This window comes from Acinetobacter sp. Leaf130 (assembly GCF_001423205.1).
GTDB lineage: Bacteria > Pseudomonadota > Gammaproteobacteria > Pseudomonadales > Moraxellaceae > Acinetobacter > Acinetobacter calcoaceticus.
Genome location: NZ_LMOE01000001.1, coordinates 922742 through 1384114 on the forward strand (window position 1 = coordinate 922742; position 461373 = coordinate 1384114).

Consider the following 461373-nt stretch of genomic DNA (forward strand, 5'->3'; position numbering starts at 1 on the left):
TGATCAAGTGCCAGTGTTAACTCTAAAGCCACACTTGCTAAGAGAATATAAGAAAAATAGGGCAGTATTTTAAAAATAAACTTTCGGATATTTAGAGATAGTTTAGGTGCTAGAAAATAGCCGGAAGCAAGTGCTAAAAAAATTTGAATGATAAGATAAAAAGATTGCATATAATAATAGGTGGATTGTTTTTAACCCACCTATTATGTCTTGAACATTTTAAGCTGCATAGCTCTGTGAGCTTTTATTTAAGAGTACGTAATCTTTAGGATTAACTTTGCGCGTTTCTAACCAATACTTCCATGTATAGGTTGGCCATAACGAAAAGTTTTTTCCATCGGTAGATTGATACCAGCTACTACAGCCTCCAGCTTGCCACACAGTCCCTTGAAGCTGAGTTTGAACTCGCTCGTTAAAAGCATCTTGAACTTCTGGTTTGATCTCAATTGCTTTTTGACCAGACTTCTCTACAAGTTGAATCAGCTGTAAAATGTAATTTACTTGAGATTCAATCATAAAAATAACTGAATTATGCCCTAATACTGTATTAGGGCCGACTAATTGAAATAGGTTAGGAAAGTTTTTAGTCATAATGCCATAATAACTTTCTGCACCATCTTTCCATGCCTGTTTTAACTCGATTTGATTGCGTCCAATACAAGTGAAATGTTTTAAGTAAATACGTGGGTCAGTTATAAAACCTGTGCCGTAAATTAAGCAATCAATAGGCCGTTCTTTACCATCTTTAGTAACAATACTGTTTTCTTTAATTTCTTGAATGCTATCCGTTATTAGCTCAACATTTTTACGGTTAAATGTAGGGAAGTATTTATTTGAAATAAGAATACGTTTACATCCCATCACAAAGTCCGGTGTGAGTTTCTTAGCGACTCCCTTGTCTTTAACTTGGAAGCGAATGAAAGCTTCTGCCAACTTTTGACCATATTTCATAATTTGAGGTTGAACAATCGGTACAACACGTGACTCATTACTCCAATAAAGACGACTACGATGAATTTGGCGATAAATATTGGAAGATTTGAATAATGCTTTACTCAAACCTGAGTATTTGCGTTCATCTCGTGGTATTACCCATGCTGCCGTTCTTTGAAATACATAGAGTTGCTTAACATCTCCAGCTATTTCCGGAATATATTGAATTGCGCTACCACCTGTACCAATAGATGCAACTGATTTACCATTCAAATTATAGTCATGTTCCCATTGTGATGAATGGAAAACTTTGCCTTTAAATTTTTCGATACCCTGAATATGGGGGATTTGCGGGATATGCAACGGGCCTGATGCAAAAACTACAAATTGAGCTTCGATCGAAGGCTGATTTTTAAAATCTAGAGTCCACACGTGACGTGTTTCATCATATTGGATATTGCTTACATCATGGTTAAACTTGCAGTAATTTTTAATCTTATATTTTTCTGTAATATCTTGAATATATTGAAAAATCTCTGCTGCTTCAGCGTAACGTTTTGACCAGTCAGTTTTAGGTGCAAAAGAGAGGGAATACATATGAGATTGAACATCACATGCTGCACCTGGGTAGCGATTTTCCCGCCAAGTTCCGCCAACATCATTTGATTTTTCTAAAATAACAAAGTCTTGCTGTTGATTTTGCAGTAAACGGATTGCCATTCCTAGGCCACCAAATCCAGCACCAATAATAGCGATTTTAGTTTTTTGAATAGCATCTTGCTTTGCGTTTAGCATTGGAAACCCTGCATAAGCTAAAAGGAGGATTGCAGGCAAGACTAACGTTTTTTAACCAGTTTAAACATGATTGTATCGACGTGAAAATTGATAGATTCGGCAATTAATTTTCTTTCTTGTTTATAGTAAAACATTTGAGTCTAGGGAAATTGATAGAAGAATGAAACGGTCGATACTTGGTTTAATGTATTTAATTCAAGGAATGCGCAATGCAGGCATTGATGTCGACTCACGTTTGGCTGGTATAGGAATTAAGGTTGATGCTTTAGATCCGAGTTCCACAATTCATGATCGCCTAGAATGGGATATTCAGCAAATTATTAGTGAAAATGTTGAGCCTGAAAAGGGCCTATTTATTGGACAGCATTATGCTTTAGCCGGTTATGGACCATTGCTCATGTTGCTTGTAACAAGTAATGATGTTCAAACTGCATTAAATAAAGGGATAAAGTATCAAAAACTTACTCATTTATTTGGTGCTTTAGGCCTATATGAAACTGATGAGCGTACAATTTTAAGTTATTTGCCTGTTGATTTGAAAACACAAATTGGCAAGTTGCGGGCCCAATGTGAAGTTTCAGGAACTTATAAATTTATTCAAGATATTTATACGATGATGGGATTACAAATGCCCGCTATGCGTATAGAACTTCCGTTTGAAAAACCAACTGACTCAGATACTTTATCTCGCTATTTTGCATACTATGGCGATGATGTGCACTTTAATGGTAAATATGCAGCATTTAGCCTAAGCAAGGATGTGCTTGAAATTAAGATCCCTTCAGCGGATATCATTACACATCGTATTTATGAATCAAAATGTATTACAGAAATAACAAGATTAAATCAACAAGATCACCAAACTCCACATATCATACAATGTGTGCAAGATTATCTTGAGTTGCAACAAGGTATTATCCCGAGCATGGCGGAAACTGCTTTTGCATTGAAAATGCCTGAAAGGACATTAAGGCATCAATTGCAACAGTTAAATACGAGTTATAAGCAAATTCGTGAACAAATCATCAAGAATAAGGCATTAAAGCTTATGGAATATAGAGAATACTCAATAGAAGTTATTGCTGAATTGCTCGGTTATTCTGAACCAGCGGCGTTTAATCATGCATTTAAACGATGGTTTGGACAGAGTCCTCGACAATATGGCAAAGAGTCATCGTCGTAATTCTTGATGCTAAAAGCTAATGTGGTTGAACAAAATGTTCGCTATACTCCTATCAGTTAAAATTGAAATAAAACGATATGTTAAATTTAAAATCTTCTCATAGTACTGCATTCTCACCTTCTTCCCCAGCAGAACGCTATGCTGAGGCTTTAGCTTCAGGCCAGTTTATGGCAGATGAAGCGCAAGCACAGGCAGTGCAAGAATTAGATCGCGTATGGAAAGAACTTTTAAACCGTTATAAAGCCTCTAAAAAAGCTTTCCGTCGTTTTCGCCGCCAAACATCACCTAAAGGTGTCTATATGTGGGGTGGTGTAGGTCGTGGAAAAACTTGGCTTATGGATCAATTTTATGAGTCAGTGCCGTTTCGTCGTAAAACACGTATGCATTTTCATCATTTCATGCAACATGTTCATAAAGAGCTAAATAAGCTTTCAGGCCAACGTAATCCACTTGAAATTGTGGCTGACCAAATTTATAAAGATGCAGTCGTTATTTGTTTTGATGAGTTCTTTGTGTCAAACGTAACAGATGCAATGATTCTAAGTGATTTATTTCAAAAATTGTTTGTTCGTGGCGTGACATTAATTGCAACATCAAACATTGCACCAGATGGTTTATATAAAAATGGTATTCATCGTGACCGTTTCTTGCCAACAATTGAAATGGTTAAAAAGAACTGCTCTATTTTAAATGTAGATGCAGGTGTGGATTATCGTTTACGCGTATTAAAACAAGCTCAATTATTTAAATCACCATTAAGTAATGAAGTCCAAAACTGGATGTCTGAACGTTTCAGTGCATTAACTCATACACAAGCTCATTCTCAAGAGCCTATTGTAATCAATAATCGTATTGTTGAGACTCTAGGGCATACAGAAGATGTATTGTGGTGTGAGTTTTCTGAACTCTGCTTTAAACCACGTAGCCCAGCAGATTTTATTGAAATTGCAAATATTTATAATACGGTTCTGGTGAGTAATGTTCCTCATTTAACAGATTTCTTGTCTGAAGGCACACGTCGTTTTATTTATCTAGTCGATGAGTTTTATGACCGTGGAGTAAAATTACTTTTAACTTCTCAAGATAGTATTATTGATATTTATCAAGGTGAAAAGTTAGCATTTGAAATTGAGCGTACTCGTTCGCGTTTATTAGAAATGCAATCTGATGAATATTTGCATTCAGAACATCGCTATATTGATGAAGCTAAAAACGCATAAAAAATAGATATGAAAAGCGCTCTATATAGGGCGCTTTTTTTTACAACAAAAATAGATAAATTTCGTTAAATAGTGCTTTTTCAAGCTGCAAAGTTTGATATAACTAAATACGCTTTAGAAAAATAAGATAGTGAAATTTTTTGTCTGTTAACAAAAAGTCTAGTTTCAGTATCTTTAAATATTGAATAAATTGTTGGGAATCCTAGTTAGAATTTTAATATTTTCTATATAGAAAAATTTATCTTTGTCAATAGTTTTACAAGGGAAAATGCTTACTATTTAGGAATGTGATATTAGTATTCAGCTTAATTTAAATCGGTATACTAGGATTCTCTTGGTATAAAAAGTAGCAACTTCAGGAAAGACAATGACTGCACGTATTCAAAAAGGCAAGTTAGCGATTGCTAAAGAACTTTACGATTTTATCGAAAATGAAGCTTTACCAGGTTCTGGTTTAGATAGTGAAACTTACTGGAAGAACTTTGAGCAAGTTGTTGTCGATCTTAGCCCAAAAAATAAAGCATTATTGGCTAAGCGTGATGAATTACAAGCAAAAATTGATGAATGGCACCGTAACAACAAATTTGAATTAGGTGCTTATAAGGCGTTCTTAACTGAAATTGGTTATTTATTGCCAGAAGTTGAAGATTTTCAAATTACAACTGAAAATGTTGATGAAGAAATCGCATTATTGGCAGGACCGCAGTTAGTTGTGCCTGTACGTAATGCACGTTATAGCTTAAATGCAGCAAATGCTCGTTGGGGTTCTTTATATGATGCACTTTACGGCTTCGATGTAATTTCTGAAGAAGGCGGAGCTGAAAAAGGTAAAGGATATAATCCTGTACGTGGTGCAAAAGTTATCGAGTTCGCTAAAAATTTCTTAAATGAAGTTTTTCCGCTTGCGCAAGGTTCACATGCAGACGCAACAAAATATGCGATTGAGCAAAATAAACTTGTTGTAACTTTGAAAGATGGTTCAAAAACAGGTTTAGCTCATGAAGCTCAGTTCGTTGGTTTCAACGGTGAAGAAGCGAATCCTACAGAAGTTGTACTTCTAAGTAATGGCCTTCATGTCATTATCGAAATTGATGCGACTAGCCCAATTGGTCAAACTGATTTAGCTGGTGTTAAAGATTTAACATTTGAAGCAGCTGTAACTACTATTCAAGATTTAGAAGATTCTGTTGCTGCAGTAGATGCTGAAGAAAAAGTTGAAGGCTACCGTAACTGGTTAGGTTTAATGAAGGGTACGCTTCAAGAATCTATCGAGAAAAATGGTAAAACGATTGTTCGTGATTTAAATAAAGACCGCGAAATTAAAAACTTAATTGGTGGTACAACAAAACTTCATGGTCGTTCACTTATGTTACTTCGTAACGTAGGTCATTTAATGACTAACCCAGCTATTTTGGTAGATGGTGAAGAAATTTTCGAAGGAATTATGGATGCACTGGTAACACCATTATTGTCAGTTGCTGATATCCGTAGTGAAAACGAAAACAAGAACTCACGTAAAGGTTCTATGTATATTGTTAAACCAAAAATGCATGGTCCAGAAGAAGTTGCATTTGCTGTAGAGTTATTTGAACGTGCTGAACAGGCGATTGGATTACCAGCGAAGTCATTAAAAATCGGTATTATGGATGAAGAACGTCGTACATCTGTAAACTTGAAAAACTGTATCGCTGCTGCAAAAGACCGTACTATCTTTATTAATACTGGTTTCATGGACCGTACTGGCGATGAAATTCATACGTCAATGGAAGCTGCACCAGTTGTCCGTAAAGAAGCTGTAAAAACACAAAAATGGATTGCTGCTTACGAAAACCGTAACGTTGCAATTGGTTTGAAGTCTGGTTTACAAGGTAAAGCACAAATTGGTAAAGGCATGTGGCCAAAACCAGATAGCATGAAAGATATGTTGGCAACTAAAGCTGCACATCCAAATGCGGGTGCATCATGTGCTTGGGTTCCATCTCCAGCAGGTGCGGTACTTCATGCAATGCATTATCATCAAGTTAATGTAAAAGCGCGTCAAGATCAGTTAAAAGCTGAAGAAATGTTGTCATTAGACGACTTGTTGACTCCGCCGTTTGCACCAGAAACAAATTGGTCAGCAGAAGAGATCAACAACGAACTTGAAAATAACTGTCAAGGTATTTTGGGTTATGTAGTTCGTTGGGTTGACTTAGGTGTGGGTTGTTCGAAAGTTCCTGATATTAACAACGTGGGCTTGATGGAAGACCGTGCAACATTACGTATTTCTTCTCAACACGTTGCGAACTGGTTACGTCACGGTATTGTGACTCGTGAACAAGTTGAAGAAGTGCTTAAACGCATGGCGAAAATTGTTGATGAGCAAAACGCGAATGATCCATTGTACAAACCAATGGCAGCTAACTTTGAAACCAATATCGCTTTCCAAGCAGCTTCTGACCTCATCTTTAAAGGTTGTGAACAGCCTTCTGGTTATACTGAGCCGTTACTACACGCTGCTCGTTTAAAGTTAAAAGGTTATACAGGTGACTAATTTTAACCTGTCATAAAAAAAGCCTCTTCGGAGGCTTTTTTATTTTCGGTATATTTTGTGCTTATAGAAGTAGATTTATAGCTAAAAGGTTTTAAGTTTGATTAATTTAAAAAATCTCAATCGAAAGAATTGGATTCAATGTGCAAGATTATCATTGGATGAATCTCAAAAAGACTATGTTGCACCAAATGTATATTCTATTGCTGAGTCTAAAGTGGAAGAACATTACTGTCCACGAGTGATCTGTTTTGATGATGAAGTCGTTGGTTTCTTAATGTATTGTGTCGAAATTGATCCACCTGATGAGACATTGTTTTGGTTGTTTCGCTTTATGATTGATGCAAATAATCAAGCCAAAGGTTATGGTACCGCAGCTTTGCAAATGGCGATTGATGAAATATTCACAAAAGGAGCTAAACGCATTCGAACGATGTATAAATCATCTAATCACGTTGCTAATAAACTTTATAAAAAAATAGGTTTTATAGAAACTGGAGAACATGATGAGTGTGGAGATATTATTTTAGAGTTGAATATTTCCCTTCAAAAAAAACGCTAACTGAAGATTCAAGTTAGCGTAGGAGTTAATAGAATTAAATAGATTTAAAAGCAATATTAGTTACCGCTCACAATTCCAATTTTAGTGACACCTAAACGCTGTGCTGTAGCCATAACCATTGCTACGTTTTTATATTCAGCCATTTGGTCAGGTTTAAGTTTGATCTGGTCTTGATCTTTTTTGGCAACAACACCTTGAAATAAAGTCTCTAGTGCCTTGCGGTCAGAAACCTGTTGGTTATTCCAAAATACTTTGCCAGCAGCATCAATACGAACATCAATGACTTCAGGTGGCTTTTCATTTGTTGGTGGGGGTGTGCCATTTGGCAAATTAATATTAATCGCGTTGTTTGGCGCAGGTATGGTAATAATAAACATAATAATGAGTACCAGCATGACATCAATAAGAGGTGTCATGTTGACTTCTAACATCACGTCATCATCATTATTTGAGCCGACATTCATACCCATAAAATTCTCCTTAAGTTAATTACGGGGAGGCTGGAGGGCTAGTAACAAAGGCAATTTTGCCAATACCGGCTTGTTTGGTCGTGCTAATCACCTGATCTATTGCCTCAAAATGGGTAAGCTGATCTCCACGAATGTGTACCTCTGGCTGAGGTCTTTTTTGTGCAACTGCTTGGAGTTTTGATAACAATATTTCTTTATTAGGCACATAGCTTTCATTCCAAAAAATATCTCCTTTCTTGTTTACAGAAAGTTGAATATTTTCAGGCGTGGTTGCGTACGGAGTATTTTTTTCTTCTGGCAGTTTCACTGGAACCGTATGTGTAACTACCGGTATCGTAATAAGAAAAATAATAAGTAAAACCAACATGACATCCACGAGAGGTGTCGTGTTAATTGTGCCAATCATTTCATCATCATCTTCAGAGCCAACACTCATACCCATAATGTTTACTCCTGATTATTTAATGCTGCGGTTAATGGAGTTATTGGTATTAATTTCTCCGCTTAATAAAACCGCATGCAAATCTGAACCAAACGAACGGACATTTTCCATAACTGCTTTATTACGGCGAGTTAGCCAGTTGTAACCAAGTACAGCAGGTACTGCGACTGCAAGACCAATAGCTGTCATAATTAAAGCTTCACCGACAGGACCAGCAACTTTATCAATAGATGCCTGACCTGAAATGCCGATAGCTGTTAATGCGTGATAAATTCCCCAAACCGTACCAAAAAGGCCAACAAATGGTGCTGTAGATCCAACTGTTGCCAAAAATGCTAAACCACCACCTAAGTGATTTTGTATTTTTTCAATTGCGCGTTGAATTGAAATGCTTACCCATGTATTAAAGTCAATACGTTCAAGTAAAGAGCCGCCGTGTGATTTAGTTGAATTAATGCCTTTTTCTGCAATAAAGCGGTATGCACTACTTTGCTCTAGATTGTCGGCTGCATTATCTAGTGAAGTTGCTTCCCAAAAACTTTTCTCTGCTTCTTTACCTTGGCGCTTTACTTTAGCTTGCTGTAAGAATTTAGAAATAATGATGTACCAAGTACCAATCGACATGAGTACTAATATAAATAAAGTAGATTTAGCAACTAAATCTCCCTCACGCCAAAGCGCTTCTAGGCCATAGGGATTTTTAACAGTTTCGCTAGTTGCTGGCTTTGGTGGTGGAGTTGGAATATTTGCATTTGAAGTGGCTTCAGTAGTTGCTGTTGCAACAGGAGTATTCGTTTCTTCTGCAAAAACCGAGCTTAATGGAAGTAAAGAGCATGCTGCGATTAAACTTGCAGAAGCGACGCGTACTAGGTGTTGAGTTGGTTTTTTCATCATATTATCTCCAATATCTTTAATTTCTTGCTAATTCAGTTGTTTATTCAATTACGAATGGATATTCAATTTCATACCAGTCTTGCTGAGGCACGCCATCTTTCATTGCTGGTTTGAACGTACATAAGCTGTAAGCTTTAGTTGCCACCTTATCTAAAATTTTGCTGCCACTCGATTTTTTTACTTTGGCATCAATAACTTTGCCGGATGTATCAACCAGAACACGTATACGCACTGTCCCTTGTTCTTCATTCATAAGTGCTTCACGTGGATATTCTGGTTTTTCACAGCCAGCAGAACCCTCTGAAACACCACGACTTACACCAGCTGGTTTGGGTGCCGGCGCAGCAGCCACTGGAGCAGGTGCGGCAACAGGGCTTGGTGATGGGGTACTAGGTGCAGCAGGAGCTGGAGTAGCCACTTTAGTTGGTTGAGCTACCGGTGTCGTTTTTTGTACCGGTGTTGCTACTTTCTCTACTTGTTTAGGCGGCTCAGGTAATTTGGCTACCTTTTCTACCATTTTAGGTGGCTCAGGCGGTTTTTCCTTAGGCTTGGGCTCCTCTGGTTTTGGAGGAGGCGGTGGCTTAATATCCTGAATAATTTGTAATTCCACAGGTTTTTCTGCTGGTTTTTGAATATTGTTTGCTAAACCTGTCATTAGAATATAGGCAACAATAAGATGCAGAAAAAGCACTGCGGCAATACCAATAAGGCGCTTTGCAGATTTATTTTCTATGTCTGTAAAAGTCATGCCCATAGTTACTCCTGAAACTGTAGACAAACAATTTTTTTAAATGACTGTTTGGCTAAGAATGGGTATTTGTTCTGCAAACTAACTGTTGAGAGTTATATTTGCAGAACAACCATTTAGAACTTATATGTACCTCGTACAAAGTACGTACGTCCTAAAGGATCTGCGTAACGTGGGTCATATCCCATTTGGAAGTTGTCGCCAACATTTGAAGCTGGAGGATCTTCATCAAAAATATTTTTAATTCCTGCGGTGACTTCTAGATTTTTAAAGCCTTTGTAAGTACCTGAAATATTATAAATTGTATAGTCGCTCACTTTATGGTTTTCATAACCTGCTTTGACAGTGGAGCTTGAATTTTGGTCATCATAACCGCGAGTGAATTGTTGTTGGAAATTTACACCCCAGTTTTGGTAATTCCAGTATAAATTAGCAGTATGTTTCCAACGAATAATTGGGGCATCTCCAACATATGTGCCTAAACTACTAATCCAGTCTCCATCTTTTTCATTTTGATATTTATATTTAATGACATAAGTTCCATCGATTCCAAAGCCAAATCGACCTGTTGCTGTCATTGGGGTTATATAATTCAGACTTACATCGACACCAGAGGTTTTTAAATCACCCATATTGTCTTGAGTAGTAATGATATGGTTAAGCGTTCCATCTGAGTTGCGTACGAACTTGTCTGCATATTTTGTTGGATTGTTAAAAATATCACTCTCAGATAATGCAGCAATTTGATTTTCAACTTCAATATTAAAATAATCTAAGGTTAGAACTAAATTCTTAATTGGTTCTAGAACTAGACCAGCAGTAAATGATTTTGATTCTTCAGGGTCGAGATCTTTATTTCCTCCATTTTTCCGATCAAATTGGGTTTCGCAATCACGACTGGCAACACCACCAGGTGGAAGAGTATCTCCCGGTTTTTTAGGAGGGCCATTCGGACAAAGTACAGGGTCATTATGGTAGGCTGAAGTATTTGTTATAGAGTTAGGAGCATTTACTTCCCATAAAGTTGGTGCTCGGAATCCTGTACTATAAGAGGTACGGAACATTAATTGTTTAATTGGTTCCCAGCGAAGTGCGAATTTAGGATTAAACGTATCGCCAAAGTCACTGTAATCATCGTAACGAGCAGCAAGTTGAGCTTCTAAAGTTTTATGTAAGGGAATATGCAGTTCAGTAAAGACTGCTTTGATCTCTCTTTTTCCTTTATTCGTAGGTTCATTTGGATCAACTCCTGTACTTGGTGCTTGACTAGCCACTTCAGATACTACGTTTGAGGTCCATTCATCGTGGCGGTAGCTAGTTCCAATTGCAAAACCAACGTCACCGGCAGGTAATTTAAATATAGGTCGACTGGCGGTGAAATCAACAGTAGTTGAGTCAACGTCTGCTTTTAAATAAGCACCAGTTACACCTAGTGTATCCCATAAGCCTGTATCTTCTGGTGCTTGTGGACCGAATGGGTTTAAAATACCATTATTTAAAGCCTCTTGAGTTTTGTTGTAGTTAAGATACCCACTGTTTAACCGATCTTCCGCTTCGCTATGAGCATAAGTAACACCAGTATTAATATCCCAACCGAATGCTTCACCCTCTAGACCACCGAATACTCGATGTGACTCATTAATACTAGAACTAACACGATTACCAGCTTGAGAACGAATATAAAGTTCAAGTGGACCGCTCACATTATTCATTCCAGGTGTAATACCATTACCTGGGTAATATTTGCTATCAGGATTTAATGTTAAATCAAAGAAAACATCTGGAGCCACAGAGGTAGTAATTTCATTACGCGCGTAGACGTATTCTGCTACAGCATTTAAATTATCATTGAGTTTAAAAGTAGCACGCCCTAGTGCTGAGATATCTTCAGTTTTTGGAACAATTCCAATCACTGCCTGACTGTTGTAACGGCAGGATCCATTCTGTACGTAAACGAGCGGGTTACTGCCACAGCCTGTGGCTGCATATGGGTTTCCTTCGGCACCAGTTTCCTTGTCATAAAAATTAGCGGGAAAACTACCGCTACTCCCTTTTGTAATACCTAGTTCTGGTATTAATCCTCCACGTTTACTAACTTTACGATCTTTTGCCATAACATCGTTACCATGTCGGTAATCGATGACACCAAAGATATTAAATCCATTTTCATCAAGATCACCATAACCACCAAATACGCTTACATCTTGTGTATCACCTCCATTTTGCTCTGGTTGTGTCAAACCTCCACTGATGTTTAAACCAGTAAATTGTTTTTTAGTAATGAAGTTAATTACACCACCAATTGCATCTGTACCGTAAATTGCTGATGCTCCATCTCGTAATACTTCAATGCGATCTAACATTGCGAGTGGAATAATATTTAAATTAGTGACACCGCTATCATAGGCATTTGCAGCTAAACGACGACCATTAAGTAAGATTAAAGTTTTATTGGCACCAATTCCTCGCAGGTCTGCTGCTGAGCCTACGGTTCCGCTAGCACCTACATTTTGCGCAGTAACAAAACTCGATTGGTTTGCACTAATCTTTGCTAAAGCCTCTTCGGTTGTTGTTACCCCTTGTTTTAAAATTTCATCAACTTTCACGATAGTAATGGGTGAAGCACTTTGCGCTGCAACACCTTTGATTGAAGAACCTGTAACGGCAACTTTGACGACTTTTGTTGGTTTATCATCATTACTTGATGGTTCAGTTTCTGCTGCTTGTGCCAGGGTAAGACACATCATGCTTAAACTAAGGGTGCTTAATTTAAGAATTGTTTTGCCGATCTTGGGGGTTACCTGAGATCGAACATTGTATTTTTTTTTCATCGTGGATTTGATCCCTTTTTGTTGTAGTTAGCGATATTGCTGAAAAGTGTTTAAGCAAAGCAAGTGCCAACTATATATTTTTCTTTTTTTAGTTTATGCAAAATATTGATAAATATTGATTTTATTATGGTTTCGGCTGTAATTCAGAGGGTGGAATCAAACAAATTATTTTTCTATTTGGAAAAAAATAATGAGTTGGCGAAAAGTTTCAAATTTATTTGTATAAAAAATAACCATTGTTTGAATCTTCATGTATTACATATCCATTTATGTATCTTTTTAGAACTTTGTTAAATGTAACTGTATAACGTAACATTATGATAATTTCATATACTTCTATTTATAAATCAAATGGTTGGTCTGTTGTTTTTTGTGAAAAATAACGATTTTTTCTGAACTAGAATGAAACATTTGTGACTTTTAATTGTGCAATATAGGTTAATGGTGGATAGGTTATATAAATATAATATTTGGCAAAAACTTACTTTTATTTATATAGTCCCAAAAGTTTTAAGTGCCTAATAAAAATGTAAATTTTAAATATTTTTATATGGATTATTCTTGATCACAAAATATGGCATGAAATTCGCTTTATATTAGATAGTTACAGCTTTCTAATTTTATTGTTAGCTTTTTCCATTTGATCAAATAAAAGATTGAATAAAACGGTTAGTAATTTACAAAGAAGAAAGTAGTCCGCTGAGAAAGAACTTTTCTTATGCGGATTTAGATGTTACTCAAAAGGATAATATCTTTAAAATATTAATTAAGTAGGTAGGAACTTGAAATTAAAAATTTTTAAGCTCGCCATTTTAAGTCTGGCTATTACATCAGTTTCTTGTGCTTTCGCCCAAACGCCTGCACAACCAAACAAAATATTACATGTTGCTTATGAAGCGCCTGATGATGGTTTTGACATGGTTAAAACCACCAATTTTTATAGTGGTAGTATTGTGGAAGCTATTTTCGAGCCTTTACTCAAATATGATTATTTAGCTCGTCCAGTACAGTTAGTTCCTTATACGGCTGAAAGCCTGCCTAAGGTGGAACAAGACGGTAAAGTTTATACATTTAAAATTAGGCCAGGTATTTATTTTACCAATGATCCTGCTTTTAAAGGTAAACGCCGTGAGCTGGTAGCCGAAGACTACGTCTATACAATTAAACGCATTTTAGATCCTGAAAATAGGGCACCTTCTGTTTCATTCATTGATGGGAAATTGTTAGGTGCCGATGTGGTTGTAGCTAAGGCAAAGAAAACTGGAAAATTTGATTACGCCGCACCCATTGCAGGAGTGAAAGCGCTTGATCGATATACTCTACAATTCACTTTGACACGTCAAGACTATAATTTTCCTTATATTCTTGCCTATATTGCATTTGGTGGTGTTGCTAAGGAGGTTGTTGATTATTACGGTGATCGTATTGGCATGCATCCAGTAGGTACTGGACCTTACATGTTAAGTAAATATGTTCCAAGAAGTAAGGTCGAGTTGGTTGCTAATCCTGATTATCGGGGGTTCGTGTGGAACTTTAAGTCGACAGGAACACCTTGGGATAACCAGCTTGTTAAAGAAATGAGCGGTAAGAAAATGCCGCAAATTGGTAAAGTTGTAGTCAGTATTATTGAAGAACAACAGTCACGATGGTTAGCTTTTCAGTCTGGTCAATTGGATTTTGATAGACTTACTGCGAATGCAGTTCCTCAAGCTTTAGATAAGGGACAACTTAAAGCATCTTTTCAAAAAAAGGGAATTAAGCATTTCCCTAATAAAGAACCTGAAATTACCTATACGATGATGAACATGCGTGATCCGGTGATTGGCGGTTTTAGCCCAGACAAGATAGCTCTTCGTCGAGCAATTACTTTGGCATATGATCAAAAAGAAAGTATAAGACAAGCTTACAAAGGGCAAGCTGTTAGAGCAGAAATGTTTATACCTGAAGGTGTAAATGGATATAACCCGAAGTACAGAAGTAGCGTAGGATACAATCCGCTATTAGCCAATAAACTACTTGATCATTATGGTTATAAAAAAGGGGCTGATGGTTACCGAAACTTACCAAACGGGAAGCCTTTGGTTTTAAAAATTAATAATGAAAATAGCTCGGCTTCAGTTATTCATTCTGAACTCTGGAAAAAAAATCTGGATGCCATTGGCATTCGCGCTGACTTCAAGGTGAGTAACTTTGCAGATAACTTAAAAGCTGCAACTCAATGTAAATATATGATTTGGAGTGGAGCATGGATTGCTGACTATCCTGAAGGAGACAATTTTGCACAATTACTTTATGGTCCAAACGCGGGGCAAGGAAACCATGCTTGTTACCAGTCTAAAACTTATGATGCCCTTTATAATCAAGTCACTCATTTACCACCCCAACAACGTCTACCATATTATGAAAAGCTTAACCGCCAGATTGAAGCTGACAATCCGTGGATTATTCATGTAACTCGACTTCGTAACTGGTTGATACAGCCGCAAGTTCAGGGATTTAAACCTCATCCAATAATGAATACGAACTGGCAATATCTTGATATTACTCCTGTTAAAAAATAATTTTAGATAAAGATAATTATGACTGAAAATTTAATAAAACAGCTCAAGCATTGTAGTGTCAGCCTATTATTCGCCAGTATGGCATTAACTGGATCTACAAGTATTTTTGCGAAAAGCCCCGCCGATCCAAATAAAGTTTTACGTTATGTATTCCCGACAGCTGAAACAGGTTTCGACCCAGCTTATATCCATGATTTGTATTCGGCGCATGTAACCACTTCAATATTTGAAACTTTATATACGTATGACTATTTAGCAAGGCCCGCAAAATTAGTTCCTCATATTGCTACAACTATGCCCGAAGTGAGTGCAGACGGTCTGACTTATACTATTCACATTAAAAAAGGCATTTATTTTACGCCGGACCCTGTATTTAAAGGGAAGCCTAGAGAGTTAACAGCCAATGATTATGCGTACTCTTTTAAGCGCTTATTGGATCCGAATTTACGTTCTCCAAATAGCTGGTTGTTAGAGAGCAAAATCGAAGGTATGGATGCATTAATAAAAGCAGCCAATAAAACCGGAAAATTTAACTATGACCAAAAGGTAAGTGGTTTACAAACACCTGATAAGTACACTTTGGTGATCCGATTAGTTAAACCAGATTATAACTTTCCTTTATTACTGGCACATGACCCGACAGGTGCTGTGGCGCGTGAAGTCATCGAAAAGTATAAAGATAAAGCTGGTTTTGTCATGGGACATCCTGTAGGTACAGGCCCTTATGTACTGAGCAAGTGGGTGCCAGCTTCGCGCATTGTTCTAAAAGCGAATCCTGATTATCGCGGCTTTACTTGGAACTTTGCAGCCAGTAGCCCTGAGGATGGGGCAATTGTAAAACGCCTTAAAGGTAAAAAAATGCCTCAAATAGGCACAATTGATATTCAGGTTATGGAAGAAAACCAATCACGGTGGCTGGCATTTCAGCGTGGTGAGATTGATATATTTCAGCTTGAAGGGCAATTGGTTGCGAAGGCGATTAAAGACGGTAAATTAAGACCTGAACTTGCCAAAGAGGGTGTGCATTTATCTCGTATTGTTGATCCTGAAATTAGCTATATTTATTGGAACCTTAAAAATCCAGTTGTAGGCGGAATGAGTAAAGAAAAGATTGCGTTACGCCGTGCAATTGCAATGTCTCGCTCACTAGATCAAGAAATTAAATTAGTAAGAAATGATGATGCCGAGCGTCTACATTTTCCAGTTCCACCCGGTGTAGTGGGATATGACCCTCAGTATAGAACCAGTACGCCATATTCGGTGAAAGCAGCAAATTTACTGTTAGATAGATATCACTATAAAAAAGATGCATCAGGTTGGCGCACTCAACCAAATGGGAAGCCCCTTGTAATTGAATATATGGCTCGCAGTGACAGTATTGGTCAGCAAAGTGCTGAACTTTGGAAAAAAAACTTTGATAGTTTGAATATTCGAATGGTGTTTAAACCAATGCTTTTTGCAGATCTAATTCGAGCACAAAAACAGTGTGAAGGTATGTTTGGTGCTTCTGCATGGATTGCTGATTATCCTGATGGCGATAATTTTATGCAGAATTTTTATGGTCCCAATACGCATATGACGAACTGGTCTTGTGGTTCGATTCCAGAGTTTGACCAGTTGTATCGCCAAACCCAACAAATGAAAGCTGGCTCTGAACGGGATGCGCTTTATCGAAAAATGACGCGTTTGTTAGAAGTCTATATGCCTGTGCAAATGTCCTACGCCCGCTACCGAAATATGTTGGCCCAGCCGCGTGTCATTGGCTATAAAAAGCATCCAATTTTACATGCTGAGTGGATGTACTTTGATATTGATACAAATACTAAATCTAATCATTAAATGAAAAATCTGGAGATATGATGAAGAATAAAACACTAAAAATGACAACGTTATGTATGTTGGCTATAGGTATAAACCAATATGCTTCAGCTGAAACAACTCGTAGTATATTACCACTACTTAAAGCAAAGCAGCTTCCAACATGGTGTGATTCTAATTTAAAAAAAATTCAGCAACAGATTACAGACTTTGAGAAAACACCTGTTAATGCTAACGCAGCAGCGGCACCTATTTTGGCAAAATGGGATAAAATTTTTGCTCATTTTGAAAATTTTTCAGGTCCGATAAGCTTATATAGCAACGTAGACCCAGATGCAAAGTTGCGTAAGGCGGCCGAAGATTGTGAAATCAAAATTAATCAATTTCACACTGATATTTTTCAAAATCCCAAGCTATATAACTTAATTAAAAATACACAAGCAACGGACCCAGTTGATAAAAAATATCGTCAAGATATTTTGAGCCAATTTGAAGATACAGGTGTTCAACTTGAACCGACAAAACGCGCAAGAATGAAAGCTATTCTGGATGAATTGACTAAATTAGAACAAGAATATGCCCGTAATGTTCGTGATAACCCTGAAAAACTTGAGTTTACTGCTGAAGAGATGAAGGGTTTACCAGAAAGTTATATTTCAGGTTTGAAAAAGAATGCGAAAGGAAATTATTTGGTTGGTTTTGAATATCCAGAATATCGGCCATTTATGGAGTTGGCAGACAACGATGATGCCCGAAAAAGATATCAGATTGCTTTTACAAGACGTGGTACTGAGCAAAATTTAAAACTACTCAAGCAGGCAGTAGATTTACGTTATGAGTTGGCACAATTGTTTGGAAAAGCAAGTTATGCGGATTGGGTTTTAAAAGATCGTATGGCTAAAACCCCTGATGCTGTAAACCAGTTTTTAGCAGACGTACAAAAAACAGTAGCCCCCCTTGAACGTAAAGAAGTCGAAGAACTCCGAGCATTTAAAGCGCAAACTTTAAAAACGCCATTAGATAAAACCGAGATAACACGTTGGAGTGAAGCTTACTGGAGTGAAAAACTTCGTAAGAGTAAATATCAGATTGATCAGGAAAAGCTTCGTGATTATTTCCCAACTTTAGCTGCTCAAAAGTGGTTGTTTGCCATTTCATCTGACCTTTACGGTATTGACTTTAAACCTGTCAAAGTTAAAGCATGGCAGGACGAAGTTGAATATTACGATGTAGTTGATAAAAAGACAGGAAAACTTTTGGGCGGCCTATATATGGATAAATTCCCTCGTGAGGGGAAATATGGCCATGCCGCGGTTTGGGGAGTATACGGTGGTAGCACTTTAACCAATAGATTACCTGTTTCAGCATTGGTCACCAATTTTAACCGCAAAGGTTTAAATAGTGATGAGTTAGAAACTTTTGTTCATGAGTTTGGTCATGCCTTGCATGGCATTTTGTCAAATACACGTTATGCCAGTCAGTCAGGAACATCCGTAGAACGTGATTTTGTAGAAGCACCTTCTCAAATGTATGAAGAGTGGGCACGCCGTAAAGAAACCTTATCTAAAGTTGCCGATTATTGTGATCCAGCATGCCCGCGCGTTGACGATGAGTTAATTGCACGTTTAAAAGCGGTACATAACTATGGACGCGGCTTGCGTTATGCACGTCAGACACTCTATGCCCAGTACGATATGGCCCTTCATAGCGCTGATGCCTTCAAAGTAAAACCTTTGGAAACTTGGCAAAAAATGGAAGCAGCTACAGCCTTGGGTTATGTGCCAACAACAGAGTTTCCAGGTCAGTTTGGGCATTTGATGGGCGGTTATCAAGCAGGTTATTACGGCTATATGTGGTCTGAGGTTTTGGCTTTAGACATGCTTTCTGCTTATGGCGATAACCTCAATAATCCGCAAGTAGGGCAACGTTACCGTCAAACGATTTTATCGCAAGGTAGCCAAAAGCCAGCTGCTGAGCTAGTGAAAGATTTTCTTGGTCGTGAGCCTGACAATAAAGCGTTCTTTAATGAAATTACCGGACAACGGGTTAAATAAGGAATTATCACTATGCTGGCATATGTTATTCGGCGTTTATGGCAGATGATTCCAACCATGTTGGGAGTAGTCTTACTTATTTTTATTCTTTTTAACTGGGTCGGTGGAGATCCTGCCTATATTTTAGCGGGCAAGATGTCTAATCCTGAGCAAATCGAAAACATTCGTAAACAGCTAGGTGTCGATCAGCCGTATTACGTTCAACTCTGGATTTTCATTAAGCAGATTCTGACTTTTGACTATGGTGCGAGTTGGAGTACTGGCGAACCTGTTTCCCAAATTATTTTAACTCGATTAGGGCCGTCGCTCACGCTTTTAATTCCGCTCACTATTTTACAAACCGTTATTTCAATTATTTTGGCATTGGCTGTTGCAGCGGTACGAGGTTCTCTAACCGACCGTATGGTCATGATGCTATGTACCATTGCTATGTCAATTAGTATTTTAGTTTACATTATTGTTTTTCAATATGTTTTAGCTTATCAGCTCAGTTGGTTTCCCGTACAAGGCTGGAGTGACACCTTTACCGAGAATTTATTTAAATTTGCCTTACTTCCAATTTTAATCATGTTAGTTGTGAGTATTGCACCAACCTTACGTTTATATCGTAGTTTTGTGCTTGATGAAATTAATCAGGACTATGTTCGAACAGCACGTGCTAAAGGTGTAGGTGAAAGCCGAATTTTAGGTGTACATGTACTGCGTAACGCTTCAATTCCTATTATTACCGATGTGATGTCAACTTTACCGGCGTTACTCATAGGTGCATTTTTAATTGAACGTTTTTTTGGTATTCCCGGTATTGGTCGAGAAGTCATTATTGCAGTTGAACGAAGTGATTTTCCTGTTATTAAGGCAATTACAGTATACATCGCAGCTGCAACCATGATTTTTAACCTGATTGCCGATTTGGTCTACAAAGTGGTTGATCCACGTGTACAGTTGAAGTAGGTGGGCTATGCTGAGCGTTTTATCAAAAAGAAAAGAACAAACAAAAGCCGAAGCTAATTCATCTGGCCTGTGGAAACTTGCCATGCGACGTCTTCGGGCTGACAAAATCGCGATGTCATCACTAGCGATTGTATTGCTTTATTTTATTATCTTGGTTCTATCAATGACGGGTGTGATTGCATCTGACTGGAATAAAGAAGTTGCAGTGAGCTATGCACCACCCACATTTATAGGCGCAGATAAGACAACAGATGCTGGACAAAATGCAGCGGCGGTTGACGAGGAATTACCAGAAAATCCAGTCGATCCATTAAAAGATGTCATAAAAGAGCTGAATGCGCAGATTAAACAAAGCAAGAGTTCAGGGGACGCGATTGATTACTATGGTGTAGTTGACCCATTAGCCGATGATATGAAAGCGATCGATCAGCAACTTGGCGGACATTTATTAGACCAGCAAGCCGAGCTTAAAAGCACACTTGTGTTTGGTGCTGATAAGTGGGGACAAGACGTTTTAAAGAAAACAATTAAAGGGGCTGAAACTTCAATTATTGTTGGGGTGATATCTGCTTTACTTGCGGTAGGTATTGGTACACTTTTAGGTGCAATTTCAGGATATTTTGGCGGTTGGGTGGATGATATTCTCAACTGGTTTTACAACATTTTCACCTCAATTCCATATTTATTATTAGTGCTTGCTATTGCTGCCGTGCTTCAACAAAAAGGCATTTTATCTATTGTTCTGATTTTAGGTTTAACGGGTTGGACAGGCGTTTATCGCTTAATTCGTGCTGAATATATGAAACATACTGCACGTGAATATGTTCTTGCAGCTAAGGCAATTGGCGTTGGACATTTCCGCCGTATGTTTATTCATATTTTTCCTAATGTCAGCCATATCGCTTTAGTCCAAATGTCGATTTTGGTGGTTTCTTTTATTAAATCGGAAGTCATTTTGAGTTTCTTAGGTTTCGGTGTACCAGTAGGTGTGGTGTCTTGGGGGAGCATGTTAAATGAAGCGCAAAGTGAACTTCTTTTAGGTAAATGGTGGCAGCTAGTCGCAGCCTCTGTCGCAATGGCTGTTTTGGTTACGGCATTCTCAATGTTTACTGATGCACTTCGTGATGCATTAGACCCAAAGCTAAAATAAGAGGAAGGTCCAAATGATAGAACAAGAATATAAGAATGCGCCGTTGCTTCATGTTAAAAATTTACGAGTAAGTTTTAAAGGTGAAGATAAGCAATATATTGAAACCGTAAAAGGAATTTCTTTTGATATTCCAGCAAATACCACAGTTGCTTTAGTCGGTGAATCGGGTAGTGGTAAATCGGTAACTTCTTTGGCAACAATGGGATTACTGCCTGTAGGGCAAAGCAAAATTGATGAACAAAGTAAAATTATATTTGAAGGTAAAGACTTACTCAGTTTGTCTCGTAAAGATATGCGGAAAATCTGTGGTAAAGATATTGCCATGATTTTTCAGGAGCCGATGTCATCATTAAACCCAGTTTTTACAGTTGGTAATCAAATTGCAGAGGTATTGTGTTTGCATATGGGATTGAACCGTAAACAGGCCCGACAACGCGTTTTAGAATTACTTAAAGAAGTAGGTATTCCTTCACCTGAAACTAAAATTGATGCCTATCCAAATCAACTTTCAGGTGGTCAACAGCAACGTGTCATGATTGCAATGGCGATTGCTTGTGAGCCTAAACTACTGATTGCCGATGAGCCCACTACGGCACTTGATGTCACCATTCAAAAGCAGATTATTGATTTACTCGAATCGTTGCGTAAGCGCCGTCAAATGTCGATGCTTTTTATTACTCACGATTTAGCGTTGGTCGGTGAAATTGCAGATAAAGTCATTGTGATGCGTCATGGTGAAATTAGAGAGCAAGGCGCTGCTGAGCAGGTTCTGGAACAGCCTAAAGATGTATATACCCGAGCATTACTTTACTGTCGTCCACAAATATCACAGCGCCCTTATCGATTGCCTGTGACCAGCGACTTTATGTTCCAAGAAGATAATATTTTGGTTGAGAAAAGTTTTGATGCTTCGGAAATTCCGCAGCGCAAACGTGGCTTAAATGGCGATGAGCAAATTATTTTAGAAGTAAAAGATCTGAAAAAAAGCTTTTATAGTCGTAAAGGATTATTTGGCAAAGAAGAGTTTCAGGCCGTAAAAGGAGTTTCTTTTAAACTTGCTAAAGGAAAAACTTTAGGTTTAGTCGGTGAATCTGGTTCAGGTAAAACGACGGTAGGCCTATTACTTATGCGGTTACATGAAGCTTCAGGTGGGCAAGCTTTCATTGAAGGAAAAGATATTCTTTCATTAACTGAAAAAGAGTTTGCTAAATATCAACGGAAAATCCAGATTATCTTTCAAAACCCATATGCTTCTCTTAATCCACGCTTTACGATTGGGCAGATTTTATTAGAACCCATGCAAATTCATGGCATTGGTAAAGATGATGCTGAGCGTAAACAAATTGCACTTGGATTACTTGAGCGAGTAAATTTACCTGAGCAAGCTTATTATCGCTATCCACATGAGTTTTCTGGGGGACAACGTCAGCGTATTGCGATTGCACGATGTTTAACGCTAAAACCTGAAATTTTGATTTGTGATGAATCTGTTTCAGCACTAGACGTTTCGGTTCAAGCACAGGTACTTAACTTATTACAAGACTTACAAGATGAGTTTGGACTCAGTTATATCTTTATTTCCCATGACTTATCGGTTGTGAAATATATATCTGATCAGGTCATGGTCATGAATCATGGTGAAGTTGTTGAAATTGCCAATTCGGATGAGCTTTATGCACATCCTCAACATGATTATACCAAACGACTATTACAAGCCATTCCTCAAGGGATTCAACACGTTTCATAAGCGTAAAGTTATGTCGTTAAAGGCACTTTCAAGTGCCTTTTTATTTGGTTTATCGCGTAAATACTTATAAAATAAGAGAGTAAAAATACAGTAGTTTAGTCTTGCTATGTGTGCCAACTTTAAACCTTTAACTCTTGCCCAATTGCAGCAACTCCAGTTGCCTGTGGTTGGCTTTAGCTATGCCGAAGAGGTTTATCCTGCGGGAACAATGCCGCTATTATTTAAATCACCACAAGGTCTTGAATGGCGTGAAGTCATGTTTGGTTTAGTTCCAAAATGGGCTGAAGATACAAACATAGCAAAACATACTTACAATGCCCGTCATGAAACGATTTTTCAAAAACCGAGTTTTCAAGAAGCTGCACTTAAATGTAAGTTTGGTGTGATTCCGGTGATGGAATTCTATGAAAGTAAATATATAAATGATAAACCTGAGCGGTGGGGTGTACGCCGTAAAGATGGACAAGCTTTTTATATTGCAGCAATCTATGAAATTTGCAAAATAAATGAAACGATTATTCGTTCTGCAAGTATGTTGACCATGGATGCTATAGATCATCCTATGATGAAAGATTTTCATGAGCCTGGAGATGTCAAAAGATCAGTTATTGTGATTCCACATGATCGATTAGAAGAGTGGTTGAGTTTGGAATCACCTGATATTTCAAGCTTTATCGAAGGTTTTCCAGTTGAAGAGTTTGAATGCTCGCATGTACCAAAAGAAAAAATTATAAAATCTACACCACAGTTAAGCATGTTTGACTAACATAAATAAAATCAAGATAAGGTTATTGATGTCAAATCTGAATCAATAACCTATATTGCTTATTCAATAGTTTTACTTAATGTTTGTACTTCTGAATCTTGAGCTAGATAGCTCAACTCAATTGGCGAAATAACAAAAGTGGTATTGTCTGATGTCTGTTTAAATACAAAGCCATATTCAAAAGACTGGCTATTTTTACTTGGTAACCAGAATAGATAAGGACATCCTGTGTAACTGCCATCCCAACCCATTTCTCTTGCTAAAGCTAAAGCTGTATCTGATTTCGCAATGATTTCTTTGAGAGACTCTTTATCTCTTGTTGAAACACCACCATCATCATCTGCAAATGTTTGTAGGAACTCATTTAAGGGAGTAAGTTCTTCCCAGTTATGTTCTATTGTCGAGAAATGATATCCATATAGCATCATGTACGCTTTCTTCCATCTTGTTATTGTGTGATTGAACATAGCAAGAAATAGATGAAAAGGAAATGGATAAATCTTATTTAAGTTGTTTATTTTTCATAACTTATAGATTGTTTTTTGTACGTGATAAGGACTTCTTTTAAACATCTTAATTATTCAGATTAGCTATATAGCATGCACAGAAAGCAGCGCTTACCTAATGATTAAGATAAATGACTATTTTAGTAAATCAAACTGTTGGCGAATACTGAATTGTTCATAATTCACCTATAATAGAAATGAAACTATGTAGAGCATATTTATGTTTATAACAACTACGCGTCCACAAGATACTTTGATTAATCAGCTTCTTCCAGTTTTGGAACAAGCAAGCCAGATTTTATTACAAGAATATCAAAATTATTCTGCGGGTTATGAGTTCACTATTCACGAAAAACAAGATGATTCACCTGTAACTCAAGCAGATTTAAAAGTGAACCTTTTCTTATTAAAGCACTTGGCAGAGATTACGCCAGACTTGCCGGTTTTGTCTGAAGAAAGTGATTATAGTGCTCGGCATGAGTGGTCCACATGCTGGATGTTAGATCCTCTTGATGGAACTAAAGAATTCATACATGAGCGTGATGAGTTTACGATCAACCTAAGTTTGATTAAGGGTAAAGAAACGATCTTTTCACTTATTGCTGTGCCATGTGAACAAGTCGTGTACTTGGGATATCTGCAAGATTTACCTTTTAAATATAGTTTCACTCAAAAACAGTGGTATCAATATCAAATAACTTCGTTTTCGCCAGACGAGCCTATTCAAATAGGACTTAGTCATGGCAGTAAAAATCCGAAATATCATAAATTTATTCAACCTATTGAAGAAAAACATAGCATTATTCGACGAGAAGCAGGAAGTGCCTACAAATTCTGCATGATGTTGGAAGGTGAAATAGATATTTACCCGCGATTTCATCCAACTTCTGAATGGGACACAAGTTCTGGTCAAGGTTTGTTAGAGAGTATAGGGGGTGGCTTACTTACCCTTGATGGAAAACCTTTTGAATATAATCAGAGACACACGGTTTTAAATAAGGGCTTTATCGCATTTCGTGATCAGGAAAGCAAAAAAATAGCATTTGAAGCATTGGCCCAAGCAGGTGTTATTGATTGAGAGTTATGCCAGACATGTTATAGTGGCAAAGTATTGAAAAAAGATGACAAGATAAAAATGGCACTCGATTTATTGCCTAAAAGTATGTTTGAAGCAATTGATTTATTGCCCGATGCTTCAACTCCTGTAACCTTATTTACGCGTCATTCTCTAAGAGAACTTGTGGATGGACAGGGCTTAGCTGGATATGATCTCCAACTCACTCCTCAAGGGCGTGAGCTTGCGCAGGCATGGGGTAATTATTTAATTAAAAATACAGATCGTGTTATTCAGCATTGTATTTCAAGTCCAATACAACGTTGTGTCGATACGGCTGCACTCATGATCGAAGGGGCGGATGCCGTAAGCCCTGAATTTAATACACATACGATTGAAATTATTGAGCAAGGATTACTGGTTGAGCCAGGGAGTTTTGTACTAGACATACAACAAGCTGCCCCTTATTTTAAAAAGCAAGGTGCTTTGGGTTTTATTAATAGTTTTGTAAATAATGCATTACCTGGTATGAAACACCCAATTACTGGTGTTTTAGATGTACTAGAGCTTATTTATCATACGCATCCTAAAACTCAAGGCGGGCTTAGTTTAGCTGTCAGCCATGACACTATTATTGCTGCAATTGTTGCTGTAATTTCTGGTGAAAATGAAATTAAGAAAGAAGATTGGCCTGAAATGATGGAAGGCCTATTTGTATGGTTTGAAGGCGAAGAATTTCCAAATTGCAAATTAAAATGGATCTGGAGAGGTAAGGCCTATGAGCTAAATGTAGCCAAATTTGGAAAAACGCTATAAGCTCAAAAATAATAGATAATAAAAAAAGCCCTATTGGGCTTTTTTTACATGCTTTAATTAGTTAGCTAACGCTTTAACTTGAGCATTTAAACGGCTCTTATGACGAGCAGCTTTATTTTTGTGGATGATGCCTTTATCAGCCATACGGTCGATTACAGGAACAGCTTTTTGGTAAGCTTCTGTAGCAACAGCATGATCACCACCAGCAATTGCACTTAAAGTACGTTTGATGTATGTACGAACCATAGAACGCAAGCTTGCGTTGTGTTTACGTGCAGTAACGTTTTGACGCGCACGTTTTTTAGCTTGAGCAGAGTTTGCCACTCTTGCACTCCTTGAAAATAAGTTGGTCTGGGCGGGCTGTGGTCAATCCAGTAAACTGGTGCAACCATCACCAGCCCGTAAACAAGTGCCATATTGTGATGAATAGACACCGTGAAGTCAAGCCTTGAGAACGTTTTAAGCTGTTTTAGGGGCTGTTAAAACGGTAAGAAAAGGTTAAATTTAAAACAAACTTAAAGAGGGATGGATAAAAAATGACAGCAAGTAAGAAAAAAGCGATTGTGCTCGGCGCAACAGGGTTGGTCGGATTAGCACTTGTTGAAAAGCTCCAGCAGGCTCCGGAATTTGAAGCCGTTACGCTGGTGGTTAGAAAAGAATCTCAAGTATTTAATACATATGAAAAAGTTAATCAGCTCATCATAGAAGATTTCTTAATGTTGAATGATGAAGATGTGAATGGTTATACCCATGCATTTAGCTGTTTGGGAACAACATTAAAAAATGCGGGCTCAAAGCAAGGCTTCTACGCGGTAGATTATGAAATCAATGCTCATTTGGCAGATTTGGTGCAAGATAAACACATTCATCTTTTATTAGTGAGTGCCCTTGGTGCAAATGCAAATTCACCAATTTTCTACAATAAAGTGAAAGGACAGTTAGAAGATTATATCGAGAGCTTGGGAATTGAAAAATTATCTATTTTTAGACCCTCTTTACTGATTGGTAAGCGCAGTGATGTGCGGTTTATAGAGGATTTAGGACAAAGTCTATTTAAATTTATTGAGAATAAATGGCAAAAACCATTCAAATATAAACCTGTGACGGCGGAGCAATTGGCTCATACCATGGTCGTAGCGGCGCTAACGCAAATTGAAGCATTCAAACGATATGATAATCTGAGCATACAGAAAACTCGATAAGGGAGAATAGAAGTGTCCACAGTACCGTTTGTAACATGTGATTTATTAGATGATAACCCTGAAAAAGACTTACAAGTTGTAATTCCCTCAATGGATGGAAAGTTCTTTCAAAGTTATGGGGCGCGTAAAACTTTTGGGGGACAGGTTGTAACAGTAAAGTGTTTTGAAGATAACTCGCGTGTAAAAGAGTTATTGGCAACAGATGGTACAGATAAAGTACTCGTTGTAGATGGTGGTGCATCTATGCGTTGTGCGCTTATGGGTGACCTAATTGCGGAATCGGCAGTTAAAAATAACTGGAATGGTGTTGTAATTTATGGCTGTGTACGCGATGTCGATGCCATTGCTAGCCTTGATTTGGGTATACATGCATTGGCAGCAATTCCCCAAAAAAGTAATCGTAAAGGCATTGGCGAAGTAGATACCACTTTGTATTTTGGTGGTGTCACAATTCAATCAGGCGATTATATCTATGCTGATAATAATGGAATTGTGATTTCAAAAGAAAAATTAGTGTAATCACAGTCTATAAAGGATCGCATGATGGTGAATCATCAAATTAAAGTATTGCAAGCAGTTGTATCGGCAATTGCTGAAGGTGGTCGGGGGGTAACAGGTACTGCATTTCCTCAGCAACCTGTAAAAGCTTTGAAGCTATACGAATTTGAAGGTTCACCATTTTGCCGTCGTGTTCGCGAAGTGATTACTCTCTTAAATCTGGATGTTGAAATTTATCCATGCCCTAAAGGTGGGTTGAAGTATCGTTCTATTGTTAAAGAGACTGGCGGTAAATTACAGTTTCCTTTTTTAGTAGATGAAAATACAAGTGATTACTTATATGAGTCACAAGAAATTATTCATCATTTATTTAAACACTACGGTAAGACCGGAAAGACGCCTCAGAAATTTTCGAGTTACCCTAAGGTCCCTTATGCTGCATTTGCTGGGACCATATTAAATGGTGCTCGGGGAGTTTGGATAAATAAAAAAATCATTGATAGAGTTGCGCCTGAACAAAAACTTGAGTTATGGAGCTTTGAGGCAAGTCCTTATTCACGAGTTGTAAGAAGTCTACTCTGTGAGCTGGAGCTTCCTTATATTCTGCATAATGTTGCAAAAGAAAGATGGCAAGATCAAGGCCCAGCTATTCTTCGCTTAAAACCGGGTAAATATGTACCTCTGAAAGGTGGAAAACGAGAAAAAATATTGCCTGTTATGCAAGGTAAAATGCAGGTACCTTATTTAGTAGACCCTAATACTGGAGTGAAGATGTTTGAGTCTGCTCAAATCGTAAAATATTTAAAGAAGCAATATGCTCGTTGATTAATTAAGATAAGTTTTAGTAAGAGTTTAAGTCAATTTACTTAAACTCTTAAAAAGATCAGATTTCATAAGAACATGAATATGCTAAATTAAAGAAGTTAAATACCCAAATAAGGCATAATTTTATGGAATGTATGAGAATTCAACCTGTAACGAGTCATCCTGGTGAGAATGCATTATTTATTGTATTAGGATTAGCTCAAGGTGATTCTGTAGCGGAGAAAGTAAAAGATTTTGCTAGTAATTTTTCAGCATTAACTAGAAGTCTAACTAATCGCTATCCAGATAGTAAGTTTAATGCCACGCTAGGTTTTAGCTCAAATGCATGGGATGTATTGTTTAATGATCAGCCAAAGCCACAAGAATTAGAAACATTTAAAGAACTTAAAGGGCCGAAATATACGGCTGTTTCAACACCTGGTGATCTATTTTTTCATATTCGTGCTGATCGCCAGACTTTATGTTATGAGCTAGGTAATATAATCAATCAACAGCTTGGTAAAGTGACCTATTCAATTGATGAAGTGCATGGTTTTCGTTATTTTGATGGACGGGCAATTATTGGCTTCGTAGATGGAACGGAGAATCCAGAGCCCGTCATTGCAGCGCAATGGGCATTAGTGGGCAATGAAGATCCTGAATTTATCGGGGGGAGTTATGCTTTTATCCAGAAATATACACACGACATGGAAAAATGGCGTTCATTAACCGATGAAGAGCAAGAAAAAGTGATTGGGCGCAAAAAGTTCAATGATGTTGAGTTGGGTGATGACGAAAAGCCACTAACTGCCCATAATGTAGTAAGTAAAGCGCATGATGCAGAAGGTAATGAGCTTAAAATTATGCGAGCTAATATGCCTTTCTCAAATCCTTCAAAAAATGAATATGGCACATTTTTTATTGGTTACTCGCGTAAATTTAGTACAACCCGACAAATGCTTGAAAACATGTTCTTGGGGAACGAGCAGGGTAATCTTGATCGGTTGCTTGACTTTAGTACTGCTCAAACAGGAACTTTATTTTTTGTACCAACGGTCGATTTTCTTGATGATTTAGGTGATGACTAGTCGTTAAACTAAAAGGCTTAAATGATGGAAGTAACTAGATTACTTCCATTGCTTGAATTGAAAATTAATATGATGTGATGAAATGTTTAAGAAGATAACGCAGCTTTTTCAAGGCTCAAAAGAAACACCAGAACAAATTTACTTGCAAGAGAATCTATTAAAATTTGATTCTGAACGCGGCCCTATAATTAAGGATGTAGTAATTAATGAGGAATGGTCAGAACATCTTGAGTATTTCTCAAACCGTAAATTACAAAATTTTGATAATCTTCAGAAATTATTCCTAATTACTCCACAAATTAATGAAAAGATTGATCTGGAAATCGCAACCCAACGTTATGTAGAAAGATTGGGAAATACACAAGAAAAGCTACTTCAGCTTAAAGCGATTATACAAATATTAAATCAATATTACGTTTTGTTTTTGCGTGATAAATAATCATAGTTGATTGATTAAAAAATATAAAAAGTAGAGCTAACTAGTAGTTTGATTTTCAAAAAAATAACTCATTTCACTAAAAACATCATGCTACTATTAGGTTCATATCTTCTTAGCTGATAAAAGCCATATACATGTTTCAACAAGAAATCTCTCAATTGAATTTACAACAGCTCAAAGCCGGTGAAAAGCGTTGGGTGGGGTCGTTATTAGGTTCATCTGCTGCATTATTATTTAAAGAAATTGCTGTTCAGCATTCTTCTTTACTTGTTGTGGTCGCTAGAAATAACCAACATGTTGCTCAATTAGAAAGTGAACTTGAGTTTTATGGCATAAAACCGACAATTTTCCCTGATTGGGAAATCTTGCCTTATGATCGTTTGTCACCTCATCAAGATATTGTTTCAGAACGTCTTGCAATTTTATCTAATATGCCTCAGAAGGGTGTGTTACTCATTTCAGCAAGTACTTTAGCTCAAAGAGTTGCACCGTATTCATGGGTTTTGGGTGAACACTTTGATATTCATGTTGGACAGAAATTCGATTTAGAACAGCAAAAGTTACGTTTAGTACAAGCCGGTTATCATTTGGTAGACACTGTTTATGATCATGGTGAGTTTGCTGTACGTGGCAGTATTATGGATATTTTTGCGTCAGGGCAAGAAGCGCCTATTCGTATTGATCTGTTTGATGATGAAATTGATACATTAAAATTCTTTGATCCAGAAACGCAAAGAACAACGAAGCCTTTAAAAAGTTTTACAGTTTTACCAGCAAAAGAATTTCCACTAAAAGAAGCCCGTTCAATTTTTAGAGATCGGTATTCTGAACTTTTCCCTACGGCTAATCCTAAGAAAAACCCGATTTATCAAGATGTCCTAGAGGGAATTGCTTCACCAGGGATTGAATTTTATTTGCCATTGTTTTTTGATAAAGCACAAATGCAATCGCAAAGTACGCTTACAACATACTTCCCAAAGAATTGCATTGTAATTACAACCAATGATATAGATACTGACTTAACCAATTTTTGGAAAGAAGTTTTTCGTCGTTATGAAGACAGACGTCATAACGTAGATCAGCCAATTCTTCCTCCTGAAGAATTATTTATTGCTCCAAATCATTTGCTCAGTGCTTTAAATCAATTTCCGCGTATGTTGGTGAGCGCAGAAATAGTTGAAGAAAAAGCTGGCGCGTTAAATCTTAAGGTAGAGCAGCCACCCAAGTTACCAGTTGATCCAAAAAAAGAAAAACCATTCTCGGTAGTCAAAAAATATATTGATGAAGCAAATCATCCGGTCTTGTTGGTTGCAGAAAGTGCAGGTCGACGTGAAAGCTTAAGAGATGGTTTGCGTGCCAGTTTAGGAGATATCCCAGGCGTAGATAGTTTTGAACAATTTCAGACGAGTCAGTTTGCGATTGCTATTACAAATGCACCGTTAGACCGTGGTTTACTTTTAACAGACCAATTGTCGGTTATTTCAGAAAATCAGTTATATGAACATCGGGTAGTTCAGCGTCGTCGTAAACGCCAGCAAGAAGTTTCAGAAGAGTTCTTAATTCGCAGTTTGACTGAATTAAGTATAGATGCTCCTGTTGTTCATATTGATCATGGTGTGGGGCGTTATGCAGGATTAGTTACTTTAGCAATTGAAGGGCAAGATTATGAGTTCTTGCAACTAAATTATGCTGAAGGGGCAAAAGTTTATGTGCCTGTGACTAATTTGCATCTTATTAGTCGTTATAGTGGTGGAGACCCAGATTTAGCTCCACTGCATAAAATTGGAAGTGATGCGTGGAGTAAAGCTAAACGCAAAGCTTTAGAACAAATTCATGATGTTGCAGCCGAATTATTACATATACAAGCACGTCGTCAGTCAAAACCAGGTTTTGGCTTTGAACTCGATCAATCACTTTATATGCAATTTACCAGTGGATTTGCTTACGAAGAAACACTCGATCAGGCGAATGCTATTGAAGCCACGCTTCACGATATGCAACAAGCTAGACCTATGGATCGACTTGTTTGTGGCGATGTTGGTTTCGGTAAAACTGAAGTAGCAATGCGAGCCGCGTTTGTTGCTGTGCAAAACGGTAAGCAAGTTGCTGTTTTAGTACCCACAACTTTACTTGCACAACAACATTATGAATCTTTTAAAGATCGTTTTGCTGATTGGCCTGTGCGTATAGAAGTGTTGTCACGCTTTGGCTCAAATAAAGCCCATACAAAAAATATTGAAGATTTAATTGCTGGTAAAGTAGATATTGTGGTGGGAACACATAAACTTTTACAAGAAAATGTGCAATTTAAAGACTTGGGCCTAATGGTGGTCGATGAAGAACATCGATTTGGTGTGCGTGATAAAGAGCGGATCAAAGCATTGAGAGCTGATGTCGATATGTTGACGCTTACCGCAACACCAATTCCACGAACTTTAAATATGGCTTTTTCGGGAATGCGTGATCTATCTATCATTGCTACACCACCAGCCCGTCGTTTAGCGGTTAAAACATTTGTACAAGAACATACGGAAGCTTCTATTAAAGAAGCCATCTTGCGTGAATTACTACGTGGTGGCCAAGTATATTTCTTACATAATGAAGTCGATACGATTGAACGAGCTGCTGAAAACATCCGTGTTCTTGTGCCTGAAGCTCGTGTGGCAGTAGCTCATGGGCAAATGAGAGAAAGAGAGCTCGAACAAGTCATGCAGCAGTTCTATCACAAAGAATTTAATGTATTGGTATGCTCAACCATTATTGAAACAGGAATTGATGTTCCAAATGCCAATACAATTTTGATAGAAAGAGCTGACAAACTTGGTTTAGCTCAATTACATCAATTACGTGGGCGTGTGGGACGATCACATCACCAAGCCTATGCTTACTTACTGGTTCCTTCTATAAAACATTTAAAAGGTGATGCAGAAAAGCGTTTAGATGCAATCCAGCGTGCTTCAACTTTGGGTGCTGGCTTTATGCTAGCTACAGAAGATTTAGAAATTCGTGGCGCAGGTGAGCTCTTAGGTGAGCAACAAAGCGGTTCAATGCAGGCAATTGGATATAGTCTGTATATGGAAATGCTGGAGAAAGCCACTAAGGCAATTCAGCAAGGTAAAACCCCGAATTTTGATGCGCCTTTGTCATTAACTGCGGAAATCAATTTACATATTCCAGCGCTTATTCCAGATGAGTATTTAAGCGATGTTCATCAGCGTTTGTTGTTCTATAAGCGTATTAGTAATACAGATACGCAAGAAAAACTGGACAACATCCGTATGGAGTTAATTGATCGTTTTGGAGTGCCACCACAATCTGTAAAACACTTATTTAGTGTTCATCAGATTAGGCTAAAAGCAGAGCAGTTGGGTATTACCAAAATTGATATCAATACACAAGGCGGTAATATTGAGTTTTCACCGGATACTCCAGTTCAAGCTATCAGTATTATTCAGTTAATGCAAAAAAATCCGACCTATTACCGCATGGATGGTGGGCAGCGTTTGAAGGTTATGGTTCAGCTTGAAGAACATGAAAAACGTATCCAGTTCATTAATGATTTGTTAGCGAAATTATTAACTGAAATACATGTATAAATGATGTTTTGAAGCATTTTTTACTGCGTGTGAATTTTATGTAAGTTGATAGCATGGTTTTATGCATGATTTCTTGGAGCGTAGGAGGAATAAGTGCATAAAATCATTGTTATTTGTAATCAAACCAGACACTACCAATACTCACATCAAAACTGATGTGATAGTATTAGCCATTATTGTTTATTGTCATTTATAAAAGATATGTTTAGTTTGCATCCACAACTTGCTCAAGATACTTTTTTTGTAGGCGATTTTCCGCTTTCAACATGTCGTTTAATGAATGATATGCAATTCCCGTGGCTGATTTTAATCCCTCGTGTGCCGGGAATCACAGAATTATATGAATTGAGCCAAGCTGATCAAGAGCAGTTTTTACGCGAATCAAGTTGGTTGTCTAGCCAGCTATCTCGAGTATTCCGTGCTGATAAAATGAATGTTGCAGCTCTAGGTAACATGGTGCCTCAGTTGCATTTCCATCATGTCGTGCGTTATCAAAATGATGTTGCATGGCCTAAGCCAGTTTGGGGCACACCTGCTGTTCCATACACAAATGATGTACTGGCTCACATGCGTCAAACCCTTATGCTTGCTTTACGTGGTCAAGGTGATATGCCTTTTGATTGGCGCATGGATTAAATCAATGCAATGCCACATTTATATGAATGTGGCTACATTGAGGTATGGAGGATAGGGTGCAATTAGAGAGGTTTATCGATAGAGAGCCTAAGCAGTTTGCATATTTTCATCGCTTGATGGGATATTCAATTCTGTCCTTAATTTTAGTGATCTATGCGTTTACCTCACCTAATACAAATTATCAGATCTACGTTCCACCTTTCTTCCTATTTTTGCTTTTTATTAGCTCAAAGTTAGAGCACTGGCTTCAATACCAATTTGATAAGAAAACACAAAAAAGTGTTTTTTTTGCAATTGATGCAATTGTTGTAGCGGTTACCTTAGCGGGTCTGCATCTTAATTTGGTGCCTACATTTATTGCACTTTTTGCATTATTTTATTCTGCAATTAATAGTCGTATTTCTTTCGCAGTCATTTGTTTGACTAGCTTGCTAGGCGCGATTATTTTTTATTTAAGTACTTTTTTCCTATTTGGTTTTTATACATATTTTGAACCGACTAGCCAAGAGTTAACTGTAATTACACTCTTAGGTTTGGTCATGTTTATCACCATTGGAAATTATTACCAACATCGTTGGGTTAAAAAAATCAGTCAGCAGCGCCAACATTACTATGATCAAATGACGCGCTATATTGCTTTTGCTAATCAGTTAAGTCGTTATGCACCGCTACAGTTGTGGCAGTCTATTATGCGCGGTGAAGCGGAAGCAAAAATTGAATATAAACGGAAAAAAATGACTGTATTTTTTTCTGATATTCAGGGCTTTACAGAGTTATCAGAAACATTAATTCCTGATGATTTGGCATTTTTGCTTAATGATTATTTAAGTCATATGACGGAAATTGCGAAGCAATATGAAGCTACTGTCGATAAATTTATGGGGGATGCCATCCTCATATTTTTTGGTGATCCGAATTCTCAGGGTGTAGAGCAAGATGCCAAAGCCTGTGTAGAAATGGCAATCGCTATGCGTCAGCAAATGAAATTGTTACGCGAACGATGGAAAAAAATGGGCTATTCAGCCTTACACATTCGTATGGGAATTAGTACCGGTTACTGCCACGTAGGAAATTATGGGGCAACGCATCGTATGGCTTATACCATTGTAGGTCGTGATGTGAATTTGGCAGCTCGTTTACAATATGCTGCTGAAATAGATGAAATCTTAATTTCAGATGATACTTATCAAATAATCAAAAGTGATTTTCTTTGTGCTCCCAAAACGCCAATTTACTTAAAAGGTATTCAAGGTGCAGTAAAGACATGGCAGGTGATGGAGAAGTACACGGGGAATAAGTCAGATCATCAACAATGGTTTGACTATGAGTATAAAGGCTTTCATTTAGTACTTAATTTAGAAGAAGTACAAAATTATGAATATCCAGAATTGGTAGAAGTACTTGAGAAAATGGTTCAACGACTTAAAGTTCAACAAACTTTAATTAATACTCAAGGCATTGCACGGTTAAGGCTTGAAGATGAAGTGAAGCCTGCTGAAATTGATCAACAAGATCAAGTTTAAAACGTGAAGTAAAAAAAAGCTGCTTTTAAAGCAGCTTTTTTATTTTAATGATTTTCGGAAGCGTGATTGATTGTATATTTAGGAATCTCAATTTCTAAATCTTCATCAACAATCTTCACTTGGCAAGAGAGACGAGAATCTGGTTCAAGACCCCAAGCCCGATCTAAAAGATCTGCTTCAACGTCATCCATTTCTTCTAGACTGTCAAAGCCCTTGCGAACGACTACATGACAAGTTGTACAAGCACACGACATGTCACAAGCGTGTTCAATTTTAATTCCTCGATCAAGCAAACTTTGACAAAGATTTGCATTTTGTTCGACTTCAAATTCTGCGCCTTCTGGGCAGATCTGAGCATGAGGAAGTACTTTAATGCGGGGCATATTGATCACCTATACCTTTAGTTTGAATTTGACCAATCTTCAAGTTTTGTACCTTTTAAGGCGTGGTCAATATGTCGATTCATACGTAGTGCGGCAAAAGCATCACTATGTACTTTAAGTTGTTCTACAGCTTTTTCAATCGCTTGAATATCATTGCCTTCAAGTTGTACTTTTAGCAAGTTTTCAGCAGTTTTAAGTGCTTCAAGCTGTTCATCATTGAGTAAATCAGCATCAACTTTGAGAGCTTGTTCTAAAGCTTCAAGCTCACGTTGGGCTTCAACTTTGGTTTCTTTTAAATGACGCAGATTTTTATCTTCTTCTGCGTGCTGGAAACCTTCAATTAATAAGCGCTCAGTATCAGATTCCGATAGACCGTAAGATGGCTTAATATCAATTTGAGCTTGTACACCAGAAGTGGTTTCGCGAGCTGAAACTGTAAGTAAACCATCAGCATCTACCTGAAAGGTAACTTCAATGCGTGCTTGACCAGCAGTCATTGGAGGAATGCCGTGAAGGACAAATCTTCCTAATGAACGGCAATGCTCTACCAAGTCTCGTTCCCCTTGAACCACATGAATAAGCATGGCAGTTTGGCCATCTTGATAAGTAGTGAATTCTTGACGACGAGCGACTGGAATAGCGGTGTTACGTGAAATAAGACGTTCTACTAATCCACCCATGGTTTCTAAGCCAAGTGAAAGAGGAGTGACATCTAAAAGTAATGAGCCGTCTTGACTGTTTCCAATTAATTGGTTTGCAGTAATGGAGGCACCAATTGCAACTACTTCATCAGGGTTAATCGTACAAAGTGGTTCTTGATTAAATACATTACGAACTGCTTGCTGAACAGCATAAGAACGGGTAGAGCCACCAACTAAAACAACATTCTGAATATCAGTTAACTCAAGTTTCGCATCACGTAAAACGCGTTTACAAACACTGATTGTTTTATCTAAAGCAACTTGAATAATGCTTTCAAAAGTTGGACGATCAAGTGTTAGTACGTTTTCAAGTAGTTTTAATTGAACTGATTCTTGAGTTGATAATTGTTCTTTCGCTTGACGAGCAGCAACAATAAATACTGCATAAGTTTCATCGTTAAGAGTATCGATATTGAGCTGCTTTTTAGCCCATTTAACAATGAGGCGATCTAAGTCATCACCACCTAAAGCAGTGTGGCCACCTGTAGCTAATACTTCAAAGACACCTTGTGAGAAACGCAAGATTGATACGTCGAAAGTACCACCACCTAAATCATAAATTACATAGTTATGATCTGTAGCTAAATTAGTTTCTTGGTCTAAACCATAAGCAACAGCAGCAGCAGTTGGCTCGTTTAATAAACGTAATACATTTAAGCCAACAAGCTGGGCAGCATCACGTGTTGCTTGTCGCTGAGCTTCATCAAAATAGGCTGGAACAGTAATCACTGCGCCATTTATTGGATTTTGTAAGCTAGCTTCAGCACGGTCTTTTAATTGCTTTAAAATTTCAGCAGAAATTTCAACAGGGGTTTTACGACCAGCACGTGTTTCAAAAGCTGGCATTTCATTTTCAGAACCCACTAACTCATACGGGTGTTGAAATTTAATATCTGCTTTTGAACGACCCATAAAACGTTTTACAGAAACAATTGTATTTTTAGGATCGGCAATAAGGAAAGGCTTTGCTTCTTCACCATAGTGTGTTGCATCATTTCCATAGTGCACAATAGAAGGAAGGAGTCTTCTTTCTTTTTCGTCATTGAGTACTTTAGGTTTGCCTGATAACACTGTCGCAACTAAAGAATGTGTTGTTCCTAGGTCGATACCAATCGCAATGCGGTGTTGATGTGGGGCACTGGATTGACCCGGTTCAGCAATTTGCAAAAGTGCCATGAGTTAAATCCCTTGAATATAATTTGGAAAAAGCAAAATTAAAAATCGTCGTCTAAATCAAAGTTGTCTTCGTCATCCAACATTTGATCTTCTGCTTTTTCAATGTCGTTAAGAACGCGCTGAAAGAAACGTAATTTACGTACAGTATCTCGAGCTTCGCCCCAGTCCTCATCTGCGTAATCAATTTTAAATTCGCGAACTAGGCCATCCATCCATTGAAACACTTCTTGTTTAAGTGTGATCAGATGCTCTTGTGAAGTTGCTTCATCAAGTTGTTCACGAATTTCTAAAGCTGATTGTAAGAACTCAAAATCGCTAATGGATTGATCGAGGTGGTGATCTTGCTTTTTGAGTGACAATAGATAAGCGGCGCGGCTATCTACTTGCGACAAAGTTTTAAAAGCTTGATTGATTTCACTTGATTTGATCAATGCCTGATCTTTATCTTCAGCTTTATCTGGATGATACTGCTGCTGCAAATTCAAGAAACTAGATTTTAAGCTCGCCAAATCGATATCGAGTGCTACGGGTAAATTGAACAACTCAAAATGATTCATTGGAAATGAGGTCCACATTAATTAAATACATTAAAACAGTGCTATAAAAAGACACTGTTTTAATGAGAGATGAAAGGAGAAAGCTTAGACAGTGAAAGATTCACCACAGCCACATTCACCTTTTTTGTTAGGATTGTTAAATTCGAACCCTTCATTAAGGCCATTTTTAACGTAGTCCATTTCTAAGCCCTCTAAATATACTGAGCTTTTGGGATCTACAAATACCTTAACGCCAAATTGTTCGAAAACTTGGTCATGTTCATCAATAGAGTCTACAAACTCAAGAACATAGGCCAATCCAGAACAACCAGAAGTTTTCACACCCACGCGAATGCCTTCACCCTTACCTCGATTTTTAAGGTAATTGCTAATATGAGTCGCAGCATTTTCAGTTAAATGAATCATGAAAACTCCAACGTTTACAATGGTAACAAATTACGCTTTAGATTTTTTAGTGCGGTAATCTTCAATCGCAGCTTTAATCGCATCTTCAGCTAGTACAGAACAGTGAACTTTTACAGGTGGAAGTGCAAGCTCAGTCGCAATATCAATATTCTTGATGGTTTGAGCTTCATCAAGAGTTTTGCCTTTTAACCATTCGGTTACAAGAGAACTTGATGCGATTGCAGAACCACAACCATAAGTTTTAAAACGTGCTTCTTCGATTACACCGTTATCGTTTACTTGGATTTGTAAACGCATTACGTCACCACACGCAGGTGCACCGACCATACCTGTACCAACATTTTCAGAGTTTTTATCTAAAACACCAACATTACGAGGGTTTTCGTAATGATCAATTACCTTTTCGCTATAAGCCATGTCGCTTCTCCAAACCTCGGGGTCAGCCTAATATTAATATGAGGGTAAAAATACTAATTTCAATGAATTAGTGTTCAGCCCATTCAACTGTAGAAAGATCGATACCTTCTTTATACATATCCCAAAGCGGAGAAAGTTCACGTAATTTCTCAACAGCGGCTTTGGTAATTGTAAGCACATGATCAATGTCTTCTTCAGTTGTGTATTTACCAAAACTGAAGCGGATAGAGCTGTGCGCTAGCTCATCAGATAAACCTAATGCGCGAAGAACGTATGAAGGCTCTAAAGTTGCAGAAGTACAAGCAGAACCACTTGATACAGCAGCATCTTTAAGTGCCATCATTAAAGATTCACCTTCAACAAAGTTAAAGCTGACGTTTAAATAGTTAGCAACGTTTTGAGTTGGATGACCGTTTAAGAAAACCTGTTCAAGGCCTTGTAAACCATTCCAAAGTTTGTCACGTAGTTTACGAATGCGTTCTTGTTCTGCATGCAATCTTTTGCCAGCAAGTTCAAAAGCTTCACCCATACCAACAATTTGGTGAGTTGCTAAAGTACCAGAGCGCATACCACGTTCATGACCACCGCCATGAATTTGTGCTTTTAAACGAACACGTGGGCTACGACGTACATATAATGCACCGATACCTTTTGGACCATAAATTTTATGAGCTGAGAAACTCATAAGATCAATTTTCATGGTAGATAAATCGATTTCAACTTTACCAGCAGCTTGAGCAGCATCTACATGAAAGAAGGTTTTATTGGCGCGTGTTAACTCACCAATTGCTGCTACATCTGTAACTGTGCCGATTTCGTTGTTTACCATCATAAGAGAAACAAGGACAGTATCAGGACGAAGTGCAGCTTTTACCATTTCAGGGGTAATTAAACCTGTTTGTGGTTCTGGTTCTAAATAAGTAATTTCAAAACCTTGTTCTTCTAATTCACGACAAGGATCTAGAACAGCTTTGTGTTCAATTTTACTTGTAATAATGTGTTTGCCTTTAGAAGCATAGAATTGAGCTACGCCTTTAAGTGCAAGGTTGTCTGATTCGGTAGCACCAGAAGTCCAAACGATTTCACGTGGATCGGCTTTAATTAAATTTGCGACTTGCTCACGCGCATATTCAACTTTTTCTTCTGCCTGCCAGCCATAAGCATGGGAACGAGATGCAGCATTACCAAAGGTACCGTCGAAAGTTAAACACTCCATCATACGTTCTGCAACTTGCGGATCTACTGGAGTGGTTGCTGCGTAATCAAGATAAATTGGACGTTTCATATCAAATACCTGTACCCGATAAAAGAGCTGAATCTGTGCCAGTCACATTTTGGCGCAATGCAACAGTTTGAACGTTGTCTCGGCTAATGAGGTCGGCAAGAGAGATTTTTGCTAAATAGTCGGCAATATGATGAGAGAGTTCTTGCCATAAATCGTGAGTAAGACACATTGCACCATTTTGGCAGTTAGCTTTGTGGTCGCAACGCGTTGCATCAACGGTTTCATTTACGGCTTCAATAATTTCTAACACAGTAATTTCATCAGCGTTTCGAGCCAAATGATAACCACCATTTGCACCACGGACACTAGAAACTAACCCATGACGCTTAAGTTTAGCGAATAACTGCTCTAAGTAAGCAACTGAAATAGATTGACGAGCGGCAATTTCGGCGAGCGTGATCGTTTGTTCAGTTGGCTGCAAAGCTAAATCAAGTAGAGCAGTCACTGCGTAGCGACCGCGAGTTGTAAGGCGCATGATTCGATACACATGTTAAGACTAGATAATAGGATTTTATGAATCCCGACTAAAATAGTCAAGTTTTTTTATTTTTAATTCAAGTGCAGGAACAAAATGGAAAAATAATTTAAGCAACCCACAAATTATATATGAAAAAAACAATAAATATCAGGCTAATTATACCAAAGCCTAAGTTAATGTTGCGTTGACGTTGTTGTAAGCGAGTAATTCGATTTTGATATTGTTTAATTTCTACATGAAGTGAATTGATTTCTGAACGTTGTTGATCAATTTTTTCAAGCAATGGGGCAATTCGTTTACGTGAAGCAAGGGTTTCAGCTTCATCATCTGGTGTATTAAACCATTGCTTCCAGTCAGCTAAAAGTTTAGGCAGAGTAAGATGAGAAATTAAATCTAATAACTCTTTTTTCGTTTCTTCATCACCATCAATACGCATGTTCTTAAGGCTACGCTGATTTGAAAAAGCAAAAATCTTAATGAAATCGATAAGCGTACTATTGATTTCAAGATCAATACGTCGATCAAAAGAATGGATATCGAACAACAAACCCTTTTCTGTAAATTGAACATAAAAGTCAAAAAAAGGAAGGTAGCTATTGATGCGAATAGTTGTTTTGTTTGAAATAAACTTTTTCGCTTGCAAGCGAAGAACACCATCGTGGGTGAGAATAAATGAAAAGAAAGTTTCTAAAATAATTAGAACAATATTCAGCAACAGACGGGGATGTTTTTGTCTTTGTTGCGTTTCACTCATAAAAGTTTATCCTTACAAATAGCAGTTAACCGAAGAATGGGACATCCTATCCCAAACTTTAATAAATGTCCTGTTAAATATATTTACACGACTTAATTGCTTTGTAGAACAGTTTTGTAAATGGATCAAGTCTTTACTTTGATATTATAGAAATATTTTGTGGTCAAATCAGTCATCATCTCTCTCATCTGATTAGGAGCTTAGATCAATGGATAATGTAAATATAGATACCTCGACAGAAGAGTCAGAAGAAAAAAACAAATTAAAATCAAGAAGTTCAAGAAAGTCGGCTTTGGATTTTAGAAAGTATACCAAGCAAATTTGGTTAGCAGGGCTAGGGGCTTTTTCACGCGCAGAAGAAGAAGGTAATAAGCTATTTGACTCTCTGGTTAAGGTAGGTGAAGAGCTAGAATCTAAAACAGGAGATTTAGCAGATACTACTGTTGGTAAGGTCACAGAAAAAGCAAAAGAATCTGTATCTGAAACAAAAGATAAAGTAGAAAAAATTCTTGATACGAGTGTTAACCATTCTTTAAACCGGATTGGACTGGTGACTCCGAAGGATTTACAGCACATTGAACAGCTCTTGGTACAGCTTCATATTAAGGTGGATGCTTTAATAGAAGAAAACCAGCAATTGAAAGAAAAATTGAATAAAAAGTAAAAAATGTTGGGATTTAGCAAATATATAACAGTTTTTTAGCATTTATTTTCGCTAAAAGCCCTGCTCTAGTATTGCGTTTTCCCCCAAAGCATTGCTATAAAGGCGTCATGGCCTTTTAAACTATAGCCTTGGACCTTAAACAAACGATATTAAGAGGATGTTTTATTCATGAATAAATCAGAATTAATCGATGCAATTGCTGAAAAAGGGGGAGTATCTAAGACTGATGCAGGCAAGGCACTCGATGCGACAATTGCGTCAATTACTGAAGCACTTAAAAAAGGTGACACAGTAACTTTAGTTGGTTTTGGTACTTTCAGTGTTAAAGAACGTGCTGCACGTACTGGTCGTAACCCTAAAACTGGTGAAGAGCTTCAAATTAAAGCGACAAAAGTACCTAGCTTCAAAGCTGGTAAAGGTCTTAAAGATTCAGTAGCTTAATCTTTTAAGATGATTAAACGCGCCAATATAGGCGCGTTTTTTATTAAAAATCTGAATTGACCAATATTGCTCATTCATTGATTGTGGTTTTTCAGTTAAAATTCGCCTCGAAATAAAATATTGGAATACTTATGGAATCGTTTCGTACAGTCATTAAGGGTTGGCTCGGCAAAGTCCTTCTAATTTTGTTTTTGACCCCTTTAGCACTTGTAGGTATTGAAGGATATTTTAATAGGGGAAACAAGGCTGATGTTGCAAAGACAGTAAATGGCCAAGAAATATCTAAAAAAGACCTTGAAACTTTAACTCAGTCTTACAAAGAACAATATTTAGCTGCTGTTAAAGGTGATGAGAGTTTACTTAATTTGCCTGTTATTCAGGCTAAGGCACTCGATATTTTAGTGTCACGTAATTTACTAATTCAACAAGCTGAAAAACTAGGTATTTCACTGAGTGATACTCAAATTGAGCAGATGTTAGCTCAGCAGCCTAGTTTGCAAGAGAATGGGCAATTCTCGCAAAAACTCTATGAAAATTATTTACGTTCTATTGGTATGACAAGTCAGGGCTTAATATCTAGCCTTCGTCAAGATCATGCTTTAAAAATGCTAACGTCAACTTTTTCTGATTATTCTTTAGTAAGTAAAGTTGATTTAATGCAAATTGCGAATTTGCAAACTGAACAACGTACATTACATTTGGCTAGTATTAAATTAGATGGTTATAAAACTGGTTTAACTGCCTCTAATCAAGAAGCTACAGATTATTACAACAAACACCAAAATGAGTTTAAGCAACAAGCTTCTGTTGACGTGGATTATGTTGTTGTGTCTCCATCACTGATGGCTAAACCAGCTCCTGCAACTGAAGCTGAACTTCAGCAAGCATATAGCAAGTTCGTTGAAACTCAGAAAAAAGATGCTAAACGGACTGTGAAGCATATTTTAATTACTACAGATGCTCGTGATGATGCAGCAGCTCAAAAACTTGCTAAAGAAGTATATGCGAAAATTCAAGGCGGTCTTACATTTGCACAAGCTGCATTTCAGTTCTCTGAAGATCCAAGTTCGAAAGCAAAAGGTGGTTTAGTTGAAGCATATGCACCAGGTGTGTTTTCCGATGCGTTTGATAAAACTGTAGTGAGCTTAAAAAATGGACAAATTTCTCAACCAGTAAAAACTCAATATGGTTATCATATTATTGAGGCAGAAACTCAAGCTAATCAAATCCCTTCATTCGAAGCAGAGAAGGCGCGTTTAACAGCTGAGGTTGAAAAGAATAAAGTTGCGACTGTTTATTCAGATACCGTAAATAGTCTAAATGAAACGATTGTTGGTAATGATTCTTTAGAAGCTGTTGTGCAAGAAGTAAAAGGTACAAAAGTTGAATCATTAAATGGCGTAACTTTAGCTACACAAAATCCGTATTTAAGTGATCCAAACGTTAAAATTAAATTGTTTAATGATGACGTGAAAAATGGTGACCGTAATACATCATCTAATATTCAGTTAGCGAATGGTGATACGGTATGGGTTAAAGTACGTGATTATCATGCTGCTGGTGTAAAACCTTTAGCACAAGCGATGAATGAAGCGAAAGCAAAAGTTATCGATGAAAAAGCGCGTAAAGTTGTTCAAGCAAAAATTGCTACAATGTTGGCTGAATTTAAAACTCAACCAGCCGATCAAGTTGTTGCTAAAAATAAAGTAGCATTTGAATCGGCTGGCGTATTTAGTCGTTCACAAGGATTAAAGCGTGAAATTGAGCGCGCAGCATTTAGTGCAGCTACACCTAAGCCAGGTATGTGGTCTGTTTCAACAGCGAATTTACCAAATGAGCTGGTCGTTGTTGCAGTTTCAAATGTAAATTCATCTGCTGCGAATGCTATTCCTGCTGATCAGTTACAGCAGTTAAAGCAACTTTATCGTCAATCGCGTGGTCAACAAATATTAGAAGATTACAGTCAATATTTAAAATCACATGCGAAAATTAAATAATAATTTGATTCAATAAAAAAAGCGCCGAGGCGCTTTTTTTTATTGGTAGTTAATCTAAGGTATGTCCAATATATTGCTGTCTATATTGTTTAGGAGATAAATCAAAAATTCGTTTGAATGCCTGACTAAATGCTGTTTCAGATGAGTAGCCGACCTTATTTGAAATTTGCTGAATTGATAAGTTGCTTGTGCGTAAATACTGACTTGCCAAGCGAAAACGATAATGCTGCAAATATGTGAGGGGTGGCTCACCAATAATACTGTTAAATATATTCGCAAATTTAGAACGTGACATACAGCATTGTTCAGCTAAAGATTCAACTGTCCATGTGACTTCAGGTTGGCTATGAATAGCAGATAGGGCATTGCTCAGTTCAGGATGAGTTAAGGCACTTAACCAGTTTTGTTGATCTGTCATTTGTTGAATATGATCACGGATGCATTCAATGAGTAAAATACTGACTAAATGATCAATAATTTTGTCGTGGCCCGGCCTGATTTTTTGAGTTTCAATGGCTAGAAAATAGAGTCCAATTTGTAGCCATTCAGGTGGGTTGGTCTGATTTTCATGTTGAATATGCATGATGGACGGCAGTGCATTAATGAGTGGCCCAGCCATATGAGTATCGATTTGGCAGCGTAAACATAGTAATAATGTATTATCCGGAGATGAAGTACCAAACTCGATTGCGTCTTGTCTGTGACCGTTAAAAAGCGAAGTGATATCCAGAGAATCTACCAACTTACTCGCTGTTGATTTTGAGTCAGTCGCACTATGTGCTTTCCCAGAGGGAATTAAAATAATATCACCAGCAGTCGCAGTTATTTTTTCTGAAGCATTAAGTTGTATATATACTGAACCAGTTAAAACAATATAAGCAAGTAGAGCAGATTGATCTTGTGTTTTAAAAGCCCATTCTCCTTGCGCTTTTAAATAGATGTATTCAGACTTATTAAGGTGAATATCATCAAAAAATTTACTTAGTGCATCCATATTTAAATGATCAATCATTATTTTAATAAAATTATAGTGAGCTATAAGAATAGATCAACATGTGTTTTTAGGACAAAAAAGTGGAAGAAAATGCCAAAGACTTTAACATAGGTTTTTTGGACGGTTACTACTGTTAACTAAACACTATTTCTTTAACTATATAGACATATAGAAAAAGGAAATATAGCTATGAATGCACCAGTAAATGTTCAGCAAGAACTTATGCCAGTGCCTGCGTCTATGCGTGAAATAGATCGCAAACGCTTTTTATGGATGATTAGTCCTGCTTTACCTGCTATCGGTTTAGGTATTTTAGCAGGTTATCAGTTTGGTCCACGCCCTTTAAAGAAAGTCTTTGCTTTAGGTGGTCCACTTTTATTACATGTCGTGATTCCGGCAATTGATACTATTATTGGGAAAGATGCTCGAAATCCGACAGATGAAGAAATTAAGCTTTTAGAAAAAGATCCATATTATTCTCGTCTTGTGAAGAGCTTTATTCCTCTACAGTACGCTGCAAATGTTTATGCATGTTATTTAACAAGTCGTAAAACGACATCTTTTATTGATAAGATTTTACTTGGTATCTCAATGGGTGCAATTAATGGTATTGCGATTAATACAGCCCATGAGTTAAGTCATAAGCATGATCGTATAGACCATATTCTGTCTCATCTTGCTTTAGTTCCTACAGGTTATAACCATTTCCGTATTGAACATCCTTACGGTCATCATAAGCGTGCAGCAACACCAGAAGATCCAGCTTCATCACGTATGGGTGAAACATTCTATGAGTTCTGGCCACGTACAGTTATTGGTTCTTTTAAATCTGCAATAGAAATTGAAAAAAATCGTTTAAAACGTAAAGGTAAAGAATTCTGGTCTTCAGATAATGAATTATTACAAGGCTGGGGAATGACTGCTGCTTTTCATGGTTCTATGGTTGGAATCTTTGGTAAAGGTACAATTCCATATTTAGCGACTCAAGCTTTTTATGGTATTAGTCTTTTCGAAATTATTAACTATATTGAGCACTATGGTTTATTGCGTCAGAAAAAAGCTGATGGTAATTATGAGCGCACAATGCCTGAGCATAGCTGGAACAACAATAACGTAGTAACAAACTTATTCTTGTATCAGTTGCAGCGTCATTCAGACCATCATGCATATCCAACTCGTCCATTCCAAGCATTACGTCATTTTGATGAGGCACCAGAGCTACCAAGCGGCTACGCAAGTATGCTACTACCGGCATTAATCCCTTCATTGTGGTTTAAAATAATGGATAAGCGAGTTTTTGATCACTATAAAGGTGATTTAAACAAAGCGAATATTTCATCAAAGCGTCGTGCAAAAATCTTTAAGAAATTTGGTGTAGTTGATAAAACGTTAGATAGTACAACTACCCAATAAATAAAAATATTAATTCCTGAAGTACAAAGCCCTCTAGTTTAATAACTAGAGGGCTTTTTAAGTTTTGACATAAAGAGCTAATAAAAGAAGGGAAAAATTTCCCTTAATTATTATTTTAGTTCGCTAGAAGATTTACCAAGTTCTCGGCGGGCAATAATCAATTGCTGGATTTGTTGAGTACCTTCAAAGATATCGAGAATTTTCGAATCGCGTGCCCATTTCTCAAGTAACTCATCTTCGTTATAGCCCATGCTTGCAGCCAGTTCGACACATTTTAAAGTAATCTCGTTACCCACACGGCCAGCTTTGGCTTTCGCAATAGAAGCCTCTTTAGAGTTTGGCTTTCTATTATCTGCCATCCAACAGGCTTTTAGCGTTAGCAAACGTGCAGCTTCCCATTCAGCTTCCATACGATAGATTTGAGCAGCAAGATTAGAAGCTTGTAAATACGGTGTTTTATAGTCAGCATCAAGTTGATCTTTAAAAATCTCTTTAATACGTTCTAAAGAGGCTTTCGCACAACCAACCGCCATCGCTGCAACCAATGGACGAGTGTTGTCAAAAGTTTCCATCACGCCTGCAAAACCTTTAGCCACATCAATTTCAGGATTACCTAGAAGGTTGGCAGCAGGAACACGACAGTCAATAAAACTGATCACGGCAGTATCTGATACTTTAATGCCCAATTTATATTCTAAGCGTTCAACTTTCATGCCAGGTGTACCTTTAGGTACAACAAAAGATTTGATCGCAGCACGACCCAGTTTTTTATCTAAAGTCGCCCAAACGACAACAGAGTCAGCACGCTCACCACAAGTTACAAAGATTTTTTCGCCATTGATGACATATTCATCGCCATCTTTGGTTGCTGTGGTACGAATCGCTGCTGAGTCAGAACCACAACCTGGTTCTGTGATTGCCATTGCCGCCCAAGTGTTTTTGAAGCGCTCAAGCTGTTCGTCATTGGCAACAGCGGCAATGGCTGAGTTTCCAAGTCCTTGGCGTGGCATTGTTAGCATCATGCCTGCATCGCCATAACACATTTCAATTACGCCAAGGGCAGTTGAAATGTTATTACCATTTTTATTGCCTGTTTCAACATCACCACGTTTTTTACCAACGGCAGCGCCTGCATTAATGCCTTCGCCACCTTCGTTCATACCATCAATGAGTGAAGCTAACATATCGAGCTCTTTTGGATAAGCATGCTCAGCTTTATCATATTTACGAGAAATAGGGCGTAAAACATTGATCGCAACATCATGTGCCTGATCAATCATCATTTTGAATTTTTTAGGATTTTGTAAGTTCATTGTATTATCCTCTGATCATCAGTTATGCATGTAAGCCAGAATGTAAAATTGCAGTAGCTCGTAAATCACGATACCAACGTTCAACAGGGTGTTCTTTTGTGAAACCGTGTCCTCCAAGAATTTGCACACCATCTGTACCAATTTTCATGGATTTTTCAGCACAAAGTAAACGAGCAAGGTAGGCTTCACGATGGAATGATTGACCTGCTTCAGCACGGCTTGCAGCATTCAAGATCAACATACGCATTGCATCAATTTCAATTGCCATATCTGCAATCATGAAAGCGACACTTTGACGGTGAGAAATCGGCTCTCCGAAAGCAGTTCGTTCATTGGCATATTTAATACAATAGGCTTTTACAGCGTCACAAGTACCAACAGCCATTGCACACCACATTAAATTTCCCAGATCTAAGAAAGCAGTGTAATCAAAGTCTGTTGCACCTAAGCGTAGAGCAGGAGTGTGATTAAAGCGTAAAGTTGCTGTTTCTGTCGCTTTAAGGCCCATAGCAGGCGTATTTTTGATAGAAATGCTATCGTTGCATTGCACTACAAATATATCTGGCTTGCCATTAAAGTCCGCACTTACTAAAAAGATATCGGCCAGATCACCTAAAATAACAAGCGTTTTTTCACCCTCAATATAGAATTGATCATTTTCAAGCGATGCTTTGGTTTTTAATACATAAGGATTAAATGCTGGAGTTGCTTCTTGTACAGCAAAGGTTGCTGTAATGTCTGAGTCTTCTGCAAAACAAGGTAAGTACATCGACTGAACTTCGGCAGAACCCCAACGCGTAATTGCATTAATGACACTAAATGTGCTGAGTAATCCAGCTGTAAGGCTAAAATCGCCTTCAGCCAATTTTTCAGCAATCAATAAGTTGCTTACAATATTTTGTTCAGTTGCTACACCGCCTAATGCTTCTGGAAGTGCATAGTAGTTAAGACCAAGATCTTCTACATATTGCCAAAGACTTTCTGGAAACTGAGCAGTCTGATCTGCATCATGAGCTAACCCCAATAGAACTTCTTGAGCAAATTGAGACATTGCTTCGGAAGTCATTTGTTGTTCTTCGGTTAGGTTTAAATCAAACAGATTCTTGTTCTGCTGAGGTAGACGTTGTTGAGATATTGGCTTAGGTTTAAATGCTTTTTGAGTCTGGCTTAATGCTCTAAAACCAGCTTTTGAACCTTGATAAAGGGATTTTTCTAAAAATTTACGTAACTTGAGTTGATCAAGTACATCGCTTCCAGCCAATTTTGTGATCAGCGATAAACCCAAACCCTGAGCTTTATTGATCATACTTGTCATGATTATGGTGTCCTAACACGTTGTTATTGTTTTATGCTGACACGCATTATAGTAAAAGACTATGTCGTTAGTGACATTCAAAAAATGAGTGGATAAATGGTAGGGAAAAAATAAACGTATTTTAAGTGTATGATTTTATTTATTTAAAATAAATTTTTTGTGGTGTGTTTAGAGGGGTATTGGCTAGAATGACATGGAACCATTCTAGCCCTTCATGAAATTAACCGAAGTTACGAATCATACGACGTACATTTGTTTTAGCATCAATGACTGTCATAAACGTATATGCCCCAATAAATTTACGACTAATAAACATAAATTCTTTGGGAGGGACCGAGAAATAACGTGATGCCATTGATTTACTCGCTTGCTGCATAACACGGCTATGTAACTGACTTTTCTTCCAGTCATAACGTTCATGTTCATCCATTAGACCAGCAGGCATATCTGGATTATTTGATGGTGTGCTAAATGCTTCTGTCGCTAATAGAAAAACATCGGCCATACCTGGCTTAATGCTTTCCGGCATTGCATCAAAAAATTCATAACCAGTCATGGCTTGTATCATTAATTGTTTATCATGTTGATAACCTGCCTGAATTAGATTACGGGCAACCGATAACAAGTGGTCATCAAACTGACGGATAGCACCAAAGTCTAATAATACAATCTTATCCTGAACATCTTGGCCATTACCTAAACGGACAAGGTAGTTACCGAAGTTAGGATCGGTTTGCATTTCGCCCCATTCAAAAATTTCACGAACAGCAATTTCTAATGAAGCTTCACCAAGCTGATTACGACGCTCTTGAGGCAAAGACAACATAACAGGGCTATTGATTGGAACACCGCGTTCGAAAGTCATGCAGAGTACTTGGTTGGTACAATACTCATCTATAATTGTAGGAACAATATAACGCTCGTCATCTTTTAAGCGTTCACCAAAGCGACGAGTAGTGGCAGCTTCAACATCATAGTCAACTTCACGATGCATCATTTCACGCACTTCATCAAACCACTGATCAAATTCACGGGTTTGTGGCACCATACGTGTCAGTTTAAGCATGTTTTTAAACAAGCTCATATCTGAATCAATTGCGTTCGCAACACCTGGATATTGAATTTTTAGAACTAATTCCAAGCCATCTGATTTACGTGTTGCACGGTGTACTTGTGCGAGAGAGGCGGTACCAATTGGTTCATGATCAATCGTTAAATCATTTAACTTAGCGCCCAGTTGTTCTTGTAGATGTGGCTTAATTGCAGGCCAATCTAAAGCAACAGTTTGGTTATTTAGGGTATTTAATGCTTGTGTAATTTCTTCTGGTAAAAAATGTTCACCATAAAGGGCCATCATTTGCCCGATTTTAACAATAGAACCCTTAAGTTTGCCTATTTCAGAAACCAGATAATTAGCTTGTTCGCTCAACGCTTTTTTACGTTTCTTTTCTTTTTCTTCCTCATTAGAAAATATAGAAGAAGCACTTGCAGTTGCCCAACGTGTTCCTGCAAGTAAAGAAGCTTTCGCGATTGATAAGCGTCGATCCATGGAAGAAGTTTTTAAACTCTTAAGCTTATCTTTCTGATTTGACATGAAAATAGAATCCTATGCGCATCATGCAGCCAAACGCTGTGATCTAAAATTGTAACGAATATTACATGTTTTGAGCGTATTAAAATAGTTCTCTCAGACTGAATGATAGGTCGAAATCACCATCTTTATTTCATTAACTACTAAATAGCCTAAGCAATTTATAAATTTAAGAAATTAAGGGCATTCAAACGAATAAAACTAAGATAAAACGGACCTTTGATAACAAAATGGATTACATTTTAAATTGAATCTTTAATTCAGATTTCTGCATTAAATGAAGGCGATTATTCTGAATATGTTGCAATAACATCTGCTTGACTGAATCATGCATAAAACCGAATGCATGGGCTTTTACAATAATAATGCTAGGCAAGGTGTAGAAAAAATACTTCACATCCTCAAGAGTTGCCTCATTAAAAATACCTTGTTCAATTAATGTCTGCTGTAAAAACTGTTTTTCGTTTAATACAGAATCTGAAGATTCATCCCAAAAACGGTGACGCATAGCCATCAGATTGTTGTGTTTATAACTCATAAAATTGTCAGCTCAGACTTCAAATCTAAATAAAATATATGGAGTCGAGCAGCGAATATCAAGTTGAGATTATTTTTTCTTCAGTTGCTGATTGAATTTTTATGTAACTCTTGTAAATAGCCTAAGCAAATTTAAAAATTTTTTGAAAAAAACTATAATCCAAACAATTTCATCTATAACACCACTTATCATGACTCCTGCATGTAGACTATTAAAAAGTAATAAAATCGAATTTTCAATTCATGAATATGAACATGATTCAAATGCCAAAAGTTTTGGATTAGAAGCAGCCGAAAAATTAGATTTGGATGTAAAAGAAGTATTTAAGACTCTAATGGTAAGTGACGATAAGAATTATTTTGTTGCTGTCTTGCCGGTTAATCACCAATTAAATTTAAAAAAGTAGCTACGGCGTTTGGATGTAAAAAATTACAGATGGCTAATCCTAAAGATGCTGAACGTTTAACGGGATATTTAGTAGGAGGAATTAGCCCTTTAGGCCAAAAGAAACGCTTAAAAACTGTTATTGATGCATCAGCACAAAACTTTAGCAAAATCTATGTGAGTGGAGGGAAACGGGGACTAGATATTGGCTTAAACCCTAAAGATTTAGCCCAACTTTTAAATGCTCAATTTTTTGATGTACTTGATTAGTAAAATAAATTTATTTCTTATCTCATTAAATTAACTAATTTTAAGATAGGTAGTATTAAATCAAGTTTTTAATAAAAAAAATTCTCATTATTATTTATATTTAGTATTATTCCGAGCCTTATAACTATCTAATAACTTTTGGGTTTGGAGAAAGGGAAAATGCATCAATACAAAAAGGTTGAGGCTAACTCAAATCATCTGATGTGTGCTGAATCACGGTATTTTAAATTAAAACCTTGTTGTATTGCTCTAGCAGCAATATTTGCGCAGCAGGTTTATGCAAATACAAATATTGAAAAGGCAGCTCTTAATAATCAACCGACACAAAAGCCTGTAGCTCAATTGCAAAAAATTATAGTGACGGCGACAAGGACGCCCAAAAATATTGCTGAAATTGCAGGCACAGTTCAAACGATTGAAAAGCAGCAAATTGAACAACAGGCAACTGCTGGACGAAAAATTGCCGATATACTGGCTCAGTTGGTTCCATCACTCGGGGTAAGTAGTGGAACGACTACCAACTATGGGCAAACAATGCGTGGTCGTGATGTCATGATTATGATTGACGGCGTATCACAAAATGGATCACGCGATGTTGCTCGGCAGTTAAATAGTATTAGTCCAGGCATGATTGAACGTATTGAAGTTCTTTCTGGAGCTACAAGTATTTATGGATCAGGTTCTACCGGCGGGATTATTAATATTATTACGAAACGTGCTGATTCGACTAAACCAGTAAGTTTTGAAACTAAACTTGGTATTAAGTCTTCCGATACATTTAGGAGTGATAGTCTAGCTTATGAAATTGGCCAATCTATTTCATTTAATAAAGATAATGTAAATGGTTTCTTAGGGGCTAATTTCACTAGTCGCGGATCTCAGTTCGATAGCCATGGTGATCGTATTGCTATAGCACCTATGCAAGGTAGCCGTCCTGATACTGATACAATTGATATTAATAGTCGTATAAATATAGATTTAACTGATAACCAATCACTAAGTTTGGGTGCACAGTATTATAAGGATGAACAAGATACGAATTATGGTCCTGATTATGGAAAAAATTATATTTATGGAGGAGCGCCTAACTCATATATTGGGAAAAAGGGTTTAGAAATATCTAATCAGCCTTTTACAGAGCGCTATGCATTCAACACTCAATATCAAAATAAAGATATTTTAGGTCAGGTCTTAAATTTAGAAGGATATTACCGTAAAGAAGATGCTCGTTTCTTTCCAGTCTTTTTAGGAGGGGAAGGTACAGAAGCAAAGCAATCTCAATCTGAAATTGAAGTGGCTGGTCTGCGTTCAACAGTACAAAGTGATTTAAATATTATGAATCGTGATCTTAATCTAACTTATGGTTTAGATTATGAACATGAAAAAGATCAACAACACTACGAGCATTTCACAGCATTTAATACAGGTTTGACCTATAAACCTACAGGTAAAACTTCCGATGCCGGTCCAAATACAACAATTCAAAGTGCTGGCGTTTTTATACAAGGTGATTACGCTTTAACAGACCGTATGAATGTCCAGGCTGGTACTCGTTATCAATATATTAAAGCTGAAACAGAACAGTACTCGACTAAAAACGGGATACAGCCAAGCGGATCTGTAAATGACGATGCTGTTTTATTCAATTTGGGAGCGATATATAAATTAACAGATGAGCAGCAAATATTTGCTAATTTCTCTCAAGGTTTTAGTTTTCCAGATGTACAACGGATGATGCGTGATGCATTTAATATCTCAACAGCGAATATCCAGCCAATTAGTGTAAACAGCTATGAACTAGGCTGGCGTTTACAAGGGGAGCGAAGCCTAAATCTAGGTATAACAGGTTTCTATAATACTTCAGATAAAGTAGTTCAGTTTTACAAGAACAATAATAAAGAAACTGTTGCTGAAGTTATGGACAAAGACCAGCGTGTTTATGGTGCTGAACTAACGGCGACCTATCCATTTATGGAAGAGTTTAAAGTTGGGGGAACACTTGGTTATACGCGAGGTCAATATAAAGATACGGATGGTAAATGGAAAGAGTTGAATGCTTTTCAAGTTTCACCAATAAAAGGTACTGTTTTTGCCGAGTGGAACAGTGATGAAGGATATGGTGGTCGTGTGCAAATGCTTGCTATAAAAGGTACAAATGAAGCAGTAAAAGATGGCTCACTTTCAGCTGTAAAAATTAAAGGCTATAGCACGATGGATGTTTTGGCACATTTTCCAGCTTGGAAAGGACGTATAGATTTTGGTGTATATAATGTTTGGAATAGAGACTATCGAACTGTCTATAGTCAACAAGCAGAAAAAGTATATGGCCTTGTAGAAAGTATACCAGCTGAAGGACGTACTTACGGCCTCAGTTATACATTTAATTATTAATGTGAAGTGAGATAGGGAATATCTATAAATCATAGGTATTCCTTAATAAATTTAAAAAAAATAATAAAATAAACTTGCATTATTAAATGAAAATGATTATCATTATCTATATCAAAAGTTGAGGAATGTTCTAGTAATTAAGTTTAACGTCTACTACTGTAATGCTAACTTTTAGGCGATTTAAAGTTATACCAGAGACTCCAATAACAATGATGTTGAAAAAGATGAGTTGATTTCTGGTATGTAAGCGCCTGCAGGACATTATAAAAATATGCAGGTTCAAGCAGCGGTAAATGGAACTAAGAAAAATAAATATTATCAGCGCAACAAAAAGAATAAACCAAGAGTAGCAAGCGAGGATGGCTTGCTACTCTTGCATTTAAAGTTAGTTTCATACTTATTTATATTGTTCAACCTTTTTAGAGTTTTAACTCTGCTCAGTAACAGATCACTTATATTTTTGATTAAAAAATGACCACTAGTGTTTCATTTATTAACATCCTGTCTTTTTAGCCAATTTTTTGTATACCCTGAATAAAACATGATCAAAAAAAGAGGTAAAAGCGTGCTTATTTTTCATGGAAAACCTGTTCATGGAGCAATTTTTGATATGGATGGGACAATGTTTGATACTGAGAGGTTACGGTTTCAAACATTGCAACAAGCATCTCAAGAACTCATTGGACAGGAATTTTCACACGAATATTTAATGCAATGTTTAGGTTTAAGTGCAACTACTGCTGAACAATTGGCTCAACGTTTGTATGGTGTGAATGTTCCATATAAAGAGATACGAAAAAGAGCCGATGAGATGGAGCTTGAACATATACGAAAACACGGCGTACCTATTAAGAAAGGTTTGGTTCAAGTTTTAGAACGTTTAAGAAAATCAGGTTTAAGAATGGCTGTGGCTACTTCAAGTCGTAGAGCAATTGCCGAAGAATATTTAATTAACGCGAATGTTTATAAATTTTTTGATGTAATTACTTGTGGGGATGAAGTACAAAATGGAAAGCCTCATCCTGAAATATTTCTGAAAGCAGCAAGTCAGCTTCATTTAGATGCTAACCAATGTTTAATGTTTGAAGATTCTGAAAATGGTTTAACATCAGCTCACTCATCGGAAGGTCTAACAATTTTATTAAAAGATATTAAAGAACCAAATGATGAAATGTTGGCAAAAGCTGATTTTTATTACGATCAGATGTATGACTTCTTAACAGATCTCGACCAATTTATTCCTGTTATGGATATGCCACAAGGACAAGAGTCTTTTCCGCAAAGCCTAAATCAACTTACCGTTGGCATACACGGTTTTGGTGCTATTGGCGGCGGATATATAGCGCAAATCTTGTCACACTGGGATGGATACACAAAACCAAGACGTATTATTGCTTCCACGCGTAATAGTCTATTCCGTGAAGCTGTAAATGCGTTTGGAACTTATAGCATTCGCTATGGACAGTTTTCTTATGATGAACGCATTGAAAATATGACAATTGTTGATTCTGACAATGAACAGCAAATGTTAGAGATGTATACCCATTCAAGTTTGATAGCACTGTGCTTACCAGAAAAAGCTATTGAAGTTGAGTCAAAAACGATTGCAAAAGGTTTATACGCTCGTTTTAACTCGGCACTCGAAACATGTATAGAACCTTTAACTTTTTTAATTATTTTAAATAAAGTTGGTGCAAAATATTTGGTGATGAAGCATCTTAGAGAAGCACTTTTAGAACTAACTAATGATGAAGACGTGACGGAGCATATTTTAAAAGAACATTACTTTTGCGACACCGTTGTAAACCGTATGGTTTCAAAATTGTCTAATCAAAATCTATATCGTCAGCTTCGTATTAAGCATCATTTTCTTGAACAGCATTTATCTGATGTGGAACATGAAGAGCAGGTCGAAATTGAAGATTGCAATAAACTGACCCAAGATCAGCAAAATCAGGCATCTTTATATGTAGATAATATGCGTCGTAATTTTCAGCCAGGACATATATTACAAAGCATGGATCTAATCTTGTTCCATAGCGAAACTGATATGCCAATTTATGTAGAAAAAGGTAGCCCTTTACTCGAAAAATTGCGCCAAGTTGTGTTGGTTGAGCAAATTACAGATATTCAATTAATCAAAAACCGACTATGGAACGGCGTACACGCGATGCTTGCTTGGTATGCATCTTTACTGGGTTATGATTCTATTGGTGTTGCTATGGGCGATAGTTCTGTTAAAACATTTGCAGAGAATTTAATTACAGAAGTAAAGCAAGGACTTGCAATCGTATTACCTAACTATGCAAAAGATCTAGATCGACTCGCGCAGAGTTTTCTAGATTCATGTGAATATGCATTTAAAGATCCATGTAAGCGTGTTGCGCGAGATCCGCTACGTAAACTGGGTCACAATGAACGGGTAATAGCTTCAATTGTGGTGAATATTAATCATGATTTATCCTATAAAAACTTATTAAAAGGCGCCGCTTTAGGTTATGCCTATGCAATTCAATTTTTAGAAATTGATGAGACTGATGCGATTAAACATTTGCAGCAACAAATTCAGAACTTGGACATGAGTACAGTTCAGAAAAGACAGCTGGAAGTTGAGTTAACACAATTAATTCAATATTTATTTTCTGAACAAGGTAAGCAACCTTTGAACATGAATATTATTAACTCCAAAACTACGCGCACTCAATATGCTTAAATTCGTTCAATGAATTAAGATTCCACAATTAAAAGGCAAACATGCTTTAATACAAAAATTGAATCATTTTGAATTAAAGCTGTGCTGCTAAAACCTTCGACATCCATGGTGCCAACATCTATACGGGACTATCTGGAATGGCACCTTGGGCGTCAAAACTATGCTTTATGGTATCTGGAAATTAATGATCAAAAATTAGTTAATTATTTAGATGGATTGCGCAGACATTTTTCAGATTTTTTATTAGAACCTAATAGCCGCCAATATCATGTCACATTGTTTATATGTGGTTTTTTGACTGATGAATCTAAACTTTATAAAGATGATTTTAGTTTTAGTGAGTTTGAGCAACAGAGAGAAATTTTAAGAAAAGAGGATTTTGCTCCATTTCATTTAAAAATTGGAGCAGTTGATAGTTTTAGTAGTGCTTTATTTGTAGAAATTCAAGATGCCGGAAATATCTTATCTCTAATACGACAAAAGTTAGGCACGGTTTCTAATGAAATTGCAGCTTTAGATTATTGCCCACATATCACCTTGGGTTTATATAAAGAAAACTATAATAGTGATTTGATTTTTCAAAAAATTTCTCAATTACCTGTACAATATAAACATGCTGAATTTGAACTTAAAATTGAGCATTTGACGTTTGGTTATTACCAGGCTCAAACTTTACAAGGTAAGTTATATCCATATCAGCATTTATTTTTAGGTGATTCATGTTGCAACTAATTTTGGGTGGTGCTCGTTCTGGTAAAAGTCGACTGGCTGAACAAACGGCAATATCTATGCAATTAGCTGTGACTTATGTCGCGACGGCGCAAGCGCTTGATTCAGAAATGCAAAGCCGTATTGCACACCATCAAAATCAGCGTCCTGCTGACTGGTCTTTGGTTGAAGAGCCATTATTTTTGGCAAAAACTTTGCAAAAAATTGATCAACCTAATCAAATCATTCTGGTGGATTGTTTAACGCTTTGGCTAACGAATTTATTACTTTTAGATGATCAAAACGTTCAAGAGTTTGAATGTGAGCAGCTGTTAAAAGTTTTACCTAAGCTTCAATCAGAAATTATTTTAGTCAGTAATGAAACTGGTCTAGGTGTTGTGCCATTAGGCGAGATTAGCCGTCGTTTTGTAGATGAAGCAGGAAGACTGCATCAAGCTTTAGGACAAATTGCAGATAAAGTTGTGTTTTGTGTGGCTGGTTTTCCAATGATTTTAAAAGGTGAGAAATAACATGAACTGGTGGTTAGAATCTGTACAGCAACCTAATCTGGAAGCAAAAAAACAAGCTGAGCAACATCAACTCCAACTCACAAAACCTACAGGTGCCTTAGGCGATTTAGAGCAGATTGCAATTACACTTGCCAGTTTACAGTCCAATGCTCATCCTCAAGTTAACTATCCATGGATCACAGTTTTTGCAGGCGATCATGGCGTGGTTGAAGAAAATATCTCTGCATATCCTCAAGCTGTCACACGCCAAATGTTGCAAAACTTCACAACTGGTGGTGCAGCAATTAGTGTAATTGCTAAATATCATCAAGCTCATTTGCAAGTCATTGATTGTGGAACAGTAGGCGAAGCATACGAATATGTCGGTGTTGAACGTCATTGTATTCGTGCAGGGACAGCAAATTTTGCCAAACAAGTGGCAATGAATGCTGAAGAATGTCGTGCTGCTTTAGAATTAGGAAAACAGAGCGTAGATAAAGCTAAAGCCGACGGCGCAGATATTTATATTGCGGGTGAAATGGGAATTGGAAATACCTGTTCTGCTTCTGCCTTAGCATGTCTTTTATTAAATGATACGGCTGAGCAATTAACTGGCGTAGGTACAGGAATTGGTGCCGATCAGTTAAGACATAAAATTGAAGTGATTGAGCAGGCAATAGAGCGTCACTACCAACATGTGATTGGGGATGCCTTTAAAACCCTAAGTGCTGTAGGCGGCTTGGAAATTGCGGCGATAACCGGTGCTTACATTCGATGTGCTCAAATTGGCTTACCTGTAATTGTGGATGGCTTTATTAGTTCGGTAGCTGCTTTATGTGCAGTACGAATGAACCCTAAAGTACGTGACTGGATGTTATTTGGTCATCAATCGGCGGAATATGGTCACCGACGTATTTTGCAAGAACTCAATGCCGAGCCAATTTTAAAGATGAATTTGCGTTTAGGTGAAGGTAGTGGAGCAGCAGCAGCTTTGGCATTAGTTAAAATGGCATGTGTATTACACAACCAAATGGCTACCTTTGCTCAAGCTGCTGTAAGTGGAGACAAAATTGAGTAAATTGAAAATTGATTTACTCAGACATGGTGAAACTCAGTTTAGCCATACTTTACGTGGCCATTTAGATGATGACCTAACACCAAAAGGTTGGCAGCAAATGCAGTCAACCATTGAGCAAGACACAAACCAGACATGGGATGTCATTGTAAGTTCTTCGTTAAAACGGTGTGCATGCTTTGCGGAGCAACTTGCTAAAACAACTGAACTGCCTTTGCTTTTAAATCATGACTTAAAAGAAATGTATTTTGGACACTGGGAAGGCATTTCAACTCAGCAAATTTATGAAACTTCACCAGAATTGCTCGCAAATTTTTGGCAGAAACCGAGTCAATATTGCCCGCCTGGGGCAGAAACATTAATGCAATTTCAAACAAGGGTTCTTAAAGGCTTTCAGGAACTACTTGTAGAGATGCAAAACCAAAACTGGCAATATGGATTGGTTGTTACCCATGGCGGTGTCATTAAGCTATTGGCTTGTTTAGCCAAGCAACAACCTTTAGATGACTTACTTAAAATGCCAGCGGAGCTTGGGAAATTATATTCCCTCGAATTTTCTGAAATGGATGGTCAATTAACTTTTATGCTGAGATAGCAAATTTATATTTTTATACACTTGTAAGTTATTATTTTTATAAAGATATTTGAAGTCATGTAATCGTACTGTCATTGCTAAAAATTATGCTATGGGCATTTCTTATTAATCACTTATCAGACTTATGAATATTTTATTTACAACGACGATGCTTGCTGCGTCATTATTGCTTGTGGCCTGCAACAATAATGACAATCAAGATGATCAACCAACGACACCACCTACAACCCAATCAAAGTATTATCAAACCAAAACGCCTTATCAACCCCAACAAGATTTAAAAAGCTATGAACAAGCACCCAATGGGTTCCAGCCAGTTTTTACAGAGTTAGTGGCACGTCATGGTTCAAGAGGTTTATCAAGTCTCAAATATGACTTGGCACTTTATAATTTATGGAAGCAGGCAAAAGCAGAAAATGCCTTAACGCCGTTAGGTGAGCAATTAGGTGCTGACCTAGAGGCCATGATGAAAGCCAATATTCTGTTAGGTTATGGTGTTGAGGGAATTCGCCAGTTTGGTTATGGAAACGAAACTATGACGGGCATTTTAGAACATCGTGGTATTGCAGATCGATTATTACAACGTTTACCAAATCTTTTAAATCCGCAAGCTTCTATATCGGTACAAAGTTCAGGTGTCGATCGTGCGGTAGATAGTGCTAAATTTTTTACGGCTGAACTCATTAAACAACAACCCCAGCTCAAAGATAAAATTGTTCCAGTCTCTTATACCAATTTGTCGAGTGAAAGCGTTCCAAGTGTTGAAGATGGCGGGGTAGATCGTTTTAAACTTTATTTTCATAGTTTGAATGCAGATGAAGACTTAACACAGCCACTCAGTGCTAGTCAGCAGAAAATTTATGATGCAAGTCAGGCCTATCAAGATTTTGAAGAAAATAATAATGATTTAGCCCAAAAGTTAGATGAGTTATCAAAAAATACTCAAGCTGAAAAAACTGCCCAGACAGTACTCAACCCGATTTTTAAAGCAGACTTTATTAAAAAATTGGGTACAGTGGGTTATAGCTTTAGTAATACAGGGTCTTTTACCGTAACTTCGTCTAAAGGTGAGGAAATTACGGAAAAAGGTAAGGGTAAAAACACTATCGCCAGTGCAGTTGATGCAGCAGCTTATGTGTATGAGCTCTATTCGATTTCTGGTGGCATGAAAGATGAGCTAAAAGATATCGATTTTGATAAGTATATGCCTGTTGAAGCCGCAAAATTCTATGCTGAATTTAATGATGCTAATGATTTTTACGAAAAAGGCCCAAGTTTCACAGAGTCAAATCTGGTCACCAGTGAAATTGCACAAGGCTTAAAACAAGATATGTTCCAACAAGTTGATGCTGTTGTGAATAAAGCCCAACCTTACAAAGCGGTTTTACGTTTTGCCCATGCTGAAATTATTATTCCTCTGGTCACCAGCCTAGACTTACATAATATGATGCAGCCTTTACCTCTACGCCAGACTTATAACTATTTAACAAGCACATGGCGTGGAGAAGTGGTTTCACCTATGGCTGCCAACGTACAGTGGGATATTTATCAAAATGGCCAAGGCAATACTTTAGTAAAAATGCTTTATAACGAAAAAGAAACTTTGTTTAAGTCTGCATGTAACTATGCGCGCTATAGCCCAACTAGTTTCTACTACGACTACATAAAATTGAAACAGTGCTATCAAATACAATAGATTTTCAGTTTTCTGAAGTCTTTAATGGGAATAGGGATTGCTATTCCCATTTTTATTTCTTCATAATTCAAACTGTTTTTTAAATATAGATCAGTTAGAGATTTGGATATGACACCTTTCTGGATTGCATTGCAATTTTTAACTGTTCTACCGATAGAGCTAAAGACAATACCGACGGCGCAACAAAATGGTCGAGCTATTTTGTTTTATCCATTGGTTGGACTCATTATTGGTGGCATTCTTTTTCTTATTGCATGTCTTTTCGCAAAACTACCAATTCTTCTACTTACCGCCATCATAATGACTTTATGGATTTGGCTAACAGGAGGATTGCATTTAGATGGGCTGGCAGATACGGCAGATGCGTGGGTAGGTGGTTCTGGAGACAAGTTACGTACTTTACAAATTATGAAGGATCCAAGTTGTGGCCCAATTGGAGTACTGAGTTTAGTTCTTATATGTCTGCTCAAGTTCGCACTGGTCTATGTACTGATTGAACAACATCAAACGCTATTTTTAATATTGCTTCCTGCACTTGGACGCCTTGCGCCATCAATTTTGTTTTTAACTACGCCATATGTTCGAGAAAAAGGTTTAGGCCGTTCTCTGACTGATCATTTACCCAAAACAGCGTCTTGGTTAATAACTGGGTTAGTTTTGCTGCTACCTTTATATTGGGGATGGCAGGGTCTAATTGCCGTGATTGGCTTTTTAATGAGCCTTGTTTATTTAAGACATCTGTTTATAAAACGTATTGATGGTATTACAGGCGACACTGTGGGGGCCGCGATTGAGCTTAGCGAAACTGTGCTGCTTTTTGCTTTTATCGTAAGCTATTTTTATTTATAAATAGTAAAACTTTTAAACGCTATAATAAAAAGCCCTCAAAAATGAGGGCTTAATCGATATTCTTAAAAAGATGAATTAACGATTTGGTAAAACGTCTTTTAAAGCTTCATGCATTTCAAGCAATGTTTTTTCAGTGGTTTCCCAGTCAATACAGCCATCAGTCACTGATTTACCATATTCTAGGTCACAAAGGTTTTCAGGAATATCTTGGCGGCCGCCTTTTAAGTGACTTTCAACCATAAGACCAACAATTGACTTATTACCATCTAAAATTTGTTCAGTAATATTTTTAAGAACAAGTGGCTGTAAGTACGGGTCTTTATTTGAGTTCGCGTGACTCGCATCAATCATGATTTTATTGCTAACTTTTGCTTTCGCTAAAGCATTTTCTGCTTCTTCAACAGAGCCAGCATCATAGTTAGGCTTACCATTACCACCACGTAATACAACGTGTGCGTAAGGGTTGCCGCTCGTATTAATAATTGAAACTTGACCGTCTTCGTTAAGGCCTAAGAAGCTATGGCCATATTTAACAGATTGCATCGCATTGGTTGCAACAGTTAAGCCACCATCAGTACCATTTTTAAAACCAACAGGTGATGACAAACCAGAAGACATTTCGCGGTGAGTTTGACTCTCGGTGGTACGTGCACCAATTGCAGACCATGAAATTAAGTCTTGATAGTACTGTGGAGAGTTTGGATCAAGTGCTTCAGTTGCACATGGCAGACCTTTTTCATTTAACTCAAGCAAGAGTTTACGACCAATACGTAAACCTTTTTCGATGTTAAATGAGTCATTCATGTCTGGGTCATTGATTAGACCTTTCCAACCAATTGTAGTACGTGGTTTTTCAAAATAAACACGCATAACTAGATACAATGTATCTTTAACTTTTTCGCTTAGCACTTTTAAGCGATCGGCATACTCGTGAGCAGCTTTCGGGTCGTGAATAGAGCAAGGACCAATAACGACAAACAAACGGTTATCTGAACCATCTAAAATATTACGAATAGTTTCGCGACCTTTTAGAACGGTTTGTGAAGCAACATCAGATAAAGGCAACTCTGATTTAAGCTCAGCTGGTGTTACAAGAGTTTGAATGCTTTTAATATTAAGGTCGTCGATATCTGGCTTTGAAACGGATTTTGAATGTGTAGTCATTACTGTCACTGGTTCGATCATACTAAAGGTTGTTTTGTGTACTGAATATACCATGAAATAATTATGAAAATCCTACATCTCATGGTATTTCAGTTTGGAAAAATCTTATTGATTTTGCTATCTTTCAGTTGAATTGCTTGTTTTTTCGGCAATCACTGCTTGTTGTTGTACCACAGGGGCTTTTGGTTTTGCTTTGACCGGGTTAACCATAAAATTAACACCGAGAGCAAATAGGGTAATCCCTAAAATTTTTCGGATTAAACGTTCAGGCATGCGGGAACTAATGAGCGTACCTACAATAATTGCTGGAATTGAACCCACCAACAACCACATAAGAAGCGTAAAGTCGACGTTACCAGCACTCATGTGTCCAAGGCCGGCCACTAAAGTAAGCAATACCGCATGTACCACATCTGAACCAATAATTCGAATCATTGGTAAGTTCGGGAACATGATCACGAGTGCCATAATCCCGAATGCACCAGCGCCGACAGATGAAAGCGTTACGAATACGCCTAAAATAATACCCATGATGATGATGTAGAGGCGTTTATGGTGAATAGCCAATTGCTCATTTTCTGTTTGGATTACTTCTTTATTTCTGAATTTATTGAAGAATTTTTCAATACGAGAACGAAAGATAATTGAAACACCAGTCAGTGTTAGCATAAAACCTAAAACCATGGTTAACACAGCTTTATAGTGAGTTGACTGACTTAAATAATGTTCAAGTACCCATGAGGTAACGAAAGATGCTGGAATACTACCCACTGCAAGCCATAAAACAATAGGCCAGACAATATTGAGTTTTCTGGCATGAACCATTGATCCACAAAATTTTGAGATTGCGGCATAAAGTAAATCGGTACCAATTGCGATATGCGGTTCAATTCTAAAAAGGCCAATTAAAATTGGTGTCATTAATGATCCACCACCAACTCCTGTAATTCCTACACAGAAACCAACTAACATACCCGCTAAGATAAATTCAAAAGCACCAGACATCTTTATCGCCACTTATCACGAAACGCCCATATCTTATTCCTTTTAGAGATAAACAGTTGTCATGAATAATGATTTACTTATGCAAAAAAAAGCTAAGCAATCAAAATATTGCTTAGCTTGAGCTATTTTTCATCAAATTATTAGTATCTAAGATTATTTTGATGGTTTTAATGGGTTAAGTAGAAGTATGAGACCAAAAGTTAACGGCGTTGCAAATATCCACCAACTGACAAAACCAATTGAAAAATTATAATGTCGAATCAGAATATATGCACATAAAATAAACAATATGAATGCAGCTATCTTAAAGTGCTGGTAATATTTTTGAGCTAATGATTTGAAATGGCCTGTTGATTTTGGCGATCGATATTTTTCACTCGCCATAAATAACAAATACATTCCTAATAAAATTAAGATGAAAGCTATAAAGATCATGAGCTCACCTCAGTATTTAATTTATTCAGCTTCTTTTGAATTTTTTCTACAGCTTTATGCTGAATAGGCTGAATTTTGCAGAATATAAAAATTGCTAAAGCTGCAAAGATCCATAAAAACACATCTATACGGGCAAATGTCCAATAATTGTTGAAGCTTTCAACATAATCATGCTTGAGCAAATAAATTAGATTTAAGACTGGAAGCGCCATACAAAGCAGAATAAAAATACTCAGTTGAGTTCGCCATAAATATTGTTTTTTAGTGACTAAAGCAATGATTAAGCTGATTAGCCAGACTAAGAAAAAACTATAAATTTCATAATTGATTGTGGTTGAAGTGACTGTAAATAATCGATTTGCACTTAAATAGGCGACAGTTGCACACGGCAGTCCTACAAAAGTTGCGACATTTAAACGGTCAACTAAATAGTGTCCAAAGTGAAACTTACTGTTCTTATTTTGAATTTGGCGTTTAAGGCTCCAGAGTAGCAAACCAGAGGCAATCATGACACAACCTAAAATGCCCGAGAAAAAGAACCCTAAGCGAAGTAAAGGTTGGGCAAATGTTGCCATGTGTAGACCGTAAACTCCCGCATTCAGTGTTGCAATAGCACTATTATTACGTGTGTCTGCTAAGACTTTGCCTGTTGATGCATTCAATGTAATTTGAGCCTGATTACGGGTAATTGAATGATCTTCATTTTGAATAAAGGTAATTTGCGCCTGATTGGTATTTGGATTTTTTACACTAATTGTCGATAAAGTTTGATTTCCCCAATTTTGTTGCACTTGGCTTAATAACTTTTCGATAGATAAGTTCTGAGCTGGCTGTATCGATTGGTTTTCCAGCACAGTCTTTGTACGTATTTCGGTGAAATATTGATATGGATTTTCAGGATAGAGCTTTTGCATGCCCCAAGGCAGATATAAATAAAAGAAAATAGCTAAGCCTGTAAATGTAATGGTTAAAAAGAAAGGTAGGGCAATCACCGAAGAAATATTATGAAAGTCTAACCATGAACGCTGAGACTTAAATGTACGCAAAGTAAAAAAGTCGGTGAATATTTTTTTATGGGTAATGATGCCTGAAACCAAGGCAATCAACATAATAAATGCGGCAAGACATACTATTAATCGCCCGATGAATATTGGAATACCAAAAAGTTGGTAGTGGAATCGGTAAAAAAAGTCGCCGCCTAGCGTTGCCGAAAGTTTAAGCTCTTGACCAGTGTTTGCATCTAGAGTTGCATTTCCATAACCGCCGTCAGCTTTTTCCCAATACATGGTGTTTACTGGACTCTCAGGTGTTGCAACATTTAAATACCAAGATTTGGCATCTGGAGCATGTTCTTGTAAATATTGATATGCTGTTTTAATAGCAATATCTTGCTTTACTTCATATTGTGCAAGTGGAGGCTGCATCCATAAATTAATTTCGTGGCGGTAATAAGACAAACTTCCCATTAAAAAAATGGCAAATACGAGCCATCCAAAAATTAAGCCAGTCCATGAGTGTAGCCATGCCATAGATTGGCGTATACCTTTATGCATAACCCACCATACGCGTTGCAAAAAAGAAAAGGGCACATAGAACGACTGATAGCCCAGTGAGCTTCGAAAGTGATTGAATGCAAAAACCTATAATCACGAACAATACGTAAAATAGAATTGCTATAAATGCTGCGAGATATATAGCTTCAGCTTTGTCGAGGGTCAAAAGGAAAATTCCAATGAGTCCAAGACTTAAATACGCCATACAGGCAAAGCCCATACCGAAAACTAGCAAGAATCGATAGAAAACTTTTATACGATATGACACTGGGAGATTTACAGTTTTGGACATCTTTACTGACACATACACAAAGAATAATAAGTAAAGCCAATCCCTAAATTGAGATTGGCTACGATATTAATATTTAAACTTTACAGCAACTGTATAGTTGGCTGGAGCGCCATAGTAGCCTTGGCCACCAGATAAGCCTGACAAATATTTTTCATTTGTTAGATTGTTTCCATTCACTTGGAACAGTACATTTTCATTTAAATCATAACTGGCCATAACGTTAAGCAATGCATATGCATCTTGTTTTACAGTTGAGTAAGAGGTGTCATGTATATCATCTTGCCATTTAATGCTTGCACCTACTTTCAATTTTGGAATTTGTGGAACAGTATAAGAAGCTAAAACGTTAAGCGTTTGAGTTGGGATATTAGGTCTGCCTCTTTCACCCGTTTCCATATTTTTTAGACTAAATGTTGAAAAACCAAAAACTAAATCTAAGTTATCAGTTAATTTTCCAGTTAATCCGACCTCAACACCTTGTGATCTAATTGTCCCAATCGGGGATGAATATTTGTTATAAAGCGGATCCCATAATGGATCTAGTGCAAAATTATCCTCGTCTGTTCTAAAGATGGCGATATTTCCTGTTAAAGCTCCATCTAACCAAGCGCTTTTTACACCTAATTCATAGCTTTCACCCTCAACTGGTACAGCTGTTTGTTTAGTAGAAAGATCGATAACAGTTTGTGGTCTAAAAATAGAGGTGTAACTCATATAACCTGTGTATTCAGGAGTAAAGTTATATGTAATACCTGCATATGGAGAAACTTTATTCTTTTTATATTCTAAAGTGTCGATTTCAGTGTAGTTGGCACCTAAGATAAATTTCAGATCCTCACCTAAATGAAGACGAGTCGCACCGTAAACAGATTTCATTGTTCTTTCTTCTGGGGCAGCATAGGTAAAGTCTCCCCAAGTTGGTTCATCTGGAGTCCAGCTTGGTAAGTCTGTTGTAATAACACCTAAACTGCTACCATAAGAATAAACACTTTGAGCACTATACTTTGACCAGTTATAACCAATATTTGCTTCGTGTTGCTGCCCTAATAAATTAAAGGTACCTTGAATATCTGCATTAGCAGTCGTTTCTTTAAATTTTTGATTATAAATTTCTGGATAGAGTGAAATACCAGATGTATTGTCAGTAGCAGAAGGAAAACCACTGAGATAAAGCATTTTATCTTTAACATCTGATTTTTTTAGGTTATAGCCTAATCTTAACTTCCAGTCTCCCCATAACTTTTGTTCAATATTGGCAAAATAATTATCTATTTCCCAATCGTAGTATGTCCAGGACGGTGCATAATTATAGCTACGAGAATAACTTAATGGTTCACCTTTGGAGTTAACCAAGGGTAGTGCACCCCATTGAGAACCATTCGCGTATTGACGAGTTTTCGAATATCCTGCTGAAACATTTGTGGTGTCTGTAACGTCAGCTTCTAAAATTCCTTGGAAACCATTTTTTTCTTCTGAATAACGGTCTAGATAAGAATCTCCTACTTTCTCATAACCTACGAGACGTCCTCGTACTCGCCCATCTTGTGTAAGAGAACCTGAGATATCCGCTTCATAACGTTGTGTATCCCATGAACCATAGCTCACCCCAGCATTTGCTTGAAATTCTTTAGTAGGACGTTTACGAATATAGTTAATTGTAGCGCCAGGATCCCCCAGAGCATTTGTTAAGGCATCAGCACCTTTGATAATTTCAACACGATCATAGAAATAACTATCTGCATCACTATTATTATAGTTATAGCTGTCAACTTGAGGGATACCGATTCCATCTACCAAAATATTTGAAATATCAAAACCACGAGCCGTATAAGTTGTTCGGTTAGTTTCTAATCCGGTTACAGTTACACCCGGTGTATTACTTAAAATATCTCGGGTACTGGTAAGCCCGAAATCTTCAATTTGCTGACGAGTAACAACATTTATAGTTTGAGGAGTTTCTTTAGCCTCAATATTAAGCTTGGTTGCGCTACTTGAATTTTTAACATTATATGCTTTGGTTTGTTCAGAAGACTGCTCAGCATTTGATGCTTTAACTTGAATCGTCTGTAAAGCTTGTACCTCTGAGTCTTGAGCATAAGAGAGGTTCGCATAACAAATCGCGCAGGCGATTACGGTAAGCTTAAATGGTCGAGGTGGGATATTCATAAGAGTAGAGATAATGTAAATAATTCTCATTTATTTTATTGTTTGTAAATGTAAGCTACAATTCAAATTGCATTGTTAATTTAGATTAAAAGATAGTAAATGAATGTAATTTTAGATAGCCAAACCTCTTGGCTACTTTTCGTGAGTAGGTATCGATCAAGTTCAAGATTGATAAACCTCTATGCTAGAATGCATTATTTCAAATTCTTGGGTAAATCGCCTTGGCAAACCAAAAACTTAAAATAGGCATTGTAGTTGGGGAAGTTTCAGGAGATACGCTTGGCGTTAAGCTCATACGTAGTTTTCGAGAACAAGGAATCGATGCTGAATTTGAGGGAATTGGTGGACCTCAAATGATTGCTGAAGGTTTTAAAAGCTATTACCCAATGGAAACTTTGTCGGTAATGGGGATTGTTGAGGTATTAAAAGACTTAAAAAAATTATTCGCCGTGCGGGATGGTCTAATCAGTCAATGGACTCAAAATCCCGTTGATATTTTTATTGGTATTGATGCGCCAGATTTTAACCTCAGACTTTCAAAAAGTATTAAAGAAAAGAATCTTCCGATAAAAACAGTCCAATATGTGAGTCCATCAGTTTGGGCATGGCGTCAGGGGCGTGTTCATGGCATTAAACAGAGTATAGATTTAGTACTTTGTTTATTTCCTTTTGAAAAAGTCTTCTATGAGCGATATGAAGTTCCTGCGGCATTTGTAGGTCATCCATTGGCTAAACAATTACCACTTGAAAATCCAATTCAAATTGCTAAACAACAATTAGGTATTGATGAAAATCAAAAACATATTGCTTTGTTGCCAGGTAGCCGAAAAGGTGAAGTAGAACGACTTTTACCTATGTTGCTGGGTGCTGCCAATATTTTGCATACCAAATATCCAGATATTCAATTTTTAATTCCCGCAATTAACGATGCACGTAAACAGCAGATTGAGCAGGGTGTTGAACAATTAGCACCTCATTTAAAAGCTGCAATTCATATTTTAGAAAATACAGATACTGAATCAAAAGTTGGCCGTATGGTCATGAATGCAAGTGACATCATTGCTTTAGCTTCTGGAACTGCAACATTAGAAGCAATGTTAATGCACAGACCTATGGTCACTTTTTATAAGTTGCATTGGTTAACTTATTTAATTGCTAAGTTTTTGGTGAAAATTCCTTATTATTCTTTACCAAATATTATTGCTGGTAAAAAAGTGATTGAAGAGTTGATTCAGGCAGATGCAACGCCAGAAAATTTAGCAGCTGAAATAGAAAAATTGATGAATGTTGAAAGGGCACAAATTCAAGTGATGCAACATTTAACCATGCATAAACAGCTTATTTCTGGAAATACAGAAGATCCAGTATCGGCAATTTTAAAAATTTTAGAAAAGTAATTAAAAAAAATAGGCATTCTTCTGAATGCCTATTTCTATTTTAGTTTAAGCACGCACAATGAGCTCGTAACCCGTATATTTACGAACATTAATAACACCAATATCAAAGATTAAATATTGACCTTTAATGCCCTGTAATACGCCGCGAATTTTTGGAGTTTTATCCAAATTTAGAGACTTAATTTTTTCAGGGTACTGCTCAACAGGGTAAACAAACTCACGTGGTAGCTCATCTTCTAATAACTCAACGGTTTCGTTAAATTCAAGATTTTGGCTAAATTCCTCACGAATCGTTTGAATTTTGGGCGCAAACTCTTCGATTAACTGATCACGTTGCTCAGTTAGTTTTAGAGGTTCAGCTTCCCCTTTAAGGAGTTTACGCCAATCAGTTTTGTCAGCAACTAAAGAACCAAACATTATTTCAAGCTGACCCGATAAACGACGTGATCCAACTTTCATAATTGGTAAGGCCTGAGTTGCACCTTGATCTAACCAACGACCCGGCATATGACTAACGCGGGTAATACCAACTTTCAAAGCGCTAGAATTTGCTAAATAAACAATATGAGGTTGGAAACAAACATTATGGGCAAAGTCATCTTCACGACATGTACCTAAGTGGTAATGGCATGTTTCTGGTTTCATAATGCAGAGGTCACATTCCGCTTTCGTTTTAAAACATTTAAAGCAGTGACCTTGAGAATAAGATTTTGGTGTTTTAGTGCCACAAGAGGTGCAATAAATATTACCTGTCCATTCGATCTCTAGTTCTTGTCCTAAATTAAAAGGAAGATCAATTTCTGAACGGTCTAATACAAATTTGTATTCAACATTTGCCTTGGTTGTCTGTTGATCAGTTACACTAGCATCTTTTAGGCCTGCATGCATTTTATGGCAAATGCCTTGTAGTTCCATAAAGTTTAAACTCACATCTTTCAATTAAGGGTTGCAGTCATGGCTGAACAAAATGTCATCGCTTCTATGCTAGACGATTTATCAAAAGAACAGCCCATTCATACTGCACTTTGTATTGGCCAAAAAATTGACCAGAATCACGCAATTCAATGGCACTATTTTACCGTAACTGAGCTTTTAAGTCTGCCTTTTACTCAGCGTTATGATTTGGGTTTTGTATTATTTGATACTGATGAAATGCAGAACATTAGTGATATTCAAAAATCACAATTATTAGTAAAGTTACGAGATTTATTAGCAAAACGAATTGTTGTTGTGAGCAAACGAAGTGATGAACAGTTATTACGTTCTTTAGGCTTTACTCAACTGATTGATAAGACTTCGCATGATAGTGATTTTGCTTTATGGCAATTTAATATATTGACCTATAAACATGTTCCAGATTGGTTTAATTCAAAGTTTTGGGCAAACCCAGAAAACTGGAATAAATTCCGTTGGTAAAAGAGCATTAAATCTCTTTCAAAATTTAACAATTTGGTTTTTGCTGTCTGAACAAGAATCCGCGTATGCTCATGTATAAACCATACATAAGAGTTACATATGACAAATTTAAGCAGCATTGTTGAAGTTTTGGCTAAGCAGGCATTAGGTGGGAACCAGCAAGCATCAGGTCAAGGCGGTTTGGGCGGAATTTTAGGTTCAGTACTTGGACAAATGGGTGGTAATACTTCTTCTGGCACTCAAGGGGGCCTTGGTGGAGTATTAGGTTCTGTATTAGGTCAAGTGACTGGCAATAATAATGCACCTCAAGCAGGTGGTGGTGTGCAAAGTTTATTAATTGCGGTTGTGCCTTTAATTTTAGGTTGGGTTCAGCAACAAGGTGGTTTGCAAGCTGCTTTAGAAAAGTTAAAAGGAGCAGGTCTAGGTAGCCAAGTTCAAAGCTGGGTTGACCCAAATCAAAGCAATAGTGAGGTTCCTACTCAGCAATTACAAAGTCTATTTAATCCAGCCGACATTGAACAAGTTGCAGAGCAAGCTCAAGCTCCAAAAGAACAAGTTTACGGTGCAATTGCTTCAGTCTTACCTCAAGTCATTGACTCATTAACACCTCAGGGGGATAGTACAAATCCTCAAGAAGCAAATCAGGACATTCAAAATGTGATGAATCTTGTGAGTGGTTTCTTGAAATAAGATATAGATTGTTAGAAAAGCCGATAAAATTGATATCGGCTTTTTATTTTTCGCACCACACAATAAAAAATAAAAGGGCACATACTTCTTACTAGTTGAAATTATATAAAATATTTTTATATATTTAATTATCAACAATATAGCTGCTAAATTTTATTTATATATATGAAATTTAATGTATAAAAACCGAAGTGAGACTTTTATTAATTATTTAATATTATTAAAACTTTATTTTATAAAAAATTCTCATTGAGTATAGTTTTCCAAGTTAAAAGCCGACTCTATTGTTTGCAATTAACTCAAATTAATTTTTTTATATATAGATCTTTACTCCAGAAAGAACCAATATCGATATAAAAACAGTTATCTAATTGGACGGGTGCTTTTACAATGGTATGCCCTAAGTAGACCTCATCTATATTTTGTATAGTTTCAAAATCTTCACAATAGTGGCGGATACGCTCTCTTCCCCATAATGCTTTTTGATAAGAAGACTGTAAGCCAGAGATATGGTAATTACCTTGCTCAACATCTTTCTTGAATAATTCCCAGTCATTACAATCTATATCTGCATGAACAAAACCAATCTTTTTATTACAAGTTTTCAATTCGATAAGAATAGGAAGTTGAGAGAAGATGGAAGAAATTTCTAACTGTTTATTTTGTGATAATGAGTAAAACCATTCACCACCATTTCTTAAATGTATATCTCTAATTCTAAGATCAGATTGCCCTAAAATACACATTTCCTCATGATTTCCTCGAACCATAGTGAACCACGGTTGGTTGATAAGAGTTAGACAATCGATATTTTCGGGACCTTTATCTATTAGGTCGCCCACTGATATGAGTAGATCGTTATCAAAGTCAAAATTGTGTTCACCTAATTTCTGCATTAGAAAAGTATAACAACCGTGTATATCACCTACGACAAAAATATGTCCTTGGGTATGGGATAAGTAGCGTGTAAACATAGCCAATTCTCTATTACAGCAATTGAAGAGTGTAACTATCAACTTTTTTAAAAACTATTATTTTGAATAAGTTAATTTGTGTTTCTAGTATATCAATCTAGATCATTAGATCTTTTAAAGTTAGCTATATAGCTAACTTTAGTCATTTTTTATAGTATGTTAGCCATATAGCTAACTTTTTATGGGAAGATTATGATGGCACATAGAGGTCAGATAGGTGAAAAAGTAAAAGAAGCAAGAAAAAACAAAGGTTATACGCAACAGAAGCTCTCTGAATTGACGAAAATTAATAAAACAACCATATCTGAAATTGAGAATGGCCGTTTTACAGGATCTTTCGATATCTTTGAGCGTACATTGGATGAGGTTGGACTACAGTTTGAAGTTGTGCAAAAGAAGCATATTTTACCTGATTGGGATGAAATCGAAGCATTATTTGCAGAGAAAGATTAATGAATATCATGATAAATAAATTAAAAATTTTCCATTAGTTATCAGGTAGTAACTCTTTTGGATTAGTATCTAGAAGTTCAGAAATTTCATACAATTTTAATATCGTAATATTGACTTCACCTCTTTCAATTCGACCAAGATAACTACGATCTATGTTACAGAGTAATGCCAATTTTTCCTGACTGATTTGTTTCTCTTTACGTTTTTGACGAATTAATTGTCCAATTTTTATAGATAAATCTCGCATAAATTCTATTCACATAAAGAATAGAACTATTATTTTTTGCGGTTTAATAGTCCACGGATTATAATCCTCATTTCTAATATTGTAAGTGAATTAAAAAATGAGCAAGATTCCATTAAGTATAATTACCTTTTTCAGTTTAGCTTTAGTTGGTTGCCAACAAATGCAGGAAGCTGCAAATTCAACTGTAAAAACTATCTCTAAAGGTGTGCAAGCTTATGATGGGTGGGTGAGTAATGGTACAGTCAAGGTTTGGAACGATATGCGTGATGTAAATATCCGCAACAAGTTCTTAGTACTTTCTTCGCAAGGCAATAATAACGTCATCATTTTAAACTCAGCTTTATTAAAGGATAAATACAAATTAGAGAAAAGAACTTTCGACGCTATATTTTTAGAAAAATATATTACTCACCAAGCTAATTTTTCAGAAGCAAACCGTAGAATTAATAATGGTATTTACGTTTCAGAAAAAGACTTAGCTGCACAACTTTTTATTGAGCAAGCATTAGCTAGAGGTAATGAAGTTCGTTTATATAAGAAAGATATAAATGCATCACTGAACAATAATTTAAGACAAGCGATTACAGCCTTTAATGGGGCATCTAATCGTTATGATGTAGACCCAGCTTTAATTGAATTTGATAAAAGGGATAATCCAGTTGCGATTATGACTCGTTCTTGGCAAACCATCTCTGCAATTGGAGTTGATAGCCGTATATATACCAATATTTACTTTGGTGCAGATATGATGCGTTGGTTTGAAAACAATTATACCAATCGTTATTTGGAAAATAATCTAATTCGGACATATCGTTAATTTAATTCAGTTCAAACTTTAATAAAGTGTAGGAAAGACCAGTACTTTCCTATGCTTATCTATACTTTGGTTAACTAACCCGTTGTTCATTTTCTATTTCAATTGTTGATCTTATATCCGTATGTCTAAACTGACTTTACCCTTTTACCATGAATTTTTTGAAATCCTTCAGAGTAATGAAATATTGAATTGGAGAGCAAATGACTTTGTCCAAGCCATTTTTGAAAAAAGAAAAAACATGGGAGATCAAGACCGCCAGTTAATCTATAGAGGGCTAGCTATTCTAGTCGAGTGCAAATATTTAAAGCGTGAAAAGAAAGCCGATAACAATAGAATATATAGATATAGTGAAGCTCCACGACTTAGGGTACATAAGGAAAACGTTCAGCAGGAGAAAATAAAAGAAGTACTACTTACTGAGCAAAATATTATTGAAGAATCGTTACAAAAAATAAAGTAGAACAAATTCTTCTTCAAGATATTGTCCATAAATATCCTGATTTTGAAAAATTCTTACAAAAGTATGATCAGTATATTTCTAAAAGAATAGTTGAATTAGAAACTAAGTCAGTTTTTATACGAGAAATTATTAATGATATTGAAATTATGTAATTTGTTGATTTTTATATATTATTATGGAGTGGGGCTATTCTGAGCTTTGAATAATTTAACTAAACTAGCGGAACAAAATAAACTTAAGTTATTGATTAATGGTTAATTATGTATCATGTCGTTTTTTAATCTTAAATATTCTGCGATTAGTGATTTTTTTGGAAAGATTAGGATTTCTTCCAGTTAATTTTTTAATAAATACTGGTTGATCGTCTTCTGGAGTCTTACTCCAAAGAATATCATTCTCTACGTAAAGTACTTTTCCACTACGAGCTGCTTTAATAAAACTTTCTCGCAATATATATGCAGCTTTTGTAGCAATATCACCTTCCTGTGTTGGCTTTCTAGATTGCATTTCTAAAACTCTCAAAAGTGATAATTTTCAATTCCGCGATCACTTTCTATTATAGAAAATGATTAAAGCCTCATAAGTATAGAGTTCCTTTAGCTAAATTAGAATATAACTATAAAAATCCCTCCTTAAATACTACATTAAAAATATCCATCAACAAAGCAAAAGAAAGCCTCTATTAATCAGCTGATTAATAGAGGAGTAATTTGATTATAGTCCAGATAATGCTATTCAATAATTTTTAAGAGTTAAGCTAGCTTCTCTCTACTGAAATGAACTATTTCTGTATTGTTTAATTGATATTCAATATTGAGCATTATCTATGGGGTGTTAAGTTGATCAATAAATTCTGATAAATTCTCAAATTGATTAATATTTCTGAAAGAAATATAAACTGCTAAATAAGAAAGATAAATAAATCCACTTAAAAAGTGTAATTCGGATTCAGTAAGTATTTCAATCGATTTACGTTTCTTTATACGATATGCTTCTCGTACGTATTGTTGAACATCTATTGATTCATCACTTTTAAGAAGCTCTTTCATTCTTTGCTCTATCGTAAATTCTATAGGTTCAGCTGAGTGTTTTAGAAGAAGTTTTTCAATTGATAGTAAGCAATAGGTAAGACGATCTATTGGGTTGGATAACTTAGACCCCATACTAAATATTAGTAAACTAGAACGAACGGTTGTAGCAAATTGATTTAATTTTTCGGGATATACGAGCGTTTCCAAAAGAGATAAGTCAGTTTGTAATTCTTTCAGATTACTCTCCGAAATATTCCAATCAAAAGAAGGGGAAAGTAGGTTTGAGGTGTAGCTGAAAGTTTCTGAATTGTAGATAATTATGTTTGATACTGGATTTATTTCACTTCCAAGTAAGCTAACGTTAACAGTAGATGGATATGATTTAGCTGCTGGGGACAAAAAGCATAAAAGATTGATAATAATTTCTGCAAGTGATTGAGTATATTCACTTACTTTTTTTCTTTCTTTATTTACTTTAAATTCAAGAGCTGATAATCCCTGGATTTGTTTTCTCAAATTTGAAAATAATGATGCTGTTTGGTGCTGGGCCTCTTCGTTCATCTTTGTAACTTGTAGTTCTAGAGAATCAATTGTAGTTTTATTCAAGGGAATAATCCTTGCAGGCCCAAATTCAATTGCTTTTTCAATCTGCAGGTTAGATATAGGTACCAATACAGTATATTCCCTAATACTTTCAGATATTGAAGAGAGTAATGTTGTGATGAAATCTGTTGATTCTAGCTCAAGAAATCTTAAGCGGATCCATTTCAAAATCTCATTTTTTAAGTAATACTCACTTAATGAGTTTTTAATTATTTCGAAGTTTAATAGCTGTTTTATCAGCTTATCTATATCAACTATTGATTTACCAATTAAACCATAATTCTTATTCAATTTCTTAATAAAAACTACCATTGGGATATTGTTGTTCTGTGTCCATAATATAGGAGTTTCTATTAGTTCTTCTACTTTTATGATAGCACTGGGTATTCGGTCACTAGTATGATTTTTATTGAAAGAATTAGGTAGTGATAACTCTTTAACTTCAGATAGAATTTCTAAAGCCTTATTATTTAATGTAATTTTTATATTTTCTTCAAATAATTCTTCATTATTTGATTTGGGGATATTTTTAGAAGATTCCCCATCATTTTTGCCAGAACTTTTATCTATATTATTTGTGGAATTAAAATCAGATACTAATTTATTGTATTCTTTTAAGTCATTAGAATGGAATTCATCAAGTTCATTGTTGAGCCAGCTATGAAAATTGGTAACTTTTCTTTCATAATCTGAAGCAAAATTATGAATATCAATAAAATCATTAGAATTTTCTAAATATCTTTTTGCTAGAGCTGTCCAACCTTTCCATTTTAATAATTCTTTAGTTTTTAATCTAATACCTGTTTTCATAGCTTCCTCATTATTACTTGTATTTGGATTAGATTTAAACTCCAAATACATTTCTGTAGGAGGTAGGCCATTGTGCAAAAGATAATTACGTAAATCTTCCACAAATTTTATGACTGGTTTATTTACAAAATCTAACTTAATTTGCTCATTATATTTATTATAAATTAATGTATTTTCATAGTGCTCCTTCATAAAGTTTCTAGTATGTTCAACTAATGTTTTGGCAGAAGCTACAAAATTATGAACTAATCGTGTAATTTCGCGGTGAGTCTGATTTCCAGCATCACGATTTTCCGCCATCATGAGGTCTAATCCTTCGTTGGGATCATTAATTCGTTGTGACAGTTGTAATAACTCTATTGTGTTCATTCGAAAAATATTTAATGAAAATGACCGCTTGTATGTACGATTTATATGTTTATTCCCTGCAGACTCTTGAATAGCATCATATATATACTTCCAGTTATTAGGTTTATCACTCATTTTAAATATTTCTCATGAATAAAAATTATACTTCTTAGTATGATACTGAGAATTTGATAGAGGTCTATATTGACTTTTCTTTATTTAAGATCTGGACTTACTAATTTTTATTAAATTTAGATATTAGTCCATAGGAATTATGGAAAGAACCTAGATGGGCTGTTTTAAGTAGGAAATATAAATAACCTTTAAAATTCTCCTAATGCCTTAAATTTTTCATACCTCTTGCTCTAAGTAGCGATACTATGAAAAGTTGATGTATCGACAGTACAATTCGCATGGAAAGCCAAACAGCTAGAAACGGAAAGAAGAATATGTTTGATAGGTAAGTGGAGATGGTCTAAGACTTATTTGGACCATTAGGCTATCGTTCAAATAGATCGCAAAGTAGTGTGAGTAAGCATTTGTTTTTATTTAATAACTTTAATTTGTTCGAGCTTGAAATTATAAGAATATTTAATAAAATTATTGAGACCGTAGGTATTTTTGTAAGTTATTTAAAAGTATGAGTCTGATTGAAAATTGTTATAAAACCGTTGATGGGCCGTAAAACTGCTATTAACCAGAAGAATAGAACATAGAAAGATAAAATAGACCGTAAATGACCGCGCTAAATCATTAAACAGTGAGTATGACCGTAAACATATTCCATGTACATACCATGAAGGGGGATATGAGGAGTGTCGGGAATTTATTTTTTCTTTTTTATCAATTTCTCCCCCTAATTTTTGACTCTAGCCCTTTATACCTAAGGGATTCTTTGAGATTTATAACGTGGAGAATATTCTCCGCTCTCCAATAGGTCGATGAGACAAGTCTCTACGACCAGATTGGGCTTTTAATAACTTTATATATTCCACATTCATTTGGTGGATAAGTTCCATGAGGGTATATAACCTCATTTAACATAAAAGTAAGAAAAACATCATTAAAAAAAAGCTAAAATATTTTGGCACTTCCCATAAGATACTTGAATCTGTACTTAACAATTGTCTTTACTAAGTTAAGTACAGAAATCTGTAATTAATACGGAGTCTTATTTTTCGCTTTCCTCTAATAATTCTTGAAAATTAATATTCTGCATTTGAGCCATAGTATTTACTGTCACTCTGGCCTGCTCATCAACACTCAAAAAGTCGATCCGACCATTAGGAAGAAACCTAATTTTACGTAAACCCTCTAGTGAAATACCTCGATGCACATGAAATTTTCCGTTTACCATTTTATCCTTTAAAAGATGAAATCGGTATTCAAATTCAGCTCTTGTAGTCGGGGTTTGCATTCTTTCCATATATCCTCCATAAAATTTTATTGGTAAGAAATTAGCCCATAAGGCTGTGAATCAATTTCAACTACCCAAAATATATTCATTTTATTTTGTAGCTTTAGAAATTCGTCTTCATTAATAGATAAATAGCAACCTTCCGATTCTGGTGCTCCAGCAGCCTCCTGATCTCTACGAGAAGAACGCCACCATGCTCGCTTTAGGCTCTTAGGGTCTATATCGGATATTTGCATAAAATGTGACGTTGGAATTGCTGGAGTAAAAGACCCAAAATATGTGTGAGTTGGATCTACATTAGCACATATATCGATATGTAATGCTTTATTTGATGTTGGGATCTCTGTTGAAGAAAACCGTCCTGATGAGATAGGTGTTTGAGGAATATCACCAAGATAAGCTGTCATTCTTACTTGTCTTAGATCACCCTCATACCAGAATGATTCATAATAATCGAGATATACATTTCGATCAAAAATAGCGTTTGGTTGAGAGATTAACCATATTTTTCCATGAGGTCTAAACTCTTTAATTCTTAAATGATCGAGCCGAGTAGGGTTGTATGGCCTGAATATCTCAACAATCTTTTCATGTAAACTTACAGGAGCTGTTGATTGTAGGGCTGTCTGTAAAGCATAGCTCACTTTTGCTCGCCATCTCAAAGGATCTTCTTTATTTGCGTAATATCCATCTGATAGTAGACTTTCAATTTCATGGACAGTTTCTAACGTCAATGGAGAGCATAGAGCCTCTAATATTGATGTGCTCTGTTGTATCAGTGAGGAGTTTACGACACCTAATTTCTCTAATTCAGACCACTCTGATTTAAGCCCCGTTGCCCACTGTGGACATTTCAATATATTGTGATCAATAGGGATGCTAACTTGATTAATTTCACTTTTTAACTGATCTAAAAGTTGAATAGCATATTCATTTCCATTTTTTGCAGTTTGATTCAAAATTCTTTTTAGAATAGAAAGTCTTCCGATATGTTTACAATCTTTTATTATGGTTGCAAAATCCAAAGACGGAGATAAAAAGTCCCAAAGCTTAGATTCTGAGTATGATAAGTGATCTAAAACTCCACAAATAACTTCTGCATGGTTATTAGGGTTATTAGAAAAAGCTAGATGCCCAAACAATGGAATATATTCAGGTTTGTTTCTTAATAACCATAGCAACATCTCTGCTGCTTTTTCGCTTCTTAACCATGTGGGGTGATCAATAACATGTACAATTAGCTTAACAAAAGATAATATTTTGTCATTTTGATTGGATTCTTCTAAAAATCCGTAATCAGCCACCTCCGCTTCCGAAGCTCCTACCATCAGCTGAAGATGATTAATCGACAATTCTAATAGCTTGTTTTGATCGTCAACAGATGCATCGGGACTTAACCAGCTTATTAGGTTTTCAGCTATAAACCAATGTTGAGCATATCGTTCATTAACAATTAATGGTTGGAATAATTTGATTAAATCTTCTTGTGAACATGTAGTTTCTTTTAAAAGCTTTTGCCCTCTCTTCATTTCAGGTACAAGCGCATCCCATATAGGCCATTGCCCCAATTGCAGAGCTTTAAGTGCAGTTAGAATATCTTGCTGTGCTTGCTTATGATTTTTACGTTTAATAGCTTTATTAGCACTAGAAAAATAAGCCTCAACTTGAGAGTAAGACGTACTGGTCCCAAATATACCTGGCGTAAACAAACTATCAAAAGTGTCTTGTTTGACACCTGTATTCTCTTTAGCGTTAGTTTGAACAACTGAAGTCTTTTTGCTTTCTTGTTTATTTGAACCTGATATATCAATACATGATCCAAAATAATTTTGGAATCTATCGCAAAGACTTTCAGGAATATGTTTTTTTAATTCTGAAATAAAATTTGAACGCTCATCATTAGTTAATTCAGATTCATAAATAATTTCTAGTCTACTGAACATTTGTTCAATAGCAACAATATCTCCTTGATTAGCTGTTAATAAGTTTCCATAGACTTCAGCATAATTAGCTAAATGTCTTGAATCTCCAAATTGAAATATCTCTAAGAGTACCCAACAGAATTGCCATTCTAAATGAGGAATAGCAGATCTTACGATACAAAGTATTGAATCTTGTTCATCCAAGGCACCACCAGGAAAACGAGTTCCTGCTAATTCAGACAAGCGATCAATTTCTCCTTTAGTTATATCTGCATACATTTGGCCTAATGAACCATAAGTTTGGCGGATATAGTAGCGAATGGCTTTATCAAACTCGCCCCTTAAGCACAAAGTTTTTATGAAGTCTCGCTTTGCATATCGGACAAAACGTTCAAAGGTCATCTCACCACTAGACACCTCCAACAATCCCGCAATTTTACTTAAAACTCCATTCTTTACAGGCGTTTGTATATCAATAGCCTCCAAAGTACTAACGGCTAATCCTAATTGATCTTCTTTATACCAGTTAGGACCCATAGAAAATGCCAAGACATGTCTATAGGTGTTCTTTGCTTTCTCTAAAGCATTTAAACGTTCGTATAGAGGAATTATTGTTAAAAGTTCAGGGACAAGTTCATGCCTATTTTTTAGATTTAATAATATAAAATTTTCCCAACGTTCAAGTAACGAAAAAGCTAGATCCTCTACATCATCTTCTAACTCATATTTAGTAACTTGTTCTAGAACATTGTTTAGAATACCTCTAAACCCTTCTGAATAAATGCCACACTGATTTGAGAATCTCTCATGAATGAAGCTGAGTAATACTTCAAGATAAGTTGGGTAAATATCCAAAATCAATAAGGTCATATTTTTATAAACATATGGCAATACGGCTTCTGGTAAAGCATAGGCATTTTTCCAATTTACTCGATCTAATAGGCTGAACTTTAAATTTTCAAAAATATCCTGTTGTATGACAGCCCAAATTGAATTTAAGCCTTCTATATTATTTTCTTGGAATTGACGTCTAGCTGAACCATCACACCAAGCAATAGTTCTTAAAATAGACTCAAGACCATCCCTCCAATTTAATGGAGATAAAGAGATGATATTGGGTTGATGGAGTTGAGGGTTAAGAAATGCTGACGATCTACATTTACTCATTCCAATTTGAACTTCAGACTCATTTAAAGAAATATTATCATCAGCTATTAAGTTTATTTTTTCTAGTGCTATAGCTGTATCTTCAGATATTGAATGAAGAATGTTAAATGGCATAGACATAGAAATTAAACCATCAATATCAATTGGAAGAAATTTTATTAAATTTCCTTCATTTTCATTAACTAATGTATTTAAATCTTTGAAAAATTCATTCAACAAAGTTTGATCGTAAGGTATGTCAAAAAAAATACATTTTGTATTATATTCAATTGCAGCATCAATATACTGCTGAGCATAACCTGAGATAGAACCAGAATGCATTTGCTTTAGAACTATTAAAGGAACAACTTTTTGCTCTATGCACATCAAGTTCGCTTGTAGATAAATGGTCATTAATTTATGAAGTCTTCTCCATATCTTTTCATCTTCAATATGAGAACTCACAAACTTTAGCCAATAAACCTGAAAATGCTCTAAATCTTTATTTGCACCCTTAACTAATGCTCGACTTTTTAGCATGTACTGCTGTTGTTGCCAATCGAATAAAGTTAAAAAATTTGCAAGTGGGTATTGCTCACGAACAACAAGATCAAGCTCCTTATTAATTGTGACTTCAATAGTCTTTAATAAAATTCTAGCTTCTTCATAACTTTCTATTTCTATTAGTCTTAAAGAAATTTTAAGTGCCAAATCAATAGGTATGATTAATTGCTTATAGCGAATAATATGTTGTAATACTTCATTATTTTTATTTAAAGATATTAAGGCATTTGCTGTTAAGTCAGCAGATTGAGCAAATAATGTATCATATCTAAATTTCATTCTTTGAGATAACAATAAGATACGATTAGTTTCTGTAAAATCTCCAAGATCTGTAACGGCTTTAATGACATCCTCAATATCGCCTAATAACGTATCAGGCTTTATCCCTCTTAAAACACATTTGTCAGCCCAATCTTGATTGCAATAGCTAATAACAAGAGATTTATCAGTATTTAGAGTTTTAAGACCGTGGTAGATGATATTAAACATACCATACTCAACGTCAGGGCTATTCTCACAAAAGTTAAAAAGTCTTAATTGGATATCATTTTCACGTAAATGAGTCTTTTCTTTTAGGAATTCAGAAAAAGAAGAATGGTAAACATTGGTATTGTCTGAGCTTAAAAGTAAATGCTTGATACGCTCAATCGTACTTATTAATACAGCCTGTTCATTTGCATTCAATGTTGTTACTAGGAGTGAAATAGGTATTCCCCATCTCAAGCGAACCATAATAGCTAAAAGATTAATTCCATCTGTGTCTGATGAAAGTTGATGCCATAAAGATTCATAGTAATTGAGAATGCTGCCTTCTAGCAAAGGGAGCTTAGCAATATCATCATAGCTTTTACCATCATTGACTAGATCAACTAAATATCGAAGATATAGAGGATGGCCTTCAGCCTTATCACAGATTAGTTTAACTATGACGGGATCACACCGCTCTTTAGCTAATGCTGCTATGCAAAATTGTTGGGTTATTTCATAGGACAAAGAAGGTAAAGTAATACAGGTTTCTTGTCTTAATTTATTTCCTAAAAGTGCAGAATATTGCGTATAACTTGGTGCAGAAAGTACTATAACTAGACTCGATGGAATCACTTGCGGTAATAACCCAAGAAAGTTTCTAAGTAGCTCTCTATCATGTTTATCAATTTCATCTATTCCATCAATAAAAAGCACACCAATTTTATTAATAGAACTGTAATATTGTCCTAGAGCTTGTATTACATTCTGAGTTTCTTTAATTAGTTGAGCATATTCATCTTTTAATGCAACTCCAGAGCTTCCATTAACTAACATTGAAACTTGCATGTTAAGCCAGTTAACGAATTCAACTGGCTGTGCTAAAAGAGCAACGTTTATGAGATCTCTATTATGCGTAAAACTATACGTATTAAAATTCTCAATTGAAGGATTTTGGGTTCTGTAATTCCCACAAAATGTAGACTTTCCAATACCATGGGCACCTTCTAAAAAGATGTATTTACCCGTATTATTAATTAAAAATTCATCAAAAATCGTATTAAATTCAGTTCTCGGAGCTAATTTAGGTATTTCTACACCTTTATCAATTAATTCTTCCTCGAGAATATTATTTTTAATTAAAAATTCTCTAATTCTAAAAACTGATATCGCACCAATCGTCTTCTCTATCGAGTATCGAATTATCCCGAAACACATACCATCACATATGAGAGGTGCTCCAGAATGCCCACTATAGTCATCAAGTGAATTAGGAGATTCTATTTGGATTTCAATATCATTACCTAACTTCAATGTATTTAGAACTTGTACTATTGATCCTTTTAATTGATGACCCATTTCTAATTTTGTAACTGGCCAGCCATAGGAATAAAAGTCTTTACCTACTACGGGCAGAGAATCACTGAAAGAAACTGGTAAATAAGTGCTACTAATATTTTTTAATGAGAGCAATGCAATATCTAAGTCCTCATCATAGTCTATAATTTCAGCAGTCAATTCATCTGAATTTTCAGAAAACTTAAATCCTAATTTTATAGGATCACTATCCTTAATTGCATTTTCTACGCAGTGGTATGCTGTTATGACAATATTCTGTTTGATCAGCCAACCTGATCCAGATTCTGTTCTACATCTAATTTTGCATACAGAGGTTTTGATTGTACTTTCTAACATTATTTATTTCCCGTAAATGCAATCCAGTCGCAGGCATTTTCAATAACCGAAAATTTGGTTTCTGATTTAGTTTGATAGTTTTTTAGTTCTGTTGAAGCAACGGTGGCATAGTTGCAATAAAGTGTTCTAGAAAATGTAGAAGGTCTATCAACTATCGCTATAAGAGTTTCAATATCTGGATGATCATGTTTATTCCCATTAGATGAAATAAAGTAAACAGGTGAATCAATAAGATCCAATAGTTCTGGACTAGTATTATGATAGCTTCCATGATGTGAAATCTTAATAGCATCAAAAATCATAGAATGTCCTTCTTCCTTTAACTTTTGAAGGTTGAGTATTATATCTTCAGGCCATGCATCAGCTAACATTAGAATCCGAATACCATTGAGTTCTATAATTGTCGCTATAGAGCTTTTGTTGGTAGGAGAATCATCTGGTTTATAAATTTCATTAAGGGGTTTGCGTGTTGTAGCAGAAATTGGTTTTGGAGATTTTCTTTGATGATCATCAATATGCTCTAACATAAATTCAAATGCATCATCAATAAGTTCTCCTGAAGATATTGAACCTTTGAAACCATATTTTTTTAATTGCTTTTCCCACTCATTTAATAATGATTTTAAAGAATTTTGAGATGGAGATAAAACTCGAATTATACCTCCAGTTATTGGAAATGATTCTAGATTCTCTGTAGATATACTTGTTGTTCCATCACCGTTATTCCAACAGTAGCCACCGCTATGAATCAATTTAGCTAGAGTACTGCCTTGTTGAGCACTAATTTTTTCAGCACTAGAATCTGTATCAGATTTTGTTTTAGGATGACCTCTATCATTAATGGACTTAAGCAAACTACGATTTTTTTCAAAGTCTAAAGGTTTTGCGAGAGGGGTAGTTATGCTACGCAAACTATTGTGCCAAATATTGTTAATAGGAATAATTGATGGTTGTGCCGAAGTTCCATTTAAACTTAGGAACTTAATTATTCCACCTATATGATCAGAATCAATATGAGTTATGATAACAAGTTCTAGAGATTGATTTGCTGAACTTAGCTCTTTTAAATCATGTTCAATTTGCTGCATAAAAGAGCTTGCATAACCACCATCAATTAGGATATTTGTTGTATCTGTGCAGATTAAGAAAGAATCACCATTCCCAGCTGGATACATTTTAATCTTCAACAAATCTTCACCTTTATAATTTCGCAAGACAATGAAATATAAAAATTAATTTAACATTATTCTTTTGATATTAAAATTAAAATGATACTTAGATCTATGGAAATAAATTAGTATTAAGTTAAGGTAGCAACTCTTTTACATCAATATCCAAAACACTTGATATTTCATATAAGTTTTTAATTTTTAAATTTACTTCCCCAAGTTCAATCCTTCGAATGTAACTTCTGTTTATTTCACATATTTGGAAGTTAAATTTAAACATGCTCAACAGTCTTTGGAACATTATCGTGAGTCTACTAAAGAACAACGTCAACAAAATTTACGTCGATATGACTACCAGATTCAGCTATTACAATCTAAAATTAGGCAGTTACAACAAACAATTATTGTGAAACAAGATGAGCTGAACGAACTTTCATTAATAAACACAAAAATATCGATTGCACTATCTATCCCAAACGTAAACCAAGAGAAATGAGATAAGGTTTTTAAATTTAAATATAAAGAGCCTTTTCTAAGTGGAGTTAAAGCAATAAATACAATAATTAAAAACTTATTTAAAAATAAAAACATTAACGGAGAAAATTAATCAATTAAAGATTGAGAATGATATTCGAGAAGAGTTGTATGATTTTGATAAACTAATGACCAATATTTCCGATTATGATGGAAAACCAATACCATGGTATTTTTAATAAATACCATGCTTAATAATATTTTTTAATAAAAACAATATTATTAATTTAATGTTGTTTCTATTGGTTTTTTTAACTTACATCAAGGTCATCACATTTCTTTCTCCTATTATCTAATTTTAAGTGGCGCTTTTTAAAACTATCCCAAATTTTTACTTCAAAATAAATATCTTGGATGATTGTAGGTATTTGAGTGGTTTCTAAATCATTTTGTAGTAATTCATGAAATTTCTTAGTGTATTCACCCCAAGTTGATATGTTTAAAAATGGAATATGCGGACACAATTCGTAGAGATAGTTTAACCATAAAGATTTGTTTTCTTGCCACTGTTTTTCAAATTCCAGAATATTTACGTCTTTTTTAAAATTTATTACTTCATAATATCGCCTAAAAGCACGTATTTCATCAATTTTTATAAGATCATCAAATGATAACTTATCAACGAATCTTTTCTCAGCTCTATAGATACTATCGTTATTATTTGTTGACTTATGAAGGTTACAAGTAAGTTGAGTACTTTTCCTAGATTTAATTTTATCTGAATTTTTACGAGATTCTTGTTTAATTAAAGTGGTTCGAAGAGGTCTTTGTTCACCAATTGATTGAACTCTTCTAAAACAAAAGGCACACCAATCGATTTTAGGTCGGCGAGTATGAATTCTATGATGCTCGTCATCTTTCTTATCTAGCAGTTGCCCCTTCGCGAGCAGGTGAGTAATTTCATAGATGAAATATAAAAATTCAAGTGCTTGAATCCACGATTTACATTCTTCATTTTGTCTTTGTAATAAAGGTAAATAATCTACTGATGTAGAATGGTGATTATAAATTTGATAAATAGACTCTGAAAAATCATGGCAAGTTGAGTTTTTAGTTAGCTCTTCAACAAGGTTGTGAGATATACCTTTTCGATGTAAGTCTTGTTTGAGTATTGGAAACTCTTCAAGATAATAATTAAATTTTTCAAAAAATATTCTACAAAATTCAATCAAAATACTTTTTTTCTTAAATGCAGCTCTTGCCGTTTTTAAAACAATAACGTCATTTTCTTTTAAAAATTTTTGTAGTGTAAGCAATTCATTTTCACAATTTGCTCGGTATGCATCTTTAATTAATCCAGTTTCAAAAAATGCATCTTTATTTTGTTCAAATCCCATTTTTTATTCCTGATAAAAATAAAATGCAATTTTCCGAATAATCGCATAGCGCCAAAAAGTTCAAAAAAATATTCTCAATTTATCAAAACCAAAAAGCGATTGTTACGTATGCAAAGAAGCACGAATACTCAGTTTGAAGAAAACTTGAGTAAAAATATACATCTGATGCCCATTGCGGAGCTTGGGTCCCAAATTATAGACTTTTACTGTAATTATTGTACAAAGTTTTCTTTTCAATTCAATGCTTTACATAATATTGTATGGAATATCATACGGATAGATTGGTCGTTACTATCAAAAGCCTTATGGAGTTTTTATATAGCATTTCTTGTCTCATGTTTTTTTGATTATCTACCTGCAAAATATCGTGATCAATATTATGTCAAAGGAAATGAGCTGTCATTATGTTTAGATGCCGTAACATACGCAAAAAAGAGAATTAAAGCGATTAATAAAAAATTACATATTTCTGATTTCCCAAAAGGCTTATTTATTCCTCCGAAAATTCATTTACTTATTCAGGCTGACATCAGAGGAGAACTATATGAAAATGTATCAAATGCAGGTAAAACGCAGACCTTGATCCCAGCAATATTAGATTCTTCTTGGGAACAACAACCAAACGTTAAAATATGTATGCTTACAATTTTTTTTCATGAGAATCAGACAATTATATTGAAATATTGGGGTGTTTGCTGCATAGCTTGCGATATTGGGAAAGATATACGAACCGAATTGGATGTTGTGCTTTTTGAAAAATATTTAATCAACAAAGTCAACGGTGATAATGCAGTTTCTAGCGATGTAAGCTACGTTGTATTCATTGGTTTTATTATTTGTCTACAGTAAAAAAGGGCAGCTTCAGTCTGCATTTTATTTTGCTGATCGAGTATAGCTTGGTGAATTAGGAAAAATGTTCAAGGTTATCACCCGACTATGGGTGAGGCCTTGGCGTCAAATTCTTATTAAAAGCCTTGTTCTTAGATCTCAGAAAGGGCCATAATTTTCATTCAATTTAAGCAGAACTATTCTTTAGTATTTTCCGTATTGCAAATATGAAACCTGTTTTAAATAATATACGACCATTTTCATCTTTTACTGCACCTGATTCTGAAGAAGTTAGTCCTCGGAACCCCATTTTTTTCTCATCGATAGCATCTCGCAAAGCTTCAATTTCACTGGGAAGAAAAATGTCACTTAACATTGGTAATACTTCTACTGATAGATTTTCACTGTTTGATACCGTTATATGTTTTGGTCTCATATCTACAATGACTTCCGCATTTTGTTTAAGAATACTGTTTTCTACTCTAAGCTTATTTCTTTCAGCAATAATTTGGCCAAAAACGGCTCTCAATGCGGGGTCATCTAATCTTTTTAATAATTCTAAATCATTGGGTATATTAAGTCCTCTTGATTGTGTTACATGTGGTTTTTTCATCGTCGTATTACCTTTTGTCGCCCACGCTTCGATCAGCAAACGAAAATGCATACCTGATTTATTACGAATACTGACAGTACCAATCCCATTATTAGCTTTTGATATTCGTCCGATAGTTGCAATTGAGAAATCTTTCTCTCCTGAATTATAGTGAGCTTTCAATAAAGAATTGAGTTGATCTAATGATTTTTCCGTTCGAGAACTCTTATCTAATTTTAGATTTTCTAAGAAAACATCTATCTCAATGCTCATATGATTGTTCCTTAAGATACTTTTTTTGTTTTAAACCACTAGTTGATAATTTTAAAATTTTTTGCTTAATATTATTTTCTAGAGCTTTGATTCCGATATCTAATAATTTGCTATTTTGCATGTATTGTTCAAATTCTAAATGATTTGCAACCTTTTTATACCCCTCAATCTTATTAGTAGGGTCTTCTTGTAATGCCATTTGACGCATCATTGCATTGATTGCAATAAGTTGTTGTTGCTGATCAAACATTAAGAGGTGCGGCGTATAGTTCTTACTCATCATTAATCGACTAAGACTTTGGGTCAAGCGTTCAATAGCTGGAGTTTTTCTTACTTCATCGAGCATATCTGGATAGAATTCTGCATCATCGCAAAGCAACGAAAGATGAAGCAATTCTGATTTGGTTTCTATAAAACCGACTTTAATATCACTTTCTGTACCGACTGCTATTAATTTACTAGCAGCATCATTTTCCGTTCTTTTTTGCTCAATTTCAATGATACGACGAATTAACTTAAAAGTTGCAATCCAGTCCTTTGTGCATTCATCAGCTTCGACTAACTGTTTTTCGTATCGTCTTTGGAGTGTTTGTAATTCATTGTGTTTTGTAAATGCCTTACCAGCACATTCAGCTTGATATTTAGACTCATCTATTTTTTCAATCTCATATTCTAAATTAATTGCTAAATTAGCAGCTTGATGAGCTTTATAACTCATAAAATTAAGATGCGCGTTGAGTGCTGGGAGATAGCGGGCATCAGTAATGAACCACCTACAGCGGACGCAGTTTTCAAAGCCATGAGGTACAGAACTATAAATTCTTCGCGATATGTTCGTTGAGTCTTTAAGTAATGCTCCGCCATTCCAGCAGCCAGCTACTGTGTGATGTTCGTTTGTACGAACAGTGTTACCACCGACTAGACATATTCCATGATGGCGATTCTCCCAACCTAAAGGATTTCGATTAATCAATGCTGCTTCAATAGCTTGACTATCGTTATATGCCATTTTGCATTCAATTTGCCGCATTTCAGCATCTTTCAAAAATACTTTAACACTCTCCTGTGCTTTGCTATCGAGTAGTTTCTCCGCCTCAGTCATTTTATCTTTGATTACTGTTGGAGTGAGTTTTGTATAATAGATAGTCATAATAAGCCGTGAATGACCTGCCAAAAGTTTTGACACCACAGGCAAAGGTAGCTGAGCATCTACAATATAACTTGTTATAAGTGAGACACGAAGACTGTGCAGAGGAAACTCAGTTTTTGTTTTTGCTGAACTATGATCTTTTCTATAACGATGAACTAAACGAAGTGGCTTCCCATTTGATAGAGTATCACCAGAAATCAAAAGATTATTCTCAAGTTGCTGTAATAACTTATACCAACACTTTTGAATTGACATTTCTTGTATCGGCTTATCACGATCTTTAGCATTATTTGCTCTAGCATCACGAAATAAAAAGCAAATATGTCCAAGTGCTTTCAAATTGGCCTTCGATTTTATTAAACCTGTATGCCTCCTTTCAAGTGTTAAGCAGTCTGTAGGCTTATTAATTGGATTGTATTTTTCTTGCCAATTACGTAACTTTTCAAGCCAATATAATACATTTTCATTTTGCCATGGAATTTCATAACCGCGTTCGAATTCATCTCTATTCTGATCTGCTGTTTTATTTGTATTGATGTATAAACCTGTTGATTCTAAGCCTGATGCATTATCTTTAAATTGACGGAATACTCCTTTGCGATGGTGGCTAAGAGCCAAAGCATGTGTGTTTTTGATCCACTTACCATTTTCATACCGTATAGAATCTGATTCACCAGAATCAAGCATACGTATCTGATAAGTACGGAGTGGTAAATGTAATTTAATATATAGCACCATACTTATTATGGGCGACCAGATTTGATAAATGTTGGTTATTTCACCGTTTCTGGTGATTTTTTTATTCCTCCAAACACAATCCTTATCATTTTCATCAATCTGATTTTTTTCAACTTCAAACCAATCACTACCTTGTATACTATCAATCGCATTTTCTTGCGCCCATGACCAATCAGAAAAGTTTCCTCTTTGTTTAGGGCATAGAATTTTACGTAAATTACAGATGTAACGATATGGCAGCGGGTTATATACTGTTTCATTAGCATTATTTTGAACTTTTATAACTTCGAACGGATTTGCGTAAAAACGAAGTGGGACTCCACATTCATTCTTTTCACTAAAATGCGTATCAAGCAACCAATCAATAAAGTGTTTTGTATAAATTAATAGCCTTGTTGTTTGTCTATTATCACTTCTTTTCGTTTTTTTTAATAAAATACTTTTGAATTCATCAATCGATGCATACCTACCATTTTTGTTATCAAAAAAGCTCACAACATCCGTTGTGAAAGGGAGGGTGTCGACGAGATAAATATCAAAAAAAAGACACAACGCATCTAATTTATTAGAAACTCCACCATCTTGTTTTGTAATCCATTCTTCCGCTAATTGCCGCCAGATATCCCATTCAATTCCACGATTTTTTATAAGCCATTGGAAAGTTAAATCACTGCAACGACCATCATTTTTCTTTCTTTTAAGTATTTCTTTATTTGACATTTTGCTGTCCTAATTTTAAATCCATTCCAGTAAATAATCGATCAAAACTAAAATTGTTAAAATTATGGTCCAATAATACTTCCCAGCTAGAAGAAGTTCTCTTTTCGACTAATTCAGATGGATTTAATAGTCGAGCTGTCGCGGCATTAAGATAACCATTAATTTCTTTTAGTGTGGGTGTTGTATAGACGCGTTGTGATTCTAAAGCTGCATGATGCAAACATTTTTTAATCACGATTTCTGGGACTTTTGCTCTCCGTAGCCTTCTTCCGTAGCTATGACGATGCGAGTGTGGAGATAATCCATCCGCTTTAGATGGTTTAAGTCCAATACGGCCTAATGCTTGGCGATAGCTGTTATGAAAAGCATTTAAAGTATATGGGTTGCCTAAATACTTGCGATGAAAACAAATAAATGCGTATGGATGTTTACGATCAACTTTCGCAATAAAACGAGTATAGGCTTGCCAAAGCTTGGCAAAAATCTCACCAAAAATAATAGGAAACCAGTGAACATCTAAGTATCCATCTTTACTGTCAGTTACTCGACTTTTCCAACCTACATGTTTTTTTCCAATTAAATCAATTCGCGGGTTTAGAGCATATTTTTCTTTTAAATATGCTGCGCGAGTTGTCTTTCCTGAACGTCCTCGCCAGTTATGTGGAGCTTTTCCATCTTCTGGGTGATAGATACGAACTTTAGCACTATCAGGATTCAGTGGATCAATAAGAACATCTTCAATCCAAAGATGAAAAGCTTCAGATTCCCTTAAGCCTGCGCCATGCATGAGTAATATAATGAGCTGATCACGTAGAGCAACTCTGGGATCTACTGCACCACCTATACCTTTAAAATAAAAGGCTTCAAAATAATGTTCAGGAAATTCGATAGCATCTTGCGATTGCTTACCTAATGCGCGTTTTCCCTGAAGACTTCGGGCATAATGAACTGTAGCATTAATATATTTATCTTTAATATGACCTAGAAAGTTGTGTTGATTTTTGCGAAACCAAGCGGCGTAATTAAGTCGTTTGCTTAAACTATCAGCTTCAACTAAAGGATTTACTGGGATTTCACCATATTTAGCAGACAGCCAATCAGTTATTTTCGTTAAAGCAATAATATATGTTCTAGAAACTTGTTTGCTATGAGGTAACCAATAAAGACCCGAAGGATCTAAACCATCATTCCCAATAGTTCCCATATATAATCGGCTACTAAAACCTTCAAATAAGGACATAGGGGTAGCAAAGCAATTAATATTTGCATTCATATATTCCAATAAAAGTTTTGTTGCATTTACATACTTCAATAGAGTTGCATGACTTTTGCCATTTCTTTTTAATAGAAGGGTATACTCTAAAAGAGGCATGAGAACTTGTTGATTTTCATCTATCAAAACTGGTATTTGAATAAAAACGCCCGAATTATCATCTACTATTTTTGCAATTACTTTTACCATCTATATACTTATCCACTTAAATGAAAAATTAAGAAAAATAAGCAGAAAGCAAGCAGACATTGATAAATTTATTAATGTCTCATAGAATAGAAATGTCTTGGCACTGCACGTAAAAAGACAAACCTATAAAGACTCATGTTGGCGCATGGGTCTTTATACTTTCTGCATCAAAAACTAATCTATAGTTTTCTGGCTTTTAATACCAAGTTGTACAGCAATTTTGTGGCTTTCACCACGCCGCGGGATTCTATTATTTTTTAGAATTCGATAAACAAGATCAGGAGAAAAGTTATTTTCTCTGGCCCATTCTGCAATAGATTTTCCTGAAGTTAAAAAATCATCTTTTACTTGCTTAATAGATTTGAGCATTTTAGATAAATTCTGAATAAAACTGATGAAAAAATATCTAAAATGAAAATTTAAGTCAAGCTAATTAATATTAATTAAATGATTGTATTTATTTAAATATAATATTTATTAATTATTTTATTATGAAATTTTTAAAATTGGGTTTATATATAATTTTAATTATTATTTTTTTGAAATATAAATATAAATATAAATTTAGATTTTGGGTTTTATAATTATTAGGTTGGTAACTATGTGTATCTACGTTTTATATTTATAATTTATATATTTTTTACTAGTAATATTCATTGAAAATTTTTCATTAAAAATAAAAAGTAATCTATAAATAGTAAAAAAGATCCCTATTAGGGATCTTTTTTAGGGGTTTTATATATTATTACCAACTAGTAATAACATAAGCCCTTTTATTTTAGATTTGAATCAAAGATAACTAATTAGAAGTTATATTCGATACCTGTACCTACAACAGTTTGCTTGTCGTCATCATTTAGCCAGTCGCGTTTTTGTTGAGCAACAATACCGTAGAAACGAGCTTGCTTGTTGATTTGATAATCAAGACCTAAACCGTACAAGTCAATTTTACGATCTTGTTTGCCACTTACTTGTGTTTCAGCAGATGCATATTCTGCTTTCACTTTAAGTTTAGTATTAGGAATTTTATAAGCAGCAGTTACTGCGTATGCTTCTTCCTCTAAGCCTTTGTAGTTTGTATATGTATCTTTTGTTGTATCAACACCATCTATACGAGTGGTCTTTGATGTTTTATAAGCTGATAAATCATCAGTAGGTTCTGCGTGTTGCCATAAAGCACCTACAACAAAGCCTGATTTTGCAATATCATAAGAACCAGTTACACGGTAAGCATCTGTGTAAACATCTTTTAAGCCGTAAGCAGCATATTTACCTTTAATACCGAAGTCACCAGCAGCAGCAATCGCTAAACCAAGGTCTTTATTTTCGTAACCAAGCGCAGTTGATACAGAGTCAAAGCTATCATTTTTGCTGTCTTTACCAGTTTCACCTTGTTTGTTATCCGAAGTGCTTTCACCAGTTTGAGCCATGATATTGAAAGTTAAACCAGCTAATAATTTAGGGTCTAATTCAAAACCAATCACGTTGTCTAAGCGGTTTTCGCCGTACATGATGTTGGTAATATCTAAACGAGTGTCATCGTTAAAGATATCTTGGTTACCACCAGCAGCAGTTTTGAAGTAAGAATCGTACTTACCTACTTTTAATGTACCAACACCATCAGTTTTTAAACCGATAAAACGGTTACGAGCGCTAAGATCAGTATCTGAACCTGAACCATCAGTAGAAATTGCCCATTCAGCTAAATAAACAGCAGATAGCTTGTCAGTTAATTTCTCTTCGCCTTTTACCCCAATGCGAGAAGAGTTTGAGTTAACTTCAGTAACGTCACTTTTTCCATCGAAATTTTTATTGTCAACTTGGTTAATAGAAACATTCAGTTTGCCATACAAAGTTGGCGCTGCTTGCACCGCGTTTATGCTCAAAGTTGCAACTGCGGCAGCGAGTAGCAATTTCTTCATTGAGATTTCTCCAAAAAGTTTTTAAAAATGGCGTATGCCTAGTTAACTATTTATTTTGTAGTTGACTTATGTACAAAAAGTTACAAAAGCTCACCAACTTGCTAAGCAGTATCGGCAAACTTTGTGACAGGGGCGTGAAAAATAAATGACAGTTTTATGACGGTTAAAATTTAGAAATAAATTAATTATTTTAATTTTTTATAGTTTTAGACGAAAAAAAGCGGAGTCAAAACTCCGCTTTAATGAATTAAAAATCAAAGGGCTGCTTTAATTTTCTCAGCTAATCCTTTAATTTTTTCTTGGTCACCTAACTCTATAGCATGGCGTCCAAGTTGATGCACATTTGTAGGAATAAGGTGAAAATGAACATGCGGAACCGTTTGTCCTGCCGCTGCTCCAGAAAGTTGCATCAAGACAATACCTTCTAAATTGAGGGCTTTTTCCATTGCTTTCGCAATTTTTTGAACAATTTGTATGGTATATGCGGCTGCTTCTGGAGGTAAATCAAGGAGCGTTACAGCAGGTGTTTTTGGAATAACTAATGTATGACCATCGGCTTGAGGCATAATATCCATAAAAGCTAGAACTTGATCATCTTCATAGATTTTTATCGCTGGAAGTTCATCACGTAAAATTTTTGCGAAGATATTTTGATCATCGTATGCCATGTATTATTCCTTTAAAAATTATTTACATTTCAATTCTTTCTGACGCTCTTTAATAGCATCAAGACGTTGTTGCTCTTTGTCAGAAAACTTTGGTTTTGTCGTATGACAGTTTTCATTACCATATTTTTCTTTTGCATCAGGATCTTTAAAACAAAAGCCTTTTGATGCATAAATCAAATTATAATCGTCTTGCAATTTCTGACATTCTTGCTCAGGCGTTGCAGCTTGAACGTTTAAACCAGCAATGCTCACCATGCCAGTAAAGACTGCAACCATAAATTTATTCATGAGCGTTTCCTCAGTTAAAGGTATGAACCTGTACTCAATATAAGGTTTATTACCAATATTTCAATGACTATTAATTACTCAAGTGTCATTTTGGTTGATAATTTGTTCACAATATAAATAAAAACTTTATATATCAATTGTTTATAAAAATCAAATAAAAACATAAACTTAAGAAAAATTATATATATTTTTTCAGAATTTGATTCTCGCTTTAATCTACTCTAACTGTTATTTATGAGAGAAAAATATACTTCTGGTTCGGTTGATAATATATAAAAAATTGTAGGAAAAGATGAGATTTTATAGCTTTTTCATTTGCTAAATAGACGGCTTAAGTTTGAAATTGGGTCAATGAAAAACAAATATATCAATGACATTATAAAAAAACAAAGCGTGATAATTATCACATTTTTGTATTTTAGGATTAAGTGGAATTCACAGGGCCCATTTTAATTTAGACGGAAATGGGCTTTTTCTTTTGATATCTAAAATATAAATAAGCCAAAATTGATCTTAGTTTACAATTCAACTGAAAGATGTATTGATTTTACATGTTTTAGCTTCTATTATATGATCCTTAATTGCTGCGTTTGATAGTTTTTTGTTTTTGTAACCCATTTCTAAAATTGAAATGGGTTTTTTTTTAAGTCTTTTCAATATTCATTATGCAGCTTATTAAAATTAAGCATCTTTAATAAGCTACTATCTAAAAGATTAAATTTATTCCAATGTAATCTTGGTCCATGCTTCATACATTTTAACTGCCGCAGAGAAGTCACTATTGTCTTCAGCAGTTAAATGAGCAGCTTGGATTAAACTTTGTGTTAATGACAAAAGTGGGGCTGGAAGCTTAGCTTGATGGACTAAATCCAAAGCAATTCCTGTGTCTTTGGCCAGAAGCGGTAAGCCAAAAGTCACTGGAAATTCACGACTCAATACACGCTGCGGGAATATAGTCTCTGTTACCAGACTTTTGCCACTTGATGCATTAATGCACTCTAATGCTTCGTTCAAACTTACCCCATGTGCTTTGAGTGCACTGAAGCCTTCTGCAACAGACCAAAGGTTGACTGCGAGTAACATATTATTAACGGCTTTTACGGCAAATCCTGAGCCCGACTCACCAACATGTTTAATTAATTTACCTACTGCTTGCAGTGCCGGTAACGCGCGTTCGAAAGCTGCTACATCACCACCGACCATTACAGTTAAAGTTGCATTTTCAGCACCTACTGTTTGACCGCTTACTGGAGCATCAAGAAAATCAACATTCAATTGTTTTAATGAGCTTGCTAATGCGCGGGCAGAGTCAGGGACTCCACTTGTACAATCTATCCAGATTGCCCCAGATTTAATTTGTACATTATTAATAAGTGCTTCTACATCAGTGCTTGTCGGTAAACATGAAAAGATAATATCTGCTTGTACCGCTTGCACTAGTGGGACAGCCTTTGTGCCATATACTATTGCATGTTGTTTGGCTTTTTCGAAATTTCGATTCCATACATAGACAGTATCGAAGTGTTTCGGTAAATGTGCTGCCATACGGTAGCCCATTGCACCCAAACCAATAAATGCAACAGATTGACTCATGACCTTGTCCTTAAATTTGTGTTGAACGTTCGGTCAGCCATTTTGCCAGTTGTGGCCAAAACTCCTGAGCACTGGCCTGACTCGACATTAGGCCTAAATGACCGCCGGGGATGAGAGTAAACGTGACATCTTGGCTGCTTGTCAATTGACTTAATGGAGAGGCAGCATCGGCAGTCACCAGCTGATCACTACGACCCGCGCCAACTAAGAGAGAGCAATCTATATTTTTTAATTCGATTTTCTTATCTTTTAATTGAATAAAGCCACGTTTTAGTGGATTTTGCAGCCAGACATTAAACAACATGTCCTGATTAATCCCACCTGGGTAATCAATCATATTATTTAAAAAGCTACTTAAGGTTGCATGCTCTTGTACAAATTGCAGGTCATCAAGATTTTTTAGCAATTGAACATGCCCATCAAACCAGCCTTTAGGATCAAGAATTTTAAAGCCTAATGAATTTAAAATTCCGGGACTATGAATCAGGCGTTTTGGCAATCCAGAATAAATACGGTCCTGAATTTTTTTATTACGACCAATAAGATGATTCATGTTTCGGTAGAGTTTGCCAATATAGCCAGATGCATAACTATCTATTGGACTACCAAGAACAATCAGGTTTTTAATATAGTTAGGTTGGTTAAGCGCAGTATATAAAGTGACGAATATGCCAGCCATACTCCATCCATGAAGTGAGATTTGTTCACTTCCTGAATGTGTGCGGACAATTTCTATCGCTTTAGGAATGAAATCTTCAATAAATGATAAAAAGTTAAGATGTCTATCTTTAAACTTTAAACTTCCCCAATCGACTAAATAGACATCGAAACCAGCATTTTGGAAATATTTAATAAGAGAGCGATAAGGATATAAATCATATATCGCCATATTAATGGCGAGTGGGGCAACAAATACTAAAGGCTCTTTAAATCTTTTCTGTGTTGCTGCGTAATAGCGAATACGTGTTTGATTGAACTCGCCAATGACTTCATAGGGAGTGCTTTGTGACAGAACTAATGTTTTTGGGTGAAATAGTCGGGCAGAAAGATGCTTCATTTGACTTTGTTCAGAGACAAGGGACTTTAAGCGTTTCATCTTGCTTTACCAACTATTTACTAAAGATTGAATAAAGTCTAAGCGATAATTTTAAGGTTTACCTTGACCTTAAATACATTAGACACTCAAAATGATGATAGTTTTTAGTACATGACCAGTAAAGGCGAACATTTAATGAACCAGTCTGATGATTTAGAATACCAACTTGATACCTTAGCCATTCGTACCGGACATACTCGTAGTTTTGAAGGTGAACATGGCGAACCGATTTTTTTGACATCATCTTTTGTATATGAAAATGCAGCTGAAGCTGCAGCAAAATTTTCTGGTCAGGTTCAAGGAAATATCTATTCTCGTTTTACCAATCCGACTGTATCGATGTTCGAAAAACGTTTAGCAGCTTTAGATGGTGCTGAACGTGCTGTTGCGACAAGCTCTGGAATGGGCGCGATTTTGTCAGTTACTATGGCATATCTCAAAGCGGGTGATCATGTTATTTGCTCAAGAGCAGTTTTTGGTTCGGTTGTTGCCTTATTTGAAAAATATATTGCCAAGTTTGGTGTAGATATTACATTTGTCGATTTATGTGATTTAGACGATTGGAAAAAGGCAGTACGTCCAGAAACTAAACTCTTATTTGTTGAGTCACCGTCTAATCCTCTAGCTGAGATCGCAGATATTCAAGCGCTTGCAGATATTGCCCATGCTAATGGTGCATTACTTGCGGTTGATAACAGTTTCTGTACGCCTGTTTTGCAGCAACCATTAAAGTTTGGGGCAGATCTTGTCATTTACTCGGCGACTAAATATTTAGATGGGCAAGGGCGCGCATTAGGTGGTGCTGTTGTCGGTAATCATCAGTTATTAGAAGAAGTTTTTGGTGTTGTCCGTACGCTTGGACCATCAATGAGTCCATTTAATGCATGGGTTTTCTTAAAAGGCTTAGAGACTTTACGTTTGCGTATGAAAGCACACTGTGAAAGTGCTCAAATTCTTGCAGAATGGTTATCTACTCATGAAAAAGTAGAAAAAGTTTACTACGCTGGTTTGCCAACTCATGAAGGTCATGAGCTTGCTACTAAACAGCAAAATGGTTTTGGCGGGATCGTTTCTTTCGTAGTTAAAGGCGAACGCGAAGGTGCTTGGAAGGTTATTGATAATACTAAGTTTATTTCAATTACTGGTAACTTGGGCGATGTGAAGTCAACAATTACACATCCTGCAACGACTACACATGGCAAACTTTCTGCTGAAGCAAAAGCTGCGGCAGGCATCCAAGAGGGGCTAATACGCGTATCGGTAGGCTTAGAAGATATTAATGATATTATCCGTGATATCTCACGTGGTCTGGATCTGATCTAATTAATTCTATCGAAATAACACTCTTTGGTTATTTTGTTCATGAAACCATCTCTTTAATCGAGATGGTTTTTTATATTTAAATGTTACTCAAATTTCAGAATCGCAATAAAAAACCTACATTTTTGTTTAAATGAGGGCTAAGAGTACAAGGTATAAAGACTTTAAATTTAATTAAAAGAAATGCGAGTTTTAAAATGCTTAAGCCTATTGCTATTGTTGTTGTGGTAGGGGTAATTGGGGTGGTTGGATACAAATTGCTGACCAAACCTCATCAACACCCAGTAAATGAAACAACCTTATTGATTAACAATGCAGAGAAGTCGGTGCAAGAAGCAGATAAATCTATTCAAGAAGCAAATACTTCCTTTAAGAAAGTTCCCTTAAGTGAATATAAAACAATTGATAAAGGGTTACAGGCATCTCAATAGTGAAATAAATTTTTATCAAACTTTAATGTATAACTTTTAGGCGTTTATGAAGTGTATCTAAGTTTAACCACGTTACTGATATACCTCCGTGGAATAGAGCTAGAGATACTGATAGAAAACATTAGTCTATTGTGTCAGAATTACGGATTAATTTGAGTTCAATGCACTAATCTGTATGGATTTTAATCACATGGGTTGGTTCAATGAGATTAAGTTTTTATAAAGTATTACCAGATAACCAATAATACTTTAAAGATTTGATAGAGATACGGAGTAAAGTTATGAATATCAATATGCTCATGCAGCAAGCGCAGCGCATGCAAAAAGATATGGAAACAAATATAAAAAAGGCGAAAGAAGAGCTTGCCCAAACTGAAGTCCAAGCAGAAGCTGGTGGTGGTTTGGTTAAAGTAACCATGAATGGTCGCTATCTTGTAAAACGTATCGAAATCAACCCTGAATTACTTCAAGATGAACCAGATATGATTGAAGACTTGATTGCTGCCGCGGTAAATGATGCTGTGCGTCAAGCAGAAGTTATTTCAGAAGAAAAAATGCAAAAAGCGAATTCTGGTATGGGCTTGCCACCTGGCTTAGCGGGCATGTTCTAAGGAAGTTCTGTGTTTAGTGATAGATTTGAACAACTCGTTCAAGCTTTACGTATATTGCCTAGCGTTGGTCCGAAATCGGCTCAACGTATGGCATTACATCTTTTGATGAAAAATCGAGAAGGTGCGTTCGCATTAGCTCATGCTTTACATGAGGCTTCAAGTTATATTCATGAGTGCAGCGTTTGCCATTCTCTAACTGAAAATGAAATTTGTGATATTTGTGCCTCAACTGAGCGAGAAGATCAACTATTGTGTGTAGTTGAATCACCAGCAGATGTAATGGCGATTGAGCAAAGTGGTAGTTTTCGAGGTAAATACCATGTTTTAGGGGGACATCTTTCTCCTTTGGATGGTATTGGCCCAGAAGAAATTGGTGTTCCTCATCTAATTCAGCGCTTAAGTCAAGGCACTATTGAAGAAGTGATTTTGGCAACTAATGCGACTGTAGAGGGACAGGCAACCGCTCATTATTTGGTAGAGGCGACTAAGCACTTACCTATACACATGACGCGTATTGCTCAAGGTGTACCGCAAGGTGGTGAACTTGAGTATGTTGATAGCCATACCTTAAGTCAGGCAGTTCATAACCGTATGAGAATGAAATAAGCATTCCGATGCTTATTTCATTGATGCGATATAAAATTGAATTAAATTTATTAATTTAGCTATTAAAGGCAAATATTATTTTGTCTTTAATTACAAAAGATCTTTTAAATAAAATATGAAAGCACATAAGAATGAAAAAGATCTTAGAGATTTTAAAGAATGAATATTTGGAGTTAACTTTAAAAGTATAAATAAAAGATCAAAAAATTATCTATTTTCGAAAAATTGTTCAAAAATAGAGTATTCATAAAGGTTTAAGTGGTAATTTCCTACTTCTATGTTATATATACCAGAGTTCTAAGCACTCTTTGCATTTACTTGAGAAAGCATGTTTCAGTTTATCCAACAGCAAACCGAATTGGTTGATGTTCTTCAAAAAATGGATCAATGTTCGATATATGGACTTGATACAGAATTTATTAAGGTTGACACACTCTGGCCTAAACTTGGGGTATGCCAAGTCAATGTAAATGGTAATGTCTATCTGTTGGATGGTGTTTCATTAGATCTAAGTCAGTTTTGGAAAAAAATATTTCTCGCACAGCAGAACATTTTTCATGCATGTGGGGAAGACATCGATTTAATCTATCATTACGCTGATCAAGAAGATTTGCTTAATGTGTTTGATACTCAAGTGGGTCTTTCTTTCTTAGGTCACGGACTACAAGTGAGTTACCAAGGCGCTTTAAAGCTTTGTCTCGATATTGACATTGAAAAAGATCAAACAAGATCCGATTGGTTGGCTCGGCCTTTATCGCCTCAGCAACTCTGTTATGCAGCCAATGATGTTCTATATATAATGAAGTTAGCTCATCATATTCAAGAACAACTTAAGCAGAAAGGGCTTTATGACTATGTTCTTGAAGATTGTAGTAGTTTAACTAAAGAAATTATTAGTGAAACGCCTAAAGAGTTACTCTATATCGATGTTGGTAATTATCGTCATTCGCGCCGTCAATTAATGCAATTGCAAAATTTAAGTGAATGGCGTGATTACATTGTTAAAGCGACGAATCAGCCACGTAGTTTTATTCTTAGAAACTCAACCATGATTGATATGGTTGAAAAGAATCCACGTAATAGTTTTCAACTCTCGCAAGTTAAAGATATTCGCCCAAATGTAGTTCGTGAATATGGAAAAACGATTCTAGAATTACTTAAAGATTTACCTAATGAAAGTGAATGGCCAACAAGAATTGCCAAACCTTTTAAAGTAACATCTAAAGAAACTTTAAATAAAATGGATATGGTACTTGCCCATGCAATAAGTGAAACTTCTATTCCTAAAGAAGTATTACTGAGAAAAAAATGGCTAAACGCAATTCATCAACATGTTCTTTCTCAAGGGGATGAACAAGATTTACCTGATTATCTTTTGGGTTGGCGTTATGAGTTATTAACTCAACCATTAATTCATTTATTTCAAGAAGAAAAAGAAAGTCTATCAATTTAAAATGAGTTGATAGTTAAAATTTAAAAGGCTCATCTTCGTGATGGGCTTTTTTAATTAAGGATCATGAATGGCTTAAATTTTAAATTGAGTAGTTTTTATTTAAAATAATAGATATTTGACGGTAATAGTTAATAAAATAAATAATTATATTAGTTATATTAAACAATTAACTTATTTTAAAAAGCTAGTAAAGTGATGAATTGGATGGGTTTTAATTTGTAAAAGTGATAATGAATTAAATTAACCGATTCAATGAGAAAAATTCAATTGATTAAACATACAGGTCTGTATATTCTTGGAGACAAGAAAAACAATTTCAATATGAATAATATATAACTATAAGTTTGTTTCAGTGCAGAAATAAGAAAGCCGACCCAATTGGGTCGGCTTTTTATTTTTTAATGATATAGCTCATTTAAAATGCCAGTAGGTTATTAGATTTTAAAAATTAAGTATTAATCTTCTGCGGATTTTTTGTGAATGAACCAGCAAGTTTAGCTACAAGTTCTTCAGCTTTTTGAAAAGCATTTTCTAATGACTTTATATGTCGTTCATCTCCAAACTCTTGATATTCTGAGGTAATTTCATAAATTTTCTCTACACCTAAATATTTACTGAGTGTACGCAGGTGAGGTGCAAGATGATTCATGTTGTGACGAATTCCATCTTTCTCAAAACCAAACTCGCCACTAGACGTGATAATGATTAAAATTTTTCCAGATAAAAGAGGTTGTAAAGGGAAGTCTCCTCGAACAAGGTCAAAATCAAATGTTTTATTAATTCGAATAATTTGGTCAAACCATGCTTTGAGTTGAGCAGGCATACCGTAATTGTACATAGGGGAAGAAATTAGAATGATATCTGAACTCGAAACTTCCGCTATTAACTGATCTGATATTGATAAAACATCGCATTGAGCTTGTGTTCTTTTATTTTCAGGTGTGAATACAGCATCAATCCAGTCCTGAGTAATAAATGGAGGCGGATTCATTCCTACATCCCGATAAATATACTCATCCATAGGCCTTTTATTTTTCCATAAACTGACCAATCGGCTGGCAATATTTTTTGAAATAGAATTATGATTTGGATTGGGGTTAATTGCAGCTCGTACACTGGCATCTATATGTAATATTTTACTCATCATAAATTCCATAAGGGGTGGGAGTTAATTTATTCTGAGTTTTAAATGAGAAGTAGACAAACGAGAAAATTACAGCTATAGATGATTTTAAATCACCTATAACTATGATTCAGGAGAAAGCATGCAAGTCTCATTGCAAGCACTTCGGGCATTTGAATCAGCTGCTCGACTAGGCAGTTTTAAATTGGCTGCTGAAGAGCTTTCGCTAACACCGACTGCAATTTCACATCATATTGCCAATCTTGAAAGCAGGTTAAATGTTGATTTATTTCATCGACAGGTAAGAAAAATAACGCTTACAACCACAGGTGATAGGCTAGCAGTAGCGATTTCTGAAGGATTTCGTAAAATTGAAGATGCGCTAGATGAAATAACAGTAAATGGAAATACACTCAGAGTAGCTACTACATCTTCATTGGCAGCAATGTTGTTAATTCCCTCAATAAATGAATTTTATCAATTACATCCTCATATCTCAGTTGAATTTTCTACAGGGGAAGCGTTAGAAAGTTATTTATATACATTGCCTATTCGATATGGGGATGTATCTTCAATACCTTCTAACGATATTCTTAAATATGAGTCTTTTAATGTATTTGGTACATCTAAACTTGATTCACTAGAACATTCTAGTGAGCCAATAACGTTATTCACCACAGAATGGAAAAATAAAGCATTACCAAGTCCGCCACTAGAGACTTGGCTTGAGCTGAATGGATGGGACCGAACGCAAATAACAATTAAGAAGTTTGATCAGGAAATTTTTGGAATACATGAGGCATTAGCGGCCAATGGACTCGTATTTTGTTCTTCTACACTTGCCCAGAGATTTATTAAAGCGAGCCTTTTGCAACCTCTTAAGACTAAATCAGTTCAATCTGAGCTGTGCTATTACATCCCAAATAAAGAAGATTTTAAAAATAGAAATGCCAGAAAATTTATTGAATGGATAGAAAGATTATTTAATCAATAAGCTTATATTTCTGATTGGAATTAACTACACAACACCAAAACTATATAAGCTTTTTATGCTATAAAATGAGATAAATTAATAATTAGAGAGATAAATATGCTTAATAACTTTAGTGCTGAACAAGCGCGTCAAAATGCTAAAAATTTTAAAATCAATCAAGAGGCCATGCTGGAAAAAATTTTAACAGGCACTGAAACTGATTCTAAAGCAGGGAAGCGAAAAGCAACTTTCCTGTTTCCGATTGATGCTGTAAGTCCTGATCACCTCACACAAGTAGAAGAGGAACTTAGGGGAAGAGGCTTCAATGTATCAACCAATATCGAACACTCTGGTACTACCATAACGATAGAAATAAGCTTTTAAATATCGATTTTTTGTTAGACCGCTCTTTTAAAGGCGGTCTTTTATATCGTATTAAAAAAGGGAATATAAATTTATTTACATTTAAACTTATGTTAATCATGATTTTATTTGACACGTTCTACTATCTTCTGTAGCTTTACTTTTTAAGTGGAATATGGATATGAACTTCCAAACAATACTTTTATCTTTCAAAAATCAATCTACTGGTACAGATGCATTTAAAGATTTAAAAAATGCTTGTGAACAGTCCCTTAAAGAATCTAAAAATACAAAAGAAAAAGCAGCAGTCTATTTGATCTATGGTTTTGCACGTAGCTACGTGATTTTATATGAAGATGAAGCAGTAACAACTGAATTTGCCAACGTTTCTAAGACTACGCTCATAAGTTACATGGAATGCCTCAATGAAGCTTTATTAAGCCAAGATGATAGTGCTATTTTGAATGCCTTAAATCAAGTAACTGATAACTATATAAAGAGTTCTCGAGTTTTCTAAACACCATTAATTTGTACTGGTAAAAAATACTTCTTTAGCTTGAGCTAAAGAAGTATTTAAAGTTTGTATTAATGAGACTTTTTCTTACCGCCGCCATCTTGTTTATTGACGGTAGACCATGCGATTCGTTCAGCTTCTTCTTGAGAATGACCTCTGTCTACTTCACTCTCAACAATATGTTTAGCCTGACGTTTTTGCTTTGCTGTGTAAGCTGTTTTATCGCCACGAGGCATAAGTTCATCCTCCGCATCTATTATTAAGATACTTATTATTGAAACATATTGAGAATTTAAACCAGTTAAGTAATGTCTGCTAATGTTTATTAAGTGGTTAGAAGTTTTACTTAAATGTGAACTTTAAGAGGTAATAGCTAATTTTAATACGATAAATTTCATAGTATTAAAGGGTGAACTATTGAAAACAGATCACAAAAAGTACTTAGTAACGAACCATTTCTTATTTTTTTCTAAAAATTTTTTTATTTTATTAAAATGGATAATTGTATTTAATGTTTAAAATCAGAAACTTATTTTATTTGTGTGTAAGCTGGCTTTAGTCTAGAACAAAGTTATTATCGACCTTAATCAACGTTGTGGGTTAATATTTCTCAAGAATTAAAAAAACGACTGATGCGTAAACAAACCTGCGTGGGTGAGTCGTTTTTTTTCATGTATGCTGTCCTTAGTTCAAGAGTTGATTTGAAATGCACTGTGATATTTATAGATCGAGCAAAAAAGATGAAATGTACATTTATATTGCTCGTCCAAACTATCCTGACGATGCGGAACAAGCTGATCCGTTTGAAAATGTTCCTGAAGCTGTTTTACAAGCGTTTGGTCGTGCAACGTTTGTCATGCATTTAGAATTAGCTCCAACACGTAAATTGGCGCGTGCTAATGTTTTACATGTTTTAGACTCATTACAAACAAAAGGTTTCTTTATTCAGATGCCACCAGAAGGGTTAATTAACCCGAATGCGGTTGAACCAGAGGGCTTACGTGGTGCGTGAAAATCAAACTGGAATAATGAATCAATTATTCTCTTTTTTGGATTTTATTCCTGAAGATGCTATTGCTTTAACAGCTTATGGAATAGGCGCTATTATTGCTTTGTGGTGTTGGTGGCGATTAATGCGCCGTCTTCCTACAACTTTTGGTGCGATTAGCTGGCTTATTGTATTTGCTATTTTAGTCACACCAACCGTGTCTGAAGGTCCGAATGCATCGGTAGCACCTGCTATTTTTGGACTACTTTTTGGTGTTTTAACCAAAGATAGTCCTCTAATCTGGTCAAATTTATCTTTAATTCTGTTTGTAGTTGGTCTAGGTTTGGTTATTGGCTATTGTTGGTCAAAATATTCAACAAACAAAAGCATGCGTTCCATCTAACCATTGAAATAGAAAAATAAGGTCTTCACATGTCTGCTGATACCCAACATTTTACCGGTACAGATCAATATATCGCGACTGACAGTCTTAAGCTCGCTGTAAAAGCAGCCCGTGCTTTACAAAAGCCTTTACTGGTTAAAGGTGAACCTGGTACGGGTAAAACTTTACTTGCTGAAAAAGTAGCAGAAAGTTTGGGCTTAAAACTCATTACTTGGCATATCAAATCGACAACCAAAGCACAGCAAGGGTTGTATGAATATGATGCTGTTTCTCGTTTACGAGACAGCCAGTTAGGTGATGACCGTGTTTACGATATCAAGAACTATATTAAACCCGGCAAATTGTGGGAAGCTTTCACCAGTGAAGAGCGTTGTGTCTTGTTAATTGATGAAATTGACAAAGCCGATATTGAGTTTCCAAATGACTTGTTGCATGAACTCGATAAAATGTCTTTTTATGTTTATGAAACAAGTGAAACCATTACGGCAACACAACGCCCAATTGTAATTATTACATCGAATAATGAAAAAGAGTTACCAGATGCTTTCTTGCGTCGTTGTTTCTTTCATTACATTGAGTTTCCAGATGAAGTGACCATGCGAGAGATTATCGATGTTCACTTCCCGAATATTTCTGCAACACTCGTCAACGAAGCTTTACAGGTTTTCTTTAAACTACGTGAAATTCCTAATTTGAAGAAGCCACCATCAACTTCCGAATTAATTGATTGGTTAAGCTTACTCATGGCAGATGATATGCCTGAAGATGTATTGCGTAATCGAGATACATCTAAAGCTATTCCACCTTTATATGGTGCTCTCATCAAAAACGAGCAGGATGTGCAACTCCTCGAACGTTTGGCTTTCATGTCTCGACGTTAAAGGAGGGAATAACCCATGTTTGTGCGGTTATTTTACACCCTACGTAAATACGGTGTTCCAGTTACAACTCGTGAGCTTATTGACTTAAACCGCGCTGTAAGTGAAGGTTTAGTTTTTGCCAATCAAGAAGAGTTCTATCAACTTGCTAAAACTATTTTAGTTAAAGATGAACGCTTTTTTGACAAGTTTGACCGTGCCATAAAAGACTACTTTGACGGTATCGAAACCTTTGATCTGGATGAGTTACTTAAGCAAGTTCATAAACTACCAAAAGACTGGTTCGATTTAGAGCTTCTAGAAAAACATTTAACTCCTGAACAAAGAGCAGAACTCCAAAAAGCTGGTTCCTTAGAAGAACTGATGAAAATGCTGGAAGAGCGGTTACGCGAACAGCATAAGAAACATCAAGGGGGCAACCGCATGGTGGGTACAGGTGGTACTTCACCTTTTGGGGCTTTTGGTGATCATCCTGAGGGAGTGCGGATTGGTGGGCCGGGTCGTAAACGTTCGGCGGTAAAAGTATGGGAACAGCGTAAATATCAAAATCTAGATGACGACCAAGTTCTTGGTACTCGTCAGATGCAAATTGCTTTGCGCCGTTTGCGTAAATTTGCGCGTCAAGGTGCAGCTGAAGAGTTGGATGTTGACGGTACAATCCGTGAAACAGCCAAGCAAGGTATTCTTGATGTTCAAATGGTACCAGAGCGTCGAAATCGAATAAAAGTGCTTATGTTGTTCGATGTAGGCGGTTCTATGGACGCTCATATTGCCCAATGCGAGAAACTCTTTAGTGCCGCTAAAACTGAGTTTAAGACACTTGAGTACTTTTATTTCCATAACTGTCTCTATGACTATGTTTGGAAAGATAATCATCGCCGCACAGCTACCCGTATGAATACATGGGATCTCTTTCACACTTATGGACGCGACTATCGTGTAATTGTAGTGGGTGATGCCAGTATGGCACCGTATGAGCTGAAATCGGTGGGTGGCTCGGTTGAATATATGAATGATGAGACTGGTGAGGTTTGGTTACGCCGCTTACGTCAACATTTCGATAAAACAGCTTGGTTAAATCCTGAAACTGAAGGGTATTGGCATTACACTCAAACCATTGGCTGGATTAAAGAAATTTTTGAAAATCATATGTATCCAATGACGCTAAAGGGCATTGAAGATATGACTCGCTACCTTTCTCGATAAGCTTAATAACTTTAATAATTTAAAAAGAGAGATGACATGCAACATCAAATTAACGGTATTGCTTTGCCGAATGAACAAGGATTTTTTGGTGAATATGGCGGACAGTTCATTCCTCCACATTTAAAAGAGGCAATGGATGAGATTAATGTTGCTTATGAAGAGATTCGTCATATCCCTGAATTTAAAAATGAATTGGCAGATCTATTTACGAATTATGTAGGCCGTCCAAGTCCTTTATTTCATGCGAAGCGTCTTTCTGAACAGTTAGGCGGTGCACAAATTTATTTAAAGCGTGAAGACTTAAATCATACGGGTGCACATAAAATCAATCACTGTTTAGGTGAAGCTTTACTTGCCAAGTATATGGGCAAAAAGAAAGTAATTGCTGAAACGGGTGCTGGTCAGCATGGGGTTGCTTTGGCAACAGCTTGCGCTTTAGTTGGGATTCCATGTGAAATTCACATGGGGCAAGTAGATATTGAAAAAGAACATCCAAATGTAGTCAAAATGAAAATTTTGGGTGCTCATTTGGTGGCAGTAACACGTGGTACAGCCACATTAAAAGATGCTGTAGATAGTGCATTTGAAGAATATTTAAAAGACCCAAAAAACTTTATCTATGCGATTGGTTCTGTTGTGGGGCCACATCCATTCCCTAAAATGGTTCGTGATTTTCAATCGATTATTGGTACTGAAATTAAAGAACAAACGCACCAGCGATTTGGAAAAAATCCGGATTATGTTGTGGCATGCGTTGGCGGCGGTTCAAATGCAATAGGCGCATTTACCGTATTCTTAAATGATCCCGATGTAAAGCTGGTAGGAGTTGAACCAGCTGGACATGGTTTAGACACCAATATGCATTCAGCAACATTAACTTTAGGTAAGCCAAGTCAAATTCATGGTATGGCCTGTTATGTCCTTGAAAATGAGGATGGTGAGCCTTTACCGGTACATTCTATTGCTTCAGGACTTGACTACCCAGGTGTTGGCCCACAACACAGTTTTTTAAAAGATTTAGGTCGTGTTGAATATAGCACTGCAACTGACCAAGAGTGCTTAGATGCTTTTATGACACTATCTCGTGTTGAAGGTATTGTTCCTGCGCTTGAAAGTTCACATGCTGTCGCATGGGCAATTCGTGAAGCTCCCCAATTAGCGGAAGAAACCATGATTGTAGTGAATCTATCTGGGCGTGGAGATAAAGATTCTGATTATGTCGCTGAAAAGCTTAAGCTTTAAAACTCATTAAACTTTAGAAGCGGTCCATCATTTAAGGGCCGCTTTTTATTTTGAATATCTAAATTAAAGTTTAATCAAAGTTCATCATTTTATAATTAAAACAAAGTATTCTGATTTTAACGTGTGATTGTTCGAGATAGGCATGTAAAACTCCGGTTCACAAGGCAAAGCGTTGCTTTGCTGTACCTCACTCAGTAGAATAGTCACTTTGCAAAATTTGCCTTTGGAGACGCCTAAGTGGAGCGACCGACGATTAGCCCTGAAAATTTACAGGAAGCGGCTGAAAATTTATCAACAATTCGAGATTTTATTCGTTTTGGGGTATCAGCATTACGTCAACATGATGCACATTTAGGACAAGGTACTGAAGATTATTTTGCAGAAAGCTCTGCATTAGTTTTACAAACCTTATCTCTTGAATGGTCAGCAGACGCAGAAATTCTAGATGCGAAGTTATTACCAAGCGAGAAAGCAGAGTTTTTAAGCTTATTGGAACGCCGTATCAATGACCGTATTCCAACATCTTATTTATTAAACCTTGCTTATTTCTTTAATAAACCATTCTATGTAGATGAGCGTGTATTGATTCCACGTTCACCAATTGCAGAATTAATTGAGCAACGTTTTGCACCATATTGTTTAGATGAAAATGGTCAAATGCGCGAAGCTCTCAATAATTTGCCAGAAAATGCAAAGCCTAAAACTCCGCACCGTATTTTAGATATGTGTACAGGTTCTGGATGTATTGCAGTCGCTTTGGCTTATGCTTATCCAGACGCTGAAATAGATGCAACTGACATCTCTAAAGAAGCTTTAGAAGTTGCTTCAATTAATACTGAACACCACAATAAGCAATATCAAGTTGCATTGCTTGAGTCGGATCTATTCGCCAAGATTCCAGCTGAAAATCAGTATGATTTGATTGTAAGTAATCCACCGTACGTTGATGCTGAAGATATGGCCGACTTACCAGAAGAATTTTTACATGAACCTGAACTTGCATTGGCAGCGGGCCAAGATGGTTTAGACTTAGTTCGTAAAATGCTTGCACAAGCGGCAGATTACTTAACTGAAGATGGCCTCATTGTCATTGAAGTAGGTAATTCTGAATGGTCAATGCGTCAGAACTTTAATACGATTGATTTCAACTGGCTCACTTTCCAAAAAGGTGGTTCAGGTATTTTTGCTTTGACTGCTGAACAATGTCGCCGTTATAGAAAACTATTTGAAGAGCAAATATAAGGAGTTGGGCATATGGCAGGGAATAGTATTGGACAACTCTTTCGTGTAACTACTTGTGGTGAGTCTCATGGCGTTGGCTTAATGGCAATTGTTGATGGTGTGCCACCGGGCCTTGCGTTAACCGAAGAAGATCTACAAAAAGATCTAGACCGTCGTAAGCCAGGTACATCAAAATTTGCGACTCAACGCAAAGAGCCTGATCAAGTTGAAATTATTTCAGGTGTATTTGAGGGTAAAACCACTGGTACACCAATTGGTTTATTGATTCGTAATACTGACCAAAAATCGAAAGATTATGGCAATATTGCCCAAACTTTTAGACCTGGCCATGCCGACTATACATATACGCAAAAATACGGCTTCCGTGACTATCGTGGCGGGGGGCGTTCAAGTGCTCGTGAAACTGCTATGCGTGTTGCAGCAGGTGCAATTGCTAAAAAATATTTAGCAGAAAAATTTGGCGTTTTGATTCGTGGTCATGTGACACAAATTGGTAATGAAGTTGCCGAAAAACTGGATTGGAATGAAGTTTCGAATAATCCATTTTTCTGTGGTGATGTAGACGCTGTTTCGCGTTTTGAAGCCTTAGTGACTTCTTTACGTGAACAAGGAACAAGCTGTGGCGCAAAGCTAGAAATTTTAGCTGAGAAAGTTCCTGTGGGTTGGGGCGAACCTGTTTTTGACCGTTTAGATGCTGACATTGCTCATGCGATGATGAGTATTAATGCGGTTAAAGGTGTTGAAATTGGTGATGGCTTTGCAGTTGCTGGACAGTTTGGTCATGAAACACGTGATGAAATGACCAGTAATGGCTTTTTAGCGAATCATGCAGGCGGTATCTTGGGTGGTATCTCAAGTGGCCAGACCATTCGAGTCGCTATTGCACTAAAACCAACAGCAAGCATTACGACACTAGGTAAAACGATTAATTTAAATCGTGAAGATACAGATGTGTTGACTAAAGGCCGTCATGATCCTTGCGTAGGTGTTCGAGCAACTCCAATTGCTGAAGCAATGTTAGCAATTGTTTTGATGGATCACTTCTTACGCCATCGCGCACAAAATGCAGATGTTATTCCACCATTTGCTCCAATTGAACCATAGTCATAATTTTTAACTAAAGTAAATAAAAACCCCATATTTAATTTAAATATGGGGTTTTAAATTTTTATTCCATTGAGTTTGATTAAATTTTAAATTATTTTCTTGTCTTATAATATTTATATAAATATAATATTCTGCGAATTATTTTTGAGTATATTCATCTGTAGAACTTGGCAATTAAATCTTGTTAATTTTCACTACACCCGATATCTATATTTATCACTGAAAGTTAATTTACTCAAATTACTTTTATATAAGTTTATTACATATTTAAATTTTTATTACTTTAAACAAAGAATTTTCAAAGTCATCATTGAAATTGGGGAAATATCAATGAATCAGTGTACATATAGAATTGGCTGTATGTCAAAGGATAGGCTATTGCCTAAAAATTTAGAGGCAATGATAAAAGTTATTCATGACTTATCTTTGTCATCTCATCTTGTGGGGAATTGGATATATAGTGAAGACAATCCTGATATACATATTATTGATTTAGATAGTGGTTATACGAATATTCTTATTCCAAAAAAAATTAAGATCGTATTAAGTAATAATCCTGAGCTTTTAAAGGGCTATCAGTATGGTTTGAAGAGACCGATAAGATATCAGGAACTTCTCAATATTTTACAAGATATTGAGAAGAATGAATATTTTAAAACAAGTCATCAAGAACGTATAATAAATAACGAGAATATAGTGTCTAAAGATCATTTAGAGACAAAAATTCTTTACAAGCTTGTCTGTTATCCAAACTTTAAAAACATTCATGCTGAGCAGATTGTTAATGTCACTAGAGTTTGTGCCTTATTATCTATTGAGTCAAAAACAGCCCAAGAAATTAAGAGGTTTTTGAATTTATCTATTGATGAAATACAAAAAATTATAGAAATAATAAAAAAAGAAGCCTATCCAAATTATGAAACAATACATGAGAATATTGTTTCGATTTTACCATTTTCAACTGAAGCTATTTCCACAGTACCGCAAAGAATAGAACAAAATTCACTATTTTATTTTTTAATTAAATTTTGGAAGAGGTTGAAAGGCGAGCTCTAATTAAATGGAATTTTTTCTATATTAGATTATCTGAATCTAGTAATGTTCATTATATAAAAACAGGATGTTGATGTATTGAAATTCGCTAAATTTATTAAGTTTATATAAGTCATTTTTAACAGATGGTTTAAATTTAAATAAAAGAGGTTTTGGTACGTACTGGTTCTAAATTACATTTTAGCTTTACCACGGATGGAAAAGCTAATTGTTTATTTCGAGTCATTTTAATTGGGAAAGGAGCTATAAAAGAAGTTAAGAGAGATAATAATTAGTCAAAAGTCATTTTGAATAGAAGTCTGACTTTAAGTTAAATCTACAATTTGTTCTTCGTTTACAGCAATTTTATATTGATTACGCCCATTGGTTTTTGCTTTATACAAAGCATGGTCAGCACGAGCTACAAAAGCAGAAATTGAATCGTTTAGACGAGGAATTGTGGTTGCGACTCCAACACTAATGGTGACATGTGGTGAAACATCACTGCATGGGTGCTCAATTGCAATTTTATCAATAGCATTCATTAAACGTTCAACTTGGATCAAGGCTTGCTGAGCATTTGTCATTGGGAATAAGAGTAAAAATTCTTCGCCGCCATAACGAGCAACTAAATCACCACTGCGTGCAGCAATAGAAGAAATAGCAATTGCGATTTCTTTTAAGCATTCATCTCCCTTTAGATGTCCTAAAGTGTCGTTGTATGCTTTAAAATAGTCGATATCGACCATCATGATGGTCAGGGGCATTTCATGTCGTAAAGCACGGCGCCATTCATTATCAAGTGTTTCATCTAGATAACGTCGATTGGCTAAACCAGTGAGTGCGTCTTGTTGTGAAAGTAAAGATAATTGTTGTGCTTGCTGCATCAGTTCAATACGATTCAGCTCAATCATGCAGTTTTGTAAATAGTTTTCTCTATGTTGACGGTCAGTTGCATAGGCAAGGGTCATTCCTAAAAAACTACTGAAGGTGTAAGTCCGGTTCAAGAAGGTCCAGTCGATCACCCCATTTAAGTAATTACTTGCCAAAATTCCAACAAGCCCACCCATCCATCCAGCAAATATGGCGGTATAAAAGCGCATACCTACCGCACCATAGATAATCACAATCGCATACATCATCGCTGCATGAAAAAGAACATTATCTTGGCCATTCTCAATTACGTTGATTAAAATAAAAGTGATCGCAACAGCTAAAGCTGAACCGACTCCTACATAATAATCAAAATACTGATTTAATTTTTTAATAAATGATAAAATCCAGGCGATAAGAATGATTATACCTACCCAAGAATAATAGCTAAACCAGGGTAAAACTTGCTCAGTTGGTAAAACTTGATATATACCAAAGCTTAAAAATATATATAATATTAAAATAATAGGCGCTCTATAGCGGAACTCATAGGCAGCACCATTTTGGTATTGAAAACGATAAATCGTTTCAAGCTGCTTTGGAAACCATACGAAATTTAATCCTCGTGTGGTTAATAAATCTATTTGTTCCTGTCCCAATATATTGGAACCCTGCAACTTCATAATTAATGCTCACTATATTGGAAGTTGTCATAAAATGAGACTTATTTTAGTAAAGTTCCATCTAAAAATATTGATTATATAATGTGTGATTTATTCAAAATAATAATACAGTTTTTTTAAAAAAGTAATGATTTTTATCTAAGTTAAATGTGATAAAAATCACGACATTTCAACGATTAGCCTAACAATTATCTAAAGATTCACAATCCATCGAAAAAAGTTACAAATGGTCGATTAACGATTGTATCTTTATCATTTTCGGATAGACTTATACCGTGAAATACAGATGATTGCTGTCATATAAATAGGAAAATTAGCAATGACTGCTCTAAATCAATATGGAATGCATTTAGAAATTACACCGCATAATGGATGGTCACAGCAGTTCTGGGATGATCTGCTACCAGCGAAAGAACGGGTGAGTAAACATCCGTTTTTTTCGGAAATGGCCAATGGGGGATTGAGCCTAGATAGTTTCCGTTATGCTTTACTTAATTTCTATCCATTAGTCGCGCATTTCCCGTCATATATGGCAGGGGCGTTAGGCAAAGCAACGGGGTTTTCTGAACCTGGCGTTACAGAAGCACGAGATTGGTTAATCCAGAATATTAAGGTAGAAGAGCGACATTTAAAATGGTATCGCGACTGGGCTGGAGGTTTTGGCTTAACTGTTGATGAGCTTGATCATGTACGACCGCCAGCTGCGATGAATGCGGTGAATCATTTCTTATGGAATATGAGTCATCGCGGTAATTTAGCAGAATGCCTTGCTGCAACAAATCTGGCAATTGAATGGGCAACTGGGGATTGGTCAATTCAGGTCTATAAGGGTATTCATACCTATACTGATCATCCTGAAGTAACGATTGATAAACGTTCTTTAGCTTGGTTGCGTGCGCATGCTCACTATGATGATCTTCATCCTTATGAAGCCATGGAGCTGATTAAGCGTTTATGTAATGATCGTCCCGACTGGCAGCAAAAAGCTTTTCATGCTGCGGAAGAAGGGCTGCGGTATTATGAATTAGCCTTAGACGATTGTTATAAGGTACAGCTTCAAGCCTCTGCTTGATCTTATCTTAAAAAAGGGAGGATATCGTATGGATATTCTCCCTTTTATTTTATTCGAGTAGCTTTAACAGTTTGGTTCGATAAGGCGTATCTTCAGGCAATAATTCAAGCAAACGCTCAACAGCGTCTACACGGTCAGGAACACGGCTTACGACTCGTAATAATTGATCAACATCTTCAATCTGATAAATCACATGACTTAAACGAGCATCAAAACAATCTCTCCATGCACACAAAAATGGACTTTCCGATTTAGCTAAAAAACTCCCTCTATAAAGCGTTAGTGTTGTCGATGTAAAGCCTAAATTTAATGCTTGTTCTGCCATTAAAAAATCACATTGAATTTCACAGTTCAGTCGGTAAGGACGAGACTCGATCACATCGGGAATTAAGTTTCTGAGTTGAGATAGTTCTGCTTTTAAAGTGGTCGTACTTACAGGCCGATCGCCATATAAAGAATAGTGAAGCTCTTCAAGATTAATACCTTCAGGGCACAGTGTCAGAATGCACAGAATCTCAATTTGACGTTGAGTTAAAGTAAGGCTGCGTTGGTTATATTGAACTTTTGGAGTTCCAAAGGCCTTAATGTATAAAATATTTTTTTGGTGAAGCTGAATTGCTTGTTTAACAATGTCCGCACATCTCTCAACGGCTAAAAGACCTAACGAGTTATGCTTTTGATATTTAGTCGATAAATTCATAATCCCATAAAACTGGCCTGTGTTTGCATCGGTAATCGGCGCTGCATAGCAGACCCAATCTCTTACACTATTCATTTGGTTTTCGTGTGAGTAAACGCAGTTAGCTGAATGAGTATTTAATGCTAAACCAATTGCATTTTGCCCCACAGCTTGAGTAGACCACTGGCCGCCTTCAACAAAATGAACTTGCTCTGCCGAAGAGCGCATTGGATGACTGCTCCATGTCCAAAGTAGAGTGCCATGTGGGTCGGTTACACCAATTGCCATATCGGCATCTTCGGCAATGTGCATTAAGTTTCGGTGACACTCGTGAATTGAACGTCCGAATAATGAATGTTCCCATTCTTCGGTTAGGTCAAATAATGGAGCCGCTTCAAGGTCAACTGATGGCTTTTTTCCTAAATATTGAGAATGAGATGACTTTTCTGGCCGAAATAAAGACGGCGTAGTATCTATAAAAGGCGATGATAATTGTTCTGACATATCCATATCGAAATTCCTTTATCATTGAAATGGCGTATCCGTAGCCGTTCAACCGTTATAACTTTTTTATTGTGACTATTTCCTCGTTATCTCCTTACCTTAAATACTTTTATAAGTCTTGACCATTAGCCTATTGGATAAGTTTTGTTAATTACATGATCTTTAAGATAAGACATCTTTTCGACTAAAAGGTTTTGGTACTTCTTCTCCAAAATATTGTCGGTCAGCAAAGTAGCTAGAACGGACCATAGGGGCACTCCAGATATTTTTAAAACCTAGCCGTTTGCCATGTCGCGTATATCTTTCAAATTCTTGTAAATTTACAAATCGATGAATAGGTGCATGTGACTTTGAAGGCTGCAAGTACTGTCCAATGGTAATAAGGTCTACCTGATAATCTTTTAAGTCATTTAGTAGGGCAAGCACTTCTGCTTCAATTTCTCCTAATCCAACCATTAAACCAGATTTAGTTTTGATATCGGGACAATATGCTTTAAAGCGTTTTAGTAGTTCCAATGAATGTTGATAGTCTGAGCCTGGACGCATTGCCTTATATAAACGAGGAACAGTTTCGATATTGTGATTAAAAACATCGGGAGGAGATAAGCTCAAAGTCGAAAGAGCTGTCTCCAAACGACCGCGAAAATCGGGTACCAAAATTTCAATCAAAGTTTCTGGGCAGCGGTTTCTGATCTCTTCAATGCACTTTACAAAATGAGCAGCACCACCATCATGTAGATCATCACGGTCTACAGAGGTAATCACTACATATTTTAAGTTTAAGTTTGCTACTGTTTCGGCCAAATGTTTAGGTTCATCTTCGTCTAGGGGTTTTGGGCGACCATGAGCGACATCACAAAAAGGGCAACGTCTGGTGCAGATATCACCCATGATCATAAACGTTGCTGTACCTCCACCAAAGCATTCCGGTAAATTTGGACATGCCGCTTCTTCGCAAACGCTATGTAACTTTTGCTGACGTAAAAGGTTTTTTATACGTTTAATTTCTTCAAAATCTGTAATTTTTGCTCTAATCCACTCAGGTTTAGTTGGCAACTCTTCTGTTGGTAAAACCTTAATTGGAATACGGGCGACTTTATCAGCTCCCCGTAATTTAATACCAGTTTCCACTTGTCTTTTAAAATCCATATTAATAATTCCATTTTATTTAAAACTTACTTAAACTCCTGCCTATTTAATTTAAAGACTAATTTAAATTTCCTTAATAAGTCGCAATTAATTATAAACACAGGGTGTGGCGAGTATTATAAAATAACAAAGGTTGGTTAAAGGTTTGTTTTGCAAGCTAATGAAAATTATAAAATTTTTTTAAATTTATTTTGAGTTATTAAGTTTTTGAAATTAATAATTTAATTGGGAGTATTTTAAATAAAAACTTTTTAGTCTAATAGATAAATTATTGAATTTAAGTTTAAGTATTTATAGCGAATTAGTATTTTCGCTTGAAACTTGGTTGATTTTTAAAATCAAGATAACAAAGGAAAAGGATATGCAATTAACGGAAGAGCAATTACTCGCAGCATATAAAAGCATGCGTGATATTCGTGAATTTGAAGATAGACTTCACGAAGAAAATACCAATGGTGATATTCCCGGCTTTATTCACTTATATAGTGGTGAAGAGGCTGTAGCAGTCGGTATTTGTGAGAATTTAACAGATAAAGACTACATCACTTCAACCCATCGTGGCCATGGACACTGTATTGCAAAAGGCTGTGACATTCACGGCATGATGCTGGAAATTTTCGGTAAAGATGATGGGCTGTGCCGAGGAAAAGGCGGCTCTATGCATATTGCCGATTTAGACAAAGGCATGCTTGGCGCCAACGGGATTGTTGGTGGTGGACCTCCTTTGGCAATTGGTGCAGCGCTAACAGCTAAAACCTTAAAGACAGGCGGTGTCGGGCTTTCTTTTACAGGTGATGGCGGTTCAAATCAGGGGCTTACCTTTGAAGCGATGAACATGGCTGTCGTACTTAAACTTCCTGTAATTTTTGTCTTTGAGAACAATGGGTTTGGTGAGGGTACAGGTCATGACTACGCGGTAGGAAGTAAAGACATTGCAGGGCGTGCGGCAGGTTTTGGTTTGCCAGCAGTTAAAGTCGATGGTACTGATTTCTTTGCTGTATATGAAGCGGCCAAAACTGCCATTGAACGTGCGCGCCGTGGTGAAGGGCCAAGTGTTATTGAAACGATTACTAACCGTTTTTATGGACATTTTGAAGGTGACCCAGGGCTCATTCGCTCAAAAGAAGAAGTCGACTTTGTTAAAGAAAATAAAGACCCTTTGAAAATTTTCCGAGAAAAAGTTAAAGGCAAAATTGATGAAGCTAAATTAGACGAGATTGATGCAGTGTCTAAGGCAAACGTTGATGATGCAGTTGCTAAAGCTCGTGCAGCGGCATATCCAAAACCAGAACAACTCCTTACCGACGTCTATGTCTCTTACTAAAGGAATAGTAAAGATGCCAAATAAAAGTTTTCGTAATGCAATTAAAGAAGCCATTGAATCAGAAATGCGCCGTGACCCAACTGTGTTTGTTGTGGGCGAAGATGTACGCGGCGGACATGGCGGTAAAAATACCGAAGATAACCAGCTTGAAGGTTTCGGTGGTGTGCTGGGTGTAACTAAAGGTTTGTGGACAGAGTTTGGTTCGGAGCGTGTTATTGATACGCCAATTACTGAATCTGCAATTATTGGTATGGCGGCTGGGGCTGCTGCGACAGGTTTGAGACCAGTTGCCGATCTAATGTTTATGGATTTTTATGGCGTGTGTCATGACATGCTTTATAACCAAGCCGCTAAATTCCGTTATATGTTCGGTGGAAAAGCAAAAGCACCAATGGTCGTGCGCGGTATGATTGGTGCGGGTTTTTCGGCAGCAGCTCAGCACTCTCAGTCACCATATAACGTATTTGCCGCGGTTCCGGGCTTAAAAGTTGTGGTTCCATCAAGTCCATATGATGTGAAAGGACTTTTAATTCAAGCAATTCGAGATGACGATCCTGTCGTGTTCTGTGAGCACAAAATGCTCTATGACATTAAAGGTGACGTTCCTGATGAAGCCTATACCATTCCTTTTGGGGTAGCAAATTACACCCGAGAAGGTACGGACGTGACCATTATTGCTTTAGGTTTGATGGTACACCGCGCTAATGAAGTAGCAGATAAGCTAGCAAAAGATGGTATTTCGGTTGAAGTAGTAGACCCTCGAACAATTTCGCCTCTTGATGAAGAAGGAATTTTAGAGTCTGTGGCATCAACTGGGCGTGTTGTGATTGTGGATGAGTCAGCGGCACGCTGTGGTTTTGGTCATGATGTTGCTGCATTGGTTGCACAGAAAGGTTTCCATTATTTGAAAGCACCTGTTGAACTCGTAACGCCACCACATACGCCTGTTCCATTCTCTCCAGTTTTAGAAAAAGAATGGATTCCAAGTGTAGAGCGTATTGAGCAAGCTGTGCGAAAAACATTGGAGGCTTAGGATGAGCGAAATTAAAACGCTGGAGATCCCGAAATGGGGATTATCCATGGAAGAAGGCACGATTGCCCAATGGTTGATTAAAGAAGGCGATAGCTTTAATAAGGGCGATGAAATTTGTGAAATTGAAACCACAAAAATCGTCAATGTATTAGAAGCACCTTTTGCGGGAACACTCCGTAAAATCTTAGCAAAAGACGGTGATACTTTACCTGTAGGCGGTCTTATTGCTGTGTGTGCTGAAAGCCAAGTTTCTGATGCAGAAATTGAGAAGTTTATTGCATCATTGGGTGGTTCAGCAGCTAAAGAACCTGAAACATCTTCGGAGCAGAGTGTAGCGGTAGCATCTGCACCTGCTGTTGAAAAAGCGGAACAGCCAAAGACTGTAGCAACTAGCGCTTCGGTTCCATTAAAAGCTACTAAAGGTGACTATGCTGTACCAGAGTCATTACAAGGCTATCAAGCATCTAATGAGCTTTTTGCAACTCCGCATGCCTTTAAACTTGCTGAAAAGCATAATGTTAATTTGGCAAAAGTGACGGGTTCGGGTCGTGAAGGGCGTATTAGCGTTCAAGACATCCAAAAGGCTGTGCAAGCTGCTGAAGGCCAGTGGCCTGATGTTAAGCAGCAACATCAAGCTAAAGTAGTGAAATCTACTGCCGATGATAGCCGTGTTTTAGCAACACCTGTTGCACGCCGTTTGGCAAAACAATGGGGCATTAACCTCAATGACTGCCGTGTTTCAGGTAGCCGAGGCCGCGTTTGCAAAGAAGATGTTGAAGCGGTTTACAGCCGTGATAACCCAACGGCGGGAAGTGAGCAGTCCACCCAGTGTACTGTTGCTCAATCACAATCGACAATCACCACTGTAGCGATGAATGGTATGCGTAAAGCGATTGCCTCACGCTTGCAAGTGGCAAAACGTAATGCGCCACATTTCCGTCTTGTAGTCGATCTAAACGTGGAAGCACTTCAAAATTTACGTAAGCAGATCAATGAGACTGTTCCACAGGTGAAGCTATCTATTAATGACATGCTGATTAAAGCGGCAGCAGCAGCACTTATTAAAGTGCCTGAAGTGAATGTTCAATTTGATGAAGCTACACAATCGATTCTGCAATTTTCACAAGCAGATATTTCAGTGGCTGTGGCGATTCCAAACGGTTTAATTACACCAATTGTGAAAGCCGCTAATCAGAAGTCTTTAGCACAGATTTCCGATGACATGCGTGATTTGGCAACGCGTGCCAAGACTGGCAAGTTACAACCTGATGAATTTCAGGGAGGCAGCTTTAGTATTTCCAATTTAGGAATGTTAGGCATTAAACAGTTCGATGCGATTATTAACCCACCACAAGGTGCAATTATGGCATTGGGTGCTTCAGAACCACGTGTTGTCGTTGAAAATGGAAATGTAGTGGTTCGTGAAATTGTCACAGCGACATTGTCATGTGATCATCGAATCATTGATGGTGCAGTTGGGGCGAAATTCTTGGCCAGCTTTAAGCAGTTTGTTGAAAACCCTGCTTTAATTTTGGTGTAGGAGAACCCGCATGTCAGAAACTCAATTCGATTTGATTGTGATTGGTGCGGGACCGGGTGGATATGTGGCTGCAATTCGTGCAGCCCAGCTCGGGCTAAAAACCGCAATTGTAGAAGAGCAACATTTGGGCGGAATATGCCTGAATTGGGGCTGTATTCCAACTAAAGCTTTACTTGCAGGGGCAGAACTTGCCACTCAATTTAAAAATGCAGCACAGTTTGGTTTTCAGGTATCTCAACTCGATTTTGATATTCAAAAGCTTGTACAACATAGCCGACAAGTTTCGGCACAGTTGGTACAAGGCATTGATTACTTGCTTAAAAAGAATCTGGTGACTGTATTTAATGGTCGTGCCGAACTTACGGCTAAAGAAAAAATTGAAGTGACCGATGCTCAAGGTAAAAGTCAGGCTTTAAGTGCACCACATATTATTTTGGCAACCGGTGCTAAAGCCCGACATATTCCTCAACTTCCTGTCGATGGAACGTATGTCTGGAGCTATAAAGAAGCACTTATTCCAGAAGAACTGCCAAAAAGCTTACTCGTCGTTGGTTCGGGTGCGATTGGTAGTGAGTTTGCCAGCCTCTATCAAGACTTGGGGTGTCAAGTCACACTTATTGATTTAGCTAAGCAAATTTTACCGACTGAAGATGCAGAAGTTGCTCAATACGTTAGAAAACAATTTGAACAAAAAGGAATGAGGGTCCTAACGGATGCTGTTGTTCAAAGTATTCAAATTGAAAATGGGCAAGTTCACTGTGTAATTGAAACGGCAAATGATGTTCAAACAGTCGTTTTTGACCGTGTGCTTTCGGCAATTGGTGTACAGCCTAATACTGCGGGACTAGGACTGGAACGTTTAGATGTAGAACTGAATCCGCAAGGTTTTGTGGCAATTGATGCCTATTGTAAAACCAATGTTGTAGGCCTCTACGCAATTGGTGATGTGGCAGGTGCGCCGTGTCTTGCCCACAAAGCAAGCCATGAAGCCATGATATGTGTTGAAAAAATTGCTGGCGTGGCAAACGTGCATTCACTCGACCGTAGCCAAATTCCGGGTTGCATTTTTACTCATCCACAAGTGGCTAGCATTGGTCTGACTGAAAGCGCAGCAAAAGCTCAGAACTTACCCGTACGAATCGGCAAGTTTTCTTTAACTGCGAATGGCAAAGCTTTGGCAATTGGAGATGCGTCAGGTTTCGTTAAAACTGTCATACATGCAGAAACGGGGGAGCTACTTGGTGCACACATGGTGGGCCATGAAGTGACTGAACATATTCAAGGCTTTGCAATTGCTAAATATCTAGAAGCAACTGATGAAAGTCTAGCACAAGTGATTTTCCCACATCCAACATTATCAGAAGCCATGCATGAATCCATTTTAGCTTCAATGCAACGAGCGATTCATATGTAGAAATTCTACATTTACAGGAGTTGAAAATGGTTAAGGGATTAAAAAATAAAGTCGCTTTAGTGACAGGGGCAGCTCAAGGCATTGGCCGTGGGATTGCCCTGCGCTTGGCGCAAGAGGGTGTACACATTGCATTGGTCGATATGAAACAAGATCGACTTAATGCTGTACAGCAAGAGATTCAAGCTCTAGGCGTAAATGCCAGTACGTTTATTGCCGATGTCAGTGACCGAGAGCAAGTTTATACAGCTATAAATCATGCTGAGCAGACGCTTGGTGGCTTTGACATCATGATTAATAATGCTGGAATTGCTCAGGTTCAGGCTATTGCAGATACGACACCCGATGAATTCCACAAAATCGTTGATATCAATATTGGCGGTGTACTGTGGGGCATACAGGCTGCTGCTGCAAAATTTAAGCAACGCCAACATAAAGGTAAAATCATTAATGCTTGTTCAATTGCAGGCCATGATGGGTTTGCTTTGCTGGGTGTTTATTCGGCAACCAAGTTTGCAGTGCGTGCGCTTACCCAAGCCGCCGCAAAAGAATATGCCAGTCACGGTATTACGGTAAACGGTTATTGTCCCGGAATTGTCGGAACCGACATGTGGGTTGAAATTGATAAACGGTTTGCTGAAATTACTGGTGCGGCTATAGGTGAGACCTATAAAAAATATGTAGAAGGCATTGCTTTAGGTAGAGCCCAAACACCAGAGGATGTCGCTGCATTAGTTGCTTTTCTAGCAAGTGAAGATTCAGATTACATTACGGGTCAATCGATTTTAACGGACGGCGGAATTGTCTATCGTTAAAACAGCATCCTGATTTGAGGGAGATAATAATGAAAGCAGCGCGTTTTTATGACAGAGGCGATATCCGTATTGAAGATATCCCAGAACCAGAAGTCACTCCCGGCACTGTAGGCATTAAGGTTGCTTGGTGTGGAATTTGTGGTACAGATTTGCATGAATTTATGGAAGGACCGATTTTTATTCCACCGTGTGGACATCCTCATCCTATTTCAGGCGAATCTGCGCCAATCACCATGGGACATGAGTTTTCTGGTGTTGTATATGCAGTAGGTGAAGGTGTTGATGATATTGAAGTCGGTCAGCATGTGGTCGTAGAGCCTTATATTGTGGCTGAGGATGTTCCGACTGGGCTGGGAGATAATTATCATCTTTCCAAAAATATGAACTTTATTGGTTTAGGTGGTCGTGGCGGCGGTTTGTCGGAAAAAATTGCGGTTAAACGCCGTTGGGTACATCCAATCTCAAATAAAGTTCCACTGGATCAGGCTGCCTTGATTGAACCGTTATCGGTTGGTCATCATGCTTATGTCCGCAGTGGCGCGAAGGCTGGTGATATTGCACTGGTTGGTGGTGCAGGACCAATTGGTTTATTACTTTCGGCAATTTTAAAGGCCAAAGGGCTTAAAGTCATCATTACCGAGCTGAGTGCAAAACGTAAAGAAAAAGCCAAAGAGTCGGGAGTCGCAGATTATATTTTAGATCCATCAGAAGTTGATGTGGTTTCTGAGGTTATGAAAATCACCAATGGTGATGGCGTCGATGTTGCATTTGAATGTAGTAGCGTTAACAAAGTTTTAGATACTTTGGTTGCGGCAGTGAAACCAACAGGTGTGATAGTGATTGTTTCGATCTGGAGCCATCCAGCATCAATTAATGTGCATAGTGTGGTGATGAAAGAGCTCGATGTACGAGGCACAATTGCCTATGTAAATGACCATCAGGAAACCATTAAGCTGGTTGAAGAAGGTAAAATCAATCTGGAACCTTTTATTACTCAGCGTATTCAACTTGATGATTTGATTTCACAAGGTTTTGAAACCTTAATTCATAACAATGAGTCCGCCGTTAAGATTATTGTACAGCCATAAATAAACCTTAAATCTAAAAAGAGCGATAATTCGCTCTTTTTTATTGGTTGAATAAAGGTAGGTTATTATCTTTAGCTTCTTAGCAAAGCTGCATTGCAACAAACTGCTATAGAAGAGGTTATTCATGATGAATTTTTAAGTCTTAATAAACCGACACAAAAAGAATTAGCATTGGTCAAGTTTAAGCACGACAAAGTTCTGTTATTGCCGGTGCTGGAGAAAGGATGGCAATTGCTAAAGTTAATATGAGGAAGAAAAAGGCAGTTGCATTTGCAAGGAAACTTGCCATTATTGAGGCTGATGAAGAAGAGCCTGAAGATGACTTTAACGATTAATTTGTAAAATTATAGACTTTTTTTCGAAGTTATTAGCAGGCGCTTACTATAATGTAGAGAACACTAACACTTTAGGAGAATGTTCACTATGTCATCTAATTTATCAGTTCAAGATATTATTAATCAGATTAATGATCAAATTATTAATGATGCTAGGGTTGGTAATAGATTGAGCAGCTTAACTTATCAAAAACAAGCAGTTGATATCTCAAAGTTAGAAGAAGCAAAAATTGTAATTGAAGAATTAGGGTATCAAGTGAAAATTATTACAGATAGCCCAATTGTAAACACAATTCAAGTTCACTTCTAAAGTTGAGAAACTTACTAACATTTTATATTTTTAGAGTTGCCTAAATGCCCTATATCAGTACGGGGCATTTTTTATGGCTATTAAAGAAAGCGGCATCGAGTACAACTATACCAGAGCGTGATGAAAAGGGTCATTTTGTATTTAGCCAAGATGATGCCCAAAACTAATCATCCATTAAAAAGCTGCCTAAACGATTACCATGGCAATAAAAGGGGTAACAACACCAAGAGATTGCCTAACTAAAGTTTAAACGAGCTTATGTTTTTGTCTATATCGCCAAAGCGTAGTACGGCTAATTCCAAAAATATTGGCAACCATATTCAGGTTGTGGTTATATTTTTCCAAAGCTGCTTGCACATTTTCTGGACTAAGCTCTGTATTTGCTTCGGGTAATTTAACGTAATCCTCTGCATTTAAGAGCTCATTCGGTAAGTCTTCGACTTCAATTTCATCTTTACCATTTGCCATTGTTAAAGCATAAAGCAATGTGTTTTTAAGCTCACGCACATTTCCTGGCCAGTCATAATTCAGTAAAACCTGCATAGCTTTTTGATTGACTTGATGAGGCATTGTGTCGAGTTGTGTTGAGCTTTCTTTTAAAATCTGATCGACAATGAGTGGAATATCGACTTTACGTTCTCTAAGGGGTGGTATAAAAATTGGAATCACGCGTAAGCGGTAGAGTAGATCGTGACGGAAACGCCCAGCCTTAGCTTCTTCACGTAAAGCTTTGTGCGTTGCGGTAATAATGCGGACATTGGCCTGAATAGGTTTTTCACCACCGACTGGAGTAAATTCACCAGTTTCTAAAACCCGTAATAATTTAGCTTGAAGCTCTAATGGAATCTCGGCAATTTCATCTAGAAAAAGAGTTCCGCCTGCGGCACGTTCAAATACACCTTTATGGTCGCGAATTGCTCCAGTAAAAGCGCCTTTAACATGCCCAAACAGTTCACTTTCTAAAATATTTGCATTTAGAGCAGCACAGTTAATAGCTACAAAGATCTTGTTTTTACGTTGACTATAATCATGAATAGCCTTTGCCACCAGTTCTTTACCACTACCAGATTCGCCTCGGACGAGCACTGGAAACTCAGTAATTGCTACTCTTTGAATAATTGAAAACATGCGGGCCATTTCTGGTGAGCAACTATTAAAAACCTTGGCCAAGTCTTGTAACTGTTCTGTTAATTGCACTTGATCAGCAATATCATCTTCTGTGCCAACTGGCTGTAAAATATGTAGCTTCCCAATAAAATGGTTTTCGCTAATATAAATGTCATGCTCTTGATAGATAAATCGCTTTTTAATTTTATGCGTATTGATTTCAAGATATTGATTGTGATGATCTTGAACCAGAGCCGCCATACTCTCGACAGAAATATCATCTGTATTAAATTTATAGTGAATTGCTTGAGTCGTTATATCTGCTAAAAACAGACTAGCACTTGGGAATAAAGCCTTTAATTGCTCAAATAGAATAAAAAAATCCTGTTCTGACTCAAAATTTAATTTTGCCATTTTTTGTGTTTCACCATCGTTTCATTGAAACATACTAAAGTTGCATAGAAACATCAAGTAGCGATTATTTTCTCAAGTTAAATTTAATTATTAATTTAAATATTTGATTTTTATACTTATCATTTAATTTTAAATAATTGGCATCTTATTTGCAAAATATAGGAAAGAAATAAATTATTGGGGTATAAATCATGTTCTTTAAGCAGTTTTTTGAGCAGGAAAGTTCGACTTATACATATATGCTTGGGTGTGAAGAAACACGAGAGGCTGTTTTAATTGACCCAGTTGCATCAGATATAGAGATTTATATAAAAGAATTAGAGCAGCATCAATTTACACTCATCTATACGTTAGATACACATGTTCATGCAGACCATATTACGGCTGCGAATTTACTGCGTGAACGCTTTCATTGCAAATCAGTTTTACACCGAAATTCAGATGTAAATTGCGGAGATATTTTAATCACAGATGGTTGCACGCTTAAATTGGGCAACCTCAGTATTGAAGCGCGCTATACACCAGGTCATACCAATGCTTGTACGAGTTATCTGGTTGGAAACATGGTTTTCACTGGGGATGCATTATTAATTGATGGATGTGGTCGAACTGACTTCCAAGCGGGTAATGCTGGAACACTCTATGACAGTATTCATAAACAACTTTTCAGTTTGCCTGACGATACAATTGTTTATCCGGGACATGATTATAAAGGACGCCTATCTTCGACTATTGCTAATGAACGTTTATATAACTCACGTTTAGGCCAAAAACGCTCCCGTGAAGATTTTATTAAATTAATGGATGATTTAAATCTGCCATATCCAAAACAGATCGATAAAGCATTACCAGCTAATCAAGCCTGTGGCTCAACTTCGCAATCTTAAGGTGGCAATATGGAACTCAAACGAATTAATCAAGATTTTTATGTTGCTGGTCAAATCACTGCTGATGAAGTCGCAAAAATTGCAGATCAGGGGATAAAAACTCTGATATGTAACCGTCCAGATGGGGAGGGTCCGGATCAGCCCAATGTGATTGAAATTGAAGAAGCAGCTCAGCGACATGGCCTAAATGTAATTTATCAACCAGTGACAAGTGGCAAAATTACCGATCAGCAAGTGACCGAATTTAAACAGTTATACCACAATAGTCAGAAACCTGTTTTAGCGTATTGCCGCTCTGGCATGCGTGCCATCAGTCTATGGGCCTTGGCCGAAGTTGATCCTTCAAATGCGGCCCTTTTAGTCGAAACAGGTAACAAACTTGGTTTTAACTTGAAAGGCTTAGTGCCACGTATTTTAAAACGTGATCATGAACCAGCAACGATTCCTTGCTATAGCGTTGTGATTGTGGGGGCTGGTGCAGCTGGAATTTCTGTAGCGTCTAGTCTCTTATGCCGTGAACCGAACTTAGATATTGTCATTATTGATCCAGCAGATACGCATTATTATCAACCCGGCTGGACCATGGTAGGGGCTGGTATTTTTAAGCCGCAAGTAACAGCACGCTCAATGGCAAGTGTGATTCCATCAAAAGTTAAATGGATGAAAGCTGCTGTTGCAGGATTCGACCCTGAGCACAATCAGGTTATTTTGGAAGGATGCCAACCGATTCAATATAAAGCGTTGGTGGTATGTCCCGGTTTAAAACTGAATTGGCATGGGATTGAAGGTTTAGTTGAAACCCTTGGTAAAAATGGGGTGACCTCTAACTATCGATATGACTTAGCGCCGTATACATGGGAACTGGTACAACAACTAAACGGTGGAAAGGCGATCTTTACCCAACCACCTATGCCGATTAAATGTGCGGGTGCTCCTCAAAAAGCAATGTATCTTTCAGCCGACTACTGGTTAAAGCACGGCAAAATTAAAGATATTTCTATCCATTTTTATAACAGCGGCGGTGTTTTATTTGGTGTGAAAGAATATGTGCCTGCACTGATGCAATATGTTGAAAAGTACGATTCTGAACTGCATTTTAACCATCAACTTATCAAAGTAGATGGGCCTGCGAAGAAGGCTTGGTTTAAGGTGGTGAACGATGAAAATGTGGAACTGGTCGAAACCGATTTTGATATGTTGCATGTTGTTCCACCGCAACAAGTGCCTGATTTCATTCGTGCCAGTACTCTCACAGATGAAGCTGGATGGGTGAACGTTAACCCGCAAACCTTACAACACACCGAGCATGCCAATATTTTTGCTTTAGGCGACGTGATGAATGCCCCTAATGCCAAGACTGCTGCGGCAGCACGTGCACAAGCTCCAATTGTCGCTGTGAATGTTCTTGCGAAACTAAAAGGTGAGCAGAGCTTTTGTGAGTATAACGGTTATGGTTCATGTCCACTGACTGTAGAGCGTGGAAAAATCGTTCTGGCTGAGTTTGGTTATGGTGGCAAGCTGCTTCCAAGTTTTCCAAAATGGGTGATTGATGGGCAAAAACCATCTCGTCTGGCATGGTTACTTAAAGAGCAAATTTTGCCACCGATTTATTGGCAAGGCATGCTCAAGGGCCGCGAGTGGATGGTCAAACCTGAGCGAGGATAAGTAAAGCAACGCTTTGTACGAGCGCAAGGCGAAAGCTGTGCTTGAGCGGAAGAGGTTAAGCAAAGCAATGCTTTGCCCGAGCGCAAGACGAGAACTACGTTCGAGTTAATAGGATAAGTAAAGCAACGCTACCCTGAGAAGCGGCTAAAGCTTCGCAAGAAGACGTGAAACTACTTCCACATTAACTAGCAGTCTACTGCAAATGATGTATATGCAATTTTGGGCTTTTGATATGTTATTACTTGTCGTTGAAGGCATTGTGATTGGCTTTTTACTTGGTCTTACTGGTGCTGGTGGCGGTATTCTTGCTGTACCTGCACTAATGACAAGCCAAGGTTGGAGCGTAGCTCAAGCAGCACCGATTGGTTTATTGGCAGTTGCGCTGTCTACACTGATTGGAACGATTGAAGGACTATTTAAAAAGATGGTTCGTTATCGTGCTGCAATCTGGATTGCCATTATTGGCGCACCTATGGCACATATCGGAATTTTAATAGCCAACACGATTTCTCCTATTTGGCTCATGCTCATGTTTAGCTTAGTCATGTTTACAGTAGGCTATCGACTCATCAGCAACCGAGTTTCGGATTTCCACAACCCACCGTGTCAGGTTAACCCAAGTACGGGGCGTTTCATCTGGAATTTTAAAACGGGAAGTGTTCTTGCGAGCATCGGGATTATTGCTGGGCTTTTAACGGGTATGTTAGGGGTTGGTGGTGGTTTTGTGATCGTACCTGCACTTAGAAAAGTCACTAATCTCGACATGCATAGTATTGTTGCAACCTCACTCATGATTATTTTTCTCATTAGTGGAATAAGTATTGTGATGCATATTGCAGAGGGTTTTCACTATCCAGTAGGCATTACCAGTGCGTTTGCACTCGCATGTGCATTCGGTATGTTGTTAGGCCGCCGAGCCATTCGTTTTATTCCGGCTGCAATTGTACAAAAAGTCTTTGCATTAATGGTGTTTGCTGTCGCAATTTATATGGTAATTAAGATTGTTAATCTGACAAATATCTAAGTGATATAGTATTTTAACTCACCTTTATAGATACAAAGTTTCCAAAGATGAAATGCTAAAATTATCTTTGGAAATTTTATATTTAAGCCATTTAAGTTTTTTGAGAAAACGATATGAAGCGAATTAACGTAGCAATTTGTGGTTTTGGACGGATTGGGCAACAAATTGCAGAGCTTCTTTTAAATCGATCGGCATACTATAAACAAAAATATCAAATTGATACCTGTTTAGTGGGGGTATGTAATTCATCATCAGGCTTAATCGACCAAGACGGTTTGCGAGCTGCCAAATGGCTAGATAAAACTCAATATCAAGCAGGTCTAACTGAGCAAAAGTTTTTAGAACAGGTACAAGCGGATGTCATTATTGAGACTGGGCCAAGTGATTATGTGACAGGAGGCAAAGGTCTGTTTTATTTAAATTATGCTTTAACACATAACATGAGTGCGATAGCAGTATCTAAAGGTGCTTTAGTTGTAGAGGGCAAAAAATTAATTAACTTGGCGCATCAACACAATAAAAAATTATTTTTTAGCGGCGCAACGGCTGCGGCTTTACCGACAGTTGATTTGTTTGAATATAACTTGGCTGGCTGTCAGATTTTAGAAATAGAAGGTGTTTTTACTGGAACCACAAATTTTATTTTAAATGATATGTTGCAACATGAATGTGCGTTTGCAGAATCTCTTGAAAAAGCCCAAGCAAAAGGTATTGCCGAACCTAATAGCTCTTTTGATGTAGATGGATGGGATACCGCTGCTAAAATTACGATATTGGCAAATACCGTTTTGAGAGCTGATATAAAAATTCAAGATATTCCAAGGCAAGGAATCAGCCATGTTACTGCCGATCATATTCGTGATTGGAAAAAAGAAGATCTAATTCCTCGTCTGGTGGGTTTTATTCATATTGAAAATCAGCAAATTCAAACAGGTGTTGAATTAAGATTAGTTCCAGTAAATCATCCTTTTGGCCATCTTCAAGGTTCAAATAAATGCATTCGGGTGCTAACGCAAGAAATGGGGGAACTTGTTGTAAGTGGAGGAGCATCTGCGCCTTTAGCCACAGCAGCCGCAGCTTTAAAAGATTTCGAGTTGATACTAAAAACGGGTTGCTAAAATTAATCATGATTTATAAAAAAGCAGGCTTTTAGGCCTGCTTCTCACAACTTTTTTGAGTATTAAATAACTTTTTTCCAATTTCAAACTTACTAAACATTAAGTAGTTGCCGAGTAAGATGAATAAAATTCCGAATAGAGCGTTTAGGGTCCATACATATCCTTCAAAGAATGTAGAAACAGAAAGCGCGACTAAAGGGAAAAGTAAGGTGCTATATGCTGCTTTTGAAGCGCCAATTCGCCCAACCAATGAAAAATAAGCAGAGAAGCCAATTACCGTGCCAAATACAGCTAGATAAAGTACTGAACTTAAAAATGGAAAATTCATCGGAGGCATTAGATCTTGGCCAGTAAATAAAGCTAGACTTAACATTACCAATGCACCATAGGTCATGGCATAACAATTGGTTGAAAAAATATTTAGGCCACGTTTCTGATGTCTAACACTAATCATGTTCCCTAAAGAAAAACCGTAAGTACCTATTGCACACAATCCAATACCCATTAATAACTGCGCATTAAACTGACTACTGATGAGGTCATGCCAAAAGAGTAGAACAATACCACCTAGGCCTAAAAGTGCAGCTGGCGCAAAGTTTGGGGAAGGTTTCTGTTTAAAAAAGATAAGCGCATTAATGGCATTAAAGAAAACAGCCATCGAAAAAATAACGGACTCTAAACCGCTATTTACATATTTAACAGCGGTATAAAAACAGATAAAGTTTAGGCCGAAAACACAAAGGCCTTGCAGCATACAAAACAAATGGTCTTTTAAAGCAATTCGTTGTAATTTTCCTGAAAATAGTAAAACAACCCAAAGTAATAAGGCTGAAATGGCAAAACGCCATAAAATTGCGACGACTGGTGTTGCATAGTGACTTTGAATGGCAATTCCAATCCATGTTGTCCCCCAAATCAACACCACCGCAACATAGAGTAAAATATTCATAACTTCATCCTCGATTACCAAACTTAAGTATCTAGGAATGCTTAATTTTTCACGTATATATTCTTGTGTTATACATGCAAGATCTTGCGTTTTTTATATAACTGAACTAGCTCAATTTTGCTGAATATGGTTAACTTAAGCTCAATGATATTCGTTTTAATTTTGCATGGCCTATCAAACTTTAGAACAGCTACAGCAATCTAAAGCCAAGCTTCACGAAACTGTGGTGCTTGATGAAAATATGCAACTTGCATTTTGGTCTAATCAGCAAGATCGTGTAAGTGTCTGTAGCGACCATCATACTTTGAGTCTCTATATTCAAGATGGCTATGAAAGCTATCAAAAAACACCAGTGGGCTGGAAAAATGGCGGTGGGCCGGGTCGTTTTTGTTTATTACCTGAACATCAGGAGTCGACTTGGGATATACGAGGTGGGCTCAAATTCGTTCACTTGTATTATACCGACCAACATTTGCGTGATGTTGCTGAAAAAATATGGGACAAAGAGCCTAATCAAATTGAACTAAATGAAGTTGTCTTTAATGACGACGAACGGATTCGAGCGCTTTATCAGTTCTTCTTGCTGGATTGTGATTGGAAAGATTCATCAAACCATTTACAAATGAGTACCACTGCCAGTTTATTGCTAAATCATTTAATTCGAAGATATAGTAATGTTAAGTGGCAACAGCCTGCTATTAAAGGCGGGCTTGCACCTCATAAGCTCAAATATATTCAAGAATGGATTGAAGATCATCTCGATCAAGCTCTGACTTTGTCAGATTTGGCAAATGTCGTGAATTTAAGCGAATATCATTTTGCCCATATGTTTAAACAATCCATGAATATGGCACCTCACCAATATGTCATGCAAAGACGTTTAACTAAGGCAAAAGGACTAATTCAGTCTTCACACTTTTCTTTACAAGACATTGCATTGGTATGTGGCTTTAGTTCAGCAAGCCATTTGAGCCATCGTTTTAAACAGTTTTATGGCATGAGTCCTTCACAGTTGCGTTAAAGGACTCATGGTTAATTTTCTATAAAAGATAAACCAACAAGCCAATAAGAGCAGATGTAAAAATTACGTATAACACATTAATTTCAAAGCGGAACAAAGCAATAAATGCTGCAATGGTAATTAAAGCCGCAACAACATCAAAGTGACCAGAAAAACCTTGTGGCCACAAAACATGGTAACTAAAAAATAATGCCAGATTTAAAATCACACCGACCACAGCCGCGGTAATCGCAGTGAGTGGCGCCGTAAACTTAATTTCATTATGTGTAGATTCAATGATGGGTGCACCAGCAAAAATAAATACAAATGAAAAGAGAAAAGTAAACCAAGTGACAATGACAGCACCTAATGCACCAGCAAAGAATAGATGCTCAGAGCCAAGTAGTGCATGATTCACACCGCCTAAAAAACCAACAAAAGCAACAACCATAATCAGTGGACCCGGTGTGGTTTCACCTAAAGCGAGTCCATCAATCATTTGAGTAGGTGAAAGCCACCCAAAGCTATTAACCGCACCTTGATACACATAAGGTAAAACGGCATATGCACCACCAAACGTAAGCAGTGCAGCTTTAGTAAAAAACCATGCCATTTGAGTATAAGAGTGGTGCCATCCAAAATATGAACCTAAAGCTAAAATGGGTAATAACCATAAGCCGATAGCAACAAAAATAAGTCTAGCTAAACGCGACCATTGGAATTTAGCATGCTCTGGTGTGGGTGTATCATCATCAATAAATGCTCGACCATAATCTTTTTGACTGGCTTTATGACCAGCCGCTGAAGAAAATAGCTCGGGGTATTTCTTACTCGTTAAATAGCCTGCAATACCAGCTGATAAAACAATGAGAGGGAAAGGAAGTTTTAAAACAAAAATGGCAAAGAAAGCAGCAATTGCAACTCCCCATAAAAATTTATTTTTAAGCGAACGGCTACCTATACGGTACGTTGCATGAAAGACAATTGCGGTAACGGCAGGCTTGATCCCGTAGAAAATGCCTGCGATAACGGGAACATCTCCAAATTTTATATAAACCCAAGACAATCCAATTAAAATAAATAAGGAGGGTAATACAAATAAAATACCTGCGACTAGCCCACCGGCCGTTCTGTGCATAAGCCAACCAATATAGGTTGCTAATTGCTGTGCTTCAGGACCAGGTAATAACATGCAATAGTTAAGCGCGTGTAAAAATCTTTTCTCAGAAATCCAGCGTTTTTGTTCAACCAGTTCTTGATGCATGACTGCGATTTGTCCAGCCGGCCCCCCAAAACTAATAAAACCTAACTTCAACCAAAATAAAAAAGCTTGCCAGAAACTGACATTTTTTACTGGCCCATCCGTGATGGTTTGTTCTTTTTCTTGCATATCCATCTCTTAAAAAATAGAACTTAATTTATAAAAATATCTGCTTTAGAAAGGCCAAATTATTTTTAACAGCATAGCAAAGCCAGATGTACTTTTGATGATAATTTTTTCAATCTTACGTTTTTGTATATATCAATACTTTGAAATTAATAGAAATTATTTTTTAAACTAAAGTTATCGCTTTAAATTATTTCCAAAGAGGAAACATTTTAAACATTATTTGCTCAAGTTGTTATAACAGGTTTCAAGTTGTGAGCCAGCTAGCCCAAGATCAAAAAAATCATAAGCCTCTTTACGATCAATTAAGGGAACTCATTCTCAATAAAATCGTAAATGGTGAATATGCTGTTCTTAGCCAAATTCCATCTGAAAATGAGTTTGCTGAACAGTTCGGTGTGAGTCGAATTACAGTTCGCCAAGCGCTCAATCAATTACAGTTAGAAGGTTATATTTTTAAAGTTCCGGGTAAAGGAACTTTTGTAAGTAAGCCAAAAACCTTCCAAAACATTTCAAATTTACAAGGCTTTGCTGAAGCAATGTCATCTGCTGGTCACGAAATTTTAAACCGTGTCATCTCGGCTGAGCTTAAGCAGATCCCGATGCATGTTGTACCGAAATTAAAGTTACCTGTTAAAGCAAATGTGTATGAAATTCAACGGGTACGCTTACTTAACCGACAACCCGTTTCTTATGAATTGACCTATTTACCAGAATATATTGGGCTAAAACTCAAAGAAAAAGCGATTGATTTACGTACTACCGATATTTTCAAAGCCCTAGAAGAAGAGTGTGACATTCCTTTAGGGCATGCTGACTTAAGTATTGATGCAACCGTAGCAGATGAAGAGTTAGCCGCCTTATTACAAGTCGAACTCGGTACTCCGGTATTACGTGTAGAACGTTTGACGCACGATGCAAACGGGCAACCGATTGACTATGAATATCTCTATTTTTCAGGCGATACCTTCCAGTACCGTTTACGTATTCATCGTTAATAACAGAAATAAAAATAAGGAATATTCAATGGAAACTAAATATCTGGAGTTTGATATTGTGGTTATTGGTGGTGGAACTGCTGGGCCAATGGCAGCAATTAAAGCAAAACAAGAAAACCCTAATTTAAAAGTCTTACTGATCGAAAAAGCGAATGTAAAACGTAGCGGGGCTATTTCAATGGGTATGGATGGGCTTAATAATGCCATCATTCCGGGGTACGCGACACCAGAGCAATATACCAAAGAAATTACGATTGCCAACGATGGCGTTGTGAACCAAACAACTGTATATGCTTATGCCAAACACAGTTTTAAAACGATCCAACAGCTCGATCAATGGGGAATAAAATTTGAAAAAGATGAAACCGGTGAGTTCGCAGTAAAAAAAGTACATCACATGGGGGCATATGTTTTACCAATGCCTGAAGGCCATGATGTAAAAAAGGTTTTATATCGTCAGTTAAAGCGTGCCCAAGTCAAAATTAACAACAGAATTGTGACTACAAAGCTTTTAAAAAATGAGCAGGGTGCAATCAATGGCGTAATTGGCTTTGACTGCCGTAGTGGTGATTTTTATGTCATTAAAACTAAAGCTGCCATTTTATGTTGTGGTGCAGCAGGGCGTTTAGGTCTGCCAGCTTCAGGCTATTTAATGGGAACTTATGAAAACCCGACCAATGCGGGTGACGGCTATGCAATGGCATACCATGCAGGTGCAGAACTTGCCAATTTAGAATGCTTTCAGATTAATCCGCTGATTAAAGACTATAACGGTCCAGCTTGTGCCTATGTGACAGGCCCATTGGGTGGATATACCGCCAATAGTAAAGGTGAACGTTTCATTGAGTGCGACTACTGGAGCGGTCAAATGATGTGGGAGTTTTACCAAGAGCTGGAAAGTGGTAATGGTCCGGTTTATTTAAAAGTAGATCATCTGGCTGAAGAAACGATTCAGACCATTGAAGAGATTTTGCATACCAATGAGCGCCCAAGTCGCGGTCGTTTTCATGAAGGCCGAGGAACTAATTATCGTCAAGATATGGTGGAAATGCATATTTCAGAAATTGGTTTTTGTAGTGGACACAGTGCTTCTGGTGTATGGGTCAATGAAAAAGCCGAAACTTCAGTTAAAGGTTTATATAGCGCTGGCGATATGGCTGCTGTACCTCATAACTATATGCTTGGTGCATTTACCTATGGCTGGTTCGCTGGAGTAAATGCCGCGCACTATGTGAGTGAAATTGTAGATAGTGAATTAAACCAAACTGAAATAGAAGTAGAGAAAGCACGAATCTTTGCACCACTTGACTGTTCCGAGGGCTTACCCGCCGAACAAGTGGAATATAAGCTGCGCCGTTTTGTAAATGACTATTTGCAGCCACCCAAAACTCGCCAAAAAATGGAAATTGGGCTCAAGCGTTTTGAAGAAATCAAACAGGATATTGCTCGAATCACTGCCAGAAATCCACATGAATTGATGCGTGCTGCTGAAGTTTCTTTTATCCGAGACTGTGCAGAAATGGCAGCTAGAGCCTCACTTTTTAGAGAAGAAAGCCGTTGGGGACTTTATCACTACCGAGCAGATTTCCCTCAAAAAAATAACTCGGATTGGTTCTGTCACGCACATTTGAAAAAAGATGAACACGGCAACATGACCAGTTTCAAAAAAACAATCGAGCCTTATGTGGTTCCGATTAATCAAGATGAAGCTGTGTCTTATGACCGTTTACGCATTCAAAAAGACGTTGCTCTAGCAGACTAAATAAATCAGGAATTCAAACAATGGCTTTTATTTTTAAAGAAGTTCAGCACCGTACTGTCGCACCCGTCATTATTGATGAAGATAAATGCATTGCAGATAAAGGATGCACAGTCTGTGTTGATGTTTGTCCAATGGACTTATTGGCAATCGATCCTCTAACTCAAAAAGCTTATATGCAATTTGATGAGTGTTGGTACTGCATGCCATGTGAAAAAGACTGCCCAACAGATGCAGTCAAAGTAAATATCCCATACCTACTCAAATAATTAATTTGGAATACTCAACATGAGCCAAAATAAATTGATCAATAAAAAACTATTACTCAGTAGCTTAATTGGTGCCATTGTACTTGGCACTTTGGGGTGCGGCAGTAAAACAGAAACTGTTCGTGTAGCGATTGGTACACAAGACACAACCATTAACTGTGCAACAGGTGGATTACTTGTTCGTGAACTGAATTTATTACCAAAATATTTACCCAAAGATGGTGAATACAAGCACGTTAAATACGATATTCAATGGAAAAACTTTACGTCTGGTGCACCACTAACCAGTGAGATGGTGGCTGGGCGTCTAGATTTGGGAGCAATGGCCGACTTTCCTGCTGTAAATAATTTAGCGGCTTTTAAAAAAGCTGGAAAAGAAAGCATATTTTTAGCACCATTGTCAGGCAGTATTAATGGTAGCGGTAATGCGATTGTTGTTCCAATTGACTCAAAAGTAACTTCACTGAAAGAACTAAAAGGACAAACTATTTCTGTACCTTTTGCCTCAACTGCTCATGGACTGTTGCTACGAGCGATTCAGGCAGAAGGCTGGCAACTTGATAAAGATATTAAAGTGATTGCTCAGGCGCCAGAAGTAGCAGGGCCTGCATTAAAAAGTCATAAGATTGCTGCACATGCTGACTTTGTACCATTTGGCGAGTTATTTGCTTACCAAGGTTTTGCCAAAAAAATCTATGATGGTTCACAAGCAAAATCACCGACATTTCATGGTTCACTTGCCAGTAAGGATTATGCACAACAACATCCAGAAGTCATAAAAGCTTATTTACAAGCAACCATTGAAGCAAATCGTCTGATTCGGGAACAACCTGAAAAATATAGTGAATTTATTTCTGAAAAAACAGGTATTCCTGCCGAGGTGGTCTATCTGTTTCATGGTCCATTAGGTCTACAAACCCGTGACTTGACTTGGAAACCTGAATATCGAAAAGCAACTCAAATCGCAGTTGATACTTTAAAAGTTCTAGGCAAAAACGACGGTACGCTTGATGTAAATAAATTTATTGATGACCAATATATTAAAGATGCATTTCAGGCTTCTGGGCTAAATTACAGCCAGCAACTCGCTGACTATGCAAAATCACCTTTGGTTGCAAATGATGCTTTAACGGGCCAACCCATCAAAACATTTAATCGTGTGACTCAAATTTGGATAAAGGGTGAAGAAAAGGTTCGTAGCTATGAAACACCTGAGCATGCTTTTTCCGATTTAAAGAAAATCCAAGCTGCAGGAAAAACGGTGCGTGTGGTTTATAGCCAAGATCATCAGTCTGATATTAAGTTGCTTGCCAATCTAGCATGGTATGCCACAGATAAAGCAGGACAAATTCAGGCCTTTTTATTAAAAGATGATGCTGAAAAATGGGCTAAACAACAAGGCGGAAAAGTATATGACTTTAAAGCTATTCAGCTTGTAACACAGAGCTGATGTGTTGTCTTAGCTAATGATTAGGAGGTGACAAATGAGTAGTTTAGTCCAAACAAAACCTAAAAACCAAAGTACATTTTTGATTAAATTTTTTCAGCAGTTGGGAGCATATAAGACACATTTTAAAAATTACGTCATCGCTTTTGCCTCTATAGCTTTCTGGATAGTAATTTGGCAGGGGCTGGCTCAGCTTAAAATAAACTTAAGTATTGTGAACTTTAGCAATGTACCGACGCCTTTAGATGTCATCCATGCGCTGTGGTCTTTTTTTCAACTCAGCACTGCGTTTGAACATGTCGAATCTAGTGTCTTTCGAGTAGTGGTTGGTTTTGTTTTGGCTGCTCTAATTGGTGTAGGCATTGGTTTGTTGGCTGGACGTTATCAAAAACTCGCTGCATTTTTAATGCCGCCATTAGAGGTTTTACGTCCAATTCCAGCAGTTGCATGGATTCCTTTAGCGATTCTGATTTTTCCATCCTCAGAAGCTTCTATGATTTTTATTACTTTTATCGGTGCATTATTTCCAATTTTATTAAATACCGTACATGGCGTTGGCGCAGTTGACCCAAGACTCGTTGCATCAGCAAAAAGTCTAGGCGCTTCTGATCTAGCTATCATTTATGAAGTCATTATTCCGGGGGCATTACCTAACATTATTACAGGTTTATCCATTGGAATGGGCACGTGTTGGTTCTGTTTGGTCACCGCTGAAATGATTTCTGGCCAACATGGAATTGGATATTTCACATGGGAATCTTTCACCTTGCAAAACTATAGCAATATTGTGGTTGGCATGGTGTTGATTGGAGCATTGGGTATGTTTAGCAGTACCTTGGTACATGTGATCGGAAGCCGATTTACCCCATGGTATCAATTGAGGAAGTCTTAAAATGTCGATTAAACATGGCCATGTGCGCATTCAAAACCTATCTCTACATTTAGGACAAGGCAAAAGTCGCTTTCAAGCATTAGATCGGGTTAATTTCGAAATACAACCGGGAGAGTTTATTTGTCTACTTGGCCCATCTGGTTGCGGAAAATCAACATTACTAGGTGCTTTGGCAGGGCACTTACCCATTAGTTCAGGGGCTTTAACGGTCGATAATGAAACTATTGTTGAGCCGCATCCGGACAGAGGATTGGTTTTCCAGCAACATACGTTATTTCCATGGAAAAGTGTGCTTGAAAATATTGCTTTCGGCTTAAAAATGAAGGGAGTGGGTAAACAAAACCGTATAGATCAGGCAAAGAAAATGATTGATCTGGTTGGGCTCAAAGGTTTTGAGCAGAAATTTCCAGCAGAACTTTCCGGTGGTATGCAGCAAAGAGTTGAAATTGCGAGAGTACTTATTAATGAACCTCGTATCTTATTAATGGATGAACCTTTTGGTGCTTTAGATGCGCAAACCCGTTTAAAAATGCAAATGCTATTGCTCGACATTTGGCAAGAAATCAAAACCTCGGTTTTATTCATTACCCACGATATTGATGAAGCACTTTTTCTGGCAGATCGAGTACTGATTATGAGCCATAGACCGGGCCGAATTATTGAGGAAATCAACCTTGATTTTGAACGTCCACGTGATATCGAACTTGTTACGAGTAGTGAATTTACAACCATTAAAAAACATTGCATGCAAACTTTAAAGGAAGCCACTCAACAAGAAGAGTTAAGCCGCTTAAACCCTTTAGGGCTTGGAAAGAAAGCACAAATCAAGGAATACGAATGAGTTTTTATCAAACTTTAGATGACCAAGATGAATATAATCAAGAATTTCTTGGGCAGTTGAACCATCCAGATGAGAAGGTTCGTTTTGTTACTTTAATGAACATCGGTGACGAAGAAAATCCAGATTTACTACCTTGGTTGCATGCAGCACTGCAACATGACTCGTCAGCCTTAGTGCGTGAAGAGGCCGCAAAAAAATTAGAAAGTTGGGAGGATCACGTCAGCTTGGAGGTATTGGCTCAGGCTTTAAGTGATTCAGATCTTAATGTGCGTCTCGCAGCGAGCCAGAGTTTAAGTGAAATCAAAGAAGCTGCATCAGCCGATGTACTTGCACCATATTTACAGCATCAAGACACTTTTGTATTAAGTGCAATCTTACGTGCTTTAAAACCTTTAAGAGCGCAGCAATTCTTTGCAGAAATATCAGCTCTGGTACAGCATCAAGATATTCTTGTACGCCGTGAAGCTGTGAGTGCTTTAAGCTGGTTGCAACAAGATCAAGCCATTACCATATTGGCAAAAATTGTTGAAACAGATATAGATGACGAAGTACGACGTATTGCAACAGGTGGTTTAGCTTATAGTAAAAAATTATCAATTCATGTGATTCAAGCACTTAATCATTCACTAAATGCTGAAAGTTGGCAGTTAAGAGTGGAGTCTGCATTAACTATTGGGAAATTACGTATTTCCTACCTGGAAGTACCCTTAATTAAGGCATTAGTGGATCCTTACTGGCAAGTACAAATAGCAGCTGTACGTAGTTTGGGATTGTTAAAATCGAGTTTGGCAGTTGCAGATTTGGCAGTTAATTTTAAACATGAAATTAGCAATTTACGTAAAGAAGTTGCTTTAGCACTTGGGGAAATTGGCACACAAGAAGCTCAAATGCTATTAGAGCAGAATCCACATGATTCTGATCCTGAAGTCCGAAAAGCAATTCGTATTGGATTAAATCAAATTGGTGAGGTGAAGTATGCAAACCAGACCTGATATCAGTGTAGATACTATAAATAAGCAAGTTCATTTTATTTGGAATGATGGTTCAAGCCTGTGCTTGAGCCACCAACATCTTAGAGAAATTTGTCCTTGCGGTTTTTGCAGATCAAAACGAATAAAACAAATAGAAATTGAACAGCAGGAAGTTGAAATTACCGCAATGTTTGATCAAGGATATGGCGCCCAAATCTGTTTTAGTGATGGGCATGACAAAGGAATTTATCCTTGGGTTTTCTTAAAAGAGTTTGTTAAGTGTTAAAGATGCCTTTTGCTTGGGACAAAAGGCATCTCATTTATTTAATGGTCATGTTCTAAATAATCTGGTTTTTTCGGGAGCGCAAGGCTACATAAGAAACAGATAATAAGCATAACAATGACATAGATGAAGAAGGTGTTTTCAATTCCAGCAGCTTTAAACTGTAGTGCAACTGAAGGTGCCGAGCCACCAAAAATGGCATTACCTACCGCATAAGAGAAGCCTACACCTAACGCACGCACATGAGGAGGGAACATCTCTGCTTTAACTAAGCCACTAATTGATGTATAGAAGCTCAAGATCATCATCATAAAAATGAGTAGCAAGGTAATGATAATCGGTGAATCTATATAATTAGGCATTCCAATCGCCATAATTGGATAGATAAAAATTGCAGATAATAAGCTAAATGCCAGCATTGAAGAACGTCGCCCAATGCGGTCGGAAATTGAACCAAATACAGGTTGAGCACACATATAGACAAATAACGCGAAGGTCATAATATAACCAACGGTTTTTCCATCCATACCTAAGTTAGTTAAATAGGTTTTTGAATAAACAGTTTCAACATAGAAAGTTAATGAACCCGCAGAGGTATAACCAACCACCAATAAAAAGGTTTTCCAATGTTTTTTAAAGAGTTCTCTTAAGCTACCAGATTCTTCACGTTCACTATCTTGATGAGAAAGGGTTTCTTCCAAACGACTACGAGCAAGTAAGGATAAAATTGCAGCAAAACCACCAATAACAAACGGAATACGCCAACCGCCGTCATGTAATTGTTGCTCACTCAAAAATGCTAATAAAATTACGCCGAGCAAACTTGCCAGTAATTGACCACCAGAGAGTGTGACGTATTGAAAAGAGGAGTAAAAACCACGTTGGCCTTTTAATCCTAATTCACTCATGTAGGTTGCTACGGCGCCATATTCACCACCTACAGATAAACCTTGAAGTAAGCGCACAACGAGTAAAAGAAAAGGAGCAAATAATCCGACTTGATCGTAGGTAGGCAAGGCAGCAAATAAGAAGGAACTCAATGCCATTAAGCAAATAGAAATGACCATTGATTTTTTTCGACCATGTCGATCTGCAATGCGCCCGAATATCCAACTACCAATAGGACGCATGAAAAAACTTGCAGCAAATACACCCCAAACATAAATAGCTTTGGTCGAACTATCCATGTCGGGTGCTGTTAAGGCTTGTGTAAAATAAGCAGCAAAGACTGCATAGATATAAAAGTCAAACCATTCAACAAGGTTACCAGAGGCCGCACCAACAATACCGCGTATTCTGCTACGTTTTTCTTCCTTAGTGTATGTCATATATATTCCGTCAGTTAGCAGAAAAAAATAGAAATTTTTAGGTGTACTGAACAGGAAATAGCATGAGTTTTTAAATATCACTCAATCCTGAGTACTTACCTTAGAATTCCTCTCCATGCATTTTTTATAATTTTAAATTTCCATTCTAGTGATTGTATGATCTTTTGTTCGATTTAAAGATATTTTTATCGATTATCGAACATTTCCTTAATTTGATTAGAAGATCATGCACCACAAACTTTATTTAAAATCAAATATGTAATTCATCAACCATATTCTTTATTGTATTCCTCCTTGGTTTTAAGCCTATTTTGAGCTTAGTTTTATTTTGACTATTTGGTAATACTTAAAAAGTTATAGTACCAATTTCAAAGAAAATAAATGAAATTCATATAATGATGACGCTTTATTACATAAAATTTACTTGATCTGAAAATTACATAATTTGTTGTTTCTCGATATGTGTCACTGTATTCTTTCGAGGCTAAAAAATATGGAAGATCTCCGACTTTTAGCATACTTATATTATGCACGGTATGGGCAGGTAGTTATTCAATGGACAGACACTCGTTAAATCTTCACTTCATTACATGTTCTAAAACAGCATTAGCATCATCTATTGCACTGATGACGTCTGTTGTCTATGCAAATGAAGCGGAGGTTTCTCAACTACCTACAATTACCGTGAATGCTACCCAAAACACTGACGATTTGTATTCCTCAAAAAAAGTTAATTTATCTGGTTTTCAAACAGGCGATATAAAAAAGATTCCTGCATCTATCACAACAATTACATCTGAACGCATGGCAGATCAGCATGCAAAAACACTGACCGATGTTGTTAAGAATGATTCATCGTTAGGAGATGGCTACGCTGCAATAGGTTATTATCCAAATTTCGTAGCTCGTGGCTTTTCGCTCGATTTAGGTTCAAGTTATCTTGTTAATGGCCATAACATTCGTGGTGAACAAAACGTTGCTTTAGAAAACAAAGAGCGAGTAGAAATTTTAAAAGGGATTTCCGCTATTCAAAGTGGAATGTCGACTCCAGGTGGTGTTGTCAATTATGTAACTAAAAGACCTGCTGATGTTAAAACTATTACGGTCGATGCAAATTCAGAAGGCGGTTATACACTTGCAACGGATGTAGGTGGCTTTTTAAATGATAATTTTGGCTATCGAATAAATTTAGCGCATGAAAGTATTCATCCAAATGTCGATCATGCAAATGGTAAGCGTGAGTTTGGTTCAGTTGCTTTAGACTGGAAAATTAATGATCGCTCTAAATTACTGTTTGATATTGAAGCTCAGCATCAAAGCCAACGCTCAGTACCGGGTTATCAACTACTTGATGGGCAAGAAGTACCAACAAATGTAGATCAAGACCGTTTATTGGGGTATCAGTCTTGGAGTAAACCGGTTGTAAATAACAGTGTAAATGCGAGTTTAAAATATCAATATGCATTTAATGATCAATGGAACGGCAGCTTAAGTGCATCGCAAAGCCGTGTTGTGATTGATGATTATATTGTATTTCCTTATGGAAGCTATTACTCATCGGGTAATGAACTTGCGGTATTCGATAAAGATGGCAACTATGATCTTTATGACTATCGTAGTCCAGATGACACACGTATTACCAACCAATTTGCTGCTGGGTTAAATGGTCAATTCAATACTGGCAATATTCAGCATCAGGTAGCTTTTGAATTGCAAAATACACGTAAAAACCTGAAGCGTTATGATCCGAGTAATCAACTTATTGAGAATGAAATTGGCAATATTTATACTGATTCATCAGATTTTAAAATGCCACCTGAAAAATTAGGCAATCGCTTTAAAGCTATAGAAAGCAAGCAGACTGCTTTCACCATATCTGACCGAGTTCAATTTAACGAGCAATGGTCAACTTTACTGGGTGGAAAACTTATTCATCTTGATGAGCAAGCTTATAGCCCAGATGGGCAGCAAAGCCGAGGTACAGACCTAAATAAGTTCTTGCCACAATTAGCACTCATGTATAGTCCAAGTGTTACGACTAATTTGTATGCTTCATATGCTAAAGGTTTATCAGATGGTAGCGAAGCCCCTTGGTATACAAATAATATAAAAAATAATATAGGGCCTTCAGTACTATCACCTAGAAACTCTGAACAATTTGAAGTTGGTGTTAAGCAACAAGTACAAAACTTCTTGCTAACGGCTGCTGTCTTTGATTTAAAACAGGATAATCAATACAGTAAAGTCAATGCCGATGGATCTTTCGATTTTGTTGAACAAGGTGAACAGCATAATCAAGGTATTGAATTAGGTCTGACTGGTGCCTTAACTGATACATTTGATATGAGCTCAGGTATTACCTATACCAAATCTCGCCTTGTTGATGTTGATACTGACAGTTATAAAGGCCACCAAACTCAAAATGTACCAAAATTACGGGCAACTGCTCAGTTATCTTATAAAGTACCTTCAGTTGAAGGTTTAAGACTGTTAAGTGGCATGCAATATAGTAGTAGTAAATATGCAAACAAAGAGGCAACTGCAAAAGTAGGCGGATATAGCGTGTTTAATATTGGTGCTGCCTATAAAACAAATTTTGCTGGGCATGACACGACGTTTAGATTCAATATTGACAACTTATTTAATAAGAAATATTGGCGTGATGTTGGTCCATTTATGGGGGATGACTATCTATTCTTGGGTAATCCTCGTACAGCTCAATTCTCTACAACTTTTAATTTTTAAAATTTATAAGACAAATAAAAAAGGAGCTTATAAAAGCTCCTTTTTTATTTCAGGAATTAAGCCGACATTTTTGGTTTAACCATATTATTAATCGACAAGATATCATCAAGCACTTGTGCCGATAATAAGCCTTCGTTCTGAACTAAAGCCAATACGCTTTGCCCAGTTTCGTTTGCAGTTTTAGCAATACGAGTTGTAGTTTCATAACCTAAATATGGGTTAAGTGCAGTCACAATCCCAATTGAGTTTTCAACTAAAGCTTTACAATGTTCAGGGTTCGCCGTAATCGTATCAATACATTTACTTTGGAACATTGCCATCGCGTTACCAAGCAAATCCATAGATTCAAATAGTTTGAATGCAATAAGTGGTTCCATTGCATTCAACTGTAGTTGACCAGCTTCAGCAGCTAAAGTTACAGCCAAATCATTTGCAATAATCTGGAAGCAAGCAAGGTTCATTGCTTCAGGAATAACTGGGTTTACTTTACCCGGCATGATCGAACTACCTGGTTGACGTGCTTCTAAGTTAATTTCATTGATACCAGTACGTGGACCACTTGAAAGTAAGCGCAAGTCATTAGCAATTTTTGAAAGTTTAGTTGCGGTACGCTTTAATAAACCAGATAAAAGAACAAAGTCACCCATATCTGAAGTTGCTTCGATTAAGTCAGGAGCAGACTTAATTTTCTTACCAGAAATTTTTTCAAGCGCTTGAATCGCAAGTTCACGGTAACTGTATTCAGTGGTAATTCCCGTACCAATCGCTGTACCACCAAGGTTCATATAAGCTAAAACATTTGGAATAAGCGTATTAATTTGCTCAAGATCTTTTTGCAAAGTTACAGCGAAAGCACCAAACTCTTGACCCAATGTCATTGGTACAGCATCTTGCAACTGAGTACGACCCATTTTTAAGATGTGAGCAAATTCTTGAGACTTGTTACGGAAACTTAAAATTAAGTTATTAAAAGGGAGATTCAATTCGTCTAAATTTAATAATAAGCCTAAACGAATTGCAGTAGGGTACACGTCATTTGTAGACTGTGACATGTTGATATCATTATTAGGGTGTAAATATTGATATTGGCCTTTTGCATGTCCCATATATTCTAAAGCAACATTCGCCAATACTTCATTTGCATTCATGTTGGTTGAAGTACCAGCACCACCTTGCAACATATCGATCGGGAATTGATCGTGAAAATTACCGCGAATAAGTTGATTACAACTGTATTCAATTGCTTCAAATTTAGTTTGATCTAAGCTTTTAAGATTATGATTCGCTTCAGCACAAGCAAGTTTTACCATTGCTAATGCTTTAATTAAATGAGGGAAATTTCCAACTTTGCTTTGGGTTAAGTTAAAGTTTTCTAGAGCACGTAATGTTTGAACTCCGTAATAATCATTATTGTTGATTTCTCTATAACCAATAAGATCCTTCTCAATACGGGTGGTAATTTCAGCGTTCATCATTAAACTTCGAATTAGTAGAGTAGATAATTCATATTAGATTTCGAAATGCTTCACTTCTAATGCATTTATCAAGTTAATTATGCATTTTTTGCATATCAGTTTTCTTCTTTTCCAAATCTAAAAATAAAAAATTCTTTTTCCTGCACTCATTGAATCTAAATTTTATTTTTTAAATTAACAGTTTACTGTTTAGATAAATTTAATATGCAAAAATTCTCTGATGACCAAAATGGTCATATAATTAAAAAATAATTGAATGCAAAATTCTATACTCATTAATTTAAGTGAAATATCAAGTAAATTAATAAGGTTTACAGCACAGAGAGTGTAGCCTATCTAACAAATTTATATAAAAATGTGATGCATTTCACATAAAAATCACTATAATACGAAAAAATCCTAGTTTTAAGTTTATGTTAAAAGTCACAGCTGCATTAATTATTTTGGGTAGTTTTACATACTATGTACTTTTTCAGGGTGAAGAGAAGAGAGAGTCAAAAACTTCTCGTCTGCTTAAAGAAGCCGAGCAATCTATTGCTTCTGCGGAAACCTCTGTAAACAAGGCAAATAGTATCGTAGCAATATCTTATAAATAGCCACGGTTACTCAGCCTAACTATTTTACATTATCCATCAAAATATTGTTTTACCTAAATTTTATTAAACTTTAGGTAAAAGACCGTATGTATAGAGACAAAATTCATGAGAATGAAGTTTATCGCCTATGATCCCAATTCTGGGGAAAAAGTAAGCTTAAAAGAGCATATCCATCAAATGGACAAATACACCACTTATATCTTTTTTAGCGATGAAAAAGATAATATGGTGTTTAACCCACAGAAAAAGCAAGTTTTTGAAATCACTCAATATACTTCTAATATGATGGTTGAAATTTCAAGAAAGCTATATTATCTCATTGGTGAATATTAGAAATTTGTTTCAGCTTAATCTCGGATAGATACTTTAGTAGAATAGTCAGGTTTATTTAGTTGAATTATACTGCAAATATATCTTCTGATTTGAATGATTTTATTAGGTCAGAAAGCTTAAATCCTGAAATAATCAAAATAGTAACATTTTAGTTTTACAGTCCGTATTCTTCCCCAAGGTACGGACTTTTTTTTATCAAAATTAAAAACATGATGAAAACATAAGATTATTTTTATTTTTTATTAAGATTGAAGTGTTCATTTACTTAGGTTATGTTTAATTTAATTATTGATTTAAAATAATTTTTATCGCAATAATTTTATATTTGTATGAGTTGATGAGTTAAATCAAAGTCTTTTATTCTCTTACACTCTTTTCTATGTCAGAATTATTAAATACATACTTTTTATCGTTTGGCCTTGCCATTCTTCCATCGCATTTTTGCAGGTACTCCCATGTTTTATATTTTTCATTCATCTATTCAGCTATTTATCCAGCTTCCCAACAAGACAAATTAAGGACATAAATATAAAAAGGGAATGCATAAAATGAACTTAGAAGTACGTTGGGTAGAAGATCTTTTGACATTAGAGCGTGAGCGTTCTATTTCAAAGGCAGCTGAAAAGCGATTTATTAGTCAATCCGCTTTTACGCGTAGAATTCAACAATTAGAAGAGATGATAGGAGCTGAAGTTATTATTAGAAATAATAAAAATAATATTGAATTTACAGACATCGGGCGAATTATGCTGGTTATGTCTAAAAATATTGAAAAGCAGGTGGAAGAGACCGCTAAACTGATTAAAAATATTAAAAATGAAACTGAATCTACCATTCGGTTTTGTGTTGTTCATTCATTAGCTTCTGGTTTTTTAACGACTTTTTTGAAAAAATTTCCAACGTTTATGCGTGATTTAAAAATCGAAATTGTAGCGACCAATAGTGGTGAGGGTTTATCTCTTTTAAAAGAAGGTGCCTGCGATTTTATGATTTGTTATGCAGACCGATCTAATATTAATCGTGTTGGTGATGATATTTTAAGCGGAATCAAGATTGCGGAAACAGAGATTGTTCCTGTATCAGCTACCGAAGCCGACCATACGCCTAAGCATACGATTCAGAATAATTTTTCATTGCTTGCTTACAGTAAACATGCGTATTTGCGAAAATTAGTGGACCAACTGATCGAAGGTAAACTAATTTATAAAACCTTATACGAGACTGATAATGCAACTAATTTGAAAGAGCTGGTATTGCAAGGCCTAGGGGTGGCATGGATTCCAAAAATTAATGTAGAGGAAGATCTTGCTAACGGAAAACTGGTCATGTTGGATCATCATGAATATTGTCTTCCTCAAGATATTTACATTTTTAAAAATAATTTGAGTGATAACAAAGCAGTCCAGCAAATCTGGAAGGGCTTCCAAACTCAGCCTGATTAAAATTTATAAAAACTTATAAGGATATGTATTGTATTCAACATATTTACATACAAAGTAATCAATTAAAGTGCCCATCCCTTTGTCTTTATGACGAAAGGCTTTATAAAGCATTGCTCATGGTCTAGATTCTTTGTTAATTTAGACCATATATCAATAATTCAGAAATCTAGTGAGCATTTTTATATATGCTGTACCTGCTTTCATTCCTTTTGAATGGATTATTTGATCCAGACGGAGACAATTTTGTTTGATCTAGATAGTAGATTACTAAATATTTTTTATCATATTTATCGGTTTAAAAGCGTTTCAATGGCTGCTGATGCTATTGGTCTTACCCAACCGAGTGTTAGTAATGGACTGAACAAAATCCGTCAGCATTTCAATGACCCGCTTTTTATTCGTGTTGGGAATGAAATGATTCCGACCGAATTAGCTAAAGAAATCTTTCCACTTATTAGTGAAGTTATTGATAAAGTTGAAAGTATTAACAACTTTAGTGTGAACTTTGACCCACTTACTTCGGATCAACTTTTTACTATTGCGATGACTGATGTATCTCATCTGGTCTTATTGCCGCAATTAACAAACTATTTAAAAGAGAAAGCTCCTTTAATTCGCTTGAATATTCGGCCGATTACACCAGAAACCAGTTATCAAATGGCAAATGGTGAAATTGACCTCGCAATTGGCTTTTTACCTCAATTAGAAGAAGGCTTTTATCAACAAAAGTTTTTCAAACAACATTATGTTGTGATTAGCTCTAAGAGCCATCCTCGTTTAGATCCAAATAATTTTACTTTAGATGATTATATGCGCGAATATCATATCGATATTGATGCAGGAATCGGCCACTACCACATTAAAAATGAATTACAGAACAAAGGATTGGATAGAAATATTCTAATCCGCTTACCAAGTTATCTAGGGGTGGGTTTAGTCGTTCAAGAAACAGATGCGATTGCAACCGTACCGTATTATTTGAGCCAAGTCTTATTGGTCAGAGAAAATTTACAGATTTTACCGGCACCTCTCGACTTCCCAACTTATGATGTTAAACAACATTGGCATATGTCTTGTCATCATAAAAGTAGCCATAAATGGTTCCGCCAAACCTGTTATGAACTTTTTAAAGTCTAAAAAAGAAGATGTAAGAAAAACTCCTACATCTTTTTCTGTGTGGTTTGATTTTTAGATTTCAATTGCGACCGCTGTAGCTTCACCACCACCAATACATAGTGCAGCAACACCTTTCTTTTTACCTAGGCGTTTTAAAGCATAGATAAGAGAAAGGATAATTCTTGAACCCGTTGCGCCAATTGGATGTCCTAAAGCACATGCTCCGCCATGTACGTTGACTTTTGCTTCATCAATGCCGAGCTCATGAATTGGCGCCATTGCGACCATTGCAAAAGCTTCATTAATTTCCCAAGCATCTACCTCGTCAACAGACCAACCAGCACGCTCAAGTACTTTTTGAATCGCACTAATTGGAGCAATTGTAAACTCGCTTGGATGCTGTGAATGACTAGAAGTCGCCACAATTTTTGCTAAAGTATTTAAACCATGAGATTGAGCATATTCTTCAGTGGTGAGTACTAATGCAGCAGCACCATCAGAAATTGAGCTTGAGTTAGCCGCTGTAATTGTACCGTCTTTACTAAAAGCAGGGCGTAAAGTTGGGATTTTCTCAAGATTCGCTTTTAATGGTTGTTCATCTTGATCAACAATTTCAACACCTTTACGTGTTTTTACTTCAACAGGAACAATTTCTTCCTTGAAATAACCTTCTGTAATCGCAGTTTGCGCTTTTTTAAGTGAAGAAATCGCGAAATTATCCATTTGCTCACGTGTAAAGCCTTTGGTATTTGCCATGTCTTGAGCAAAAGAACCCATTAATCGGCCTGTTTCAGCATCTTCAAGGCCATCTAAAAACATGTGGTCTTTAATTTCGCCATGTCCCATACGGTAACCACCGCGGGCTTTGGGCAAAATATAAGGCGCATTGGTCATAGATTCCATGCCACCCGCAACAATAATGTTGGCACTGCCAGCTTTTAAGGTATCTGATGCCATTAACACTGCTTTCATCGCAGAGCCACACAGTTTATTAATGGTGACTGCACCTACATGATCGGGCACGCCAGCTTTACGCATAGCCTGACGAGCTGGTCCTTGGCCTATACCTGCGCTCAGTACGCAACCAAAAATAACTTCATCTACTTGGTCTGGTGCAATACCTGCACGTTTAATCGATTCACGGATTACTGCAGCACCAAGCTCTGGAGCTGTTAAAGAAGATAAACTGCCCTGAAAACCGCCCATTGCAGTACGACTACCTGAAACTATAACAATTGAACTCATCTTAATATCTCTTATTGGTGTATTTGCTAAATTTGCCTCTAGCCGAAACTAAAGGCGCCAGTAAATTAAAAAGTCGGTGGGGTATAGCTAAGCGTTCTTCCAAAGAACCACAATAAAAATAAAACTAAGGGAAAATGTACGACGAGCTGAGTAACTGTAAAACCAATCACATCTTTTGCTTTTAGTTTTAAAATGCCTAACATTGGAAGCATGAAGAATGGATTGATTAAATTTGGTAAAGCTTCGGCTGCGTTATAAATTTGTACAGACCAGCCCAAATGAACTTTTAAATCATTTGCCGCTTGCATGACATACGGGGCTTCAATAATCCATTTCCCACCGCCAGAAGGTACAAAGAACCCGAGTATGGCAGAGTAAATTCCCATCACAATCGCAAAGGTCTCTTTTGAAGCGATAGAGACGAAAAACTCGGCAACATAGTGTGACAGTGATAAATCTTGGCTATTTAAAGCTTGCGTCATAATAAAAGCGATGCTTCCGTAAAGTGGGAACTGAATCAAGATTCCTGATACGGCTGGAACTGCTTTTGCAACAGCATTTAAGAAGTTTCGTGGTGTTCCATGTAGTGCTAGACCAAGCATTAAGAACACAAAGTTGTATGTGTTTAAGCTTGAAATAGCAATGATTGGATTACTTTTTGAAAATTCAAAAAACATCCAAATTACACCTAAAGCCACCACAACAATCGTTAAAATAGGTGAGTTTTCTAACCAGTCGCCCGGACGCGTTGATTTCTCCTCATGTGGCTTTTCTTCTTCAAATTGAATGTCAAAACTTTCAATCGTTTTGACATTATTACCTTTGGGAGCCGACCAATACGCGATTGCGATTGAAACAATCACCAAAATAATGGTCATCGCAATTGATTGCCAAAGAAAGATCGTTTCGGTAAATGGAATAACACCAGTCAAATTATAAATCGACTCAGGCAAACTGCTTTTATTCGCTTGAAGCTGTGCTGCTGACGAACTAATTCCCAACGCCCAAGTTGCACCCATACCAATAATCGCAGCTGCGGCAGCAGCACGATAATCCATATTGAGTTCTTTACGTTTTGCCAATGCAATAACTAAAAGTGCAGTAAGGATGGTACTTACCGCCCAATTGACCAGCGAAATTAACAAGCTGACGGTCGCAACCAAAACAATAGCACCACGTCCAGAATTTGGAATACGCGCCATTTTTTGAATCAGGAATTTTACGGGTTTAGAAACAGAAACGACATAACCCACAATAATTAGCATGGTCATTTGCAGAGTAAATGGAATAAGACTCCAAAAACCATTACCAAATGACGTCGCTACATCTTGGATTGGAGCACCAATACCCAAAGCGGCAATAGAGACAATAATGACGCCGAGTAGAGCAAAAATATATGAATCTGGAAACCACTTTTCAGACCAGTCACTAATCCGAAGGGCAAATCTTTCAAAAATTCCTTGCTGTTTTTGCATAGCTGAAAAAATCCTTCTCGTTCTTATTCGTTGACAGCACATCCGGTGCTTAAATGGGCTAAGACTTAAGCTCACTTTCTAGCTTAAGTCTTGTCTGGCTAATTAAAAATTAAAATTTAAGCAACTAAGGTTTTATAGAATTCGACACCTGTAACAGCTTGAATCTGTTCTAGAGTGACATCTTTAGCAAGTTCAATCAGTTCAACACCTTGCGGGGTAATGTCCATTACACCTAAGTCAGTAATTATGCGGTGAACCACGCCTTTACCGGTTAAAGGTAAACTACAGTTTTTCACAATTTTTGGCGTACCGTCTTTTGCACAATGTTCCATAAGAACTACAACTTTTTGGACACCAACAACCAAATCCATTGCGCCGCCCATACCTTTTACTTTTTTACCTGGGATCATCCAGTTAGCCAAGTCACCATTTTCGGAAACTTCCATTGCACCTAAAATTGCAATATTTACATGGCCGCCACGGATCATGGCAAATGACGCTGAGCTTGAGAAAAAGGCAGCGCCAGGGCGAGCAGTAACCGTTTGTTTACCAGCATTAATTAAGTCGGCATCAACAGTTTCTTCAGTTGGAAACTCGCCAATACCCAATAAACCGTTCTCAGACTGAAGCCAAACATTAATATTTTCAGGAATATAGTTGGCAACTAGGGTAGGTAAGCCAATACCCAAATTGACATAAAAACCATCTTCAAGTTCTTTTGCAGCACGTTGTGCCATTTCATTGCGTGACCAAGCCATTTTATACTGCCTCCGTGCTTAAAGTTTTATGCTCAATGCGTTTTTCAGGTGATGCATTAAGTACAATGCGATTTACATAGATACCCGCCAAATGGATTTCATCCGGATCCAATTCACCAATTTCAACAACCTGTTCAACTTCAGCAATTGTAATTTTTCCAGCCATTGCACATTCAGGGTTAAAGTTCTGAGCAGTTTTACGGAAAACTAAATTACCCGCTTTATCGGCTTTATATGCTTTAACAAGTGCTACATCGGCTGTTAAAGATTCTTCTAAAATGTAGTTTTTGCCTTTAAAGGTACGTTCTTCTTTACCTTCAGCAATCAGTGTACCTACGCCAGTTTGAGTATAAAATGCAGGAATTCCAGCACCACCAGCACGTAACTTTTCAGCTAAAGTTCCTTGTGGGGTGAGTTCTACATCAAGTTCACCATTTAAATACTGACGCTCAAATTCTTTGTTTTCTCCAACATAAGAAGAGATCATTTTTTTAATCTGTTTGGTTTGAAGCAAAATACCTAAGCCAAAGTCATCTATACCTGCGTTATTAGAAATACAAGTGAGACCAGTTACACCACTTTGTTTAACTGCAACAATCAGTTTTTCAGGAATTCCGCATAAACCAAAACCGCCAACGGCAAGTGTTTGATTATCTGCAATAACATCTTTCAGTGCTGCCTCTGCATTGGCATAAACTTTATTCATTCTATTGTTATCCTATATCCCTTAGTGGTTTTAGTTTTAGCATCTAGTTTTATGTTATAGAAGTTAATTTTTTAAAAGGATTAATAAGTATAATCAATGAATCGCATCAAATTAACAACAAAAGATAAGAAGCACAAAAGCAAAAAATCTTAAAAAAATCATTTCATAGCATTGAAATTTATAATAATTAAGAAATTTACCTTAGCCGTAAGCTTAGCTCATCCTAAAATACAGTATTTAATTTTTTAAAATTTATATTGAAGCAATGCCTCAATAAATTGAGCTGAAATATTTGAAATTTCAAAGTTCTTTTTATAGACAATTCCAACTGTTTTATGAATAGCTTCGTCTTGTAGCTCAATTAATACATTATGTTCTTTATCAATGTGCGTCGCAAAATGTCTTGGAATTGCACTTACCCCAATTCCATAAGCAACAAAACTTGAAAGTGATGAAATTTGATGACATTCAACTTTCAAATCGAGCGTTATATTATTTCGTAAACAATTTTGCTCAACCAAATAACGAACAATCGAAGGTTTTTGCAAAGTGACAAATGGGTTAGAACAAAGCTGTTGCCAAGTAATTGACGAAGCCTGTGCAAGGGGATGAGTCTTTGGTAATAGAGCTAAAAAATCTTCTTCAAAAAGCGGTTTAAACTCTAAACCTTCAGTAAGATCTGGCTCAAAACATAGGCCAAGCTCAAAAATACCATCCTGTACTTTTTCGATGATGGTTTCATTAGGAATATCATGAATGGAAAAATTAAGGTTAGGGTGGAGACTCAAAAACTCATGAATGACTTGAGGCAAAATTGCATGAGTCACAAATGGCATAGAGGCAATACTTAAGGTTCCACGATTAAGCTTAAACCTTTGTTTAACATCATTTTCCATTTCATCCCAATTGGCAATTAATTTTTTTGCATAGGGAATGAGCGATTTTCCTTCCTGAGTAAGTTCAACACGGCGTGTATTACGGTTAAATAGTTTCCCACCTAATTCTTCTTCTAGGCTTTTGATAGTGAGACTTAAAGCGGACTGGCTAAGATGTAAATCTAAAGATGCATTAGCATAATTGAGCGTACGAGCGAGGGCCAAAAAAGCTTTTAGTTGTTTAAGCGTCATTTCGTTCCTTTAGATTACTGTTCCCGCCTAGTGCTGTAATTTATACGAAAATTTGTCTAATAAGATGTTTTTTGACAAAAATTTAAGAAAAAGGAATGAGCGGACGAGCTATTGAACTACTTTAGTAAATTCTCCCAACAAAATTCATCTCTGTTATTTGCAAAATATAGAGCCATTCCAACTCCATGGAAAAATAAATGACCTAACCAAATTACTTGAGGAGCAACTTTTAAACCTTCTAATAAAATAGTTGTTGAATAAATTGCTAATAAAAAGGTGAAGATGATGATGTATGTAACACTCGATACAAATTTATATTTTGGTGCTAATTGAGGAATTTTATATCCAATCAAAATTTGCATACCGCAATTTATGATCAATGAAAGTATAGCTACAAGGACTTGTGGCATATTTAGATATGTTAAAGAGAGTTGCATAATTATGAAAATAATTTGCCACAGTAGAAACATGCCCAGAGGGTACAATACAAATTTAATCCACATCATATTTTGTTTTCTTATCAAGACTTTATAAGGGTATTTTATTGAATAACAAAGATTAAATAAATACTGTTTTTCAAAAAATTATATCTCAATATAAAGCTAGTCTTAATTCAATAGTAAAAACTGAAATGTAAGAGCAATAAATACTAAGTAAATTATTTAGACCACCTTCGGGTGGTTTTCCATTTTCTGAACTGTTAAATTTTACTCATTATTAAAATGGATAATTTCATGGAAAAGATAATTTTATTAGGAGTGGTGGTTTTATTAGGTGGGTGTGTAACTCCCGCTACTCAAATGATTAATAATAAATTTAGTGAAGTACAACCTTCTATACCTTCAGTGTCAGGTATATGGACGATTTCCATCAGCCCAAGCATATCAACAATAAAACTTGATTTAGATGGTAATGGTATACTTTGTGACGATAATAATGGGCAGGTTGTATTCAACAAAGTTAAGTATGCAAATAATATGATTTACATTCAAAATGGTATGACTCTAGAAGTGAAGCTTCTAAACAAAGATATACTCGAATCTAGAATAACGTTAAGTGCCTCCAGTTCAAATATGGTTTACAAAGCTGATAATGACTTAAAGGCAGCATCATTGAAGTGTGCCAAAGAATTATAGATAACTATCTTGTAAGTAAGCATTGGGATTGGTATGACAAGACTTTAGAAAGATGAGTTCAGAAGTTAATAGGTATTTCATATTTCACGAAGTCAAATTTTCTACTTGTAGCTTTTGAAACTAGTTTTCCTCCTAGAGACTCAGCAATTTTTCGACTTGGATAATTATTTTCTGCTACTGGATAAATAAAACAGTTGTAAATATGTGTATAGGGAGAAGTATATAAACCCGTTGCTTTTAAAGCCCATCGTCTCGTTTTGAAAGTAGCTCACTATATTTCTTTTTTATCTCTTTTTTTAAACAGCAATCTTCAATAATAAGATCTAAGCCGCCGTCATAAGGCGCGATGATTACATTCTTCTCAAAAGAAATAAAAAAAGCACGTGTTTCATCATTAGCAATTTTGACTAATAAATCATTATGAATATTAGGTTCCCACAGCGTTTCAGTGAACATAGGAGTGAAATATAGGTCATTATCTTCACCATCATCAAAATGTTCTGGGTCAATTTTATGCAAGTTTATAGAGGGTACAGCAGTAAAATCATAATTAAGCATCGAAACTTGATCATAGATCGGGATTTTTGAATCACCTATAAAAGAATTTCCTGAAACTATAAAATGGGTGATCCAGAACTTAAACAGTCATCAATAATTTGATTCTGGTGTTTAAGTAATATGTCCATTTGAATAGGATCATCAGCATAAGAAAAACTAAAAAAATTCTATTTTTTAAAAAATAAATATATATTAAATGTTCAAAAAATTAAAAATGGAAACTAGTATGAGAAAAACAGCTTTAGGTTTAACTTTGGGCCTGTTTAGTATGAGTGCATGGAGTGTTTGTCCCTATAATTTTGATGTTACTCAAGATCAGATACTTAAAATTTCATCAGTCTCTTCAAATCAGGCTGATATATTTCCTGTTATTAATGGGCAAAAAGTCAGTTTTAAATTATTGGAAACTTCAAATCCTAGTAAAGGAAAGGGCTATCTTGCTACTAGTAAAGAATTTGCTAATATCTGGATCGCTGCAATGACACCATCTACTACAGCAAGCTTAACTAATACATATTCAAAATTATTAACCAAAAATAATTTAAAATTATCCGTTAAGAATAATTTGAGTTCATTTAATAATCAAACTACAACTCAGTCAAGCATAAATATCTATGGTGATAAGGTTATACCACAAACTGGTATTATCGCATTTGAGTTCAGATTTAAACTTATTAATCAGCTTAATACAGGTCAGGTTGTAACCTTCCCAGTTCCAGTATCAGCTTTTGGCCAAACTCAAAGTGGAGAAACAATTACTTTAGGTGCATTCTATGCTAACAATAACTCTAATAATGTTCTGAGTTCTACAGTTGCAAAAAATCTGGATATTTTTAATCCGACTAATCCAATTTATAAGGAATATATTATTCAGGAAGGTTATCAGCATATAGGTTTTTATATAAATCAGAATAATCATCAGATTGGTTTAATCATTAATGGTATAAATAAAGGTTACATTGCTATGCTTCCTTCCAAATTAAAAAATATTGGTTTTTTTATTCCTTTTGAATATGGCTACATAGACTCAGAATTCCTAAACAAAGAGATTTCAGCAGAATTAATTACGGATCGAAATAAGCTACAGTTCACTTACCCATTAGGAACAATGGATATTTGTGGAGTAGGGAGCTAATGAAGAAAAAACTAGGCTATATTAAGAAAAGGATTGAGTATTTTTTACAATCATAGAATATATTAATAAAATGCTCATCACCTGATTGGCATTTTATAATTACTAACAAACTTTCTTGCATAAGCACGTAACAGTTTTCCATTAAATTATTAAAAGTATCTATAAAGCTATCATGGTCAAGAAAATAGCCTTTAAAGTTTAAGAATATAAAGGTTTACACAGTTTCATTCTTGAAAGCTATTGTACTGCAAAATAAAGTGACTCTGGCTCCAAAAAATAATGAAAAATGGACAACAGTCTTAGATTTATTTCGAGTTATTCATATTCAGGAAGATCCTGTCACGACTATTTGAAAATGTTAGTTGAGGAAGATATGAGTTGTAAATTATAATTAATTTAATAAAATCCAGATTTAATTTTTAAATTATATTATGTCTTATACAACCGTACATATGCGGCATACAAGTAGTGGGTCAAGTAGTTCTAGAGATGCCAAAGATATCTTTATATCTGGTTGTCATAATGATTTTGATTTCACCCAAATTACTTCTGAAAAAACTGCTAAGTTAAGTAAAGAAAAACAGAAGTATTTTTATAAATGTGATGATGCGATCAATAATAAATTTTCAGTAGATTCATTGATTTATTACTCATCATTTGTTTTACCTATTATTTGTATCTTTATATTTATAAGAATAGGTAAAAAGCATTATCGAATTGCTGAAGAGAAAATTAAGAATGCAAAATATCCTGCAATTTTTTCTAGAAAACCAGAAAATAATCCTTCTAATTCTATGGAGATCGCCCTAGTAATCGGCGGTGTATTAGCAGTGCTAATCTACATATTAATCTATATCATTCATATTATTGTAGTAGAAATTAAATATTGAAATTTCATAATAGAAAACTTTAAAGAAGTAAAAATAACCGCTTGTCAGTTTTTAATCAATATTTTTATATGCTTGGCTATACTGTTTGCTCAAATAAAAGGAAGATTACATGAATAAAATTATTTTGGGTTTATTAATCAGCAGTGGACTTTCAGTAAATACTTATGCTGCCTGTACTTATAATTTTGATGCAACTCAGGCACAAGTCAATGCAAAAAATGCAGCAGGAGGGAGGCAGATTAAATTAATGTCTCCGATCAGTATTGCTGAGCAAAAAGGTACGGCAACAATTACTTATATTGGAAGTGTACCTGTGGATCAAGTAGTGACCTCTGGTAAATTGATCAGTATGCCTTCTATGCAAACTCCTCTTGTTGATAAAACGGTTGTAGGAAATAACATTGTTGCTGCAGAATTTATTTTTGATGCTTCAAATCTTAAAAATGTTGTACTTGGTGACAGTTATGAAATCCAGCAAATGGCTTTTCAAATATTAGGGGCTTCTAATTTAAAAAATGAAATTAGCCTAGATCTGGGCTATGGATTAATAAATAAAGATACCAGTCTTGCTGATGGAAACTATGTGTCACTAACTGGAGTTACAACAAAAAGAGATACTTCAGGGGCAGTAGTTGCCAAAGACGTTGATCGAAAAGTAATCCCTATTACGATGCCCTCAGATGGCAAAATTAGAGTTGGACTTTATTTTAATCAGGTCAGTAAACAAATGGGATATATTATTAACGGTACTAATTATGGATATCTTAATTTAATTGCTGAAAATGCTCTTAAAAATATTGGCTTTAATGGTGTTGGAATACAATCACCAAATGCTAACTCTAAATTTCTTGGTAAAACTGTCTCAGTCCAGTTAATTACTAATAAAGCAAATATGCAGTTTACATATCCAACAGGCACCACTGATATTTGTGGAAGTGCTAGTTAAGAACTTTTTGGAAAAGAAAAACCACTCTCATCTGAGTGGTTTTTTATGGAGAAATTTATGAGTTGGGCGGGGAAAAAGTCGATTAGTTTTGATGTGGCTAAACAAACAGAAGATAAAGTAAAGAAAATTACCATGGATACTGTGCACTTAAAGCGAAAAACAGGTATATGAGTATTTATTCAGAAGCAGATGATAATGGAAACATCAAGCTTGCAAAGATTCGAAGAAGTACGGCTTACAAGAATTGGATAATTTTGTCTTAGATGAATTTCTTAAAAAAGCAAAATTCTTTCCTCTGATAATCAATGGTAAGCCTTATCCGATCAGTGATACTACAAATTTAACACTCACTATTTTTTACTCTTCATTACTAAAGAATAGTTAATTTTAAAATCACCTCAAGGCCAAAAACTAAATCAATCCCAAGAAATAGTAGCGAAAGGCAAATCGATCATAGTGAAAGTTGAGGATGATAGAAAATTTCAAGATAAACCCGCATCAGCTGATATTCCATCTTTAAAAGGTGAGCAATCTAATGCAACAGTAGAAGAAAAAGCCCGAGCTGTTGCTCGTAAAAGAAATGGATATGGAAAGGCTTTAGGGGATATACTTTTAAAGGATGAGACTGTACACATTTGGTTGATAAACGTGTTTCTAATGCATTGCAGCAGTCGGGATATAAAGTTCTTGCTAATAACACCACTAATGAAGCCAATGCCGATCTGATACTAAATATTAAAATTAATAAATTTTGGTCTTGGTTCCAGCCTGGATTTGCCTCAATCAAAATCAATTCTGAAATTGATACCGAAATTTTAGATGCCAAACATCCTAATCGCCCACCATTTAAAATCTATAGCAAGGTAACTAGATCAGCACAGGTAGCGAACGAGTCGAAATGGGTAGAGAATATTGACAAAGTGCTCAATGACTACGAGGAAAAGTTGATTATTGAGCTTTCTAAGCAACGTCAGTAGTTTTTATTTAAATCCTTGAATATATTTAAGTTTAAAAAGTACCCTAGAGTGCTTTTTATGTCTTATTGTTGTTGATTCGCTAATTGCATTGCCATTAAGTATTACTAACAGCTTTTGTAATAAATTGTGGTAGATTCTTAACAATTAAGGTTTTGATAGTATTTTCATGTACCATTTCGAGATTAAAAAAATTAAAATCATTTAAGGCAAAATGAAATGAATAAGATCACCCTAATTTTGATAGTCGCTCTGCTTTTTTGTATTTTGGCTAACTATGAAAGTTTCAACTTATTAAAAATTCATGAAACTGCCAGTAGCGAAATTAACAAAACTCTTCCTAAAAACTAATCCACCTAAGGGTGGTTTTTTTATACCCTAAGCTCTTAAATTTTAATTATTAATAATAAAGGGTAATTTTATGAGAAAAACTTTAATTGGAGCTTTATTCTTAACGTTTGGAACCTCTGTAAGCGCAGCATCTAAAATTGAAAAAGAGGAAACAAAAAGTATTCTCAATTCGTTCAAATGAAATAGCTACTATTTATCTTGAGCCTAAATATTATATCTTTAGATTAGAAACAGGTGGCGGGATGTGCCCAAATATTTCAACTTCACAAGAAACTGAAGTTAAACCTGGGGTTGAGATAGAGTATCGAATTTTACTCCCATCTGACTTTAATTTAAGACTAACTCGAATGAAATAAAAGAGTAAGAGCTTGTGTCTAAAGCTGTCGAGCAATATTAAATTTCAATTGAACCCACTCATCATTAAGTGGGTTTTTTCTTACTTACTAATAGATTACTCAGTTCACTGAAAATATTTATTAAATTATTTTAAAAAATATATTATTTGATTGCCTTTATTAAATAATATATGGATATTAATTTAATTTACTCAACAATTAATAAGTTTTATAAAACAATGGAACTTTAAAAATAATAACTTTTTACCATATAAATAACATATCTATATGTAATTTATTGGTATTTTAAAATTTAAATAAATTACATTGTTTTTAAATATTTTAGTGATATTTTATTTTAGGCACATTTACCTATTACCAAGCATAGATGTTGTGATTTTTATCATTATAGGTTTGGGATAACCTAAATATCTTTTGGTAATTTTAAACCTAATATTTATTCTTTAGGGAGAAAGAATATATGTGGGAATTATTTGTAATTCTACTTTCGCTTGGGCTGTTAATGTACACAGCTTACAAGGGCTTTTCTGTCATTCTCATGGCACCAATTTGTGCCTTACTCGCGGTTTTACTCATTAACCCAGCCAATGTTTTACCATTTTATTCGGGTGTCTTTATGCCGAAAATGGTTAACTTTATTAAAGATTACTTTCTTGTGTTTTTGCTCGGAGCAATTTTCGGTAAAGTCGTTGAAATGTCAGGAATTGCTGAGTCTATTGCTAGAACAATTGTGAGATGGATTGGGGCAAAAAAAGCGATTTTAACCGTTGTGTTATTAGGTGCAATTTTAACATATAGTGGTGTCAGCTTATTTGTTGCTGTATTTGCAATTTATCCTTTTGCCAATCAGCTTTTTAGACAAGCTAACATTCCAAAACGTTTAATTCCAGGCACAATCGCGCTTGGTGCATTCACATTTACCATGGATGCATTGCCAGGTACACCGCAAATCCAGAACGTTATTCCAACCACGTTCTTTGGTACCAATATTTATGCCGCCCCATTTTTAGGGATTATTGGCGCTATTTTTGTTTTATCTGCAGGTTTAGCCTATTTGGAGTGGCGTCGTCGCGCTGCTGCAAAAGCGGGTGAAGGCTTTTCTGGTTTTGGAGTAGACAATACGTCGTCTCAAGAAATTGAAGCCGATATATCTATGCAAAATAATGGAAGTACAGCTCGTCAGTTTTTAGCATTTGTACCTCTCATTCTTGTTGCAGTAATGAACAAATATTTGTCTAAAGCAATTAAAGAGTGGTATCCACATGGCTTTGATTTTGCCACTGTAGGTTTAGCCGATTACACCGTTGATGTTGCAAAAACGGGGGCGATCTGGGCTGTTGGTTTAGCACTTATTGTCGGAATTATTGCTGCAATTTTATTTGACTACCAACGTGTAGTGACGAACTTTAAAGAGGGCATTAATGCCAGTATTGGTGGCTCACTTTTAGCAGTGATGAATACAGCTTCTGAATATGGTTTCGGTGCAATTATTGCGTCATTACCGGGCTTTGCCCTGATTAGTCATGCAATGAGCAGTACCTTCACAAATCCATTGGTAAATGGTGCGGTAACCACGACAGTTTTAGCGGGTATTACCGGTTCAGCTTCTGGTGGCATGAGTATCGCTCTAAGTGCGATGGCCGAACACTATAACGCCGCGATTTTAGCAGCAGGTATTCCACCAGAAGTTATGCACCGTGTGGTTGCAATGGCATCGGGCGGTATGGATACACTTCCACATAATGGTGCTGTCATTACCTTACTTGCTGTTACAGGTTTAACCCATAAACAGTCGTATAAGGATATTTTTGCAGTCACAGTAATTAAAACGTTAGCGGTATTTGTGGTGATTACGGTCTTTACAGTGACTGGTATTGTTTAAACCAACAAGTTAAAAATATTAAGGAGTGAATAGATGACTAAACTTTTAGACGGAAAAGTAGCCTTTATTACAGGCTCTGCAAGCGGGATCGGTCTAGAAATTGCCAAGAAATTTGCTCAAGAAGGTGCAAAAGTTGTCATTTCTGATATGAATGCTGAAAAGTGCCAAGAAACGGCAAAACTGCTAACAGGACAAGGCTTTGAAGCATTATCTGCACCATGTGACGTAACTGAGGAAGATGCTTATAAACAAGCAATTGAGTTAACTCAACAGACCTTTGGAACAGTTGATATTTTAATTAATAATGCTGGTTTTCAACACGTTGCACCTATTGAAGAGTTTCCAACCGCTGTTTTTCAAAAGCTCGTTCAAGTCATGCTTACTGGTTCGTTTATTGGCATTAAACATGTTTTCCCAATCATGAAAGCTCAAAAATCGGGCCGTATTATTAATATGGCTTCAATTAATGGCTTGATTGGCTTTGCAGGTAAAGCAGGTTATAACAGCGCGAAGCATGGTTTAATCGGTTTGACAAAGGTTGCCGCATTAGAATGTGCACGTGACGGTATTACGGTAAATGCCTTATGCCCAGGTTATGTCGACACACCATTGGTTCGCGGTCAAATTGCAGACTTGGCTAAAACCAGAAATGTTAGTCTAGACAGTGCACTTGAAGATGTAATTCTGGCAATGGTTCCTCAAAAACGTTTGTTATCTGTTGAAGAAATTGCTAATTATGCAATTTTCCTTGCGAGTGACAAAGCAGGTGGGGTAACGGGTCAGGCTGTGGTTATGGATGGTGGTTATACCGCACAATAATTTAGAGTTTTATAAAAGCCGCTTATTTTTTAATAGGCGGTTTTTTATAAATAAAAGATATGTAAGTTTAGTGTTCAAAACGATGATTTATCTCAACTATAGTTGCTTATAAAAATTTAATAAAATAAGTTTGTTAAGGTATGAAATTATACTTTAAAGGTATTTAACTTATTTCCAATTTTAAAATCTAATAGAGTATGAGAAAGTAATCTTTACTCTCTTTCTTGATTAGATATTTTTCAGGAAAATTCGTCAATTAAAGGATATTAATTGGCATACAAGTTGCTTTTTAAGCAATAAGTTATTTAGCTAGGTGAAAAGGATATGATATCACTCAGCCAACAGACGGAACTCAATCATTATTCGCGTAAAGCTGAATTTGCGCAGAATTTGATGTCCACGATTTGTGGTGAACACCGTCTAGATACAATTTACAAAGACACTCTCGATTTTCACTATGATGGAATGCGTCTGCCTAATAAAAAAATGGCAATTGGCACAATCAGTTATGGTGCAAATGTTGCCATTAACATCTCTAATCTAAAAGCTTATAGCATTAGTTTGCCTATACAAGGTCGACAAGCTCTCAACATTCGTGGCGCTCATTATCAGTCTGATGAAAACAGAGGGCTTATTGTTTCAAATAACGATCAGCAAGATTTGATTATTGATAAAGATTGCAGAAAATTTCAGGTGGTTATTCCTGAGCGGAGTATGCAGATTGTCCTTGCAGATCTACTGAATAAATCGATAGATGCCCCCATCATTTTTAATCCAGAAATGCATCTGGACTCGGAGCAACTGATTGGTGCATGGTGGAAAAATATTCAGAATTTTTTACAGCTAAAATCTCAATATAGCAATTTTTATGGTTTGCAGATGCTGTCTGAAGACTATGAAAATTTTGTAATTAAAGCCTTACTTTTATCTCAAGAAAATAATTATTCTGAAAGTTTAAAGTTACTTTCGCATCAAGATGAACCAGCCTATATCCGAAAGGTGCGGAATTTCATTATTAAACACGCCCATGAAGAAATCTGTGCAGAAGACTTGCAACGTCTAGCCGGGGTTTCAAAATCAAAATTGTACGACGAGTTTCAGCAGTACTACGGTACTAGTCCAATGTCCTATCTGAAAAAGTATCGTCTACAACAAATTTATAAAATCTTGAGTACAACTGGCGCTGATAGAAAAGTGTCTATTTCTAAGCTTGCTTATGACTGGGGTTTTAATCATTTAAGTCGTTTTTCTCAAGAATATCGCGAAGAGTTTGGTGAAAAACCAAGTGAAACGAAGGGTAAAATTTTTTAAATATTTAATCTTTTAAGCAATAAAAAACCTGATTGGGTTAATTCAATCAGGTTTTTATTTATCTCTATATTTTAAATACTATTTTCAAGATTCAATATTTGCTTACTTTTAGATTTTTCATAAATGACTTTAAGACTAAGGGCAATAAATGAAATGAATGTCGGTAATGCTAGAATAAAGAATATACCGCTTAAACTTAAGTTAAACGTGAAAATGAGCGATCCAAAGAAAGCACCTATAATTGCACCGATACGGCCAATACCATGCATCCACGAAACGCCAACCGCGCGGCACACGGCTGGATAGAAAATAGCTGCAAGTGGTAATAAAGAAGATTGAGCACCAGCAAGTAATGCACCAATTAAGAAAATGGTAATACCCAATAAGAAAATATTTGAGCTTACTAAGCCTGCGACAATAAATAGCCCAAAAGCAATTAAATAAGAGTATTTAATCACTGTGGTTGGGTTCAGTTTGTCCATGTACCAACCCATAATGGTTGCACCAATTACACCACCAAAAGGGAAAATAGCTGCAATTAAACTAAATTGTTGCGTCGTAAAACCAGCTGTTTTTAAAATTGTTGGCATCCAGCTTGTTAAAAGATAAAACACTAATAGACTCGTAAAGCAGCACAGCCAAAGCATGCTTGAACCCCAGAGGTATTTCCCTAAAACGATTTTAACCGGATTTTCCTCTGATGCTGTTTCTGTTTGGGCTAGGACAAGTTTTACTGGTTCTTGGAATGGATGCCCTTGAATATCTTCTAAAATTCGTTGTGCTTTGTCTTGTTGATGACGTGTAATTAAGTATTGGGTTGATTCAGGTAATTTAAGCAATAAGGCAACCACTAAAATGAGGGGAATACTTCCACCAATAATAATGACTTTGGCCCAGCCATAACTTTCTAACAGATAAGCTGACAATACACCGCCACAAGAAATACCCAGCATAAAACCACAGCCAGCAAGGCCTGTTAGGAATGCTTTACGTTTTACAGGCATATATTCAGAGACAATGGTACTGATGTTTGGCATGGCTGCCCCTAAACCCACACCTGTAATAAAGCGGTAAATCATTAAATCTTGGGTCGAGTCGGCAAAGCCACACAATATGGTAAATATTGAAAACAAAAGGCTCGTAAAAACAATGACGCCTTTACGCCCAAACTTATCGGACATAGGGCCTGAAATAATGGCACCGATTGACATGCCGACTAAAGCGGCACTTAAAACAGGCGCAAGCTGAGGTTTGGTAATTCCCCAGTCATCCAGTAATGCGGGAGCAATAAAACCAATAATTCCTGTGTCTAAGCCATCACAGAAGAAGACAAAAAATCCGAGTATAAAAACCATCCACTGCAATGGGGACAGTTTTTCGCGGTTGATTACCGAATTTGCATCTATCGTTTTCATATGTATTCCTTAACTCATTAAAATTTTTTACTGTAATTAACAAAGAAACGGTTTTCTGAAAAATCGTTTCCATGCTTAACGTCGTAATTGATAAAGATGTACTGAAGAGCTAGACCTTTGAGAAAAGGCTGTTGAAGGGCATAATTGACAATAACGTTTGCTTCACTTTCTTTGTTTTTTAAGCCATCGGCTGTTTTAAAGTGATCGCCATATACATACTTAAAAGTTGTATTTAAACCGGGTACATAATCTTTAAAGTCATAGCCATAGATGAAGTGATAAGACTTTTCATCTTGTTTGAAGAAACCGGTCGTGTTCCAGTTAATAAAATAAGTTTCAGGCAAGAAACCATCAGGTAGCGGGTAGGCAGACTCGCCAATAATTTGTTGATAACCTAAACCAAAGCTGTGATTTTTTACTTTGAGTGTTTCTAGTAACCCTACATTTTGCGCATCGATGTCGAAAAGATTTCCATTATCTTTGGCATTGAAATATTTGAATTTTGAATTAACTGAAAAATTAGAGTTTTTCCATATGTGGTCCATTCCCACATAATGTTTATTATATAAATCCTCCATATTTCCGAAGTAATATTCGCCTTTCAAAGTAGGAGTAATTTGATAGCGCAGGTCTATGTAGTTAAGGCCATCGGAGTAGCCAGTCACGCCTTTTGAGGTAAAAGAAAATCGATGGAAATCTTCTTCATTTCGTGGTGATACTTTTTCAATACGGCCAATTTCAGCAAAAAGCTTATCGCTCAATTGAGACTTAAGGTTGGTTCCCCAATAAGAGGTCAGTAGCTGACGACTTGCATCTACAGTGGTTACGGGTAAATCTAGCCATAATTCACCAATGCTCAGTAGAGTCTTGTTATAGCCTAACTTTAATGTCGCACCATATTTTAAATAATCGGGTGCTTGGGACTGAGTTGCTTTATCAAAAGGTAATACCGTATCTGCAACGTGTTTATCTTGGCTTAAGCGAACCGCATATTGTGCTGAAGCATTTGCGCCAATTTGAATCGGAGTGCCACCAATTTCTAACGGCGTGTCGTGCATATTAGAGTTGTAAAATAGGGAGACGGATTGTGACCAGCTACCCGTGTCTTTTACATCTGGATTGTCATAGTTTCTGTCTATATATGCATTTTTTAATGTAAATTTCCATTCTTCATCCGCTGAATAAGCCTGAGTAGAAAATGCACTACAACATAAAATGTTGATGAGCATTAACGTTTTGTTGTGTCCATAAATTGGCTTTGGTCGATGCATAAATAAAGCGCCTTAATTTAGAAAAATGACTGAGCTTTTCTTATGTAATCAAACTAATTACATGACTTTGATTGAACTATTTTTAGCCAGTAGTCACTATCCAATAAGTCCTAATCTTCATCCATTTTTTCCAAATTAGATAAAAAGCAGCATTTTTATTTTTTATATTAAAATATTGAAATTCATTAACTTTATTCTTTTATATGTTTTATCCATTGCTATCTTTTTCATAATTGCGCACAGATTGGATAGTGCTTGCAGCTTTTGGACAGTCTAAAAAAATATTCGGATAGAAGATAAAGCCATAACAATGTCAGGAGTTGACACTATGGCTGGTCAAACCGTTCAAATTAAAACTGCATCTGGAAAACAGTTCAGTGCATATCTAGCAACACCAGAAACAGGAAAAGGACCGGGCGTCGTACTTTGTCAGGAAATCTTTGGGGTGAATGCAGCCATGCGAGAAAAAGCAAAATTTCTTGCAGAAGAAGGCTATACCGTTTTAGTTCCTGATTTATTTTGGCGCGTAGCACCTAATATTGAACTGAGTTATACACCAGAAGATTTTCAAAAAGCTTTTGAACTTTATCAGCAATATGACGAAAACCTTGGTGTTGAAGATATTCAAGACAGCTTATCTTTTTTAAAGACTCGACCAGAATGCGACACAACTACAGGCCTTGGTGTGGTGGGGTACTGTTTGGGGGGAAAGCTTGCTTATCTGGCAGGCTGTCGACTTTCGGAAGTGGCATGTGCCGTAGGTTATTACGGCGTAGGCATCGACAAAGCGTTGGATGAGTTAGCCAACGTAAAAGGACGTTTGGTCTTACATATTGCCGAACTGGACCAATTTACACCGCCAGATGCGAGACAAGCGATTGTCGATGCAGCTAACCAATATTCAAATGTACAAACCTATGTATACGAAGAGGTTGACCATGCATTTGCACGTCCAAAAAGCAATCATTATCACAAACCTTCAGCGCGCTTTGCCCACGAGCGTACAGTAACAGCACTACATGACACGATTGGGCCGAAATATGACCTAGTTGCCTTGTGGGAAGAGCATATTCGTCATGAGTTTGATACGCGTGACGTACCAGCAACCATGGCAACGATGGTCGCAGAACCTTATGTCAACCATATTCCAACGTTGACTGGCGGTGTAGGCCAAAGCCAGCTTGCTCGTTTTTATCAGTACCATTTTGTTCACCAAAATCCGAAAGATATGAAGATCACCTCGATCTCTCGTACCGTTGGTTCAACGCAAGTGGTGGACGAGTTCATTATGAGCTTTACTCACGACGCTGAAATTGACTGGTTATTACCGGGTGTAAAACCAACTGGCAAATATGTCGAGATTCCAATGTTAGGTGTGATCCAGTTTAGAGGGTCAAAGCTGTGCCATGAGCATATTTACTGGGACCAAGCATCGGTGCTGGTACAAATTGGTTTATTAGACCCAACTGGCTTGCCCGTTGCAGGTGTCGAGACAGCACGCAAACTTCTTGATGAAGATCTTCCTTCAAATACTTTGATGCCATCTTGGTCAAGTAGCGAAGGCAAGCCAGTCAATTAAGGAGTATCTGCAATGAATATAAATTTAAAAGGAAAAGTTGCAGTTGTGAGCGGTGGAGCAACACTCATTGGTAAAGCAGTTGTACAAGCCTTAGTTAGTGCAGGTGCTCATGTCGCTATTTTAGATATTGATGCCAAAGGCAAAGCGATTGCGGAAAGCTTTAACCATGATGTGATGTTTATTCAAACCGATTTAACCAGTGATGCGGCTATTCAACAAGCTGTGGTAGATATTCACCAACATTTAGGTGAAGTGAGCTACTTGGTAAATCTGGCATGTACATATTTAGATGACGGTTTTAAATCTTCACGTCAGGACTGGTTGCAAGCGCTCGATATTAATTTGGTCTCTACAGTTGAGCTGAGCCGTGCTTTATACCATGACCTAAAAAAGCAACAAGGTTCAATCGTTAATTTTACTTCAATCTCGGCCAAAGTGGCACAAACAGGGCGCTGGTTATATCCGGTTTCTAAAGCTGCAATACGTCAACTCACACAAAGCATGGCAATGGATTTTGCTGCCGACGGTATTCGCGTCAACTCTGTTTCACCGGGTTGGACATGGTCTCGTGTGATTGCAGAAGTCAGTGGCAATAACCGTGAAAAAGCCGATAGCGTGGCAGCCGATTATCACTTACTAGGCCGTTTAGGTCATCCCGAAGAAGTCGCCAATGTTGTTTTGTTTTTATTGTCACCCGCTGCGAGTTTCGTCACTGGAGCAGATTATGCGGTCGATGGCGGATATTCAGTAATGGGCCCTGAAGGATCACAGCCCGCTATTCCACGTTTAGCCGAATAGCTCAGCGTTTTAAAAGCACATTTAGAAAATTATGGAGAAGATTATGCGCCGTATTGCAATTGTTGGAGCAGGACAGTCTGGTTTACAGCTTGGTTTGGGCTTACTAGATACAGGTTACGACGTGACAATGATCACCAACCGAACTGCCGATGAAATCCGTCAAGGTAAAGTCATGTCAAGCCAGTGTATGTTTCATACCGCTTTACAAACTGAACGTGACTTAGGTTTAAATTTTTGGGAAGAACAATGTCCAGCGGTAGAAGGCATTGGGCTGGCTTTAGTTAATCCTGAAAATGGTGGTAAAGCATTTGAATGGAGTGCTCGTCTTGAGCGCTACGCTCAATCGGTCGATCAACGCGTCAAAATGCCATATTGGATGGAAGAGTTTGAACGCCGTGGCGGTCGATTAGTGATTCAAGATGTGGGTATTGAAGAGTTAGAACAACTCGCAAATGAGTATGAACTTGTACTGCTAGCAGCAGGTAAAGGTGAAGTCGTTAAGCAATTTGAGCGTGATGATGCACGTAGCGTTTTTGATAAGCCTCAACGTGCTTTGGCATTGACCTACGTCAAAAACATGAAGCCAATTTCACCTTACGCACGTGTGACTTTTAATATTATTCCCGAAGTTGGCGAGTACTTTTCATTTCCTGCGCTTACCGTTAATGGACCTTGCGACATTATGGTATTTGAAGGTATTCCAAACGGGCCAATGGACTGCTGGCAAGATGTCAAAACACCTGAACAGCACCTGCAATGCAGTTTGGACTTACTCAAGAAATTTGTGCCTTGGGAATATGAACGTTGCACAAATGTTGAGTTAACCGATGCAGGTGGATATTTGGCAGGGCGTTTCTCGCCGACAGTACGCAAACCAATTTTGACATTACCTTCTGGCAAGCAAATTTTTGGTATGGCAGATGCATTGGTAGTCAATGACCCGATTACTGGACAGGGCTCAAACAATGCTGCTAAGTGTAGCAAAATCTATTTCGATGCCATTTTAGCCAATGATAATCAACATTTTAGCGAACAATGGATGGTTCAAACCTTTGAACGTTATTGGGCTTATGCAGAAAAAGTGGTGGCTTGGACCAATAGCCTATTAGTACCACCGCAGCCACATGTTGTTGAGCTATTGGCAGCTGCAAGCCAAAACCAGAGCATTGCTTCCATTATGGCCAATAACTTTGATGACCCACGCGCTTTTGCTCCTTGGTGGTTTGATGCAAATCAGGCTCAAGCATTCTTGGCTTCAAAAACCACAGCGAAAGTGGCTTAAGGGCAAAATATTAAAGGGAGATTTAAAAATGGACACAATTGAAACTCAAGGTTTACAAAACATCAATGCTGAAAACCCAAGAGAGATTCGTAATTTACTGGGGCAGTTTGCAACTGGGGTTACAGTGATTACAACCCATGGTAAAGATGGCCGAAAAATAGGAATGACAGCCAATTCATTTTCCTCATTGTCTTTAGATCCGCCATTAATTTTGTGGAGTCTTTCAAAAACAGCGCCAAGTTTGTCTGATTTTGTTGAAGCTGAATATTTTGCTATTCACATGTTGGCGCAAGAGCATCATCAGCTTTCTGGACATTTCGCTCGAGGTGCTGAAGACAAATTCGCAGGCATTTCACATCAACAATGCAATGCGGGCGTTCCAATTTTGACCGATGCACTCGCAACCTTGGTTTGCCGCAATGTAAATCAGTATGAAGGCGGAGATCACCTGATTTTTATTGGTCAAATTGAACAGTACCAACAACGCCAAGGTGAACCATTGGTATTCCACGCAGGAAAGTATCGGATTGCCGCAGAGCATCCAGAATTAGCACATTAATTCACCATAATCACGATCAATCCGGTCGTGATTTTTTTATAGGAAATAAGAAGATGAAAAGCACTTTAATTAAACATGGCTTTTTAGCAGGGACATTGTTGGGTTTGCCATTGGTTACACATGCCTATGATTTACCGACCGTAAACTTAGGTATGACCAGCTTTCTCGATGGCGGCTTACCCGCAGGGCCCGGCTGGTATGCTCAAACCTACTTTCAAAATTACGATAGCAATAAACTGGTCGATGCCAATGGACAAAAATTAGGTTTGCCTAAAACAGATTTAAATTATCAAGTACTGGTTGAACAGATTAGTTATTTATCGAATGTCCGAGTAAAAGATAAAGCCAGTCTAGGCATGAATTTTTTAATTCCCTTTGTAAGCAAAATGGACATGGATGATGGCTTGAATAATGCTGCAATTAAAGCTCAAAGTGGCTTTGGGGACATTATGATCGGTCCCTTTATTCAGTTCGATCCAGTCATGGGTGCACAAGGGCCGAAGTTTGTGCATCGTTTTGAGTTTCAGGTCAATTTGCCGACTGGCGAATACGACCAGCAAAAAGATATTAATCCAAGTAATAACGCTGTTTCATTTGATCCTTATTGGGCTGCAACATATTGGTTTAACCCCAAATGGACAGCTTCAACGCGTATTCATTATCTCTATAACTTTAAGAATGATGACCCAAGCTATGCGTTTGCCGGAGCAAATGATATGCAGGCAGGACAAGCTCTTCATGCAAACTTTGCAACGGACTATGCCATTACCGAACAGTTCCGTTTAGGACTAAATGGCTATTGGCTAAAACAAATCACCGACACCGAAGTTGATGGTGAAAAAGTCAAAGGCCGACGTGAACAAGTCTGGGCAATTGGTCCTGGTGCGATGTATAGTTTTTCTAAAAATGATCACCTTGTTGCAAATGCTTATTTTGAGCAAGATGCTGAAAACCGCCCAGAAGGTACACGCCTACAAGTTCGCTATGTTCATCATTTCTAGGTCATAAAAAAAGCCTTTTATATCAATATAATATAAAGGGCTTTTATCTATTTTTGGTTTAAGAAAAAATTGAAGTAATTAAGCCTTCACTTTGACCAGAGCGGCGAGTAGAAGAAGGTAACTCACCATAACGACGTTTGTACTCTTGAGAAAAACGGCCTAAATGGCTAAATCCCCATTTAAATGCCACATCTGTGACCGACAGATTTTCATTGTGCATAAGCTCTAAATGAGCTTGTTCAAAACGTAATTCTTTTAGATAAGACATTGGGGTGGTCCCCAAATAATTTTTAAAACCGGTAAATAAGGTTCTTACACTCACACCTGCCTGTTCAGCCAAAATTTCGACGTTAAGCGGCTCATGTAAATGTTCTTTAATATAGGCTTCTGTGCGTTTCACGAAATAAGGAGAGACCGTTTTTTCTTTATAATGATCAACTCTATGTAATGCATTATTAGGTTGACCATAAATCAGTGCATTAAACAGGTTTGACTCAAATTGTTTAAAGGCTAAAGGATGATGGAGTGGGTGTTGCTCACATGCTAAAGCATCCATCAATGTTCTAACGAGCTGTAAAAAATAGGTTCCACTTTGTGTAGAAAAGTCTAATTTTGGGTCAAAAATGAGTAAGTTGTTTTCTGAATCAGCAATGTGCTGACGGCAATGATAAGTAAAATCATCCTTTGAAACTTTTAGAATGAGCTGCGGTGAGTTTGCGTGCCAGCGCATACGTAAAGATTGCTGAGGGGAAATAAGAGAAGCAACTTGAGAATAAGAAATAAACTTTTGTGAACCAAACTCGATTTCTGCGTAGCCTTGAGTTGGGATTTGAATTAAGTAAAAGTTATCAAGATGATCTGGTTCGATAATGACATCCGCACCATATTCCAAGCGACTAATAGACAGGGCACCTGTTTTAACATGGTGCATGGTTGCACTGAAATCTCGCTTCTGATGAGAGATTTTAAGATCATGCGGTTTAAAAATTTGCCCAACATTTCGGCAGGTTTCGCTTAAATCGTGATGATCAAACACCAAATTATGATTGGTAAAGATAGACTCATTTTGAAAATGACGTCCACTGAGTTCTGGGGAGTTGGCTTGGTTCATATATATCCCTTTTGGCTCACTCCTGTATTTACTTATGTTGCAGAAGCTCTAAAACTTCGCTGTGCAGCAAGTAAATACGGCACTTAAAAATTAAGTTACTCGCAAATTACAATGAGATATAAGCAAAATACAGACCAATTTAACCGGTAATTAATGTGATTTTCTCAAATTTTTACGTCGGATTTTGTCCATCAATTTAATAAATTCGAGAAAGAGAATAGAGGAATATAAAAGGTGCTATAACTTAATCTCATCATGATCTTATTCCTTAAGATCTATCAAAATTTATAGCAAATCCGAGTGAGCTGGTCAATTTATTTTGTCGGAATTTATTATTTTATATTATTGATATATAATAGATTTCAATTTAAATGCAAAAATTCAATATACCCCTCGCAGAGTATATTGAATCATTTCAGGTTTCAGTGGTTTTTAAATTATTTGCACTTAAGCTATTTATATTTTCAACGTGATGTATTGCTCTGTAAAAACTTCTCGCTGTAGATCCGGTAGTTTTGCAGAGCTTGTTCATCTAACCAATTTTTTACGGCTTCAATCATTGGCGGTGGGCCACATAAATACATATCAAAAGCCTGTTCAGCCAGTTGATCTTTATTTAAATGCTCATGAATATAACCCGCTTTACCTTGCCAAGCCTCGGTTGCTTTAGTCACAATCGGGTGATAGCTAAAGTTTGGAAGCTGTTCTGCGTAGGCATGTAAACGCTGTTGTTCACACAAATCGGTTTCACTATTTACGCCGTAATACAACTGAACTGCAGGTGAGTTTGGTTGATCAACCAAGTTATCAAGCATTCCCAAGAAAGCTGATAATCCTGTTCCACCAGCAACAAAAACCAATGGTCGCTGTACTTCGCGTAAATAGAAACTACCAAGTGGCGCTTCGATGAATAGGCTTTGTCCAACCTGACAGCGATCACGCAAGTAATTGCTCATAACACCGTCTGGTAAAAGACGAATTAAGAATTGCAATTGATTGGTTGCATTTGGTCTGTTTGCAAAAGAATAAGAACGCCAATCCTCAGTATCTGGAATTTGCAAACGAGCATATTGACCCGGCAAAAACTGAAGTTGTTCAGCATGACTGCTCGCATCAAGATGCAAAATTGCTGTTGTCTCAGAAACCAGCTCAACCGCGGTAACTTTGGTTTCAATTTTTAAAGTATCGCCAGCATTGCAAATAGCTGAATCATGATCGAAATAAAAAGCTGCATCCGATTTTACCCGTGTCTGGCAAGCTAACATTTTACGCTCAGCCAAATCACGCTCACTTAATGCATCTTCATCAACATATTCTTGTTCATAAATCCCAGTTTCACACTGCCCCTGACAGGTACCACAAACACCTTCGCGGCAGTCTAACGGTAGGTTAATTCCTTGGCGAACTGCTGCATCAAGCAACAATTCGTCGTTATTTACCGAAATGAAAAATGTTTTGCCATCGGCAAAGTTAAGTGCAACTGAATGTCCCATTTTCATTCCCCCTAAACGTGATAGAAGTCTAAAACGGAATCAATTTTGTCATTAAGCAAAATGCTGTGCTGACGACGAATGCGGAAACCATCTGCTGTTTGGCGTAAAAGATAAGTAGCGTGTCCGTAAAAACAGCCTTCTAAACCTTGACGGTTATACAGTGTTTGCCATGCAACTTTTGCTTCAATTAGACCATCATCCAGTGTTTTAACTCGAATGTTATTCATGCTATGTAAAGTGCGTGGTAATGGGGTTGCCGAAGCTGCTTTTCCTGTACGAATACGGAATACACGGTCTTCAAGTCCAGTGCGGTCTGCGTAATAAATATAAGACAAGCCCTGATTCGGATCTTGAACATAGTTATGGTCATCAATCCATTGTGGAATATGATATTCACTATCTTCATCGTAAAGTTCTAAATAGGCATCCCAGTCATAAGCATCACAAAGTTCTGCTTTTTTGTACAAAAACTGAGATACAGCAAAATATAGTTCTTGTGACATGGTTACACCTCATCCATTACGGCATTGTTTTCGAAAGTAATATCCTGCATTTTCAATGCTTTCTTGTTTAAGCCATCGAGCATTAGACGTTGCCAGTGTCCATGTTGATTTACATAGAGCCCTTCATGGGTAAACTCACGGCCAGTAATGACAGGTTGAATGCCTAAGTCTTGTGAGTTTTTGGTCGCTCCATATTCCCAAGACTGACAACCACGAGAAATATCGCTCCAGCGTTCAAGTCGTGCCTGAAAACCTTTTTGTTGTTCACGGAATTCGACTAAATCGTCTGGTGTACCAAGGCCTGATACGTTAAAGAAATCTTCGAACTGGCGAATACGGTTACGGCGTGCTTCAACAGATTCACCTTTAACACCAATACATTGACTGATGACTTCAGTTTTATTCCATGCCACTGGACGAACAATACGAAGCTGAGAACTAATTTGGTCCATAAAGAATAGGCTAGGGTACAAGTTCAAGTTTCTTAAACGGTGCATTGCCCATTCAGCATATTTGTCGCCGTATTTTTCGACCATATACGGCATAACTGTGCTGTAACCCGGACGAACTGTTGGATTCGGCATATCACTAAACAATACGCTATGGCCATTTTTGAAGCTGAACCAACCATCATCAGTTTCTGAGTCACCCGCACCTAACTTGCTATAGTCAAGCGTATCGAGTTCTTCACCTTTTGATGCATTTACTTGTTGGCGGTGTTGAACTGTAGAGACATAGTTATAGTGAACAGTGCTTACGTGATAACCATCTAAGCCATTTTCATTTTGTAGTTTCCAGTTACCTGCAAAGGTATAAGATGATTTGCCTTGAAGAACCTCAAGTTCGCCTGTTGGTGATTGATTTACCATTAAATCAAGGAACAGTTTTGCATCACCCAAAAAGTCTTCTAGTGAATCTGTTGCTTGAGTATCAAGGCTTACAAATACAAATCCACGATAGCTAGCAATACGGCCTTGCTTTAAGCCACGGCTTGATTTATCGAAATCTTCGCAATATTCACTCGGTGCTTTTACTTTGACCAAGCGGCCATCTGATTTGTAGCACCATGCGTGGAACGGACATGTAAATGTAGACTGGTTGCCTTTTGCAACACGTGTTAAAGTCGCGCCGCGATGCTCACAAGCATTGACCATGGCGTGTAATTCGCCTTTACCATCACGGCTCACAATAATCGGCTGACGACCAATTTGAACCGTGAGGAAATCATGATTGTTTGGAATTTCACTTTCGTGACATGCATAAATCCAAACCTTTTCAAAAATGAATTCCATTTCTAAATCAAACAGCTCAGGCTCGGTAAACATATTGCGTGCGATACGAAACACGCCATCTTTAGGACGGAAGTCGATACATCCATCTACAAAATCATTCCATTGTTTTAAATTAGATGAGGTCATTTGCTCAATCCTATTCATTCAGCTTTTAACTGATTGAACCGCGATTAGGCCTTTGCCTCTATCCGTTTTTTCCAGATCTTTATCCACTTTGTGCAGTTTTGATTTTTAATAAAATTATTTTCAAGGCATTACTGAGAATTCTAAATTTGTATGGTGTCTTATCTTCTTAAACTTCCCTATAATCCTAAAGAGTATAAAGTCAAATCTTGTGAGTTAAGCTTATGAAAGAAAACAAATTAAAATTACAAATCAGAATTCTTTCAGAGCAAAACATTGCATTTGGTCCAGGAAAGGCAGAGTTACTTGAAGCAATTGAGAGAACGGGTTCAATTTCTCAAGCTGCTAAATCTATGAATATGAGTTACCGCCGTGCATGGCAGTTGGTCGATACCATGAATCAGTGCTTTGAAACAGCTTTAGTTGAAACTCAAACGGGTGGAACACATGGCGGTGGGGCAGCAATCACAGCTTTGGGTCAGAAAGTCTTACAACACTATCGCCAAATGGAAGTGAATGCTCGCCAAGCCTTAGAACATGATTATCAAATCATGAGTAGCTATTTAAAAAATTAAATTAAAAGATTTGATAGTGACTGAATCTTTTAATTTGGTATAGCTTTTGCTTAATAAAAAGTGCACGCTGAAAAAGCACTGCTGCAATTTTCAGTTACACAGACAATGGCGTCTATTCTGCACTATCTTAAAAGATGGGTCAGGATAGGCGTTTTTTATTGCGTATCTAAAAAAGTGGCTGGCATAAACGACTGATCTGTTTACAGATCTTTATGGTCATCGCTATGTGCTTCTTGGCATGGTGATGACCATAAAACTAATAGATAGCATCGAAATAAAATTGGATTTAAATATAAAGCATATGGCTAGATAAACTTTCAGCATATTGCACCAAAATGAAGTCTAAAATGAAAAATGCACCGTCTACCTGCATTTCTGTCCTCTATATTTAACTGATTTCTGCTTTTCATTTTCTATGTATATCGTTATATTCTAGGGTATATATCGCTGCATAAATCGATAAAAAAGGAAAAACGATGGTAAGTCCTACTCAGCTAAAGAAATTCGCTATAGTCAGTTCAATCATAAGTCTTGGATTGTCAATCAGTTTCTCTGTAAAGGCCGAATCGGTCACTGTCTACGCAGCAGCAAGCTTGACCAACGCGATTAATGATTTAGAAAAAATTTACGAAAAACAGAATAAAGTAGAAGTTAAAACTTCGTATGCAGGTTCATCGACATTAGCTAAACAAATTGAAGCTGGGGCACCAGCCGATATCTTTATTTCAGCCGATACCCAGTGGATGGATTATCTACAAAATAAAAAATTAGTCGCAGCAAATGATCGTTTAAATTTATTAGGTAATCGATTGGTACTGATTACCCCGAAAGGACGATCAGTAAAGGTTAAATTGGATAAAACTACCGACCCGAATAAAGTGTTTACAGGGAAGATTTGTACAGGGGATACCAAAAGTGTGCCTGTAGGCAAATATGCTAAACAAGCATTTACCAATTTAGGTTGGTGGAGCCGTATTGAGCCAAAATTAGTTGAAACAGAAGATGTGCGAGCTGCATTAAACTTTGTGGCACGTGGTGAATGTCAGGTTGGTATTGTCTATGCAACCGATGCAGCCATTAGTAAAGACGTAACTGTGGTAGGTGTATTTCCTGAAAATACTCACACGCCAATTATTTATCCAGTAGGGCTTGTCAAAAAGAATTCGAACTCAACAAAGTTCTATCAATTTTTACAAAGCAACCAAGCCAAAGTCGTTTTTAAAAAATATGGCTTTAGTGTATTGGCTTCAGCAAAACCATGATGTTTTCTTTAACCCCAGAAGAGCTCAGCGTTCTTCAACTCTCTTGTAAGGTTGCAGCAAGTTGCCTGATTATCAGCCTTATTCCTGCAATTTTTGTAGGATGGGTATTGGCGCGTAAAGAGTTTTGGGGAAAGTCATTTATTGAAACATTGGTCTTTTTACCATTGGTATTGCCTCCAGTTGTGCCAGGTTATTTGCTATTACAAGTCTTTGGAAACCGCGGCATTATTGGGCAATACTTAGCACCTTTAGGATTGGAGTTCGCATTTAACTGGAAAGGGGCAGTTCTTGCTTCGGCAGTGATGGGTTTTCCACTCTTGGTGCAATCAATTCGCCTAGCGATTGAGTTAGTCGATCAACGTTTAGAAATGGCAGCAAAGACATTAGGTGCTTCATCTTTGGGGGCATTTTTTCATGTCACGTTGCCACTTGCCAGCAGTGGCATTTTAATTGGTGCCATTTTATGTTTTTGTCGTAGTTTAGGTGAGTTTGGGGCCACTATTACTTTTGTTGGCAATATCTCTGATGAAACAAGAACCTTACCTTTAGCCATGTATAGCCTGATGCAACAACCTGATACAGAGATTGCGATTCAAAGGTTAATTGTCTTATCTTTAAGTGTGGCATTTTTAGCGCTATGGTTTGCACAGTGGTTTCATCGTTATCAAAAAAAGCGCTTAGGGCGGTAGAGTTATGTTGATTGATTGCCGTTTTCAGCTACAAATGGGCCAATTTCTTATTGAACCCAATTTTCAGTCTGATGCTTCAGTCGTTGGTTTATTCGGTGCATCGGGTTCCGGTAAAACTTCAATATTACATGCCATTGCGGGGCTAAATACACCACATAGTGGACTCATTAAAATACAAAACCAAACATGGTTTGATTCAGATCAAAAAATTAATCTCAGCACGCAAAAACGCCATGTTGGACTGGTTTTTCAAGATGCACAGCTTTTTCCGCATAAAACGGTAAAGCAAAACTTATTATTTGGTCTTAAACATCTTGCGCACCAAGAACGTCACTTTGAGGCTGATTACATTATTGAATTATTAAAGTTAGACCACTTGCTAGAACGTATGCCAATCAAGCTCTCAGGTGGTGAAAAACAGCGAGTAGCGCTCGGACGGGCATTGTTGTATTCACCTAAGCTGTTATTACTTGATGAGCCGTTATCAGCACTAGATGCGAATCATAAAGCTGAAATTATTCCTTTTTTTCAAAAAGTAAAACAGGAAATAAAAATTCCGATGATTTATGTGAGTCATGATATTCAAGAGATTAAACAACTGACCGAAACAATGTGGATTTTATAAATTTTCATATTTCACACATTATTTCAGTCTTGTCGATTTATAGTTGTTAGCTAGCCCATAAACTGCCAGTTGGAGCAGATTTTAGACGATCTTGAGCCTGCTGATAAAAACGCCAGAAGGCGAAAGCAAAAATGACAGCCAAGAAATCAACCAGCAAAATTTCTCCACCATGTACCCATAAGCCGCTTTGTGGAATTAAGTGGGCCACAAGAGACGTAAAAGGAATCGCAAATAAGATAAAGACTAAGGTTAATAGCAGTTGCGGTAAAGCTTTTGCATAGCCAATGATAAAGGTGTAAATCAAAGTCAGTAGGAAAATTGCATAATAACCATACATAAAGAGGTGATTCATGCTTTCAATATTGAGTGCTGCAAAGAGCCAACGACTGGCCAACATTGTGCCCACTACTGCTAAAACACATCCTAAGCACGCACCAATGGTTAAGTTCGCAAGGAACACAACATCTTTACGTTGAACAGGAACAGGGTCTTCAGCACGCTTTTGCTTACGTGCACGAGTTTCAACCCAAAGAATGTTGCCCGTATAAAATAAGAAAGCACCACCAACACCTAAAACAAAATAGATCCAACGTACACCTGTGCCACCAAAACTCCCAAAATGTAGGCTAAACATTGCATTGATTAACTTATTACCAGCATCAGTCTGCGTATTAATGCCTTTATGATTAAAGTGCTCAACCGCGTAAGGGTTCATACGCATAAAGTCTTGATTCGCACCGCGTAACATCTGATCTGAACTATAGAGGGCAATTCGTGCATTGGCTTTTTCGGGTTTATCTAAGCCACTGAACTGGATATAGTCAACTGAATATTCAGGCGCAACTTTTTTAGCTTGAGCTAATATTTGCTGCACATCAATCTGTGTTTGTTTAGGTTGAATAAGCGCTGGGGGAGAACGCTGAAAAACAGGCTGTCCTTTGAGTGCAAGTTGTCCAATCGCATCATAAAAAAAGTCATGAAAAGCAAAGACAATAACGCTAATACTAATAATGATGTGGAAAGGTAGGCTGGTAATTCCGATTACGTTATGGGCATCTAACCAAAAGCGCTTTTTATTCTTACCAGGGCGAATTACAAAATAGTCCTTTACCAAGGTCGGTAAAAGAATAATGACTCCTGAAAGTAAGGCAAGAAAATATAAAATTGAAACCACACCCATCACATAGAGACCTAAACCATGATGGCCTGCCATGCCCGGTATGCCTGCTGTTTCATGTAGCTGTTCTATCAGCCAACCTGCTTTAGATAAGTTTTCTTGAGCAACGATTAACTGGCCTTTTTGATCTAAGCTCGCCATCCACGTGGACTGAGCAGCATTAAAGCCATCTCCACGTTCATGTTCACTCCACGTAATGGGCGCATAGTGAAATTCATTCGACGATAAATTCAGTGTGAAGTTCTTTTGTGCAGCAGGATAGGCAGCCTGTACTTTCTGAATAAGCTCATTATATTGGTCAGGTGAGACTTTAGGTAAAACTTGCTGCGTTGGCGTAGCCCACTTACTAATATGGTGCTGAAACATGCTGAGGCCGCCAGCAAAAAAGCAGATAAAAAGCAAAATCCCTGCACATACACCCACCCAAGTATGCATGCTTTTTGCAAGTTTCATGATATCCGAACGTACTTTCATTGTTTAACCCCGAATTAGAAACACACAGCTATAAGCCAGTACGTTGGCAACAAATAAATAAACCATTGCTTGTCTTCCTGTCACAAAGAAATAGGTGCCAAACATAATTGGCATCCAAACCCAAGGAACACTCCACATGCCTAATTGGGCCAAAAGATCCATCGAAATATAAGGCTGACCCAACAAAACAATCAGGTTGCCAAAAGCAATGGCAAGGCTTAACCCTAGAACACCACCAGCAAAGGTTTTACTCCACCAGTCTGGCTGAATAGGAGACTGAATTTTAGCTTTCATGAAACCAGTTTCCGTTTAAAAAGCGCCATAAAAGGAAGGAACGACCACGCAAAAATGATAAGCATGAACCAACAAAAAGCGGCAACAACTTTAGGTAAGCTGGCAAAGAGTGCAATTAATCCAACGACTAAAAACAATAGGCCTAAATACTTAAATAGAGTGGGAAGATGTTGAGATAACAGGTTTTGGTTGCTATGACTACAATAGACACTGACCGCTCCCAACAGGGTCAAAAAAAGTCCTATAAGTTTCATGATCAATATTTTTAAATAAATTAAGGGGAAAATTTATCCAATAGTATAAGTAAATAATAATTATTATCAAATGATAAGTATAATTATTTATAGATATGTTGCCATGCGATAAGATAGGAGATAACTCGTTAAAAATTCTTTATTTGATGTCAAATGCTGTAAGTGATTATTTATATATTCCTGAGTCTCTTTGTGGCTTGATTTTCGAAATTTCTAAACCAATTTTATTTAAAATGCCGTTCTATTGTTATGGTTTAGACTTATCAAAAACACTGCACTTACATATAGATCAGCAATTAGAGCATCCCCAAAAAATTGTTCAAGCCCATCCTAAACGCCAACATGAATATTTATGTGGAAGGATATTGGCTCAAGCTGTTTTAAAACATCATTTAGATTTAGATCAGCCACTAACATCTATGCACGAACATTTGCCCGTCTGGCCACCCCATGTTTTGGGTAGTATTAGTCATTCACAAAATAAATTGATCGTTGCGCTATCTCACAATGCGATTTATTTGGGAATTGATATTGAGCACTGGGTAAGCTCTGAATTTGCCCAAGAGAGTGCACATCTTATTTTAACACCTTCTGAACTTGAACTTTGGAATATTAAAGCCTCTGAGTTTTTTGATTTTTCTCAATTTGTAAGCTTAATCTTTTCTGTTAAAGAAAGCTTATATAAAGCTGTATATCCTATTGCTAAACAATACATCGATTTTTTAGAAGCATCGTTAGTCGATATTGATTTTGAAAACCAAAAATTAATTTTGGCTTTTACATCAGAAATACGAAATCGACATCAACTCTTAGAACACTATCAAGGCGGCTGGAAAGTGGAACAAGACTGTATTTTGACTTGGGTTTTTAAAGCTAATAGATCTGCTTAAAAACAAAAGAAGGCAACGAATTGCCTTCTTTTAAATTATGGCTTAATTTTCTTGTAATTTAGGATCTTGGAATCCTGTTTCACGCATATCTTGAGAATTGAATAAGAACATAAATCCTACCGCAAAACTTAATATGCCGAAGAAGAGAATGCTTCCTGATATTGGTAAAAACCGCGTTAAAAGTCCTAAAGTTGTTGTGGCAATCGAATCGCCTAATGCATCTTGAGCAAGCCAGATTGCATTAATACGTCCTAAATATTCATCAGGCGTATGTCCTTGCACAATGCTGTATTGAAGCAAGTTTGCAACCGACATCAAATATCCGAAAACGCATAAAATTGGCAAGGTCAAGAGTAACCAAGGTGAAAGCCCAATCATAATCATGCAACTAAAAACACCTAAGCACGTATAGAGCATGACTAAGCCGGGTCTGAGTAACCGTGTTGTCCATCCACTCAGTAAGGCACCTAAAGTCGAGCCTAAAGGTACGGCCGAATACATAAGACCGAGCTCAAATGCGCCGCCGTGAAAAATTTCATCTGCCATTTGCGGAAAAATAATTCGAATAGCACTGCTAAAGCTAAGCAATGTTCCAATTAAAATCGTGCTGCCAACTACTTTGTTTTTAAAAACGAATTTAAACCCTTGAACTAATTGGCGAAGAGGACTCTCACCATTAGCTGCATGTTGTGGCTTAAGCGCAGGTAGCCCCATCAATAAAAACACGGTGAGTAAGGTGCCCACCGTTGAGACCCAATACACGGTTGCAACGCCACTGACCGCAATTAAAATACCACCGATTGCAGGTGAAATAACGGTAGCAAGACGTACCGATACCATACTAATTGCACGGGCTTGTACAATATTTTCGCGCCCTACAATCACAGGCATGATCGCCATCATTGCAGTTACACCCAAAGCACCAAAAAAACCGTCCCATGCTGAGAGGAAATAAATAGCATAGAGCGAAGGTTGCTCAAACATGGCATTGATCGCAAGCCCCGCAAAGCCTAAACCGCAAACACTGCGCGCCAATAAAATCAGCCATTTTCGATCTTTACGATCTGACAGCAAACCACCGAGTAACAAACCAATAAACATGGCAACGCCTTCAAAGGCCATTGCAACAGCAACATTTAACGAACTACCAGTTAAGTCATAGACTTGTTTGGGAATGGCAACCACGAGCATGCCAATGGTTAGAAGTGACAACGTGCGTGCAATAAATACATGTCGAAAATGAGCATTACGTTTTAAAAGACTGAAATCGGTCAATATTGATTTAAAACTCATGGCATTTGCTCCTCTAAACCGCGCGCCTGACAAATCATGCGATTTAAAATTGGGCCAAGGGTTTCAAGCTGCTGCGGAGATAATAAATCGGTATGGTCTGCATCACTTAGTCGAACAATATTGAGCTTTTTAACTAAAGGTGACCATTGTGGTTCTGGTTGGATATACGGTAGTAGGTCTTTTTCAGCAACAACCAAGTGTAGCTCACCGTTAAAACGTGGCATTTTATAAGGTTTTAGTAAACGTACTGCATCACGATAGTTTGCAAAAATATCCTCTTGTAAACGGCGTGTTTCTTCGTTTAGCGCCGTATCTGCATCGGCCAGAATATCATTGAAGAATTGAAGCTGCTCCTGTTCAGCTTCAGCATTCATTTCTTCTATAGATAAATCTAACCACTGATGAATTTCGGCAGGGTAAGTGTCTAACAAGCCGAGAAAATCAACTTTTTCACCTTGTTCAGTGAGCTTCGCTGCAACAGCATAAGCTACAGTGCCGCCAAGTGAATAACCTAATAGGGTATAAGGTCCTGTTGGTTGTTGCTTACGAATAATCTCAAGTTGTTTTTCAACCAACTCATCCATATCAGTGCTATTTGCCAATAGACCATCTGGTCGAGGTGACTGCAACCCGATAATTGGTAAGTCAGAATGCAGATAACGATTAAGCACCGTGTATTGCCATGCCGAACCAGAACCTGGGAAGAAACAGAATAATGGATGCCCCGAGCCAGAACGGATTGGTAAAACAGGTTGCATACCAGTTTGTTCAACTTCTTCCAAACGTTCTTGTGTAAGAAGCAAAGCCGCTAAACGCTGAATAGTCACATGACTCATCAACTGACCAATTGGAATGGTCCGCTTAAATACTTTTCGGATTTCAATTGCAAGCTTCATGACCAAAATGGAATGTCCACCAATGGCAAAGAAATCTTCGTTTATGCCAATATTTTGTTCTGTATTTAAAACTTGCTGGAAAATACGAGTCAGTTCATGTTCAAAGGCAGTTGTGGCGTACTGTTTTTCTGTATTTGCAGAATTAAGTTGTGGTCGCGGTAGTGCTTTGCGGTCCAGCTTGCCATTATGACTTAGAGGGAATTGTTCAAGTGCCATATAATGTGTTGGCAACATATATGTTGGTAGCTGTTTAGCTAAGCGTTTTTTTAATTGATCAATGTCAACAGATGTTGGTGTTTGCAAATAAGCAACTAGTTGAACGTCTGGTTTATTTTGCTCAGAAACAATAGGGTGGACAATCACATCATCTAACCCACTTGCTAAACGTAGCTGTTGCTCAATTTCACCCAGTTCAATCCGTTGACCCCGTATTTTTAGCTGATCATCTGCACGGCCTATATATTGAATACTGCCGTCTGCATGCCATCGGGCAATATCACCAGTGCGATACATTCTTTGACCTGCGACAAACGGGTTTGCCACAAAACGAGTTGCTGTTAAGTCCGCTCGATGCAAATAACCCATGGCGAGTTGGTGACCTGCTAAATAAAGCTCACCGTCCACCCCAACAGGAACAGGGCGTAAATATTGATCTAAAATATAAAGCTGGGTATTCCAGACCGGATAACCAATTGCAACGCTACTTTCTTTCGGATGTAATCCCAACGTTGCATCCATATAACTCACATCTACGGCAGCTTCCGTTGGGCCATATAAGTTATGTAGCTCACAGCTAAAGTGCTCAGTAAATGATTTTGCTAAAGCCGTTGGTAATGCCTCACCACTACAGAACACTCGGCGGATTGGTAAACTTTGGCGCTGAGCAAGAGACAAAATTTCGGTAGCAGCATTTTCAAAAACAGCCAACATTGATGGTACAAAATGTAATGTGGTTACCTGATATTTTTGAATGAGATTTAATAATGCCAATGGGTCACGGTGTGCGTCCACAGGTGCCATAGCTAATCGAGCGCCCACCAAATATGACCAGAAAAATTCCCATACAGAAACATCAAAAGTACATGGCGTTTTTTGCAGAATCGTATCGGCTGCTGAGAGTGGATACTCTGATTGCATCCATAAAATACGGTTCACAATGGCTTGGTGAGAAACCATGACACCTTTGGGTTGGCCAGTTGTACCAGAGGTATAGATTAAATATGCCGGATGTTGTGGGGTAATGACTGTAGTTTTATAGCTGCTTAAATCAACTTTTGTTTCATCAAATAATTCATTAAAAGCAAAGGTGGCTATTGATGGTTGAGTAATAGCAGCTAGATCTTTTTGTTCACCAATCACAAGTTTAGATTTTGCATCTTCCAACATAAATTTGATGCGTTCAGACGGATGTTGTAAATCGAGTGGCAAGTACGCTGCACCAGCTTCAACCACCGCTAAAATAGCAATACTCAGTTTGACTGACCTTGGTAGGGCAACTGCAACAATATCTCCTGCCTGTACACCTGCAATTTGCAATTGTTGTGCTAAAGCACAAACTTGAAAACGTACTTCACTAAAACTGAGCTGATGAGCTTCATCCGATAATGCCGTTTGTTCAGGAGTAATTCGAGCTTGCTCTCTGAGTAATTGCTGTAATGTTGTTGGACGAACATAATATTGAGTTTGATTTGTTTTCTGGATTAATTCACGCTCTTCAGCAAGTTGTAGACGGTAATGGCCTAAAGCTGTTTCTGGCTCATCTAATGCAATTTCAATAAATTGAACCATTCGCTGTAGGAAATGTTCTGGCTGATCAATTACACCACGTTGCTCGAGTAGTAATTCAATTTGATGATCAGGGATAACTAACAACGCAAGCGGGTAATGGCTATAACCGCGATTTGTGAGCTTAGAAATAGCCGCATCACCAAGTTTTTGCTGTAAATATTGGTTATCAGGGTAGTTTTCTACGACTAACAAACTATCGAAAAGATTACCTTGCTCCATTAATTGCTGAATTGCGCCTAGCCCTAAACCATCGTGTTCTAAATGTTCAACATGCAATTGCTGTAACCGAGCTAATTGTTCCCAAACTGTTTGCTGCATGTTCAACTGTACACGTACCGGAATAGTATTTAAAAACAATCCGATTTGTTGCTCTAAACCATTGATAGGTGCTGAACGCCCAGAAACAGGAGTCCCAAACACAATATCTTCACGGTGAGCATAAATATTTAAAGTCATTGCCCAAATCATTTGCATGAAGACATTTAGTGTGATGCCTTGCTGGCGTAATTTGTGTTGAAGTTTCGCACCCAGCTCAGCACTTAAACGATAGGAAGTTTCCTGTACAGCTTGCTGTGGTTGATTAAATAAAATAAGTGGCTGTAAATCAGCTAAATCACGTTGCCATATTACTTTTGACGTTTCATGGTCACGTCCAGATAAGGCTTTAATCACCGTTTCATAGCTATGTTTAAGCACTGGCAGTTGTTGGTTAGTTTGCTGATAGGCTTTAATAAAGTCTTGTAAAAATAGTGGAGTTGACCAGCCATCTGTTAACAGATGATGCACCATAATCAATAGTTCTGACTGTTCAGGAGCATGTTGAATTAAGGTTGCCCGAATCAGACCATAAGGTTGGTCGAGGTGAATCGGTTGCTGTAATGCCTCTTGAATAGTTTGCTCAAGCAAATCGGAAGTAACCGAACAAAACTGAACTGGCCAAGCTTGAGTAGGGTGTAATGAATAGATAAAAACAGGTTCTTCAGCTAATTCGCTATCAAAATGTCCACCTAATTGAGGGTGACGTTTTAGTACGGCAATCAGCGCTTGCTGCAAACGTACCGGATCTATGTCTCCATTTAAGCTAAGACGAGTAAAGGCATTATAATTCGATTGATTTTCTATTTGAGATAAGAACAGCATGCCTTTTTGCAAAGGAAGCAAAGGCAGAATCGTGCTATTTTTTCCATATTTTTCTTGAACCTTGTGCTCTAGGTCTGCTGAAAATAAAGGTTTTGAAATAGCCGTTTGTTGCTCATCTAAACGTGTCAGATGGGGTACCAAAGCAGCAACTGTTTTGAATTGGAATACATCACTTGGTCTTAAGCTGTAACCATGCTGCCGTAGTTGAGTACACACCATGATGGCAGAAATGCTATCGCCACCTGTCATAAAGAAGTCGTCATCAATCCCAATAGAATCTAGTTTCAGCACAGATGCGACAATCTGACATAAAAGCTTCTGTTCTGGTGTTTCTGCCATACGACTATGACTGCGAACCTTCGGGCGCGGTAGGGCTTTTTTATCAACCTTACCACTTACATTTCGGGGGAATTCAGCCATGACTGTGAGGGCTGAAGGCACCATATATTCAGGTAAATTTTGACGTAACTGACTTAAATATTGCTGACTTAATTGCTCACTTATTTTTTCATCAAGTTCAATGTCTTTGACCACACAGTAACCGAGCAAACGGTGGCTGTTATTAATTGGCTCTGCAATGACGACAACACTTTCAATATTTGATAAAACGGAAAGCGCATTTTCTACTTCACCAATTTCAACCCGATAACCACGAATTTTAATTTGGTCATCGCAGCGCCCCATAAACTCAAGCTTGCCAGCCGTATTCCAACGCACTAAATCACCCGTACGGTACATGCGCTGTCCATGTTCAAATGGATTGGCAACAAAACGAGCAGCACTCAAGTCAGCACGACCTAAATAACCATTAGCAATACCAAAGCCAGAAATATAAAGCTCACCAATCACACCAGTGGCACATCGCTGTAAATGTCGATCAAGCACATAGGCCTGAGTATTACCAATTGGGTTACCAATGACTGGACGTGATGTGTGCTTTAATTCTGCACGGAAAGTATCAACCGTATACTCTGTTGGGCCATATAAGTTATGTGCAAAAAGATCTGGCTGAGCATTAAGCTGTTGCCATAAAGCTAAAGGCGCAGCTTCACCACCAATTAAAATCAGGCTTGGGTGATGCTTACCATCTGCAAATAAGCCATTGGTAATCATTTGCGCGCAAAAAGACGGTGGTAAATCTAATGTATCGATTTGCCTTTGTTGAATTTCCTGAACTAAGCCAAATGCATCGCGGCGCATGTTTTCATCAAAAATATGTAGCTCTTGTCCCCATAACATCCAGAAAACTTGCAACCAAGAAGAGTCAAATGAGAAAGAGTGTGTATGCGCTGCACGTAACGGACGGTTAGGGAAACGCTCATTTACAGCTTCTAATACTGGCCAGTAAATGGTTGGTTTATGCGACAAAATGAGGTTGAGTAGCGAACCATGTGTATTCATTACCCCTTTAGGACGACCAGTACTACCTGAGGTAAAAATTACATAAGCAACGTCTTGGAAATCAAATTTACGATTTTCAGCAGGAATATCACTCGCATCTTGCTTTCGAATTTGCGTTTGAACATCTTCATGATCAAGATATAGCTTCTGAATATTTGGTGGTAATTGCTGTGCAAGTGCTTGTGTGGTTAATACAAATAATGGGTTGGCATCTTCACACATCATTTGCATACGATCGATTGGATAATCTAAATCCAGAGGCAAGAAACTCGCCCCAGAATTTAGTACAGATAACATCACCACAACTGAGTCAATTGAACGGGGAATAGCACCAGCAATAACTGTGTGTTTCTTTGCACCATTTTTCTGTAAAAAACGGGTAAGTTGGTTCACCTGAATTGCAAGTTCTGAAAAACTAAGTTGTTGTAGATACGGACGTTCACCACTAATAATTGCAATACGTTCCGGATACTTTTGAACTTGTTCATAGAAGATATCTAGAACATTATTGTATTGTTCAGGATGGTTAACGCGAGGACCTATACCGCTTTTTATGAGCGCACTAAGTTCTTGTAGTGTACTAATATTAAAACTGCTACATGGGTGCTCTGGTTGTAATAAAGTCTGCTCTAATAGCAGCGTTATACGCTGACCATGCATGAGTAACTCATCTTGAGTATAACGCTGTGCATCGGCACGTAATTCGATAATGAGTTCATGATCTTGAACAATAAAAGAAAACTCAAAATCATCAATTGGTCCTGTGGAAATATGATGTGTTTTGACCTTTTCACCATCTAACACCAAGTCTTGATCAAAAGCTTTATAGTTTAAAATAGGACCATACATCCGTTCATGAATGTCGATACTGTTTAAATCTCTTAAAATTTGTTCAGCATCGTATTTTTGATGTGGTCGAACTTGTTGTAATTGTTTTTGAACATGTTGAGCCAAACTCACCCAACTGTCTTTTTCAGCAACATTAAACTTCACAGGTAGTACATTTACGGTCGGTAATGTTGAGCGAATTGCCTTTGAGCCTAAACGACGCATAAATGGAATGCCATTAACCAACTCGGCTTTATCTGTCATTTTGTAAATATAATGTAATGACAATGACATCATCATGTCATTCAAAGCTAATTTAGATTGCGCAGCTAAAGCCTGAATTTGCTCTAAAATTCCTATAGAAAAACGCAGCTGATGCTTAACAAATTGGGCTGTTGTTTTCGAGGCTAAGTGGTGTGTACTTAAACTAATAGGACTAGGCAAGTCTTCACAGTAAGCCTTCCAAAAAGCTTGGTCTATCTTAAATTGATGGCTATTTTCATAAGCCTGACGCTCTAAGATGACATCATTAACATCAATAAAAGGTGAAGAACTAAGGTCTTTTCCTGCTTGTAATTGTTGATATAACTCAACAATTCGTTTTGTGAGGTTAATCATGCTAAAACCATCAAGCATGATGTGATGATAGCGTTGATACCAATACACTTTGTCGTGTGTAGTAAACAGTACTTGACGGAACAGTTGAGATTCACCAGCTTTAAGTGATTTAGCGCATTGGCGGTCAGATGGCATCCAATCCCATAAGCGTTGCTGAGCTTTTTGAGGGGTTAAATGGCAAAAATCAAATTCTTCGATTCGAATCTGTACTTGGTTATTAAGCTCAATAAATGGTTTTGCCGGATCCGATGAATATGAAGCAATCACTGTGTCAGCTTCATTTAACCCCATTTGAATTGCTTGCTTAAACATTGAAATATCAATAGATTTTGGTAATTCTAAGCAGTGTGCAATCGTATATAAATCTTCAATAGAACTTAAATGATCGGCAAGAAAAATACCAAGCTGGGTAGAGGCCAATTCAAAGCGAGCTGGTTGTGAAATATCGGAAGTAAATTCATTATTTAATGCCTGATTCATGACAATACTCCTTTACGCTTGCTGAAAGGGGTTAATCGCAACCCAGTGCTTTTCTACATACGCAATACACGAAGCCCGTGTATCTGGACCATGTTGAACATCCCACCCCGACGGCACTTGATGTTGAGCAGGCCATAAACTGAACTCACCTTGTTGATTTTTTAAAACCTGAAAAGACAAACTTTCATTATCGAAAGGATTAATATAGTTTTCCTGTAAGTTGCTCATGATATTGTTATCCTTGATGAAACAAATGGTTATAGTGAAAGAATTTTTTGCAATGCCTTAAGCAAGTCAGCACGCCAGTTCACCGCATCGTGGCCGCCTGAAAAAGTTCGAAAACTCACTTGATTGAATGATTGCAATTGTTGATAAAGCTGGTGGGCATCGTCCCGCATATCGGTTTCATACGTGCCTGTACTGATATAAATTTGAGCTGTTTTTGGTAATGGATGAGATAAATTTAGTAGTTCTAAAAAGTTACCCGTATGGTTTCGTCCCAACGCGCTGTTAGAAAAATCTGACCACCAATAAGATCCAGATTGCAAAATCAGCGATGTAAAAACTTTTGGGAAAAGCAGTGCGCTATGCAAAGCGCATAAACCACCTAAACTTTGACCGCATAAGGTAATGTTCATTGTTGAAATAAATGAATATTGTTCTAAAAGAATTTCTAATAATTCGCTTACAAGCGCCTGACTAAATACATCATGGCAACCATAATCTTGTCGACGTTGTTGGCTGTTTAAACTATGGATAAATACGTATGCAGCTGGATGGATTTTTTTTAAATCGGTTAAATCGCGAATTTCGGAAAGAATCGAAAGCTCTCGACTCCAGACTTGGCCATCAAGAAAAATAACGAGTGGTAATGTTTTTTGAACTGCCTGACCACTAATAAAAACATCAACTAAATAGTCTTGTTGACATAACAAGCTTGACCACTGAAATGTCTTTGTAATAGGGCAAAGGGTGGTGGGTAATTGTTTTGTCTTTTCGAGTTGAACATGATTAATGTAACGAGCCAAGTGTCCGCTGTAAAACTGCTGATGACTTAATGAATCAATCTGAGCATTCTGTTTAAGCTGGGTTTGCCACCATGAGCGTCGCGTTGCCGCACAGTTTGTTTGTGGTGCTTCCTCACTAGCTGTAACTACAACATAACTACCAGCCCAAGCTACAGGGAGTTCCATTTCAAAAAAGTACACATCTGTCCCAGCTATATGGCTAAAACGATTCCACTTTTGATAGATAGATGGGCTTTGTGAATAGACATCAATATAAACGAAGCAACGCTCTTCGTGCTTGGGTTTGCGCCAAACAAAGGTGCAAGAAGTTTTATTATTTGTTTGCACAGTAACAAGGGGAGTACCTAATTTTTTAACGGTATTCCACCAAGTTTCACATCCAACATTTGATTGTTGAAATAGTGGATGTAAAGGATGAGAAAATGGCTTCATTTTGAGTCCATCTCGACAAGAAAGCGCGGTCAAATTATCAGAATGATTCTCATTAGTAAATGAAAACAATTATCATTATAATCAATAAAAAAAGATGAGTTTTATTAATATCAATTAAAAACAATAATTTAAGTTGAAATCATGGTTAATAAATAACTTAATTTAGATTGTAATCTTATGTTTGATATTTATCGCCCTTGATAATAATGATAATTATTTGCAATTATGTTGCGCAATTTAGTGATCAAATCAGACGGGAGTAAGAACATGAGCTCTACCATCGTAGTCACAGGCGCTGCAAGAGGTATCGGAGCTGCTATTGCAAAGCAATTATTGCAACAAGGGTATCAAGTGATCGGTATTGATCGGCAGGAAAATCTAGAACAATGGGAAATAAGCAAAAAACTGACATCAGATGAATGTTTACGTTGGCAAGGCATTTCGCAGGACATTACACAGCAACAAGCCACTCAAAAGCTTATTGCTGATCTTTTAGAAAAGCACAACATTACAGGTTTGGTGAACGCCGCAGGTGTCTTGATTATGCGTTCTATGCTTGAAGCAAAAACAGAAGACTGGGAAACACTTTTTGCGGTAAATGTCATGGCTCCTATTGCGATTAGTCAACAACTGGCCAAACATTTTTGTGAGAAAAAACAGGGAAGTATTGTCACGATTAGCTCAAATAGTTCACGTATGCCACGGATACAACTTGGCATGTATGCAACTAGTAAAGCTGCGCTCAGCCACTACTGCCGTAATCTTGCGCTTGAAATCGCACCGCATCAGGTACGGCTCAATATTGTTTCACCAGGCTCAACTTTAACTCAAATGCAGCAACAGTTGTGGACGGACAATGCGCCGCCGCCAGCGGTAATTGATGGCGATTTAAGCCAATACCGGACAGGCATTCCTTTAAGAAAATTAGCCCAGCCTGAAGACATTGCAAATACGGTTAGCTTTTTACTTTCCGATCAGGCAGCACAAATTACCATGCAAGAAATTGTGGTTGATGGGGGAGCCACTTTAGGCGTTTAAACACTCATTCATTACAACAAAATAACGGTATAAGGAGTCACGAGATGTCGGCACAGCATCCGTATTTTATCCAACGAGAAAATTTTACTGAAAGCCACGTTGCACTTGCTCAAGAGGTTCTAAAGTGTGGACATGATGCTAGTTTTATTTTTACCACGCCAGAATACACAATCAATAGTCATCAGAAATTACAAGATATTCAGGTCGCTAAAAATAGCCTTTTAAAAGATTGGCTACAAGAAGCTCGAATTCAATTACAGCAAGCGATTACCGACGGTTATAAAGATGTCAAGATTATGGGCGGACTGCCGTTTTGCTCGGCAGCAGATGTCAATTTAATGCTCATGCAAAATGCAAAAATATGTCAGAAGGTCCTCTATGCACAATCTGATCTCGATCTTAGTTCTTTAAGATTAAACAAGGCCGATTATTTCCCGTTAGGTGAACATTATCAGCAGCAAGTTGAATATCTAGTTCAGCAAATGCAGGTAAAGAAACTGGATAAAGCCGTTCTAGCCCGCATTTTACAACTTGAATTTGAACAAAATATTCCAGTCTCAGACTTATTTTTCAATTTAGCCAAGCATAATCCTGAAGGTTATAACTATGCAGTTGCCAGACATCCTCAAAGTGAAGGTTGGTTTGTTGGTGCAAGTCCAGAACTATTAATTGCAAAGCAAAATACAAAAATCTGGAGTAAACCCGTTGCGGGCACATTGGCTCGTGATGATGATCCAACTATAGACCAAAACAACGCCAGAGCATTGCTTGCCTCACAAAAAGATCAACATGAACATGCTCTTGTGATCGAAATGATTGCAGATGAACTCACACCTTTTTGTAAGCAATTACATGTACCGAAGCAACCATCCCTCATTCGTACCAAACGCCTTTGGCACTTAGCATCACACATTACTGGTGAGTTAAAACAAGCCGACACTCACGTTTTCGACTTAATTGAACGCCTTCACCCAACACCTGCAATTTGTGGTGAACCGAGCTCAGTAGCCAAAGATTTAATTCAGCAACTTGAACCATTTAATCGTGAACTCTTTGCAGGAACGATGGGATGGGCAGATGAACAAGGTAATGGTGAATGGTCGGTGACTGTCCGTTGTGCCCGAATTTATCAGAATATTGCGCGTTTATTTGCTGGTGCAGGCATTGTGGAAGCTTCTCGTCCGCAAGCTGAACATGCTGAAACTGCCGCAAAATTTCGTACTGTGCTGGACGGATTCCACATTTCACCAAACCAATTACCAATACAGGGATCAAACATATGACAACACAGGTTTATTTGGATGGTGCCGTGCCATATCCAGCAGAGTTCGCTGAGATTTACCGTAAAAAAGATTATTGGATTGGGCAAAACTTGAGTGACTTCTTGCGCGAAAGTGCTCAAAAATACCCGAAAAACATTGCAATCTATGATGGTGAAAAAGCCGTTAGTTACTCTGAGTTTGATTATTTAGTCGATTGCTGTGCCAGCCATTTATATCAACACGGCTTACGTGCGGGTGACAAGGCAGTTGTACAGATGCCAAATCACTATCAGTTCTATGTTCTATTCTTTGCACTGATTCGACTTGGTGCACTACCTGTGATGTCTTTACCTGCACATCGCTATGCAGAACTCAGCAGTTTTTTCAAACAAACTCAAGCAAAAGCTTATTTCTGTGCTGATTTTGGTGCACAAAAATTTGACTACCGAGAGCTTGCCGAAAAGCTTCAGCAAACAGCTTCTTGCTTACAACATGTATTTGTACTTGGAAATGCCGATAAATTTGTAGCCATTCAAGACCTATTAAAAGAAACCCATATTTTGGATGAAGCCATCTCGCCGACTACGGCAGATCAGGTTGCTTTTTTACAACTTTCTGGTGGAAGTACCGGGGTTCCTAAACTGATTCCACGTACCCATGACGACTACCTCTACAGTGTTCGTGAGAGTGCCAAAATCTGCTGTCTAGATCAATCATCACGCTTACTCATGGTTTTACCTGCGGCCCATAACTTTTCAATGAGCTCAGCTGGTTCTTTAGGTGTTTTTTATGCAGGTGGTACGGTTGTTTTAGGAACCGATCCCAGTCCTGACACGGCATTTCCATTAATAAAAAAACATAGTGTTACGGATGCCTGCCTAGTTCCCGCATTAGTTCGACCTTGGATGGATAAAGCTGCAAAAGATCAAGACCCAATCTTATCGACATTACGTTGCTTACAAGTTGGTGGGGCCCGATTACCTGATGCAGTTGCTTCACGTTTAATTGATGAGTTTAAGGTCAATCTGCAACAAGTCTTTGGAATGGCTGAAGGGCTTGTGAATTACACTCGTTTTGATATGACGAAAGACCAAATCATCCATACACAAGGCTTAAAAATTTCTGAAGATGATGAAATTTTAGTATTGGATGATAACGATCAACCAGTAGAAGCTGGGCAAGTGGGGCATTTGCTTACACGAGGCCCATATACCATTCGCGGTTATTACCAAGCACCAGAGCACAATGAGCGCTCTTTTACTCCTGATGGTTTTTATCGTACTGGCGATTTAGTTCGTATTCGTGAAGATGGCTGCATTGTTGTCGAAGGCCGTTCTAAAGAACAAATTAATCGTGCTGGGGAAAAGATTGCGACCGAAGAGGTTGAACAAGCTCTACTAACCCATTCGCAAATTCGTTTAGCGGCATTGGTTGCTATGCCAGATGAGATCATGGGTGAAAAAAGCTGTGCCTTTGTTGCGTGGCAATCTCAAAGCGATGATCCAAGTCCAATTCGTCTTGCGATGTCAGTACGCCAACACCTTAAAGACTATGGCCTTGCGACCTACAAAATTCCAGATCGCGTGGAATTTATCGAGCAATTTCCATACACAGCCTTTGGAAAAATCGACAAAAAACGATTGCGTCAACAACTTGAAACTAAAACCAATGTTCTTGCTTAAAGATAAAAAAGGAAAAATTTGATGAGTATTCCAAAAATTGCCAGTTACAGCATGCCCCAAGCACACGAATTTACGGTGAATAAAACACATTGGCAGTTACATACCAATCGTGCTGTTTTATTAGTGCATGATATGCAGCAATATTTTTTAGATTTTTATGATCAGACTCAAGAACCCATTCCAGAATTGATTAAAAATACCAAAGAACTGATTGAAACTGCACGCAAGTTTAATATCCCTGTGGTCTATACCGCACAACCTGGTAACCAGACGCCAGAACATCGCCAATTATTAACTGATTTCTGGGGAACTGGTCTAAAAGACGATCCAAATATTACCCAAATTTTGCCGGAAATTACGCCTCAAAAAAATGATACTGTTTTAACAAAATGGCGATATAGCGCATTTAAATTTTCTCCACTCGAGCAACTCATGCGTGAGTCAAATCGAGATCAGCTCATTATTTGTGGTGTCTATGCACATATTGGCTGCCTCATGAGCGCAGCAGAGGCATTTATGCTGAACATTCAACCATTTTTATGTGGAGATGCACTTGCTGACTTTAGCCGTGAAGAGCACGATATGGCTTTGAAATATGCCAGTACACGTTGTGGGCAAGTCATGACAACTCAACAAGTCACTCGTGCATGGGAACTTGAACAAGCCGCATCGCCATTAACTCAAGAAGGTATTGTCTTAGCGGTGAGTGAACAGCTACAGATTCCTGTATCAGACATTCAGTTAAATGATGATTTACTCATGCTTGGGCTTGATTCAGTTCGCCTCATGACACTGGTAGGTAAATGGCAAGCTTATGGTGCACAGGTGAGCTTTGAAGATTTAGCCGAACAACCAACTCTAGAAGTTTGGATTGATAAGCTTGTAGCCTAAATCTAAACAATAAAAAAATGGCAGATTTAATATCTGCCATTTTTTTATTTTAACAATTAGAAAGAGGTATTATCTTTTTTAATACGGCGGTTAAATTTCAAAGTTCGAGTAAACCTGAGTTTGCTCATTGACCACTGAAAACTTGGCACACTATGAATCATAACAAAGAAAAACACCGTAAATAGCGGTACAAGTAAGGTACCAAACACGACGCTACCAAATACACTCATGCCAATTTCATAACGGCTAGCAGCACCTGCGCCTGTCGCAAAAATTAAAGGAATAACTCCCGCACCAAAAGCAAGGGAGGTCATCAAAATTGGGCGTAAACGCAACTTTAACGCTTCACTTGCTGCGTCGATTTTACTTTTTCCTTGTTTGAGTGCTTGAGTCGCAAACTCCACAATTAGAATTGCATTTTTACAAGATAGGCCAATACCCGTTAATAGGGCAATCTGAAAATAAACATCATTAGGTAAGTTAAAGATCTTGGCAAAAATAATAGTGCCCGTAATTCCTAAAGGTAGACCTAATAAAATAATGAATGGGACTTTCCAGCTTTCATATAAGGCTGCCAAACATAAGAAAATAAACAAAATAGAAATGACATATAAAAAGATAGCCTGCCGATTAGACTGCTGCTCTTGTAACGAGAGGCCACTCCATGCAACGTCTACACCAGATTGTTTAGCAACCATATCCGTAAGTTCTTGCATGGCTTGTCCTGAACTAAAGCCCGAACTGATATTCGCTTCAAGTTGTATGGCAGCTAATCCCATAAAGCGAGTTAAAGCTTCTGGACCACCAGTCCACTGACTTTGAGCAAAATGGGCGAGGGAAAGCATTCCTCCTGTATTGTTTCGGACATGCCAGTAAGCTAAATCTTCGGGTTTAGAGCGAAATTCAGAGTCACCTTGCATAATAATTCTTTTAATTCGACCTCTTTCAACAAAATCACCAACATAGTTTCCACCCCAAGCAGTCGATAGTGTTGAACGTATCGCTTGCTGATCAATTCCCAGCATTTTTGCCTTATTCTGATCGAGTTGAATAAATACTTCGGCTTTATCTTCACTTACAAGGGGACTTAGATTTTCAAAGGCCGAATAGTTCCGAGATTCTTTTTCTAAGGCTTTATATTGTTTGATTAATTCATCGCGTCCTTGACCATTTACATCTCTAAGCCAAAGTTCTAAAGCATCAGACTGTCCTAAACCAGATACACTTGGTGGCATTCCTACCATGACTTTGGCTGGCAAGTTTTTTTGCAAATAAGTTTGAGCACGTTCACGAATAGCACTTGCCGTATTGGCTTCGCCTTTACGCTCATTCCAATGTTTAAGAGAAATAAACGCCATGCCTAAATTTGGTCCACTTCCTGAAAAATTTTGTCCATTCACCACAAGTACGGTATTAATATTTTTGGCTTCATGTTCAAAAAAATAATTATTGACGAGCTTTCCAACTTCTTCGGTCTGACTCATCGAAGCACTATTATGCAAACTATATGGAACAGCAAGTAGTCCTTGGTCTTCGTTAGGAATAAAGCTTGTAGGCAAGCCACGGTAAATCATAAATAAAATAACCGCTATGCCCACAACTAACAGACTGGAAAAGACTTTGAACTGAATTAGGCGAACTGATAAAAAACTAAAAGTTGATCTAACTTTTTGAAGAGCAAGCTCGAGTGCTTGTCCCCATTTTGGCTTTGTATTATGCTTTTTTAATAAAACTGCGCACATTGCTGGTGTAATGGTCATGGCTACAAATAGCGATAACAACATAGCTGCCGCTAAGGTAATAGAAAACTGGCGGTAAATCATACCCGTCGAACCACTAAAAAAGGCCATTGGGATAAATACCGCAGTTAATACCAGTGTAATACCAACCAAGGCACCGCTAATCTCTTGCATCGACATTAAACAAGCTTCACGTACGCTAAGCTGTTGTTCATGCATAAGTCGTTCAACATTTTCGACCACGACAATCGTGTCATCCACCAGCAACCCAATGGCTAAAACCAATGCAAATAGGGTAAGGGTGTTAATACTCATTCCAAACAAATACAACACAACAAATGTGCCACTAATTACAATAGGAACCGTAATGGTTGGAATCAGTGTCGCGCGCCAATTTTGTAAAAAGAGATACATCACAATAACAACAAGTACAATCGCTTCAAGCAAAGTGATAATGACTTGCTTAATTGACTCTTCAATAAAGGGCGTATTGTCTCTTGGATAGACAATTTTATATCCGGCTGGTAAATGCTGGCTAAGCTGAACCATTTTTTCTTTAATAAGAGCAGAAGTCTCAATTGCATTGGCATCAGGGCTTAGAGAAATACCTAGGCCTGCCGATGGATAACCATTAAGCGTATTAATGCTTTCATAATTTTCTGCACCTAATTCGACTCTCGCGACATCTTTTAAATAAACAAGGCTTCCATCAATATTCGCTTTAACCACCACCGACTTAAAATCATCTATTGTTTTTAAACGTGAACCTGCTTTTACTTTTGCATAAATATTCTGGTCAGAAGAGGAAGGCATTGCACCAATCGAACCCGCAGCAATTTGGGTATTATAATCTTCGAGGGCCTGTTCAATATCACTCGGCACAAGTTGGTAATTTCTAAGCTGATTTGGATTTAACCAAATTCGCATGGCATAACTCGAACCAAAAACATCAACCTCACCAATTCCTTGTAACTGGCTTAAAGGTTGTTCAAAGTGATTCACCATATAATCAGACAACTCAATATTGCTGGCTTTTCCTGTTTCATCATATAGCCCAACAATAAGCAGCATATCACCCGTGGTTTTCCATATATTTACGCCTTGTCTTTGAACTTCCTCCGGCAAACGGTTTAACGCAGCATTAATTCGGTTTTGTACTTGTAACTGTGCTTTATCAATATCTGTTCCAATTTTAAAGTGAATATCAATGCTACTCGTTCCCGATGATTCACTATAGGACGTAAAGTAAAGCAAATTATCCAGACCTTTGATTTGTTGTTCTAAAATTTGGGTCACGCTTTCTTCTACAGTGTCAGCAGCTGCACCACGGTAGTTTGCAACAACAGTGACACTGGGCGGAGCAAGGTTTGGATACCGTTCAACAGGCATTGCTAAAGTGGCAAAAAAACCAAAAATAAGAATAGTGATTGCAATGACAGAAACAAAGATAGGGTGATATATAAAAAATCGAGAGAGCATTGTTATGTCTACTTTAAGCTTGTTTTAAATAGGTTTTTAGGCACACGAACGTGTAATGGTAACGCTTTTTTACAGCACAAACAATAATGATTATCATTATATAACTAATAATTATTTTTATCTTGATCAGTAAAAGTCATGCGTATATGATGCTCGGCACATCATAAATGATAATAATTATCACATGGTAATCATTATCCAAAACAAGGGCCGAGAAATGACGTTAACTAAAAAGGCGCTGGTGGTCGCCATCTCAACACTGCTTCCATTCGCCGTTCAAGCAAATACAGATAGTGAACAGCAGGGCAATAACGAACCAGTTCAAAAACTTAAAACTATTGTGGTTTCAGCAGCATTAAAAGAACAAGATGTTGATAAAGCACCCGCATCAATTAGTGTGATCACGAGTGAAGAGATTGAGCGTAGTGCAGCACTCAGTCTTGCTGATGTTTTACAAAAACAAGCTGGGGTTTATAACTACAATAGTGGGCAAGATAAGATTGTTATACGAGGAATGCTCAACACATCGGGTAACTACACACTCATCTTACTCAATGGCAAACGCATGTCATCGAACGGAGCAATGTGGCGAGGTAATGACTTTGACTGGAGCGCAATTCCTTTAAATAGTATCGAACGTGTTGAAGTCATTCGTGGGCCAATGTCATCACTGTATGGTGCAGATGCCATGGGTGGTGTAATCAATATCATTACCAAAAAAGCCGAAGATGGGCAGCTTCATGGTTCGATCTTTGGGCAATATAATCGAGCCGACCGTGGAAATGGTAAAGATCAATTCCGTTACGGATTTAATTTATATGGGGGATTAACCGACAATTTAAGTTTTACTTTAGCAGGTGATGCTTATAACCGTGATGCATGGTACCGAAATGGTAAGCCAGATCCAGATGGGGCGTATTTTGTAGAAAAAGACACTAAAAATGTAAATGGTACTTTAAGCTGGAATATTAGTGACCAACAAACTTTAGACCTAGATTTGGGTTATAACAACGATAAACGACCACTGACTCAAGATGCCGCAACTTCCATTCAAGAATCAGAAATGAAACGTACCAATGTGGGGATTGCGCACCGCGGAAAATGGGGATGGGGTAAAACAGAAGCCTATATTGGTAAAGAAACAGCCAAAATTTATGATTACGATAGCGAGTATGACGCACCGCAAAGTCGTCAATATAAGCAAGAAAATTTAATTGGTCGTGCTTTCGCTAACTTTGATTGGCTAATGAATAACACCACAGCAGGTTTTGATTATAAAGACCAGAAAATTACCGATGTTGTGAGTTATATCGGCACTGGAAAAAACCAGCAGAAGAGCTACGGTGTATTTGTTCAAAACGATACCCACATTAACGATGCACTGACATTAACTTTAGGTGGTCGTTATGACGATTTTGATGACTTTGATGGCAAATCAACAGGCAAAGCCTATTTAACATATGAGTTAGCAGAAGGTGTCATCCTTAAAGGTGGTGTAGGACAGGCATATAAGGTTCCATCTCCAGCACAGTTAGATATCAATTATTCAATGATCTCATGTGGTGGTAGTTGTCATATTCGAGGTAACCCTAACTTAGATCCTGAAGAAAGCACCAACTATGAAGCTTCTTTAATTGTGACTCGACCAAATTGGAATGCTGGAGTTACCGTTTTCCAAAATGATGTGAAGAACCTGATTGAAGCGATTACCCTAAGTGAGGGAGACCCTCGTTTAGAAGGTGATTTTAGAAAAATTTGGACCAATGTAAGCCGTGCAGAACTCAAAGGGGTTGAACTTACTGGTGGTTATGACTTCACCGATAATTTAGGTGTTAAGGCAAATGCAACTTATTTAGATGCAAAAAACAAAACTACAGGGAAAGACTTAACCGAACGACCAGAGTGGCTGGCTAATGGTTCAATTTCTTGGGCGCCAGTTGAAGATTTTCGTGTAAATGCTGGCGTAAGTTATGTGGGTAAACAAATGTACTCAGCAACTAAAGAGTTACCAGCTTATACAACTTACGACGTTACCTTTACGTCACCACTTTCACCACGTTTAACATTGGATTATGGTGTAAAAAACCTGACTGATGTTGATCTTGAAGATAAAAATAAAACCTTTAATACCAAACTCTATGGACGCAATTACTTTGTAAAAGCGACTTATAGTTTCTAAGGTAAAGCTAAGCTCAAAGCCTATTCATAGGGGAATAGGCTTTGCTTTTTTTAACAAATACCCATAATTTTCAAGCAAGTATAGACAAAATAATTTTAATAAATCTTATACTTCTAAACATTAAGGCTAATTAATCATGACGACAACTTCAAAATCATTATTAAACGGACTACCGATAAAAAAATCGAGAATACATGTTTTTGAAATCTTAAATCAGAATCCACAAGGTTTAAGCGCAGACAATATTTATGCTCAAATTAAAAATGAATATAAAATAACGTTAGGAACGATCTATAGAATTTTATCTGAATTTGAAAATCGTAAACTCATCAAAAGAGTATTCTTAGGTAAAAGCAAAAGTATCTACAAAATTAGAAAAGATAAAATGAGCTGTAATCTGATTTGTCTTAAAACATCAGAAGCCTCTAACTTTGAGCATGAGAAAGTTAATGAATTACTTCATGAAGTTATGGAAATTATTTTTGCAAATACTGGAGCAGACATTAGCAGTATTGAACTTAATCTATATACAGAATAAAAAGCTTAGATAGAAAAATAAAGGACAGCTTTTGCTGTCCTTTATTCGACGAGTCTTATTATTTAATTAATTTAATTCGAGTTGTAGCAGGAATAATTAATGGAGAGTTCTTTGAGTTTTCCGCAATATAGCTTTCCAGAGCATCAATATCTTGACCACCACCTACACGGTTTTGGCCTTCTTTTAATACCGTAAAGTTATCGCCGCCATCTGCCAAGAAACTATTTACCGTCACACGGTATACTTTACTGTCAACCAACGGTGAACCAGCAACCATGATGTTACTTGCTCGCGGTGAAACAGAAGTATTTGCCGCATATTCATAAGTGAATTCTTTAGATGGCTGTAAAATTCTCGCTGAATTTGCATTTGCACCAGACCATTGTTGTTCAAGTACATCTCTAATCTGTTTGCCAGTCAAGCTCAAAGTCACAATAGAGTTACCAAAAGGTTGCACCGCAAAAACATCGCCAAAGGTAATCTGGTTACTGCTGTTAATCAGTAGGTCTGCACGTACACCACCTGGGTTCATGAGTGTAAAGTCAGAGCCTTGGTTACTTGCTTTTAAGGCAGCCGCTTGCTGAGCATCGGCAATCATAATACCGAGCGGACTTTCACCACTCTCGACTTGAGTACGACTTACAACCGCTGTTGCAGTTCCAACCACACGACTTGAAATGGTTGTCACAGCTTGGCGATACTTATCTAAAATTGCTTCAATACTTGGGGTCTTACTAAATTTTTGATAGAGATCTGTAAGGCTTACCGTAGTTGTTCCAGATGTGTAGGCTTCACTTTGTATAGGAACCTGTTTAGCATCCTTTTTAATCACATCACCAGTTTTACCATCAAGCTCAACCTTGATGTCAGTAATAAGCGTGCCATATTGTCCAGCTGAGGTAAGCAAGAACGGTTTTGCCGGATTTTTTGTAGCATAGTCACAAATATAAGATTGATGCGTATGTCCAGATACAACAATATCAACTGCCGGATTTAATTTATCTAAAATACCTACGATCGGACCGCTTAAGCCGTCACATGTTTTTTCATTAAACTTAGTACTTGGTGCAGCACCTTCATGAACTACAACAACAATTGCTTCAATGCCTTGTTTTTGTAACTCGGGAATTAAAGCATTTACCGTATCTGCTTCATCACGGAATTCCACATCTTTAATGCCAGCTGCCGAAACAATACTCGGCGTCGCTTTAAGGGTTAAACCAATAAATGCGACTGGAATACCGCCGTAAGTTTTGACTTTATAGGCAGGAAAGATCGTTTTGCTCGCATCATTTTTCATTGCTACGTTAGCTGCAAGAAAATCAAATTTTGCACCGCTAAAGTTTTTATTAATTTGGCAAGGTGCAGTGCTGGTATATTGCTGACATCCACCGTTTTTTAAGCGGCGTAACTCATCTGTACCACGGTCAAATTCATGATTACCTACAGCATTAAAGTCAATTTGAATATCATTCATGACTTCAATGGTCGGTTCATCTAAAAATAAAGAAGAGGTCAGTGGGGAAGCACTAATTAAATCGCCTGCCGAAACCACTGCATTATTTGGATTTTCTGCTTTTAGTTTTTTAATTGCATCCGCAAAGTAACTCACCCCACCCACAGGAATACGAACAGACTGAGCAGCATCGTTTGGATTTGGTGCTTCAACATAACGCTTTGGTGGCTCAAGATTTCCATGAAAGTCATTAAAAGCTAAAATATTTACGGTCTGATTGCTTCTTTGGGCTGGTGATGTTGTATCGTTATCATCATCATTACATCCAGCCAACAACGTTACTGCCAGAGAAAGTGTTGTTACTTTAAATAGTGTTGTTAAATTTTTCATTTTTTTATCATTTGATCAATTAAGACGGATAAAAAATACGCTTTTAGTGTGAATATTTGATGAAACGTTCAATAAGCAAATATGTTCGAAATATTAAAATTTGGACAAAAAACACAATTATCGAACAATATCTTAGCTAGAGGTTGTCTACAAACCCCAATTTTTTATTTAGAATAAATTTTTAATTGCCTTATAAGATTTAATCAAGTGATTCATTTCACAAGATTAATATGAACCGGAGATAATTTATGCAATGGACTAAACCTGCTTTTACTGATTTACGCATCGGTTTTGAAGTTACAATGTACTTCGAAGCACGTTAATCAGCTTCATCCAAATATGTCATAAGCCCTAGTCTTGTTCTAGGGCTTATCTCTTTCTAATAAGATATTAATTTTATGTATATTTATGTTTTAGGTTCAGCTGCCGGAGGCGGGTTCCCGCAGTGGAATTGTAATTGCCCGAATTGTCATGGTGTCCGTACAGGTACGATTAATGCCAAACCCCGTACTCAATCATCAATTGCGGTTTCAGAAAACGGCGTAGACTGGATTTTATTAAACGCATCACCTGATATTCGTCAGCAGCTTTTCGAATTTAAAGCAGCCCAACCAGCTCGTAAATTGCGTGATACAGGAATAACGAGCGTTATTTTAATGGACAGCCAGTTAGACCATACGACTGGGCTTTTGACCTTACGTGAAGGTTGCCCAATGAATGTATGGTGTACAGAAATGGTCCACCAAGATTTAACGAGCGGCTTCCCAGTTTTCAATATGCTAAAACATTGGAATGGTGGTCTCCAATATCACGAGATTAACCCTAAACAAGCTTTTAAAATTGATGGTTTTGAAAATTTAGAATTTATTCCACTCATCATTAAAAGTGCTGCACCACCATATTCACCACATCGAAATGACCCACATGACGGCGATAACATTGCCTTAATTATCAAAGACCATAAAACACAAAAACAGTTATTTTACGCACCAGGTCTTGGAAAAATTGATGATCAAGTCATGGAGATTATGCAGATTTCAGACTGCGTCATGATTGATGGAACACTCTGGACAGATGATGAAATGCAACAAACAGGGGTTGGTAAAAAAACTGGTCGTGAAATGGGGCATTTATACATTAGTGGCGAAGGCGGTTCGCTGTCTTATTTAAATCAGCTGAGTACGCCAAAAAAAGTGCTCATTCACATTAACAATACCAATCCAATTTTAAATGAAAACTCTAGCCAGTTTGCTGAGCTTAAAGCAAATGGTGTAGAAGTTGCCTATGATGGCATGCAGATTGAACTCTAAGGTGAACCATGACTCAAACACCTGAAGCTTTAACGACCGAACAATTTAAACAAGTGATTATTGATAAAGGCCAGTATTATCATATCTATCATCCATTTCATGTGATGATGTATGAAGGCAAAGCAACTCAACAACAAATTCAGGCTTGGGTTGCAAACCGCTATTACTATCAAATTAATATTCCGCTTAAAGATGCAGCCATTATGGCAAATTGCCCAGACCAGCGCGTCCGTCAAGAATGGATTCAACGCATGATCGATCAAGATGGTGAATATCCTGATGGCGGTGGCCGAGAAGCATGGTTACGGTTAGCCGAAGCTGTGGGCTTGAGTCGTGAACAAGTGATTTCTGAAGAACTGGTATTACCAGGGGTTCGATTTGCCGTAGATGCCTATGTGAACTTCGCACGCCGTGCTTCATGGCGGGAAGCAGCAAGTAGTTCTTTAACTGAACTTTTCGCCCCGAAAATTCATCAATCACGTCTAGAGTCGTGGCCACAGCACTACCCATGGATTGATGATAAAGGCTATGAGTATTTCCGTTCACGTTTAAGTCAGGCCCGCCGTGACGTTGAACATGGCTTAACGATTACGCTTGATTCATTTACGACTCATGAGCAACAAGAACGAATGCTTGAAATATTGCAGTTTAAGCTGGATATTTTATGGAGCATTTTAGATGCTTTAACATTGGCATATGTTCACAATGAAGCACCGTATCACAGTGTGACTAGCAAACGGGTTTGGCACAAAGGACTATTTAAATGAATAAAGAGCAGTTTGATTTAAACCTTGTGCCAACATGGCGACAAGGTTACCGTTTTCAGTTCGAGCCAGCTCAAAATGGTTTTGTGATTTTATATCCTGAAGGCATGATCAAGTTAAATGAAAGTGCAGGGGCAATCGGGCAATATATTGATGGGCAGCAAAATGTTTCTGCAATTATTGCCCAGTTAAAGCAAAAATTTGGTGATATTGCTGAGATTGATCAAGATGTAGTGGATTACATGCTGGTCGCAAAGCAGCAACACTGGATTGATTTAGTATGACAGAAGGTGTTGGCCTACCTTTATGGTTATTAGCGGAACTCACTTATCGTTGTCCGCTACAATGCCCATATTGCTCAAATCCATTGGACTACGCTCAGCATAAAAATGAACTGACCACTCAAGAGTGGTTTGATGTTTTTGATCAAGCACGTCAGATGGGTGCTGTTCAACTGGGTTTTTCTGGTGGTGAACCACTGGTACGCCAAGATTTAGAACAACTGGTTGCACATGCCCATCAACAAGGGTTCTATACCAACCTGATTACCTCGGGCATGGGACTCACCGAACAACGCATTGCTGATTTAAAGCAAGCGGGCTTAGATCACATTCAAGTGAGCTTTCAAGCTAGTGACCCTGTGGTAAATAATGCCTTAGCAGGTTCAAAACATGCTTTTGAACAAAAGTATGAAATGTGCCGACTGGTTAAGAAATACGATTACCCAATGGTACTTAACTTTGTTATTCATCGACATAACATTGACCAGATTGAACAAATTATTGAACTTTGCCTAGAGCTCAATGCAGACACAGTCGAGTTAGCAATTTGTCAGTTTTACGGTTGGGCTTTTTTAAACCGCCAAGGTTTGCTACCAACACAAGAACAACTGATACGAGCGGAACGGATTACCAATGAATATCGAGAAAAATTAAAAGCGCAAAATCATCCGTGCAAACTCATTTTTGTAGTGCCTGATTATTATGAAGAACGACCAAAAGCCTGTATGAATGGCTGGGGTAAAATCTTCTTTACAGTTGCTCCAGATGGTATGGCGCTGCCTTGCCATGCAGCACGACAATTACCAATTTCATTTCCAAACGTCCGTGAACATAAATTGTCAGATATCTGGTACAAGTCAACTGGATTCAATCATTTCCGTGGCGATGCATGGATGCCAGAAGGTTGCCGCAGTTGCCCTGATAAAGACCGAGATTTTGGTGGATGCCGCTGTCAGGCCTATATGTTGACCGGCGATGCTGCTAATGCTGATCCTGTATGTGGGAAATCGCCGTATCATCAAATTATTGAGCAAGCACGTACAGAAAGTCATGTAGCAGCTCCACTACAACAACTTGTGTTTCGGAACAGTAGAAATTCTAAATCTTTAAGTGCTACACAAAATATTCCAGTCCACACGATTACAGATAAATAGCAAGCAGGGGGAATCCCATGAAGCCTAGCCATATTCCAGTTTTTGATGGACATAATGATGCATTAACGCGTTTATGGCTAAGTGATCATGTAGATCCCGTACATGCTTTTCTGCACGAACGCTTAGCAGGCCATCTTGACTTAAAACGCTGCCAGCAAGCAGGCTTTGTTGGTGGAATGTTTGCCATTTTTTTACCTCCATTTAGCTATGTACAACAACATCATCCCAATAAATTATTTGATCAGAATGCCTCTGATTTTACCCAGCAGCAAATTGAACAGATTTGTTTAGAGCAACTCGATATAGCTCACCAACTCGCACAACGTTCTACGGATATTCAAATTTGCACATCCGTACAGAATATTCAAAGCTGTGTAAACACACAGAAACTGGGAATTGTGCTGCATATGGAAGGTGCAGAAGCTTTACAACAAAACCCCGATTTACTTGATGTATTTTATGATAAAGGTCTGCGTAGTATCGGCCCACTTTGGAATAGGCCCAGTCGTTTTGGACATGGTTTAAATGCTAAGTTTCCTCACTCACCTGACACAGGAGCTGGTCTTACCCAAGACGGCAAAGCCTTTATAAAGCGATGTGCTGATAAAAAAATGGTGATTGATGTTTCCCATATGAATGAACAGGCTTTTTGGGATACCGCAGATCTATTGCAACAGCCAATCGTAGCGACACACTCCAATGCACATGCTTTATGTCCTCAAGCCCGCAATTTAACTGACCAGCAGCTTAAAGCTATTCGAGACAGTAAAGGTATAGTCGGGGTGAATTTTGATGTCGCTTTTTTACGGTCGGATGGGCAACGTAATACAAATACATCTATAGATGTCATTTTAGACCATCTTGATTATTTGTTAGATCGACTTGGCGAAGAGCATGTAGCTTTTGGTTCCGATTTTGATGGTGCACTCATCGGGACTGAGCTTGAAGATATTATGGGCTTACATAAACTTATTCATCGCATGCAACAGCGAGCCTACTCAAGCGAACTCATTGAGAAACTATGTTTTACGAATTGGAGAAACGTGCTTTATCGGATTTTGGGTGAATAGTTTTAGAGCTAAACATGTTGAACATAACTAATTATTTGCATTTTTTGATTGGCTGAAATGACTAAAAAAAATACAAATAGTTTAATTGTCAACCATTCGTTAAATTCACTAAACTCAACCTTACTGAATGTAAGAACATTTAGTATTTCAGGTCTTTTGTGGTTTTCACATTACCCATTTCTTCATGAGAAGTAGAAATGGGTTTTTTCTTATCTAAACTATATAAACGTGATTTCCATCACAATAACCACTAATTATTGGTAAAACCCTTCAATCCGATCTTGACTAAAAGTTCAGCATTAAATACATTTGTAGTGTATTTAAAGATAATAAGATTGCTTAAAGCAATTCATAATACTGCTTAATCCTGAAATACAGCAAAAAGCCTATTCAAAAACAGAATAGGCTTTTTGTTTTGTATCAAAAATTATTTTTTTAACTATTACGCTCTTTAATTAACATAAAAATTAAATACCTTACAAAAGCGGAGCAAATGAAAGCCGTTAAATAACAAATTATGTGCTATTAATTTAAGTTGATTTTTCAAAAATACTCCGTTAATCGAAGAGGTGCAAAATGTTAAAGTCAATTATAGTATTGGGAACAGGTATTGCGATTGGGATGTGTGTGTACAAGAAAAAGCAAAAAAATAGTAAGAGTTTTAACACAGATAGCGATACTGACTCAGTGATTAGTAAAGACAGTGCTAAAAATCAAGATGATGGTCAGCTTGATAACGCTGTAAAAGTTTAGAGTTAAATAAAAAGGGGTTCAGATAATGAACCCTTTAATTTTTATTAAAAATAAAAACTAATAATTATTTTGAATAGATTAACTTAAAGATAATATTTAAATTAAATAATCACTCAACTATTCATTTAATTATTGCAAAAGCATGATTAAAATAAAAAAACACTTTCATTATTAAAATTTACATATTGTATCAGAGGAGTCCTTATTATTATCGATGCGAATAATAAAAATGGAGACTAGAATGTCAAAGCGCCATATTTTAAAAGAAGTAAATGCCAAAAGTATGTGTGGTATGGAAATTGTGGTTGAACAAATTTATGAAAATATTGATGAGAAAAACTTTGTCGAAGCTGGAATAGAGCAAAACTGGTTGCCACTTTCTAAAATTGTGATTTCGGATAAAGTCATTAATTTAGATCAAGATAATACCTTTGCTCATCCAAGAACAGGCAAGGTCTTTAAAGTCCTTAACTCCTAATCGATTCTTACTTTTCTAGTACAGTTGTATATTTCTAAGTTATTGAGGCGAAATACAGATAAGTTTCGCCTCAATGCATTTAACTAAGAGCTAATTTTCTTCTTAGAGAAGAATTTTTCTGCTGCTCCCAACACAAATATAAAGAATACTGGGACAAAAAAGATTGCCAGAATCGTCGCAGATATCATCCCTCCAAATACGCCTGTACCTAGCGCATGTTGAGTTTCTGAACTCGCTCCACTTGCAATCACCAATGGAATCACACCACAAGTAAAGGCAAGGGAAGTCATTAGAATTGGGCGTAAGCGTAATTTCGCTGCTGCAACGGCTGCTTCAACTAAACTCATTCCTTCTTCTTTGAGCATTTTTGCGAACTCAACAATTAAAATCGCATTTTTGGCAGATAGACCAATAATGGTAATTAGACCAATTTTGAAGAAAATATCATTTGGCATTCCTCTTAGAATAATGGCTAAAATTGCACCAAAGATTCCTAAAGGAACAACCAGCATAACTGATAACGGAATTGACCAACTTTCATAAAGTGCAGCTAACACTAAAAACACGACCAACATTGATAACGCAATAAGAAATACCATTTGAGATTCAGACTGTTTTTCTTGCAAAGAAATACCTGTCCACTCATAACCGATTCCTTGGGGAAGCTTGGCAATCAGTTTTTCCATTTCTCGCATCGCATCGCCAGAAGATACACCCATGTTAGGAACACCAGCGATACTTAATGAAGGACGACCATTGTAGCGATTATATTGCTGAGGCAACTTGTTCCACTGAGGAGTTACAACCTCAGATAGCGAAACCAGTTGTCCGTTTGCGCCCGCAACCTTCAAACTTAAAATATCTTTTAAGTGCATTCGTGATTTTGCATTGGCTTGAACAATAACTTGCTGCATTCGTCCTTGGTTCGGAAAATCATTGATATACATTGACCCCATTGAAGTCGAAATAATATCTGAAACTGAAGCAAAACTTACACCTAGAGCACTTAACTTCTCACGGTCTATTTTCAAGCTAATATTGTCACCTTCGGGCAAACCTTCAGGATAAACCATATAAAACTTTTTGTTTTGAGCAGCCATTTCCATAAGTTTTTCTTGTGCAGAAATTAAGGCAGACATTCCTAAATTTGCTTTGTCTTGTAAGCGCAAGCTAAAGCCTGAAGATGTACCTAATTCATCAATGGCAGGAGGAAGTACAGACATCGTTGTACCTTCCTTACTGTTCGCCATTTCTGCATTAATGAAGTTAGTATAGTCAGTCGTGGATTTATCACGTTCACCAAAATCTTTTAAGGTTGTAAAAGCGAGTGCTACGTTTTGTCCAGCGCCACTAAATCCCCAGCCCATAATTGAAATATTACTTTTTACATCTGACCGCTCGTTTAAATGGTCTTCAAATTCTTTGACGATTTTTTGAGTTCGTTCAGCTGTTGCATCGGATGGTAACTGGAATGAAGTCAAAAACCAGCCCTGATCTTCTTCAGGCATAAAAGCAGTTGGCCAATATTTCATTCCTGCAAAAGTTAGTCCCGTAATCACTACAAAAATGATTAAAGTCGGAATAGTATGTTTAACGACTTTAAGTAGAAGAACTTCATATTTTTTTGTGACTTTGTCAAAGCTACGATCAAACCATGCATAAAACCCTTTCTTTTGATGATGTGCATCAATCGGTTTTAATAAGGTTGCGCAAAGGGCAGGTGTTAGAGTGAGCGCTAAAAATGCCGAGAATAAAATTGAAACTGACATGGTAATAGTAAACTGGCGATAGATAATGCCGACCGAACCACTCGCCAAAGCCATGGGTAAAAACACTGCTGCCAACACCAAAGTAATACCAATAATCGGGCTGGTAATTTCGGTCATGGCCTTTGAAGTTGCTTCTTTGGGCGCTAAACCTTCGGTTGCCATAATCCGTTCGACGTTTTCGACCACGACAATAGCATCATCAACAATAATCCCGATCGCAAGCACCATACCAAACATGGTTAGCACATTAATTGAGTAACCCGTCAAAAGCATGATGGTAAATGTACCAAGCAGGGCAATTGGAGCCACAATCGCAGGAATTAAGGTATAGCGAACATTATGAAGAAATAGATACATCACAATAAAAACCAAAACCATGGCTTCAATTAATGTATGAACTACTTTTTCTATCGAAATTTTAACAAAAGGCGCAGTATCGTATGGAACACTAAACTGCATACCTTCGGGTAAATTTACTTTTAATTCTTCGAGTTTTTGTTTGACACCTTCCGCTGTTTTTACCGCATTTGCACCAGGGCTAAGCTGAACTGCCGCAGCAGTTGCAGGTTTACCATTTTCTAAAATGGCGAAGTTATATGACTGAGCACCCATTTCTACATCGGCCACATCAGACAGCTTAATATTGGCACCACTAATATTGCTCTTTAGACTAATATTTTTGAACTGCTCAACATTTTCAAGCTGTCCTTGAGCTGACAAAGGTACGGTAATTAGTTGACCGTTAATTAAAGGCCTATCGCCAAGCCGACCCGGTGCAATATCAATATTATTGTTGCGAATCGCATTGTTTACATCGCTTATTGATAATCCATAAGAGACTAACTTGTTTGGATCTACCCAAATCCGCATTGCTTTCTCAGCACCGAAGGACTGAATTTTTCCAACACCTTCAACACGTTTAAGCTCTTCAACCACATTGCGTACCAGATAATCACTCAAATCTACTTCTGAATAGCGGTGATTAGGTGAATTTAAGCCTACAAGCATTAAAAAGCCTGATGATGAAGCTTCTACAGATAAACCTTGTTGACGAACCACTTGCGGTAAGCGCGCTTCAACCGCTTTAATTTTATTCTGTACATCGACTTGAGCCATATCGACATCAGTACCGGGTTTAAAAGTCGCGGTAATTTCAGCAGTACCAGATGAATCGGTTGTGGCGCTATAGTAGAGTAGGTTTTTTACTCCTGACATTTCCCGTTCAATGAGGGTAATCACACTATCATTAATAGTTTTTGGAGTAGCGCCCGGATAACTTGCTGTAATGTTAACCTCAGGTGGTGCAACACTCGGAAAGCGGGCAATAGGTAACTTTGGAATACTGAGTACACCAAATAAAATAATAAAAATCGCAATGACCCATGCAAAAATAGGACGGCGAATAAAGAATTGAGACATCATTTCGTGTCTCCTTGCTTCGCCGTATTTTCTGCTGAAGCTGCTTTCCATACGGAAATCGCCAGCTTCTGGTTTGGCTGAATACGTTCTATACCTTCAACAACAACTTTGTCGCCAGCTTTAAGCCCTTTATTGATGAGATAAAATTGCTCATATTGTTGCCCTAATTCTATAGCGCGAATGTCTGCACCACCTTTAGCATTTACCACGTAGACTTGCGGATCGCCGTTCATATTGCGCTGAATTGCTTGCTCTGGAACGAGTAAAGCCTGAGGAACCGAAGCACGTTCAATAGTGACGCGGACATACATACCCGGAAGTAATTTTCTTTCAGAATTATTTACTTCAATACGAATGGTGACATCGCCAGTTTCAGGGTCAACATTAATGTCTTCAAAAAGCATTTTTGCCGAGACGTTATAGGGTTGTCCTAAACTATTTAGAATCTCCACATCTTTTTGATTGTTGGCAGATAGCTCTCCACTTTGTAAAGCTGCCTGTAAACGCTCATATTCACCAATAGACTGTTTTACATCGACATACACACGGTCAATTTGTTGAATTGTAGCCATGGTATTGCTATCACCTTGGCTAACTAATGCACCTTCAGTCACAAACGATTTACCAATGCGTCCTGAAATGGGTGCTCGTACTGTCGCGTACCGTAAATTAAGATTTTGGCGAGCCAACAAAGCTTTCATTTGGGCAACATCTGCAATCGCTTGTCGATATTGCGCTTCGGCGTTACTCACTTCTTGCTTACTAATTGCGTTACTTGGTAAAAGTTGCTGATAGCGTTCGAGTTGTATTTTTAAACGATTAACTTCAGCTTCAGCTTTATTTAGCCCAGCTCGATTACTATTTACATCTGCCTCAAATGTTTCTGAGTTTATTTTATATAGCGGTTGTCCAGCTTTAACTTCACTACCTTGAGCAAATAAAACTTTTTCGATAATGCCACCAACTTGAGGACGAATTTCGGCAGTCCTAAAAGCTTGAACGCGTGCAGGTAAGTTTTCGCTAAAATTAATCGGCTGCGGTTGAACTGAAATAACGGTAACTTTTGCCGCAGAGACTTGCGTTTGATCACTTGCTTGTTCATTGCCACAGCCATGTAACACAAGACTGAAAGATAAAACGAATGGAACTAAAAAATGCTTTTGCACTTTTATAACACCTAATGGACTTCTAGATGCTGGCATTATTTTTGATATGTGTGTAACGAAAATCACGAATATGTGGAAAAAGTGTGGAGATTTACCAAAAAATACGCGTATGATAAATCAAATTTTTCTCGCGTTTTATTAATATGTTCGAGTCAACCTTTACGTTCAACTGTCAGGATAAGCTTATTCTTGTCGTAGAAGATGAATATGATATTGGCGATATTATTGAACATTATCTTAAGCGCGAAGGCATGCGTGTTGTACGGGCCATGAATGGTAAGCAGGCGATTGAAATACATGCAACGCAGCCCATTGATCTGGTCATACTCGATATAAAAATGCCCGAATTGAGTGGGTGGGAAGTCCTGAATAAAATTCGGCAAAAAGCAGCTACACCTGTAATTATGCTGACTGCTTTAGATCAAGAAATTGATAAAGTCATGGCTTTACGAATTGGTGCGGATGACTTTGTGGTAAAACCATTTAACCCAAATGAAGTAGTCGCACGTGTACAAGCAGTATTACGACGTACTCAACAAAATCAGCAAACGCCTAACCGAAATCTGATTTATAAAAATATTGAAGTGAATACAGAAATTCATACAGCCTATATTTATTCGGATGACAAACAACAAGCACTTAATTTAACTCTGACTGAGTACAAAATTTTGTTGTTGATGTTACCTCATCCTCATAAAGTTTTTACTCGCTCTGAACTGATGAATCAGTGCTTACCAGATCGAGATGCATTAGAACGCACGGTCGATAGCCATGTCAGTAAGTTACGAAAGAAAATAGAAGATCTAGGCTTACACAATATGCTCATTAATGTTCGTGGTGTAGGTTATAGGCTGGACAATCCTCATGAAAAATAAAACAGGCATTAGTAAACAACTTATTATTGCACTGAGCTTTACCAGTCTAAGTGTTACGCTGAGTTCGCTCATTTTAGGCTACGGCACCTATTATATTGCAATCGAAGTGGGTCTTATTTCTCTTGAAAAACTCAAAGAAAGTGATGAGTTTTTCCACTATTTAGATGGCATATGGTTATTTGCCGTGCTTCTGTTTGGCACAGCATTATCAATTATTTTAGGCATAAAGCTTGCTCAACGTTTTATTGTGCCTATTAATCTATTAGCAGATGCAGCAAAAAAAATTAGCCATGGGGATTTAACTGCACGAGTAGAAAAACCGACGCATCATTCTTCTGAAATTGCAGAGTTGATGGACAATTTTAATGATATGGCTCAAAAGCTCGAAACCTCCGTTGAAAACGCTCATGTCTGGAATGCTGCAATTGCACATGAGTTACGAACTCCAGTCACTATTTTGCAAGGCAGGTTACAGGGGATTATTGATGGTGTTTTTGAAGCAGATCCGATCTTATTTAAGAACTTACTTAATCAAGTTGAAGGTCTGTCAAATCTAGTCGAAGACTTACGTACATTAAGCCTTTTTGAAAACCAACAGCTTAGACTTAACCTCGAAACGATTCTTTTTAATGAAACTGCCCACAAAGTCGTGCATATGTTTCAAGAAAAATTAGAAAAAGCTCAGCTTAAAGTCATTTTTGACATTCAAGCATCAGAAGTTAAGTGTGATCAAAGGCGTATAGAACAAGTTTTAATTGCTTTACTTGATAATGCTACCCGATATGCAAATCCGGGGAAGCTACTTGTTTCAACAAGACAAGACCAATATAACTGGATTCTTGAAATAGAAGATGAAGGGCCGGGCATTTCAGCGGAGCATCGCAAAGATTTATTTAACCCTTTCTTTAGGTTAGAACAATCAAGAAATAAAGAGTTAGGCGGTACTGGCTTGGGGCTTTCAGTTGTACAAGCCCTTGTTATTGCCCATAAAGGTCAGGTCGATTATCTCAGTCAACATTCACATAGTATTTTTAAAATAAGCATTCCTCAAGAATGATCTCCTTAGTGGCCTACCTTAACGATTTAATGAAGAGAAATTGCATTTCTTGACTCGTGATTAACTCGAAAATAGGTTAATTTATTTATAAAATTTTTAATTAAATACTGATTTTTTATGACAATTGAGATAGAAACACATCCACTTGAACCATTTTTACCCGAAAATGCCCGTTTACTCATGTTAGGTAGTTTTCCACCACCGCGTAATAAATGGAAGATGGATTTTTACTATCCAAATTTCCAAAATGACATGTGGCGTATTTTCGGTTTAATTTTTTTTCAAGATAAAACCCACTTTTTAAGTGAAAATCAGAAAAATTTTAATGAAGAACGTATTCGAAACTTCTTGATTGAAACAGGTATTGCAATCTTTGATACGGCTTACCAAATTAAGCGATTGAAAGGGAATGCTGCCGATAAATTTCTTGAAATAGTAACGCCAACAGATCTTGCTGTGTTACTTCAGCAGATTCCTCTATGTCAGACCATTATGACCACAGGTGATAAAGCGACTGATACCTTAATTTCTGTTTTACCAGAGCATACTGAAAAACCACTTATAGGAACATCTACATCAACTCGCTTTGTAGGGCGAGATATTAATTTATACCGCTTACCATCCTCTTCAAGAGCTTATCCATTGGCATTAGAGAAAAAAGCAGAGGCTTATCAAAAATTCTTTAAAGAGATTGGTATTTTATAAATAAAATTGAAGCGCTGTTACATCATCCATTCAACTGGCAAATATGAAACGGCTTTAATCATTGTACGTTGGAAAAGGCTCGTATCGGGGTCGTTTTCATATTCCACAACGTTTCCATTCGATTGATAATCTAACCAAATAATTTTTCCTTCACTATTTAACTTAAGCTGATAAGCAACTTGTGGTAAATGCTGATCAAGCATTACCGAAACTTGAGCCTGTAATTGACTCGACTCAATAACAAGGCCCACTTCAGTATTTAAGTAAGTAGAACGCGGATCAAAATTAAATGACCCAATAAATACTTTACCGTCTACGTCAAAAAACTTGGCATGTAAACTCGATTTATTTTTACCTTTTGCCGGAATCACACTTCCAGTCACAACCTCATACCATGTTCTACGTCTACGTTCTAAAAATGGTTTAAACTCAAATAGTTCTACACCGCTTTTGAGCATTTCGACTCGATATTGACTATAAAACGCATGCACAATCGCCACATCATTTGCAGCAAAAGAATTGGTTAAAACCCTGACTTTAACTCCTTGCACTTTTAGCTGTTTTAAATAATACGCGCCCTCTTGTGTAGGAACAAAATAAGCAGAAGCTAATTCTATATGCTGCTTTGGTTCACCCATAATCTTCATGACTTGCCCATAAAGCATCTCTTCTTTAGAGGCTACACCTAAGATTTTTTTAGGTGAATCTGCAACAAAATAAGCTTTTGACCATTGAATTGGATAGTGCTCAAGAAGTTCTTTTAAATAGCTTTGAGCATCGTAAAGCTTATCTTCGGTTTGAGTATGATTTTCACTTTCATGAATTAGATCATGATAGTGCTGTCGTAACGATTGTAGGTGGTGGACAGCACAAGTTCCGATAAGCTCAGTAGCATCTTGGCTTAGCTCGCTTTGCCAGAAATCATTAAATACAGTCTGGGCATGCTGTACCGTATGTCCATAAAATAAAATATCTAGGTCAGTAAATTGAAACTTATTGCTTGCGTCGAAATACTCACTGCTAATATTTCTTCCACCTGTTACTGCAATAACGTCATCGGCAATAATTAATTTATTATGCATGCGATGGTTTACTTTTTTAAACCGAAAAATATAGTCTAAAATTCTTAAGTATCTAAATTTATATGGATTAAATAAACGGATCTCAAAATTAGGATGCTGCAAGAGGCTTCTGAGAACTCCATCAAGCTTTACTCCATTTTGATCATCGATGAGTAAGCGGATTTTTACGCCACGATCTGCCGCCGTTAATAACTCATGCAGCATTAGGTTTCCAACAAAATCATTGGTCCAAATATAATATTGTAAATCGATTTTTTCTTTTGCATTTCGAATCAGATACATGCGAGAAGCTATGCTAATAAAGGCATCATCTAATGCCACAAAAGCGGTTAATCCTTGTTCTGTTTTTTCTGTAGCTTGCTCATCATTCAACCAATTAAAGCTATTCGTCACTGTATCATTCTCATTAGGGTTGTATGCATCTGTATATGAAGGTTTATTTGTGAAGCCCCAAGCACTTGAAGCCATAGTACTGTACTGCTTATATAGCTGATTGATCATGTAAGCATTTAATCTGCATCCAAGTTAAACCTATCAGAGCATTCTTATATTCAATTTATATGTCAAAATTCATATTAAACCTTATAAATGCATTGTGCCAAGCCTCAACGCTAGCAATTCCTTATTTTTATAGGTATTTCTAAGAAAACATAGCCTTTTAAAAATATAAAGTTAAATTTAACCGTTTTAAACCTAATGCTATATTCAATATTATTTTTTAAGGATGCTCGAGATGAGTCATGTGGGTTCTTGTCTATGTCATGAAGTCAAATTTTCAATTACCAACGAGATAGAGACTATCTATCACTGCCACTGTAGTCTCTGCCGAAAGCAATCGGGAACGGGATCAAATGCGGCCACTTTGGTCGGCAAAGACAAATTTAAATGGTTATCAGGTTTAGAACTTATTCGTACTTATAAAAAGGAAACAGGTTTCACATCTTCATTTTGTAGTAAATGTGGATCGCCAGTACCCAACCTAGTTGGAAATACACATTTTATGTGGATACCATTAGGCTTATTAGATAAAGACATTCTTGTGCTAAAAAAACTTAATTTTTGCGTGTTTTCAAAGTCAAACTGGGCGAACACAATAGAGGCAGATGAATCTTATAACCAGCTTCCAAGTTTAGATGAACTAAAAATATTTTTTGATTAGAATAAATTTTCCTATAAAAATGAGATTTAGTTTGCGTTATCTTTAATTTTTACGGATGGTTATGCTTACGTTTTTCACAAAAATACATTAATTACAATTAGAAGCATAACAATTACATTGGAAAACATAATATCTATCATACTTCCTTAAAAGGCTGAGTGAGTAGCTCGACAATAAAAGGGAGAAAATAGAGATGCCACAATATTTAATCATCGCTGAGAATGTGTACAAAAAGATTGAGGACAAAAATTTATTTTCAGAAAGCTCAGCAGAGACTTTAAATCATTTGGTTGGTGTAATTCGTAAGGAAATTAAAGGAACCAAGTTTAAACTTAAATATAATTTTATAGATTTTGATGAGTGCTTAACCAAGCCCTTAGAAGACTGTGCGATTAAGTTGGATGTGAGCCTCATGCCCAACCATAAAAATAAAGATGAATATATTCTTTGGCTCGCAGGTTTTATTGAAAGAATTACAACAGGAGGAGAGGCCAAGCTTCCCCCGATCTCACAATTTATCCCTCCAGATTTTAAGTTTAGCTATGATGAACTTCCTAAAGTGTCATCATCTACAGCTGATGATGGAGAGATGATTATTAATTATTTCAAGTCAGATGCCTTTACTAAAATTATAAAAGAAGAAAAATAAGTTTAAAAAAAATATAGAAGTGATCGTCCACTACACTTCTATATATCGCTGTAAATTCAGCAACCGCCTTCTGGGGCGGTTTTTTAATAGCGATTTTTAAAATGTTCAATATTTAAAATAATATAGAGCTTTTAAAATATAAATTTTTAGCTGACTGCTAAAATACCTACCAATTTAATCGGAATAAAATTTAAATTAGATCACTTTATTAAAACAATAAATAGTTATGATATTCATAATTTATCAATTAAAATTAAAAAACAGCAACAATCTTAATAAAAATTAAAAATTTATTTTTACAACTACAATCTTATACTTATATTTTATAAATAATTAATAAGGAGATAAAAATGCCAAAATACTTATTATTAGCAGAGAAAATTAATAAAAATATTAAAAATAAACATTCAAAAAATTACTTTAAAAACCTAAATAATTTAATTATAGAAATTGAAAAAGCCATTTCAGGCACAGAATTAAAATTTTTATATAACTTTGTGAACTTCGAAGGTGCTGTTGTTAGCGTGCAAATTGAATTACTCATTCAAGTAGATATGAGCTTGATTCCAAAACATAAAAATGAAGATGACTTTATTTTATGGCTGGCAGATTTCATTGATCGAATCACCATAGACACCAGTAAAGAAGTCATTAAATAAGTAAGGTTCTCCTTTAAATGCTAAGCCGAGAGGAGCAACGTTCTTAAGGTTCTTGTCTAGACGCTGAATTCATATCATGTCGAATCCTGCTTATATTTTCATAAATGACTTTACGCATTCGGTTTACTGCACCTAGTGGTTTATGTGCAGGTAAGGCATGCCACGGCGTAAAAGACAAATTTTCACAGAACTTATTTTGCTCGGGCGTATCAAAATTCTGCTTTGGAATATGAATAGTCGCTACTTGATAAAAAGGGGCCGCTTTCTCATCCCATTCTGTCATCGAGTCTTCTACTAACATTTGACTTGAAGTTCGTGGCTGAATAAGGAACTCCATGCAGGCGTCTGTTTGCTGTAATGTATTCTTTAAAGCTTCTCTTAAAAAATCATGACTAGGATTTTTAGGTAGATTATTTGCTGTCGCAGAGCAAGCACGTACTGAATATTTAACCGCTTGTCGATCATTACCCAGGCCTAACTGATAGGGAACCATAGACCAGTAACGCGCATAGAGTGGATTTGCAATTTGTGAATTACGTGCTCCGAGTGCATTCATGGTTCCTTTAAAACCTAAGGCAAATGGAATATGAAGTTTTCTAATCATATTATGGCTATTCACATCATTTATAAACGAAAGATATCGTTTAGCATCATTCGCAAAAAAGACAGGGTGATTAATCATAATAAAATCTTGGGTAGTTGCTTGCTTTTCACTTTCTAAAATTTTCTCTCCAGCTACACCTAAAAGTTTTATCGCTATGCCACGTGCATCTTTGTCAATGTCAGCACTAGAGGCGTCATTAGAAGCATTGGAAAAGCGAATCCATGCTTGATAACTTTGGTCTGGTATAAAAACCCCTTTAGCAAACTGAGCCGGTATATTTTTTGAGACATGAAATTCAGCTCGAACACATCCATGTGCTTTAGGATGGGCATCACGTAAAGCATTTCCCGCCGTATATTGTTCACGAATTGACTTTTCAATGACTTGAGCTATGTTCTGGGCTACCACTTCCTCATTAGGCTGTAACTTTTCCCCTAAAATGGTATCAACTTCGGGATAAACGATACTTTCTGAAGATGTCTTTATTGGTATGGTTCTTTGGGAATGTAAAGTGTCACTACAACCTGTTAGTGCAAACACAAGAGGAGTAAATACAAACAACACCCTAAAATGTATAGGCTGCATAAAATTTGACATTTATTATCTCCTCAGCGCAAAAATATTTTAGGACAGTATTAAGTGTTCTTGTTTAAGTTTATTTTGAGCTTTATAAAAAATATTAACTGTAAATAATTTAAACGTCATTGTTACTTATCTGAACAATAAAAAAGGAATTATTATTTAATATAAATCTTCTTAATACATTAAGAGAATCACGACATGATAACTAATCGACAAAATTTGCAAAATAATTCTAATTCATCACCTCATCCAATCACTCAAAATACACTTATTGATCGATTTAGCCCTATTTATTGGAGAATAGACGGCCCGCAAACGATGTCTTTTGCCATTACTAATTATGGAAATGGTTTTGAAGCATCTTTTAGGTCGCGCATGGCAAATGATTTGGTAGGAATTACATGGGACTCTTATGACACTAAAGATCATAAATTTTTAGCTTATGAAACTAAATACAGCTATGCAGGGGTAATTTGGGACTTCGATATTGAATTGTCGGCTTCTATGCCTGTGCTTAACAATGCGAGTTTAACACCGACTTTAACGGTGTACTATAATGAGAATGGCATAGATAAAATTGCATATGTCGTCTTGTTTAACTACGCAAATAATCCTTCATCTCGTACAGCGCATATCCATATTAATTGGGATACGGTGAAAGCTGGTTTTTCTGCGACAGATAGCTTTCCCGTCACCAATATTCAGAGAATTTCTTTTTCTGGTTTTACCAGTCAATATAATGGCCAATCAGCTACACCTTTAAGTCAGCCCCAAGATGGTTATATTCGACTGACCAACTCGGTTGTTATAGGAACAAATGCGAAGTTAAATTTGAGCCGTGTTGTTGTACCTCAGCACAATTATGGTATCTGTACCAGCTATGACGACCATTACGATTTAAACCCGCAGCGCCTAGTCAACAATATGGTCACTTTGGGATATCAAGGTTTGGTTAACCATTATTGTGGAATGTCGCATTATCCTGAAATGAAATGGAAAAGCGATATTAATAAATGGCAAATACCAGATACGTTGGTGACGGGCGAAGCTGTTGTTAACTCATGTACCCGTAAATGGCATGAGAAATATGCTCAGGCTTTGCATAACGCCAGTATGCAGCCTATCTTTGGGGTCAGCTTTGAAATGTATTCCTTGGGGGCCAATGAGTATTGGGCACAGCGTGACTGGAATAGCAATTTGGGTAAAACAGGCTACCGACCACCGAGCTATTTTTTTAGTTTAAGTGACCAAAATGCTTTGGCATATCTACATAAAGTCTTTATTGAGTTTGCAGATGCAATGGTTGTCGGGGGATGTGATGTAAACATGCAGATTGGTGAACCTTGGTGGTGGTACAACACTGACACGAATCTACCATGTGTGTATGACTATCCAACAAAACTGGCTTTTAATGCAGATACAGGTTTATATGCACCAGATTTAGGTACAATTTATGAGGCCATGAATAAAACAGGAACTCCTTATGATGAGTTTAAAACATGGCTTAGAAATAAATTAGGGCAAACTTGCCAAAACATTCGTACCGTTATCAAAACAAAATATTCAACTGCCAAAGTTAGCCCACTCATTTTCTTTCCTTCTATTCAATCTCCAATTCAAACGCTAGCAACTTATATTAACTATCCAAGCACGCACTATTCATATCCTAATTTTGATTACATGATGACTGAAGCTTATGACTGGCTATTAGAAGCTCGCTTAGACTTAGCACATCAGGCAGTTTCTCAAATACCTATACAGGGTCTGGGCTATCCTGCAAATAAAGTCGTTTATTTATCAGGATTCGTTCCTGATGCATCTATTGCCTATATATATGGCTTTGATAAAACCAAACCTTATCGAACACCCATTTGGCAACGAATTTTTGGTGACATGAAAAATAATGTTTCTCTTGGATTAATGAAGCAATTTATCTGGGCATATCCACAAGTCATGTTTGATTCAATTACAATCGATACCACTCAAGCGCCAAATGGCTTCTTTGTTGAAAATACGCTTTATTCACCAATTAGTGATAACACTCCATATCCACCAGATATTTACCTATAAGTAAACATAAACCGTTTATAAGATAAATGATTTGATAAGAAACCTCTTCAAGTAAGAGGTTTTCTTCTTTTTGAAACATAGGCTTGCTTAGACTTACCTGACTGGCTATGCTGTGATGGATTGTCATGAAAGCCAATTTTAATTTAAGCAAAATTAAGCTCTTGTATTACTGTTACATAATCTATTTTGCTCGACTATAAATACCGAATGATTTAAAGGAAACCCAAAGATGAAATCTCGTGCAGCTGTCGCCTTTGCCCCAGGAAAACCTTTAGAAATTGTTGAAGTTGATGTTGCACCACCTCAAGCAGGTGAAGTTTTAATAAAAATTACCCATACAGGGGTATGTCATACCGATGCTTTTACATTGTCCGGCGATGACCCAGAAGGTGTTTTTCCTGCAATTTTAGGACATGAAGGTGCAGGTGTTGTGGTTGAAGTCGGTGAGGGCGTAACGAGCGTTCAACCGGGTGATCATGTTATTCCACTTTATACCGCTGAATGTAAAGAATGCTTATTCTGTAAATCTGGAAAAACTAACTTGTGCGTTGCAGTACGTGCTACTCAAGGTAAAGGTGTAATGCCGGATGGAACCACGCGTTTTTCTTATAATGGCGAACCGATTTACCACTACATGGGGTGTTCAACTTTTAGTGAATATACGGTAGTTGCTGAAGTATCTTTAGCTAAAATCAATCCTGAAGCTAATCACGAGCAAGTTTGTTTACTAGGTTGTGGCGTAACTACAGGTATTGGTGCCGTACATAACACAGCTAAAGTACAAGAAGGTGACTCTGTTGCAGTATTTGGCCTAGGTGGTATTGGTTTGGCTGTTGTACAAGGTGCACGTCAAGCAAAAGCTGGGCAAATTATTGTGGTAGACACAAACCCAGATAAATTTGAACTTGCTAAGCAGTTTGGTGCTACAGATTTCTTAAACCCTAAAGATTACGATAAACCAATTCAGCAAGTGATTGTAGAAATGACAGGCTGGGGTGTAGACCACTCATTTGAATGTATTGGTAACGTCAATGTTATGCGTTCTGCTTTAGAATGCGCACATCGTGGTTGGGGACAATCCGTAATTATTGGTGTTGCTGGTGCAGGCCAAGAAATCTCGACTCGTCCATTCCAGCTAGTGACAGGCCGTAAATGGTTAGGTACTGCTTTTGGTGGGGTAAAAGGTCGTTCACAACTTCCAAAAATGGTTGAAGATGCTATGAAAGGTGAGATTCAACTTGAACCTTTTGTGACTCATACCATGCCTCTACAAGACATTAATACGGCTTTTGATTTAATGCATGAAGGTAAATCAATTCGTACTGTTATTCATTTCTAAATGAAATAAAAAAAGGGCTGTGATTCAGCCCTTTTTTACGACTTATAGTTTTATATCTTAAATGGCATTACCGCACATGTCTGTTGTGCCCTGAGGGTAGCTAAACTGTAGCGCATTACGGTCAGTAATGAGTTCATTAGATAACTCTTGTCCAAAGAAACTCGTAGAAAGTATGTCTGCATTTGCATTAATAGCAAAAGCTACTTTCTGTAGTGAGCCAGGTAATTTAAATTGATATCCCTCATCAACACCATTAAAAATAAATCCGACTTGCTTAGTGTCCTGATTAATATAAACACCTAAGCGTTGATATTCATCTGTGTTATCTGTCATTTTCTTATATTTCTTATATCTATCATATTTATTGTATCTATCGATAGGCGCAACATCACTAGCTTGGGAGGTTAAGCTATAATATAAACTAGGAGGATTTTCACCAAAATCAGGATCATATGTTCCAGTAATAAACTGATAGAATGAGTCAATATTATAGTTATTATCAGTTACGCCATTAAAACTAATATTAGATGAATAATAGGAGCTGCCGGAAGAAAGCGTAGGTACTTTAAGTTGCATTTCTATAGCAATAATACCTTTATGAGGTAATAAAAAATCACCCTCATAACTGGTTGAATTCATTTTTGCCTTACTCTGAGCTGTATAAAATAAATAACCATACTTATCTTCAGAGATAGGCTCTACTTTAAAACCAAATTTTTGACCACTTATTAGTGGAAATTTTTTCATCAGAGACATATATTCAGGATTTTGAGCATTCCAAAGATCGAAATCTTCTTGAGTCGCATCAAAATTATATTGGCAGACTGGGGCAGAGGAATTAAGGGGGGGAGTTTGAGCCAAAAGCATTTGAGAAGCTAATTTTTCATTCTTTGTAGTTGATGAAAAGTTTTTAGATGTGACTTTTTGGCTAGATTCGTTACGTGGTGCTGTATTCGTATTATCAGAAGATACCTCATACATAGCCCAACATAATGTAATAGCACTAACAGCAACTATGCCTATTTTTTTCATAAATATTCCTATCGAGTTAAGTGTTAAATTTTTAGAAAGTAGTGTTAACGTAAAATTTATTATTAATATTTATATATTTGAAATTATTAAGTTTATAAACTATTGAATATGATTAATCATATTCAATAGTTACAGTAGCCATTGCACGCACTTTACCAGCAGTCACATTTGTTGCTGTTTGATAGTAGCGAGCAGTCATTGGTACGTTATATTGAAGTATCTGATTAGAAGACAACGAACCTAAAGCTAATTTATCGCCTTTTTTGATGACTTGATTTTTATTTTGATAATTCCAGAGTAACTGCACACCGACACCATTTGCTTTTTCAGACGTAGCAGCCGTATTTGCCAATACCTGGCTATTTGTGCCGTCTTGGGTAAAGTCATAACTTAAACTAATAGTGTTTTTCTGTTCATAACCTGCTGGACTTGTACCACCATTACATAAGAGGTTCATATCAAAGGTTTGTTCGCCTTGAGTAGAACCAACGCCTTTAAAGCCTGCTTTTGTTACTGTTGGAAGCTGTACAACTTTATTAATATTACCTTGAATTTCACATGAAGAAGAAGCAATGGTAATTGCATTAGCATTAACAGTACTTGTTAAAAAGGGTTTATCTGGATAGCCACGGATATAATAACTACTATATCTGCCTGGTACTAACGTTCCAGAACCTGTTTGTGGAGCAATTTTAATAATTTCCACCACAAAATATCCAGATGCTAAATAACGATTACCTGATATTCCACTACGTTGATAAGGGTAATAACCAGAAAAATTAGTGTTATTTTCCGCTTCACGGTACAAACGAATACCAATCCCGGGAATATTAGTAGTATAAATGCTATTACCTAAAGAACTTAATGGATAAGCTTGAGTTAATTCCGCAATTGCTACATCTCGACTATCACAGTTATTAGCTTGTGTATCAGTACGATTAATAGGAAAAGTTGCTTTTCTTAATATTGCACCCACTTGATCACTAGGACGCACAACAACACGTCCTACAGACATAAGAACATCATTTGGTTGATAACCAGTTATGTAGCACGAAGCATTAGTCTCACCATATATACCAAGACCAGCCGTAAATAGAGCACCTGTTAATAATATTCTTTTCATTTGCAGACAGCCTCAGTCATTACCATGCTTTGTTGCTTATTTTGCAACTGATTACTGATGTTGTACTCAACCGAACAACGCTCATTACTTTCGTCGCCCCATTTCACATAAAGATGATCTTGAGCAAGTGGAGTACGTAAGTAAATCATACTACCTTGTGCAACAATACCTACAGCTTCATCTTTCTGATTAAAGACTTGAGCTGCAAACGGTAAACTGTTGCCATCTACAGTTTTACTATTAATGTAAACTGCATAACCAGTTTTAGTCGCAAAATCTACTTTAGCAATTGCGCCAGCAAAAGGTGCAATACGTTGACTTGTTTCTTCAAGTTCTACTTCGCTCGACATTTCTTGTGGGTCAAGGGTAATGTCATTAAGACGGTACGGAGTAACATAAGGAACTACCGCATAACCCGCTTTATTCACACTTAAACCAACGGCATTATTAACTTTTGCTCCGGCAGCTTCTGGCGCATGCACAAGTACCATCGTTTGACCTTGTTCAGGTCCAAATAAAATACCTTCTGAGTGTGCAACCACGCTACCAGTTAAGCTAACCATTGCTTGTTGGTAAGAATCAGCCACACTATAAGATCCACCAACAGTTGTATAGTTAGTACGATAACGACCATTTACGTTAAATGAGGGATTCGCATAATCCTGATGCGACATTGAAGCGCCGTAACTAAAGCGATCTCCAACCATTCCACTTGCACCAACAGTACGGCTGTCTTCAGAAGCAGTAACATTGACGTTAACTGAATTCTTCTTGAAATCAATCGGGAACGATAATGTCATTAAATATTCAGTATCGTGTGTTTGATTGGTTGAGCCATATTCAACTTTACGGTTAATTGCAGATAAACCATAAGTTAAACCATGGAAGTTATTACTGTAACCAACCTGATATTGTTTAGTACTTTCACTACGGTTCCAATAATCAACCCACGAACCTACTACATAAAAGTTACCCCAACCTTCAGGTAATCCTTGGTTTAAGGTAATTTGGAATTCACTACGTTGACGACCAGCAGAGTAGGTATTAATACCTTTTTCTTCAAAATCACGAATCTGTAGAGCATCACGTAATTTATAGAAGTTTTCTGTTGAGTAACGATAAGCTGCTAGTGTTAAGTTAGTGTTGGTTGGAGTAATTAACTTACTATAACTTAAACGGAAACTTTGACCTGATTGTGATGACTGTTTTTCAAATTCAGCTTCAGAATGAGTAATATCTAACGCCACGGCACCAATTGGTGTAGCAAAAGCGGCACCCAACAATACAGCGGCATAATTTTCCGTCGCTTGTATGCCTGTATAACCTGTTAGGTAATTATTAATCCCTTGTTGGTATTTACCTTGAACAACCCAAGGGTCAATATCAATGTCTGAATCGCGGAACTGGCCTACAGTTAACGAATAACGATTCATACCAGGGCGTAGCATCTGCACAACAGATGCATAAGGCACAGAAAATTTCTGTATTTCACCATTAGCTTCGATAACAGAAACTTCAATTTCACCACCAAAACCAGTAGGGTAAAGGTCATTAATTTCAAAGTTACCTGGTGCTACCGTTGTTTGATAGATAAGTTGACCTTGTTGACGAACTTCAATTTTTGCATTGGTTTTAGCATTACCACGAATACGCGGAGCATAGCCCAACATACTATTTGGCAACATTCGATCATCACTTGAGAAGTCGATACCACGATAGCGATAAGAATCAAATACTTCGCCGTTTGTAAAGCTATCCCCAAGTGTTAAAACACCACGATATTTCGGGAATGCTCTTTGCAAATATGTACTTGTTTCTTCGTAACTTGATTTAGATTGATTTTCAGCAGGGGTGTCTTGCCATTGCCATTGTCCATTATGACGTAATTGCCAGCCACCTAAATTTAGTCCAGCAGTCACGCCCATAAATGCGTTTGTAGTTTCGCTTTGATCATTAGACTGAGTAAATGTTTTGTAAGCACTGCCGTTATAAGATAGAAAAGCAGCATTAATCCCACGATCCCATAAACTTGGGTCGACATAGCCTTGCGCATTTTTTTGCAAAGCAACTTGTGGAATCGAGATATCTACACGTAAACGAGAGTTATCAAACTCATAAAATGCATTTTCAACCCATTCTTCAATTTTATAACAACTACTATTTTCTTTTTGAAGAGGAGCATGCTGAGCTAAAATCTCCTGTTTTACACCATATTCAGCAAGAGTATTTCCCGTAAAGCAGGTTACAGCATTTTTATTTGATTCTAATGCTTTAAAAAACATACGACGTTTGCCAAACCATTGGCCATTTACATAAACGTCAACATTATATTCACCTGGTAAAACAGGATTACCGTATTTAAAACGAGAAATATCAACTTTTTGAGCATCACCAATTAAAAAAGCAGAATCAAATTCAGCTTCTACAGGAGCACTCGCGACTGTTTCTTCAGCATGCACGAATACAGGCATTGTCATTGTGACAACACCAGAAGCCAAGTAGTAACAAATATGGCGTTTTAATAATTTATAAGATTCTTGCCTTTTTTTTGGCATAACTAAGTCCGCCTACTCACATAATAGGTGCTTAAATTTATTAAAAAGATAAATCTGATTACTGAAGTTTTATTTGGTGTTCGACTCGACCACCATAGTCATTGACATTCATAAAACTCATATCTTGAAGATTGCCGTTCTTAAGCTGAACAGATTCTTCAGAAAAAGGTTTAATCATTAACCCTTGAGGTAATAAATCAACTTTTTTATCACCTGCCTTTTGGTAAACAGAGGTCATCGTGATATGAAAAGGAGTTGGATTTTTTACCGTTAAATTTTGACCAGATTTAACCCATTGAAGCTTATCAGCTGCTAAATTCACGTCATCTTTAAGCGAAGCTGGACGATAAAAGAATTTAATACGTGAGCGAATTGCTAATTGCAGAAAATTATCAGGCGTCGTATTTTCAGTTTTTGAAGTTGGTCTTGGAGGAATATCCAAAATATTTAACCACAAAACTGTTTCTTGCTTCTGATTTAGCTGAGAAGCAGTTGGTAAAGCAGTAATACGCAGAGTCTGACTTTTCGTTGCTTCAACACGAGAAATAGGAGGAGCAATCATAAAAGGTACTTTTGATTGGTCCGGGGTGCTTTTTGAGTCGCCTTCATCAAGCCATGCTTGGACAAGTGCTGGTTTTGAACCGTTATTACTAACTTGTAGTGTAACTTCTCTAGCATCTGAAGGATAAATCACACGAGTGCCATGAATTACAATTTCTGCTTGAGTAGCAGGTGCAACAACTGCTGAAGCAAATGCCAAACCTAACAAAAAATTATAACTGTTCAATTTCATTTTTCGAGTTCTCAACCAAGAAAGATTCGGGAAAGCGTTACACAAAAAAACAGGGTTTCCATGCGGACACAGAAACCCCGCTATCAATTAATTATTGATAGATAATTGTGTATTGAACAGAAGTGTTTACTTTACCAGCTGTAGAAGCGCCAGTTGCATAGTATTCAGCATAGTAGTTAAGGTCTGCGCTACCAGCCGCAGCTACGTCAACCCATTGAGAGTTAGCTTGAGCACCATTTGCACCAGCAGCAAGAACTGGGATAAAGTTATTGTTGCTACCTAAAAGTTGAACGTTAACGTTTTTAGCACCAGTAGCGTCTTTGTTAAGTAAACGACCAGTATTAAAGTCAACATTTGCACCTGGTTCGAAGTAAGTAGCTACTTTACCTTCAGAACAGTTAGCTAATTTTATTTGGAAAGGAGTACGACCAGCAACATCCCCAGCAACAGCTAAAGTTTGTTTAGAAACAGTTGGAAGAGTAACTGTGAAGTCTTTACCAGCTGGGGTAACGATGTCACAAGTTTTGTCTGTAACTAAACCATTAATTGTAATTGTACCATCAGCAGCTTGAGCATTCGCAATCCCTACAACCGAAAGAGCAGCGATCAAAGCAAGTTTTTTCATAGTGTTTTCTCAAAAGTCTGGATAAAAGTTTATTTCCTTACTTTTCCAGTGTTTGACATCTTGAAAAGTAATGCGGCGATCTTAACACTTCTCAAACAAAATGCAAACTAGATCACATTATTTTTTCATAATTTTAATTGAGTCACGCTCTATATTTGGCATACAAAGCGAGAAATAACAGCTTATATAGCTGTTTATAAAAGTTTTTTTATTTTATAAAAAAGAGATACGACGGAAAAAAGCAAGTTACATAAGAACACTATGCAAATAGAAAAGAATTGAACAATTTATGTGAAAAATAAGCTTAAATTCTTATAATACAATTATATAGAATAAATTATGCATATGTATACAGAAAAAACATACAAATAGTCACTTTTTATAGAAAAAGAGTGACTCATCCGTTAAATCATCAAAATGTGCGATGAGTTCGACAAATCACTCTTTAACCAAGCTTATTGTAGGAATAGCCTCAAATGCTATACCTAATAAATTAATGATAGTTGATAAGCACGACTTTGTGATTAGAACCTATGCTTTCAATGCTAGTGTCCATTTTCTCAGTATGTTGAGCTAAGTTAGAAAGGCTACTTTTGTTTAAATATTCACTATCAAGTTTAATATTTAAATTATTTACCTCAACACATTCTATCTCGCTATGTTCTGTTGAACATGTATCTTCAACAATATTTCCTCTTATCATTATTGTGTTATTTGCATAACAAAATAATGGGGAAGTGGAAAGCACCATCAGAATAAGAAGTTTAAAAATATTATTTTTCATTTTATATACCTATTTATAAAATAGTTTATATATATTTGATACAATATTTTTAATTTAAAAACAATAATTAAGTTCAATCTAATAAAAAATTATTAATTTCACGTGATATAAATCACATTAATTGTTTTAAATAATGTAATAGTTAAAATTTATTAACCCATATTAATAAATATAATGATTATAATCCTTTGAAAATTATTACCTACAAGTTAAATCATTGATATTTATATTTATTTAATAAATTTAGCCCAAAATTCCAACACAATAAAATTAAAAAACCAAATGATATATAATTAAATATTTAATAAATATGTAATTTATTTTTGTGATCCTAATTTTTACATTGCAAGATAATTATAGAGAAATAAGATTCTAATTTTATTTAAAATGTGATTTATTTAACCTTTTATTTATAAATAAAAAATAAATTCACTTTATTTATTAAAGACAATTACTATGCTGCCAATAAATTGAAATTCATCACATATTTTATATATATTGAGGTATAAAAGATAATTTTAGTTTTTCAAGCTTTTTAAAAGTTCCTGTTACAATTTAAACGTGTACGATCTTTTCAAGATCAAATTATATAAAGTAGAAATATAGGTTAGAGAAAAGGCATAGTAATATTTAAACTTGATGAAAATCACTGTTTAATTGAATTTTATAAATCTTATTTGATTGCTGAAAAATTTATTCTACAAAAAAATATCTTAAGAAAGTAACCAGAGCATTATCTACAACATTTAACGCTGTACGTACCATCTCTAGACTCAGCTCTACTCCTGCAATAAATACTCAACTTGCAAACAGAACGAGTTCTAGGGCGGCTGATTGCATGATTCTGCATTTTGTAAGTTATGTCTGTCGGAGGTAAGTGTTGATAAAACAACACTGGTATTGAAAAATGATGAAATATAAACATTTCCAGCCCAAATGTTTTTTTAAGTAAGTTGTTGAAAATAAATAATAAATTAAATTGGCATAAAAGCTGCTCAATGTGACTGATGAAAGTGGAATTATCCTAAGGAATCCGTATGTCACTTGTAGTAGATAAAAAAGAAAATTCTAAAGAATTTGTAAAAAACATCCTGTCTGAAATTTGGGTTACTCGATGTCCTGTACCCACAGCAACAGGTATTTCCTTAAAGCGCGGCACTCTGGTTAAAAAATTTGAAAAGCACGGCATTGATGTCGCTGTCTTGCAAGATGCGCGTAAGGGTTTGTCGGTTCATCATTTTGATCATCAATTACCCGCGTTGTTCAGAGAAGGTGGAAATGTACCTGCATTAGCAGCACGTTCTGAAGGAGCACCCAGCCGACTCATTGGATTGACTTGGATTGATGAGTGGCAAGTGATTATTGTTCGACCTGATTCAAACATTAGCCAGCCAGAACACCTAAAAAATGTGAAAGTGGCTTTACCGGAATATGCTGACAAACGTGCCGGAAGTATTTTTAGAGCCATGTCCTTACAAGGTATTCGTGGTGCGTTACAACTTGCCAATCTCACTTTCCGAGATGTCAATTTTATTGAAGTACCTGAACGTGCAGGGCCTAAAGAGAATCGTGATGCGAGTACATATTGGTCTGGCCTTGACGCATTAATCACAGGTGAAGTTGACGCCGTTTATGTAAAAGGAGCTTCTGCTGTTGAAGCTGCAACTAAACGCGGCCTCAAAGTTGGTATTGATTTAGATAAATTTGAAGATGTGACTTCTCGTGTAAATAACGGAACGCCTCGTCCAATCACAGTCCATGAAGATTTATTAGAAGATCATTTTGATGTCGTGGTCGATTTTCTTGAAGAGCTATTTGATACGGCGGATTGGGCACAAGATCATTTAGATGAAGTGTTGGTGATTCTTGAAGATGAAACCATTGCAGGGGCAGAGAGCGTTGCGACAGCCTATCGAAATAATTTTCATAAGTCTTTACATCCGTCATTAAGCGAAGAGCGTTTAGAGCTTTTAAAACAACAAAAAGATTTTCTTTGGTTGCATGGCTTTTTAGAGCGAGATGTCGATATTGAAACATGGGTTGATCATCGTCCTTTACTCGAAGTTTTAAAACGCCGTCAAAATAAAAATTTTTAAAGAGGATTTGATCATGACAACACTTATTCAAACGCCATTGTCTCGTGAACTCAATGACTTTATCGAATTGAATCGTGAAAAAGCTGAATTTGCTTTTGAAGTGTTCCGTGAAACAGGAACAATCACAGCAAATGGAACGGTTAATTTTGTAGAACGTGGGCCTGAAAATACCTTAGTCACTTTTAACTATGCAGGGCCGTGGTCTAAAGATAAAAAAAGCAAAGTGCTTGTGGAGACAATTGATGGTGAAGTTTTATTGGGGAGAAAAAGTGCGGGTGGGCGCTATAACAAGCTTTTTAAAGAACATGCAGATGTCACCACAATATCTCATGTACACGCGCCGAATTTAGGTGCTTGGGCTCAAACCCATCGTACTTTACCGATTCGTTATGTGCCTGTGCAGCGTTTCCATTTATTTAAAGAGTTGCCGATTTACATTGACCGCCGTCAGGCAGAAGTCGATTTCATTTTAGATCAACTCAAAATTGATATTGAGTATCGGGCCATCTTAGAAGCCAACGGTGGTGCAACCGTATGGGGTCGTCAAGGTCTACAGGAAACTGCTGAATTTATCTTGTTGCTAGAAGAAGGGGCTCAAATTCAGCTTCTCGCAGAGTTAGTCGGTGGTAGCCGAGAATACGGGCAAGGGGTTTTGCATCAGCAATGGAAAATGAGCGGTTTGACTGAAAAAGCAAAATCTCTGGGCTTACTTCCCCTGAATTAGATAAAGATTTAAAAAATAAAGATCGAGAATATTATGGCTGTAAAACTTTTATGGTATCTCACGTCTCCAGATGGGCCATATCCATGGTTGGAATCTGGGCGGTGGGATACCGATTATGAACACTTACAACAGATTGCGATTACCGCAGATCGACTTGGTTTTTACGGTTCACTCATGGGTACAAGTGAGTATGAAACACTTGCTGTTGCTGCAAGTTTAATTCCATTTACTGAACGTTTAAAATTTCTGGTTGCCCAACATCCCGGAGAAGTCCAGCCGGCAGTTTTGGCAAAATATGCGCAAACTTTTGATGCATTTTCTAAAGGGCGTTTGTTATTTAATGTCGTTAATGGAAATGATAAAGGTTTGGCAGCTTTAGGGATTCACTATACTCATGATGAGCGTTATGACTTTAGTAAAGAATACTGGACTGCATTTCAACAAAACTACTTAGGTGATACCTCTGGGTTTGAAGGGGAGTTTATTCAAATTGCCCCACGCTTAGAAGGTGGATCTCCAATGTCAAAATGGCGTGGCCCCACTCAAGAACAGGGTGTTCCTTTGTGGGGAGCTGGAACTTCTGAGAAAGGCGTTCAGCATTCTGTTGAATTACTGGACGTATATTTAAGTTTTGCGAATACGCCGCCATTACTTGGAGAAAAGTTTAGCAAGGTTGCGGCTGAGGCTGCAAAAATTGGCCGAACTTTAGAATTTGGCACTCGATTACAAATTATTGTGCGGGAAACAGAAGAAGAAGCTTGGCAATATGCTCAGTCGTTACTTGACAAAATTGATGTAAATTATGCAATCGAAGCTGTTAAACGACAGCTTCCTCCAAATGAAACTTTTGAGAGTTATCAAAGTAACAATCCATCTATTCAAAAAAATTTAGAACAATTACGTCGAGGTATTTTACCTCCAGCTAAAGATTTTAAAATTTATCCTAATGTTTGGACTGGGCCATCTTTATTTGGTTTCGATATTTTAAACCCAGCGGCGGGGACTGCCTTAGTCGGTAGTGCTGAAAATATTGCCAAACGAATTAAAGAATACGAAAGCTATGGTGTATCAGCCTTTATCTTGTCTGGTTTCCCTTTAATTGGGGAAGCCTATCGGGTAGCAGATTTATTGTTTCCGTTATTGGAACTCGATCATGGCTTTGAGTTACCTAAGCTCAATAAAAATTCATCCATTGATTCCCTTTTGAATCAAGAAGTCGTGGTTTAAGGGAGAAGGCATGAATAAAATTACACGTAGAGAACTGATTAAACAGACTGGATTAGGTGTTGGCGCTTTTGCTGCAATCAGCCTTATCGGGTGCTCTAAACCAGACTCATCGTCTGAGAGTGCTACTGCTAGTACAACCCAAAATGATACGCCGAAAAAAGGTGGCGTTATCAAAATTGGGGTAATCAATGGTAATCAAGCTGGCAATTTAGATGCACATAAACCTATTGGTATGTCCAGTGCGTTCAGAGGTTGGCCTTTGTATGCAAAATTATGGGAATGGGGCAGAGATATTCAGCCTAAACTCGCACTTGCTGAATTTGCTGAACCAAATAATGACGGAACGAAATGGACCATTCGTCTAAAAAAAGGGCTTGAATTTCACCACGGTAAAACCATCACTGCCGATGACGTTATTTTTTCTTTACGTCGTTTGACTGACCCCAAGCTCGCTTCTCCATTTGCAGCCTATCTTTATTCTTTGCAAAGAGATGCAATTAAAAAGCGCGATGAATACACGGTTGAAATTCCTTTTTCTCAAGGAAAAGGATTGGTTGCTTTACCTGAAGCATGGATGAGCTGGGGTGGCATTGTTCCTACAGATTATGACCCAGTTAAAAATGTCGTGGGGGCTGGACCCTTTAAGCTTGAAAGTTTTACACCGGGTCAGCGTTCACGCTTTGTTCGTTTTGAAAACTACTGGAAAGAAAACCAGCCTTACGCCGATGCAATAGAAATCATTGATTTTAAAGATCAGACGGGGCGTCTTGCTGCCTTGCAATCAGGCCAAATTGATATTGCGTCTGGTGTAAGTGCGGAGCACATTGCTTTAATTCAAGCCAATAAACGACTAAATCTGGTTTCATCTGAAACAGATGCTTGGCAATCATTTGATATGAATACGTCTAAAGCACCGTTCAATGACCCACGAGTGCGACAAGCTATTCGACTAATCGCCAATAGAGATGATTTGGTGAAACGCGCTTTGGCTGGTCAAGGGCGAGTTGCAAATGACCTTTATTCGTTTAGTGATCCTGTATATGACCATAGCATTGCTCAGCGTAAGCAAGATTTAAATAAAGCTAAAGCTTTACTCAAAGAAGCTGGTTTTAATAACAATTTAACTATCGATTTATATACAGGCCCAGATAGCAATGCGGCATTGGTTTTTGCTCAGCATGCTGCTCAGGCTGGAGTCATCGTTAATGTTAAACAGGTTGAAGCTGCTACTTTTGCGGATGCAGTAAAACAAGATTGGGCATTTAGTACAGGCTCGAACGTTTCACGTCCTTTCTTATTAACAGTCTTGCAAATTGATGGGCCGGGTGCGGCAAATAATAAAACTCGTTTTAAGAATGAGCGCTTTACAGAACTAGTGCATGCGGCATTGCAACAACCCGATTTGGAAAAACGAAAAGTTCTTGTTCATGAAGCACAGCATATTCAGCATGAGCAAGGCGGTTTACTCATTTGGGGCTTTAATAATGTACTTGATGCACATTCGAGCCAAATTGGTGGTGTAACACCTGATCGCACTGGCTTTGCTGCGTGGCGTACTGATGAATTCTGGCGTAGAGGGTAACCGATATGACAATTCAATCCAGCAAAATAGAGGCATCAATCCAACATCCGACAATTGCCAAGTCATTTGAATTGCCTGCGTGGTTACCTTGGTTTTTGACACGTTTGGTATCAGGGGCATTGGTTGTTTTTGTTATTAGCCTCATTGTGTTTATTGCCACACAGGCACTTCCATCGGATCCGGCTCGCGTCATTTTAGGTCCAGAAGCACCTGAAGCCACGGTTCAAATACTTCGTGAACAATTAGGCTTGAATGATCCGATATTGGTTCAATACTGGCATTGGTTAAGTCAATTATTACAAGGTGATTTTGGGCGCTCGATTGACTCCAATGTACCTGTTTTACAAATTATTCAGAATTATTTTGGTAATACAGTTGCACTCACGAGCCTCGTTATTGTCATTACTGTACCGCTTTCAGTCGTGCTGGGTGTGTGGCTATCGCTCCGCCGTGACAGCAAGTTAGATCGGATTATTGTCTCCAGTTCGATTCTGTTTAAAGCAGTGCCGGGGTTTGTGATTGCGATTTGGTTAATGATGTTTTTTTCAACATCGGTTTTACACATATTACCAGCAGCATCGTTGCTGATTCCCAATGAGTCGCCTTATAGCCAATTAGAGTTTTTAATTTTACCAATTTTAACTTTAGCTTTATCACTCATTCCATATCTGATGCGTTTAGTGCGTGGTTCTATGATTGATGCGCTAGAGTCGGAATATGTGACCTCTGCACGGCTGCGTGGTATTCCTGAGCGACGGATTATCTGGAAACATGTTTTACCAAATGCATTGGTGCCCGTGGTGCAGGGAACAGCATTGACCATCCGAGTTTTGCTAAGTGGTGCTTTAATTATTGAGGTGGTTTTCAGTTATCCCGGTATTGGTAATGCGCTCAATGCAGCAATCGAAATGAGGGATATTCCGACCATTCAAGCGATTGTTTTATTGCTTACCATTTGTGTGGTAGTCGTTAATTTAATTGCAGATTTAATCACGACTTTACTCACACCAAAAATACGAACTGCAAAAAGACATAAAGCACGTTCGCCGGGAAGACGTCAGGCGTTACGTTTATGGAAGTCTGGCCGGCCAATTACAGTAAAACCTGTAGACCGTCGCAATGCTTTAAAGAATATTCAGCAAGGAGGGGGAAAATGAGCTCACTTCACTGGTACCAAAGAAACTTTTTTCAAACATTAATTCGTGAAAGACAAGTACGTTTTGGATTTGTAGTCACTGCTTTGGTTTTGATTTTTGCACTGGTTGGCCCGTTATTCGTTCCATTTGAGCCCACTGCGTTGGTCGGCATGACTTATGGCTCACCTGAAGGACGTTCATTTTTAGGTTATGACTATATTGGTCATGATGTTTGGTCTCGTGTACTTGCTGGCGGTGCTTCTATTATTTGGATGACACTGGCTGCTAGTTTAGTTGCATTAATTATTGGTTCTAGTTTAGGCATATTTGCTGCTTTTGCCCGAAACAAGATTGATCAGTTTGTAACTTGGCTGACTGATGTTTTTATGGCCTTTCCCGATCTCATTTTGGTCTTACTTATTGTTTCGATGTTAGGTCGACAGCCTTGGCTCATTGTTTTAACGGTTTCAATTGCTTTTATTCCCGGAGTCGTACGTCTTGCACGAAGCGTTGCACTTAATTTAGTGGAACAAGAATATATCGAAGCCGCCCGAATTCTAGGTTACTCAAAAACCTATATTTTATTTCGTGAAATCTTACCCAATATGTTGACGCCGTTATTAATTCATCTCGGTGTGATGCTGACTTGGGCGGTGGGCATGTTATCGGGTTTGGCTTTTCTTGGTTATGGTGTGGCACCTCCAGCAGCAGACTGGGGACTCATGATTAATGAGAACCGTGCGGGTTTACTGGTTCAACCATGGGCCGTGTTTGCTCCTGTCATTTTAATTGCTTTGTTTGCGCTCGGAACAAATGTATTGGCGGAGGGCGTTGGACGTGCAGCAGCTCGGATTGAGGAAAAATAAGCATGGCAAATACATTTAAAAATACAGTATTGACCGTAACAGACTTAACCGTGGCATTGGTAAACACCGGCAATCACATCGTTTCTAATATTTCATTTAGCTTACGAGAAGGTGAAGTTCTAGGGCTGGTGGGAGAGAGTGGTTCTGGTAAAACGACATTATCGAGTGCCTTATTGGGCTATGCACGGCATGGTGCCAAAATTATTCAGGGCATAATTGAGTTAGATGATCAAAATATTCTCAGTTTAGATGATCATGCTTTACGTCTGGTTCGTGGTCATAAAATTAGTCATGTCGCTCAAGATCCTGGAACGGCACTCAACCCAGCATTAAGTATTGGTCAACATTTATTTGAATTATTAGAAGTCCATCAATCACAGCTATCTAGTGTTGAAAAATACCAAAAGGTTGCCAAAATTTTAAATGAAGTGGGGTTACCTCATGATGAGCTATTTCTCAAGCGTTATCCTCATCAGCTTTCTGGTGGTCAACAACAACGAATTTTATTGGCCTTGGCATTCTTGCTACAGCCACGTTTAATTGTTTTGGATGAGCCAACCACCGCCTTAGATGTGACAACGCAGACCTTGGTGCTGAATATCATTCGTAAATTATGCCGCGAATATAATGTTGCTGCTATTTATGTATCGCATGACTTAACGGTTGTAAAAGACATTGCAGATCGGGTGATTGTTTTATATTCAGGGCGAATTGCTGAAGATGCGGTATTAACCCAACTATTTGAAACACCAAAACATCCTTATACACAAGGTTTACTCAACGCCATTCCCGATGTAGCCATTCGTAAATATTTATCTCCAATTGAAGGTCATGCTCCTTCACCAAATGAGCGCCCAGCAGGATGTGCATTTGCTGCACGTTGTACTTTCGCCACAGAAATATGCCGCCAAAAACAACCTGAATTAACTCAATTAAAAGATGAGTTTGATCCGCATTTTGTTGCTTGTCACCATTCAGATGAAGTCGGTGTGATTAATTTTAAAGAGATTGATCATCCGGTACGTGAATTAGAAACTGATCGAGAAGCACTGCTAAAAGTTGAACATATTAATGCATGGTATGGGCAGCAACAGGCACTTTTTGATATCTCATTTCAATTAAAAAAAGGTGAATGTTTAGCGTTGGTCGGCGAGTCGGGGTCGGGTAAAACCACGTTATCCCGTGTTATTGCAGGGTTGAATGAAAATGCAGATGGCCAAATTACATTAGCGGATGAAGTCTTGTCATTGCGCGGGCAACAGCGTCATTTGCAGCAGCGGCATAAACTGCAATATATCTTTCAAAATCCTTATAAGGCCTTAAATCCAGCGCATACGATTGGTCAGACATTAATTAAGGTCGTGCAGCATTTCTTTGGAGCATCTCGACAAGAAGCCATAGAAAAAGTCACACAGGTACTTAAACAAGTCTCTCTGCCTATACAAGTTCAGGAACTCTATCCTAGAGATTTATCGGGTGGGGAGAGACAACGTGTGGCTATCGCACGAGCTTTGCTGTGCCAACCTGATGTTTTGATTTGTGATGAGATTACGTCTGCATTGGATGTTTCAGTTCAGGCATCTATTTTAAAACTGCTACAAGACCTTCAGCAGCAAGGTGTGACCTTACTATTTGTGACCCATAACCTAGGGGTCGTTCGTGCAATCGCAGATCGGGTCGCCGTATTAAAAAATGGACATATTGTTGAATACGGTGAAACAGACCAAGTGCTTAGCCATCCTCAACATACATATACCAAAACTTTACTTACACATGCGCCGAGTTTGTTTAAAAACAACGTGCTTGAAGTTTGCGCATAAAAAAGAACAGATTTTTCGGAGTTAAAAATGAACGATATTAACCAACGTAATTTTTTAGAATTAGGTAGCGTAAGACATATTCAAAGCGAGCAAGAAGCACTTGAGATTGCAAAAGAGGTGGCAAATCAACTGAATCAATTTGCTCGAGACCCGAGTTATAACAAAACGGTGCCTTATGATCAGGCTCGCTTAATTTCAGAAGCTGGTTTAACTGCGATTATTGTACCCAAGCAATTTGGGGGCTTAGGCGCCAATATTTCAACGTTGGTCAATGTAGTGAAAATTATTTCATCCGCCGATGGTGGTGTAGGGCAGTTATTACAAATTCACTTCACCATGTTTCGAGGAATTTTAACGGGCTATGACGATGAAATTCGTGATCAATTACTTGCCGATGTATTAAGTGGAAAACGTTTAGGCAATGCACTTGCAGAAGTGGGGGGCAAAGATAAGTTTCAGCATAAAACACGCGTAGAACGAAATGCGGAAGGACAATTAATTTTAAATGGCAGTAAGTTTTACTCTACAGGCTCTTTACTCGCAGAATGGATTTCTTTATTTGCTGGTAGTGATGATGGACCTGTTTCGATTTTAATTCATCGTGATACGCAGGGAGTAGAGTTGCTCGATGACTGGGATGCGATGGGCCAAAATAATAGCGTCAGTGGCACTGTTAATTTTAAAGATGTGGTTGTTGATGAACGTTATATTGCTAAGCGAAATACAGGCGGTTTAGGCACGGTTTTACGTACGGGACTCACTTGGCCCCAAATTTTACATGCTGCAATGGACACAGGAATTGCCAAAGGTGCGTTACAAGGTGGGATTGATTATTTACAACACCATGCTCGTCCTTGGGTAGAAAGTGGGGTCGATTCGCCTACCCATGAACCTCATATCATCAAACAAATTGGTGAATTCGCTGTTTTGGTTCGTTCGGCTGAAGCATTATTAGATCGCTCAGCACAGATTTTTGAACAGCATTTGGCAAATGTAGAAGATGAAGACTTACAAACCGAACTGATTTTATCGGTTGCTGCTACCCGTAGTCAGTCTGATCATGCATCTTTAAAAATTTCGAGTGAAATTTTCGGATTACTCGGGGCAAGTTCAACCTTGTCGAAGTGGAATCTAGACCGTTTCTGGCGTAATGCACGAACCCACACCACGCATGATCCAATCCGCTGGAGGCTATATCATGTTGGAAATTATTATTTAAATAATATTCCACCAGGAGAATATAATTCTGTGCTTCTGAAGAAGCAGGCGGAAAATGTGACTAAATTTTCTAAATAATCCGAGTTCGAAAGTAAATATGATACTCGGAAACGTCATCTGCAACCTGCATGGTGTAAACAAGAGACTGTTTCTACGATAGGTTTTAATAAATCCAAGAAAAGAACAGGTTTTGCAGATGACAATGCCTTTGGTTACTTTGGGCGAAACCAAAGTAACTCCAGCTGAAAGCTAATCCTAAAATTGGATAAAAACTCGATAAGACTCCGTTAAAATAATTGTTATTAAAGAGATTAACATTACCCATGCCAACTACTACGATAGTTTATAGTTACTTGAATTTAGATGCTGAAAATAAAAAAGGTTGTCATCAAGACAACCTTTTTGCTTTTTTTACTGTTAAGCCACTTGAGCTTGAATAGAAATATCCTGTGCAAGCCATTCACGAACATTAATTTGTGCAGGAATAAAGTTCCAGCGATAGAGAAAGTCACTCAAGTCTTGTAAAGCAATAATAGAAGTCTCATCAAAGTTGGTGTTCAGTTTCAAATGTGCATCCGCACCATAAGCCACATGAACCCATTGCTCACTACTATTACATTCTTTTGCCAAATAACGATGGGTTTCATCGGCGTGTGCATGTGCCCATTGTTCTGCTTGTAAAACAGCATCGACAATCGATTGTGCTTGCTCTGGATAGTGCGTTAGAAAATCTTCATCGACAGTGAGTGTTCTTGGTGTGCCATTATTGGAGCGTAGAATAGGGTTAGGATGTGAGCCAATATCAATAATGGTATGCAGAGCAAAATCATGAGCAATTTGCGCAGCATGTGCGCCTTTTAGAAAAATGGCATCGACATCACCTTTAATTAATGCCACGATCTCTGCACTTGCATTGATTTTATTGAGATTGCCATAAAAACTAGAATCATTTTCTGTAGGCTGTTGTTGCTGTGCGGATAAAATATCTGCTCGTAAACAATCGACTAATTCAAGGTCGCTCACCTCCAGATTTACTGTTTTTAAGGCATTTTCTAACCCCCGAATCGCCTGTGCACGCGAGAAATCAATAATTGCATCTTGATTCAGTGGGATTCCAAAACGTTTACCTTTTAGGTCGGCAACAGTTTTGATGTTTGAATCATAGCGTGTTAACAACAATTGAACTTCATCAGCCCAAGATAGGCCAATCACTTTAGTTTTTTGACCAGATGCATATGCCCAGATTGCAGGAATACTGCCACCATGTCGAACTGAGTTGGCAAGGGTATGGTTAAAATGAGAGTTTCGAATATCTTTGGAGTTTGAGTCTCGAATTGATTTAATTTCAATCTGTTGTTCATCAAACTTTTCTTTGAGCCAACCTTTTTGAATTGAAATACCTAGGCCTGTTGGTACAGGGCAACGTGTATACCAAAGTGTGTTTAATGGTTGAGTTTGAAGTGTTGTCATCATGACATCCTTTTGTGGTTTTTATGCTTTAAAGCAAAATTGATGCCACTCAATAATTTATTGATATTTAATGATTATTTTTGATATCGTTTTTTATGATGTTGATATATCAAATTTTGTTGCGATTACAGCAAATCAATTGCGCTAGTGTTTTAAAATCAACACCCCCATAAATAGTAAACTATAAAATTAATATAAAACAATAATTTAAAATCTTTTTAGAGATCATTAATTTGGCATGAATCTCGCAATAAAACGGAATCTTAAATTTTTACTATCTTTTATGTTTAAAAATTATCCATTATTACGAAGTTTGGCTTTATACCGTTTTATGCCATTTCGTTTCTTATTGACGGCGACCTTATTTGTTATTGCAAATATAGGATTAGCACTTCAACAGTATTCAATCGGACATGCGATTGATACCTTAAAACATAGTGAACGAGAAACCTTATTTCAGCATTCTATCACTGATCCTTTAAATCCTTGGTTTTGGTTCATTCTACTTACGAGTATTGCTGGCATTAGGGCAGTTATTCAGTATCTGGCAGGGTTAAGTGCTTTAACCATTGGTCAGCAACTACTAAGTATTTTAAGAGAAAGAATCTTTAGCCAAGTACAGCATTTAGATGTTTCATGGCACTGGAAACATGGGTTAGGAGAGGTGCTATCTCGAACAACCCGTGATTCAGATAAATTAAAAGAAGCTCTTATTAATTTTTGGCGGCAAGTGTTTGAGTCAAGTCTTGTTGTGTCGGTAACCGTTGGACTCTTGTGTTGGTATCATCCTTGGCTCGGCCTAGTCCCTTTATTATTTATTTTTCTAGGGTTGTGGGTCCTCTTTAAACTGACCAATCAATTAGTGGTGCTAGATCACCAAGTCGCATCCGCCTACGAAAAAGTTAGCGATATCTTAGCAGAAAGCGTGAATGGAGTTCGGGTAGTCAAAGCTTTTCAACTCGAAGAGAAGCTTTTACAGCGCTTTAATCATGCTGTAGATCTATTTATTCATCACTCTATTCAAACCATAAGCACAAGTGCAAAATGCTTGCCTATTCCTCAAGTGATTATTGCGTGTTCTTATTTATGGGTGATTGGCTTTGGTGCTTATTTAATTGGCCAAAACGAGTTACAGGTGGGGCAATTTGTAGCTGCGATACTCATGGCAAATTTATTGGTGTTTCGTATTGAAAGTATTGGGCAGGTCTTACAAATTTTTGCTGATGCTCGCTCTTCGGCAACAAGAATATGGCAAATGCTTGATGAAAAGTCTGTAATTGAAGATCAACTATACCCTTTGCCGTTGCAATGGAGTGATGGGTTAAATATTAGATTAGAAAATGTAAGCTTTCAGGATAAAACAACACAAAAGTTTATTTTAAAGCAGTGTCATGTTGAATTTCGTGCAGGTGAAATCGTCACTGTTGTAGGCAAAACTGGTTCAGGGAAAACCACCTTGATGAATTTACTTAATCGGTTTATTGACCCAACAGAAGGGCAAGTCCTGATTGGTTCTGAGCAACAGGGATGGATCAATATCAAAGATTTAAGCCTGTTTGAATTACGCCATTTGGTTCAGATTATTCCCCAAGAAAATTTCTTTTTCAGTGGCACATTGGCAGATAACCTAAGAATTGCTAAGCAAGATGCAACGGAGCAAGAGATGCGAGATGCTTTACATTTAGCTTCCGCATCCGAATTATTACAACGGCTTGATGATGGATTAGACACTTTGATTGGAGATAAAGGCGTTACTTTATCTGGAGGACAAAAACAGCGGATTGCATTGGCTCGTTCTATCTTAAAAAACTCGCCAATTTTAGCCTTAGATGACTCAACCAGTGCTTTGGATTCGACCACAGAAAAACAGGTTTTACAGCGTCTATCAGCGCTTTCTGATATGGGAAATCATTTTAAGAAAACCATTATTATCAACTCGAATAAACAAACTACGATTGCTTTATCTGACCGAATTATTGTTCTAGATCAAGGGCAAATTATTGCTCAGGGAACACATAATGAATTGGTACAAAGTTGTTCATTCTATCGAGAGTTGATGGGTTTTGAGTTGCCACAACAGGAGCTTGAAGCATGAATACAAGTGTTAAAAATTTCCGTCCGTTCGCAAAATCAGCCGATCTACAAATCGAAGAAAATTTGGCAAAGACCTCAATTCATAGAGGGATGTTAACAAAACTTATTCCTTTAATTTATCCCATTCGTTATTTGCTACTTGCTGTGATTGCAGTAGAAATTTTGCAGGTGATGAGCGTTTTTGTTCGGCCTTGGGTTGTGAAATATATTTTAGATTCAGGCTTTCAACATATTGCTGGGAAAATGGTGCTGCATCAGCCCGTTTTATTGATTGCGATTAGCATTTTGGCATTGAGTTGGATTTGCCGTTTTGCTTTAGCGGGGGTATCAAAATATTTGTCAGGCCAAGCAGCTTTGAAAGTTATTAATGGTTTAAGACGTTCTTTGTTCCAGCATATTCAAAGTTTAAACATTGGCTATTTTGACCGTACTAAAGCTGGCAGAATTATTTCACGGGCCGACCGTGACGTTGATACTTTAGAGCCTGTTTTAATACAAGGACCACCAGAATTACTTTCAGCGATTTTGCGTTGTGGTCTGGCTTCAGTTCTTCTTTGGCATATTTATCCACCATTTTTCTGGTGCTTATTTGCGACTTTACCTATTTTATTTGGGATGACAGCCTTTTTTAAGAAATCATCGCAAAAACATTGGGGAAGAGTTGCCGAAGAACGCAGTCGATTTACTGCCCATTTGGTTGAAACTGTAAATGGCGCAAAAATCATCCAGCAGTTAAATTACACCGAAACAAATCAATCCCGTTATCAGGATTTATTAAAAGATTTTAATAACTCTATTATTTATGGCAGCAAGCGGACCAGTTGGTTTGCACCCTTTACAGGATTACTTTCGACTGTAGCCACAGCCGGATTTATTGTGATTGGTAGTTATGCCTATAGTGGTGGAATGATTAGTATTGGTCAGTTCGCCGAAAGTATTTTCTATGTGTTTTTATTCTTAGCTCCCTTACAGGAACTTACTGATTTATTTGAACGTTATGCAAATGGGGCCGCATGTGCCCAACGTATATTTTTACTTTTAGATACGCAATCTAGCATTCAAGAACAACCGAATGCTGTGAAGCTTGAGCAGTTGAATGGTCATATTCGATTTCAAGGGGTACATTTTGCTTATACCCATAAGCCGGTTTTACAAAATTTTAATTTGGAGATTGAAGCTGGAAAAATAATTGCGATTGTAGGGCCAACAGGACATGGCAAAAGTACGATTGTTCAGTTGTTAACGCGGTTTTATGAACCTCAACAGGGCGGAATTTTTCTAGATCGTTACCCCATCCAAAATATTCGTCTGACTAGCTTAAGACAACACGTGAGTATTGTTTTACAAGATAATGTTTTATTTAGTGGAACGATTTTAGATAACTTACGTTTAGTTCAACCTAATGCTTCAGATCAGGTGCTTATCGCGGCAATTGAAGACTTGGGGGCAGATGAAATTTTGCAACAACTTCCACAAGGGTATTTCACTGAAGTAGGAACCCTCGGTAAAAACCTAAGTCATGGACAAAGACAGCTGGTTTGTTTGGTTCGTGCATATTTAGCAAATCCTAAAATATTAATCTTAGATGAAGCTACTTCTGCAATCGATATCTATACCGAGCAAAAAATACAATATGCACTCAGACGCTTATGCCAAAATCGAACGTGTATTGTCATTGCACATCGGCTGAGTACGATTCGTGAGGCCGATAAAATTGTGGTGATCGAAAACGGTCATGTTGTAGAGCAAGGTTCACATGAACAGTTAATACAGCAAGAAACAGCATATTTTCAGTTATATCAGTCGTATCTTCAAAATCAACTGGTCTAAACATCTTCGAAATTGAAAACTGTAGTTTTATAAACATTTTTTTGAATCATTGTTTAAATTTAAACAATGATTCTTTTATTTTAATTAATTAAATTATTGATACTAAATAATTTAATTATTGGCATTGGCTTTGCTATATCGGTCTAGATCGTTAAGGAAGCTCATATGCGTACATATTTTTCTCAATTTATTATTCAGTCCTCACTTTTTGCACTGAGTGCACTTACTGCTTCAATTGCTTTGGCAAACGACCAAAAGAATTTGTCAGAGAAAGAGGATGTCATCACATTACAATCTGTCGTTGTCACGGGTTCTAGACGAGCAATTAGTAGTTCTCTCGATGCGCCAGCTCCTGTTGATATTTTAACTGCCAAAGAGTTACAAGAGACTGGTGCAACTGATCTTGCAGCAGCGTTAACACGGTTGTCTCCTTCAGTGACTTTACCGAGTTCTCCTGCGGGAGGGTTTGGGGCATCGGTTCCGCCAAGTATTGCACTTAGAGGATTATCTGCGGATCAAACTCTAATTTTAATTAATGGAAAACGTCGTCATACATCAGCTTATTTCACCCGCCAAGCCTATGCAGGCGGAAGAGGCGCGGCAGTAACTGACCTAAGTTTAATTCCAGTGAGCGCGATTGAGCGTATAGAAATCTTACGGGATGGTGCTGCTGCACAATATGGATCAGATGCAATCGCGAGTGTCGTTAATATCATTTTGAAATCACGAGATCATGGCGGTGGAGTGAGCTATCAAACTGGTGGCTATACTCAAGGAGATGGTGAACAATATAAAGTTAATCTTTGGAAAGGTTTTGCACTCCCTAATGATGGTTCTTTGACGGTTGCATTAGATTTAGGCAAACGTGAAGCTGCAAGTAACACGGCCCCAGATACACGAACTTTTTATGATGGTTCAACCAATGCTCAATATACAGAACAAAATACACCCTATAGAACATGGAAATTTGGTTCACCAGAACAAAAAGATCAAATCAATGTAACGGCGAATTTAGATTTACCTTTGACGGATGACGTTGCACTTTATGGTTTTAGTAGCTATGGCCATCGTAAAACGATAGGGGAAAACTTTTATGAGCCGCCAACAACCAAAACAGTACTGAATCAATCCAGCTATTTTAAAGAACGTTATCCAGATGGACGCTCGCCATTGAGCTTAGTCACTGTAGATGATTTTGCAACGACAGTTGGAGTTAAAAAAGGAGAGCAGAAGTCAGGTAAATATGATCTTTATGCGACCTATGGACAAAATAAAGTCAGCACAGAACAAGGCAACGGCATTAACCCAAGTTACGGGCCAGATTCTCCTTCAAACTATGACTTGGGTGAAAATATCTTTTCGCAATTAAATACAGGGCTAGACTATAGCCGTGATATTGCAATTGACTGGTTAGGAAGCCCGCTCACGTTGTCTACAGGGGTTTTATATCGTTGGGAGCAATATAAGCAAAATGCAGGTGATCCAATTGCCTATACCCGAGGCTCATATTTCAATCCAAGCACAACTTTAGGCGTTGGTGTTCCGGGAATATATGCCGGAATTACAGACCAAGATGAACGAAAAATTAGCCGCGATGTTTATGGTGTCTATCTAGATTTAGAAGCAGATATTATTAAAGACTTGAATGTTGGTGCCGCTGTTCGAAGTGAAAAATATTCAGACTTTGGTTCGACCACAAACGGAAAATTATTCGCCAAATATGATGTATCACCTAAATTTACTGTACGTGGTTCAGTAAATACAGGCTATAGAGCGCCGTCATTGGCACAGCAGGGCTATTCGGCTTATAGCGTACAAACTGTGCAGACCCCTTCAGGTTGGCAAGATGTTCAACAAAGAACTTTAGTTGCAGGCAGTGAGGCGGCTTTACTCGTTGGAGGAACTTCTCTTAAACCTGAGAAATCGACGAATTATTCTTTAGGTTTTGTTTGGAAGCCTCTTGCCAATACATCGGCAACTTTGGACCTTTATCAAATCGATATTAAAAATCGTATTTTGCTTTCAGACAATATTACTGGAAGCGTAATTACCAATGCTTTTGCCAATACACCGTATTCAAACATTGCCAATGTGGCGTTCTTTAATAATTTACTAGATACACGTACCCAAGGCGTAGAGCTCGCGCTTAAACATGATTTAAACCTTGAACAATATGGCAAGTTAAATCTGAATCTAGGTCTGGCATATAACAAAAATGAAATTACAGAAACAAGAGATTCTATTACCGCAAAAGGTGAGCGAATTCCGGTTTCAAGCATTGCAGGACGAAATACACAAAGCCTCATTGAGTCCGCTGCACCAAAGACAAAGCTAACGCTTGGCGCACTTTGGTCAAATCAAGCGTGGAGCGTGAATACAGCAATCCGTCGCTACGATAAATGGACCACCTTAAATAATACCAATACTGCATTAGACCAAACCTTTGACCCACAGTGGATTGCAGATTTGGATATTGGCTACAAAGCGGATGCATTTGTGAAAGGTCTGAAATTCAATTTAGGCGCGATCAATTTATTTAATAGCCATCCTGATCAAGCGAAAGATTCTTCGGTCGGCAACATCGTCAAATATAGTTTTAATGCGCCGGAAGGAGCATTTGGAACATATTTATATGGCCGCGTAAGTTACGAATTTTAAATCAAAAATGATGAAACAAATTTTAAGGTAAATGACAATGCAACATACTTTTTTATCAACGTTATGCAAGTTTTCTTTAATCACAACGGTGTTAACTTCGAGTTATTTGGCAAATGCTCAACAAGCTCCAGCGCCTGAAGATAAATATGGAGATGGCCGAGTTTCTGAGTTTTACACATGGAAATCGGTTATTCCAAATCAAGCTGGAAAATTATTAAAAACAGAAGCTATTCATAATCCTTATATTCGTTTGGCAAATGACAGTCAGGCTATTCGAATTCTCTACAGTTCTACGAGTGGTAAAGATAGCAAAACACCTATTGTGGTTTCAGGCAGTATTCACTTACCAAAAGGAACACCACCGAAAGAAGGTTGGCCAGTGGTGTTATGGGCACATGGTACGGTCGGTTTAGCTGACGCTTGTGCGCCGTCTTGGAGTGGGCGATCATACCGAGACGTACAATATTTAAACCGTTGGCTTAAAGAAGGATTTGCTGTTGTTGCCACAGATTACGAAGGTTTAGGTGTTGCAGGACCGCATTTGTTAATTAATAACCCAATGCTGGCCTATAGTATTTTAGATAGTGGTAGAGCTGCTTTAAAAACCAAGTTACCACTTGCTAATAAGTTTGTGATTGTTGGCCAATCACAAGGAGGCGCTGGGGCTGTTGCGGCTTCTTCCTATTCGGCAACCTACGCACCTGACTTAAATATTAAAGGTTCAATTGGTACAGGCGTGATTTATCAAGATCCTGAAGCGACGCCTGAAAAAAATCAGTTAAAGTTGAATCCTTACGAAGTCAGCCCATCACTGGCTTATGGCATCTATAGTTTCTTAGTGACACAAAGTTTATATCCAGAAATTAAAACAGAAGATATTTTCACGCCTGAAGCAGCTCCTTTAGTTGAACAAGCAAGAAATGCCTGCTTAACAAGTTTTATGGGAGATATTCAGACCGCAGGGCTTTCGCCAGCGCAAGCATATAAATCCAATCCGCCGGCAAGCTATAAAAAGCTGCAAGAGAAACAGTCAAATAATTATGGTTATTACCCTACATTAAAAATCAGTCATCCATTATTTATTGGAACAGGGGCAAATGACCGAACACCAGATGCTCGTTCTCAAATGAAGCTGGTGGCAGATGCTTGTAAAGCAGGTACAGTGGTCGAAGGTCATTTGTATCATGGCTTAGGACATAGCGAAACTGTGAATGCCTCATTAAAAGATTCAGTTCCGTTTGCTAAAAAGGTGATTGCGGGAGAGAAAATTCAGGCTATTTGTAAACCTGATTTGCAATAAAAGTTGGAATAAAGATTTTCTCACTGAAGAAAATCTTTATTAAAAAAAGCTGCTCTTCAAACATATTGAATGAGCGGCTTTTTACTTCAAATGTTTAAGCGATTTGTTTTAATCTTTTGGCTGCTTCTTCACGTACAGCGGGGATGATATAACGACCATAATCGACCGTATCATAGATCGGATCGTAGCCCCGATTTAAAAAAGTCGTCACCCCTAAATCTACATAATCAAGTAATGAGGCAATAATGGTGTCTGGCGTACCAACGAGGGCCGTCGTATCGCCATAAGCCCCTACAGCAGTTGCGGTTGGCATCCATAATGCGCGGTCATGTCGATCACCTTGCTGGGCTGCTGCTAATAAGCGCTGTGAACCGATGCCTTTTATTTTATGCCCCGACAATGTGCCGTTATTTTGAAAAGTCGGATTATTTTGAATGTCTGCAAGAATCTGGTCTGCTCGTTGCCAAGCAAGTTCTTCGGTTGCACCAATAATAAGACGTACAGATAAGCTAACAGGAGGCTGTGGTTTATTAGCTTTTTCTGCTGCGAGCTTCAATTTAGTAATTTGCTCTTTTACTCCAGCCAGTGGTTCACCCCATAGTGAATAGAGATCTGCATGGCGAACTGCAATATCATAAGCAATATCTGATGAGCCACCGAATGAAATCGGAATTGTACCGTTGACTGGCTTTAACGGGCAAAAAGCATTGTCTAACTTAAAGTATTTACCTTCATAGCTAATGGGTTGATCGCTTTTCCAAAGTTTCTGGATGATATCTAGATATTCACCCGTCCGTTCATAGCGCTGAACTTTATCAACAATATAATCGCCCTCTTGAGGCTCAGCTGTAATTCCCGTAATTGCATGTAAACGGATTCTTCCACCGCCAGTTGTATGGTCAAGCGTAGCAAAAGAACGCGCAGCAAGATTTGGAGTGAGGAGTGCAGGACGATGGGCAATCATAAATCCAAGATGCTCTGTGTGTTGGGCAAGGTATGCCGCAATTTGTGCACTGTCTGGACTGCTTGGCCCGCTAGCAATTAAGACTTTATCAAAACCCGCATATTCATGTGCCCGTGCATGATAACGTAGATATTCGAGGTCAATTTTATGACCAATACGTGTTCCTTTGGTTTCAGACCATTGGTTGGGAAAAACCATACCAACAAATTCGATGCTCATTATTAAACCTATTTTGTGGATTTTAAATGAATGAGCAAGATAAATGCCAAGCTTTATGCCTATATAAATCAAATGTTGTAGTGGTTTATAATTACTTGAGTGTTTAGATTTAATCAAAAAGACAACATTATGTTTGATAAGCAACATATCATAAAAAAAGAATTGTGTTGATTTTTAATTTATAAGAGAGAATATTCTTATAATAAAATGGGTGAATTTTGGATTAAATATCTTTATTTATTATTTATTAAAAAACACCCTGAAATGTAATATAGCCTTTTAGAATGCTTATATCATAAGTTTTATGGGGCAATTATGAAGACCTTTTTAGATAATGATTATAAAGTAATTACTTTGCCTGATAATGGTGTTCCTATAAAACCAATAAGAGCAAAAGCAATTATCTTTTCAGATCAAAACTCCCGTAAATTATTAAATCAAGTAGAAACGATTGCTCCAAGCTCTGCCAGCGTCATCATTCAAGGTGAATCTGGAACAGGTAAAGAGTTAATTGCGCGTGAAATTCATTTGAAAAGTGATCGTAAAAATAAGCCTTTTCTTGCAGTCAATTGTGGTGCTTTGGTTGAGACACTTGCTGAGTCTGAACTGTTTGGCTACGAAGCTGGAGCTTTTACGGGTGCAAACAAAACTCGAGCTGGTATTTTTGAAACGGCGGATGGTGGTACTTTATTTTTAGATGAAGTGGGTGAGTTACCACTATCCTTACAAGTTAAGCTGTTAAGGGTATTGCAAGAAAAAGAAGTGGTACGTGTGGGTGGTCGAAAACCGATCCCAATTAATGTCCGTATTTTGTCGGGGACACATGTAGATTTGCGTAAAGCTGTAGCAGAAAATAAGTTTCGTCTAGATTTATATTATCGCTTGAACGTGGTTGTGCTTAACATTTTGCCACTGCGTGAACGTAAAGGAGATATTTTACCTTTGGTTGATTTCTTCTTAAATTCATACTCTCAGAAGCTCATTACCACTAAACCCAATATTAGTGATAGAGCAAGAAATGCGCTGCTGAACTATAGCTGGCCAGGCAACATTCGTGAGTTAGAAAACAATATCCATTATGCTTTACTCGTGAGTGGCGGTAAAACAATTGATCTTGAGCACCTAAGATTTTCTGAGGAAACGGGTTCCGCCGTGTTAGCAGACAATGATCTGATTCAAGAGTTTGAGAATATCTTAAAGCGTCTGTTTCAGGAGTATGATGGGGAAGCTTGGCATATTATTGAAGATAAAATTGTAAATACTGCATTTTCAAGTTGCTGGAATAATCAGGTTAAGACTGCAAAAATGTTAGGTCTATCGCGTAATGTTTTACGTAATCTTCTATCAAGATATAACTTACTACCTAATAAGAATGAAAATGAAATCGCTTAATGATTTTACATAGAAAAAACATCCATTTTTTAATGGATGTTTTTTTGCGTTGTGAATTTTGTGACCCATAAACCCAATTCAAAAAGTAGCCACATTGGAACTGCAAGAGCAAGCATGCTAAAAACATCAGGAGGTGTAATAAACATCGCAATAAAAAAGAAGAATACAATGATGTGTTTGCGATGTGCTTCTAGCTGTTGGATAGAAATAAGACCAATAAAAATAAGAATATAAGTTAAAACTGGAATTTGAAATGCCAGACCAAACGCCAGAAAAAGCTTTAAACAAAAATCCAGATAGCTATTGATATCCGTCATGGGTAACACATTATCGGGTGATGCCAATACGAAGAACTTTAAAGCAAGTGGCAAAATTAAAGTGTAGGCAAACACAATTCCTAAATAAAATAAAAGGTTACTCGAAAGCACGAGTGCTATACCGAACCTTTTTTCTTTTTGATAAAGTGCGGGAGCAACAAATTGCCAAAATTGATAAAGAATAAAGGGAATACTTAATAAAATCGCAAAATAAATATTGAGCTTAAAAGGTGCTAAAAATGTACTCATGACATCTGTTGCAATCATGGTGGAGTTGCTAGGGAGCAATGAAATTAAAGGGTGAGCAAGAAAATGGTAGTTCTTCTGAGCAAGCGGCAATAACAGTAAAAAAATCGCTAAAACTGCACCAATGCTATAGATCAGCCGTTTTCTTAATTCTTTTAAATGTTCGCTATATTTCATTTCAGTGAGGCTTTCACTGACAATATGTTCCGTCATGCGGCTTGATCCTCACAGAATTTATTGGCTGTTTTAAAATGAGCTAAAAATGGTGTCTTTAACTCATCTTGTGAGCGGGTATAGATATAATCATTGATGCGCCGTGCTTTGGTTTTTTGTTCAATAGAAACAGATGTTTGTACATTTTCAATTTCTTGTTGCATGAGAGCGAGTTGTTGTTTGAGCTGCTCTTCATTTTGTTTTATTTTTTGCAGCTCTTCTTGCATGACTCTCTTAAGTTCGATCAGGTCAAGTTCGTTTTCAATATCATTTTGAATTTTACTAATTTGGTTTTTAACTGCTCTATATTTGAGGAGGACTGATCTTAACGTGTGAGGAAGCTTTTCAGGTCCTAAAATAATAAGCGCAATAATGGCAAAAGATAATAACTCTCCAAAACTGATATTAAACATAATAATAAATCACTCATATTTTATTTTGTTTTTCATTATGTGATTCGAGTGGACTGATATCTTTGTACTGCTGGTTTTGCAATAATTTTTGATCATCATAATTAACCGAGTCTTTAAAATCTTTAATTGCACCACCTAAGTCCTTACCAAGGTTTTTTAACTTTGAGGTTCCAAACAATAAAATAACAATAACTGCGAACAATAAAATATGCCAAATAGATAAACCCATTTTCTTCATCCTATATTATTTAAAATAAAAAATATTAATATCACGATATTATCTGTTTCCTAAATCATATTAATATCGATCAATATTCAAATTAATTATGCTGTGTGATCTAGCATATTAAGTGCCTGATTACGGAAACCAAATAAAAGTTCACTTTCTTTATGTCGAGGATGAGCTAACGGAACAGGAATAATTTCTTTAATTTTTCCTGGTCGAGCTGACATCACAATCACACGATCTCCAAGATAGACAGCTTCTTCAATATCATGGGTGACTAAAATCATGGTGATTTTTTCGTGTTGCCAGATACGTTGAAGTTCAGCTTGTAAGTGACTACGTGTTATGGCATCTAAAGCACCAAAAGGTTCATCCAAAAGTAAAATATCGGGTTTATTGACGAGTCCGCGGGCAATTGCAACACGTTGTGCCATGCCACCAGAAAGCTCATGTGGATACGCCTTTTCAAAACCCTTCAGCCCGACAATTTCTATATGCTCATTTACCCGTAAATTTCGCTCTTCACGGGTTAGTGGAGTCTCTTCAAGTGCTAAATGGATATTTTCAAAAACAGTAAGCCATGGAAGTAATCGGTGCTCTTGAAAGATAAGACCGCGTTTTAAATCTGTACCTTTTATCTGAGTTTGATTTAGTAAAATTTCACCGTCATAGTCTTGATCTAATCCAGCAATAAGACGTAATAGTGTTGATTTTCCACAGCCACTACTACCAACAATCGAGATAAATTCGCCTTGCTCAATGTTGAGGTTAATCCCATCTAAAACGGTCAAAGTATTTTGATCACGTTGAAAAGATTTATTGAGTTTTTTAATAGAAAGTAGTGAGAACGACATATAAATTCCTAACAATATTTTTTAAAAAGACAAATTAGGTACGCCATTGCAGCAGGCGTTTTGAAATAAGATGAATACTTGCGGTCATGAAAGCTCCACACAGAGTCACCGTGATCGCGCAAACCAACAGAATATCCATTTCGGCATTAATTTCGGCTTTCATCATTAAGTTGCCGAGTCCGGCACCCGCATTGAATAGCAACTCACTTGCTGTCGTGGTGATCCAAGTAAATGGCACGGCTAAATTTAAACCGGTTAAAATATGGGGTAGGGCTTGGGGAAGGCGTATTTTTTTAAATTTGCGCCAGAATGAAAATTGATAAATACCTGCGATTTCATCGTATTTTGCATCATTGTGGCTGAGGCCCTGAAACGTATTGATTACTAATGGAAAAAACGAGGCAAGCGCGATAATAAAGATTTTTGCTTCTTCTCCATTACCAAACCATAAGGCAATTAAAGGTGTTAAACCCAGTAACGGTACTTGTCGAATACTGTTAAATAGTGGAGAAACGAGAGCATTTAAGACCTTAGAATAGGCAAGCAAAGTACCTAAAATTAATCCGCTTATCGAACCTAAGATGAATCCTATTCCAGCTTTTTTTAGACTTCCCCACGTGTTTAGCCACAATTCACCTGTTTCAAGCAATTTAATAAATGCGAAATAAATGTTTTGTAAGGGAACAAATGCATAGGCATGACTGGCGCCTAAGCTTGAGTTGTATTGCCATAAGCCTAATAACAATAATGGTAGTACTAAGCCTTGCACTAAAATGATTGGCCGTTGCCATGTCTGTTTTAAGGTAGATGAACGCTGAGACATTATTTCTCCCTCGAACTGAGCGCAGGTGAGATAAAGCGGTGTTCCACTGAACGTAAAACTTTATCTAAACCAAACCCGACCACGCCTGTGATAAACACACCAACCATCACAACATCTAAGCGCAACATTTGACGTCCTAGTTCCATCATTTGCCCAATACCCGTTCCAGCTGCCAGTAGTTCAACGGCAACTAAAATCAACCATGCACGACCAAGTGCAATTCGTAGCCCACCAATTAACGGCGGGAGTATGGATGGAAGAATAATGAGTCTGAGCCAAGCACGTGTTTTAAGCTGGTAGATTTGTCCTAGTTCAATATATTTTTTGGGAATATTTTTGACTGCATCGGCAGTTGCTAAAGCAATTGGAAAAAAGCAGGCTTTAATAATCAGTAAAATTTTAAATAATTCACCAATCCCAAAAACTAAAATAAAAATGGGAATAAGGACAAAGATCGGAATTTGATAAAGAACGTTGAATAAAATATAGGTGTAATTACGGAACGTTGTGTTTGCTCCATAGGCAATACCAAAAGCAATTGCACTGATTGCCGCGATAGAAAATCCCAAAAACAGACGAGAAAGACTATCTTTGAGATGCATTTGAAGCTCACCACTTTGTAACAACGCAATGAAAGTATTCCAGACAGTTTTAGGCGGCACCAAAATTTGGGTTGGGAAAATCTGTAAAGAACTAATCAAATGCCAAATGAGTAATACTAATAAGGGTGAAATCACAGAGAGCAGCCCATACACCTTTTTAGAAGAAAATTTCTTACGGAGTGGGGTTTTAAATAAAACGTTATTTTGCTCAATAAGCGGCTTTACTAGTATTTTCATTGTCTAGTTTCCCTGCTTATTGGAGGCATGATTGGCCTGTAAATTTTGAATCGCTTGACGGGTAAACTTCGGATTCAACAGCTCATCTGCTTTGATTGGTGTTTGAATAAGCTGATTTTTCACAGCGTGATCAATGACTTTTGAATAATGGTTTTTCAGAAAATCGACTTGATAGTTAGGTGACCAGTCTTGTTGCCATGTGCTTGCCGTATTCTGGCTTTCACGTTGAATCACACTAAGCGGTTGACCAAACTTAGTTTGGCTTTGCTGAAACTCATCTTGATGGTGCGCAATCCAATCCATTGCACGTACTGTCGCATCAGCGAGTAATTGAGTAGTGTCTGGATGTTGCTCAATATAACTTTTGCTGCCCCAGAGTTCAGCACGCATTTTCCAGTCTGCTGGCAAAGATTGTGATGACCAAATGATTTTACCCAGATGGCGATCTTGCAAAGTAAGCGCATCACTTAAGGTAAAAAAGGCATCTACACTTTTAGCAGATAAAGCAGCGGCCCCAGCTTGCGGGTTTAAATTCACAATTTGAAAGTCTTTTAAGCTTAATCCTTTACTTTGTATGAGTTGTCCAAAGTTAATTTCCCACGGACGGCCACGATGTAATGCAATTTTTTTACCTTTTAATTCCTCAATGGATTTAATAGGTGAATTCGCTGGAACAATAAGGTAGACGTTATTACCGATACCTCCAGGTACAACAATTTGCGTTTTAACGCCTGTTGCATTGAGCACTACAGCGGGAAGGTTTCCATAAAAAGCAAAATCAATTTTATTATTTATAAAACTTTCATTGACCAGAGTCGCTACAGCAGCAGTCGTCACTGGTTCCCACTTTAATTCAATATTATTTTGCTTTAATGCTTTTAGAAAAATTTGATCTTGTGAAATCAGTTGTGGCACACCAATAAAGTCCAAACTACCCGAAGTGCCATTGGCAACGACAGCAATTCGAAGTTGTTGTTGTTCAGACTGTTTTGGGGTGGACTCTTCGGTTTTTTGTGCGCCACAAGCAACGAGACCCAAAAAACTGAAACCTAAAAGTAGACGTGGAAAAATACGCATATCATCATAAGAATTAAAAAATATACTGGTTTAGAGCAAGAACCAAGCCAATAAAATTATTTTAAATAAATCAATTGGTTGTATTTTTTAGAATTTATTATTGAGCTTAAATAATGTAGTTGTGTTGTGATTGAGACACTCGTTAGTGTTTAAGTGTTGGAATATCAACACAGCATTTAAACCCGATTTTGTAATAGTTATATGAAACAGATACATAGATTGAAATTAATTTAAAAAAATATCGGCATGATTCCTGCTCATAAGACTTTTAACGAATTAAATATCGTCAAATCTTTAAATTATCGAGATTCATTATGTCAGTTGAGTTTTTATGGAGAATCCCTGTTCATGGGGATGGTCGTCGAGCACATCAGTTACACACACGCGGTGAATGGAACCAATTAACGCCATCAGATCAATCTCCACAACGTGTTGCGCCGCAACATGAAGATCAATTGTTTGCTTACTATGACTATGTCCAGCAAGTGGCGAAAGCAGCCGATATTGTTGGTTTTCACGGCGCACTCATTCCTGCTTTTCCACATACTGAAGAATCATGGGTATTGGCGTCTGCACTGGCAAGAGAAACAAAAAGACTTCGTTTGCTCATCGCAATTCAGCCTTGGTTTATTCATCCAGCCTATGCAAGCCAAATGGCTGCAAGTTTACAGCGTTTAAGTCAGGGACGAGTAGAGTGGAATGTAATTTCAGGCGGTGGTGGCGCACAGCAACGCGCGTATGGGGACTTCATTGAACATGATCAACGCTATGCACGGACCAATGAATTTTTAGAATTTGTAAAAGGTTACTCACACAATGCACCTTTTAATTACGATGGAAAGTTTTTCCATGTTGAACAGGGCGGCCTGAAATACCCAATGAATCAATATGACGTTCCGCGTTTGTGGTTAGCAGGTGCGAGTGATGCCGCTTTACAAGTGGCAGGACGTCATGCCGATATTCATTTAACTTGGGGGGAGCCTGTAGACCAACAAAAGAAAGTGATCGAACAGGCCCAAAATTTCTTTGAGCAGAATTCGCCAGAACGGAAAGTTAAATTTGGCATGCGTATCGATATTTTGGCACGACCTACTCAAGAACAAGCATTCCAAGAGCTTAAACAAATGTATGAAACCATTGCCGTTGATGGTAATGCATTTGAACGAAAAGATACTGAATCGGTAGGAGCGAAGCGTCAGCAAGCATTGGCACAGGGCAATCATTTTGAAGACTTATTTGTAAGTCCGAATGTTTGGGCGGGAATGTCAAATGTAAGAGGTGGGCCAAACTGTATTTTAGTAGGGAGCTATGAACAGGTCGCAGAACGTTTGCAAGAATATATTGATATTGGGGTGGGACATTTTATTTTAGCCAGTAACCCGCATTTAGAAGAAGCATATCGAGTGGCTGAAGAAGTCTTACCCTTAGTAGGATATAAATTAAAATAATAAACTTAGATCCCTTTGCGATATCAAAGGGATCTTGTTGTTTGAACAGCATAACACTGTCTGAAAACCAACATCTTTTGTATCAAACATTTAAAAAATACAAATTAAATGAATAAAAAATAATAACTTATAGTTTTGGCATGGCTTGTGCAATTTACGACTTAATCTTTTATTTTTAGTTTAATTTTTTATGCGTGATCAAATCTTTAATCCCCATAAGCGGGCTTTGCTCTTTGAGCAATTTGCAACAGTTGCAGCCTCAACTGAAATTGCAGATCCATTTGCACGGCATGATCAAGAAGCCATTCAACCTGCTCCAGAGAAATTAAATAAAGTCTTAATCGCAATTATTGCCGTTGCTTCAGCACATCTGGGAATTTGGTATATCGCAAAACAATTACCAACACCGGCTTTAGATATTCATAAACCCGAACCTGTGGTGATTGAAATTGTAAAACCGGTTGAACCACCTAAAGTGATTAAACCCAAAATTCCACCGATTACTGAAAAACCAAAAGTTCCACGTGTGGTGGAAAAACCCAAGCCAATTCCTAAACAAGTTGAACAGCCAAAACCTGTCCAAAAAAGTGTGGAGCAACCTAAACCAGTTGCAAAAACGATGGCTGAGCCAACCCCACAAAAAGTTGCAGAACCTGTGGTCACAAAAGAAGTAGTCGCAGAACCGGTTAAAAAAGTGGCTGAGCCAGTAAAAGCGTCAGATGACAATTTACCTGTGACTGAAGCCAAAGGTTATGCCGGATATCTCAGTAACCCTGCACCTGAATACCCTGAACAAGCTTTAGAACGTGGTTGGGAAGGCTCAGTCATTTTACGGGTCAAAGTATTAGCAAATGGCAGTCCTGATACGGTCAGTGTCAAGCAAAGTAGTGGCAAAAAACTTCTAGACAGTGCTGCCGTAAGAACAGTAAAGCAATGGAAATTTTCACCTGCACTAAAAGGGAAAACCCCTGTAGAAGGCTGGGTCGATGTTCCAATTCATTATCAATTACCGAAATAAAATTTAAATTAAGAGGATATTTTCATGTCAGATATTAATTCATTGATCCATGACGGCACGATCTGGTTATTAGTTGCTTTCTCAATTGTGACTTGGGTGTTGATTGTGGTTAAGGTGGTCCAGACACAGCGGGCGACTAAACAAAGTAAGCTTTTTGTAGAAGAATTTTGGAAAGCGAAAAATTTATCCGATGCAGTAACTAAGTCTGAACTTGGTGAAGGCCCAGCAGCACGTGTTGCTAACACAGGTTTTCAGACATTAATTGAAGCAGATGAAAAGACGCATCAAGACTTACAAAACAGTTGGAGCCGTCAAGATTTACTCGAGCGCCATTTAAGTAAACAAGTTCTAACTGAGCGCCGCCAATTAGAAAAAGGTTCAGCTTTACTGGCTTCTATTGGAAATAACGCCCCATTCATTGGTCTGTTCGGTACAGTATTTGGGATTATTCATGCGTTACAAGCGATTGCTCATTCAGGTAATGCAAGCATGGATGTCGTGGCTGGACCAATTGGAGAAGCACTGGTTGCAACAGGTATTGGTATTGCAGTTGCTGTACCTGCGGTACTTGCCTATAACTACTTTGTGCGTAAAGTAAAAACAATTGGCGCAGATCTTGATGATTTTGCAACGGACTTCGTGAGCCTGAATCAAAAAGCAGGATTCCAACTACCAACTGCAAAAAAGGGTACGACTGGGAATACAACCCTTAAGGATAATTCTGTTAAAGAAGTGAAAGAGAAAGGAGTGTTTGCATAATGGCAATTTCTACCTCTCAAGAAGACGATGTCGTCAGTGAAATTAATATTACGCCGTTAGTCGATGTCATGCTGGTTTTACTCATCGTGTTCATTGTGACAGCTCCTTTGTTAACAAATACGGTGAAAGTAAATTTACCAAAAGCGGCTCCGACTCAATCTACAGACCAGAACAAAGCTGTGGTCATTAGTGTAAATCCGCAAGGTGAAATATTCCTTGATAAAGATAAAGTGACACTTGCTAACTTTGAACAAGAAATAAAGTCACGCAAAAGCAGTAACCCTAAATTAGCATTAAACTTAAATGCTGATGAGACCGTACCTTATGGAACAGTCGCAAAATTATTGGCAAGTATTGAACGTGTAGGGGTAGATAAACTCTCTGTGATTACAGTACCTAAGTAATTATTACCCCCGTAAAAAAAAGCTGCTTCGGCAGCTTTTTTGTATTGTGAGTTTACAGATGAGTATTTTAAGCTTTCCAGAGTTTTTCAAAGCGCCATGTCGGGAAAATCGTATGTTCAGGAGCTAAACCGCCAATATCTTTAGCTGCCGCATCAATGGTATGGCTAAATCCCCAAATGAGCATTCCACCACGTTCATGTTGAATTTTTTGTGCTTGTGCTAAATGGATTTTGCGTTTGGCTAAATCAGGCTCAGCTAGTGCTTTAAAAAATAACTCACTATATTCTGTGTCTTTAAAGTTCACACGATTGGTTGTGGAAATGGGTGCATCGTTAACAACAGCAGTTGATAAATAGGGTGTGCCTACATTGGTCGCATTACTCGATAATTGCCACTTATTACGATCAGGGCCGTTAAACGTTGCAAAATCGACTTGTTTAACTCGAATATTCACATTGGCTTGTTTTGCTTGCTCGGCAAAGATTAATGCAGGTTGAGCGCTACTCACTGGTGTAACAAGCTCTACACTCAAACCGTCTTTAAAACCTGCTTGTGCTAATAAGTTTTTTGCCTCGGCAATATCTTGCTGGCGCTGTGGCAAATTGAGAAAAGCAGGGTCTTGCGGTGAATAAAGATCGTTGGCAATTCGCCCTTGTCCATTTAAGCCTCGTTGTACCAACTCCTCTCGGTTTGCAATCAAACGAAATGCCTGACGCACTCTAGGATCATTAAACGGCGCTTGTTGAGTATTAAAGTCAAAACTATTATGCGTATTGGTCGCAGAGCGTATGGTTTGAATGTGTTTTGCTTGCTCCAAAATTTTAATATATTCAGGGGAAATTGCATTTGCTACATCAATTTGCCCAGCCAACAATGCATTTAATCGAGAAACCTGATCTTTAAAATCAATGACTTCAAAACTATCTGCATAAGGTTTATCAGGTTTAAAGTAATTATTAAAACGGGTAAAAACAGAACGTTGCCCCGGAATAAACTCTTTGACTTTATATGGACCAGCTCCGACTGGATTATGAATAGGGTCAAAGTCGGTCGGTACAATTCCTCCAAAGTTTACCCAAGTTTCAGGCAGTGCAACAAAGCCGGGAATCGTACTAATAAAAGGAATACGAACCGTGTATTCATCTAGTTTTTGAATACGATCTCGGTCAATCCACTGCACCAGATTACGAAATGGTGAAGCGAGTTTAGGGTCTGTTAGGCGTTTAACTGAAAAGATTACATCATCTGCGGTAATGGTTTTACCGTGATGAAATTCTAATCCTTTGCGTAAACGGATGGTCCATTCGCTTGCATTGTGATTAGGTTCGGCAAACTCCGCTAAAGCAAGTCGGGGCAGCATATTTTCATCCCATTCCCATAACTTATTATAAATCGCGAAACCTCGTGTAATACCACTTCCCGAGGCTGAAAGATGAGGATCTAGACTGCCTGATTGTTGTCCTCCAATCAGACCTAAGCGTATAACTCCTCCATGCTTAGGTGTTGCTGAAGAGGTATTGTTTGATTCGGTACTCTTGTCTGGAGAGGGGCCACAGCCCGATAAACTGCCCATCAAAGAGACGCCACCTAGCGCCGTGAGACTTTTTGTTAAAAATTTCCGACGTGATAACAGAAATGTTTGATTTGTCATTATAAATACCTGATTAGATCTTCATCTTCTAAGGTATTGCAGAATAAATGCCAAGTTTTTTATATAATTTTACGATATTTATCATTGACTTATATAAATCTTATTTTCGGTAAGTGTCTCTATTTCAACAGCTTTGTTGAAAAAATAAACATGAATAGAATTAATAAATAAAGAATGAGAAATTAAAAATAACTGAATCAAATGGTTAAGGGTAATTATTTGGTCGTTTATTGGTTGGCATAGGCTTTGCGTAACGCATTGTAAATTTACTTTACTGAGTGTGATATGAGACAGCCTTTTCAATTAAAACCTTTAGTTATTGCGCTTAGCGTATTAGGGGCGACTTTACCGTTATATGTTTTTGCCGAAGACACACCACAACAAGCAGGTGATTCTGAAAGTGATGTAATTACTTTGTCCGATGTAGTCGTTACTGGAGCAGCCAAGAAAACTACCGTTGTTCCCAAACGCAAAGTTACCTCAATTTATGGAACGGATAGCTCTGTATTGGATACCCCGCGTGTAGTATCCCAAGTGTCAGAACAACAATTTAGAGAAGATGTTATTCGTAGTGCTGATGATCTCGTCAAATATGCGCCTAGCATTACGCGAGGCGGGGGACAAAATGCTAACTTTGCACCACAAATTCGCGGACAGAACTCGGAAGTTTTTCAAGATAGTCAACGCATTTACAGTACTCGCCATCCGACTAATCTCAATGCTTATGAAGCAGCTGATATTGTGGCAGGGCCAACAGGTGTAATTTTTGCGCCGACTTCAGGTTCTGGCGGATATATTAACTATCTGACCAAAAAGCCTAATTTTAATAAAACCGAAACCAATATCTCTGGGACTGTAGGTTCGATTTATTCGGGTAAAGGTGCAGAGCCTAATTTCTCTGTCAGTATTGATCATACTGCGCCGATTTCAAAAGAATTAGCATTTCGCGTGAGTGCAACAGCACAAAAGACAGATGACTATTATGACAATGTGAAAAATAACTTTAATGCATTTTATGGAGCACTTGCTTGGCGTCCAAATGATCGTTTAAGGGTAGATTGGAATATCAGTTACGATGACTATTATGATTTTAATGTGACACATGGCTGGAATAGAGCGTCGCAACAATCGGTGGATCATGGCCTTTATTACAAAGGTAGAGCTACGCCTATTATTCAAAACGGTTCTACTTTTTGGTCTCCTGTATTTGAATCTGGTGCGGCAAATTCTAAAGTCATTGGTTGGCAAACTCGTCAGAAGAACGATAAAAACCAATATGTGGCTGTCGGTGGAGTTCAGACCACGCCGTTACCGAACTCAACTGCCGATCAAGCAGGAACTATTAAAGGTTGGGTCTATGATCCATCAATCCCCGGTAATGAATTGGTCAAGCTAGATGATCATGTTTCTGGACGTAGTGAAGATAAAAATAGTGCCAAGCGATTTAGCACCCAATTAAAAGTAATTAAAGATTTAAATGACCATTGGTCTATTGCAAACAGTACGCTCTATCAAAATAACAAAGATTTAGGCGACTCTGTTGGAAGCTTCTTTACAGATTTAGATCATGAGTTAATTGATAACCGACTAGAGTTTTTAGGCGACTATGATTTTGAAATAGCTGGTGTAAAAATTAATAATAAAAGCAGTACAGGGGGAACATATCGTCATGAGAAGTTTATGTCTTTAGCTGCAAATAATAGTTTTAATATTAATCCTTATGATTTAACCAATGATCCATCGCAGAAGAACCCTGGTGATTTACTGGGGTTAATTAACAATAGCGGTTCAACAGGAGGTTGGATTGGACAAGCCGGAGTACCACAATATTCTCAATATTTTGGTTATTTAAATTTACCGCGCATGTACCCAATTGGAAATGGTTTATATGCAGAAAAAGGTGGCTTCCCACCAAATGGAGGAGGAGCTGTTTATACGGGTTCTGGTTTTTGGGATACGTTGAGCATATTCACTCAGCAAAATTTTACCTTTAACGATGTATTTGGTATTAACTTAGGAATTAACCATAGTTCTGTAAGAGCAAAACTTGAAAATCCACTTGTTTTAACTCCAACAGATATTCATTCATCGAGTGACAAATATAGCCTATTGAGCTACCAACTCAGTACGTTCATTAAGCCTACGGCGAAAAGCACACTCTATTTTACCTATGACAAAAGCACCGCATTAAATACGGGAGTATTTGGGCCTTTCTTGATTTGGGGCGCAGGAAATCAACTCAATCCTTTATCTTTTGACAGTCAAAGTGAGCTAAAAGAAATAGGATTTAAATATGAACCTATCACTGACCAGTTATTTTTAACCCTAAGTGGGTTTGAACAAAAACGAGATTTATCACCAGATACAAATGGCAATATGGCTCGCTTTGAAGTAAAAGGTATTGAGTCATCATTAAGATGGCAACTACAAAAAAATATAGCGATTGGGGGCAATTTCACTTATTTGGATGCTGAATACAGCTCTATTATACCTGCTGGTTTTTCACCATTTGGCTTTCACGCGGACAATGCTACGGTTTGGGGAGACAATAACGCTTTAAACCAACGTAAAGCTGGACGTTATGATGCAGCTGGAATTCCCAAGTACTCTGCTAGTGCTTATGTAGATTACCAACATCAGTCTGGTTTTGGGGCCAACCTATCAGGATGGTGGACAAGCTACTGGTACACGAACCTAAGCCAAACCGTGAAAGTACCGAATAACTATAATCTGGACTTAGGTCTTTATTATCGCCAGCCACAATGGACGGTGGGTCTTAACATTCTTAACCTAACCAATGAACGAAATTTTGTGAATGGTTTGGCAGGAGCGAATAGCGAGTTTTTACAACCCATGCGTCCTCTGACTGTACAGGGTCAGTTTAGTTATAAATTTTAAAACCAATCAATTATTTCCAAGAATCTTAAAAAGCCATACGTCTGTATGGCTTTATTATTAATACGGGATATAAAACACATTAAATCGTGAATGTTGAAATAACAACAATAATACGTTTCAGACTGTCTATCTATCAGCAGTATTAAATCATTTTTATTTTAAATTTTTATCAAGTATTTGAAATTATTAAAATAAATTAAATGGCATAGAAGTTGCCAATATAAGAATAGATTTATTTAAATGGAGTCACCATGTTTAAGGTTACAAAAATTAGGCAGAGTATTTTAACTGCTATGTGGGGAGTAACGGCGAGTGTTTCGACGTTAGCTTTAGCGAACGATGATAGTGATGCAATTCCTGCTGAGCAACAAGCTCAAGTGGTAAATGCTAAAGATGTAAAAAAACTAGGCGATGTCATCGTTACTGCACAATATCGTGCACAAAACATTCAAAAAGTTCCGACTGCAATTACAGCAGTTTCGGGCAAAGATTTGGCAGCGAAAGGCTCAACATTTATTGGTGATGTTTTAACTTATACACCAAATGCAGCAGCTGAAAACCCAGATGGCGATAGCCGTCCACGCTGGTATATTCGCGGTCTGGGAACTGGCGATGTTGCAGCCTCTACAGTTTTCCCAGTTGGTATTTATGCAGATGGGGTTTATCTAAATGCGCCTGTTGCTGGTGCTGGAGATTTATTCGATTTAGAACGTATTGAGGTTCTCCGCGGTCCACAAGGCACGCTTTACGGTAAAAATACCACGGCTGGTGCAGTAAATTACATTTCACGGAAACCCGTATTTTCAGACAAACCGACTGGTTATGGAACTATAGGAATAGGCGACCATAATCTTCGTACTTTTGAAGGCGCCGTGAATGGGGCTATATCGGATAACGTTGCAGTACGAGGAGCATTCTATTCAGAAGACCGTGATGGTTATGCAAAGAATTTAGCCAGTGGAGAAGACTACGGAGATGTTGATAAAAAATCATTCCGCTTCCAGATACTAGGAAAAATTAATGATGATTGGAATGCTTTAGTCAATCTACATAGCCAAACTTATAATGGTCTTGGTAATAATGGCTCTTTAAGTATTGGAAAATACTGGGGTGTTTATGAGAGACCAGAAGGCCGAGATACAAATTTAGATTTAGCTGAAAGCAATAAAATTCAGCATGATGGTACATCGCTCACATTAACAGGAAATTTAGGGGGCGGTCATACTTTTACATCCATTACAGCGTTTGATAAAACCACTCAAAAATCTATTTCTGATGGTGACTATACGCCATACGATGTAGCACGAAGCTATAGTGATAATGAGTGGCGTCAATACAGCCAAGAGTTTCGCATTTCATCCGATGCTGAAAAAAGACTCAGTTGGATCGCAGGTTTTCACTACTTTAATGAAGATTTAGACTCAACAGGGGTAAGCGCACGAGTAAATAAAACATTACCGAATGGCGCTCCAGCTCAAACCGCAGGAACGCCTGCTTTTAGGGACATTACCTATAATCAGACCACACAAAGTTTTGCCTTGTTTGGAAATAGTACCTATAAATTTACCGATAAATTTAAAGTAACAGGTGGTTTACGTTGGACAAGTGAAGAAAAAGACATTGATCTAGACCTTGTTCAAATTACTACGGGCGATTACACCAAAGGCAGTTGGTGGCAAAAGGATGGGTACAGTAATGCGGTCTATAACCCAGCACCTAACGCAAATGGTTCAACAAGCCGTAAAAAAAGATGGAATGAGCTGACCTACGATATTACGCCAGAATATGAAATCACTCCTGATATCAACACATACTTCCGTTTTGCTCGAGGTTTCCGTTCAGGCGGTTTTAACACCGGACTTTCAAGTAGCCTGACGCAACTTGCAGATGTTAACCCTGAATATTTAAATAGCTATGAGCTAGGTTTGAAGTCTAGCTTGTTACAAGGCAATTTAACTGCCAATGCCAATATTTTCTATTATGACTATAAAGATATTCAAACAAATTTATTGGTTGCGACAGAAGGACAAGGTGGAGGGGTAACCTCAGTTCTGGCAAATGGACCTAAGGCAGAAGTAAAGGGTGCCGAATTAGAATTAGATTATTTAGCGACCGATAATTTACGCCTACGTTTTGCAGGCGCTTATTTAGACAGTGAATACACCGACTTCGTTGATAAAAACCCAGTAACCAATGTCGTAAATGCTGACAATACAGGTAACAGCTTGGTTCGTTCTCCAAAATACACTATTGGTTTAGGGGGTGAATATACCTTTAATCTTGATAGTGGAGCACGAGTTATTGTGGGCACAGATGCAAAATATCGTGACCGTGAGTTTTTCTTAGTAAATCGTCAAGATTATTCAGTTGACCCAATCTTGAGTCAAAAAGCGTACACCTTATGGAACGCGAACGTTGGGTATATCAGCGCAAATAATAAATACCAAGTTAATGCTTACGTTAAAAACCTATTAGATGAAGAATATCAAGTTCATGGGCGACCAAATGGTCCTGCTGGACAATATGTCTTAACCTATGGAAACCCACGTCAAGTTGGTGTTTCTCTCACTGCAAAATTCTAAGCTTTGCTTTACGGAGAAAATAATGGGAATTGAATTTTTTACACGTTTGCCGCTTCATGGCGAAACAGAATTTTTACCCGGTGATCCACGTAATCGCGGTGATTGGGCCAATATTGAAAATGTTGAAAATACCGGAGCGGTTTCTAACTATAACGTAGGTGATGATTTTACCTATATTGATTATCTAAGTCAGATCGCACGGGCAGCAGAAATTAATGGGTTTGCTGGCGCACTCATGGTGAATGCGCCAACGGGTGAAGAGCCTTGGACTGTATGTTCATTACTTGCTCGAGAAACTAAAAAACTTAACTTTGTAACTGCGTTCCAACCTTATCATTTTAGTCCATATAATGCCGTGCAAACTGCGGCAACTTATCAGCGTGCAACAGGTAATCGGCTGGTTTGGAATATTATTAATGGCGGTTCGGAAGTGATTCAACGTCAAGTAGGTGATGATTTACCTCATGACGAACGTTATGCACGTGCTACAGAGTTTCTAGATGTTGTAAAAGGATATTGGAATAACCCTTCATTTCACTATCAAGGAAAGTACTATTCGGCAGAAGGTGGCGGATTAAAATATCCACTGAATAAAGCGAGCCTTCCTATTATTTGCACCGCAGGTTCTTCGGAAGCTGCTCGCGAATTTGGAGCAAAACATGCCGACTATTATTTAATGAGAGCTGAAAAACCTGAAGAAATCGTGGCATTGATTGCCGATGTACGTTTACGTGCAAAAAAGTATGGTCGTGAAAATATAAAATTTGGTTTATCAATAGATACAATCGCACGCCGTACTGAACAAGAAGCGTTGGCAGAAGCACAACGTTTTTTGGATGAAGCTGCTGAAAAGCAACGCTTACATGCAGCAGCAGCCCATGCGGGTTTACGTTCAGCACGCGTATTAAGCTTCGAAAAAGAATACGCTGAAAAAGATGGTAGTAAAAATGTCATCGACTTCTTTATACATCCAAATGTCTGGTCTGGCTTTGGCTATATTGGTGTTCCACCAGGTGTTGCTTTAGTGGGTAGCTACCAACAGATTATTGAGCGTATTCAAGAATATAATAGCATTGGCATAGAGTTATTTTTTCTTGCAGGCTATCCACATCTTGAAGAATCATATCGACTTGGTGAGCACGTGCTTCCATACTTTAAAAAGCAACGTGCTCGATTACAGCCTACGGTAGCTACACCAGAGTTTGATATTGCACTTTAATTTAACAAGTGATCGTTGCTTAAATATGCCTGATTGGTAAGCTAGTCAGGCTTTTTAATTTTTATTTATATGTAAGTTTCATTTTGTCAAGCAACTTTAAAAAATTAAGACCACTATTATCAATTACTTATATATTTAACTAAACCAAATTTAGTCTCAAGAACCTTCATACTAAACCTGAAAATTTAGCGTGATAAGCATCGGATAAGGGCTATTTATTATGACAAACGTACACAATATCTTTAAAGATAAATTACTCAAAGTAGACGCACGTACTGGAGATAAAGGCACAGAATATTCATCTAATTTTGCAATCAGAGAAATTCGATCGTGGGCTTGAGCAAATGGTGTCATGTTCGCAGGCAGTTAAACTTGATGAAGATCATCATTTAGTTGAGTTTTATAAGTGTTATCTGAATAAAGAAATCTTTATTCCAGTAATGTTGTCATCAATGGCAGCAATATTTTTTATCGTAAAACTCTGATGGTAAGGCAGCAGCAAGAAGAAAATGTAGCTAAAAGATTGATAGAACTAAGCACATAATAAGGAAGTATATAATTGTTCGCATAATGTATATTATGTTAAATAGAAGATTTGGAAACCTACCATATATAAAGCTCTGGCTACTCTACGTTGTTACTACGCCGTTTATGCTTCATTACACTGAATTATTAAAAGCTTGCTCGACTGCATCTGTTGCTCAAGCAACTTACTAAGCCGTGGCACTCTTAACTACTTAAACTGTCTTAACCCTATTTCTAATCTTAGCCAGAATAATTCTCTAGGTAGTTTCCTATAAGTTGTAATTACACTTTTATATTTACTCTAGTGAACTGCACATCACCTTTACGAGCTGTATTTTGTGACTACTACTGGCTGCTATATAGACTTCTTTTTCTAAACCTCCTTTTAAACATTAAAGTTATTAAGCTTGCTAAGCTCTTATTTAAAATTCAAAAAACCATGTATCTAATTGAAATTTAATTAAAAAAATCAAAATATAGCTATACATGCTTTAAAAAAAATTATATGATTTTTGTGTACAGCTATTCTTTAGATTTTCATCACCACAATACATACAGTATTTCAAATACTCACACCAATGCATTAAAAAATACTCAAGCGATCTTTTCCAATTATCTGGCTTATTTAGGTCTAAAATACGCTTCGGGATGTGTTTCCACAATCCCTCTCATTTTCCAACTAGCTCAGGTTATAATAATGGACTCCCAAAATATTGTTGATCTATTATGAACGCCTCCAATGACCCTTTACACGGTAAAAAACTTGCTGACATTTTGGATGAATTATTGGATTACTACGGTGGATTTGAAGGCTTAAGTCGTAAAATTGAAATTAGATGTTTTTGCATAGATCCAAGTGTTAAATCATCATTACGATTCTTACGTACCACACCATGGGCACGTGAAAAAGTAGAAAACTTATATTTGTATGTCTTACGCCAAAAAACCAAACAGAAATCGTAGCTATCAAACTCCTAGCCTCAGCATTTTAATTAGTGGTGGACTACCACCACTCTCCTAGACAAATTTAGTCTATTCTTAAGACCTTTTTAGTAGGCAAATATGTATTCATAGCTAGGTTTATAAACCAAATATTTTATAGGGTATTATTTTAGTACTATAAGTAATTGAAATTATTTTTATTAAATATAAATTTAATTATGAACTAGATTTTTGGTAAACATAAGTTAAGTAGAAGATTTGGAAATCCACACCATATATAGCTTTGCTATTCTGTGTGGTTGCTACGGCACTCAACCTTCACTGTGATGGACTATAGCTTGTTCAACTGTATCTGCTTACTAGATTTAAGATAATAAATAACGCTGCCAAATTTGCATCTCAACAAGCTTATGCGACTCTCTAAGTTTTTTTAAATCTACATAACCCTATCGATCTCTTATGAAACGTAATTTAACAAGAACCTTTCTATATCGCTTATCATTCTTTCCACATCTTCTCTAGTAAACTGATCATAATTTCCATGAGCAGCATTATTTCTAATATCAGCTAAAGCTGTAATTTGCTTTTGCTGTAGTTTGTTGTAGACACTGGCCTTTGCCAAATCATCATTTAACTGAGTTAACTTTTTACGTTCTGTATCTATGTTATTGTTTAAGCATAATTCCTTAATTGCCGTTTCTAAAACTACTCCAGCAATTACGGCCGCAGCATTTTTATAGCCATTCTCTAAAAGTGATTTAGCTTGTTCAAGCTCGCTATCAAAAACTTCAGCTTGTACTATCTGTTTGAATGTTATTAAAAAACCATTATATAAATCGTCATATGTTGCTTTTATTACAGGTAATAATCTGTTTAAAACAAGAGCATTTGTATCATAAAACTGATATTTTTCAGCACTTAAAAAAGCTTCATAATGTATTGAATTAATTCCACAAATTAATTTTAAAAGATGCTTGATTTTGATTTTCCATTCTATATATCGCGAGTCTCCTTCTTTTCCTAAACTTTCATATTCTATATTCGTATTACTTGCTGGAACTGTATGCGTTAACGAACTTAGTTCAATTCCATCATTTAGAAGTTGTTCAAATCGGTTAAGTATTTTTTGGCTCATAAATACTCCAATATTAACTAATTATTAGAAATTTAATTTTTATGTACAACAGCTTAACACGGCGCTTAAGCTTTTCAATAACAGTTCAAATGTTCACAGCAACTGTAATAAAAAATACTCAAGCAATCCCTTCCGTTCATCTAGTTTGTTCGGGTCTAAAAGCTGAACCATTGCCCCATCAATCACAAACAAAAACATGTGTGCATCTTGCTTTGAAGCATTTGCGTTAGTTGTTAAAAGCAAATTATAGATTTCATTAATCAGCCAGTTCCGATAGTCAACTACCACCTGATATGCCTTGGGGTGTGTTTTAGCAATTTCAAAAATCGCTTTAAATGGCAAATGGTAAAGCCCATCTAAGTCAGCGTGTAAGTAATAAATTTTGCGGAGTTTTTCAATTAGCGTTAATTCTTTTTGAACATTGATAATCGATAGGACTTCATATTTAAGGCCGTCTTTTTGAAAGGTTAAGCTCATTTCAATGAGGCGTTCTTTTGAGTGAAAGTAGTTATAAAAGGTAGCTTTAGGGATGTTTGCCGCCTCAATAATTCGGTCTACACCGACATTATGAAAACCGTATTTATTAAAAAGATATCTTGCAGAATGAAGTACACCTAAAGCACGAAATGGAAGATCTGAATGTGGCATAGTTTTACCGTGTCAAATTATTGTTGTATATGAATGAGATAAAAAAGGCATAGCAAAGCCATAAAGACTGTGCACAGCACATCTCAAGTTTTAATTGTCTAAGTTTTAAGTAATAACAAGCTAAAGCCTGAAAAGCCTTATGGCGATCAAGCTGCGTTAATTATTTTAAGCTGTGTCGTTATAACTTTTGGCAAAGGTTGCCAAGAAATAATGGATGTGCAAAGCCAACTCCTTTATATATGGAGTTCTGCCAAACATTAAAATTATGGTGGCAGAACGAAAGAGGGTTGACGAACTGGTCACACGAGGCCAGCACACCCGAGGGTGTCCCTCTCCCGTCCTACCGCTACGAGAGGGAGACGAAGAGCTGCACAAAACTATCCCTCAGAAGGAATAATTCTGATACTCGTGTGAGAACGGTTCGTCAAAACCGACTGGCAATGTGACCAGCACGCAAATGGTAATCTTCAAAAATTGAGGTGTCAATGTGAAATTGGCTAGAAATTATTTAATTAATTATTGTTTTTCATTTAATTACATAATTAAGGAAAATCTTAAGTAAAGATTAATTAAAGCTTTAAAATAAGAGTAGTTAAAATCAACTACTCCATTTAAATTTAAAACCGATATCCAAATTTTAGACCATAGGCGATTGCATAATTGTCTTTAAAATCTGCCTGTTCTGCGAATGGTTTAATTCCTTCTATTGGCAAGTAGTAAGTTCCATCTTCGGTTTTTGTATCACCTAACCAATAATATTTTATGCCACCAGCTATAAAGTAGTTTTTAGCGGGGTTAAATTGGACACCTAAACCAAGCGACCATGAACCTTTGATTGGTCCCATTGTTGACGCAGGATCACCCGTACCTGAATCCCAACTTACATCTGTTGAAGCAGCCCATTTTTCTGTAAATTGATGTGCGAGACCGACAGTCGCACTATATTGATCGTTCTGATAAGAATCGAGCTTAAAGCCTTGGGTATAAGCTCCACCAGTTGCCTCTTTCATAATAATTTCAGATAGAGCGCCATATTGCGGAGGGCGTGTTTCAAACTCTTTCCAATTCACCCATCTTAAATTCATATAAATAAGTGATTGTTCAGAAATGCCTGTCTGAAAATCAATATTTAATGATGCTGGAGTCTCTAATTTGGTTTTCTCATTTTCAACGAGTTTTAGTGGTTCACCATAAATATCTTCATCTACTTGAAATTTATATTTGATTTTAGACCGATAGGTTATCGCTGCTTTTAATGCAAGATCGGGTAATTGATAACTTCCTCCTAACAACCAGCCGACTTCGCCTTCTTGCTGAAACTTAGCATTATAGCCATTAAAAGCCTGAGTATAGGCATTGCCCCGAAGACCTAGGTTTGCTTTTACGGTTTGATAAACTGGTCCACCGTAAATCTGAAAATGCTCAACTGGTGAATAACCCACAATCATACTTAAATTTTGAGTATCGGCTTTTACGAATGTACCTTGATGGCTAACGTCATTATCAAAATAACTATTATTAGAACGTGCCGGATATTTAATGTCAGCACTAAAGGGCTGATCGTATAGCACACCAAAACTTAAACGATCTGTAAGTTGTAACTTTAGAGCAGCTGTATAGAACTGCGTACTTTCTGCAATATCGCCTGTATCACGACTTTGGTGATCTCGTACAAGATCGGCTCTATCGTTGACTATGCCAGAAACAGATGAATCGACTGCAAATAAATTCGCTTCTGCATAATTACCGTTTTCTAGAAATGGCAAGATAGATTGGCCTGATTGTTCCAAGGCTGAAGCGTGACTAATGTTACTCACAAATACGCCAAGCATTCCTATTAAAATCGGATTTGTCCTATTAGTTGGCATTCCATTCATACCTATATCCTTTTTCGTTGTTATTTCCCAAAATCCTTAGGATAGTTTTTTATTTTTAGAGCCATATTTCACAACATGGCTCTAAAATTCTTTACATCTATTTTCGTAATAAACCCAAACCAAAAAGGCTTAGCCACACGACCTGTACTGGTAATAAGAACAGTTCAAGGAATAAGGCCGCTTTAGGAAAGCCTGAGAAAAGAAGTGCAGCAAACCCAACATATCCCAACCCAACCAAAACCAATGGGAAACCTAATGCAGATTTGTTTTTTCTCAGAAGTAGTCCGTTAACTATTGCCCAGAAACCGATTGTCGGTCCTTCCATTGGCCATAAGCCATTTTGTGAGCCTTGAGAAATGGTGGCCCACACAGTGCCCGCTGCCTGTTTAGCCATTTCATTTCCAGACATATATGTTTCAGCAAGTGGTCCTAACACAGCGGCCTGTAAAACAGCCCCTGCTATACCTAACATGGTTGAAATCACAAGGAATAAAATAGCGATATCGGACAACAACCCTCCCGAAGAGCGCAACTTTCTCCACAGATATACGCCCACAGCCAAAAAAGGAAGATAAAACCCAAAACAATCAGAAATCATTGAAGTTCTGAAAAGTGCTTGGTCTTTTGCCGACAAAGTTAATGCAAATTCAGGTTTAAATATTTGATGCAAATCAAAACCTGTAACTGCAAGAAAACAAAGTAAGCAAGTTGCAGCCATTACCGTACCGATTAGTGCAACCCACGCTGTAAATACGTGTCCATCATCATATTGTTTAATCGAGTCCAAGACGTCTTCTCCTAGAAAGTGCTGATACTCGTTCGTATTCGAAATAAGTACGTAGCGCAGCGATAAGACCCGGAATTAATGGGAAACGTTTAAATTTAGCGTGTCCTTTTTCTCCATTAGCAACAAACCAATGCTCGGTAAGCTCCGTTTTACGTTGCAATGCAAGATCAGCTAAAATTCGGCCATAATTTTGTGACATCATTACGCCCGCACCACTGTATCCATAGGCATAAGAAATACGACCATTATGAAGTGTGCCCACTTGAGACCTTACGTCAAAAGGAATAGAACAAGCGCCACTCCAACGTTGAGCAATTTTTAATTTCTGAAATGCAGGAAATACCTTTTTATACATTCGCTCAGCGGCATCATAAAACTGCACTTTCTGAGCTTCATCCATAGAGCGCCCTTCACCCACGTAGATATCACATAGGTTAAATTGCAATCTTCCATCTACAGTCGTTCTACAGGTTGGAGGACAATAGGTTGTTTTGTCATAAAACTGACCACGATGTTTCCAACCAAGCACTTTCCAATCTTCATCAGTTAAAGGTTCAGTAATTAACTGATATACAAACATTGGAAGTTGTGCGCGTTTAAGCCCCAATTCTGGTTGCAATAAATGGGTAAAACCATTTGTTCCCAATACAATATGTTTAGCTCTAACCTCACCTTCTGGGGTTTTGAGAATAAAGAACTTTTCCTTATCTTCTATATCCAGTACTGGCGTTTGCTCAAAAATTTGTGCGCCCGCAGCTTCAGCTATTCGCTTGAGTTCTCGAGAATGCTTTACAGGATTGACTTGCCCAGAATGTGGCATTCGGCAACCACCAGAAAATGCATCACTATTTAGAGCTTGGCTGACTGTAGCTCGATCCATATAGACACTGTCTTTTGAGCGAGGTTGATCGTGCCAATATTGAGTAAAATGCTCTAATCTTTTTTCATGGCCGCGAAGTGTCGTAAATGTCACACCGGGCATTTCAAAATCGCTATCCATATTTTCGCGTTTGATTAGGTCCTGCACATAGTCCAGACCATTCCATGCGAAATTTTGAAGCTCAGTTAATCTTTCTTTTCCATAAAGTACTTTTGCAGTGGTAGGGTCAAGTACTGGAACTGGCACAACCCAACCAGAAGTACGGCCTGAGGCACCAAATGCCACACATTCGCCTTCAAGAACAGCCACTGATGCAGCAGAGTCGGCTTTTTTTATGTGATAGGCGGTAGATAATCCAGTAAACCCTCCTCCAATAATCACCACATCTACATCGATGCTACCTTTAAGAGGTGGTGAAGGAATGTATTCGCCTGAGTGGGCTAACCAGAATGACTTATTTGCATGTGGAATATTATTCATCTAATGCTCCTTCCTTTGATATTTGATATTGCTCAGTCCACGTACCCATACTTTCGCCTATTCATTTTTTTTCAAAAAAAAGGCTTATCGCAAACTCAAGACATAATTTCTTCCCTGAAAAAATGTTGAGTGCTTTATCGCAATGCGTACGAAATCGTAGAGCTGAATATATATTGCTCCAACAATTACACGGTGTCAATGACACGGTGTAATTAAAAATGAAAATTTAGCTTCTGATAAGAATGTTTAGAAAAAAGGAAAATGAGATTGAAAAAATTTTATTAAATATTAAACACATATATTTTTTAATTATAGAAATGAATGAACAATTCCTTTTGAACATTCATAAATTTATAGTTAATATTTTTTTAATTAGCACCATAAAGTGTCGATAACCAAATGTTTTGAAGTACCCTTATCGCTACCTTTGGATCAACTTCTGATGGACGTCCGAAAACTTCAGAAAGATATCTTTCTTCAAGCCAGATAAGTGCTTTTGCTGTTTCTTCTACATCTAAATTTTTCTTAATTCTACCAGCTTCTTGTTCTTCTTTAATATGTTGAGCAGCAGCGTTAATAAAGTCTTGCACTAAACTCCGATATGCATTGTCCACCCGTTCATCGCCTCCTGCTGCTTCTCCGAAAGCTCGTAGTACACGCCCATGCTGCATGTAAACTTCTACCAAACCAACTAAAGTACGGCGCAAATCTTCTTGAGGACTATCACCTTGCAGCCACCTATCTGCAATAGTAAATAATTCTTTCCCAATATTTTCAACAAGGCGTAAGGCCAAGTCATGCTTATCTCGGAAATGTACATAAAATGCTGGACGTTTTAAGCCCGTTCGGCGCATGACCTCATCTACATTGAGTTCACGAAAAGGATGTTCACTTAAAAACTGTTCAGCAGCATTTAATATTTCATTTTCAGAAACTTTAGGGTCGTGTTTGGGTCTACGTCTTGTAGTTGTCATACTATCCAATTTCTCATTGACACGATGTCATTGTAGATATTAATAAATTATTCGACAAGCATTAATGCACTATTGTGGAACAAATTCTTGGAAAGAAAATAAATAAGAAGATTTTTATACTTAATAACACAATCAGAATTATATATTTTTAAAATCAAACTTTTCAAATATTTAAATAATTATTTAGAAATGCTCAATAACAAAATAAGTATAATTACACTGTGTCATTGACATTGTGTAATTATTAAATTAATAATATTGAACAGCCCCCTTTTATGACGGGGACTTCTTAAATGAAAACATACTGAGCTTAAGTAAGGCGTTTGTTCATCAGTTCCATGGATCAGGGAAAATGAAGATTAATAAATTCATCATCTTAGAAAATCTAGCTGATGCTCAATTTACTGAAATTTGTAGAGAGGAATAAGATATGAGTACATCAGAACAAGTTACTATTACTGATGTTTTAATCATTGGAGCAGGGATTGCTGGTATTAGTGCAGCATATCATTTAAAGAAATATCGTCCTAATTCGAATTTTTTAATTCTTGAAGGTCGAGAAAAAATCGGTGGTACTTGGAGCTTGTTCCGCTACCCTGGCATCCGTTCAGATTCAGATATGCAGTCTTTCGCATTTGGTTTTAAGCCTTGGACCAATAAAAAGACCTTTGGTAGCGCGCAAATGATCTGTGATTATTTGCAAGAAACCCTTATAGAAAATGGTATTGATCAACATATTCAATTTAACAGCTATGTAACGAGTGCAGAATTCTCATCAAGTGAAGGCATTTGGACTGTTACAGTCAAAGAAAAAGACAAAAAAGATTTAGTCACCTTACGTTCTCGCTTCCTGCTTATGGGCACAGGTTACTATGATTATAATAATGGTTATTCACCTGAGTTTCAGGGAAGTGAGGATTTCAAAGGTCAAATCGTTCATCCTCAACACTGGCCAGAAAATCTAAACTATTCAGGTAAAAAAGTTGTCGTAATCGGTAGTGGTGCCACAGCGGTAACTTTAATACCAGCTATGGCTAATGAGGTTGGACATATTACCATGCTTCAGAGATCGCCTAGTTATGTGATTGCGATGCCAAGTGTCGACCCTATTGCACTTGCTTTAAATAAAGTTCTCTCGCCTCAACGCGCCTATGAAATTATTCGGAAGAAAAATATTGCACTCAGCCGAGGAATGTATAAATTAAGTCGCCGTTTTCCAGATGTGATGCGCCGCCTACTAATTGCCGATGTAAAACGCAGACTGCCTAAAGGTTTTGATATCGCAACTCATTTCTCGCCAAAATACAATCCATGGGATGAACGCTTATGTGTTGTACCAGATGGAGATATGTTTAAAGCAATTTCTTCTGGTAAAGCTTCGGTTGTGACAGATCATATTGACCGCTTTACGAAAGATGGAATCTTACTGAAGTCAGGAAAAAAACTTGAAGCAGATATTATTATTACTGCAACAGGTTTAAACATGCTGGCATTTAGTAAGATTCAGCTCACTGTTGATGGTAAGAAAATCGATTATCCAGATACCACCATTTATAAATCTATGATGTTGTCTGATATCCCAAATTTTGCTTTTGCATTTGGTTATACCAACATCGCATGGACATTAAAAGTAGATCTAGTATGGCAATACTTCTGCCGTCTACTTGACTACATGGATGAGAATAAATACGGAACATTTACGCCAGTGATTGCTAATAAAGACATGAAGCGAGTTCCTTTTATTGATTTGAGTCCGGGATATGTACAACGTGGTTTAGCTCAATTCCCTAAGGCAGGAACGGAAGGACCATGGGAATTTCAACATGATTATGAGTTTGATTTAGATAGACTTCTTAAAGGTCCGGTCCTCGATAAATCATTACAGTTCACTGCTCTGTTGCCTAAGAAAAAATTGGCAGTTGTTCCAGAGTCAAATTCGGATGAATTGAAAATCAAAGCTTAATACTACAATCAAAATTAAAGTCTCTTATTTATATGTAAAGCTTAAATAAGAGACTAAATATATTAGGTAAACATTATGGAAAATATTAAATTTACCAGTAAAGGAATTACATGTTCGGCTTGGTATATCCCGACTACATCAGATAAGTACAAAAGCTCTCGAGGGCGCCCATGCATTATTATGGGAAATGGCTTCGGAGGTACGAAAGATACAGGGTTAATACATTTTGCAGAGTCCTTTAGCAAAGCAGGCTTTGATACATTTATATTTGATTATCGTAGTTTTGGAGAATCTGGTGGTTTTCCAAGACAGAATGTTTCTTATAAGAATCAGCGTGAAGACTATCATGCAGCAATCGCAGCTGTACGAGGCCTACCAAATATAGATAGAAACCGTATAGTACTTTGGGGAACATCTTATTCTGGTGGACATGTGATGGTCGTAGCGGCTCAAGATCAAAAAATATCCGCAGTAATCTCTATGAATCCAGCTACAGATGGCCTAGCCGCACTTACCCAGATCTTACGTTACGGCGGGCTTAAACAGTTAACAGTTGCTGTAGCCCACGGTTTAAAAGACTTAGCCCGCTCAGTGTTAGGTCAGGAAGCCCATCTTATTCCAATTGTGGGACAACCTGGCACGGCGGCCATGATTAGTACACCTGGGGCAGAAACCGCATATACATCAATGGCAGGCCCAACATGGCGTAACGAAGTATGTGCTCGTACAGCTTTGGAGGTAGCAAGAAATCGACCAATTAATTTCGCCCATCAAATAAATTGCCCTTTACTGGTACAAGTTGGTACGAATGATCAAGTTGCTCCTCCTGAAGCAGCTCGCAAGTCAGCTAATTTAGCAAAAGGTAAAGTTGAATTATTTGAATATCCAATTGATCATTTTGATTTTTACAGCGGCTCATGGCAAACAAAACTGTTAGATGAGCAAATCACTTTTTTAACAAAAGTTTTGAGCGGTCCTAAGGCAAGATAATATTATTTTATAGTAATCACTGATAAGCCTAAAAAAAGCTGATTTGGTATATATAACCTTATCAGTTTTTTAAAGCTACAGCCTTACAACAGCAGATTTATACACCGTATTTGTGATTACAAAGCTCGTGAATCTTTCCCTCTTATTCCATTGGTTAGTATGGGATGAAAACGCTTATCAGTTTAATATTTAAACTATTTACTTAATAAACACATACATCCTTTTCACAAATTTTGTTTTACCTTTACCATAAATCTTTAATTTCAAGTGATTACACATGACTAAAAGAACGATAAATATTTACGGAGCCAGACAAAATAATCTTAAAAATATTTCGTTGAAGATCCCTAAACATGAAATCGTTGTCTTTACTGGAGTTTCTGGTTCGGGTAAGTCTTCTTTAGTTTTTGAGACTATTGGCGCAGAAGCTCAAAGACAAATTAATGAAACTCAAGATAGCTTTATTCGCAATCGTTTACAGCATTTTGGGGTCGCTGATGTTGATAAAATCGAGAATTTAAATGTACCTGTCATTATTAATCAAAAGCCTTTAACGGGTAACATCCGCTCAACCGTTGCAACAATTACAGATATTTACGCCAATCTTCGCTTATTATTTTCACGCATGGGTGAACCGTTTGTTGGATATTCCAATGTTTTTTCTTTTAATCATCCCAATGGCATGTGTCCACAATGCGAAGGCATTGGTCTTGAACAAACAATTGATATTTATAAAATATTAGACTTAGATAAATCCTTAAATGAAGAAGGTGCTATTAATTTCCCTACCTATCAACCTACTGCATGGCGTTGGACGCGATATGCAGATTCAGGTTATTTCGATTTAGATAAAAAATTAAAAGATTATAGTGAAAAAGAATGGGACTTGTTTTTGCATGCCCCTCAGCACAAGCCTTTAAATCCAACAAGTAAATGGAGAAAAACGGCACTTTATGAAGGACTGATTACTCGATTTGAACGCAACTTTTTAAAAGGTGAAGCGCAGGAAAGAAATCGTTATCGAAATAAACTTGAGGAGATTATTACAACCAAGGAATGTTCTTTATGTAAAGGACAACGCCTTAATCAAAAATCTTTATCTTGTAAGATTAACGGTAAAAATATTGCTGAATGTACAGCCCTATCTGTATCAATGCTTTTAGAGTTTATAGAATCGATAAAAAGTGAAAAATTTGAAACTGTTCTGCATGAAATTATTAATAAGTTGAGCAACTTAAACTTGGTTGGTCTCAGTTATTTAAATCTTAATCGGGTGAGCAATACATTATCGGGTGGTGAGTCACAACGAATCAAGATGGTTAAACATTTGGGTAATAGTTTAGTTGACCTGCTCTACATCTTTGACGAGCCAAGTATTGGTCTTCACCCAAAAGATTTAGATAATATTATTAAAATCATTCAAAAGATTAGAGATAAAGGAAATAGTGTTTTACTGGTTGAACATGACCCTGATCTTATTAGAACAGCTGACCATGTCATTGATATGGGCCCTCTTTCTGGTATCCACGGCGGTCAAATTATTTACCAAGGGACTTTCGAAGAGTTAAAGAACTCATCAGGTTTAACAGGCCAGTTTTTTAGAAGACCAAACGTATATAAGAAAACACCACGCATTCGTTGTGAATGGATTTCAATTAAAAATGCCCATTTATTTAATCTGAAAAATATTGATGTCGACATTCCCAAGAACTGCCTCACCGTTATTACAGGAGTTGCAGGTTCTGGAAAAAGTACATTAATCAGTAAAGTCTTACCGCAACAATATCCTGAAACAAAAGTGATTGATCAATCTGCAATTACTGCAAGTATTCGATCAAACTTACTGACCTATCTAGACCTGCTTGATCCGATTCGTCAACTATTTGCAAAAGCCAATAAAGTGAGTGCCAAGCTCTTTAGTTTTAATAGTGAAGGTGCTTGCCCTCAATGTAAAGGATCAGGTATTGAGAGAATTGAACTTGCATTTTTAGATGATGTTGAAATGACGTGCGACCTTTGTCACGGCTCAGGATATGCTCCTGAGGTGTTAAAGTATCATTATAAAGATAAAAATATTGCTGAAATTCTAAAAATGACCGTCACAGAAGCAAGTCAATTTTTTGAAGATCGAACTTTACAGCAGCAATTTAACGCTCTGGTGAGCTTAGGCTTGGACTATATTGCAATTGGTCAACGCTTAAATACGTTCTCCGGTGGTGAGCGTCAAAGATTAAAACTCACAAAACAACTCAATGAAACAGATAATATTTTTGTGTTAGATGAACCAAGTACAGGTTTACACCCTTCTGATACTGAAAAATTGATTGGTTTATTAAATAACTTAGTTGAAAAAGGCAACACGATCATTGTTATTGAACATAATTTAGACATTATTAGTCAAGCAGATTGGATTATTGATATTGGTCCATTGGCTGGTGATAAAGGTGGTGAATTGGTGTTCTCTGGAACAGTCGGCAACCTGCTCTCAGCAGAAAAATCTTTAACAGGTCACTATTTGAAAAAATATCTAGAACTGTAATAATCTGACTTTATTGCTGTGTATTATAAATTTCACAGCAATAAAATTTCATAGCGCTTCCAGACTAGATGAATGTCGATCAAGAATACTTTAGTTTCTTACTCGGATGGCTTTATAATTTTGCCAACAATATGTTCATGCGTAGGTACAAGACCTGCTTTTAAACCCAGTGGCTTAAACACCTTATCTAACACTGATTGAGTAAGTTTACCTTTGTCCTGCTCAATATCAGTTAATGTCCGACGACTTATCCCGACTAAAGCAGCATATTGTTCTTGCGACAAACCCAGTACATTCTTTCGCAAGTGCGACAGCAATTGTCCCAGCGTAATCTCACTTAATAAATATTGTTTATATAAATCGATAAGAACTTGCTGACGGTCTTGGGTCTGATTTTTTATATTCATAGCAGTTCCCATCTTTTCAATTTAGCTTCTATGTAATCAAATGATAGCGCTGGCATTTCAATAATTTTTTTCGGTACTCCTTTATCAACTAATCGCTGTTTTAGCCCAAGCAGATTAATTGCCAAAGACTTTAATGTTCCTAGAGATAAATCAGGATCACACCAAGGCGCAAGTTTTTGAGTAATTTGAGCCCAACGGTATTCACCTCCTTCTTCATACGGACTTCCCCAAGTCATCGATCTGGTCACAACTTCTGGATCGGCTTTCATAGGTGCAAAATCGTAAATAGGAGAAAGAGAAATTTTTCCAGATTTTTTTAGAAATGATGTATTACGACCATGATTATCTGAATTACCAAAAATAATATTGAGTAAGTCTCTTTGTAACCACTCACAAATGAATTGTGAAGCATCAAAATTTGAATCAATGCTACTCAGTAATCTACATAGATCTTCAATCACTTCAAAATGGTTAAGGTGACTACCAGAAGATTTATTTAGCACCGAATAAACAGATTCTAAGCCATGGCGATGCCATTGTTGATTACGCCATTCTGTATCAAACCTTGGTAGCCACAAAGAAGGATACTTTGTACCTTCAATGAGCTTCATTTGTGTTGTTTCAATCGTATTGAAACCTAATTCATTGAGTACCTGATAGTAATAATATTCGGCTCTGAGAATGTCACAATCAATCTCGCTACGTTTATTTCTCGGAAATTTCACTAAATAATGCTGATCTGGTTGATCAAAATTTTCTTGATAAGTATCAATCCAGACTTTTTGTTCTGGTGAAACTCGGATAAGTAATTTGGGAGCTTCCCCGCCTGCGCCAGTTGCACCACCACTAATGGCACCCATTTGCTGAGCGTACTCCAAAAAATCAATATTACGCTCAGCAACATCTTCCTTGCTAAAATAACGTAAATGTAAGGTTGATTCTGGATTTATAGGAGGAAGCGCCTCTTTAATTCGTAAATTACCAACAGGAGCAATTCCCCCTTTTTCTAATAAAATACTATCTTGCTCGGCATGGGTTAAACGTTGTAAATCTAGATAATTCACCCAATAACGTCGTGCAGCACCAGAAGGCACGATATCATCTAAAAAACCAAACCATGTGCTCGATTCATGTTTTACAAGTATTTGTACAGGAAGTGATAAACTACAGGCGTGCTCATCCCGCCTGTCTAAATATTGAATTGCATAATCCAATTCATACTCTAATTCACTTGCACTCGCCGAGCCCTGTTTAGACTCTAATAATTTTAGTTCTGCTATATCTAACCAGTTCGCATCAAGTAGTGCTTGTATTGTTAATTTTTTCATGGCAGTAAATGAGCAAATATTTTCTCAAAAATACTATAAAAAAGAGATTTTGTGAATATATTTGCGCAATATTATTTAAACCATGTTAATTTTGAGCAAAATTTTGCACAATACTCTATTTGTAATATGAACCAAAACTTAGAAATACTGCTTTATAAGGCAACCCAGTGAGTGAGCTGATTTCTCCTCAGCCCACTTTAAAACTTAAATAGCCTGATTACTGTTGATAGACTTTCTTCCCATTAAAAATAGTCCATACCACTTTTGTTTCAGCCAACTGTTCAGGCGAAACTTTAAAAATATCTCGATCCACTAAAATCATATCGGCTTTTTTGCCCGGTTCGAGTGTGCCGATGCGTTTGTCTAAATAAAGTGCCTTAGCCGAATTAATCGTATAAGCCTTAAATACTGTATCTCGATCAATCGCTTCCGCTGGATTTAAAACATCTCCTTCAATTCCTTTTCTTGTAATTGCAGTAGCCATAGCAACAAAAGGATTGGCGGTTGAAACTGGTGCATCGCTTGCGCCTGCAATTGTCGCGCCGTTAACCAACAACGAATGTGCAGGATACATCCCCTTATAAGAAGCTGCATCAATATAAGGTTTTACCAGTTCTTTGTTAAAACTGTCTTCGTAGGCCCATGCTAGTTGCATAGAAGCAATCACATTGTTTTGTTTAAAGCGCTTATAGTCTTTAGGGTCTACGAGCTGGAGATGAGTAATACTATGTGGGACATTGCTCTGACGTTTTGAACGAGCATATTCAATTGCATTTAAAGATTCCTGTACAGCTCTATCCCCAACTGCATGGATATGAACCAGCATATTTCGCTTGTCAGCTTCATCAACAACTAACTTAAAAATATTTGGATCAAATAACAAAGTCCCTTGCTTGTTACTATTAGAATATCGGCCAAGTAGTGCAGCTGATTGGGCTGGAAACTCTAACACGCCATCCGCAAATACCTTTACACCAATTAAATTAAAGTTATCTATGTTTTTATATTTACTATTGATTGACTCAATGATGTTAAAAACTTGAGGCGTACTTTTTGAGTTAATGACATGTAACCCAGAAACTCGTGCTGTTAACTCTCCTTTCTGAGATAACTCTTTATACATTGGAATCATCCCTAGTGTTTCCTCTGTATTTTGAATATTGGTAATTCCCTTATTGGGGCTGGCATTTGCAGCAATATCCATCCACGCCGTGATACCTAAACTATTATAGTATTTGATCGCTTCTTTAGAGCCCTTATAAAGCAGATCATGTGATACAGATGGAATTTTATCACTCACCATATCCCAGCCTGAATCGACCACAAATCCAGTTGGCTCAAATTTTTCATTATGTGCAATATTTTGCTGATCCTCTGGGGTTAATTGCTGAATGAAGTTTGCATCTATACCTGCTTTTTTTAAGAGTGCTTGGTTTGCCCATGCTGTATGATGGTCGCTACCCACTAAGGCAATTGGGCGATCTTTCCATTCATTATTGTTAAATACATTGGAGAGTTGGTCAGCTAATTCCCAATATTCTGACGACAAACCATTTAAAAATAGAACATCTCCAGCAACACCTGTACCATCCAAACTTGACTGTCTAAGTTTTGCTTCCACCTTAGAAATATCTATGGTTGTATCGCCGCTATCTATAGTTGCTAATACTGCCTCTACACCAGAAGCTAAAGCATGAATATGACTATCGATTAAACCTGGCATTAAAACCTTGTTATCAAGGTCAAAAACTTGTGTCTTGCTATCTGCAATTTTTTTAATTTCTTCGTTACTACCCACTTTTATAATTGTTCCATCATGGGCAACGGCGATGGCTTGCTGAAAAGAGTCTTTATCTTTAGCGGTATAAATTTTTCCATTAATATAAATACTTTCAGCACCATTATTGTCGGCACTATCATTGTCTGTACATCCCAAGTTTATAAAGAGCAAACCTAGGCTCAGTGCTAAAAATCCTTTTTTAAATCTCATATTTAACTCCAAAAATCATTTAAATTCTAATAATCGTTTTCCAATCTTCTTGTTGATATGTTTACATTCAGTCTTTGAGCACTTAGGTCTATCCATCGACTACAGTTTGCTTACCATTCATACCTTTAGATAATTCAATACGATGCTTTGCGCTACTCGCTAGAATCTCTATTTCACTGTTTGGTAGGCCCGTTAGTCTTGAGTCCATAATTGCAATTTTTGTTTTTAAGATTTCCATAAATTAATCTCCATTAGGTAATGGATAAACTAATTTTTAAGTTTATTTAAGGATATAAAAAGAATAGAGAAAATACCGCTTTATGAGATTTTTGTCCGCAAATCGGACAAAAAATATTCTAAAAATAATCGTTATTCTGGTTTTATAGTGATGAACTAGAATGGCTTCCTGAGTCAAAGCTGTCTTTTGACTTTTTCCTTTAAAATTTTTGTTTAAATGTCATATCTAATCTGACCACGACTTATAAAATAATTTTTATAATTTAAATAATGGATAACTAAATATGGATCGTTTTAAAATTATTTTATTTATTGCAAGCACATGTTTAACAACAACTCTTTATGCAAAGCAACAAGTCGTGTGTGTTTTTGACCCAATCGGTAAGTCGGGAGATGCTTTCGCTTTAGCCAAAGATTATGCACTTGAAGCTAAAAATTGGGGAGCTGATTTATCTTTAAAAGCATATGTTGATGAACGAGTCGCAGCTGAAGATTTAAAAGTTGGAAAATGTGATGGTGCTATTATTAGTGGTTTACGTGGGCGTCAGTTTAATAAATATACAGGATCTTTAGATGCTGTTGGCGCATTAACAAATATGAAAACGGCAATTAATGCCTATAAGCTGTTGTCCTCACCAATGGCCGCAAAAAACATGGTGGTAGGTCCTTACGAAATTGCAGGTTTAGGCACAATTGGCCCTGCATATTTATTTGTAAATGATAGAAATATCAATACACTCGCTAAAGCTGCCGGTAAAAAAATTGGGGTATTTAAATATGATGAAGCCCAACCAAAGCTTGTTCAACATGTCGGAGGTCAGGCTGTATCGGTAGACGTCACCAATGCGGGTGCGAAATTTAATAATCATGAAATTGATATTGTGCCCGCTCCTATTGTTGCATTTAAACCTTTTGAACTATACAAAGGTTTAGGTGAGAAAGGAGCAATTGTTCGTTTTCCTTTGACTCAAATTTCGGCAAATTTCATTATTCGTAAAGACCAGTTTCCAATAGGTTTTGGGCAAAAGTCTCGAACTTGGGTCGCCAGTCAATTAAATAGAACGTTTGGCATTATTGCCAAATATGAAAGTGATATTCCTTCAAAATATTGGATGGATATTCCTAGAAATGAACAATTAAACTATATGAAAATGATGCGTGAAGCACGCATACAGCTAACCAAGGCAGGTATCTATGACCCTAAAATGATGAACTTTTTGAAAAAAGTAAGATGTAAAGAAAACCCAAGTAATTTTGAATGTGCGTTAAACGATGAATGAATACTCAAAACATATGCACATCTTATTTTAAGAAGCTCTACCCTCAGTTATTCATTTCCTCTCGGGCCTGTTGTGGCGTTTTACCCGACCACTCTTTATAAGCCCGTGTAAATGAGCTTTGCTCGGCATAACCTAACAGCTAAACATATCACTTACTAATATAATTTGAATATTAAGATAAGTTAACTTAGTGCTATCTTTGACTTAAAGCTATTATGATGAAAAGTGTTGTGCTTTTAATACCTAATTTCTAATATAGAGAAAGCGTTTTATGAATGTTTCGCCAATCATTGTACTTGATTTCGAGACCACAGGAGTCAACCCTGAGGCTGGTGATCGTATTACAGAAGTCGCGGCTTTACGTATTGTAGAAGGTGAAATCACAGAACGTTTTGTTTCACTAATAAACTGTGGTGTAAATATTCCATACTACATCACAAAGTTGACTGGTATTACTCAAGATATGGTTAATCATGCTCCTTTAGTGGAAGAAGTCATTCCTTCTCTATTGGACTTTATTGGAACAGATCCTTTACTTGCTCACAATGCAGGATTTGATGAGAAATTCCTAAAAGCAGAAAGTATTCGACAGGAGTTGAATCCATCACACAATGGACTCATTTGTTCTTTGAAACTTGCTCGCCGTATTTTACCTCATCAACCCAGTTATCGACTTGGGGCAATGGCAGACTTATTCAATATTAAGTTTAATGGCACAGCTCATCGTGCAAAAGCAGATGCTGAAGTTACGGCTCAATTATTCAACTATCTTTGTACGAATATTTGTCACACATATGGCTTCAATAGCATTGATCAAGATTTATTGTTAGCCATTAATAAACTTACTATATCTAGAGTACCGAAATACCTAAAAAATATAGCTGCCCAATCCTTACTTCTTAAATAGCAATCCATAGGCGACATTCCCTGCTAATTTACAGGTGTCCTCATGACAAATTTAAGATCTCATTTTCGACGTAAATCAAAAATCTATCGAAGCCTTTCCGCATTCGGAGGGAATCCAATTTAGCAAAAACAATTAATAAACTTATATATTGATTTTAAATTTCAATAGTTAGAGAATCACGCATACTTATAAATAACTACAATAGAGTTCTATATGCCTCTTAATAAGAAAAAGATCTTGTTTTACATCTTCCCCTTAATTTTAGTTATTGGCTTCTATGTCTTTTTTCGTATATCTATTCTTCCTTATATTTATACCAAACAAGCGCAGCATCAACTTTTAACAGCAAATAATCAAATAACTGAAATTTATTGGAAAGAACCAGAACTCTTAGCTAATAAAAAGTATCCAGCAATTATCTTTTTACATGGCATTCAAAAAGATAAACAAGGTGCTAAAGCCTTTGTACGCTCTGGCTTGTTAAATGAATATAGTAAAAAGAACTTTTTCAGTGTTGCTGTATCTCTGAGTGGATATGGTGAGTCCTCTGGGAAATCAGATTTTTGTGGTAAAGCCTCACAAAATAATCTTGTACAAGCCATTAATTTTGCTCGATCACAGCCTCATGTTGACCCAAATAAAGTTGCGGTGATTGGTATTAGTTGTGGCGCGTCTATAGCTAATGTTGTAGCTAACTCTGGAAAGATAAACGCTTTGATTCTGGTATCGGGGTTTTATGATTTTAAAGGTATGTATGCTCAGTGGAGTTCTAACACTAGAATACTACCGTCAAACGTAATGGAAGAAATAAATGAATCTATTACTGCTGAAAAAAATATAGAAATTGCGTCGGCTGCTAGATCATCGCTACCGATTTCGTCTCAATATCCACCTACTCTTATATTGATTAGCACCAAAGACCCAATTGTTGACTCAAAGCAAAGTATTCAGCTCCATCAATTACTCGACAATAAAGGTATTCCGAATACTTTAGAACTTATTCAAGATGCCAAACATCCTGTGCCTCCTAATGTATGGAAAACTAAAACCGATATATTTTTAGAAAATCCTTTGAATATTAAAATTAAGTGATAAATGGTTTGCTGTAGAAATTTCTTTGAGTCTCTAAAATATTTATAATTAGAAAAAATTAACTCTAAACCATATTTTTTTAATATTAACATTTAAAAAAATATTAAAAATTAGGTTTTTCATAATTATTACAATAAGATGCTTGCAATTTAAATCTGACCTTTAATTATTAAAAATTAAAGATCAGATTTAAGTTAACAATATTTTTAATGATTTCTAAGATTATTTACAGCATTACGTACTTCTGCTTTTCCCACTATTATATTTTTAGTAACACTAGTAAAAATTTTATCAAAATCATCTAAATCAATAGCTAAGCCTTTAATTAGTTTACTTACTGATTGCTCTTGAAGTTCATTAAGTGAAACTAAATTATGATAGGTATAAATATTTAAGCCTACTTCTTTAGATTTATTTTTAATTAAGTGCAGATACCAAGCTTTTGGGTAAGTTTTATAGTATTTCAGATTTAATTTTTCAGCCAAAATACCAATTTCAACTGGCTTATTGTAATAGTTTAAAATATTTACAATTTCAGTTAAAAAAAGTAGTACATCTATATCTTTAAATGCATGCTCAGTTAATGCATATTCATACGCTGAAATACGTACTACTTTCCCTAAATCCATTAACTCATTAAGATAAAATGATGCATGATTTTCTGATCCACTTCTAATTTGTTTAGCAAGTGTATTACGTGTTACAGGTTTTCCTGAAGACTGCATAATACTTAAAATAGTTTGTAATTGCCCTTGAGGTTTAACACCTTCCTGTAAACTAATCGTATCTGCACCAGATTTTCCATTAAAATAAATTCCATAATCTTCTCCAAAATTTCGAATTAGATGCCGTATTGTGAAATAATCAAATTTACGAAGTAAATCACTATTCTCAAATACTTGCATTCTTAAATTTGCAGAAGTGGTATAACCATCTTTAACTAAAATATTTCTAGTTTCTTCAAATATTTTATCATATAGATCTTCATTAATTGGAAAGTATTTTATATGTGAATATCCGCCTCGATCACTTTGGAATAAAAAGTTTTTTTCAACCGCATCATTTATAGCATGATCTTGTCTTTCCGAAGGAAAAATACTATTACAAATCTTTAATTCGTTAGCTTTAATATGAATTTCTCTAAAATTTTGATTTTCGTCAAAGTGTAAAGAAGCTTGCACTACTGTTGGGGTCTTGGAGATACCAATTGGATATATTTCTAATTCAGATTCATTTTTAACAATTCTTAAATTATCTTGACTAACACTATAATAAATAGCATTACTTGCAACTTGAGCTGTACAACCAACACTTTCCTGAATAATTGAAATAGTTTCATTAAATGAAATTGGTAATTTATTCCATAAACACCACTCTTCAACCATTTCCTTTACATTAATTTCAGGGAAAATAACTTTGGATAAATCATTTTTCTCAAAACCACATAATAAATCTAAAAAATTTAAAAAATACTTAATTTCAGAAAAAATACTTGCCAGTAGTGGATATAATTTACTCATTTCATTATTGGCATTTTGATTTAAATTTTCCCATATAATTTCAATAGATACTCTCATCCGCTGTCTTAAATCTTTTAAAGCTTTTTTCTCTATTTGACGTACACGTTCTCTAGTAATATCTAAAGTAGTACCAATTTCTTCAAGCGTAAGCGATGTTACACTACCTAGACCAAATCTTTTTTGTAATATCTCTACTTCTCTGGGGTCTCCATATTTTTGAAAACTTGCCAAATCTTCAAATATATAACGGTCTAACTCAAAAGTAGTTAATGTATCCTGATCATCAACTTTGAAATAGCCACTATTGTAGGCCTGAATTTTTAAATCCTTAGTTTTATCAAAACTATCTAATAATTGATATAAATGAATAATAATACTATTTTTAATAGTATCAGCTGATTCTTTATCAACTTTCATATTTGTGCTAAATGAATGATTCGCCAACTCATTTAATATAAAACTTAAGTTAATATTGTTTTTGTCAATATCTAGCCAAACACATATCTTTTCCATAAATTTTATTTGTAATGGTGTTAATTTTGCTTGGTTTATTTTTAGGCGACCTATTACCATATCATTTCTATAAGATGTATTTAATTCTTTAACATCAAGTATTTTTCTTAGTTTTGCTTCAATTTTATCTCTTCGATTCAAACAAAAGGATTCAAATTGATTTAATTCAGATGTTAAATTATCAATAAATTGGCTAGCCATGTACATTTGACGTGATGATTCGTCTGCAAAATATGAATTTAACCATGCAGATGGTTGTATAGCTTTTTTATCAATATTAACTGAAGAAGGAATTAATTGAAGATTAGCTATAGTATTAGCCATTACCTGATATTTATTTGTGCCATCATTAATAATATTTAATTTTTTCATTTTGTTCGGTGTAAATATACTTTTTGGATAAATATGATCAATATGTGTTTCAAGTAATCTAGTATCTGGAAATACTAATAGTAATAGCGCTTTAATTTCATTATCTTTTCCATAACGCAAATTACATAAATTTTTAATATCTTCTTCATTAAATTTAAGCGATTTTTCCTTAGCTAACATAGCCTCCTTAATTTCATGTAAAGGAAAATCTAGTAAATTATCACTTATTGCTTTTCTGGTTTGAACGAGTAAGCTCTCTAAATTATTTGTCCATATTCCTTTCTTTAATAAGCTAATTAAGAGCCATTCTTTCATCTTTAATTTATCATTAGCACTAACTTTGTACTTATTATTGTTTTCAGAATTTTTCAGAGTTCTTTTGAATATGTAATATACTATAGGTAAAATTGCAACATTATGCGTTAAAACCTGTTGGTCTATCCCAAATTCTTTTAGAGTTTGAGTCGCTAAAAGGAATGACTCTTTGACACTTTCCCAATGTTCTTCAATAAATACAATATTTTCTTTACTAAAATTTGATAGCTTAAAACTTAAGTTCCCTACTTCACCTAGCATTAGCCCTGCTCGTAAAATTAAATCTTTCTCAAATTTAAATCCTGAATCTTCACGAATCTCTTCTATTAGTTCATTAATTTCTTCTCGTGCATTTAGTTGGGTCCATTGAGTTACAGTAAATGATAAAAGGAGATCTGAGTAAGATAGAGGTGTTCCTCCACTATTCATGCGGATAAAGATACTAAGAACTTTCTCAATATTTTGTTCTTTCTCTGTATATGCAGATAGTGAGTTTTCATTATTAATATATGAACTTAATTTACTTAATGTTTTTCTACATTCAGCTAAGCTCTTATTTCTTTCTTCATTAGTTAAATGTAAAAAATTAGAGGCTAAATATATGCCTATATCTGTACTTACTTCCATCAAATATTCTGTTGATTGTCCAACCTCTGTTCCATTTAATAAGTTTCCTACTTTCACCCAATAATTATTATTATCTTTAAATAATGCTTCATCTTCAGTTAGGAATTTGAAATCATAAATTGTATTATCATCAGTATTAGGCTTACCAAAGACATTGATATATAAAAAAGTTTTTTTCCCAAATCTAGTGGTGTAAGACCCTATTAAACCAATATTTAGTGAGGTGATACGTTGTTGCCCATCAAGCACAGCAATATGGTTTTCATTTGGTATATCCTCATAAGATTCACAATATTGATTATTTTTCTCATCATAGTTAAGCATAAATTTGTAAAACTTGTATTTTTCAATGTTTTGTTTTTCAATATGCCAAAATAAAAAAGTTCCAAAAGGGTAACCTTGCATGATTGAATCAAAAAGTTGGCAAATTTGATCTGGTTTCCAAACAAATTCTCGTTGGATTGCTGGTAGAACGTAATCATTTTTTTCTACTTTTAATAGTAAATCGTTGATACTGCCAATTTGTTGATACATTTTTCATCTCTATTAAGAATTTGAATAATTAATTTTATTCAATAATTTACATTTTCAATTGAGTTATATAAATTTTCTCATTTTGAGATAAATTTATAAAATAAAATTTTATTTTTATTATTACATAAAATTTTCTAGAACTCATCCAATTTTATAGACGAATTAGTGAGTAATATCTAATATTTATTTTGTAAAATTAAAATTTTGACTAGATCTTTTTTCTTCTTAGTAACTCTATTTCATCATTTTTAAAATAATGAGATTTACTTGTATTAAGACATGAAAAATTGCTACCCTCATACATTGTTAATAAAAGATCTTTTAAATAAGTATCTGACAATATAATCCTCATTATTAGAATACATCTAATTTACATATTAGTTCCTATTTAATAGCACAGCTCTTCAATTACCTGATCAAAAACACCTCCCCCCAAACTTAAGCCATGAATGACAGCGCCTTCAATCATATATAGAAATAGTCTGGCATCAGTAAAGGAAACATCGGCGTTAAGCGCTCTAAGCAGGCTATATATCTCATTGGTGAGCCATGTTCTATATCGCACGGCGGCTTGATAGGCTTTTGGATGGGTCAGTTTTGTTTCAAAAATGGCTTTAAATAACAGGTAATACAGCCCGTCCAGATCCATATGTAGAAAATAGAGCTTTTTGAGTTTATCGAAGAAAGCACCCTAAGGTGCTTTTTATAATTCTCAGTTTAATTTATATGACAACAGGTTTATCAGGATTATTCTTAGTTATAGAGGATTTGATAAATGATTTACCTTGAACCTTTTGATCCTTATCAAACCAAGTACACCAGACATAATCATTTGGGGTAATTTCTGTTATTGTCATAGCAGGCCCACCTGATTTTAAATAAACAACATCACCTTCTTTGAATTCGCTCATTTGTAATTCCTTATATAACAAATGTAATGTAATTCCGGCCAATTCTTGCGAGCTGCTCCAGATCTGAACTTAATAAACCATTAGATGAAATTATTAAATGCCCCTTACGACTGCTCGCGATTCTCGCAAATTGTTCCAGTTCTGTAGGTAAATATTTTTGTGTACTTTTTGATAAGTCAACATTAGTACCTATACGTAATAATGATTCAACTAGGCTAGCAGGCACACTCATTTTTTCCTCCTTAAAAATATTTGCAAAATTCAACTTGTGTGAAGAAAGGATGACTACAGAAATTCTTAGTCACCAAGTACATTGCTATTAGAAAAATAAACCCTGCTACTACCCAGAAATATCCAGTAAGTTTCCAGTTCACTACATCATTATTGCCGCAACTCCCGCAATAATAGTAGTACCCCTTTATTGGTGAACCACAATCTGGACACCGTTTATGATTAATTAGATTTTTGCTCATTTCATTATCCCCCTATCAATGACCTATAAAGATCATCTGCCTGTTTTGCAGCTATTAAAAAAACTATTATTGTTGGTGTTATTAAGAAAAATATAGTAAGAATAAATTCGACAAATAAGACTTTTTCATTCTTATAAACTAATTTTAATGTTCTCCTTAAGTGCCGAATCCAAACTTTAAAGCCATAAGGGTTTTCACACGCTGTATAACCCTCGATACCTTTGATTCTATTGTCCATATGATGGCTACTTTCATTAATAAACATCACCATATTACTTGTGACTATATAGAAAAATAAGAGAACCATCGCACAGGTTACACACCAAAAAACTAGTGTTTGCCATGAAAAAGATAACTGCATTGAACGTACGGCAAATACAACCCAGGCAGATCCTACTAGTACTTGGGGAGTAAGATTACGCATATACTCCATTACAGCTTTACGCCCTTCGGCAGTAAATAAAAAAAGCTCTCGACTACTTTTTTTATCATTATTATTTTCTTCATTCATAACAAATATATCTCCATTGTTTGTTTTACAAGTACATAGGCATGAAGAATGCCTATGTACTAGATCATTTAAGCCCCACATGGAACCAAGAAAGCCCACGCGTGATAGCCGTACTTGTGAGCGTCTAAAATTCGGCCTGAATTACCTCGTACACGACGATAACGGCAGAACACCCACTTTTTGCCTTTCGGCGGTTTTTGAGTACCTAACTTCTTAAGCACATAGCTCACCTCCCCACCTAAGGAGATTTGAAAAGCTTGTTTAAATGATCTACAATGAAGTTCCTACGCTTTATGTAGTTCATCTAAGAAGCCGAATAGCCCTTAGGTCGTACTATCCGAAACTGATATGAGAGCTAACTTTCATATCGGTTTTTTCATTTTAAAGATTCAAATTTATATTTTGCTGCTTTGTACCCTACAAGAAACTTAGCCTGTATCTCTTCAATAGTTAGCCCTAAACACTCCTCGGATGGCATTAAAAGTTCTGCGGCAAATGTATCAGCTTGCCATTCAGAATCTTCATAATGCTGGTGTCGATTGGCTCCACGAGCTAAGGCAAATCCTTCATGGAGAAATAGGTGACCAATTTCATGGGCTACAGTAAATCTAGCTCTACGGAACTTAGGGTCTTTAGGATTACATAAAGCCTCATAAGTATCTGTGCGAAGAATAATTGTCATTGCATCTGGATTAGTCAAAGCTTCAACATCAGGCATTTCTTCAATTTCCCAGATTTCGTAAGTTACACCTAAAAGGTGCAATTTATGTTCAAGTATCCTACTTAAATCTATTGATTCACTTGGGTCCAACTTAAACAACTTGTCACGAATAATCCGAGCTTTATGTTTAATGCTCTGTTTGTTCAGTGGAGGGACTTTGACCCCTCTAGGCTTTGAATAGGCAAATGCCATCCATTAATTCTCCTCTAAAATTTTCCGTAATTCAGCTAAATCAACTGACTGTGTTTGAATACGTCTTGCAAACATCAAAGCAATTTCAGCCTCTTCGGCATCTTGTGTTCTGATTACAACGTTATCAACACTCTGGCTAGCAGCATGGGTTAGCAATTTATCTTCATCGTTACTTAGTCCTAAAGCATTTGTAATTTTTGTAATTAATTCAGCACTTACTGGCTTTTTTCCTGTTTCAACAGCTGATAAGAAAGCTGAACTAACACCAATAGAAGTAGCAAGTTCGTTCAGGTTGCTATCGTAATCAATCCGAAGCTTCCTAATCGCTTTTCCAAATTCTGTTAGTTTAGACATTTTCATAACCCTATTGCGCTACTCTTCCTTAATTGAAAGAGTGAATACTTTTACAGTATTTAGATAAATATAAATCAATTTAAAAAATAAATCAACCTATTGGTTAATTTATTTTCAATACTATAAATCCTAAATATAGTAGAACTATGAGGTGAATATAGGACCCAATAGTTATTTAGGGCTTTTTATAGTGCTAATCCCAATTGAGACGTTTATATTACTTTTTCCCCCTCACCCTAACCCCAACAAAAAATACTCAAGCAATCTCTTCCGTTCATCTGGTTTGTTTGGGTCTAAAAGCTGAACCATTGCCCCATCAATCACAAACAAAAACATATGTGCATCTTGTTTTGAAGCATTTTCATTGCTTTTTAAAAGCAAATTATAGATTTCATTAATCAACCAATTTCGATAGTCAATTACGGTCCCATAAGCCTTGGGATGTGTTTTAGCAATTTCAAAAATCGCTTTAAACGGCAAATGGTAAAGCCCATCTAAGTCGGCGTGTAAGTAATAAATTTTGCGGAGTTTTTCAATTAGCGTTAATTCTCTTTGAACATTGATAATCGAAAGAACCTCATGTTTAAGTCCGTCTTTCTGAAAGGTTAGACTCATTTCAATGAGACGTTCTTTAGAGTGAAAGTAGTTATAAAAGGTGGCTTTGGGGATGTTTGCCGACTCAATAATTCGGTCTACCCCAACATTATGAAAGCCGTATTTGTTAAATAAATATCTTGCTGAATGAAGTACGCCTAAAGCACGAAATGGAAGATCTGAATGTGCCATATTTTTACCGTTATAAAAATTATTGTTGTATATAAATGAGATATAAAAACCGTTGCCTTTTTGGGGGAGAAAAAAGGCATAGCAAAGCCGTAAAGACTGTGCTCAGCACATCTCAAGGTTTAATTGTCTAAGTTTTAAGTAATAACGAGCTAAAGCCTAAAAAGCCTTACGGCGATCAAGCTGCGTTAAATGTTTTAAGCTGTGTCGTTATAGCTTTTGGCAATGGTTGCCAAGAAATGATGGATGTGCAAAGCCAACTCCTTTTTATTGGGAGTTCTGCCAAAACATTAGAATTATGGTGGCAGAACGGAAGAGGGTTCGCAGACTGGTTAAGACATCCAGCACACCCGAGGGTGTCCCTCTCCCGTCCTACCGCTACGGGAGGGAACGAGGAGCTTACGCACAAAACTATTCCTCAGAAGAAATAATCCTGATGCGGTCTTAATACGGTCTGCGACAACCGACTGGCATTGTAGACCAGCCCGCAAATGGTAATCTCCAATATTTGAAGTGTCAATGTGAAATTGGCTAGAAATTATTTAATTAATCATTGTTTTTCATTTAATTACATAATTAAGGAAATTCTTAAGTAATATTTACAATCGACTTTTATATCATTAAGTTAAAGTTTAAAATTTCAAAAACTTAAGGTCTAGTTTGGCCTATCTCAACTAAAAATGAATAAATAAAAATGAATGACAACTCTTATTAAGAGGAGTTTTTATGAGTGGCTATTCAGTATAAACTTGTATTTAAGCGACCAAACTCACAAATTAGGCCGCGTCATATACTTAAAGTGATAAGAGCAAAAAATGACTCAAAATAAAGTTGAATTAGCAGAGAAATTGTCAAAAGAATCGCATCAAGGTCAAAAGTATGGTCCTCATGATTACTTTGATTACCATATTAAAGGTGTGGTCAATTCATTAATTGAACACCGATTTTCAGAAGTCTATATTATTACAGCCCTTCTACACGATAGTGTTGAAGACACACCTCTTACCCTAGACAAAATCGAAAGTTTATTCGGAAAAGAAGTCCGTGATGCCGTTGATGGATTAACTAAACGGGAAAGTGAAACACGCGAAGAATATTTAATTCGTTGTAGTTTGAATCCAATCGCTCGAGTCGTGAAACTTCATGATGCAGCCTTTAATGCGCATAACTCACATAAGGACAATAATCACCCGCGTGTAGATTATTACCTTCAAACCATGTTAATTGTTTCAACAGCCCAAGATAGGTTGGAATGAAAAGGTCAAATTAGCTAGGTTTATAAAATATAAGACGATCAATTTGATTTTGTAACGTAATCAAGATTTATCATGTAAAAAAAAGATTTTTGCTCAATCCTATTTAAATTGACTAAGAATTGAGCAATTTTTTGCGCATTTATGATCTACGGCGAACCTATCTTAGAGTTAGATACGTCCAACCTCTAAGTATGGAATCAGGTTTTTATCAAAATGTGGTCGTGGGTCACCTTCATAACTAATAAAGCCATGCATACCAGTTAAACGCTCACCTTTATAAAACTGGTTTAACTGATAACGCGGGTCTTTATGTGAAAGCGTAAAGCTCACCACTCCAACGCCCTGCTGTTTTGACTTGTTATAGGCATCTTCGAGCATTTTATGATGCAAAGCCAAATCTTGTGGATGGCACATTAAGGTGTGTAACACGTGATACTTAATAGAGTCACCCAGTTTAGGCAAACGCATCCCTTTAGTGATTGGAGTCAACAAGTTATAAACGGGTCTAAAAATTCCAATGACTGAACTGTAATGCAAAATTTTGGTTTGTTTAATACTGTGCTGATCCCACAAGCCAAACATGCCCACCAGCTTTTCACCCTTAAAATAAAGTGAAAAGTCCGAGAGTTTTATCCCTGAAAAATACTGATGACCTTGGGCAAGTTCTTCAAAGTTATAGGCTGGGATAAAGTTATAAAACTCCGCCATATCGGAAATAAACTGATTCATGGCTTCTACATGTTTAGCTTCGGCTACACATGACTGAATTTCTTGTATGTCACTTTGCTGAGAAGCCTGCTTTAAGAAAGCTGTGATTTTTCGTGTTGCACCCGTGTCGGTCAGGCTTAATGTCTCGATAAGTCCTTCATCATAATAATCGGGCATTCCTGTTTTGCCCGTTTGAATGGCAGCGCGCGCGGCGTGGTTATCATCAAAAATAATCATTTGACTATAGTTCGGTTCATGCATGGTTTGTTTTACATGCTTTGCCAAAACCTTCACCAGTGATTTCCCACGATAGTTGTGGTCTACCCGCAAATCACCTGCGTATCGTAAGTTTTGAACGTTCCGATCGACATAACACGGGCGATGACCATTGCTATAACAAGCAACATGCTTCTGGCTCTCGGTGTCTTCAATGACTACATGCAATTTATGTCGATACACAATGTCGGAAGCTTGAAAATAACTGGGTTCACGCTGAAAGCTAATTTGTATGCCTTTGGTGGTCATGGGTACGGCGATTAAGTCTCTTAAAGCCTGATCATCTGCCAAAGTTGCTTCTCGGGTAATGAGCGTATTTTCAGCAAGTGGTGGATTTGTTTTATTCATTATTCATTATTCACCTGTTGTGCGGTCTGTGTAGGAACCAAACTGTTTAAACGTCCCATTTGGTCGAGTAGCTGATAGACAAACACGACTTCGTCTTGATCATTCACTGTTTTCTGGGTTTGTACATCAAGTAGCTTCTGCTCGGTATTCAGCAAATCAAAAGTGGTTTTGGTGCCGACATCAAACTCTTTACGTGTGTAGACAAAGGCAATCGACGCTGCCTCTATGGCATTTGCCAGTGCTTCTTTATTTTGTCGAATGGTTTGAAGCTGCGCATAGCTCGTGCGTGTACGCTTATTTAAATCCAGTTCAAGACTTCGCGTTTTTTGGTTCGCCAAATCTATATCGGCCTGTGCTTTTTTGACATTAGCTCGATTTAAACCATCATCGTATAGCGGTACATTCAACTGCACCCCAACCATATAGTTATTACTTTCGGAGCCAATATAGCTTGCTTCATCCTGTTTTCCGGCACGACTGGTGAACATGACCGTAGGCCAAAGTTCACGTTTAGTTAAAGCGTATTGTTTCTCGGCAGCCTGTTTTTCATATTTGCTACGCATTAAAGCTGGATGATTTTTGGTTTGAGCCAAAATCTCATCTAGGTTAGCGGGAATAGCAGGTAGTTGTTTAATGGCAACAAGGTTTTCAGGCGTTACACCTGTCACTTGGTAAAACTGTGCTTCGCTTACGGTCAAGTTAGATTGAGCCTGTGTAATATCGGCTTGACCTTGGGCAACTTGTGCCAACACCTGAGCCAAGTCCGCACGGGTAATCATCCCCACGTCAAAACGGCGCTTCGATTCATATAAAGACCGTTGCAGATTCGCCATGGTCTTTTGTCTGAGTTCTAAAATGGCTTTCTTTTTTAATACGTCGGTATACACCATAACGGTATTTAAAATAGTTTCCGATCTTTGGTCTGATAGTCCTTGGTTTTGTGCAGAGAGCTGGCTTTCGGCAACATCAATCCCTAAACGATGCCGTCCAGAGGTATAAATCGGATAATCCGCCTGCAATTGCAAACTCCGACCTTTACGGTTTCCTTCAGTTGGAAACAGGACTTGTGAAGGCGTATCTATTCTTTCATAGTCCAGTTGCCCGACTAAATTGACTTTGAGTCCATCACGCTGTTTCGCTTGTTCAAGCATAGCGGTCGACTGGTTCACGCTTAAACGACTGACTTCAAGCTGACTTTCATGTCTTAAACTGGCAGACAAAGCCTCGTCTAAAGTCATGGCATGTGTATTCGACACAAATAACATGCCTATACACAGAGCGTATCGACGCGTTAAGATCTGAGTATTAAATGGCTTCATCCCTTTCATAGTTGTTCCAAACTATTCAGGGTGACTTTCTTGAGTGGCTCAGGCTTGATATTGCCTTCGATAATGCCGTCAAACATGACCAGTTTTTTGTAGGCATTCCACCCATTATTGGCTTGACGAATTTGAGGCTGGTCGAGCTGTCCCAAGTTCCGCGCAAGTTCATAATGGAAGTTTTGACGCAAAATACTGTCGATATATTCATTGTTAATGCTGTGATGGATTTCGCCTTCAAAAAGTACGCAATAAAACGGCTTAACGTGTTGCTCGGTATCAATCGCCAGTAAAGAAATCGCTTTAGATTCCGTTTCATTTAACTGCGACAATAATTGCTGGGCAGTTTCAGGTGCGAGTTTCTCACCGACCAGATCTACGCCAAAACGGCGGCCTTGGAACTCAAAACATGGGATTTGCTCGATAAAGCCAGTCACACGTAAGCAATCATCCATACAGTAACGAAGCAAGCCATTACCCGATGTAATGAGTGGGCTCACCACATCACCTTGTTTCAGTTCCCACGACGGAATGATTTGTCCCTGTTTTTCACCCTCTAAATATTCAAATTCGTAGAAGTGACTTTGATACGCCAGCGGGTATTGGTCGTTATAGGGAATGGTCACTACACCTTCCGTCGCCCATAGCCCTTTGCCTTCAAACTGAACACTGGGTAATTTCTCTTTTAATTTTTCGGCCCAAGCTTTTGAACCTGCGGTGTCCCAACTCGACACTAAACTTAACTTTGACCATAGCTGTTTGAAGTCAATCTGTTCGCCGTTTGAACTGTCAATTAGGGCTTGAGCGCTTTCAGGACTATGCGGTGCAGTCACTTCTTTTAATGAAGCCTGACGATTGCCCCATGAACCACTTTGTAAAACTTCAATCACGTCTTGTTGTAGCAACTCCAAACGTTCAAGTAATTGCAGCGCAAAAGTTGGACTCCACACCGAAATCATGGCTAAGTTACGGTTTGCCACCAAATAGCAAATCGTGGCAAAGAGCGCATCGTCGGCATTGGCGGCAAATGCAACATTACTTGGAACCGCTTGGGTAAATTTAGATAAAATTCGCTTACCTACGCCCAGTAGCGCACTATCATCATTTAGGTTTTTATCTTTTAAAACTTCACGCTGGCTTTCAGGTAACCATGACACCGACCAGTAATGCGTTCCCGAACTAAGCGCCGGACATTTACGGTATAAACTTGCCATCCACGGCGCAATCGCATGGTCAAGCTCATCTAAAAACAGCTTGGTGTACGGAATAAACTTAATTTGTTCACTCGACCCACTGGTCGGCTGGAAACGAACCAGCTTACTGCTAGATAGTGAAAGCTTTTGCTCACGATAACGTTGAATGTCTTCTCGCCATGCGCCATAACGTGTCGCAGGAAATGATTTTACAAACTGCTCATAGTTTTGAACCTTTTTATCTTTAGCAAACGTAGAGGTCTGTAAAATCGAATGCAGGATTTGGCGTTGTGTTGCTTCTAACGCATTAAACCGTTTTTGAAAATTACGATCGGATGCATCACACCATTTTTTTAAAATAAGATGCGAACCCAAAGTCAGCCATTCATTAGATTTCATTGGATGGCCTCTCTACGGTTTGTTTTCGACGTTTTACGTGCTTCGCATCTTCCCTTACTTGCAGGTTTAGTCATGAGCTTCACAGGGAAGCGGGCAATATCTTTCCAGCCTAATCGACCAATACACGGTAATTCCGTACCCGCACTCCATGTTGGATTCATCTGCTCAAAGAAATGAATGTTTGGGTTCTTTTGTCTCATTTCGGCAGTAATCGGTGCGACTTCACCTTTTAATGGTTGATAGTCATCACCAAAATTTAATAAGCCAGCTTCACGGTCGTAGTATTCCCCAAAGAATTTCTCACAGTAGTGCTCAACCACTTCCGAGAGATGCTGATTTTCATCTTTAATGTTTGGGTAATACACATAATAGTTATTGGCAAGTAAGAGATAGGTTTTATAGCCTTTAGAAATGAGAAGCCAATAGAGCTCGTTAAATGGATATTTGATTCGAAGCTTGATCATGAGTTTGAGCATAGTACTTTGCAGACTACGCGTACCCCAAAACTTCTTCAAAATGACCGTATCACCGCTAAATAACACGGTGTAGTCTTTACCGTTTAAGTAAAAGTGCTGCACAACAACGGTTGAGAACCCCACAATCTCATCTGTCTCCGAGTCAAAAATTAAGATCGCACCACTTTTATTTTTAAAATCATCTACGAAAATAGAAAATCTCGTATTTTCATAATACTGTTCGTAAATGGAATACATCACTTTTAATCGCTCTGTATCGATTTGCTCTTTTTCAAAATATTGACCATAAGTCGTGTTTTTCAGGTTCAATTTTGAAATCAGTTTATACGTTGTATTAATCATAATCCTTTAACCTTCCACCTCTAATTTGCGAGTTCCCCGATCTCATCTACCGATATTAGAAAACTCATAAAAATGTTCTTTTTCTATGAAGGGATACGTTTTGATATGCCCTATTGTTTTTCATTCTTTGAAAGCTGCCCTTTATTTCTAAATAGCTACATATTCATTTTCTTCCCCCGATCCATAAAGATGGTTAAAAAGGCGGTCACAAACATGATGATTGCGAGCATGCGTAATAAATCATTAAAACTAGATGTAAGTGCTTGAAAATGAATGTCACGATAGATCACGCTGAGCGCAATTTGCTGTGCATTTGAGCCGACTTCTTGATATTGCGCCGTGAGCTGATCGAGTCTTTCTGTAAAAATCCAGTTCTGCGGGGTCATCGACTGATTAATCTGGGTAACATGCAGCGCAGTCAGCCAGTCTAATGATGAGTTGATGAGTGCCAGTCCAACCGCTCCGCCAATATTGCGCATCAGGTTATAAATACCGCTGGCATCGGCCACTTTACTCAGTGGCAAAGTGCTCATGGCTAAATGCGAAACCACAATCAGACAGATCATGAGGCCGATACCACGGTAAATTTGCGGCCAGAACATAAAGTCATAATCGCTGTGAATGCTGAGGTGAGAATTGAGCCACACACCAAAACCAGCCAGAATCATTCCAATAAACACAGTTTTGCGGGTATCAAAATTGGGAATCAGCCACGCAAGAAACGGCGCAAAGCAGAACATGACAATACCCGTTACCATCATGACGTGACCAATTTGGCTACTGTTCATTTCACGGACTTGCCCTAAAAACACGGGAATCATGTAACCCAAGCCATAGAGCGCCATACCAATCACAAAAGTTGTGATGGCACTTAAGGTAAAGTTTTTGTTTTTAAATACGGATAAATCGAGCAAAGGCTTAGGCTGGGTAAAGCTTCTAGAGAAGAAGATCATGCCGCCCACAACACAGACCATAAAAGCAATCCGAACGCCTGTGTCGGCAAGCCAGTCATGACGTGCACCTTCATCAAGGAAATATTCAAGCCCACCTAAAAACATCGCCATGCCAATGAGGCTAAACCAATCCATACTTTTGATGAGTGAATGATTCGCACGGTCAATATTTGGACCCGAGTAGATCACCGTAGCAATGATAATGCCCGGAATGATATTGATCAGGAACATCCAGTGCCATGAGAAATTATTGGTTAACCAGCCGCCAATGGTGGGGCCGATGGCTGGACCTAAAGTACTGATCATTCCAAACATAACCAAAGGCAATGAGCGTTTTGCTTCGGGGAAAAGTAAGTACAATGCCGTCATGGAAGTCGGAATCATCCCACCGCCCATAAAGCCTTGAATGCCACGGAAAACCAGTAAACTTTCTAAATTCCATGCCAACGCACAAAGTAAAGAACTGATGGTGAAGCCAATTGCACAGATCGTGTAATAGACCCGTGTTGAAAGCACCCGCGAGACAATACTCGACATTGGAATCGCGATAATTTCGGCAATCAAATAAACAGTTTGCACCCAAGTCACTTCATAGCGGCTTGCACTCATGCCGGCTTGAACTTCGTTTAGAGAACTCGCCACAATCTGAATATCAAGAATCGCCATAAAGTTGCCAAAAATCATGGCAGCAAAAATTGCCCAAGCCGTCTTTGCGGGAAACTTCCACTCAGCGTCAATATGCTTATTCATTTCTTATTACCTAAAAATTTTATTATTAAGTTCTTAGGTCAACCGTAGCGCTAACCGACATTCCGGGTTTTATAAGATCAATATGCGGACTTGTATCTATGGCAATGCGTACAGGAATACGTTGAACAACCTTATTAAAGTTGCCTGTGGCATTGTCTGGTGGCATAAGTGAGAAAGTTGCACCAGAGGCTGGAGAAAAGCTTTCAATTGTTCCGCTGTAAGTCAGGCTTGGGTAAGCATCAAGTTTTAATTTAACTTTCTGCCCAATATGCATTTTTTCAATTTGGGTTTCTTTGAAGTTCGCTTGTACATACAAACTATTTTCAGGAATAATCGCCATTAAGCGGGTTTGCGGAGAAACACGCGAACCTTTCTGGATCGCAAGGCTTCCTATTTTCCCTGCGACTGGGCTCACCACTTTTGATGAAGCCAAATCAATTTGATAAAGGTTTAAGTTTGCATTGGCACTTTGAATATCTGCCAAAAGCTGTGCTCTACTGGCCTGTAAACTACCCAACTGAGCTTCTGCTGCATTTACGGCGGCCTGCGCCTTACTTAGCTGTGCTTGAGCAGTTAAATATTGAGACTGAACCCCTTCAAAATTTTGGCGGGTAATTACCCCATCTTTTAATAAATCTTGATAACGTTCAAAATCTTTTCTTAAGCGAGATAAATCTGCTTGTGCCGCAACAACGCCACTATTTGCTTCAGTAATGGAAGACTTGGCAGACTTTTCATTTTGTTGTTGTACGCCTAGCGCTGCTTCTTTTAAGCTCACGACAGAACTAGCCTGATCATAACGAGCTTGATAATCGCGGTGATCTAAGACAGCTAAAGTTTCCCCTTTCTTTACAAACTGATTATCGTTAATTAATAACTCCATCACTTCGCCTGAAATCTTTGGCATCACCCAAGTAACATCTGCTTGCACATAAGCATTATCAGTAGATTGATAAAATCGGTATACAAAAAAATAATATATAATGCCCGCGACTAAAAATAACAGCAGGACACTAAAAACACCCCAAGTTATCTTTTTTCGACTTTGGAAATTAGTATCAGTTTCTAGCTGAGCTACGTTATCCATATTCATTCCGTTTATTTGTAATATTCGATTTTTTATTTACACCAATAAACTATTAGCGTCTTTTTTACGTAACTTTTCACTTGGTTTATTCAATGAATCGTGACAGCGTAAAATTTGGTGCAAATTATGATTCTTAAATCGATTAAATATCATTGACCGTTTTGACATATATTTTTTCTATTTACGCCAATCCACTGCATGCTATAAAAAATATGTTTAAAAATTATGTAATTTTATATTTTTTGAAATTTCTATTTATAACCCATTTTCTAAAAATTTAATTTATTAATTTAAATCAATAACTTAATGTAGTTATTTTTCTTGTTAAAGTGATTAATTGACAGGAAAATTCATTGTACCAATATTAAGAATCAGTCTTCAATTTGTAGTACTTGTGTAGAATTAATTAAGGTAATGTGTAATTTTAAAAAGAGTTATAGATAAGTTTTATAATATTTATAGAAACATAAAATATAAATGTTCTTATTTATCAAAATAGTTAAACAAAACTTATTAAAGATGTATTTTAATAAATTTATGATTAACTATTTTAAGTGGAATAGCAGAGAAATTCTGAACCCAAGCCAACATATTTTTAAGAAACTAAGTATTATTAACAAATAAAATTAATCATAAAAAAGAGTTACTTTTAACTCTTTTTTATTTAAAAAATAGAGAATTATCAGTTTATTTTTTTACTTATTTAAAACCTTAAAAATTTCTTCTAAAGTCTCTCCAATCGCAAGTATTTCACTATCCTGATGAGGTAAACCATCAATCTCCAACCCAATTGGTAGTTTCGATTTCGCTCCCTTTCCAATGGGTAAACTCAGTCCAGGTAATCCGATATTACTGCCAGGATCTGTATTTCGAATCAGTGTCTGGAAATTTTCAATTGAACTGACTTGCTCGTTTACTAGTGGTGCAACGATGGCTGATGTTGGGAACAATAAAGCATGTAAATTATGCGCTTTAAATGTGTTTTGATAGAGTTCCAGCAATTGTGGACGAGCTTCACTGATGGCTTTTTCATACAAAGGTAAAGCAGGAACAAGTTGACCAGTCTGATCTTGAATTAATTGGGGAAGGATATTCTGTTTAAAAAGTGCCTGTACATCTGGGCTTGAGATCTGATCAATTACATCTTCTAAAGACAGATTTACATGATGATCTTTCAAATATTGAATAAGGTCATATTTGCCTTCATAGACGACCACTGGAAATGAAATAGCATGATTGAATTGTTCTAAATTTGGCATATCGACATTAATAATTTCGACTCCTGCCTCTTTTAAAAGCTCAAGCGCAATATGTGCCTGCTCACAAACATCTTCATCTAAATGATTCCAAAAATATGGATTGATACCGAGTCTAATTTGATGAGGCTGTAATGGTTCTTTCTTTGGCTCTTGAGTAATCAGCTGATCAATTAAGATAATGTCGGATACTGTATGTGCCATAGGGCCAGCGGTATCCCGCGTATGTGAAATTGGAGTAATACTCTCTTGTGAATATCTTCCTACCGTTGGACGAAAACCGACACAACCATTTAAAGCACTCGGTAATCTAACCGAAGCGCCAGTATCTGTACCAATCGCAATCGGAACCATTCCCGCGGCAACAGCCACAGCACTACCTGAAGAGGACCCGCCAGCAATGTGTAATGGGTTTACCGCATTTCGTGTACCTACAACACCTTCGATATGCATGGCTGTATTATAGCCTGTTACCCCAAAGGCCAATTCATGCATATTGGCTTTACCAACAATGATCGCGCCGTGATCAATAAGTTTTTGAATAATCGGTGCGGAGCTTTTAGGCTTAAAATCAGCTAAAGCTGGTGTGCCTGCACTATTTGAGAAACCAGCAACATGAATATTATCTTTAACTGCAATTAAAATGCCCATCAAAGCTGGATATGGTTTTCCACTAAGTAGATATTCATCCCAATATTGAGCTTGTTGAATTGCTGAAGCTTTATCTGTGCTAATAAAAGCATTTAAAGACTGTTGTTTTTCAATAGTGTCGAAGTAATGATGCACAAGTTCTTCACAAGATACTTTTCTTTCATGAATCAGTTTAGTGATGGCATCTACTGGAGCATTTGCTAAACCCTGTAACTCAATCCAATTATTTTTTTCAACTGCATTTGACATGGTGACTTAAAATCCATTTAAGTTGTGATCTTAAGAACTTAGTACAAATTGCTCACTCATTCGCATCCTCAAAATTGAGGATTGTTTTTGTTTTAATGTTGAATGAGTAAAGCCATTTCAGTGCGATTATTGCAGCCTATTTTTCTCATAGAATTATTCAGATGGGTTCTTAAAGTGGTAAAGCTAATGCCAAGTAAACTTGCCACCTCTTTATCACTTAAACCTTTAGAGACCAAATGAACCACTTCTTGTTCACGTGGAGTCAGACCATATTGTGTTGATAAATCTGCTGGTAAGGCTTGAGTAAAATAAGGTTCAAGCAGATTTAATATTCTTTTTTCACGCTCACCAAACATGTCAGCGTCTTGTGCACGCCAAATGCGTAAATCACCAATATCCATACCATTTCGGACAAAATAAATATTTATACCGTGATACAAACCATAGGCTCTCAGAAACTCATTGTAATAGCTGGTTTTTTTAAGATCAGCAAGAGGCATAACCTCATTGACGAAGGTCGGTTTCTGAAGTTTACGAAGTTGTGCAGTAATGGGATCAGCAAATTGCCAAATACACTCATAGTCCTCCATGGCTTTTGGGTCGATTTTCCATATCACACCTTCTTTCGATAAGTTATGCGTTGAATCCCAAATATAAGATGCGGCAAAATCAGCCCGTAATAAGGTAGCAATATCTGCAATGATATTTTCACGTAAATTATATTGCCCTTTTCCTGAGCCAAGTTTCCATAATATTTCAGAAAACAATGTAAACTCAGATGGGCTGAAATCCTTTTCTAAAAGTGCGGTCATCGTCTACCTATTTAACGCAAGCCATCGAATTTCAAGAAGATCGGCTAAGCGCTTCCTTTGAGCTTATTCTTATTACCAATCCCATCCTTTTCTATAACATATCTATTTTTTTATTTGGTAGGTAATAGCTATATTTTGTCCGTAAAAATATTAATTTTCTAGTTTTCCTATGGCGCTTTTAACTATTGAAATTCATCTTCTGAAATTACTTATCTAATAGGTACCAAAGGCTTCGATCAACTTTTCTCTCTTTTCTTTTTTGCTCCATTAGCTGTTCATATTCTTCTTCTGAAATTACTTTTCTATTAGGTGTAGATTCAATGTATGGAGAATAACCTCTATAATTAGCAAACTTATTTTCTCTATAATATTGTGATTTATCATAATCAGTCATATTTGACGTTTGGAATAGAACATCTTTATCTCGCTCAGCCCTTCTAAAAAGTTGATTTGTACGATCTATTTTTTGTTGCATTGCTGACTCAAAAAAACAACACTCTCACCACTTTTAGTATTTTGAGCCTCTTCATCTTTAGCAATTAAAATAGAAGGTTTTTTTTCGAAAAAATCATCAGCGCTGTACACTGGACTAATAATCAATAAACTTATAAAAGATAATAATATTCTATTCATAAAATTAATATGCTCATTACAAAATATTGGATTACATAAATTTTATATAATTTTAATAAAAAATCTATTGCTCCGTATCTTATTATTTTAGTGTTTAATCTACTACTAGATAAACTCATTTAGCTTTCAGTAACAGCATTTCTTTTCAACGGGGATGTTAGAAACCGACTTTAAAAGTCATAAAACCATCACAAATAAAAAAACCACCGCGAGGGTAGTTAAGTCTGATCGAATATCTGTTGATGCAGCTAAGCTAGGAACTTATCTTGATCTTCAAAATCAGGGGATTCAGTTAAATTTAAAGTGACCAACTTATCATCAACCAATATCTTAAAATCATTATTGAAGATTAGTTTTTTATTCTTGGTCTTAAACTTCGTTATTAAGAACATCATGATTTTACCTATGTTATCTTTAATTTCATCAGATGATGTTAACTGTTTTAACTTCTCATAACTGGGATGCTCTATAAAAATTTCATACAACTCTTCTAATCATGCGTATTCCATGCATAAATATCTCAAAGTGGAATTTTTTAATATATCAAAAACACGCCCCATTTTTAAGATTCATCTATTTTGCAAAATATAAAAAAAGCCACGCCAATAATTGATATTTAGCAGGGCTCGTTTACGCCGTAATACATCCGCCAAACGATAAAACTAGTTTTTGGATGCTCGTATGATATCTAATACTAATTTAGAAATTTCATGTAGATCAGAACCTACTGGCAACCAGAATTCGTACACTGTGTTAGAACGTTTATAAATCTGTTTGTAGTACTCAGTTTTAAAAGCTGGATCGATGTGTCGGAAGATTTAAGTTGCTTCCCATCTAAATCACCACCAACACAGATATTCATTTTATTTACCAATTTTAAGACAGACTGGAAGATAGCACGTTAATAACAATTAAGGTTCAAAATCTCGATTGCGTATTTTCATAATTTTACTTTTTATTCTTTCTGCAAATTCCTTCTGTTTTTTCATAATTCGCAAATTAACTGCTTCATCTTCTGAAATACCAATTTCTATTCGCAAGTCTTTTTGTAATTCAAGACATTTAAATCCGTATTCATCCATAAAGACCATTAATTGAAGTGATATATCATCCCTTTCTTCTTCTATTAAAAAGTACTGAGCAGCTTGTCCAATTAAGTAAAAATAATCTTCAGTTAATTTCATTGTAAAATCTAAAATTTTTTCTTTTGTTTGTGGTTCAGAAATAAAGCTAGATTGATGTAATGCTGTAGTTAAGTCCCTAAAAGATAAACTTAAATTATAAAAAAACTCATCCATTTGTATTTTTATGTCAATGTCTTCTTTAATTTTTTGATAAGAATTAAATACTAGTAGAAAATTAAACCAACTCTTAATTAACTCTAAATAGCTATCCCTTTTTGCTTCCGCTAATTTTTCAAATTTATGGGCATCTAATGTATTTCTTGCAGTTACTCTAATTGACAAAATCAAAGCACCAGCACCGATTAATGCCCCAAAAAATCCAAATAATCCTTGAATATATGCTGCATCTAGCGTGGCTCTTATCGCATCCATAATTTTTCAATACTCAATAAAGTATAAAATTCACGAATACTATAATTAAAAATTAATATCAATGTTATCAAAAATAGATGATGCAAAATCGACTATATCTTTTCCAATTTCTACAATTAAGTCCGTTACTTCATCTGGATCCGGATTCACAGAATTAAGCACCGAGTTTTCTTGCTTTTGCTCATTCTCAGCATCTAATTGCTCTATATTATTAATTGGGTCATTTTGATTTTGCATTAATTTAAGTCAATAAAATTCAGTTGATCATACTTTAACTGAATCACGTATGATTTTAAAACTTAAGCCTCAGTTGCTAAATACCAATTTTTCCAAGAACTGGTTCCTCTCGTTTCAATCGCTACTGTAGGAATGAGTTTTTCTTTTAATATTTCAGTTTGTTCAAGGGCTTTAGCAAGTCTTGCTTTAATGGAATGAATGCATTCACGGTCACCAAATTCACAGCGGTCTAAAGTTGTTCCGCCACACGGCCCGTTGGCTAAACCTTTTGGACAAGTTTCAGGGCAAATATATAAGGTATCGCTTAAGCGACACTGACCACAGCTTTCACAGCCCACTAAGCTATGTTTACTGAGCACTTCGGTTTTAATTAATACCTTAGCTACTAAAGCATTTTCCCAAAATGATGCTTTAAAAATAAACCGTCCTACACCTTTAGCAATTTTTGATTCAAACAGCGCCTCATGCATAACATGTAACTGGCGATATTTAATTAATTGTTTGGAAGTTGGCTGACGTGAAAAATGAGCAATTTCAGGCGCAAACTCTTTACCTGTAGTGACTTGCCAAAGTGAATTCCATAGCTCTTCTAAGGCCTCAAGCTTAAGGTGTCTGTATTGCTCAATGTAGCTTTCAAGCAGCATTTGCTCTTCTGGCTTATGGCAGGCAGATAAATGAATTCCAGCAAACCCTAAATGTTTACATATTAAAATCTGTAAAGCACAGCGTAAATAAACACGGTCTGTATGCCCTGCCAGTTTTTCATCTGCCAAGACTTTTAGCATGTGCGCAGTAATCACAATACCTGCCACTTTATGCTTCACCATAAAATTGGCACGACCTAAAGTCAGAGGCATCACACAAGCCAGTATTTGCTGTGAATAAGCATGCTTCGTTAAAAATGATTTGGCTTGTTTTAAAGCCTCAATGTCATAACCTAATTGCGTAATGATAAAATCAGCGCCTGCTTTAATTTTCTTATGCAGTTTTAAGTACTGGGCATCACGCTCAGCTTCGACATATTTAAATGGGTTAAAAGCAACGCCAATACGAAAACCACCATGTTGCTTAGCTGCCATTACGGCGTTTACCGACTCAAGGTATCGACTACGAGGCTGCCCATCTCGCCCATTATGATGCTCTTTGAGTTTATCACCTGTAAGCAATAACAAGTTTTGAATATTGGCTGTTTGAGCTTGTTGTAAAAAGTGCTCAAAATCTTGTATGTCTCGGGCCTTACCTGAAAAGTGTAAGACTTTATCGATTGTGTCAGGATAACTTTTGCTGGCCTCAAGCGGCGCCATATCGTGATCTGAATGTACGCGATCTGCCAATGTCATTGCAGCCGGATATCCCGCAAACTCATGTTTCACAGGATAAATTTCATGTAGTGAAGTGAGATACTCCACCAACACAAAAAACTGGTTTTGTTGGAAGCAAGCAGAAGCGTGTGACATAGGCAAAGTGCTGATCAAAACATGACATCAATCATAAGCGCGGCATTATAAATCAAAAGTGCATCAAGATGCGCTAGTCAGAAAGCTCATTGTTTTGCTTGTCTTCACCCTCTTTATTTCTGGGTAATTCGAGTGAGCGAGGAAATATAAAATCGAAAGAATCGAGTGCATAGCGGTAAAGTTGAGCTGGCCGTTTGCCCACAATTTTACTTTGGTTAGTTTCTTCAACTGCACCCGCTTCTATCATACGGCGTCTAAATGCTTTTTTATCTAAAGATTGCCCAAGAATAATTTCATAAATGCTTTGTAGCTCGGTCAGTGTAAATAATTCAGGCATCAGACTGGCTGGCAATGCGGTATAACGGGTTTTATTGGTCAGACGTTCTAATGCTAGGCTAAGCAATTCATTGTGATCAAAAGCCAATGTTAAATCTTGTGCTTTTGCTACAGTTACCCATTCGCTGTATTCCGCTAACTCTTGATGTTGATAGGCATTAAAATCGATTAAAGCAAAATACAAAATGGTCACGGCCCAGCCACGTGGGTCACGTTTAGCATTACCGACAGAAGCAACTTGTTCCAAATAAGGTGAAGCAATCCCTGTTTTTTCGACCAGCTTACGATAGGCCGTTGCCATCAAGTCTTGATCATGGGTTAAATCGGCAAAACCGCCCGGTAAAGCCCACTGGTCTTTGGCTGGAAAGTTTGGGCGCTTAATGAGTAATACCTGCAACTGACCATTAAATACCGAGAAAATAGCCATATCGACAGTCAGTAAAGGTGCGTCATAATCTCGGCGATCATAACTGGCAAGGAATTCTTGTTCAGTTTGAATAGTCACGTTCAGTCTCTCAATGAAAACGATGAGCCGATACTCATGTAACGACTCATCTAAGCTCAGTTATGCGATGGATAAACGCTCACGAATTTGATCCAAAGTACACTCATACTGGAGTTTACCATTTTCAAAGACTGTTTTTAGTGCTCCGCCTTGTTCTTGTTCTGCTGTTTGCTCATCAAACAAGATAAAACCAGTTTCATTTTCTTCGATGCGTAATAGACCTTTAGCAGATTTTTTTACACCTGAGTCAGTAATCGGGTCTTTAAACAGCTCTCGGCCTACGCCATTCACCTGTCCCCAAGTTGCTTTCACAGCAAACCCAAAGGTATCGCGAGTTAAGTAGTTATAGGTAAAACTGCCAATCCCAAACACCAAGTTGTTTGATGCAAAACCTTTGGCTTCTAGCCCTTCTAAAATACGCTGTGCACGCTCTAGAGTAATCGAGTCACCGTAAATTAAACCGACACGTTCATTAAGCACTCTATAGCCTTGGTCAGTCGTTGTACCACCAAATACTTCCCATAAACATTCAACCGCGCCTTTGTAAGCTGGGCTGCCGACTTCGGCATCTGGATCACCACAAATAATTTTAACTGGGTCACCAGAGTCAGGACGGAAAACCAATTTAGCCAAGCCTAAAGCGTTGGGTTGTCTTGCCAGAATTTCAGGTTTTAAAGCCACCGTAAATTCTGTAATCACTCGCCAGAAATCCCAAGTATCAGACACAATACTGACAACACCAGACGGATAAAGCTCACAGATTAAACGCTTAAATGTGTCTAGCTCACTGTCTTCTGTGCCCATACACATCACACTGTGTTCGGTCGCTGGTACAGATACTCCAATCACACCTGTGGCATTGTAATATTCTTCGGCGTAGTCAATTGAAGCAACCGAATCTGTTCCAATAAAACTGGTTAAGTGCCCAACACCAGATTGAGCCGCATCATAAATTCCACTCATGCCACGGCTACTAAAATCGTGTCCTTGCACAGGTACAAAATCGAGTGGTGCGCCAGTTTTTACAGCATATTGCGTTAATAAACGTTTGTACTCGTAGGCAATCGTTGCGGTAGTACAGCTTTTCCAAAGCTCAGCACTTAATACAGTTTCAATATAGTTGGTTAACCAAAAAAATCGCGGGTCGGTATTAATTACAGTGAGCACAGGTACACGCATATTGACACGGCTACCTTCTGGCAATGCTTTAATGCGTAATGGTAAATAACCCAAGTCATGTAACGCTTCAATATGATCGACTGGTACAGCGCCTTCACCTAATGATGTATCCATACGGCGTTTATATGCAGCTACCACTTTGTCTTTAGGTTGCTTGAAAAAGCCTTCATTCCATGTATCTATTAAAAAGTGTTTGATAAAACCCTGAAGACCAAAGAACACAACTTTATCATCGAAGTCAGGTAACATTTTAGCGAGACGAGATGAACGCGGCGTAAAGTTTGCGTACACGTACTCTGTACCTACTGGATATTGACGTCTGTGGTCAGCTTTATAAAAATCGATCGCGTTTAATGGATTAAGTTTAATAGTCATCTTTATTCTCTTTATTTTGCTGCAAAAGCAATTACTGAAATTTTGTCTGTTGGCTGTTGTGGAAAGCTGTCTGAAGTAAACAGTTGATCTAGCAGCCCATCAAAAACCTCTAATCCTTTACTAAAAATACCGTGGGTCACATATAGAACGACCTTATTGCAATTGAGGCGACGGAGTTCTTTGGCAATGCCAATAAAGGTTGCACCGCCATCGCAAATGTCATCGGTGATTACCGCAGTCAGCCCTGATAAATCAGTCGCATGTACATGTGTACCTAAAATTTTGCCAGTCACTGGGTCGCGTTTTTTATCACACTGAACAATAGTGATTGGTTGTTTACGCTCAACATTAAAAACGTCTGCAACCATTTGTGTGCGTGCTTTTGCGCCTTTGTCTGGGCAAATCAGTACTGTTTTTTCATCTTTTAACAATGTGCTCAGCGCTTCACTCTTAGCAATGATGTCGACTGAACTCACATTTACAACTTCGCTAAAAGAAGTATTGGCAGCGAGTAATGCTGTAGTTACTTCACTATGGCAATCCCAAACAGTGATTTTGCCTTGTTTGCCGGCTTTTTTGTCTGCATTGATGTTAAGTAACTTCGTCATCACATCAAGTGAAAATGCTTGGCCTACTGCACAAATACGGTCCTGACGTGCATATGGAAAATACGGAACTTCTAGGTCAACTGTTAAACCCTGATTCAGCAATATATTTTCAAGTAGTAAATAGTCCATCACATCGTGACTTGTGGTCATTTGTGCACGAACCAATACCGTGCCAGATAGTAAACCTAAGGTTGCCTCATCAATTTGAACATGACGCTCTCCACCAGAAAACTGCGTGAATTTCACTGGAATTTCATTTCTTGCCGCATCTAAAAGCTGGATAGCCATATCATCCTCTTTTTGTCTGATGACCTTCGATGAATATATAGTGGCATAAAGCCACTATATATTTCAAGTCTAATTTTCAAACTTTTTTCAAAGCCATTTTAAGACATGAAATTTGCAGTTTTAGAGCGACTAGAAATTCGTTTTTTAATAAAAATTATTATTCAACCTGTTGAAATAAATATTTAATTTACAAAAATCATTACAAGTAGAACTATGATTAAAAGTAGCGGATATAATTTTGCCCGCCATAAATCTGGTAGTTTTGAAATAAATTTTTCTGAAAAATATAGCCCGATCCATGTTCCCGCAACTAAGAATAAGGCAGCTTCAAACCAAATCAGGCCAATAAATCCACTAGGTGCCCATGTAGATTGCCAAAGTGACAATACACAATAGGTCAGCGTTGCAGTTAAAGACAAAGGCAGCGTGAGAATGTTTGCTATAGCCGCGGCCTCTGCCATAGAACTACCCCGCCGCCGTAATAAAGGAACCGTCATTACGCTTCCCCCCACACCTAAAAGTGCTGCAACCCAGCCAATAATGCCTCCTTTGATGAGTTCACTGTTTTGACCATAGTGTTGCTTTTGCACCGTGGTCACAATAAACCCCGGTCGGTAATAACAATCAAGAATCGTTACAAACACATAACCCATAAATATCCAGCGAAGCCAGCTGCCATTAAAGAATGAGGCCATTACTGCACCAACAATTCCACCAAATGCTATGCCACCCCATAAAAAATGGATCTTTTGCCAATCTATATGTCCCGAACGATAGTGTCGAAAGGTTGCAAAACTTGCGGAGCACAGCATGACAAAGGCTGATGTGGCTACGGCGATTTGCATGGCATGTATGCCGACACTGCTTTCATTGCCCCACTTTTGAAGAATAACAGTGTAAAGCAAAGGCACAGCAACAAAACCACCGCCAAAGCCAAATAACCAAGTGGTGACTCCCGAAAGTAGTCCAAATAAAAATAGCTCATATAGCATGATCATCTTCCTCACCTTTATAGAGGCATGATATAAAATAGCTCTATGGCAAACTAACGTAGAAAAGACATCTTTTTATTTATTTCAGCCAATAATATATGCGTAATATTCCAATTAACGACGTAGATCATCTACCCCAAGCAGTTCTAGCATTAGGATCAGACTATCCAGCTGATACTTTGTTAGATACGCATAGCCATCGCCGTGCACAGTTCTTATATGCACCCGAAGGCCTCATGAAAGTTGAAACTGAAGACGGTCAATGGCTCGTCTTGCCCTATAGTGGTGTATGGATACCCGCAGGCAAACCACATCGGGTATGGTTATCTAAAGTCAGCACATATAGTTTGTATATAGAAGTGAGTAATGCCCCAAGACAGGCAAACTATTGCGAAGTCGTACAAGTATCACCGTTACTTCATCAACTGCTCATTCAGGCAAATCAGCTACCTATTGACTACCAGCCTTTAGGACGTGACGGTGCTCTTATCGATTTATTGTTATATGAATTAGAAGCTGCACCAGCCCTGCCTCTGTTTATTCCATTGCCTCACAACACATTGTTATCTAAACAGTGTGCTGAGTTTATGAAACACCCCGATATTCATAGCAGCCCTAAAGACTGGGCACATGACAACAATAAAAGTGAACGAACTTTTCATCGCTGGTTTAAGTCTGAAACTGGTATGTCCTTTCAGGCATGGCGTAATCGGGTCTGCATCATCTATGCTTTAAATGCATTAAAAGAGAATATCTCAATTACGGAAATTGCTTTTAGTTTGGGCTATGAACACTCGGCAGCTTTTACAGCAATGTTCAGTAAAATTATGGGCTATCCGCCTACCCATTTTCTAAAAAGATTTCATACTCAGAATGAAACACTATAAAGATTTACTCATGTGAATGGTGTCATACGTCTCGATCCATTCTCGCTTAATGACTTCAAAGCCTTGTAGAGTCCAAAACTCCTCAGCCGCTGGCAAAAATGGATGTGTATGCAAATATAAAGTGGCAATTCCATTCTTCTTTGCATGGCTAAACAACATGTCACATAGTTGAGTTGCGATGCCATTACGGCGGTATTCAGGCAATACAAATAACTTAACCACTTCAACCGTATTTGGTGGCAAATTAAAATCAAAACGATGGTCATACGCCCGATATGCAATGGTGCCAATAATGCGGTTTTTATCTTTTACCGTAATAAAGCAACCTAATGGATCATTGACATAATATTGCCCAAAATTTTTTAAATCTTTAGGAACTTGCCCATGATAGATTTCTGGGAATAAAAGCTGTCTAGTATAAAGTGCAAACTCTACCGCAGATGCATAGTCTGATTTGTCGGCTAGCTGATAGTGAAGTGTCATATTTTTTACAGCCAAGAATGATCAGGGATAACAATGGTTTTGTCTTGAATCATGGCTTCATGGAACTCGACATCATAGACACTTTTTAAAAACTTCGGATCGGTGATTCGAGTTTTTGACTCAGGCTTAACTACCTCATGTTCGCGCATAAAAAATAAATGATCTGCAAATAAAAAAGCCAAGTTTGGATCATGCATAATCGCAATCACCGTAAAATTTTGCCGCGACAACTGACGCAATTTTTTCATTAAATAAGACTGATAATAAACATCAAGATGATTAGTTGGCTCATCGAGCAAAATGACTTTCGGCGCTTGTACTAAAATACGCGCAATCATGACCAATTGCCGTTCACCACCCGATAGCTCGGTATAAGGACGGTCACGCAAATGCTCGATGTCTAAATCAAGCAAGGCTTGGTCTACACGTTCCCAGTCTGATTTTGAAGGACGATATCGGCTAAAAGCAGCACGCCCAGTAATCACCACATCTTTAACCAAAAATGGAAATACGGTTTTGTGAAATTGCGGTAAAAAGCCAAGTAATGCAGCCCGATCTTTACCTTTAAAGTCCGATAATGGCTTTCCTGAATAACGGATTAATCCATCTTTTACGGGTTCTAAGCCAGCCATCAACTTAAAAAGTGTCGATTTACCACAGCCATTACGCCCTAAAATCACTGAAAACTGATTTTCAGGAAACTCCAGATGAATATTTTTGAGAACTTGCTTATGCCCATAGGCATAATTTAACTGATCAATTTGAATCATGCCCAATGAGTCCTCTGTGTTTTCATTAATAATAAGAAAAATGGCGCACCAAGTAACATGGTAAAAATACCAATCGGTATTTCAAAAGTAAGTAAAACCCGAGAAAAGTTATCAATCATCAGTAGAAAACTACCACCTAACACCATATTGGCAGGAATACTGTAGCGATGATCTGGCCCAACCAACATTCTCACAATATGCGGCATAAACAGCCCATATAAACTAATAATGCCTGCTGCAGCTACAGACGTTGATGTACATACAGTCACCAGAGCAATTAAAAGAAGCTGTTCCCACCTTGGGTTAACACCAACCGCCTGTGCTTCTTCGGCACCGAGTGCCATTAAGTTTAGGCGCCAACGCATCGCAAATAATCCAGCAAGACCAATACAAATCGGTAGCACGGCGTATTGAACTTTTTGCCAAGAAGCCTGATGTAAGTTGCCCATCGTCCATTGCACAATGGCTTGCAATTTAAATGGATCACTTAAGTATTGAATGACTGTCAGTCCTGCCAAAAAAAGACCAGAAACAATCATGCCCGATAAAATTACCATGACTAAAGATGTCTGGCTTTCATGTTTTTGATGTGCAAATAAATACGTTAAGGCAACGGCGCAAACACCAAAAATAAAGGCGGATAGATTGGGTGAAAGCCAACTTAAAGAAAGTGCCAAAGCCGCACCGAACGCCGCACCAGATGAAATACCTAGTACATAAGAGTCAACTAAGGGGTTACGAAATAATGCCTGCAAGCCATTACCCGCTGTTGCCAATGCAGCCCCCACCATAAAGGTCAGTAAAATTCTAGGTAGCCTGACATTCACAAGAATATTTTGCATGAGTCTAAATTGTTCAGCATCAAAATATGGTGTACCGAAGACCGCTTGCACGCTCCACAGCAAATAATCCCATGCACTCAAGGTCTGAGTTGGCCCTATGAGCAACGAGATAAAAATCATCACGACGGGTAACGGGTAAAACCAATAATATTTCAGTTTTTCCATATTCATTGCACCAACGCTTTTGCAAGGTGCTCACCATACAACTTGGTTAAAATACGCTGTTGTAAAGCACTTACAGGTAAATCGGACTGTTCAGGATAAATACTGTGATTCAAATAAATCGCCGTAATAATGATTTTGATGGTATGTGGGTTATATATAAATGCAGGACTCAAATTAAAAACCTTTCGGTTTTGTACAGCGCTTAAGCCTTGTAATTCTTTTCGTTCATAAATCAGTTTTGGGTTGGTATTCCAAAGCACGATATTGTCTGGGTTCCATTCAATTAAGGTCTCGGGGTTTACATTAGGTTGATTGGCATCGGTCTGAACAATGTTGTAAGCACCCGCCAGCTCAATAAAGTCATTAGTAATAGACTTGCGTCCCGAGGTAGAAAAAATTCGTCCACCTGACCATGCATAATAAATCGATTGTTTATTTGACTGACGTGCAGTTTTGGCTGCGACTTCCGACACAATTTCATCCGAAAAATTTAAAATTTCTTGAGCACGTTTTTGAGCACCACTCAGTACAGCAATTTCAGAAAGTTCTTCTTTCACTTGTTGGTAGGTACTGGACTCCATCACATATACAGCAATGCCAAACTGCCGCAACAGTTCAATCGTTTGGGTTTGCCCACTCCCTAAAATTACCAGATCTGGTTTTAACAAAACGAGACTTTCAATATTGGTTGCATTTGCGCCTTGTGAAGGTGTCGCAAGCTGTTTATTGGCGATACGCTTATCTATTTTTGAGTAGGCATTAAACAATAAAGGTTGAATGTATACTTCGGCCGGTATGCCAATCACTTTATGACCTTGCCCCAGCATATATAAGCCATCTAAACCCGACTCAAACAAAGACACAATTCTTTGGGCTGGTTTGGCTATACAGACTTTTGTATTTGTACTATCAAACACACATATTGAATGGACCTCTAACTTTTCTTGAGCTTTTCCACTTTGTTCAGATGAAGAACATCCACATAGAAGGAGTAAAGTGAGTATTGAAACCAAAAATCTCATTACAGCACCCAATGCACAAATACAGTGCAAAATAAAAAGATGCGTCTATTTAGTGCATTTTTCATGTGAAAAACACACCATAAGAGAGCAAGACGGTTTGAATCATAAGCTGTAAAGTTATCAAATAAAGTTTGGTAGACAAGATCTTAAATACTAAGCAAAAAAAGCGCCAAATTTACCAAGTAATAAAAACTATCTAATTATTAGTCTAAACACTCTGCCTAAGCGCTATTCAAATAATTTAATAGCAGTTACAGCTCGATCAACATTAAGAGAAATAAGTCGTTATAATCCGCCCAACACCTGATAGACATTATCTTCTGATGCTGACCCATTCATCCTTCTGGCGTAGTCTTTACCGTTTAATTCATATTTATGCTGGTATTTTCATTGCACCATTTATATTGGTCGCGGCATTCACCGGCTTACTCTATGCGATTACACCTCAAGTTGAACAAGCGATTTATAAAGATGTTCTATACGTTGAGCCATTGAACCAAGCGCAATATAAGCTGAGTCAGCAAATTGAAGCCGCAAAGCAAGTGATGCCCAAGTCTGTACAGGTAATTGAAGTTAGACCAGCCCCAAGTTCTGATCAGACAACTCGTGTTATTTTCTCAGACCCGATCCATCATTTTACCAGTGAAGCCGTTTTCATTGATCCCTTTACGCTTAAAGCCAAAGGCCATCTGGCTGTGTATGGTACTAGTGGGGTTCTGCCGTTTCGAACTACGCTCGACCAATTACATAGCAATTTATTACTAGGGAAATGGGGCCGCTTTTACAGTGAACTGGCAGCAAGTTGGTTAGCCATTTTGACTTTAACTGGACTGTATAATTGGTGGAAACGTCGTCAAAATCTTAAAATCAGGCAAACACAAAAAAATAAATTATTGAAGTGGCATAGCACGCTTGGTTTATTTTTATTTCCACTTTTATTATTAATCGCCATTACTGGTCTTACATGGTCCGAGTGGGCTGGAGATAATATTCGGGTTGCTCGTCAGTGGTTCAACTGGCAAACCCCAACATTAGCAACTTCTCTTCAAACAGATAATTTACCTACAGTGATGCACCATGAACATCACGACATGCCACACAGTGAAAATCTTAATTTAAATATTGTGTCAGGTGAGTTTGATACCGCTCTTTCAATAGCCAGAGCACATGGCATTGAGGCGGCACAAATACAAATCAAACCACCCACCAGTGGAAATCAAGCTTGGACAGTGGCCGAGATTCAGCGTAAATGGCCAACTCAAGCAGATAGCATCGCCATTAATATGGAACAACATAAAGTTATCGATCAACTTGCTTTTAAAGACTACTCACTGGTTGCAAAACTAACTCGTTGGGGAGTTGATGCTCATATTGGTATTTTATTTGGCTGGATAAATCAGTTGGTTCTCGCACTTTATGCGCTTGCACTTTGTATCATGATTATTTATGCATATAAGGCTGCATTTAAAAACTCAAATTTAAAACTCATGACAACCCACTTTGTTGGTCAAAGCTTATTTATTTGGAAGCGTGCAACTGGCCAACAAAAAGTATTGTTAATGCTAACTGGCATTGTGTTAGGCCTAAGCTTACCTGTTTTTGGTCTTAGTATTTTGCTTACGATACTCATCCTTGTAATGCGTAAATATATCCCTTCTAAATCATAAATCTTCATTTCATTAAGGAGTTAGACTTAAATTTTGCCTAACTCCTTTTTTAATCAAAAGTTCCAAGTCAAAGAAAGAATTACGCAATCTGCGCCAAAAAATAATCTAGCAACCTTTCCCTGTCATCCACACTATTTGAATCTAAAAGCTGAACCATCGCCCCATCAATCACAAATAAAAACATGTGCGCATCAGGTTTTGAGGCCGTACTTTTTACCGTTAAAAGTAAATTATAAATTTCATTAATCAACCAGTTTCGATAGTTAACTACGACCTGATACGCCTTAGGATGTGTTTTTGCAATTTCAAAAATGGCCTTAAATGGCAAATGATAAAGCCCTTCTAAATCTGCATGTAAAAAGTAAATTTTGCGAAGTTTTTCAATTACGGTTAAATCTTTCTGAACGTAGATGATTGAAAGCACCTCTTCTTTTAATCCATCTTTTTGAAAGGTTAAGCTCATTTCAATGAGGCGTTCTTTTGAGTGAAAGTAGTTATAGAACGTGGCTTTCGGCATCTTTGCTGCTTCAATAATTCGGTCTACTCCGACCTTATGAAAGCCATAATTATTAAAAAGGTTCCGAGAGGTATGTAGCGCGCTTAAAGCACGAGATGGGAGATCTGAATGTGGCATAGTTTTACCGTTATAAAATAAATTCTTGTTGTATATAAATGAGATATAGCATCGCTACTTTTCTAATAACTGAAAAAAAAGGCATAGCAAAGCCACAAAGACTGTGCTTGGCACATCTCAAGTTTTATTGTTGATGCAAGTTTTTGAGCCGTAATGACTTAAAGCCTGAAAACCCTAAAGGTAATCAAGCTGATAATATGATTTAAGTTGTATCGTTATAGCTTTTGGCAAAGACTGCCAAGAAATGATGAATGTGCAAAGCCAACTCCTTTTTATTGGGAGTTCTGCCAGACATTTATAGAATTATGGTGGCAGAACGAAAGGGGGTTCGCAGACTGGCCGAAAAAACCCAGCACACCCGAAGGTGTCCCCCTCCCGTTCCACCGTAGAGGGGGCACGAGGGTTCGTCACTAAAAGAATTAACTTTTAATGCTTTTTCGGAACGGTCTGCGACAACCGACTGGCAATGTGGCCAGCCTGCAAATGGTAATCTTCAATATTTAAGGTGTCAATGTGATATTGGCTAGAAAATATTTAAATAATTATTGTTTTTCATTAAATTACATAATTAAGGAAATTCTTAAATATCAGCTTAATAATATTGTCTTGTTTAGAGAGTTTTTTGAACTGTGCACCCTAAAGCGAAATGCACAGCCCAGATCAAACCATATTAATGATCAGATAATGTTTTCATATCAATCACAAAACGATATTTCACATCACTCTTTAACATACGCTCAAAAGCTTCATTAATGTTTTGCATATCAATCATCTCTACCTCAGAAACGATGTTATGCTCACCACAAAAATCGAGTAACTCTTGTGTTTCTTTAATTCCACCAATTACCGAGCCAGCAATTGATTTTCTACCCAAAATCATAGGTACTGAATTTGCGCTAATTTCACCCAAATATCCAACCAGCACAATTGTTCCATTTAAAGCTAAAGTTGGAATATAAGGCTTCAAGTCATGGTTATAAGGCACAGTATCAATAATTAAATCAAACTGATTTACGACTGACTGCATTTGATTTTCATCGGTTGATAACACAACATGATGCGCTCCGAGTTGTTTTGCATCTTGTTCTTTGTTAGCTGAGCGAGTGAATAATGTCACTTCCGCACCTAGAGCATTTGCAAGTTTAATTGCCATATGGCCCAAGCCACCTAAACCAACGACTGCAACTTTACTGCCCTTCCCAATATTCCAATGGCGAAGTGGTGACCATGTGGTAATCCCGGCACAAAGTAACGGCGGTACAGCCTGAGCATCCAAATTTTCAGGTACTTTTAATACAAAATCTTCGCTACAAGTAATTGTTTGAGAATATCCACCATAGGTTGGTCGTTGGTCATGACGATCTACAGCGCCATAAGTCTGAGTGTTACCTTCTTCACAATATTGTTCTAGTCCTGAATGGCAAGCAGAACAAGTACGGCATGAATCGACCATACAGCCAATTCCTACGAAGTCGCCAACTTTATATTTTGTGACTTTGGCACCGATTGAGGTGACACGACCTACAATTTCATGACCCGGCACTAACGGATAAGCACTGAATCCCCAATCGTTTTTAGCTTGATGTAAATCGGAATGGCAGACACCACAATATTCGATTTGAATGACAACATCATCTTCACGTGGAGTTCTACGTTCAAACTTAAACGGAACTAAAGGAGTTTCTGATGACAGCGCGGCATAACCTAAAACTTCAATTGTCATATTTTTCTCTCATGTTTAATGTTTAAATAAAGACGAATTCGTCTTTAGAATTGATTTAAAGCTATTGGTTTTGAAAACTCGTCAATACGTTTTTGAACCGTTGACCCACTTGCGGACTTACTTTTTTACTAAGTATTTTCTGTATTTCGTCAAATTGATGAGATGTAATACCTTGGGTCTTTGCAATATTAAGATGGGATTGAAGTTGACTCTCTACACCCTCTAGCGCCGAAAGCATACTCAAGGTGGCAATCTCACGATCTTGCCAATTCAACACATCCCTTGAAAAAATATCGCCAAATAGATGAGCTTTTAGATATTCATCTATGGCAGGAGCAAACTCAAACAATGCACCTTTGACGGGTTGTCCAACCAGTTGGGTCTGATTCTGAGTGCCTTGTAAAAGCGCCTGATAATCTTTCGGTAAAGCACTATTAGTCTTGCCTTCTACATCATGAATACCGTTTTCTTTACGCTGTTCTAACACCTGCATAAATGTCGTGAGGGCATTCAAACTTCGAGGAAAGCCAGCGTAGGCATAGGTTTGAACTAAAACTTCCTTAATTTCTGAAATGGTTAATCCTTGATCTAGACCATCTTTTAATGATTGACTGAGTTTGGATAGGTCACCATTTGCGGCGTATGCAGCAATCGGTATGATTGCTTGTTGCTGTTGCGATAAAGAATTTTGCATTTGCTTCATTTCCTTATTGTGCGACAAAGAAAGCTGAGCCATTTCTGTAGCCGCATAAATTTGCTGATCAAGCACTAACATGTTGATAGCTAAAAATATGGTCTGTAACTTCAATGACCCGCCTCTTTATATTGCTCATCTGATACAGGCTCTAACCAGTCCACGTTTTTGCCATGTTCATCAGTTGCAGTTAAAGCAAGGTGTGTCATCGCAGAATGACCGCTTGCCCCATGCCAATGTTTCACACCTGGTGGGCAATAGATCACATCTCCCGTAGAAATCTTTTCTGCTGGTTTGCCCCATTCCTGCACAAGCCCTTCTCCCTCTGTCACAATGAGATATTGCCCTTTAGGATGGGTATGCCAAAATGAGCGGGCATTCGCATTAAAACTCACATATGCACTTGAAGCATTTATCCCTTCAGTCACATCAGTTAAAGGTTTAATCGCTACAGTTCCCGTAAAAATCTTGTCTGGGCCTTCAATCACTTGCTGCTGACTGGCTTTTTTGATGGTTTGAGATGCGATGACTGGTTGTTTATCCATGGCGGGTACTCCCATTGAGATAAATAAAGTGGTCACGAAAGTGACTGTTTTAACATTCATCTTTTTTCCTAGATTAGTATCAACGTCCTCAATTTAGTAAAAGGACTTAGGATGAAGCATTGTTAAATCAGTATAAAAATGAAACTTGATAGGCGTTGTTCTATTCCTCTTGCAGATTTGCCTAATCCTCCGAATTATTGCAATTCTCTCTATTTTTCTTATTTGAAATGCCTACAATGAAAACACAGATGACAATAGGTGAAATCTGAATGACGAATATGTCTCTAGGCAATAATGAAACACTGGCTCAACTTGTCGATCAATGGACCCGAGAAAAAGGTACATTCGAAACGCCTATTATGGGACTGACTTTATTTCGTGCAGAAACATTGACCCAACCAAATAGCAGTATGATGGATGCCAGTCTATGTATGATTGCTCAAGGGAAAAAACAGGTGATTCTTAGCGAAGAAGCCTACACCTATGATTCAAATCATTTCCTTTTTACTGCAATTGACTTGCCTGTAATTGCTCAAGTTCTTGAAGCTTCGGTTGAACAACCTTATCTATCAATAGTCCTACGACTAGACCCCTATGTGCTTGCCCAAATCATGCTTGAAGCTCATATTCCTTTTAAAGATACCAATACTGAAAAAAAAGGAATGGCTGTTGGGGTCGTAAATTCGGAACTGAATGATGCTTTTATACGGTTATTAAAATTACTGGACACACCACAAGATATTCCAATCTTGTCTCCCCTTATTATTAAGGAAATTTTTTATCGTTTATTAATGAGTCCACAAGGTGATCGGCTGAAACGAATTGTAGCGGCAGGAACTACAGGTCATCGAATTGTGAAAGCCATTGAATGGTTGAAAACAAATTTTGCAAAATCATTTAGCATTGAGGAACTTGCAAGCACAATGGGTATGAGCGCTTCAAGTTTTCATCAGCATTTTCGTGATATTACTTCAATGAGCCCCTTACAATATCAAAAAAGAATGAGGCTGACCGAAGCACGGCGTTTATTAATCACTGAAGAATGCGATATTTCATCTACAAGCATGCAAGTAGGCTATGAAAGTTTGTCGCAATTTTCCAGAGAATATAAACGCTTTTTTGGGGTTCCGCCGTCGGTGGATATAAAGAGCGTATAAAAATAGACAAGCATTTTGCAGATGAATTTTTTATAACCTGAATTACCCTAAAAATAATTCAGGTTTGTTATGCGTGAACTTTGTTATTTCATCAACTACGACTCTTATTTTGGGTTGTAAATGCCATCTTTTTTGCCATAGCACATGAATTGGTATTTCTACACCAGATACCTCTGGAAGAATAGAAATTAACTTTCCAGCTCTTAATGCATCAAAAGCTAACCAACTTGGTAGTTGTGCAATACCAAGACCAGAAGTGCATGCGCTTAGTAAAGCATCACCATCTGGAATTTCATGTCTATAATTAATTTCGAACTCTTCCATTTCCCCTAGCGCATTTTTTAAAAACCATTGCCCTTTATAATTTCTTCTCCAACCGATTAGACAATTGTGATGTTTTAAATCCTCTTTCTTGGAGGGATAACCATTCTTTTCTAAGTAGGCTGGCGAGGCGCAAATTAAAAGCGTTTGGTGTCCAAGTGATTTTGCAATTAAGTCAGTAGAATCTTCTAAATCACCTATTCTGACAACGAGATCTACCCCCTCACTAATCATGTCTACAGCCCTGTCTTGAAAGGTTACAGATAAATCTAACTGAGGATATTGCTGAGCTAAATCTAATAAAATCGGAAAAATATATCGACGGCCAAAAGTTGTAGGAAGATCAACTCTTATACGACCTATAGGGTATGAATTTTCTGTCGAAAGTAATGTTTCTATTTGATCTAATTCCTCCAAAATACGACGACAACTAACAAGCCATGCTTCCCCTTCTGGAGTTAAAAAAATGCGTCTGGTTGTGCGGTGAAGAAGTTGGACACCCAATCTTTTTTCTAATTTATTAATACTTTTTCCTACCGCAGATCCGGTAATTCCAAGTATTTCTGCTGCACCAGTAAAACTTCCCTGCTCTACAGCTGTAACAAACTCAAGTATTCCTGAAAACTTACTTTCCATAAACCACCTATTAAGGAATTTTATTCCACAATGACTAGAATTTTATCATATTAATAAAATTATTTTCTTGAATTAAGATGAGTTCAAATGATGGCTAAGTAAGAAAGTTATCAAGTTCTTTTAAGAGGAAAAGATGATGAAAGCATGGTTACTAAAAGATTTTGGTTTAAATAATTTAAAATTAGAGGAAGTGGAAACCCCAACTCCAAAAGCTGGTGAACTCCTCATTAAAGTTGGAGCGGTTTCTTTAAACTATCGAGATAAAGCGATTGTTGAAGGTTTTTATGAACCCCATATGGTTCCAAAACCTTTAATTCCTGTTTCCGATGCAGCAGGTACAGTCGTGGCTGTAGGTGAAGGAGTAACGCGTTTTAAATTAGGTGATCGAGTCAATACTACACTCTATTCTCGCTGGATTGATGAAGAACCTGGACCCAATGAACCGGAATATTGTTTAGGTATGCCATTATCAGGTGGTCTTGCTGAATATATGATCTTGCATGAAGAAAGTGCAGTAAAAGCTCCAGATAATATGTCTGATGCTGAAGCTTCTACATTACCTATTGCTGCATTAACAGCTTGGTATTCACTCATGGATATAGGTAACCTTAAGCCAGAACAAAATGTTCTTGTACAAGGGACTGGTGGGGTTTCTATTTTTGCAATCCAATTAGCTCATGCCTATGGAGCGAGAGTTATCGCTACATCAAGCAATGATATAAATTTAGAAAAAGTTCGAGCTTTGGGTGCAAATGAAGGAATCAATTATAAAACTCATCCAAATTGGGATGAGCGAGTACTAGAATTAACTGATGGTAAAGGTGTCGATGTAACAATTGAGGTTGCAGGCGGTAATGGTCTTAATCAATCTATTGCAGCCACAAAAGTAGCTGGCACTGTGGCCCAAGTTGGCTTTCTAACTGGACAAACCACCCAATTAAATTTAATGCCACTCATTTTCCGTCAAACCAAACTTCGGGGAATAGCCGTAGCACCAAGAGTTTCATTTGAACGTATGAACAAGTTTCTAAATGAACATCAAATTAAACCGGTTATTGAGCATGTATATAAATTTGAAGAAGCTATTGAAGCCTTTAACCATCTTTCTAGAGGCGCGTTTGGGAAAATTGTGATCGAAGTTTCTTCAAATAAATAAGAAATAAAAATCATAATGCTTTTCAGATAAATACCTCCATTCACATTGTTATTAAAGCTATGAGCTGTTCACCTTTCTAAAAAGATGTACAGCTCAAAAAATTTTTACTTATGATTTATTAATACTGCTTTGAAAAAATAACTATAAAGTTAATTAGTTAGCTTTAGATATTATTTCAATCATCTCTTTTGTTGGTCGTAAGTGGCCTAATTGCCACTGTTCAGGTGGATATTCATCAATTCGTATCCAGACATGCTCCCGAAAAGCAGCATTTCCCTTTCCTTCGATCTCTACAAATAAATCTGTTATTCGCTTAAAAAGCTCAGCCTTACTTTCTTTATCTAGTAAGCCTTCTATTGTTTGTATATTTATAAATGGCATAATGCTACCTGAATCAACCCTAGGTCTAAATTGTAGACTCATGCTAATTGGAGCCCCACTGAATGTCAAATCAAATTATTCCAAATAATAAATTCTCGGCAGATGTGTGCGGAATTTTTCAAATTGCTGAAATATTGAATGACACGTGGACCATCCTCTTATTAAGAGAAGCTTTTTATGGGGTAACTAAATTTAATGAATTTTTAGAAAATACAGGCATATCAAAGCAAATTTTATCTAATCGACTAAAACATCTTATTCAATTAGAAATATTTGAATTATCTATTTATAAGGAAATCGGCGTTAGAGAGCGCAAAGAGTATTTACTCACGCCAAAAGGTAGAAGCTTAAATGTTGTATTACTTGCAATGCTTGAATCTGGCAGTAACTTTATTGAAGCTGATAAAGATGTGGTTAAAGTTTTCCACAAAAATACAAATGATTTACTTAAATTAAAGCTGGTTGATTCAAATGATCAAGTCGTTAGCTTGGAAAATTTAGAATTAAGATTAATTCATCGTCAAGTAAAAGTTGATTCACAATAAATAAAAAAAGCCCTGATGATTCAGGGCTTTTTTTTTGTCGCTTATTACTGTGGAATAATATTCACAGCACTTGGACCTTTTTGGCCTTGAGCGATATTAAATGTTACTTGCTGACCTTCATATAAAGTTTTGAAGCCAGAAGAAGCAATTTCTTTAAAATGGGCAAACACATCTGGACCAGATTCTTGTTGAATAAAACCGAAACCTTTAGTTTCGTTAAACCACTTTACTGTACCATTACTTGTATTAGACATAATATATCCTTTGATTTTAATAATTTGAGTCATTTTAAATGACAAATATAACTTTGAAAAAATAATAACGAATTGAGCTTAAGATCTGAAAAAAACGAAGGATTATGACTAAAACTGCGATACTTAAAGAAGATTTACTACAAGTCTTTTTTCTAGTTAAGTTAAGCATACAGGAAATTAACATTTATTCAAGATATTTATATACAATATTTATTTTTTTTATATTAAAGAGATATACATCACCTACTTAGCAAAGATAAATGCCTATTTTCGTTAGACATTTATCTCTAATAGGCCTATCTGACTCTTTAACTATATTTTTTATAAGCCAATGTAAGAAAACTACATTGGACTCGCACCTTTAGGCTGAGCATTCGGATGTAAGATATGAAATTTATAGCCTTCCACAATGTTCTTTAATTGATTTTTTATGGCTGCATTTTTATCTTTATAAACATGATTATTACGATTGTCACGAGGTTCTATATTGCTAAAAGTAAGCTTAGCTTGATGATCTTTAACTTCTATTTTCAGAATATAATTAAAGGAATCGTCTGCGACCTTAATCATATTTCTGCTTAGACAGTCCATACAATTATCAAATTTTAGCCCTGCATGTCCTTTAATTGTCAGTACTTTATTATTGTCATCTGCCTGAATAATTTTTCGACTTGAAACATAATCTACAACATTATTTCGCCAGTTTTTAGAGGCATCATAAATTTGCGTTTGGCTTAAACCTTTGAATTTAACAATTTCTGAAAAATACTCGTTTTTCTTTTCAGCAGGTTTTTCATCAACTTTCTTAGGCAAAGAAAGACAACCTTGCATACCTAGTACGGCAAAACTAAATGTAGCAGCTAAAATTACTCTTCTCACGTAACGCTCACTTTTTAAAGAGACTAGAAGTTAGAACCTCCAAATTTACACCAGCACATCAAATAATTTGGTTTATATAAAGTTAAAAATGCAGCACATGATGGTTGGGTTCTATCAAGTGCTGCTAGGTTGAAATCATTGCTAAAGGATACTTTAGCTTGAATTTCCTATGGGTCTATCTTGGATATTTTCAATTTTCTGGACGAGTCACAATGGGAAAACCATTGCTAGACTTTTTAAATAAAGAAAAGAACTTGCCAATTTTTAACGGATTGCCCTTTATTTCGCTGTCCTTAGAAAATAAAACTTTCGAAGCATCTACTTCACCGGTAATTAACTTTAAATATAAAAGTTTAGTCAACTTCAACGTTGGGCAGTTTGTTGGTAAACGATCACTGTCATATTTATCAAAGAGCATGACCGAGTTTTCAATCCGTAATGAAAAATTTTCTTGTGTATCAGTCAATACTAAATTCATACACTGATTTTCATTTTTTAAATTTTCAACATCCAGATTGGTTGCCATCGCTTCAAGAAATCGTTCAGTCGGCGTATGAATAAGTAAACCTAAACGACCAGAGGTATTCTTAACTGGAGTAACGCCTTGTAATTCTTGTGCACCCGATAAATAGAAATTACGCCAAGTCGCAGCTTCAGCGGAATATCCTAATTGTCGATAAGTTTTTGCCAGCAATTCTTTCGCTTGAAAATTCTTTGGGTTATTAAATACTAAATGTTTTAGAACTTCCGCAGCCCATCTGTATTCAGCCTTGTCATAAGCTTGCTGAGCATTTTTCAAAGCATTCGCCTCTCCACCTGCCAGTTCAATATATTTCTTTGCAGCATCTTTAGGTGGTAAAGGGTCTAAATTTGATGGGTTGGCATCAAACCAGCCCATGTAGTATTGATATACAGCCTTCGCATTATGTTTTAAGGTTCCATAATAGCCGTGAGCATATAGCTTTTGGTCTAACTCAGGCGGCAGTTTAATCTTCTCTGCAATTTCAGCACCATTTAAACCAGAGTTCATATAACGAACAGTTTGATCATGAATGAATTTATAGACATCTCTTTGTGTCTTAATAAAGTCTTGAATATTTTGTTGACCCCAAACTGGCCAATGATGTTGGGCAATAAAAACTTCTGAATTTTGGGTTTGCTCTAAAGCTTGGTTCAGATAACCGACCCATTTTAAAGTATCGCGTACTTTAGCACCCCTTAGAGTGTAAAGATTATGTAGCGTATGGGAGAGAATCTCTGCGCCATTATAAAGCTTAAGTGATGGAATGGAAAAAGTTAATTCTGACGGCGCTTCTGAACTTGGAACGTTATAAAATACAAAATCTAAACCATCGATATTCAATTTTTGTTCTTTCTGCGTAATCAACTGATTCGGTTCTAAAATTCCGATTTGTCCGACTGCTACCGCTTTACCTAAACCATTATCAACCAAACCTTCTGTATTTTTAGGTAAATATGTACCATACATATAAGTTGCTCGGCGAGTCATGGCTGGTCCTGCCATAATGTTCTCACTAGTCGCTTCTTCCATAAATCCTTCAGGAGCAACAATGGGTATCTTTCTTTGCTTCAATTCTTCAGCAGAGATAACGCCGAGAGCCCCACCAAAATGATCAATATGGCTATGCGTAAAAACAATCGCTGAAATTTTCTGGTCACCTAAATGCTGTCTTGCAAATTTAATAGCTGCTTCAGCAGTTTCTTTAGACGTTAAAGTGTCAACAATGATCCAGCCTGTATTACCCTGAATAATGGTCATGTTTGCCAGATCAAAGCCTCGAACTTGCCAGACACGATCGGTAACCTTAAACAAACCAACATTATTATTTAATTTTGCTTGTCTCCACAGGCTTGGATTTACAGTATCGGGAGCTTGATCTTTAATAAAATTAAATGCATCAAAATCCCAAATCACATCTCCTTGCTCATTTTTTATTTGGCCAGTAGATTTAGCGATAAAACCCTTTTCAGCATTCTTAAACTCATCAGCATCTTGTAGATTATACTTACTACCGTAAGAGGCATTTGAGTCAATAACAGACTTCTCTACTTTATTTTCTGCAAATGCATTGAGCGACAAAATAGATAATAATGAGACCGTTAGTACTTTGATTTTCATAATATTTCCTTGATATTTTATATGCTTTTTATCCCTTAAAGATTGGGAATATTTTTATTGAATTAGAACTTTTTAGCGTACTAAAGAAAAAACCAATCTTTCATTAAAAGATTGGTTGATTTTCTTTACGTCTAGATTTTAAGAACATCCCTTGGTTTCAAAAGCGTCCTTAGAGGTGTAACGAATATCTGGTAAATAGTCACCCATTACCGCTTTTTCTTCACCGGGTACTTTCACCTTCTGAACGGCGTGAGCAAAGGCATTATCAGGTAATAAATTACGCATAATAAATAAACCAAAGTCTGAGTGACCGAAAGCTTTACCATCTTCGGCTGTATAGCCTGAACCACGAGGACTTAGCTCAAGGAAATATACCCCACACTCTTCTCGTGCATTTGCTGGTCGATCTTCTGGTAACGAAGCAACTATGGTATAGAAACCGTCTTTATCTACTTTTTGAATATTTTCGTCATAGAGACAATAATTTGTCGCAGTTGAAATCACTTCATTTGTACAAATTGACCAATAACGTACATCTGTTTTTTGAACAAACTGATCATTATTAAAAGTTTTTTCTGTAGTCGGAACTTTACCTCGAAGTTCTATCACTTTACCTAATCGTCTACTTACTGCTGCATAAACATATTCATTGTCAGGTGTAGCCCAATAACCCAGTTTAGGTGTGACCGTCAAACCTTCACATTTATCGATAGGTTGTTTTGTAATAGGGTCGAATTTATAAATACATTTGAAGCTATCTAAAGCACTAAAAGCTTTGTACCATTTTGGTTCCTGTTGTGCAGGAAAACCCTCATATCTATTTTGGTTAAATGCATCTACAGTATTTTTTAATGGCATTGTTGATATACGATCAATCGGTGCTTTTTTTACTTGTAGAACATTACAAACATCTTGACCCTTTTTAACTTCCCCATTTGCAAGTTGAACTTTAAATCGAGGGAAACTCACATTTCCTTTAATATCCATGTTTTTGTTGGGTACATATACACGATATAAAATGGCAACTTTGCCATCAACTGTTTTAGGGGCATACAAAGTATTACTTAAAGGATTTGTTGGTAAATCTCCTAATTGCAATTGTGCTGAGTAGCTACGCGCTTTGCCCATACGGTTATTCCCGACTACAAACGGGTTGATTGAACCTTGATTTGGTAAAATAGCAGCATCTAATAATGAATTAACTCGCTCACCTTTTGCGGTATAGCTCACCAATGAAAAGTGACGTGAATAAGGATAATCCCCATCAATCATTACTTTTGCACCTTCTGGAACCGTAAATTCTGATGACCAATACGTTACATTAGAATCTGGGAAGGCATAATTTAACGGGTCTTCTCCCGTATGCTGTTTACTTGTTACAGAATCTTGCCACATGCAATCCGTTAACTCGGCATCTGGATTTACTGGCTTATTTCCGTGAGTAGAATCGTCACTATCATTACACGCGCTCAAACCCACAGAGCCAATGACCGTAACTAATATTGCAATCCTTAGCTGATTAAATTTTTCCATAATACTTTTCCATCTTGACCAAGCGATAAAAACTTCATCTCTTTGTTATATTTCTTAATCTCGAATTTTTTCGAGACCTAATCCATTTAGATTAAAATAATAATCCAACTAGATTAAATATCAAGCTATTTTTATCAACCATGAGGAAAATTATTTTTTACAATTAAATTAGAAACTTATAAATAGTTATTAAAATATCAATACTAGAGAAAAAGTTTTATCAATTCTGATTACACAAGGGAATAGAGTTCAAACCGTACTATCTAAAATGGTTCTATAAAAATGCAAGGCGAGATGAAGCGATGTTTGCTCAATAAAAGATAGGAGTTTTTTTAGGCTTATTAATAAAAATGATCTGCTTTAAAACGAATTCCACCTTCAATATAATCTTTTAGATATTTAGCGAGTAGTTTATGGTCTTTAACCTCTGTTGGCCAAAAATGCTCAAGACCAATATCACTGATCACATTTAAAATGATATTAAAAGTAAAAAGTACTTTAAGTGAAATCGCATTAGGGTCTGCATCAGGTAAAGCTTGCTGTAATAAATCTACGGCTTTATTGGCAATAGGTACTAAAGTTTTTGCAACAATAACGCGCCCTTCATCTCCGGCACTAATCGTTTTAGAGAAAAATTTGATGTAATGAATTCCGTTATTCTGTAAAAGTATTTTTACCATGGGTTTCATTAAAGCATCTACAACATCAGAAACCTGCACATTATTAGATGGAATAGCATTTAATAACTCTAAACTATCAATAACATAAGGCTGCATGACATGATCTAATGCAGCCTCCACGAGTCCCCATTTTGATTTAAAGTGGTAATAAAGTGCTGATTTATTTGCAACTCCAGCAGTTTCATTAATTCTTTGTACCGATAGCGTTTCAATATTATTTTGTGAAAAAAGAATGATGGCTGCTTCTATCAATTTTTCTTTAGTTTGTTTACTCATTAGCTTCCACAGTACAAGTTAAAATTAATGGTATTAACTTAAGAAAATATCCCCATTCTTAGGCATTAACCTTTAGAGAAAAAGAATAATCCATATAGATTAAATATCAAGTTGTTTTACTCTTAAATAAGCAAAAAATAGAAACTATTCTTACCAACTTTTGAGACCAGAAGTACTTATAAAATTAGTTTAACTTCTCATTGTAATTGATATTTTTCAGAAAAAAACCAACTGCATATTCAACCCAAGAACTAATTTCACTATCCGATATGATGTAATTAGGATGTGTAAGACACTTAAGATGCGCATCACTTCGTAGTAATGCTAAAAATATATTCGCTGCGATATCAGCAGAAGAATTTAACTCAATTTCACCATTTTTGGCAGATTTTTCAAGATAACCCGCAATAATATTAGCAAGACGTTCTGGGCCAACTTGAAAGAATTTTTCAGATAACTCTGGAAACCTGACTGCTTCTGCAATACATACCCTAAAAAAAGCCAAACCTGAATGCGATAATATAAAACACAGATAGGTTTTCCCCATTTCAGTTAAAGCAGAACGTAGGTTTTCGGCTTTTGTCTCGACTAATATAATTTGCTCCTGCATGTTCGTGCATTGTCGTTCAATCACAGCAGCAAACATCACTTCTTTATTTTTATAACAGCCATACATGGTTGCTTTTGAAACACCCGCCTCTTTTTGAATCATATCTGTTGTGGTGCCACTAAAACCATGAGTCAGAAAAAATTTTGTTGCTGCATCCAGAATTTTTTGATCTTTTTCATTAGCTTTAGTTGAACCAGACATATTGACCTTATAACAATTTTAGCGACTTCGTTTGTAGTGTAACTCATCGAAAAGTTCAAAATCGAGAATTGACGTAAATTTAATTAAAGAGTAGAGTACCGATCGGTACAGTTAATTGCAATATCTGCTACCTGCATAAATTTGTGTTTAAGATTTAAGGTAAAAGATGAATATACGCCCCCTCATCGGTTTGGCAGGTGCAATATTTGCTGCAATGACTGTCGAATTTAATAACCGCATTACCAGCATTACCTTAGCCGACATACGTGGAGCTATGGGAATTAGTGTTGACTCGGGTTATTGGGTCAACAGTATTTATGCCAGTGCCATGATTATTGGAATGATACTTTCCACCAGTTGGGCGGTCATTTTTTCTATGCGGAGAGTTCTTCTTTTTGCCATAGGGCTTTGCCTCTTCTCTAGTGTTTTAATTCCTTTTAGTCCAAATATCGAAATATTTTATTTATTACGCGCCTTACAAGGTCTAGCTAATGGTTTAACCATTCCTTTGCTCATGGCATGTGCTCTTAGATTTTTGGGGCCAGATATTCGACTATGGGGTCTAGCCTGCTATGCATTAACTGCGACTTTCTTTCCCAACTTAAGTGCTGCGCTTTCTGCCTTTTATTTAGATGTGATTGGCTGGAAGATGATTTTCTTTCAAACCATCCCGTTTTGTGCCTTAAGTGCTGCGTTGGTTTATTTTGGTATTCCTCAAGACCCTTTAAATTATTCAAGAATAAAGACTTACGATTGGACAGGCGCTATTTTAGCCATCGTTAGCTTAGCAAGCCTGAGCACCATGTTATTGCATGGCAATCACCTAGATTGGTTCCACTCAAAATTAATTTGTGTATTGGCTTTAATCAGTGCTATCACCTTACCGTTATTTTTGATACATGAATGGCGTTCTCCATCCCCATTAATTAAACCGCAAATGCTCGAAATACGAAATTTTGCTTATGCCATTTTTGCGCTGTTTTGTTTTGTGATTATTGGGATGTCGACAAGTACATTACCACTCAATTACCTGAGTGCTGTACACGGCTATAAACCCACCCAAACCATGTGGATCGGTTTACAAATCGCGGCATTGCAATTTATCTATATTCCCATTGTCGTTAAGCTTTTAAATCAAGCTTGGGTCGATAGTCGATATGTGCATGGCTTTGGTTTACTTCTAGTAATCGCAGGCTGTTTAGGTGCAAGTCAGCTCGACACCACTTGGAATCAAGATCAATTTTATTTTTGGCACGCGATTTCATGTTTAGGGCAAACCTGCGTAGTGCTCTCGTTGCTCATGATGGGTACAAACAGCGTACATCCAACCATGGCGATTTACGCTTCACCAATGATTAATACTCCGCGTGCCATTAGTGGCGTACTTGGTGTTTGTATTTTGGATTGGGTGAACCGTGTACGCGGTGAATATCATTCAACACGACTGATTGAAAATACAGCCCAACATGTTTTCCAAAATATTCAAGGCCCTGTTATTAACCCTCTTACCCCACCTGTACTGACTGAAAATGGCGCAGAACGTGTTTCAGGTGGTTTATCAGCTCTAAATTCTGCCATTCAAGCGCAGCAATCTGTTTTAGTCATTAGCGATCAATATCTAATTTTAGCGGGATTGGCTGCGTTTTTATTGATCGTTATGCTGATTTTGCCCGTTAGAACTTATCCGCCACGTATTGCTCTCATTAAGTTAATGAATAGTCATAACTCAGGAAAATCTTTATGAGTACTCTCGAAGCCCAAGATACCACCAACATCGAACCACCCAAGTTAACAAAGGTGCAATATCTCAAAAAGCATTGGGTTATGGTTATCGCATTTATTATTGTTTTAGCATCCATTTTATGGGTTTTAAAACTTATATTTTTACCTTCTTCAATTGTTGAAACAGACGATGCACGTGTGGATGTAGAGTACTCAACCATTGCCCCTAAAGTATCTGGCAATATTGAAGAAATTTATATTAAAGATCATCAGACTGTAAAAAAAGGACAACTTTTAGCACGGATTGACGCACGTGATTATCAAGCTGCTTTAGCTGAAGCTGAATCTAATTATGCAAAAGCACAAGCCGACTTAAGCGAAGCAATGCTGGCAGTTGATAGACAACCGACTGTTATTCGAGAAACAGAGGCCCAGCTTAGAAAAGTAGAAGCAGGAATTACACTTACTAAAGACAACACGGCGCGTTATGAGCAATTACAGGCGCTCGGTGCCGAGTCGAGATTAATTACACAGCAGTCAAAAACCACATTGACTGAGCAATATGCCGACTTAGACAGCAGCAAAGAAAAAGTAATCGATGCGCAATATCAATTAAACCAATACAAGATTCAGGTACAAGCCAAACAAGCTGCCCTTAAACAGGCACAGGCCGCCCTTGATAAAGCAAAACTGAATCTGAGCTATACAGAAGTTCGAGCACCTATTGATGGCATGATTGGTCAGAAGTCTGCCAACGTCGGTAACTTTGTTGGCGCTGGTAATCCATTAATGGTTGTTGTGCCTTTAAATCAAGTCTACGTTGAAGCAAACTTTCGAGAAATTGAGTTAAAACAAATCAAAATCGGACAACCTGTTAATGTCTATGTCGATGCTTATAACGTTGAATTAAAAGGTGTGGTAGATAGCTTTTCACCATCTACGGGCGCATTTTTCTCACCAATTTCTGCAACGAATGCGACTGGGAACTTTACCAAAATTGTTCAGCGCCTTCCATTACGCATCAAACTCGTTGAGAACCAACCAGATATCAAGTTGTTGCGCCCTGGTTTATCTGTTTTAGTTTCTGTGGATACGAACAAGAAGTAGACTTAAGCCAACTCTTCAATAGTAAAATTGGCTTATTTCTTAGGATATGAACTCGTTCGGCAATGTATTCACACCGAATTTTGCTGATCGAATACATTTCGAGCGCTTTCAACCATTGGAAGCATATCAATTGTCCATGCATGCAGTTGTCGCAAGGGTTGCTGCAATGTATTACCCAGAGGCGTGATTTCATATTGAACAGCGAGTGGAGATGAAATCACGTGACGGGAGATAAGTCCATTACGCTCCAAACGTCGAAGACACTGGGTTAGAGCCTTTTGTGTAACACCTTCCAGCCGACGCTTAATCGCATTAAAACGATGTGGACCGTCATCTAAAACGGCTAATACCATCATCGACCATTTATCTGCAATCTGATCAAATAAAACTCTGCTTGGGCAATTTGATGAAAAGCACTGCGGTTCAATAACTAACATCGAATTTTCCATGAATCTCTCCGATCAACCACATACCAATATGGTACTAGGTGTAAATTTTATACCAATCTCAAAGCTTGAACAATAAGGTTTCAGCCTTCCTACTTAGCTAGCTTGATTGAAGATTCCATCATAACTGCACAACGAGTAATTGCCACAAAATGCATGCAGAGATGGTTTACACGAGGATACCTAGGCTACTTAAAGTACCTAATTGACACTAGGTTTATAATGTATACCATTAAGCATCACACCTTTTTAAGAGTTTATTTGATGTCTGTTCTCAATAATTTCTTCCATCCACTTAAGCTTGCTTCAGGCATCACTCTTCGCAACCGTATAGTGATGTCACCCATGACAACTTGGTCCGGTACTGATGATTTTCAAATCTCGGACGAAGAGGAAGCCTATTACCGGCTCCGTGTTAAAGGTGTGGGCTTGGTCATTAGCGGCTGTGCCCAAGTTACACCCAATGGTATTGGGTTTACACATGAGTTTTCTGCTGCCGATGATAGTTATATTCCAAGCCTTAAACGACTCGCGGATGCTGCAAAAAGTAGTGGTGCACCAGCCATTCTTCAGCTATTTCATGCGGGCAACAAGGCTTTGCCTCAATTGATTCCCAATGCAGACGTAGTGAGCTCTAGCGCCATTATGACGAAAGCTACTCCCTTCATGGCACCACAGACACCTCGGGCACTAGCAGGCGATGAAGTCTTGGAAATAATCAAGGCATTCGGCGAGGCAGCACGACGCGGTATCGAAGCTGGCTTCGACGGGATAGAAGTACATGGCGCACACGGTTTTCTTTTGCAAAACTTCTTGTCGCCAGCTACTAATACGCGCAGTGATGAATGGGGCGGCTCATTGGAAAACCGCATGCGGTTTCCATTAGCAGTCATTGCAGAGATCAAGCGCGTCGTAGCACAGCATGCTGACCGTCCATTTGCCATCGGTGTTCGCCTTTCTCCCGAAGAGACAGGAGATGAAGGATACCGCATTAATCAAACTCTTACTTTTATTGATCAGTTGTTGGACCTTGGGATTGATTATATCCACGTCTCTTTGGCTAACCTGTTGACTGACCGCCCTATCGACGATCCAACTGGGCCATCCATCATCAACCACATTCTTGATCGAGTGGACAATCGCGTGCCTGTCTTAGCCGCTGGTGGTATCCTGACACCAGATCAAGCCAAGCAAGCACTAGATACTGGACTGTCTATGGTTGCGATTGGACGCGGATTGATTATCAATCCAGACTGGGTTGATAGCCTTAGAGAAGGACAAGAAATAGTTGTCGAACTTGATCCAACTAAAGTAAAGGCTCTCAATATCCCAGAGAAGCTATGGACCATCATTCAAAACATGCCCGGCTGGATTCCTTTGAAGCAATAAGGGACTAGTAAAATTAAGGCCGCATATTTGCTTGACCACCGCCCCGAATTTATAATTCTTATCATTTATAATAGCTCGATAGATATTTCTCTATCGAGCAGCCTATCGATGTCTATTGCAAACAATTTACAACCTAAAGTAATTATGTATTCTTAGATTTACAGGTGCGATGATTGCGTTCTTCTTAGGAAGAAAGCCGAAGATATAAAAGCATTTTTTGATATATCTAGAGATATGAAAAAAGAGACCCTAAAGTCTCTTTTTTTTTAATTAATCTAAATTCATGGCAACCGCTCTGGTTGCTTTACGCTTTCGCGTAACAAACAACCCGCAAATGACCACCACTAAAGTTACGCCCAAAGATAAAGTGGTTTCATAACTATAGGCTGGTGATAAGAACATATAACCTAAAACGGTCATAATGACTAAAATCACAAACCAAGTTAACCATGGGAACAACCACATTTTAAAAGATACAGTTGTACCCTCTTTTTCCCATTTATGTCTTAAACGCAATTGTGAAAATGCAATCACCAAATACACCAGTAATGCAATTGAGCCTGTGGTTGATAGCAAGAACCCAAAGACTTGTCCCGGAAACATGTAGTTTACAGCACAGCAGACCACACCAATCAACGTAGATAAAAATACAGCTGAAGTTGGTACGCCCGCTCCATTAATTTTCGTCACAACTCTTGGTGCTTCCTGACGTGTACCTAAAGCAAATAACATGCGAGATGAAGTGTAAACTGCGGCATTCATACAGCTTGCAACTGCAATAAAAACGACAGCATCCATAATCAGTTTAGTTTCAGGAACGTTCAGGCTCATTAACACAAACTGGAAGGTACCAAATTTTTGTAAGTCTGGTGAACGCCAATCGACCAAAGCAACTGCAAGAAAAATAGAAACAACAAAGAATAAAATAATTCGGTATAGCACCAAATTGGTTGCACGTTTAATTTTTTCTTCGGGATTTTTAGATTCTGCCGCAGCAATTGAAAGAATTTCGATTCCAAAAAATGAAAACGCCGAGATTAAAATTGCTGATAGAACCCCGCCCATACCATGTGGCATAAAACCACCATTTGAAAAAAGATTGCCGACACCACTGACATTTGTTGCTAAAGGCCACATTCCAAATACAGCCATTGCTCCAATAATAATGAACACTACAATCGCAATGACTTTAATGAGTGCAAACCAAAACTCAAACTCACCAAAACTTTTGGTACTAAAAAAATTCGCTAGGCTGAGTAAAATAATAAAAGCGAATGCATAAACGGCACTAGAGATTTGTGGGAACCAAGCATGCAAAATTTCAGCTCCAGCAATCGCTTCAATTGGAATAACCAGTACCCAAAACCACCAATATAACCATCCGATGGTAAACCCAGCCCAAGGGCCGATTGCTTTACGGGCATATGTAGAAAATGAACCTGTATCTGGTTGTGCTACAGCCATTTCGCCTAGCATGCGCATAACTAGAAAAACTAAAATACTTGTAATTATATAAGCGAGTACGGCGGCAGGTCCTGCTTTTGCAATTGCCGCAGAAGAGCCTACAAATAAACCCGCACCAATAACGCCACCAATACTGATCATGGTGACATGTCGATTAGAAAGTCCTTCACCTAATTTTGTTGTTTTATCATTGTTCATATTCGATTCCTTCAAATTGACAAACTGATTTTAAAACCGTCTTAAAATGTACTTCTCCAACTTGTACGAAACAAAAAAGGGAAAATCAGAGTTTTCCCTTTTATTCATCAATTTAATGTAGGCATAGCGAATTGTTTGGCTTCACGGACTTGCGTTGAAGGCCAGCGTTGGGTAATCGTTTTACGGCGCGTATAAAAACGTACACCATCTGGACCATAGGCATATAGATCACCGAACAATGAACGTTTCCAGCCACCAAAACTATGATATGCAACTGGCACAGGTAATGGCACATTGACCCCGACCATCCCCACTTGAATATTGCTGGTAAAATAACGTGCTGCTTCACCATCACGAGTGTAGATACACGTTCCATTACCATATTCATGGTCATTAATCAGTTGCATTGCATCTTGCATAGTTTGTACACGAATGACCTGTAAAACAGGACCAAATATTTCTTGCTGGTAACTTGTCATGTCCGGTGAAACTTGGTCAATTAAAGTTGGCCCAACAAAAAAACCGTTTTCATAACCTGTCGGCTTTGCATCACGACCATCCACAACAATTTTAGCACCTTGTTGCTCGGCACTTTGAATAAAAGCTTGTACTTTATCTTTATGTGCTTGCGTAATGAGCGGTCCGAAGTCATTACGCTCATCTGCATAGTGACCAAACTTCAACTGCTTCATTTCTTGTTTTAATTTTTCAATCACAACATCTGCAACTTCATCACCAATGGCAACAGCAACAGACAGTGCCATACAACGTTCGCCAGATGAGCCAAATGCCGCACCTAACAAAGAAGTCACGACGTTATCAATATCGGCATCAGGCATAATAATCGCATGATTCTTTGCTCCGCCTAAAGCTTGACAGCGCTTACCACTCGCCGTTGCTGTACGGTATATGTACTCTGCAATAGGCGTAGATCCAACAAAACTAACCGCCTGAATTTTAGGATGATGTAGCAACGTATCAACTGCTTCTTTATCACCATTTACAACGCTAAAAACACCATCAGGCAAGCCAGCTTGTTTTAAAAGCTCCGCTAAAAATAAAGCGGCAGAAGGCGCTTTTTCCGAAGGTTTTAAAATAAAACAGTTACCGCAAACGATTGCCATTGGGAACATCCACAACGGAACCATTGCAGGAAAGTTAAAAGGCGTAATACCTGCAACCACACCTAGCGGTTGAAATTCGCTCCATGAATCAATATCTGGCCCAACATTTTTTGAATATTCACCTTTTAAAAACTCAGGTGCACCACATGCATATTCGACATTTTCAATGCCACGCTGTAATTCACCTTTAGCATCGTGGCAAATTTTTCCGTGTTCTTCACCAATCAGCTGGCAAAGCTTGTCCGCATTTTCTTCGAGTAATTGCTTAAATTTAAACATAACACGTGCGCGTTTAATCACTGGTGTATCGCGCCATGCTGGAAAAGCCTGCTCTGCAATTTGAACCACTTGGTTGACCAGCTCTGCATCTGCAAGCGCAACATCTTTAGTACTTTCACCAGTCGCAGGGTTATAAACCGGCTGTTTCTTGATAGTTTTAGTTACGAGGCCACCATCAATAAAATGTCCTACTACTTTAACGGTTTGCTGACTTGAATCTGTGTCTGTGTTGGCAATCGCGTTGTTGTCAAAATTCTCTAAAGTGTTCATCTTTATTCCTTGTGTCTATTCATCTTGTCCAATTAAGTTTTAAGTCGATCAATATTATTTTACTTGATAAATTGCCTCACCCACGGCATTCATGAGTCGTTGTAACTCTGCCTCTGTGCTATTAAACATTGGGCCAAATTGAAGCGTATCTCCGCCAAAACGGACATAGAAACCTGCTTTCCAAAGTTGCATACCTATTTCAAAACCACGAATCGTCGCATCACCATCACGTGGTGCTAATTGCACAGCACCAATAAGCCCACAGTTGCGTATATCAAGAATGTTTGGAGCGCCTTTTAACTCATGTAAAAGTTTTTCAAAGCTTGGAGCCAATGCAGCCGATTGATGAATTAAATTTTTCTTCTCTAAAACATCGAGCGTTGCTAAAGCAGCCGCACAAGCTACTGGATGTGCCGAATAGGTATAACCATGGGTAAACTCGACAGCATGTTCTGGTAAATCTTGCTGCATAAAAGCATCATAAATTTCATGGCTTGCCACCACGCCACCAAGTGGAATGGCACCGTTGGTAATTTGTTTGGCAAAATTCAAAATATCTGGCGTGACATCAAAATATTCTGAAGCTGTCCATTTCCCCATCCGCCCAAAACCAGTAATAACTTCATCAAAAATCAGCAAGATATCGTGTTGATCGCAGATTTCTCTCAAGCGTTTTAAATAGCCAGTCGGTGGCACAATACAACCTGCCGAACCAGAAACGGGTTCTACAATGACTGCGGCAATATTCGATGCATCATGTAGCTCAATTAACTTAAGCATTTCATTGGCAAGCTCTACACCACCTGTTTCAGCACACCCTTTGGTAAAACTTAAATCGGGCTGTAAGGTATGCGGTAAATGGTCTACATCCATGAGCTGACCAAACATTTTACGGTTACCACCGATACCGCCAAGACTTGTCCCTGCAACGTTTACACCATGGTAGCCACGTGCGCGCCCAATCAGCTTGGTTTTGCTTGGTTTCCCCTTAATTCGCCAATAGGCACGAGCCATTTTGATTGCTGTATCTGCTGACTCCGAACCTGAGTCAGTAAAAAACACATGCTGCAATTTTTCAGGCATATGCTGAATAATTCGTTCAGCCAATTGAAATGACAAAGGATGACCAAACTGAAATGCCGGAGAGTAATCCAACTTTGCCAACTGAGTGCTTACGGCTTGCTGAATTTCTGGAAGCGTATGCCCAGCACCACAAGTCCAAAGGCCCGACAAAGAGTCGTAGACTTCACGGCCGGCACTATCAATTAAATAAGATCCTTTAGCACCAACAATCATGCGCGGATCTTTATGAAAATTACGATTTGCAGAAAATGGCATCCAATGCGCTTGATAATTTAAGCTCATCTGAGCATTTGATTGAACGGTTTCAGATGCAGAATCGCCATCAGTTAATTTGTCGATATCAAACATAATCACTCTTCTTGTTTTGAGACTATTTTTTGAGTGTACATAGCGATATAGTTTTGATAAATTCAAATTATCTTGAGTTTAGATTTAAAAAAACGAAACTAAATGAAACCAAAAAAATTAAATCAAGTGACTGATTTTGATATTAAATTACTTAAAATATTTAAAACAGTTTGTGACTGTCATAGCTTTACGTCTGCCGAAAGTATTCTTGGCATTAGCCGATCTGCAATTAGTTTACATATGAGTGATTTAGAAAATCGTCTGGGCATTCGACTATGCCAGCGTGGCCGTGCAGGGTTTGCATTGACTGATGAAGGACGGGAAATTTTAGAATATATAGAAGTGCTCACCGCATCTATCGAAGATTTTCGTTCTAAAGTCAATCAAATGCATAACCGTCTAAAGGGTGAATTTAATATAGGTATTATTAACAACCTTGTGACCATGCCAAGTGGCTACATTACCAATACGCTGGCACAACTCGCCGAAGAACATTCTGAAGTTATTATTAACATTAGTATGAGTACACTTTCTGATATTGAATGCCGTGTGCTAGACAACCGTTTACATGCTGGAGCAATTCCCCTTGTTACCCCTTTGTCTGGTCTAGATTATTTTGATTTATATAGTGAAAGTTCATTTTTGTATTGCGGTAAAAACCACCCACTGTTCAACCAATGTAGCAACCTCAATTTAGAGGAGTTAAAAACCTGGCAAGCCGTACTTCCCAATTACGCCATCACACCTGAAGCGGCAAAGTTGCACCAGCTTTTAGACTGTAAAGCGACAGCAAGTGACCGTGAAGGAATTGCATTTTTGATTTTAACTGGAAAATTCTTAGGTTTTTTACCCGACCACTATGCAAAAAAATGGGTTGAAGATGGTTTTATGCAAGCTATTTCAAAAGAAAAAATGCATTACAGCACTCCCATTTGTTTAATTACTCACAAAGGCAAAAACCACAATATTATTTTAAAAACTTTTATGGAAATGCTTGAGAAGCGAGTCATTGGGAATTAAGAAATTATTTAACAGGTCATCTCTTCAGATAAAAAAGAGCACCTAAGTGCTCTCTTGATCTTATTGATTTTTGGATAAGGCAAAATTTATTGCCCTGTCATATGCATGTTCTTGTAGCTCAGTATATACATAGAAATCCTGTTCTGCCTTGGTAACAGGATTAATGAGTTTCATTGCTTCGTAACTATGAGTATTTAAATCATTGGGATCAACATCAAAAGCTTCTAATTGCTGCTCTCTCCACTCACCACTTAGAACACCACCCACACAAAGCCATTTTGTTGAATTGTCTGACATACATAATCCTTATTATTGGAGGTGCTCTTATACCATATCACGACCACCTTTAAGTCAGTTTAATTTTTCATCCCAACAAAAGAAAAAGCCCCATGTTTAGGAGCTTTGTAGCTAAGTTTTTTAGTTCATCTTGGTGACTAAATTTAATGTGCTTTAGATTTAATACATTTTTCTTTAAGCTCATCTAAAGCTGACAGCATCATTGAAGCAGTCATCATGCTTCTAAAGTGCATTCTTGTAGCAGACTGCCAAGACCAAATCAAAGCGGGCTTCCTGTGCCGTAAGGCGTTCGGCAAATTAAAATCAACTATTAAAAAACCCACCGAAGTGGGTCATGTTTATTCTATATAATAGCTGTTGCCATCGGAACTGTTGAAAACCAAATTTAAAGTAGGGTAAATACATTCACCTTTTAACAAAATATATTCAACTTTGGGTCTCTGAACTCTAGATGAATGATTGATTTTATTAGTATTTACTTCTGTATAGTTTGCCTGTGCTCTTTTTTCTTTACCTTGGAAATCAATAATTGTAATGTCTTTTAGCATTAATATGCTCCAATTTAATCATACATATTATGCCCAACAATATTTTTATACTACCAATATTTTGTAGGCAACTAGATTGAATTAATTTTTAAAACTTTATTAATCCCATACCTTGAGAAAATTTATATATGTGTGCTTTATGTACCCCTACTTGAAAGTTGGATAGCGTAATTTCAAAATTTAAAGGATAAGACTCAACAGGTTATATATAATTGATTTTATTTATGAAATAAGTCGTCGAGATAAAGATCTTTTCTAGGACAAATCAACACACATGAGTCTTAAAACTACCGCAATGTAAAGGCTTTTAATGCGTACTATGAACTCTCCCTAGTGAAGATAAGAAGATAAAAATGTCGGGTTTTAAAAGTTTTTCTCAAAATACAACTAACCACGCCAATATCATCAAAGCTAAAGTGAATAAGCATTCTGCAGCAACACCACCTAATGAAACTCAACCTTCACAAGTTCCTGGCACCGTAAAAGATCTGCCTGAGAATAATGAACAACCTGATCCTAATAACAAATAATTTCTTATTAACAGTGCCTTGGAAGTTGTTTTGAGGCCCTGCTACTATAAAGAATAAATTAGTGCACTGATTTATTATACTATTAACTACTTTTATCAATTTGATTTGTTTAGTTATTTAAGAAATTACAGCCATTCATTCCAGAAAATTGATATGACTAGTCTCTCAGATATGAGGGGCTTTTTTAATTGTTTTTAGTTAGCCAGTATTTAGCCGACTCACCCTAGATAGATTAAGCCCGTCAAAATTGGCGGGCTTATTTTTTAATATCTGAATTATGAAAGGTATGGATGTTTTTGCGCCAAGTAATCATTCGCTATTTTTGTTGTCTCAGCATAGGTCAACTCCGCACACAGCCAAAATCGATATGTATTTTCACCAATACTATAGCTCTGGCGATTGTATGTTGATTCTTTACTTGTATCTATTTCACTAGCCTTAAAGAACGTTCCTTCACGGTTATTTACAACTTCACCGTCTAAATCACCACCAATGCAAATGAACATTGTACTAATCCATATAATTATAAAGATCAGCTTAACACACAAAGTAAAAAGCCCCGCCAATAATCGATATTTAGTGAGGCTTTCTCTGCAAAAACATGTTCAACTAATTTAAATGTTTCAGTACTGGTACTTATAATTAAGATATAGTACATAGAAGACTTAGATTATTCCCATTAAAAAAGAGCCTTTCGGCTCTTAAAAATCTAATTTTTTACTTTCTTGAGATTGCCGGTAAGCAACAATTATCTTCTCTTCAATTTGTAAATTTTCTAAAGTAAAATCATCTTCAATAGACCGTAGTTTGGAGTTTGTAGGAGCTGATGTACTATGTGAAGGCAAGTGCTTTGGAATAGTTATCAATTGGGTTCTTTGGCTTATATACTTTTCAAGAGCAACATCCAAATCGGTTTTCTCAAAAAATATATAATCAATATTTAAAGAGTTCACTGTAATGACTTCACAACCATAAAAATTATTAAAGTTTTTGCTTAAATCGGTGTTTGGGTCATGCAAGATATCTTCGTAAGTCTGTAAACTGATAAACAGTAAATCAGGATTTCTATCATAACGATCATGATAGCTTGTCCTGCCTTGAACTAAATCAATTCTAATCGTCATAATAATTACTCAAGATGTTGAATCTCAAATATACCAAATAAAAAATAAAAAGCCCCCACCAATAATCGATATTTAGCAGGACCTAGTGTACAGACCATTCTGTATTAATTTATATCCCCAAAAAAATGCTATCGCATTTATGAAATTTAAATGAATACTTTGATTTTATTTATCAACTTAACTACAGTTTGAATAGATGATCTTCGATTCGTTATCAATCACAATACTCAGCCGATCATAATGTAAGTTTGCTCTCACAGATTGACCTTTACGAGAAATCCGCACAACACCTGCATTAGTTATTTTCTTTAACTCTGCCTCACTAGGAACAGACTGTCCTATAAGCTTTTGAGCCTCATTAGGATTGCAATAAGTATCTTTAGGCTTTACTTCTAATGGGGTTTCTTTAGGCTCATTGGTTGCACACCCAATCACACCAAAAATAATTAAGCAATTTAATAGAATTTTTTTCATAACCTCCCCCTTGGGATTCATTTCTATATTTAATACTCTTGTTTATTTACATCCAATTTCAGATATTCAGCTCAAAAAATCCCAGCATTTAAGAAATCTTTTATTCAGTAAAAAGTACTATGTACTGTTTTTTAGTTAAAATTGTCCTACAATTATCTTTAAGTCTTACTTTATAACAAAAATCTATTACAGGGATGGAATAACTATGACAAATATCAATGATGGCGAACCTATATGCCTCAATATAGCTTGCGCTTACCTATAGAACTTCGCGAAAAACTTATAAATGCAGCAAAGAGCAACTCCCACTCACTAAACAAAGAGATAATTATAAGACTTGAACAATCATTAATTTTAGAAAAGTGCCCTGAGTGTGTTAAGTACTTACAGACAGTGAAGAACCATGAAAAAATATTTGAAGAGCAATATAAAATGTTTGAGGAGTTAAATAGAAAAGATAAAGAATAGAAGTATGAAAATGCGTTTATGCTAAATCACATATATACTATATACAGTTGCTGACAATAGAAAATTTATTTTAGAAGCCATTCAAATGAACTCCTCTATTAAAATTTGACTAATCATATCTGTGGTTGGGTTTTGTTTGGAATATAAATAAAGCATAAATCTAATATTTGGTAGCTCTGGCAAATTATAGCTTGAATTAATAACCCCAATATTGTCATTTAAAGCAGATTTATTTAGACAAGATATTCCTAGTCCAGCTTCAACTGCTGCCGTGATACCTTTTACGCCAGTAGCTGTATGGGCAATATAGAAGGGAATTTTATTTTGAATAAGGCTCTGTTCTGTAAAATCTTTCAATAAGCAACTAGATGACATAGTTATAACAGGCAAAGGACTATTATCTATTTCTAACTCATGTGATTTAACCCAAAATAGAGGCTCTTCCAGTAATTTAATGGGTTGAGTATCTCCTTCTATTACATCTTCAAATTCCATATAAATTGCTAAATCATAATTATTTGAAAAAAGATTATTTTTTATATCCTCACTTTTTACAACTGAAATATGAAGTTTTAAGAAAGGAAATTTTTTTTGGATTCTTTTTAAAATTTTAGTTAAGTCATTAGGCCTAAAATAGTCGGTTATTGCTATTCTGAATTCACCAGCTATATTTATTCCTCTAATTTTATTCAAAGCAAGAGAACATGACATTAGAATATTCTCAGCTTCTATTAAAAGTAACTGACCTTCTGCTGTTAGAGATGTTCCTCTCCGATCTCTAATCATTAATTTTTTTCCTACAAAATCTTCTAACTTTGATAATTGTTCACTTATTGTTGAATTTGTCAGATTTAGTTTTGGCGATGCTGAAGAAATAGTTCCTGAATTAGCTACAACAACAAATGTGGAGAGCAACGTCGTATCAAAATATCTCATGTTCGGAAAAACCGTACTTATTATTCATTAAAATTTGATTTTACCATATACAGCATTAACTTATTATTAGAAAAAATATTGTTGAGATCAAAAAATGCCAGCTATCAAATTATTGTTGTCTGGAGAACGAGCTGATTATGATGTCGTCTCTATCATAGAAAATCTTACGGAAATGACTTGTCGAATTTTAATAAAAGAGAAAAGTAAAACAATGATTATTGTCGAATTTATTCAAAGAGATTTATGGTTTATTGGCTCTAATTCATTAGATAGTTTAGGAAAAAATTCATTCAAAATTGATGTAACTGTCACAGATGAAACTTGTACTAAAGATCAAAAGGCCTCTTATATTAAAGAAGGATTTATTTTATTAAACCGTTATGTAAATCAATTGCATGAACACTCAAATATCCATGTAATTGATTGTAGAGGGGGAGCTTATGGATATGGGGGCAAAACCCAAGATTATCTGTATTATCACAAATGACCGTTAAGACCATGGTATCAATAGTATGAGCAGTGGCCCCATGATCATTCTTACCTATAAAAAGTACATAGAAACTTATTTTTAAAGATTATAAAAAGGTCATTTATTATGACCTTTTTCATTTTTTATCCCAACCTCACCAAAAAATACTCAAGCAATCTCTCCCTTTCATCTGGTTTGTTTGGGTCTAAAAGCTGAACCATTGCCCCATCAATCACAAACAAGAACATGTGCGCATCTTGCTTTGAAGCATTTGCGTTAGTCGTTAAAAGTAAATTATAGATTTCATTGATCAACCAGTTTCGATAGTCAATTACGACCTGATAAGCCTTTGGATGTGTTTTCGCAATTTCAAAAATGGCTTTAAACGGCAAATGATAAAGCCCTTCTAAATCTGCATGTAAAAAATAAATTTTGCGAAGTTTTTCAATAAGCGATAATTCTTTTTGAATATAAATGATTGAAATTACCTCTTGTTTTAGACCATCTTTTTGAAAAGTCAGACTCATTTCAATGAGACGTTCTTTTGAGTGAAAGTAGTTATAAAAAGTCGTTTTGGGGATTTTTGCTGACTCAATAATTCGGTCTACCCCGACATTGTGAAAGCCATGTTTATTAAAAAGATATCTTGCAGAATGAAGCACGCTTAAAGCACGAAATGGGAGATTTGAATGTGGCATAATTTTACCTTTTTAAAATAAATTCTTGTTGTATATAAATGAGATAAAAATGCTTTCGCTTTTTTGAGCAAATAAAAGGCATAGCAAAGCCATAAAGACTGTGCTTGGCACATCTCAAGTTTTATTGTTGCTAAGTTTTTTAGTCGTGACGAATTAAAGCCTGAAAAGCCTAATGGCGATCAAACCTTTATAAAAAGTTTAAGTTGTGTCGTTGTAATAAACTTTGGCAATGGCTGCCAAGAAATGATGGATGTGCAAAGCCAACTCCTTATATATGGAGTTCTGCCAAAACATTAGAAATTATGGTGGCAGAACGAAAGAGGGTTGACAGACTAGCATGAACTTAAACTAGCACACCCGAAGGTGTCCCTCTCCCGTCCTACCGCTACGGGAGGGAACGAGTGTTTCCCCACACAAGGGTATTCCTCAGAAGGAATAACTCTGATGTGGAAGTTCATGAGCAGTCTGTCAAAACTGCCTGGCAATGTGGCCAGCCCGCAAATGGTAATCTTCAATATTTAAGGTGTCAATGTGATATTGGCTAGAAATTATTTAATTAATTATTGTTTTTCATTTAATTACACAATTAAGAAAAACCTTAAATATTGGCTTAACAATTTGCTTTTATAACTGCACGCTAAAGCTTTCTTTTTATTGTGACTACGCTTACTCGGCCATAAATATTTTAAATTTTGAGGCTAAAAAAGGAGGTACTAGCCTCCTCTTTTAATTCAAATTATAAACATCTGGTGGTAGTTAAATATCTTTATCTGCAAGATATTAAGTTCTTTTAGGTGATTGTTGATATTTGTGCCATCTCTTTCTTTTCTAGACGATTTAGCAATGTGCCAAAGATTGCTGCAACAATGTACATAAATAATGAATAAACTGCTGCTGGCATAGCGGCCATACTGCTTGCCATTACAGTAAATGCAATGGTCATAGCTAAGGTACTGTTATGAATCCCAATTTCAAACGCACAAGCTTTTGCCTGAAAGCTATTTACACCGAATAATCGTGGAACAAAATAGCCAACCATTAAACTACATACGCAGAACAGCAAAGTTGCCAATCCAATTTGCCCAATATACGTCATCAGATTTTGGTAATCCCGCGCAATTGCCAATATGATGATGGATACGAGAAAAACGATAGCAAAAATACGGACTGGTTTATTAAGCTTTTCAGCCGTATGTGGCGCAAAATGACGGACTAACATCCCAATACCCACGGGCACTAAAATAATGAGAAAAACTTGTATGATTTTAGAGAATTGCAAGCCTACGTTTTGTCCATTTTCCATAAAGTGTTGTATTGCAAAATTCACAATTAATGGAAGTGTAAAGGCAGCAATTACCGAATTTATAGCCGTTAAAGTAATATTTAAAGCAATATCACCTTTATAAAGATAACTAAATAAATTAGCAGTTGGCCCGCCCGGTGACGCAGAAAGTAGCATTAATCCAACAGCAAGCATTGGTGGTAAAGCAAGAATCTTACAAATAATAAAAGCAATACTGACTAAAATAACCAGTTGGCAAAATAATGCGATAAAGACTGCTTTGGGGTGTTGTCGTACACGTTTGAAGTCATTTACGGTCAGCTCTAGACCTAAACCAGCCATAATAATTGCAAGTGCAATTGGTAAAAATACGGTAATTAATCCTGAACCCATAATCTCATTCCTTTTTTTCCATTTATTGATGGAGCTTCTAGTCCCATACGCTTATGTTTTTAATTAAAAAATTAAAAATTCTTATTAAACCTTTAGTTCTTTTCTTAAAATTTTACCCACATTCGACTTGGGTAATTCATTAATAAATTGAATATAGCGTGGTTGTTTGTAGCCTGTCAGGTTTTCTTTTGCATAGGTCTGGATTTCTTCAACCGATAAAGAGTCATCTTTTTTAACAATAAAGGCTTTAGGCACTTCACCCGATTTTTCATCTGCAATGCCAACCACGGCGACTTCCAAAATTTTTGGATGTTGAGCTAAAACTTCTTCAATTTCGTTTGGAAAAACATTAAAACCTGAAACTAAAATCATGTCTTTCTTACGGTCAATGATTTTGGTATAGCCTTTTTCATTCATGAAACCAATATCACCTGTTCTAAAGAAACCATCATCCGTCATGACCGCTTTAGTTTCTTCAGGCAAATTCCAGTAACCTTTCATGACCTGCGGGCCACGAATTGCAATTTCTCCAGTTTCACCGGGTGCTAATTGATGACCTTCATCATCCAAAATAGCAATATCTGTACTCGGTACAGGAATACCGATCGTGCCACTAAACAGATTAGAGATTGGTGGGTTAAAAGTAGCAACTGGTGAGGTTTCTGATAAGCCATATCCCTCACGGATAATACGTCCTGTCAGTTTTTCCCATCCATCGGCAGTGGATTTTAAAATTGCCATACCGCCACCTGTGGTAATTTCCAAACGGCTATGGTCCAATTGATTAAAGCCTTCATGATTAAGCAGTGCATTAAATAAAGTATTTACAGCAGGAAAAACCGTAGGACGATATTTTTCAAAACAATGTACGAGAGCATCTAAATCACGCGGATTTGGAACTAAAACAGTGGCATAACCTTTATTCATTGCGCTGTGCAATAAACAGACAGTAAAACCAAAAATATGATAAAGCGGTAAAGCACAGATCGCTATTTCAGCTTCGAAAGCATCTCGGTCACCAAAGTAGCTTTTAAAAACCACATTATTTTGTAATAAGTTGGCGACAATATTTTTATGGGTTAATTCCGCACCCTTTGATACACCTGTTGTTCCTCCCGTATATTGCAAAAGCACAGTATCATCAAGAAGAAGTTCAGGACGTATATAGTCTTGGGCATTTACCTTCAATAAGATTTGCTTAAAACTATAGTTTTTTGAATCTGATGTGTCTAATTCAGCAGGTTGTTCGACTAACATTTCAGCCATTGTGGTGGTAATAATCTGCTCAACCGACACCTGCTCCTTGACAGCCTCATAAACAGGTAAAAACTGTTCCAATATAAATAAGACTTTTGCGCCTGCATCATTTAATTGATGCTTTAATTCACGTGCTGTATAGAGTGGATTAATATTGACCAGAATGTAACCTGCGCGAATCACGGCAAGTGAAATAATCGGGTATTGAATAATATTGGGCATCATTACAGCAACACGTGTACCTTTTGCTAGCCCTAAACTTTGTAAGAATGTTGCTACTTGTCGGCTATATAAATCGATTTCAGCATAAGAAAAAGATTTATCTGCAAATATGAAAGCATTTCTTTGCTGGAACTTATTAAAACTGTTGTCCCAAAAATCGAGAAGTGAAGTTTGTTCATCAGGCAAAGTAATCGTACTTTCAATATTCCATTGCTTATATTCATCTAACCAGATCTGATTTGTCATCTTATCGTCCTTTATGATAGAGAGGAATTTCGATTTTCTTCTGTGTCATCTATGTCATTATTGTTAAGTTAAAATTTATAACCAATTTTCAAACCATAACCAATTGAATAGTTATTTTTATATTCACCGACATAATATTCACTGCCTGCCTGAGCACCAAGCTGGCCTTTGGCATCACCGAGCCATAGATACTTCATTCCACCTGAAATAAAGTATTTTGAAGTTGGACTATATTGCGCACCAAGACCGACATTGTAATAACCTTTCGCTGGCCCACCTGTAGACACACGCTCTCCTGCACCCGAATCCCAACCAACAGAAACTGAACCTGACCATTTATCACTTAGGCGTTGCCCAATTCCAAGATTGGCAGACCATTGATCGTCATAATAGCGAACCAGATTAAAACCATTTGGACGAATTGGTGTTGATAGAACCCCAACAACTTCTGAGATTTCGCCAAAACGATACGGTTTAAACTCAAAATCATTCCAGTTAACCCAACGCACGTTACCAAACAATAAAGTGCCTTTGCGTAATCCGGTCTGAAATTCCAAATTCACTGACTCTGGTGCTCTAAATTTAGTTGGACCTGACGTTCCTGCATCTGGTAAGCCCGCAACAATACGATTGAGAGCTTCTTTACGTGATTCAGTGAGTTGCCCCATAGAAACCATATACGCCAAATGCTGATCAAGAAAATCACGACCTTGTTGCGTACTTAACATATCAACCATAGGCGCATTTTCATTGGCAGTCACTTCATGCAGAATTTCTGAACGATAAGTCAATGAGGCTTTAATGGCTTTTTCGGGAATTTGATAACCAAATCCTGCCAACCATCCCCAATCTCCAACTTCTTTGGCGTCAAAGTCATAGCCATTATATAAACTGAAAACTTGACCTCTTAAATTGACGTTACTTTTAAAAGTTTGATAAACAGGACCTGCATAAAAATTCCAGTTTTTATTCGGTTGATAACCAAAAATCAGACTAAAATTTTGCATAACAAAATTCGATTTGGTATTCCCTGTTACGACTTCTCTACCTGTCTTTTGGGCAAGTGTTGCAGAATTAATGCCTGGTACTAAAACCGTATCGTTCGGGGTAGCAACAAAGCTGTTCTTTCCATAATATTCTGAGTCGGATGTAAATGGCTGATCATAAAGAAAGCCAAATGAAAACTGCGGGGCTAACTGTAATTTCAAAGCTGCACTGGGGCGATAATCAGAATTTGCAATATCAGAAATAGCATTACGCGTTGGGTTCGTACCCGCTTCTTGTCCTTCTAACGAAGTGTCTGAAACAGATAAACTTGCCTCAAAATAATTATCAGGTTGTAGAAATGCAGAAATTGATTGTCCTGTTCGATCAAATGCTGCTGCATAGATTGGGCTCGTACAAAATGAAGCCATTACCATGACTAAAGTTTTCTTTTTCATCTTTTAATCCGTCCTAGATTTTTTATTTTTACTTATTAGAGCGCTCTTATACCGAACGCCCGAAGTTTGTTTCTACGTGGTGGTTCTTATTCGGTAACTTCAAATAAACTGGCTGATTCCACATCTCCCATTGACACCGCGACATAACGTATCTTCAATAAACTTAGGTCCTTCTCCTGCCCATTCAACGGCGTGTTTAAGGAATGATTCTTACTAGAACCATTCTTCCGGCATAGTGAGTGGCGTTGTCTCTACCGGATCAAGCACTGCTAACCAACTTATAATTTTTGGCATTTCCCAACCAAAGAAATAATCACAAGCTGCAAGCTTCCCACGCAGAAAATCAGGGTCTGTTGAATTTGGCATGAGTTTATGAATGACTACTGCTTGATCAAGCCATAACCACCCCACCACAAGATGCCCAAAGGCTTCCAGATAATTGGCGGCATTTGCCAGTTGGAGTTCTACATCGGTTAAGGCATGTAATTTCTCTGTTACATTCTGGATGAGTTGCCACTTTTGAGCTAAGTGATCTGCATGATCTTTTAAAGAAGGCTCTGCTTTGGCGTGTGCAATCGTATTCATGATTTTTTCATGTAATAGTTTCATCGACAGCCCTTGATTAAGACGAGTTTTACGTCCTAATAAATCGAGTGCCTGAATACCAAATGTTCCTTCATGGATTGGATTGAGTCGATTGTCCCGATAAAACTGTTCAACGTTATATTCACGGGTATAACCGTAGCCACCATGAACTTGAATTGCTAAATCATTTGCTACAAGTCCCCATTCAGAAGACCAGCTTTTCACCACCGGAGTTAATAGATCAAGTAATTGATTGGCTTGATTACGCTGCTCGGCATCTTCAAGTGAGTGGATATCATCGGTTAAGCGGGCTGCATATAGGCACAGTGCCAACGCACCTGAGACATATGCTTTTTGCGCCAAGAGCATACGGCGGACATCTGCATGTTGAATGAGCGGGATTTGTGGAGAACTTGGATTACGTTCATTACGAGAGCGACCTTGTACTCGGGTTTTTGCATAATCTAAAGCATGCAGATAACCTGTATATCCCAATGCTGCCGCCCCAAGTCCAACCGAAATTCGGGCTTCATTCATCATATGAAACATATAGGCCAGCCCTTTACCAGCTTCGCCGACTAGCTCACCAATTGCGCCTGCTTCTCCTTCGGGTGTGAAACGACCTTCCCCAAAATTCAGCACACAATTCACTGTTCCTCGATAGCCCATTTTGTGGTTAATTCCAGCTAACACCACATCATTACGTTCGCTTGGCTGTCCATTTTCATCGAGTAATTTGCGCGGTACGGTAAATAGAGAAATGCCCTGCACACCTGCTGGTAATTGTCCATTTTCATCGGGAATTTTTGCCAAAACCAAATGAACAATATTGTCAGAGATATCGTGCTCACCGCCTGAAATCCACATTTTGTTTCCAAACAAACGATAACGACCATCTTTTGTTTTAATTGCACGTGTACGAATATCAGCCAGACTTGAACCTGCTTGCGGTTCAGATAAACACATCGTTCCGAAGCATTTGCCTTCTATCATGGCGTTGACATAGGGTTTAACTTTTTCAGGTTCTCCATGAGCCATTAATAAATTTGCATTACCAATGGTTAAAAAGGCGTAGCCCGCTGTTCCTGAATTGGCACCGAGTAGATATGCCATACCTGCACGCTCGATGGTATTGGGTAAGTTCATACCATTCCAATCTGACGGAAACGCTGCACTCATCAAACCTGCATCAGCAAAGGCCTTAAGCGCGACTCCGACTTCAGGATTGACTGTTACACGTTCACCATCAAAAACAGGTTCGTTACTGTCATTTTTTTTATTATGAGGAGCAAATAAATCGGTTGCCAAAGCCTCGTAAACGTTTAAAACAGACGTATATTCAAAACGGTCCTGTCCTGCAAAAGAATTGCGTTGACTAAGTTCTTCGACTTTTAGCCAATCGAATAGCAAAAAATCTACATCACGGCGAGAGAGAATTAATTCATTGCTCATGGTTTATTCCTATACGTTCACAAGTGTAAGCCACTCTGTAACAAGTGCTGGCTTGGCTTGGTTTTCAATTTCAATCGTGACTTCCATGATCAATTGATAAACTCCCTTATTTTTTTCGGAAACATTCTTTAAGTGAAAATGTCCGCGCACACGCTTACCGCTATGTACAGGGCTGATAAAACGCAAATTATTGATGCCATAATTCACGGCAGATTGCTGCCCTTGTACAGTCGGAATGACTTGGGCGGCCATGGCTGAAAGTAAAGATAGCGTTAAAAAACCATGTGCAATCGTGCCACCAAAGGGAGTTTGACGAGCAGCGTCTTCATCCACATGAATAAATTGACGATCCAGTGTTACATCAGCAAAGGTATTGATCATGGTTTGCTCTATTGCAATCCAGTCTGAGCTACCGAGTGCCTTGTCTTGTAACTCAAAAAGCTGCTCGATCCTTAATATATTTTTTGTCAAAATTATTCTCCTGCCATTAATGAAGCTTTTTTCAGCTCAAGCTCACCTTGAGCGCCTCCTCTGACAGGCACAAACTCATCTGTTCGGTCTGAAACATCAGCTAAACGTTGTGCTAAAACATGCGGAACTTGTTCATCCGTACCTAAATAAATACCTTGCGTAAGGGTAATGTGGGCAGCTTCAAAACTACCTGCGCCAGCACAAAGAATCATACGGGTAGGTGCATCTTCGCTAACCAAAGTCGCGATTGCAGGACTGACAGCACTTGGCGCAAGGGCTTTGAGTGCTTCTTCGGGCAACAACCCTTCAAGCATACGAGTTGCTGCTGTTGGTGCTAAACAGTTCACCCGAACATTAGACTTTTCACCTTCTAAAGCAAGCGTCTGCATTAAACCAACCAAAGCCATTTTTGCAGCGCTGTAGTTTGACTGCCCAAAATTGCCGTACAAACCAGAGGATGAAGTGGTCATGACAATACGACCATATTTTTGCTCACGCATGATATCCCATACAGCTTTAGTGCAATTTACGGCCCCCATCAGATGCACATCAATTACTGTACGGAAATCTTCTAGTGACATTTTACTAAAGGTTTTATCTCGGAGAATTCCAGCATTATTAACTAAAATATCTACACGACCCCAGCGGGCAATTGTTTCATCTACCATCTGTTGAACTTGTTCAATATCAGTGACTGAAGCGCCATTTGCCATCGCCTCGCCACCCGCTGCAATAATTTCATCCACGACTTTTTGGGCTGCCATGGTTGAGCCGCCCTTTCCGTTTACATCACTACCCAGATCATTCACGACCACTTTTGCACCCAAACGAGCCAGTAACAGCGCATGTTCCCGCCCTAGACCAGCGCCTGCACCTGTAACAATAGCCACTCGATTGTTTAAATTAATTGTCATGATTTTTTCCTAAATAAATGAATAAGATATTATTTAATAAATGTTTTAATAAGCTGTCACCCCGCCATCAATTGCAATGGCCTGACCTGTGAGATATGAGTTTTCTTTGGCACACATCATCAGCATCATTGCTACCACTTCGCTTGGATGGCCAAGACGCTTCATTGGCGAGGCCTGCGCTAAAAAGTCTTGTTTCTCTTTGAGTTCACTGTCGACCACCATCGGGGTGGTTGTATAAAATGGACAAATTGCATTAACTCGAATGCCTTTATTTGCATATTCAATCGCTGCTGTTTTGGTTAATCCCACCACAGCATGCTTTGCCGCAGCATAGGCAGCCAATTTGGGAGCCGCGCCTAGACCTGCAACAGAAGCAACATTCAGAATAATGCCACCACCTTGTTGCAACATCTGACGAATTTGATGCTTCATTCCAAAGAACACACCTTTGGTATTGACGGCAAAACTCAAATCCAGATCTGCTTCATCGGTATCAATAAAGCTTTTCATCGGCGGACTCATACCTGCATTATTGATCCCGACATCGATTCTACCAAACTGAGTAACTGCACTTTGCACCAAAGCCTGTACATCCGCTTCACAGCTGACATCACACACTTGCGCAACCACCTCCACTCCTGCTTGGCGTAGCGGTTCAACTACAGTATTTAACCCTTCAATATTCAAGTCACCCAACACTAATTTTGCACCATACTTTGCCAGTTGCTCTGCCAGCAATGCACCAAATCCACTCGCCGCACCTGTGATTAAGACCACTTGACCTGAATAATGTTCGTACATTGCTATTCCTCCCTAAATAGTTAAACCGCCATCAACCACAATACATTCACCATTGGTGTAACTTGCGGCATCGGACACAAGATACAGTACGGTACCCGCCATTTCACGTGGTTCTGCGTGACGGCGTAATGGAATTGAACTCATCCAGCTTGTATAAATATCTTCATTTTCAAATAGTGCTGAAGCAAATTTGGTCTTGGTAAGACCCGGCAATAAAGCATTCACTCGAATACCCAATGGTCCGCATTCTTTTGCAAAGGCTTTGGTCATATTCACCACCGCAGCTTTAGTAATTGAATAAATACCTTGTTGGTCTCCGGGTTGTAGGGCATTCACAGATGCGGTATTCACAATTGCACCTCCGCCCTGTTCTTTCATTAATTTGCCCGCCTCGACAGACATAAAGAAATATCCACGAATGTTGACTTCAACCGTTTTGTTATAGGCTGCAATATCCGTATCCAAAATATGCCCAAAATAAGGATTGGCAGCTGCATTGTTGACTAAAATATCTAAACGACCATGTTCTTTACGAATATATTCAAAAATTTCTGCAATATCTTCTAGTTTACCCACATGACAAGCAACTGCTTCCGCTTTACCATTTGCTGCAATAATTTCATTAGCAACGCGTTGGCAATCTTCAACCTTGCGACTAGATACAATCACATGTGCGCCTTGTTCAGCTAAAAGTTTGGCAATTTCCTCACCAATACCACGACTTGCACCTGTAACTAAGGCTATTTTTCCAGTCAAATCGAATAAATTTGTAGCCATATCATTTCCTTATGTTCATGGGTTTTGTAAAGTCAGTTGTAAGCAACGCTCATATAAATTTTCGACAAAAATCCCAAAATTTTTAAATTCAGGATTTTGAGTTTCTTTATGGTAATAACGATAGTAAATCTGCTGAAGAATAGCGGCTAAACGAAATAAGCCAAATACCTCGTAAAACGTCCAATTGTTGGTTTGTAAACCTGTTTTTTGCAGATAATAGTCCACGACTTCCTGACGTAAAAACATACCTTGTAAATAGGTTGGCTGACGACGCATAGATTTCAATGTTGCGTTATCATCATCTTGTACCCAATAAGCCAAAGCACACCCTAAATCCATAAGTGGATCGCCCAGAGTGGTCATTTCCCAGTCCAAAACCCCAATAATAGAAGTGGGTTGTTGTCGATCTAAAATGAGGTTATCAAATCGCCAATCGTTATGAATGACACAAGTTTTACTATCTTGAGGGACATGCGCATGAAGCCATTGTCTTATCGCACTAAAATTTGGTACATCGGGTGTTAATGCTTTTTCATAACGCTTATCCCACCCTTCAACTTGGCGACGACAATAACCCTCGCCTTTACCTAGCATTTCTAAATCAGTGCCTTGATAAGGAAGTTGATGTAAGGCGATTAAAGAATCCAGCATATTTGTACAGAGAACTTTGAGCTGATCTCTACTTAAACTTAGGTCTTGTGGTAGATCAGCACGAAGAATTATGCCTTCGATACGTTCCATCACATAAAAATCACAACCAATGACGGTGTGATCTGTACACAATGCCACCATTTCGGGAACCATAGGATAAAGTGGCTTAAGTGCTTTTTGCACCCGATATTCCCGCACCATATCGTGAGCAGATTTTGCTTTTGTGCCTGATGGTGGGCGCCGTAAAATCAAATCGTGATTATCGCATTCAATCCGATAAGTCCAATTAGAGGCCCCACCCGAATATTGAGTTATTTTTGGTGTACCTTTTAAACAAATACCCTGTTGAAACAGCCAGTCTTGTATAGCAGTTATGTTGAGTTCTTCACCCTGACGTACCTGACCACCAACATCAATCACAGACATGGTTATTTCCCCTCTGCTCGATGGTGGCTATATCCCCGCTTTTTTAACTCGATTTTACTAATAACACGTTTATGAACTTCATCTGGACCATCCGCTAAACGTAAAGTTCGCGCAAGAGCAAAAAAACGAACCAACGGCGTATCATTTGATATTCCCATTCCACCGTGAATTTGAATTGCCATGTCCATGACTTGTTGCATTACATTAGGGGCAACTACTTTAATGGCTGAAATTTCAGTCATAGCCGCAACATTTCCCACAGTATCCATTTTCCAAGCTGCATACAAAGTCAATAATCGAGCTTGATCAATCGCAATTCGGGCATCTGCAATGCGCTCTTTATTGCCGCCTAATTCTAAAATTGGTTGACCAAATGCCGTACGGCTCATACCACGATCAATTGCCAACTCTAGAGCACGTTCCGATGCTCCCACACAGCGCATACAATGGTGTATTCGCCCTGGCCCTAAACGCCCTTGTGCAATTGCAAAACCTTGTCCAGCTTCGCTAATGAAATTACTCACGGGTACACGTACATTATTAAAACTAATTTCACCGTGACCATGGGGTGCCTCAGTTTCATTAAAAACTGGAAGCATTCTTTCAATTTTGATTCCAGCCGTATCGATAGGTACTAAAACCATCGAATGCTGTTGGTGTTGACCTTTATTTTCATCGGGTGTGCGTGCCATCACAATCAATATTTTAGCGTTCGGATCACCTAAACCTGATGACCACCATTTTCGACCATTGAGAACGATTTCATTACCCTCAATAACTGCGGTAGTTTGCATATTGGTGGCATCACTCGATGCAACTTCAGGCTCGGTCATACAAAAAACTGAACGAATTTCGCCTTTTAATAATGGTTCTAACCATTGTTTCTTCTGCTCTTCATTCCCATAACGCCATAAAACTTCCATGTTGCCAGTATCAGGAGCATTACAGTTAAAAACGGTAGGGGCTAAAAAACTACGACCCGTTTGTTCTGCGATATGAGCATATTCTTGAATATTCAAACCCGCGCCTAATGTGTCATCAGGTAAGAACATATTCCACAAACCAGCTTCCTTTGCCTTATTTTTTAATGTTTCCAAAGCAGTCGGCCATTTCCATGTGGTCCAATCCTCATGGTCGCAAGTCCGTCGAACCTCAGCCCAAAACTCATCTTCAATAGGCTCAATTTCAGTTGCCATGAATTGCTTAACTTTTTCTAAATATTGTTTACCACGAGCGCTAAGTTCAAAATTCACGGTTTTAATCACTCTATTTGTTGTGCTATTTCCTGAACATACCTAACTTGCTACAATGAATAAAATGAATTGTTTGAATAACAAACCATGAATGAAATGAATAATAATGTCGCCTCTCTCGCTCGTATTGATCTCAATCTATTTCGGGTGTTTGTCACAATTTATAAAGAAAAAAATCTAACACGTGCGAGTGAACAACTTTTTTTAAGCCAACCTGCTGTTAGCCATGCGTTGGCTCGTTTACGCGATCATTTTAATGACCCACTCTTTATTCGAGATGGGCATGGTGTTGTTCCATCACCTTTAGCCAAACGTTTATGGCCTAAAATTGAACAGTCATTGCAACTGATGCATCAAGCAATTCAAAGCACTTATGACTTTGTGCCAGCACGAGATTTAAAGCATCTCACCATCGCTATGAATGATGAATATGAAGGGATTTTTTTACCTTCTATTATTCAACACTTAACTCAATTTAATCCTAATTTGCAGTTAAATAGCGTACGCATTGATCGTAAAAACTTAAGACATGAGCTTTCTACGGGTAAAATCGATTTTGCGATTGATGTTCAACATTCTGTTGAAGATAGTATTGGTTATGAATGCTGTACTAAAGATCAGTTTGTGGTAATAAGTCGCAAGCAGCATCCCTTATTATCCTCTACTGATCTCACCAAAGAAATTTATTTAGATGCCAAGCACATTACTGTGTCCTCTCGTCCCACAGGTCGTGTCTTCGAAGATTTTTTCTTATCTAAACAAGGGATCAAAAGAACAATTAGTTTCCGCTGCCAACAATATGAAACTGCAATCCGATTAATTACACAAACGGACCATTTACTCACGATTCCTCAATGCCAAATTGCTTATTTTAAAGATAATTATCCTCAAATTAAGGTGCATCCACTCCCCATTGATATAGCTGGATACCAAATGAATCTATATTGGGATCAGCAAAAGTCCCATGAACACCAAATAGTATGGTGCAAGGCGCAGCTATTGCAGATTATGAATAATTTATAGAATTTTTTTCATAACCTAACTCTTTAGATTTATTTTTGAATTTAATACTTTTATTGATTCAGTCCCAATTTCAGATACTCATCTCTAAAAAAAACAGCATTTAAGAAATCTTTTACAGAATAAAAGTATGAAAATACGTTTATGCAAAGTCACACATATCCTATGTACAAAAAGCCCACCATTCGATGAGCTTTTTATTTAATTAAAATTAAAGGTATGTATTAGGCGTTAAATTCTGCTAATACAAAGTTTTTTACTATTTCATCAAAAGTTGGTTTCAGAAGAGCTGGCTTGCTATTTTTTATAGTTTCATACCAATAACTCGCTGCAACTCCCATACTGAACAAAGCTAACAATTTCATTGCTCACCTCACTTATTGGGAAGAGTGAAACTTAAAGTATCATTCGCGTTTGTAGCCTTCCAACTCGTTTTAGCGAGGTTTCTGTATATATTTTAAGCAATGTGTAATAAAAAAGCGTACATCTTTGGGATGCTTTAGTTAGTTTACTCAACTACAAAAAATTTATCTGTATCGTTTCAATCAAATCATCACCTATCACTTCAAATTCTTTAATTTTTGCAGAATGAGTGTTCATTAAAGGATGATTTAAAGATATTTCATCTAATTCATCCAATCCCCTTAATTTATTAATCACATGAATTTCAAGTGGCAATAAAGTAAACGGAGGGCGAATAAATTTTGGAGGATACTTACGTAAATCATTATCTATTAATTCTTCGCAGTGTAAATTTGCTATATCTATGAGTAATGGTTCTAAAAATACTGAGTCACATGACCAATTATTTATCAAATCTTTAAATTTTCCGCCTATTTTTGCTTCTAATGTAAATTCTTCATTAATCCATTTGTAATAAGCCCATAATGAAAAATAGTCATAACTTAAAGGAAAGTCAGATAGAAATTGTTGTTGTAAGCAAAATTCCACTTGGCGTGCTAATTTCTTTGCTAAATTTTTATTATTTAATAGAATCGCCCAAAAAAGTAATGCAGAAAATTCTGAAAAATACTTCTTTAAATCATGCACATTCATTTTATCTAAAGGTTTTATTTTGAAATCTTTTAATTGTAATTCTCTTCCCACTTCTGCATACATCAAGGCAAGATTTAAACTATTTAAAGCATCCATATCTGCCTTATTATTTTCAATTTTTAAGAATGCCAATTGGGCATAAGATATAGACATACCCACTATATGATGAGGAGAAAGTATGTCTTCCCCATCTAAGGTATCTAGTATATGTTTTTGATCAAATTTTAATGAATACGCCAAATTTTCAATACTATATGTTTTATAAGCTTTTAATAATTTATGTAATTCCCTTATTTCTCTCATAAAATAACCTTATTGGCTTTCTATCCATTCAAAATATTTATAAAGATTTGATATTTTTAACTTTACTTTAAAATTAGCTTTATAAACTATAATTTATCTCTGTGGAATTACTTATTTAATTTTCCACCAAAAACCTCTCCACCACCACATCCCTTTCATCCAAACGATTTGAGCTTAAAATCTGGAACATCAAGCCATCGATTAAGTTTAAAACCATATTCGCATCGGGTTTTAGTGGGCAATTTTCTAAACTAAAGACCAAATCAAAAAGTTCTCGAAGCAGCCATTTTCTATACTCAATTGCCATGTGGTAGGCCTGAGAGTAAAGCTGTTTAATTTCAAAAATGGCTTTAAGTAAAAGGTAGTACAGACTATTAAAATTGACATGTAAAACAATAATCTCTTTGAGTTTATCGCTTGATGTTTGGTAACGGCTTGAGTAAATAATTGCCAGCACTTCTTCTTTCAATCGGCTTTTTTGAAAAGATACGCACCTTTCAACAAGCTGCTCTTTTGAGTGAAAGTAGTTATAAAAAGTAGCTTTAGGAATTTTGGATTTTTTGGCGATTAAGTCCACGCCCGTATTGTGGAATCCATAGATATTAAACAGCTCTATGGCGGTGTGAATTACCTGTAGTTTTTTGGAAGATGTTTCTAAAGTTGGCATAGTTTTACCGTTATAAATTCTTGTTGTTTCTAAAAGAGATTAAAAAGCCTGTTCCTATTCTGGGAGAAAAAAAGGCACAGCAAAGCCGTAAAGACTGTGCTTGGCACATCTCAAGTTTTGTTGTTGGTAAGTTTTTGGTCGTGACGAATTAAAGCCTGAAAAGCCTAATGGCGATCAAACTGCTTTAAAAGTTTAAGTTGTGTCGATATAGCTTTTGGCAAAGACTGCCAAGAAAAAATGAATGTGCAAAGCCAACTCCTTCTTTTGGGAGTTCTGCCGAAACATTATAAATTATGGTGGCAGAACGGAAGCAGGTTGACGGACTGGTTTCAACTCCAGCACACTCGAAAGTGTCCCACTCCCGTCCTACCGCTACGGGAGGGAACGAGGTGTGCACACAAAACTATTCCTCAGAAGAAATAATCCTGATGTGGTTGAAATAACGGTCCGTCAAAACCGTCTGGCAATGTAGGCCAGCAGGCAAAGGATAGTGCTCTGCCCTTTAGCAGTCAAGCACAAAAAATCACATTTGTTTTAAATTAGATCAGGCAAAGTATTTGATAAATCAGTGGGTTTTTGAAGTTTGGCTTAATAAAAACTATAATTAAATGTCATTATATCTTTTCTATTTCCAACACCACTAATATACCTCTTATAAAAAAGCCTATCTTATATTGACAGGCTTTTTTTTATACTAGAATGAAATATTCAGTCTATTTTTCTCTTTCAATTTTACCCGTTTCTCCCACTCATCAAAAGGAATGTTATATTCATCTAGCTCTTCTTCTTTCAAATCACTAACTGCCTTCATATATAATCCAGGCCAATGATCTTCTTCTGGGATATAGGCAAATTCTATATTAAATTTTCCTTCCTCTGTTAAAGTTACTTTATAGTTAGTCCATTTTTCTTTAAAAACATCCAAAGATCTCAATTCATCAATTAATATACATATTTTATTTTCAATTTCATAAGCACGTTCACCGAAAGGAAATGTCTCAATTTTTCCATTTTTAAGAAGCCATTTTGCCCCACCTGAAAAATGCTCAGGATAAATATCTCCTGTAAAATATATTACAGTTGCATCTTCAGGCATTATGGACCATAAAAGTTCACCTATTTTTTGATATATTTCTTGATCTTTCATATACTATTTTCCTGTAGCATTTCCAGTGAAGCTACTTGATTGGCAATTCATTCTTAATAATATCTTCAACATAATTAGGTGAAAAAGCTTGTGATAAAGGTTCTTTTACGATAAAAAATGCAAACTCTCAAGTCTAAGAGTTTGCATAATTAAACGGCCGAATTGTGAGTCAATAATATTTATCTAGGAAACACTAGTAAAACATTCAAGCCAATAAAGTTTACAACTTAGTCAAAGCTTGTAAAGTAGATATTACCGTTCCTTTTGGCAAAATAATTTCAGAATAGCTTTTTTCATAATCAAAAGTATAAAACAATCTTTCGCTTTCCTTGTTAAAACCTAAAACCATACCAAAGCCAAATTGGAATAATTCGCCAGTATCTAACCATATTAAATCCTGACTATCAAAAGAACAAAAATCTATTTTCTCAATTGGTATATCACCTATATCACTATTAAGTGCTTTAATCTCTTCAATATTACTACTTAAAATATTAAAAAGAGAATTTAATGTAATATTTATCCCTTTTGCTGGATAACATGTATCATTAATCCAAAAATTAAACACTCCAAGATTTAAATCATTTTTTAATGGATAAACAACATCCCATTGTATAAAAAAATTATCACTACACTTAACTATCATTTCAATGCTTTTAATTTACAAACTACTTTCCAAATTAGCACTATAAACAAACTCATTGTAACCATAATCAACCCAGTCTTTATCCATATACTCAGCTTCGCTCTCTGCTATAAAATTCAGATATCGAATTGATAGCATTTCTTTAAAACACACCTTTACTTCCATAAAGAAATAATTTTCAGAATCAAAAATATTACAAAGAGCCCCTCCACTTATTGATTCTTTCTGTGTATATAACATCTGAGTAGATTCGGAACTATATTTTTTCCCGTGCATATAAAAACCACAGAAACAATCATAGTCTCGTACATCTTTAATATAAAAAACTGGCTCAACAAATAAAGCAAAAATATCTTTATTTCCAAAAATCATCTTTTTCAATTTCTTAGGTTCTAATGCAAAATGTCTGATAATATCAGACGGTAAATTATTACCATCTAATCGTTGAGCCACTGGTTGATCACTTCCAATTATATCACCCCAATGCCACGTATCGTGAGGTTGCAATCTGAATATTAGTTTGTTCAAAAAAACGTCGCCAGCTGCAACAATATTCACTTTAACTCAACCATCTATCAAATTTTCAATGAGGAAAAATCACATATATCCCCATTCCTTCAACAATTTGGTCAGGTCATTCTTATCTTTAGTTGCAGTCGAAACAATTTTGCTACTTTTATAGTTGCTGTTTTCAGCTAGTTATTTGCTACCAAACAATTTCCCCCAAAAACTCTGTGGCTTCCAATTCGGATCTAAAAAATCATAATAATAATCGTAGTGTTCCAAAGGCTTAATTGGCATGAGCTCCATAGGCACTAAAGGATTATCAATTTCTATTTCTAGACCATTCATCCAAGCAAGCTTAGTAAACATAACTGGATGATGTGACCAAATATCTCCATTAAATTCTTCCACTAGATGTTGATTCAAATATTGATGTATATTAGGGTGTAAATATTCATAAATTATCTGTTGTGCAGAATTTGCATCTTTATTTTGTAACGCAACATAGAAATCCATTTCCCATATTTCAAAATTCTTTGGATTTTTAACTTTTCCATGAAATATTTCCTTCATTTGATTAACCTTATTCCAGTCTTGACGCAAGACTGCTTGGAATCTTAAAACATTAAAATGTCCTTCCTTTGGATAATTGATCGCTTCTAATAATGACTTATGATGGTCATTGTCATTCACTGTAGTCAATGTGCTATAGATTTTTATTAAATTCTCATTATCAGTTAACAATGGAAATATAAAAGGATGAGGTGTCCACATATTCCAACCACCAGCATATTTACAACTTTCAGATCCCAGTAAACTTGCCACATAAAACCATTGTTTTAATTTTTCAAAATTCTTTTCAACTAATAGTGATGAAAAACCTTTACGAATACTACCCATAGATAATGATTCATAAATATATCCATTCACACTATTATTTTTTATACCAGCTTCAATTAAATCAATATCTTCACGTTCACTACGTTGATATGATGATATGGACATTGTTAAACGTTGGATCAAATCAACTTCTTTCATTACGGTATAACCTTATTACCAAGACTTAAAGTAACTGCACGCCCATCATTAACACCAACCACAATCTTATTAATTGGTTTTCCTTGTTTAATTGCTTTATCAATCAATTCAGCCGTTTTGATTGCATCTGAACTCCCTGTATCTTTTAATGCAACAACTCTACTTTTAACCCATCCATCCGACATCTGTACATCAAGTCCATCCGAGAGGCAGTTGCAATTGTTGAAGTCGCGTCTGCTACTGTTTTTTGCTTATCTAAAATAGTTGTGTATCTCCCTTTAATTTCAAAGCTATTAGTGTTTTTTATAAAAAAAACCTATCAATATTAGACAGGCTTTTTAAAAGTTCAGTATTACTCACTCATCATGCTAAATACAATCTACTAAGTAAATCTCTAAAGTATTTTCCAACATAGATGACTATAGGAGATTTTTCAATTTCCAAGTATGTAGCTTAATTTATAAATCATTTACTTGTAAAACTTCGTGAATTAATACGTCATTTACATTACCTTCTGGCCAAACCCATTTATTCCAGTTCTGGATTAACCAATCAGCAGGAATTTCTAGATTTACTTCTGGTTCTGGGAGTTTCTGATAACAATTTATACCTGCTTTATAACCTGTAATTGTTATTAAACATAAGCTACTTCCATTTGGTGCCTCTGATACCATCATAATGACCTCATTTTCAAAGGGATATGATGAAGGAAATCTTATCAAAGTTCCTCTAGAGAGAGATTTTCCTACTAATTCTGTTAATTTAATCCATCCTTTCAACATAATCTATTTCACCTTATTCACAACTAAATTAAGGCCAGAGTCCATATATCCTATATACAAGGTCCCAAAATCATCAAACCCTAGACTTTTAAGCCTTTCATAAATCTGTATTATCATGGTTTTGTCGGTATTCCTGTAACTTTTCCATTAGGAACAAACATTCTATGAGTAACCCCTCCTAATTTAGTGTCAATAATCCATTATTGACTATAACAACTCACCTAGTTTTTGGTATATTTCTTGATCTTTCATGTACTGTTTTCCTGAAGCAGTTCCAGTGAGGCTACTTCAAAAATTATTTTCCGATACAATATAATCCTCATACTCCCATTGAAAATACCTCGATAATTTAAATGAAATATCATTCCAATCATTTCCATCACACTTATCAATATATTTATTAATAATATTTAATATTTTTTCAAAATCATAATCTCTTACCAACAACACATGTCTAATAATTTTATTTTCAAACATATCATTTGAAATTAAATACTCAGGACTACAAACAGTAATATCAAAAAAATCTACCCCTTGTTCATTTTCAATGACCAATAGCACAAGTAAAAGTAATATAAATATCACTTGGTTCTATTGGCATATACTCATATGGATTTTCATGTGAGCATTCAATTGACTTCAATATAGCTTTCATAACTAACCTATTGTTTAATAATATCTAAATGTAAATTACCAACTTTAACAGACTTTCCAGAACTATTTATTTCAAATGTTTCAAAATTAGCTTAAGTTCCTGTTGACTAAAATTTTGAATTTTGTTTCGCTGTTAGATAATCATTATGATCGCTATCTATTCGGCCAAAAATCTTTCAAGCAATAAAATCATGTCAATTTAGACATGCTGTTTATTTTCAAATATTAATAGTTAATATTAATTTTCATCGTAGATAAACTTAGTATGTACCTTGCCATGTTCATCTAAACTAAGAGTAAACTCTTTCCAACTCCCCCTGTATGGGCAACCATTAAATCATGTAGTTTTATAATTAATTCATTGACCCTATAATCGGGGTCATTTAATAATGCATAATTAACATTATCTTTATCAATATATGCAAATTTTGAACCTATTGATAAAGACCCATCACCAGAATCCTTATAATAATCAAATACACATTCTAAAGAGTCATATGAGGTAGAGACACTGTCATGCATTATTTGCAATAAACTATTTAAGATTTCTGTTTGTTGATTGATACTCATTTCTCACCTTTTATTTTGAAGACATATTTAGGAAATCTTTAGTCCGTGGTACACCACCAATATTGTCAGTTACTCGAAGAGAGTATGGCCTTGCATTTGATGAGGTAGATCTATTGAATTTAATAGTCACATTATCTACTTTAGTGCCTTTTTCTAATGCATTTCGAATCTCATTTTTCCACTTTTTATATGCAGAATTGTCGAAATTTCCATTTTGTGGAAAAAGATTAAATCGACTACATGTTCCCCCTAAAGAACAAGCTTGAGCATGCCCATAATATTCCCCTCACTTAAAGTGGCATAAGTAGTACTGCTGTCTTTATCAGAATCATGTTGCGGCAAGCTTGGACTAAAGCTTGTAGCATTACGCCAGTTGTCATTATTGGTTGGTGTTGATGCTTTGCTATCTCCAGTTTTACCTTTGCCTAAACTTGTACCACCAGATAGGCTAACTGTGGTCGCATCATACTGACTTTGGTTCTCGATATTGCTAAAGGTTAAACGGTTTGTAGTCAGATCATTCTTGTTTTTAACTTCATAAAATTAATCAGAGCTAAGCTCCTAATAATTAATATAGAAGCCTTATTTTTTATAAAATAATAAATACTAGTACATTCTTCATAGGCTAAGCGCCTATCTGAAATTCACAGATAGATGCTTAGCTTGAATAACTATATTTATTAAAATAATTCAAATATCATAAACTTTTTTAAGGCGTGGTATTAAATGAATAATTTGTTCCTTTTCCTCTGGATTATGGTCAGCATATGCTAATGCTATTAATTCTAAAACCGAAGCAAAAACTTTAAATGGCACTTTACCATCAAGTTCATCGTAAAAATAAAATTCCGCTGCATCAATAACATGTCCCTCATCCGTTACATCATTCATAAGGAAATAACTTGATGTTTCTTGGAGGCTATAACCTTCACCTCGTATAGCATCTTTAAGGATGCTAATAAATGTATACCCTCCAGTAGATGTAACAAAATAGTCCATGAAAAAAGATAATTCAGGCTCTGCTTCTGGATATTTTTTTAAGATATCATTTCGATTAGTTCTCAACCACTCAATCATATACTGCATCATAAATTCCCCTATTTAGCTTTATGTTGTGGTGGTATAGTAGGTTTACGTGCATCTGAATTAGGAATGGTTGGAAATGCATTTGATATTTTTCCAGTCTTTCCATCTCGAGTTACGCTAAATACATAGCCATTTACATTCACGTTTACCATCCTCTCATTTGCTGGCATTTTTAGAAATGATTCAGCACCTTTTTTTACTGCTTGCATTTGCATACTAACCATTTGCTTATCAGAAATAATATTCGGATCATAAACAGTTTTTTGCTGTACTCGTTTATAACTTCCATCTGGTTTACCAGTTCTATCAACCCCAGGAGCTTGATAATTATAAGTTTTAAGACCCGGATACTTAGGATCTGTTATAGGTTCTCCAATTAATGCTGATCCCGATTTGTCTAGTGCTTTATTAAATGAATCAGCATTATGAGAACCACCAATTGATCCTTGACTATTTCTAGAACCTATTTGTGTATTATGTTCCATAAGAAATTGTTGCATATTAGATGGTATTGTAGCTGAAACTTTTTCATTAATTACATGAGTATCAAAATTAGAAGATTCCCTTCCAGCCTTACTATTGGCTATATTATCCAATGCACGTTGCTTCTCAGCTTCTGTTAAAGCATTAAAGCTAGTACCTCCATTTTTAACTTTTTCTACTGAAATTGCTTTCCCGCCATAAAACCCAGCTAATGTACTTACAACCCCATGGAGTGCCATAGCTCTATCATATTCTTTAGCAACCTCTTCAACTGGACGATCTGATGTTCTTGAAATTCTTTCTATAGCCTGTACCCTTATCATTCTCTTTTATCCGATTTAAAGCTGATATTTCTTCATTAATATTATTCGTAGAATTAATATTTCCATTTTCCCCCTTCTTAGCAATACCTTTACCAATACCACCAACAACAATTCCTGCTGCTGCATTAATTAAATACTCTGCTCCCTGCTTACTATTACTTAATTCATTTGATTAAAGACTCACAAGTATCTCATTCAGCTTCAGGGACTTCACTCTCATATTGTGGGTTCATTAATTTCTCTACAACATCTGTACTCGTCAAATATGCTGATGCAGTAAAGGCATTCGCTAATACATCTATACTTTTTTAGCTAACCTACCAATCGAAATAAAGATACCAAAATCGCATAAAAAAGCATGCCAATAAATGCATGCTTTTTAAATAACTCTATCAATAGCTAAACTATTTTTTCAGTCAAAAAGACCTAATGTTATTTGCTTTAATTTCAGTTCTTGATCAAACTCAAAGTGAATATATTTATAATTATCAACTTTATATTTGATCCAATTAGTTCCAAAAAAATCTGGACGGCCAACAGCTTTAATAATATCTTCTTTTGTAGCATTCGTATTTAATCCATCTATTAAACTATCCTTTCTTAAATATGAGTTATATTCATCACCTGGTTTAATAAAGAAAAATATTGCTGATAGTTTCTTTTCTTCAAATAAATACTCAACCCACCTTTAAAGAAAAGATAATAAGAGTTATCTTCAAAACTCGATTCATCATATTCAAAACTAGTACCAATTAACATTATTGAATTTAACATTTCATCATCGCCTTGAACTAAACCGAGACTATTTATGAAGATAGCAATTTCTCCACTTATTAGCTTTTCCACTAAAAGATCCCCTTATCTTTATTTCTTTCTGTTAACTTTATGATTGCATCATCAACAGCTTTCTTACCATGCCCTCTTTCTAAAAGGTTTTGCCGCAATACATCAATATCACATAATTGAGGTTTACATAGATTCTGGGCATCTTTTTCTATTTGCACAGAAGTATTTTTACCCAAATGTGTCCTACTGCTTTATGTGTATCTCAATAAATCTCAATAGTTTTTGTTTTTCAATGACTTTGTTCCATTGTCTATACCTAAACATAAAAAAAGAGCTATTGCCTAGCAATAGCTCTCTAAATTATTTTATACATCATTCATGAAGTAAATTTAAGAAATCATCAAAACTATCTGCTACTTTAACAACTAGCATTTTAGAATTACCATTTTCATCTTTTACAAATTGATCATGATACATAATTACTACTGGCGGATTATCTGTTTCAGGATTTTGTCGATAATCGAATGATATATAATCACCACTTCCATTAAGACCAAATACAATTACATTTTCATATCCCAAGCCATCATGATCTTGAAATTTGTAAATATTATCAGCACCAGTTTCATCTCCATATGCACAAAATCCTATACTTGACTCGCCAGTTCCCCCATCAGAATCAATATAATTAAAACAATTTTCAATGAACTGGACACCATTATGTTTTTGGATTAATTCCATGTATTTTTTTGGTAAGTTTAATCCATATTTTTTTATAAAATCTAAAAGAAAACTTTCACTAACAGGCCCAAAATCATACATTACCGTTAAATCTTTCATTTATTTTCCCCCACTTAAACTTGCTTCACCAATGTGTTTAACAGCATCATGTATCTCTCTTGGTAACAATTGAAAGTTATTTGGTTTGGACTGAGCATTATGATGCCAAGTATAACCAGGAATCGTATCAGAACCAGCATTAATAGCAGCTAATTGTTGCGGAGTAAAATCCTCTTTACTTATTTTGCCAGTTTGTATTTGTTGTTTTAGATCATTAGTTGCCAGCTTCATTTCTTCTCTCCTTCTTTGAGCATTTGACAGACTTTCATACCCATCAGGTTTCTGAATCTTAGTTGTATATTTTGCGTAATCATCAAAAATTGGAAGTGTTCTATCATCATAGGCTGCATTTGCAAATCTAGTTTCTCCAGTACGAGGATCTTTATATTCAACTCTTACAGCTTTATTTCCATAAGTATCATATATAACCTCAATTCCTTTATCAGGATTAGAACTTACTCTTTGATATGGATCATTAACAACTGTCGTTGACTTTATATTCTCAGCACCATGTACCGCTTCTAGGTCCTTACGAGTTTGTACTGGGTCATATGGTTTAGTTAACTCACCTCTTGATCCAATTCCAGCTGTACTAACCTCAACATCCTTACCATCAATCTTAGTCGTTTTTGCAGTACCGCCTATCCCACCGACTACAATCCCTGCGGCTGCATTAATTAAATACTCTGCTCCCTGCTTACTATTACTTAATTCATTTGATAAGGACTCATAAGTATCTCGTTCAGCTTCAGGGACTTCACTCTCATATTGTGGGTTCGTTAATTTCTCTACAACATCTGTACTCGTCAAATGCGCCGATGCAGTAAAGGCATTTGCCAATACATCTATACCTTTTTCTTTGTAAGGTCCTACTAGCGTATCCACTCCTAAAGATTTTGCTGAATCAACAACCAGTCGTACAGGGCCTGAAACCATTAATCCAACCGCTAACTGGACAGTCTCAAGATCAACGCCTGTATCCTTACTAATCTCTTTAATGCTATTACCGATGAAATTAATCTCTTGTAATAAACTTGCTCCAATCGTTGATTTATTTTCAATCCCGACCTTATAGTCCTTAAAGGTAATTTCATCACTCACCGTCGATGACTGATTCTTATCAGCACCTAATATGTCATTAATAGTTAAACCTTGCTGTTTTAGGTTATCTATTTTGCTATTGAGATCATTTAAGTTTTCTAAAACTGTAATCATCCCTGCCGATTTTTCATCAAACAACTTATTAATTGTTTGTGGTTCTACACCTTGTTTGATCAGTCCTAAAACGACCTCACTGCCTAAGGTACCAGAATCTTTATATTGCGTTGGCATTGTATAGAGTTTTGCCTGAACATTATTTAATGTCTGTAAAACTTGCTTTTTATATTCACTCTCAGGCAATGCTTTAATAACGTTTTCAGCACTTTGACGGAAATTCTCTGGCAAATCTTTCTGCTGCTGAACAATTTCGGCCCGTCCACTTTCACTCAGTAAACGATGATCAACCGTGACACTACCATTTAACATTCCTGTAGTTTGGTCACGGGTAATCTCTTGAGTGCTATTAACATCACGATTGGTCAGTTCAGTTGTGTTTTTAACTGTACCTTGCCCCATCGTCGCTTTAGTCAGCTGCTCAGTTTCCTGCCCACTGCTTTGTAATCCAAGCGTGGTACTACCATTCGGATATTTAGATTTTTGACCATCTTTTTCTTGAGTAGTCTTACCAATCGTCGTAGAGACATTTAGTCCACGGCTACTGTTATAGTTATGGTCTTGAATATCTTTCAACTCAAGCGCACCGCTATAATTCAGCCCCTTATGATCGGTCAATGTACCATCGGCATTCTTGGTCGCATTGGCAATCACACCACCAATATTCGTAACCTGTTTAACTCCCATCGCATTCAGATCAGCTGTATTTTGGGCATTACCAATCAATAATTTACTGGTATTATTGACCCACGCGCTGTCGCTACTGCCCTTGCTTTGGTTATAACTGGCACTGATATTACTCGCCTTACCAGTCGAACCTACACCACCGCCAATACTGCCGCCTTTACTACTGTTACTACTTTTCGCCGTATCTTGTAAACTTTCTACATGGATTTGATTGACCTGTAAGTTTCCCCGATCAGCAATGGAAACTTCACCACCCTGAATATTGAGTTTATTCAACTGACCTTCTGTACGGTTTAATGCAACCTCACTGTTCAAATGAGTTAGGCTTTCACTTTGTGATTTGCTGGTTTGTTTGCCAATTGAAGCACTTCCACCACCACCATAGGTATAGCTCACACTCTGGCTATTGGTTTTACTACTGCTCTCTTGGGAACTATGTTCTGTACCTGCTGTTACATTTAAGTCTTTAGTTCCATTGAAGGTTGTTATGCCCGTAGCTGTTAAACGACTGCCTTGAATATTTGCATTTTGGCCTTCAGATTTCAGCGTCAGATTATTCAGCTCTAAATTACTTCCTTGCCAGTGCCCTTGAGTCTGGTTGCTATTGGTTGTGGTTTCTATGCGTTCACCATTCGCACCAATGGTAAAACCATAAGTCGCGGAACTGGCAGCTGCCGCGGCGGCTGAAGCACCCACTGCAATTTGCGCGCTGGCTAAGTTTGCTGTAGCCATCGCAACATTCGCTTTGCTGTCATCTAATGCTTCTTTGGTGAGTTTACCTGCTGCATAATCACGCTGTGCCTGACTATAAGCATCTTTGGCGTCTTTCAAAGCCGAAGCTGCATCTTTCACCGCAACCACAGCAAGGGCAGCATCTAAATAGGCATTACGTACACCAACCTCTACACTCGTTTTTTCATTTTTTGTTTTTTCTTCTGTGGTGGTTTTATTTTCATAGCCCCCAATATTGAGCTCTCCTCGACCATGGTCTATCGTGGTATCGCCTGTTGCCTTGATATTCTGTCCTAGAATATCGACGCCGTTAGCACCATTAATACTCAAGTTATCTGTATTAATGCTACCCGCCTTACGAGTCGTTTCAGTCACCGTTAAAGTATTTTTATCTTTTTCAGAAACAAAACCGCCTAAACGAATACTATCTTTATTCAGCTTAGCACCTAGACCTTCAATAGTTTCAGTACTATGGCTACGGCTATCAATATTTTGTTCTTCCGCAGCATTTAACGTCACTTTCTGACCTGATAATGCAACATTTTTCGCTATCAGATCTGCGCTAGTTAATGTCGTTTGCCCAGATGAACCAACAGCAATATTTGCTGCATTTAGACTCGTACCTGTTTGACGAATCTGTTCTGTTCTTTGACTATTTGATTCACCCACTGTCAGTTTTTTCTGCAAATTTAAACCTGGGGCAGCAGCTTCCAAACCTGGCATACCGATAGCAAGGCTTTTCACCAACTCTTTAGCAATACCTCGGTATCCTTTTTGTTGCTCATCCCACTGTTGGTCATGAGTTTCTAAGGTAGATAAAGTCACATTTTCAGGCATAACTGAACCATCAGCTGCTTTCAATGTTCCATCTGCCTGACGTTGCATCAGCGTATTACCGACATAAATACTTTGCCCAGCTTGTACATCATTGGCTTGTAGCTCAATATTCTTAGCAGCATTAATATCAACAGTATTGCCTGCTTTTAAAGTCGTTTGGGCAACTTCTTGATCGATATAACCAGACTGACGATTATTATAAGTAGCTGCATTCTTTTTCGAAGAAGTCGCACTTGAGCTCTTCTCATCAACTGCTGAAAGCAGATTGACATGACCTTGCTCTGCATGAATCTGAATATTATTTCCAGCATTAGCCTGTACATGAGTGGCGGTAATGTTGCCTTGCTGGCTATTGATAATAATATTCTGACCAGCATTGAGCTGATTTGCCTGTGAAACTGTTTCATGAGCATTATAGGTAGAAGATTTTTTACCTCCAAATGATCCTTTCCACTCAGCCTTACTGTCTACAGAACTTTGACTTAGGCCGTTATCCAGCTGAATATCTTTTTGTGCGAGTAATTCAATATTACCAGCCTGACTGGAAAGCTGGATTGCTTTACCATTAATATTTTGCCCTTGAACAATGAGCGAACCAGCACTCGTAACCTGACTACCGACATCTTGAGTTTTCTGGCTAGTCGCATGATTTTGTGCATCACGGTAAGTTGTAAGTTTATAACCCGTTTGTACTGTGCCAATGTCAACATTACCTACCGTATTGATCACCGCTGCGCCATTGCTGTTATTGAGTTCAGCAGCTTTAAGAACGGTATTTCCAGCAACATCGACAACCAGAGTTGCTTTATTTGGCTGAATCTTATTACCATTACCTACATAAAGCCCAGCAACACGATCCACTCCTGTTGTACTTGAACCAAAACCACCTACCTGAGTTGTCGATGTTCTTGTCGTAGTCTCAATTTTAAGATTACCACCGACTTTAACAGCCATTGCATCTTTGGCACTGATTTGACCACCAATATTATTGAGGTCTTTTTTCGTAGTGATATCAACGGTATTGCCCTGAATACGGCCCATCAGGTTATTAATATTATTGGCAGTAATCTGAACAGCTTCTCGTCCAGCAATGGTTGAACCATTCAATAAGTCGCCGTTTAACTTAAAGTTAACACTATTACCCGTAAGTAAAGAACCGTCTCCTTTTAAGTCTCCTACACGAGCTTTTACATAAACTTGTGGGACAAGCGCTTTTGTTTTCGTTCCATCTTGTAGAGTCACGTCTTTTTCAACTAACCAGACAATATCACTGGTCAATTGCGCAATTTGTGCAGCACTTAAAGCAATACCCGGACGTAAACCATATTGTTTGGCAAAAGTCACCCCGTTATTCATTAAGGCTTTATATTGTTCCTCATCGGAAGCATAACCTTCCAAGAAACGATAGCCAGTTAAATTAGCTATCTGGTCTTGCACCATACGCTGTTCATAAAAACCGTCACCTAGACGTTTTTGTTGTAATGCAGGGTCAAGTCCTAAAGCATTCAGCATATAGTCTGAAGACAACCATTGGTTGTAATTGGTAAAGTTCGGGTCAGTCTCAATGATATAGCCCGCTTTACTATCTGCTCCTGTTCTATACAAGGCATTATTCGCAACTTTAATATTGTTGTTATTAATAGTACGAATTTCGAGTTGCTCCCCCGTACCAGCTTGATCTGGCGCAGTGGCCTGATCCGAAGTCAATGCCCCTGAAACTTGAGAAGCTTTTTGACCTTGTAATTGGTCCAGAACAGAGATTTGAGTACTATTGTCTTTCAGTTGAGCATTAGCCGAGTTCTGGTTTAGCCCTGAAGTTTGAATATCTGTTTTTACCGAAGTCTGACCTGCTGCTTGTAAGTCGTTATTTTGTGCGGTACCCGCTTGCTCAACAACAGTTGTATTACCTGTAGCCGTTAAATTATTGACCTGAGTTGTTTTTGTCTGTGCATTAGCGATTGGGCCACTAGCACTCTTAGAAACAGCCGTAATATCTTGATTCGTTTGATTCAGTTGATAATGATCAGCGACCTGGCCTACCGGCACATCAATTGTTGTTTCAGTTGAAACTTCAAAAGGCCCTTCCCAATCACCCTCATGTTCCCAATGTTTAAATACTGTTCCCTGATCTACAACCTTTCTGGTCCCGTTTATACCATTAACTGAAACAATGGTGCCTCCCAAATTTATAAGCTCGCCTCCAGCTAAAATTTGGCTCTTATCATTAAATACCTGTGCACCGCTTAAATCCAAATTACCGCCAGCTTTAATTTGCCCAGGAGCAGACTCAATCATTTTAGTTTCATAGGTAATTTCACTGTAGGTGTATTTCATCCAGTCTTCAAACCAGTTGCCATCATCATACTGACCGTCAAAGGTACACCAAGCATTACAGAATTTTTCTAGGCCATCTATACGTGATACTTCAACATTATCATCGGTTATGAAATGCTTATTAATATTATTAATCTGTGCGGCAGATAAACGCATATTGCCTAAAGATTCAATGGTCGCGCTTTCATTGTTAACTACACTGGCTTGACCAGTCGCTTTACGGTTCTCATCTAAAGCGCCGCCTAAATATAAATTTGCAGCACTGAATATAAGCGCCTGACTCGAATAATCTTGCGTATTCGCCAGATTATTTAACACCCCCACACCGAGGTTCATATCACCTCGTGAAGCAATAACAGGAGCCTTACCTTGAGCATCTGGCAAGTTATTTAAAGTGTTAGCGCTAATGGCAAGATCTGTACCATAAATACGACCTGTACCTTTGTTATTTATAGTATTTGCTTTTAGTGTGGTGTAATCACCATTGATCAGCCCAGTGTTATTAATCTGATCTTGTGCTTCAATTTGGGTATCGTGACTTTCAATCTGAGCATTGTTATTGTTGGTTATATTGGCTGCATTTAGTTTTAAAATATTGCCTGCATTGATTTTTCCATCGTTGATAATATCCGAAGCAGTACTTAAACTAAGATTTTTATTGGCCTGTAATTGACCTTCTTGAGTCTGCTTGAAGCTTTCTTTTAGCGTAATATTTGCATCACCCAAACTTGCAATCTGACCATCACCGCTAAGAGATTGAGCAGTAATATTTAAATTTTCGCCTGATAGCAACTTGCCTTTTTGGTTATTAATAACAAGCTGATCACCTTGTAAATTAAGCTGTTTAACGGCGCTGATTTCACCAGATTGGTTATTCAACTGTCCGTTAACATTAAGTACAGCATTTTGGTTACTACGAATTGCACCAGACTTGTTATTCAAAGTCTGGGTGCTCAAGTTTAGATTTCCCGCATCAATACCTTGAACCGATGTGCTGTCAGTAATAGTTAATGTATTTTGGTTATCTAACTGCTGAGCTACAAGGTCTAGCTGCCCAGCCGCCATGATATGGCTATCTGGATCTGTCGCAACCAATTTACCTTGGTTATTGATCTGCTCAATGGTCAGCTGCATATCACCCATCGACAAAATCTGACCAGATTGGTTATTTAGCAGTTGGTTTTGACCTGTCCCTTGTAATTTCAGGTTTTGGGTTGCAAGCAATGTTCCTTTGTTATTAATAACCTGATTCGCACTTAAATCTAAATTTTGCCCACTTGCAATGTAACCTTGCGTATTATCGAGAGCACTAAGATTTTTTAAAGTGAGATTACCTTGGCTAAGTAATCCCCCTTGTGTACCGCTATTGGTATTCAACAGATTCTGCCCATTGGTATCAAGCACAAGTGATGTTTTTGCCTGCACAAGACCCTGATCATTATTAAATAGACCAGATAAAATCGAAACCTGATCTGAGCTGATCGTACCTTGTTGATTAGTGAATGCCTGTTGTTGACTATCTATATTTATCGCTTTTAACGATGTAATTTTGCCTAATTGGTTATTTACACCACCCGCTTTAAGATCAATTACGCCAGTCGACTGTAATGATCCGGATTGATTATTTAAAAGAGAAGAACCTGCATTAATATTTAATGCACCATTCACACTTCCAATTTTACCTTTGGTGTTATTTAAACCATTGCTGTTAAGCATAAGATCTTGTCCAGCCGCTAAAACACCTGTTTCATTATTCAAGAGGCCTGTGCTTTGTAAAGTAGCACCACCTTGTGCATTGATCTGTCCTGATAATGAGTTATCAATGGATGCAGCTATCACGGACATATCTTGTCCAGATTGAATAATACCACCTTGGTTTTGTAATGCTTGCGTACCTGCTTGAACAGTTAAATTACCCTGAGTTGCCAGCTTCCCTTGATTGTTAATCAAACCTTGACTATAGATATTGAGGTTTTGATCAGCAACAATTGAACCTTGGGTATTATTAATAGTTTGTTGGCTGTTTAAATTAATTTTACCCTGAGCACCAAAGTGTCCAGCTGTATTATCTACAGATAAGGCTTTTGCTGTTAAATCAGTTTTTGCCTGTAATACGCCAGACTGGTTGGTGAGAGCTTGATCCCCACTATCAATAGCTAATCCGCCTTGAATACTACCAATCTGCCCGTGATTATTATTTAAACCTTTACTGCTCAAAGCTACATTTTGGTTTGCAACCAAAGTACCTGCTTGGTTATTGATAAGCCCAGCACTAATGATATTTAGTGCATCTTGTGCACTAATTTGTCCTTGCTGACTGTTATCTAAAGAATTTACTTGTAGGTTCAAACCAGCACCACTTAGTAACTGGCCTGCTTGACTATTATCTAATGCCCCATTAATCACCAGATCTAAAGCTGAACCACTACCTGACTGAATCGTTCCAGCTTGATTAGTTAAATTCTGACTTGTAATTGTAGTGTGAGCATTCGATGCAATTTTTCCGGCTTTATTGCTGATGTCACCCGTGCTTGTAATTGTATTATCGCTGAGCGCAAGAATAGTGCCTGAATCATTATTCAAACCACCACTTGTGATTTTCAGACTTGTTCCTGCTTGAAGTGAGCCCGAAGTATTTAATAATTTTTCTTTTTTTGCATCAAGGGTTAATGAACCCTCAACACTACCAATTTGTCCACCCGTATTATCCAAGCCCTGACTTTGGATAGAAACGTTCTGATTAGCGGCCATTACCCCAGCTTGGTTATTAATCGCTTGTTGCGATAAAACAGTTAAGGTATCTGTTGCATTAATTTGGCCTTTATTACTGTTATTTATCGAGCCTGCTGTAATTTTTGTAGTGTTGCCCGTCAGTTTACCTGACTGACTGTTATCTAATGCACCATCGATATTTAAAGTAAGATCAGCATTTGTCTCAATTGAACCTCCTTGGTTATTCAGACTTTGCCCCGTAATGTCTATCGCATCGCCACTTTGAATTTGCCCTTTAAGGTTATTTAATTTCTGAACTTTTAAGGCCAAATGTTTTTGAGCAGAGATAAGACCAGTCTGATTATCTAAATTTTGAGCGCTTAAAGTCAGATCTTGAGCGGCAAGTATCTTGCCTGCTTGATTACTCAAATCGCCTAAACCAGCATCTAATGAGACATCACCTTGAACACTACCAATCTGTCCTGAATTATTGGTCAAACCTTGACTGTGTGTAGTCACATCTTGTTTAGCAATGATTTGTCCAGATGTATTATTAACATCTTTACGACTACTTAAAGTAAGTGAGCTTTGGCTATTCATGAGACCAGATTTGTTATTAATCTGGTCAGCACTTACAGTTAAATCTTTTTCAGCTTGTAGAGTTCCAGAAGTATTATTAACTACACCAGATCCTGCATTAATCGCTACGATGCCTTGGCTGCTTCCAACTTGACCACTGCTATTGTCTAGGCCATTAGAAGTAATGCTGACATCTTGATTCGCTACAATTTTACCAGACTGGTTATTGATTATTCCCAAGCTGGTCAGAGTTAATGCATTTTGTGCAGAAATGAGTCCACTTAAACTATTATTAATAGAACCAGCTTGAATAATACCATTCTGACCTGCGTAAATTTTGCCTGATTGACTATTATTGAGTAGGCCTATCACATCAAGTTGTACATCATAACTAAGAGCAGAACTTAACTGACCACCCTGATTATTAAGAGTAGTCGTTTTTAGTTGTAAACCCGATTGGCTCTGAATAAAACCTAATTGGTTATTAATTTGATCTTTAATCGCTAAGGTGAGCGGTTTTAATGTTCCGCGCTGAACCATTTGACCTTTTTGATGACTCAAACTATCCGCAGAGATATTGATCTGATTCGCCGAAGTAGTTGCACCATCTAATACAACTTGTCCAGCATCAACAAGCAATTGCCCATTCGTTAAAATCTGACCTTGGCTGCCCTGTAATTGACTTGCGTTTATATTGAATTGCTGTGTACCAGCATGGATTAATTTACCTGCTTCATTATTTAGAGCAGACGTGTTCAGGCTAATTGAAGATGCATTACTGCTAATTTCACCTGCTTTGTTATTTAAGCCATTTACAAAATTTAAGGTAAATTCATTGTTCCCAATATGCTGAATTTTACCTTGACCGTTATCAAGTTGTTTGGCGTTCAGCACTATATTTTGAGCACTCAATTGTCCTTGTTGATTATTAATGAGGTTCTGGCTAACCAGGTTGAGTTGATCTTTGGCTACTACGCTTCCAGCCTGTGTAGAAATGTTGCCAGTTACACTGCTTAGCTCAATATTTTGTGCCTGCAATTGTCCTTTCGCCGCATCAATATTGCTTTGCGCTTGTACTTTTAAATTACCGCCAGCTAAGGTTTGTCCATGTAAACCGATTTGATTAGAGCTAATCGAAACATCACCAGCATTAGCTAATTTGCCTTCACGATCTAGGCCCGCTGCAATCAATCCACCTACACTATGTTCTAAAGTTGAACTGATAATCTGGACATTTTTTCCAGCCGCCAAAATACCAGCATTCTGAGTATTTTGTCCTGTAATCGTTAAATCTTGATCTGCATAAACACTACCAGTGTTTTTAAGTTGATCATGCTGTAACTTTATTGATTTAGCTTGAATCTGACCTTGAGTATTATCAAACTGCTGAGCAATACTGTTTAAATTTTGCTGAGCTGCGATAGATCCCTGATTGTTATTAACCGTCACATGTTTCTGATTAATTTGATCTGCAACAATTTGTCCAGCAGTATTATTAAGAGATTGGCTATTCAGATTTAAATTGGTTTTAGCCTGAATGAGTCCCTCAGTATTATCAATTGCTTTGTTTGCTTTAATATTTACAGCTTGGTTTTCTGAATACACAACACCTGACTGGTTCTTCAAATCACTTGCAGCAACATTGACAGTTGCTCCACTTGCAATTTGTCCATCAACATTATTCAACTCACCAGTTACAGCTAAATCAAGCTGTCCAATCGACTGGATTTTTCCGCCTTTATTGTTGGCAGACTGACTTTGAATATTGAGACTGCTATTAGAAGCAAGCTGGCCTTGTTGGTTAGTAAAACTTGCAGTTTGGATATTGGCACTTTTAACAGTAAGCTGACCTTGGTTATTATTAAAGCTATTTCCTTTAATATTGATAGCACCTAAATTAAGTTGGCCGCCTTGGTTATCTAAACCATTTTGGCTGTCTAAATCTACACCACCATTGGCAACAATTGCACCTTGATCATTATTTAGTACATCTGCCACATGGATAAAACCAGTATCGTAAGTTTTTGGAGTTGTATCTACTGGAGTTACAACACCTAAACTTCCACCATCTTTAGATGGATCTGTTGGGACCGTCGGAATACTTCCACCTGTAGATCCCCCCGTACCGCCACCAGTATTACTCTTAGCAATTCCAATTTTACCGCCAAGATTTGTCATTGAGCCTGATTTTAAATCAAGCCCTTCCAAACCAGTCTGTTCGATAGAACCGCTATTTTTTAATTTTGTAGAGTTAATCGCTATTCGGGCAGCATTTAACGTACCACTATTGGTAATAGTATTCTGATTTTGAAGATGTAACTCATCAGCACTACTAATTAGACCAGAGTTATTTAGATTTTGACTCTCAACTGAAATTTGTGAAGTTGCGCTACTGATATTACCTGTATTCTGAATGTTTTGAGCTTTAAGTTGCACCTGATCTTTATTTGCAATCAAATTACCACTATTGACCAGATCACCTTTTGCATTCAAGGTAAGGGTGCTTTGAGTACTGTTAATCGAGCCAGCATTACGAACACCTAACCCTTGCTCTGTTCCCACCAAAAAGATTTTACCAGCATACATTCCACCAAGCTGGCCCACATCTAAGGCAAAGTTCGGCTGAAGCGATGTTGTAGCCCCTGTAGTTGCGGTAATTTGAGGAATAACTTGGTCTTTGACTTGAATATCATTTTGCCCAAGTACCGTGTTGAGTTCGTTGGCATATAGCCCGGCGTTGACTTTTAAGGCACGCGCATAAATATCTGTATAAGGTGTTAAGCTCCCATTTAAACCTTTACCTTCAATCGTGACCTGACCTTCACGAACACGAAACGATTCAAGATAACCTTGATTCATTACCGCTTGACCAGTGGTTAAAGTAAAACGGTCTGCGTTAATCACACCACAGCCATCACAAATTAGACCTGAAGGGTTTGCAATTACGACTTGAGCCTGTTTTCCGGCAACTTCGATATAACCTTTAAGCTGACTTGGGTTACTGCTATTTACCTCATTCAAAATAACTTTGGCTTCACCTTTTGCAAGCCATGGGTTACCTTGTACCCAACCACCCAATTGGGTTTGAGTATTATTACGCGAGTTATTTAAAATTGCACCTTCTTGCCCAACATCAAACTGCGTATAGGTATTCCGCGAAACACCACCCGCACTTGGTGTCTGAATATTGACCTGAGTTGTTCCATTGGCACTATTTAAAATAGTTGGCTGCTGTGATGTCGGAGCACCTTTGTCTGCAATGATTTGAGTTCCAGCAACACTACTCATTGGCAAGCTGATTACCAATGCCCCTAAACAACCAATAACTGCAAAGTTAAGTGGATTTAATTTCTTATAATGAATAGGTGGAACAGAAGACGTCACCGAACCTGTTTCCATTGTTCCCTGACTTTGCCCTGCTTGCTTAGTTTTACTTTTTACAATCTCGGCAACAGCAATAAACATACCGCGAGCATGACTAAAAATAATACGATAACGGTTCTTATTCATTTTAAAATCTCACTAAATCTTTTTTTAATACAGTTGATTGCTTTCTAGACCTTTAAACTTAAATTAATAGGTCCAGTTCACGCTAAATCCAGTCGTGTAATCATCCGTTTCAAAGTGATCTGGCTTTTTCAACGGTGCTCCGACAAAAACGTCATAATTCAAATGTAGGGGGGCAATTTGCCCACGCAATCCAACAACTGCACCTAACAAACTAGTACCCGGTAAAGGGTTTGGATAATGCGCGGTTTTTCCACCTACTTCGCCGTAATCAATACCTGCATACCATGAATATGGTTTATTCATGATTGAGCCACTCAGTTCATTGCGAACTAAAAAGCCATTATCGGCCAACAACGTTTGCTCACCGTCAAAGCCTCTTACGGTATAACGGTTTCCAATCGAGAATCGGTCTTGGGGTGTTAAAGGCTTATTGCTGTGTTGGGTACGCCATTCTGCAAGATATTGCAGGTTCTGTTGCCCTACTTTAAAAGGAATTTGTAGACTGGCATTGGCCTGTAAAATCCCGACATGTGTATAAGCTTCACCAAAATCTTCTTCTGGTGCTCTCATTGCATTAAGCCAGCCTGTACCACGTTTATAAGTCACATTACCGCTTAATGTTGCATTAGAAAAATATTCGGTATGATCAAGGCTTGCTTTCCAGCCCGCTGTTTTTCGGCGTTGTACTTCTACTTCGACATCATTAATATAGTTTTGTGATTCACGATACCAACCACCAAAACCTACAGCGGTTTTACGATGTGCATCGCGATAAATAATTCGGGACAAATCTGCACTAATGAGTTCGCTTTTACCGCTGTATTGATAGGTCTCACTGCTTCCAGCGACTGTTTGTAAATAGTTAGAACGGCTATAACTGGTTGAAAATAACCAATAATCAAATGGAATGGTATAACTTGCATAAAAGCCATCTGTACCATGCTTACCAGAACCGCTACCACCTAAATCATGGTTATAACTAACATAAAACAAATCATTTAAAGTCAACACATGGTCAAGTGACAAAGTCGCTGTACCTTGGTATTTTCCAGTAGCATCAGAACCTGAATCATCAATTCCCACATGTAAGCGATAAGGTTTAGCCTGTTGCCATGCAAGAATCACATCACTATAGCCCGGCTCACTTTTTTGTTCTGCTGGTTGAATTTTAAAATCAGCCTCAACCGTAGGTACTCTTTTAAAGTTTTCTAAACCTTGTTCCATATCACGGATATTTAAAAGCTCACCCGATTTCATCGGTAAAGCATTCCATAAATGTGCACGTTTAGAAGTACCCTCAGCAAACTTAATCTGATCAACTCGACCAGGAATAACACGAACGCGTACTGTGCCAGATGCGATATTTTGCTGAGGAAGCAAAACTCGTGTTGTGACATAACCATCGGCAATAATTTTATTTTGAACGAGATCAAGTGCCTGATTGAGACCATTTACACCCAAGCAACGTCCAATAATATTGTTCTTACCAGTCGTAATCACATTAAAACTAGAAATGAATTGATGAGCTAAATCACCTTCTAAAAGTATTTTTTTAATTTCAAAACAAGGTGTTTCACTATTAGAGCGTAAATATTGTAATTGCTGAGCTGAAATTTTATTTTGTTCTTGCCCCAGATTGACATTCACATTGGGCTGAATTTGTTTTTCTAGTGCAGTATCGCGTTGTTGTTGACGACTAGATTGATCAGCCTGAATTCGCTGTCGAATCGGTTCATCAGGATCTGCAGCATAACTGAAGCTCCCCATTGCCGATAAACAGATAAATAAGATACTTTTATTAAATTTGTTATAGTTCAACATATAAAATCAAACCGTGATTCATATCAATTTAATTGTATTTTAACAAAACCTTAACAAAGTGGAAGCACTTTTTATACAGATTTGTCTGTCTGTAAAAAGCTTTTTTTAATTAATAGTTTAATTTTTCTAAAACCGTACTACATATTAAATCCCACTTATTGGTACGGATGGTACGGAACTTCAATCAAAATCTTCCCTCACCCAACTCCCACCAAAAATACTCAAGCAACCTCTTCCGTTCATCTGGTTTGTTGGGGTCTAAAAGCTGAACCATGGCACCATCAATCACAAACAAAAACATATGGGCATCTTGCTTTAAAGAATTCACGTTAGTCGTTAAAAGTAAATTATAGATTTCATTGATCAAACAGAAGTAGAAATGGTAGAAGAAGCAGCCTCTGCAATTCAACTAAAGTTAAGCTATACAGCAGAAAAACAATCTGGTCAGGTCAGCTTACTTCACACATTAATGAGGAGACTTATTTATTAAAAAATATACAAAAGGCCTAAATCAGAAGACTTAAGCCTTTTTGTTTTTAGATAAGGGCTATAGCGTCGACTTAAGATAAAAATTCTTTAATCGTCTCTTGCATACTGGTAGTGGCACGACCAATTAACTGGTGTAGATCTTTGCTATCACTATACAAGCCGCCTTTAGATACACCTTCATCTGAATCTGCCAAAATGCCAGCAAACCCTTCTGGTATACCCAACTGTACCAAGAGTGCTTTATATTCCTCTTCTGGTAGGTCTTGGTAAATTACTTCTTTTTTGCTAATTTCACTTGCCCATTTTGCTACATCATCAAGGGTATAACTCGTATCACCTGCTAGTTCATAAACTTTATTTTCATGTCCGTCTTGCGTTAATACCACAGCGGCAGCAGTCGCATAATCTAAGCGAGAAGCAGAAGCAATTTTTCCGTGATGCGTTGCCCCCAAAATTTTGCCATGCTCAACTGCTTGTGCAAGTCCCATTGCATAATTTTCGTTGTACCAGTTATTACGTAATAGCGTATATGGGATATCCGATTTTTTTAAATATTGTTCAGTTTCAACATGTTCTTGTGCTAATAGAAGTGGTGATGTATCTGCGTTTAATAAACTCGTGTAAACAATAAATTTTACCTGCGTAAGTTTTGCCGCATTAATTACATTTTGGTGTTGTACTGTACGTTGACCAACTTCACTCGATGAGATTAATAAAAGCTTATCAATACCAGCCAATTGAACCGAAAGTTTATCTGCGTCATGACCATAATCAAAAGCACGCACTTCGATCCCTTTTGAGCTTAAATCTGAAGCTTTTTCTGGATTGCGAACTAATGCGACAATATTTTTTGCGTCAGTCCGTTCGAGTAATTGAGAAATAACCAATTGGCCGAGTTGACCTGATGCACCAGTAACTGCAATACGCATGATGATCTCCATCTGATGTAGTTGATATCTTTCAATCATCGTAGTACCTTAACTTACTAAAAGTAAGTACTTACCTAAAAGTAAGTTTAAAAACAAATGTAAACTTTTGTAATTAAGGTGGTGAGTGATGAAAGGATACGTTTTTGCAGCAGATTGCCCCTCTCGAAAAATTTTATTAACACTCACGAGCCGTTGGAGTGTGTTGATTTTAGTTGCACTTCGAGATCAACGTCTGCGTTTTAATGAGTTAAAGAAACTAATTGATGGCATTAGTGAAAAGATGTTGGCACAAACCTTAAAAACGCTTGAGCACGATGGTTTTATCGTACGTCAGGATTATGCAGAAATACCGCCTCGCGTAGATTATCAATTAACAGACTTTGGACGCGAGGCTTCCGAACGACTTTTTGATTTAACTACTTGGCTTGAAAATAATTTATCCAAGTTATTAGAAAGTCAGCCTAGTGCAGACATAGTTCAAAATTGACTCGGGACATAGAGTTATTATTGTATATTAAGCATTCAAACTCGCTTAATTCGCTACTTTGTGTTACTATTATTTTAGTAGTCACCATTAAGTTGATTAATGTTATATGAGTAAAAATATCGATCTAGAAGTCTGCCCAATCGCCAGAAGTCTTTCTGTGCTCGGTGATGCGTGGAGCATGTTGATTTTACGAGATGCTCATGCGGGTTTCACTCGTTTTGATCAGTTTCGTAAAAGTTTAGGTATTGCACCTACAATGCTAACAAAACGTTTGTCTGTGTTGGTAGATGAAGGCTTACTTGAAAAAAGACAATATTCTGAACACCCACCGCGTGAAGAGTATGTATTAACTCAAGCAGGCAAAGACTTCTTACCTGTTCTATTTGTGATTGGCGCATGGGGTCGAAAATACAAACCTTATGAACAGCCTGAAAAAATGGTGACTTTCCTTGATGCAGAACAAGGTACTGAAATCAAACCTATTGTGTTAGACCAAATGACCGGAGCTGAAATTGGCACTCGCCCTATTCGCCTGAAAAGCGAATAATATAAATATAAAAAAGCACTCAGTTAGAGTGCTTTTTACAGATCAGAGCTTGTTATATTCATTCATTATTAATTTACTCAAGCATGCCTAGATAAACTGGCGTTTCGGCTGTCAGTCCAGCATGCACGTTTTGGGTAATCTCATCTGCTAAGAGTTCAGATTCGCCTCTCTCTAAAGCAGCTATCGTCATTTGTGCAATAACATCAGGTGAAGCTTTATTTCCAGCTAATCCACGAACCATGTCTGTGTCCATGAAAGCAACATGCAGCGACAAAACCTCTGTTCCCTGTGCTTTTAACTCTTGTCGCATAGCATTGCTCAAAGCCCAAGCTGCTGCTTTTGAAGCACTATAACTACCTGTAACGCCAGGTAAAGTAGCCCAGCTTAACGCTGAGATCACATTAATTACAGCGCTGCTATTGTGAGTAGCCAGAATTGGTGCAAATGCCTGAGTTACCCGCAGTGGCCCAACTGCATTTGTTTCGAACTGATCCCGAAGTAAATCGATAGATGAAGGAGAAAGAATAGCCCCAGATCCACCGATACCTGCATTGTTTATTAATAAATTTACGTCGCCCAGTTTTCGTGCTAACTCTTCAGCCTCATCTGGACTGGTGACATCCAAACGAACAGGTACTATACCTAACTCAATTGTTATGCTCGATGGATTGCGCGCTGCCGCATAGACCTTGCTGGCACCGGCAGCGAGTAATGCACGTACAAAAGCTGCACCCAGCCCTCTATTTGCACCTGTAACAAGTGCGACTGAACCTTTAATATTCATAATAATATCTTCTATAAATTTAAGAAATTAGACGTGTGAAGCCAAATGAAGCATGACGTAGTGCTCATAATGACCGACACCATTTTTTACGATTGGATCTTGTGACGTGAAGCTAGCGATATCCTCTTCATCTGCAATCTGATAAAGCGAAAGACCATACCCATTCCCATCATTAATAACGGGACCATGGGCGACAATAACGCCTTGATCGAGAAGTTTATTTAAAAAATCGCCATGCTGTCCCATCCATTTCTTCTCATCATCAGACATCGTTCCGAGAAAATCCGCACGTGGTGGGATCCATTTACATAAGTAATTTTTCATTTCATATCCTTAAAAAAAGAATGAGTAAATTGCGTAAATATTTAAGTATCTATTTGGCAGTTTTGACACTTTTAAGAATCGAACTTTCGAACATGCAGGGAGCATAGCTCTGTAAGAAAAGAATTAAGCCCGTCATCTTTCCAACTGGATTACTGAATTTAGGTTCTTTAGTTTGAATAAGCTTGGTGATAGTTGATACTACGGCATCTGGCTCTTCCGCCTCATCCATACCTTTTTGTGTGGCGGCTTGTACGAGTTGGCGATAACTATCATAGTCAGGAATAGTACGTTCCAATGTTGAAACTGAGCTGTTCCCTAAATTCGTTTTGAACCACACTGGTTCAACCATACTGACCTTAATATTAAAATGATCTAATTCAAAACGCAGAGATTTAAAATAACCTTCAACCGCATGTTTTGAAGCAGTGTAATAAGACAGATTAGGTGGGCCAATCAAACCGACAATTGAGCTGACTGTGATAATTTGGCCTTTCTTCTGTTTGCGAAAATACGGTAGTAAAGCATTTGTAACTTTAATAGTGCCCCAGAAATTAGTTTCAAACTGTGCGCGCCCAACTTCAATTGGGGTTTCTTCTGCAATGCCAGTAACCATATATCCTGCGTTGTTGACGAGTACATCAAGTTGCTCAGTAAAAGAAAATAACTCTTTTATAAACGTCTGAATGGAACTGTCATCATCAATATCGAGTCGTAATAGTTTGAAAGGTACCTTATTCTCATATTGCTCGGGCTGGCGGCTAGTACCAATGACATTGAATCCCGCCTTATGTAGTTGGTTGGCTAGCATCAGTCCAAAACCAGATGAAGCGCCTGTAATCAAAATTGTCTTTTTCATTTTTTACCGACCTCAAGATTTTAAATCATTAATCTCAGGGTGTATTTTGTCGACAATTATAGTCACCATCACTAGCGTAGCACGCCAATATAATCGCTAAATACGCCAATATAAATGAAGGTTAATTGGCGCGTTTCGCTATTGAGATGGCGTCATCTCCTCTCTAGAATGAATAGATGACTATCAAAAAAAATATTCATCGAAACAACGGTATGCAAGACTATTCAATCTGGCCAGGCTGGCGCCTGTTGATGCAAGATGCGGGTATTGAAGCCTCGCCAGTTTTACGTCGTGCGCAACTTCCTGGCGACCTTTTTGCTCGCCAAAATGTTCGCTTGAATCCTGAAAGTTTTTTCAAACTCTGGAATGCTATTGAAGACGAGGCCATGTCTGTTAATGCCGACATTCCTGCTGCTTTACAAATAGCAAAAGTAATGTCATCAGACTGGTTTGATCCTGAGCTTTTTGCTGCTCTGTGTAGTGCCAATATGAGCTGTGCTCTTGAAAGAATGGCAAAGTACGTCAGACTCATTGCCCCAATGATCTTCAAGATAAACCGCACCGTAATGCACACTACTGTCTCAATTGGCTTTATGGACAATACCAGACAACCACCAGATGTATTTCTTATTTTTAAGCTCGTTTTTTTTGTACAGCTTGTACGTTTGGCAACCCGCTCCCCTGTGAAACCATTACGAGTTAGTTGGCCATCGGCATCAGATTTAAGAGATGATTTTACGATCGCCTATGAAGCTTTTTTTGGTACGTCCCTCACTAATAGCCCTGTAGCGACTTTAGTTTTTTTAACTGAAGATATGGAGCGGCCCTTTCTGACTGAAAATCACAAAATGTGGCTTTTCTTTGAACCTTCTTTGCGCCAGAGATTGGCTGACTTGGATAAAAAGTCCGGTATGTCAGAAAGAGTACATAGCACGCTACTGGAAACCATTCCGGCTGGAGAAGTATCAATGCAGGTAGTGAGTCGAAAGCTGGCAGTGAGCACACGCACACTTCAACGTAAACTTCAAAATGAAGGTACATCATTCCAGCAAATTCTCAATAATGTACGTGAATCTCTTGCATATCACTATTTACGCAATACCGATATGTCGAGTTCTGAAATATCTTTTCTATTAGGATTTGAGGACTCAAACTCTTTTGCCCGAGCGTTTCAGGCTTGGACTGGAAAGACGCCGCAAGCCCATCGCAGCAATTTATCTTAATAAAAATAAATTGGTTATTTTGCTCGGCTACGTTTGGTTGCATAGGTTCCCCAACCACTGAGTAAAACTGATTTAATAAATGCCCATAACCCACTTTCCTTAGGTTTCGGCTCTTTACCTTTTCCAATCCGTTTGAGTTGTTGGGTATACCAAAGTACTTCCATAATCCCCAGACTATCAATTTTTTTGATGCCAGTTTTGATGGGTTGCACTGACTGAAAACCATTTTTTCCTGCCAGTAAAGATTTGGGTACATCAGGTTCAATTGCCATAAGTCTTGCAATTCCAATGACATCACATGCATGTGACTGCAAAGCTTGATCCATACCTTCTACAGTTCGGAATCCACCTGTTACCATCAATGGCGTTTTAACAAGTGTTCTCACTTTTTCTGCGAAATCAATAAAGAAGGCTTCGCGTGCGATTGTCGATGCTTTTTGTGGAGCTTTGGCTACACCAGATTCGTAAGTACCACCCGATATTTCAATCAGGTCAATGCCTGCATTCGCTAATGCCTGAATTGTTTCTAACGAGTCTTGCTCGGTAAACCCACCTTTTTGAAAGTCTGCCGAGTTAAGCTTAATCGCGATAGGAAACTCTTTACCGACTTGTTTTCGGATCTCTGCATAAACTTCCATTAAGAAACGGCGACGTTTTTCTGGTGTACCACCCCACTCATCATTTCTTAAATTGTGCAAAGGTGACAAAAACTGGTTAATCAGATAACCATGCGCAGCGTGAATCTCAACTCCACTAAATCCAGCCTTCTTACATATCGCAGCACTACGACCAAAACGCTGAATAATTTCTAAAATCTCTTCGTGTGTTGCTTCATCAGGTGTTGCAAATAAAGACTGCATTTCTGCACCAAATGGCACTGCCGATGCAGAAATATTACGTACATTTAATCCTTTCGGTGATTGTTTTCCCGGATGATTTAACTGTGCCCATAATTGAGAACCTTGTTCGGTCACGGTTTTTGCCCATTTCTGTAAAATTGCAAAATCACGCTCATCCTCAACCACCACATTGCCAGCCTCACCTAAGGCTTTGCGGTCAATCATAATGTTGCCAGTTATGATCATCCCAATCCCTGATGCGGCCCAACGCTGATATAGCCGAACATGTTTTTCGTTTGGATTATTTGAATAGCTGGCTAAAGTTTCACTGGTTGCAGCCTTCGCTAACCGGTTTGGAATGATGACACCATTCGGTAAAGTTAAAGGCTGATTCAAAAGATTCGTTTTTAATTGCAGATGAGTCATGGCTTATCTCACACAGTTAAAGAGGGTTTTGAATGGGGTTGAATAAAGTCCACTAAACTTTGAAACCACATCACATCCACAAAATTTCCAGTAATGACAAGGTCTTGTGTTTTAAGTGCAGTTAAAAAAGTGTTTACACTGTCTTTCGCTGACAACACGGCGAAGCCCTTGCTACCCGTTTTAAACGTAAAGGTAAAACTTGGTGACTTGGTTAGCCCTGAATAAGAGTTAATCTTGCCATTTTTTACTTCGAAATAGCGGCCTTCACCACTTGCTGTTTGAATCTGAAAGATGACATTTTTATCTTTCACATAAGCTGCACATTTCGGGTTCTTTTTTACAGCACGCTGCATGAGCTTGGTCAGCATCCACAGCAATAATTTAAATTTCATCATTTTTATCTTCTTAATTCATCAAATTGAATGGACCGAACTCATAGGCATTATTCATCTAAAAACTGGATTGCATGTTTTACAAAGCGTTCAGGGTACTGAAATTGGGCACCATGTCCTGCATCGGGATAAATAAATAGCTGAGCGTTTGGAATGTTAAGTGCCATGTGATATGCATTGATGGTCGGAATCATCACATCATCGACACCATTTAAAATGAAAGTAGGTTGTTTAATCTCACGTAAATGTGCAAAAGGATCTTGTTCATCAAGTTTAGGTAAAAAATGCATATTGGCTTCTATTTGTGCCTGCATGACTTCAACTGAACTTGCTGGATCTTGGTTTTTACGCTCATGGCGACGTTGCCAAAATTCATGACCCGCCTGAATAGCAGCTTCAGATCGGCCAAAAAATAAAAAGAGGAAGTTTTCTTCAGAAGGCACAGCAGTTGTTGCATGCTTCAATACCAAAGCGGCAACTTCTGGATCATCTCCACGTGGTTTGCCACCTCTTGGTCCCGTACCTAAAAGCATCAGTTTTCTGACGAGTTCAGGGTGGCGGCGTACTAAATCTTGTGCCTGAAACCCGCCCAGTGAAAAGCCTAATAGGTCAACCTGCTTTAAGCCTAATGCACGAATGACTGCTGCCGCGTCGTCTGCCATATCTTCAATGCGAGTACGGGGCTGGCCAGTAGATGAAGCAATGCCGCGACCGTTAAACAAAATGACTTCACGTCCTTGAGCTAAACCATCAGTAATCAGTGGATCCCAATTGTCTAAACCACCTCGGAAATGCTGAAGAAAAAATAGCGGTGGTTGCCCTGCATTTGAGTTACCCCATCGACGATAGGCAAAATTTGCTCCATCTACTTCAATGAATTGGGTCTCGGCTGTTTGGTGTGTAATTGTTGTCATGGTCATAGTCCTAAATTTAAGTTCTTATTTCGCTAAAAATGTAAGTGACTGTTTTACAAAATCTTCATTAAACTGAAATATTCCCCCATGACCTGCATCTGGATAGATTACAAGTGAACTATTCGGTAAACGCTTTGCTAAATCATAAGTATTTACTGTTGGCACCATTCGGTCATGATCACCGTTGGCAACAAGAACAGGTTGTTGAATCACAGAAAGGTCAGCAGGTTTTTTACTTCCCCATTTTTTTAATGCTTTAAGCTGGGCACGATAGGCAGAAATAGTGATTTCTTTATCACGGTTTTCAGTACGTTCATTAATACGTTGAATAAAGGCTTTTGCAGAAGCTTTACCATTTTCTGTACGAGTGAAAAATAGGTAAACCTTAGGGTCTTGACCAGTCACCATTCCACGAACTAAATCCCAATTAGAAACTCGACCGACTGTACTAATTCCAGTACCGCCCGCAGGACCAGTTCCCGATAAAATCATTTTTCGAACCAAATTCGGCTGTTTTAGCACAATCTCTTGTGAAATCATGCCGCCCATCGAAAAGCCAAATAAATCAACCTGCTTAAAGCCTTTTGCTTGAATGAAAGTAATCGCATCATCTGCCATTTGTTCAATTGACTTTGCTGGTTCACCAGTCGAAGCACCAACACCGCGATTATCAAACACAACAACATGATGTTTTGCCGCAATTCCATCAATAATTCGTGGATCCCAGTTATCTAGTACAGCAGCTAAATGGTTTAAGAAAATGACAGGCGTTCCACCATTTTGTTGACCATATTCTCGGTAAGCGAAGTTAACGCCACCAGCACTAATAAATTGAGTTGGGACATTTGTCCAATTTGTATTTAGTTGGGAATTTTGACCGGCTTGCTGATTGATAACACTGTTTTTTGACACTTCATTCGCCTTAGTTAAAGGGGTGCTAAAAGAGAGTGATTCCACAGTCTCTGCCTGAGTTAAGGGAACACTAAAAATAGATATCGCCGTCAAACTCATAGCAACTGTATTTAATAAAAAATTCATTTCTCTGATCCTCAAATTTAATTCATTGATCTGATTCATCTGTTTTTATGAGTGATCTTTCAAAGAGAGAAAAGATAAAAACAGAGTAAGTATCGATTTAATACCCACTATACGCATGTAAAAAAATATTGTCACTATCTTTTTAGTAGTAACTATTTTATTTTTAGATTATGATTAAAAAATCAAGTCGAAATTCATTCGTTAATTGACTACAAAATTTAAGTAAGGAACATGATATGACCAGCAAAGTAGTTCTAATTACAGGTGCATCTTCTGGTATTGGTTTAGCAACAGCAAACCTTTTACCTGAGGCTGGATTTATTGTTTATGGCACAAGCCGACAAGCAAAAGATTCATCAAAATACAAATTCCATCTTATTGAGTTAGACGTAAATCAAGATGATTCGGTTGCCCAAGCCGTTGAGAAAGTAATAGCAACTGAAGGAAAAATTGATGTCTTAATTAATAATGCTGGGTTTGCAATAGCGCCTGCTGGTGCCGAAGAAAGCTCAATGCAACAAGCACAGGCTATTTTTGATACCAACTTTTTTGGTGCGGTTCGAATGACTCGTGCAGTGATTCCACATATGCGCCAGAAAAAATCAGGATTGATCTTAAATATCAGTTCAATTCTTGGGCTTTTACCTTGGCCTTTTGGCGCACTTTACTCTGCTTCAAAACATGCACTTGAAGGTTACTCTGAATCTTTAGATCACGAATTAAGATCACAAGGCATTCGTGTGTCACTTATTGAACCTGCTTACACCAATACGTCTTTGGGAGTAAACTTACTCGAAGCAGACAATAAAATTTCTTTTTACGATCAAACGCGTGAAAAGCTACATAAACAAATGATTAATTCAATTAATAAGTCAGATGACCCGAGTGTGGTTGCCAATACAATTTTAACCGTCATTCAAAGCCAACAGGTCGTACCACGCTACACAGCAGGAAAAACTGCAAAAAGCTTAAAAGCGTTAAGACGATTTGCACCTGCAAAGATCTTTGACAAATTAATTCACCGCAGCTTGAAAGTTTAGAACAAACCCAAGCCTATAAAACTTTAAAAATAATTTCGAAAAATAGAGGTTTCAAATGAAAGCAGCCTACATTAGCCGTTATGGCAACATTGATGACGTACAGCTCAATGAACAATCTCAACCACCACTGACAGCAGACGCTGTGCTTGTTAAAGTTCATGCTGCAAGTATTAACCCTCTCGACTTAAAAGTTTTAGAGGGTGAACTTAAAGCAATTCTGCCACTGAAGTTTCCTTTCATATTAGGCAATGATTTTGCAGGTACAGTCGTAGAAGTTGGATCGAACGTTACTCAGTTTAAAGCCGGGGATGAAGTCTATGCCAAGACAGATTTAAACGGTGCTTTTGCTGAATATACTGTGGTTCAACAGTCTTCACTTGCACTTAAACCTCAAAATCTTTCTATGGAGCAGGCGGCCTCTTTACCTTTAGTTACATTAACAGCATGGCAAGCTCTGGTTGAAATGGCAAAAGTTCAGGCCGGACAAAAAGTACTGATTCATGCAGGTTCAGGTGGTGTTGGCTCAATCGCAATTCAACTTGCTAAATCCTTAGGGGCTATTGTTGCAACTACAACAAGTGGTAAAAATGCTCATTGGGTTAGAGAGCTAGGCGCCGACATCATTGTTGACTATAAAACGACAGATTTTGAGCAAGAACTTAAAGACTATGACGTGGTTTTAGATACGCAAGGTGGAAAAGCCTTAGAGAAATCACTCAATGTACTTAAACGTGGTGGGCGACTTATCAGTCTTGCAGGTCCACCCGATCAAGCTACTACAGAAGCATTTAATCTGAACCGTTTTCTAAAATGTGTTATCCCGCTTCTAAGCTGGTCAATCCGACATAAAGCAAAAAAACGTGGCGCTACCTATTCATTTCTATTTATGCAGCCAAATGGTCAGCAGCTCTCAAAAATTTCCGAATTGGTCGAAGCTGGAAAAATTAAACCCGTAGTTGACCAAATCTATGACTTTATTCAAATTAAAGAAGCGCTCCAATATGTAAATACTGGACGAGCAAAAGGGAAAGTTGTTTTAAATAATATTGCTGAACTTTGAGCATTTATTTAAATAAAAAACACTACGAATGGTCAAATCATTAAAGATCTTAATTACCCGACCATTCGTAGTAGCTTTATAAAATCAAAGAGGTAAATGATTGATCCTCTCTAACTCACGAATTAATCCAGAATGATCAAGCTCGCCGTCTCCAGCTCCCACCATATTTTGAAATAATTGATTGACCAATACAGCAATAGGCAAATTCAATTCTAGTGATTTGGCATAGGTAAAGGATATTCCTTAAATACGTATAAAAAACCTCAACGAGATATTGAGGTTTTTTTATACATTTGCGATAGTTTTATCAGTTTTGCTGATCTTTTTGCCGCTGTATATCTTTCTGATCTTTCACGTTTTGTTGTCGCTGTTGATTTGGTATGTGGTGTTGGTATTGGTGTTTTTGTTGCTGTTGTTGATCCTGTTGGTTTTGCTCGAATTGTTGTTCTTGCAGTTTATTTTGGCGATCTTGATCACTCTCTTGTTGCCGGTGTAGATCACTTTTTTGATTAGCCATATTAATTGTCCATTCTTTAATATGATTCATTTTTAAATTTACATACTTATCATTATAAGGCTACCTACTTCATGTGACATTTTCTTTCATTGTAAATTTTATAATTGAAGATAAAAATATATGACTAATAAAGATGCATTTATTTAAATTTTCTAAAAATATAAATTACATTGACTACTTGATAAAACAAATTTTATTTTAGATTCATAGATTAAAATGCTTTTCTTTCACCCCAACCCCAACAAAAAATACTCAAGCAATCTCTCCCTTTCATCTGGTTTACTCGGGTCTAAAAGCTGAATCATCGCGCCATCAATCACAAACAAGAACATGTGCGCATCTTGTTTTGAAGCATTTGCGTTAGTTGTTAAAAGCAGATTATAAATTTCCTTGATCAACCAGTTTCGATAGTCAATTACGACCTGATACGCTTTTGGATGTGTTTTCGCAATTTCAAAAATAGCTTTAAACGGCAAATGATAAAGCCCTTCTAAATCGGCATGTAAAAAGTATATTTTCCTAAGTTTTTCAACTAGCGTTAAGTCTTTTTGAACATAAATAATTGAAAGTAATTCTTCTTTTAAACCATCTTTTTGAAAGGTCAGACTCATTTCAATAAGACGTTCTTTTGAGTGAAAATAATTATAAAACGTAGCTTTCGGGATTTTTGCTGCTTCAATAATTCGGTCTACCCCGACATTGTGAAAGCCATGTTTATTAAAAAGATATCTTGCAGAATGAAGCACACTTAAAGCACGAAATGGAAGATCTGAATGTGGCATAGTTTTACCGTTATAAAATAAATTTTTGTTGTATATAAATGAGATATAAAAAGCTTTGACCCTTTTAAGGGTAAAAAAAGGCATAGCAAAGCCATAAAGACTGTGCTTGGCACATCTCAAATTTTATTGTTGCTAAGTTTTAGACGTAATGATTTAAAGTTCGACAAGCCTAAAGGCCATCAAACTGCTTTAAAATGATTAAGTTGTGTCGATATAGCTTTTGGCAAAGGCTGCCAAGAAATAATGAATGTGCAAAGCCAACTCCTTTTTATTGGGAGTTCTGCCAAAACATTAAAATTATGGTGGCAGAACGGACCCACTCCCGTCCTACCGCTACGGGAGGGAACGAGGTGTGCACACAAGACTCTTCCTCAGAAGAAATAGTCCTGATGTGGTTCAAATATCGGTCCGTCAAAACCGACTGGCAATGTAGGCCAGCCCGCAAATGGTAATCTGCAATATTTAAGGTGTCAATGTGAAATTGGCTAGAAAATATTTAATTAATTATTGTTTTTCATTTAATTACATATTTAAGGAAAACCTTAAATGTAAGCTTAACAATATAAAATAAATCTATAATCTTTTTAAAATTCTGAGCTTATTGGCGTGTTCGTAAATTTAACCTCCTCTACAAAACATTTCTTGCACTCTAGCTATTTTTATGTATGATTGAGTAATCACTCAATTAATATATTTGTGTATGGCTCGTCCTCGTAGTGAAGATAAACGTAATGCAATTTTAAGTGCTGCTATTGAAACATTGGCAGAGCTTGGCGAACGTGCGTCTACCTCAAAAATTGCTAAAGTCGCTGGCGTGGCAGAAGGCACTTTATTTACCTATTTTAGTAGCAAAGAAGAGTTGCTTAATCAGCTCTATCTTTCACTGAAGGCTGAATTACGTCAGGTCATGATACTCAATTACCCTGCTCACTCCGATTTGCAAACACAAATGTCTCATATTTGGCAAAGCTATTTGGACTGGAGTTTAGAAGCTCCACTCAAACGCAAAGTAATGGCACAGCTTTCAACCTCTGAGCAAATTACCGAGCAAAGCAAACAAATTGGTATGCAAACCTTTTGCGATCTGACCCAAAATATTCAAGAACATATTAATGGTGGAACACTACGTGACTACCCACCGTTATTTATTGCTTCAATTTTGGGGGCACTTGCGGAAGTCACACTGAATTTTATTGCCCAAGACCCTTCTCAAACCGAGCGTTATCGCAAATCGGGTTTTGAAGCATTTTGGCATGCAGTTTCAATATAAATAAAAGATAAGGACCTACGGCGTCCTTATTTTTGAACCAATTAATGAGTGAGTAAATACTCATTTATATAGATATTAATAAGTACTCTTAAAGTTCTTATTTGCACATATAGGTTTATTCCACTAAAGGAAAAACAAGATGACTATTTCAAACACAACTGACTTGCCTTCTCCCTTAATGCCGTCACAGCAACACGATGGCAAATTTAGAAATACACGTCCGAACCAGCACAAGCCTTCTTTTGGTAAGTCACTTCAGTTGATGTGGAAGTTTCTATTTAACAAACCGAAAGACACAGTTCCAAATAAACAAATTCCAGTTTTAAGCTTGTCAAAAGAACAACTTCTTAGTGCACCTGACCGCTCTCTCTTTCGTCTGGGGCACTCGACCATATTGTTAAAATTGCGCGATGAGTTTTGGCTAACTGACCCTGTTTTTTCGGAGCGTGCATCACCTTTTCAATGGATTGGGCCAAAACGTTTTCACCAACCGCCAATCAGCATTGCCGAACTACCACCAATTAAAGGGGTGATTTTGTCGCATAACCACTATGACCACTTGGACTACCATGCAGTAATGCAACTTAAAGACAAAGTTGAGCATTTCATAACACCGCTTGGTGTGGGTGACGCTCTGATTAAATGGGGAGTTCCAGCAGAAAAAGTTCAACAACTCGACTGGTGGGACACCACACATATTGATGGTTTAGAACTGGTTGCCACCCCTGCTCATCATTTCTCGGGCCGAAGCTTGAGTGACAGTAATGCAACTTTATGGGCATCGTGGGTAATTATTGATAATGATCTACGTGTATTTTTTAGTGGTGACACGGGATATTTTGATGGCTTTAAAGAAATCGGACATCGTTATGGGCCCTTCGATCTTACAATGCTTGAAACTGGAGCTTATGACCCCGAATGGCCAGATGTACATATGCAGCCCGAACAAACTTTACAAGCACATATCGATTTAAAAGGACGTCATTTGTTACCTGTGCACAACGGTACTTTTGATTTAGCACTTCATGCTTGGGATGACCCATTTGAACGTATTGTCGGTTTAGCTAAAGAAAATGCGTTAGCGATTAGCACACCACAAATGGGTGAAGTACTCAATCTAAACGAGCCAAATGTCGAAAATTATTGGTGGCGTTCGTAAGTTTCAAGAAATTATTTGGAGAGTAAAAGAATGCTTTTGCTCTCCAATCTTTAAATTTTAACTTGTCTTATGTGCCTTCCAAGGAAACTTAATTGTGCACAAAACAAAAACCAGAAATAAAAATTGGGAAATATACATATAGTTGAGCAAGTCTCGCCCTACTTTTAATGTAATCCAAGTGTTGTGAATGACATCACTAAATATAATGAGAAAAGTTAGAATTAAGCCGATACGAGGTCTATAAAATAGAAGAATTGCTGCAAGTGGATCAAAAAACGTTAAAGATGTCCAATAAATACAGGTAAATAGTGGTGCATTGTTATAGTCCCAAAACAAACCGTGCATTAGAACTGTTTGTAAATGGTTGAGCCCTGCACCGATAAGACAAAGTGCATAAATACATCTAATAATAAATTCAGTTTTCAAAACAACTCTCTTATTCATTCATCATGCTATGTAAAAAATATTTTTATTCAGATAAAGCTATTCAATATTTTAATTGAAACAATATACATAAATATAATTTAAAAGACTCTATAAATAAATGATAAATGCCTATCCCCCTTTCCTCTATCTTACTTATAAGTTGTGAACCAACTCATTAAACATTTCTACGCTCAAGAGAATTAAATAAATTTTTTATAAATTATTAAAATCTTTTTTATTTATTAAAACTTAAATTATTCAAATAGATAAATTCATAATTAACACTTTAATAGAGCTTATTCAAAACTAGGACTAACTTTGTCCTAGTTTTATTGTTGACTAAAAACACAGACTACATTAGTCTGTGTTTGTAATTGATCAATTATGAAATTAAATGGCTTATATCACTAGTAGCGTCGAGTATGCGATTCACTGTCTTCTTTTTCTTGTGAACAATGAAGATAAACCTTTGAGTAGTAAGGATCTTGCTGAATTACAAGGAGTCTCTCCTAGTTTTATGGCTAAGATTTTTCCTAAACTTGAAAAGGCAGGTCTCGTTATTGCTCAAGAAGGTGTTCGTGGTGGGTATTTACTCGCTCGATCCGCTCATGAAATCAGTTTTTTAGATATCGTGAATGCAATCGAAGGTGAAAAACCCCTCTTTGAGTGCCAAGAAGTCCGTGGGAAATGTGCGGTCTTTAACAATGCCCCGCCAGATTGGGCAACCAGTGGTGTGTGTGCAGTGCATGCTGTGATGTTACAGGCCGAAAAAGCCATGCGAGATGCGCTAGGTGCTCATACACTTGGCGATATTGCAGACCGTTTTGGCCGTTATGCACCCGACGTATTTTTTAGTGATGTAAATGGCTGGATCAATGAACGCATCGAAGGAAGAACAGCAAAAATGCGGAAAAATAAAATATCGCGGGACACCCCCGACTAATGAGCTGATAGGGCCTCAAACCCTAAGCTAAAACTCCCCTAATCGTTTTAAACGCCTTCTCAGATTTTTCGGACAATCAGAGAAAGGATTCGCTCACCCTAAATTTGTGATGAGCTGGAATTTGTTGTCCGAAAAATCGATCAAAAGGATAATCAAATGAGTAAGCGTATTATTATTGCTGGTTCTGGCTTTGCTGGTTTATGGGCTGCACTTGCTGCACAAAGAGCAATTCACCTAGCTTCGCAAGAACAAAACATTGAAGTAGTAATGGTTTCCCCTAGCCCGAATGTTGGTATTCGCCCTCGTCTTTATGAAGCTGTACTAGAAAACATGAACCCTGATATTTCGGAGTTACTAGGTGTGGTTGGGGTTAAATATCTAGCAGGTTGGGTAAATCAAATTGATGTCGACCAACAGAGCATCGAAGTTTCAACTACCGATGGCAATAAACAAACCTTAAGCTATGACCGTTTTATTCTGGCAACTGGAAGTACCACGTTTATGCCTCCTATACCGGGCCTTACAGAATATGGCTTTAGCGTAAGTACTCTAGAAGATGCCGAAAAACTAGATCAACATCTTAAAAACTTAGCCAATAGACCTGCAAATGCAGCACGTAATACTGTGGTCGTTGCAGGTGGTGGTTTAACTGGGCTAGAAACTGTCACTGAAATGCCTGAACGTCTGCGTAGTATTTTAGGTGAAACTGATGTGCGTGTAGTTTTAGTAGACTCATCTACAGAAATTGGTGCGGCAATGGGAGACCAAGCTGCTACAGTTATTCGAGAAGCTCTTAGCGAGCTAGGTGTGGAAGGTAAAGCTGGCCTACGAGTTACGGCACTCGATGCATCAGGGGTAACACTTTCTAATGGCGAAAAAATTGAAACACAAACCGTGATCTGGACTGCGGGCATGCGTGCTAACTCGCTCACCTCTCAAATTGCTGGTGAAAAAGACAATTTAGGCCGTTTGATTGGGGATGCTTATTTACATGCACCTGAAGCAAAAAATGTTTTTGTGACGGGAGATACTGTAAAAGTTCCAACCGATAATTTAGGTAATTTTAACGTGATGTCTTGCCAACATGCCATGAGCCTAGGCCGTGTGGCGGGTTACAATGCTGCGGCAGAATTGGTTGATTTACCGTTACATGCATATAGTCAACCGAAGTATGTGACTTGTGTTGATTTAGGCCCTTGGGGTGCTCTTTATAGCGAAGGTTGGGACCGTCAGGTTCAATTTATTCGTGAAGAAGCCAAAAAAATTAAGCAGGAAATTAATACTGTCTGGATTTATCCACCTGCGGCAGACCGCGATGCTGTATTTGCGATAGCAAATCCTGATTTTGTTATTGTTCCTTAAAGTTAGCTTTTCAAAATAGACTAATCCCCAAAAGTTGTAAGTCATAACTGACTTCTCTTTTGGGGATTATTTTTAATATATAAAACCTACGTCTTTTCTAAAGCTTCTATAATTTCTAAAGCAGTTTTTTTAGCAGAAAATGGATTTTGGCCTGTAATTAAATTTCCGTCTTGAACCACATGTGGTGCAAATGGAATTAAAGCCTTTTCATAGTCTGCGCCATACTCTTTTGCTAACTCTTCGGCATTGTAAGGCACCTTTTTTGCTACCCCTGCCAAAATTTCTTCACTCCATGCAAAGCCAGTTAACTTCTTCCCTTCTATAAGCCGTTTACCATTGGAAAGCCTTACATTAAGTAAGCCACAGTACCCATGACAAACACTTGAAACAATACCGCCTTTTTCATAAATATTTTTGGTGATTTCTTGAAGTTCAGGGTTATCGAGAAAATCCCACATTACCCCATGACCACCCGTGTAATAGATCACGTCATAATCTTCCCAATGAATATCTGACGGTTTATGGGTGTTGGCAAGCAAGGTCATAAATGCCTGATCATCTTCTCTCGCTTTTACCGATTTATCAGCAACCAACGCACCCAGTGACTTTGGTTCAATAGGTGTTTTTCCGCCATTCGGACTCACAATATCCTGAATATATCCTTGTTTTTCAAACTCATCATAGGCGTGGGTAAGTTCACCTAACCATAGACCTGTGGGTTCATCTACATCTTTATAACGTGAAACATTGGTCACGACATGTAATATGCGTTTAGACATCTTTTCACCTCATTTTGATATTTATAATTCTGTTCATTGATTTATCAAAGCATAGAAACCTGTTACTGAAAGTGTGTGCTTAGTAAAGTTATGAACTAAAAAAAGAGGCATTCAGCATGCCTCTTTTCACAATCGGATGTTTTTATTTTTAATTATTCACGGATAAAGGCTAATAAATCGGCATTAATAATTTCATGATTCACGGTTAACATGCCATGAGAAAAACCTGGGTAGATTTTTAATTGGCTATTTTGAAGCAATTCTGCCGATTTCACCCCAGAAGTTTTATAAGGCACAACTTGGTCATCATCACCATGCAATACTAAAACAGGAATCGTGATTTTCTTTAAATCTTCGGTAAAGTCAGTCTGCGAGAACGCCACAATCCCATCGTAATGCGCTTTTGCTCCCCCCATCATTCCTTGACGCCACCAGTTGGCAATTATCCCATCAGATGGTTTCGCATCAGGTCGGTTAAAACCATAGAACGGCCCAGATGGAAGGTCTCGGTAAAATTGTGCACGGTTATTCAAAACCTGTTTTTGTAAGCCATCAAATACGTCTTTTGGTAAACCTTCGGGATTATTTTCAGTTTGAACCATCAATGGTGGTACTGCGCTGACAAGCACAGCTTTTGCAACATTTTCTTCGCCATGACGAGCGATATAGTGAACCACTTCGCCGCCGCCTGTTGAGTGACCAATATGAATTGCTTTTTTAATGTTGAGATGTTTAACCACCTCTGCAACATCGTCTGCATAGTGGTCCATATCATGACCATCCCACACCTGACTCGAACGACCATGTCCCCGTCTATCATGAGCTACAACACGATAACCTTGTCCCAAAAAGAAAAGTAGTTGTGTGTCCCAATCATCTGAACTTAAAGGCCAACCGTGATGAAAAAATAAAACTTGGGCATCTTGTGGTCCCCAATCTTTATAGAAAATGTCTACGCCATCTTTTGTGGTTACATATCCCATCTTTGTTCTCCTGCTGAAAATCTGCTTATAGGTTCGTTATTAAGGTTTGAATATTTATATCAAGCTTAAAGTTAACTTTAAGGCCAATCATATTAATTGTCTTTTAAAATAAAATTTATATGAAGACTCTAATTAACTTTGTATCTTTTTAATCTTTAATTGTTTTTATTTTATTTCTTTTTAATTTCAAAGATTTTACATACCAAAATTAAAGCCTTGAATTTCAAGTTAGCTTTAACCTTTTAGTTTCTAAAAAAGTTCAACTAAAAAACGATGGACCTTTAACAAAGTTGCTAAATGAATTAGGTGCCTCGACTAGATGTCGTTGAAGATGCTCAGTAGTATTAAATCTACCAGTTAAAATTTAGTAATTCGTTATTCAATAAGACTAGGAACAGATAAGGCCAACCCCTATCTGTTCCTAGATAATTTAAGCAACATTTTGATTCGCTTTTATCTCTTCTAATATTTTTATCAATTCAGTTAAGTTTTGATTTGGATCTAACCACCAATCGACTGTCCAAACCGATAAAACTTCCCAACCTAATCCATTTAAAACCGTTGGTCTAAGTTGATCTCGATCTCGTGCAGTAGCAGCTTTAGCATAGTTTTCACCATCTACAATAACACCTGCAATATAACTACCCGAATTCAGATCATCCTTAATAGCTAAATCTACACAGCTATCACCCTGTCCTATTCCAACATCCACACTCCAACCTTGTTCTTGTAGCTTAGTTTGTAGGTACTGTACGAACTCTTTTTTAGTCTGCTTTTTACTTTGATCAACATAATTTAAATGCAACTGACCACTGCGAGCAAAAACTAGGAAGTCTTTTAAATCTCTTACGCCCTCACTATTGGTGCGTGCCAAATTAATTTCTTCTGGACTCAAGGCAGAGAAAACATGTAAACCTTGACGGGCGCGAGTAATTGCTACATTTAGACGGCGCTGCCCCCCTTGGCGGTTAAGCGCACCAAAATTCATTGATAAACGACCATCTTGATCTTTTGCATAGGTAATGGAGAAAACGATAATATCGCGTTCATCTCCTTGCACATTTTCTAAATTCTTAACGAATAAAGGTTCAATGCCTGATTTACTGAGTGTCTCTAACTCAGGATGATTTGCTAGCTCATTATCCAACAAATCTTCAATCAACTTTTGCTGCGTCATATTGAAAGTCACAACACCTAGGGTCAAAGGATTCTCTTGTCCTACCTGTGACTGTAAATGCTGAATAATAAATTCAACAATTGCTTTAGCTTCATTCGTATTGGTACGCGTATCCCCTTTATCGTAAACACCCTCAACCATATGAAGTTTTACAGCGGTATCCTTAGCAACAGGTGCAGGGAAAGTAAATAAACCACCTTTGTAGTATTTCTGGTTACTAAACTGAATAAGACTTTCATAACGACTACGATAATGCCAGTTCAAAGCCAATTCAGGTAACTGAGCAGCAAGACATTCATCCAGAATACTTTCTAAATCTTCAGTGACTTCTTCATCAACCTCTTCTTCAGAATCTCCTTTACCAAAGAAGCTTGTTGGTGGCATTTGTTTATTATCACCCACCACAATTGACTGCTTACCTCTCGCTAATGCACCAATCGCATCCCATACTGGAATCTGTGATGCTTCATCGAAAATCACCACATCAAATTTTGCTTCAGTATCCAGATATTGAGCGACTGATAACGGACTCATTAATAAGCATGGCTTTAGCCCCACTAGTACGTCAGGAATCTGGCGCATTAATTCACGTACAGGAATATGACGACGTTTCTTGCCCAATTCTTTATTTAGAACAGTCCACTGTGCCTTATATTTATCTTGTTCACTAAAAATAGCATTCCAACGATGAATAATCTCATGGCTCGCAGCAAGCTGGTGTTCTCTATCCTGCTGTGCAAAAGTCTGGATTTTCTGTTCATGTTGCTGGCTATTGAATTGATTTAATTCTGGATGTTGACTAAATTGATGAGTAATCCAGTGTCTTGCTAAATTAATATTCAAGCTTTTTAAAGCAGCATCCAGTTCCAATCGGGTATTTAAAAGTTCAAAGGCGAAGGGTTTTAATCCTTGTTTAATCAACTGGCTCTTTATAGCTTGCCAATTTAACCAATGTCTCCAAGATGAACTGTGTTGCTGTAATTGCTTTTGTCTTTCAATAATTTCATTAAAATTAATATCTAGATATGGAGTAAGTTGGATATCGCCTTTCAGTCCATGATCATTCAACAATTGACTGAATGTATTTTCCACCTGAGCTATATTTTGTTTTATTTCATCCAAACTATTATTTTTACTAAACTCTACAGCTTTTAATAAAGTTGCTTGATCTGTAATTGTTGATGCAACGATTTGCTTAATTTCTTGCCACTGATTGTGAATAGTTTCAAAACTTTGCCATGCACTATCTTCACCCTGCCAGTAAGAACCCAATTTACTTGCCAACTGATTTTCACATTCAGTGAATTGTCGTTGTTGACTTTGGATATGTTGCAATATTGGCAAGTCATGAGCAACTGCCAAAGCTGTAGGACGTTGAGTTGAGTTTTGATAAGTTTTGACTAAGTTTCTCAGTTGGAATTTAGCGAACCATGAGAATGGGAAAATTTTTGATTCTGCTTCACGCCATTTAAAGGCAATTTGATTTAAATCTGCTTGATAAACTTGAGATTGGTATTGTCCAGCTAACGAAGAACGCTGCTGTTTTAAATCTTGGACTAACTGCTTCGCTTGTATAATCGTGTTTAAATCTAAATCTTTAATAACACTTAATAATTTTAAATCAGTTTGCTGAACAAGATCGGATAATGCCGTAAAAATAGAGACATCATGTTTAACCTGACTCAGATTTTGCTTTTCACCAAATCCATAGACTTCTTGCCAAATAGAAACTGAACTTTGCAAACGCTGTATCCGATCTACAAGTTGATCTTGCAATATTTGATATTGTTCTTGCCATGCTAGGCTCCAAATCGGCTCAGACAAACCTTCCGCAAAACCATTCAATACATCTTTAACATTTTCATTGACGAGCTGACGTAAACTTACAGCTTGTGTCACGCTCTCACTCAGTAGCTCACGTTTTTCTGCAGTTAACGTCGCAATATTGATATCAGGAAAACGTAAATGCGGTGTAGCCCGATAACGAAGTTCATCACTCATTGCGGCATACAAACTCCAGCCAATAGGGTGTGATGTATGGAGATTTTTTACATGTTGATTCAGCTCATCTCGTGTTTGAATTAATCTATCTGAAAGTTTCTGCCATTCTGTTGTTTTAGGTTGAGCACTTAAAAAGTAAGGATCATTATTTTTCTGTGCTCTTTCTCTCAGTTGATCCAGTACTTCCATTTTTTGAGATTTTGATGAGTGTAACTGCAAACACAATTCACTTAAGCCAATTTGTGTCAAACGGCGATAAACAACTTCTAAAGCAGCCATTTTTTCAGATACGAATAACACGGATTTACCATCCGCCAAACATTGAGAGATCATATTGGTAATGGTCTGTGACTTACCTGTACCAGGAGGACCTGACAACACAAAGGTACGTCCTAATGCTGCGGACATGACTGCAGCTAACTGCGAAGAGTCAGACGATAAAGGTGTAAATAATTGTTGTGGCTTATATTGTTGGTCTAATTGAGCAGGTTGAGGGAATTCATCTTGTTTAATAAAAGGTTCCCTTGGGGATTCAATTAGATGATTTACTACTGCTTGATTTTTCAGTTCATCCATCCGTGAAGACAAATCAAGCCACATTAAATATTTAGAGAATGAGAATTGACCAATAGCAGCCTCAGCTTTTACTTCCCATCCCGGTATATTTACAATCGCCTTTCGTACAATATGTAAAACCTGATTGACATCTACACCGGAGTCATCAGTTGGTAATGGATTCAAGCCAACAATATCAAGTTCAAAGTCTTGTCTTAATAGTTGTAATAGAGTGGAGTTAAAACGTGGTTCATCATCGTACATAAATAGACGATAGCCTGTTTTAGCCGTCTCACGCGTAATCTGTACAGGAATAAGTAGTAATGGGGCTTTAAAAGTACGTTTCGAGCGTTCTGACTCTTTCCACTCAAGAAAACCAACCGCAAGAAATAATGTATTAGCTCCGCCTTCCTCTAAAGCAGTACGCGAAGCCCGATAGACTTCAATCAGGCGCTTTTCTAATAAGGGTGTATCTAAAGGACTAAATAATAATTTTCTAGAAAGGCTTTCATCAACATACTGATAAATATGTTGGCTTTCATTTTCACGTTGGACATCTTTTAGCGAAATACTATCAATACTCTTAAATAAGAAACCTTCCTGATTTGCAAGCGCATCTTCAAGTTTGCTTAGTGTTAACTCAGAGCACTGTAAAGGAATACTGTAACGGTTATCTTTAAAATTTAAGAGTTTATTACGAAGACTTAAATCTAATAATCGACGTAACCAACGATCAACCCTTGTAGTTTTACTTTCAACAGGACGGTCAACATCGTAATTAGGAATAGATGCAGATGCCCATTCAATCTCTGTTTCATCTAGGTGATTCTTCTTTTCCAGATGTGCAGAAATGGGTTTAATACCACGCAATCGAGACTGACGAACATCAATTGCAAGATAAAATTTATTCTGACGAGATTCATCCTTAATATATTGTTTTGCCGTTTCAAGCGCGGAAGCAAATTTTGCTTGTTGTGTAAGTAGAGTCGTTTCTATAAAAACGATCTCCCCCAAATCATAACGTTTTCTTAATGCCTGAATATCATCAATAATTAAATCAACATTTGGGGTTTCAGTTAACCAAACACCTAGATAGGCATGTCCTTCTTCAATAATGATTAACGTATCAAGACCAATTTGTTCAGCCAAGGCACTTAACAACATTGTAGTATCTAAACAGCACGCCAGTTTTTCTTCAAAAATCTGTTTTGCTAAACGTATTCGTTGTCCCGATTTAACAAAACTTGCTGGACTCACAATGTAATGAATATCGTGTGGTAACAAAGAATCCCATAGTGCATTCAACTGAGATAGAACAGAATCCCGATCTCGTTCTAAATATCCACTTAATGAACCGAGTTGTTTTGTTTTTAAGATCTCACTCGCTTTAACTAAAATTGGACTGAGTGCTGAAGAATTAGGTTGTGAAAAACTCGCCAACAACTCAATTGGCTGACGTTCTCCACCCCAAGTATCAATAGTTAATACATCTATTTCTAACCGCTGTTCTGCCAGCACTTCTTCTTTTTCATTCAACCAGAGTACTTCAATACTCCCTTTCATATTTTCAGGTAGCTCTTGTAACATTTGAATATCAAAAGCTAATTTTGGTTTATCTAGAGCTAAGACTTGATCACTTTCTAAGCTTGAAATATGGATGGTATGTTCTTTGAAATATTCAGGATTAGAACGAATAATAATTCGAGAGTCAGAAATTGTTTCAGTAGAAGATATTAGAACTTGTCGGATTAGGGGCACTGAATTTTGTTGTAAAACGAAACTCAAAGCTGAAGCACAATCAACTTGTAATGAATATTCAGAATTAGTTTTTTGTTTATTGTCAACTTCTGACATTATTTACCCCTTATCAATTTTATTAGATCTAATTAAAGATGTGCTTAAAAACTAAAGGTACAATATTAAATGATTTATGTCTTATTTTAAAATTAAACAAACAGCAATATTAAATCTTTCTTGGCTGAGAAAAGTAAATTCTTAGTCTTACAGGAGATTGTTTTTAACTACGTTTGAAAGTTTACAGATACCTTTCAAGCGTAGTTAATCAGACCACTATTGATAAGTTTAACTTAAAAAACTTTTTTTACAGACACTGTAAATGTTGAGTCAATCGGATTTGAAATAGGTGCATCCGGTTCACCATTACTATACTTCTTATAGAACCCATTTCTATCCCAAGCTTTGGTATAGGCCACCCCCGTATTCCAGCCAGCGCCTAAATCCTTAATAAGCTCGACTTTCATATCTTGGAAATTAGCTTCCGAGAAATTTTTAATTCTTTCATAGCCATAATGGGCACCAAAAGTCCAAGTGTCATTTATTGGCTGTGTAAAAGTTAAATCCAGATATGTTGTTCCTCTTGAACGTTTACCCTCAGGGCCGCCCATCGTATTTGAGTTATAACCCGCATAATCTGGCGTGTAAGTAATAAAGTATTTAAGCGTTAAAGGTCCATAACCAATTTGAGGCACAATTTCGCCATAGTTATAACTAGTACTACCCGTTTCAGGCGTGCTTTCAGCTCCTGGATAGTAGTAATAAAAAACTGTCATGCCAGCCGAAAACTTATCGAAAGTTTTTATATAACCTGCATAAAAATCCCACTCAACCGAAGCATCTCTAAGATAGTTAGAACTCACATTCGATGCCCAAGTACCCACAAATAATCCATTTGGATTTGCATAATCTAAACCAATCTGTAAAGCTGGCTTACCCCATGTTTGTTGGAAACCACGTGATATATATTGACTTGCGAAAGTTACATTTGCACTGTATGGAGAAATTTGTTCTTGTTCATTTAATTGTTCAGCATGTACAACACCAGTAGACATAATGAGAGAAGCTAGTCCTAAAATTTTTCTCATTCAATAATTCCTTTTACATATTACCTATAGGTTTAAAGTTTTAAAATAACATGAAAATTCTATCTTAATCGTATTAAAAATTATAAATTCAAATTTCTAGACACTTGTTCTTCGCTATAGATCTCTTCAATACAATCTAAAATTTTAGGAATATACGAACTTTGATCCATGTTGCGCATAGATAGAGAAATCGGACTATAAGCTTCTAAGTCTAAGATATTTAAGTAAGTTAGATTCTTCATTCCAATGTCACAGGCACTTTCCGGAATAATACAAATACCCTCACCTGATGCCACTAATCCCAATGCCATATGAATTTCTCGGACTTCGGTGAGTTTGGCTGGAATTAAACCCAACTTGGTAAATAAAGCTTGAATGGTAGTCGAAAAATTTGGCTTAGGTGTCGTTGGGTAAGAAAAAATCGTCTCATTAATGATTTGAGATAAGTAAATTCCTGAATCTTGAAATTCACTTAATGGATGCTTTTTATGAATCGCGAGTTTTAATTTTTCTTTTCTGAGTAAAAGTCTCTTAATGGCAGGATCACTAATGGGTAATCGACCAAAACCTAAATCGATTTTTCCTAACTTTAAAGCCTCGACCTGATCTCGTGTTCCACATTCAATCAGTTCAACATGGATATCTGGATTTTTCTGCCTAAATAGATAAATGACCTGTGGTAAGCGTCCGTAAAGAAGTGAGCTGACATAGCCCACTTTGACAATGTTATCGACCAACTTCATTTTTTTAGCCATAGAAGCCGCTTGAGCAGTATGCGTTAAAATCTGCACAGCATGTTGGTAAAAAAACAGGCCTGCTTCTGTCGCTTTTAATGGACGAGAGCCCTTCACAAACAAATCAATCCCTAACTCTTCCTCTAGTTTTTTGATTTGACGTGTTAAAGGTGGCTGGGCAATAAAAAGCTTTTCTGCGGCTTTAGTCAGACTTTGTTCTTCAACAACGGTAACAAAATAACGTAGATGTCTTAATTCCATTAATATACCTTTTTAGTATCTTAAAATACCGTTCTATATCTATTTTAGGCTATTACATTCTTCTATGGTATGTAAACAAGTTCGTAATAGTTGAAACTTCATGTATAGAACCATAGAAACCATACTTGTGGATATTCCAACTATCCGTCCTCACCAGCTGTCTGTGACTACAATGCGTACTCAGACTTTGGTGCTCGTTAAAATTACGACCACGGATGGTATTGTAGGTTGGGGTGAAGCGACCACCATTGGTGGACTGAACTATGGTGAAGAAAGTCCTGAAAGTGTCAAAGCCAATATTGATACTTACTTTGCACCATTACTCGCATCAGTTAAAGATTTAAATGTGGCTCAAACACTAAAACTGATTCGTAAAAATATTAATGGTAACCGTTTCGCGAAATGTGCCATTCAGACCGCTCTACTTGATATTCAGGCAAAACGTTTAGGCGTGCCGTTAAGTGAAGTTTTAGGTGGCCGTCTGCGTAATAGTTTACCTGTACTTTGGACGCTCGCGTCTGGCGACACAGAAAAAGATATTACTGAAGCTCGAAAAATGATTGAGTTGAAACGTCATAACACGTTCAAACTCAAAATCGGTGCACGCCCTTTGCAACACGATGTTGATCATGTGATTGCAATTAAAAAAGCACTAGGCGCAGATATTAGTGTACGTGTCGATGTAAATCGTGCATGGTCAGAGCTGGAATGTATTCAAGGTATTCAACAGCTGCAAGATGGCGGAATTGATTTAATTGAACAGCCCTGTGCTATTCAAAATACTGAAGCACTTGCTCGTTTAACACATCGTTTTGATGTGGCAATCATGGCGGATGAAGCTTTAACTGGGCCAGACAGCGCATACCGTATTGCAAAAAGCCATGGGGCTGACGTATTTGCGGTAAAAATTGAACAATCTGGTGGTCTGATCGAAGCATGTGAAGTGGCCAAGGTTGCAGGTTTGGCTGGAATCGATCTTTATGGCGGCACTATGCTTGAAGGCCCTGTAGGTAGCATTGCTTCTGCTCATGCATTTGCAACCTTTGAAACATTAGCGTTTGGTACTGAATTATTTGGTCCGTTATTACTTACCGAAGAAATTTTGAAGGAACCACTACGTTACGAAAACTTTGAATTGCACTTGCCAACAGCTCCGGGTTTAGGCATTGAAATTGATGAAGATAAAGTTGAGAAGTTACGTCGTTAAGGCAACAGGATAAGGAGTTTCCCATGTTATTTCATGTACGTATGGATGTGCATATTCCACTTGATATGCCAGCCGACAAAGCAAATGAAATTAAGGCCGTTGAAAAGGCTTATTCGCAAGATCTGCAACGTCAAGGTAAATGGCGTCACATCTGGCGAGTTACAGGCCAGTATTCAAACATCAGTATTTTTGATGTAGAGAGCAATGAAGAGTTGCACAATATTTTACAGGGATTACCGCTTTATCCTTACATGAACATCGAAGTGATGGCACTTAATCGTCACCCTTCATCTGTTCGTGATGATGATTCGTAAACCAGAAGATTTTTTTAAATGTGATCTCTGAAGTCCATTTAAAAACCAAGCAGATTATTCAGAAGGTAACAAGGAACGTGGCGGCACTTATTCGCTAGCAAAACAAAATGCCCGCAGCGCTGCCACCCAAAACCGTATTGCATACTTAAGGAGTTTTAGTATGAACCGTCAACAAATTGATGCGCTTGTAAAACAAATGAATGTCGACACAGCTAAAGGCGAAGTTGATGCACGTGTTCAGCAAATTGTAGTGCGCCTTCTTGGGGATTTATTTCAAGCCATCGAAGATTTAGACATCCAACCTTCAGAAGTATGGAAAGGTTTGGAATATTTCACAGACGCTGGTCAAGCAAACGAACTTGGTCTTTTGGCGGCTGGCTTAGGTCTAGAGCACTATCTTGATTTACGTGCAGATGAAGCAGATGCAAAAGCTGGTGTTAGTGGTGGCACACCTCGTACCATCGAAGGTCCACTTTACGTAGCTGGCGCGCCTGAATCAGTTGGTTTTGCACGTATGGATGATGGTACTGAATCTGGCAAAATCGATACCTTAATTATTGAAGGTACGGTAACCGATACTGATGGCAATATCATTGAAAATGCTAAAGTTGAAGTATGGCATGCCAATAGTTTAGGTAACTATTCATTCTTTGATAAGTCTCAATCTGACTTTAACTTACGCCGTAGTATTTTGACTGATGCTGATGGTAAATATGTTGCGCTAACGACTATGCCTGTTGGTTATGGTTGCCCTCCAGAAGGTACAACTCAAGCCCTTCTTAACAAATTAGGCCGTCATGGTAACCGTCCATCTCACGTTCACTACTTCGTTTCTGCGCCAGGTTTCCGCAAGCTGACTACTCAATTCAACATTGAGGGTGATGAGTACTTATGGGATGACTTTGCCTTCGCTACTCGTGACGGTTTAGTTGCAACAGCAGTTGATGTAACTGACCCTGCTGAAATTCAACGCCGTGGTTTAGATCACGCTTTCAAACACATCACATTTAACATCGAACTTGTGAAAGATGCCGCTGCTGCACCTTCAACTGAAGTTGAACGTCGTCGCGCTAGCGCTTAATTGAAAGTGTATGTGAGTTAAAAGTTCACTTTTGACTCACAAAATTTATTCCATTTATTACTACCCTTAAGAATTTAGATAAATTTTTAGCGGTAGTAATACATCACGTTACCTCATGCTCTAAGGTTTCTCACATGATTGACAAAAGTAAGTCCTCACTTAGCGAGGTTCTATCGCAGATTAAAGATGGTGCAACCATCCTGATTGGTGGTTTTGGTACCGCAGGACAACCCGCTGAACTCATTGACGGTCTTATTGAACTCGGTGTTAAAGGCCTGACTATTGTTAGCAACAATGCCGGTAATGGCGATTACGGTCTGGCTAAGCTACTTAAAGCCGGTTCAGTTAAAAAAGTGATTTGTTCTTTCCCACGTCAGTCAGATTCTTATGTGTTTGATGAGCTGTACCGTGCCGGAAAAGTAGAGCTTGAAGTAGTACCCCAAGGTAATCTGGCGTGCCGTATTCAGGCAGCAGGTATGGGATTAGGCGCTGTATTTACCCCAACAGGCTTTGGAACGCTTTTAGCTGAAGGCAAAGAAACCCGTGAGATTGATGGTAAAGACTACGTACTCGAATATCCAATTAAAGCTGACTTTGCCTTAATTAAAGCCCACAAGGGCGACCGCTGGGGCAATCTGGTTTACCGTAAATCTGCACGTAACTTTGGCCCAATTATGGCTATGGCGGCTGATGTCACTATTGTTCAAGTCTCTGAGGTAGTTGAGCTAGGTGGATTAGATCCAGAGCACATTATTACCCCAGGTATTTTTGTACAGCATGTTGTACAAGTAGCGCCCGCACAATAAGCAATAAGGAGAAATAACATGAGCTACCAAAAACTCAGCCGTGACCAGATTGCAAAACGTGTGGCACAAGACATTCCAGATGGTGCATATGTGAACTTGGGTATTGGCTTACCCACCAAGATCGCAAGCTATTTACCTAATGACAAAGATATTTTCCTTCATTCTGAAAATGGTTTATTGGCTTTTGGGCCACCACCAGCGGCAGGTGAAGAAGACCCTGAACTGATTAATGCGGGTAAAGAATTTGTGACCATGCTTGAAGGTGGCAGCTTTTTCCATCATGGCGACTCATTTGCCATGATGCGTGGTGGTCACCTTGATATTGCAGTGCTTGGCGCATTTCAGGTTGCAGCGAATGGTGACTTGGCCAACTGGCATACCGGTGCACCGGATGCGATTCCTGCGGTGGGTGGTGCAATGGACTTAGCTGTGGGTGCTAAAAAGGTATTTATCACCACAGATCATGTGACCAAGCAAGGTGAACCGAAGATTGTCGCTGAGTTGAGCTATCCGGTTACGGGCAAGCACTGTGTGGACCGTATTTACACCGACCTTTGTGTGATTGATGTGACCAAAGATGGTTTGAAAGTGATTGAGAAAGTGGAAGGTCTTAGCTTTGAAGAGTTGCAAGCTTTAACAGGTGCAACTTTGATTGATGCAACGGTTTAAGTTTTTAAAAATATATTCACTATCGTGACAGGCGACATGGATGTCGCCCGTTGGACAGGGAGGCAAGGAAGCCTCCTCTGTTCAACAAAGGTTTTTGTTACTTTTGACCTTTCAAAAGTAAGGTATCGCTTATACACCAGACCTACGTATATCACGGTAAATTACAGCTGTGATGTCATTCGTTGATATGAAAATTTATAGATCATCACGACGGAGTCCTACCTGTTTAAGTCAGATACCACTAGCTAATTCATGTCACTTTTTTAAAAAAGTAACCAAAAACCTTTGTTACTCAGACACAACATCCCTGTTGTGCTGAGCAACGAGGCGACATCCATGTCGCCACCGCGAAATACCTACGGAGAATGGCTCAAAGGCCCGAAGTAAAGGACAAAAGTTAGAATGAAAAACGCTTATATCATCGATGCCATCCGTACTCCATTCGGTCGTTACGCCGGTGGTCTTGCTCCTGTTCGTACCGATGACCTTGGCGCTGTGCCGATTAAAGCACTCATGCAGCGTAACCCGAATGTAGATTGGGAACAGGTCGATGATGTGATCTATGGCTGTGCCAACCAAGCCGGTGAAGACAACCGCAATGTTGGTCGTATGTCAGCACTTCTAGCTGGTTTACCGTATCAGGTTCCAGCGACCACTATTAACCGTTTATGTGGTTCATCACTCGATGCGATTGCCATTGCTGCCCGTGCGATTAAAGCAGGTGAAGCGAACTTGGTGATTGCAGGTGGTGTAGAAAGCATGAGCCGCGCACCTTATGTGATGGGTAAGTCAGACAGTGCTTTTGGTCGTAGCCAGAAGATTGAAGACACCACCATGGGCTGGCGTTTCATTAACCCAAAACTTAAAGAATTATATGGTGTTGACACCATGCCTCAGACTGCCGAAAACGTCGCTGAACAATTCAACGTAAATCGTGCAGATCAGGACCAGTTTGCCTTGGTTAGCCAACAACGCACCGCAAGCGCGCAAGCCAAAGGCTTTTTTTCTAAAGAAATCGTGGCAATTGAAGTCCCTCAGCGTAAGGGTGATGCTGTTGTGATTGATACCGATGAACATCCACGTGCATCGACCACACTTGAAGGTTTAAGCAAGCTTAAACCAGTTGTTAAAGCAGATGGTAGTGTGACTGCGGGTAATGCTTCAGGCATTAACGATGGTGCAGCCGCATTGCTTATTGCTTCTGATGATGCAGTTCAAGCTTATAACCTCAAACCGCGTGCCAAGATCATTGCTTCAACAGCAGTCGGTGTAGAACCACGTATTATGGGTTTTGCTCCGGCACCTGCAATCAAAAAGCTTCTTAAACAAGCCAACCTGACTTTAGAGCAGATGGATGTCATTGAGTTAAATGAAGCCTTTGCTGCACAGGCTTTGGCAGTGACCCGTGATTTAGGTTTGCCAGATGATTCTGACAAGGTCAATCCAAACGGTGGTGCAATTGCATTGGGTCATCCGCTTGGTGCGTCAGGTGCACGCCTAGTGACTACAGCCTTAAACCAGCTTGAGCAAACAGGCGGACGCTATGCCTTATGTTCAATGTGTATTGGTGTGGGTCAAGGGATCGCTTTAATTATTGAACGTGTTGAAGCACTTTAAGGAGAAACAAATGCCATCTTTTCAATCTGCCGATGCACAAATTAACTATCAAACCTTTGGTGAGTCATCTTCCCCTGCTTTGGTGTTTTCCAATTCTTTGGGCACCAACTATGGCATGTGGCAAAAACAGTTTAACGAGTTAAAAGATCAATTTTTTGTGATCTGCTATGACACACGTGGTCACGGTTCATCATCTACACCTGACGGCCCATACACTGTAGAGCAATTAGGTCAAGATGTTGTCCGTTTACTCGTCCATCTGAATATTAGCAAAGCTGCTTTTTGTGGTATTTCAATGGGCGGTTTAACGGGTCAATGGCTTGCAATTCACTACCCTGACCGTTTTAGTCATGTAGTTGTAGCAAATACTGCTGCTAAAATTGGGCAAGAACAGGCATGGCTTGACCGTGCAAAATTAGTACGTGAGCAAGGTTTACAACCGATCGCAGCCACAGCAGCTTCGCGATGGTTTACAGATCCCTTTATCCAAAGTCACGCTTCAATTGTCAACAACCTGTGTAACGACTTAAGTGCTGGCAGCGCAATGGGTTATGCCAATTGTTGTGAGGCTTTGGCTAAAGCGGATGTCCGTGAGCAGTTAAAAGACATCAAAGTTCCAGTATTAGTGATTACTGGAACTCAAGACCCAGTAACGACTGTTGCAGATGGTGAATTTATGCAGCAACGCATTCCGCAATCAAAACTTGCAGAAATAGATGCCTCTCATATTTCGAATGTAGAGCAGCCAGAAGCTTTTAATAAAATCTTAAAAGATTTTTTAGTGAGCTAATTTAGTTTTTATAAACTTCATTCATTTCTAAAAAGGCCAATCATGGCCTTTTTTTATTAACTCAAAATAAAAATCTAAATAACTTGTTCGAGAAGGTATAAATATATACCTCAAATGTAATGGAAAATTACATGGATAAATAACAGTATTTTAAATTCATGAACAGGGCTTGTTCATCAGTGAAGTGAATCTAAGAAAATTCTTAAATCGTTCACTTTTTCATCACAATGAAAGTAAGGATATCTAAATTGAACATACCTATGCTGAACTCTCAGCTTTACCCTACACATCCTTTAATTAAATATGGAACATTACTTTTAGGTGCGCTTTTAGCGGGTTGTAATTCTTCATCAAGTTTAGACCCAACGCCAACACAAAAGCAGATCACGATTAAGCGCGATAACTTTGGTACGCCCCATGTATATGCAAATGATACCTATGGACTTTTCTACGGTTATGGATATTCGGTAGCGACCGATCGATTATTCCAGATGGAAATGTCAAAACGTACAGGACGAGGTACTGTTGCTGAGGTGCTCGGACCCGACTATCTTCAATTTGATATTGCTACACATAGCCGTTTTGACCCAGAAAATATTAAACAGCAACTTGCTGCGCTCTCACCGGAAGACCGAGCAATTTTTGAAGGTTATGCCGCAGGTTTTAATAAACGGGTTAAAGAAGTTTTAGCTGATCCAGCTCTTATGCCTAAAGAGTTCACAGATCATGGTTTTAAGCCCTCTACGTGGCAAACAGAAGATATTGCTATGGTTTGGGTGGGCTTAATTTTAAATCGCTTCTTTTCGGCAAGTTCTGAAGTCTCAAATTTAGATTTACTCACACAACTACAAAAAGAAAAAGGCCAAGAAGAAGGTCTTAAAATCTATCAACAATTACGCTGGCTAGATGACCCAAGCGCTCCGACCATTATTCAATCTGCACAAAAACCACGGTTAGTAGTGCGCCAACAGCAAATAATTAAAAACATTAGCCCCATCTCAAATAAGGCAGCAAAAACCTATTTAGCTCAAGCTCGCATTGCTTTAGGTAAAAGTGTGGTAGATGGTGTACCGACTGCAAGTAATGCTTGGGTTTTAAAAGGCGATAAGACTATTGAAGGTCAAGCAGTTTTATATAATGGCCCCCAACAAGGATGGTATACACCAGCAATCACCTATAGCATTGGTTTACATGGTGCTGGCTATAATTTGACTGGCATTACTCCCGTTGGATTACCTGCAATTTTATTTGGAACCAATGGAAAAATAGCATGGGGCTCTACCGTTGGTTCGCTCGATACTAACGATATTTACCAACTCACTTTAAATCCGAGCGATTCAAAAGAATATTTATATAAAGGGACTTATATTCCATTCGAGCACAAACAAATAAAAATAAAAGTTAAGAATCAAGCTGACCATGTTTTAGATATTTATAAGAGCAAACAAGGTTTTGTAAGTACATGGGATGAAAATAACCATACGGCGTATGCACAAAAACGTAGCTGGGAAGGCGTTGAAATTGAAACTTTATTAGGATGGGCGAATGCCGCGAAGGCCACTAATTGGGATGAGTTTCTTAATCAAGCCAAACGTGTCGCTGCATCTATAACTTGGTTCTACGCCGATACTAAAGATAATATTGGTGTTGCTGCTTTAGGCCGCTTACCTATTCGCTCTGAAAACCAGCATATTCAGCTTCCTGCTAAAGGCGATGGTTCAATGGAGTGGCAAGGTTTTTATGACTTCTCACATAACCCTAAAGAATACAATCCGCAAAAAGGATATGTTACAAGCTGGAATAATAAGGCATATGCTGGCTTACGCTCAGATTCATCAAACTTTTCTTATGTTGATCGGGTCAATGAACTGCTTGAACCTCTAGAAAGTAAACCTAAACTGAGTCAGCAAGAAATTTGGGAAATTAATAAAACGGCAGCATGGTCTGATTTAAATGCCCGCTATTTTGTGCCTTATATGATTCAAGCTGCACAGAGTCCTAAAGCTTCTCCATTAGCAAAAAAAATAGCTCCTTTACTTGCCAATTGGGACCTTAAATTAAGTCCAGATAGCGAAGCAAAATATTATCAAGGTGCAGCACCAGCAATTACACGTGTATGGCTCAATCAAATGATTGAACTGGTACTCAAACCTAACCTTTCAGAGAATATTTATAAGCGTTATACCGATATGCTTTATCCGGTAAATAATGATCCACGAAGCGCACAACCTGCAAGTGCATCGAAATTAATTTGGAATGCACTGCAAGGAAAACAAGCAAGCGTTCCTCAACAGGTTGATTTCTTAAAAGGACAAACACCAGATGAGGTTGTGCTAAAAGCTTTAGAAAACGCGCTTAATGAACTTTCAAAACAATATCACTCTACCGACTCGAATGATTGGAAAATTCCGGTAGCAACGATGGGCTTTTCTAGCAAAAATTCGGTAGGTATTCCATGGGCTGACCCATCACATCAACAACAGCTCAGCACTTATGGAAATACGGGAAGTGCAACCTTCAGAGTGGTTTTAAATCCAAATCAAGTCACTATGTGTTCAATTTTAGCTCCTGGACAAAGTGGCTTTATCAATCAAAATGGAAAACCTGATGCTCACTTTGCTGATCAGCTTCCTTTATTTGAAAGTTATAAATGTAAAGAGGATGCCGTTAGCCAAAAGCAAATCGACCAATCAACTCAACAAAGCATAACTTTAAACTATTAATTTTTTGCCCAACTTATTTTTTAAAGATAGAGGTTTGTTATTTATAAAATGACAAACCTCTTTATTAGCTTAATACCGAATCATGACCGATTTTAATTCGGTGTAATCTTCAATAAATGCATCTGAAAACTCTCTGCCAATTCCTGAAGCTTTCACACCACCAAATGGAACTGATGGATCTAAGAACGTATGCATATTCACCCACAAGGTCCCTGCTTCAATCTTAGGAATTAAACGTAAGGCTTTAGACAGATCATTTGTCCAAATACTTGCAGTTAAACCAAAGCGTGACTGATTCATCAGCTGAATAAGTTCTTCATCAGTTTCAAACGGCATTACTCCGACTACTGGTCCAAAGGTCTCCTCTGAAAATAATGGATCATCAGTATTTTTGAAGGAAATCAAAGTTGGCTGTACAAAATATCCTGTCTGATCTAAAGCCTCACCACCTGCAATAATCTGGTTGTTGGCTTTTGCCATATCTAAATAATATTTCACTTTATGAAAGTGTGGCTGATTAGACAGTGGGCCAAACATACTTCCTTCATCCATAGCCGATCCAATTTTGAAACCAGAGAGTGCTTTGGATAGCTTTTCGACTAATTCATCATATTTTGTGTGATGTACAAAAAAACGCTCTGGAGATGCGCAAACTTGACCTTGATGCACAAAAGTTGCTTGCAACAAAGTTGGTAAAATCTCATCGATATTTGCATCAGCCAAGATGGCTATGGCATTTTTACCACCCAACTCTAGACTTACGCGGGTTAAATCACTGCTCATCGCGAGCTTACCAATGGCAATGCCTGTTGGTACTGAACCTGTAAATGAGACTTTCTTAACTAACGGCGATTCAATTAAATATTGTCCTGTATCCCCTTTACCCGTAACCACATTAATCACACCAGCTGGAATACCTGCCTCAATGGCAAGTTCGGCTAACCGTAATAAAGACAAGCTGGCAAACTCACTTGGCTTAAGCACAATGGTACAGCCAGTTGTTAAAGCTGACCCAATTTTCCAAACACCAATCATCAGTGAAAAATTCCAAGGCACGATGCCTGCGACTACACCAATCGGTTGTCTTAAAGTAAAGGCCGTATATTTTTCACCTTGTATTGATGGAATAGAAGGTTGCATGGTTTGGCCATTAATTTTGGTTGCCCACCCTGCAAAATATCTTAAGAAAATAACAGATTGTGCGACTTCAAGATGACGGGAAATATTGATGAGTTTTCCGGTAGATAACGACTCAAGCTGAGCAAGTTCTTCACCATATTGCTCAATTAAATCTGCTAACTTGTTTAGTTTAACGCCACGTTCATACGGCGTAGTTTCGGCCCAAGCATTTTGAAAAGCATGTTCAGCACTTTTCACGGCACTTTCGACATCGTGTTGACTACCAATACTAATTTGAGCAACAACTTGTTCAGTCGATGGATTTACAATATCTACTTTATCTAAATGCTCAGCAGCAACTAATTTTCCATCAATAAAATGTCCATGTTGACGTGCCATAAATTGCTGTACGCTTGCTAAAATCTGAACTTCACTCATTTTTATTTCTCTCAATTCACTTAAAAGGATCTATTAATAGATGTATTGCAGAATCAACTGCGCATACACATTGGTTTTGTCATCGTAGTTTTGAGTGCCGCCACTCTGGATATCCTGTTTAGGCTTATAGAGTCCAACCAACGGAATAACGTTAAGTTTTTTATTGACGGCCCAAACCGAGAACACATCCAGCTCATGTCCATCGACATTACTTAAAGACTTATTTACTGTTTTGAACTTATAGGCCAACGCACCTAACATAAAATTTTCTTTTAGATTCATACTGTAAGAGACTTGATGGATATCTGCATTTTTATTAAATGGGCCAGCATAATTTCCGGCAACTTCGCCCTGAAACCATGTGCCAAAACCGACCGTATTTCCATAAAACATGGGATCGTATTGGTCTGAAAAATGGCTAAAACGGTAACCTAATGAGGGCGTATATTTTGAAGATAAAAAGTTATAGTTCAGCCCTACATAACCTGCATTTTCTTGACTATCTTTTTTATCTTGAATAACAAACTCAGACTTAACTTGTAGCTCTGGTAAAGGTTGATAATTTAACCGCAAAGCATAATTTTTAAGGTCTTGTCGTCCTGAAACTTGTTCAGCATCTTTAAGGTCTAATACATTTAAGTAAGTAAACCCAACGCCCTTATCTTTAAGCTGATACATCAGATCAGTTACAAAGAGTTCAGATGAAAATTGTGCTTTATTATTCGATTTTAAATAAGCCAGTTTTAGCGTTGTATTCTCTTGCGGTTTGTACTGAAGCAAACTTGTAAAATCAAAGCTGCGTCGTGCTGCCAGATAATATGCCCCGCCTCGGTCTAAGGCACCATCTGCTGGAGGTTTGCCGAGATTTAATGCATCACCCGCAATGAAAAAACCATCACCAATCATGATATTTTGTCGACCAATACTTAAATCATAGGTAGTCAACTCATCTTTATTGGTACCGTCTTTAAAGCCAATGATCCATTCATTTACATCTGTTTTACGTTCTTTGCCATTACTATTTTGGCCTGCATCACCATCACCAAATGTTGCCGAGCTAATACCGCTCAAGCTTGCATATAGCTGATTGTTTTTAAAGGTATATTGACCCTTAGCACCATATTTAAGATGGCCTTCTTGCCAATTTATTCTTTCGTCATCTAGGTTTTCACCGTTGTAACTTTTACCGCTGCTAAAAGCCCCAAAAGTTGCTTCAAAAGTCGGTTTAATTTCAAGCTCACCAGCATGCACAGTTGAAAAAAATGAGACAAAGAGAGTCCCTCTCATCACTTGAGAAAGTAGAGTTTTCATACAGAATTCCTTTTTGCGAACGGCTTACCAGCGCTCAGGAATGGGTAACTTATTCGTTACCCATTCTGGCCCATGCACATTTTTAGTGATGGTCGTGCTGCGTGTTTTGCTTTTCTTCGCCCAAGTTTAAAGTCGGGGTGTTGTCAAAGAAGTTCCAAGGTTTGATGAGCGTATTGACCCACTCTGTAGGCATGATTGGCCATTCTTCAGCACGTGCCACATGGGTTGTACCAGTTGTCATCCACACCACAAGGTCTTTATTTTCAATATTTTCATTGTTGCCAATGAATTGTCCTAACCCTGTATCATGAGTAGAGCGGTTTGAATATTTACCTTCAGGGTAGCGTTCGTCTGGATTGTACTGAGTCACCCAAATTTGCTTATCCATAAAGTTCAAACGTTTAAATAACCATTCATCTTTAGAGAAATTAGCACCTTTCGCAACAGGGTGTGTGCCACCCGCAAACGGAATAAGTTGGTAAGAAACTGGATTACCTAATTTATTTTCCTTGTTGAAATTCGTGAGTAAGCGAATAGTGGATGGATCAAATTTTTCAGCCGCATTTTGCTCATTACTAATCACTTTACTATCAATTTGCATTGAGCTTGTACGAACACCACCTTTGTCATTGGCTTTCACCACAGGGTCCATATGCATAAAGCTGTTGTTTTCCCCGTCTACATCCATATCTAAGCGGAAGTTATAGATGTGTTGATGCGTTGTACCCACAATATTATGGTCAATTAAAGTTCCATATTTGGTGTCTTCTTTGGCGGTACTGTCATGCATGGTGCGTGATTTAACGCCTTTAACAGCTTCAATACCCGTTGCACCCGCGTTAATCCCAATTACACCATTTTGGGCAAATACCCAATCAAACATGTAATCATAGTTACCCACGGTACTAATCCAGCGCACAACAAGTTCACGGCGTGCTTCACTGGCATCTTGATTGCCAAAAATTTCGTGATGTTTATATTCAGGCCCAGCATAACGTTCAAATACAGCAATGGCATTTGGAATTACTTGTGGCTGGCCTTTGTAGTCTGCAATCACAGCATCAAGTAAAACCGCATTTTCTGGTGCATCAGTTCCCGGAATAATAGATGATGTGAGTGTTCCCATACCATATTCGCCAGAGTCCAAATAAGATTTGAAGTACCATCCAATATCAGGGTCACCATATGGGACCACCATTCCACCAAGGTTACCTTCATACATAACTTTACGCTTAACGCCTTTATCTTTATAGGTCACCGTTGAAAGCTGTAAGCCAACACGAGAATCTAACGCTACATGTAAACACCAGTTCCCCCAATGTATAGTTTGACCGGTAATACTAAAGTTTTTGCCCTCAGGTTCAGTAATATTGAGTGGTTTTAACTTACTTGCTACTGGCTTATTCGACATATAAGGTCGATTTGCCATTGGCACAGGAATGATCGCATCTTCTTCAATCTTAATAATTTTTTCTTTATCTAAATCAACTACAGCAACTAAATTTTCAATAGGATGCGCCCAGTAGTTACCATCACCGACATCGAGGTAAGCAACAACTTTTAATATATTGAGTTGTTTATCCAGTCCATCTTTACCACCAAAATATCCAACGGTCAGTGGTGTAGCAATCACTTTCTTCACATCTGTGATGCCGCGTTTGCGTAAAGCTTCCTGATATTCTTTACTTGTCTCAATTACGCGTTGTACGGCCTCAAAATTATCGAGCAACACCATTCCATGGGTGTCTTTAAGGACATTCCATTTGGTGACTTGTTGAGTGTTAAGATTAACTTCACCTTCAATCGCTTGATTGCCCTTTAACAAAATGAAAGATGCAATTCGAGCGTCTTTAAATTCTTTGTGATTGATAAAGTAATCCCAAACTTTGGCTTTTTCTGGTTCTTTTAACTTTAACTCGGCAAAACGCATATTTTTATAGGCGTATTTCGAGCGATTAATGACATCAAATGCCTTTTTAATTTCGTCAGAATTTAAACTATTAAGAGGATGAAAGGTATTTTCAACTTTAAAAGTTTGATCTAAACCAGACTGAAATACTTCATTAAAAAAGTCTTTTCCAATAACAGGTTTACCATCTTTAATTAATAAAGGCACGCTGAGCTTGAAAGGTTTGCCATTCACCAAAACCTGATCTGAATTGGGTTTGGCTCGAACCACCATAGAACCTTTGGTGATCATATAAGTATTGGTAAAATCATCTTTTACAACTTTGGCGCCCTGCTCACTCATGTTTTGATAAAGTGAGACCATTTCGGCCTTTCCACCATGAGCATAAGCTTGAGTATTTAATCCCCAAAAGCTAGCAGCTATTGATAAGTTAAGTGCCAATATTTTTTGTATGTCATTCAATAATCGTTGTTTACGCATTGGTTTCATCCTTTTCATCTATCCCTGAACTATCTGAATCAGACAGTTAAAAATGCACTTCCATGTGAGTGAAATTCATTAGACCAACTTAATAGTTCTATAGTTATTAAGCTTATCTAACCTGCTCTAATGAATTTAATTTCAACACAGTTACATAGGGCTAGCTTGTTCAGGAATGACCCAGAACTTGTCTAAAAATGACATCAAGAGATGAAAGGTTTAAGCCGACATACCCTCTCTAAATTCTTTAGGAGAAATACCATAAGTCTTCTTAAATATTTTTGAAAAATGCGCGCCATCCCAGAAGCCCCATTTCAAAGCAATTTGGGTAATCGAGCTTTGTTTATTTCTTTTATCGAGTAAATCTGCTTTTACTTTTTCTAAACGTTTGAGCTGTATATATTTGTTAATCGATAAATTTTCTTGAAGAAACAGACGATAGAGATGACGTAGCGATACCCCAATATGTTCTGCAATTAATTTAGGTGTTAAATCCGGTTTTGCTAAGTTTTCTATAATATAGCGCTCGGCTTTTTCCATCAGATTATTTGAGCTATTAATATTTTTATAATTAATTGTGGGCTTGATTAAAGCAATTAGAGCATCTTCAAAAGCATTACCATCTTCGGTTGCATACCAGAGTTTAATATTTTCAGCAGACATGTTTTTCAAAATATTCTTGAGTAAAAAACCACTCATATTTTGAGTAATCAGTTTTCCAAAATATTCAGTACTAATATTTTCTTTAAGTAATTTTTCACGGGACAAATGCACTGAAATCTGGCTAACTAACCCTTGCGGGTACATCGAAATGGTTTCGACCGGATCGACCAACACAATATCGCCTTCATTCAGGCTTAGCGTTTCATTTTTATACTCGAGCAGCATTTTTCCCGAATACTGCAAAATCAAAAAACAAAAACGATTATTCACTCGATCGATTTCATCGGCTTTTCGGACAATCTTATTTGCATTATTTCTAATGAACGCAATTTCGGTATCGCCCAATAAAAAGCATTGAACTTCCCCAATGAATAAATTACGGGTGCCGTCAAAATCTGTTTCAAAATTTCCGCAAACATTCTTGATATGGTGTGTCCAATTCAACAATGCATCACTTACATATTGGTTCATCCCTTACCTCTCTATACACGTGCCACCGCGAAATATTTTCTTTCGCTGTAGTTCACTGTCTTGGCTTATTTGCAATCATGTTTTATTGATAAACAAATTGTGTGCCAAAAATTCCTTATCCTTGGAATTCTTTTGATTATAGTCAGCTAGATGTAAAGAAGCTGATAAATCAATTCAATTTATCAGCTTAATGAGGCTTATGCTACTCCTGCAAAGTCTCGCAGCATGGTAATAAAAATATCCTTTTGTTCCTCAGAATATTTTTTAAACACTTCATTTTGGTGGCTATCGGCAATATCAAACAAATACTGCGCCGTTTGTTTACCTTTCTCAGTCAGTGCGTACAAATTATCGTGATCAACCAGCAATCCTTCAAATTTTAAAATTTCAGCCGATCTCTCTACCTCTTGCATTGGCATGGCAATATCTCGTGGTAAATCTTCTTTAGTTGAAGCAGTACCACTGGCCAAAACCAGCAACAGCCGTGATTCACTGGTACGGAACCCAGAAGCCATTTGCTTAGGAATATAGTCAGTCTGATAAGCTTTAAAAGCACGACTCATCAAGTAGCAGACATTATTATATAAGTGACCATAATGTGTTTGATCTACGCCATTTTCTTCAGTTTGTTTCACTTGAAGGCTTGGATGCGGCATGACACAAGAATATGCGCCTTGATGATAAACTAACGGGCTTCGACCTTGGTCATGAAAACGAACCACTTTACCAACAATAATCCAGTGGTCACCGCCTTCAATCACTTGATAACGTTCGCACTCAAACACCGCAGAACAATTTTCTAAAATTGGTGCGCTTCCTGCACCAAGTTGAAAGTTCGTGTCTGCAAATTTATCAATATTACGTCTTGAAAACTTATTAGACAGCTCAATTTGCGTGCCCGATAAAATATTGACGGCAAAATGTGTCGCTTCTTCAAATACCGAAAAACTTGAAGACTTTTTATCAATACTCCACAAAATAAGTGGTGGATCGAGTGACACCGAGTTAAAACTATTTGCGGTGACCCCAACTTTCTCGCCTTGTGCATTTTGTGCAGTAACAATGGTAACGCCTGTTGCAAAATTTCCTAATGCTCGTCGGAACTGTAGTGGATCAACCGTAAACTCATCTATTTGTTGTAATACATTCATCATCTTTCTCCTAAACCTTCTCTTACATCCATATAAATTGCGAGAGCATTAGATATCTAAAACTAACCTCGGTGTTTTAGAGCGCGAACAGCACACCAATATTTGCTCATTGCTGGCTTTTTCTTCATCAGTAAAATAAACATCTCGATGATCAGGTTCGCCTTCAATCACATCACACATACAGGTTCCGCATACGCCTTGCTCGCAAGACATTTCAATCTCGATACCTTCTTTAGCCAAAGCCTGCAAAATAGTTTCGCCAGCCTCTACCATAATGATTTTTCCACTACGCTCAGCCACCACCTCAAATGAATCTCCAGATGTATCGGTTTCGACTTGAAAGTATTCTTTGTGAATTTGTTGCTCAGGAAAATCGTGAGTCGTGGCAAGGTTAATCACCCAGTCCATGAAACCGACTGGACCACACGTGTAAATATGGCTTTCAAGATCAATATCTTTAATGGCAGATTCAAAAAACGCTCTGTGGCTTGCACCTTCGGATTTAAAATGGAAGGTTGTGTATTTTGCTAACTCACCATTTTTAATTTCATCAACAAAAGCACAGTTTTCAGGGCTAGCACCACAGTAGTGAAGCTCAAAGGATGTGCCTTCAGAGGCAAGTTGATATGCCATTGTGATTAACGGCGTAATTCCAATTCCACCACCAATCAATACACTATGTTTGGCTTTTAAAAGTGGAAATAAATTCTTTGGCTCGCTGACCTGAATTTGCATGCCATCTTTGATTTCATCAAAAGCCGAGACGGATCCACCACGTGATTCAGGGTCACGCAAAATTCCGAGGCGGAACTTACCTTCGTCATTTGGATTTTGGCAAAGTGAATATTGGCGTACCATGCCATTCGGTAAGTGCACATCAATATGCGCACCCGCTTCAACTTTTGGCAATGTTGCAGAAGTTGCAGATTCAAATTCCATAACTGCAATATTTCCACCTTCAACATGGCGATTTTTAACGACAACATCATAAAGTGTAGTCATGATTCAACTCCCTTTTCATGCTTAAGCTCATGGCTTAGCGCATGAATAAACCACCGTTAATATCCCATGTTGCACCAGTCACAAACCCCGCATTTGGACTCGCGAGCAACCCACAAGTTTCAGCAATAAAATGCATACTTCCTAAAGCTTTAACAGGAATATTTTGGATGAACTGTTCCATTTTTTCGTCTGACACCACACTATGAACGATGGGTGATTCCATCGGTCCCGGTGCAATGGCATTGACTGTTACACCTTTTGCCGCAAACTCTTTGGCAAAAATCTTGGTTAAAGTCACAATCGCACCTTTGGTTGCCGCATAGTGTGCACCCGTTGCCGTGCCACCGTTTTGCCCTGCTAAAGACGCCATATTAATGATGCGTCCATAGCCTTTCTTAGCCATATATTGGCCAATAATTTGACAAGCCTGAAAAGTGCCACGTTGGTTGACTTGGGTCACCCAATCAAAATCGGCTGCGGTAATTTCTAATACCGGAGTTGCCTTGGTGACAGTGGCATTGTTAATCAACACATCAAGTTTAGAAAATTTCTCTTCAATCCATTGCACCACGGCATGAAAATCTGCTTCGACTGAAATATCTAATTTCACTGGAAACATATTTTGTGCATATTGACTTTGTGCCTTGGCGTTTTCGGCTTTTTCAAGCGTACTTGCTGACAAAATCACTTGATGGCCTTGGCTCGCAAAATATTCAGCAATGACATTACCGAGTCCAGAAGCAGCACCTGTCACTAAAACAACTTGTTTCATGTTACCGCTCCTAAAGAATGTAACTAATACCAGCTAAGGTATCGGTTGAATTAACCAAGTTAATGATTTTACGATTAATTTTAAAACCTGTAGCCGCATCACGCGTCAAATGATAAGTAATATCTGCGGTGTAATGCTTGAGGTTTTCTTTACGGAACTCACGTAAGTTTTGAGCACAACGCAAAACAATTTCATTATCTTGGTCTTGAATCACTCGTACACGAGAAATGCTACGCACTGTATTTGCTTTAGGCGCTGTAGAAATCGCTTCACCATTTTCAAGACGCTCTACACGTAAAGTGCGCATATGGTTATCGTCATAGGCATAATTTAAATTGTTTTCGTAGTCAGTGAGATTTGGGTCAATTGGAATGATATAAATACCCTTTTCATTCCATAAATTGAGCCATTCACGGTATTCACTGTGGTCTAACATATCTGCTTCAGCCCAGATGAAAGCAGTGACTTCATTTAATAATTGTAGATTCATATTCATTGCTCTCTCCTTAAGCCTTCATCATCTTTTTCCACTGCTGATATGCTGCACGCATACCTGTTTCAGCACTGACATCACTTTTTAAGCCATCTTCAGTTTTAACTTCACCTGGTAAACCGCGGTTCAACATGATCCATAAATCATTGCCTGCATTGGCGCCGTGTTGTACACGCTCCCAAGCTTCCGAGTCATCTGGTGTACCAAAACCAAATGGGCCTTGGAAATGTTCATGCAAACGTAAGCGATATTGGTTGGCAATTTGCGGACCACCATCCATCGTAATCACCGAGTGATGAATTTCTGTTTCAGCAACTGAAATTGGCTGCAACACACGGAAGAACGCCATTGAACATGCAATATTCGGGAATAAATTTAAGTTAAAGCCAGAACCACCAACTGCACGCACAATACGGCGCACTTCTAATTCTTCATGGCCTTCGTCGCGCAAAGCTTGAGCTAAGTCTTCAAAACGTTCCTGAATTGGACGTTCCATTAATTCTTCATCTAGATCGACCAATTCAGGAATCATCACCATCACACTGTGACCATTTCCTAAATCTTCAACAAAACCCGGCTGGTTTTCAAAGTTAAAGAGTTCTTCGGTTTTTTCATCGACAGAACTTAAGAATGATTTGTGTACCAATGGGAAGTGATATGCATCGGTGGTATTTTCAAGCTGAATTTTCCAGTTACCAGGGAACCGGAAACGATGCTCACCCAACACTTTAATTGGATAACCCGCACCTTGTTTCATAAACAGGTCAATCCATTTTTTTGCAGGTCCAAGGAACTCTTCAAGCGGTTGAATGTCTTCCTTAAATGAAGCGAAAATCATGCCGTTATATTCTTCTACACGTAGACTCACCAAAGGTAGTTCAGACTTATCTAAACAATCGCCGTAGCTTTCCGGAGATGGCACACCACGTAAGCTACCATCAAGCGCATAACTCCAACCGTGGTACGGACATACAAAACTATTTGTTTTTCCTTTTTTATGTTCACATACGGTTGCTGCACGGTGACGGCAACGGTTTAAAAGTACATGGACTTTCTTTTTACGGTCACGTACCGCAACAACAGGTTGTTTACCGATGTTAATGGTTTTATAGCTTCCGCCTTCCGGAATTTCGCTGGCATGAGCAACCCACACCCAAGTGCTATAAAAGATTTTTTCCATTTCTTCATCAAAAATGCGTTCATCTTTATAAAGAGAGGTATGGGCACGGTCACTTTGAACCAAAGCATCGTAATCAGTGCCAATGTTATGTGTTGGGATAATACTGTTCATATCAATAGTCCTTTTAAATATGTCCTGGGTCATTCCTGGGAAGGTACCGGCAGTTCGGCTTCACTGTGCCAATGCGATACGGGACGACTGAAAATATTCTGTGTTTGGAAATGTTTAATCTTCCATGTTCCATCTGCTTGCTTTTGAAACTTCACGTTGAGCTTTGCTGCATTCAAATGACTACGGCCATCTTTAAACGTTGAGGTTTGCAACATAAGCCATGAAGCATCTGCATCATTTTGATTTACATAAATTTGTTCTGAATTTACAAAGTGTGCATTCATGACAAAGTGAGACTCTTTTTGGGTGTAGCTTTTAAACATGTCGTAAATCGACTGCCAAGAATCATATCGACCAAACGATTTGGCATATTTCTCGCCAATACCTTCCCAAATACAGTCTTGATCAAAAAGATTCATGAGTTGATCAAGATCTGTATTTGCATTGAGCTCGTCGCAGATTTCCATATAACGGTTCAGGCAATTACGAATAGCGTTGTGCGCTTCTAACTGTTCTAGCCGCTCTATGATTTCTGCAATATTCACTTTGTCAGTCATTGCGGTCGCCTTAACGTTGGATAATCAGTTCACGCCCAACACGAGCTTCAACTTTGCAATATTTCCAAAGTTTGTAGGGACCTTCACCCACCACCGTAGTTCTAAACAAGTTACAAGCCGCATGTACGGTTTCAATATCCGGAACATCTGCAAGCAAGTACGTTGTCCAAGGCCAACCTGCACTTGGGCCAACCATGCTTTGGTCATCATCAAGATTTCCAAAAACATGCACACCCGGTAAGTCATGAATGCCATTCCACATTTCACCAAACGCTGCCCAAACCGCTTTTGCTTCAGCAGGTTCTGCATCAAAAAAGTTTTGGTTAATACCCATGCAGAATAAAACACGTAATGATTTTTTAGCTTCCATCTCAATATCCTTTTTAAAAATTAAAAACTTATAAATAACCTGGGGTTGGCTTTAACCCGAAACTGATTGATCCTGCATTTTGTAATGTTGCATCGCCCATAAAGGCATGCTGAGTCACCACGTTGGTGTCGTTTACAAAACGGCTAAATGGATTGTTGGTATAGATCGCTGTCATACCCGCGAGCATTTGCATTTTTCGGGTGACTTTGGCGCAAACTCGCGCTGCATGGGTACATGCCAAACGCATATCGCTAATTTGTTCAGCACTAGCTTCACGTCCAGCAATAATTTCATGCCATACAATGTCCATGGTTTGATAAAACCAAGATTTTGCAGCCTGAAACTCTGCATCAGCTTGAGCAAACTCATATTGAGTCACTGGGCGGTTTGCAATTTCTGACCCGCCCGTAATAGATGCTTTACCCGGTGCTAATTTTTCAAATTCTTCTAATGCAGCAGCTGCAACGCCAATACCCACAACGGTTAATACTTGAGTCGCTAAAGACAGTGACGGATATTTAAAAAATGGTTCGCTTAGTTTTGAAGGTTCACCACGTACAAAGGTCCATTTCTTTTCGACCAATACATCTTCGACGACTAAGTCATGACTTCCTGTACCTTTTAGGCCAACGGTGTCCCAAGTCATTTCAATTTTGGCTTTTTTGGCAGGCATCACTGCCATGCGTGGTAAGCCCTGCATTTCATTATTTTTAAGTGGTGAAATTCCTACCCCAACAATGTCAGCTCCCATACAGCCGCTTGAAAATTTCCAACGTCCACGAACCACTACACCTTCATCGGTAATTTCAGCAGGCTGCGGTGGAAAGATACCTCCAGCAAACACCACATCTGGTCCGTTTTGGTACAATTCTTTAAGTGTATCTTCAGGCAAACTTCCCAAATACGCAGGACTCATACCGAAACTAGCCACCCAACCTACTGAACCATCAGCTTTAGATAAAGTTTCGATCAATTCACAAAACTGTCGTGGTGACCATTCTTCACCGCCAAAACGTTTTGGAACTAATGCACGGTAAACACCGATTTGCTTAAGCTTTTCGATAACGTCTTGGCTCACATAAGCCTGATTATCAAACTCACCTGTACAGGCACGCTCACGAATTTCTTGACACAAAGCGTCTAAGTCAACTGCTTTGTCTTGAGAAGTAAACTCCATTTTAGATAACTTATTCATCATCTAACTCCTTGTAATTTATTGCATTGCATCAACACAAAATTTAGCTATTGCGCATAATTGCTCATCTTTTTGATGCTTCGATACGATCTGTAAGCCCACAGGTAAACCTTCACTGGTTTCAAGTGGCACTGAAATGGCGGGATGTCCTGATAAATTAAATGGACGAACTAAAGCCGTCAGATTCAAAAAAGCGACTGTATTTCCAGCTTCAGTAACTTTTGGTGGAATTTGCGGAAGTGTTGGTAAAATCAATGCGTCATATTTTTCTAATAAAGCATCGAGTTCCTGAGTTAGCTGCTGCTTCACAACTTCGGCTTGCTTTACTTGCTCTAAGGTAGTTTCAGCAGCTTTTAACAGGCGGTTATTTACATCAGGACCAATTAAACCTGTTTTGGTTAACTCACCAAAAGCTTGCCAGTTTTCATAATTAATAATCTGCATGCCTGCGTCATAAGCCGCGTCAAAATGTTCAACTTTTTCTGAAGTGGTCTGTAAATTCGCTTTTTGAAGCACTTGATGAATACAGTTCCAAATAACGTCATCTGCTTTTACATCAAGAACAGCAAGTTTTGGTGTGCTAGTACATTCAGTAGGCTTGAAAGTTGGGTCAATAATTTGCATAGCTTTTTCAATCATTTCGACTGAACTTGCAAAAGGACCCACGCAATCTAAAGAACTTGACGGCGGATATACGCCTTTTCGACTTACACGACCAAAAGTCGGTTTTAAACCAAAAACTCCACAGCATGCAGCGGGCATACGAATAGAGCCACCCGTGTCGGTACCTAAAGTAAAGTCAGCTTGTTTTGCTGCAATAGCCGCAGCCGAACCACTTGAAGACCCACCAGGAATAAGTTCAGGATATTTTGGATTAATGGGTGTACCAAAAGCGTGGTTAATGCCAGTAATTCCAAAAGCGAATTCGTGCAAATTTGTTTTCGCAATAATTTCACAATCTGCTTTTAAAATGTTTTTAACGACCTCAGCATCATCCTGAGCAGGTTCAACATCTAATAAAGCTCGACTGCCAGCAATGGTTTTTAGACCCTGAATATCAATCGTATCTTTGACCATCACCTTGAGCTTGCCACTTCCTTTGTGCACGCTTTGGCTAACAATATTCATTCACTTTTCCATGTATTTTTATCTATTGATTAAAATATGGGAAAATTTAATGGAATTGTCAAGTATTTTTTATAATTTGTACTCAAGGAAATATACAAAATTTTGTTTATAATAGGATTACCCTTTTTTCCTAAGTTATTGCTTAGCTATGCTTGATCATTTAGAACAATTTCTTCCTAATAAAGAACCGTCGAGTATTCAAAACTTCCCTTTTTTTTGGATTTCCCAAGTTAATGGAAAGTATTCACAACTTATTGAAAAATCAATAAAAAAATTAGGTATTGATAATACACGCCGTAAAATTATTTTAAGTACCAATGCCCTTGGAGAAGCAAGTATTACCGATATTGCTAATCTTTCTACTTTAAAATTAACCACTGCAACCAAGGCTGTATATCGGTTAGTTGAAGATGAAATTGTTGAAGTCTACTCTTCTACTTCAGATGAACGGATCTCAATGGTGAAATTGACAGCTAAAGGTGTTGAGCTGGTTGAACAGATTAATCAGATTAGTGTTGTGACCTTGGCTGGTATTTTGAATGCTTTTTCAGAAGATGAGCTCCACAATCTAAATAACCAGTTGAAGAAATTATTTGATCTTATGCCTTCAAGCTAACTGAGGTCTCTTATTCATCTTGTTTTAAACATGAAAGAGTAAGCAGAAAACCGATATGATCTTCTGCTTATTTTTTTAAAAATTATTAATATTTATCAAAAATTTAAAATCATAAAACATCATTTTCTTCCTACAAATCATAATAATTTATAAATTTTCTGATTGTTTAAATACCTATTAGGTATCCAAACATACTTAATAAGTAATGGAATTTTACATATAAAAAGAAAATAATATTTCCATCATATAGGAATTCTAACCCTCTTCTTTAACTATCTTTGTCTGTATATGCAGTTTGTATGTAAGGCAATTCTTCAATCAAACAGGTTATTTATTTTTCAAAAGTTATTGGGGGGACACCAAACTATCTTTTAGGAAATATAGATAGCCGAGATTCAACTTCTCTAAAAGAGTTTTATACATAAGGATTAAGTGTATGAACCAAAGTAATATTGCTGTTGAAAGGACACAAAAGAAAACCAATGCATATGCATGGTACGTGGTCATCCTTTGTATGTTGGCCTATATATTTTCATTTATTGATCGCCAAATTCTAGCTCTCATGATCGAGCCGATTAAAGCCGATCTTCAACTTTCAGATACCCAGTTTAGCTTATTACATGGCCTTGCCTTTTCACTGTTTTACGCCGTCATGGGCTTACCTTTAGCCTATATTGCCGACCGTTTTTCACGCCCAAAGCTTATCTCAATCGGTATTATTGTCTGGAGTTTGGCAACAGCCACGTGTGGTTTAAGTAAAAATTTTATTCAACTATTTTTAAGTCGTATGGCTGTTGGTGTAGGCGAAGCTGCTTTATCTCCAGCCGCTTACTCGATGTTTAGCGACATGTTTAGTAAGGACAAGCTAGGTCGCGCTGTCGGGATCTATTCTGTTGGAGCGTTTTTAGGTGGCGGTATTGCCTTTTTAGTCGGCGGTTATGTCATTAATTTACTTAAAGGCGTGACTTTAATTCAAGTTCCTTTATTAGGCGCACTTAAGGCATGGCAAATCGCTTTTTTAGTGGTGGGTTTACCCGGCATCATTATTGGTTTGTTATTCATCCTGACAGTTAAAGACCCAGCACGTAAAGGACAGCAGCTCAACCAAAACGGGCAAGTTGACCAAGTTAAATTCACACAATGTCTTCAGTTTATTAAAAAGCATTCGAAAACCTTTGCCTGTCACTATTTAGGTTTTACCTTCTATGCTATGGCGCTCTACAGTCTTACTAGTTGGACACCCGCATTTTATATCCGAAAGTTTCAACTCGCTCCAACAGAAACAGGTTACATGCTCGGTACCATCCTGTTAATTGCAAATACATTAGGGGTGTTTTGTGCAGGTTGGTTAAATGATTGGTTTATCAAAAAAGGACGCCAAGATGCTCCGATGATTACAGGTGTGATTGGTATTGTTGGTCTTATTATTCCAATTTCATTTTTTACTCAAACGGACCAACTCTGGCTTTCAGTGAGCCTACTCATTCCAGCAATGTTCTTTGCATCGTTCCCTCTGGTGATTTCCGCAACAGCCTTACAAATGTTAGCGCCAAATCAATTTAGAGCACGTCTTTCCGCTCTCTTCCTTTTGATCAGTAACTTAATTGGGCTTGGTATTGGCACAACATTGGTGGCAATCATTACAGATAAAGTTTTTGCTAATCCTTTAATGGTTGGCTCATCTTTATCTATTGTCGGTGGGTTCTCTTGTGTGCTGGCTTTAATTTTACTTTTCAAAGGCTGCAAATTCTTTAGTGAAAGTATGAAGCTTGAAAAATTAAATTAATTGAAGAAATCACCCGCTATTTAACAGTGCTCCCTTTAAGAACTTAGGGAGTACTACACAAATATTTCACAATACGTAATGCCTAGGACCGGCGCATCTATTTTGGAAATGGATTATGGAATTATTACATCGCTTTAAACCGCAGACTTTAGCTATAGCAACCTTAGTATTGATGTGTGGCAATTCATGGGCTGCAAACCCGAATCAGCAAACTGAAGATGAATGGAAATTCACTTTAAAGAATGCCTATATCAACCGCGATTTTGACAACGATGCACTCAAAGATACTGGCAGTTGGTCTCAGGCAGCCTCTTTATTTTATAAGTCGAAAATGCATGACACCCCACTAGTAATAGCAGACAAGCCAATCACCATTGGTGCAGATGCTTCCGTTCAATATGCAGTACGTTTAAGTTCAGACAAACATGTCGCCGATACAGTTTTGCCTTTTAATAAGGAAACCCAATCTCAGGCATCAGACTATCTAAAATACGGCGCAACCTTAAAGCTGGGCTATGACAAAACACTTTTGAGTGTAGGTGAGCTTTGGTTGGATTTACCCGTAACTGCTATCGATGCCAGTCGTCAGTTACTCACTTCGTATTGGGGAACCAATCTTAAGTCGCAACTTTCAGATCAACTCTATGCCGAAATTGGTCGGGTTGAAAAAGTCTCGCCACGAAATGAAGAAGACTTTAAAAAGTTTTCTTTCACTGCAAATGGAATTACTAAAGAATCTGATGGTTTGAATTATATTGACCTGCGTTATCAATTTACGCCGTCTTTAAAGGGTGAATATTACTTTGGTAATTTAGAGGATCTGTATAACAAGCATTATGTGGGACTTGAGCATACATGGAAGCAGCCAACTTTTGCCCTAACTTCCAAGTTTAAATACTTCAATGCCAAAGATGATGGCAATACTTTTGATATCGATGCGCAGAACATCGGCCTACTTGAAACTGTAAAAGTGAAAAACCATACCTTTGGTTTAGGCTACCAACAAATTATTGGTGAATCAGCTTATCCACTACCAGATGGCTTCTTACCTGAAACCTATTTCATTAACTGGAACGCAACTGGATTCTTTAAAGAAGATGAAAAGTCTTACCATGTGATGTATGGCTACGACTTTAAGGACTATGTACCAGGCTTAAATGCGATGGTGAAATATGTTTATGGCTATGATTTCAAGGCAGCCAATGGCGAGAAAAATCACGAAACTGAGTCAAATGTGATTTTGAACTATGCATTTCAACAACCTTATTTAAAAGGCGTTGCCCTGCAATACATTCGTATTGATTACAACGTCAAACATGGCAATGACTTTGGTGAAGACCGTTTATTTGTCAATTACACCAAGAAGTTCTAAATATAAAAAATTACCCCCTAAAATTTAGGGGGTAATTTCTATCCTAATTTATTGACCAACCTTAAAGGCAAAACCTTCATTGCAATACTCATTGGCAACCATGGCCACTGCGGTACATAAGCTTTCACTGGTTGTTTTTCGATAGCTTTGACTAGTGCTTTGCACCCTGTTTTAGCATCGACTTCAAATGGCAAATGTTTAGCACCTTCATTCATTTCAGTGCGAATGTAACCTGGGAAAATTGTTGAAACTTTAATTGGCGTATCCAGTAATTCAGCACGAATACCTTCAGCCAAGTGAGCAACCGCAGCTTTACTTGCAGCATAAGTAGATAAATGTTTTGGTAATCCACGCATGGCACTCATGGATGACATCACCACCAAATGACCTGCGTTTTGCGCTCTAAAAATTTCAACCGCAGCTTCACATTGTGCTAAAGCAGAAATAAAGTTGGTTTCAGCGGTGGCTTTGTTAATTTCAAAATTACCTTTACCAATACGACGACCATTTCCGACTCCAGCATTGACAATAATTCGGTCCAAATAACCAAACTCTTGCTTAAATGCACGAAAAACTTCGAAAACCTGATCGTAATGAGTCACATCTAGACTTTTTGCAATCACCTGAATGCCATATTCATTTTCAAGTTCGGTTTTTAAAGTCTCTAATCGATCTAAACGGCGTGCACAAATCGCCAAGTTATAGCCTTTCGCTGCAAATTCATGAGCCATACCCGCACCCAACCCAGAACTTGCACCTGTAATTAAAATTGTCTTTGCCATGCTTTTATCCTTATTTTTAAATCCATGTCAGCAAATCTGGACGCTCAGCTTTTATAAAATGATGTTCATTTAAACTTAAAACCTGAGCTTCATTTCCAACTAAACGTAAAGTGGTGAGACTTGTATTGGTAATTGCCCAGTTCAAGGCAAAAGTTCGATTGGGACTCAGTTCAAGTAATTTGCCAATTGCTACAGAAATCACACCACCAGAGGTAAAAACAACTGCATAACGAGGTTTGGTTTTTGCCAATTCATCACAAAGTTGTTGTAGTGCCGTTTCAACTCTATCTTTAAAATGCGGCCATGACTCATCATATTCATGATGAAAATCGCCATCAGTCCATCGTCCAATTGCGCCTTCGAATATTTTGGCAAGATAGGCACGCGGGTTCTGTTCTTGTGCTACGTCAGCTTTTAACAATTCCGGTTGTTCAAAACGCGGTTCATAACGTGCAAAAACCTGCTGATGATTAAACTCGTTCCATAAACTATTGTGATTAATCACTGCATCTGGAAAGCATTCATTTAATGCGAGTTGTGCGGTTTGTTGATGGCGCTGCATGGTTCCGGCCACAACATAAGGTTGTTCTTTCAATATTTGCTTAAAGTATTGCCCTAATAAAGTCGCTTGAGCCTCCCCATTTTCAGACAACTCATCATAGTTACTTTTACCAAATGATGCCTGCCCATGTCTTACCAGATAAATTGTGGTCATTTTCTTAAAATACCCTGTATTTTCTGTAGAGATTGCTGGGCAAATTCCGATTCTTGAATTTTTTGTTGCCCAATAAGTTTTAAAGCTCGCACATGTAACGCATGAATGACGATCCAGAAGTCTTTAAAAGCTGGATTTCGCGTTTGTTTATGGTAATAGCGGTAGTAAATTTGCTGAGCGATCACTGCTAAACGGAATACGCCAAATACCTCATAAAAAGCCCAATTTTGAGGGTTCAAACCTGTTTTTTGCAGGTAATAATCAACAACTTCTTTACGAGAGAACATTCCCTTTAAATGGGTAGGTTGACGGCGTGTCGATCTAAAAATCATATTATCCGTAGGCTCAACCCAATAGGCTAAAGCACTGCCTAAATCCATTAATGGATCACCCAGCGTTGCCATTTCCCAATCCAACACGCCAATCACTTCAGTTGGATGCTCTGGATCTAAAATCACATTATCAAATCGCCAATCGTTATGAATAATGCAAGTCGTGGAATCTTGAGGAATATTATCGTTTAGCCATTTTCGAACATATTTAAATGAAGGAACGTTGATTGTGCGGACTTTTTCATAGCGTTTATCCCAACCTTCAACTTGTCTACGGCAATATCCTGTACCTTTGCCCAACTCTGCTAAGGGCGTGTTTTCATAAGGAACTTGGTGTAACTCGATTAGCTTATCAAGCACATTTACACAAAGCTCATGAACATCTTCTTCATTAAATCTAAGCTCGGGCGGCAATTTTGCACGAGGAATAATTCCTTCAATGCGTTCCATGACATAAAAATCACAGCCAATAACGGTTTCATCCTGACAAAGTGCCACCATTTTAGGAAGCACTGGATAATAAGGCGCAAGATTTTTTTGCACCATATATTCACGGGCCATATCGTGGGCTGACTTCGCTTTTGTTCCTTTTGGAGGACGTCGTAAAATTAAATCGGTATTTTCATACTTTAAACGATAAGTCCAATTTGAAGCACCACCTGTATATTGGGTCACGATTGCTGGGCCAACCAACTCAACACCTTGGTTCTTTAACCAACTTTCAACTGCTCCAATATCAAGTTCTTCACCTTCACGTACTTCACCGCCTATATCAATTACCGACATTCTAATTTCCTTTAAACTTATACTTTCTTATGACGACCATAACCACGTTTTGCTAACTCTAATTTGGCAATCATGCCTTTATGTACTTCATCTGGACCATCAGCTAAACGTAAACTACGCGCTTGAGCAAAGAAACCTGTTAATGGTGTATCTCTTGAAACGCCCGCGCCACCATGTAGCTGAATCGCCATGTCGACTACTTTTTCTAAAACACTTGGAGCGACCACTTTAATTGCAGATATTTCTGTTAAAGCGGCCATATTCCCTAAAGTATCCATTTTATAGGCTGCATACAAGGTTAAAAGCCGAGCTTGATCTATCGCTACCCGTGCATCAGCTACCCGTTCGAGGTTCCCACCGAGTTTTAAAATTTCTTTGCCAAACGCAGTTCTAGACATACCACGGTCAATCATCAGTTCTAAAGCTTTTTCAGCAGCTCCAATACAGCGCATGCAATGGTGAATACGCCCGGGTCCTAAACGGCCTTGAGCAATTTCAAAACCTTGACCTGCACCACCAATAAAGTTATCAAGAGGCACTCGAACATTATTAAAATGAACTTCACCATGTCCATGTGGCGCATCGTATTCACCAAACACTGGTAACATACGCTGAATTTCAACACCCGCCGTATCAATAGGCACTAAAACCATGGAATGTTGATGATGACGGTCTTTGCTTTCATCTGGAGTATGAGCCATAAAAATAATGACTTTGGCATTTGGGTCACCTAAACCAGAAGACCACCATTTTTTGCCATTTAAAACAATTTCATTCCCTTCTATGAGTGCAGTTGCTTGCATATTTGTTGCATCACTTGAAGCAACGTCTGGTTCAGTCATACAAAAAACCGAGCGAATTTTTCCGTCCAATAAAGGCTTTAGCCATTGCTGTTTTTGCTGTTCACTGCCATAGCGCCATAACAATTCCATATTTCCCGTATC

General features: G+C 37.4%; 402 protein-coding genes and 16 pseudogenes (2 of these 418 only partly in view). 190 read left to right on the forward strand and 228 right to left on the reverse strand.

The window, feature by feature from the left end; translation table 11 throughout:
• Nucleotides 1–170, reverse strand: partial view of a lysine exporter LysO family protein gene (locus tag ASF86_RS03985; RefSeq protein WP_056479636.1) — the 5' end (the start) only. It extends 742 nt beyond the left edge of the window; the window shows 170 of its 912 coding nt (coding positions 1–170); its start codon is at nt 168–170; its stop codon lies off the left edge, out of view.
• Between the two features lie 49 nt (nt 171–219).
• Nucleotides 220–1767 (reverse strand): flavin-containing monooxygenase, encoded by a 1548-nt coding sequence (locus ASF86_RS03990; RefSeq protein ID WP_081407543.1) that lies wholly within the window; start codon nt 1765–1767, stop codon nt 220–222.
• Nucleotides 1768–1888: 121 nt separating this feature from the next.
• On the opposite strand from ASF86_RS03990, the gene ASF86_RS03995 reads away from it, so the two are divergent.
• From ASF86_RS03995 to ASF86_RS04010, 4 genes are all read left to right on the forward strand, one after another.
• Complete coding sequence (locus ASF86_RS03995; RefSeq protein WP_056479642.1) at nt 1889–2911, forward strand: AraC family transcriptional regulator; 1023 nt, start codon at nt 1889–1891, stop codon at nt 2909–2911.
• Nucleotides 2912–2988: 77 nt separating this feature from the next.
• Nucleotides 2989–4131, forward strand: coding sequence for a cell division protein ZapE (zapE, locus tag ASF86_RS04000; RefSeq protein ID WP_056479645.1), 1143 nt, complete (start codon nt 2989–2991; stop codon nt 4129–4131).
• A gap of 367 nt (nt 4132–4498) precedes the next feature.
• Entirely contained in the window at nt 4499–6664 is a 2166-nt protein-coding gene (locus ASF86_RS04005) for a malate synthase G (protein WP_045432688.1), read from the forward strand.
• A gap of 97 nt (nt 6665–6761) precedes the next feature.
• Complete coding sequence (locus tag ASF86_RS04010; RefSeq protein ID WP_056479648.1) at nt 6762–7223, forward strand: GNAT family N-acetyltransferase; 462 nt, start codon at nt 6762–6764, stop codon at nt 7221–7223.
• Between the two features lie 56 nt (nt 7224–7279).
• Here ASF86_RS04010 and ASF86_RS04015 read toward each other — a convergent pair whose 3' ends face one another.
• The 5 genes from ASF86_RS04015 to ASF86_RS04035 all read right to left on the reverse strand — a co-directional run bounded on the left by ASF86_RS04015 (nt 7280) and on the right by ASF86_RS04035 (nt 12608).
• Nucleotides 7280–7693, reverse strand: a complete 414-nt coding sequence (locus ASF86_RS04015) for an ExbD/TolR family protein (protein WP_056479650.1) — start codon at nt 7691–7693, stop codon at nt 7280–7282.
• Between the two features lie 19 nt (nt 7694–7712).
• Nucleotides 7713–8135 carry an ExbD/TolR family protein gene (locus ASF86_RS04020; protein ID WP_056479653.1) on the reverse strand — a complete coding sequence of 141 codons (423 nt, stop codon included), beginning with the start codon at nt 8133–8135 and terminating at the stop codon, nt 7713–7715.
• A 15-nt stretch (nt 8136–8150) separates the two neighbouring features.
• Entirely contained in the window at nt 8151–9029 is an 879-nt protein-coding gene (locus ASF86_RS04025) for a MotA/TolQ/ExbB proton channel family protein (RefSeq protein WP_056479656.1), read from the reverse strand.
• Between the two features lie 40 nt (nt 9030–9069).
• Nucleotides 9070–9783, reverse strand: coding sequence for an energy transducer TonB (locus ASF86_RS04030; RefSeq protein ID WP_056479659.1), 714 nt, complete (start codon nt 9781–9783; stop codon nt 9070–9072).
• A 110-nt stretch (nt 9784–9893) separates the two neighbouring features.
• On the reverse strand, nt 9894–12608 hold the full coding sequence (locus tag ASF86_RS04035; protein WP_056479662.1) for a TonB-dependent receptor: 2715 nt from the start codon (nt 12606–12608) through the stop codon (nt 9894–9896).
• Nucleotides 12609–13390: 782 nt separating this feature from the next.
• Here ASF86_RS04035 and ASF86_RS04040 point away from each other — a divergent pair.
• The 7 genes from ASF86_RS04040 (at nt 13391) to ASF86_RS04070 (ending at nt 23655) form a co-directional block, all read left to right on the forward strand.
• Nucleotides 13391–15169 carry an ABC transporter substrate-binding protein gene (locus tag ASF86_RS04040; RefSeq protein ID WP_005041044.1) on the forward strand — a complete coding sequence of 593 codons (1779 nt, stop codon included), beginning with the start codon at nt 13391–13393 and terminating at the stop codon, nt 15167–15169.
• Between the two features lie 15 nt (nt 15170–15184).
• Nucleotides 15185–17008, forward strand: a complete 1824-nt coding sequence (locus tag ASF86_RS04045) for an ABC transporter substrate-binding protein (RefSeq protein ID WP_081407544.1) — start codon at nt 15185–15187, stop codon at nt 17006–17008.
• A gap of 20 nt (nt 17009–17028) precedes the next feature.
• Entirely contained in the window at nt 17029–19041 is a 2013-nt protein-coding gene (locus ASF86_RS04050) for a M3 family metallopeptidase (RefSeq protein ID WP_026056101.1), read from the forward strand.
• A gap of 12 nt (nt 19042–19053) precedes the next feature.
• Complete coding sequence (locus tag ASF86_RS04055) at nt 19054–19992, forward strand: ABC transporter permease (protein ID WP_003651522.1); 939 nt, start codon at nt 19054–19056, stop codon at nt 19990–19992.
• 7 nt (nt 19993–19999) lie between these two features.
• A complete protein-coding gene (locus tag ASF86_RS04060; protein ID WP_056479668.1) occupies nt 20000–21142 on the forward strand; it encodes an ABC transporter permease in 1143 nt (380 codons plus the stop codon).
• Between the two features lie 13 nt (nt 21143–21155).
• Entirely contained in the window at nt 21156–22889 is a 1734-nt protein-coding gene (locus ASF86_RS04065) for an ABC transporter ATP-binding protein (protein ID WP_056479671.1), read from the forward strand.
• Nucleotides 22890–22995: 106 nt separating this feature from the next.
• A complete protein-coding gene (locus ASF86_RS04070) occupies nt 22996–23655 on the forward strand; it encodes an SOS response-associated peptidase family protein (protein WP_056479674.1) in 660 nt (219 codons plus the stop codon).
• Nucleotides 23656–23714: 59 nt separating this feature from the next.
• Here the strand turns inward: ASF86_RS04070 and ASF86_RS04075 are convergent, their stop codons facing one another.
• Nucleotides 23715–24083 carry a hypothetical protein gene (locus ASF86_RS04075; protein WP_003651529.1) on the reverse strand — a complete coding sequence of 123 codons (369 nt, stop codon included), beginning with the start codon at nt 24081–24083 and terminating at the stop codon, nt 23715–23717.
• Nucleotides 24084–24381: 298 nt separating this feature from the next.
• Here ASF86_RS04075 and ASF86_RS04080 point away from each other — a divergent pair, with 298 nt between their 5' ends.
• Nucleotides 24382–25239 (forward strand): 3'(2'),5'-bisphosphate nucleotidase CysQ, encoded by an 858-nt coding sequence (locus ASF86_RS04080; RefSeq protein ID WP_056479677.1) that lies wholly within the window; start codon nt 24382–24384, stop codon nt 25237–25239.
• 57 nt (nt 25240–25296) lie between these two features.
• On the forward strand, nt 25297–26031 hold the full coding sequence (locus tag ASF86_RS04085; RefSeq protein ID WP_004642661.1) for a histidine phosphatase family protein: 735 nt from the start codon (nt 25297–25299) through the stop codon (nt 26029–26031).
• Between the two features lie 57 nt (nt 26032–26088).
• On the opposite strand, the gene rpsT is transcribed toward ASF86_RS04085, so the two are convergent.
• Nucleotides 26089–26355, reverse strand: coding sequence for a 30S ribosomal protein S20 (gene rpsT, locus ASF86_RS04090; RefSeq protein WP_003651535.1), 267 nt, complete (start codon nt 26353–26355; stop codon nt 26089–26091).
• 212 nt (nt 26356–26567) lie between these two features.
• Between rpsT and ASF86_RS04095 the strand changes: the two genes are divergently transcribed.
• From ASF86_RS04095 to ASF86_RS04130, 8 genes are all read left to right on the forward strand, one after another.
• On the forward strand, nt 26568–27233 hold the full coding sequence (locus tag ASF86_RS04095; protein WP_056479680.1) for an NAD(P)H-binding protein: 666 nt from the start codon (nt 26568–26570) through the stop codon (nt 27231–27233).
• Nucleotides 27234–27245: 12 nt separating this feature from the next.
• Nucleotides 27246–27752, forward strand: coding sequence for a ribonuclease E activity regulator RraA (rraA, locus tag ASF86_RS04100; protein ID WP_056479683.1), 507 nt, complete (start codon nt 27246–27248; stop codon nt 27750–27752).
• Between the two features lie 21 nt (nt 27753–27773).
• Entirely contained in the window at nt 27774–28556 is a 783-nt protein-coding gene (locus ASF86_RS04105) for a glutathione S-transferase N-terminal domain-containing protein (RefSeq protein WP_081407545.1), read from the forward strand.
• 134 nt (nt 28557–28690) lie between these two features.
• A complete protein-coding gene (locus tag ASF86_RS04110) occupies nt 28691–29623 on the forward strand; it encodes a Dyp-type peroxidase (protein WP_081407628.1) in 933 nt (310 codons plus the stop codon).
• Nucleotides 29624–29705: 82 nt separating this feature from the next.
• The gene (locus ASF86_RS04115) at nt 29706–30062 is read left to right on the forward strand and encodes a hypothetical protein (protein ID WP_017390587.1); all 357 of its coding nucleotides are present in this window, start codon (nt 29706–29708) and stop codon (nt 30060–30062) included.
• A 134-nt stretch (nt 30063–30196) separates the two neighbouring features.
• Complete coding sequence (mfd, locus tag ASF86_RS04120; protein WP_056479691.1) at nt 30197–33658, forward strand: transcription-repair coupling factor; 3462 nt, start codon at nt 30197–30199, stop codon at nt 33656–33658.
• Between the two features lie 201 nt (nt 33659–33859).
• Nucleotides 33860–34294 (forward strand): HIT domain-containing protein, encoded by a 435-nt coding sequence (locus tag ASF86_RS04125; RefSeq protein WP_002117900.1) that lies wholly within the window; start codon nt 33860–33862, stop codon nt 34292–34294.
• Nucleotides 34295–34350: 56 nt separating this feature from the next.
• The gene (locus tag ASF86_RS04130; protein ID WP_017390589.1) at nt 34351–35817 is read left to right on the forward strand and encodes an adenylate/guanylate cyclase domain-containing protein; all 1467 of its coding nucleotides are present in this window, start codon (nt 34351–34353) and stop codon (nt 35815–35817) included.
• Between the two features lie 44 nt (nt 35818–35861).
• Here ASF86_RS04130 and fdx read toward each other — a convergent pair whose 3' ends face one another.
• The 8 genes from fdx to ASF86_RS04170 form a co-directional block, all read right to left on the reverse strand.
• A complete protein-coding gene (gene fdx, locus ASF86_RS04135) occupies nt 35862–36200 on the reverse strand; it encodes an ISC system 2Fe-2S type ferredoxin (protein WP_003651552.1) in 339 nt (112 codons plus the stop codon).
• A 17-nt stretch (nt 36201–36217) separates the two neighbouring features.
• The gene (gene hscA, locus ASF86_RS04140; RefSeq protein WP_056479694.1) at nt 36218–38077 is read right to left on the reverse strand and encodes a Fe-S protein assembly chaperone HscA; all 1860 of its coding nucleotides are present in this window, start codon (nt 38075–38077) and stop codon (nt 36218–36220) included.
• A gap of 38 nt (nt 38078–38115) precedes the next feature.
• Nucleotides 38116–38634 (reverse strand): Fe-S protein assembly co-chaperone HscB, encoded by a 519-nt coding sequence (gene hscB, locus ASF86_RS04145; RefSeq protein WP_056481731.1) that lies wholly within the window; start codon nt 38632–38634, stop codon nt 38116–38118.
• An 84-nt stretch (nt 38635–38718) separates the two neighbouring features.
• A complete protein-coding gene (iscA, locus tag ASF86_RS04150) occupies nt 38719–39039 on the reverse strand; it encodes an iron-sulfur cluster assembly protein IscA (RefSeq protein WP_003651558.1) in 321 nt (106 codons plus the stop codon).
• A 30-nt stretch (nt 39040–39069) separates the two neighbouring features.
• Entirely contained in the window at nt 39070–39456 is a 387-nt protein-coding gene (iscU, locus tag ASF86_RS04155; protein ID WP_003651560.1) for a Fe-S cluster assembly scaffold IscU, read from the reverse strand.
• A gap of 67 nt (nt 39457–39523) precedes the next feature.
• Nucleotides 39524–40741: an IscS subfamily cysteine desulfurase gene (locus ASF86_RS04160; RefSeq protein WP_005041010.1), complete on the reverse strand. Its 1218-nt coding sequence runs from the start codon at nt 40739–40741 to the stop codon at nt 39524–39526.
• A gap of 1 nt (nt 40742) precedes the next feature.
• Nucleotides 40743–41216, reverse strand: coding sequence for an Rrf2 family transcriptional regulator (locus tag ASF86_RS04165; protein WP_003651563.1), 474 nt, complete (start codon nt 41214–41216; stop codon nt 40743–40745).
• A gap of 109 nt (nt 41217–41325) precedes the next feature.
• Nucleotides 41326–41973 carry a hypothetical protein gene (locus ASF86_RS04170; protein ID WP_056479697.1) on the reverse strand — a complete coding sequence of 216 codons (648 nt, stop codon included), beginning with the start codon at nt 41971–41973 and terminating at the stop codon, nt 41326–41328.
• A 208-nt stretch (nt 41974–42181) separates the two neighbouring features.
• On the opposite strand from ASF86_RS04170, the gene ASF86_RS04175 reads away from it, so the two are divergent.
• The 3 genes from ASF86_RS04175 (at nt 42182) to ASF86_RS04185 (ending at nt 45075) form a co-directional block, all read left to right on the forward strand.
• Entirely contained in the window at nt 42182–42637 is a 456-nt protein-coding gene (locus tag ASF86_RS04175; RefSeq protein ID WP_056479700.1) for a phasin family protein, read from the forward strand.
• A 168-nt stretch (nt 42638–42805) separates the two neighbouring features.
• On the forward strand, nt 42806–43078 hold the full coding sequence (locus ASF86_RS04180) for an HU family DNA-binding protein (protein WP_001043034.1): 273 nt from the start codon (nt 42806–42808) through the stop codon (nt 43076–43078).
• 131 nt (nt 43079–43209) lie between these two features.
• The gene (locus ASF86_RS04185; protein WP_056479703.1) at nt 43210–45075 is read left to right on the forward strand and encodes a SurA N-terminal domain-containing protein; all 1866 of its coding nucleotides are present in this window, start codon (nt 43210–43212) and stop codon (nt 45073–45075) included.
• A gap of 49 nt (nt 45076–45124) precedes the next feature.
• On the opposite strand, the gene ASF86_RS04190 is transcribed toward ASF86_RS04185, so the two are convergent.
• On the reverse strand, nt 45125–46069 hold the full coding sequence (locus tag ASF86_RS04190) for an AraC family transcriptional regulator (protein ID WP_413772528.1): 945 nt from the start codon (nt 46067–46069) through the stop codon (nt 45125–45127).
• Nucleotides 46070–46258: 189 nt separating this feature from the next.
• Here ASF86_RS04190 and ASF86_RS04195 point away from each other — a divergent pair, with 189 nt between their 5' ends.
• A complete protein-coding gene (locus tag ASF86_RS04195) occupies nt 46259–47482 on the forward strand; it encodes an alkane 1-monooxygenase (protein WP_017390594.1) in 1224 nt (407 codons plus the stop codon).
• A gap of 110 nt (nt 47483–47592) precedes the next feature.
• On the opposite strand, the gene ASF86_RS04200 is transcribed toward ASF86_RS04195, so the two are convergent.
• From ASF86_RS04200 to ASF86_RS04215, 4 genes are all read right to left on the reverse strand, one after another.
• A complete protein-coding gene (locus tag ASF86_RS04200) occupies nt 47593–48795 on the reverse strand; it encodes an acyl-CoA dehydrogenase family protein (protein WP_056479709.1) in 1203 nt (400 codons plus the stop codon).
• A 22-nt stretch (nt 48796–48817) separates the two neighbouring features.
• Complete coding sequence (locus ASF86_RS04205; RefSeq protein ID WP_171066183.1) at nt 48818–50101, reverse strand: acyl-CoA dehydrogenase family protein; 1284 nt, start codon at nt 50099–50101, stop codon at nt 48818–48820.
• A gap of 229 nt (nt 50102–50330) precedes the next feature.
• On the reverse strand, nt 50331–51704 hold the full coding sequence (locus ASF86_RS04210) for an ABC1 kinase family protein (protein WP_056479712.1): 1374 nt from the start codon (nt 51702–51704) through the stop codon (nt 50331–50333).
• A 232-nt stretch (nt 51705–51936) separates the two neighbouring features.
• On the reverse strand, nt 51937–52239 hold the full coding sequence (locus tag ASF86_RS04215; protein WP_005040994.1) for a hypothetical protein: 303 nt from the start codon (nt 52237–52239) through the stop codon (nt 51937–51939).
• A 190-nt stretch (nt 52240–52429) separates the two neighbouring features.
• Between ASF86_RS04215 and ybaK the strand changes: the two are divergent.
• From ybaK to ASF86_RS04260, 9 genes and pseudogenes are all read left to right on the forward strand, one after another.
• A pseudogene (gene ybaK, locus ASF86_RS04220) lies at nt 52430–52893 on the forward strand (Cys-tRNA(Pro) deacylase).
• Nucleotides 52894–53052: 159 nt separating this feature from the next.
• Nucleotides 53053–55284: a TonB-dependent receptor gene (locus ASF86_RS04225; protein WP_080026978.1), complete on the forward strand. Its 2232-nt coding sequence runs from the start codon at nt 53053–53055 to the stop codon at nt 55282–55284.
• Between the two features lie 565 nt (nt 55285–55849).
• Nucleotides 55850–57997 carry a bifunctional mannitol-1-phosphate dehydrogenase/phosphatase gene (gene mtlD / locus ASF86_RS04230; RefSeq protein ID WP_056481737.1) on the forward strand — a complete coding sequence of 716 codons (2148 nt, stop codon included), beginning with the start codon at nt 55850–55852 and terminating at the stop codon, nt 57995–57997.
• 105 nt (nt 57998–58102) lie between these two features.
• Nucleotides 58103–58729, forward strand: a complete 627-nt coding sequence (locus ASF86_RS04235) for a 2'-5' RNA ligase family protein (protein ID WP_056479714.1) — start codon at nt 58103–58105, stop codon at nt 58727–58729.
• The gene (gene cobU / locus ASF86_RS04240; RefSeq protein ID WP_056479717.1) at nt 58717–59235 is read left to right on the forward strand and encodes a bifunctional adenosylcobinamide kinase/adenosylcobinamide-phosphate guanylyltransferase; all 519 of its coding nucleotides are present in this window, start codon (nt 58717–58719) and stop codon (nt 59233–59235) included. The genes ASF86_RS04235 and cobU overlap by 13 nt, the downstream gene beginning before the upstream one ends.
• 1 nt (nt 59236) lies before the next feature.
• Nucleotides 59237–60292 (forward strand): nicotinate-nucleotide--dimethylbenzimidazole phosphoribosyltransferase, encoded by a 1056-nt coding sequence (gene cobT, locus ASF86_RS04245; protein ID WP_056479720.1) that lies wholly within the window; start codon nt 59237–59239, stop codon nt 60290–60292.
• A complete protein-coding gene (locus tag ASF86_RS04250) occupies nt 60285–60884 on the forward strand; it encodes a histidine phosphatase family protein (RefSeq protein WP_056479723.1) in 600 nt (199 codons plus the stop codon). The genes cobT and ASF86_RS04250 overlap by 8 nt, the downstream gene beginning before the upstream one ends.
• Before the next feature lie 124 nt (nt 60885–61008).
• Nucleotides 61009–62580: a histidine-type phosphatase gene (locus ASF86_RS04255; RefSeq protein ID WP_056479726.1), complete on the forward strand. Its 1572-nt coding sequence runs from the start codon at nt 61009–61011 to the stop codon at nt 62578–62580.
• Between the two features lie 108 nt (nt 62581–62688).
• Nucleotides 62689–63429, forward strand: a complete 741-nt coding sequence (locus ASF86_RS04260) for an adenosylcobinamide-GDP ribazoletransferase (RefSeq protein ID WP_056479729.1) — start codon at nt 62689–62691, stop codon at nt 63427–63429.
• 75 nt (nt 63430–63504) lie between these two features.
• On the opposite strand, the gene ASF86_RS04265 is transcribed toward ASF86_RS04260, so the two are convergent.
• The 6 genes from ASF86_RS04265 to ASF86_RS04290 form a co-directional block, all read right to left on the reverse strand.
• The gene (locus tag ASF86_RS04265; protein ID WP_080028257.1) at nt 63505–64614 is read right to left on the reverse strand and encodes a 3-deoxy-7-phosphoheptulonate synthase; all 1110 of its coding nucleotides are present in this window, start codon (nt 64612–64614) and stop codon (nt 63505–63507) included.
• Nucleotides 64615–64710: 96 nt separating this feature from the next.
• The gene (locus ASF86_RS04270; protein WP_056479732.1) at nt 64711–65598 is read right to left on the reverse strand and encodes a sulfite exporter TauE/SafE family protein; all 888 of its coding nucleotides are present in this window, start codon (nt 65596–65598) and stop codon (nt 64711–64713) included.
• A gap of 153 nt (nt 65599–65751) precedes the next feature.
• Nucleotides 65752–66033 (reverse strand): hypothetical protein, encoded by a 282-nt coding sequence (locus ASF86_RS04275; protein ID WP_056479735.1) that lies wholly within the window; start codon nt 66031–66033, stop codon nt 65752–65754.
• Nucleotides 66030–67586, reverse strand: a complete 1557-nt coding sequence (locus ASF86_RS04280; RefSeq protein ID WP_056479738.1) for a PepSY-associated TM helix domain-containing protein — start codon at nt 67584–67586, stop codon at nt 66030–66032. The genes ASF86_RS04275 and ASF86_RS04280 overlap by 4 nt, the downstream gene beginning before the upstream one ends.
• A complete protein-coding gene (locus ASF86_RS04285; RefSeq protein ID WP_056479741.1) occupies nt 67579–67878 on the reverse strand; it encodes a hypothetical protein in 300 nt (99 codons plus the stop codon). Before ASF86_RS04285 ends, ASF86_RS04280 begins: the two co-directional genes overlap by 8 nt.
• A 66-nt stretch (nt 67879–67944) precedes the next feature.
• Nucleotides 67945–70044, reverse strand: coding sequence for a TonB-dependent siderophore receptor (locus ASF86_RS04290; protein ID WP_056479744.1), 2100 nt, complete (start codon nt 70042–70044; stop codon nt 67945–67947).
• Nucleotides 70045–70265: 221 nt separating this feature from the next.
• Between ASF86_RS04290 and lpxB the strand changes: the two genes are divergently transcribed.
• Entirely contained in the window at nt 70266–71441 is a 1176-nt protein-coding gene (gene lpxB / locus ASF86_RS04295; RefSeq protein WP_056479747.1) for a lipid-A-disaccharide synthase, read from the forward strand.
• A 45-nt stretch (nt 71442–71486) separates the two neighbouring features.
• On the opposite strand, the gene ASF86_RS04300 is transcribed toward lpxB, so the two are convergent.
• Nucleotides 71487–72356, reverse strand: coding sequence for a DUF2797 domain-containing protein (locus ASF86_RS04300; RefSeq protein WP_056479750.1), 870 nt, complete (start codon nt 72354–72356; stop codon nt 71487–71489).
• A 39-nt stretch (nt 72357–72395) separates the two neighbouring features.
• Here ASF86_RS04300 and ASF86_RS04305 point away from each other — a divergent pair, with 39 nt between their 5' ends.
• Together ASF86_RS04305 and ASF86_RS04310 are read left to right on the forward strand one after the other, a co-directional pair.
• On the forward strand, nt 72396–72857 hold the full coding sequence (locus tag ASF86_RS04305) for a DUF6231 family protein (protein WP_004642702.1): 462 nt from the start codon (nt 72396–72398) through the stop codon (nt 72855–72857).
• A gap of 99 nt (nt 72858–72956) precedes the next feature.
• Nucleotides 72957–73547, forward strand: a complete 591-nt coding sequence (locus ASF86_RS04310; protein ID WP_003651596.1) for a YidB family protein — start codon at nt 72957–72959, stop codon at nt 73545–73547.
• A 299-nt stretch (nt 73548–73846) separates the two neighbouring features.
• Here ASF86_RS04310 and ASF86_RS04315 read toward each other — a convergent pair whose 3' ends face one another.
• Nucleotides 73847–74521, reverse strand: coding sequence for a metallophosphoesterase (locus ASF86_RS04315; protein ID WP_056479752.1), 675 nt, complete (start codon nt 74519–74521; stop codon nt 73847–73849).
• A 195-nt stretch (nt 74522–74716) separates the two neighbouring features.
• Here ASF86_RS04315 and ASF86_RS04320 point away from each other — a divergent pair, with 195 nt between their 5' ends.
• A complete protein-coding gene (locus tag ASF86_RS04320) occupies nt 74717–74974 on the forward strand; it encodes a helix-turn-helix domain-containing protein (protein ID WP_056481740.1) in 258 nt (85 codons plus the stop codon).
• 34 nt (nt 74975–75008) lie between these two features.
• Here the strand turns inward: ASF86_RS04320 and ASF86_RS04325 are convergent, their stop codons facing one another.
• Nucleotides 75009–75221, reverse strand: a complete 213-nt coding sequence (locus ASF86_RS04325) for a helix-turn-helix domain-containing protein (protein WP_056479755.1) — start codon at nt 75219–75221, stop codon at nt 75009–75011.
• Between the two features lie 97 nt (nt 75222–75318).
• On the opposite strand from ASF86_RS04325, the gene ASF86_RS04330 reads away from it, so the two are divergent.
• On the forward strand, nt 75319–76038 hold the full coding sequence (locus tag ASF86_RS04330) for a hypothetical protein (protein ID WP_056479758.1): 720 nt from the start codon (nt 75319–75321) through the stop codon (nt 76036–76038).
• A gap of 121 nt (nt 76039–76159) precedes the next feature.
• A complete protein-coding gene (locus ASF86_RS04335) occupies nt 76160–76498 on the forward strand; it encodes a hypothetical protein (protein ID WP_227508775.1) in 339 nt (112 codons plus the stop codon).
• A gap of 258 nt (nt 76499–76756) precedes the next feature.
• Here the strand turns inward: ASF86_RS04335 and ASF86_RS04340 are convergent, their stop codons facing one another.
• The 6 genes from ASF86_RS04340 to ASF86_RS19575 all read right to left on the reverse strand — a co-directional run bounded on the left by ASF86_RS04340 (nt 76757) and on the right by ASF86_RS19575 (nt 87969).
• Nucleotides 76757–77005, reverse strand: a complete 249-nt coding sequence (locus ASF86_RS04340) for a hypothetical protein (protein WP_056479761.1) — start codon at nt 77003–77005, stop codon at nt 76757–76759.
• A gap of 317 nt (nt 77006–77322) precedes the next feature.
• A complete protein-coding gene (locus tag ASF86_RS04345; RefSeq protein WP_056479764.1) occupies nt 77323–79425 on the reverse strand; it encodes a hypothetical protein in 2103 nt (700 codons plus the stop codon).
• A gap of 1036 nt (nt 79426–80461) precedes the next feature.
• Nucleotides 80462–80716 carry an AVAST type 1 anti-phage system protein Avs1c gene (gene avs1c, locus ASF86_RS04350; protein ID WP_056479767.1) on the reverse strand — a complete coding sequence of 85 codons (255 nt, stop codon included), beginning with the start codon at nt 80714–80716 and terminating at the stop codon, nt 80462–80464.
• A gap of 17 nt (nt 80717–80733) precedes the next feature.
• The gene (avs1b, locus tag ASF86_RS04355) at nt 80734–86499 is read right to left on the reverse strand and encodes an AVAST type 1 anti-phage system protease Avs1b (protein WP_056479770.1); all 5766 of its coding nucleotides are present in this window, start codon (nt 86497–86499) and stop codon (nt 80734–80736) included.
• On the reverse strand, nt 86499–87689 hold the full coding sequence (gene avs1a / locus ASF86_RS04360; protein WP_201784111.1) for an AVAST type 1 anti-phage system MBL fold metallo-hydrolase Avs1a: 1191 nt from the start codon (nt 87687–87689) through the stop codon (nt 86499–86501). The genes avs1b and avs1a overlap by 1 nt, the downstream gene beginning before the upstream one ends.
• Before the next feature lie 115 nt (nt 87690–87804).
• Nucleotides 87805–87969, reverse strand: coding sequence for a helix-turn-helix domain-containing protein (locus ASF86_RS19575; protein ID WP_155860153.1), 165 nt, complete (start codon nt 87967–87969; stop codon nt 87805–87807).
• Between ASF86_RS19575 and ASF86_RS04365 the strand changes: the two genes are divergently transcribed.
• The gene (locus tag ASF86_RS04365; RefSeq protein WP_201784115.1) at nt 87961–88164 is read left to right on the forward strand and encodes a hypothetical protein; all 204 of its coding nucleotides are present in this window, start codon (nt 87961–87963) and stop codon (nt 88162–88164) included. The genes ASF86_RS19575 and ASF86_RS04365 overlap by 9 nt on opposite strands.
• Before the next feature lie 289 nt (nt 88165–88453).
• On the opposite strand, the gene ASF86_RS04370 is transcribed toward ASF86_RS04365, so the two are convergent.
• On the reverse strand, nt 88454–89539 hold the full coding sequence (locus tag ASF86_RS04370; protein WP_056479776.1) for a hypothetical protein: 1086 nt from the start codon (nt 89537–89539) through the stop codon (nt 88454–88456).
• Between the two features lie 108 nt (nt 89540–89647).
• Between ASF86_RS04370 and ASF86_RS04375 the strand changes: the two genes are divergently transcribed.
• A complete protein-coding gene (locus ASF86_RS04375) occupies nt 89648–90388 on the forward strand; it encodes a hypothetical protein (protein ID WP_056479779.1) in 741 nt (246 codons plus the stop codon).
• A gap of 166 nt (nt 90389–90554) precedes the next feature.
• On the opposite strand, the gene gmtX is transcribed toward ASF86_RS04375, so the two are convergent.
• The 9 genes from gmtX to ASF86_RS04420 all read right to left on the reverse strand — a co-directional run bounded on the left by gmtX (nt 90555) and on the right by ASF86_RS04420 (nt 100869).
• A complete protein-coding gene (gmtX, locus tag ASF86_RS04380; RefSeq protein ID WP_056479782.1) occupies nt 90555–91232 on the reverse strand; it encodes a gamma-mobile-trio protein GmtX in 678 nt (225 codons plus the stop codon).
• Nucleotides 91222–93840, reverse strand: a complete 2619-nt coding sequence (locus ASF86_RS04385; protein WP_056479785.1) for a VPA1269 family protein — start codon at nt 93838–93840, stop codon at nt 91222–91224. Before ASF86_RS04385 ends, gmtX begins: the two co-directional genes overlap by 11 nt.
• Nucleotides 93830–95302 (reverse strand): gamma-mobile-trio recombinase GmtY, encoded by a 1473-nt coding sequence (gmtY, locus tag ASF86_RS04390; RefSeq protein ID WP_056479788.1) that lies wholly within the window; start codon nt 95300–95302, stop codon nt 93830–93832. The genes ASF86_RS04385 and gmtY overlap by 11 nt, the downstream gene beginning before the upstream one ends.
• A gap of 174 nt (nt 95303–95476) precedes the next feature.
• Nucleotides 95477–95671, reverse strand: a complete 195-nt coding sequence (locus ASF86_RS04395) for a DNA-binding protein (protein ID WP_056479791.1) — start codon at nt 95669–95671, stop codon at nt 95477–95479.
• Nucleotides 95672–96105: 434 nt separating this feature from the next.
• Nucleotides 96106–97224, reverse strand: coding sequence for a porin (locus tag ASF86_RS04400; protein WP_056479794.1), 1119 nt, complete (start codon nt 97222–97224; stop codon nt 96106–96108).
• 254 nt (nt 97225–97478) lie between these two features.
• Nucleotides 97479–97892, reverse strand: coding sequence for an HIT family protein (locus tag ASF86_RS04405; RefSeq protein WP_003651598.1), 414 nt, complete (start codon nt 97890–97892; stop codon nt 97479–97481).
• A gap of 18 nt (nt 97893–97910) precedes the next feature.
• Nucleotides 97911–98180, reverse strand: a complete 270-nt coding sequence (locus ASF86_RS04410; RefSeq protein ID WP_003651599.1) for a YARHG domain-containing protein — start codon at nt 98178–98180, stop codon at nt 97911–97913.
• Nucleotides 98181–98900: 720 nt separating this feature from the next.
• Complete coding sequence (locus ASF86_RS04415; RefSeq protein ID WP_056479797.1) at nt 98901–99773, reverse strand: NAD(P)-dependent oxidoreductase; 873 nt, start codon at nt 99771–99773, stop codon at nt 98901–98903.
• A gap of 10 nt (nt 99774–99783) precedes the next feature.
• Entirely contained in the window at nt 99784–100869 is a 1086-nt protein-coding gene (locus ASF86_RS04420; RefSeq protein ID WP_056479800.1) for an alpha/beta fold hydrolase, read from the reverse strand.
• A gap of 135 nt (nt 100870–101004) precedes the next feature.
• On the opposite strand from ASF86_RS04420, the gene ASF86_RS04425 reads away from it, so the two are divergent.
• The 5 genes from ASF86_RS04425 (at nt 101005) to ASF86_RS04445 (ending at nt 105290) form a co-directional block, all read left to right on the forward strand.
• Nucleotides 101005–102192 (forward strand): O-succinylhomoserine sulfhydrylase, encoded by a 1188-nt coding sequence (locus ASF86_RS04425; protein WP_056479803.1) that lies wholly within the window; start codon nt 101005–101007, stop codon nt 102190–102192.
• Nucleotides 102193–102386: 194 nt separating this feature from the next.
• Complete coding sequence (locus ASF86_RS04430) at nt 102387–102620, forward strand: hypothetical protein (protein WP_017390619.1); 234 nt, start codon at nt 102387–102389, stop codon at nt 102618–102620.
• 281 nt (nt 102621–102901) lie between these two features.
• Entirely contained in the window at nt 102902–103231 is a 330-nt protein-coding gene (locus ASF86_RS04435; RefSeq protein ID WP_004642711.1) for a YbaB/EbfC family nucleoid-associated protein, read from the forward strand.
• 9 nt (nt 103232–103240) lie between these two features.
• Nucleotides 103241–103837 (forward strand): recombination mediator RecR, encoded by a 597-nt coding sequence (gene recR, locus ASF86_RS04440; RefSeq protein ID WP_056479806.1) that lies wholly within the window; start codon nt 103241–103243, stop codon nt 103835–103837.
• Nucleotides 103838–104165: 328 nt separating this feature from the next.
• A complete protein-coding gene (locus tag ASF86_RS04445; RefSeq protein ID WP_056479809.1) occupies nt 104166–105290 on the forward strand; it encodes a ribonuclease D in 1125 nt (374 codons plus the stop codon).
• Between the two features lie 448 nt (nt 105291–105738).
• On the opposite strand, the gene ASF86_RS04450 is transcribed toward ASF86_RS04445, so the two are convergent.
• Nucleotides 105739–106437, reverse strand: coding sequence for an FMN-dependent NADH-azoreductase (locus ASF86_RS04450; protein ID WP_081407548.1), 699 nt, complete (start codon nt 106435–106437; stop codon nt 105739–105741).
• Between the two features lie 118 nt (nt 106438–106555).
• Between ASF86_RS04450 and ASF86_RS04455 the strand changes: the two genes are divergently transcribed.
• From ASF86_RS04455 to ASF86_RS04465, 3 genes are all read left to right on the forward strand, one after another.
• Nucleotides 106556–107407, forward strand: coding sequence for a LysR family transcriptional regulator (locus ASF86_RS04455; RefSeq protein WP_056479815.1), 852 nt, complete (start codon nt 106556–106558; stop codon nt 107405–107407).
• Nucleotides 107408–107503: 96 nt separating this feature from the next.
• Nucleotides 107504–107770: a hypothetical protein gene (locus ASF86_RS04460; protein WP_004642715.1), complete on the forward strand. Its 267-nt coding sequence runs from the start codon at nt 107504–107506 to the stop codon at nt 107768–107770.
• A gap of 160 nt (nt 107771–107930) precedes the next feature.
• Entirely contained in the window at nt 107931–108266 is a 336-nt protein-coding gene (locus ASF86_RS04465; RefSeq protein ID WP_081407549.1) for a hypothetical protein, read from the forward strand.
• Between the two features lie 68 nt (nt 108267–108334).
• Here ASF86_RS04465 and ASF86_RS04470 read toward each other — a convergent pair whose 3' ends face one another.
• Nucleotides 108335–108499, reverse strand: coding sequence for a hypothetical protein (locus tag ASF86_RS04470; protein WP_002113596.1), 165 nt, complete (start codon nt 108497–108499; stop codon nt 108335–108337).
• A 470-nt stretch (nt 108500–108969) separates the two neighbouring features.
• Between ASF86_RS04470 and ASF86_RS04475 the strand changes: the two genes are divergently transcribed.
• The 8 genes from ASF86_RS04475 to ASF86_RS04510 all read left to right on the forward strand — a co-directional run bounded on the left by ASF86_RS04475 (nt 108970) and on the right by ASF86_RS04510 (nt 116385).
• On the forward strand, nt 108970–109275 hold the full coding sequence (locus tag ASF86_RS04475) for a YcgL domain-containing protein (RefSeq protein ID WP_003651616.1): 306 nt from the start codon (nt 108970–108972) through the stop codon (nt 109273–109275).
• Complete coding sequence (locus ASF86_RS04480) at nt 109268–109654, forward strand: hypothetical protein (protein ID WP_003651617.1); 387 nt, start codon at nt 109268–109270, stop codon at nt 109652–109654. Before ASF86_RS04475 ends, ASF86_RS04480 begins: the two co-directional genes overlap by 8 nt.
• Before the next feature lie 29 nt (nt 109655–109683).
• A complete protein-coding gene (locus ASF86_RS04485; RefSeq protein WP_056479820.1) occupies nt 109684–110535 on the forward strand; it encodes an AAA family ATPase in 852 nt (283 codons plus the stop codon).
• 15 nt (nt 110536–110550) lie between these two features.
• On the forward strand, nt 110551–111738 hold the full coding sequence (locus tag ASF86_RS04490; RefSeq protein WP_017390626.1) for a vWA domain-containing protein: 1188 nt from the start codon (nt 110551–110553) through the stop codon (nt 111736–111738).
• A 36-nt stretch (nt 111739–111774) separates the two neighbouring features.
• Nucleotides 111775–112980 (forward strand): tryptophan synthase subunit beta, encoded by a 1206-nt coding sequence (gene trpB, locus ASF86_RS04495; protein WP_056479823.1) that lies wholly within the window; start codon nt 111775–111777, stop codon nt 112978–112980.
• Between the two features lie 237 nt (nt 112981–113217).
• On the forward strand, nt 113218–114222 hold the full coding sequence (prmB, locus tag ASF86_RS04500; RefSeq protein WP_003651622.1) for a 50S ribosomal protein L3 N(5)-glutamine methyltransferase: 1005 nt from the start codon (nt 113218–113220) through the stop codon (nt 114220–114222).
• Nucleotides 114223–114234: 12 nt separating this feature from the next.
• Nucleotides 114235–115326, forward strand: coding sequence for a chorismate synthase (gene aroC / locus ASF86_RS04505; protein ID WP_017389561.1), 1092 nt, complete (start codon nt 114235–114237; stop codon nt 115324–115326).
• A 333-nt stretch (nt 115327–115659) separates the two neighbouring features.
• On the forward strand, nt 115660–116385 hold the full coding sequence (locus ASF86_RS04510) for a hypothetical protein (RefSeq protein WP_004642725.1): 726 nt from the start codon (nt 115660–115662) through the stop codon (nt 116383–116385).
• A 302-nt stretch (nt 116386–116687) separates the two neighbouring features.
• Here the strand turns inward: ASF86_RS04510 and ASF86_RS04515 are convergent, their stop codons facing one another.
• Nucleotides 116688–117917: a GGDEF domain-containing protein gene (locus tag ASF86_RS04515; protein WP_056479826.1), complete on the reverse strand. Its 1230-nt coding sequence runs from the start codon at nt 117915–117917 to the stop codon at nt 116688–116690.
• 319 nt (nt 117918–118236) lie between these two features.
• On the opposite strand from ASF86_RS04515, the gene ASF86_RS04520 reads away from it, so the two are divergent.
• On the forward strand, nt 118237–118989 hold the full coding sequence (locus ASF86_RS04520) for a TenA family transcriptional regulator (RefSeq protein ID WP_003651630.1): 753 nt from the start codon (nt 118237–118239) through the stop codon (nt 118987–118989).
• Nucleotides 118990–119038: 49 nt separating this feature from the next.
• On the opposite strand, the gene ASF86_RS04525 is transcribed toward ASF86_RS04520, so the two are convergent.
• Together ASF86_RS04525 and lipA are read right to left on the reverse strand one after the other, a co-directional pair.
• Nucleotides 119039–120178 (reverse strand): hypothetical protein, encoded by a 1140-nt coding sequence (locus ASF86_RS04525; protein ID WP_056479829.1) that lies wholly within the window; start codon nt 120176–120178, stop codon nt 119039–119041.
• A gap of 156 nt (nt 120179–120334) precedes the next feature.
• Nucleotides 120335–121321: a lipoyl synthase gene (gene lipA, locus ASF86_RS04530; RefSeq protein WP_056479832.1), complete on the reverse strand. Its 987-nt coding sequence runs from the start codon at nt 121319–121321 to the stop codon at nt 120335–120337.
• A gap of 361 nt (nt 121322–121682) precedes the next feature.
• On the opposite strand from lipA, the gene ASF86_RS04535 reads away from it, so the two are divergent.
• The 9 genes and pseudogenes from ASF86_RS04535 to ASF86_RS20160 all read left to right on the forward strand — a co-directional run bounded on the left by ASF86_RS04535 (nt 121683) and on the right by ASF86_RS20160 (nt 129344).
• Entirely contained in the window at nt 121683–122645 is a 963-nt protein-coding gene (locus ASF86_RS04535; protein WP_056479835.1) for a thiamine pyrophosphate-dependent dehydrogenase E1 component subunit alpha, read from the forward strand.
• Between the two features lie 13 nt (nt 122646–122658).
• Entirely contained in the window at nt 122659–123678 is a 1020-nt protein-coding gene (locus ASF86_RS04540; protein ID WP_005047350.1) for an alpha-ketoacid dehydrogenase subunit beta, read from the forward strand.
• 1 nt (nt 123679) lies between these two features.
• A complete protein-coding gene (locus tag ASF86_RS04545; RefSeq protein WP_056479837.1) occupies nt 123680–125218 on the forward strand; it encodes a 2-oxo acid dehydrogenase subunit E2 in 1539 nt (512 codons plus the stop codon).
• A gap of 10 nt (nt 125219–125228) precedes the next feature.
• On the forward strand, nt 125229–126632 hold the full coding sequence (gene lpdA / locus ASF86_RS04550) for a dihydrolipoyl dehydrogenase (protein ID WP_056479840.1): 1404 nt from the start codon (nt 125229–125231) through the stop codon (nt 126630–126632).
• Nucleotides 126633–126658: 26 nt separating this feature from the next.
• On the forward strand, nt 126659–127444 hold the full coding sequence (locus ASF86_RS04555; RefSeq protein WP_056479843.1) for an acetoin reductase: 786 nt from the start codon (nt 126659–126661) through the stop codon (nt 127442–127444).
• A gap of 29 nt (nt 127445–127473) precedes the next feature.
• Nucleotides 127474–128532 (forward strand): 2,3-butanediol dehydrogenase, encoded by a 1059-nt coding sequence (locus ASF86_RS04560; RefSeq protein ID WP_056479846.1) that lies wholly within the window; start codon nt 127474–127476, stop codon nt 128530–128532.
• Nucleotides 128533–128640: 108 nt separating this feature from the next.
• Nucleotides 128641–128867: pseudogene (locus ASF86_RS19020) on the forward strand (hypothetical protein); the annotation flags it as partial.
• Nucleotides 128868–128955: 88 nt separating this feature from the next.
• Nucleotides 128956–129177 (forward strand): hypothetical protein, encoded by a 222-nt coding sequence (locus tag ASF86_RS04565; RefSeq protein WP_005040896.1) that lies wholly within the window; start codon nt 128956–128958, stop codon nt 129175–129177.
• Between the two features lie 44 nt (nt 129178–129221).
• On the forward strand, nt 129222–129344 hold the full coding sequence (locus ASF86_RS20160; protein WP_264753223.1) for a hypothetical protein: 123 nt from the start codon (nt 129222–129224) through the stop codon (nt 129342–129344).
• Between the two features lie 79 nt (nt 129345–129423).
• On the opposite strand, the gene ASF86_RS04570 is transcribed toward ASF86_RS20160, so the two are convergent.
• Entirely contained in the window at nt 129424–130698 is a 1275-nt protein-coding gene (locus tag ASF86_RS04570; protein WP_056479849.1) for a sigma-54 interaction domain-containing protein, read from the reverse strand.
• A gap of 191 nt (nt 130699–130889) precedes the next feature.
• On the opposite strand from ASF86_RS04570, the gene ASF86_RS04575 reads away from it, so the two are divergent.
• The 4 genes from ASF86_RS04575 to ASF86_RS04590 all read left to right on the forward strand — a co-directional run bounded on the left by ASF86_RS04575 (nt 130890) and on the right by ASF86_RS04590 (nt 135392).
• Nucleotides 130890–131585, forward strand: coding sequence for an MBL fold metallo-hydrolase (locus ASF86_RS04575; protein ID WP_056479852.1), 696 nt, complete (start codon nt 130890–130892; stop codon nt 131583–131585).
• Between the two features lie 9 nt (nt 131586–131594).
• Nucleotides 131595–133250 (forward strand): bifunctional protein tyrosine phosphatase family protein/NAD(P)/FAD-dependent oxidoreductase, encoded by a 1656-nt coding sequence (locus ASF86_RS04580; RefSeq protein WP_056479855.1) that lies wholly within the window; start codon nt 131595–131597, stop codon nt 133248–133250.
• 232 nt (nt 133251–133482) lie between these two features.
• The gene (locus tag ASF86_RS04585; RefSeq protein WP_056481746.1) at nt 133483–134274 is read left to right on the forward strand and encodes a sulfite exporter TauE/SafE family protein; all 792 of its coding nucleotides are present in this window, start codon (nt 133483–133485) and stop codon (nt 134272–134274) included.
• Between the two features lie 113 nt (nt 134275–134387).
• Nucleotides 134388–135392, forward strand: a complete 1005-nt coding sequence (locus ASF86_RS04590; RefSeq protein ID WP_056479858.1) for a homoserine dehydrogenase — start codon at nt 134388–134390, stop codon at nt 135390–135392.
• Between the two features lie 31 nt (nt 135393–135423).
• On the opposite strand, the gene ASF86_RS04595 is transcribed toward ASF86_RS04590, so the two are convergent.
• A complete protein-coding gene (locus tag ASF86_RS04595) occupies nt 135424–136341 on the reverse strand; it encodes a DMT family transporter (protein WP_056479861.1) in 918 nt (305 codons plus the stop codon).
• A gap of 166 nt (nt 136342–136507) precedes the next feature.
• Between ASF86_RS04595 and ASF86_RS04600 the strand changes: the two genes are divergently transcribed.
• Complete coding sequence (locus ASF86_RS04600) at nt 136508–137362, forward strand: helix-turn-helix domain-containing protein (protein WP_005040880.1); 855 nt, start codon at nt 136508–136510, stop codon at nt 137360–137362.
• Between the two features lie 19 nt (nt 137363–137381).
• On the opposite strand, the gene chrA is transcribed toward ASF86_RS04600, so the two are convergent.
• A complete protein-coding gene (chrA, locus tag ASF86_RS04605; RefSeq protein ID WP_056479864.1) occupies nt 137382–138731 on the reverse strand; it encodes a chromate efflux transporter in 1350 nt (449 codons plus the stop codon).
• A 251-nt stretch (nt 138732–138982) separates the two neighbouring features.
• Between chrA and ASF86_RS04610 the strand changes: the two genes are divergently transcribed.
• From ASF86_RS04610 to ASF86_RS04645, 8 genes are read left to right on the forward strand one after another with little or no spacing between them, the layout of a single operon-like run.
• Complete coding sequence (locus tag ASF86_RS04610; protein WP_056479867.1) at nt 138983–139726, forward strand: GntR family transcriptional regulator; 744 nt, start codon at nt 138983–138985, stop codon at nt 139724–139726.
• A gap of 28 nt (nt 139727–139754) precedes the next feature.
• Nucleotides 139755–141488: a fumarate reductase/succinate dehydrogenase flavoprotein subunit gene (locus tag ASF86_RS04615; protein WP_056479870.1), complete on the forward strand. Its 1734-nt coding sequence runs from the start codon at nt 139755–139757 to the stop codon at nt 141486–141488.
• A gap of 20 nt (nt 141489–141508) precedes the next feature.
• Nucleotides 141509–141754: a ferredoxin family protein gene (locus tag ASF86_RS04620; RefSeq protein WP_056479873.1), complete on the forward strand. Its 246-nt coding sequence runs from the start codon at nt 141509–141511 to the stop codon at nt 141752–141754.
• Nucleotides 141755–141773: 19 nt separating this feature from the next.
• Nucleotides 141774–143204 carry an ABC transporter substrate-binding protein gene (locus ASF86_RS04625; RefSeq protein WP_056479875.1) on the forward strand — a complete coding sequence of 477 codons (1431 nt, stop codon included), beginning with the start codon at nt 141774–141776 and terminating at the stop codon, nt 143202–143204.
• Nucleotides 143205–143238: 34 nt separating this feature from the next.
• The gene (locus tag ASF86_RS04630; protein ID WP_056479878.1) at nt 143239–144093 is read left to right on the forward strand and encodes an ABC transporter permease; all 855 of its coding nucleotides are present in this window, start codon (nt 143239–143241) and stop codon (nt 144091–144093) included.
• Nucleotide 144094: 1 nt separating this feature from the next.
• Nucleotides 144095–144934, forward strand: coding sequence for an ABC transporter ATP-binding protein (locus ASF86_RS04635; RefSeq protein ID WP_056479881.1), 840 nt, complete (start codon nt 144095–144097; stop codon nt 144932–144934).
• Nucleotides 144931–145926 (forward strand): HEAT repeat domain-containing protein, encoded by a 996-nt coding sequence (locus ASF86_RS04640; RefSeq protein WP_056479884.1) that lies wholly within the window; start codon nt 144931–144933, stop codon nt 145924–145926. The genes ASF86_RS04635 and ASF86_RS04640 overlap by 4 nt, the downstream gene beginning before the upstream one ends.
• On the forward strand, nt 145910–146191 hold the full coding sequence (locus ASF86_RS04645; RefSeq protein WP_056479887.1) for a gamma-butyrobetaine hydroxylase-like domain-containing protein: 282 nt from the start codon (nt 145910–145912) through the stop codon (nt 146189–146191). Before ASF86_RS04640 ends, ASF86_RS04645 begins: the two co-directional genes overlap by 17 nt.
• A 38-nt stretch (nt 146192–146229) precedes the next feature.
• Here ASF86_RS04645 and ASF86_RS04650 read toward each other — a convergent pair whose 3' ends face one another.
• On the reverse strand, nt 146230–147516 hold the full coding sequence (locus ASF86_RS04650; protein ID WP_004642750.1) for an MFS transporter: 1287 nt from the start codon (nt 147514–147516) through the stop codon (nt 146230–146232).
• A 527-nt stretch (nt 147517–148043) separates the two neighbouring features.
• Here ASF86_RS04650 and ASF86_RS04655 point away from each other — a divergent pair.
• Nucleotides 148044–150261: pseudogene (locus ASF86_RS04655) on the forward strand (TonB-dependent siderophore receptor).
• A gap of 56 nt (nt 150262–150317) precedes the next feature.
• Here the strand turns inward: ASF86_RS04655 and ASF86_RS04660 are convergent.
• Nucleotides 150318–151736, reverse strand: coding sequence for an aspartate ammonia-lyase (locus ASF86_RS04660; RefSeq protein WP_081407550.1), 1419 nt, complete (start codon nt 151734–151736; stop codon nt 150318–150320).
• 413 nt (nt 151737–152149) lie between these two features.
• On the opposite strand from ASF86_RS04660, the gene ASF86_RS04665 reads away from it, so the two are divergent.
• The 4 genes from ASF86_RS04665 (at nt 152150) to ASF86_RS04680 (ending at nt 155244) form a co-directional block, all read left to right on the forward strand.
• A complete protein-coding gene (locus ASF86_RS04665) occupies nt 152150–152332 on the forward strand; it encodes a hypothetical protein (protein WP_004642753.1) in 183 nt (60 codons plus the stop codon).
• A 111-nt stretch (nt 152333–152443) separates the two neighbouring features.
• Nucleotides 152444–152665 carry a hypothetical protein gene (locus tag ASF86_RS04670; RefSeq protein WP_080028261.1) on the forward strand — a complete coding sequence of 74 codons (222 nt, stop codon included), beginning with the start codon at nt 152444–152446 and terminating at the stop codon, nt 152663–152665.
• 548 nt (nt 152666–153213) lie between these two features.
• Nucleotides 153214–154107 carry a LysR substrate-binding domain-containing protein gene (locus ASF86_RS04675; protein WP_056479894.1) on the forward strand — a complete coding sequence of 298 codons (894 nt, stop codon included), beginning with the start codon at nt 153214–153216 and terminating at the stop codon, nt 154105–154107.
• 243 nt (nt 154108–154350) lie between these two features.
• Nucleotides 154351–155244 carry a LysR family transcriptional regulator gene (locus tag ASF86_RS04680; RefSeq protein WP_003651675.1) on the forward strand — a complete coding sequence of 298 codons (894 nt, stop codon included), beginning with the start codon at nt 154351–154353 and terminating at the stop codon, nt 155242–155244.
• 51 nt (nt 155245–155295) lie between these two features.
• On the opposite strand, the gene ASF86_RS04685 is transcribed toward ASF86_RS04680, so the two are convergent.
• From ASF86_RS04685 to ASF86_RS19855, 6 genes are all read right to left on the reverse strand, one after another.
• Nucleotides 155296–156468, reverse strand: coding sequence for a thiolase family protein (locus tag ASF86_RS04685; protein ID WP_056479897.1), 1173 nt, complete (start codon nt 156466–156468; stop codon nt 155296–155298).
• Between the two features lie 65 nt (nt 156469–156533).
• Entirely contained in the window at nt 156534–157943 is a 1410-nt protein-coding gene (locus ASF86_RS04690; protein ID WP_056479900.1) for a short-chain fatty acid transporter, read from the reverse strand.
• 116 nt (nt 157944–158059) lie between these two features.
• A complete protein-coding gene (locus tag ASF86_RS04695; RefSeq protein ID WP_056479903.1) occupies nt 158060–158701 on the reverse strand; it encodes a 3-oxoacid CoA-transferase subunit B in 642 nt (213 codons plus the stop codon).
• A gap of 1 nt (nt 158702) precedes the next feature.
• On the reverse strand, nt 158703–159407 hold the full coding sequence (locus ASF86_RS04700; RefSeq protein ID WP_005040846.1) for a CoA transferase subunit A: 705 nt from the start codon (nt 159405–159407) through the stop codon (nt 158703–158705).
• Between the two features lie 245 nt (nt 159408–159652).
• Nucleotides 159653–160534, reverse strand: a complete 882-nt coding sequence (locus ASF86_RS04705) for a LysR family transcriptional regulator (RefSeq protein WP_056479906.1) — start codon at nt 160532–160534, stop codon at nt 159653–159655.
• Between the two features lie 116 nt (nt 160535–160650).
• Nucleotides 160651–161040 (reverse strand): hypothetical protein, encoded by a 390-nt coding sequence (locus tag ASF86_RS19855; protein WP_056479909.1) that lies wholly within the window; start codon nt 161038–161040, stop codon nt 160651–160653.
• A 228-nt stretch (nt 161041–161268) separates the two neighbouring features.
• On the opposite strand from ASF86_RS19855, the gene ASF86_RS04715 reads away from it, so the two are divergent.
• A complete protein-coding gene (locus tag ASF86_RS04715; RefSeq protein WP_056479911.1) occupies nt 161269–161670 on the forward strand; it encodes a J517_1871 family lipoprotein in 402 nt (133 codons plus the stop codon).
• Nucleotides 161671–161728: 58 nt separating this feature from the next.
• Here the strand turns inward: ASF86_RS04715 and ASF86_RS19995 are convergent.
• Together ASF86_RS19995 and ASF86_RS04720 are read right to left on the reverse strand one after the other, a co-directional pair.
• Nucleotides 161729–161860, reverse strand: a pseudogene (locus ASF86_RS19995) (GNAT family N-acetyltransferase); the annotation flags it as partial.
• A 47-nt stretch (nt 161861–161907) separates the two neighbouring features.
• The gene (locus ASF86_RS04720; protein WP_056479913.1) at nt 161908–162228 is read right to left on the reverse strand and encodes a hypothetical protein; all 321 of its coding nucleotides are present in this window, start codon (nt 162226–162228) and stop codon (nt 161908–161910) included.
• 226 nt (nt 162229–162454) lie between these two features.
• Here ASF86_RS04720 and ASF86_RS04725 point away from each other — a divergent pair, with 226 nt between their 5' ends.
• The 8 genes and pseudogenes from ASF86_RS04725 to ASF86_RS04755 all read left to right on the forward strand — a co-directional run bounded on the left by ASF86_RS04725 (nt 162455) and on the right by ASF86_RS04755 (nt 170892).
• Nucleotides 162455–163363 (forward strand): DUF4882 family protein, encoded by a 909-nt coding sequence (locus ASF86_RS04725; RefSeq protein ID WP_056479916.1) that lies wholly within the window; start codon nt 162455–162457, stop codon nt 163361–163363.
• Between the two features lie 431 nt (nt 163364–163794).
• A complete protein-coding gene (locus ASF86_RS04730) occupies nt 163795–164253 on the forward strand; it encodes a hypothetical protein (RefSeq protein WP_056479918.1) in 459 nt (152 codons plus the stop codon).
• 109 nt (nt 164254–164362) lie between these two features.
• The gene (locus ASF86_RS04735; RefSeq protein ID WP_056479921.1) at nt 164363–165199 is read left to right on the forward strand and encodes a DUF4882 family protein; all 837 of its coding nucleotides are present in this window, start codon (nt 164363–164365) and stop codon (nt 165197–165199) included.
• Nucleotides 165200–165834: 635 nt separating this feature from the next.
• Nucleotides 165835–166176, forward strand: a complete 342-nt coding sequence (locus ASF86_RS20000) for a hypothetical protein (protein ID WP_227508776.1) — start codon at nt 165835–165837, stop codon at nt 166174–166176.
• A 500-nt stretch (nt 166177–166676) separates the two neighbouring features.
• Nucleotides 166677–166880 (forward strand): annotated as a pseudogene (locus tag ASF86_RS19035) (hypothetical protein); the annotation flags it as partial.
• Between the two features lie 460 nt (nt 166881–167340).
• The gene (locus ASF86_RS04745; RefSeq protein WP_056479924.1) at nt 167341–168762 is read left to right on the forward strand and encodes a GntP family permease; all 1422 of its coding nucleotides are present in this window, start codon (nt 167341–167343) and stop codon (nt 168760–168762) included.
• A 33-nt stretch (nt 168763–168795) separates the two neighbouring features.
• Entirely contained in the window at nt 168796–169581 is a 786-nt protein-coding gene (locus tag ASF86_RS04750) for a 3-hydroxybutyrate dehydrogenase (RefSeq protein WP_056479927.1), read from the forward strand.
• Between the two features lie 324 nt (nt 169582–169905).
• Nucleotides 169906–170892 (forward strand): AraC family transcriptional regulator, encoded by a 987-nt coding sequence (locus ASF86_RS04755; protein WP_056479930.1) that lies wholly within the window; start codon nt 169906–169908, stop codon nt 170890–170892.
• A 71-nt stretch (nt 170893–170963) separates the two neighbouring features.
• Here the strand turns inward: ASF86_RS04755 and ASF86_RS04760 are convergent, their stop codons facing one another.
• Entirely contained in the window at nt 170964–172307 is a 1344-nt protein-coding gene (locus ASF86_RS04760; RefSeq protein ID WP_056479933.1) for an MFS transporter, read from the reverse strand.
• A gap of 17 nt (nt 172308–172324) precedes the next feature.
• On the reverse strand, nt 172325–173536 hold the full coding sequence (locus ASF86_RS04765; RefSeq protein ID WP_413772529.1) for an OprD family outer membrane porin: 1212 nt from the start codon (nt 173534–173536) through the stop codon (nt 172325–172327).
• A 370-nt stretch (nt 173537–173906) separates the two neighbouring features.
• Here ASF86_RS04765 and ASF86_RS04770 point away from each other — a divergent pair, with 370 nt between their 5' ends.
• The 5 genes from ASF86_RS04770 to ASF86_RS04790 are packed head-to-tail and all read left to right on the forward strand — an operon-like array spanning nt 173907 to nt 178797.
• Nucleotides 173907–175157, forward strand: coding sequence for a dienelactone hydrolase family protein (locus ASF86_RS04770; RefSeq protein ID WP_056479940.1), 1251 nt, complete (start codon nt 173907–173909; stop codon nt 175155–175157).
• 12 nt (nt 175158–175169) lie between these two features.
• On the forward strand, nt 175170–175955 hold the full coding sequence (locus tag ASF86_RS04775; RefSeq protein WP_045125424.1) for an SDR family oxidoreductase: 786 nt from the start codon (nt 175170–175172) through the stop codon (nt 175953–175955).
• A gap of 43 nt (nt 175956–175998) precedes the next feature.
• Nucleotides 175999–177237 (forward strand): styrene monooxygenase/indole monooxygenase family protein, encoded by a 1239-nt coding sequence (locus ASF86_RS04780; RefSeq protein ID WP_056479943.1) that lies wholly within the window; start codon nt 175999–176001, stop codon nt 177235–177237.
• Nucleotides 177238–177265: 28 nt separating this feature from the next.
• A complete protein-coding gene (locus tag ASF86_RS04785; RefSeq protein ID WP_056479946.1) occupies nt 177266–177796 on the forward strand; it encodes a flavin reductase family protein in 531 nt (176 codons plus the stop codon).
• A 53-nt stretch (nt 177797–177849) separates the two neighbouring features.
• The gene (locus ASF86_RS04790; RefSeq protein ID WP_056479949.1) at nt 177850–178797 is read left to right on the forward strand and encodes a transporter; all 948 of its coding nucleotides are present in this window, start codon (nt 177850–177852) and stop codon (nt 178795–178797) included.
• A 58-nt stretch (nt 178798–178855) separates the two neighbouring features.
• On the opposite strand, the gene ASF86_RS04795 is transcribed toward ASF86_RS04790, so the two are convergent.
• The 4 genes from ASF86_RS04795 to antA all read right to left on the reverse strand — a co-directional run bounded on the left by ASF86_RS04795 (nt 178856) and on the right by antA (nt 183322).
• Entirely contained in the window at nt 178856–179908 is a 1053-nt protein-coding gene (locus ASF86_RS04795) for an AraC family transcriptional regulator (RefSeq protein ID WP_056479952.1), read from the reverse strand.
• A gap of 464 nt (nt 179909–180372) precedes the next feature.
• Nucleotides 180373–181407, reverse strand: coding sequence for an anthranilate 1,2-dioxygenase electron transfer component AntC (antC, locus tag ASF86_RS04800; protein WP_080592916.1), 1035 nt, complete (start codon nt 181405–181407; stop codon nt 180373–180375).
• A 5-nt stretch (nt 181408–181412) separates the two neighbouring features.
• Nucleotides 181413–181904, reverse strand: coding sequence for an anthranilate 1,2-dioxygenase small subunit (antB, locus tag ASF86_RS04805; protein ID WP_003651713.1), 492 nt, complete (start codon nt 181902–181904; stop codon nt 181413–181415).
• A 2-nt stretch (nt 181905–181906) separates the two neighbouring features.
• The gene (gene antA / locus ASF86_RS04810) at nt 181907–183322 is read right to left on the reverse strand and encodes an anthranilate 1,2-dioxygenase large subunit (protein WP_056479954.1); all 1416 of its coding nucleotides are present in this window, start codon (nt 183320–183322) and stop codon (nt 181907–181909) included.
• Between the two features lie 221 nt (nt 183323–183543).
• On the opposite strand from antA, the gene ASF86_RS04815 reads away from it, so the two are divergent.
• The 4 genes from ASF86_RS04815 (at nt 183544) to ASF86_RS04830 (ending at nt 186470) form a co-directional block, all read left to right on the forward strand.
• The gene (locus ASF86_RS04815) at nt 183544–183894 is read left to right on the forward strand and encodes a winged helix-turn-helix domain-containing protein (RefSeq protein ID WP_056479957.1); all 351 of its coding nucleotides are present in this window, start codon (nt 183544–183546) and stop codon (nt 183892–183894) included.
• A gap of 476 nt (nt 183895–184370) precedes the next feature.
• Nucleotides 184371–185156 carry a molybdate ABC transporter substrate-binding protein gene (modA, locus tag ASF86_RS04820; RefSeq protein WP_056479960.1) on the forward strand — a complete coding sequence of 262 codons (786 nt, stop codon included), beginning with the start codon at nt 184371–184373 and terminating at the stop codon, nt 185154–185156.
• Nucleotides 185153–185845 (forward strand): molybdate ABC transporter permease subunit, encoded by a 693-nt coding sequence (modB, locus tag ASF86_RS04825; RefSeq protein WP_056479963.1) that lies wholly within the window; start codon nt 185153–185155, stop codon nt 185843–185845. Before modA ends, modB begins: the two co-directional genes overlap by 4 nt.
• A gap of 4 nt (nt 185846–185849) precedes the next feature.
• Nucleotides 185850–186470 carry an ATP-binding cassette domain-containing protein gene (locus ASF86_RS04830; RefSeq protein ID WP_056479966.1) on the forward strand — a complete coding sequence of 207 codons (621 nt, stop codon included), beginning with the start codon at nt 185850–185852 and terminating at the stop codon, nt 186468–186470.
• A gap of 46 nt (nt 186471–186516) precedes the next feature.
• Here the strand turns inward: ASF86_RS04830 and ASF86_RS04835 are convergent, their stop codons facing one another.
• Together ASF86_RS04835 and ASF86_RS04840 are read right to left on the reverse strand one after the other, a co-directional pair.
• On the reverse strand, nt 186517–188121 hold the full coding sequence (locus ASF86_RS04835; RefSeq protein WP_056479969.1) for a PepSY-associated TM helix domain-containing protein: 1605 nt from the start codon (nt 188119–188121) through the stop codon (nt 186517–186519).
• Nucleotides 188122–188124: 3 nt separating this feature from the next.
• Entirely contained in the window at nt 188125–188415 is a 291-nt protein-coding gene (locus ASF86_RS04840; RefSeq protein WP_003651724.1) for a hypothetical protein, read from the reverse strand.
• Between the two features lie 400 nt (nt 188416–188815).
• Here ASF86_RS04840 and ASF86_RS04850 point away from each other — a divergent pair, with 400 nt between their 5' ends.
• The gene (locus ASF86_RS04850) at nt 188816–189559 is read left to right on the forward strand and encodes a 4'-phosphopantetheinyl transferase family protein (RefSeq protein ID WP_056479972.1); all 744 of its coding nucleotides are present in this window, start codon (nt 188816–188818) and stop codon (nt 189557–189559) included.
• Between the two features lie 42 nt (nt 189560–189601).
• On the opposite strand, the gene entS is transcribed toward ASF86_RS04850, so the two are convergent.
• Genes entS through fes form a run of 4 tightly spaced genes read right to left on the reverse strand, consistent with a single transcriptional unit; the run spans nt 189602 to nt 199463 of the window.
• On the reverse strand, nt 189602–190852 hold the full coding sequence (gene entS / locus ASF86_RS04855; protein WP_056479975.1) for an enterobactin transporter EntS: 1251 nt from the start codon (nt 190850–190852) through the stop codon (nt 189602–189604).
• Nucleotides 190849–198003 (reverse strand): non-ribosomal peptide synthetase, encoded by a 7155-nt coding sequence (locus tag ASF86_RS04860; RefSeq protein ID WP_056479978.1) that lies wholly within the window; start codon nt 198001–198003, stop codon nt 190849–190851. The genes entS and ASF86_RS04860 overlap by 4 nt, the downstream gene beginning before the upstream one ends.
• Before the next feature lie 12 nt (nt 198004–198015).
• Nucleotides 198016–198231: an MbtH family protein gene (locus ASF86_RS04865; protein ID WP_003651732.1), complete on the reverse strand. Its 216-nt coding sequence runs from the start codon at nt 198229–198231 to the stop codon at nt 198016–198018.
• A 29-nt stretch (nt 198232–198260) separates the two neighbouring features.
• The gene (fes, locus tag ASF86_RS04870) at nt 198261–199463 is read right to left on the reverse strand and encodes an enterochelin esterase (protein WP_056479981.1); all 1203 of its coding nucleotides are present in this window, start codon (nt 199461–199463) and stop codon (nt 198261–198263) included.
• 267 nt (nt 199464–199730) lie between these two features.
• Between fes and ASF86_RS04875 the strand changes: the two genes are divergently transcribed.
• From ASF86_RS04875 to ASF86_RS20005, 5 genes and pseudogenes are all read left to right on the forward strand, one after another.
• Entirely contained in the window at nt 199731–200501 is a 771-nt protein-coding gene (locus ASF86_RS04875; protein ID WP_056479983.1) for an SDR family oxidoreductase, read from the forward strand.
• Nucleotides 200502–200545: 44 nt separating this feature from the next.
• On the forward strand, nt 200546–201784 hold the full coding sequence (locus ASF86_RS04880) for an isochorismate synthase MenF (RefSeq protein ID WP_056479985.1): 1239 nt from the start codon (nt 200546–200548) through the stop codon (nt 201782–201784).
• On the forward strand, nt 201781–203445 hold the full coding sequence (locus ASF86_RS04885; RefSeq protein WP_056479987.1) for a (2,3-dihydroxybenzoyl)adenylate synthase: 1665 nt from the start codon (nt 201781–201783) through the stop codon (nt 203443–203445). Before ASF86_RS04880 ends, ASF86_RS04885 begins: the two co-directional genes overlap by 4 nt.
• Before the next feature lie 21 nt (nt 203446–203466).
• Nucleotides 203467–204117: pseudogene (locus ASF86_RS04890) on the forward strand (isochorismatase family protein); the annotation flags it as partial.
• Between the two features lie 30 nt (nt 204118–204147).
• The gene (locus ASF86_RS20005; RefSeq protein ID WP_371864194.1) at nt 204148–204336 is read left to right on the forward strand and encodes a phosphopantetheine-binding protein; all 189 of its coding nucleotides are present in this window, start codon (nt 204148–204150) and stop codon (nt 204334–204336) included.
• A 56-nt stretch (nt 204337–204392) separates the two neighbouring features.
• On the opposite strand, the gene ASF86_RS04895 is transcribed toward ASF86_RS20005, so the two are convergent.
• Nucleotides 204393–207554 carry a multidrug efflux RND transporter permease subunit gene (locus ASF86_RS04895; protein WP_056479993.1) on the reverse strand — a complete coding sequence of 1054 codons (3162 nt, stop codon included), beginning with the start codon at nt 207552–207554 and terminating at the stop codon, nt 204393–204395.
• 217 nt (nt 207555–207771) lie between these two features.
• Here ASF86_RS04895 and ASF86_RS04900 point away from each other — a divergent pair, with 217 nt between their 5' ends.
• Nucleotides 207772–209733, forward strand: a complete 1962-nt coding sequence (locus tag ASF86_RS04900) for a TonB-dependent receptor plug domain-containing protein (RefSeq protein WP_056479996.1) — start codon at nt 207772–207774, stop codon at nt 209731–209733.
• A 136-nt stretch (nt 209734–209869) separates the two neighbouring features.
• Nucleotides 209870–210271, forward strand: a complete 402-nt coding sequence (locus tag ASF86_RS04905; RefSeq protein WP_004642804.1) for a transcriptional repressor — start codon at nt 209870–209872, stop codon at nt 210269–210271.
• Between the two features lie 58 nt (nt 210272–210329).
• Here the strand turns inward: ASF86_RS04905 and ASF86_RS04910 are convergent, their stop codons facing one another.
• Nucleotides 210330–212117, reverse strand: a complete 1788-nt coding sequence (locus ASF86_RS04910) for a bifunctional metallophosphatase/5'-nucleotidase (RefSeq protein ID WP_056479998.1) — start codon at nt 212115–212117, stop codon at nt 210330–210332.
• A gap of 248 nt (nt 212118–212365) precedes the next feature.
• Between ASF86_RS04910 and pqqA the strand changes: the two genes are divergently transcribed.
• The 8 genes from pqqA to ASF86_RS04940 all read left to right on the forward strand — a co-directional run bounded on the left by pqqA (nt 212366) and on the right by ASF86_RS04940 (nt 217927).
• A complete protein-coding gene (gene pqqA / locus ASF86_RS19040) occupies nt 212366–212440 on the forward strand; it encodes a pyrroloquinoline quinone precursor peptide PqqA (protein WP_001982218.1) in 75 nt (24 codons plus the stop codon).
• Between the two features lie 75 nt (nt 212441–212515).
• Complete coding sequence (gene pqqB / locus ASF86_RS04915; RefSeq protein WP_056480000.1) at nt 212516–213427, forward strand: pyrroloquinoline quinone biosynthesis protein PqqB; 912 nt, start codon at nt 212516–212518, stop codon at nt 213425–213427.
• A gap of 8 nt (nt 213428–213435) precedes the next feature.
• Nucleotides 213436–214194 (forward strand): pyrroloquinoline-quinone synthase PqqC, encoded by a 759-nt coding sequence (gene pqqC, locus ASF86_RS04920; RefSeq protein ID WP_056480003.1) that lies wholly within the window; start codon nt 213436–213438, stop codon nt 214192–214194.
• Complete coding sequence (pqqD, locus tag ASF86_RS04925; RefSeq protein WP_004792407.1) at nt 214191–214475, forward strand: pyrroloquinoline quinone biosynthesis peptide chaperone PqqD; 285 nt, start codon at nt 214191–214193, stop codon at nt 214473–214475. The genes pqqC and pqqD overlap by 4 nt, the downstream gene beginning before the upstream one ends.
• Nucleotides 214472–215626, forward strand: a complete 1155-nt coding sequence (pqqE, locus tag ASF86_RS04930; RefSeq protein ID WP_056480006.1) for a pyrroloquinoline quinone biosynthesis protein PqqE — start codon at nt 214472–214474, stop codon at nt 215624–215626. Before pqqD ends, pqqE begins: the two co-directional genes overlap by 4 nt.
• 17 nt (nt 215627–215643) lie before the next feature.
• Complete coding sequence (locus ASF86_RS04935; RefSeq protein WP_056480009.1) at nt 215644–216696, forward strand: dipeptidase; 1053 nt, start codon at nt 215644–215646, stop codon at nt 216694–216696.
• A 576-nt stretch (nt 216697–217272) separates the two neighbouring features.
• Complete coding sequence (locus tag ASF86_RS19045) at nt 217273–217449, forward strand: hypothetical protein (protein WP_003651752.1); 177 nt, start codon at nt 217273–217275, stop codon at nt 217447–217449.
• 241 nt (nt 217450–217690) lie between these two features.
• Entirely contained in the window at nt 217691–217927 is a 237-nt protein-coding gene (locus ASF86_RS04940; protein ID WP_056480012.1) for a hypothetical protein, read from the forward strand.
• 83 nt (nt 217928–218010) lie between these two features.
• On the opposite strand, the gene ASF86_RS04945 is transcribed toward ASF86_RS04940, so the two are convergent.
• Complete coding sequence (locus ASF86_RS04945; RefSeq protein ID WP_056480015.1) at nt 218011–221118, reverse strand: efflux RND transporter permease subunit; 3108 nt, start codon at nt 221116–221118, stop codon at nt 218011–218013.
• Nucleotides 221115–222281 (reverse strand): efflux RND transporter periplasmic adaptor subunit, encoded by a 1167-nt coding sequence (locus ASF86_RS04950; RefSeq protein WP_081407553.1) that lies wholly within the window; start codon nt 222279–222281, stop codon nt 221115–221117. The genes ASF86_RS04945 and ASF86_RS04950 overlap by 4 nt, the downstream gene beginning before the upstream one ends.
• Nucleotides 222282–222424: 143 nt before the next feature.
• Between ASF86_RS04950 and adeR the strand changes: the two genes are divergently transcribed.
• From adeR to ASF86_RS04965, 3 genes are all read left to right on the forward strand, one after another.
• Complete coding sequence (gene adeR / locus ASF86_RS04955) at nt 222425–223156, forward strand: efflux system response regulator transcription factor AdeR (RefSeq protein ID WP_056480021.1); 732 nt, start codon at nt 222425–222427, stop codon at nt 223154–223156.
• Nucleotides 223146–224213, forward strand: coding sequence for a two-component sensor histidine kinase AdeS (adeS, locus tag ASF86_RS04960; protein WP_056480023.1), 1068 nt, complete (start codon nt 223146–223148; stop codon nt 224211–224213). The genes adeR and adeS overlap by 11 nt, the downstream gene beginning before the upstream one ends.
• 117 nt (nt 224214–224330) lie before the next feature.
• A complete protein-coding gene (locus tag ASF86_RS04965; RefSeq protein ID WP_056480026.1) occupies nt 224331–224918 on the forward strand; it encodes a uracil-DNA glycosylase family protein in 588 nt (195 codons plus the stop codon).
• A gap of 17 nt (nt 224919–224935) precedes the next feature.
• Here ASF86_RS04965 and ASF86_RS04970 read toward each other — a convergent pair whose 3' ends face one another.
• Nucleotides 224936–226501 (reverse strand): phospholipase D family protein, encoded by a 1566-nt coding sequence (locus tag ASF86_RS04970; RefSeq protein WP_056480029.1) that lies wholly within the window; start codon nt 226499–226501, stop codon nt 224936–224938.
• Between the two features lie 223 nt (nt 226502–226724).
• Here ASF86_RS04970 and ASF86_RS04975 point away from each other — a divergent pair, with 223 nt between their 5' ends.
• The 3 genes from ASF86_RS04975 (at nt 226725) to ASF86_RS04985 (ending at nt 228467) form a co-directional block, all read left to right on the forward strand.
• Complete coding sequence (locus tag ASF86_RS04975; protein WP_081407554.1) at nt 226725–227159, forward strand: GFA family protein; 435 nt, start codon at nt 226725–226727, stop codon at nt 227157–227159.
• Nucleotides 227160–227352: 193 nt separating this feature from the next.
• Nucleotides 227353–227808, forward strand: a complete 456-nt coding sequence (locus ASF86_RS04980; protein WP_005040716.1) for a hypothetical protein — start codon at nt 227353–227355, stop codon at nt 227806–227808.
• A gap of 350 nt (nt 227809–228158) precedes the next feature.
• On the forward strand, nt 228159–228467 hold the full coding sequence (locus ASF86_RS04985) for a hypothetical protein (RefSeq protein ID WP_056480035.1): 309 nt from the start codon (nt 228159–228161) through the stop codon (nt 228465–228467).
• Nucleotides 228468–228510: 43 nt separating this feature from the next.
• Here the strand turns inward: ASF86_RS04985 and ASF86_RS04990 are convergent, their stop codons facing one another.
• Nucleotides 228511–229668, reverse strand: a complete 1158-nt coding sequence (locus ASF86_RS04990; RefSeq protein WP_056480038.1) for a catalase family protein — start codon at nt 229666–229668, stop codon at nt 228511–228513.
• Between the two features lie 183 nt (nt 229669–229851).
• Here ASF86_RS04990 and ASF86_RS04995 point away from each other — a divergent pair, with 183 nt between their 5' ends.
• Both ASF86_RS04995 and ASF86_RS05000 read left to right on the forward strand, forming a co-directional pair.
• Nucleotides 229852–231723, forward strand: coding sequence for a hypothetical protein (locus tag ASF86_RS04995; protein ID WP_056480041.1), 1872 nt, complete (start codon nt 229852–229854; stop codon nt 231721–231723).
• Between the two features lie 229 nt (nt 231724–231952).
• Entirely contained in the window at nt 231953–233062 is a 1110-nt protein-coding gene (locus tag ASF86_RS05000; protein WP_003651772.1) for an S-(hydroxymethyl)glutathione dehydrogenase/class III alcohol dehydrogenase, read from the forward strand.
• A 57-nt stretch (nt 233063–233119) separates the two neighbouring features.
• Here the strand turns inward: ASF86_RS05000 and ASF86_RS05005 are convergent, their stop codons facing one another.
• The 6 genes from ASF86_RS05005 to ASF86_RS05030 all read right to left on the reverse strand — a co-directional run bounded on the left by ASF86_RS05005 (nt 233120) and on the right by ASF86_RS05030 (nt 239974).
• Nucleotides 233120–234094, reverse strand: coding sequence for a DUF4882 family protein (locus ASF86_RS05005; protein ID WP_056480044.1), 975 nt, complete (start codon nt 234092–234094; stop codon nt 233120–233122).
• A 112-nt stretch (nt 234095–234206) separates the two neighbouring features.
• Nucleotides 234207–235217, reverse strand: a complete 1011-nt coding sequence (locus ASF86_RS05010; protein WP_056480046.1) for a fimbrial protein — start codon at nt 235215–235217, stop codon at nt 234207–234209.
• Nucleotides 235214–237772, reverse strand: a complete 2559-nt coding sequence (locus tag ASF86_RS05015; RefSeq protein WP_056480049.1) for a fimbria/pilus outer membrane usher protein — start codon at nt 237770–237772, stop codon at nt 235214–235216. Before ASF86_RS05015 ends, ASF86_RS05010 begins: the two co-directional genes overlap by 4 nt.
• Nucleotides 237773–237830: 58 nt before the next feature.
• Nucleotides 237831–238565 carry a molecular chaperone gene (locus tag ASF86_RS05020; protein ID WP_056480052.1) on the reverse strand — a complete coding sequence of 245 codons (735 nt, stop codon included), beginning with the start codon at nt 238563–238565 and terminating at the stop codon, nt 237831–237833.
• Between the two features lie 91 nt (nt 238566–238656).
• Nucleotides 238657–239190, reverse strand: coding sequence for a fimbrial protein (locus ASF86_RS05025; protein WP_000731817.1), 534 nt, complete (start codon nt 239188–239190; stop codon nt 238657–238659).
• Between the two features lie 493 nt (nt 239191–239683).
• The gene (locus ASF86_RS05030; protein ID WP_056480055.1) at nt 239684–239974 is read right to left on the reverse strand and encodes a type 1 fimbrial protein; all 291 of its coding nucleotides are present in this window, start codon (nt 239972–239974) and stop codon (nt 239684–239686) included.
• Nucleotides 239975–241011: 1037 nt separating this feature from the next.
• On the opposite strand from ASF86_RS05030, the gene ASF86_RS05035 reads away from it, so the two are divergent.
• From ASF86_RS05035 to ASF86_RS05070, 8 genes are read left to right on the forward strand one after another with little or no spacing between them, the layout of a single operon-like run.
• Nucleotides 241012–242070, forward strand: a complete 1059-nt coding sequence (locus tag ASF86_RS05035; RefSeq protein WP_056480057.1) for an ABC transporter substrate-binding protein — start codon at nt 241012–241014, stop codon at nt 242068–242070.
• A gap of 13 nt (nt 242071–242083) precedes the next feature.
• Nucleotides 242084–242794, forward strand: coding sequence for a class II aldolase/adducin family protein (locus ASF86_RS05040; RefSeq protein ID WP_005040698.1), 711 nt, complete (start codon nt 242084–242086; stop codon nt 242792–242794).
• Between the two features lie 33 nt (nt 242795–242827).
• Nucleotides 242828–244021, forward strand: a complete 1194-nt coding sequence (locus tag ASF86_RS05045; protein ID WP_056480060.1) for an LLM class flavin-dependent oxidoreductase — start codon at nt 242828–242830, stop codon at nt 244019–244021.
• 10 nt (nt 244022–244031) lie between these two features.
• Entirely contained in the window at nt 244032–245603 is a 1572-nt protein-coding gene (locus tag ASF86_RS05050; RefSeq protein ID WP_056480064.1) for an ABC transporter substrate-binding protein, read from the forward strand.
• 5 nt (nt 245604–245608) lie between these two features.
• On the forward strand, nt 245609–246760 hold the full coding sequence (locus ASF86_RS05055) for an ABC transporter permease (RefSeq protein ID WP_056480067.1): 1152 nt from the start codon (nt 245609–245611) through the stop codon (nt 246758–246760).
• Complete coding sequence (locus tag ASF86_RS05060) at nt 246757–247605, forward strand: ABC transporter permease (protein ID WP_056480070.1); 849 nt, start codon at nt 246757–246759, stop codon at nt 247603–247605. Before ASF86_RS05055 ends, ASF86_RS05060 begins: the two co-directional genes overlap by 4 nt.
• Nucleotides 247606–247607: 2 nt before the next feature.
• Complete coding sequence (locus ASF86_RS05065) at nt 247608–249425, forward strand: ABC transporter ATP-binding protein (RefSeq protein WP_056480073.1); 1818 nt, start codon at nt 247608–247610, stop codon at nt 249423–249425.
• Nucleotides 249426–249452: 27 nt separating this feature from the next.
• Nucleotides 249453–250721, forward strand: coding sequence for an acyl-CoA dehydrogenase family protein (locus ASF86_RS05070; RefSeq protein ID WP_056480076.1), 1269 nt, complete (start codon nt 249453–249455; stop codon nt 250719–250721).
• Between the two features lie 339 nt (nt 250722–251060).
• On the opposite strand, the gene ASF86_RS05075 is transcribed toward ASF86_RS05070, so the two are convergent.
• Nucleotides 251061–252113, reverse strand: a complete 1053-nt coding sequence (locus tag ASF86_RS05075) for an ABC transporter substrate-binding protein (protein WP_056480078.1) — start codon at nt 252111–252113, stop codon at nt 251061–251063.
• Between the two features lie 283 nt (nt 252114–252396).
• Between ASF86_RS05075 and ASF86_RS05080 the strand changes: the two genes are divergently transcribed.
• From ASF86_RS05080 to ASF86_RS05095, 4 genes are all read left to right on the forward strand, one after another.
• Nucleotides 252397–254208 (forward strand): ABC transporter ATP-binding protein, encoded by a 1812-nt coding sequence (locus ASF86_RS05080; protein WP_081407556.1) that lies wholly within the window; start codon nt 252397–252399, stop codon nt 254206–254208.
• Nucleotides 254205–256037 (forward strand): ABC transporter ATP-binding protein, encoded by a 1833-nt coding sequence (locus ASF86_RS05085; RefSeq protein ID WP_056480083.1) that lies wholly within the window; start codon nt 254205–254207, stop codon nt 256035–256037. The genes ASF86_RS05080 and ASF86_RS05085 overlap by 4 nt, the downstream gene beginning before the upstream one ends.
• Before the next feature lie 165 nt (nt 256038–256202).
• Nucleotides 256203–258695, forward strand: coding sequence for a TonB-dependent receptor plug domain-containing protein (locus ASF86_RS05090; RefSeq protein WP_056480084.1), 2493 nt, complete (start codon nt 256203–256205; stop codon nt 258693–258695).
• 37 nt (nt 258696–258732) lie between these two features.
• Nucleotides 258733–259995 carry a lipase family protein gene (locus ASF86_RS05095; protein WP_056480085.1) on the forward strand — a complete coding sequence of 421 codons (1263 nt, stop codon included), beginning with the start codon at nt 258733–258735 and terminating at the stop codon, nt 259993–259995.
• 94 nt (nt 259996–260089) lie between these two features.
• Here the strand turns inward: ASF86_RS05095 and ASF86_RS05100 are convergent, their stop codons facing one another.
• The gene (locus tag ASF86_RS05100) at nt 260090–261178 is read right to left on the reverse strand and encodes an LLM class flavin-dependent oxidoreductase (protein WP_056480086.1); all 1089 of its coding nucleotides are present in this window, start codon (nt 261176–261178) and stop codon (nt 260090–260092) included.
• A 315-nt stretch (nt 261179–261493) separates the two neighbouring features.
• Here ASF86_RS05100 and ASF86_RS05105 point away from each other — a divergent pair, with 315 nt between their 5' ends.
• Nucleotides 261494–262570 carry a sigma-54 interaction domain-containing protein gene (locus tag ASF86_RS05105; RefSeq protein ID WP_056480087.1) on the forward strand — a complete coding sequence of 359 codons (1077 nt, stop codon included), beginning with the start codon at nt 261494–261496 and terminating at the stop codon, nt 262568–262570.
• A gap of 29 nt (nt 262571–262599) precedes the next feature.
• On the opposite strand, the gene tatC is transcribed toward ASF86_RS05105, so the two are convergent.
• The 7 genes from tatC to ASF86_RS05140 all read right to left on the reverse strand — a co-directional run bounded on the left by tatC (nt 262600) and on the right by ASF86_RS05140 (nt 267578).
• Nucleotides 262600–263346, reverse strand: coding sequence for a twin-arginine translocase subunit TatC (tatC, locus tag ASF86_RS05110; RefSeq protein WP_045432324.1), 747 nt, complete (start codon nt 263344–263346; stop codon nt 262600–262602).
• Entirely contained in the window at nt 263343–263759 is a 417-nt protein-coding gene (gene tatB, locus ASF86_RS05115) for a Sec-independent protein translocase protein TatB (protein ID WP_056480090.1), read from the reverse strand. Before tatB ends, tatC begins: the two co-directional genes overlap by 4 nt.
• Before the next feature lie 13 nt (nt 263760–263772).
• The gene (locus ASF86_RS05120; protein ID WP_056480093.1) at nt 263773–263988 is read right to left on the reverse strand and encodes a Sec-independent protein translocase subunit TatA; all 216 of its coding nucleotides are present in this window, start codon (nt 263986–263988) and stop codon (nt 263773–263775) included.
• Nucleotides 263989–264083: 95 nt separating this feature from the next.
• Entirely contained in the window at nt 264084–264854 is a 771-nt protein-coding gene (locus ASF86_RS05125) for an ABC transporter ATP-binding protein (protein WP_081407557.1), read from the reverse strand.
• A gap of 19 nt (nt 264855–264873) precedes the next feature.
• On the reverse strand, nt 264874–265662 hold the full coding sequence (locus tag ASF86_RS05130) for an ABC transporter permease (RefSeq protein WP_056480098.1): 789 nt from the start codon (nt 265660–265662) through the stop codon (nt 264874–264876).
• Entirely contained in the window at nt 265662–266501 is an 840-nt protein-coding gene (locus tag ASF86_RS05135) for an ABC transporter permease (RefSeq protein WP_056480101.1), read from the reverse strand. The genes ASF86_RS05130 and ASF86_RS05135 overlap by 1 nt, the downstream gene beginning before the upstream one ends.
• Before the next feature lie 3 nt (nt 266502–266504).
• Complete coding sequence (locus ASF86_RS05140) at nt 266505–267578, reverse strand: ABC transporter substrate-binding protein (RefSeq protein WP_056480104.1); 1074 nt, start codon at nt 267576–267578, stop codon at nt 266505–266507.
• 314 nt (nt 267579–267892) lie between these two features.
• On the opposite strand from ASF86_RS05140, the gene ASF86_RS05145 reads away from it, so the two are divergent.
• The 4 genes from ASF86_RS05145 (at nt 267893) to ASF86_RS05160 (ending at nt 271207) form a co-directional block, all read left to right on the forward strand.
• The gene (locus ASF86_RS05145; RefSeq protein ID WP_056480107.1) at nt 267893–269026 is read left to right on the forward strand and encodes an LLM class flavin-dependent oxidoreductase; all 1134 of its coding nucleotides are present in this window, start codon (nt 267893–267895) and stop codon (nt 269024–269026) included.
• A 190-nt stretch (nt 269027–269216) separates the two neighbouring features.
• Nucleotides 269217–270044 (forward strand): energy transducer TonB, encoded by an 828-nt coding sequence (locus tag ASF86_RS05150; RefSeq protein ID WP_056480110.1) that lies wholly within the window; start codon nt 269217–269219, stop codon nt 270042–270044.
• A gap of 24 nt (nt 270045–270068) precedes the next feature.
• Entirely contained in the window at nt 270069–270803 is a 735-nt protein-coding gene (locus ASF86_RS05155; RefSeq protein WP_056480113.1) for a MotA/TolQ/ExbB proton channel family protein, read from the forward strand.
• Complete coding sequence (locus ASF86_RS05160; protein WP_001018517.1) at nt 270803–271207, forward strand: ExbD/TolR family protein; 405 nt, start codon at nt 270803–270805, stop codon at nt 271205–271207. Before ASF86_RS05155 ends, ASF86_RS05160 begins: the two co-directional genes overlap by 1 nt.
• 67 nt (nt 271208–271274) lie before the next feature.
• Here the strand turns inward: ASF86_RS05160 and ASF86_RS05165 are convergent, their stop codons facing one another.
• Nucleotides 271275–272858 (reverse strand): ABC transporter substrate-binding protein, encoded by a 1584-nt coding sequence (locus ASF86_RS05165; protein WP_056480115.1) that lies wholly within the window; start codon nt 272856–272858, stop codon nt 271275–271277.
• A gap of 285 nt (nt 272859–273143) precedes the next feature.
• Here ASF86_RS05165 and ASF86_RS05170 point away from each other — a divergent pair, with 285 nt between their 5' ends.
• The 4 genes from ASF86_RS05170 to ASF86_RS05185 all read left to right on the forward strand — a co-directional run bounded on the left by ASF86_RS05170 (nt 273144) and on the right by ASF86_RS05185 (nt 281045).
• The gene (locus ASF86_RS05170) at nt 273144–275756 is read left to right on the forward strand and encodes a TonB-dependent receptor (protein ID WP_056480117.1); all 2613 of its coding nucleotides are present in this window, start codon (nt 273144–273146) and stop codon (nt 275754–275756) included.
• 251 nt (nt 275757–276007) lie between these two features.
• Complete coding sequence (locus ASF86_RS05175; protein ID WP_056480120.1) at nt 276008–278338, forward strand: TonB-dependent receptor; 2331 nt, start codon at nt 276008–276010, stop codon at nt 278336–278338.
• Nucleotides 278339–278360: 22 nt separating this feature from the next.
• Nucleotides 278361–279557, forward strand: coding sequence for an LLM class flavin-dependent oxidoreductase (locus ASF86_RS05180; RefSeq protein ID WP_056480122.1), 1197 nt, complete (start codon nt 278361–278363; stop codon nt 279555–279557).
• Between the two features lie 1251 nt (nt 279558–280808).
• Nucleotides 280809–281045 (forward strand): VF530 family DNA-binding protein, encoded by a 237-nt coding sequence (locus ASF86_RS05185; RefSeq protein WP_017390743.1) that lies wholly within the window; start codon nt 280809–280811, stop codon nt 281043–281045.
• Between the two features lie 436 nt (nt 281046–281481).
• Here ASF86_RS05185 and ASF86_RS05190 read toward each other — a convergent pair whose 3' ends face one another.
• From ASF86_RS05190 to ASF86_RS05220, 6 genes are all read right to left on the reverse strand, one after another.
• Nucleotides 281482–282159 (reverse strand): HEPN domain-containing protein, encoded by a 678-nt coding sequence (locus ASF86_RS05190; protein WP_056480125.1) that lies wholly within the window; start codon nt 282157–282159, stop codon nt 281482–281484.
• Nucleotides 282160–282252: 93 nt separating this feature from the next.
• Nucleotides 282253–282807 (reverse strand): TetR/AcrR family transcriptional regulator, encoded by a 555-nt coding sequence (locus tag ASF86_RS05195; RefSeq protein ID WP_056480128.1) that lies wholly within the window; start codon nt 282805–282807, stop codon nt 282253–282255.
• Nucleotides 282808–283424: 617 nt separating this feature from the next.
• Nucleotides 283425–284684 carry an outer membrane protein transport protein gene (locus ASF86_RS05205; RefSeq protein WP_056480131.1) on the reverse strand — a complete coding sequence of 420 codons (1260 nt, stop codon included), beginning with the start codon at nt 284682–284684 and terminating at the stop codon, nt 283425–283427.
• A gap of 97 nt (nt 284685–284781) precedes the next feature.
• A complete protein-coding gene (locus tag ASF86_RS05210; RefSeq protein WP_056480134.1) occupies nt 284782–285471 on the reverse strand; it encodes a hypothetical protein in 690 nt (229 codons plus the stop codon).
• On the reverse strand, nt 285458–286831 hold the full coding sequence (locus ASF86_RS05215; protein WP_056480136.1) for an NAD(P)/FAD-dependent oxidoreductase: 1374 nt from the start codon (nt 286829–286831) through the stop codon (nt 285458–285460). Before ASF86_RS05215 ends, ASF86_RS05210 begins: the two co-directional genes overlap by 14 nt.
• A 368-nt stretch (nt 286832–287199) precedes the next feature.
• Nucleotides 287200–287805, reverse strand: a complete 606-nt coding sequence (locus ASF86_RS05220; protein ID WP_005040635.1) for a TetR/AcrR family transcriptional regulator — start codon at nt 287803–287805, stop codon at nt 287200–287202.
• Nucleotides 287806–288235: 430 nt separating this feature from the next.
• On the opposite strand from ASF86_RS05220, the gene ASF86_RS05225 reads away from it, so the two are divergent.
• The 3 genes from ASF86_RS05225 (at nt 288236) to ASF86_RS05235 (ending at nt 293297) form a co-directional block, all read left to right on the forward strand.
• Complete coding sequence (locus ASF86_RS05225) at nt 288236–289768, forward strand: flavin-containing monooxygenase (protein ID WP_017390748.1); 1533 nt, start codon at nt 288236–288238, stop codon at nt 289766–289768.
• A 75-nt stretch (nt 289769–289843) separates the two neighbouring features.
• Complete coding sequence (locus ASF86_RS05230) at nt 289844–290758, forward strand: alpha/beta hydrolase (RefSeq protein ID WP_056480139.1); 915 nt, start codon at nt 289844–289846, stop codon at nt 290756–290758.
• A 277-nt stretch (nt 290759–291035) separates the two neighbouring features.
• Complete coding sequence (locus ASF86_RS05235; protein ID WP_056480142.1) at nt 291036–293297, forward strand: ATP-binding cassette domain-containing protein; 2262 nt, start codon at nt 291036–291038, stop codon at nt 293295–293297.
• A 98-nt stretch (nt 293298–293395) separates the two neighbouring features.
• Here the strand turns inward: ASF86_RS05235 and ASF86_RS05240 are convergent, their stop codons facing one another.
• The 4 genes from ASF86_RS05240 to ASF86_RS19770 all read right to left on the reverse strand — a co-directional run bounded on the left by ASF86_RS05240 (nt 293396) and on the right by ASF86_RS19770 (nt 297260).
• Entirely contained in the window at nt 293396–293704 is a 309-nt protein-coding gene (locus tag ASF86_RS05240; protein WP_005040627.1) for a helix-turn-helix domain-containing protein, read from the reverse strand.
• Complete coding sequence (locus ASF86_RS05245) at nt 293701–295032, reverse strand: type II toxin-antitoxin system HipA family toxin (protein WP_056480145.1); 1332 nt, start codon at nt 295030–295032, stop codon at nt 293701–293703. The genes ASF86_RS05240 and ASF86_RS05245 overlap by 4 nt, the downstream gene beginning before the upstream one ends.
• A gap of 217 nt (nt 295033–295249) precedes the next feature.
• Nucleotides 295250–297022 carry an amidohydrolase gene (locus tag ASF86_RS05250; RefSeq protein ID WP_056480148.1) on the reverse strand — a complete coding sequence of 591 codons (1773 nt, stop codon included), beginning with the start codon at nt 297020–297022 and terminating at the stop codon, nt 295250–295252.
• Nucleotides 297023–297110: 88 nt separating this feature from the next.
• A complete protein-coding gene (locus ASF86_RS19770; protein ID WP_171252321.1) occupies nt 297111–297260 on the reverse strand; it encodes a hypothetical protein in 150 nt (49 codons plus the stop codon).
• A 283-nt stretch (nt 297261–297543) separates the two neighbouring features.
• On the opposite strand from ASF86_RS19770, the gene adeT1 reads away from it, so the two are divergent.
• Nucleotides 297544–298539, forward strand: a complete 996-nt coding sequence (gene adeT1, locus ASF86_RS05255) for a putative multidrug efflux protein AdeT1 (RefSeq protein WP_056480151.1) — start codon at nt 297544–297546, stop codon at nt 298537–298539.
• Nucleotides 298540–298582: 43 nt separating this feature from the next.
• On the opposite strand, the pseudogene ASF86_RS19595 reads toward adeT1, so the two are convergent.
• Nucleotides 298583–298678: pseudogene (locus ASF86_RS19595) on the reverse strand (hypothetical protein); the annotation flags it as partial.
• Nucleotides 298679–298810: 132 nt separating this feature from the next.
• Here ASF86_RS19595 and ASF86_RS05260 point away from each other — a divergent pair.
• The gene (locus ASF86_RS05260; RefSeq protein ID WP_056480154.1) at nt 298811–299446 is read left to right on the forward strand and encodes a PolC-type DNA polymerase III; all 636 of its coding nucleotides are present in this window, start codon (nt 298811–298813) and stop codon (nt 299444–299446) included.
• A 213-nt stretch (nt 299447–299659) separates the two neighbouring features.
• Nucleotides 299660–300538, forward strand: a complete 879-nt coding sequence (locus ASF86_RS05265; protein ID WP_056480157.1) for an alpha/beta hydrolase family protein — start codon at nt 299660–299662, stop codon at nt 300536–300538.
• Between the two features lie 206 nt (nt 300539–300744).
• On the opposite strand, the gene ASF86_RS05270 is transcribed toward ASF86_RS05265, so the two are convergent.
• The 9 genes and pseudogenes from ASF86_RS05270 to ASF86_RS05305 form a co-directional block, all read right to left on the reverse strand.
• Nucleotides 300745–304419, reverse strand: a complete 3675-nt coding sequence (locus ASF86_RS05270) for a DUF262 domain-containing protein (protein ID WP_056480159.1) — start codon at nt 304417–304419, stop codon at nt 300745–300747.
• A 388-nt stretch (nt 304420–304807) separates the two neighbouring features.
• Nucleotides 304808–305098: pseudogene (locus tag ASF86_RS05275) on the reverse strand (TetR family transcriptional regulator); the annotation flags it as partial.
• Between the two features lie 43 nt (nt 305099–305141).
• Nucleotides 305142–305330 (reverse strand): YodC family protein, encoded by a 189-nt coding sequence (locus ASF86_RS05280; RefSeq protein ID WP_056480162.1) that lies wholly within the window; start codon nt 305328–305330, stop codon nt 305142–305144.
• Nucleotides 305331–305340: 10 nt separating this feature from the next.
• Nucleotides 305341–305562, reverse strand: a complete 222-nt coding sequence (locus tag ASF86_RS05285; protein ID WP_056480165.1) for a hypothetical protein — start codon at nt 305560–305562, stop codon at nt 305341–305343.
• Between the two features lie 245 nt (nt 305563–305807).
• A complete protein-coding gene (locus ASF86_RS05290) occupies nt 305808–306314 on the reverse strand; it encodes a hypothetical protein (protein WP_056480168.1) in 507 nt (168 codons plus the stop codon).
• A gap of 68 nt (nt 306315–306382) precedes the next feature.
• Complete coding sequence (locus ASF86_RS19775; RefSeq protein WP_171252322.1) at nt 306383–306535, reverse strand: hypothetical protein; 153 nt, start codon at nt 306533–306535, stop codon at nt 306383–306385.
• Nucleotides 306536–306690: 155 nt separating this feature from the next.
• Entirely contained in the window at nt 306691–307227 is a 537-nt protein-coding gene (locus tag ASF86_RS05295) for an ImmA/IrrE family metallo-endopeptidase (RefSeq protein WP_022574485.1), read from the reverse strand.
• 3 nt (nt 307228–307230) lie between these two features.
• Nucleotides 307231–307581 (reverse strand): helix-turn-helix domain-containing protein, encoded by a 351-nt coding sequence (locus tag ASF86_RS05300; RefSeq protein ID WP_056481749.1) that lies wholly within the window; start codon nt 307579–307581, stop codon nt 307231–307233.
• 231 nt (nt 307582–307812) lie between these two features.
• On the reverse strand, nt 307813–308367 hold the full coding sequence (locus ASF86_RS05305; RefSeq protein ID WP_056480172.1) for a TetR/AcrR family transcriptional regulator: 555 nt from the start codon (nt 308365–308367) through the stop codon (nt 307813–307815).
• 812 nt (nt 308368–309179) lie between these two features.
• On the opposite strand from ASF86_RS05305, the gene ASF86_RS05315 reads away from it, so the two are divergent.
• On the forward strand, nt 309180–309620 hold the full coding sequence (locus tag ASF86_RS05315) for an HD domain-containing protein (protein WP_056480177.1): 441 nt from the start codon (nt 309180–309182) through the stop codon (nt 309618–309620).
• Between the two features lie 168 nt (nt 309621–309788).
• Here the strand turns inward: ASF86_RS05315 and ASF86_RS05320 are convergent, their stop codons facing one another.
• The 17 genes and pseudogenes from ASF86_RS05320 to ASF86_RS05400 all read right to left on the reverse strand — a co-directional run bounded on the left by ASF86_RS05320 (nt 309789) and on the right by ASF86_RS05400 (nt 328605).
• Nucleotides 309789–310952 carry a hypothetical protein gene (locus ASF86_RS05320; protein ID WP_056480180.1) on the reverse strand — a complete coding sequence of 388 codons (1164 nt, stop codon included), beginning with the start codon at nt 310950–310952 and terminating at the stop codon, nt 309789–309791.
• The gene (locus tag ASF86_RS05325) at nt 310952–312280 is read right to left on the reverse strand and encodes a TolC family protein (RefSeq protein WP_056480182.1); all 1329 of its coding nucleotides are present in this window, start codon (nt 312278–312280) and stop codon (nt 310952–310954) included. The genes ASF86_RS05320 and ASF86_RS05325 overlap by 1 nt, the downstream gene beginning before the upstream one ends.
• Entirely contained in the window at nt 312277–313863 is a 1587-nt protein-coding gene (locus ASF86_RS05330; protein WP_056480185.1) for a GH3 auxin-responsive promoter family protein, read from the reverse strand. Before ASF86_RS05330 ends, ASF86_RS05325 begins: the two co-directional genes overlap by 4 nt.
• Nucleotides 313860–314648 (reverse strand): hypothetical protein, encoded by a 789-nt coding sequence (locus tag ASF86_RS05335; RefSeq protein ID WP_171252338.1) that lies wholly within the window; start codon nt 314646–314648, stop codon nt 313860–313862. The genes ASF86_RS05330 and ASF86_RS05335 overlap by 4 nt, the downstream gene beginning before the upstream one ends.
• Nucleotides 314649–314836: 188 nt before the next feature.
• The gene (locus tag ASF86_RS05340; RefSeq protein WP_056480191.1) at nt 314837–316384 is read right to left on the reverse strand and encodes a DHA2 family efflux MFS transporter permease subunit; all 1548 of its coding nucleotides are present in this window, start codon (nt 316382–316384) and stop codon (nt 314837–314839) included.
• Nucleotides 316385–316409: 25 nt separating this feature from the next.
• Complete coding sequence (locus ASF86_RS05345; RefSeq protein WP_056480193.1) at nt 316410–317471, reverse strand: HlyD family secretion protein; 1062 nt, start codon at nt 317469–317471, stop codon at nt 316410–316412.
• A gap of 695 nt (nt 317472–318166) precedes the next feature.
• Nucleotides 318167–319627, reverse strand: coding sequence for an indoleacetamide hydrolase (gene iaaH, locus ASF86_RS05350; protein ID WP_056480195.1), 1461 nt, complete (start codon nt 319625–319627; stop codon nt 318167–318169).
• Nucleotides 319628–319719: 92 nt separating this feature from the next.
• Nucleotides 319720–320439, reverse strand: coding sequence for a response regulator transcription factor (locus ASF86_RS05355; protein ID WP_056480198.1), 720 nt, complete (start codon nt 320437–320439; stop codon nt 319720–319722).
• Nucleotides 320440–320644: 205 nt separating this feature from the next.
• A pseudogene (locus ASF86_RS05360) lies at nt 320645–321072 on the reverse strand (hypothetical protein).
• A 662-nt stretch (nt 321073–321734) separates the two neighbouring features.
• Nucleotides 321735–321934: pseudogene (locus ASF86_RS19780) on the reverse strand (hypothetical protein).
• A 49-nt stretch (nt 321935–321983) separates the two neighbouring features.
• On the reverse strand, nt 321984–322628 hold the full coding sequence (locus ASF86_RS05370) for a hypothetical protein (RefSeq protein WP_056480204.1): 645 nt from the start codon (nt 322626–322628) through the stop codon (nt 321984–321986).
• A gap of 45 nt (nt 322629–322673) precedes the next feature.
• The gene (locus tag ASF86_RS05375; RefSeq protein WP_056480207.1) at nt 322674–322865 is read right to left on the reverse strand and encodes a hypothetical protein; all 192 of its coding nucleotides are present in this window, start codon (nt 322863–322865) and stop codon (nt 322674–322676) included.
• 62 nt (nt 322866–322927) lie between these two features.
• Entirely contained in the window at nt 322928–324322 is a 1395-nt protein-coding gene (locus tag ASF86_RS05380) for a methylenetetrahydrofolate reductase C-terminal domain-containing protein (RefSeq protein ID WP_056480210.1), read from the reverse strand.
• 73 nt (nt 324323–324395) lie between these two features.
• Nucleotides 324396–325163: an NUDIX domain-containing protein gene (locus ASF86_RS05385; protein ID WP_056480212.1), complete on the reverse strand. Its 768-nt coding sequence runs from the start codon at nt 325161–325163 to the stop codon at nt 324396–324398.
• A gap of 60 nt (nt 325164–325223) precedes the next feature.
• A complete protein-coding gene (locus tag ASF86_RS05390) occupies nt 325224–326717 on the reverse strand; it encodes a nicotinate phosphoribosyltransferase (RefSeq protein WP_056480216.1) in 1494 nt (497 codons plus the stop codon).
• An 11-nt stretch (nt 326718–326728) separates the two neighbouring features.
• Nucleotides 326729–327613: a phosphoribosyltransferase family protein gene (locus ASF86_RS05395; RefSeq protein ID WP_056480219.1), complete on the reverse strand. Its 885-nt coding sequence runs from the start codon at nt 327611–327613 to the stop codon at nt 326729–326731.
• Between the two features lie 182 nt (nt 327614–327795).
• Nucleotides 327796–328605: a sulfite exporter TauE/SafE family protein gene (locus ASF86_RS05400; protein WP_056481752.1), complete on the reverse strand. Its 810-nt coding sequence runs from the start codon at nt 328603–328605 to the stop codon at nt 327796–327798.
• A 98-nt stretch (nt 328606–328703) separates the two neighbouring features.
• Between ASF86_RS05400 and ASF86_RS05405 the strand changes: the two genes are divergently transcribed.
• Complete coding sequence (locus tag ASF86_RS05405) at nt 328704–329492, forward strand: AraC family transcriptional regulator (RefSeq protein ID WP_056480221.1); 789 nt, start codon at nt 328704–328706, stop codon at nt 329490–329492.
• On the opposite strand, the gene ASF86_RS05410 is transcribed toward ASF86_RS05405, so the two are convergent.
• Genes ASF86_RS05410 through ASF86_RS05425 form a run of 4 tightly spaced genes read right to left on the reverse strand, consistent with a single transcriptional unit; the run spans nt 329487 to nt 332774 of the window.
• Nucleotides 329487–329975 carry a GNAT family N-acetyltransferase gene (locus ASF86_RS05410; protein ID WP_056480223.1) on the reverse strand — a complete coding sequence of 163 codons (489 nt, stop codon included), beginning with the start codon at nt 329973–329975 and terminating at the stop codon, nt 329487–329489. The two genes, ASF86_RS05405 and ASF86_RS05410, sit on opposite strands and share 6 nt — an antisense overlap.
• Before the next feature lie 5 nt (nt 329976–329980).
• Nucleotides 329981–330745 carry an ABC transporter ATP-binding protein gene (locus tag ASF86_RS05415; protein WP_005040479.1) on the reverse strand — a complete coding sequence of 255 codons (765 nt, stop codon included), beginning with the start codon at nt 330743–330745 and terminating at the stop codon, nt 329981–329983.
• Nucleotides 330742–331752 (reverse strand): FecCD family ABC transporter permease, encoded by a 1011-nt coding sequence (locus ASF86_RS05420; protein ID WP_081407560.1) that lies wholly within the window; start codon nt 331750–331752, stop codon nt 330742–330744. The genes ASF86_RS05415 and ASF86_RS05420 overlap by 4 nt, the downstream gene beginning before the upstream one ends.
• A gap of 2 nt (nt 331753–331754) precedes the next feature.
• Nucleotides 331755–332774: an ABC transporter substrate-binding protein gene (locus ASF86_RS05425; RefSeq protein WP_056480229.1), complete on the reverse strand. Its 1020-nt coding sequence runs from the start codon at nt 332772–332774 to the stop codon at nt 331755–331757.
• A gap of 323 nt (nt 332775–333097) precedes the next feature.
• Here ASF86_RS05425 and ASF86_RS05430 point away from each other — a divergent pair, with 323 nt between their 5' ends.
• Nucleotides 333098–334441, forward strand: coding sequence for a PepSY-associated TM helix domain-containing protein (locus ASF86_RS05430; RefSeq protein WP_056480231.1), 1344 nt, complete (start codon nt 333098–333100; stop codon nt 334439–334441).
• Between the two features lie 79 nt (nt 334442–334520).
• Here the strand turns inward: ASF86_RS05430 and ASF86_RS05435 are convergent, their stop codons facing one another.
• The 4 genes from ASF86_RS05435 to ASF86_RS05450 all read right to left on the reverse strand — a co-directional run bounded on the left by ASF86_RS05435 (nt 334521) and on the right by ASF86_RS05450 (nt 338097).
• A complete protein-coding gene (locus ASF86_RS05435) occupies nt 334521–335075 on the reverse strand; it encodes a TetR/AcrR family transcriptional regulator (protein ID WP_056480234.1) in 555 nt (184 codons plus the stop codon).
• Between the two features lie 670 nt (nt 335076–335745).
• A complete protein-coding gene (locus tag ASF86_RS05440; RefSeq protein ID WP_056480237.1) occupies nt 335746–336798 on the reverse strand; it encodes an NAD(P)-dependent alcohol dehydrogenase in 1053 nt (350 codons plus the stop codon).
• 61 nt (nt 336799–336859) lie between these two features.
• Nucleotides 336860–337492 carry a carboxymuconolactone decarboxylase family protein gene (locus ASF86_RS05445; RefSeq protein ID WP_056481755.1) on the reverse strand — a complete coding sequence of 211 codons (633 nt, stop codon included), beginning with the start codon at nt 337490–337492 and terminating at the stop codon, nt 336860–336862.
• Between the two features lie 110 nt (nt 337493–337602).
• A complete protein-coding gene (locus ASF86_RS05450) occupies nt 337603–338097 on the reverse strand; it encodes a cupin domain-containing protein (RefSeq protein ID WP_056480240.1) in 495 nt (164 codons plus the stop codon).
• Nucleotides 338098–338306: 209 nt separating this feature from the next.
• On the opposite strand from ASF86_RS05450, the gene ASF86_RS05455 reads away from it, so the two are divergent.
• Entirely contained in the window at nt 338307–339194 is an 888-nt protein-coding gene (locus ASF86_RS05455; protein WP_056480243.1) for an AraC family transcriptional regulator, read from the forward strand.
• Nucleotides 339195–339236: 42 nt separating this feature from the next.
• Here ASF86_RS05455 and ASF86_RS05460 read toward each other — a convergent pair whose 3' ends face one another.
• The gene (locus ASF86_RS05460; RefSeq protein WP_056480246.1) at nt 339237–340151 is read right to left on the reverse strand and encodes a LysR family transcriptional regulator; all 915 of its coding nucleotides are present in this window, start codon (nt 340149–340151) and stop codon (nt 339237–339239) included.
• Between the two features lie 133 nt (nt 340152–340284).
• On the opposite strand from ASF86_RS05460, the gene ASF86_RS05465 reads away from it, so the two are divergent.
• Nucleotides 340285–341307: a zinc-dependent alcohol dehydrogenase family protein gene (locus tag ASF86_RS05465; protein ID WP_264753225.1), complete on the forward strand. Its 1023-nt coding sequence runs from the start codon at nt 340285–340287 to the stop codon at nt 341305–341307.
• A 153-nt stretch (nt 341308–341460) separates the two neighbouring features.
• On the opposite strand, the gene ASF86_RS05470 is transcribed toward ASF86_RS05465, so the two are convergent.
• Nucleotides 341461–341688 (reverse strand): tautomerase family protein, encoded by a 228-nt coding sequence (locus tag ASF86_RS05470; protein WP_045125564.1) that lies wholly within the window; start codon nt 341686–341688, stop codon nt 341461–341463.
• A gap of 62 nt (nt 341689–341750) precedes the next feature.
• Here ASF86_RS05470 and ASF86_RS05475 point away from each other — a divergent pair, with 62 nt between their 5' ends.
• Nucleotides 341751–342233, forward strand: coding sequence for a winged helix-turn-helix transcriptional regulator (locus ASF86_RS05475; protein ID WP_056480251.1), 483 nt, complete (start codon nt 341751–341753; stop codon nt 342231–342233).
• Nucleotides 342234–342277: 44 nt separating this feature from the next.
• Here the strand turns inward: ASF86_RS05475 and ASF86_RS05480 are convergent, their stop codons facing one another.
• From ASF86_RS05480 to ASF86_RS05505, 6 genes are all read right to left on the reverse strand, one after another.
• Nucleotides 342278–342487, reverse strand: a complete 210-nt coding sequence (locus ASF86_RS05480) for a cold-shock protein (RefSeq protein WP_005040451.1) — start codon at nt 342485–342487, stop codon at nt 342278–342280.
• A 342-nt stretch (nt 342488–342829) separates the two neighbouring features.
• The gene (locus ASF86_RS05485) at nt 342830–343366 is read right to left on the reverse strand and encodes a DUF4468 domain-containing protein (RefSeq protein ID WP_056480254.1); all 537 of its coding nucleotides are present in this window, start codon (nt 343364–343366) and stop codon (nt 342830–342832) included.
• A 190-nt stretch (nt 343367–343556) separates the two neighbouring features.
• On the reverse strand, nt 343557–345506 hold the full coding sequence (locus ASF86_RS05490; protein ID WP_056480257.1) for an alkyl/aryl-sulfatase: 1950 nt from the start codon (nt 345504–345506) through the stop codon (nt 343557–343559).
• A gap of 138 nt (nt 345507–345644) precedes the next feature.
• A complete protein-coding gene (locus ASF86_RS05495; protein ID WP_056480260.1) occupies nt 345645–347039 on the reverse strand; it encodes a hypothetical protein in 1395 nt (464 codons plus the stop codon).
• Nucleotides 347040–347380: 341 nt separating this feature from the next.
• The gene (locus tag ASF86_RS05500; RefSeq protein WP_017390816.1) at nt 347381–347995 is read right to left on the reverse strand and encodes a TetR/AcrR family transcriptional regulator; all 615 of its coding nucleotides are present in this window, start codon (nt 347993–347995) and stop codon (nt 347381–347383) included.
• 184 nt (nt 347996–348179) lie between these two features.
• Complete coding sequence (locus tag ASF86_RS05505; RefSeq protein WP_056480263.1) at nt 348180–348806, reverse strand: TetR/AcrR family transcriptional regulator; 627 nt, start codon at nt 348804–348806, stop codon at nt 348180–348182.
• A gap of 166 nt (nt 348807–348972) precedes the next feature.
• On the opposite strand from ASF86_RS05505, the gene ASF86_RS05510 reads away from it, so the two are divergent.
• Both ASF86_RS05510 and ASF86_RS05515 read left to right on the forward strand, forming a co-directional pair.
• Nucleotides 348973–350550 carry an MFS transporter gene (locus tag ASF86_RS05510; RefSeq protein ID WP_056480266.1) on the forward strand — a complete coding sequence of 526 codons (1578 nt, stop codon included), beginning with the start codon at nt 348973–348975 and terminating at the stop codon, nt 350548–350550.
• Nucleotides 350547–351635 carry an HlyD family secretion protein gene (locus ASF86_RS05515; RefSeq protein WP_056480270.1) on the forward strand — a complete coding sequence of 363 codons (1089 nt, stop codon included), beginning with the start codon at nt 350547–350549 and terminating at the stop codon, nt 351633–351635. Before ASF86_RS05510 ends, ASF86_RS05515 begins: the two co-directional genes overlap by 4 nt.
• Nucleotides 351636–351703: 68 nt before the next feature.
• Here ASF86_RS05515 and ASF86_RS05520 read toward each other — a convergent pair whose 3' ends face one another.
• Nucleotides 351704–352084: a winged helix-turn-helix transcriptional regulator gene (locus ASF86_RS05520; protein WP_056480273.1), complete on the reverse strand. Its 381-nt coding sequence runs from the start codon at nt 352082–352084 to the stop codon at nt 351704–351706.
• 261 nt (nt 352085–352345) lie between these two features.
• Here ASF86_RS05520 and ASF86_RS05525 point away from each other — a divergent pair, with 261 nt between their 5' ends.
• On the forward strand, nt 352346–353470 hold the full coding sequence (locus ASF86_RS05525; protein WP_056480276.1) for an NADH-dependent flavin oxidoreductase: 1125 nt from the start codon (nt 352346–352348) through the stop codon (nt 353468–353470).
• Between the two features lie 270 nt (nt 353471–353740).
• Here the strand turns inward: ASF86_RS05525 and ASF86_RS05530 are convergent, their stop codons facing one another.
• From ASF86_RS05530 to ASF86_RS05540, 3 genes are all read right to left on the reverse strand, one after another.
• Nucleotides 353741–355132: an amino acid permease gene (locus ASF86_RS05530; protein ID WP_056480279.1), complete on the reverse strand. Its 1392-nt coding sequence runs from the start codon at nt 355130–355132 to the stop codon at nt 353741–353743.
• 107 nt (nt 355133–355239) lie between these two features.
• Nucleotides 355240–356805, reverse strand: a complete 1566-nt coding sequence (locus ASF86_RS05535) for a CoA-acylating methylmalonate-semialdehyde dehydrogenase (RefSeq protein ID WP_056480282.1) — start codon at nt 356803–356805, stop codon at nt 355240–355242.
• A 54-nt stretch (nt 356806–356859) separates the two neighbouring features.
• Entirely contained in the window at nt 356860–358242 is a 1383-nt protein-coding gene (locus ASF86_RS05540; RefSeq protein ID WP_134817604.1) for an aspartate aminotransferase family protein, read from the reverse strand.
• Nucleotides 358243–358338: 96 nt separating this feature from the next.
• Here ASF86_RS05540 and ASF86_RS05545 point away from each other — a divergent pair, with 96 nt between their 5' ends.
• The gene (locus ASF86_RS05545) at nt 358339–359256 is read left to right on the forward strand and encodes a LysR family transcriptional regulator (RefSeq protein ID WP_056480285.1); all 918 of its coding nucleotides are present in this window, start codon (nt 358339–358341) and stop codon (nt 359254–359256) included.
• A 60-nt stretch (nt 359257–359316) separates the two neighbouring features.
• Here ASF86_RS05545 and ASF86_RS05550 read toward each other — a convergent pair whose 3' ends face one another.
• Both ASF86_RS05550 and ASF86_RS05555 read right to left on the reverse strand, forming a co-directional pair.
• Nucleotides 359317–359553 (reverse strand): hypothetical protein, encoded by a 237-nt coding sequence (locus tag ASF86_RS05550; RefSeq protein ID WP_004642900.1) that lies wholly within the window; start codon nt 359551–359553, stop codon nt 359317–359319.
• A gap of 338 nt (nt 359554–359891) precedes the next feature.
• Nucleotides 359892–360101 carry a hypothetical protein gene (locus ASF86_RS05555; RefSeq protein WP_004643165.1) on the reverse strand — a complete coding sequence of 70 codons (210 nt, stop codon included), beginning with the start codon at nt 360099–360101 and terminating at the stop codon, nt 359892–359894.
• Nucleotides 360102–360454: 353 nt separating this feature from the next.
• Here ASF86_RS05555 and ASF86_RS19785 point away from each other — a divergent pair, with 353 nt between their 5' ends.
• Nucleotides 360455–360631: a hypothetical protein gene (locus ASF86_RS19785; RefSeq protein ID WP_171252323.1), complete on the forward strand. Its 177-nt coding sequence runs from the start codon at nt 360455–360457 to the stop codon at nt 360629–360631.
• Between the two features lie 275 nt (nt 360632–360906).
• Here ASF86_RS19785 and ASF86_RS05560 read toward each other — a convergent pair whose 3' ends face one another.
• The 3 genes from ASF86_RS05560 to ASF86_RS05570 form a co-directional block, all read right to left on the reverse strand.
• Nucleotides 360907–361137 (reverse strand): hypothetical protein, encoded by a 231-nt coding sequence (locus tag ASF86_RS05560; RefSeq protein ID WP_056480288.1) that lies wholly within the window; start codon nt 361135–361137, stop codon nt 360907–360909.
• A 195-nt stretch (nt 361138–361332) separates the two neighbouring features.
• Complete coding sequence (locus tag ASF86_RS05565) at nt 361333–361755, reverse strand: hypothetical protein (protein WP_056480291.1); 423 nt, start codon at nt 361753–361755, stop codon at nt 361333–361335.
• A 177-nt stretch (nt 361756–361932) separates the two neighbouring features.
• Nucleotides 361933–362229, reverse strand: coding sequence for a hypothetical protein (locus ASF86_RS05570; protein WP_056480293.1), 297 nt, complete (start codon nt 362227–362229; stop codon nt 361933–361935).
• A gap of 234 nt (nt 362230–362463) precedes the next feature.
• Here ASF86_RS05570 and ASF86_RS05575 point away from each other — a divergent pair, with 234 nt between their 5' ends.
• Nucleotides 362464–362697, forward strand: a complete 234-nt coding sequence (locus ASF86_RS05575) for an Arc family DNA-binding protein (protein ID WP_227508777.1) — start codon at nt 362464–362466, stop codon at nt 362695–362697.
• A gap of 81 nt (nt 362698–362778) precedes the next feature.
• Here ASF86_RS05575 and ASF86_RS05580 read toward each other — a convergent pair whose 3' ends face one another.
• Entirely contained in the window at nt 362779–363633 is an 855-nt protein-coding gene (locus ASF86_RS05580) for a LysR family transcriptional regulator (RefSeq protein ID WP_056480295.1), read from the reverse strand.
• Nucleotides 363634–363727: 94 nt separating this feature from the next.
• Here ASF86_RS05580 and ASF86_RS05585 point away from each other — a divergent pair, with 94 nt between their 5' ends.
• A complete protein-coding gene (locus ASF86_RS05585; protein ID WP_017390840.1) occupies nt 363728–364120 on the forward strand; it encodes a tautomerase family protein in 393 nt (130 codons plus the stop codon).
• A 125-nt stretch (nt 364121–364245) separates the two neighbouring features.
• Here the strand turns inward: ASF86_RS05585 and ASF86_RS05590 are convergent, their stop codons facing one another.
• From ASF86_RS05590 to ASF86_RS05640, 11 genes are all read right to left on the reverse strand, one after another.
• Nucleotides 364246–364800 carry a TetR/AcrR family transcriptional regulator gene (locus tag ASF86_RS05590; protein ID WP_056480299.1) on the reverse strand — a complete coding sequence of 185 codons (555 nt, stop codon included), beginning with the start codon at nt 364798–364800 and terminating at the stop codon, nt 364246–364248.
• Nucleotides 364801–365590: 790 nt separating this feature from the next.
• Nucleotides 365591–366475, reverse strand: coding sequence for a bile acid:sodium symporter family protein (locus ASF86_RS05595; RefSeq protein ID WP_056480301.1), 885 nt, complete (start codon nt 366473–366475; stop codon nt 365591–365593).
• An 84-nt stretch (nt 366476–366559) separates the two neighbouring features.
• The gene (locus ASF86_RS05600; protein ID WP_056480304.1) at nt 366560–368200 is read right to left on the reverse strand and encodes an AMP-binding protein; all 1641 of its coding nucleotides are present in this window, start codon (nt 368198–368200) and stop codon (nt 366560–366562) included.
• Nucleotides 368201–368268: 68 nt separating this feature from the next.
• Nucleotides 368269–369642 (reverse strand): long-chain fatty acid transporter, encoded by a 1374-nt coding sequence (locus ASF86_RS05605; protein ID WP_056480307.1) that lies wholly within the window; start codon nt 369640–369642, stop codon nt 368269–368271.
• A 213-nt stretch (nt 369643–369855) separates the two neighbouring features.
• On the reverse strand, nt 369856–371679 hold the full coding sequence (locus tag ASF86_RS05610) for an acyl-CoA dehydrogenase (protein ID WP_056480309.1): 1824 nt from the start codon (nt 371677–371679) through the stop codon (nt 369856–369858).
• Nucleotides 371680–371688: 9 nt separating this feature from the next.
• Nucleotides 371689–372150, reverse strand: coding sequence for a MaoC family dehydratase (locus ASF86_RS05615; protein WP_056480312.1), 462 nt, complete (start codon nt 372148–372150; stop codon nt 371689–371691).
• Nucleotides 372151–372152: 2 nt separating this feature from the next.
• On the reverse strand, nt 372153–373064 hold the full coding sequence (locus ASF86_RS05620; RefSeq protein WP_045125519.1) for an SDR family NAD(P)-dependent oxidoreductase: 912 nt from the start codon (nt 373062–373064) through the stop codon (nt 372153–372155).
• A 45-nt stretch (nt 373065–373109) separates the two neighbouring features.
• Nucleotides 373110–373865, reverse strand: a complete 756-nt coding sequence (locus tag ASF86_RS05625; protein WP_056480315.1) for an SDR family NAD(P)-dependent oxidoreductase — start codon at nt 373863–373865, stop codon at nt 373110–373112.
• 12 nt (nt 373866–373877) lie between these two features.
• On the reverse strand, nt 373878–374642 hold the full coding sequence (locus ASF86_RS05630; RefSeq protein ID WP_004642922.1) for an SDR family oxidoreductase: 765 nt from the start codon (nt 374640–374642) through the stop codon (nt 373878–373880).
• A 15-nt stretch (nt 374643–374657) separates the two neighbouring features.
• Nucleotides 374658–375719, reverse strand: a complete 1062-nt coding sequence (locus ASF86_RS05635; protein WP_045125520.1) for a phosphotransferase family protein — start codon at nt 375717–375719, stop codon at nt 374658–374660.
• 2 nt (nt 375720–375721) lie between these two features.
• Nucleotides 375722–376972, reverse strand: coding sequence for an acyl-CoA dehydrogenase family protein (locus tag ASF86_RS05640; RefSeq protein WP_081407637.1), 1251 nt, complete (start codon nt 376970–376972; stop codon nt 375722–375724).
• 87 nt (nt 376973–377059) lie between these two features.
• Between ASF86_RS05640 and ASF86_RS05645 the strand changes: the two genes are divergently transcribed.
• A complete protein-coding gene (locus ASF86_RS05645; RefSeq protein ID WP_003651905.1) occupies nt 377060–377995 on the forward strand; it encodes a LysR family transcriptional regulator in 936 nt (311 codons plus the stop codon).
• Between the two features lie 221 nt (nt 377996–378216).
• On the opposite strand, the gene ASF86_RS19075 is transcribed toward ASF86_RS05645, so the two are convergent.
• From ASF86_RS19075 to ASF86_RS05730, 22 genes and pseudogenes are all read right to left on the reverse strand, one after another.
• Nucleotides 378217–378357, reverse strand: a complete 141-nt coding sequence (locus ASF86_RS19075) for a hypothetical protein (RefSeq protein ID WP_005040355.1) — start codon at nt 378355–378357, stop codon at nt 378217–378219.
• A 151-nt stretch (nt 378358–378508) separates the two neighbouring features.
• Nucleotides 378509–379351, reverse strand: a complete 843-nt coding sequence (locus ASF86_RS05650; RefSeq protein WP_056480318.1) for a hypothetical protein — start codon at nt 379349–379351, stop codon at nt 378509–378511.
• A 115-nt stretch (nt 379352–379466) separates the two neighbouring features.
• Nucleotides 379467–380018: a TetR/AcrR family transcriptional regulator gene (locus tag ASF86_RS05655; RefSeq protein ID WP_056480322.1), complete on the reverse strand. Its 552-nt coding sequence runs from the start codon at nt 380016–380018 to the stop codon at nt 379467–379469.
• A gap of 694 nt (nt 380019–380712) precedes the next feature.
• A complete protein-coding gene (locus tag ASF86_RS05660; RefSeq protein ID WP_056480325.1) occupies nt 380713–381165 on the reverse strand; it encodes an immunity protein YezG family protein in 453 nt (150 codons plus the stop codon).
• Between the two features lie 220 nt (nt 381166–381385).
• Nucleotides 381386–381811, reverse strand: a complete 426-nt coding sequence (locus ASF86_RS05665; protein ID WP_056480328.1) for an Imm42 family immunity protein — start codon at nt 381809–381811, stop codon at nt 381386–381388.
• Between the two features lie 15 nt (nt 381812–381826).
• Nucleotides 381827–382369, reverse strand: a complete 543-nt coding sequence (locus ASF86_RS05670; protein ID WP_227508778.1) for a hypothetical protein — start codon at nt 382367–382369, stop codon at nt 381827–381829.
• Between the two features lie 141 nt (nt 382370–382510).
• The gene (locus ASF86_RS05675; protein ID WP_056480331.1) at nt 382511–383353 is read right to left on the reverse strand and encodes an immunity 49 family protein; all 843 of its coding nucleotides are present in this window, start codon (nt 383351–383353) and stop codon (nt 382511–382513) included.
• A complete protein-coding gene (locus tag ASF86_RS05680) occupies nt 383353–383538 on the reverse strand; it encodes a hypothetical protein (protein ID WP_056480334.1) in 186 nt (61 codons plus the stop codon). Before ASF86_RS05680 ends, ASF86_RS05675 begins: the two co-directional genes overlap by 1 nt.
• Nucleotides 383539–383811: 273 nt before the next feature.
• On the reverse strand, nt 383812–384135 hold the full coding sequence (imm45, locus tag ASF86_RS05685; RefSeq protein WP_155860154.1) for an Imm45 family immunity protein: 324 nt from the start codon (nt 384133–384135) through the stop codon (nt 383812–383814).
• A 288-nt stretch (nt 384136–384423) separates the two neighbouring features.
• A complete protein-coding gene (locus tag ASF86_RS05690; protein ID WP_056480340.1) occupies nt 384424–384720 on the reverse strand; it encodes an Imm8 family immunity protein in 297 nt (98 codons plus the stop codon).
• A 354-nt stretch (nt 384721–385074) separates the two neighbouring features.
• On the reverse strand, nt 385075–385359 hold the full coding sequence (locus tag ASF86_RS05695; protein WP_056480343.1) for a hypothetical protein: 285 nt from the start codon (nt 385357–385359) through the stop codon (nt 385075–385077).
• Between the two features lie 10 nt (nt 385360–385369).
• Nucleotides 385370–385621, reverse strand: a pseudogene (locus ASF86_RS20230) (hypothetical protein); the annotation flags it as partial.
• Nucleotides 385622–385635: 14 nt separating this feature from the next.
• Nucleotides 385636–385890, reverse strand: a pseudogene (locus ASF86_RS20235) (hypothetical protein); the annotation flags it as partial.
• Between the two features lie 159 nt (nt 385891–386049).
• Nucleotides 386050–386448 (reverse strand): hypothetical protein, encoded by a 399-nt coding sequence (locus ASF86_RS05700; RefSeq protein WP_056480346.1) that lies wholly within the window; start codon nt 386446–386448, stop codon nt 386050–386052.
• Between the two features lie 8 nt (nt 386449–386456).
• On the reverse strand, nt 386457–387251 hold the full coding sequence (locus ASF86_RS05705) for a CdiA family toxin C-terminal domain-containing protein (protein ID WP_056480349.1): 795 nt from the start codon (nt 387249–387251) through the stop codon (nt 386457–386459).
• A 600-nt stretch (nt 387252–387851) separates the two neighbouring features.
• Nucleotides 387852–388097, reverse strand: a complete 246-nt coding sequence (locus ASF86_RS05710; RefSeq protein WP_056480351.1) for a hypothetical protein — start codon at nt 388095–388097, stop codon at nt 387852–387854.
• On the reverse strand, nt 388097–388273 hold the full coding sequence (locus ASF86_RS19600; RefSeq protein ID WP_155860155.1) for a hypothetical protein: 177 nt from the start codon (nt 388271–388273) through the stop codon (nt 388097–388099). Before ASF86_RS19600 ends, ASF86_RS05710 begins: the two co-directional genes overlap by 1 nt.
• A gap of 136 nt (nt 388274–388409) precedes the next feature.
• Complete coding sequence (locus ASF86_RS05715) at nt 388410–388877, reverse strand: SMI1/KNR4 family protein (RefSeq protein WP_171252324.1); 468 nt, start codon at nt 388875–388877, stop codon at nt 388410–388412.
• A gap of 30 nt (nt 388878–388907) precedes the next feature.
• Nucleotides 388908–401483, reverse strand: a pseudogene (locus tag ASF86_RS05720) (hemagglutinin repeat-containing protein); the annotation flags it as partial.
• 63 nt (nt 401484–401546) lie between these two features.
• Nucleotides 401547–403304, reverse strand: a complete 1758-nt coding sequence (locus tag ASF86_RS05725) for a ShlB/FhaC/HecB family hemolysin secretion/activation protein (RefSeq protein ID WP_056480357.1) — start codon at nt 403302–403304, stop codon at nt 401547–401549.
• Between the two features lie 184 nt (nt 403305–403488).
• Nucleotides 403489–403671: pseudogene (locus ASF86_RS20020) on the reverse strand (TetR family transcriptional regulator); the annotation flags it as partial.
• A gap of 193 nt (nt 403672–403864) precedes the next feature.
• On the reverse strand, nt 403865–404722 hold the full coding sequence (locus ASF86_RS05730; protein WP_056480360.1) for an SDR family oxidoreductase: 858 nt from the start codon (nt 404720–404722) through the stop codon (nt 403865–403867).
• A 127-nt stretch (nt 404723–404849) separates the two neighbouring features.
• Here ASF86_RS05730 and ASF86_RS05735 point away from each other — a divergent pair, with 127 nt between their 5' ends.
• Both ASF86_RS05735 and ASF86_RS05740 read left to right on the forward strand, forming a co-directional pair.
• On the forward strand, nt 404850–405209 hold the full coding sequence (locus ASF86_RS05735) for a winged helix-turn-helix transcriptional regulator (protein WP_017390878.1): 360 nt from the start codon (nt 404850–404852) through the stop codon (nt 405207–405209).
• 106 nt (nt 405210–405315) lie between these two features.
• Complete coding sequence (locus ASF86_RS05740) at nt 405316–405756, forward strand: winged helix-turn-helix transcriptional regulator (protein WP_056480362.1); 441 nt, start codon at nt 405316–405318, stop codon at nt 405754–405756.
• Between the two features lie 73 nt (nt 405757–405829).
• Here the strand turns inward: ASF86_RS05740 and ASF86_RS05745 are convergent, their stop codons facing one another.
• Genes ASF86_RS05745 through ASF86_RS05755 form a run of 3 tightly spaced genes read right to left on the reverse strand, consistent with a single transcriptional unit; the run spans nt 405830 to nt 407720 of the window.
• Entirely contained in the window at nt 405830–406540 is a 711-nt protein-coding gene (locus ASF86_RS05745) for an SDR family oxidoreductase (protein WP_056480365.1), read from the reverse strand.
• A 27-nt stretch (nt 406541–406567) separates the two neighbouring features.
• Nucleotides 406568–406864 (reverse strand): YciI family protein, encoded by a 297-nt coding sequence (locus ASF86_RS05750; RefSeq protein ID WP_005040298.1) that lies wholly within the window; start codon nt 406862–406864, stop codon nt 406568–406570.
• Between the two features lie 49 nt (nt 406865–406913).
• Complete coding sequence (locus ASF86_RS05755; RefSeq protein ID WP_005040297.1) at nt 406914–407720, reverse strand: SDR family NAD(P)-dependent oxidoreductase; 807 nt, start codon at nt 407718–407720, stop codon at nt 406914–406916.
• A gap of 176 nt (nt 407721–407896) precedes the next feature.
• Between ASF86_RS05755 and ASF86_RS05760 the strand changes: the two genes are divergently transcribed.
• Nucleotides 407897–408943: a helix-turn-helix domain-containing protein gene (locus ASF86_RS05760; RefSeq protein WP_228253392.1), complete on the forward strand. Its 1047-nt coding sequence runs from the start codon at nt 407897–407899 to the stop codon at nt 408941–408943.
• A 14-nt stretch (nt 408944–408957) separates the two neighbouring features.
• On the opposite strand, the gene ASF86_RS05765 is transcribed toward ASF86_RS05760, so the two are convergent.
• Genes ASF86_RS05765 through ASF86_RS05780 form a run of 4 tightly spaced genes read right to left on the reverse strand, consistent with a single transcriptional unit; the run spans nt 408958 to nt 412552 of the window.
• On the reverse strand, nt 408958–410208 hold the full coding sequence (locus ASF86_RS05765; RefSeq protein ID WP_056480368.1) for an NADH:flavin oxidoreductase/NADH oxidase family protein: 1251 nt from the start codon (nt 410206–410208) through the stop codon (nt 408958–408960).
• Nucleotides 410209–410216: 8 nt separating this feature from the next.
• Nucleotides 410217–410603: a hypothetical protein gene (locus ASF86_RS05770; protein WP_004642957.1), complete on the reverse strand. Its 387-nt coding sequence runs from the start codon at nt 410601–410603 to the stop codon at nt 410217–410219.
• 47 nt (nt 410604–410650) lie between these two features.
• Entirely contained in the window at nt 410651–411514 is an 864-nt protein-coding gene (locus ASF86_RS05775; protein WP_005040291.1) for an alpha/beta fold hydrolase, read from the reverse strand.
• Between the two features lie 24 nt (nt 411515–411538).
• The gene (locus ASF86_RS05780; RefSeq protein WP_056480371.1) at nt 411539–412552 is read right to left on the reverse strand and encodes an alpha/beta fold hydrolase; all 1014 of its coding nucleotides are present in this window, start codon (nt 412550–412552) and stop codon (nt 411539–411541) included.
• Between the two features lie 236 nt (nt 412553–412788).
• Between ASF86_RS05780 and ASF86_RS05785 the strand changes: the two genes are divergently transcribed.
• Nucleotides 412789–413592 (forward strand): oxidoreductase, encoded by an 804-nt coding sequence (locus ASF86_RS05785; protein ID WP_056480373.1) that lies wholly within the window; start codon nt 412789–412791, stop codon nt 413590–413592.
• A 55-nt stretch (nt 413593–413647) separates the two neighbouring features.
• Nucleotides 413648–414652 (forward strand): NADP-dependent oxidoreductase, encoded by a 1005-nt coding sequence (locus tag ASF86_RS05790; protein WP_056480375.1) that lies wholly within the window; start codon nt 413648–413650, stop codon nt 414650–414652.
• A gap of 84 nt (nt 414653–414736) precedes the next feature.
• Here the strand turns inward: ASF86_RS05790 and ASF86_RS19090 are convergent.
• The 3 genes and pseudogenes from ASF86_RS19090 to ASF86_RS05800 form a co-directional block, all read right to left on the reverse strand.
• A pseudogene (locus ASF86_RS19090) lies at nt 414737–414883 on the reverse strand (NAD(P)-dependent oxidoreductase); the annotation flags it as partial.
• A gap of 76 nt (nt 414884–414959) precedes the next feature.
• On the reverse strand, nt 414960–415169 hold the full coding sequence (locus ASF86_RS05795; protein ID WP_056481764.1) for a hypothetical protein: 210 nt from the start codon (nt 415167–415169) through the stop codon (nt 414960–414962).
• Nucleotides 415170–415396: 227 nt separating this feature from the next.
• Entirely contained in the window at nt 415397–415951 is a 555-nt protein-coding gene (locus ASF86_RS05800) for a TetR/AcrR family transcriptional regulator (protein ID WP_056480379.1), read from the reverse strand.
• A gap of 700 nt (nt 415952–416651) precedes the next feature.
• On the opposite strand from ASF86_RS05800, the gene ASF86_RS05805 reads away from it, so the two are divergent.
• Both ASF86_RS05805 and ASF86_RS05810 read left to right on the forward strand, forming a co-directional pair.
• Nucleotides 416652–417221 carry a TetR/AcrR family transcriptional regulator gene (locus ASF86_RS05805; protein ID WP_005040257.1) on the forward strand — a complete coding sequence of 190 codons (570 nt, stop codon included), beginning with the start codon at nt 416652–416654 and terminating at the stop codon, nt 417219–417221.
• A gap of 139 nt (nt 417222–417360) precedes the next feature.
• The gene (locus ASF86_RS05810; RefSeq protein WP_045431627.1) at nt 417361–418380 is read left to right on the forward strand and encodes an MBL fold metallo-hydrolase; all 1020 of its coding nucleotides are present in this window, start codon (nt 417361–417363) and stop codon (nt 418378–418380) included.
• 57 nt (nt 418381–418437) lie between these two features.
• On the opposite strand, the gene ASF86_RS05815 is transcribed toward ASF86_RS05810, so the two are convergent.
• Nucleotides 418438–418806 (reverse strand): hypothetical protein, encoded by a 369-nt coding sequence (locus tag ASF86_RS05815; protein ID WP_081407639.1) that lies wholly within the window; start codon nt 418804–418806, stop codon nt 418438–418440.
• A 394-nt stretch (nt 418807–419200) separates the two neighbouring features.
• Here ASF86_RS05815 and ASF86_RS05820 point away from each other — a divergent pair, with 394 nt between their 5' ends.
• Complete coding sequence (locus ASF86_RS05820) at nt 419201–419749, forward strand: RrF2 family transcriptional regulator (protein ID WP_056480385.1); 549 nt, start codon at nt 419201–419203, stop codon at nt 419747–419749.
• A 156-nt stretch (nt 419750–419905) separates the two neighbouring features.
• Entirely contained in the window at nt 419906–421111 is a 1206-nt protein-coding gene (locus tag ASF86_RS05825) for an NAD(P)/FAD-dependent oxidoreductase (protein ID WP_056480388.1), read from the forward strand.
• A gap of 86 nt (nt 421112–421197) precedes the next feature.
• Here the strand turns inward: ASF86_RS05825 and ASF86_RS05830 are convergent, their stop codons facing one another.
• Both ASF86_RS05830 and ASF86_RS05835 read right to left on the reverse strand, forming a co-directional pair.
• Nucleotides 421198–421890 (reverse strand): type 1 glutamine amidotransferase domain-containing protein, encoded by a 693-nt coding sequence (locus ASF86_RS05830; RefSeq protein WP_056480391.1) that lies wholly within the window; start codon nt 421888–421890, stop codon nt 421198–421200.
• 152 nt (nt 421891–422042) lie between these two features.
• Nucleotides 422043–422873 carry an alpha/beta fold hydrolase gene (locus ASF86_RS05835; RefSeq protein WP_017389886.1) on the reverse strand — a complete coding sequence of 277 codons (831 nt, stop codon included), beginning with the start codon at nt 422871–422873 and terminating at the stop codon, nt 422043–422045.
• Nucleotides 422874–423115: 242 nt separating this feature from the next.
• On the opposite strand from ASF86_RS05835, the pseudogene ASF86_RS20240 reads away from it, so the two are divergent.
• Nucleotides 423116–423241: pseudogene (locus tag ASF86_RS20240) on the forward strand (acetoacetate decarboxylase); the annotation flags it as partial.
• A 62-nt stretch (nt 423242–423303) separates the two neighbouring features.
• Here the strand turns inward: ASF86_RS20240 and ASF86_RS05840 are convergent.
• From ASF86_RS05840 to ASF86_RS05850, 3 genes are all read right to left on the reverse strand, one after another.
• On the reverse strand, nt 423304–428460 hold the full coding sequence (locus ASF86_RS05840; protein ID WP_056480394.1) for a DUF4011 domain-containing protein: 5157 nt from the start codon (nt 428458–428460) through the stop codon (nt 423304–423306).
• A gap of 233 nt (nt 428461–428693) precedes the next feature.
• Complete coding sequence (locus ASF86_RS05845) at nt 428694–429488, reverse strand: TorF family putative porin (protein ID WP_003651948.1); 795 nt, start codon at nt 429486–429488, stop codon at nt 428694–428696.
• Between the two features lie 80 nt (nt 429489–429568).
• Complete coding sequence (locus ASF86_RS05850; protein WP_056480397.1) at nt 429569–430483, reverse strand: LysR family transcriptional regulator; 915 nt, start codon at nt 430481–430483, stop codon at nt 429569–429571.
• A 100-nt stretch (nt 430484–430583) separates the two neighbouring features.
• Between ASF86_RS05850 and ASF86_RS05855 the strand changes: the two genes are divergently transcribed.
• The 8 genes from ASF86_RS05855 (at nt 430584) to ASF86_RS05890 (ending at nt 439690) form a co-directional block, all read left to right on the forward strand.
• On the forward strand, nt 430584–431690 hold the full coding sequence (locus tag ASF86_RS05855) for a muconate/chloromuconate family cycloisomerase (protein WP_056480400.1): 1107 nt from the start codon (nt 430584–430586) through the stop codon (nt 431688–431690).
• 23 nt (nt 431691–431713) lie between these two features.
• Nucleotides 431714–432004 (forward strand): muconolactone Delta-isomerase, encoded by a 291-nt coding sequence (catC, locus tag ASF86_RS05860; RefSeq protein WP_003651954.1) that lies wholly within the window; start codon nt 431714–431716, stop codon nt 432002–432004.
• Between the two features lie 160 nt (nt 432005–432164).
• Nucleotides 432165–433085 carry a catechol 1,2-dioxygenase gene (gene catA, locus ASF86_RS05865; protein WP_056480403.1) on the forward strand — a complete coding sequence of 307 codons (921 nt, stop codon included), beginning with the start codon at nt 432165–432167 and terminating at the stop codon, nt 433083–433085.
• 134 nt (nt 433086–433219) lie between these two features.
• Nucleotides 433220–433891 (forward strand): 3-oxoacid CoA-transferase subunit A, encoded by a 672-nt coding sequence (locus ASF86_RS05870; protein WP_056480410.1) that lies wholly within the window; start codon nt 433220–433222, stop codon nt 433889–433891.
• A gap of 18 nt (nt 433892–433909) precedes the next feature.
• Nucleotides 433910–434560 carry a 3-oxoacid CoA-transferase subunit B gene (locus ASF86_RS05875; RefSeq protein WP_056480411.1) on the forward strand — a complete coding sequence of 217 codons (651 nt, stop codon included), beginning with the start codon at nt 433910–433912 and terminating at the stop codon, nt 434558–434560.
• Between the two features lie 402 nt (nt 434561–434962).
• Nucleotides 434963–436177, forward strand: coding sequence for a 3-oxoadipyl-CoA thiolase (gene pcaF, locus ASF86_RS05880; RefSeq protein ID WP_056480413.1), 1215 nt, complete (start codon nt 434963–434965; stop codon nt 436175–436177).
• 10 nt (nt 436178–436187) lie between these two features.
• Nucleotides 436188–436967: a 3-oxoadipate enol-lactonase gene (pcaD, locus tag ASF86_RS05885; RefSeq protein WP_056480414.1), complete on the forward strand. Its 780-nt coding sequence runs from the start codon at nt 436188–436190 to the stop codon at nt 436965–436967.
• 260 nt (nt 436968–437227) lie between these two features.
• Nucleotides 437228–439690, forward strand: coding sequence for a penicillin acylase family protein (locus tag ASF86_RS05890; RefSeq protein WP_056480415.1), 2463 nt, complete (start codon nt 437228–437230; stop codon nt 439688–439690).
• A 69-nt stretch (nt 439691–439759) separates the two neighbouring features.
• Here the strand turns inward: ASF86_RS05890 and ASF86_RS05895 are convergent, their stop codons facing one another.
• The 13 genes from ASF86_RS05895 to ASF86_RS05955 all read right to left on the reverse strand — a co-directional run bounded on the left by ASF86_RS05895 (nt 439760) and on the right by ASF86_RS05955 (nt 454040).
• On the reverse strand, nt 439760–441247 hold the full coding sequence (locus ASF86_RS05895; protein WP_056480416.1) for an NAD-dependent phenylacetaldehyde dehydrogenase: 1488 nt from the start codon (nt 441245–441247) through the stop codon (nt 439760–439762).
• Between the two features lie 33 nt (nt 441248–441280).
• Entirely contained in the window at nt 441281–442498 is a 1218-nt protein-coding gene (locus tag ASF86_RS05900; RefSeq protein ID WP_081407640.1) for a hypothetical protein, read from the reverse strand.
• A 142-nt stretch (nt 442499–442640) separates the two neighbouring features.
• The gene (tynA, locus tag ASF86_RS05905; RefSeq protein ID WP_081407563.1) at nt 442641–444956 is read right to left on the reverse strand and encodes a primary-amine oxidase; all 2316 of its coding nucleotides are present in this window, start codon (nt 444954–444956) and stop codon (nt 442641–442643) included.
• A 210-nt stretch (nt 444957–445166) separates the two neighbouring features.
• A complete protein-coding gene (gene feaR, locus ASF86_RS05910) occupies nt 445167–446081 on the reverse strand; it encodes a transcriptional regulator FeaR (RefSeq protein ID WP_005040201.1) in 915 nt (304 codons plus the stop codon).
• Nucleotides 446082–446278: 197 nt separating this feature from the next.
• Nucleotides 446279–447235, reverse strand: coding sequence for a p-hydroxyphenylacetate 3-hydroxylase reductase component (locus tag ASF86_RS05915; RefSeq protein ID WP_081407564.1), 957 nt, complete (start codon nt 447233–447235; stop codon nt 446279–446281).
• 45 nt (nt 447236–447280) lie between these two features.
• Nucleotides 447281–448234: a PDR/VanB family oxidoreductase gene (locus tag ASF86_RS05920; RefSeq protein WP_005040199.1), complete on the reverse strand. Its 954-nt coding sequence runs from the start codon at nt 448232–448234 to the stop codon at nt 447281–447283.
• Nucleotides 448235–448268: 34 nt separating this feature from the next.
• Entirely contained in the window at nt 448269–449006 is a 738-nt protein-coding gene (locus ASF86_RS05925) for an SDR family NAD(P)-dependent oxidoreductase (RefSeq protein WP_056480427.1), read from the reverse strand.
• 10 nt (nt 449007–449016) lie between these two features.
• Nucleotides 449017–449502 (reverse strand): aromatic-ring-hydroxylating dioxygenase subunit beta, encoded by a 486-nt coding sequence (locus ASF86_RS05930; RefSeq protein WP_056480428.1) that lies wholly within the window; start codon nt 449500–449502, stop codon nt 449017–449019.
• Between the two features lie 10 nt (nt 449503–449512).
• Entirely contained in the window at nt 449513–450790 is a 1278-nt protein-coding gene (locus tag ASF86_RS05935; protein WP_056480429.1) for an aromatic ring-hydroxylating oxygenase subunit alpha, read from the reverse strand.
• 29 nt (nt 450791–450819) lie between these two features.
• Entirely contained in the window at nt 450820–451347 is a 528-nt protein-coding gene (locus tag ASF86_RS05940) for a nuclear transport factor 2 family protein (protein ID WP_056480431.1), read from the reverse strand.
• 10 nt (nt 451348–451357) lie between these two features.
• Nucleotides 451358–451717 carry a hypothetical protein gene (locus ASF86_RS05945; protein WP_000387554.1) on the reverse strand — a complete coding sequence of 120 codons (360 nt, stop codon included), beginning with the start codon at nt 451715–451717 and terminating at the stop codon, nt 451358–451360.
• Nucleotides 451718–451745: 28 nt separating this feature from the next.
• On the reverse strand, nt 451746–452894 hold the full coding sequence (locus ASF86_RS05950) for an acyl-CoA dehydrogenase family protein (RefSeq protein ID WP_081407641.1): 1149 nt from the start codon (nt 452892–452894) through the stop codon (nt 451746–451748).
• 36 nt (nt 452895–452930) lie between these two features.
• Nucleotides 452931–454040 carry an amidase gene (locus ASF86_RS05955; RefSeq protein ID WP_056480437.1) on the reverse strand — a complete coding sequence of 370 codons (1110 nt, stop codon included), beginning with the start codon at nt 454038–454040 and terminating at the stop codon, nt 452931–452933.
• A 148-nt stretch (nt 454041–454188) separates the two neighbouring features.
• Here ASF86_RS05955 and ASF86_RS05960 point away from each other — a divergent pair, with 148 nt between their 5' ends.
• The 3 genes from ASF86_RS05960 to ASF86_RS05970 all read left to right on the forward strand — a co-directional run bounded on the left by ASF86_RS05960 (nt 454189) and on the right by ASF86_RS05970 (nt 457814).
• Nucleotides 454189–454656, forward strand: a complete 468-nt coding sequence (locus ASF86_RS05960; RefSeq protein ID WP_004642999.1) for a MarR family winged helix-turn-helix transcriptional regulator — start codon at nt 454189–454191, stop codon at nt 454654–454656.
• A 436-nt stretch (nt 454657–455092) separates the two neighbouring features.
• A complete protein-coding gene (locus ASF86_RS05965) occupies nt 455093–456442 on the forward strand; it encodes a spinster family MFS transporter (RefSeq protein ID WP_045431323.1) in 1350 nt (449 codons plus the stop codon).
• A gap of 115 nt (nt 456443–456557) precedes the next feature.
• Complete coding sequence (locus ASF86_RS05970; protein WP_056480440.1) at nt 456558–457814, forward strand: OprD family outer membrane porin; 1257 nt, start codon at nt 456558–456560, stop codon at nt 457812–457814.
• 38 nt (nt 457815–457852) lie between these two features.
• Here ASF86_RS05970 and ASF86_RS05975 read toward each other — a convergent pair whose 3' ends face one another.
• The 4 genes in view from ASF86_RS05975 to ASF86_RS05990 are tightly spaced (at most 17 nt apart) and all read right to left on the reverse strand, a layout consistent with a single transcriptional unit that may run on beyond the window.
• On the reverse strand, nt 457853–458596 hold the full coding sequence (locus ASF86_RS05975) for an SDR family oxidoreductase (RefSeq protein WP_004643004.1): 744 nt from the start codon (nt 458594–458596) through the stop codon (nt 457853–457855).
• A 16-nt stretch (nt 458597–458612) separates the two neighbouring features.
• Complete coding sequence (locus ASF86_RS05980) at nt 458613–459311, reverse strand: histidine phosphatase family protein (protein WP_056480441.1); 699 nt, start codon at nt 459309–459311, stop codon at nt 458613–458615.
• On the reverse strand, nt 459308–460429 hold the full coding sequence (locus ASF86_RS05985) for a phosphotransferase family protein (protein WP_056480444.1): 1122 nt from the start codon (nt 460427–460429) through the stop codon (nt 459308–459310). The genes ASF86_RS05980 and ASF86_RS05985 overlap by 4 nt, the downstream gene beginning before the upstream one ends.
• 17 nt (nt 460430–460446) lie before the next feature.
• A protein-coding gene (locus ASF86_RS05990) for an acyl-CoA dehydrogenase family protein (RefSeq protein ID WP_056480449.1) crosses the window boundary here: on the reverse strand, nt 460447–461373 show its 3' portion. The gene runs 315 nt beyond the window's last position; 927 of the gene's 1242 nt are visible here — the last part of the coding sequence; its start codon lies off the right edge, out of view — the gene reads right to left on this strand; the stop codon is at nt 460447–460449.

Bases quoted from the DNA above. Each gene is read 5' to 3' on its own strand.
- ASF86_RS04570 (WP_056479849.1), bottom strand. From the start codon at position 130,698: ATGGCAAAATTAAATTTTGAGTCAGAACAGGATTTTTTTATTCTATTT.
- ASF86_RS04880 (WP_056479985.1), top strand. From the start codon at position 200,546: ATGTCGGCACAGCATCCGTATTTTATCCAACGAGAAAATTTTACTGAA.
- ASF86_RS05805 (WP_005040257.1), top strand. From the start codon at position 416,652: ATGGCTCGTCCTCGTAGTGAAGATAAACGTAATGCAATTTTAAGTGCT.
- ASF86_RS05070 (WP_056480076.1), top strand. From the start codon at position 249,453: ATGAACGATATTAACCAACGTAATTTTTTAGAATTAGGTAGCGTAAGA.
- ASF86_RS05405 (WP_056480221.1), top strand. From the start codon at position 328,704: ATGCGTAATATTCCAATTAACGACGTAGATCATCTACCCCAAGCAGTT.
- ASF86_RS04190 (WP_413772528.1), bottom strand. From the start codon at position 46,069: ATGGATGCACTAAGTAAATTTTTTGATGATATTCACCTTAATAAGTCT.
- ASF86_RS05220 (WP_005040635.1), bottom strand. From the start codon at position 287,805: ATGACAACTACAAGACGTAGACCCAAACACGACCCTAAAGTTTCTGAA.
- ASF86_RS05890 (WP_056480415.1), top strand. From the start codon at position 437,228: ATGCTGAACTCTCAGCTTTACCCTACACATCCTTTAATTAAATATGGA.
- ASF86_RS05750 (WP_005040298.1), bottom strand. From the start codon at position 406,864: ATGAAAAATTACTTATGTAAATGGATCCCACCACGTGCGGATTTTCTC.
- ASF86_RS04695 (WP_056479903.1), bottom strand. From the start codon at position 158,701: ATGGCTTGGTCACGCAATGAAATGGCACAACGTGCTGCAAAAGAACTT.
- ASF86_RS05560 (WP_056480288.1), bottom strand. From the start codon at position 361,137: ATGTTCATTTGCATTGGTGGTGATTTAGACGGTGAAGTTGTAAATAAC.
- ASF86_RS04400 (WP_056479794.1), bottom strand. From the start codon at position 97,224: ATGAAGAAATTGCTACTCGCTGCCGCAGTTGCAACTTTGAGCATAAAC.
- ASF86_RS05580 (WP_056480295.1), bottom strand. From the start codon at position 363,633: ATGAGATATTTTGATACGACGTTGCTCTCCACATTTGTTGTTGTAGCT.
- ASF86_RS04630 (WP_056479878.1), top strand. From the start codon at position 143,239: ATGAGTAGTTTAGTCCAAACAAAACCTAAAAACCAAAGTACATTTTTG.
- ASF86_RS04760 (WP_056479933.1), bottom strand. From the start codon at position 172,307: ATGAAAACGATAGATGCAAATTCGGTAATCAACCGCGAAAAACTGTCC.
- ASF86_RS05565 (WP_056480291.1), bottom strand. From the start codon at position 361,755: ATGACGATTAGAATTGATTTAGTTCAAGGCAGGACAAGCTATCATGAT.
- ASF86_RS05490 (WP_056480257.1), bottom strand. From the start codon at position 345,506: ATGAAAATCAAAGTACTAACGGTCTCATTATTATCTATTTTGTCGCTC.
- ASF86_RS05455 (WP_056480243.1), top strand. From the start codon at position 338,307: ATGACGAATATGTCTCTAGGCAATAATGAAACACTGGCTCAACTTGTC.
- zapE (WP_056479645.1), top strand. From the start codon at position 2,989: ATGTTAAATTTAAAATCTTCTCATAGTACTGCATTCTCACCTTCTTCC.
- ASF86_RS05850 (WP_056480397.1), bottom strand. From the start codon at position 430,483: ATGGAATTAAGACATCTACGTTATTTTGTTACCGTTGTTGAAGAACAA.
- ASF86_RS19855 (WP_056479909.1), bottom strand. From the start codon at position 161,040: ATGATGTGGATTAAATTTGTATTGTACCCTCTGGGCATGTTTCTACTG.
- ASF86_RS04335 (WP_227508775.1), top strand. From the start codon at position 76,160: ATGTCTAAACTGACTTTACCCTTTTACCATGAATTTTTTGAAATCCTT.
- ASF86_RS05730 (WP_056480360.1), bottom strand. From the start codon at position 404,722: ATGCGTATTGCAGTTACTGGTGCATCAGGTCAACTCGGCCAATTGGTT.
- fes (WP_056479981.1), bottom strand. From the start codon at position 199,463: ATGAAGCCATTTTCTCATCCTTTACATCCACTATTTCAACAATCAAAT.
- ASF86_RS05480 (WP_005040451.1), bottom strand. From the start codon at position 342,487: ATGTCTAATACAAGTAATGGTACAGTAAAGTGGTTTAACGAAACTAAA.
- ASF86_RS05820 (WP_056480385.1), top strand. From the start codon at position 419,201: ATGGCTTATATCACTAGTAGCGTCGAGTATGCGATTCACTGTCTTCTT.
- ASF86_RS05650 (WP_056480318.1), bottom strand. From the start codon at position 379,351: ATGAGAGAAATAAGGGAATTACATAAATTATTAAAAGCTTATAAAACA.
- ASF86_RS04125 (WP_002117900.1), top strand. From the start codon at position 33,860: ATGTTTAGTTTGCATCCACAACTTGCTCAAGATACTTTTTTTGTAGGC.
- ASF86_RS04385 (WP_056479785.1), bottom strand. From the start codon at position 93,840: ATGTCAAATAAAGAAATACTTAAAAGAAAGAAAAATGATGGTCGTTGC.
- ASF86_RS05705 (WP_056480349.1), bottom strand. From the start codon at position 387,251: ATGATAAGGGTACAGGCTATAGAAAGAATTTCAAGAACATCAGATCGT.
- ASF86_RS04510 (WP_004642725.1), top strand. From the start codon at position 115,660: ATGAATCAGTGTACATATAGAATTGGCTGTATGTCAAAGGATAGGCTA.
- ASF86_RS04975 (WP_081407554.1), top strand. From the start codon at position 226,725: ATGCTCGAGATGAGTCATGTGGGTTCTTGTCTATGTCATGAAGTCAAA.
- ASF86_RS05975 (WP_004643004.1), bottom strand. From the start codon at position 458,596: ATGGCAAAGACAATTTTAATTACAGGTGCAAGTTCTGGGTTGGGTGCG.
- ASF86_RS05545 (WP_056480285.1), top strand. From the start codon at position 358,339: ATGAAACCAAAAAAATTAAATCAAGTGACTGATTTTGATATTAAATTA.
- ASF86_RS04255 (WP_056479726.1), top strand. From the start codon at position 61,009: ATGAATATTTTATTTACAACGACGATGCTTGCTGCGTCATTATTGCTT.
- aroC (WP_017389561.1), top strand. From the start codon at position 114,235: ATGGCAGGGAATAGTATTGGACAACTCTTTCGTGTAACTACTTGTGGT.
- ASF86_RS05960 (WP_004642999.1), top strand. From the start codon at position 454,189: ATGCTTGATCATTTAGAACAATTTCTTCCTAATAAAGAACCGTCGAGT.
- ASF86_RS04990 (WP_056480038.1), bottom strand. From the start codon at position 229,668: ATGTCAAATTTTATGCAGCCTATACATTTTAGGGTGTTGTTTGTATTT.
- ASF86_RS03995 (WP_056479642.1), top strand. From the start codon at position 1,889: ATGAAACGGTCGATACTTGGTTTAATGTATTTAATTCAAGGAATGCGC.
- avs1b (WP_056479770.1), bottom strand. From the start codon at position 86,499: ATGTTAGAAAGTACAATCAAAACCTCTGTATGCAAAATTAGATGTAGA.
- ASF86_RS04980 (WP_005040716.1), top strand. From the start codon at position 227,353: ATGCCACAATATTTAATCATCGCTGAGAATGTGTACAAAAAGATTGAG.
- ASF86_RS20160 (WP_264753223.1), top strand. From the start codon at position 129,222: ATGCCCTATATCAGTACGGGGCATTTTTTATGGCTATTAAAGAAAGCG.
- ASF86_RS05390 (WP_056480216.1), bottom strand. From the start codon at position 326,717: ATGACTATTAAACTTAATCCATTAAACGCGATCGATTTTTATAAAGCT.
- ASF86_RS05535 (WP_056480282.1), bottom strand. From the start codon at position 356,805: ATGAACACTTTAGAGAATTTTGACAACAACGCGATTGCCAACACAGAC.
- ASF86_RS05940 (WP_056480431.1), bottom strand. From the start codon at position 451,347: ATGACTGACAAAGTGAATATTGCAGAAATCATAGAGCGGCTAGAACAG.
- ASF86_RS04965 (WP_056480026.1), top strand. From the start codon at position 224,331: ATGACAATTGAGATAGAAACACATCCACTTGAACCATTTTTACCCGAA.
- ASF86_RS05675 (WP_056480331.1), bottom strand. From the start codon at position 383,353: ATGAAAGAAGTTGATTTGATCCAACGTTTAACAATGTCCATATCATCA.
- hscA (WP_056479694.1), bottom strand. From the start codon at position 38,077: ATGGCACTTTTGCAAATTGCTGAACCGGGTCAATCCAGTGCCCCACAT.
- ASF86_RS04195 (WP_017390594.1), top strand. From the start codon at position 46,259: ATGAATGCACCAGTAAATGTTCAGCAAGAACTTATGCCAGTGCCTGCG.
- ASF86_RS04460 (WP_004642715.1), top strand. From the start codon at position 107,504: ATGCTTAATAACTTTAGTGCTGAACAAGCGCGTCAAAATGCTAAAAAT.
- ASF86_RS05080 (WP_081407556.1), top strand. From the start codon at position 252,397: ATGTTTAAAAATTATCCATTATTACGAAGTTTGGCTTTATACCGTTTT.
- ASF86_RS04565 (WP_005040896.1), top strand. From the start codon at position 128,956: ATGTCATCTAATTTATCAGTTCAAGATATTATTAATCAGATTAATGAT.
- ASF86_RS05590 (WP_056480299.1), bottom strand. From the start codon at position 364,800: ATGCCACATTCAAATCTCCCATTTCGTGCTTTAAGCGTGCTTCATTCT.
- ASF86_RS04555 (WP_056479843.1), top strand. From the start codon at position 126,659: ATGGTTAAGGGATTAAAAAATAAAGTCGCTTTAGTGACAGGGGCAGCT.
- ASF86_RS05010 (WP_056480046.1), bottom strand. From the start codon at position 235,217: ATGAAAAGAATATTATTAACAGGTGCTCTATTTACGGCTGGTCTTGGT.
- ASF86_RS04860 (WP_056479978.1), bottom strand. From the start codon at position 198,003: ATGAATCAGGCATTAAATAATGAATTTACTTCCGATATTTCACAACCA.
- ASF86_RS05525 (WP_056480276.1), top strand. From the start codon at position 352,346: ATGTCTGTTCTCAATAATTTCTTCCATCCACTTAAGCTTGCTTCAGGC.
- ASF86_RS04450 (WP_081407548.1), bottom strand. From the start codon at position 106,437: ATGATGAGTAAAATATTACATATAGATGCCAGTGTACGAGCTGCAATT.
- ASF86_RS05660 (WP_056480325.1), bottom strand. From the start codon at position 381,165: ATGAAAGATCAAGAAATATATCAAAAAATAGGTGAACTTTTATGGTCC.
- ASF86_RS04525 (WP_056479829.1), bottom strand. From the start codon at position 120,178: ATGGATATGTCAGAACAATTATCATCGCCTTTTATAGATACTACGCCG.
- ASF86_RS04985 (WP_056480035.1), top strand. From the start codon at position 228,159: ATGCCAAAATACTTATTATTAGCAGAGAAAATTAATAAAAATATTAAA.
- ASF86_RS05515 (WP_056480270.1), top strand. From the start codon at position 350,547: ATGAGTACTCTCGAAGCCCAAGATACCACCAACATCGAACCACCCAAG.
- ASF86_RS04265 (WP_080028257.1), bottom strand. From the start codon at position 64,614: ATGATCGAACCAGTGACAGTAATGACTACACATTCAAAATCCGTTTCA.
- trpB (WP_056479823.1), top strand. From the start codon at position 111,775: ATGCAACATCAAATTAACGGTATTGCTTTGCCGAATGAACAAGGATTT.
- ASF86_RS05620 (WP_045125519.1), bottom strand. From the start codon at position 373,064: ATGACAATTAATTTAAACAATCGAGTGGCTATTGTTACAGGTGCAGGC.
- ASF86_RS04720 (WP_056479913.1), bottom strand. From the start codon at position 162,228: ATGCTTAATTATGATTTTACTGCTGTACCCTCTATAAACTTGCATAAA.
- pcaD (WP_056480414.1), top strand. From the start codon at position 436,188: ATGCCATCTTTTCAATCTGCCGATGCACAAATTAACTATCAAACCTTT.
- ASF86_RS04375 (WP_056479779.1), top strand. From the start codon at position 89,648: ATGCAAAGAAGCACGAATACTCAGTTTGAAGAAAACTTGAGTAAAAAT.
- ASF86_RS05085 (WP_056480083.1), top strand. From the start codon at position 254,205: ATGAATACAAGTGTTAAAAATTTCCGTCCGTTCGCAAAATCAGCCGAT.
- ASF86_RS05645 (WP_003651905.1), top strand. From the start codon at position 377,060: ATGAATGAAATGAATAATAATGTCGCCTCTCTCGCTCGTATTGATCTC.
- ASF86_RS05375 (WP_056480207.1), bottom strand. From the start codon at position 322,865: ATGCAAAATCAAAATGACCCAATTAATAATATAGAGCAATTAGATGCT.
- ASF86_RS05610 (WP_056480309.1), bottom strand. From the start codon at position 371,679: ATGAGCAATGAATTAATTCTCTCTCGCCGTGATGTAGATTTTTTGCTA.
- ASF86_RS04475 (WP_003651616.1), top strand. From the start codon at position 108,970: ATGCACTGTGATATTTATAGATCGAGCAAAAAAGATGAAATGTACATT.
- ASF86_RS04105 (WP_081407545.1), top strand. From the start codon at position 27,774: ATGATGGTGAATCATCAAATTAAAGTATTGCAAGCAGTTGTATCGGCA.
- ASF86_RS05735 (WP_017390878.1), top strand. From the start codon at position 404,850: ATGAAAGGATACGTTTTTGCAGCAGATTGCCCCTCTCGAAAAATTTTA.
- ASF86_RS04085 (WP_004642661.1), top strand. From the start codon at position 25,297: ATGGCACTCGATTTATTGCCTAAAAGTATGTTTGAAGCAATTGATTTA.
- ASF86_RS04590 (WP_056479858.1), top strand. From the start codon at position 134,388: ATGAAGCGAATTAACGTAGCAATTTGTGGTTTTGGACGGATTGGGCAA.
- ASF86_RS05695 (WP_056480343.1), bottom strand. From the start codon at position 385,359: ATGAGTATCAATCAACAAACAGAAATCTTAAATAGTTTATTGCAAATA.
- ASF86_RS05000 (WP_003651772.1), top strand. From the start codon at position 231,953: ATGAAATCTCGTGCAGCTGTCGCCTTTGCCCCAGGAAAACCTTTAGAA.
- ASF86_RS05510 (WP_056480266.1), top strand. From the start codon at position 348,973: ATGAATATACGCCCCCTCATCGGTTTGGCAGGTGCAATATTTGCTGCA.
- ASF86_RS05130 (WP_056480098.1), bottom strand. From the start codon at position 265,662: ATGTCTCAGCGTTCATCTACCTTAAAACAGACATGGCAACGGCCAATC.
- entS (WP_056479975.1), bottom strand. From the start codon at position 190,852: ATGAGTTTTAAATCAATATTGACCGATTTCAGTCTTTTAAAACGTAAT.
- gmtX (WP_056479782.1), bottom strand. From the start codon at position 91,232: ATGAGCATTGAGATAGATGTTTTCTTAGAAAATCTAAAATTAGATAAG.
- ASF86_RS05550 (WP_004642900.1), bottom strand. From the start codon at position 359,553: ATGTCAGACAATTCAACAAAATGGCTTTGTGTGGGTGGTGTTCTAAGT.
- imm45 (WP_155860154.1), bottom strand. From the start codon at position 384,135: ATGTTGAAAGGATGGATTAAATTAACAGAATTAGTAGGAAAATCTCTC.
- ASF86_RS04055 (WP_003651522.1), top strand. From the start codon at position 19,054: ATGCTGGCATATGTTATTCGGCGTTTATGGCAGATGATTCCAACCATG.
- ASF86_RS05150 (WP_056480110.1), top strand. From the start codon at position 269,217: ATGCGTGATCAAATCTTTAATCCCCATAAGCGGGCTTTGCTCTTTGAG.
- ASF86_RS05460 (WP_056480246.1), bottom strand. From the start codon at position 340,151: ATGGAAAGTAAGTTTTCAGGAATACTTGAGTTTGTTACAGCTGTAGAG.
- ASF86_RS05870 (WP_056480410.1), top strand. From the start codon at position 433,220: ATGATTGACAAAAGTAAGTCCTCACTTAGCGAGGTTCTATCGCAGATT.
- ASF86_RS04260 (WP_056479729.1), top strand. From the start codon at position 62,689: ATGACACCTTTCTGGATTGCATTGCAATTTTTAACTGTTCTACCGATA.
- ASF86_RS04910 (WP_056479998.1), bottom strand. From the start codon at position 212,117: ATGAAAAATTTAACAACACTATTTAAAGTAACAACACTTTCTCTGGCA.
- ASF86_RS05380 (WP_056480210.1), bottom strand. From the start codon at position 324,322: ATGTCACACGCTTCTGCTTGCTTCCAACAAAACCAGTTTTTTGTGTTG.
- ASF86_RS04005 (WP_045432688.1), top strand. From the start codon at position 4,499: ATGACTGCACGTATTCAAAAAGGCAAGTTAGCGATTGCTAAAGAACTT.
- ASF86_RS04615 (WP_056479870.1), top strand. From the start codon at position 139,755: ATGGAAACTAAATATCTGGAGTTTGATATTGTGGTTATTGGTGGTGGA.
- ASF86_RS04900 (WP_056479996.1), top strand. From the start codon at position 207,772: ATGACGTTAACTAAAAAGGCGCTGGTGGTCGCCATCTCAACACTGCTT.
- cobT (WP_056479720.1), top strand. From the start codon at position 59,237: ATGAACTGGTGGTTAGAATCTGTACAGCAACCTAATCTGGAAGCAAAA.
- ASF86_RS04165 (WP_003651563.1), bottom strand. From the start codon at position 41,216: ATGCGCCTTACAACTCGCGGTCGCTACGCAGTGACTGCTCTACTTGAT.
- ASF86_RS05830 (WP_056480391.1), bottom strand. From the start codon at position 421,890: ATGTCTAAACGCATATTACATGTCGTGACCAATGTTTCACGTTATAAA.
- antA (WP_056479954.1), bottom strand. From the start codon at position 183,322: ATGACCTCATCTAATTTAAAACAATGGAATGATTTTGTAGATGGATGT.
- ASF86_RS04665 (WP_004642753.1), top strand. From the start codon at position 152,150: ATGTTAAAAGTCACAGCTGCATTAATTATTTTGGGTAGTTTTACATAC.
- ASF86_RS04215 (WP_005040994.1), bottom strand. From the start codon at position 52,239: ATGAGTTATAAACACAACAATCTGATGGCTATGCGTCACCGTTTTTGG.
- ASF86_RS04455 (WP_056479815.1), top strand. From the start codon at position 106,556: ATGCAAGTCTCATTGCAAGCACTTCGGGCATTTGAATCAGCTGCTCGA.
- ASF86_RS04175 (WP_056479700.1), top strand. From the start codon at position 42,182: ATGGATAATGTAAATATAGATACCTCGACAGAAGAGTCAGAAGAAAAA.
- ASF86_RS04270 (WP_056479732.1), bottom strand. From the start codon at position 65,598: ATGTCTGGTGCTTTTGAATTTATCTTAGCGGGTATGTTAGTTGGTTTC.
- ASF86_RS04035 (WP_056479662.1), bottom strand. From the start codon at position 12,608: ATGAAAAAAAAATACAATGTTCGATCTCAGGTAACCCCCAAGATCGGC.
- ASF86_RS05065 (WP_056480073.1), top strand. From the start codon at position 247,608: ATGGCAAATACATTTAAAAATACAGTATTGACCGTAACAGACTTAACC.
- ASF86_RS05005 (WP_056480044.1), bottom strand. From the start codon at position 234,094: ATGAAAAAAATAGGCATAGTTGCTGTTAGTGCTATTACATTATGTTGG.
- ASF86_RS04420 (WP_056479800.1), bottom strand. From the start codon at position 100,869: ATGAAACGCTTAAAGTCCCTTGTCTCTGAACAAAGTCAAATGAAGCAT.
- ASF86_RS04775 (WP_045125424.1), top strand. From the start codon at position 175,170: ATGAATATAAATTTAAAAGGAAAAGTTGCAGTTGTGAGCGGTGGAGCA.
- ASF86_RS05600 (WP_056480304.1), bottom strand. From the start codon at position 368,200: ATGACAAATCAGATCTGGTTAGATGAATATAAGCAATGGAATATTGAA.
- pqqD (WP_004792407.1), top strand. From the start codon at position 214,191: ATGAATAAAGAGCAGTTTGATTTAAACCTTGTGCCAACATGGCGACAA.
- ASF86_RS05630 (WP_004642922.1), bottom strand. From the start codon at position 374,642: ATGGCTACAAATTTATTCGATTTGACTGGAAAAATAGCCTTAGTTACA.
- ASF86_RS04520 (WP_003651630.1), top strand. From the start codon at position 118,237: ATGACTGCTCTAAATCAATATGGAATGCATTTAGAAATTACACCGCAT.
- ASF86_RS04750 (WP_056479927.1), top strand. From the start codon at position 168,796: ATGACTAAACTTTTAGACGGAAAAGTAGCCTTTATTACAGGCTCTGCA.
- ASF86_RS04650 (WP_004642750.1), bottom strand. From the start codon at position 147,516: ATGACATACACTAAGGAAGAAAAACGTAGCAGAATACGCGGTATTGTT.
- ASF86_RS04200 (WP_056479709.1), bottom strand. From the start codon at position 48,795: ATGAACTTACAAAATCCTAAAAAATTCAAAATGATGATTGATCAGGCA.
- ASF86_RS05170 (WP_056480117.1), top strand. From the start codon at position 273,144: ATGAGACAGCCTTTTCAATTAAAACCTTTAGTTATTGCGCTTAGCGTA.
- ASF86_RS05120 (WP_056480093.1), bottom strand. From the start codon at position 263,988: ATGGGTTTATCTATTTGGCATATTTTATTGTTCGCAGTTATTGTTATT.
- ASF86_RS04050 (WP_026056101.1), top strand. From the start codon at position 17,029: ATGAAGAATAAAACACTAAAAATGACAACGTTATGTATGTTGGCTATA.
- ASF86_RS04110 (WP_081407628.1), top strand. From the start codon at position 28,691: ATGAGAATTCAACCTGTAACGAGTCATCCTGGTGAGAATGCATTATTT.
- ASF86_RS05635 (WP_045125520.1), bottom strand. From the start codon at position 375,719: ATGTCTGTGATTGATGTTGGTGGTCAGGTACGTCAGGGTGAAGAACTC.
- ASF86_RS05625 (WP_056480315.1), bottom strand. From the start codon at position 373,865: ATGTACGAACATTATTCAGGTCAAGTGGTCTTAATCACAGGTGCGGCG.
- ASF86_RS04935 (WP_056480009.1), top strand. From the start codon at position 215,644: ATGAAGCCTAGCCATATTCCAGTTTTTGATGGACATAATGATGCATTA.
- ASF86_RS05165 (WP_056480115.1), bottom strand. From the start codon at position 272,858: ATGACAAATCAAACATTTCTGTTATCACGTCGGAAATTTTTAACAAAA.
- ASF86_RS05955 (WP_056480437.1), bottom strand. From the start codon at position 454,040: ATGAATATTGTTAGCCAAAGCGTGCACAAAGGAAGTGGCAAGCTCAAG.
- ASF86_RS05965 (WP_045431323.1), top strand. From the start codon at position 455,093: ATGAACCAAAGTAATATTGCTGTTGAAAGGACACAAAAGAAAACCAAT.
- ASF86_RS04685 (WP_056479897.1), bottom strand. From the start codon at position 156,468: ATGAGTTCAATTGTTATAGTTTCAGGTAGTCGTACTGCAATGGGCGGT.
- ASF86_RS04330 (WP_056479758.1), top strand. From the start codon at position 75,319: ATGAGCAAGATTCCATTAAGTATAATTACCTTTTTCAGTTTAGCTTTA.
- adeR (WP_056480021.1), top strand. From the start codon at position 222,425: ATGTTCGAGTCAACCTTTACGTTCAACTGTCAGGATAAGCTTATTCTT.
- ASF86_RS05655 (WP_056480322.1), bottom strand. From the start codon at position 380,018: ATGCCAACTTTAGAAACATCTTCCAAAAAACTACAGGTAATTCACACC.
- chrA (WP_056479864.1), bottom strand. From the start codon at position 138,731: ATGCAAGAAAAAGAACAAACCATCACGGATGGGCCAGTAAAAAATGTC.
- pqqC (WP_056480003.1), top strand. From the start codon at position 213,436: ATGACTCAAACACCTGAAGCTTTAACGACCGAACAATTTAAACAAGTG.
- ASF86_RS04180 (WP_001043034.1), top strand. From the start codon at position 42,806: ATGAATAAATCAGAATTAATCGATGCAATTGCTGAAAAAGGGGGAGTA.
- ASF86_RS05970 (WP_056480440.1), top strand. From the start codon at position 456,558: ATGGAATTATTACATCGCTTTAAACCGCAGACTTTAGCTATAGCAACC.
- ASF86_RS05040 (WP_005040698.1), top strand. From the start codon at position 242,084: ATGACAACACTTATTCAAACGCCATTGTCTCGTGAACTCAATGACTTT.
- ASF86_RS04060 (WP_056479668.1), top strand. From the start codon at position 20,000: ATGCTGAGCGTTTTATCAAAAAGAAAAGAACAAACAAAAGCCGAAGCT.
- ASF86_RS05185 (WP_017390743.1), top strand. From the start codon at position 280,809: ATGAACGCCTCCAATGACCCTTTACACGGTAAAAAACTTGCTGACATT.
- ASF86_RS04670 (WP_080028261.1), top strand. From the start codon at position 152,444: ATGAAGTTTATCGCCTATGATCCCAATTCTGGGGAAAAAGTAAGCTTA.
- ASF86_RS04425 (WP_056479803.1), top strand. From the start codon at position 101,005: ATGAACCAGTCTGATGATTTAGAATACCAACTTGATACCTTAGCCATT.
- ASF86_RS05800 (WP_056480379.1), bottom strand. From the start codon at position 415,951: ATGCCACATTCAGATCTTCCATTTCGTGCTTTAAGTGTGCTTCATTCT.
- ASF86_RS05315 (WP_056480177.1), top strand. From the start codon at position 309,180: ATGACTCAAAATAAAGTTGAATTAGCAGAGAAATTGTCAAAAGAATCG.
- ASF86_RS04465 (WP_081407549.1), top strand. From the start codon at position 107,931: ATGAACTTCCAAACAATACTTTTATCTTTCAAAAATCAATCTACTGGT.
- ASF86_RS04070 (WP_056479674.1), top strand. From the start codon at position 22,996: ATGTGTGCCAACTTTAAACCTTTAACTCTTGCCCAATTGCAGCAACTC.
- ASF86_RS05435 (WP_056480234.1), bottom strand. From the start codon at position 335,075: ATGCCACATTCAGATCTCCCATCTCGTGCTTTAAGCGCGCTACATACC.
- ASF86_RS05500 (WP_017390816.1), bottom strand. From the start codon at position 347,995: ATGAGTAAACAAACTAAAGAAAAATTGATAGAAGCAGCCATCATTCTT.
- ASF86_RS04205 (WP_171066183.1), bottom strand. From the start codon at position 50,101: ATGATCAATAAAGCTCAGGGTTTGGGTTTATCGCTGATCACAAAATTG.
- ASF86_RS05795 (WP_056481764.1), bottom strand. From the start codon at position 415,169: ATGGCTAATCAAAAAAGTGATCTACACCGGCAACAAGAGAGTGATCAA.
- ASF86_RS04285 (WP_056479741.1), bottom strand. From the start codon at position 67,878: ATGTCCAAAACTGTAAATCTCCCAGTGTCATATCGTATAAAAGTTTTC.
- ASF86_RS05425 (WP_056480229.1), bottom strand. From the start codon at position 332,774: ATGAGATTTTTGGTTTCAATACTCACTTTACTCCTTCTATGTGGATGT.
- adeS (WP_056480023.1), top strand. From the start codon at position 223,146: ATGAAAAATAAAACAGGCATTAGTAAACAACTTATTATTGCACTGAGC.
- iscA (WP_003651558.1), bottom strand. From the start codon at position 39,039: ATGATTCATTTAACTGAAAATGCTGCGACTCATATTAGCAATTACCTT.
- ASF86_RS05530 (WP_056480279.1), bottom strand. From the start codon at position 355,132: ATGAACAATGATAAAACAACAAAATTAGGTGAAGGACTTTCTAATCGA.
- ASF86_RS05790 (WP_056480375.1), top strand. From the start codon at position 413,648: ATGAAAGCAGCCTACATTAGCCGTTATGGCAACATTGATGACGTACAG.
- ASF86_RS04895 (WP_056479993.1), bottom strand. From the start codon at position 207,554: ATGCTCTCTCGATTTTTTATATATCACCCTATCTTTGTTTCTGTCATT.
- ASF86_RS04535 (WP_056479835.1), top strand. From the start codon at position 121,683: ATGCAATTAACGGAAGAGCAATTACTCGCAGCATATAAAAGCATGCGT.
- catA (WP_056480403.1), top strand. From the start codon at position 432,165: ATGAACCGTCAACAAATTGATGCGCTTGTAAAACAAATGAATGTCGAC.
- ASF86_RS04470 (WP_002113596.1), bottom strand. From the start codon at position 108,499: ATGCCTCGTGGCGATAAAACAGCTTACACAGCAAAGCAAAAACGTCAG.
- ASF86_RS04970 (WP_056480029.1), bottom strand. From the start codon at position 226,501: ATGATCAATCAGCTATATAAGCAGTACAGTACTATGGCTTCAAGTGCT.
- ASF86_RS05320 (WP_056480180.1), bottom strand. From the start codon at position 310,952: ATGAATAAAACAAATCCACCACTTGCTGAAAATACGCTCATTACCCGA.
- ASF86_RS05145 (WP_056480107.1), top strand. From the start codon at position 267,893: ATGTCAGTTGAGTTTTTATGGAGAATCCCTGTTCATGGGGATGGTCGT.
- ASF86_RS04095 (WP_056479680.1), top strand. From the start codon at position 26,568: ATGACAGCAAGTAAGAAAAAAGCGATTGTGCTCGGCGCAACAGGGTTG.
- ASF86_RS05345 (WP_056480193.1), bottom strand. From the start codon at position 317,471: ATGGATAACGTAGCTCAGCTAGAAACTGATACTAATTTCCAAAGTCGA.
- ASF86_RS04940 (WP_056480012.1), top strand. From the start codon at position 217,691: ATGTCAAAGCGCCATATTTTAAAAGAAGTAAATGCCAAAAGTATGTGT.
- ASF86_RS04545 (WP_056479837.1), top strand. From the start codon at position 123,680: ATGAGCGAAATTAAAACGCTGGAGATCCCGAAATGGGGATTATCCATG.
- ASF86_RS05980 (WP_056480441.1), bottom strand. From the start codon at position 459,311: ATGACCACAATTTATCTGGTAAGACATGGGCAGGCATCATTTGGTAAA.
- ASF86_RS04705 (WP_056479906.1), bottom strand. From the start codon at position 160,534: ATGACGCTTAAACAACTAAAAGCTTTTTTGGCCCTCGCTCGTACGCTC.
- ASF86_RS05090 (WP_056480084.1), top strand. From the start codon at position 256,203: ATGCGTACATATTTTTCTCAATTTATTATTCAGTCCTCACTTTTTGCA.
- ASF86_RS05740 (WP_056480362.1), top strand. From the start codon at position 405,316: ATGAGTAAAAATATCGATCTAGAAGTCTGCCCAATCGCCAGAAGTCTT.
- ASF86_RS05810 (WP_045431627.1), top strand. From the start codon at position 417,361: ATGACTATTTCAAACACAACTGACTTGCCTTCTCCCTTAATGCCGTCA.
- ASF86_RS04300 (WP_056479750.1), bottom strand. From the start codon at position 72,356: ATGGAACTACAAGGCATTTGCCATAAAATGCATGCAGGCCTAAAAGAT.
- ASF86_RS05780 (WP_056480371.1), bottom strand. From the start codon at position 412,552: ATGAATTTTTTATTAAATACAGTTGCTATGAGTTTGACGGCGATATCT.
- ASF86_RS05050 (WP_056480064.1), top strand. From the start codon at position 244,032: ATGAATAAAATTACACGTAGAGAACTGATTAAACAGACTGGATTAGGT.
- ASF86_RS04210 (WP_056479712.1), bottom strand. From the start codon at position 51,704: ATGTCAAATCAGAAAGATAAGCTTAAGAGTTTAAAAACTTCTTCCATG.
- ASF86_RS05245 (WP_056480145.1), bottom strand. From the start codon at position 295,032: ATGAAAAAATTAACAATACAAGCACTACTTGATGCGAACTGGTTAGAT.
- ASF86_RS05060 (WP_056480070.1), top strand. From the start codon at position 246,757: ATGAGCTCACTTCACTGGTACCAAAGAAACTTTTTTCAAACATTAATT.
- modA (WP_056479960.1), top strand. From the start codon at position 184,371: ATGGTAAGTCCTACTCAGCTAAAGAAATTCGCTATAGTCAGTTCAATC.
- ASF86_RS04715 (WP_056479911.1), top strand. From the start codon at position 161,269: ATGGAAAAGATAATTTTATTAGGAGTGGTGGTTTTATTAGGTGGGTGT.
- ASF86_RS04370 (WP_056479776.1), bottom strand. From the start codon at position 89,539: ATGGGATTTGAACAAAATAAAGATGCATTTTTTGAAACTGGATTAATT.
- ASF86_RS05160 (WP_001018517.1), top strand. From the start codon at position 270,803: ATGGCAATTTCTACCTCTCAAGAAGACGATGTCGTCAGTGAAATTAAT.
- ASF86_RS05785 (WP_056480373.1), top strand. From the start codon at position 412,789: ATGACCAGCAAAGTAGTTCTAATTACAGGTGCATCTTCTGGTATTGGT.
- ASF86_RS05895 (WP_056480416.1), bottom strand. From the start codon at position 441,247: ATGAGTGAAGTTCAGATTTTAGCAAGCGTACAGCAATTTATGGCACGT.
- ASF86_RS05225 (WP_017390748.1), top strand. From the start codon at position 288,236: ATGAGTACATCAGAACAAGTTACTATTACTGATGTTTTAATCATTGGA.
- ASF86_RS04115 (WP_017390587.1), top strand. From the start codon at position 29,706: ATGTTTAAGAAGATAACGCAGCTTTTTCAAGGCTCAAAAGAAACACCA.
- modB (WP_056479963.1), top strand. From the start codon at position 185,153: ATGATGTTTTCTTTAACCCCAGAAGAGCTCAGCGTTCTTCAACTCTCT.
- ASF86_RS05100 (WP_056480086.1), bottom strand. From the start codon at position 261,178: ATGAGCATCGAATTTGTTGGTATGGTTTTTCCCAACCAATGGTCTGAA.
- ASF86_RS04235 (WP_056479714.1), top strand. From the start codon at position 58,103: ATGGTGCCAACATCTATACGGGACTATCTGGAATGGCACCTTGGGCGT.
- ASF86_RS05700 (WP_056480346.1), bottom strand. From the start codon at position 386,448: ATGATGCAGTATATGATTGAGTGGTTGAGAACTAATCGAAATGATATC.
- mfd (WP_056479691.1), top strand. From the start codon at position 30,197: ATGTTTCAACAAGAAATCTCTCAATTGAATTTACAACAGCTCAAAGCC.
- ASF86_RS04075 (WP_003651529.1), bottom strand. From the start codon at position 24,083: ATGATGCTATATGGATATCATTTCTCGACAATAGAACATAACTGGGAA.
- tatC (WP_045432324.1), bottom strand. From the start codon at position 263,346: ATGACGGAACATATTGTCAGTGAAAGCCTCACTGAAATGAAATATAGC.
- ASF86_RS05020 (WP_056480052.1), bottom strand. From the start codon at position 238,565: ATGAAATTGAACAGTTATAATTTTTTGTTAGGTTTGGCATTTGCTTCA.
- ASF86_RS04585 (WP_056481746.1), top strand. From the start codon at position 133,483: ATGTTATTACTTGTCGTTGAAGGCATTGTGATTGGCTTTTTACTTGGT.
- ASF86_RS05495 (WP_056480260.1), bottom strand. From the start codon at position 347,039: ATGGAAAAATTTAATCAGCTAAGGATTGCAATATTAGTTACGGTCATT.
- ASF86_RS05440 (WP_056480237.1), bottom strand. From the start codon at position 336,798: ATGACAATTGAAGTTTTAGGTTATGCCGCGCTGTCATCAGAAACTCCT.
- pqqE (WP_056480006.1), top strand. From the start codon at position 214,472: ATGACAGAAGGTGTTGGCCTACCTTTATGGTTATTAGCGGAACTCACT.
- ASF86_RS05520 (WP_056480273.1), bottom strand. From the start codon at position 352,084: ATGGAAAATTCGATGTTAGTTATTGAACCGCAGTGCTTTTCATCAAAT.
- ASF86_RS04345 (WP_056479764.1), bottom strand. From the start codon at position 79,425: ATGAGTGATAAACCTAATAACTGGAAGTATATATATGATGCTATTCAA.
- adeT1 (WP_056480151.1), top strand. From the start codon at position 297,544: ATGGATCGTTTTAAAATTATTTTATTTATTGCAAGCACATGTTTAACA.
- ASF86_RS04700 (WP_005040846.1), bottom strand. From the start codon at position 159,407: ATGAATAAAGTTTATGCCAATGCAGAGGCAGCACTGAAAGATGTTATT.
- ASF86_RS05430 (WP_056480231.1), top strand. From the start codon at position 333,098: ATGCTGACCCATTCATCCTTCTGGCGTAGTCTTTACCGTTTAATTCAT.
- ASF86_RS04225 (WP_080026978.1), top strand. From the start codon at position 53,053: ATGCATCAATACAAAAAGGTTGAGGCTAACTCAAATCATCTGATGTGT.
- ASF86_RS05235 (WP_056480142.1), top strand. From the start codon at position 291,036: ATGACTAAAAGAACGATAAATATTTACGGAGCCAGACAAAATAATCTT.
- ASF86_RS04025 (WP_056479656.1), bottom strand. From the start codon at position 9,029: ATGATGAAAAAACCAACTCAACACCTAGTACGCGTCGCTTCTGCAAGT.
- ASF86_RS04415 (WP_056479797.1), bottom strand. From the start codon at position 99,773: ATGAGTCAATCTGTTGCATTTATTGGTTTGGGTGCAATGGGCTACCGT.
- ASF86_RS05215 (WP_056480136.1), bottom strand. From the start codon at position 286,831: ATGAATAATATTCCACATGCAAATAAGTCATTCTGGTTAGCCCACTCA.
- ASF86_RS05180 (WP_056480122.1), top strand. From the start codon at position 278,361: ATGGGAATTGAATTTTTTACACGTTTGCCGCTTCATGGCGAAACAGAA.
- ASF86_RS05465 (WP_264753225.1), top strand. From the start codon at position 340,285: ATGATGAAAGCATGGTTACTAAAAGATTTTGGTTTAAATAATTTAAAA.
- ASF86_RS04635 (WP_056479881.1), top strand. From the start codon at position 144,095: ATGTCGATTAAACATGGCCATGTGCGCATTCAAAACCTATCTCTACAT.
- ASF86_RS05105 (WP_056480087.1), top strand. From the start codon at position 261,494: ATGAAGACCTTTTTAGATAATGATTATAAAGTAATTACTTTGCCTGAT.
- ASF86_RS19770 (WP_171252321.1), bottom strand. From the start codon at position 297,260: ATGGAAATCTTAAAAACAAAAATTGCAATTATGGACTCAAGACTAACG.
- ASF86_RS05915 (WP_081407564.1), bottom strand. From the start codon at position 447,235: ATGATGAATGTATTACAACAAATAGATGAGTTTACGGTTGATCCACTA.
- ASF86_RS04325 (WP_056479755.1), bottom strand. From the start codon at position 75,221: ATGCGAGATTTATCTATAAAAATTGGACAATTAATTCGTCAAAAACGT.
- ASF86_RS05835 (WP_017389886.1), bottom strand. From the start codon at position 422,873: ATGGGATATGTAACCACAAAAGATGGCGTAGACATTTTCTATAAAGAT.
- pqqB (WP_056480000.1), top strand. From the start codon at position 212,516: ATGTATATTTATGTTTTAGGTTCAGCTGCCGGAGGCGGGTTCCCGCAG.
- ASF86_RS04840 (WP_003651724.1), bottom strand. From the start codon at position 188,415: ATGAAAGCTAAAATTCAGTCTCCTATTCAGCCAGACTGGTGGAGTAAA.
- ASF86_RS04795 (WP_056479952.1), bottom strand. From the start codon at position 179,908: ATGAACCAAGCCAACTCCCCAGAACTCAGTGGACGTCATTTTCAAAAT.
- ASF86_RS05420 (WP_081407560.1), bottom strand. From the start codon at position 331,752: ATGGAAAAACTGAAATATTATTGGTTTTACCCGTTACCCGTCGTGATG.
- ASF86_RS05575 (WP_227508777.1), top strand. From the start codon at position 362,464: ATGCCTCAATATAGCTTGCGCTTACCTATAGAACTTCGCGAAAAACTT.
- ASF86_RS04790 (WP_056479949.1), top strand. From the start codon at position 177,850: ATGAAAAGCACTTTAATTAAACATGGCTTTTTAGCAGGGACATTGTTG.
- ASF86_RS04815 (WP_056479957.1), top strand. From the start codon at position 183,544: ATGAAAGAAAACAAATTAAAATTACAAATCAGAATTCTTTCAGAGCAA.
- ASF86_RS04780 (WP_056479943.1), top strand. From the start codon at position 175,999: ATGCGCCGTATTGCAATTGTTGGAGCAGGACAGTCTGGTTTACAGCTT.
- hscB (WP_056481731.1), bottom strand. From the start codon at position 38,634: ATGAATCATTTTGAGTTGTTCAATTTACCCGTAGCACTCGATATCGAT.
- ASF86_RS04725 (WP_056479916.1), top strand. From the start codon at position 162,455: ATGAGAAAAACAGCTTTAGGTTTAACTTTGGGCCTGTTTAGTATGAGT.
- ASF86_RS04020 (WP_056479653.1), bottom strand. From the start codon at position 8,135: ATGGGTATGAGTGTTGGCTCTGAAGATGATGATGAAATGATTGGCACA.
- ASF86_RS05555 (WP_004643165.1), bottom strand. From the start codon at position 360,101: ATGCTAAAAGACATTACAATTATTGATTTCCAAGGTAAAGAAAAAAGA.
- ASF86_RS05945 (WP_000387554.1), bottom strand. From the start codon at position 451,717: ATGGAAGCTAAAAAATCATTACGTGTTTTATTCTGCATGGGTATTAAC.
- ASF86_RS04625 (WP_056479875.1), top strand. From the start codon at position 141,774: ATGAGCCAAAATAAATTGATCAATAAAAAACTATTACTCAGTAGCTTA.
- cobU (WP_056479717.1), top strand. From the start codon at position 58,717: ATGTTGCAACTAATTTTGGGTGGTGCTCGTTCTGGTAAAAGTCGACTG.
- ASF86_RS04410 (WP_003651599.1), bottom strand. From the start codon at position 98,180: ATGAATAAATTTATGGTTGCAGTCTTTACTGGCATGGTGAGCATTGCT.
- ASF86_RS04830 (WP_056479966.1), top strand. From the start codon at position 185,850: ATGTTGATTGATTGCCGTTTTCAGCTACAAATGGGCCAATTTCTTATT.
- ASF86_RS04995 (WP_056480041.1), top strand. From the start codon at position 229,852: ATGATAACTAATCGACAAAATTTGCAAAATAATTCTAATTCATCACCT.
- ASF86_RS05985 (WP_056480444.1), bottom strand. From the start codon at position 460,429: ATGTCGGTAATTGATATAGGCGGTGAAGTACGTGAAGGTGAAGAACTT.
- ASF86_RS05415 (WP_005040479.1), bottom strand. From the start codon at position 330,745: ATGATTCAAATTGATCAGTTAAATTATGCCTATGGGCATAAGCAAGTT.
- ASF86_RS05035 (WP_056480057.1), top strand. From the start codon at position 241,012: ATGTCACTTGTAGTAGATAAAAAAGAAAATTCTAAAGAATTTGTAAAA.
- ASF86_RS05505 (WP_056480263.1), bottom strand. From the start codon at position 348,806: ATGTCTGGTTCAACTAAAGCTAATGAAAAAGATCAAAAAATTCTGGAT.
- ASF86_RS19575 (WP_155860153.1), bottom strand. From the start codon at position 87,969: ATGTTCCAAAGACTGTTGAGCATGTTTAAATTTAACTTCCAAATATGT.
- ASF86_RS05340 (WP_056480191.1), bottom strand. From the start codon at position 316,384: ATGAATAAGCATATTGACGCTGAGTGGAAGTTTCCCGCAAAGACGGCT.
- ASF86_RS05190 (WP_056480125.1), bottom strand. From the start codon at position 282,159: ATGAGCCAAAAAATACTTAACCGATTTGAACAACTTCTAAATGATGGA.
- ASF86_RS05845 (WP_003651948.1), bottom strand. From the start codon at position 429,488: ATGAGAAAAATTTTAGGACTAGCTTCTCTCATTATGTCTACTGGTGTT.
- ASF86_RS04490 (WP_017390626.1), top strand. From the start codon at position 110,551: ATGTTTGTGCGGTTATTTTACACCCTACGTAAATACGGTGTTCCAGTT.
- ASF86_RS05840 (WP_056480394.1), bottom strand. From the start codon at position 428,460: ATGTCAGAAGTTGACAATAAACAAAAAACTAATTCTGAATATTCATTA.
- ASF86_RS05135 (WP_056480101.1), bottom strand. From the start codon at position 266,501: ATGAAAATACTAGTAAAGCCGCTTATTGAGCAAAATAACGTTTTATTT.
- ASF86_RS04575 (WP_056479852.1), top strand. From the start codon at position 130,890: ATGTTCTTTAAGCAGTTTTTTGAGCAGGAAAGTTCGACTTATACATAT.
- ASF86_RS04945 (WP_056480015.1), bottom strand. From the start codon at position 221,118: ATGATGTCTCAATTCTTTATTCGCCGTCCTATTTTTGCATGGGTCATT.
- ASF86_RS05240 (WP_005040627.1), bottom strand. From the start codon at position 293,704: ATGAATATAAAAAATCAGACCCAAGACCGTCAGCAAGTTCTTATCGAT.
- ASF86_RS19075 (WP_005040355.1), bottom strand. From the start codon at position 378,357: ATGAAATTGTTAGCTTTGTTCAGTATGGGAGTTGCAGCGAGTTATTGG.
- ASF86_RS05680 (WP_056480334.1), bottom strand. From the start codon at position 383,538: ATGTCGGATGGATGGGTTAAAAGTAGAGTTGTTGCATTAAAAGATACA.
- ASF86_RS04785 (WP_056479946.1), top strand. From the start codon at position 177,266: ATGGACACAATTGAAACTCAAGGTTTACAAAACATCAATGCTGAAAAC.
- ASF86_RS04600 (WP_005040880.1), top strand. From the start codon at position 136,508: ATGGCCTATCAAACTTTAGAACAGCTACAGCAATCTAAAGCCAAGCTT.
- ASF86_RS04405 (WP_003651598.1), bottom strand. From the start codon at position 97,892: ATGGCATACGATGATCAAAATATCTTCGCAAAAATTTTACGTGATGAA.
- antB (WP_003651713.1), bottom strand. From the start codon at position 181,904: ATGTCACAAGAACTATATTTTGCTGTATCTCAGTTTTTGTACAAAAAA.
- ASF86_RS04850 (WP_056479972.1), top strand. From the start codon at position 188,816: ATGTCAAATGCTGTAAGTGATTATTTATATATTCCTGAGTCTCTTTGT.
- ASF86_RS04305 (WP_004642702.1), top strand. From the start codon at position 72,396: ATGGCTGAACAAAATGTCATCGCTTCTATGCTAGACGATTTATCAAAA.
- ASF86_RS04290 (WP_056479744.1), bottom strand. From the start codon at position 70,044: ATGAATATCCCACCTCGACCATTTAAGCTTACCGTAATCGCCTGCGCG.
- ASF86_RS04580 (WP_056479855.1), top strand. From the start codon at position 131,595: ATGGAACTCAAACGAATTAATCAAGATTTTTATGTTGCTGGTCAAATC.
- ASF86_RS05095 (WP_056480085.1), top strand. From the start codon at position 258,733: ATGCAACATACTTTTTTATCAACGTTATGCAAGTTTTCTTTAATCACA.
- ASF86_RS04015 (WP_056479650.1), bottom strand. From the start codon at position 7,693: ATGGGTATGAATGTCGGCTCAAATAATGATGATGACGTGATGTTAGAA.
- ASF86_RS05025 (WP_000731817.1), bottom strand. From the start codon at position 239,190: ATGAAAAAACTTGCTTTGATCGCTGCTCTTTCGGTTGTAGGGATTGCG.
- ASF86_RS05325 (WP_056480182.1), bottom strand. From the start codon at position 312,280: ATGAAAGGGATGAAGCCATTTAATACTCAGATCTTAACGCGTCGATAC.
- ASF86_RS05045 (WP_056480060.1), top strand. From the start codon at position 242,828: ATGGCTGTAAAACTTTTATGGTATCTCACGTCTCCAGATGGGCCATAT.
- ASF86_RS04315 (WP_056479752.1), bottom strand. From the start codon at position 74,521: ATGTTTACACGCTACTTATCCCATACCCAAGGACATATTTTTGTCGTA.
- ASF86_RS05875 (WP_056480411.1), top strand. From the start codon at position 433,910: ATGAGCTACCAAAAACTCAGCCGTGACCAGATTGCAAAACGTGTGGCA.
- ASF86_RS05595 (WP_056480301.1), bottom strand. From the start codon at position 366,475: ATGGGTTCAGGATTAATTACCGTATTTTTACCAATTGCACTTGCAATT.
- ASF86_RS04160 (WP_005041010.1), bottom strand. From the start codon at position 40,741: ATGAAACGTCCAATTTATCTTGATTACGCAGCAACCACTCCAGTAGAT.
- ASF86_RS04755 (WP_056479930.1), top strand. From the start codon at position 169,906: ATGATATCACTCAGCCAACAGACGGAACTCAATCATTATTCGCGTAAA.
- feaR (WP_005040201.1), bottom strand. From the start codon at position 446,081: ATGAACCAATATGTAAGTGATGCATTGTTGAATTGGACACACCATATC.
- ASF86_RS04735 (WP_056479921.1), top strand. From the start codon at position 164,363: ATGAATAAAATTATTTTGGGTTTATTAATCAGCAGTGGACTTTCAGTA.
- ASF86_RS05265 (WP_056480157.1), top strand. From the start codon at position 299,660: ATGCCTCTTAATAAGAAAAAGATCTTGTTTTACATCTTCCCCTTAATT.
- ASF86_RS05230 (WP_056480139.1), top strand. From the start codon at position 289,844: ATGGAAAATATTAAATTTACCAGTAAAGGAATTACATGTTCGGCTTGG.
- ASF86_RS05410 (WP_056480223.1), bottom strand. From the start codon at position 329,975: ATGACACTTCACTATCAGCTAGCCGACAAATCAGACTATGCATCTGCG.
- ASF86_RS05775 (WP_005040291.1), bottom strand. From the start codon at position 411,514: ATGACAACAATTACACACCAAACAGCCGAGACCCAATTCATTGAAGTA.
- ASF86_RS05950 (WP_081407641.1), bottom strand. From the start codon at position 452,894: ATGGAGTTTACTTCTCAAGACAAAGCAGTTGACTTAGACGCTTTGTGT.
- lipA (WP_056479832.1), bottom strand. From the start codon at position 121,321: ATGGATTTTAAAAGACAAGTGGAAACTGGTATTAAATTACGGGGAGCT.
- ASF86_RS05745 (WP_056480365.1), bottom strand. From the start codon at position 406,540: ATGAATATTAAAGGTTCAGTCGCACTTGTTACAGGTGCAAATAGAGGG.
- ASF86_RS05760 (WP_228253392.1), top strand. From the start codon at position 407,897: ATGACTATCAAAAAAAATATTCATCGAAACAACGGTATGCAAGACTAT.
- ASF86_RS05280 (WP_056480162.1), bottom strand. From the start codon at position 305,330: ATGAGCGAATTCAAAGAAGGTGATGTTGTTTATTTAAAATCAGGTGGG.
- ASF86_RS04875 (WP_056479983.1), top strand. From the start codon at position 199,731: ATGAGCTCTACCATCGTAGTCACAGGCGCTGCAAGAGGTATCGGAGCT.
- ASF86_RS05930 (WP_056480428.1), bottom strand. From the start codon at position 449,502: ATGAATATGAATCTACAATTATTAAATGAAGTCACTGCTTTCATCTGG.
- ASF86_RS05855 (WP_056480400.1), top strand. From the start codon at position 430,584: ATGTATAGAACCATAGAAACCATACTTGTGGATATTCCAACTATCCGT.
- ASF86_RS04395 (WP_056479791.1), bottom strand. From the start codon at position 95,671: ATGCTCAAATCTATTAAGCAAGTAAAAGATGATTTTTTAACTTCAGGA.
- ASF86_RS05205 (WP_056480131.1), bottom strand. From the start codon at position 284,684: ATGAATGGAATGCCAACTAATAGGACAAATCCGATTTTAATAGGAATG.
- ASF86_RS05285 (WP_056480165.1), bottom strand. From the start codon at position 305,562: ATGAGTGTGCCTGCTAGCCTAGTTGAATCATTATTACGTATAGGTACT.
- ASF86_RS04905 (WP_004642804.1), top strand. From the start codon at position 209,870: ATGACGACAACTTCAAAATCATTATTAAACGGACTACCGATAAAAAAA.
- ASF86_RS05755 (WP_005040297.1), bottom strand. From the start codon at position 407,720: ATGAAAAAGACAATTTTGATTACAGGCGCTTCATCTGGTTTTGGACTG.
- pcaF (WP_056480413.1), top strand. From the start codon at position 434,963: ATGAAAAACGCTTATATCATCGATGCCATCCGTACTCCATTCGGTCGT.
- ASF86_RS04640 (WP_056479884.1), top strand. From the start codon at position 144,931: ATGAGTTTTTATCAAACTTTAGATGACCAAGATGAATATAATCAAGAA.
- ASF86_RS05765 (WP_056480368.1), bottom strand. From the start codon at position 410,208: ATGACTCATCTGCAATTAAAAACGAATCTTTTGAATCAGCCTTTAACT.
- ASF86_RS04595 (WP_056479861.1), bottom strand. From the start codon at position 136,341: ATGAATATTTTACTCTATGTTGCGGTGGTGTTGATTTGGGGGACAACA.
- ASF86_RS04645 (WP_056479887.1), top strand. From the start codon at position 145,910: ATGCAAACCAGACCTGATATCAGTGTAGATACTATAAATAAGCAAGTT.
- ASF86_RS04865 (WP_003651732.1), bottom strand. From the start codon at position 198,231: ATGAGCAACTTACAGGAAAACTATATTAATCCTTTCGATAATGAAAGT.
- ASF86_RS05570 (WP_056480293.1), bottom strand. From the start codon at position 362,229: ATGAAAAAAATTCTATTAAATTGCTTAATTATTTTTGGTGTGATTGGG.
- ASF86_RS04065 (WP_056479671.1), top strand. From the start codon at position 21,156: ATGATAGAACAAGAATATAAGAATGCGCCGTTGCTTCATGTTAAAAAT.
- ASF86_RS05400 (WP_056481752.1), bottom strand. From the start codon at position 328,605: ATGCTATATGAGCTATTTTTATTTGGACTACTTTCGGGAGTCACCACT.
- ASF86_RS04745 (WP_056479924.1), top strand. From the start codon at position 167,341: ATGTGGGAATTATTTGTAATTCTACTTTCGCTTGGGCTGTTAATGTAC.
- ASF86_RS04340 (WP_056479761.1), bottom strand. From the start codon at position 77,005: ATGCAATCTAGAAAGCCAACACAGGAAGGTGATATTGCTACAAAAGCT.
- ASF86_RS04540 (WP_005047350.1), top strand. From the start codon at position 122,659: ATGCCAAATAAAAGTTTTCGTAATGCAATTAAAGAAGCCATTGAATCA.
- ASF86_RS04445 (WP_056479809.1), top strand. From the start codon at position 104,166: ATGTTTCAGTTTATCCAACAGCAAACCGAATTGGTTGATGTTCTTCAA.
- ASF86_RS19045 (WP_003651752.1), top strand. From the start codon at position 217,273: ATGTTAAAGTCAATTATAGTATTGGGAACAGGTATTGCGATTGGGATG.
- ASF86_RS05015 (WP_056480049.1), bottom strand. From the start codon at position 237,772: ATGCCAAAAAAAAGGCAAGAATCTTATAAATTATTAAAACGCCATATT.
- ASF86_RS05075 (WP_056480078.1), bottom strand. From the start codon at position 252,113: ATGACAACACTTCAAACTCAACCATTAAACACACTTTGGTATACACGT.
- ASF86_RS05445 (WP_056481755.1), bottom strand. From the start codon at position 337,492: ATGCAAAATTCTTTATCGCAACAGCAACAAGCAATCATACCGATTGCT.
- ASF86_RS04185 (WP_056479703.1), top strand. From the start codon at position 43,210: ATGGAATCGTTTCGTACAGTCATTAAGGGTTGGCTCGGCAAAGTCCTT.
- ASF86_RS05175 (WP_056480120.1), top strand. From the start codon at position 276,008: ATGTTTAAGGTTACAAAAATTAGGCAGAGTATTTTAACTGCTATGTGG.
- ASF86_RS04435 (WP_004642711.1), top strand. From the start codon at position 102,902: ATGAATATCAATATGCTCATGCAGCAAGCGCAGCGCATGCAAAAAGAT.
- ASF86_RS04770 (WP_056479940.1), top strand. From the start codon at position 173,907: ATGGCTGGTCAAACCGTTCAAATTAAAACTGCATCTGGAAAACAGTTC.
- ASF86_RS05155 (WP_056480113.1), top strand. From the start codon at position 270,069: ATGTCAGATATTAATTCATTGATCCATGACGGCACGATCTGGTTATTA.
- ASF86_RS05195 (WP_056480128.1), bottom strand. From the start codon at position 282,807: ATGCCACATTCAGATCTTCCATTTCGTGCTTTAGGTGTACTTCATTCT.
- ASF86_RS05585 (WP_017390840.1), top strand. From the start codon at position 363,728: ATGCCAGCTATCAAATTATTGTTGTCTGGAGAACGAGCTGATTATGAT.
- ASF86_RS04730 (WP_056479918.1), top strand. From the start codon at position 163,795: ATGTCTTATACAACCGTACATATGCGGCATACAAGTAGTGGGTCAAGT.
- ASF86_RS04485 (WP_056479820.1), top strand. From the start codon at position 109,684: ATGTCTGCTGATACCCAACATTTTACCGGTACAGATCAATATATCGCG.
- ASF86_RS05140 (WP_056480104.1), bottom strand. From the start codon at position 267,578: ATGCGTATTTTTCCACGTCTACTTTTAGGTTTCAGTTTTTTGGGTCTC.
- ASF86_RS04675 (WP_056479894.1), top strand. From the start codon at position 153,214: ATGAACTTAGAAGTACGTTGGGTAGAAGATCTTTTGACATTAGAGCGT.
- avs1c (WP_056479767.1), bottom strand. From the start codon at position 80,716: ATGGAAAGAATGCAAACCCCGACTACAAGAGCTGAATTTGAATACCGA.
- ASF86_RS05030 (WP_056480055.1), bottom strand. From the start codon at position 239,974: ATGAAAAATAATATTTTTAAACTTCTTATTCTGATGGTGCTTTCCACT.
- ASF86_RS05260 (WP_056480154.1), top strand. From the start codon at position 298,811: ATGAATGTTTCGCCAATCATTGTACTTGATTTCGAGACCACAGGAGTC.
- ASF86_RS05055 (WP_056480067.1), top strand. From the start codon at position 245,609: ATGACAATTCAATCCAGCAAAATAGAGGCATCAATCCAACATCCGACA.
- ASF86_RS04430 (WP_017390619.1), top strand. From the start codon at position 102,387: ATGCTTAAGCCTATTGCTATTGTTGTTGTGGTAGGGGTAATTGGGGTG.
- ASF86_RS05665 (WP_056480328.1), bottom strand. From the start codon at position 381,811: ATGATAGTTAAGTGTAGTGATAATTTTTTTATACAATGGGATGTTGTT.
- ASF86_RS05715 (WP_171252324.1), bottom strand. From the start codon at position 388,877: ATGAAAGATTTAACGGTAATGTATGATTTTGGGCCTGTTAGTGAAAGT.
- ASF86_RS04765 (WP_413772529.1), bottom strand. From the start codon at position 173,536: ATGCTCATCAACATTTTATGTTGTAGTGCATTTTCTACTCAGGCTTAT.
- ASF86_RS19785 (WP_171252323.1), top strand. From the start codon at position 360,455: ATGTCGGGTTTTAAAAGTTTTTCTCAAAATACAACTAACCACGCCAAT.
- ASF86_RS05925 (WP_056480427.1), bottom strand. From the start codon at position 449,006: ATGAAACAAGTTGTTTTAGTGACAGGTGCTGCTTCTGGACTCGGTAAT.
- fdx (WP_003651552.1), bottom strand. From the start codon at position 36,200: ATGCCCCGCATTAAAGTACTTCCTCATGCTCAGATCTGCCCAGAAGGC.
- gmtY (WP_056479788.1), bottom strand. From the start codon at position 95,302: ATGGTAAAAGTAATTGCAAAAATAGTAGATGATAATTCGGGCGTTTTT.
- ASF86_RS04275 (WP_056479735.1), bottom strand. From the start codon at position 66,033: ATGATCTTTATAGCTTTCATCTTAATTTTATTAGGAATGTATTTGTTA.
- ASF86_RS05300 (WP_056481749.1), bottom strand. From the start codon at position 307,581: ATGTCTAAACTAACAGAATTTGGAAAAGCGATTAGGAAGCTTCGGATT.
- ASF86_RS04030 (WP_056479659.1), bottom strand. From the start codon at position 9,783: ATGGGCATGACTTTTACAGACATAGAAAATAAATCTGCAAAGCGCCTT.
- tatB (WP_056480090.1), bottom strand. From the start codon at position 263,759: ATGTTTAATATCAGTTTTGGAGAGTTATTATCTTTTGCCATTATTGCG.
- iscU (WP_003651560.1), bottom strand. From the start codon at position 39,456: ATGGCTTATAGCGAAAAGGTAATTGATCATTACGAAAACCCTCGTAAT.
- ASF86_RS04280 (WP_056479738.1), bottom strand. From the start codon at position 67,586: ATGCATAAAGGTATACGCCAATCTATGGCATGGCTACACTCATGGACT.
- ASF86_RS04515 (WP_056479826.1), bottom strand. From the start codon at position 117,917: ATGAAGTTGCAGGGTTCCAATATATTGGGACAGGAACAAATAGATTTA.
- ASF86_RS05725 (WP_056480357.1), bottom strand. From the start codon at position 403,304: ATGTTGAACTATAACAAATTTAATAAAAGTATCTTATTTATCTGTTTA.
- ASF86_RS05270 (WP_056480159.1), bottom strand. From the start codon at position 304,419: ATGTATCAACAAATTGGCAGTATCAACGATTTACTATTAAAAGTAGAA.
- ASF86_RS05290 (WP_056480168.1), bottom strand. From the start codon at position 306,314: ATGAATGAAGAAAATAATAATGATAAAAAAAGTAGTCGAGAGCTTTTT.
- ASF86_RS04885 (WP_056479987.1), top strand. From the start codon at position 201,781: ATGACAACACAGGTTTATTTGGATGGTGCCGTGCCATATCCAGCAGAG.
- ASF86_RS04660 (WP_081407550.1), bottom strand. From the start codon at position 151,736: ATGATGAACGCTGAAATTACCACCCGTATTGAGAAGGATCTTATTGGT.
- ASF86_RS05450 (WP_056480240.1), bottom strand. From the start codon at position 338,097: ATGAATGTTAAAACAGTCACTTTCGTGACCACTTTATTTATCTCAATG.
- ASF86_RS05295 (WP_022574485.1), bottom strand. From the start codon at position 307,227: ATGGCATTTGCCTATTCAAAGCCTAGAGGGGTCAAAGTCCCTCCACTG.
- lpdA (WP_056479840.1), top strand. From the start codon at position 125,229: ATGTCAGAAACTCAATTCGATTTGATTGTGATTGGTGCGGGACCGGGT.
- ASF86_RS04620 (WP_056479873.1), top strand. From the start codon at position 141,509: ATGGCTTTTATTTTTAAAGAAGTTCAGCACCGTACTGTCGCACCCGTC.
- ASF86_RS04320 (WP_056481740.1), top strand. From the start codon at position 74,717: ATGGCACATAGAGGTCAGATAGGTGAAAAAGTAAAAGAAGCAAGAAAA.
- ASF86_RS04560 (WP_056479846.1), top strand. From the start codon at position 127,474: ATGAAAGCAGCGCGTTTTTATGACAGAGGCGATATCCGTATTGAAGAT.
- ASF86_RS05770 (WP_004642957.1), bottom strand. From the start codon at position 410,603: ATGATGAAATTTAAATTATTGCTGTGGATGCTGACCAAGCTCATGCAG.
- ASF86_RS04310 (WP_003651596.1), top strand. From the start codon at position 72,957: ATGACAAATTTAAGCAGCATTGTTGAAGTTTTGGCTAAGCAGGCATTA.
- ASF86_RS05330 (WP_056480185.1), bottom strand. From the start codon at position 313,863: ATGAAATCTAATGAATGGCTGACTTTGGGTTCGCATCTTATTTTAAAA.
- catC (WP_003651954.1), top strand. From the start codon at position 431,714: ATGTTATTTCATGTACGTATGGATGTGCATATTCCACTTGATATGCCA.
- ASF86_RS04170 (WP_056479697.1), bottom strand. From the start codon at position 41,973: ATGAGTGAAACGCAACAAAGACAAAAACATCCCCGTCTGTTGCTGAAT.
- ASF86_RS05395 (WP_056480219.1), bottom strand. From the start codon at position 327,613: ATGGCTATCCAGCTTTTAGATGCGGCAAGAAATGAAATTCCAGTGAAA.
- ASF86_RS05935 (WP_056480429.1), bottom strand. From the start codon at position 450,790: ATGAACAGTATTATCCCAACACATAACATTGGCACTGATTACGATGCT.
- ASF86_RS05475 (WP_056480251.1), top strand. From the start codon at position 341,751: ATGTCAAATCAAATTATTCCAAATAATAAATTCTCGGCAGATGTGTGC.
- ASF86_RS05470 (WP_045125564.1), bottom strand. From the start codon at position 341,688: ATGCCATTTATAAATATACAAACAATAGAAGGCTTACTAGATAAAGAA.
- ASF86_RS05355 (WP_056480198.1), bottom strand. From the start codon at position 320,439: ATGACCGCACTTTTAGAAAAGGATTTCAGCCCATCTGAGTTTACATTG.
- ASF86_RS05370 (WP_056480204.1), bottom strand. From the start codon at position 322,628: ATGGATGCGATAAGAGCCACGCTAGATGCAGCATATATTCAAGGATTA.
- tynA (WP_081407563.1), bottom strand. From the start codon at position 444,956: ATGAAACCAATGCGTAAACAACGATTATTGAATGACATACAAAAAATA.
- antC (WP_080592916.1), bottom strand. From the start codon at position 181,407: ATGAAAATGGGACATTCAGTTGCACTTAACTTTGCCGATGGCAAAACA.
- ASF86_RS04080 (WP_056479677.1), top strand. From the start codon at position 24,382: ATGTTTATAACAACTACGCGTCCACAAGATACTTTGATTAATCAGCTT.
- ASF86_RS05305 (WP_056480172.1), bottom strand. From the start codon at position 308,367: ATGGCACATTCAGATCTTCCATTTCGTGCTTTAGGCGTACTTCATTCA.
- ASF86_RS04690 (WP_056479900.1), bottom strand. From the start codon at position 157,943: ATGCAAAAACAGCAAGGAATTTTTGAAAGATTTGCCCTTCGGATTAGT.
- ASF86_RS05250 (WP_056480148.1), bottom strand. From the start codon at position 297,022: ATGAGATTTAAAAAAGGATTTTTAGCACTGAGCCTAGGTTTGCTCTTT.
- ASF86_RS05605 (WP_056480307.1), bottom strand. From the start codon at position 369,642: ATGAAAAAGAAAACTTTAGTCATGGTAATGGCTTCATTTTGTACGAGC.
- ASF86_RS05920 (WP_005040199.1), bottom strand. From the start codon at position 448,234: ATGACTACACTTTATGATGTTGTCGTTAAAAATCGCCATGTTGAAGGT.
- iaaH (WP_056480195.1), bottom strand. From the start codon at position 319,627: ATGTCAAATGCAGTTGAAAAAAATAATTGGATTGAGTTACAGGGTTTA.
- ASF86_RS05825 (WP_056480388.1), top strand. From the start codon at position 419,906: ATGAGTAAGCGTATTATTATTGCTGGTTCTGGCTTTGCTGGTTTATGG.
- ASF86_RS04835 (WP_056479969.1), bottom strand. From the start codon at position 188,121: ATGAAAGTACGTTCGGATATCATGAAACTTGCAAAAAGCATGCATACT.